At 40.3% G+C, this 359,629-nt stretch carries 322 protein-coding genes, 11 tRNA genes, 2 rRNA genes, 2 other RNA genes, 5 pseudogenes and 2 riboswitches; of the genes and pseudogenes, 203 read left to right on the top strand and 139 right to left on the bottom strand.

The window, feature by feature from the left end; all coding sequences use genetic code 11:
• The first annotated feature begins 370 nt into the window (after nucleotides 1-370).
• Both F944_RS12635 and rrf read left to right on the top strand, forming a co-directional pair.
• Nucleotides 371-3,264: ribosomal RNA gene (locus F944_RS12635) — 23S ribosomal RNA — on the top strand.
• A 175-nt stretch (nucleotides 3,265-3,439) separates the two neighbouring features.
• A 5S ribosomal RNA gene (gene rrf / locus F944_RS12630) occupies nucleotides 3,440-3,554 on the top strand.
• 86 nt (nucleotides 3,555-3,640) lie between these two features.
• Here the strand turns inward: rrf and F944_RS17480 are convergent.
• Together F944_RS17480 and F944_RS12625 are read right to left on the bottom strand one after the other, a co-directional pair.
• A pseudogene (locus tag F944_RS17480) lies at nucleotides 3,641-3,778 on the bottom strand (protease); the annotation flags it as partial.
• A gap of 27 nt (nucleotides 3,779-3,805) precedes the next feature.
• On the bottom strand, nucleotides 3,806-5,185 hold the full coding sequence (locus F944_RS12625) for a dihydrolipoyl dehydrogenase (RefSeq protein WP_004991237.1): 1,380 nt from the start codon (nucleotides 5,183-5,185) through the stop codon (nucleotides 3,806-3,808).
• Between the two features lie 214 nt (nucleotides 5,186-5,399).
• Between F944_RS12625 and F944_RS12620 the strand changes: the two are divergent.
• From F944_RS12620 to F944_RS12610, 3 genes and pseudogenes are all read left to right on the top strand, one after another.
• Nucleotides 5,400-7,661, top strand: a pseudogene (locus F944_RS12620) (hypothetical protein); the annotation flags it as partial.
• Nucleotides 7,662-7,735: 74 nt separating this feature from the next.
• Nucleotides 7,736-8,943 (top strand): annotated as a pseudogene (locus F944_RS12615) (IS256-like element ISAba26 family transposase).
• Nucleotides 8,944-9,187: 244 nt separating this feature from the next.
• Nucleotides 9,188-11,173, top strand: coding sequence for an Ig-like domain-containing protein (locus F944_RS12610; RefSeq protein WP_004991230.1), 1,986 nt, complete (start codon nucleotides 9,188-9,190; stop codon nucleotides 11,171-11,173).
• Nucleotides 11,174-11,307: 134 nt separating this feature from the next.
• On the opposite strand, the gene F944_RS12605 is transcribed toward F944_RS12610, so the two are convergent.
• Nucleotides 11,308-11,643, bottom strand: a complete 336-nt coding sequence (locus F944_RS12605; RefSeq protein WP_004991228.1) for a protein tyrosine phosphatase family protein — start codon at nucleotides 11,641-11,643, stop codon at nucleotides 11,308-11,310.
• A gap of 125 nt (nucleotides 11,644-11,768) precedes the next feature.
• On the opposite strand from F944_RS12605, the gene F944_RS12600 reads away from it, so the two are divergent.
• The 4 genes from F944_RS12600 (at nucleotide 11,769) to F944_RS12585 (ending at nucleotide 14,154) form a co-directional block, all read left to right on the top strand.
• Complete coding sequence (locus F944_RS12600) at nucleotides 11,769-12,665, top strand: alpha/beta hydrolase (protein ID WP_004991226.1); 897 nt, start codon at nucleotides 11,769-11,771, stop codon at nucleotides 12,663-12,665.
• 1 nt (nucleotide 12,666) lies between these two features.
• Nucleotides 12,667-13,104: a thioredoxin TrxC gene (gene trxC, locus F944_RS12595; RefSeq protein ID WP_004991225.1), complete on the top strand. Its 438-nt coding sequence runs from the start codon at nucleotides 12,667-12,669 to the stop codon at nucleotides 13,102-13,104.
• 1 nt (nucleotide 13,105) lies between these two features.
• On the top strand, nucleotides 13,106-13,519 hold the full coding sequence (locus F944_RS12590) for an acyl-CoA thioesterase (RefSeq protein WP_004991224.1): 414 nt from the start codon (nucleotides 13,106-13,108) through the stop codon (nucleotides 13,517-13,519).
• Nucleotides 13,520-13,674: 155 nt separating this feature from the next.
• On the top strand, nucleotides 13,675-14,154 hold the full coding sequence (locus F944_RS12585) for a GAF domain-containing protein (protein ID WP_004991222.1): 480 nt from the start codon (nucleotides 13,675-13,677) through the stop codon (nucleotides 14,152-14,154).
• A 68-nt stretch (nucleotides 14,155-14,222) separates the two neighbouring features.
• Here the strand turns inward: F944_RS12585 and F944_RS12580 are convergent, their stop codons facing one another.
• Nucleotides 14,223-14,717, bottom strand: coding sequence for a DUF4442 domain-containing protein (locus F944_RS12580; RefSeq protein ID WP_004991219.1), 495 nt, complete (start codon nucleotides 14,715-14,717; stop codon nucleotides 14,223-14,225).
• Between the two features lie 33 nt (nucleotides 14,718-14,750).
• Nucleotides 14,751-15,239: a YajQ family cyclic di-GMP-binding protein gene (locus F944_RS12575; protein WP_004991216.1), complete on the bottom strand. Its 489-nt coding sequence runs from the start codon at nucleotides 15,237-15,239 to the stop codon at nucleotides 14,751-14,753.
• Nucleotides 15,240-15,330: 91 nt separating this feature from the next.
• Here F944_RS12575 and F944_RS12570 point away from each other — a divergent pair, with 91 nt between their 5' ends.
• Nucleotides 15,331-15,648, top strand: coding sequence for a rhodanese-like domain-containing protein (locus F944_RS12570; protein ID WP_004991214.1), 318 nt, complete (start codon nucleotides 15,331-15,333; stop codon nucleotides 15,646-15,648).
• A gap of 46 nt (nucleotides 15,649-15,694) precedes the next feature.
• Here the strand turns inward: F944_RS12570 and F944_RS12565 are convergent, their stop codons facing one another.
• From F944_RS12565 to F944_RS12550, 4 genes are all read right to left on the bottom strand, one after another.
• The gene (locus F944_RS12565; protein ID WP_004991212.1) at nucleotides 15,695-16,981 is read right to left on the bottom strand and encodes an OmpP1/FadL family transporter; all 1,287 of its coding nucleotides are present in this window, start codon (nucleotides 16,979-16,981) and stop codon (nucleotides 15,695-15,697) included.
• Between the two features lie 537 nt (nucleotides 16,982-17,518).
• A complete protein-coding gene (locus F944_RS12560; RefSeq protein WP_004991211.1) occupies nucleotides 17,519-17,965 on the bottom strand; it encodes a VOC family protein in 447 nt (148 codons plus the stop codon).
• Nucleotides 17,966-18,103: 138 nt separating this feature from the next.
• The gene (locus F944_RS12555; RefSeq protein WP_004991210.1) at nucleotides 18,104-19,279 is read right to left on the bottom strand and encodes a thiolase family protein; all 1,176 of its coding nucleotides are present in this window, start codon (nucleotides 19,277-19,279) and stop codon (nucleotides 18,104-18,106) included.
• A gap of 112 nt (nucleotides 19,280-19,391) precedes the next feature.
• Complete coding sequence (locus F944_RS12550; RefSeq protein WP_004991208.1) at nucleotides 19,392-19,904, bottom strand: GspH/FimT family protein; 513 nt, start codon at nucleotides 19,902-19,904, stop codon at nucleotides 19,392-19,394.
• A gap of 383 nt (nucleotides 19,905-20,287) precedes the next feature.
• On the opposite strand from F944_RS12550, the gene omp38 reads away from it, so the two are divergent.
• Nucleotides 20,288-21,334 carry an outer membrane protein Omp38 gene (gene omp38 / locus F944_RS12545; RefSeq protein WP_004991206.1) on the top strand — a complete coding sequence of 349 codons (1,047 nt, stop codon included), beginning with the start codon at nucleotides 20,288-20,290 and terminating at the stop codon, nucleotides 21,332-21,334.
• Between the two features lie 106 nt (nucleotides 21,335-21,440).
• Here omp38 and dapE read toward each other — a convergent pair whose 3' ends face one another.
• The 3 genes from dapE to F944_RS12530 all read right to left on the bottom strand — a co-directional run bounded on the left by dapE (nucleotide 21,441) and on the right by F944_RS12530 (nucleotide 23,827).
• The gene (dapE, locus tag F944_RS12540) at nucleotides 21,441-22,574 is read right to left on the bottom strand and encodes a succinyl-diaminopimelate desuccinylase (RefSeq protein WP_004991205.1); all 1,134 of its coding nucleotides are present in this window, start codon (nucleotides 22,572-22,574) and stop codon (nucleotides 21,441-21,443) included.
• A 126-nt stretch (nucleotides 22,575-22,700) separates the two neighbouring features.
• Entirely contained in the window at nucleotides 22,701-22,844 is a 144-nt protein-coding gene (locus F944_RS12535) for an entericidin A/B family lipoprotein (RefSeq protein WP_026039994.1), read from the bottom strand.
• Between the two features lie 128 nt (nucleotides 22,845-22,972).
• The gene (locus F944_RS12530) at nucleotides 22,973-23,827 is read right to left on the bottom strand and encodes a DUF1853 family protein (RefSeq protein ID WP_004991200.1); all 855 of its coding nucleotides are present in this window, start codon (nucleotides 23,825-23,827) and stop codon (nucleotides 22,973-22,975) included.
• A gap of 91 nt (nucleotides 23,828-23,918) precedes the next feature.
• Here F944_RS12530 and F944_RS12525 point away from each other — a divergent pair, with 91 nt between their 5' ends.
• The 9 genes from F944_RS12525 to F944_RS12485 all read left to right on the top strand — a co-directional run bounded on the left by F944_RS12525 (nucleotide 23,919) and on the right by F944_RS12485 (nucleotide 26,478).
• Nucleotides 23,919-24,278 carry a YbaN family protein gene (locus F944_RS12525; RefSeq protein ID WP_004991198.1) on the top strand — a complete coding sequence of 120 codons (360 nt, stop codon included), beginning with the start codon at nucleotides 23,919-23,921 and terminating at the stop codon, nucleotides 24,276-24,278.
• Nucleotides 24,279-24,510: 232 nt separating this feature from the next.
• Nucleotides 24,511-25,062 carry a cell wall-recycling L,D-carboxypeptidase ElsL gene (gene elsL / locus F944_RS12520; protein WP_004991195.1) on the top strand — a complete coding sequence of 184 codons (552 nt, stop codon included), beginning with the start codon at nucleotides 24,511-24,513 and terminating at the stop codon, nucleotides 25,060-25,062.
• A 187-nt stretch (nucleotides 25,063-25,249) separates the two neighbouring features.
• Nucleotides 25,250-25,325: transfer RNA gene (locus tag F944_RS12515), tRNA-Val, on the top strand.
• A gap of 23 nt (nucleotides 25,326-25,348) precedes the next feature.
• Nucleotides 25,349-25,425 (top strand) — tRNA-Asp (locus F944_RS12510).
• Nucleotides 25,426-25,470: 45 nt separating this feature from the next.
• A tRNA-Asp gene (locus tag F944_RS12505) sits at nucleotides 25,471-25,547 on the top strand.
• 20 nt (nucleotides 25,548-25,567) lie between these two features.
• Nucleotides 25,568-25,643, top strand: a tRNA-Val gene (locus F944_RS12500).
• Nucleotides 25,644-25,681: 38 nt separating this feature from the next.
• A tRNA-Asp gene (locus F944_RS12495) sits at nucleotides 25,682-25,758 on the top strand.
• Between the two features lie 111 nt (nucleotides 25,759-25,869).
• Nucleotides 25,870-25,945: transfer RNA gene (locus tag F944_RS12490), tRNA-Val, on the top strand.
• 74 nt (nucleotides 25,946-26,019) lie between these two features.
• Nucleotides 26,020-26,478, top strand: coding sequence for a DUF2750 domain-containing protein (locus F944_RS12485; protein WP_004991193.1), 459 nt, complete (start codon nucleotides 26,020-26,022; stop codon nucleotides 26,476-26,478).
• Between the two features lies 1 nt (nucleotide 26,479).
• Here F944_RS12485 and F944_RS12480 read toward each other — a convergent pair whose 3' ends face one another.
• From F944_RS12480 to yccS, 4 genes are all read right to left on the bottom strand, one after another.
• Nucleotides 26,480-27,265, bottom strand: coding sequence for a YdcF family protein (locus tag F944_RS12480; protein WP_004991192.1), 786 nt, complete (start codon nucleotides 27,263-27,265; stop codon nucleotides 26,480-26,482).
• A gap of 139 nt (nucleotides 27,266-27,404) precedes the next feature.
• The gene (locus F944_RS12475; RefSeq protein WP_004991189.1) at nucleotides 27,405-30,065 is read right to left on the bottom strand and encodes a PepSY domain-containing protein; all 2,661 of its coding nucleotides are present in this window, start codon (nucleotides 30,063-30,065) and stop codon (nucleotides 27,405-27,407) included.
• Between the two features lie 156 nt (nucleotides 30,066-30,221).
• The gene (locus F944_RS12470) at nucleotides 30,222-30,782 is read right to left on the bottom strand and encodes a YcxB family protein (RefSeq protein ID WP_004991187.1); all 561 of its coding nucleotides are present in this window, start codon (nucleotides 30,780-30,782) and stop codon (nucleotides 30,222-30,224) included.
• 85 nt (nucleotides 30,783-30,867) lie between these two features.
• Nucleotides 30,868-33,042 carry a YccS family putative transporter gene (gene yccS, locus F944_RS12465; protein WP_010588853.1) on the bottom strand — a complete coding sequence of 725 codons (2,175 nt, stop codon included), beginning with the start codon at nucleotides 33,040-33,042 and terminating at the stop codon, nucleotides 30,868-30,870.
• 149 nt (nucleotides 33,043-33,191) lie between these two features.
• Here yccS and F944_RS12460 point away from each other — a divergent pair, with 149 nt between their 5' ends.
• Nucleotides 33,192-34,412, top strand: coding sequence for a multidrug effflux MFS transporter (locus F944_RS12460; RefSeq protein WP_010588852.1), 1,221 nt, complete (start codon nucleotides 33,192-33,194; stop codon nucleotides 34,410-34,412).
• A 50-nt stretch (nucleotides 34,413-34,462) separates the two neighbouring features.
• Here the strand turns inward: F944_RS12460 and F944_RS12455 are convergent, their stop codons facing one another.
• Nucleotides 34,463-35,170: a nitroreductase gene (locus F944_RS12455; protein WP_004991179.1), complete on the bottom strand. Its 708-nt coding sequence runs from the start codon at nucleotides 35,168-35,170 to the stop codon at nucleotides 34,463-34,465.
• 534 nt (nucleotides 35,171-35,704) lie between these two features.
• Here F944_RS12455 and F944_RS12450 point away from each other — a divergent pair.
• The 11 genes from F944_RS12450 to F944_RS12400 all read left to right on the top strand — a co-directional run bounded on the left by F944_RS12450 (nucleotide 35,705) and on the right by F944_RS12400 (nucleotide 46,140).
• A complete protein-coding gene (locus tag F944_RS12450) occupies nucleotides 35,705-37,078 on the top strand; it encodes a DcaP family trimeric outer membrane transporter (protein WP_004991177.1) in 1,374 nt (457 codons plus the stop codon).
• 302 nt (nucleotides 37,079-37,380) lie between these two features.
• Complete coding sequence (gltS, locus tag F944_RS12445) at nucleotides 37,381-38,616, top strand: sodium/glutamate symporter (RefSeq protein ID WP_004991174.1); 1,236 nt, start codon at nucleotides 37,381-37,383, stop codon at nucleotides 38,614-38,616.
• 137 nt (nucleotides 38,617-38,753) lie between these two features.
• Entirely contained in the window at nucleotides 38,754-40,229 is a 1,476-nt protein-coding gene (locus F944_RS12440) for an alanine/glycine:cation symporter family protein (RefSeq protein WP_010588851.1), read from the top strand.
• Nucleotides 40,230-40,487: 258 nt separating this feature from the next.
• On the top strand, nucleotides 40,488-41,441 hold the full coding sequence (locus tag F944_RS12435; RefSeq protein ID WP_004991170.1) for a patatin-like phospholipase family protein: 954 nt from the start codon (nucleotides 40,488-40,490) through the stop codon (nucleotides 41,439-41,441).
• A 132-nt stretch (nucleotides 41,442-41,573) separates the two neighbouring features.
• On the top strand, nucleotides 41,574-42,236 hold the full coding sequence (locus tag F944_RS12430; RefSeq protein ID WP_035245760.1) for a pseudouridine synthase: 663 nt from the start codon (nucleotides 41,574-41,576) through the stop codon (nucleotides 42,234-42,236).
• Nucleotides 42,237-42,356: 120 nt separating this feature from the next.
• The gene (locus F944_RS12425) at nucleotides 42,357-42,740 is read left to right on the top strand and encodes a ribonuclease E inhibitor RraB (RefSeq protein WP_004991166.1); all 384 of its coding nucleotides are present in this window, start codon (nucleotides 42,357-42,359) and stop codon (nucleotides 42,738-42,740) included.
• A gap of 167 nt (nucleotides 42,741-42,907) precedes the next feature.
• A complete protein-coding gene (locus tag F944_RS12420) occupies nucleotides 42,908-43,252 on the top strand; it encodes a zinc ribbon domain-containing protein YjdM (RefSeq protein ID WP_004991158.1) in 345 nt (114 codons plus the stop codon).
• A gap of 69 nt (nucleotides 43,253-43,321) precedes the next feature.
• Nucleotides 43,322-43,726 carry an NUDIX hydrolase gene (locus tag F944_RS12415; RefSeq protein WP_004991155.1) on the top strand — a complete coding sequence of 135 codons (405 nt, stop codon included), beginning with the start codon at nucleotides 43,322-43,324 and terminating at the stop codon, nucleotides 43,724-43,726.
• 144 nt (nucleotides 43,727-43,870) lie between these two features.
• Nucleotides 43,871-44,215, top strand: a complete 345-nt coding sequence (locus F944_RS12410; RefSeq protein ID WP_004991154.1) for a YegP family protein — start codon at nucleotides 43,871-43,873, stop codon at nucleotides 44,213-44,215.
• A 175-nt stretch (nucleotides 44,216-44,390) separates the two neighbouring features.
• The gene (locus F944_RS12405) at nucleotides 44,391-44,837 is read left to right on the top strand and encodes a YybH family protein (RefSeq protein WP_004991152.1); all 447 of its coding nucleotides are present in this window, start codon (nucleotides 44,391-44,393) and stop codon (nucleotides 44,835-44,837) included.
• A 109-nt stretch (nucleotides 44,838-44,946) separates the two neighbouring features.
• Nucleotides 44,947-46,140 carry a low temperature requirement protein A gene (locus F944_RS12400; RefSeq protein WP_004991149.1) on the top strand — a complete coding sequence of 398 codons (1,194 nt, stop codon included), beginning with the start codon at nucleotides 44,947-44,949 and terminating at the stop codon, nucleotides 46,138-46,140.
• A 40-nt stretch (nucleotides 46,141-46,180) separates the two neighbouring features.
• On the opposite strand, the gene F944_RS12395 is transcribed toward F944_RS12400, so the two are convergent.
• Together F944_RS12395 and F944_RS12390 are read right to left on the bottom strand one after the other, a co-directional pair.
• Entirely contained in the window at nucleotides 46,181-47,113 is a 933-nt protein-coding gene (locus F944_RS12395; RefSeq protein ID WP_004991148.1) for a tRNA dihydrouridine synthase, read from the bottom strand.
• 80 nt (nucleotides 47,114-47,193) lie between these two features.
• Complete coding sequence (locus F944_RS12390) at nucleotides 47,194-48,003, bottom strand: cytochrome C assembly family protein (RefSeq protein WP_004991147.1); 810 nt, start codon at nucleotides 48,001-48,003, stop codon at nucleotides 47,194-47,196.
• A 196-nt stretch (nucleotides 48,004-48,199) separates the two neighbouring features.
• Here F944_RS12390 and ffh point away from each other — a divergent pair, with 196 nt between their 5' ends.
• Nucleotides 48,200-49,609, top strand: coding sequence for a signal recognition particle protein (gene ffh, locus F944_RS12385; RefSeq protein WP_004991146.1), 1,410 nt, complete (start codon nucleotides 48,200-48,202; stop codon nucleotides 49,607-49,609).
• Between the two features lie 136 nt (nucleotides 49,610-49,745).
• A complete protein-coding gene (locus F944_RS12380) occupies nucleotides 49,746-50,312 on the top strand; it encodes an RBBP9/YdeN family alpha/beta hydrolase (protein WP_004991145.1) in 567 nt (188 codons plus the stop codon).
• Here F944_RS12380 and F944_RS12375 read toward each other — a convergent pair.
• Together F944_RS12375 and F944_RS12370 are read right to left on the bottom strand one after the other, a co-directional pair.
• Nucleotides 50,270-51,028 carry a pantothenate kinase gene (locus F944_RS12375; RefSeq protein ID WP_004991144.1) on the bottom strand — a complete coding sequence of 253 codons (759 nt, stop codon included), beginning with the start codon at nucleotides 51,026-51,028 and terminating at the stop codon, nucleotides 50,270-50,272. The two genes, F944_RS12380 and F944_RS12375, sit on opposite strands and share 43 nt — an antisense overlap.
• Nucleotides 51,025-51,792, bottom strand: a complete 768-nt coding sequence (locus F944_RS12370; RefSeq protein ID WP_004991143.1) for a biotin--[acetyl-CoA-carboxylase] ligase — start codon at nucleotides 51,790-51,792, stop codon at nucleotides 51,025-51,027. Before F944_RS12370 ends, F944_RS12375 begins: the two co-directional genes overlap by 4 nt.
• A gap of 30 nt (nucleotides 51,793-51,822) precedes the next feature.
• Here F944_RS12370 and F944_RS12365 point away from each other — a divergent pair, with 30 nt between their 5' ends.
• The 5 genes from F944_RS12365 (at nucleotide 51,823) to ligA (ending at nucleotide 60,443) form a co-directional block, all read left to right on the top strand.
• Nucleotides 51,823-52,626: a sulfite exporter TauE/SafE family protein gene (locus F944_RS12365; RefSeq protein ID WP_004991140.1), complete on the top strand. Its 804-nt coding sequence runs from the start codon at nucleotides 51,823-51,825 to the stop codon at nucleotides 52,624-52,626.
• A gap of 245 nt (nucleotides 52,627-52,871) precedes the next feature.
• Nucleotides 52,872-53,567 carry a GntR family transcriptional regulator gene (locus F944_RS12360; RefSeq protein ID WP_004991137.1) on the top strand — a complete coding sequence of 232 codons (696 nt, stop codon included), beginning with the start codon at nucleotides 52,872-52,874 and terminating at the stop codon, nucleotides 53,565-53,567.
• A gap of 254 nt (nucleotides 53,568-53,821) precedes the next feature.
• The gene (gene smc / locus F944_RS12355; RefSeq protein WP_004991136.1) at nucleotides 53,822-57,268 is read left to right on the top strand and encodes a chromosome segregation protein SMC; all 3,447 of its coding nucleotides are present in this window, start codon (nucleotides 53,822-53,824) and stop codon (nucleotides 57,266-57,268) included.
• Nucleotide 57,269: 1 nt separating this feature from the next.
• Nucleotides 57,270-58,316, top strand: coding sequence for a cell division protein ZipA C-terminal FtsZ-binding domain-containing protein (locus F944_RS12350; RefSeq protein WP_004991132.1), 1,047 nt, complete (start codon nucleotides 57,270-57,272; stop codon nucleotides 58,314-58,316).
• Between the two features lie 96 nt (nucleotides 58,317-58,412).
• Complete coding sequence (gene ligA, locus F944_RS12345) at nucleotides 58,413-60,443, top strand: NAD-dependent DNA ligase LigA (protein WP_004991131.1); 2,031 nt, start codon at nucleotides 58,413-58,415, stop codon at nucleotides 60,441-60,443.
• 123 nt (nucleotides 60,444-60,566) lie between these two features.
• Here ligA and F944_RS12340 read toward each other — a convergent pair whose 3' ends face one another.
• On the bottom strand, nucleotides 60,567-61,622 hold the full coding sequence (locus F944_RS12340; RefSeq protein ID WP_004991128.1) for an SDR family oxidoreductase: 1,056 nt from the start codon (nucleotides 61,620-61,622) through the stop codon (nucleotides 60,567-60,569).
• A gap of 335 nt (nucleotides 61,623-61,957) precedes the next feature.
• Here F944_RS12340 and ftn point away from each other — a divergent pair, with 335 nt between their 5' ends.
• Nucleotides 61,958-62,422: a heteropolymeric bacterioferritin subunit Ftn gene (ftn, locus tag F944_RS12335; RefSeq protein ID WP_004991126.1), complete on the top strand. Its 465-nt coding sequence runs from the start codon at nucleotides 61,958-61,960 to the stop codon at nucleotides 62,420-62,422.
• 41 nt (nucleotides 62,423-62,463) lie between these two features.
• On the opposite strand, the gene F944_RS12330 is transcribed toward ftn, so the two are convergent.
• Nucleotides 62,464-63,048 carry a peroxiredoxin gene (locus tag F944_RS12330; protein WP_004991124.1) on the bottom strand — a complete coding sequence of 195 codons (585 nt, stop codon included), beginning with the start codon at nucleotides 63,046-63,048 and terminating at the stop codon, nucleotides 62,464-62,466.
• Between the two features lie 139 nt (nucleotides 63,049-63,187).
• Here F944_RS12330 and F944_RS12325 point away from each other — a divergent pair, with 139 nt between their 5' ends.
• The 6 genes from F944_RS12325 (at nucleotide 63,188) to bioD (ending at nucleotide 68,260) form a co-directional block, all read left to right on the top strand.
• On the top strand, nucleotides 63,188-63,538 hold the full coding sequence (locus F944_RS12325; protein WP_004991123.1) for a DUF6176 family protein: 351 nt from the start codon (nucleotides 63,188-63,190) through the stop codon (nucleotides 63,536-63,538).
• Nucleotides 63,539-63,580: 42 nt separating this feature from the next.
• On the top strand, nucleotides 63,581-64,303 hold the full coding sequence (locus tag F944_RS12320; RefSeq protein ID WP_004991122.1) for an alpha/beta hydrolase family protein: 723 nt from the start codon (nucleotides 63,581-63,583) through the stop codon (nucleotides 64,301-64,303).
• A gap of 97 nt (nucleotides 64,304-64,400) precedes the next feature.
• Nucleotides 64,401-65,723, top strand: a complete 1,323-nt coding sequence (gene bioA, locus F944_RS12315; protein WP_004991121.1) for an adenosylmethionine--8-amino-7-oxononanoate transaminase — start codon at nucleotides 64,401-64,403, stop codon at nucleotides 65,721-65,723.
• Nucleotides 65,710-66,867, top strand: coding sequence for an 8-amino-7-oxononanoate synthase (locus F944_RS12310; protein WP_004991119.1), 1,158 nt, complete (start codon nucleotides 65,710-65,712; stop codon nucleotides 66,865-66,867). Before bioA ends, F944_RS12310 begins: the two co-directional genes overlap by 14 nt.
• On the top strand, nucleotides 66,858-67,622 hold the full coding sequence (bioC, locus tag F944_RS12305) for a malonyl-ACP O-methyltransferase BioC (RefSeq protein WP_004991117.1): 765 nt from the start codon (nucleotides 66,858-66,860) through the stop codon (nucleotides 67,620-67,622). The genes F944_RS12310 and bioC overlap by 10 nt, the downstream gene beginning before the upstream one ends.
• Nucleotides 67,619-68,260, top strand: a complete 642-nt coding sequence (gene bioD / locus F944_RS12300; protein WP_004991115.1) for a dethiobiotin synthase — start codon at nucleotides 67,619-67,621, stop codon at nucleotides 68,258-68,260. The genes bioC and bioD overlap by 4 nt, the downstream gene beginning before the upstream one ends.
• Nucleotides 68,261-68,330: 70 nt before the next feature.
• On the opposite strand, the gene F944_RS12295 is transcribed toward bioD, so the two are convergent.
• From F944_RS12295 to F944_RS12280, 4 genes are all read right to left on the bottom strand, one after another.
• A complete protein-coding gene (locus tag F944_RS12295) occupies nucleotides 68,331-69,374 on the bottom strand; it encodes a hypothetical protein (RefSeq protein ID WP_004991114.1) in 1,044 nt (347 codons plus the stop codon).
• A 234-nt stretch (nucleotides 69,375-69,608) separates the two neighbouring features.
• The gene (gene rluB, locus F944_RS12290; RefSeq protein ID WP_004991112.1) at nucleotides 69,609-70,538 is read right to left on the bottom strand and encodes a 23S rRNA pseudouridine(2605) synthase RluB; all 930 of its coding nucleotides are present in this window, start codon (nucleotides 70,536-70,538) and stop codon (nucleotides 69,609-69,611) included.
• 41 nt (nucleotides 70,539-70,579) lie between these two features.
• Nucleotides 70,580-71,170, bottom strand: a complete 591-nt coding sequence (scpB, locus tag F944_RS12285) for an SMC-Scp complex subunit ScpB (RefSeq protein ID WP_004991109.1) — start codon at nucleotides 71,168-71,170, stop codon at nucleotides 70,580-70,582.
• Nucleotides 71,167-71,958, bottom strand: a complete 792-nt coding sequence (locus F944_RS12280) for a segregation and condensation protein A (RefSeq protein WP_004991106.1) — start codon at nucleotides 71,956-71,958, stop codon at nucleotides 71,167-71,169. The genes scpB and F944_RS12280 overlap by 4 nt, the downstream gene beginning before the upstream one ends.
• Before the next feature lie 255 nt (nucleotides 71,959-72,213).
• Between F944_RS12280 and F944_RS12275 the strand changes: the two genes are divergently transcribed.
• Complete coding sequence (locus F944_RS12275; RefSeq protein WP_004991103.1) at nucleotides 72,214-72,948, top strand: GNAT family N-acetyltransferase; 735 nt, start codon at nucleotides 72,214-72,216, stop codon at nucleotides 72,946-72,948.
• A gap of 15 nt (nucleotides 72,949-72,963) precedes the next feature.
• On the opposite strand, the gene F944_RS12270 is transcribed toward F944_RS12275, so the two are convergent.
• Both F944_RS12270 and F944_RS12265 read right to left on the bottom strand, forming a co-directional pair.
• Nucleotides 72,964-73,581, bottom strand: coding sequence for an L-threonylcarbamoyladenylate synthase (locus F944_RS12270; RefSeq protein ID WP_004991100.1), 618 nt, complete (start codon nucleotides 73,579-73,581; stop codon nucleotides 72,964-72,966).
• A 211-nt stretch (nucleotides 73,582-73,792) separates the two neighbouring features.
• The gene (locus F944_RS12265) at nucleotides 73,793-74,455 is read right to left on the bottom strand and encodes an elongation factor P hydroxylase (protein WP_004991098.1); all 663 of its coding nucleotides are present in this window, start codon (nucleotides 74,453-74,455) and stop codon (nucleotides 73,793-73,795) included.
• 363 nt (nucleotides 74,456-74,818) lie between these two features.
• Between F944_RS12265 and F944_RS12260 the strand changes: the two genes are divergently transcribed.
• The 6 genes from F944_RS12260 (at nucleotide 74,819) to lysM (ending at nucleotide 78,527) form a co-directional block, all read left to right on the top strand.
• Nucleotides 74,819-75,379 (top strand): YceD family protein, encoded by a 561-nt coding sequence (locus F944_RS12260; protein ID WP_004991096.1) that lies wholly within the window; start codon nucleotides 74,819-74,821, stop codon nucleotides 75,377-75,379.
• A gap of 79 nt (nucleotides 75,380-75,458) precedes the next feature.
• The gene (gene rpmF, locus F944_RS12255) at nucleotides 75,459-75,644 is read left to right on the top strand and encodes a 50S ribosomal protein L32 (protein ID WP_004723964.1); all 186 of its coding nucleotides are present in this window, start codon (nucleotides 75,459-75,461) and stop codon (nucleotides 75,642-75,644) included.
• Nucleotides 75,645-75,798: 154 nt separating this feature from the next.
• Nucleotides 75,799-76,785: an ACP S-malonyltransferase gene (gene fabD / locus F944_RS12250; RefSeq protein WP_004991093.1), complete on the top strand. Its 987-nt coding sequence runs from the start codon at nucleotides 75,799-75,801 to the stop codon at nucleotides 76,783-76,785.
• Nucleotides 76,782-77,516, top strand: a complete 735-nt coding sequence (fabG, locus tag F944_RS12245; protein ID WP_004991091.1) for a 3-oxoacyl-ACP reductase FabG — start codon at nucleotides 76,782-76,784, stop codon at nucleotides 77,514-77,516. Before fabD ends, fabG begins: the two co-directional genes overlap by 4 nt.
• A gap of 85 nt (nucleotides 77,517-77,601) precedes the next feature.
• Nucleotides 77,602-77,838: an acyl carrier protein gene (gene acpP / locus F944_RS12240; protein ID WP_004991077.1), complete on the top strand. Its 237-nt coding sequence runs from the start codon at nucleotides 77,602-77,604 to the stop codon at nucleotides 77,836-77,838.
• Nucleotides 77,839-78,059: 221 nt separating this feature from the next.
• Complete coding sequence (gene lysM / locus F944_RS12235; RefSeq protein ID WP_004991076.1) at nucleotides 78,060-78,527, top strand: peptidoglycan-binding protein LysM; 468 nt, start codon at nucleotides 78,060-78,062, stop codon at nucleotides 78,525-78,527.
• A gap of 56 nt (nucleotides 78,528-78,583) precedes the next feature.
• Here the strand turns inward: lysM and F944_RS12230 are convergent, their stop codons facing one another.
• Complete coding sequence (locus F944_RS12230) at nucleotides 78,584-79,129, bottom strand: NAD(P)H-dependent oxidoreductase (RefSeq protein WP_004991067.1); 546 nt, start codon at nucleotides 79,127-79,129, stop codon at nucleotides 78,584-78,586.
• A gap of 105 nt (nucleotides 79,130-79,234) precedes the next feature.
• On the opposite strand from F944_RS12230, the gene F944_RS12225 reads away from it, so the two are divergent.
• Nucleotides 79,235-79,591, top strand: a complete 357-nt coding sequence (locus F944_RS12225) for a winged helix-turn-helix transcriptional regulator (RefSeq protein WP_004991064.1) — start codon at nucleotides 79,235-79,237, stop codon at nucleotides 79,589-79,591.
• A 40-nt stretch (nucleotides 79,592-79,631) separates the two neighbouring features.
• On the opposite strand, the gene F944_RS12220 is transcribed toward F944_RS12225, so the two are convergent.
• A complete protein-coding gene (locus F944_RS12220; protein WP_004991062.1) occupies nucleotides 79,632-80,399 on the bottom strand; it encodes a hydroxymethylpyrimidine/phosphomethylpyrimidine kinase in 768 nt (255 codons plus the stop codon).
• Nucleotides 80,400-80,518: 119 nt separating this feature from the next.
• On the opposite strand from F944_RS12220, the gene F944_RS12215 reads away from it, so the two are divergent.
• The 3 genes from F944_RS12215 (at nucleotide 80,519) to F944_RS12205 (ending at nucleotide 82,786) form a co-directional block, all read left to right on the top strand.
• On the top strand, nucleotides 80,519-81,172 hold the full coding sequence (locus tag F944_RS12215; RefSeq protein ID WP_004991061.1) for an HAD-IA family hydrolase: 654 nt from the start codon (nucleotides 80,519-80,521) through the stop codon (nucleotides 81,170-81,172).
• A gap of 90 nt (nucleotides 81,173-81,262) precedes the next feature.
• Nucleotides 81,263-81,592: a hypothetical protein gene (locus F944_RS12210; protein WP_004991056.1), complete on the top strand. Its 330-nt coding sequence runs from the start codon at nucleotides 81,263-81,265 to the stop codon at nucleotides 81,590-81,592.
• Nucleotides 81,593-81,664: 72 nt separating this feature from the next.
• Entirely contained in the window at nucleotides 81,665-82,786 is a 1,122-nt protein-coding gene (locus tag F944_RS12205) for an acyltransferase family protein (RefSeq protein WP_004991053.1), read from the top strand.
• Between the two features lie 24 nt (nucleotides 82,787-82,810).
• On the opposite strand, the gene hemJ is transcribed toward F944_RS12205, so the two are convergent.
• Together hemJ and F944_RS12195 are read right to left on the bottom strand one after the other, a co-directional pair.
• Nucleotides 82,811-83,263: a protoporphyrinogen oxidase HemJ gene (hemJ, locus tag F944_RS12200; RefSeq protein WP_004991052.1), complete on the bottom strand. Its 453-nt coding sequence runs from the start codon at nucleotides 83,261-83,263 to the stop codon at nucleotides 82,811-82,813.
• 20 nt (nucleotides 83,264-83,283) lie between these two features.
• Entirely contained in the window at nucleotides 83,284-84,513 is a 1,230-nt protein-coding gene (locus F944_RS12195) for a beta-ketoacyl synthase N-terminal-like domain-containing protein (RefSeq protein ID WP_004991050.1), read from the bottom strand.
• A 298-nt stretch (nucleotides 84,514-84,811) separates the two neighbouring features.
• Here F944_RS12195 and F944_RS12190 point away from each other — a divergent pair, with 298 nt between their 5' ends.
• The 7 genes from F944_RS12190 to rimI all read left to right on the top strand — a co-directional run bounded on the left by F944_RS12190 (nucleotide 84,812) and on the right by rimI (nucleotide 92,749).
• Nucleotides 84,812-86,221, top strand: coding sequence for an EcsC family protein (locus F944_RS12190; RefSeq protein WP_004991047.1), 1,410 nt, complete (start codon nucleotides 84,812-84,814; stop codon nucleotides 86,219-86,221).
• A 192-nt stretch (nucleotides 86,222-86,413) separates the two neighbouring features.
• On the top strand, nucleotides 86,414-86,788 hold the full coding sequence (gene rpsL, locus F944_RS12185; protein WP_000246374.1) for a 30S ribosomal protein S12: 375 nt from the start codon (nucleotides 86,414-86,416) through the stop codon (nucleotides 86,786-86,788).
• A 157-nt stretch (nucleotides 86,789-86,945) separates the two neighbouring features.
• Nucleotides 86,946-87,416, top strand: coding sequence for a 30S ribosomal protein S7 (gene rpsG / locus F944_RS12180; RefSeq protein WP_004901967.1), 471 nt, complete (start codon nucleotides 86,946-86,948; stop codon nucleotides 87,414-87,416).
• A 183-nt stretch (nucleotides 87,417-87,599) separates the two neighbouring features.
• On the top strand, nucleotides 87,600-89,738 hold the full coding sequence (gene fusA / locus F944_RS12175; RefSeq protein ID WP_004991045.1) for an elongation factor G: 2,139 nt from the start codon (nucleotides 87,600-87,602) through the stop codon (nucleotides 89,736-89,738).
• Between the two features lie 92 nt (nucleotides 89,739-89,830).
• Nucleotides 89,831-91,021, top strand: coding sequence for an elongation factor Tu (tuf, locus tag F944_RS12170; RefSeq protein ID WP_004991043.1), 1,191 nt, complete (start codon nucleotides 89,831-89,833; stop codon nucleotides 91,019-91,021).
• 275 nt (nucleotides 91,022-91,296) lie between these two features.
• The gene (locus F944_RS12165; RefSeq protein ID WP_004991038.1) at nucleotides 91,297-92,178 is read left to right on the top strand and encodes a metal-dependent hydrolase; all 882 of its coding nucleotides are present in this window, start codon (nucleotides 91,297-91,299) and stop codon (nucleotides 92,176-92,178) included.
• A 112-nt stretch (nucleotides 92,179-92,290) separates the two neighbouring features.
• Nucleotides 92,291-92,749, top strand: a complete 459-nt coding sequence (gene rimI, locus F944_RS12160; RefSeq protein WP_010588904.1) for a ribosomal protein S18-alanine N-acetyltransferase — start codon at nucleotides 92,291-92,293, stop codon at nucleotides 92,747-92,749.
• Between the two features lie 42 nt (nucleotides 92,750-92,791).
• On the opposite strand, the gene F944_RS12155 is transcribed toward rimI, so the two are convergent.
• The 4 genes from F944_RS12155 to trxB form a co-directional block, all read right to left on the bottom strand.
• The gene (locus F944_RS12155; RefSeq protein ID WP_004991035.1) at nucleotides 92,792-93,607 is read right to left on the bottom strand and encodes an arginyltransferase; all 816 of its coding nucleotides are present in this window, start codon (nucleotides 93,605-93,607) and stop codon (nucleotides 92,792-92,794) included.
• 21 nt (nucleotides 93,608-93,628) lie between these two features.
• Nucleotides 93,629-94,357: a leucyl/phenylalanyl-tRNA--protein transferase gene (gene aat, locus F944_RS12150; RefSeq protein ID WP_026039972.1), complete on the bottom strand. Its 729-nt coding sequence runs from the start codon at nucleotides 94,355-94,357 to the stop codon at nucleotides 93,629-93,631.
• A 61-nt stretch (nucleotides 94,358-94,418) separates the two neighbouring features.
• Nucleotides 94,419-95,975, bottom strand: coding sequence for a methyltransferase regulatory domain-containing protein (locus tag F944_RS12145; RefSeq protein ID WP_004991031.1), 1,557 nt, complete (start codon nucleotides 95,973-95,975; stop codon nucleotides 94,419-94,421).
• Nucleotides 95,976-96,126: 151 nt separating this feature from the next.
• Nucleotides 96,127-97,074: a thioredoxin-disulfide reductase gene (gene trxB, locus F944_RS12140; RefSeq protein WP_004991030.1), complete on the bottom strand. Its 948-nt coding sequence runs from the start codon at nucleotides 97,072-97,074 to the stop codon at nucleotides 96,127-96,129.
• A 320-nt stretch (nucleotides 97,075-97,394) separates the two neighbouring features.
• Between trxB and F944_RS12135 the strand changes: the two genes are divergently transcribed.
• The gene (locus F944_RS12135) at nucleotides 97,395-100,457 is read left to right on the top strand and encodes a DNA translocase FtsK (protein ID WP_004991029.1); all 3,063 of its coding nucleotides are present in this window, start codon (nucleotides 97,395-97,397) and stop codon (nucleotides 100,455-100,457) included.
• Nucleotides 100,458-100,534: 77 nt separating this feature from the next.
• Here the strand turns inward: F944_RS12135 and ppk2 are convergent, their stop codons facing one another.
• Complete coding sequence (gene ppk2 / locus F944_RS12130) at nucleotides 100,535-101,470, bottom strand: polyphosphate kinase 2 (protein WP_004991028.1); 936 nt, start codon at nucleotides 101,468-101,470, stop codon at nucleotides 100,535-100,537.
• A 222-nt stretch (nucleotides 101,471-101,692) separates the two neighbouring features.
• Here ppk2 and rhtC point away from each other — a divergent pair, with 222 nt between their 5' ends.
• Entirely contained in the window at nucleotides 101,693-102,316 is a 624-nt protein-coding gene (gene rhtC, locus F944_RS12125; RefSeq protein ID WP_004991026.1) for a threonine export protein RhtC, read from the top strand.
• Nucleotides 102,317-102,449: 133 nt separating this feature from the next.
• On the opposite strand, the gene F944_RS12120 is transcribed toward rhtC, so the two are convergent.
• The 6 genes from F944_RS12120 to F944_RS12095 form a co-directional block, all read right to left on the bottom strand.
• Complete coding sequence (locus F944_RS12120; RefSeq protein WP_004991023.1) at nucleotides 102,450-102,737, bottom strand: PA4642 family protein; 288 nt, start codon at nucleotides 102,735-102,737, stop codon at nucleotides 102,450-102,452.
• A 144-nt stretch (nucleotides 102,738-102,881) separates the two neighbouring features.
• Nucleotides 102,882-103,154: a cell division topological specificity factor MinE gene (gene minE / locus F944_RS12115; protein ID WP_004991022.1), complete on the bottom strand. Its 273-nt coding sequence runs from the start codon at nucleotides 103,152-103,154 to the stop codon at nucleotides 102,882-102,884.
• A 2-nt stretch (nucleotides 103,155-103,156) separates the two neighbouring features.
• Nucleotides 103,157-103,969, bottom strand: a complete 813-nt coding sequence (gene minD, locus F944_RS12110) for a septum site-determining protein MinD (RefSeq protein ID WP_004991021.1) — start codon at nucleotides 103,967-103,969, stop codon at nucleotides 103,157-103,159.
• A gap of 66 nt (nucleotides 103,970-104,035) precedes the next feature.
• Nucleotides 104,036-104,758 carry a septum site-determining protein MinC gene (minC, locus tag F944_RS12105; RefSeq protein WP_004991019.1) on the bottom strand — a complete coding sequence of 241 codons (723 nt, stop codon included), beginning with the start codon at nucleotides 104,756-104,758 and terminating at the stop codon, nucleotides 104,036-104,038.
• 127 nt (nucleotides 104,759-104,885) lie between these two features.
• A complete protein-coding gene (locus tag F944_RS12100; protein WP_004991018.1) occupies nucleotides 104,886-105,938 on the bottom strand; it encodes a hypothetical protein in 1,053 nt (350 codons plus the stop codon).
• A gap of 31 nt (nucleotides 105,939-105,969) precedes the next feature.
• Nucleotides 105,970-106,896 (bottom strand): acyltransferase, encoded by a 927-nt coding sequence (locus tag F944_RS12095; protein WP_004991017.1) that lies wholly within the window; start codon nucleotides 106,894-106,896, stop codon nucleotides 105,970-105,972.
• A 249-nt stretch (nucleotides 106,897-107,145) separates the two neighbouring features.
• Here F944_RS12095 and F944_RS12090 point away from each other — a divergent pair, with 249 nt between their 5' ends.
• The 10 genes from F944_RS12090 to F944_RS12045 all read left to right on the top strand — a co-directional run bounded on the left by F944_RS12090 (nucleotide 107,146) and on the right by F944_RS12045 (nucleotide 117,167).
• Entirely contained in the window at nucleotides 107,146-107,802 is a 657-nt protein-coding gene (locus F944_RS12090; RefSeq protein ID WP_004991016.1) for a YiaD family glycine zipper/OmpA-like lipoprotein, read from the top strand.
• 121 nt (nucleotides 107,803-107,923) lie between these two features.
• Nucleotides 107,924-109,963 (top strand): UvrD-helicase domain-containing protein, encoded by a 2,040-nt coding sequence (locus F944_RS12085; RefSeq protein WP_004991015.1) that lies wholly within the window; start codon nucleotides 107,924-107,926, stop codon nucleotides 109,961-109,963.
• Nucleotides 109,964-109,987: 24 nt separating this feature from the next.
• Complete coding sequence (gene dut, locus F944_RS12080; RefSeq protein WP_004991014.1) at nucleotides 109,988-110,440, top strand: dUTP diphosphatase; 453 nt, start codon at nucleotides 109,988-109,990, stop codon at nucleotides 110,438-110,440.
• Between the two features lie 178 nt (nucleotides 110,441-110,618).
• Complete coding sequence (locus F944_RS12075; RefSeq protein WP_004991012.1) at nucleotides 110,619-112,043, top strand: phosphomannomutase/phosphoglucomutase; 1,425 nt, start codon at nucleotides 110,619-110,621, stop codon at nucleotides 112,041-112,043.
• A 10-nt stretch (nucleotides 112,044-112,053) separates the two neighbouring features.
• Nucleotides 112,054-112,965: an acetylglutamate kinase gene (gene argB / locus F944_RS12070; RefSeq protein ID WP_004991011.1), complete on the top strand. Its 912-nt coding sequence runs from the start codon at nucleotides 112,054-112,056 to the stop codon at nucleotides 112,963-112,965.
• A 120-nt stretch (nucleotides 112,966-113,085) separates the two neighbouring features.
• Entirely contained in the window at nucleotides 113,086-113,865 is a 780-nt protein-coding gene (locus F944_RS12065) for a GNAT family N-acetyltransferase (protein ID WP_004991010.1), read from the top strand.
• Nucleotides 113,866-113,968: 103 nt separating this feature from the next.
• Nucleotides 113,969-114,817, top strand: a complete 849-nt coding sequence (locus F944_RS12060) for a class II glutamine amidotransferase (RefSeq protein ID WP_010588903.1) — start codon at nucleotides 113,969-113,971, stop codon at nucleotides 114,815-114,817.
• 335 nt (nucleotides 114,818-115,152) lie between these two features.
• Nucleotides 115,153-115,602 carry a bacteriohemerythrin gene (locus F944_RS12055; RefSeq protein ID WP_004991008.1) on the top strand — a complete coding sequence of 150 codons (450 nt, stop codon included), beginning with the start codon at nucleotides 115,153-115,155 and terminating at the stop codon, nucleotides 115,600-115,602.
• Between the two features lie 162 nt (nucleotides 115,603-115,764).
• The gene (locus F944_RS12050) at nucleotides 115,765-116,850 is read left to right on the top strand and encodes an SLC5/6 family protein (RefSeq protein WP_004991005.1); all 1,086 of its coding nucleotides are present in this window, start codon (nucleotides 115,765-115,767) and stop codon (nucleotides 116,848-116,850) included.
• Entirely contained in the window at nucleotides 116,847-117,167 is a 321-nt protein-coding gene (locus tag F944_RS12045) for an RnfH family protein (protein ID WP_004991003.1), read from the top strand. Before F944_RS12050 ends, F944_RS12045 begins: the two co-directional genes overlap by 4 nt.
• 43 nt (nucleotides 117,168-117,210) lie before the next feature.
• Here F944_RS12045 and F944_RS12040 read toward each other — a convergent pair whose 3' ends face one another.
• Nucleotides 117,211-117,609 (bottom strand): outer membrane protein assembly factor BamE, encoded by a 399-nt coding sequence (locus tag F944_RS12040; RefSeq protein WP_004991001.1) that lies wholly within the window; start codon nucleotides 117,607-117,609, stop codon nucleotides 117,211-117,213.
• 111 nt (nucleotides 117,610-117,720) lie between these two features.
• Between F944_RS12040 and fur the strand changes: the two genes are divergently transcribed.
• Nucleotides 117,721-118,161, top strand: coding sequence for a ferric iron uptake transcriptional regulator (gene fur, locus F944_RS12035; RefSeq protein WP_004990998.1), 441 nt, complete (start codon nucleotides 117,721-117,723; stop codon nucleotides 118,159-118,161).
• 73 nt (nucleotides 118,162-118,234) lie between these two features.
• On the opposite strand, the gene F944_RS12030 is transcribed toward fur, so the two are convergent.
• The gene (locus tag F944_RS12030; RefSeq protein ID WP_004990996.1) at nucleotides 118,235-119,353 is read right to left on the bottom strand and encodes a PilT/PilU family type 4a pilus ATPase; all 1,119 of its coding nucleotides are present in this window, start codon (nucleotides 119,351-119,353) and stop codon (nucleotides 118,235-118,237) included.
• A gap of 26 nt (nucleotides 119,354-119,379) precedes the next feature.
• Nucleotides 119,380-120,417, bottom strand: a complete 1,038-nt coding sequence (locus F944_RS12025) for a type IV pilus twitching motility protein PilT (RefSeq protein ID WP_004990994.1) — start codon at nucleotides 120,415-120,417, stop codon at nucleotides 119,380-119,382.
• Nucleotides 120,418-120,540: 123 nt separating this feature from the next.
• Here F944_RS12025 and F944_RS12020 point away from each other — a divergent pair, with 123 nt between their 5' ends.
• Together F944_RS12020 and F944_RS12015 are read left to right on the top strand one after the other, a co-directional pair.
• Nucleotides 120,541-121,227: a YggS family pyridoxal phosphate-dependent enzyme gene (locus F944_RS12020; RefSeq protein WP_004990993.1), complete on the top strand. Its 687-nt coding sequence runs from the start codon at nucleotides 120,541-120,543 to the stop codon at nucleotides 121,225-121,227.
• Between the two features lie 150 nt (nucleotides 121,228-121,377).
• Complete coding sequence (locus tag F944_RS12015) at nucleotides 121,378-122,223, top strand: undecaprenyl-diphosphate phosphatase (RefSeq protein ID WP_004990991.1); 846 nt, start codon at nucleotides 121,378-121,380, stop codon at nucleotides 122,221-122,223.
• On the opposite strand, the pseudogene F944_RS12010 reads toward F944_RS12015, so the two are convergent.
• The 5 genes and pseudogenes from F944_RS12010 to F944_RS11990 all read right to left on the bottom strand — a co-directional run bounded on the left by F944_RS12010 (nucleotide 122,181) and on the right by F944_RS11990 (nucleotide 129,518).
• Nucleotides 122,181-122,872: pseudogene (locus F944_RS12010) on the bottom strand (HAD family hydrolase). The gene F944_RS12015 and the pseudogene F944_RS12010 overlap by 43 nt on opposite strands.
• 80 nt (nucleotides 122,873-122,952) lie before the next feature.
• A complete protein-coding gene (locus tag F944_RS12005) occupies nucleotides 122,953-123,738 on the bottom strand; it encodes a transglutaminase-like domain-containing protein (protein WP_004990984.1) in 786 nt (261 codons plus the stop codon).
• Nucleotides 123,739-123,921: 183 nt separating this feature from the next.
• Nucleotides 123,922-127,518: an AAA family ATPase gene (locus F944_RS12000; protein WP_004990981.1), complete on the bottom strand. Its 3,597-nt coding sequence runs from the start codon at nucleotides 127,516-127,518 to the stop codon at nucleotides 123,922-123,924.
• 9 nt (nucleotides 127,519-127,527) lie between these two features.
• Nucleotides 127,528-128,793: an exonuclease SbcCD subunit D gene (locus F944_RS11995; RefSeq protein WP_171063289.1), complete on the bottom strand. Its 1,266-nt coding sequence runs from the start codon at nucleotides 128,791-128,793 to the stop codon at nucleotides 127,528-127,530.
• Nucleotides 128,794-128,942: 149 nt separating this feature from the next.
• Nucleotides 128,943-129,518 carry a hypothetical protein gene (locus tag F944_RS11990; RefSeq protein WP_004990975.1) on the bottom strand — a complete coding sequence of 192 codons (576 nt, stop codon included), beginning with the start codon at nucleotides 129,516-129,518 and terminating at the stop codon, nucleotides 128,943-128,945.
• 357 nt (nucleotides 129,519-129,875) lie between these two features.
• Between F944_RS11990 and F944_RS11985 the strand changes: the two genes are divergently transcribed.
• Nucleotides 129,876-130,328, top strand: a complete 453-nt coding sequence (locus F944_RS11985; RefSeq protein ID WP_010588902.1) for an ABZJ_00895 family protein — start codon at nucleotides 129,876-129,878, stop codon at nucleotides 130,326-130,328.
• A gap of 25 nt (nucleotides 130,329-130,353) precedes the next feature.
• Here F944_RS11985 and thiO read toward each other — a convergent pair whose 3' ends face one another.
• Both thiO and hemB read right to left on the bottom strand, forming a co-directional pair.
• On the bottom strand, nucleotides 130,354-131,475 hold the full coding sequence (gene thiO, locus F944_RS11980) for a glycine oxidase ThiO (protein ID WP_004990968.1): 1,122 nt from the start codon (nucleotides 131,473-131,475) through the stop codon (nucleotides 130,354-130,356).
• Between the two features lie 59 nt (nucleotides 131,476-131,534).
• Complete coding sequence (gene hemB, locus F944_RS11975; protein WP_004990964.1) at nucleotides 131,535-132,548, bottom strand: porphobilinogen synthase; 1,014 nt, start codon at nucleotides 132,546-132,548, stop codon at nucleotides 131,535-131,537.
• Nucleotides 132,549-132,656: 108 nt separating this feature from the next.
• On the opposite strand from hemB, the gene F944_RS11970 reads away from it, so the two are divergent.
• From F944_RS11970 to F944_RS11960, 3 genes are all read left to right on the top strand, one after another.
• Nucleotides 132,657-133,154 carry a thioesterase family protein gene (locus F944_RS11970; RefSeq protein ID WP_004990957.1) on the top strand — a complete coding sequence of 166 codons (498 nt, stop codon included), beginning with the start codon at nucleotides 132,657-132,659 and terminating at the stop codon, nucleotides 133,152-133,154.
• A 272-nt stretch (nucleotides 133,155-133,426) separates the two neighbouring features.
• Entirely contained in the window at nucleotides 133,427-134,581 is a 1,155-nt protein-coding gene (locus F944_RS11965; protein WP_004990956.1) for an HlyD family secretion protein, read from the top strand.
• Nucleotides 134,582-134,584: 3 nt separating this feature from the next.
• Nucleotides 134,585-136,129 (top strand): DHA2 family efflux MFS transporter permease subunit, encoded by a 1,545-nt coding sequence (locus tag F944_RS11960; protein WP_004990955.1) that lies wholly within the window; start codon nucleotides 134,585-134,587, stop codon nucleotides 136,127-136,129.
• An 81-nt stretch (nucleotides 136,130-136,210) separates the two neighbouring features.
• Here F944_RS11960 and F944_RS11955 read toward each other — a convergent pair whose 3' ends face one another.
• Nucleotides 136,211-137,626 (bottom strand): aminotransferase-like domain-containing protein, encoded by a 1,416-nt coding sequence (locus tag F944_RS11955; protein ID WP_004990951.1) that lies wholly within the window; start codon nucleotides 137,624-137,626, stop codon nucleotides 136,211-136,213.
• 240 nt (nucleotides 137,627-137,866) lie between these two features.
• Here F944_RS11955 and F944_RS11950 point away from each other — a divergent pair, with 240 nt between their 5' ends.
• The 3 genes from F944_RS11950 (at nucleotide 137,867) to F944_RS17120 (ending at nucleotide 139,076) form a co-directional block, all read left to right on the top strand.
• Nucleotides 137,867-138,688 carry a hypothetical protein gene (locus F944_RS11950; protein WP_004990948.1) on the top strand — a complete coding sequence of 274 codons (822 nt, stop codon included), beginning with the start codon at nucleotides 137,867-137,869 and terminating at the stop codon, nucleotides 138,686-138,688.
• A 33-nt stretch (nucleotides 138,689-138,721) separates the two neighbouring features.
• Nucleotides 138,722-138,877, top strand: a complete 156-nt coding sequence (locus F944_RS17125; RefSeq protein ID WP_004990946.1) for a hypothetical protein — start codon at nucleotides 138,722-138,724, stop codon at nucleotides 138,875-138,877.
• Between the two features lie 88 nt (nucleotides 138,878-138,965).
• Complete coding sequence (locus F944_RS17120; RefSeq protein WP_004990935.1) at nucleotides 138,966-139,076, top strand: hypothetical protein; 111 nt, start codon at nucleotides 138,966-138,968, stop codon at nucleotides 139,074-139,076.
• A gap of 249 nt (nucleotides 139,077-139,325) precedes the next feature.
• On the opposite strand, the gene F944_RS11945 is transcribed toward F944_RS17120, so the two are convergent.
• The 3 genes from F944_RS11945 to F944_RS11935 all read right to left on the bottom strand — a co-directional run bounded on the left by F944_RS11945 (nucleotide 139,326) and on the right by F944_RS11935 (nucleotide 141,609).
• Nucleotides 139,326-139,793 carry a BLUF domain-containing protein gene (locus F944_RS11945; protein WP_004990933.1) on the bottom strand — a complete coding sequence of 156 codons (468 nt, stop codon included), beginning with the start codon at nucleotides 139,791-139,793 and terminating at the stop codon, nucleotides 139,326-139,328.
• Nucleotides 139,794-140,268: 475 nt separating this feature from the next.
• The gene (locus F944_RS11940) at nucleotides 140,269-140,529 is read right to left on the bottom strand and encodes a hypothetical protein (protein ID WP_004990931.1); all 261 of its coding nucleotides are present in this window, start codon (nucleotides 140,527-140,529) and stop codon (nucleotides 140,269-140,271) included.
• Between the two features lie 606 nt (nucleotides 140,530-141,135).
• Entirely contained in the window at nucleotides 141,136-141,609 is a 474-nt protein-coding gene (locus tag F944_RS11935; RefSeq protein ID WP_004990929.1) for a pyridoxamine 5'-phosphate oxidase family protein, read from the bottom strand.
• 434 nt (nucleotides 141,610-142,043) lie between these two features.
• Between F944_RS11935 and otsB the strand changes: the two genes are divergently transcribed.
• Entirely contained in the window at nucleotides 142,044-142,889 is an 846-nt protein-coding gene (otsB, locus tag F944_RS11930) for a trehalose-phosphatase (protein ID WP_004990927.1), read from the top strand.
• Nucleotides 142,882-144,330, top strand: coding sequence for a trehalose-6-phosphate synthase (locus F944_RS11925; protein WP_004990925.1), 1,449 nt, complete (start codon nucleotides 142,882-142,884; stop codon nucleotides 144,328-144,330). Before otsB ends, F944_RS11925 begins: the two co-directional genes overlap by 8 nt.
• Before the next feature lie 101 nt (nucleotides 144,331-144,431).
• Here F944_RS11925 and F944_RS11920 read toward each other — a convergent pair whose 3' ends face one another.
• The 6 genes from F944_RS11920 to F944_RS11895 all read right to left on the bottom strand — a co-directional run bounded on the left by F944_RS11920 (nucleotide 144,432) and on the right by F944_RS11895 (nucleotide 151,462).
• Nucleotides 144,432-145,640: an MFS transporter gene (locus tag F944_RS11920; protein ID WP_004990923.1), complete on the bottom strand. Its 1,209-nt coding sequence runs from the start codon at nucleotides 145,638-145,640 to the stop codon at nucleotides 144,432-144,434.
• Between the two features lie 389 nt (nucleotides 145,641-146,029).
• Nucleotides 146,030-146,296, bottom strand: a complete 267-nt coding sequence (locus F944_RS11915; RefSeq protein WP_004990919.1) for a hypothetical protein — start codon at nucleotides 146,294-146,296, stop codon at nucleotides 146,030-146,032.
• Nucleotides 146,297-146,854: 558 nt separating this feature from the next.
• On the bottom strand, nucleotides 146,855-148,126 hold the full coding sequence (locus F944_RS11910) for a Glu/Leu/Phe/Val family dehydrogenase (RefSeq protein ID WP_004990916.1): 1,272 nt from the start codon (nucleotides 148,124-148,126) through the stop codon (nucleotides 146,855-146,857).
• A 10-nt stretch (nucleotides 148,127-148,136) separates the two neighbouring features.
• A complete protein-coding gene (locus tag F944_RS11905; protein ID WP_010588787.1) occupies nucleotides 148,137-149,450 on the bottom strand; it encodes a cation:dicarboxylate symporter family transporter in 1,314 nt (437 codons plus the stop codon).
• Nucleotides 149,451-149,588: 138 nt separating this feature from the next.
• On the bottom strand, nucleotides 149,589-150,800 hold the full coding sequence (locus F944_RS11900; protein WP_004990912.1) for a pyridoxal phosphate-dependent aminotransferase: 1,212 nt from the start codon (nucleotides 150,798-150,800) through the stop codon (nucleotides 149,589-149,591).
• Nucleotides 150,800-151,462: an RraA family protein gene (locus tag F944_RS11895; RefSeq protein WP_004990910.1), complete on the bottom strand. Its 663-nt coding sequence runs from the start codon at nucleotides 151,460-151,462 to the stop codon at nucleotides 150,800-150,802. Before F944_RS11895 ends, F944_RS11900 begins: the two co-directional genes overlap by 1 nt.
• Before the next feature lie 256 nt (nucleotides 151,463-151,718).
• On the opposite strand from F944_RS11895, the gene F944_RS11890 reads away from it, so the two are divergent.
• The 8 genes from F944_RS11890 to F944_RS11855 all read left to right on the top strand — a co-directional run bounded on the left by F944_RS11890 (nucleotide 151,719) and on the right by F944_RS11855 (nucleotide 162,830).
• Nucleotides 151,719-152,624 carry a LysR family transcriptional regulator gene (locus F944_RS11890; RefSeq protein WP_004990907.1) on the top strand — a complete coding sequence of 302 codons (906 nt, stop codon included), beginning with the start codon at nucleotides 151,719-151,721 and terminating at the stop codon, nucleotides 152,622-152,624.
• 617 nt (nucleotides 152,625-153,241) lie between these two features.
• The gene (locus F944_RS11885) at nucleotides 153,242-155,026 is read left to right on the top strand and encodes an IucA/IucC family protein (protein WP_004990905.1); all 1,785 of its coding nucleotides are present in this window, start codon (nucleotides 153,242-153,244) and stop codon (nucleotides 155,024-155,026) included.
• A complete protein-coding gene (locus F944_RS11880; protein ID WP_004990902.1) occupies nucleotides 155,019-156,497 on the top strand; it encodes a lysine N(6)-hydroxylase/L-ornithine N(5)-oxygenase family protein in 1,479 nt (492 codons plus the stop codon). The genes F944_RS11885 and F944_RS11880 overlap by 8 nt, the downstream gene beginning before the upstream one ends.
• A complete protein-coding gene (locus F944_RS11875; RefSeq protein ID WP_004990900.1) occupies nucleotides 156,494-158,317 on the top strand; it encodes an IucA/IucC family protein in 1,824 nt (607 codons plus the stop codon). The genes F944_RS11880 and F944_RS11875 overlap by 4 nt, the downstream gene beginning before the upstream one ends.
• Nucleotides 158,318-158,330: 13 nt before the next feature.
• Nucleotides 158,331-158,966, top strand: coding sequence for a GNAT family N-acetyltransferase (locus F944_RS11870; RefSeq protein WP_004990898.1), 636 nt, complete (start codon nucleotides 158,331-158,333; stop codon nucleotides 158,964-158,966).
• On the top strand, nucleotides 158,963-159,352 hold the full coding sequence (locus F944_RS11865; RefSeq protein ID WP_004990895.1) for a hypothetical protein: 390 nt from the start codon (nucleotides 158,963-158,965) through the stop codon (nucleotides 159,350-159,352). The genes F944_RS11870 and F944_RS11865 overlap by 4 nt, the downstream gene beginning before the upstream one ends.
• Nucleotides 159,331-160,578 carry an MFS transporter gene (locus tag F944_RS11860; RefSeq protein ID WP_004990894.1) on the top strand — a complete coding sequence of 416 codons (1,248 nt, stop codon included), beginning with the start codon at nucleotides 159,331-159,333 and terminating at the stop codon, nucleotides 160,576-160,578. Before F944_RS11865 ends, F944_RS11860 begins: the two co-directional genes overlap by 22 nt.
• A gap of 8 nt (nucleotides 160,579-160,586) precedes the next feature.
• Nucleotides 160,587-162,830 carry a TonB-dependent receptor gene (locus tag F944_RS11855; RefSeq protein ID WP_004990892.1) on the top strand — a complete coding sequence of 748 codons (2,244 nt, stop codon included), beginning with the start codon at nucleotides 160,587-160,589 and terminating at the stop codon, nucleotides 162,828-162,830.
• Nucleotides 162,831-163,186: 356 nt separating this feature from the next.
• On the opposite strand, the gene F944_RS11850 is transcribed toward F944_RS11855, so the two are convergent.
• From F944_RS11850 to F944_RS11820, 7 genes are all read right to left on the bottom strand, one after another.
• The gene (locus F944_RS11850) at nucleotides 163,187-164,590 is read right to left on the bottom strand and encodes an efflux transporter outer membrane subunit (protein WP_004990891.1); all 1,404 of its coding nucleotides are present in this window, start codon (nucleotides 164,588-164,590) and stop codon (nucleotides 163,187-163,189) included.
• 11 nt (nucleotides 164,591-164,601) lie between these two features.
• On the bottom strand, nucleotides 164,602-166,593 hold the full coding sequence (locus F944_RS11845; RefSeq protein ID WP_004990889.1) for a MacB family efflux pump subunit: 1,992 nt from the start codon (nucleotides 166,591-166,593) through the stop codon (nucleotides 164,602-164,604).
• A 2-nt stretch (nucleotides 166,594-166,595) separates the two neighbouring features.
• The gene (locus tag F944_RS11840; RefSeq protein ID WP_004990888.1) at nucleotides 166,596-167,948 is read right to left on the bottom strand and encodes a MacA family efflux pump subunit; all 1,353 of its coding nucleotides are present in this window, start codon (nucleotides 167,946-167,948) and stop codon (nucleotides 166,596-166,598) included.
• Nucleotides 167,949-168,050: 102 nt separating this feature from the next.
• Entirely contained in the window at nucleotides 168,051-169,040 is a 990-nt protein-coding gene (gene holA, locus F944_RS11835; protein WP_004990885.1) for a DNA polymerase III subunit delta, read from the bottom strand.
• 23 nt (nucleotides 169,041-169,063) lie between these two features.
• On the bottom strand, nucleotides 169,064-169,591 hold the full coding sequence (locus F944_RS11830; protein ID WP_004990882.1) for an LPS-assembly lipoprotein LptE: 528 nt from the start codon (nucleotides 169,589-169,591) through the stop codon (nucleotides 169,064-169,066).
• A 213-nt stretch (nucleotides 169,592-169,804) separates the two neighbouring features.
• Complete coding sequence (gene leuS, locus F944_RS11825) at nucleotides 169,805-172,441, bottom strand: leucine--tRNA ligase (RefSeq protein ID WP_004990879.1); 2,637 nt, start codon at nucleotides 172,439-172,441, stop codon at nucleotides 169,805-169,807.
• 165 nt (nucleotides 172,442-172,606) lie between these two features.
• Nucleotides 172,607-172,978, bottom strand: a complete 372-nt coding sequence (locus tag F944_RS11820) for a DUF4124 domain-containing protein (RefSeq protein WP_004990877.1) — start codon at nucleotides 172,976-172,978, stop codon at nucleotides 172,607-172,609.
• A 531-nt stretch (nucleotides 172,979-173,509) separates the two neighbouring features.
• Here F944_RS11820 and F944_RS11815 point away from each other — a divergent pair.
• The 11 genes from F944_RS11815 to F944_RS11765 all read left to right on the top strand — a co-directional run bounded on the left by F944_RS11815 (nucleotide 173,510) and on the right by F944_RS11765 (nucleotide 188,520).
• Nucleotides 173,510-175,234, top strand: a complete 1,725-nt coding sequence (locus F944_RS11815) for an acetolactate synthase 3 large subunit (RefSeq protein ID WP_004990875.1) — start codon at nucleotides 173,510-173,512, stop codon at nucleotides 175,232-175,234.
• Nucleotides 175,234-175,725, top strand: coding sequence for an acetolactate synthase small subunit (gene ilvN, locus F944_RS11810; RefSeq protein WP_004990873.1), 492 nt, complete (start codon nucleotides 175,234-175,236; stop codon nucleotides 175,723-175,725). The genes F944_RS11815 and ilvN overlap by 1 nt, the downstream gene beginning before the upstream one ends.
• A 119-nt stretch (nucleotides 175,726-175,844) precedes the next feature.
• Nucleotides 175,845-176,861: a ketol-acid reductoisomerase gene (gene ilvC / locus F944_RS11805; RefSeq protein ID WP_004990871.1), complete on the top strand. Its 1,017-nt coding sequence runs from the start codon at nucleotides 175,845-175,847 to the stop codon at nucleotides 176,859-176,861.
• Nucleotides 176,862-177,292: 431 nt separating this feature from the next.
• Nucleotides 177,293-179,362 (top strand): bifunctional diguanylate cyclase/phosphodiesterase, encoded by a 2,070-nt coding sequence (locus F944_RS11800; protein WP_004990868.1) that lies wholly within the window; start codon nucleotides 177,293-177,295, stop codon nucleotides 179,360-179,362.
• Nucleotides 179,363-179,561: 199 nt separating this feature from the next.
• On the top strand, nucleotides 179,562-180,002 hold the full coding sequence (locus F944_RS11795) for a PaaI family thioesterase (protein ID WP_004990861.1): 441 nt from the start codon (nucleotides 179,562-179,564) through the stop codon (nucleotides 180,000-180,002).
• A 341-nt stretch (nucleotides 180,003-180,343) separates the two neighbouring features.
• On the top strand, nucleotides 180,344-181,933 hold the full coding sequence (locus F944_RS11790) for a peptide chain release factor 3 (RefSeq protein ID WP_004990859.1): 1,590 nt from the start codon (nucleotides 180,344-180,346) through the stop codon (nucleotides 181,931-181,933).
• Between the two features lie 76 nt (nucleotides 181,934-182,009).
• A complete protein-coding gene (locus F944_RS11785; protein WP_004990857.1) occupies nucleotides 182,010-182,828 on the top strand; it encodes a hypothetical protein in 819 nt (272 codons plus the stop codon).
• Between the two features lie 87 nt (nucleotides 182,829-182,915).
• Complete coding sequence (locus F944_RS11780; protein ID WP_004990855.1) at nucleotides 182,916-183,926, top strand: RsiV family protein; 1,011 nt, start codon at nucleotides 182,916-182,918, stop codon at nucleotides 183,924-183,926.
• Between the two features lie 3 nt (nucleotides 183,927-183,929).
• Nucleotides 183,930-184,751, top strand: a complete 822-nt coding sequence (locus F944_RS11775) for a TatD family hydrolase (RefSeq protein ID WP_004990853.1) — start codon at nucleotides 183,930-183,932, stop codon at nucleotides 184,749-184,751.
• 117 nt (nucleotides 184,752-184,868) lie between these two features.
• Nucleotides 184,869-187,625, top strand: a complete 2,757-nt coding sequence (acnA, locus tag F944_RS11770) for an aconitate hydratase AcnA (RefSeq protein ID WP_004990850.1) — start codon at nucleotides 184,869-184,871, stop codon at nucleotides 187,623-187,625.
• 124 nt (nucleotides 187,626-187,749) lie between these two features.
• Nucleotides 187,750-188,520, top strand: coding sequence for a tRNA threonylcarbamoyladenosine dehydratase (locus tag F944_RS11765; RefSeq protein WP_004990848.1), 771 nt, complete (start codon nucleotides 187,750-187,752; stop codon nucleotides 188,518-188,520).
• A 32-nt stretch (nucleotides 188,521-188,552) separates the two neighbouring features.
• On the opposite strand, the gene F944_RS11760 is transcribed toward F944_RS11765, so the two are convergent.
• Together F944_RS11760 and glpK are read right to left on the bottom strand one after the other, a co-directional pair.
• Nucleotides 188,553-189,032 carry a hypothetical protein gene (locus F944_RS11760; RefSeq protein WP_004990839.1) on the bottom strand — a complete coding sequence of 160 codons (480 nt, stop codon included), beginning with the start codon at nucleotides 189,030-189,032 and terminating at the stop codon, nucleotides 188,553-188,555.
• 322 nt (nucleotides 189,033-189,354) lie between these two features.
• Nucleotides 189,355-190,842 carry a glycerol kinase GlpK gene (gene glpK, locus F944_RS11755; protein ID WP_004990838.1) on the bottom strand — a complete coding sequence of 496 codons (1,488 nt, stop codon included), beginning with the start codon at nucleotides 190,840-190,842 and terminating at the stop codon, nucleotides 189,355-189,357.
• A gap of 130 nt (nucleotides 190,843-190,972) precedes the next feature.
• Between glpK and ssrA the strand changes: the two genes are divergently transcribed.
• From ssrA to ssb, 11 genes and pseudogenes are all read left to right on the top strand, one after another.
• Nucleotides 190,973-191,332: a transfer-messenger RNA gene (gene ssrA / locus F944_RS16805) on the top strand.
• Nucleotides 191,333-191,511: 179 nt separating this feature from the next.
• Nucleotides 191,512-192,738: a tyrosine-type recombinase/integrase gene (locus F944_RS11750; RefSeq protein ID WP_004990837.1), complete on the top strand. Its 1,227-nt coding sequence runs from the start codon at nucleotides 191,512-191,514 to the stop codon at nucleotides 192,736-192,738.
• Nucleotides 192,739-192,900: 162 nt separating this feature from the next.
• Nucleotides 192,901-193,668: a hypothetical protein gene (locus tag F944_RS11745; RefSeq protein WP_026039940.1), complete on the top strand. Its 768-nt coding sequence runs from the start codon at nucleotides 192,901-192,903 to the stop codon at nucleotides 193,666-193,668.
• Nucleotides 193,669-193,890: 222 nt separating this feature from the next.
• Complete coding sequence (locus tag F944_RS11740) at nucleotides 193,891-194,100, top strand: helix-turn-helix transcriptional regulator (protein ID WP_004990831.1); 210 nt, start codon at nucleotides 193,891-193,893, stop codon at nucleotides 194,098-194,100.
• Nucleotides 194,101-194,102: 2 nt separating this feature from the next.
• A complete protein-coding gene (locus F944_RS11735; protein WP_004990828.1) occupies nucleotides 194,103-194,318 on the top strand; it encodes a helix-turn-helix domain-containing protein in 216 nt (71 codons plus the stop codon).
• On the top strand, nucleotides 194,315-194,869 hold the full coding sequence (locus F944_RS11730) for a BRO-N domain-containing protein (protein WP_004990825.1): 555 nt from the start codon (nucleotides 194,315-194,317) through the stop codon (nucleotides 194,867-194,869). The genes F944_RS11735 and F944_RS11730 overlap by 4 nt, the downstream gene beginning before the upstream one ends.
• Nucleotides 194,862-195,230, top strand: a complete 369-nt coding sequence (locus F944_RS11725) for a hypothetical protein (RefSeq protein ID WP_004990823.1) — start codon at nucleotides 194,862-194,864, stop codon at nucleotides 195,228-195,230. The genes F944_RS11730 and F944_RS11725 overlap by 8 nt, the downstream gene beginning before the upstream one ends.
• Before the next feature lie 9 nt (nucleotides 195,231-195,239).
• On the top strand, nucleotides 195,240-195,611 hold the full coding sequence (locus F944_RS11720) for a hypothetical protein (RefSeq protein WP_004990821.1): 372 nt from the start codon (nucleotides 195,240-195,242) through the stop codon (nucleotides 195,609-195,611).
• Nucleotides 195,604-195,909 (top strand): hypothetical protein, encoded by a 306-nt coding sequence (locus F944_RS11715; RefSeq protein WP_004990819.1) that lies wholly within the window; start codon nucleotides 195,604-195,606, stop codon nucleotides 195,907-195,909. The genes F944_RS11720 and F944_RS11715 overlap by 8 nt, the downstream gene beginning before the upstream one ends.
• The gene (locus F944_RS11710; protein ID WP_004990817.1) at nucleotides 195,906-198,371 is read left to right on the top strand and encodes a DUF927 domain-containing protein; all 2,466 of its coding nucleotides are present in this window, start codon (nucleotides 195,906-195,908) and stop codon (nucleotides 198,369-198,371) included. Before F944_RS11715 ends, F944_RS11710 begins: the two co-directional genes overlap by 4 nt.
• A 324-nt stretch (nucleotides 198,372-198,695) precedes the next feature.
• Nucleotides 198,696-199,019 (top strand): annotated as a pseudogene (ssb, locus tag F944_RS11705) (single-stranded DNA-binding protein); the annotation flags it as partial.
• A gap of 707 nt (nucleotides 199,020-199,726) precedes the next feature.
• On the opposite strand, the gene F944_RS16990 reads toward ssb, so the two are convergent.
• Entirely contained in the window at nucleotides 199,727-199,888 is a 162-nt protein-coding gene (locus tag F944_RS16990) for a hypothetical protein (protein WP_004990813.1), read from the bottom strand.
• A 659-nt stretch (nucleotides 199,889-200,547) separates the two neighbouring features.
• Here F944_RS16990 and F944_RS11700 point away from each other — a divergent pair.
• The 3 genes from F944_RS11700 to dusA all read left to right on the top strand — a co-directional run bounded on the left by F944_RS11700 (nucleotide 200,548) and on the right by dusA (nucleotide 202,669).
• Complete coding sequence (locus F944_RS11700) at nucleotides 200,548-200,769, top strand: TA system antitoxin ParD family protein (protein WP_010588785.1); 222 nt, start codon at nucleotides 200,548-200,550, stop codon at nucleotides 200,767-200,769.
• Nucleotides 200,770-200,773: 4 nt separating this feature from the next.
• Nucleotides 200,774-201,046 (top strand): type II toxin-antitoxin system RelE/ParE family toxin, encoded by a 273-nt coding sequence (locus tag F944_RS11695; protein ID WP_004990809.1) that lies wholly within the window; start codon nucleotides 200,774-200,776, stop codon nucleotides 201,044-201,046.
• 606 nt (nucleotides 201,047-201,652) lie between these two features.
• Complete coding sequence (gene dusA, locus F944_RS11690) at nucleotides 201,653-202,669, top strand: tRNA dihydrouridine(20/20a) synthase DusA (protein WP_004990807.1); 1,017 nt, start codon at nucleotides 201,653-201,655, stop codon at nucleotides 202,667-202,669.
• Between the two features lie 147 nt (nucleotides 202,670-202,816).
• On the opposite strand, the gene F944_RS11685 is transcribed toward dusA, so the two are convergent.
• A complete protein-coding gene (locus F944_RS11685) occupies nucleotides 202,817-203,602 on the bottom strand; it encodes a HEAT repeat domain-containing protein (protein ID WP_004990805.1) in 786 nt (261 codons plus the stop codon).
• 1,027 nt (nucleotides 203,603-204,629) lie between these two features.
• Here F944_RS11685 and F944_RS11680 point away from each other — a divergent pair.
• Nucleotides 204,630-205,628 (top strand): isopenicillin N synthase family dioxygenase, encoded by a 999-nt coding sequence (locus F944_RS11680; protein WP_004990803.1) that lies wholly within the window; start codon nucleotides 204,630-204,632, stop codon nucleotides 205,626-205,628.
• 143 nt (nucleotides 205,629-205,771) lie between these two features.
• Entirely contained in the window at nucleotides 205,772-206,452 is a 681-nt protein-coding gene (locus F944_RS11675) for a GntR family transcriptional regulator (RefSeq protein ID WP_004990801.1), read from the top strand.
• A 60-nt stretch (nucleotides 206,453-206,512) separates the two neighbouring features.
• Here F944_RS11675 and F944_RS11670 read toward each other — a convergent pair whose 3' ends face one another.
• Both F944_RS11670 and F944_RS11665 read right to left on the bottom strand, forming a co-directional pair.
• Entirely contained in the window at nucleotides 206,513-207,460 is a 948-nt protein-coding gene (locus F944_RS11670) for a PDR/VanB family oxidoreductase (protein WP_004990798.1), read from the bottom strand.
• A 12-nt stretch (nucleotides 207,461-207,472) separates the two neighbouring features.
• Nucleotides 207,473-208,549, bottom strand: a complete 1,077-nt coding sequence (locus F944_RS11665) for an aromatic ring-hydroxylating dioxygenase subunit alpha (protein WP_004990795.1) — start codon at nucleotides 208,547-208,549, stop codon at nucleotides 207,473-207,475.
• 485 nt (nucleotides 208,550-209,034) lie between these two features.
• Here F944_RS11665 and F944_RS11660 point away from each other — a divergent pair, with 485 nt between their 5' ends.
• Together F944_RS11660 and F944_RS11655 are read left to right on the top strand one after the other, a co-directional pair.
• Nucleotides 209,035-210,381, top strand: a complete 1,347-nt coding sequence (locus F944_RS11660; protein ID WP_004990793.1) for an MFS transporter — start codon at nucleotides 209,035-209,037, stop codon at nucleotides 210,379-210,381.
• A 32-nt stretch (nucleotides 210,382-210,413) separates the two neighbouring features.
• Entirely contained in the window at nucleotides 210,414-211,694 is a 1,281-nt protein-coding gene (locus F944_RS11655) for an OprD family outer membrane porin (protein WP_004990790.1), read from the top strand.
• Nucleotides 211,695-212,198: 504 nt separating this feature from the next.
• On the opposite strand, the gene F944_RS11650 is transcribed toward F944_RS11655, so the two are convergent.
• Entirely contained in the window at nucleotides 212,199-213,011 is an 813-nt protein-coding gene (locus F944_RS11650; RefSeq protein WP_004990787.1) for an IclR family transcriptional regulator, read from the bottom strand.
• A gap of 273 nt (nucleotides 213,012-213,284) precedes the next feature.
• Here F944_RS11650 and F944_RS11645 point away from each other — a divergent pair, with 273 nt between their 5' ends.
• The 14 genes from F944_RS11645 (at nucleotide 213,285) to F944_RS11580 (ending at nucleotide 226,936) form a co-directional block, all read left to right on the top strand.
• Nucleotides 213,285-213,590, top strand: a complete 306-nt coding sequence (locus tag F944_RS11645; RefSeq protein WP_004990784.1) for a non-heme iron oxygenase ferredoxin subunit — start codon at nucleotides 213,285-213,287, stop codon at nucleotides 213,588-213,590.
• Between the two features lie 19 nt (nucleotides 213,591-213,609).
• The gene (locus F944_RS11640) at nucleotides 213,610-213,909 is read left to right on the top strand and encodes a recombinase-like helix-turn-helix domain-containing protein (protein WP_004990782.1); all 300 of its coding nucleotides are present in this window, start codon (nucleotides 213,610-213,612) and stop codon (nucleotides 213,907-213,909) included.
• Between the two features lie 17 nt (nucleotides 213,910-213,926).
• Nucleotides 213,927-214,979, top strand: a complete 1,053-nt coding sequence (locus F944_RS11635; RefSeq protein ID WP_004990781.1) for an aromatic ring-hydroxylating oxygenase subunit alpha — start codon at nucleotides 213,927-213,929, stop codon at nucleotides 214,977-214,979.
• A gap of 11 nt (nucleotides 214,980-214,990) precedes the next feature.
• Nucleotides 214,991-215,755: an SDR family oxidoreductase gene (locus tag F944_RS11630; RefSeq protein ID WP_004990778.1), complete on the top strand. Its 765-nt coding sequence runs from the start codon at nucleotides 214,991-214,993 to the stop codon at nucleotides 215,753-215,755.
• 11 nt (nucleotides 215,756-215,766) lie between these two features.
• Entirely contained in the window at nucleotides 215,767-216,702 is a 936-nt protein-coding gene (locus F944_RS11625) for a VOC family protein (protein WP_004990775.1), read from the top strand.
• Between the two features lie 25 nt (nucleotides 216,703-216,727).
• Entirely contained in the window at nucleotides 216,728-217,939 is a 1,212-nt protein-coding gene (locus tag F944_RS11620) for an NAD(P)/FAD-dependent oxidoreductase (protein ID WP_004990774.1), read from the top strand.
• A gap of 67 nt (nucleotides 217,940-218,006) precedes the next feature.
• Complete coding sequence (locus F944_RS11615) at nucleotides 218,007-219,236, top strand: MFS transporter (protein ID WP_004990772.1); 1,230 nt, start codon at nucleotides 218,007-218,009, stop codon at nucleotides 219,234-219,236.
• Between the two features lie 31 nt (nucleotides 219,237-219,267).
• Nucleotides 219,268-219,792 (top strand): cupin domain-containing protein, encoded by a 525-nt coding sequence (locus tag F944_RS11610; protein ID WP_004990771.1) that lies wholly within the window; start codon nucleotides 219,268-219,270, stop codon nucleotides 219,790-219,792.
• A 62-nt stretch (nucleotides 219,793-219,854) separates the two neighbouring features.
• Entirely contained in the window at nucleotides 219,855-220,679 is an 825-nt protein-coding gene (locus F944_RS11605; protein ID WP_004990769.1) for an alpha/beta fold hydrolase, read from the top strand.
• Nucleotides 220,680-220,694: 15 nt separating this feature from the next.
• On the top strand, nucleotides 220,695-221,489 hold the full coding sequence (locus F944_RS11600) for an SDR family oxidoreductase (protein WP_004990766.1): 795 nt from the start codon (nucleotides 220,695-220,697) through the stop codon (nucleotides 221,487-221,489).
• Nucleotides 221,490-221,499: 10 nt separating this feature from the next.
• The gene (locus F944_RS11595) at nucleotides 221,500-222,291 is read left to right on the top strand and encodes an aspartate dehydrogenase (protein ID WP_004990762.1); all 792 of its coding nucleotides are present in this window, start codon (nucleotides 221,500-221,502) and stop codon (nucleotides 222,289-222,291) included.
• A gap of 14 nt (nucleotides 222,292-222,305) precedes the next feature.
• Nucleotides 222,306-223,772: an aldehyde dehydrogenase gene (locus F944_RS11590; RefSeq protein ID WP_004990760.1), complete on the top strand. Its 1,467-nt coding sequence runs from the start codon at nucleotides 222,306-222,308 to the stop codon at nucleotides 223,770-223,772.
• Nucleotides 223,773-223,847: 75 nt separating this feature from the next.
• Nucleotides 223,848-225,488, top strand: coding sequence for a thiamine pyrophosphate-binding protein (locus tag F944_RS11585; protein WP_004990756.1), 1,641 nt, complete (start codon nucleotides 223,848-223,850; stop codon nucleotides 225,486-225,488).
• Nucleotides 225,489-225,739: 251 nt separating this feature from the next.
• Nucleotides 225,740-226,936: a hypothetical protein gene (locus F944_RS11580; RefSeq protein ID WP_004990754.1), complete on the top strand. Its 1,197-nt coding sequence runs from the start codon at nucleotides 225,740-225,742 to the stop codon at nucleotides 226,934-226,936.
• A gap of 87 nt (nucleotides 226,937-227,023) precedes the next feature.
• Here F944_RS11580 and F944_RS11575 read toward each other — a convergent pair whose 3' ends face one another.
• From F944_RS11575 to F944_RS11555, 5 genes are read right to left on the bottom strand one after another with little or no spacing between them, the layout of a single operon-like run.
• Complete coding sequence (locus F944_RS11575) at nucleotides 227,024-227,521, bottom strand: GNAT family N-acetyltransferase (protein WP_004990751.1); 498 nt, start codon at nucleotides 227,519-227,521, stop codon at nucleotides 227,024-227,026.
• Entirely contained in the window at nucleotides 227,512-228,276 is a 765-nt protein-coding gene (locus F944_RS11570; RefSeq protein ID WP_004990748.1) for an ABC transporter ATP-binding protein, read from the bottom strand. Before F944_RS11570 ends, F944_RS11575 begins: the two co-directional genes overlap by 10 nt.
• Nucleotides 228,273-229,310: a FecCD family ABC transporter permease gene (locus F944_RS11565; RefSeq protein ID WP_051003650.1), complete on the bottom strand. Its 1,038-nt coding sequence runs from the start codon at nucleotides 229,308-229,310 to the stop codon at nucleotides 228,273-228,275. The genes F944_RS11570 and F944_RS11565 overlap by 4 nt, the downstream gene beginning before the upstream one ends.
• Nucleotides 229,311-229,333: 23 nt before the next feature.
• Nucleotides 229,334-230,449, bottom strand: a complete 1,116-nt coding sequence (locus tag F944_RS11560; protein WP_004990744.1) for an ABC transporter substrate-binding protein — start codon at nucleotides 230,447-230,449, stop codon at nucleotides 229,334-229,336.
• The gene (locus F944_RS11555; protein ID WP_004990743.1) at nucleotides 230,418-232,520 is read right to left on the bottom strand and encodes a TonB-dependent siderophore receptor; all 2,103 of its coding nucleotides are present in this window, start codon (nucleotides 232,518-232,520) and stop codon (nucleotides 230,418-230,420) included. The genes F944_RS11560 and F944_RS11555 overlap by 32 nt, the downstream gene beginning before the upstream one ends.
• 75 nt (nucleotides 232,521-232,595) lie before the next feature.
• On the opposite strand from F944_RS11555, the gene F944_RS11550 reads away from it, so the two are divergent.
• Nucleotides 232,596-233,735, top strand: coding sequence for an acetyltransferase domain-containing protein (locus F944_RS11550; protein WP_004990741.1), 1,140 nt, complete (start codon nucleotides 232,596-232,598; stop codon nucleotides 233,733-233,735).
• A 47-nt stretch (nucleotides 233,736-233,782) separates the two neighbouring features.
• Here F944_RS11550 and F944_RS11545 read toward each other — a convergent pair whose 3' ends face one another.
• The 4 genes from F944_RS11545 to betI form a co-directional block, all read right to left on the bottom strand.
• Entirely contained in the window at nucleotides 233,783-234,274 is a 492-nt protein-coding gene (locus F944_RS11545) for a hypothetical protein (protein WP_004990740.1), read from the bottom strand.
• Between the two features lie 701 nt (nucleotides 234,275-234,975).
• Nucleotides 234,976-236,631: a choline dehydrogenase gene (betA, locus tag F944_RS11540; RefSeq protein WP_004990739.1), complete on the bottom strand. Its 1,656-nt coding sequence runs from the start codon at nucleotides 236,629-236,631 to the stop codon at nucleotides 234,976-234,978.
• 99 nt (nucleotides 236,632-236,730) lie between these two features.
• Nucleotides 236,731-238,203, bottom strand: a complete 1,473-nt coding sequence (betB, locus tag F944_RS11535; RefSeq protein ID WP_004990737.1) for a betaine-aldehyde dehydrogenase — start codon at nucleotides 238,201-238,203, stop codon at nucleotides 236,731-236,733.
• Nucleotides 238,196-238,822, bottom strand: a complete 627-nt coding sequence (betI, locus tag F944_RS11530) for a transcriptional regulator BetI (protein WP_004990735.1) — start codon at nucleotides 238,820-238,822, stop codon at nucleotides 238,196-238,198. The genes betB and betI overlap by 8 nt, the downstream gene beginning before the upstream one ends.
• A gap of 429 nt (nucleotides 238,823-239,251) precedes the next feature.
• Here betI and F944_RS11525 point away from each other — a divergent pair, with 429 nt between their 5' ends.
• The 3 genes from F944_RS11525 (at nucleotide 239,252) to F944_RS11515 (ending at nucleotide 242,824) form a co-directional block, all read left to right on the top strand.
• A complete protein-coding gene (locus tag F944_RS11525) occupies nucleotides 239,252-241,312 on the top strand; it encodes a choline transporter (RefSeq protein ID WP_004990733.1) in 2,061 nt (686 codons plus the stop codon).
• Nucleotides 241,313-241,324: 12 nt separating this feature from the next.
• Nucleotides 241,325-241,951 (top strand): MarC family protein, encoded by a 627-nt coding sequence (locus F944_RS11520; protein WP_004990729.1) that lies wholly within the window; start codon nucleotides 241,325-241,327, stop codon nucleotides 241,949-241,951.
• A gap of 360 nt (nucleotides 241,952-242,311) precedes the next feature.
• Nucleotides 242,312-242,824: an acyl-CoA thioesterase gene (locus F944_RS11515; protein ID WP_004990728.1), complete on the top strand. Its 513-nt coding sequence runs from the start codon at nucleotides 242,312-242,314 to the stop codon at nucleotides 242,822-242,824.
• 96 nt (nucleotides 242,825-242,920) lie between these two features.
• Here the strand turns inward: F944_RS11515 and gltA are convergent, their stop codons facing one another.
• Entirely contained in the window at nucleotides 242,921-244,195 is a 1,275-nt protein-coding gene (gltA, locus tag F944_RS11510) for a citrate synthase (protein ID WP_004990720.1), read from the bottom strand.
• A 1,044-nt stretch (nucleotides 244,196-245,239) separates the two neighbouring features.
• Here gltA and sdhC point away from each other — a divergent pair.
• The 14 genes from sdhC (at nucleotide 245,240) to F944_RS11440 (ending at nucleotide 264,486) form a co-directional block, all read left to right on the top strand.
• Entirely contained in the window at nucleotides 245,240-245,641 is a 402-nt protein-coding gene (sdhC, locus tag F944_RS11505; RefSeq protein WP_010588832.1) for a succinate dehydrogenase, cytochrome b556 subunit, read from the top strand.
• Nucleotides 245,641-246,006, top strand: coding sequence for a succinate dehydrogenase, hydrophobic membrane anchor protein (gene sdhD, locus F944_RS11500; RefSeq protein WP_004990714.1), 366 nt, complete (start codon nucleotides 245,641-245,643; stop codon nucleotides 246,004-246,006). The genes sdhC and sdhD overlap by 1 nt, the downstream gene beginning before the upstream one ends.
• Nucleotides 246,007-246,018: 12 nt before the next feature.
• The gene (locus F944_RS11495; RefSeq protein WP_004990709.1) at nucleotides 246,019-247,917 is read left to right on the top strand and encodes an FAD-dependent oxidoreductase; all 1,899 of its coding nucleotides are present in this window, start codon (nucleotides 246,019-246,021) and stop codon (nucleotides 247,915-247,917) included.
• Between the two features lie 15 nt (nucleotides 247,918-247,932).
• Nucleotides 247,933-248,643, top strand: a complete 711-nt coding sequence (locus F944_RS11490) for a succinate dehydrogenase iron-sulfur subunit (RefSeq protein WP_004990705.1) — start codon at nucleotides 247,933-247,935, stop codon at nucleotides 248,641-248,643.
• 760 nt (nucleotides 248,644-249,403) lie between these two features.
• On the top strand, nucleotides 249,404-252,244 hold the full coding sequence (locus F944_RS11485) for a 2-oxoglutarate dehydrogenase E1 component (RefSeq protein ID WP_004990703.1): 2,841 nt from the start codon (nucleotides 249,404-249,406) through the stop codon (nucleotides 252,242-252,244).
• Entirely contained in the window at nucleotides 252,244-253,452 is a 1,209-nt protein-coding gene (odhB, locus tag F944_RS11480; protein WP_004990702.1) for a 2-oxoglutarate dehydrogenase complex dihydrolipoyllysine-residue succinyltransferase, read from the top strand. The genes F944_RS11485 and odhB overlap by 1 nt, the downstream gene beginning before the upstream one ends.
• A gap of 60 nt (nucleotides 253,453-253,512) precedes the next feature.
• Nucleotides 253,513-254,946: a dihydrolipoyl dehydrogenase gene (gene lpdA / locus F944_RS11475; RefSeq protein ID WP_004990700.1), complete on the top strand. Its 1,434-nt coding sequence runs from the start codon at nucleotides 253,513-253,515 to the stop codon at nucleotides 254,944-254,946.
• Between the two features lie 154 nt (nucleotides 254,947-255,100).
• The gene (gene sucC, locus F944_RS11470) at nucleotides 255,101-256,267 is read left to right on the top strand and encodes an ADP-forming succinate--CoA ligase subunit beta (RefSeq protein WP_004990698.1); all 1,167 of its coding nucleotides are present in this window, start codon (nucleotides 255,101-255,103) and stop codon (nucleotides 256,265-256,267) included.
• A 13-nt stretch (nucleotides 256,268-256,280) separates the two neighbouring features.
• Nucleotides 256,281-257,171, top strand: coding sequence for a succinate--CoA ligase subunit alpha (sucD, locus tag F944_RS11465; RefSeq protein ID WP_004990694.1), 891 nt, complete (start codon nucleotides 256,281-256,283; stop codon nucleotides 257,169-257,171).
• A gap of 211 nt (nucleotides 257,172-257,382) precedes the next feature.
• Complete coding sequence (gene pgaA / locus F944_RS11460; RefSeq protein ID WP_004990691.1) at nucleotides 257,383-259,839, top strand: poly-beta-1,6 N-acetyl-D-glucosamine export porin PgaA; 2,457 nt, start codon at nucleotides 257,383-257,385, stop codon at nucleotides 259,837-259,839.
• Nucleotides 259,839-261,665: a poly-beta-1,6-N-acetyl-D-glucosamine N-deacetylase PgaB gene (gene pgaB, locus F944_RS11455; protein ID WP_004990688.1), complete on the top strand. Its 1,827-nt coding sequence runs from the start codon at nucleotides 259,839-259,841 to the stop codon at nucleotides 261,663-261,665. The genes pgaA and pgaB overlap by 1 nt, the downstream gene beginning before the upstream one ends.
• Complete coding sequence (gene pgaC / locus F944_RS11450) at nucleotides 261,665-262,933, top strand: poly-beta-1,6-N-acetyl-D-glucosamine synthase (RefSeq protein WP_004990685.1); 1,269 nt, start codon at nucleotides 261,665-261,667, stop codon at nucleotides 262,931-262,933. The genes pgaB and pgaC overlap by 1 nt, the downstream gene beginning before the upstream one ends.
• Nucleotides 262,923-263,408 (top strand): poly-beta-1,6-N-acetyl-D-glucosamine biosynthesis protein PgaD, encoded by a 486-nt coding sequence (gene pgaD, locus F944_RS11445; RefSeq protein WP_004990683.1) that lies wholly within the window; start codon nucleotides 262,923-262,925, stop codon nucleotides 263,406-263,408. The genes pgaC and pgaD overlap by 11 nt, the downstream gene beginning before the upstream one ends.
• A gap of 457 nt (nucleotides 263,409-263,865) precedes the next feature.
• On the top strand, nucleotides 263,866-264,486 hold the full coding sequence (locus F944_RS11440) for an OmpW/AlkL family protein (RefSeq protein WP_004990681.1): 621 nt from the start codon (nucleotides 263,866-263,868) through the stop codon (nucleotides 264,484-264,486).
• 67 nt (nucleotides 264,487-264,553) lie between these two features.
• On the opposite strand, the gene F944_RS11435 is transcribed toward F944_RS11440, so the two are convergent.
• The 3 genes from F944_RS11435 to trpS all read right to left on the bottom strand — a co-directional run bounded on the left by F944_RS11435 (nucleotide 264,554) and on the right by trpS (nucleotide 268,488).
• Nucleotides 264,554-266,269 (bottom strand): flotillin family protein, encoded by a 1,716-nt coding sequence (locus tag F944_RS11435; protein ID WP_004990679.1) that lies wholly within the window; start codon nucleotides 266,267-266,269, stop codon nucleotides 264,554-264,556.
• A gap of 11 nt (nucleotides 266,270-266,280) precedes the next feature.
• Nucleotides 266,281-266,934 (bottom strand): YqiJ family protein, encoded by a 654-nt coding sequence (locus F944_RS11430; protein WP_004990677.1) that lies wholly within the window; start codon nucleotides 266,932-266,934, stop codon nucleotides 266,281-266,283.
• 540 nt (nucleotides 266,935-267,474) lie between these two features.
• Nucleotides 267,475-268,488, bottom strand: coding sequence for a tryptophan--tRNA ligase (gene trpS / locus F944_RS11425; protein ID WP_004990674.1), 1,014 nt, complete (start codon nucleotides 268,486-268,488; stop codon nucleotides 267,475-267,477).
• A gap of 126 nt (nucleotides 268,489-268,614) precedes the next feature.
• Here trpS and F944_RS11420 point away from each other — a divergent pair, with 126 nt between their 5' ends.
• Nucleotides 268,615-269,541 carry a DUF808 domain-containing protein gene (locus F944_RS11420; RefSeq protein ID WP_004990673.1) on the top strand — a complete coding sequence of 309 codons (927 nt, stop codon included), beginning with the start codon at nucleotides 268,615-268,617 and terminating at the stop codon, nucleotides 269,539-269,541.
• Between the two features lie 44 nt (nucleotides 269,542-269,585).
• Nucleotides 269,586-270,485, top strand: coding sequence for a KPN_02809 family neutral zinc metallopeptidase (ypfJ, locus tag F944_RS11415; protein ID WP_004990670.1), 900 nt, complete (start codon nucleotides 269,586-269,588; stop codon nucleotides 270,483-270,485).
• A 41-nt stretch (nucleotides 270,486-270,526) separates the two neighbouring features.
• Here ypfJ and F944_RS11410 read toward each other — a convergent pair whose 3' ends face one another.
• From F944_RS11410 to rpoD, 6 genes are all read right to left on the bottom strand, one after another.
• Nucleotides 270,527-271,912: an APC family permease gene (locus tag F944_RS11410; protein ID WP_004990667.1), complete on the bottom strand. Its 1,386-nt coding sequence runs from the start codon at nucleotides 271,910-271,912 to the stop codon at nucleotides 270,527-270,529.
• Between the two features lie 268 nt (nucleotides 271,913-272,180).
• Nucleotides 272,181-273,365, bottom strand: a complete 1,185-nt coding sequence (locus tag F944_RS11405) for an iron-containing alcohol dehydrogenase (RefSeq protein WP_004990666.1) — start codon at nucleotides 273,363-273,365, stop codon at nucleotides 272,181-272,183.
• Between the two features lies 1 nt (nucleotide 273,366).
• Nucleotides 273,367-273,900: a hypothetical protein gene (locus F944_RS11400; protein ID WP_004990664.1), complete on the bottom strand. Its 534-nt coding sequence runs from the start codon at nucleotides 273,898-273,900 to the stop codon at nucleotides 273,367-273,369.
• 79 nt (nucleotides 273,901-273,979) lie between these two features.
• Nucleotides 273,980-274,639, bottom strand: a complete 660-nt coding sequence (lipB, locus tag F944_RS11395; RefSeq protein WP_004990662.1) for a lipoyl(octanoyl) transferase LipB — start codon at nucleotides 274,637-274,639, stop codon at nucleotides 273,980-273,982.
• A 256-nt stretch (nucleotides 274,640-274,895) separates the two neighbouring features.
• A complete protein-coding gene (locus tag F944_RS11390) occupies nucleotides 274,896-275,183 on the bottom strand; it encodes a YbeD family protein (RefSeq protein ID WP_004990660.1) in 288 nt (95 codons plus the stop codon).
• A 105-nt stretch (nucleotides 275,184-275,288) separates the two neighbouring features.
• Complete coding sequence (gene rpoD, locus F944_RS11385; protein WP_004990659.1) at nucleotides 275,289-277,175, bottom strand: RNA polymerase sigma factor RpoD; 1,887 nt, start codon at nucleotides 277,173-277,175, stop codon at nucleotides 275,289-275,291.
• A 358-nt stretch (nucleotides 277,176-277,533) separates the two neighbouring features.
• Between rpoD and F944_RS11380 the strand changes: the two genes are divergently transcribed.
• Together F944_RS11380 and F944_RS11375 are read left to right on the top strand one after the other, a co-directional pair.
• Entirely contained in the window at nucleotides 277,534-277,740 is a 207-nt protein-coding gene (locus F944_RS11380; RefSeq protein ID WP_004990657.1) for a PA3496 family putative envelope integrity protein, read from the top strand.
• Nucleotides 277,741-277,812: 72 nt separating this feature from the next.
• Complete coding sequence (locus F944_RS11375; protein WP_004990656.1) at nucleotides 277,813-278,337, top strand: YecA/YgfB family protein; 525 nt, start codon at nucleotides 277,813-277,815, stop codon at nucleotides 278,335-278,337.
• Nucleotides 278,338-278,403: 66 nt separating this feature from the next.
• Here F944_RS11375 and tmpT read toward each other — a convergent pair whose 3' ends face one another.
• Together tmpT and F944_RS11365 are read right to left on the bottom strand one after the other, a co-directional pair.
• Nucleotides 278,404-279,057, bottom strand: a complete 654-nt coding sequence (gene tmpT / locus F944_RS11370) for a thiopurine S-methyltransferase (protein WP_004990654.1) — start codon at nucleotides 279,055-279,057, stop codon at nucleotides 278,404-278,406.
• Between the two features lie 2 nt (nucleotides 279,058-279,059).
• Nucleotides 279,060-279,668 carry a DedA family protein gene (locus F944_RS11365; RefSeq protein ID WP_004990652.1) on the bottom strand — a complete coding sequence of 203 codons (609 nt, stop codon included), beginning with the start codon at nucleotides 279,666-279,668 and terminating at the stop codon, nucleotides 279,060-279,062.
• A 170-nt stretch (nucleotides 279,669-279,838) separates the two neighbouring features.
• Between F944_RS11365 and F944_RS11360 the strand changes: the two genes are divergently transcribed.
• Together F944_RS11360 and F944_RS11355 are read left to right on the top strand one after the other, a co-directional pair.
• Entirely contained in the window at nucleotides 279,839-280,879 is a 1,041-nt protein-coding gene (locus F944_RS11360) for an Atu2307/SP_0267 family LLM class monooxygenase (RefSeq protein WP_004990646.1), read from the top strand.
• 38 nt (nucleotides 280,880-280,917) lie between these two features.
• On the top strand, nucleotides 280,918-281,478 hold the full coding sequence (locus F944_RS11355) for a GNAT family N-acetyltransferase (protein ID WP_004990644.1): 561 nt from the start codon (nucleotides 280,918-280,920) through the stop codon (nucleotides 281,476-281,478).
• A gap of 62 nt (nucleotides 281,479-281,540) precedes the next feature.
• Here F944_RS11355 and trhO read toward each other — a convergent pair whose 3' ends face one another.
• Nucleotides 281,541-282,473, bottom strand: coding sequence for an oxygen-dependent tRNA uridine(34) hydroxylase TrhO (gene trhO / locus F944_RS11350; protein WP_004990642.1), 933 nt, complete (start codon nucleotides 282,471-282,473; stop codon nucleotides 281,541-281,543).
• A gap of 311 nt (nucleotides 282,474-282,784) precedes the next feature.
• On the opposite strand from trhO, the gene F944_RS11345 reads away from it, so the two are divergent.
• A complete protein-coding gene (locus F944_RS11345; RefSeq protein WP_004990639.1) occupies nucleotides 282,785-283,270 on the top strand; it encodes a DUF1289 domain-containing protein in 486 nt (161 codons plus the stop codon).
• Between the two features lie 29 nt (nucleotides 283,271-283,299).
• Here the strand turns inward: F944_RS11345 and ribB are convergent, their stop codons facing one another.
• The 12 genes from ribB to F944_RS11285 all read right to left on the bottom strand — a co-directional run bounded on the left by ribB (nucleotide 283,300) and on the right by F944_RS11285 (nucleotide 290,501).
• The gene (gene ribB, locus F944_RS11340; RefSeq protein ID WP_004990638.1) at nucleotides 283,300-283,959 is read right to left on the bottom strand and encodes a 3,4-dihydroxy-2-butanone-4-phosphate synthase; all 660 of its coding nucleotides are present in this window, start codon (nucleotides 283,957-283,959) and stop codon (nucleotides 283,300-283,302) included.
• A 92-nt stretch (nucleotides 283,960-284,051) separates the two neighbouring features.
• Nucleotides 284,052-284,194, bottom strand: a riboswitch (FMN riboswitch).
• Between the two features lie 123 nt (nucleotides 284,195-284,317).
• Nucleotides 284,318-284,698, bottom strand: coding sequence for an aspartate 1-decarboxylase (gene panD / locus F944_RS11335; protein ID WP_004990637.1), 381 nt, complete (start codon nucleotides 284,696-284,698; stop codon nucleotides 284,318-284,320).
• A 136-nt stretch (nucleotides 284,699-284,834) separates the two neighbouring features.
• A complete protein-coding gene (pth, locus tag F944_RS11330; protein ID WP_004990634.1) occupies nucleotides 284,835-285,416 on the bottom strand; it encodes an aminoacyl-tRNA hydrolase in 582 nt (193 codons plus the stop codon).
• Nucleotides 285,417-285,436: 20 nt separating this feature from the next.
• Nucleotides 285,437-285,733 carry a 50S ribosomal protein L25 gene (gene rplY / locus F944_RS11325; protein ID WP_004990631.1) on the bottom strand — a complete coding sequence of 99 codons (297 nt, stop codon included), beginning with the start codon at nucleotides 285,731-285,733 and terminating at the stop codon, nucleotides 285,437-285,439.
• Between the two features lie 99 nt (nucleotides 285,734-285,832).
• Nucleotides 285,833-286,786 (bottom strand): ribose-phosphate pyrophosphokinase, encoded by a 954-nt coding sequence (locus F944_RS11320; RefSeq protein ID WP_004990629.1) that lies wholly within the window; start codon nucleotides 286,784-286,786, stop codon nucleotides 285,833-285,835.
• 155 nt (nucleotides 286,787-286,941) lie between these two features.
• Nucleotides 286,942-287,016: transfer RNA gene (locus tag F944_RS11315), tRNA-Gln, on the bottom strand.
• A 92-nt stretch (nucleotides 287,017-287,108) separates the two neighbouring features.
• Nucleotides 287,109-287,183 (bottom strand) — tRNA-Gln (locus F944_RS11310).
• A 16-nt stretch (nucleotides 287,184-287,199) separates the two neighbouring features.
• A tRNA-Gln gene (locus F944_RS11305) sits at nucleotides 287,200-287,274 on the bottom strand.
• Between the two features lie 23 nt (nucleotides 287,275-287,297).
• Nucleotides 287,298-287,372: transfer RNA gene (locus F944_RS11300), tRNA-Gln, on the bottom strand.
• A gap of 4 nt (nucleotides 287,373-287,376) precedes the next feature.
• Nucleotides 287,377-288,204: a 4-(cytidine 5'-diphospho)-2-C-methyl-D-erythritol kinase gene (gene ispE / locus F944_RS11295; RefSeq protein WP_004990625.1), complete on the bottom strand. Its 828-nt coding sequence runs from the start codon at nucleotides 288,202-288,204 to the stop codon at nucleotides 287,377-287,379.
• 14 nt (nucleotides 288,205-288,218) lie between these two features.
• Nucleotides 288,219-288,794 (bottom strand): lipoprotein insertase outer membrane protein LolB, encoded by a 576-nt coding sequence (gene lolB, locus F944_RS11290; protein WP_004990623.1) that lies wholly within the window; start codon nucleotides 288,792-288,794, stop codon nucleotides 288,219-288,221.
• 3 nt (nucleotides 288,795-288,797) lie between these two features.
• Nucleotides 288,798-290,501 carry a tetratricopeptide repeat protein gene (locus tag F944_RS11285; protein WP_080633051.1) on the bottom strand — a complete coding sequence of 568 codons (1,704 nt, stop codon included), beginning with the start codon at nucleotides 290,499-290,501 and terminating at the stop codon, nucleotides 288,798-288,800.
• Between the two features lie 100 nt (nucleotides 290,502-290,601).
• Here F944_RS11285 and hemA point away from each other — a divergent pair, with 100 nt between their 5' ends.
• Nucleotides 290,602-291,885, top strand: coding sequence for a glutamyl-tRNA reductase (gene hemA / locus F944_RS11280; RefSeq protein ID WP_004990620.1), 1,284 nt, complete (start codon nucleotides 290,602-290,604; stop codon nucleotides 291,883-291,885).
• A gap of 13 nt (nucleotides 291,886-291,898) precedes the next feature.
• On the opposite strand, the gene F944_RS11275 is transcribed toward hemA, so the two are convergent.
• Nucleotides 291,899-293,797 carry a DNA primase gene (locus F944_RS11275; protein WP_004990618.1) on the bottom strand — a complete coding sequence of 633 codons (1,899 nt, stop codon included), beginning with the start codon at nucleotides 293,795-293,797 and terminating at the stop codon, nucleotides 291,899-291,901.
• Nucleotides 293,798-293,941: 144 nt separating this feature from the next.
• Entirely contained in the window at nucleotides 293,942-295,006 is a 1,065-nt protein-coding gene (locus tag F944_RS11270) for an outer membrane protein assembly factor BamD (RefSeq protein WP_004990617.1), read from the bottom strand.
• Between the two features lie 72 nt (nucleotides 295,007-295,078).
• On the opposite strand from F944_RS11270, the gene rluD reads away from it, so the two are divergent.
• The 3 genes from rluD (at nucleotide 295,079) to F944_RS11255 (ending at nucleotide 297,589) form a co-directional block, all read left to right on the top strand.
• Nucleotides 295,079-296,128, top strand: coding sequence for a 23S rRNA pseudouridine(1911/1915/1917) synthase RluD (rluD, locus tag F944_RS11265; RefSeq protein ID WP_004990616.1), 1,050 nt, complete (start codon nucleotides 295,079-295,081; stop codon nucleotides 296,126-296,128).
• Nucleotides 296,129-296,226: 98 nt separating this feature from the next.
• Nucleotides 296,227-296,967: a peptidoglycan editing factor PgeF gene (gene pgeF, locus F944_RS11260; protein WP_004990615.1), complete on the top strand. Its 741-nt coding sequence runs from the start codon at nucleotides 296,227-296,229 to the stop codon at nucleotides 296,965-296,967.
• Between the two features lie 40 nt (nucleotides 296,968-297,007).
• On the top strand, nucleotides 297,008-297,589 hold the full coding sequence (locus F944_RS11255; RefSeq protein ID WP_004990614.1) for a flavodoxin family protein: 582 nt from the start codon (nucleotides 297,008-297,010) through the stop codon (nucleotides 297,587-297,589).
• Between the two features lie 42 nt (nucleotides 297,590-297,631).
• Here F944_RS11255 and smpB read toward each other — a convergent pair whose 3' ends face one another.
• Nucleotides 297,632-298,108: an SsrA-binding protein SmpB gene (smpB, locus tag F944_RS11250; RefSeq protein ID WP_004990613.1), complete on the bottom strand. Its 477-nt coding sequence runs from the start codon at nucleotides 298,106-298,108 to the stop codon at nucleotides 297,632-297,634.
• Between the two features lie 158 nt (nucleotides 298,109-298,266).
• Here smpB and coaD point away from each other — a divergent pair, with 158 nt between their 5' ends.
• From coaD to F944_RS11225, 6 genes are all read left to right on the top strand, one after another.
• On the top strand, nucleotides 298,267-298,758 hold the full coding sequence (gene coaD / locus F944_RS11245; RefSeq protein WP_004990612.1) for a pantetheine-phosphate adenylyltransferase: 492 nt from the start codon (nucleotides 298,267-298,269) through the stop codon (nucleotides 298,756-298,758).
• A gap of 1 nt (nucleotide 298,759) precedes the next feature.
• Nucleotides 298,760-299,023 (top strand): YfhL family 4Fe-4S dicluster ferredoxin, encoded by a 264-nt coding sequence (locus tag F944_RS11240; protein ID WP_010588836.1) that lies wholly within the window; start codon nucleotides 298,760-298,762, stop codon nucleotides 299,021-299,023.
• 27 nt (nucleotides 299,024-299,050) lie between these two features.
• Nucleotides 299,051-299,406: RNase P RNA component class A (gene rnpB, locus F944_RS16535), an RNA gene on the top strand.
• Nucleotides 299,407-299,468: 62 nt separating this feature from the next.
• Nucleotides 299,469-299,545 (top strand) — tRNA-Met (locus tag F944_RS11235).
• Between the two features lie 300 nt (nucleotides 299,546-299,845).
• Nucleotides 299,846-302,131, top strand: a complete 2,286-nt coding sequence (locus tag F944_RS11230) for a TonB-dependent hemoglobin/transferrin/lactoferrin family receptor (protein ID WP_004990608.1) — start codon at nucleotides 299,846-299,848, stop codon at nucleotides 302,129-302,131.
• Between the two features lie 30 nt (nucleotides 302,132-302,161).
• Nucleotides 302,162-302,953 carry a hypothetical protein gene (locus F944_RS11225; RefSeq protein WP_004990606.1) on the top strand — a complete coding sequence of 264 codons (792 nt, stop codon included), beginning with the start codon at nucleotides 302,162-302,164 and terminating at the stop codon, nucleotides 302,951-302,953.
• Between the two features lie 157 nt (nucleotides 302,954-303,110).
• Here F944_RS11225 and F944_RS11220 read toward each other — a convergent pair whose 3' ends face one another.
• Nucleotides 303,111-304,505 (bottom strand): cobyric acid synthase, encoded by a 1,395-nt coding sequence (locus tag F944_RS11220; RefSeq protein WP_026039948.1) that lies wholly within the window; start codon nucleotides 304,503-304,505, stop codon nucleotides 303,111-303,113.
• A gap of 341 nt (nucleotides 304,506-304,846) precedes the next feature.
• On the opposite strand from F944_RS11220, the gene cysD reads away from it, so the two are divergent.
• Nucleotides 304,847-305,755 carry a sulfate adenylyltransferase subunit CysD gene (gene cysD, locus F944_RS11215; RefSeq protein ID WP_004990602.1) on the top strand — a complete coding sequence of 303 codons (909 nt, stop codon included), beginning with the start codon at nucleotides 304,847-304,849 and terminating at the stop codon, nucleotides 305,753-305,755.
• Nucleotides 305,756-305,826: 71 nt separating this feature from the next.
• Nucleotides 305,827-307,440 (top strand): sulfate adenylyltransferase subunit CysN, encoded by a 1,614-nt coding sequence (gene cysN, locus F944_RS11210; RefSeq protein WP_004990598.1) that lies wholly within the window; start codon nucleotides 305,827-305,829, stop codon nucleotides 307,438-307,440.
• A gap of 60 nt (nucleotides 307,441-307,500) precedes the next feature.
• Here cysN and F944_RS11205 read toward each other — a convergent pair whose 3' ends face one another.
• The gene (locus F944_RS11205; protein ID WP_004990591.1) at nucleotides 307,501-308,841 is read right to left on the bottom strand and encodes a CitMHS family transporter; all 1,341 of its coding nucleotides are present in this window, start codon (nucleotides 308,839-308,841) and stop codon (nucleotides 307,501-307,503) included.
• A gap of 197 nt (nucleotides 308,842-309,038) precedes the next feature.
• Nucleotides 309,039-309,206: a hypothetical protein gene (locus tag F944_RS16985; RefSeq protein ID WP_154647391.1), complete on the bottom strand. Its 168-nt coding sequence runs from the start codon at nucleotides 309,204-309,206 to the stop codon at nucleotides 309,039-309,041.
• On the opposite strand from F944_RS16985, the gene F944_RS11200 reads away from it, so the two are divergent.
• The 9 genes from F944_RS11200 to F944_RS11165 all read left to right on the top strand — a co-directional run bounded on the left by F944_RS11200 (nucleotide 309,205) and on the right by F944_RS11165 (nucleotide 319,690).
• Nucleotides 309,205-309,705 (top strand): hypothetical protein, encoded by a 501-nt coding sequence (locus F944_RS11200; RefSeq protein ID WP_004990590.1) that lies wholly within the window; start codon nucleotides 309,205-309,207, stop codon nucleotides 309,703-309,705. The two genes, F944_RS16985 and F944_RS11200, sit on opposite strands and share 2 nt — an antisense overlap.
• Nucleotides 309,706-309,950: 245 nt before the next feature.
• Complete coding sequence (locus tag F944_RS11195) at nucleotides 309,951-310,697, top strand: IS5 family transposase (protein ID WP_004990272.1); 747 nt, start codon at nucleotides 309,951-309,953, stop codon at nucleotides 310,695-310,697.
• Between the two features lie 120 nt (nucleotides 310,698-310,817).
• Nucleotides 310,818-310,925, top strand: a riboswitch (guanidine-I (ykkC/yxkD leader).
• A 29-nt stretch (nucleotides 310,926-310,954) separates the two neighbouring features.
• The gene (locus F944_RS11190) at nucleotides 310,955-311,692 is read left to right on the top strand and encodes an urea amidolyase associated protein UAAP1 (protein ID WP_004990589.1); all 738 of its coding nucleotides are present in this window, start codon (nucleotides 310,955-310,957) and stop codon (nucleotides 311,690-311,692) included.
• Between the two features lie 13 nt (nucleotides 311,693-311,705).
• The gene (locus F944_RS11185; RefSeq protein ID WP_004990588.1) at nucleotides 311,706-312,362 is read left to right on the top strand and encodes an urea amidolyase associated protein UAAP2; all 657 of its coding nucleotides are present in this window, start codon (nucleotides 311,706-311,708) and stop codon (nucleotides 312,360-312,362) included.
• Nucleotide 312,363: 1 nt separating this feature from the next.
• Nucleotides 312,364-315,969, top strand: a complete 3,606-nt coding sequence (gene uca / locus F944_RS11180) for an urea carboxylase (RefSeq protein WP_004990587.1) — start codon at nucleotides 312,364-312,366, stop codon at nucleotides 315,967-315,969.
• A 305-nt stretch (nucleotides 315,970-316,274) separates the two neighbouring features.
• Complete coding sequence (locus tag F944_RS17115; RefSeq protein WP_004990585.1) at nucleotides 316,275-316,412, top strand: hypothetical protein; 138 nt, start codon at nucleotides 316,275-316,277, stop codon at nucleotides 316,410-316,412.
• Complete coding sequence (locus F944_RS11175) at nucleotides 316,402-316,839, top strand: CopG family ribbon-helix-helix protein (protein ID WP_026039888.1); 438 nt, start codon at nucleotides 316,402-316,404, stop codon at nucleotides 316,837-316,839. The genes F944_RS17115 and F944_RS11175 overlap by 11 nt, the downstream gene beginning before the upstream one ends.
• Before the next feature lie 10 nt (nucleotides 316,840-316,849).
• Nucleotides 316,850-318,631: an allophanate hydrolase gene (gene atzF, locus F944_RS11170; RefSeq protein ID WP_004990582.1), complete on the top strand. Its 1,782-nt coding sequence runs from the start codon at nucleotides 316,850-316,852 to the stop codon at nucleotides 318,629-318,631.
• A 24-nt stretch (nucleotides 318,632-318,655) separates the two neighbouring features.
• Entirely contained in the window at nucleotides 318,656-319,690 is a 1,035-nt protein-coding gene (locus F944_RS11165; RefSeq protein ID WP_004990580.1) for an ABC transporter substrate-binding protein, read from the top strand.
• Nucleotides 319,691-319,827: 137 nt separating this feature from the next.
• Here the strand turns inward: F944_RS11165 and F944_RS11160 are convergent, their stop codons facing one another.
• From F944_RS11160 to F944_RS11130, 7 genes are all read right to left on the bottom strand, one after another.
• Nucleotides 319,828-320,157 carry a DMT family transporter gene (locus F944_RS11160; protein ID WP_004990578.1) on the bottom strand — a complete coding sequence of 110 codons (330 nt, stop codon included), beginning with the start codon at nucleotides 320,155-320,157 and terminating at the stop codon, nucleotides 319,828-319,830.
• Between the two features lie 12 nt (nucleotides 320,158-320,169).
• On the bottom strand, nucleotides 320,170-321,057 hold the full coding sequence (locus F944_RS11155; protein ID WP_004990573.1) for a hypothetical protein: 888 nt from the start codon (nucleotides 321,055-321,057) through the stop codon (nucleotides 320,170-320,172).
• Nucleotides 321,054-322,070 (bottom strand): isopenicillin N synthase family dioxygenase, encoded by a 1,017-nt coding sequence (locus F944_RS11150; RefSeq protein WP_004990571.1) that lies wholly within the window; start codon nucleotides 322,068-322,070, stop codon nucleotides 321,054-321,056. Before F944_RS11150 ends, F944_RS11155 begins: the two co-directional genes overlap by 4 nt.
• A gap of 57 nt (nucleotides 322,071-322,127) precedes the next feature.
• Nucleotides 322,128-323,015 carry an ABC transporter ATP-binding protein gene (locus tag F944_RS11145; protein ID WP_004990568.1) on the bottom strand — a complete coding sequence of 296 codons (888 nt, stop codon included), beginning with the start codon at nucleotides 323,013-323,015 and terminating at the stop codon, nucleotides 322,128-322,130.
• Nucleotides 323,016-323,017: 2 nt separating this feature from the next.
• A complete protein-coding gene (locus tag F944_RS11140; protein WP_004990565.1) occupies nucleotides 323,018-323,950 on the bottom strand; it encodes an ABC transporter permease in 933 nt (310 codons plus the stop codon).
• A 294-nt stretch (nucleotides 323,951-324,244) separates the two neighbouring features.
• A complete protein-coding gene (gene paeA, locus F944_RS11135; RefSeq protein WP_004990563.1) occupies nucleotides 324,245-325,567 on the bottom strand; it encodes a polyamine export protein PaeA in 1,323 nt (440 codons plus the stop codon).
• A 129-nt stretch (nucleotides 325,568-325,696) separates the two neighbouring features.
• A complete protein-coding gene (locus tag F944_RS11130) occupies nucleotides 325,697-326,686 on the bottom strand; it encodes a LysR family transcriptional regulator (RefSeq protein WP_004990560.1) in 990 nt (329 codons plus the stop codon).
• A 606-nt stretch (nucleotides 326,687-327,292) separates the two neighbouring features.
• Between F944_RS11130 and F944_RS11125 the strand changes: the two genes are divergently transcribed.
• On the top strand, nucleotides 327,293-328,891 hold the full coding sequence (locus F944_RS11125) for an isocitrate lyase (RefSeq protein WP_004990558.1): 1,599 nt from the start codon (nucleotides 327,293-327,295) through the stop codon (nucleotides 328,889-328,891).
• A gap of 86 nt (nucleotides 328,892-328,977) precedes the next feature.
• On the opposite strand, the gene F944_RS11120 is transcribed toward F944_RS11125, so the two are convergent.
• The 4 genes from F944_RS11120 to F944_RS11105 all read right to left on the bottom strand — a co-directional run bounded on the left by F944_RS11120 (nucleotide 328,978) and on the right by F944_RS11105 (nucleotide 331,969).
• On the bottom strand, nucleotides 328,978-329,949 hold the full coding sequence (locus F944_RS11120) for an NAD(P)H-dependent flavin oxidoreductase (RefSeq protein ID WP_004990551.1): 972 nt from the start codon (nucleotides 329,947-329,949) through the stop codon (nucleotides 328,978-328,980).
• 171 nt (nucleotides 329,950-330,120) lie between these two features.
• Nucleotides 330,121-330,612, bottom strand: a complete 492-nt coding sequence (locus F944_RS11115) for a copper resistance protein NlpE (RefSeq protein WP_004990548.1) — start codon at nucleotides 330,610-330,612, stop codon at nucleotides 330,121-330,123.
• Nucleotides 330,613-330,762: 150 nt separating this feature from the next.
• Nucleotides 330,763-331,083, bottom strand: coding sequence for a hypothetical protein (locus tag F944_RS11110; RefSeq protein ID WP_004990542.1), 321 nt, complete (start codon nucleotides 331,081-331,083; stop codon nucleotides 330,763-330,765).
• A 124-nt stretch (nucleotides 331,084-331,207) separates the two neighbouring features.
• Nucleotides 331,208-331,969 carry a 3-oxoacyl-ACP reductase gene (locus F944_RS11105; RefSeq protein WP_004990539.1) on the bottom strand — a complete coding sequence of 254 codons (762 nt, stop codon included), beginning with the start codon at nucleotides 331,967-331,969 and terminating at the stop codon, nucleotides 331,208-331,210.
• A 190-nt stretch (nucleotides 331,970-332,159) separates the two neighbouring features.
• On the opposite strand from F944_RS11105, the gene F944_RS11100 reads away from it, so the two are divergent.
• From F944_RS11100 to F944_RS11055, 10 genes are all read left to right on the top strand, one after another.
• Nucleotides 332,160-333,035: an urease accessory protein UreD gene (locus tag F944_RS11100; RefSeq protein ID WP_004990536.1), complete on the top strand. Its 876-nt coding sequence runs from the start codon at nucleotides 332,160-332,162 to the stop codon at nucleotides 333,033-333,035.
• Nucleotides 333,036-333,144: 109 nt separating this feature from the next.
• Nucleotides 333,145-333,447 (top strand): urease subunit gamma, encoded by a 303-nt coding sequence (ureA, locus tag F944_RS11095; protein ID WP_004990533.1) that lies wholly within the window; start codon nucleotides 333,145-333,147, stop codon nucleotides 333,445-333,447.
• Between the two features lie 20 nt (nucleotides 333,448-333,467).
• Complete coding sequence (locus tag F944_RS11090; RefSeq protein WP_004990530.1) at nucleotides 333,468-333,776, top strand: urease subunit beta; 309 nt, start codon at nucleotides 333,468-333,470, stop codon at nucleotides 333,774-333,776.
• 29 nt (nucleotides 333,777-333,805) lie between these two features.
• The gene (gene ureC / locus F944_RS11085; RefSeq protein WP_004990527.1) at nucleotides 333,806-335,506 is read left to right on the top strand and encodes an urease subunit alpha; all 1,701 of its coding nucleotides are present in this window, start codon (nucleotides 333,806-333,808) and stop codon (nucleotides 335,504-335,506) included.
• A 27-nt stretch (nucleotides 335,507-335,533) separates the two neighbouring features.
• Nucleotides 335,534-336,013 (top strand): urease accessory protein UreE, encoded by a 480-nt coding sequence (gene ureE, locus F944_RS11080; protein WP_004990525.1) that lies wholly within the window; start codon nucleotides 335,534-335,536, stop codon nucleotides 336,011-336,013.
• A complete protein-coding gene (locus F944_RS11075; RefSeq protein ID WP_004990523.1) occupies nucleotides 336,003-336,665 on the top strand; it encodes an urease accessory protein UreF in 663 nt (220 codons plus the stop codon). Before ureE ends, F944_RS11075 begins: the two co-directional genes overlap by 11 nt.
• A 144-nt stretch (nucleotides 336,666-336,809) precedes the next feature.
• Nucleotides 336,810-337,424 (top strand): urease accessory protein UreG, encoded by a 615-nt coding sequence (gene ureG / locus F944_RS11070; protein WP_004990520.1) that lies wholly within the window; start codon nucleotides 336,810-336,812, stop codon nucleotides 337,422-337,424.
• Between the two features lie 9 nt (nucleotides 337,425-337,433).
• Complete coding sequence (locus tag F944_RS11065; RefSeq protein ID WP_004990516.1) at nucleotides 337,434-338,006, top strand: HupE/UreJ family protein; 573 nt, start codon at nucleotides 337,434-337,436, stop codon at nucleotides 338,004-338,006.
• A 68-nt stretch (nucleotides 338,007-338,074) separates the two neighbouring features.
• Complete coding sequence (locus F944_RS11060; RefSeq protein WP_004990514.1) at nucleotides 338,075-338,530, top strand: hypothetical protein; 456 nt, start codon at nucleotides 338,075-338,077, stop codon at nucleotides 338,528-338,530.
• Between the two features lie 136 nt (nucleotides 338,531-338,666).
• The gene (locus tag F944_RS11055; RefSeq protein WP_227546584.1) at nucleotides 338,667-338,900 is read left to right on the top strand and encodes a hypothetical protein; all 234 of its coding nucleotides are present in this window, start codon (nucleotides 338,667-338,669) and stop codon (nucleotides 338,898-338,900) included.
• Between the two features lie 8 nt (nucleotides 338,901-338,908).
• On the opposite strand, the gene F944_RS11050 is transcribed toward F944_RS11055, so the two are convergent.
• From F944_RS11050 to mrdA, 3 genes are read right to left on the bottom strand one after another with little or no spacing between them, the layout of a single operon-like run.
• Nucleotides 338,909-339,643: a sulfite exporter TauE/SafE family protein gene (locus F944_RS11050; RefSeq protein WP_004990509.1), complete on the bottom strand. Its 735-nt coding sequence runs from the start codon at nucleotides 339,641-339,643 to the stop codon at nucleotides 338,909-338,911.
• 32 nt (nucleotides 339,644-339,675) lie between these two features.
• Entirely contained in the window at nucleotides 339,676-340,221 is a 546-nt protein-coding gene (gene rsmD / locus F944_RS11045) for a 16S rRNA (guanine(966)-N(2))-methyltransferase RsmD (RefSeq protein WP_004990505.1), read from the bottom strand.
• Nucleotides 340,221-342,251 (bottom strand): penicillin-binding protein 2, encoded by a 2,031-nt coding sequence (gene mrdA / locus F944_RS11040; RefSeq protein WP_004990502.1) that lies wholly within the window; start codon nucleotides 342,249-342,251, stop codon nucleotides 340,221-340,223. Before mrdA ends, rsmD begins: the two co-directional genes overlap by 1 nt.
• Before the next feature lie 237 nt (nucleotides 342,252-342,488).
• Between mrdA and F944_RS11035 the strand changes: the two genes are divergently transcribed.
• The 4 genes from F944_RS11035 (at nucleotide 342,489) to F944_RS11020 (ending at nucleotide 345,375) form a co-directional block, all read left to right on the top strand.
• Entirely contained in the window at nucleotides 342,489-343,007 is a 519-nt protein-coding gene (locus F944_RS11035; protein ID WP_004990499.1) for a hypothetical protein, read from the top strand.
• A 64-nt stretch (nucleotides 343,008-343,071) separates the two neighbouring features.
• Nucleotides 343,072-344,388: a DUF445 domain-containing protein gene (locus F944_RS11030; protein WP_004990497.1), complete on the top strand. Its 1,317-nt coding sequence runs from the start codon at nucleotides 343,072-343,074 to the stop codon at nucleotides 344,386-344,388.
• An 83-nt stretch (nucleotides 344,389-344,471) separates the two neighbouring features.
• Nucleotides 344,472-345,131 carry an adenylate kinase gene (gene adk / locus F944_RS11025; RefSeq protein ID WP_004990496.1) on the top strand — a complete coding sequence of 220 codons (660 nt, stop codon included), beginning with the start codon at nucleotides 344,472-344,474 and terminating at the stop codon, nucleotides 345,129-345,131.
• A gap of 67 nt (nucleotides 345,132-345,198) precedes the next feature.
• On the top strand, nucleotides 345,199-345,375 hold the full coding sequence (locus tag F944_RS11020) for a hypothetical protein (RefSeq protein ID WP_010588665.1): 177 nt from the start codon (nucleotides 345,199-345,201) through the stop codon (nucleotides 345,373-345,375).
• Between the two features lie 3 nt (nucleotides 345,376-345,378).
• Here the strand turns inward: F944_RS11020 and nth are convergent, their stop codons facing one another.
• Nucleotides 345,379-346,059, bottom strand: a complete 681-nt coding sequence (gene nth, locus F944_RS11015; RefSeq protein ID WP_004990491.1) for an endonuclease III — start codon at nucleotides 346,057-346,059, stop codon at nucleotides 345,379-345,381.
• A complete protein-coding gene (locus F944_RS11010) occupies nucleotides 346,060-346,854 on the bottom strand; it encodes an RnfABCDGE type electron transport complex subunit B (RefSeq protein WP_004990488.1) in 795 nt (264 codons plus the stop codon).
• Between the two features lie 263 nt (nucleotides 346,855-347,117).
• On the opposite strand from F944_RS11010, the gene gdhA reads away from it, so the two are divergent.
• Nucleotides 347,118-348,521, top strand: coding sequence for an NADP-specific glutamate dehydrogenase (gene gdhA / locus F944_RS11005; protein ID WP_227613859.1), 1,404 nt, complete (start codon nucleotides 347,118-347,120; stop codon nucleotides 348,519-348,521).
• 74 nt (nucleotides 348,522-348,595) lie between these two features.
• On the opposite strand, the gene F944_RS11000 is transcribed toward gdhA, so the two are convergent.
• From F944_RS11000 to F944_RS10980, 5 genes are all read right to left on the bottom strand, one after another.
• A complete protein-coding gene (locus F944_RS11000; RefSeq protein WP_004990485.1) occupies nucleotides 348,596-349,363 on the bottom strand; it encodes an META and DUF4377 domain-containing protein in 768 nt (255 codons plus the stop codon).
• 178 nt (nucleotides 349,364-349,541) lie between these two features.
• The gene (locus F944_RS10995) at nucleotides 349,542-350,318 is read right to left on the bottom strand and encodes a dioxygenase family protein (protein ID WP_004990484.1); all 777 of its coding nucleotides are present in this window, start codon (nucleotides 350,316-350,318) and stop codon (nucleotides 349,542-349,544) included.
• Between the two features lie 81 nt (nucleotides 350,319-350,399).
• Nucleotides 350,400-350,879, bottom strand: a complete 480-nt coding sequence (gene rlmH, locus F944_RS10990; protein ID WP_004990481.1) for a 23S rRNA (pseudouridine(1915)-N(3))-methyltransferase RlmH — start codon at nucleotides 350,877-350,879, stop codon at nucleotides 350,400-350,402.
• 321 nt (nucleotides 350,880-351,200) lie between these two features.
• Nucleotides 351,201-353,627 carry an endopeptidase La gene (gene lon / locus F944_RS10985; RefSeq protein ID WP_004990479.1) on the bottom strand — a complete coding sequence of 809 codons (2,427 nt, stop codon included), beginning with the start codon at nucleotides 353,625-353,627 and terminating at the stop codon, nucleotides 351,201-351,203.
• 132 nt (nucleotides 353,628-353,759) lie between these two features.
• Nucleotides 353,760-354,335, bottom strand: coding sequence for a 5-formyltetrahydrofolate cyclo-ligase (locus F944_RS10980; RefSeq protein WP_010588663.1), 576 nt, complete (start codon nucleotides 354,333-354,335; stop codon nucleotides 353,760-353,762).
• Between the two features lie 311 nt (nucleotides 354,336-354,646).
• Between F944_RS10980 and F944_RS10975 the strand changes: the two genes are divergently transcribed.
• Nucleotides 354,647-356,533 (top strand): ESPR-type extended signal peptide-containing protein, encoded by a 1,887-nt coding sequence (locus F944_RS10975; RefSeq protein WP_004990476.1) that lies wholly within the window; start codon nucleotides 354,647-354,649, stop codon nucleotides 356,531-356,533.
• Nucleotides 356,472-359,629: beta strand repeat-containing protein (locus tag F944_RS17300; RefSeq protein WP_004990474.1), on the top strand; the 3,158-nt coding region annotated here is incomplete at its 3' end. The genes F944_RS10975 and F944_RS17300, both read left to right, overlap by 62 nt.

The following is a 359,629-nucleotide window of genomic DNA, read 5'->3' as shown; positions in this document are numbered from 1 at the left end:
ATGCTTCGCGCAGTATCTGATCGAACACGAAAGTGAAAGAAAAGATGGTTATAGAGATTAATAAATAAGAAGATTGCAGGATCTTGGTTTATTAACCTCTGTGATTAATCACAGTTTAATGTAGCTGACGAGGTTACATTAATTCATTAACAGATTGAGAATTGAGTCTGAAATAAATTGTTCACTCAATAACAAAGAGAGAAGAAGTCATTCTGATCTTAGAGTTAATTGAGAACTAGCAAATTAACTGAATCAAGCGTTTTGGTATATGAATTTAGATTGAAGCTGTACGGTGCTTAAGTGCACAGTACTTCAAACTGTAATGTTGGTAATACTACTTGTAGGTATTAACGACTGTTTGGGGTTGTATAGTCAAGTAATTAAGTGCATGTGGTGGATGCCTTGGCAGTCAGAGGCGAAGAAAGACGTGATAGCCTGCGAAAAGCTCCGGGGAGGCGGCAAATATCCATTGATCCGGAGATGTCTGAATGGGGGAACCCACCTACTATAAGGTAGGTATCAATAACTGAATACATAGGTTATTGAAGCGAACGAGGGGAAGTGAAACATCTCAGTACCCTTAGGAAAAGAAATCAATTGAGATTCCCTTAGTAGCGGCGAGCGAACGGGGATCAGCCCATTAAGTGATGTGTGTTTTAGCGGAACGCTCTGGGAAGTGCGACCGTAGAGGGTGATAGTCCCGTACACGAAAGGGCACACATCATGATGACGAGTAGGGCGAGGCACGTGAAACCTTGTCTGAATATGGGGGGACCATCCTCCAAGGCTAAATACTCCTGACTGACCGATAGTGAACCAGTACCGTGAGGGAAAGGCGAAAAGAACCCCTGTGAGGGGAGTGAAATAGATCCTGAAACCGCATGCATACAAGCAGTGGGAGCCGACTTGTTCGGTGACTGCGTACCTTTTGTATAATGGGTCAGCGACTTATATTCAGTAGCAAGGTTAACCGCATAGGGGAGCCGTAGAGAAATCGAGTCTTAATAGGGCGTTTAGTTGCTGGGTATAGACCCGAAACCAGGCGATCTATCCATGAGCAGGTTGAAGGTTGGGTAACACTAACTGGAGGACCGAACCCACTGTCGTTGAAAAGCCAGGGGATGACTTGTGGATAGGGGTGAAAGGCTAATCAAGCCTGGTGATAGCTGGTTCTCCCCGAAAGCTATTTAGGTAGCGCCTCGGACGAATACCATAGGGGGTAGAGCACTGTTTCGGCTAGGGGGTCATCCCGACTTACCAAACCGATGCAAACTCCGAATACCTATGAGTACTATCCGGGAGACAGACTGCGGGTGCTAACGTCCGTAGTCAAGAGGAAAACAATCCAGACCGCCAGCTAAGGCCCCAAAATCATAGTTAAGTGGGAAACGATGTGGGAAGGCATAGACAGCTAGGAGGTTGGCTTAGAAGCAGCCACCCTTTAAAGAAAGCGTAATAGCTCACTAGTCGAGTCGGCCTGCGCGGAAGATGTAACGGGGCTAAAACTATGTGCCGAAGCTGCGGATGTAACTTTAGAGTTACGTGGTAGGGGAGCGTTCTGTAAGCCGATGAAGGTGTGTTGAGAAGCATGCTGGAGGTATCAGAAGTGCGAATGCTGACGTGAGTAACGACAAAACGGGTGAAAAACCCGTTCGCCGAAAGACCAAGGGTTCCAGTCCAACGTTAATCGGGGCTGGGTGAGTCGACCCCTAAGGCGAGGCCGAAAGGCGTAGTCGATGGGAAATTGGTTAATATTCCAATACTTCTGTGTAATGCGATGAGAGGACGGAGAAGGTTAAGTCAGCCTGGCGTTGGTTGTCCAGGTGGAAGACAGTAGGCATGCATCTTAGGCAAATCCGGGGTGCTCTATGCTGAGAGTCGATATCAAGCTGTACTTGTACAGTGAAGTGGCTGATACCATACTTCCAAGAAAAGTCTCTAAGCTTCAGTTACACAGGAATCGTACCCGAAACCGACACAGGTGGTCAGGTCGAGTAGACCAAGGCGCTTGAGAGAACTCTGCTGAAGGAACTAGGCAAAATGGTACCGTAACTTCGGGAGAAGGTACGCTGCTGAGGGTGATGGGACTTGCTCCCTGAGCGCTTGGCAGCCGCAGAAACCAGGCCGCTGCAACTGTTTATTAAAAACATAGCACTCTGCAAACACGAAAGTGGACGTATAGGGTGTGATGCCTGCCCGGTGCTGGAAGGTTAATTGATGGGGTTAGCGTAAGCGAAGCTCTTGATCGAAGCCCCAGTAAACGGCGGCCGTAACTATAACGGTCCTAAGGTAGCGAAATTCCTTGTCGGGTAAGTTCCGACCTGCACGAATGGCATAATGATGGCGGCGCTGTCTCCAGCAGAGGCTCAGTGAAATCGAAATCGCTGTGAAGATGCAGTGTACCCGCGGCTAGACGGAAAGACCCCGTGAACCTTTACTGCAGCTTGACATTGAACTTTGACCTTACTTGTGTAGGATAGGTGGGAGGCTATGAAGATGTGACGCCAGTTACATTGGAGCCATCCTTGAAATACCACCCTGGTAATGTTGAGGTTCTAACTCTGCCCCGTAATCCGGGGCGAGGACCATGTCTGGTGGGTAGTTTGACTGGGGCGGTCTCCTCCTAAAGAGTAACGGAGGAGTACGAAGGTGCGCTCAGCGTGGTCGGAAATCACGCGTAGAGTATAAAGGCAAAAGCGCGCTTAACTGCGAGACCCACAAGTCGAGCAGGTACGAAAGTAGGTCTTAGTGATCCGGTGGTTCTGTATGGAAGGGCCATCGCTCAACGGATAAAAGGTACTCTGGGGATAACAGGCTGATACCGCCCAAGAGTTCATATCGACGGCGGTGTTTGGCACCTCGATGTCGGCTCATCTCATCCTGGGGCTGAAGCAGGTCCCAAGGGTATGGCTGTTCGCCATTTAAAGAGGTACGCGAGCTGGGTTTAGAACGTCGTGAGACAGTTCGGTCCCTATCTACCGTGGGCGCTGGAAATTTGAGAGGATCTGCTCCTAGTACGAGAGGACCAGAGTGGACGAACCTCTGGTGTACCGGTTGTGACGCCAGTCGCATCGCCGGGTAGCTATGTTCGGAAGGGATAACCGCTGAAAGCATCTAAGCGGGAAGCCTACCTCAAGATAAGATTTCCCTGTGACTATATGTCACCTAAAGAGCCGTTCAAGACTAGGACGTTGATAGGTTGGATGTGGAAGCATAGTGATATGTGAAGCTGACCAATACTAATTGCTCGTGAGGCTTGACTATACAACACCCAAACAGTTGTTGTATTCAAGATAAATTCGATACGAAAACTTGATTTAGTCAATAAACTAGTTACAATACCGACTCAATTTCCAATCCGTTAATAACTCTTTGGTTCGTAAGTAAGGCATACATTATTAAGTAATGTGAATAAGACCCCAAAGCACCACAACAGTTTGCTGGCGACAATAGCAAGAGTGAACCACCTGATCCCTTCCCGAACTCAGAAGTGAAACCTCTTCGCGCTGATGGTAGTGTGGCGTTAGCCATGTGAGAGTAAGTCATCGCCAGCTTTTAAATCTAAGGCACCCCCTGATCAAAAGATCAGGGGGTGCTTTTTATAAATAAAATAGATGCAATAAATAGAAAATCAAAGAAACTAACTGGTTGTTAATTCCTGAACGATAGCTTGGTTAAAGTATGGAATATCATCGGGATTACGTGAGCTAATCAATACCCAGCCTCCCGTGTTACATCGATGTACAGTTTCATCTACCCAGTTCGCACCTGCATTTTCAGGCTAGAGATCATACTTTAAATTGATTCAGCTTGATTTAATTTGCCGACGAGCATGTTTAAATGCGGTACGTAAGCCTTCTTCTAGCGTTGGATGATAATAAGGTTGTTCTAAGATCTCATCTAATGTGATTTCCTGTTGAATCATCCAGCAAAGTAAATGAGCCAAATGTTCTGCTGAATGTACAAATAATTCTGCCCCAAGTAGTTTTTGTGTTTTTTTATCTAAATAGACTTCGGCACCACCTCTATTTTTCCCTAATACTAATGCACGGCCTTGTTTCTCATAAGAAACGTAACCTGTCACAAAATCAATATTTTTATCTTGTAACTGACGATAGCTTTGCCCAGCAATAGCCATTTCAGGAGAGCAGAAAACTATACCTAAGGGCGTTAAATTTTTGATATTTTTGGTTTTGGGATAGTGTAGACAGTTATGTACTAATTTCCGCCCTTCATGCGCTGCCTCATGTTGAAGAGGGGTATCTGTATAAGCATCACCAGCAATAAATATGGGTAATTTACCTAATTGCTTTGTTTCTGGATGAATAGGAAGTTTTTTCACATCAGAAAATTGTGGATCAATTTTATTCAAATTTAGTGAATCTAATAAACTGGAACGCCCCGTGGCGTTAAGTAAATAATCAAACTTTTCTGTTTGTTCTGTTCCATTGTATTTGAAATTTAACTCAACTTGATGATCAGTTAACTTTACAGAATTAGGCAATGTTTCAAAGTAAATATTTAACTCTGTAGAAAGTTGTTGTTGTGCCAATTGTTGTAAATTTGGACTAGTTAGAATACCAACGCGTTTGCTACGCGCAAAAATAGCCGTTTTAGCACCGAGTCTTGAAAAGGCTTGGGCTAACTCGATCGCAATGACGCCACTACCGATGACTGCTAAAGAGCATGGAAGTTTTTTAAGCTCAAATATTTCATCTGATGTTATAAATTTTTCTTTTAAAAGATCTTTCCATTCCTGACTAGTGGCTGGTCTTGAGCCTACAGCAAGTATGAAAGATTTTGCCTGATAGTGTTTTCCATTGACTTCGATAGTGTATGAATTCATAAAAGTTGCTTTACCTGATAGCCGATGGTTTTTTGGCCAACTTTGTACATCTTTTATAGTCGCAGTAGTAAAACGATCTCTTAATGCGCGAACATGGGACATGACATGGGAAGTGTCAAATGAGGATTCAACTGAAATACCAACCTGATTAATGTGTTGACTATCATACATTCGATTGGCTGATGAAATGAGTACTTTACTTGGCATACAACCAACGCGGGCACAGGTCGTATCCCATGGGCCATCGTTAACGATTAAAATATTCTGGGTATATTTAACTGCTTCTTTATATGCACTGATACCTGCTGTACCTGCACCGATAATGATGAGATCGTACATATTCAATCCGTTTGAGTATTGTCTTATATTAAAATATTTCAGTTGCAATAATATATTAAGAAAATTACATGTTTTTTTAATTTTCTTAATAAAAAGATTTATTAAATTATGTCAGGATTAGATTGATAAATTATGTTAATTTGAGTAAATTTTCGTATAAAAGGTCATCCATGTTTTTTGGTGGCAAAATATATTATATAAAATGGAAAATACTATGACTTATTTAGCTAATTTGAGAAAATTAGGGGTTAAATCGACAGTTTTAGGATCATCTTTAGCATTAGTTGCTTGTGGTGGTGGCGGTAGTGATGGTTATTATGGTGGAAGCAGCAATTCAAGCAATAATAATTCAAGTAACAACAATAGTAATAATTCCTCAACTGATAGCTCTACTGTAGCTGAAAGTATTGATATTAAGTTAAAAGATACTAGTGGTGCTACTATACAACAGGCAAATGATAATTCCGTTGTACAAATTGCGGTGCAGGTTCTGAATGCCGATAAAGGTGGAATCGCTAATAAGCAGGTAAGATTAGCAATTTCAGATAGTGATAATCTAGGTGTTACCAGTAAGACTTCTTTAGTTACGACAGGTGACAACGGTTTTGCGATATTTGAAGTCAGTATTCCGACTCTCATTGCGTCGTCTGGTAAGGTGCAATTAACGGCTGTCGTGGATGGTACTACTATCAAGCAAAGCTATACCTTAAATATTAAGAAAACCAGTACTATTGTTAGTGATTATAATCTTAATATTCAACAAGGCGTAGTATTAAATTTACCTAAAGGTTCAGCAGATATTACTGCAATAGTGACAGATAAAAATGGCGGTGTAAAAGCAGGTGAGTCGATCACTTTAACACTTCCACAAGAAATGCAAGGGAAATTTTCTATCTCAACTGGCTCTAATATCAGTACAGATAGTCAAGGAAAGGCAAAATTTACCATTGTTGCAAATTCTGACTTGAGTTCTGATGATATTCAAAAATTTGTATCTACATCACAATCTTTAAGCTTTAAACTGATTGATGAAAATAAAGCAGAAAAAACAGTCTCTGGATCTATTACTTTTAAGGATACTTCCCAAGTTGTCCAAAAACTTGAGTTAATTAAAGCAGATGCTCCAATTGTTGCACAAAATGGAACAACGACTGTTAAAGTACGTGCCAAAAACAGTAATGATGTAGCTCTTGCGAATAAAAAAGTTAAACTTGTATTCACGGATAAAAGTGATGCGTATGGGGTGACTATTGATCAAACTGAAGCAGTCACTGATGCAAATGGCTATGCTGTATTTACATTAAAAGCAAATTCAAGTTATCCAGTTGCTTTAACTCAACAGGGCATTAATTTAAAAGCAATATATTCAGATAACTCTGAAATCTTTGCCCAAGATACGATCAGCGTTATTACGGCAGATACCAGTGCAACTGATCAATTGGCTTTGCAACGTTTAGAAATTGCATCTTCATATACGGTTAATGCACAAAATGATACCGTTACAATTCGAGTTAAAGGTATTAATAACAAGGGTGAGGCGGCAACTAAAGGAAAACTAACTTTAAATTTAAATAACGAAGCAAATGCAAACGGGGTTGGTTTTGATGGTAGTTCTGAAAGAGATTTTAGTGCTTCGGTCGAAGGATATATTACTTACACTTTACATACTAATGCTAAGACAGATGCAGCCGTAGCAGCATTAGTTGCAGCTGGCATTACTGCAACATTCAAAACCGATAACGATATTAGTCAAAGTATTAAGATTGAAGTTAAAGCGAAAGCACAGGCTGATGATGAGGTTAGGTACTTATCATTTGATCCTGTAAAAGCATTTGATTATTCACAAAATCAAAATATTACGATTACAGTCCAAGCTAATGGAACCAAGGATGATGGTGGTCTATCTGGGCAAACTATTTCTTTAAAACGTATGGGCTTATCTGATCAACAACTAGATGCTTTAGGATTAAAAGCGGATGGTTCACTAATACAGACAACAAATGCTGAAGGTTATGCAACCTTTAAATTTAAATATACCTATGCTGGTACAGATGAACAAAAGCAATTAGCATTAGCAGGTGTAAAACTGTTGGCTACAGCTGCAAATGGGAAAACACAAACGCTATCTTTAAACTTTAAAGAGCCAACAGCATCATCAGAAATTGCACTTGAATCCTTAAATATTGATACTGATGGCATTAAAACATTAGAAGTTAATAAAACAACAACATTAATAGTGAAAGTAAATGCTATTGGAACTGATGGTAAAGCATTTGCAAATAAAGGTATTGGTTTGGGCATAAATACTGCACCTTTGCAAAATGGTGCTGTTATTGCAAATGCAACTCAAGTTACCGATACAAATGGACAAGCAATTTTTACAATTAATGTAACACCTAAAAATACTAAAGAAATAGAGAATCTGATTGCAAATGGTTTAACGATTGTTGCTCAGGCTTCTGGTTCAACAATTTCGGGACTGTTCTAAATTTTGTGTAAGTACTTAATTTTCATTTATCCTTCAGAGGATAATTACAAAAGGTACTTCACATGGATGAAGCAACAATCAAAAGTATGGCTGCTGAATTGGCTAAGGGTCTAAAAACACCAGAAGACTTAAACCAAATGACCGCCATATTTAAAAAGTTCATGATCGAAACTGCACTCAATACAGAGCTTTCAGATCATCTTGGTTATGAAAAGCATCAGCCGAAAAAAGGCTCAAATAGCCGAAATGGTTTTAGCTCAAAAACTGTTTCAACTCAAGATGGGCAATTGGCTTTAGATATTCCACGTGATCGGGAAGGTTCATTTGAGCCACAAATTATCAAAAAACATCAAACACGCATTACCAGTATGGATGACCAAATTCTTTCCCTGTATGCCAAAGGAATGACCAATAGAGAAATTGTCGCATTTTTCAAAGAAATGTACGATGCAGATGTCTCAGCATCACTTATAAGCAAAGTGACCGATGCTGTGATTGAGCAAGTGACTGAGTGGCAAAATAGAGCATTAGATAGTCTGTATCCAGTCGTCTATCTCGACTGTATTGTTGTAAAAGTCCGTCAACACTCCAATGTGATTAACAAGTCTGTATACCTTGCTTTGGGCATCAATATGGATGGGCAAAAAGAATTACTCGGTATGTGGATTGCTCAGACAGAGGGTGCCAAATTCTGGCTATCCGTCATGACAGAACTCAAAAATCGAGGGGTACAGGACATCTTGTTGCCTGTGTAGATGGGTTAAAAGGCTTTCCTGATGCCATTGCCTCTGTTTATCCTCATACGGACATTCAGCTGTGTATCGTGCATGTTGTACGCAATAGCCTGAGATTTGTAAGCTGGAAAGACTACAAGGCTGTTACAGCTGGTCTAAAAGCGATCTATCAAGCAAGTACAGAAGAAAATGCCTTAAAATCTCTAGATATCTTCTGTGATCAATGGAATCATCAATATCCGAAAATTGGAGAATCCTGGAGAGCCAATTGGGAAAATATCCGTACAATATTTAGCTATCCAGCTGAAATACGTCATGCGATTTATACAACCAATGCGATTGAATCGTTGAATAGCGTAATTCGCCATTCAACCAAGAAGCGAAAGATCTTCTCGTCAGATGATTCAGTCAAAAAAGTCATTTACTTAGCAACAACCAATGCTGCTAAGAAATGGACAATGCCAATTCAAAATTGGCGTTTAGCAATGAATTGGTTTACGATTCAGTTCGATGATCGATTAAAAGATCATTTATAAAAAATAGAACTTACACAAAATAATTTACAGGCTCACAATTTCTGCGACACGTTCTGTTCAATTAATCACTCCTCCAATCATTATTCCTGATCTGGTTAACCTTAGCTTTACTTATGAACCAACAGTTTCTGTATTAGGTGGCGAAGTTCAAGTTAAGGTAGTTGCTACAGATGCTAGTGGCAAAACCATTGCAAATACAGCACTAGCAATTGCACTATCAAATTTAGCTGGTTCTCGTGTTTCTTTGTCTGATACGACACTCACGACCAATAGTAAAGGTGAGGCTGTTTTCACGGTAAAAGTTGCTGAAGGTCAATATGATGCTAACCTAATTAAAAATGGAATTGGATTTGCAGTTGTTGGAACAAACCAAAATAATGGTGATCGTGTTCAACAGACTGGAATTATTCAAGTTACAATTCCTAAAGATTCAGTAAATTTACGTTTAACTGCTGACAAAAATGAATTGGAATTAGGTAAAACTTATCAAATCAATGTTGCAGTTAAAGACGAATTAGGTGCAAACACAGGTTATCCAGTGAATTTATCTTTAAATACTGAAGCAATTGTTGCGGGAGTGAAACTCAGTGCCGATTCAGTGGTAACTTCTGCAAATGGCGAGGTTCCTATTTCAATTATCATTCCTAAAGATATTTCTGATTCAGCAAAATCTGCATTATTGTCTTCTGGTATTCAGGTTAAAGGAGCTATAACGAATCCTAAAGGGGAAAAATTAGAGACCACGATTAATTTTGAAGTTGCTGAAGTTCTTAATCAGAATCATTTAGTAATTTCAAGTTCAAAAAGTAACCTGAACGTTAGTGGTGATAGATCAATTATTACGGTCACGTTATTAGATAAAAATAATCTTCCAGTACAGAACCAAGATATTACATTAGCAGTTAATAATTCAGCAGGAATTATTATTGGTAATCCTGGAAGTAGCGCTCCATCAAATACAAGTGGTACACCGCAAACATTAAAAACAGATTCTCAAGGGAATGCTTTTTTTTCAGTTGCAGTTGATGGGCAAACTGTTGATGGAGATTTACTTATTGCTAGTGGTATAGAATTAACTGCGAGTAATCAGGATGCTAATGGTGCAATTGCAAAACAGATTGCTCGTTTAGATGCATTTAAACAGCCAACACAACCTGCCGTTGATTTACCTGCACGATATTCATTGCGTATCTCATCAGCGAAACCGACACTTAATGTTCGTAATGATACTTCAGATGTTACTGTAACTTTGGTTGATCAAAATGGTGGTGGTGTTGCGAATCAATATGTAATGCTCGGAATTGATAACTTTGTAGTTAATGGTGCAATTATAGTGGGTCCATCTGGGCTTACTACAGATGCGAATGGACAAGCTGTCTTTAAAATAAAAGTTGATGAAAGTGCTCGTAATACAGGCTACAGTGCAACTAATTTTGCAACAGATGATTTACGTTTAAGTGCGAGTTTTAAAGAAACAGGCTATACCAATGCAACACAAGTTTCTCTTATAGATATTGTACAAGCGGTTGTTCAAAACCCTGTGGCATCGATTGTAATTGGTGTAAATCCAACTGAAGTTGGGACTTCAAGCGATGGTATATACTACACTCGGAATATGTCAGTAAGTGTGGTTGATAAGGATGGAAAACCATTGAATAATCAATCTGTTACGATGGATATAACTCCAACCTTTTATTCTAAAGGGCAATATGTCTGGAGAAATGCACTTCTACAAGGTACAACAGATGGTAAGCCTCAATGGATAACAGCGGGACAGAATTATTATGATTTAAGTAGCGCAAATGTATATGTCAAAAATGGCGTTGCTTTGAATAATAACAGTACACCAGATGATACTTCTGACGACTTTGTTATTAATTTAAGTACAACATCAGTCAGAGATTGTGCAATAGGATCTTTAAATGCGATTACTAATAATGAGGTCAATAGTATACCCGTACAAGTTCCAACATTTGTTGGAGGTAACGGGGCTACTGCTACTTATACAACAGATGCCCAAGGTAAATTTGACTTTGTAATTCGATATCCAAAGATCTATGCACGATGGTTAAATGTACAAATTGGAGCATCAACTACGGTTGCATCTTTGCCAAATCGGACTACTTATAATTTAGGGCTACCTTCAGTGAATTCCGATTATAGTACTGATGGTAGTTATGGGCCTAATTTGAAGAGTCCGTATGGGATTAACACAGGGTCTTGCCCATAAATTTCATAAAACAGCGCTTCGGCGCTGTTTTTTATATCCCAGTTCCTACCATCACACTGGCTGTGGGGCGTACATTTACAGTACTGCAAGCAGTGAATGTTATACAGCAGAATATTAGGCTAAGACACAAAACTTTAGTCATCCAGTAAGTCCATTTGTTTAGCCAACTGATATAAATTATTCGAACGATTACCTGTACGACAGAACATTAAAATCGGTTTTGGTAATTCATGATAATGATTGGCAAAATTGCGCACATCCAACTCTGTAATTTGACCCGCAATGACAGGCTGATACACATAGTCAAGTCCTACATTACGCGCAGCTTCTTCGATTTGAGCACTGGTCGGTTGTTCTGGACCACCTTCCATATCAGGTCGGTTATTAATGATGGATTTAAAGCCTTTTTCGACCACTTGCTCGACATGTTCTGGGCCAATTTGACCTGCAAAACCAACATTATCCGTCATTTCGTCACTCCAAAATTTAAAAAAACGTTTATGCTGTATCATAGCACTAAGCACCCTGTCACTTTAAACAGTGCTTTTAAAATATATAACGACCGATAACCAAAATATAACGCATTGGAGCGCGTATGCCTGCTTATACAGTTGAGCCGCTGTATGTACCCATTGGTCAAGAGACCATAGCTGCTGACTTCTATCGTCCCAAAGCAGATCGGAAACCTGCTGTGATCATCATGGCACATGAATTTGCCGCATTACGCCAGTTTAAATTGATTCAGTACGCACAAAAATTTGCTCAGGCGGGCTATGCGGTGGTGCTATTTGATTATCGCTATTGGGGCGGAAGCACAGGAAAGCCCAGAGAACTTATTTCACTCAAAGATCAGATCGAAGACTGGAAAACAGTTATTCAATATATAAGTAGTTGTAAGTGGGTAGATCAGCGACGTATTGTACTTTGGGGAACTGGGCTCAGTGGTGGTTATGTCCTCAATCTAGCCAGTGAATTAAAAAATATTTCTTCCATTATGGTACAGGTGCCTTTTGTGGATGGTGCCGAAACTGCCAAAATTTATCCGATCCAGCAATTACCCAAAGCTCTTAAATTATCTAGTCAGGATTATATGGGGGCAAAGGTTGGATTAAACCCACGAACCTTGCCCGTCGTGGCACAACAACAGCTTTCCTTTTTTCCAACCAGTGATAGCTATCAGGGCTACTTATCGATTGTAAATCCTGATTACTATTGGAGTGGTGAAGTTCCTGCCCGCGCATTATTTCAACTGATTCGTTATCGGCCGATTCAATCTGTACGCGATATTAGTATTCCAGTCTTATTCATTGTCGCGAAACTGGATAGTCTGGTTCCTATAGATTCGAGTCGTGAAGCTGCGACCAATATTGCACCATTTGTGACTTATCATGAATGGGATATGTATCATTTTGATATTTATCATGGCAAATGGTTTGAAAAAGCACTGGCAACCCAATTAGAATTTTTACATCAACATACTGGAGTGGCGTAATATGATTATTGTTTGTCCAAGCTGCGGTGCTAAAAATCGGGTCGCCGAAGAAAAATTAAATGCAGATCCTAAATGTGGCCAATGCCATACCGCACTGATTCCACTTGCACCGATTGAGCTGAATGAGCAAAACTTCAGTCATTATGTAAGCAATAGTGATTTACCCATTCTGATCGATTTATGGGCAGATTGGTGTGGGCCATGCAAGATGATGGCACCTCATTTTGCTCAGGTTGCAGCGCAGAATCCACATGTTATTTTCGCCAAAATTGATACTGAAGCTTCACCGCGTTTAAGTCAGGCTTTTCATGTCCGTAGTATTCCGACACTGGTTTTGATGAATAAAACCGACGAAATTGGTAGAATAAGCGGCGCGCTTCGATCCAGTGAGTTACAGCAGTGGCTGGATCAGCAATTACAAGCCCAAGTTCGGAGTTAATGTGTCAGAGTCTCTCAAAAAGCCTGAAGGAACTTTATCCCTTCAAACCATTGCAATGCCTGCCGATACCAACTGGAGTGGTGATGTTTTTGGCGGTTGGATTGTCTCACAAATGGATTTGGCAGGCGCAATTCATGCAGAACGTTTTAGTAAAGGACGTTGTGCAACCATTTCAATTAATCAGATGACTTTCCTTGTTCCTGTTAAAGTTGGTGATGTGATTAGTTGTTACACCAAACTTCTAAAAGTGGGAAATACTTCAATTCAGATCCAGATTGAAGTTTGGGATAGTCACGATGAATCTCGTCAACCTAAACAAGTGACGGAGGGAATTTTTACCTTTGTGGCGGTGGATGTAAAAGGTAATAAACGACAGATTCCTGAAGAAGTTAAGCAGAAATTTTTAGCAGTTTAATTTACAAACTAAAGTTTCCAAAAAGTTCAGTATGATGCTGAGCTTTTTTATGAGTTTTATTTACACTTAGAAATATTCAACTATGTACTTTTCACATAAATAGATAAAGCTCGGAAGGTTTCATCCGATACAATACTTTGATTTGGATCAATCATATGGCAGAAGAATTATCGCTACAACAGGGCAATAAAGCTGAACAATACCAAAGCCTGATTCCACAAATTCAGGCCATTGTTGCAGATGAAAGTGATGTGATCGCTAATCTTGCCAATATTTGTGCGGCATTAAAGCAACAATTTAACTGGTTTTGGATTGGATTTTATCTGGTTAAGGATAATGAATTAGTCTTGGGGCCATTTCAGGGGCCAATCGCCTGTACACGGATCGGCAAAGGGCGGGGCGTTTGCGGGACAGCATGGCAGCAACAGAAGGTTATGATCGTGCCAGATGTGGAGCAATTTCCAGGGCATATCGCTTGTAACTCTGATTCAAAATCTGAAATTGTTTTACCTGTGATGAAGCAGAATAAATGTGTTGCAGTATTGGATATTGATAGCGATGCATTGGATAGCTTTGATGAAGTAGATGCTGAATATTTAAAACAAATCGTTGCAATCGTAGAGCATTTTATTTAGTGATCAAAAATAAAGATCAAAAAACTAAAGCCCAAATATAGATTTGGGCTTTAGTTATTACATATAAATTATTTTGGACGTTTAGGTAACCATGCCCATAACATTTCACAATGAATCGGTTCATTTGAACCGTCGTCAATGACCGTCACAGGAATCAATAATTCACCTTTTTCATTATCCGCAATAAATTTTTGCTGTTCAGGCGATAAAGTTGCTGTTGCCGTTAATCCACCTTGTACCACTTTTAAATAATCGACATGCAGTGATTTAATGAGCAAAATTCGATTATCCGGGACATGCAGCCCTGTTAAAAAGCCTGTCGCAGTTTCAGCGAGTAATGCCATCGCAGCAGCATGTACACCTTTAATGTGGTTTTGCATATTGCGCTGATTTTCCAGACGCACCACGACATGGTCTTGATCAACTTCTAGATAACGAATATTGGCGGTTCCGACCATGGGTACAATCCGACCAAAGGCTTTACTCCAGAGTGTACTACGAATACTTTTCGGAAATTTTGACGTGGTTTTCACCAGTTTTGATAAACGATTGGCCTGTGACATAGTGCATCCTGTGTAAAAAGAACAGAGCTGAAGTTAATCTTTAAAGTTATTAAACTGCAAGGGAAGACCAAACTGTTGTTCCTTTAGAAAAGCCATGACCTGTTGTAAAGTGTCACGTTTTTTATCGGTCACGCGAATTTTGTCTCCCTGTATAGAAGATTGCACTTTGATACCACTTTCTTTAATGGCTTTATTAATTTTTTTTGCGGTATCTGAGTCAAGTCCATCTTTGAGTTTGATTACTTGTACTACATTTTTTCCAGAAGCTGTGGCTTTTTGCGGATCAAGTGCTTGAACATCAATTTTACGTTTATAGAAATGATTTTCCAGCATGTTATAGACTTGTTCGCACTGAAAATCACTTTCTGTACTGATTTTAATTTCTTTGGATTTTTCATTCAGTTCAATAGAAACATCTTGTCCACGGAAATCGAAACGTGTTGCGATTTCTTTTTGAGTATTTTGAACCGCGTGATTAACTTCAAATAACTCTAATTCAGAAACAATATCGAAAGAAGGCATAGCTTAGACCTTTGCAAAGTGAAAGAATATCTGAGATGCTAGGGATGTTTTCTTCATTTGCCAAGTGTTGTTTACATCAAAGGAGTGCGCAATGATCCGTAAACAAGAAATTACGACATTTGAGTTCCCAGAAAATGCCATTATCTGGGATGTCCGTGACGCAAAATCATATGCTGAAGGGCATGTTAAAGGCGCAATAAATCAACCTATTAATGATTTAAAGTCCGATAGTCTGACTCAGGTGGCTGCGGATCAGCCGATTTATATTTTATGCGGTGGCGGTAGTAAAGCACCACGTGCGGCGGAATTACTTGATGGTTTTGATGCTGCACGCGAATATGTCATTCTGATGGGAGGAACCCGCGCTGCCAAAGATGCAGGTTTACCTTTAGAGCAGGGCAATTCATAAAAAAAGCACCCTCGGGTGCTTTTTTTATTATATTTTAAATCAAGTTTTAGAAGCGGTAACCAATTTTTAAACCATAAGCGATGGCATGATTATCGGTAAAATCAGCGACATACTCAGAAGTACCAAATTGTGCTCCAGATTGTGCTTTGGCATCACCCAACCAAAAATATTTTACACCACCTGCAATAAAATAGTTTGGCGCTGGACTAAATTGCGCTCCTAGACCAACATTCCAATAACCTTCTGTTGGGCCAAGTGTTGTCACTGGATTACCTGCGCCAGAGTCCCAGCCTACTGAAATATTGCCCGCCCATTGCTCTGTTAGTTTACGGCCAACCCCTACATTTGCAGACCATTGATCATCTGTATAAGCGACCAGATCAAAACCATTTGGTTTATTAACTGTCGGACTTTGACCAGCAATCAGGCTTGCTTTACCAAATTTATCTGGAGGGATTGAAAAATCTTTCCAGTTCACCCAGCGCACATTTGCAAAAGCAACCGTGTCAGCCATGATTCCTGTCTGGAAGTCTAAGTTTGCTGATTGAGGTGTGGTAATGTCGGTTTTATTTGGTGTTAAGAAGTTTAATGCACCAAAGCTTCCCGCAGAATTGAAAGTCTCTCTGGCATTGACTGAGTGTTCGATTTCAGAACGATAAGTCAAAGACGTTTTTAACGCAATCTCAGGCAGCTGGAATGCAACACCTGCTAGCCAGCCCACATCACCCGTTTCTTTAATGTTGGCATTGTAACCACCAAATGTTGCATTTCCACCATAAGCTGTACCTCGTAATTGGACGCTACCTTTAACGGTTTGATAGGCAGCACCACCATAAATATTCCAGTTTACAGTAGGTTGAAAACCTAGAATAAACGACAAATTTTGAGTAGTTACATCAACTTCAGTCCCTTCGCTACCATTATGGAATGCTCCATGACCAGCTAAAGCAGCCGCGGCTCCAGGCAGTACCGTAGGTAGTGCTGCGGTTGTAGTTGAATAAGTGGCTTTAGCTCCAAATGGCTGATCATAAAGTAAGCCAAAAGAAAAGTTTGGATGAAGCTGTAATTTTAATGCTGCATTATAAAATTGATAGTCATCTGCCATTTCACCAGTACTCGTGTTTGAGAGTAATGGCAGTGCTGCATTAGGATAATTGTCTTTGGTTTTGCCAGAAACATCAGGATCTAGAATTGAGATACCAGCTTCAAAATAGTTACCAGGTTGTAGAAATGCCGATATGGATTGACCTGAACGATCCAAAGCTGCTGCAAAAACCCCTGTTGCAGGCAGCGATGCCATGATAATGGCTGTGGTTAAATGTTTTAATTTCATTCTAATCTTTCCTTGAACAACAAAAGTAATTTATTGCTTATTTCCAAGCAATTACAGTTCTAATTTTTGGAGAAGTAAGTTCCATACAGGGAATTAATCTTCACTCCATGCAACAAAAATAACACAATTAAAATAATAGTAAATGCTCTATGTTGCATAGTCAGTAAAAAAACTGTTTTAGCAATAATTTGATACAGAATTTTATTGAGTTTTAAAAAAGAGCTTAAAAATAATAATGATATAATTCAATAAATTAATTTATTTGTCTTAAATGTTTAATTGTCTCTAATTAACAAATAACTAGACGCTACAGTCAAAGATTTATTTTGATGATTATGAGTGATTTGATCGAAATCGGATTTGTTCATCCAGATTTATCAATGAAGAATTGGTTTTTGATGGTTTTATTAAGTATTTTTTAAGATTTATGTTGATTTTTTATTTTTATCTAAAATATATTCATAACAAAGCTCTAATCTTTATTTTAAAAGGAACTTTTATAACTTGCGCTTTAGGTCAGGTGAGACGCATATGATTTCATTCATCCAGAAGCTGGCAGTTAACCATCCATTTAATTCCAAATTGGTCGCTAAAAGCGCCATACAGTACGCCCCAAAAGGTTTTTTGTAACGGCATTTCAATAACTCCACCTATGGAAAGTAGATTGAATAGGCGGCGGGCTTCGTTATCATTATTTTCGAGATTAATGGAAATGTAGTGATTATTGCCTTTATTTAAGATGGCATTTGCTGGACTACAAAATTGCTCATTGACATCAGAGCCCATGAGTACTGTAAATTCGTTGATAGGCAGCGAAACATGCAATATTAGACTTTTCTGTGAATCTGACAATACAATTCCTTCCTGAGGTGGAAGGTCATCATATCGAGTCAATACTGAAAACTCTCCACCGAAAATCGATTGGTAGAAGGTAAATGCTGCTTCGGCTTTACCGTTGAAATTAAGATAATGATTGAACTGCATAAGATTTAACCCTGTTATTTTTATTTATTGTGACTTGAGTGACTATAATTTTAAAACTGAATAAAAAACAGTCTTATTTTGTATATTTATAAAAATCCCGCCTTAGCGGGATTGGTGACATCATACAATAACAATAGATTATAGTAACTCAATAGCAACTGCTGTTGCTTCACCACCACCGATACATAGTGCGGCAACACCCTTTTTTCCGCCTGTACGTTTTAGTGCATGAATCAACGTCAAAATAATCCGTGAACCTGTTGAGCCGACAGGGTGTCCTAAAGCACACGCGCCTCCATGAATATTGACCTTTTCAGGATCAAGTTTGAAATCATCAATAGCGCACATGGTGACCATTGCAAAAGCTTCATTGATTTCCCAGAGATCTACATCCTGAGCATCCCAACCTGCTTTTTTAAGAACTTTGGCGATTGCGCCTACAGGAGCAATGGTAAACTCTGATGGATGTTGAGAGTTTGATGCGGTGGCTACAATTTTAGCTAATGGTTGTAAACCACGCTGTTTGGCAATTTCACTATAAGTAAGCACAAGTGCAGAAGCACCATCAGAAATTGAACTTGCATTGGCAGCAGTAATGGTTCCGTCTTTGGCAAATGCGGGTTTTAAGGAAGGAATTTTGTCAATTTTGGCCTTTAAAGGCTGTTCATCTTGATCAATCTTAACGTCACCTTTACGTGACGAAATCGTCACAGGCACAATTTCATCTTTAAAATAACCTTCAGTAATGGCAGTTTGGGCACGTTTGAGTGAGCGAATAGCAAATTCATCCATTTGTTCGCGCGTGTATCCACGTGTATTGGCCATATCCTGAGCAAAAGACCCCATTAAGCGACCAGTTTCTGCATCTTCAAGACCATCAAAAAACATATGATCTTTAATTTCACCATGCCCCATACGATAACCTGCTCGAGCTTTAGGTAAAATATAAGGTGCATTGGTCATGGATTCCATACCGCCCGCCACTACGATTTCGGCACTACCTGCTTTAATCATATCAGTAGCTTGCATTACTGCTTTCATACCAGAGCCACATAACTTATTGATCGTTACGGCACCCGTTGAGTCAGGTAAACCTGCTTGACGCATCGCTTGGCGTGCAGGGCCTTGCTTCAAACCTGCGGGTAATACACACCCCATGATGACTTCTTGAATATCTGTAGGCTGTAGGCCTGCGCGTTGAACAGCTTCACGGATGGTGACTGCGCCTAGTTCTGGTGCTGTCGAAGGAGATAAATCTCCCTGAAATCCACCCATTGCGGTACGAGCGCCATTTACAATTACGATATCAGTCACAATGATTTCTCCCTCAATGATTTAAAGCTTACATTTTCTTCTAAGAAGTATATTAAAAAAGCAGACCTAGAAAATTGACTTAAAAGACCAGAACCTAGACTGAACAGTTTTCTTAACAATTTGCTAAAGGTTCATCTCGAGGATGTCCCATTCGACTCAATGTTAATTTACGATGATTATGATATTGATCAGAACAATACTGAAAAGTACCATTTGAAGATAAAGGAAGTCCTGAGTTTCCTTCAAAAATGATTCTTCTATTACCAAACCCCCGCCATGACAGAGTGCCGTATCTCAATTGCATGTTCTCAAAGGCTAATATAGGTTCATCTAAGTCATAGTCTCGATTTTTATTCTTATCGATAAAAACCATATAACCATTATTCCAATCGTTATTACACTCTTTAAAGCTAGTGCTGGCACACAAAATAATGTTTTGTCTAAATAACAAAGACTCATGTTTGGCTTTTTGTATGTAAAGTGTGAGTGTTTTGGGGACTTTTTTTGCTTCTTGTGCAGCCATATATTGATGATAAGAGGGTATGGCAAAAGAGGCAATTACAGCAATTACAATGATTACCACGCTAATTTCAATTAACGAGAATCCACAATTTTTATTTTTCATGTTAAGAATACGTCCGTCTTATGTAATTTTTTTTGTTTTTTAACAGTAGATTAAGTACAAAACATTGAAAAAAAGATCGAATTGAAATATTTATTACTTAAGCGTTTGAATACTGTTAAAATAAAGAAAGCGTGAAGATAAGCTATTCACAACAATAAATTGAGTAAATAGTTACCGAATTACAACGGAAATTGTAAGTAATTTTGTCAATAATTTACTTGATTAAAGTTATCAAGCACTTGGAAATCAGTTTAAGTGTTTGTATGATTCAACGTGAGTAGCTTAAAAATAATACTGGGGTATATAAAAAGTTATCTCAGGGCCATAAAAATTTTAGGCTGAGCTTGAACAACAAACAATTTGTTTATCTCTGGAGGATATCCATGAAATTGAGTCGTATTGCACTTGCTACTATGCTTGTTGCTGCACCATTCGCTGCTGCAAATGCTGGCGTAACCGTTACTCCGTTATTGTTAGGTTATACTTGGCAGGATTCACAGCACAATAACGGTGGTTCTGATGGTGAATTAACCAATGGTCCAGAACTACAAGACGATTTATTCGTCGGTGCGGCATTAGGTGTTGAATTAACTCCTTGGTTAGGTTTTGAAGCTGAATATAATCAAGTAAAAGGTGATTTGGATGGCACTGGCGTTAGTGGTTCTGAATACAAACAAGAACAAATCAATGGTAACTTCTATGTAACTTCTGATTTGATCACAAAAAATTATGACAGCAAAATTAAGCCATATGTATTATTAGGTGCAGGTCACTATAAATACAAACTTGACGATATGTCTTATCATAACGATGAAGAAGGTACTTTAGGTAATGCTGGTATTGGTGCATTCTGGCGTTTAAACGATGCATTGTCACTTCGTACTGAAGCTCGTGGTACTTATAACTTTGACGAAAAATTCTGGAACTATACTGCGCTTGCAGGCTTAAACGTAGTTCTTGGTGGTCATTTGAAACCAGCTGCTCCAGTTGTAGAAGTTGCTCCAGTTGAGCCAACTCCAGTTCAACCTCAACCACAAGAGTTGACTGAAGATCTTAACATGGAACTTCGTGTGTTCTTTGATACTAATAAATCAAACATCAAAGATCAATATAAACCTGAAATCGCGAAAGTTGCTGAGAAGTTAGTTGAATATCCTAATGCAACTGCACGTATCGATGGTCACACAGATAACACTGGTCCACGTAAGTTGAACGAACGTTTATCATTGGCTCGTGCTAACTCTGTTAAATCAGCTCTTGTAAACGAATACAACATCGATGCATCACGTTTATCTACACAAGGTTTCGCGTGGGATCAACCGATTGCTGACAACAGCACTAAAGAAGGTCGTGCGATGAACCGTCGTGTATTCGCTACAATTACTGGTAGCCGTACTGTCGTAGTTCAACCTGGTCAACAAGCTCAATAATCTGAGTTTTTGATTGCAAAAGAGCAGCTTTAGAGCTGCTCTTTTTTATTGCTATTCTAAATATAAAAAATGCACTCAAAAGTGCATTTATGAGATCAATTTTAGCTTAGGTAAGAAGCTTCGTTAGCATTTCCTCATAGATTTCAGCTAAAGGTTCTAGATCGGCAACATTCACATGCTCATTAATTTGATGGATAGATGCATTTAGTACGCCCAATTCTAAAACTTGTGCGCCAGTAGGGGCGATAAAGCGTCCATCTGAAGTGCCGCCAGTTGTCGATAATTGACTTTTAGTGCCTGTAACTTTTTGAATCGCATGTTTGGCTGCATTGACGAGTTCGCCAACAGGAGTTAAAAAAGGTAATCCTGAAAGAGTCCAGTCAATATGATACTCAAGCCCATGTCGATTAAGTAAATCTATAACACGCTGTTTTAAAATCTCGGCTGTAACTTCTGTTGAGTATCTAAAATTAAAGGTTACTTCTAGTGTTCCCGGAACAACATTAGTTGCTCCTGTTCCAGAATGAATGTTGGAGATTTGAAAGGTGGTTGCTGGAAAATATTGATTACCTTCATCCCAAATAGTTTGACATAGTTCATCAATAGCAGCGGCAGCCAAATGAATTGGATTACGTGCCAGATGTGGATAAGCCACATGACCTTGCTTGCCCTGAACGGTCAAAACACCGTTGAGTGAACCGCGACGTCCATTTTTAATAATATCGCCTAATTGTGCTGTACTTGATGGCTCACCCACCAGACACCATGTGATTTTCTCTTGACGCGCTTCAAGCGTCTCAATGACTTTAACCGTGCCATTTATTGATGGACCTTCTTCATCTGAGGTAATGAGATACGCAATTGAGCCTTTATGGTCTGGATGTTTTTTTACAAAACGCTCAGTGGCGACAACCATCGCTGCCAAGGCTGTTTTCATATCTGCTGCGCCACGACCATATAGTTTTCCATCTCTAATTTCGGGTTGAAATGGGTCTGTTTCCCAAGCCTGTAAGCTACCCGTTGGTACAACGTCAGTATGCCCTGCAAAACAAAAAACGGGAGATTGTGTACCTCGACGCGCCCATAAATTATCGACATCCTCAAAACGCATATGCTCGATTTGAAAACCTGCCTGAATCAGACGCTCGGCCATAATATTTTGACAATTATGATCCATTGGAGTAACAGAAGGTTGACGTAAAAGCTCTAAACTAAGATCTAAGGTGGCTGATGAGGTCATAGGAAACAATATTGGCAATGAAAAACTGGTGGTTATAATAGGCGAAACTGCCAGCTATGAATATGCATAAATGAAAAAACCTTATCAAACGATAAGGTTTTTAAAACGAATTGTAAGATATTAAGCTTACATTTTGTTTTGTGTTTTTTCAGCAGTATTGGTCACGGCATCGCCTGCTTTAGACACGTCTTGTCCCATACCTTTAAATGTATTACAACCCGTTAAAACAAACGCAACCATGATTGATGCAGCTAAGATTTTTTTCATCATCTATCTCCACTTTAGATTTAATTCTGATGTACTTAAGAGATTAAAAACTAATCATAAAAATAAACATGAGTGTTTGATAGTAAATGTGTTAAAAAGTGTTTCAAAAGAGAATTGTTCTTGTAAATAAACTATTTATAGGTCAGTAAGTGTTGTCGATACATATAGTTTTGGATATCAGACTTGGGGTTAAAATATAGGCCATTGGTCCACCAAATAGCTTCATTTGAGGATTGATTAAGGTTGGGACATAACCATTCATGACGTGTTAATCGATAATAACTTTTTTTGGTTTGATTTCCCCATTGACCTAATCGTCTCTGTGGTTGAATCCAATCTAAAGATCCTGTGTTATCAAACGAAGCTTCGGGCAAATAAAGCTGTCCTTTGAGCACAGCATAACGTTTTTGGATAAGATGCTCCTCAACTTGTACAAATTGAAATTGTCGTTGAGTAAAATGATTCATTTTCTTGGATAATGTGTCGTCACGGTTGAGTCCAAACCAACACCCTAAGGAAAGATCTGCTTCACCCAAGTAATATTTTAAAGCAACTTCCCAATGCTCAATGTCGTTCGTATCCTGGTTTAAAACTAAAAAATCCAGTTCGCCTAAAGTTCTTGCCCCTTGTATTTGTTGAATGCTATGACCTAAAAGCTGGTACGGATGATAATCAGCATCTCGTAGCCAGAACCAGAGTAGGTATTCAAAGCGTAAACCTAAACGGGTACTTTTTAGTTGATTTAAAAAATCTAGTAGGGGGGCAGGGGATTGATCAAGTTTATCTAAGCGTGGTTGATACGTTTTAAATTGTTGTTGCCAGAAATTCGCAGTGTGTAGATCAAAATGATAATGAATACTTAGTTCATCTGGAATGCTTTTAATAATATTCGGACTCGCCAAACAAAAAGCCAACTGACGTACACTTGGTTGTTTGAATTGTAGCCATGGTTCAAAATATTCAGATTTGAAAAGAGATGAGGGCATAATCACCTGATGCAATAATTTAAACTCGGAATAAGCAAATACGTGATAAAACTTTTATACTAGGCGCGCGTAAGCAATTTTAGGATTCGGTATGAAAACGTTGTTTTGGCGAAGCCTTGTGCTGATATTTATCACACTTGGGATTATTGGTGCAATTTTGCCTGGTATGCCAACAACGGTCTTTTTAATCCTGGCAGCGTGGGCTGCTTCAAAAGGCTGGCCGCAGATGGATGCATGGTTACTCAACCATCCTAAATATGGCTCGACCTTACGTAATTGGCGTGAACATGGTACGGTTCCACGTAGAGCGAAATGGATTGCCAGCATTATGATGCTCATCAGTGGCATCATAATGTTGTTTACCAATGCACCATTTTGGGTAAAGGTTTTTACTGATAGCATAATGTTGATTGTCGCAGTATGGTTATGGCTCCGTCCTGAGCACCGTTAAAAAAACTTAAAGCACCGCTTTAAGGATTTCTTAGGTGCGCAAGGTGAGGGCTATGCCCGAGTGAAACCGTTAAAAAACTTAAAGCATCGCTTTAAGGCTTTTTAGGTCCGCAAGAAGAGAACTACCTTTGAGTGAAACTGTTAAAAAAACTTAAAGCCTTATTTTGAATTTTTTACTCTATGGGAATTTGCGAAATTTTCTTTTATTTTTAATATTAAATCAGAGAAATACCATGTCTTATACGCTAGAACAAGCCGATATCTTGATTGATTTAGAACAACAGCTTTTATATTTACCTCAACATAATAAGTTATATTTGATTTCCTCTGGTAAAAATGGAATTGGCGAACAGGAAAATTCGGGCAAAACACCTCGTGGCTGGCACCGAATTGCTGAAAAGTTTGGTGAACATTTGCCTATCAATACTGTTTTTATCGCGCGGCAGCCGACAGGTGAAATTTATTCCCCATCATTGGCAGTACAGAATCCGCAACGAGACTGGATTTTATCTAGAATCCTTTGGTTAGATGGTCTTGAACTAGGCTTCAATCAGGGGCAAGGTTGCGATAGTAAACAACGCTATATTTATATTCATGGAACACCTGACACTGAACCAATGGGAATACCTGTTTCACATGGTTGTATTCGGATGCGTAATCAAGATGTGGTTGAGGTATTCGATTTGGTCCAACAAGGTGCATTGGTTTATTTATCTGAAACAAAAATTGAATCATTTAATCCTGTACAGGCAAATTTGAGCTCCGAAAAAACATTTTCAATTTAAGATTGAATGATTTCTAAAGTTAAAAAAGAAAGTTGATGTTTAAATAAGACACAGAATTTTCAGGTTTTTCTATCGAATGACTTATTTTTTAATCATTCACACTGGATTTTAAGAAAAGAAAAGCAAAAGCGTTTGACACGCTGCTTAGATTCTCTATAATGCACCTCACAAACGATAAAGACGTTAAGGGCGCTTAGCTCAGTTGGTAGAGCGTCTGCCTTACAAGCAGAATGTCGGCGGTTCGATCCCGTCAGCGCCCACCAAGCCTTTACGTTAAGACTTCAGTGCAGCGGTAGTTCAGTTGGTTAGAATACCGGCCTGTCACGCCGGGGGTCGCGGGTTCGAGCCCCGTCCGCTGCGCCACTTAAGTTTTAATATCGTTTGCCACAATAGTGACTTTGTGAAAGTGCAGCGGTAGTTCAGTTGGTTAGAATACCGGCCTGTCACGCCGGGGGTCGCGGGTTCGAGCCCCGTCCGCTGCGCCACTTTTTACAAACACTTTTGAGGGCGCTTAGCTCAGTTGGTAGAGCGTCTGCCTTACAAGCAGAATGTCGGCGGTTCGATCCCGTCAGCGCCCACCATATATGTGACTTATACTTTTTTTTAAAAAGTATTATGTGCAGCGGTAGTTCAGTTGGTTAGAATACCGGCCTGTCACGCCGGGGGTCGCGGGTTCGAGCCCCGTCCGCTGCGCCACTTTATATAAAGTATGTAAATACTTACCTCTCTGATACAAGATGCTTTTAGAAAAATCATAGATTTTTCTCTTAGGCTCAGACAAAGCTTCGCTTTGTTTGTCTTCGCTCAGGGCGCTTAGCTCAGTTGGTAGAGCGTCTGCCTTACAAGCAGAATGTCGGCGGTTCGATCCCGTCAGCGCCCACCATATCTCCTTTATCTTGCTTTTTTTCTACGTTTTTCCTAAGCTTTAGCTTTATTCTGCTTCATTATTATTACAATATGCGAAATCCCTATCAACGTCATTCATTGGGTCAGTCTCATTCTTCATTAAGTCCCAAAGATTTATATAAACAATTCATTGAAACAATGCTGATGCAGAAGCATGTCATCGGTTTATATGATGAGGGTTGGGCATTATGTTCTACTCCAACAGGTCAGCAGGCATTTGCAATGTGGCAAAGTAAAAATTTAGCCCAGTTATTACAAAAAGGAAGTTGGCAAAATTACCAGATTCAAGAAATTTCGCTTTCAACTTTAGTGCAAAAACTGATTCCCTATTTACGTGAGCAACGTACTTTATTTTCTTTAAATTTGACACCAGAAGGGCAGAATTTACTGGTCAATCCTGAAAATCTGCTCGCGGATATTAGGCGCTGTCTTTATCAGCTTTATATGCAAAAGCCAGAGGCCTTTGCTGATTTACAATTAGCTTTACCCCGTTCCATTCGGTTGAATTAGTTTAGTATTCATGGAGTATCCACCCGCTCAGATAAGCAAAATATTCTCTTAACCATGCGTTATAGCGAATGAGTAGCGGAGTTGGCGCAGCAACCATATATACATCTGAGTAACCCTGTTTTTGAGCGATGGCTTTGGCGCGAACGGTATGAAAGTCGCTGGTCACAATGGCGATAGGATCATTCAACTGAATCTGGTGTTGTTTTAAAATTAGCTGACTATTTTTTAAATTGAGTTCGGTGCTGGTACTTTGAGTTTCAAGCGCCATTTGCTGGGATGGCAGGGCATAATGTTGCTGTAAATACTTTGCCATAATGGCTGCTTCGGTTTGAGTTTCTCCAAAATCTAATCCTCCAGTTAGGATCACCAGCGCGTGTGGTTGGCTCTGGGCAATTGGAGCAGCGATGTCTAATCGTTTGGCTAAGGCTGCTGAAGGTTGTCCATTTTCGATACCACTACCCAGTACAATAATGGATTTTACCGCGGGAATAGAGGGGCTATGTTGAATTTGTACCGTCAAGAAAATAAAGAATGCAAACAGTGTCATTAACCAGACAATGAAGATTCCCCAGCCAAATCGCCAAAGTTTTTTAAATTTCAGATGTCGATTTAGCCATGTTTGGATTTGAACGTTGAAGACCGCATATATGCAGAAAATGAGTCCAATGAATAGAGGTAATATCACCCCCAAATGGATTTTTCGATAAGATAAAAGCAATATCGCATCTATACATAAAATTAAACCGACAATGAATAAGCTGAGACGCATTAAAAAAGGAGCAGACATATCAAATGTTCTTATCAAAGGTAAGTTATACAATAAAAACCAACTGTAGCAATTTCATTGAGTCGAGTCGAATAAAAAGGGATATTCCTATATTTTGGAATATCCCTTGTTCATTGATTTTAAGGATTTGCAAAATTGCTTAGTAAACGTCTCTACGATAACGTCCATTTAAACGTAATTCATCGACTTGAGCCTCACCCAGAATATCGTTGAGTGCTTGATCTACACCGCTCGCCATTCCCTCAATGCTACCGCAAACATAAATTACAGCATCACGCTCAATCCATGCTTTAAGTTCATCGGCTTGTTGTCTTAAGATGTCCTGCACATAGACGCGTTGTTCCTGATCACGTGAAAAGGCTAAATCCAGTCGTTTGAGCATGCCCATGTTGTGCCATGCTTCAATGGTTGTTTGATAGAAAAAATCGCAACGACGTTGTCTTTCACCAAAGATTAACCAGTTTTCTGAATAATCCTGACGGGTACGTGCATGTAATAAACTCATTAACCCTGCGATACCTGTGCCGTTTCCAATACAAATCATTGGGCGATTATCATCAATTAAATGGAAAGATTCGTTGGTACGAATACGAAGGGCGATTGTATCATTCACTTGAGTATGCTCGGTCAGCCAACCGGAACCCAGTCCAAGTTGACCGTTTTGATCAAGCTGTTGACGAACCGTAAGCCTTAAAAATAACTGGGTCGGAATACTGGCAATCGAATATTCACGTGTTGGCAATGTGGGAAGTTGTTCGAGTAAATGTTCCATATTGGCAAAAGGTTCAACTTCTACCGTCAGGTCTTTATCCCAAAGTGCTTGTTGAATAGAAATAGATAAAGAATCGACCAATGTATCAGGATGGACTTGATGCTTTTGTAAGAACTGTTCAATACGAGTGGCACTGTTGCCGGGTTGAATCTCGGCAATATCACCCGCTTGCCAATGCACTTCATGTTTGGGCGTAAGCTCAAGGTTATAGGCAGGTGCACCCAGACTGTCCGGGTTAAGTTGAGTGCGTTTATCCAGTACCCATGTGTCAAATGTCTTTTCAATACTCATCGATTGAAGTTCTAATTGACTTGCTTTGGCTAAAGCTTGGTTCCAGCGTTGTACATCTTCATTGTTGGCATTGTTGACTTCAATCAAATCAAATAATGCATGTGCACCACACTGTTTTAACCAGTCATTGACGCGATGCCCGAAGCTACAATAAGTGTCTGGATATTCATCTGAACCCAAAGCCAATACGGCATAATGCATAAGAGTTAAGTCTAGATTTGAGCTTAAAAACTTTTTCTCAAAACTACTTGCCAAATCAGGGGCTTCACCTGTGCCGTAGGTGCTGACCACAAATAAAATTTGTGGTGCAGTTTTAAGTTCATTTTCGGTCAATTGCTGTATGGGTTTCACCGTCACAGGCTGATGTGCTTCTTGCAGGCTGGTGGCTGTGCGCCATGCGAGTTGCTCGGATACACCTGTCTGAGAGGCATAGGTAATGAGCCATGGTGTTGCATTTGGATCAATATAATGATCTGCGAGTTGATGACGTGCGGCTTGAGTCAATCGTTTCTGTTTGCGACGTTTCAGATAAAGCATCCAACCGGTCACGAAAAATAAAGGCATTGCCAATGAAGCCAATAGGGCAAAAAATTGATAAATAGGTCCAAAGAAACTACCACGATGCACAGGTAACATGCTGCTCATGATTTTTTCATTTAGCTTTTTATCTTCATAAAGTTCAAGTTTTTCAATTTTGTGGGTTTGATAATTATAAGTTGCACTATTACGGGCGCGTTCATGTTGTGCAACTGGATCGACAAAACTCAGTTCAATTGAACCATCTGCTTTCTTCGGTAAGTTAATGGTTAAGGTTGAATAATCACGACCAATTTTTTGGTTAAACTCAGTCCACGTCTGGTTCAAAGCTTGCTGGATTTGAACAGGGGATAACGCTGATTGCTCTCGATCTGTTGATCTATCGCCAGTTCTTGGGTGATTCATTTGACGATGATTTTGTTGCATTGTCTGAGCTTTGTCATTTGCAGACTGTGGTCGACCATTTTGTTCTGGATCGCGTGGACTGCCCGTACGTTCTCGACCACCTTGCTGCATTTGTGGTTTAGGCTGTTCGACCCCCATGACTTTAAACATGCCACTGCGCCACCAGTCATATGACCAATATAGCCCGGTACATGCCAAAATCAGATAAAACACCACCACCCACGTTCCGACGACTGCGTGTAAATCCCAAATAAAATTGCGGCCTTTGAGTTTTGGTTTTACAAAGAGCCATTGGCGCAGAGAATGCTTTTTTGGCCAACGCAGATACAAACCACTCAAGACAAAGAAAATGAGCATCAGGGTACATGCACCAGTAATCTGTTTACCTACAGGACCAAAGGTGAGCGTACGATGGAGCTGTTGTACAAACTGAAAAAAGCCGCGACCTTTAATTTCAGGGAGCACTTGAGCGGTATAAGGATTGACCATCATGTTATAACCACGACGTTCACCTTCTTTGGCGATATTCACTGTCGATGATGCCGTTGGATCTTTAGCGATGGTAATGCTATTGATTTTTATGTCGGGATCTTGCGTTGAAAAATGCTGATAAAGCTGAACAGGTGTAAGCTTAGGTTGCGCTTGTGCTTGCACCACGTAGCTGTCTTGATTGATCCATTCTAAAATTTGTTGCTCGTAGGAGTAGATTGCTCCTGTGACTCCCATTAAAGAAAGAATCAGTCCTGCTGTAATCCCTAAAAACCAGTGAATCTGGAAAAACGTTTTTTTAAACATGATGATAGAAGATGTTTTAAGCAAAGAAATTTGATTAATTATAACCAAACATTGAGAAGATAATATGGATTTTGTAGGTAATATTAATTTTCATTATCATTTATAAATAAAATGTAAAAAAACCTCCATCAAGGAGGTTTTAATGAAGACTAGACTTTAAATGGTTTTGGGTTCACCGACAGCTTCAGTTAAATGCTTACGAATCGTATTAAACGAAAAGTTTTTTGAATCCATCCGTTTCGGTAAAATATACGCCCCTTGTTGGCCTTTGACCTTGAAATTCATCAAGATAAAATCAGGTGTATTGTACCACTCATAAATGTCTTTCCAGCCAATGGTACCTACGCCTTCCTGAGCACCCATTTGCTGACGCATGACAATCCCATGCGGTTGTACACCTAAACGGATTCCTTTAATTTCTTGAACAGGAAACTCGTTCATCTTACGTTTTACATACCATTCAAGACCGTATTTACGGATTAAAAAGTAGAGTACCACGCAGACAATGGCGACCCAGCAAAAAATCGTGGAATAGTTTTTGAGTAATACAATACCAGCAAGTGATAATGCAACCACCACAGCCATAATGATCCATGCTTTGGTGCTAATTTTATTAGTACTACGCCACATCATCAGTTGAACATTGCGTTGTTCTGCTTCAGAAACTTCGTAGATAACAGGCTGTAATGTATAAGCGTATAAAGATTTCGCGGTCATAGTGCAAATTGTGAATTTCAAACTGATTGGAGTTTAGCATTAATTTAGCCAATCTCGTGAATATATTCTGCCATTTTAAGGGGAATTATAATGACCCCAATTCGGTTGCATCATTATCCCGATCATGACTCAGACTTTGTTTAAGCCGACTGAGCTGATTCAAAATACTGAGCATCAGTGACAACTGTTGCAAAATAATTAAAGAAGTTTGATCTTCCTGACTATTTTGTTTGAGGCGCTGGCGAATGGTTTGCAACATATTTTGTGAGCTTAAATCTGGAACTTCATCGCGTAAAAGGGCGCCCTGAATATCATCTAGTGCTTGATCGAGTAATTTTAAAATATCTTGATCCTGACTTTGTTCACGATGCGCACCTAACGCAGCAATATAGCTCAGGAAAGTATGATTCAAACATAAAAACTCAAAAGCCAGTGTTTTTTGATAAGGATCAAAATCAGGTTCAGTGGCCAGAGTAGAAATGAGAGAGGCAACTTCTGCATCGGTATTATGTGCTGCACGACGTGCCACTCGATAATTCAAACCATGATCACGTCCTTCATGATACTGACGCACCACATCTTTTAAATAATTACACTGGGCCTGTAAAGAGCGCTGAATGGTACGAGGCAAGCGTCGAAACTTCCAGTCTGGCCAGATAAAGCTCACTCCAAACCATGCCAAAGCACAGCCAATTAAAGTATCGATTAGTCGAGGGATACCCGCAGAAAAACCTGAACTATCCAGATTAAAATTGATCAACGCCAAAATCGTAATAAATGCAGTCGCCTGTGCGTATTGTTTACTACGTAGTTCAAAGAATAAGACGCCACTTATCACCAGTAACAGCAACTGTCCTTCGAGTGACGGTACAAAATATAAAATAGCAAGACCGCAAATAATACCGACTAATGTTCCGATTATGCGCAATCTTAATCGTCGTTTAGTCGCATTGAAATTTGGTTGGCTGACAAATAAAGCGGTAAGCAAAATCCAGTAACCATACTTAATCTCCGTAATCTGAACGAAGATATAGGCAATGAGCAGCACAATCGAGAGTCGAATTGCATGTCGAAATAACACCGACTCAGGCGTTAGATTTTGTTTAATGCGGGTAACGATATCACTCCAGCCTTTTAAATCATCATCTTTTAACTGATGTTCAAACTGTTTGCTTTTTTCAAGGCTGATATTGCGTTCTGTTTCTAGGTTACGCAGTTGTGCATCAATCGATTTTAGATTTTGATATAAGGCATACAAAGCGTTGACCCAGACCTGATCATAGATCTGTTCTTGCTGTAATTTTTCCAGAGAAAGTTTCAGGTTTTCAAAAGCATGTTTAAAGCGTTTGTTATGGATATACGCTTGTCGCTTTAAAATGCTTTGACTTAAATCCTGACAAGCTTTGCCCTGTATTGATAAAATACGCTGGAAACGGAATAAAATATCACTGTGCTGAAATACTTTAGACAATTCCTGATAACTGATATGTGCTGAGTCGGCACGTTCATGAATATCCTGAACCACAAAATAATAATGCAGACTGCGGCGGGTGTCTTTTTGTCCACGGTCACCCTTTAGACGGGTCAGCAAGGCAGTTTTGGTGTCGTTGAATACACCGATCAATTTGCCATTTTCCAGTGAAAGATCAATCATACTTTGTTGATAGCTTTCCGCTGTCATATCGACATCAAACAAATTTGACTTGGCAAACAGAAAATTTCCAAGCGCCTCATAACATGCACTGAGTTTATCCTGTAAAGGACGTACAGGAAAAAGTAGAAAGCTAATGGTTGAAATCAGACCATACCAAGCTGCCCCAATGACCAGTAACACGGGTTGCATATACCATTCATCAAAAAGATGTACACCAAGCATGGAATAAACAGAAACAACCAGACATCCATAGGCGATGGTGCCGTAACGCCGTCCCAACGAACCGAGTAAAATCCAGCCGATACATGAAGCGATTAGCCCAATGGCAAACAAAAATGGATAGGGAAAAAGTAATTGAACCGAAGCCGACGTAATAAAAAATCCAACCGCGGTATAGACCAAATTCATGATGCGCACAGAAAAGCGGTCATCAATATCACTTAAACCAGCGGCGACCACGCCTAAAGTTAAAGGAATGGTGGCAAGCTGAAAATTTAGGAAGTAGGGAACAAATGCTGTACCTGTAAATGCAATTAACATGCGCAGGTTGTACATTAATGTCGTATTATAAGTGGCTCTTCTGACATGCGCGAATAAGGGTTTCAACCTGAATCCTTTGTGACAAATGTAACATGAGCTTAACCTTAGCCAAGCCTCACAAATTACGTTTGGAAAATACTCGTTCTATAGTCTGAATCATACTATGGACAGTGTTCCTTGTCTTTAAACCCACTATTTAAAATTGAAATGTAGATATGTCTGAAAATAGATCACGACAGCAATATTCATCTGCCTGGATCATGCTACTGGCCTTATTGACCGCATTGGGACCGTTATCGATTGACATGTATTTGCCTGCTTTGCCACAAATGGCAAAGGATTTTGGGGTCAGTACCCAAATGATGGCGAATACATTGCCTGCGTATTTTTTTGGTTTAGCAATTGGTCAGTTACTTTATGGCCCGATTAGTGATCGGATTGGGCGTAAAAAACCGCTTTATGTGGGATTGAGTTTATATGCCATCGCGAGTCTGCTATGTATCTTTGCCAGTAGCGAATGGAGTTTAATTGCTTTGCGCGTGGTTCAGGCATTGGGTGGTTGCGTTGGTGTGGTGATTGCTCGTGCCGCAATCCGAGATCGATTGGATGTACAAGGTTCTGCTCAGGCATTTTCCAGTATGATGATTGTGATGGGGATTGCACCGATTGCAGCACCGACACTTGGCGCATGGATCTTATATTTCTTTAACTGGCATGCGGTATTTATTTCTCTTTCAATAGTGGGATGTATCTGTTTGTTCTGTGTACATTTCTTTTTTAAAGAAACATTGCAACCTGCGCGTCGTCTCAAGCTAAGTTTCAATCAAATATTGACTTTGTATGCGGCTATTTTCAAAGATAAAAGTTTTCGCTTACCGATGTTGGCCGGCTGCTTAACAGGCGGTGCATTATTTAGTTATATCAGTTCAGCCTCACCTGTTTTTATGGATATGTATGGTTTGAACCAGCAACAATTTGCTTATGCTTTTGGCTTTAATGCGATGGGAATTATTATCCTCTCATCAATCAATAAACGGTTAGTCACTAGACTGAGTACGATTCAGCGACTCAAACTGGGCGGAACAATTCAGTTTACAGGGGCAGTGATCGTGCTGCTAAGTGGTTTGTTGCCACATGCATCATTAGCAATAATAATGGTTGGCTTATTTTTTACAGTATCTGGTTTGGGTTTTACTGGACCCAATGCGATGGCCTTGGCCATGTCAGAACAGGGTGCTCGCGCAGGAACAGCCAGTGCCATTATGGGCAGTATGCAGTTTGCAGTGGGGTTGTTTGGTGGATTAATGTTGAATTTACTGATTTGGAATCCTCTGCTTAATATGGGTGTGATGATGGTCATCTTTACGGGGGCGGGCGTCTGGGCGATTATCAAGATTGCAGCCGAGATGCGTCACCAGCAAATTCGATCATCCTGAGATTAAAAAAAATAGACCTGTGATCAGGTCTATTTTTGATTCAAAATGCTTTATTCGCTCAGAAATACTGTAAAGTTTTCAACAGGTTCACGTGGGGTAATAAACGTATTCACAATCTCATCAGGATTAGCATAGCCGAGTGCAACGGTACAAACTAATTCTTCATCGTCAGATGCTCCGAGTACCTCTAATACGATCGGATGGAAATGATTCCATGCTGCTTGTGGACAGGTATCAAGTCCACGAGCTTTGGCTGCGACCATGACATTTTGAATCATCATCGAAATGTCCATTTTTGACCCGATGCCCATCGCTTTGTTTACAGCAAAATATAATCCAACAGGCGCATCAAATAACTGGTAATTACGTAATTGTTGTGCTGCCATTTTTTCCTTTTCGCCTTTTTGGATATTTAATAATCCGTAAAGCCCCCAACCATTTTCACGACGACGGTCAATAAATGGCGAAATCCATTTTTCTGGATAGTAGGGAAAGGTTTCCTGATATTCTGCGGCTTTTTCAGGATGGTTATAAATCTCAAGTTGGGCTTTACAGACCCGATCGACCATTTCGTCACGTTTTTTATCTGTAACGACATAGACTTTCCATGGCTGAGTATTGGTTCCTGAAGGCGCACGGCAAGCGACTTCTAAAATATCTTTGATGATTTGAGCGTCAACAGGTGTTGATAGAAAAGCGCGAACAGAATGTCTTGAACGAATGGCATCGTCTACGAGTTGAACTTGCTCAGGATTCATAGGAGTTCCTTTCTCATTAAGTCATAAAACAGATGTAGACTATAAAGCATATGCACTCAATCTTTAATCTATTTTCTAGTAATTTGATTATTTGAGAAAAACTTAAATGATGAGGCTGTCTATTGAACCAGCGAGTTGAGTGCGTAGCTCAAATCAAATGACTTTGATCAAAAAATATGATGGTATTTAGCAAAAGAATAAATATGACGTCGTGTATTTTCAAAAAAAATTAATCAATTAGTCTAATATCTTCTACGCTTGTTTATAGACTTGAGGTCGGGATGGTTGTAGCTTATCTCATTGATTATTTTTAAATAAAATTATTTATCAGATTATTTTTAAAACAAATAATACAGTTTGTTAGTAGAAAATAAACAAAAAATATCATTTATTTGCATAATCTGACCCCTTTTTAAATTATGACAAAATCTCCATACTCTGGATGGGAAAAAGGGATGAACAAGATCTCATGGCCCAAGGGATGACAAAGCGGTTCATGATTAACCAATCAATAACAATGAAGGAGCTTCATACATGAGTTTACCCCTCATCAAAAAGCAATTTATTAAGCATGGTCTTGCAGTAGCAACAGCTTCAATTATGGCGTCTACAGCTTATGCGGGGACAAATGAGCAGCAAGAGATTCAACAATTACGTGCAGAAGTCGCAGAACTTCGCGCATTAATTCAACAACAGGCGGCAACTCAGAAACAAATCGTGGCAGAGCAAAAAGCACGTCCAGTGGTTGTGGCTTCTGCACCTGCGGTGGTCGTGGCACAAGCTCCTGCCGCACCTGCGCCTGCTAATGCAAAACCAGGTTGGTTAACTTTGCCAGATGGACAAACGCAAGTGAAGTTGTATGGAAACGTACGTGTTGATGCAGCCTATGACTTTAAAGGTACAACTGGTGGTATCAATAACAAAACAGGGCAGGTTCCTTTAAACAAAGATAATCCAACTGAGGATTCTTTGAATGTTTCTGCTGCTCCTACACGCATTGGACTTGATATTGCACGTCAAACTGATTTAGGTGAGTTAACAGGTAAAATTGAAGCAGATTTTTGGGGTGATGGCACATCAAACGGTGATGGAAAACTTCGTATCCGTCATGCTTACGCGTCGTTAGGAAAATGGTTGGCAGGTCAGACGACCTCTCCATTTGTTAATACAGATACATCACCTGATCTTATTGACTTCACAGGCCCAATGGGTGGCGGTACTCAACGTAATGTTCAAGTTCGTTATACTCAGCCGATTGATGCAAATCAGAAAGTATTGGTCGCCCTTGAGGGTGGCGATGTAGAAAATGGTAAAACTGCTGGTGGTAGCCGTTTCCCTGCTTTGACCGCACGATATGACATTAAAACCAGTGACTCTAAAGGTCTATTACAAGTTCATGGTTTAGCACATGAAAATCGTGTATCAACCAATGATTCTAATGACGAAGAAAAATGGGGTTGGGGTCTTGGTGTAGGTGGTAAGTATCAATTCACGCCAAAAGATGCCATCATGGCAAACTATTACCATGTCAAAGGCGACTCACGTTATATCCTTTATAGTGGTCAAACTAATACTGCTTATACGACTACTGGAGATGGTAAGACGACTGATTATGATATTCACAATAATGAGTTTGATACGGCTCAAATCGGATATCAACGTAATTGGTCTCCAAAACTACGTTCTGCATTTTCTTTAGCAGGCATGTGGTTTAAAGATGACAATACTTATGCTGAAAATAATCAAAGTTATAACAAGACACTTTACAATGCGATTGCCAACATCATCTACACACCAGTTAAAAACGTAGATCTTGGGGCAGAGTACACTTATGGTCAACGTGAAACATTTGCGGGTGACAAAGGTGATCTTTCTCGTATTAACTTCTTGACCCGTTATAGTTTCTAATGCATTGATCATTCATATTTGATGCTTAGATGAGCATTTAAAAAACCACAGATATACTCTGTGGTTTTTTTATATGTAGAAAATTACATAAAATCATTTCATTAAACACTGTTTCGTTACAAATTCTAAATGTTGATTTAAGCTAAAGTCGGGCAAGCTCTAGCAGATTTAATTTAAATTTCTACATGTCATTTCGTGGTAGAGAACTTTTCAAAGGGCAACATTATCTTCGATATGATCCTTAAAACAGTTAAGTGAGAGGCTTGAGATCCTTACTTAACGGAATATGAACTGGGAAAAATATGGAATTTACGTTCAATGCATTTTATACGCTTATTGCAGCAGTGATTGTGCTGTTATTAGGGCGGTTTTTGGTTAACCATATTGATTTTTTAAAACGCTACAATATTCCTGAACCTGTGGCTGGTGGTTTGGTTGCTGCTATTATTTCTTTAATTGTTCACTCCATCTGGGGATATAGCATTATCTTTAGTAGCGAGTTGCAAACCAGTTTTATGTTGATCTTCTTTGCCTCTATTGGTTTAAGTGCGCATTTTGCCAAGCTTAAAGAGGGCGGGATTGGTCTCATTATATTTTTGATCTGTGTGGCTTCTTTTATTATCGTGCAAGATGTTGTAGGCATGAGTCTGGCAAAATTACTTGGGTTGGATCCCTTAATTGGTCTAATCGCAGGTTCGATCACGTTAACTGGCGGACATGGTACGGCAGGTGCGTGGGGAGAAATTTTAGAAACGCAGCATGGGATTCAAGGAGCTTTAGCACTCGGTATGGCAAGTGCTACATTTGGACTGATTATTGGTGGGGTCATTGGTGGGCCATTAGCAAAGCTATTAATTAACCGTTATCAGCTTTCTTATGCCAAAACAGATGCTGAAATCAAGGATCGTGATACCCATTTAGATGCGCACCCAGAAGATTTAGCACCATTTGAAAATCCGCATCAGGTTCGTCTAATTACCGCAGATAACGCCATTACTACTTTAGGGATGTTTGCTGCCTGTTTAGCTTTTGCTGAGTTTATGACAGGTTATAGCAAAGGGACATGGTTTGAGTTACCGACCTTTGTTTGGGCATTAGGCGGTGGTGTGATCCTCAGAAATGTATTGGAAAGTGCATTTCGAGTCGATATTTTTGACCGCGCCATTGATGTGTTTGGAAACTCATCGTTATCGCTTTATCTGGCGATGGCATTGTTATCTTTAAAGTTGTGGCAATTGGCAGATTTGGCTGGTCCACTGGTGATTATCCTTGCCGCGCAAACACTCACCATGGCTTTATATGCAGCGTTTGTGACCTTTAGAGTGATGGGTAAAAATTATGATGCAGCAGTACTTGCTGCGGGTCATTGTGGTTTTGGTATGGGTGCAACACCAACAGCCGTTGCCAACATGCAAGCCATTACCAATATGTATGGTCCATCGCATAAAGCCTTTTTAATTGTGCCTTTGTGTGGTGCCTTTTTTGTCGATTTGATTAATGCGACTGTCATTCAAGTAATTCTTAAGTTTTTTGTGTAAAACTTAAAATTGATTTAAGATTTGTTTAATTTGCAAATTTTTAACAACAAAGTCTCTATGCTTAGAGGCTTTTTTATTTGTTAAGTATTATTTAGGATAGATGTCATAGCAATATGACAACAATAAGTGCTTCGAGTATGAATGAACAATTAACAGCAACCCTGATGGCTTGGGTGAGTTTCTTTAATGATCCTTTATGGGATTTCCTCGTTATTTTTTTACTTGCTGCGGGTACGTTTTACACCATTGCGACGAAAGCGGTGCAAATTCGTATGTTTTGGCAAAGTGTCAGGGTAATGAAAGGAAGCCGAAAAGAAGGTGAAGATACACATGGAATCACGCCATTTCAGGCATTTGTAACAGGCTTGGCAAGTCGGGTTGGGGTAGGAAATATTGCGGGCGTAGCCATTGCCATCGCAATTGGCGGGCCAGGCGCTGTATTTTGGATGTGGGTTACAGCTCTGTTAGGCATGAGTTCTGCCTTTATTGAATCCAGTCTAGCGCAATTATTTAAAGTACGTGACAGTGAAACCAAGCAATTCCGTGGTGGGCCTGCATACTATATTACTCAGGGATTAAAGAGTAAGCCTTTTGGGATCGTCTTTGCTATTTCACTGATTTTTACCTATGGTTTTGTTTTTAATTCTGTCCAGATCAATGCCATTACCAATGCCACATCTCATTCATGGGGATGGGACAAAGCCAATCAGACCTTGAGTCTAGGTGGACTAGATCTTGTCGTTTCGTGGGTTGGATTGGTTTTAGTGGTATTGGTGGCCATTGCAATTTTTGGTGGTATTAAGCGAATTGCAAAGTTTGCTGAAATGTTTGTTCCCATTAAAGCTGGTCTTTATTTGGCGGCGGCATTTTATATTGCCTTTAGTAATTATGAAGTTGTCCCTGAAGTATTCAAATTAATCTTCACTGAAGCATTTCAGTTTAATGCCGCAGCGGGTGGTTTTTTTGGCGGTATGATTTCGATGGCGATGATGCAGGGCATCAAACGTGGTCTATTTTCAAACGAAGCAGGGATGGGTTCAGCACCCAATGCTGCTGCTGCCTCCGATGTAAAACATCCCGTTGATCAGGGACTTGTACAAATGTTAGGGGTCTTTGTTGATACTTTTATCGTATGTACTTCTACCGCAATGATTATCCTGATTTCTGGGGTGTATCATGATACAAGTGTCATGGGTGTTGAAATGACACAACGAGCCTTGGAGATGGAGCTAGGCGGATGGGGCGGAGACTTCCTTGCGGTTTTATTATTTTTGTTCTGTTATTCTGCCGTGCTGGGCAACTATGCCTATGCAGAAGGTAATATGCAGTTTATCAATAACAGTCCTAAAGTGATGTTTGCATTTCGGATATTGGTGTTGATCATGGTCTACTTTGGTGCGATTAGCGGTGTGCCCTTAGTATGGTCCATGGCTGATCTGTTCATGGGAATCATGGCAACCATTAACTTGACTGCAATCTTATTACTTACGCCGTATGCGCGAACCTTGTTAAAGGATTATACCGCGCAACTTAGAGGTGGTAAAAAAGATCCAGAGTTTAAAATTGATCAATATCCTGAGATGAAAAAACGAGTAGATTCTGATATTTGGTAATCCATATTGGTTTCAATTCACCGTCAGTTTGGTTTAATTCAGACTGGCGGTTTTTGTTTTTAACAGTCTTTGAATTAGTAGAAAATTATTTATCAGAGATGAGAAATAAATGCTGAGAAAAATCGAATCGAAGCATCGATTAAAAAATAAAATATCTCATGATTAACAGAGAAGTATGACGTTTTAAATAATTTGATACAGCATTTTAAAAAAGATCGGCATAAAATCTATGCTGAAAAATTTTGGTCTTAGTGCGAAATGAACTATCTCAAAGCTTTGATTTTGGGTGGAGGGCTGGTATTGGGCGGCTGTCAGCAATTGCCGACGTCCTCACAAACCACGACTTCCAGCGTATCTTCTTTGCCTCATGCTCAGGAATCGGCTTTATTTATGCCTCCTCTACAAACTGAGCAGAAGCAACATCCTAAAGTTGCATTGGTTTTAGGCAGTGGTGGCGCGCGAGGTTATGCACATATTGGGGTGATAGAAGTCTTGGAGCAACATGGGATTCGACCGGATTTTATTGTGGGAACCAGTGCTGGAAGTATTGTCGGGGCGATTTATGCCAGTGGTAAAAATGCCCAGCAATTGAAACAGATTGCCCTGAACATGAAAGTGGGCGATGTTCGAGAAATTACCTTTGATCGTAAAGGTTTTTTTGATGGTCAAAAAGTAGAAGATTTTGTTAATCAGCAAGTCGATGATACGCCATTGGAAAAACTAAAAATCCCAATGTATGTGGTTGCAACAGAATTAAAAAATGGCAAAAAAACAGTTTTTAATTATGGGAATACGGGGCAGGCAGTACGGGCTTCGATTTCGATTCCGAGTATGTTTGTGCCGACTGAAATCGATCACAAAGAATATGTTGATGGTGGTTTGGTCAGCCCCGTACCTGTCGATGTTGCACGTCAATTAGGGGCAGATATTGTCATTGCGGTCGATATCTTGGCGCAGCCTGCTTATACGCCGACCACCAATATTTGGGGGTTATTTAACCAAAATATTAATATCATGCAAAATCGCTTGGCAACCGAAGAGCTCAAACATGCAGATATCGTGATCCAGCCTGAGTTGCATGAAAAAGCGCATATTTTTGATGTGAAAGAACGTGAAAACACAATTTATTCAGGTGAAGCTGCTGCCATGAAAAAGATCGGGGATATTGAAACCGCTTTTGCAATGCGCCAGCAGAAGTCTCAATTACAATAACAATGATTTGATTTGTTATATACAAGCTGCTTGAGGGCGGCTTTTTTATTTGTTTTGTTTATGAAGTCAGCAAGATTGACAGGTTGTGGAAGCATTGTTATCTTGCGCGAAATTTTCATTACTGCGATTTGTATGTCTTCAGCACATTTCATTTATCAACCGCCGCTTGATCCTTTAGAGACGGTGTATGAAGATGCAGATTTGATTGTTATCGATAAACCTGCGGGTTTATTGTCAGTGATGGGGCGCTTACCCCAACATCAGGACAGCGCCTATTTACGTGTTTTAAAGCAGTATCCACATGCTAAAGTGACGCATCGTTTAGATATGGCAACTTCTGGTTTGTTGTTATTTGCCAAGCATCGCCAAGCTGAAATCGCAATGGGTAAAATCTTTCAGACGCGAAAAATTAAAAAACATTATGTGGCATTGGTACAGGGGAAAATTGCTGATTCAGGTTGTGTCGAGGTTCCTCTTATCACGGACTGGCCCAATCGCCCCAAGCAAAAAGTAGATTTTGAACAAGGCAAGCAAGCCAAAACGTTATATCAATTATTGGATGATCACCCTGAACATCCCTATAGTCGTGTTTTATTGGAACCAGTAACGGGACGGTCGCATCAACTGCGGGTGCATATGCAACATCTTGGGCATCCGATTATGGGAGATAAGTTATATCATCCTGATCCATTTGCATTTTCTTTAGCGAGAATGGCGTTACATGCGCATGCTTTAACATTTACCCAACCTTTTACTGGTGTTGACGTTCATCTTGAAACTGAGGTGCCATTTTGATCTTGAAGATTGAACAGTACTTTCAATTCAAACAAAAAAATGCGCATAAATTAACTCCAAACTGACATAAAACTGGGTTAAGCTATTTAAGTATCAAAATCATAACAACGGATAACGACAATGAGCCGTAACTACGAACTTTTTCCAGATGATGATAATGGCAATGTACTTTGGCAAATGATTGAAGATGGCAATGACCTGACTGAGCCACATGAGTTTGAATTTACAATCGTATTTAAAACTCAGGAACAGCTTGAAAAATGCGCCTTGCATTTACTGCATCAGGAACAAAAAGTTTCATTTTTTCAAGAAGATCAACACACAGATGGTTCAGACCTTTGGGTTTTAAATATTCATGTGACCATGATTCCTGAATATGAAGATATACAGGATTTGGAAGAATGGTTTAGCCGCATCGCGCAGGATTTTAATGGTGAGTACGATGGTTGGGGCTGTATGAGCTATTTATATGAATATGAAGATGACGAACACTTAGAAAGTTAAAACTGCCTAGCTGAACTGGATATATTCATTTTAAGTGATTGAGAAATGGATATATCCTGATAAAAAGAGTGACTTGTAGATAATTTTTAAAAAATAAATCCATACGAGTGTTAAGGTTTTTGATATTTGATTGAAATCCAGTCATAATAATGCTTTTAGGGTTTTTTATGTCTTTGCCAAATTGTCCTAAATGCCAATCAGAATATACCTATCAAGATGGCGATTTACTGATTTGTCCTGAATGTGCCAATGAATGGAAAGAATGGGAAGTGAGTCAGGCTGATGCCGAGCAACTGATTAAAGATGCGCATGGAACTGTTTTAACAGATGGCGATAGTGTGACTGTGATTAAAGATTTGAAAGTGAAAGGTTCGTCTTCTGTGATTAAAGTCGGCACTAAAGTTAAAACAATTCGTCTGGTGCCAGATGCCAGTGATGGACATAACATAGACTGTAAAATTGATGGGTTTGGTCAAATGAAACTCAAATCTGAATTTGTCAAAAAAGCATAATCACGATAAAAAGGGAGAAACCTCCCTTTTTTTGATTTTCAGATTTGACGTGAGGACAAGGAACTTAGAATGGCGTTTTCTGATCATTATCGGGTTGGCGCACATGCAGTGATTATCAATAGTGATGAAAAAGTTCTGTTGCTCAAAGCGACTTATGCAAACTTTTCTTGGGGACTACCAGGTGGCGGGATTGATCCAGAAGAAACCATATTGCAGGGCTTGCAACGTGAATGTGAAGAAGAGCTAGGGGTAATGGTTCAGGTTGAATATTTGTCAGGAATTTATCTACATACCGATATTAATGCTCACGTCAGTATTTTTCGTTGTCAGTTGCCTGATCACACCGAGATTCAGTTAAGCCATGAACATTCAGAATATACTTTTTTTGCATTAGATGAACTTAGTCCTATTCAAAGAGTACGTGTTCAGGACTGTCTAAATTTTACTGGAGAGGTGATATTTCGAAAGTTTTAATCAAGCTATGGCTTTTTATAAATTGGCATGATTAAGCTATAAAAAAGTATAAAAAATAAGCTGATTCCAAGTCTGAAATCATTTATATTGCATAAATAGGGTTTAAAAACAACGTTTAGAACAAAACACAACAAGAGGTGGATCATGGCTGGATGGTATGAGTTGAGCAAGGCAAAAGACGGTCAATATCGTTTTGTATTGAAGGCAGGCAATGGCGAAGTGATTTTAACCAGTGAGCTGTATAAGGCTAAAGCCTCTGCCGAAAATGGTATTGCTTCGGTACAAAATAATAGTCCTGATGAGGCTTGCTATGAAAAATTAACGGCAAAAAATGAAAAGCCGTATTTTAATCTGAAAGCTGCAAATCACCAGATTATTGGAACAAGCCAGTTTTATGCCTCAGAACAATCACGAGACAAAGGCATTGAGTCAGTTAAAACCAATGGTTCGAGTACGACCATCAAAGATTTGACTATAGCTGATTCATAAGCTATTTGGCATATCCAAAACTAAAACCACTCTTGCAGTGGTTTTTTTATTGATTACGCATACAAAGATCAGTATGCAACCAGATTATTTACCTGAATTGCACAAATTCAAGCTAGCGCAGACTCTGCTTTTTTGCCAAGCTGATTGAGTCATAACAACAATAAAAGGTCTGCAAGTGGAAATCGAAATTATTGGTCATCAACAAAGTGCTGTTGAGGTTTTAGCCTTAACTCAAATATGGGATCAGGCTTTAAATCAGTATGATCTGGATGAAATGACACAAGATTATGCTGAAAATGTGTGTGTCTTTGATGTTGCATTACAAATAGACGATAAGAATGCATATCGCAACTTATGGCAACATTGTTTTCCCTACTTTGGCGACAATATTCAGGTGCATCGACGAAAATTAACCATTTATGCCGCTGATCAAGTGGTGTTTTTGCATTGTTATTCTAAAGTATTGGGCGATGCTCAGACCTCGGCAGAAGATATACCATGGTGTCGTACTACTGTTGGATTTTACAAAGAATCAGGCAAATGGAAAGTGGTACATGAACATATGTCAATGCCTTTTGACTGTGAGAAACAACAACCGCTGTATATTTTTGCAGAACCGTAATATCGAAATCACATTTGTTGGCTTGCGTAAGCTGAATGAGCTAAACCTTCTGTGCCATTTGGCTTAGAATAATGGCTGATATCACAAAAAATAGAAAGAAATCTAAACCATGGGCTTATTGAAAACTTCAAAACATTTAGCACTGCGTCCTGTGGCTGCACGTGATCCCAAAGAAAATCATCGAGTCGCGACGCCTCTTGAGCTGTTATTTGATCTGATTTTTGTCGTTGCCATTGCTGAGGCGGGTCAGCAGTTACATCATGCGATCATTGAAAATCATCTAGGAAGCGCATTGCCATATTACTTTATGGTTTTTTTCGCTCTGTGGTGGGCATGGATGAATTTTACTTGGTTCGCTTCTGCTTATGACAATGATGATGTGTTTTATCGGCTGATGACCTTTGTACAGATTACAGGCTCATTAATCATGGCGGCAGGTATTCCTGATGTTTTTCATCATCAGGATTTTGATATTATTATTATTGGTTATGTCATTATGCGTTTGGCTTTGGTCAGTCAATGGTTTCGGGCAGCGAAGCATGATCCTGCGCATCGCACGGTGGCACTGCGTTATGCATTTGGCATTATCTTTGTGCAAATGGGATGGCTACTTTTTCATTTTTCGCCCATCAATTTTACCCTTGAGCTGTTTATATTGTTGCTGGTGCTTGAGTTAGCTGTGCCAATCTTCGCAGAATGGGGCAATCCAACCTCGTGGCATCCCCATCATATTGCAGAGCGTTATTCATTATTGACGATTATTGTATTGGGTGAATCTGTTGTGGCTTGCTATAAAGCTATTCAAGATGATTTAGCCACACATATTGTTCATACCGACATCATGTTGTTAATGGTTGGTGGTTTGATGATGATGTTCACCATGTGGTGGGCATATTTTGATCGAGATGCGCATCATTTACTCAAAAGTAGCAAACATGCATTTTTATGGGGTTATGGTCATTATTTTATTTTTATCAGTGTTGCGGCAGTGGGTGCAGCATTGGCCGCCGCGGTAGATGTGGCCTTAGGTCGTGCAGAAGTTAGCGCTCAATTTATGCAATATATCGTGGCTGCGACTTTACTCGGTTATACCACCAGTCTTTGGCTGTTAAATGAATTACCTTATTTATCAGGCGTTAGACGCTGGTTATATCCGATTACCGCGCTGATCATTTTTTGTATTCCTGCCATTTCCCCGCATATTGGTTTAGGGGTTTTTCTGATGGCGATCGTCTATGCCTTAAGATTGATTTTCTCAAAATGCTATCTGGCCGATCGTGAAACTAAACCTCAGCCACATTAAGATGGATTTAGATAGTTAGCCTTATCAAACACTTGAGAGATTATGGATGAGATTGTAATTTTCCCACAATCTCGTCTAGCGTTTTCAGCCGTTTGATCTCATTCCAGAGCGCTTTGGCTTCAGGATAAGCTTTGCTCATCATGCCAAGCCATTGCTTATAACGTCCGACCATGCCAATTTCAGTCTTAAATGCACCGTTGACAAAACGCAGTTGTAATTCGACTAAATCTTGCCAAGAAAGCAATGCTTCATCTCTATTTTGGCGAATACATAAGGTTAAATCTGGTGTTGTTACTGCACCACGTCCAATCATCAAATCCTGACAGGCTGATTGCTGCCGGCAAGCTTTGGCATCGGCATTATTCCAAATCTCACCATTGGCAATCACATTGATGTTTAAAGCATCTTGAATCGGCTGAATTTTTTCCCAATAAGCAGGTGGGGTATAACCATCAGCTTTGGTACGGGCATGAACGGTAAGCCAACTGGCACCTGCATCTTCAATCGCATGGGCATTGTCTAGCGTATGGTGTTCATCCAGATAACCCAGACGCATTTTGGCAGAAACAGGAATATGTGCAGGGACGGCATCCCGAACGGCTTTGACCAGTAGGTGCACCACATCGGGTTCATCTAATAAAATCGAACCACCCCGATGCCGATTCACGGTTTTGGCAGGACAGCCAAAATTTAGGTCGATCGCAGGTGCGCCTAGCTCTACGACTTTGGCTGCATTGGCCGCCAGCATTTCAGGATGATTTCCTAAAAATTGCACATGGACAGGTGTACCTGCGGCCGTTTTGCCATCGGTGAGCAGTTCAGGACAATAATTATAATAGACATGATCGGGTAAAATGCTTTCTGTGACGCGAATAAATTCAGTTACGCACCAGTCAAAACTGCCTGTATGCGTCAGCACATCTCGCATAATTGGATCGGTTAATCCTTCCATTGGTGCAAGAACTAGCTTCACGTCAACATTACCTGAAAATAAAAACAGCGTTTATACGGCATCTGTATAACGCTGTCTAGTCTGCGCTGCAAATTTAAAAATTAACGATGCAAAATCATTTCCAGTACAAATTTACTGCCAATAAATCCAATCGCTAACAGGATAAATCCGATTAAGGTAAAACGAATGGCCTTTTCTCCACGCCAGCCAAATTTGGCATGACCCAACAACAGCGCGCCGTAAATAAACCATGAAATGATACTAAACGCGGTTTTATGCGCCAGATGTTGTCCGAAAAAGTCATCAATGGTAAAGAAGCCAAACAATAACGCAACGGTAAGTAATACAAAGCCAGTTCGTAGTAAATCAAATAATAAGGATTCCATCGCCTGAAAAGAAGGCAATAAATTGACCCAGAAACGGCTTTTTTGTTTCTTTTTCAGTTCCTGATTTTGAAACCACATCAAAATAGAGTGAATGGTGGCCATCAGCAAAACTGCATAAGCCGATAAAGATAAAATAATATGTAAATCTAGCCCGAGCGAATGCTGCTCCATAAATTGATTGGGTTGGCTAAAGACAAATCCAAGAATCAAACCCATCGCTGCGACAGGAATCCCGATCAAATTAAGTGCAAGCGTGGGACGAAAAGTACTAAAAATCAGACTTAAGACCAACATCAAACCTGATGTAAACGACATCAGATTAAACACATCATAATTAATTCCCATTGGTGTGAGCATATCCTGAGACAGCACACCTGCATGCAAGATGAGACCTAAAGCCAATATCAAGCCTAGAAACCAATGATTTGGTTCACGTTTTGACATCAGACTCATAAACAAATACCAAAATGCGGTGGTATATGCGATGAGTGCCAAAATGGTGTAAACCAATGGAAGACTAATCATGTCAAACCTTTATTCGGGAGTTGGAGCTTCATTCGATCATTCAGTGTTAATTATAAATGAATATCATCAGACCCTAAAATTCATCTACATAAGATATAAATTCGCGGCGAACTACAGTATCCTATAGCATCTATGCATAAATTTTCTATTTTGAGAAAGATTTTTTTGCAACTGGCCATTTTTAGCGGATTTTGCAATGTTTGATACCTTAACAGAACGACTCACGCAGAGTTTAAGAAATGTTACTGGCTCAGGGCAGCTGACCGAAGACAATATTAAAGATACTTTACGCGAAGTGCGTATGGCGCTTCTTGAAGCTGATGTTGCGTTACCTGTAACTCGTGAATTTATCGCGAAAGTTAAGGAACAGGCATTGGGTCAGGAAGTCATGACTCAGCTTTCCCCAGGTCAGGCTTTTGTCAAAATCGTTTATGACGAATTGACCAAAATGATGGGTGAGGCCAATGAAAGCCTTGATCTATCTGCCAAACCTCCTGTGGTTGTACTTCTGGCAGGTTTGCAGGGTGCGGGTAAAACCACCACTGCGGCAAAACTGGCGCGATTCTTAAAAGAACGTCAAAAGAAAAAAGTCATGACTGTTTCTGCGGACGTCTATCGTCCAGCAGCAATTAAACAGTTACAAACGGTATCCGCTGAAGTCGGTGCTGATTTTATTCCATCCGATGCTTCAGAAAAGCCGATTGATATTGTCAATCGTGCAATTGAGCAGGCAAAGATTAAATTTGCTGATGTATTGATTGTCGATACCGCAGGTCGTTTACATGTCGATGAAGACATGATGGGCGAAATCAAAGAATTACATGCAGCGGTCAAGCCAACTGAAACCCTGTTCGTGGTCGATGCCATGACAGGTCAGGATGCGGCAAATACCGCCAAAGCCTTTAATGATGCTTTGCCTTTGACGGGCGTCATTCTGACCAAAACCGATGGTGATGCGCGTGGTGGTGCAGCACTTTCAGTTCGTGCGATTACGGGTAAGCCGATCAAGTTCTTGGGTATGGGTGAAAAGCTCGATGCACTTGAGCCATTCCATCCAGAACGTGTCGCGCAGCGTATTCTCGGCATGGGCGATGTGCTTTCACTAGTCGAAGAAGTCGAACGCAAAATCGACAAAGAAAAAGCCGAGAAAATGGCGAAAAAATTGCAAAAAGGCGGGTCTTTCAATTTGGAAGACATGTTAATGCAATTTGAGCAAATGAAAAAAATGGGCGGCATGATGGGCTTTCTGGATAAACTTCCAGGCATGAGTAATTCAGGTATTCAGCAGGCGATTGAGCAGGCTAATCCTGAAAAGCAAGTCAAGAAAATGGAAGCCATTATTCAGTCAATGACACCCAAAGAACGTAAGCATCCAGATATTATTAACCCAAGCCGTAAAAAACGTATTGCGGCAGGTTGTGGTATGGATGTTTCCGAGATTAATAAACTGCTGAAACAGCACAGCCAAATGGCCAAAATGATGAAGAAATTTGCCAATCCATCAGGCATGAGCAAAATGTTACGTTCATTAGGTGGTATGCAGAAACAATTTGGCGGCGGCGGTGGTATGGGACCATTGTTCGGCGGCAATGACGATAAAAAATAATGGATTCTTTCCATACCACTAAAGGCGCTTGATGCGCCTTTTTTTATCACAACAAAATCACTACTTTTTTCAGGTGATGTGTCCTTTAAACTGAATCAATTAAATAAAAAATATTGGGTATTGGGGAACAATAAAAATGAAAAATGTTTATATTATTCACGGTTATCGAGCCGTGCCTGAAGATCACTGGTTTATTTGGCTCGAACAACATATCCAGCAAGCAGGCGCTACAGCCGAACGGATTTTTTTAGCCGATTCGGCACATCCCGATCCAGAAGTTTGGCAGGAATGTTTAAATGCACAGTGTAGCGTACTTGATGAAAATACCATTATTGTGGCACATAGTTTAGGCTGTCTATCGAGTTTAAATTTTTTGAGTAAATCCCTTCAACATTCATCAATCGCAGCAGGCATCTTTGTCTCAGGCTTTACTGAAAAACTCAAAGCAATCCCTGAGCTCGATACTTTTATCGAGTCACAACGATTGGACGATAAATTACTACGCCAAAAGATTCTACGCCGTTATGTTTTTTTATCGAGTAATGATCCTTTTGTCCCGCCGCCGTTGAGCATTCGTTTGGGACAACGCCTGAATGCACAACTATTAGAAATCAAACAGGCAGGACATTTTATGCAGGAAGATGGTTATACAGCCTTTCCTCAACTTTGGGATGTATTACGTCCTTTGCTCAGCGAATCATAAGCGACATAACGTTGTAAGCCTTTGAGCAACAAGTCTTCCTCAACACGAGGCTGATATTTGTGCAAAAACTTGGCAAACAGAGGGGCATCACCGCCAGTCAGTACCAATTGTCTTGGTGATTGTTTTAAAATATGTTCAATAGCACTTAATAGCCCCAATAAAATACCATGATGTACTGCATCCACCGTATTTGTACCTGGTTCAAGATTATCAAATGCTGAGTCAGGGATTTTAATACCTTTGGTATTTTGAATGAGGGCGTCACGTTGCAAATATAAATTTGGCAGAATATAACCGCCCAAATGTTGCAAACCTTTATTCAAATCAATCGTTAAAGCGGTTCCACAACCAATAATACAAAAATGTTGATCGGGTTCTGCCAGTGCCAAAACCTGTAACCAGCGATCAATCCCCAGTTGTTCTGGATGATCATAACCACAGCGTAAGCCTGCGTATTCCTCATGCACCCGTGCAAAGATCACGGGAATACCCAATTGACTCAGAATGGTCTGAATACGCAGATTATTGACTTGATCTTGTACCGAAGATATTCCTACTTGCTGCAATTTTTGGGTTTTAAAATGTTGAATTAAACCGAGTAATAAATCGGCAGGGGACTGTAAATGTAATTCGGCAGCATGTTCAATGATCTGATCTGAATCCGTAATCCAGTATTTAAGGCGAGTATTTCCTACATCTAACCAAAGTTGTTTCATATTTGGTTATCCTGAACTGCAATGCGACGCATCCGACCCTGATAGAATGCCTGTTGTTGTCCATCCGTTGAAATAAGAACAGCGCCTTCCTGATTAATGCCCTCAAAATGACCTGTCACTTGTCCTTGATGATGTTCAAAATGAACCAATTCCTGCATAAATGCGGCATGATGATTGAACCGTTCTGCAAGATTGTAACAGCCATGCTCAAACCATTGCGCGGCTTGCTGAATGGCCAGATAAAGCTGTGCAATGACTTCCATACGATCAAGATCGTTTAGACCAAAATCAGTGAGTGAGCTGATGGGTTGTAATGGATCTTGTGATTCAGGGGTAAACAAATTGATACCCACTCCAACGATGGCCTGATGTGTTGATAATGGTTCAACTAAAATTCCGCCCCATTTGCCTTGTTGGCTATATAAATCATTCGGCCATTTGACTTGCAGATTTAGACCCTGTAGCTTTGGCATTTGCAAAATATTCAATGCAACTTCAAGCGCTAAACGACCGTCTAAAGGTGTCTGTGAGTTGATGAGTGTGCTGAGATAAATATTGCCTTTTGGGGAAATCCATACTCGTTGATGTTGCCCACGCCCTTGCGTCTGGGTTTCGCTACAGATCAAAATGGACGAAATATTTTTTTGAGCCAATTCACGGACATCGTCATTGGTCGATGTGGTCGTTTGTTTCAAAATAACAATGTCAGGCACTTGTCCAGCATCGCTTAAGCGTTGTCGTAGTTGACGAGTTTCTGCATCCATGTTCAGTTTTATAAAGTTGGAAAATCAGGTATGGAGTTAATCATATATTTAGCCATTGGTGCAATCGCTGGATTTGCTGCGGGCTTGTTTGGTGTGGGCGGTGGATTAATTATTGTCCCGATTCTTTATATTGTATTTACCCAGCTTCATTATGATCCCGCGGTCATTATGCATATGGCGCTAGGAACTTCTCTGGCGACCATTATTGTGACCTCAATCAGTTCGGTGATGGCTCATCATAAACGCGGTGCGGTGTTATGGCAGGTATTTCGCAATCTGGCACCGGGTCTGATGATTGGTTCTTTTTTAGGAGCGGGCATTGCCGATCTTTTGTCTGGACAAAATCTGCAAATCATCATTGGAATTTTTGCGATTTGGGTGGCGTATCGAATGTTTAAAGGTGCCCACGTGATCGTGGATGAAACACGACACTTGCCTTCAGCGCCGATGCAAATGCTTGCAGGTGGCGGCATTGGGATTGCCTCGGCGATTTTTGGGATTGGAGGTGGAAGTCTGACTGTACCTTACTTAAATCGTAATGGCGTGGTCATGCAAAAAGCAGTCGCCACCTCTGCTGCATGTGGTTTACCGATTGCGGTTGCGGGTGCAGTCGGCTTTATGTGGTTTGGTATAAAGCAGCATATTCATATTCCCAATGCCATTGGTTATATCCATATTTATGCATTTTTAGGCATTAGTATTATGAGTTTTATCACCGCAAAACTGGGTGCAAAAGTCGCGCATATGTTGTCACCTGCCATGCTGAAAAAATGTTTTGCTTGCTTACTCACCGTCGTTGGAACTTATTTTATTTATCAGGGATTCATTCAATAAAAGCACATAAGATCATCCATTCCAAGTCACTAAAATCCAGCTTTAAATGATGATTTTAAATGATGAATTTAGTGGCTGAGGAATTGATAAATCGCATGATATTTCCGATGATTTGAATATCGAATTGGCTCAAAATGCAATAAAATTGTTAGACAATGACATAGTCAGCAATCCCTAGAATCAGTTAAAACAATCACAATAAATGGCAGCGGAACGCCAACGTAAAAATCAGAAACAGGTGATTCATGAAACTTGAAGAGACAGAGAGCCTGTCGGAGCAAATTGCAAAACATATTAGCGATCAGATTATTACGGGTGAACTGGTTGAAGGTGAGCGCATTCAAGAGTTGCGTATCGCCAAAGAATTGGACGTGAGTCGAGGGTCTGTCCGTGAAGCGTTATTGCTACTGGAACGCACTCACTTGATTCATATCTATCCACGTCGTGGCGCGATTGTTTCTGAAATGTCTTCTCAACAAGTCAAAGCTTTGTTCGATACCAATGTGTTGGTGTTGGGTCATATTGTGCAACGCATTAGTGAAACGTGGCGTGTACATGAGGCTGAGCAACTGCAACAGCTTATGGAACATTTAGCTGAGCAGGTCAAGGCAGGCGACACTGAAAAATTTTATGATGGTATTTTTCAATATCTGGCGGTGCAGCATGATATGGTGGCAAATCCTTATTTGATGAAATTTTATAAGGAGTTATTGCCTTCATTACGCCGTAGCTACTTTTTGACGTTGAATACGTCACGTCGTGAATTACAAGAATCTTTAGCATTGTTTAAATTGGTCGCAGATGCAATTTTGATCCGAAAATCACATCAGGCAACGCTATTCATGGAAGATTTTTGTCGTCATTTACGAAATTTGGTACTGGATTCCCTGACTCGAATGAAACAAATTGAGTTGGCTTGGGCGCGTCGTTCTCGTCGTTAATGTGATTGAATCGGTTACACAAATAGAATGCCGATCTTAAATGATCTAAAAATTTGACGATATTTTAGCTTATCGTCCTATTTCTGGATAAAATTGTTCAACTTCAGCCTAAAAAAAATCCCTATTCAACCGCATTCATTTTAAAATAGCCTGTTATCGAGATTCGACTGTGTCCAAAACATTGAAATCAGATGATAGAAACTAGATGATTGAAATATCTTGGGCAAATAAAAAAAACTTTTGATCAGGACATTATGCGTTTAAGCAGTTTAAAACTTGCAGGCTTTAAGTCATTTGCGGACTCATCCACTTTACAATTTAAGGCCAACCGTACCGCAGTGGTTGGTCCGAATGGCTGTGGCAAATCCAATGTGATTGATGCGATTCGCTGGGTGATGGGCGAATCTAGCGCCCGTCAATTACGTGGCGGCAGCATGCAGGACGTGATTTTTACTGGAACTGCAAAACGTAAACCCGTCAGTGTGGCCAGTGTTGAGCTGCGTTTTGACAATACCTATGGTAAATTGGGCGGTGCTTATAATGCCTATCATGAACTGGCGGTACGACGTCAGGTCAATCGTGATGGAAAATCTGAATATTTCCTAAATGGAACACGCTGCCGACGTCGTGATATTACCGATATTTTTTTAGGAACAGGTTTAGGGCCACGCTCTTATGCCATTATTGAGCAGGGCATGATTAACCGTTTGGTCGATGCCAAACCTGAAGAAATGCGGGTGTTTATCGAGGAAGCCGCAGGAGTTTCACGTTATCAGGCACGTCGTCGTGAAACTTTACAGCACTTAGAGCATACCGAACAAAATCTGTCGCGTTTGGAAGATATTGCCTTAGAACTCAAATCACAACTCAAAACACTCAAACGCCAGTCTGAGGCAGCGGTTCTTTACAAACAGCTTGAACAGCAAATTAGAACTTTAAAAATCGAAATCTTGTCGTTTCAATCTGCACAGTCAAGTCAGCTCCAGCAAGAATATACGCTGCAAATGACCGCTTTGGGAGAAGAGTTTAAACTGGTTCGCTCTGAATTAAATACCATTGAACACGATCTTGAAGCCAGTAGTGCCTTATTTCAAAAGCTGATTCAACAATCGACTCCGCTCCAACATGAATGGCAACAGGCTGAGAAAAAACTGGCTGAATTGAAAATGACGCTGGAGCAGAAACAAAGTTTGTATCAACAAAATAGTACGACTTTAACTCAGCTAGAACAACAAAAATCTCAAACCAAAGAACGCCTACAACTGAACGAGCTACAGCTTGAAAACTTATTGACGCAATTGGATGAGCACACAGAACATTTAAATACTTTTGAGGCCAATAGCCAACACAGTGAAAATCATTATCAGGATTTAAAATCTCAACACCAACAGGCGCAAGAGCAGTTCAATCATATTCGGCAGCAAGTCGACAAGCAACAACAACAGAAAAACCAGATGTCGTTGCAACTTGAGCAACTGAGCAAAAGTATAGAACGCCTCACACAACAGAAGCACACACTGGACACTCAAAGCTTGCAAATCGCGGCGCAAGTACAGGATGATGAGTTGCAACATCTCGAACAACAATTGCTTGAGTTAACGCAACAAATGGTGATGCTTGAACAGCAGATTGAACAGGCCGAACAGCAATTACAGTTGCAGCAACAACAGCACAATCAACTCAAGAGTGAAATTCAACAACACAACAATCAAATACAAGTGTTGCAGGCGGAACAAAAAAATCTCAATCAATTGGTGGCAAAACAAAGTCCGAAACAATCGGATACTCTACGTTTGATGTCGGTGTTGCAGTTAACGGAAACAGGCAAAGCGCATGCCAGTCTGATTGAAAAATTACTCAGCCAATGGATGAACGCCCGTTATCTGGAACAGAATGCCACTTTTGAACCGCAACTTGCACGGCAAATTAAAGCCTCAGCGCTTTCTAAAAAATCATCCCAATTGACATTAATGCCATTTTCGAACTGGATTAAAACCCCGCAGTTATCGCTATGGCAAAATATCTGGTTGGCAGATGATTTGAATCAGGCTTTAGCGTTGCAGACGCAGCTTGAATCTGGACAGAGCATCGTGACGTTGGATGCTTATCATGTCGGGCAGGATTGGGTGATTGCACTGGATTATGATGAAGACAGCCAAAGCAGTGGGGTGTTGAGTCATCGGATTCGACTAGATGAAATTGTACAGCTTCTTGCAAGCTTGGAACCAGAACTTGAGCAACTTGAACTAAGAAATTCTGCGCAACAACAGCAACTCAATATACAGCTTGAGCAAATTCAACAATACAAACATCTGTCGAAACAACAGCAACAGCGACAGCAACAACTTGAACTCAGTATCACCAAATACCAAAGTGCGGCGCAGGCTTTTGTGTTGCAAAAGCAACAACTACATGAACAATTAAAACAACTGGAAGTTCAGCTTGAAGATGATGCTATGCAGCGTGATGATCTGGATATTGATTTACACGCCTTAAATTTAAAACTTGAAGCCAGTTTGCCAGCATATAAAACCCAACAATTTCAGCTCGAAACTTTAGCGGAACAATTGGATGATCAGCAGCAGCAACTGCAACAGCAGCAACAAGAGCGTGAAAATGCACGTCGTGGCGTTGCACAAACGCAACAGCAGATCGAACTACTTGAGAAAGATCTCAGTTTTTTAAAAACGCAATATCGCCAGATAATTGGACAAATAGAACAGGCAAAGAAATTTGTCGATCCGATTCAGTTAGAGTTGCCTATACTTGAGTCCGAGTTTTCTGAACAATTTCAACAAACCGAAAAGCTTAAAAAAAGTTGGACTGAATGGCAGATTGAACTGAATAGCCTACAGGAAAAACAGCAGCATTTGACCGAGCAGCGTCATCAAACCCAACAACGTGATGAACAACTGCGCGATCAACTGGAACAAAAACGTTTGAGTTGGCAAGCGGCGAAATCTGATCTGGAACATTTTCAGGAACAGCTTAAGGGTTTGGGTAGTGAACCTATTCTTGGCTTAAAACTTCATTTAACAGAACATCAACAAAGTCTGGAAAAAGCACAACGGCAATTTGAAAAATTGGGTGCAGTCAATCTTGCTGCATCTGAAGAATATCAAGAAGTATCGCAACGTTTTGAAGAGCTTAGCCACCAGATTCAAGACTTGGAAAATACGGTATCGCAGCTCAAAGATGCCATGAAAAGTATTGATCAGGAAACCAGAAAGTTATTTATGACGACTTTTGATCAGGTCAATACCGAGCTTCAGGAATTATTTCCTAAAGTATTTAGTGGGGGAGAAGCGAGTTTAAGTCTTGAAGATGACTGGCAATCAGGTGTAAAACTAATGGCACGCCCACCTGGAAAACGTAACAGTTCATTGGCGTTATTGTCAGGTGGTGAAAAAGCATTAACGGCGCTGGCTTTAGTGTTTGCAATTTTTCGGCTGAATCCCGCACCTTTTTGTGTCTTGGATGAAGTTGATGCGCCGTTAGACGATGCCAATGTGCAACGGTTTTGTAATTTGGTAAAAGAGCTTTCTGAACAGGTGCAATTCATTTACATTACACATAATAAACTTGCAATGACAATGGCGACCGATTTACTAGGGGTAACCATGCCTGAACCTGGTACCTCAAAACTGGTTACTGTTAATTTGGAACAAGCAAAAGAATATGGGTTAGTTACGGAGTCATAGTATGGAAGTTACCACTATTGTGGGCATAGTCGCCGCCATTATTATCATGATTGTCGGTTTAAGAATGGTTCTTAGAAAACCTGCTCCAACCGAACCCTCATTAGAAAGTGCATTACATATTGATCCTGAGAGTAATCAGCCGATCATTCCACGACATGTGCGTGATCAATTGCCTGCTGAAACACCTGTAGAAATAACAGCTCAAGAATCAGAGCGTAAAGAGCCAGCTTTGCAGGATATCCCAGAAACTCTCGAAGATCAGGCGGCGAAAACATTGACTTCGCCTGAACTGAGTGAGGATAAGCTGGATAAAGAAATGGCATCTGTTGACTTCAAGACGGAAGAGACCACCCTCAAGATTGAAAAACCGTTAGAACAGCAAGTGACTGTAGTCGATGTTGTTGAAGCCGTTCCTGCTCCTGATCAAGAGCTTGACCAAGCTAATATTGCTGTGCAAGCTGATGAGGCGCAAGTTCAACATGCCAAAAAAATCGATGAATTTCAGCTTAATCCAGAAATAGAAGCAGCAACGATTGCTGAGTTTGATGGCGAAAGTAACTTACTGGATGTGCATTTACACGAACAGCAGCTTTTCGATGATGAAAGTGCTCTGGCCACAGCGCAAGAAATTGTGGCACTGAATGTATATCCGAACCCTCGTCGTGCATTGTCAGGTGATAAGACCTTAAAAGTATTGCTCAAATACGGTTTGCGTTTTGGGGAAATGGCATGTTTCCATCGTTACGATAAAACAGATGAACCAAGTCCACTGATGTTTTCAGTATTACGCATGACTGATAATGGGCCTGCTGGGTTTGATCTTGAAACTTTATCAAGCGAACAGGTACAAGGGTTGGCATTTTTCCTTGCATTGCCACATCAGGATGCTTTAAAAGGCTTCGATATGATGACCAGTATTGCAGGATTAATCGCACGGGAAGTGGACGGCAAAGTCTTTGATGAAAATAATCTGGAATTTACCCCACAACTGAAAGAACATTGGCGTCATCATGTGATTGACTATCGTTCAACGCAGGAAACTGCTTAACGGTTCCAATTGAACCCCTTTTATAGTGCTTTTATTGCAACGCATAGTCGTTGCAACTCTGGGCGGATTTTCCGCCCTTTTATATGGTGAGTTTTTATGCTGAAGAATAGCGATGTCATTGCGCAAATGCGTCAATTAATTCAACTGATTGCAAAACATAATCATGCTTATTATGTGATGGATCAACCGAGTATTAGTGACAATGAATATGATCAGCTATTTCATCAGTTAAAAGCTTTAGAGCAGCAATATCCTGAGCTATTACAACCCGACACTCCCACCAATAAAGTCGGTGGTCAGGCATTGAGTAAATTTGAAACGGTGACCCATGCCGTACCGATGCTGTCTTTAGGCAATGTGTTTAATCAGGAAGAACTGTTTGCCTTTGCCCGTCGAATTGAGGAACGCTTACCCAATCAACAGGTTCAATACGATGTTGAGCTGAAACTGGATGGTCTGGCGATTTCCCTGTGGTATGAAAATGGCGTTTTGATCCGAGGGGTGACTCGGGGGGATGGTGAAACTGGCGAAGACATCAGCCAAAATGTTAAAACCATTCGTAATTTACCGAAGTTTCTAAGTCATAATCCTGTTGAAATCCCGCGCTTACTGGAAGTTCGCGGCGAAGTGCTCATGCCCAAACAGGGTTTTGAGCGCTTAAATGCCGCCAATGAAGCCAAAGGTGAAAAAACTTTTGCCAATCCACGTAATGCAGCAGCGGGAAGCTTAAGACAGCTTGACCCGAATATTGCAGCATCACGCCCCTTGGCTTTTTATGCCTATGGGATTGCGCAATGTGAGCCGCATCATGGATTGGCGAGCATGCATGAAAGTCTGCATTGGTTAACACAGTTGGGTTTTGAAATCGCTGAACGCCAATTTTTATGTTCATCGATTGAAGAAGTGCAGCAGCGTTATGAGCAAATTCAACAGGAACGCCCAAATTTAACCGTTGAAATTGATGGTATGGTCATCAAGGTCGATGATCTGAAACAACAACAGCAACTTGGGTTTTTAAGTCGTGAACCACGTTGGGCGACAGCTTATAAATTTCCTGCCGAAATTGCCCGTACGACAGTTGAAAATATTGATTGGCAAGTTGGTCGAACGGGAACATTGACCCCCGTGGCGCGTTTGCAGCCTGTGTTAGTGGGTGGTGTAACGGTATCCAATGTGACCTTGCATAATATTGGAGAAATTCATCGTCTGGATGTGCGTGTAGGTGATCAGGTCAGTGTGTATCGTAGTGGCGATGTGATTCCTAAAGTTGAACGAGTCTGGCCAGAGTTTCGTCCGAGCGATGCACAAATCGTTCAATTACCAGAAAACTGTCCAGTCTGTTCCTCTCCTGTGGTAATGCCAGAAGGTGAGGCTTTGGCACGTTGTTCTGGTGGATTATATTGTGCTGCACAACGGATTGAAGCGATTCGGCATTTTGTATCTCGTAAGGCGATGGATATTGAAGGCTTGGGCGACCGCTGGGTTGAGTCTTTATTGCATTTGAATCTCTTAAAAGATGTCGCAGATATTTATCATTTGCACGAACATCGCGAGACTTTACTCAGTATTGAAAAAATGGGAGAAAAGTCCGTTCAGAACTTGATGGATGCGATTGAAGCCAGTAAAAAAACCACGCTGGCGCGGTTTATCTACGCACTTGGAATTCGTGGTGTTGGGGAAACCACTGCGCGAATGCTGGCCAATACTTTTCAAACTTTTGATGCATTAAAAAATGCCGATATTGAAGCCTTGAAAAAAACACCAGATGTGGGTGAGATTACTGCCGAATGGATTTTTGATTTCTTTTTGGCTCCGCATAACATTGAAGTACTTGATCGTTTATTGGCTGCTGGTATTCATTGGGATGCACCGACTGCTCCAACGCGTCAGCCATTAAATGGTGAAAGTTGGGTAGTGACCGGCACATTGTCTAGTATGGGGCGTGATGAAGCGACACAGCGCTTACAAGCTCTGGGGGCGCGTGTCAGTGGCAGTGTTTCCAGTAAAACCAAATGTGTGGTTGCTGGCGAAAAAGCAGGGAGTAAGCTTGATAAAGCCGAAAAACTTGACATTCGTGTCATGAACGAACAGGAGTTTTTAGAGTTTTTGGCGCAATACAACAATTAATATGCTGTGACTCATTATGCCAGGATGCGTTCATCTGGATTAAGGTGAACGTTCAGGCTGGTGGGTATCTGTTGTCTTATTTATCTTGATGGTGATGTCGCGTGCTCTCTATTCACATTGGCATTATCCCCGTTTTTTAATCAGACCATCATCCAGCAATTGCTGAAAATGTTCACAAAGACTTTGCTGAATATCTAAATATTCGATACCAAGTTCTTCCTGACTGCGTTTTGAACTGAAATAAACAGGATAGCCAACATTACGCTGTACAAATTTACGAGATTGACCAAACAGCGGTGCGAATAAAGAGAAAACTGCTTTAGGAACCGTGAAGTGCGGGAATGGATAACGATAACCGAAACGCTGAGTCAATATTTTTCCCATTTCGAGAAAGCTTAAAGTTCCTCCTGAGATAATATAACGTCCATTTGCCGTTGAAGAAAATGCAGCTGCAACATGGGCATCTGCAACATTACGGACATCAACAATTCCCATCCAGATTTCAGGGGCACCAAATAAAAGTGTTCCATCACCAAACTTTTCCAATAGCTCAACACTGCCAGATTGTGTAGCAGGTGTAAGAGAAGGTCCCATGACCAAAGCGGGATTGATACAAACTAGCGACCAGCGATCCTGCTGCTCTGCCATTTCCCATGCTTTACGTTCTGCTGCGACTTTGGAATAAGAATAAGGTTGATGTGTCTCACTACTACTGTTATTCCAATGACTTTCATCAAATTCATGGTTGGCTGTGTCTTCAATTTCGATGGCATCTCCACAGATTGCGGCAATACTTGATGTCACCACAACACGTTTGACTGTTGTCGTTCGATTGGCTGTTTCAAGGACATTGATGGTACCGTTGACCGCAGGTTCAATAATATCTTTCACCGCATCTTTATAGTTGCTGATCACAAAAGGAGATGCAGTATGAATCACAATTTCACAAGCCTTCATGGCCTCGTCAAAAGCACGGGGGGTCAATAAATCGGCTTTAAAAAAATAAATTTGCCCGGATGATTTTTTTGCAATTTCGGTGAGATGCTGTAGTTTTTCTTTTTTAGACGGGTCACGCACAGTTGCATGTACGATATAACCTTGCATGAGTAAACGTTCAATAATCCAACCAGCTACATAGCCTGTAGCACCCGTCACTAAAATCGGTGTGTTCTTATTCATTTTGCGGCCTATTAGGGTTTTTGCTCTATTTTATTTAACGAAATTTTCAGAAATATACAATCAGGTGCAACATATATTTTCATGAAAACAGATGAAATAAGAAGCATTGTCTTTAGTTACAAAATAAAAAAACAAGAAACGAATGCAATTTTGAAGAAATTTTTCTCTTAAAACGGTGCAAACATTTATTTTTTCACAATAATTTTTCCAATTAAAACTGTAAATGCGTATGTTTCTCATTTTAATTTTATAAAAATCATAAACTTACATCATTTTTACTTTGCAATCATTTTTAAACTTGACCATAATATTCATATTCGAGAGGAGAATTACAAATGCGCGGCAATCCAGAAGTCATAGACTATTTAAATATGTTGATCGGTGGCGAACTGGCTGCCCGTGATCAATACCTGATCCATTCACGTATGTATGAGGATTGGGGTTTAAGCAAAATTTATGAACGTATCGATCATGAAATGCAAGAAGAAGCTGCACATGCGGATTCGATTATTCGCCGTGTATTATTCCTCGAAGGCAAGCCCAACATGAACCGTGATGATATTGTCACTGGTGAAGATGTTGTATCTTGCCTCAAAGCAGATTTGGCGCTTGAATATCATGTTCGTCAGAAATTGGCAGATGGCGTGAAATTGTGTGAGGAAAAAGGGGACTATGTCAGCCGTGATATGCTCCGTTCACAAATGTCAGATACTGAAGAAGATCATACTTACTGGTTAGAAAAACAGTTACGTTTGATTGAATTGATGGGCTTACAAAATTATATTCAATCACAGATGTAAGATTAAAAAACTCAGCTTCGGCTGAGTTTTTCATTTTGACATTATGGTTTTTGCTGTAAACGTTTTACATCTTTAAGCACTTCATCAGCATGCGTTTGAGTGTTGACGCTGGTGTAGTGATAGACCACAGTACCTTTCGGGTCAATTAAAAAACTTTCTCTTTTGGCGATTTTCATAATCCCCATATTTCGCACAATGCCAAATTTTTCGGCTAACTGATGATCACTATCTGCCAGAATGGGAAACGTGAGTCCTAATTTGTCTGAAAATTTCTTATGTGAGGCAACATCATCCAGACTTACGCCCATGACCACGGCATTCGATTGTGTAAATTGCGAAGAAAGCGCTTTAAAGCGATTGGCTTCCTGGGTACAACCAGGAGAGTCATCTTTGGGGTAAAAATACAAAACCAGCCACTTGCCTCGAAAATCTTTTAATTCGTGCCAGATTCCATTTTGATCCTGTAATCGAAACTCAGGTGCAGGCTGACCCACCCATTGTTTTTGATCTGTACTGGATTTTGAAAATACCTCATTGGCAGCATGTGTGAAATTGATCAGTCCTGTGGTTAAACAGAGACTGATTAAGCCTGTTCTCAATATTGTTATTGTGCGCGTCATTTTCATGTTTATTCAAAAGCCCATTGGAAAAGCCTAAATCCCAGTTTAACAAAATCAACTTTGAAATGTACTAAGAAATTTTTGCTTTTGTGATTCCGTCTATGCATATTAGATCAATCAAAATAAATAAAGTGAAAGAAGATCAATGGACGTTGGCGCAGCACTGATTAAATTAAAACCCAATACATGGTCAAAGGTTAAAACATGGCAACAACAGTTTGAGCAGCGCAAAGTTGAAGCGATTGAAACGCTTCAAGCCGAAGGTGTTACAGTTGAATCATGGTTTCATGTTCAGATCGAAGGGCAGGATTATTTAATTGCTTATATGCGAGCCGTCGATTTAGTTAAAGCGCAACAAATGGCTAAAACCAGTCCTTTTGAGATTGATCAAGTTCATCAACAATTTAAACGAGACTGTTGGGAAAAAGTGATTCCTGCAAATTTGTTACTTGATCTGGACAATAATGAGCAACCCCGCAATCAAATCACCGAATAAAAATGGTTATACTTTTTCAAATGAAAGGCACAGAGTAAGACATTGAAACAACGTATTCTTCTCATTACAGGATGGGGTGGCGGTGAAAAGCTATTAAACCCCTTAAAACAGTTACTTGAACAACAAGACTATACCGTTGAACTCAGTAATATTTTTAATGCGCTAGATGAGCAGGTTTTAGCGCAACAGGTAGAACAAGCTATCAAATTTGATGTAATTGCAGGATGGTCATTGGGGGGCGAGTTAGCCATGCGCTTGGTGCATGACGTTGCTCTTAAGACAGGTCAAAACAAGACTTTAATTACGATGGCCTCTAATCCAAGTTTTGTAGCACATGAAAATTGGCGACATGCGATGTCGGTAGATGATTTTCATCAGTTTAAGCAGTCTTTTGAGCATGATCCGATTACGATTCTAAAGCGTTTTGGTTTGTTGGTGACCAAAGGTGTTGAAACAGCTAAATCTGATTTTAATACGATGCAAACCATGTTGCATGCGCAGCCCATGTCGCTATTAAAACAAGGTTTAGCGATACTAGAACAATTTAATCTGGTTGAAATCTTAAAAAATTATACAGGTCGGCAGCTTCATCTCTTTGCAGATTATGATGCGCTAGTTCCTCGCGAAATTGTGCAAGATATGCAGAAGATTAATGCAAAATCAATTCAGATTGTAACACTTAAAAATGCTGCACATAGTTTTCCATTTATTCAGGTCGAAAAAACTTGCGATGAAATTACGAAATTTATTGAATCATCAGTTTAAGCTTTAAACGAAATGGTGTTTATCGCAATATATTTTCAAAGTCTGCACGTTTAATATGTAGTTTCATATTGAAAAGGTACATCAATGGAGTCAATGGATGAGTGATCAGTTTGATTTGGAGCATATCTGGCATCCTTATACCTCCATGCTTCATCCATTGCCTACCTTTAAAGTCAAACGTGCCTATGGCGTAACCATTGAACTTGAAGATGGTCGTCAGTTGATTGATGGCATGTCTTCATGGTGGTGTGCAATTCATGGTTATCATCATCCTGAACTCGATCTTGCTGTGACGCGTCAACTCGACCATATGGCACATATCATGTTTGGTGGTCTCACCCATGAGCCTGCAATTGAACTGGGAAAATTACTACTCAAAATCACGCCGCCCAGTCTGGATAAAATTTTTTATGCCGACTCAGGTTCAGTTGCGGTGGAAGTCGCCATGAAAATGGCGGTTCAGTATTGGTCATCAAAAGCAGGGTCATCAAAAGTCGAATCGGACACAACCCTCAAACAAAAGACTAATTTTATTACGACACGTTCTGGCTATCATGGCGATACATGGAATGCCATGTCGGTTTGTGATCCTGTCACGGGCATGCATCAGATTTTTGGAAATAGTTTATCGCAACGTATTTTTGTGTCTGAGCCGCAAAGTCGTTTTGATGGTGAATGGAATCCGCATGAACTTGATGAAGTGGAGCAAATCTTAAAACTGCATCATCATGAGTTAGCTGCATTTATTATTGAACCGATTGTACAGGGCGCGGGTGGTATGCGCTTTTATCATCCAGAATATTTAAAACAGCTCCGCAAGTTGTGCGACCAATATCAGTTACTGCTGATTTTTGATGAAATTGCCACAGGCTTTGGTCGTACTGGAAAACTGTTTGCGTGGGAACATGCACAGGTTGAGCCCGATATTATGTGTATTGGTAAAGGACTGACAGGTGGCTATATGACTTTATCAGCCACGCTTACGACTAGGCAGATTGCTGAAACCATTAGTGCTGGTGAAGCTGGTGTTTTTATGCATGGCCCCACTTTTATGGCGAATCCTTTGGCCTGTGCCGTTGCCTTGAGAAGTACTCAGTTATTGCTCGAACAGGATTGGCAAACCAATATTCAACGGATATCTGAACAATTACAATCATTACAGATTTTGTCTGCATTGGAATACGTGGCAGATGTACGTATTTTAGGGGCGATTGGGGTGGTGGAGCTCAAGTTCAATGTCGATATGAAAACCTTGCAACAGCAGTTTGTTGAGCGTGGGATCTGGGTGAGGCCTTTTGGTAAATTGGTGTATGTGATGCCACCGTATGTCATTTCTCACGATGAACTCGATTTCTTGCTAAGGCAACTGATTGAAGTGGTACAACAGATGCAAGTTGAGGTGAAACATGGCATTGCTTGATCATTATCAACAGCAGCTTGATCAGCTTAAACAGACTGGAAATTTACGCCAGTTTACCGCCAATAAGCAACACGGCGCTTATATTGAGATTACAGGAAGAAAGATGCTCAATCTTTCCTCCAATGATTATTTGGGCTTAGCTGCCAACACTCAGCTTCGCGAAGAGTTTTTAGATCAGCAACCCATTCAGCGCCGTTATTTTAGTTCGTCTTCTTCACGCTTGTTGACAGGTAATTTTGAGGAATATGAACAGTTTGAAGCGAATTTAAGTCAGGCATTTTTAGGTCGTGCAGCGCTATTGTTTAATAGCGGCTATCATATGAATATCGGGATTTTACCCGCTTTAAGTGATGATAAAACGCTGATTTTAGCGGATAAACTAGTACATGCCAGTATGATTGATGGCATTCGCTTATCCTCTGCCAAATATGTACGTTATCGGCATAATGATCTACAGCATTTAACTCAGCTCATTGAAAAATATCATGATGATGCCGACATTGAACGCATTATTGTGGTGACTGAAAGTATTTTTAGTATGGATGGTGATGAAACGGATTTGGCTGCATTGGTTCAAATCAAGCATGGTTTTGATAAGGTCATGTTGTATGTGGATGAAGCACATGCGATCGGTGTTCGCGGTGAGCAGGGTTTGGGCTGTGCTGAGCAATATAACGTGATGGCTGATATTGATTTACTGGTCGGTACCTTTGGAAAAGCCTGTGCATCAGTGGGCGGCTATCTGATTTGTGATCCAATAATTCGCAGCTATTTGATCAACACTATGCGTCCATTGATTTTTAGTACCGCTTTGCCGCCGATCAATATCGCATGGTCGGATTTTATCTTTAAAAAAGTCATGGCAGCCAAAAGCGAACGCTTACATTTGCACAAGATCAGTCAGGATTTACAATCGGCAATTGTCGCAAAAGGTTATCATAGTCCATCGACCAGCCATATCGTGCCGATTATTGTCGGAGCAAGCCAAACAGCGGTAGAAAAATCTCAAAGCGTACAGCAACATGGTTTTTATGCGATGCCTGTTCGTCCTCCCACTGTGCCGCAGCATAGCGCGCGGCTCAGAATTTCATTAACATCACTGATTCAGTCTGATGATCTACAACGATTGGTAGCATGTTTGTGAATCTCAATAAATCCCTGATTGCCCAGCGTTTTGCCAAAGCGGGACAAAGCTATACTGAACAAGCGGTTATCCAAAAACAAATCAGTCAGCATTTAAGTCAATTGATGCAAAACCATTGTCCTGAAAATTTAGCGCATGTTTTGGAAATTGGCTGTGGATCGGGCAATTTAACCCATCAATTGGTTAAAAATTTTCAAATTGAACAGTGGTATCTGAATGATTTGTATCCACAAGTGCAGCGACATTTTCAGGATCATTTACCGATCCAATGGATGATTGGGGATATTGAAACACTGGATTTACCAGGAGATTCAGATGCAATCGTGTCGAGTTCAGCCCTTCAGTGGATTAATGATTTACCTAAACTTTTGGCGCGTTGTCATGATGTATTGAAAGCGCAAGGCTGGTTATGTTTTTCGACCTTTGGTCCTGATAATTTTACTGAGATTAAACAGCTTACTGGGCAGGGTTTAGAATACTGGTCGATTGATGACTGGCGACAACAACTTGAAAAAGTAAACTTTGAGATTGTTGAGCTAAGCCAACAATCTTTATATATGCAGTTTGCAACCCCGAAAGCGGTACTTAAACATCTTAAAGCGACGGGTGTGACTGGAGCATCTGTACAGCAACAACGCTGGACAAAACAATCACTTACTGAATTTTATCAACGCTATCAACAGTTTCAGCTAGAAAATCAGCAGTATTTTTTGACCTATCATCCCATTTATTGTATCGCACGGAGAAAAGCATGAGTGCTTTAGTTTATTTTGTCAGTGGGATTGATACGGGAATTGGAAAAACCTATGCCACAGGTTATCTGGCGAAACTCTGGAACACACAAGGGCAGTCGACCATTACTCAAAAATTGATTCAGACTGGAAATGTGGATGTTTCTGAAGATATCGAAAAACATCGTGACATTATGGGGACAGGCTGGTTGCCAGAAGATCATGAAAAACTGACCATGCCTGAGATATTTAGTTATCCTGCTTCGCCGCATTTGGCGACACAACTTGATGGTCGAGACATTGATTTTGATAAGATTGAAAAAGCGACTCAAATCTTACAACAGCGTTTTGATGTGGTGTTATTGGAAGGAGCAGGTGGGCTGATGGTTCCCTTAACGACAGAACTGCTGACGATAGATTATATTGTTCAAAAACAGTTGCCTGTAATTTTGGTTAGTTCTGGGCGTTTGGGTAGTATTAATCATACTTTACTCAGTTTGGAAGCCTTAAAACAACGTGGTTTATCGCTTTATGCGCTTGCCTATAATCTGAATGATGAATCTCAGGGTGAAATCATTTCAAAAGATACCGCACAATATTTAAAGAACTATTTAAAACAAAATTTTCCAGAAGCAAAATGGATTAATATTCCAAAATTATAATAATCGCTTATATAGCAAAAAGGCTTTATCAGAAAGATAAAGCCTTTATTGATAAATAATTTAGATCACATTATTTATAATAGGTTTGGATTTGTGCAGAGATAAACTCGTAGGCAGCTTTATTAAAGAAAGAGTGTTGCCCTGAAACATCATTATATGGAAATCCATCATTCGTTGGTCCGCCATAATTTGTTGAAAGAATATTCCCTTTGATATTCCACTCTCCGTCGTAAATTTTTCCATTCATTTCAATTGCTGGATCTGCTCCACTATATGCAGGATTTCCATTTGAATCGACATGGTAAATGACATTTAGACCCGCGATTTTATCGTACTTGTATGATGGAGGTGATGGAATTTTTTCATAATACGCTTTAAACCATGCATCGAGGGTTGGGTAGGTTGTTGCATCACTTTCTGAAAAACTAAATTCCTTATCATCATATATAGCAGATTTAGGAATGTAGATAATAGAACCAGATGGGAAAGTTGTATTACTATTTAGAAGTTTAGCTAAGGCTTGCGAATTTTTCTTTAAAATTTGACCGATATAAGGATTTATATAGGTATAATTATTTTTTTTAGGATATTGCGTTAAAATATTGTTAGGTAATATATCTGATATTTTTTTTCCAGATAAATCAATACTCTCAAAGGTATATTCTAATTTATTTACAGAAAAATTACATTTATCGTTGAATGTTGCTAATGATAATATCAAGTTGTTTGATGTTGTAAGATAACCAATTGGCCAACCATTATTTTGTTTTTGGTATGTTTTTGTTGTGTAAAGACCTGATGAGTTTAATTCATAATCAACAGGCATGAGTTGTTTATTAGTTTTAATTTCTGTAAGGCCAAGATTATAAATCTGAAGATATTCTGAATATAACATTTGTCCATTAATAGAAATTTTTTTAGCATAAATTCCATCTTTTTCGAGCTGAATACGTCCAGATGAATCTACACCCATTATATCTAAATAATTTATGCTATATAGCGTTTCATCAAAAATAGATTTAGCTGTTAAATTGGAGTTAAGTAAAATACCACGATCACATTTTAATTTAGTATCTCCTGATCCATTGCCTGTATTATTCCCACCAGCAGTCATCCCAGAATCACCTGATCCGCCACCCCACAGCCAGCTAAAGTCACTAAAGAAACTGCGATTGCCAAGTAAGATATTTTTTTCATCATCATGAACCTATTGTTGTTGAATTGTTTTATTTCGTGAGAATTATATACAAAACTGTCTACCTATAAAATAGTAAAATTCACAAAAAAAATTAGCATAAAATGAAAAAGAGCCCAATCTTGGGCTCTTTCATTTCATTGAGATTTTGGATTAAAACTTTTTAAAAGTTTTGTTTTGACCTAAGCTTTTACGTTGAGTAAATGGTTTGGATTGGCTTTCAGTTTGATCGTCAGTATCACGTTTTTGTTGACGTAAGTAACCACCACGACGTGCAGCAAGCGGTTTTTCCACCATACGTTCAGTACGACGTTTGGCCATACCATACAGACCAGTACCTTGGCGTGGCTTGAGTTCAACCAGTTTAGTTAGGTTATCAATATCTGCTTTATCTAGTTCCATCCAGCGGCCAGTGCGCAGTTCACGTGGCAAAATTACAGTGCCATAACGGGTACGCAACAAACGGCTGACTTTTAAACCTTGTGATTCAAATAAACGACGGACTTCGCGGTTACGTCCTTCTTTAACCACAACCTGATACCAACGGTTGATCCCATCACCACCAAGCTCTGAAAATGACTCGAATTTGGCAGGGCCATCATCCAATACTACACCATTTAAAAGGGTTTGACGGATTTGCGGAGTAACTTCACCCATGACGCGAACTGCATATTCACGTTCAACTTCATTGGAAGGATGCATTAAACGATTGGCAAGTTCACCATCATTTGTAAAAAGCAATAAACCTGTACTGTTAATGTCCAGACGGCCTACCATAACCCAACGATCATTGGCAATTTGAGGGAGATGCTCAAACACAGTTGGACGCTGTTCAGGGTCGTTGCGGGAACAGATTTCACCTTCAGGTTTGTAATAAATCAGGACACGACGACGAATTTCATCTTCGACTTGAAACTGAACTTTACGACCATCAATACGTAATTCATCACCTGGTTCGATTCGTTCGCCTACCTGCGCAATCTGACCATTTACACTGACGCGACCTGCGGCAATAACCTCTTCCATATATCGACGTGAACCGAGACCGATTCGCGCTAATACTTTTTGCAACTTTTCACTCATGACAGCACAACCTTAGAATTAATTGTCAACAGTTCACCTATTCAAGACTTGACTGCATTTGCATCCAGTGTCATGAAAGCTTCCTTGGCATCCTGTAGGGGAGGCAATTGACCTAAAGATGCTAGGCCAAAAGCGTTCAAAAATTGGGGCGTTGTAATCAACAACGCAGGTCTTCCGGGTAAGTCTCTAAAGCCCGATTCTTTAATCCAGTTCCAGTCAAATAATGTGCGCAAAAACTGACTATTGTTGGTAACACCACGAATCTGTTCAATATCCGCGCGCGTGACTGGCTGATGATAGGCGATCACGGCAATGGTTTCGAGCAATGACGGTGAGAGCTTGGTTGGGCGTTCGGGCCAAACTTGTGTGATTATATTACGATATTTTGATCGAACCTGAAACCGAAAGCCTTGAGCAGTTTCAATCAGTTCAATAGATCGCCCATGTTGTAAGACAGCAAGCTGTTGTAAAAACTGACGTAATTGCGGTTTATTATATTGATCCTGAAAGGCTTGTTTTAATCGTGCAAGTGACACTGGTGCATCACTGGCAAATAAAATCGCTTCAATTTGCAATAACACATCATGATGCATGTCTTCAGGTGACATCGCCAGTTGTTGATCGAGAGTCATAACTGTGCTCCCTGAATCGCAAGTGGCGCATCAATACCTGCGCTAACAATTCTGATTATTTGTTGGCGCGTCAGTTCCAATACGGCCATAAAGGTCACGACCATGCCCATCCGACCCTGTACTGGATTTAATAATTCCTCAAATACTAAAACAGACCCAGAGCTAACTTTTTCCTGAATAAACGCAATACGTTCTTCAAGTAAAACAGGTTCTTGTTCAACCGTATGCATGACAGGTTCAGGTCGATTAAACACACAAAACAGTGCATCGCGTAAGCTTTCGACATCATATCCTTCATACACAGGTGCTGTATGACCTAACCCGACATTCGGGCTAAAAGTATCCCGATCTAGTACTGTAAACTGTCCTAAACGTTCGGCAGCTTGCTTAATACGCAAATAGGTTTCTAAACGATCAATGAGTTCCTGTTTAGGATCTTTTTCTAAAGTGATTGATGTGGGTTTAGGAAGGAGTAATCGTGATTTAAGATCAGCCAACAACGCTGCCATGACCATATAGTCTGCGGTCAATTCAATATTGAGAGACTTCATTGCATCCATATAAGAAAGGTACTGAGTCGCAATAGGGGCAATATCGAGTTGTAATAAATCAAAACCATTTTTTTGAATTAGGTGAATCAGGAAGTCGAGGGGTCCCTCGAAATGTTCGAGTAAAATTTCAAAAGCAGCAGGCGGAATATATAAATCTTCAGGAATAACATCTTGCCATTCGTCCAATACGCGAATCTGCGGCAAGGCTTCCGATGAATGATTCAAAGCTTGGTTCATTACAGTTATAGGCCACGCGAATTTTCAAAAGCATGAGTCACTTTAGACATATTGAGCATAAATGCCATAAAGAGAAGGAGATTAGAATGGCTTTTATTCTAATGGAAATTCAGACTTTAATAAATTGTTAAAAGCATTAAAACCATAAATAAATAAACACTATTTTATACCTAAATACGCTCAAGGTTTTGTGATAGTGTTATTTTGTTTAGAAATGTGGTCGGATCAATAGACTAGACTTAGGGCATAATTAAAATGAAAAATTATTTTAAATCAAACTTAAATTTGTACCAACAACCTGTTGGATTTCAGGTTCAACAATTATTACCTGTAAGTTATCAATATGAGAAATTAACAGGACAATTTGTGGAATTACTTCCTCTTTCTGATACCTGTCCAAATGATTTGGAGCTAGAGCAACTTTGGCAAACGATTAGCACTGAACCAGATGCACGGTGTTGGACATATTTACCCTATGAGGGTTTTCAAAGTCGCGATGAGTTGAAGCATGCCCTGCAAAATGTATTTGGGTTTCATCCTTCGTATCATTATCTAATTAAGATGAATGATGAAGTCGTGGGTTGGATCGCATTGCTCAATCCACGTTTAGCGCATGCTGCCATTGAAATTGGCAACGTGTATTTTTCACATCGCTTAAAACATACAACCGCTGCTACAGAAGCTGTCTTTTTATTGCTTAAACAGTGTTTTGATTACAATTTTAGACGAATCGAATGGAAGTGTGATGACTTGAATGAGCCTTCAAAACGTGCGGCATTACGCTTTGGATTTTATTTTGAAGGACTATTTCGCCAAGATCGAGTAACAAAAGGACGTAACCGCAATACAGCATGGTTTTCAATCATTGACGAGGAGTGGTTTGAATTGAAATCTGCCTATGATGTCTGGCTAAGCCCTGATAACTTTGATGAACATGCCAAGCAAAAACAACGTTTAAATGATGTGATTGAACAATTTCGTCCTTTGTAAGGTGGCTATGAATGCTTACTCAAACGCACTCACATCACCTGCGCCTTGACGAACAACCTCAGGATGGTCTCCAGACAAATCTACAATACTGGTGGTGGTCAATGTGCCAAATCCTCCATCGATAAACACATCAATCCGCTTAGATAATTGATTTTCAATATCATAAGGATCATCCAATGGATCTTCCTGACCCGGTAAGATCAGGGTACTGGTCAAAATGGGTTCACCTAATTCTTGTAACAATGCCTGACAGATAGGATTAGTCGGAATACGTAGCCCGATAGTTTTCTTTTTGGGGTGCATTAACCGCTTTGGAACTTCGCTGGTGGCTGGCAAGATAAAAGTGGTGATTGCTGGTGTATTATTTTTCAATAAACGATACATGGCATTATCGACTTTGGCATAAGTGGCAATATCTGATAAATCGCAACACATAATCGCATATTGATGTTTTGGGCCAAGTCCACGAATTTGCGCAATACGCTCCATTGCGCTTTTATTGCCAATCTGACAACCAATCGCATAGGCGGCATCGGTTGGATAGACCACTACTTCGCCTGCACGGATACGTTCAACGGCCTGAGTAATCAATCGGGCTTGTGGATTTTCTGGATGAATATGCAAATGCAACATATCTGGATCCTCCTGAGTCAAATGTTATTGTTGTAAAGTGTCACTTCTATCCAATAGATTTCTGTCATCAGTCCTTTTATTTCTCCCTTGAAAAGAAAAATGAACAGGGATTAAACAAAGACAAAAAGAATCTGATGACCGCTTTTATTTAATCACATTGAATAGATTCAGTACGTGATGAGAAGTTGCGGTTGTGTAATTAAAAGCAGATTTAATCAAGCAATTCACGTTTAAATTCATCAGATTGTAAAATTTTACCGTCACGAGTACAGCTGCAAATACATTGAATAAAATACGCTGCATCAGATGGTAGTTTTGCTTCACCTGAAAAATAAGCCTGTACCTGAGTAAAAACACGATCTTTAAACGATGTTCCGTCGCCACCTTCACCTGTTAAATTGTCTAAAGATACTCGAAATTTGCGACCAAAAGCTTGAGCAAAGAACCACTCAATTGCTTGCGGTTTAATTTCGACTTGTTCAAAAAGCTGTTGTTGTTCAAGCGTTCGACCATCTGGCGCATACCAATAGCCCAAATCAGGCAATAAACGTCGTTTTGCCCCTGCAATCGTCCAGTGACTAATTTCATGTAAGGCGCTATTAAAAAAACCATGAGCAAACTGAATTCTAGCGGGTGCTTGATTTTGCGCAGGAAAATATTCGGGTTCAAAATCTCCTTTGACCAACGTCACATTTTGATGGGAAAACCAGTGATTAAAGTGTAAAATAAGCCAATCAACCTGATCGTGTTCTGTTTGTAGGCTTTGCCACGGTGAAAGTTGCACTGTATTAGACGACAGGGCAGACTGATGGGTTGAATGGGTGCTAACAAGTGATGAAGTTGTTACTTCAGGTTGCGGCTGCAACAGGTGCATTGCTGTGTTACCATGAGTTCTGTCTAAATTAGTACAAAATTGTATCTTAATCTTTGACAGAGTACCGATGAATTTGTAGAATTGCCGCCCACAGGGTCTGCTGACAGTTCAAATGTAACTTGCGTTGCAAAGTAAAATTGTCATAGACGAGGAATGAAACGTAGTTAATGGCGATTCCCTTAACAAGTTTCATGACGATGGATAGGGCAATTTTACTAGCAACCCGTAGGGACAGGAACATTTTTTGACGCTACTGCGTTACGTATTGCTTATTTAGAAGGCTAAATTGCGCAATTCGTGCCTTGTATCCTCTAAAAAATGTCCACTGTCGCAACTATATTTGAACTGTCAACAGACCCTCTTATGTCAGCAAATACCTTTCCGGCACAGATTGAGCCGTTTAAATGGGCTGAACAGGGCTTTACATGGTCAGGAACACTGCCATTGTCTCGCTTTGCTCGTATTGCTCGTGAAGCTGTTGGATCAATTAATGATCAATTGATCTCTATAGACTGTAAGCTATCAATGGATGCGTATCATCGCGTTGTGTGGTTTGATGGTCATGTTGAAACAAAAGTTCCACTGGAATGTCAGCGTTGTCTGGAGCCTGTGGAAATTCCTCTTGTTTCAGACTTCCGTCTCGCACTGGTTGATGATGAGTCACTGATAGAGCGCTTGGATGAGGATGCTGATTTCATCGTCTTGGGCGAAAGTGAATCTTCAACAAAGGGTGATTTTTCCACTCCTGCCACTGTTGATTTGCTGTCACTCATAGAAGATGAACTGTTATTGTTGATGCCTTTATCTCCTAAGCATGTGTCTTGTGAGCATAAACATCAACCAGCCGTTGAGAATGTTGTCGAAGAAAAACGTGATAATCCGTTTGATGTTTTGGCAGGTTTGAAAGGCAAACTTAATTCATAACACAATTTGTGTTATTATGTTGAGTTAAGACAACTGAATTTGTTCTGATCCATTTTTTCGATCTTTGTAAGGAGCCATCATGGCCGTTCAGCAAAACCGTAAAAGTCGCTCTCGCCGTGACATGCGCCGTTCACATGACGCTTTAACCGAGAATGCATTAACTGTAGACCAAACTACAGGTGAAACTCATCGTCGTCACCACGTGACTAAAGATGGTTTTTACCGTGGTCGTCAATTATTCGCTAAAGCAGCTGATGCTGAATAATTGAGCCAATTTGCATAAAAGCGTGATGCTTAAGTGTAGAAAAAATGGGAGCGAAAGCTCCCTTTTTTTGTTGCTTTTCGCAATTATCAATTGATTCAATAAGTGTTAAATTTCCGCCTCGGAAACGAGCTAAGACGAAGTAAAGGATTTTTATATGTCTGCTAAACGACTCGAGCAAGTGGCTCAAGCAACCAAAACTGCATTTTTGTTCCCAGGTCAGGGATCACAAAAAGTCGGCATGCTCGCTGAACTTGCTGAACAGTTTAGTGGTGTGCAAGAGACTTTTGCTGAAGCTTCAGAAGCAATTGGTTTTGATTTATGGCAGATTGCGCAAAGTGGTGAAGGTCTTGATCAGACTGAAAATACTCAGCCTGTATTGCTCACTGCGAGTATTGCTTTATGGCGTGTATGGCTAGATTTGAGTGGTATTGCACCTAAATATTTGGCAGGACATTCACTGGGTGAATACAGTGCATTGGTTGCAGCACAAGCATTAAGCCTTGCGGATGCAGTGAAATTGGTCAATTTACGCGGTAAATTGATGCAAAGTGCTGTACCTCAAGGACAAGGCGCCATGGCTGCAATTTTAGGATTGCCTGACGAGAAAGTGCTAGAGCTCTGCCAAAGCGTATCTGCATCTGGACAGGGTTCGGTTGAAGCCGCAAATTACAATGCACAAGGGCAAGTGGTGATCGCGGGTTCGACTGCATTGGTGAATGATGTCATGGCGCTTGCCAAAGAGCAATCAGGTAAAGCCATTGCTTTACCTGTGTCTGTACCGTCACATTGTTCATTGATGAAGCCTGCGGCTGAACAATTCGCAGCAGCATTGGAACAAACTGCCATTGAGCTACCTCATATACCTGTAATACAAAATGTCAACGCGGCAATCGCCACCGATGTTGCTCAATTGCGTCAGGCGCTCACGGCTCAATTGTATCAGTCAGTACAATGGACACGCACCATGCAATACCTGCAAGATCAAGGGATTCAGTATGTGGTGGAATGTGGTCCGGGTACAGTGCTGAGTAACCTTGCGAAACGTTTGCCAAATATTGAAAAAGCATTTGCGATCGATACCAAAGGTCGTATGGAAGATGCCCTAAACGCAGTTTTAGTGGCGGAAGGAAAAATTGCATGACACAACAACGTAAAGTTGCTTTGGTGACAGGTGCTAGCCGAGGTATTGGCGCGGCAATTGCACAGCAACTTCTTCAAGACGGTTTTTTTGTTGTAGGTACAGCGACGAGTGAATCAGGTGCTCAAAAGTTAACAGAGCAGTTTGGTGAGCAGGGTGTAGGTTTGGCATTGGATGTTCGTCATCTGGATCAGATTGAAGCCGTTGTTTCAAACATCGAACAAAACTATGGCCCAGTGTTGGTATTGGTCAATAATGCAGGGATTACACGCGATAATTTATTATTGCGTATGTCAGAAGATGACTGGGACGACATTTTAAATATTCATTTAAAAGCGGTATATCGTTTATCGAAACGTGTGCTAAAAGGCATGACCAAAGCCCGTTTTGGACGTATTATCAATGTCAGTTCAGTGGTTGCACACTTTGCGAATCCAGGTCAAGCCAACTACTCAGCAGCCAAAGCAGGTATTGAGGCATTTAGCCGCAGTCTTGCCAAGGAAATGGGTAGTCGCCAGATTACGGTAAACAGTGTTGCACCCGGTTTTATTGCAACTGAAATGACAGATAGCTTAAGCGAAGATCTTCGTAAAAAAATGAGTGATCAGGTTGCGCTGGGTCGTCTTGGCGAACCACAAGATATCGCAAATGCAGTAAGTTTCCTCGCTTCAGATAAAGCAAGTTACATTACTGGTACGGTATTACATGTAAATGGTGGTTTATACATGGCCTAAGGCTGATGGATAAACTTTTAAAATATTCAATATTCAATTAAACTAACGGCAATTAAAAACGCCACAAGCAATGAGGAGAATTCCTGTGAGCGATATCGAACAACGTGTTAAGCAAGCAGTTGCAGAACAACTTGGTATGAAAGTTGAAGAGATCAAAAACGAAGCATCTTTCATGGATGATTTGGGCGCTGACTCTCTTGATCTAGTTGAACTTGTTATGTCTTTCGAAAATGACTTCGACATCACCATTCCTGATGAAGATTCTAACGAAATCACAACTGTTCAATCAGCAATTGATTATGTAACCAAGAAATTAGGTTAATGAATCAGTGTTGATAAAAGCCACCGCAAGGTGGTTTTTTTATGGCTGAGCTAAAATTTAAATTGTTCAATAACAACTGATCCTAAAAAATTTGGTCAAATAAATTACATACTGTTACTTGATTGAAGTGAACATATACCAAAATCGAGATATTTTTTGAGTATAACTATAAGGGCTTTAAATTTATTTCATGATGACAATAATCATTACAGGAGACAATCATGGGTCTTTTTGATTTCGTAAAAGGTATCGGTAAGAAAAATCAGGCAAAAACTGAACAACCCGCTGCAACGCCTGCTGAACCGACAGCACAAGAGATTGCAAATCAGCTTTTGGCGCATATTAAGAGTTTAGGTTTGCCTGTAGAAGGTTTGGTGGTGAACTATAACAGCACCACAGATTTGGCGACGATTCAGGGTAAGGTCAAGAGCCAAGCAGACAAGGAAAAAATTGTATTGGCTGTGGGAAATATTGATCATGTTGCCAAAGTGGATGATCAGATGACGGTTGAAACGCCAGAACCTGAAAGTAAATTTTATACGGTGAAATCTGGCGATAATTTATCGAAAATTTCAAAAGAATATTATGGTGATCCAAACCAGTACAATAAAATATTTGAAGCCAATAAGCCTCTTTTAAAGGATGCTGATGATATTTATCCAGGTCAGGTATTGCGTATTCCGCAATAAACAAGCCATCTAAATAAAAAGCAGCGCATAGGGATCATATTGCGCTGCTTTTTATTTTATACAGTAATATTTTGAATAAACTGAATAAGTTTCTGTCCATGTGCTTGAGCCCTGAAATGTATCGTTTCTGGCGTAAATCCAGATACAGTCGAAACCTCATATAAAATATGCGGCTCATGATATTTCATTTGTGTATATTGGGCCGAATGTTTCAGGGCTTGTAAAAAGTCAGCAATTAAATGGTCTCCATTTTCCTGAATAAAATTTTTCTCAGGTTGCCCGACTGTTAAGCTAATCAATAGCTGCTTACTTTTGAGTTTATCTCCCTCAGATCCATAAGCAAATTGGTAACTAAAAACATTATCGAGCCAAATTTTAAGAATAGCTGGCATATTAAACCAATACATCGGGTATTGAAGGATAATCAGATCATGACGTAATAACGCGGCCTGTTCTGCTGCAATATCAATTTTATAATCTGGATAAAGTTGATGAATATTTCTAATTTCTAGATTAGGGTGATTTCGACTGAGCTGTTCAATAATCGTTTTGTTTGCGATAGATTGATCGAAATTTGGATGAGCGAGGATTACAAGAGTCATATAAATTGCCTTTAATTTAACTATAAAAATGATAGTAACTAAAATTATTTTAGTGATATATTTTTACAGTACAATAACTATCAGGATAGATAGGAGAGCGTTTCTATGGTGAAGCCCATCGAAAATTGTGAAGTCAGCTTTAAAGGAAAAAATTATCCCTGTCCTATTAGCATGGTGATGGATTTGATTGGTGGTCGATGGAAAGGCGTGATTCTTTACTATCTACAAAATGGAGCGAAGCGTTTTGGTGAGCTTAAACAATTAATGCCAACCATAACTGAAATGACTCTAAGTCTTCAATTAAAACAATTGGAAAAAGATGGCTTTATTTCCAGAACGGTTTATGGCGATAAACCGCCTGTAAAAGTGGTATATGAATTGACTGATTTTGGCAATTCTTTTCAGCCTGTGTTGGATGCACTTTCTGCATGGTCACATCATGTGGTTGGACAAGAGCCGTAATACAAGAAAGCACCCAGCTTTCTTGTGATTGAGCATTAATTTAAAATCGTTTTGGAATCTTTTGCCCATTTGGAACAGGCGTTTCAGCATTTTTTAACACGCCAAATAGCCAAACTTCGGCATGTTGTACTGCAATTTTCAAATCATCACCCAATGCTAGACGACCTGCAATATAACTTGCCAGAGAACAACCTGAACCATGATATTCACCGTCCAAACGTGGACAAGTACTTTCAGCTATACGTTCACCATTCATATATAAAATATTGCGAATATAGTCAGGTGTGTCTTCATGACCGCCTTTAACCAAAACTGCTTTAGCACCCATTTCAAATAATTTCTGGGTCGCTGCTTCTAAGTCATCCAGTCCTGTTAACGCACGTAGTTCCACTGTATTTGGTGTCAAAATTGTGGCAAGTGAAATCAGTTCAACAAAAGCTTGAACCAAAGTAGCCTGATCTCCTAAAGAACCACCACTGTTAGCAACTAAAACAGGATCTAGTACATAAAGATAATCTGGATGCTCACGTAAAAATTGCGCAAGTGCCGCGATATTATCTGTTGTGCCTAACATGCCAGATTTGACGCATTTAATGGGTAAGTCTTCAACCACAGCATTGGCTTGGGCGAGTAACAATTCTTTAGATGTGGCTTCAAAGCCAAAAACCTGTTGTGAGTTTTGGATGGTCAGTGCTGTACAGGCAATGGCAGCATGTGCACCACTTTGTCCGATGGCTTCAATATCGGCTTGTAATCCTGCACCGCCAGAAGGATCGAGACCAGAGAAACAAAGTACGGTTGGGCGCACAGTTATTATCCTTAAACGATTTGATTTGCGTTAGTATAGGCAAGTTTGAGTAAAGTCTCGACCCTATTTTTAATCGGATTCTGATGGGAATTCGCCTGTAGCTGATTTGAGTATCATTTGTGAACGCAGTAAAAAATATTTTGATTGATTTAGATGGAACATTGACCGACCCAAGAGTCGGAATTACCACTTCAGCACGTTATGGTTTAAATAAAGTGGGCTTTCCAATTGCCGATCATGAAAATATTGACTGGATCATTGGGCCGCCTCTGAAAGCTTCACTCGCCAAACTGATCAATGTTGATGTAACTCATGATTTGGCTGAACAGGCTTTATTAGGGTATCGCGAGCGTTTTGCAGTGACAGGGTTATTTGAAAACGAACTCTATCCCGATGTCATTGAGACTTTGAAGACACTTAAAAATCAAGGTTATCAATTGTATTTAGCCACTGCAAAACCGCATGTCTATGCGGTGCGTATTTTAGAGCATTTTGAATTATTACAATATTTCACCCATCCTTATGGGAGTGAGCTGACAGGTGAACGAACCAATAAAGGCGATTTGATCGCCTACATACTCGAAAAAGAACAATTAAATCCCGCTGAATGTTTAATGGTCGGGGATCGTGAACATGATATTTTGGGGGCACGTCGTCATGGCATTGAAACTGTTGCAGTAGAATATGGTTATGGTTCCGAACAAGAACTTAATTTGGCGGCGCCCAAATATAAAATCAAAAGTTTTAAGCAATTACTTGATCTATTGACCTGAATAGACAAATACCAAATCTGAACAGCATCTGGTTAGACTTTATTTTATGATGATGTCCCAATAATAAGTTATAAGTATCAGGGAGTACTCATGTTGAAAAATTTAGTCCTAAGCACTGTGTTAATATCGGGTTTGGCCGCTTGCCATGCATTTCCAAACGCTGATTCTGGCAAGCGGGTACAGGTGACCAAATCACTTCAAGGGAAACAGTGTGAACAGCAAGGTTTGGCTATTTCAGTATTGAAACAACAATTGCAGACAAAACATATCCACGTCTATGCCGAATCTGTTGGACATGATGGCATGATGCGACCTCAGATGTGTGGTGCGTCAGATGGTAAAGTTGCAATATTTAGTATCGATCAGAAACAATTGGCTCAGGCGCAAGCACTTGGCTTCTTAGTCTATCCAACCCAATAAAAAAAGAATCCGTTGATCTATTTTTTGCTAGACCCAATGGATGATTCCGTTGGCTGAACCAATTTGAAACTTATGCGAAATTATAAAATTGACATCTTAAGAGGTGTTTCTATTCTTTTGGTGTTACTGCATCATTTTAATATTCCTTATAAGTTACATGATACATGGCTAGGCGTTTCAGTGTTTGGAGAGCCTTTAAGTACTTTGATTGCCCGAAATGGTAATTATGGTGTGACGATGTTTTTTGTGATTTCGGGGTTTTTAATTACCCAACATACCTTACAAAGAAACGGTAGCCTGGCGCAGATACAACTTAAAAATTTCTATATTCGCCGTGTGGCACGGATTATTCCTTGTCTGGTGCTGCTCGTTGTGATGATGACCATTTTGGGATGTCTAGGACTCCAGCCATTTTTAAACCAAACACCGAATGGTATTGAAGTTCCTTATGGCTTGACGGTTTTTGCAGCCTTTACCTTCTGGATGAATATCCTGATTATTGAATATGGCTGGGTGAACTATGCGTTAGGTGTGTTGTGGTCATTGTCGGTTGAAGAGGTTTTTTATCTCGCATTTCCATTGTTATGTTTAACATTGGCTAGAGGCAAAGCCTTTGTTTTATTTCTTGTATTGATTGTTGCCTATGCACCATATTTCCGTTCACTGCATTATGGTGAAGAAAGTGGGGCATATCTTTATCATTATTTCTCCAGTTTTGATGGCATTGCGATTGGCTGTTTGACGGCTTTGTTTGCCCAGAAATTTTCGATCCAAGCTGTCCAGATGAAATGGATAATTCCTGTGTCGATTTTTTTGATGAGCATGTTATATCTCTATGCTCCCATCAAAGAAGTGAGTACATGGAGTGTGACTGTATTTGCGTTATTAACAGCAATCTTGATTTTCTGTTTTGCTCAACAATCACAAGCTCATCATCTTTCTATTCTTTCAAAAGTTATGGTGTGGATTGGACAGCGAAGTTATGAAATGTATTTATTTCATCTGATTATTTTGGGATTGATCAAAGTTTTGTATTTTCCTAAAACCACTTTGCCCGATCAGAAAATCATGTTGCTGCTAATCTTTTTAGTGACCACATTTGCACTCAGTTGGTTAATTGAAAAATATTATTCTACGCCTTTAAATCATAAGATTAGACAGAAATGGATTAGAAAAAAGCCTCAGGCCAACTGAGGCTTTTGATGCGTATGGTCTATTTTAAAATTGCGGTTTAACCACCACTAAAATCACCACGGCAAATAAAATCAGAGTTGGCATTTCATTAAAAAACCGCCAGAACTTATGTGATTTATAATGCGCATTGCCAATCAGTTTTTTGCGATAATAACCACAGACAAAGTGGTAAATCACTAAAAGCGCAACTAAAGCAACCTTGAGATAAAACCATACCGCCTGATGATAATGCTGTGTGGCATCACCCCAATCCACCAAAAAGTGAGCAGTAATTAAAGTGGCAATCATGGATGGCCACATAATTCCCCGATATAGTTTGCGCTCCATCACTTCAAAGCGTTGATGACTAATCGTATCTTCGCTCATGGCGTGATAGACATAGAGACGCGGCAAATAAAACAATGCCGCGAACCAGCATACTACAGCTATGATATGTAATGCTTTTACCCAAAGGAAAGCATCAGTCGGTGCATCCATCGATTATCCCTAGTGGGATATTAGGCATCCCACTTCTTGAAAATGAGGCAGGCGTTGACGCCGCCAAAACCAAAACTGTTACTCATGACAGTATTCAGTTTTGCATCACGTTTTTCAAGTACGATATCAAAACCTTTAGCACCTTCATCCAATTCAGTCACGTTAATGTTCGGTGCGATAAAGTCATTTTGCATCATTAGGACAGAATAAATCGCTTCCTGTACACCTGCTGCGCCCAAGCTATGACCTGTCATCGATTTGGTTGAGCTGATCGCTGGAACTTGACCTTCACCAAACGCGCGTTCCATGGCTTTAAGCTCGGTCACATCACCCGCTGGTGTCGAAGTGCCGTGTGTATTGACATAATCAATCTTCTCTACACCATGTTGTTTGGCTTCATCCAGTGCCATCAGGATACAACGGGTTGCGCCTTCACCACTTGGGGCAACCATGTCTGCTCCGTCAGAGTTTGCCGCATAAGCTACAACTTCAGCAAGGATGTTTGCACCGCGTGCCTGTGCATGTTCAAGTGATTCAAGCACTACGAAACCGCCACCACCCGCAATCACAAAACCATCACGGTCTGCTGAATAGGGACGAGAAGCCGTTTCAGGCGTATCATTGTATTTTGAACATAATGCGCCCATGGCATCAAACAATAGGCTTTGTGACCAGTGGTCTTCTTCACCACCACCTGCCAGCATTAAATCTTGTTTGCCGAGCTGAATCAGGTTAAACGCATAACCAATTGCATCGGCAGAAGTTGCACATGCACTGGTAATAGAGTGAGCCACGCCTTGAAGTTTAAATGCAACGCCTACGTTTGCAGTGATGGTGTTACTCATATTACGCGGTACGAAGAAAGGCCCGACTTTACGTGCACCTTTTTCTTCAAGCAGTTCGACCATTTCAACCACAGAATGTGTTGAGTTACCACCACTACCACCCGCGATACCATAACGCGGATTACCTGCTAAATCTTCGACTTTTAAGCCAGCATGTTGAACAGCATCGACCGCTGCATTGTATGCGTACATCGCACACACGCCCATAAACCGTTTAATTTTACGATCAATATGATCAAAGTTTTGTTCCGCTGCCGCACTAACATGACTCTTAAAGTTGAGTTCAGCATAAGATGGGTTAAAACGTGTCCCAGAGATTCCATTTTGAAGTGAATGAGTGACCTCTTCCAAGGAGTTACCGATGCATGAGTTAATCCCCATGCCAGTGATTACAACACGTTTCATCTACAGATCCCTTATATGGTGATGGTTTTGAGTGCGACGAAATTCGACATTATTGATAGAGGGAGATTAAAGCCCGAAGAATTGCGTCACTCATGTTTGAGATTGATGTCATGATAACAGAAAGAATTTTCAATTCTTATGGCAAATTTTATGCGCATTGCACAAAGACAAAAATCATGTGGTATCTAGGTTATTTGAGACAATGCTTTACCAAAAGAAACAGATTAAAGTTGAGATAAGTCCACACTACACCTAGTATTTATCACTAAATGCAAGAATCAAAACATAGAGGTACTTGATGACAAATTCTAATAATAATCAATCGCAAAGTTTGCTTGGCACGGCGTTTGGAGTGGCTAAAAAGCTCAGTTCCAGTGGTTTAAATGCTTTAGGTCATGTTGCACCTGGCACAGTTTCAAAAATAAACACGGCTGTTGATCAGGCACGTACAGTGGATGGAAGCGCGCGTGTAAAAAATCCATTGGAAGTTGAACAATACGAAAATCCACAGCAAATGTTGCGTCAGCATTTACCTAAAGTCTCACAGCAATTATTAGGTCGTCATTACAATCGCATTTACAGTGTGGCCAGTTTTTTATCGCCAGAAATTAATGAAAAAATTTCAGATTATCTATTTGATCGATTAAATGATTTTACCGAACAAACCAGCTCTGCCACTAAGGTTTTGGAAGAGGCAGGTGCGAAGTCACTACAAGAACTTCAAAATAACCCTGATCGTTCACAACGGATCAGTCAGGCATTGATTGAACAAAATAAAATTTTAGCTGTTGCTCAAGGTGCGGTCAGTGGTGCAACAGGTATAGTCGGTGCTGCGGTTGATGTGCCTTTTTCACTGGCATTGGCGTTAAGAACGATCTATCAGACAGGTCGCGCGCATGGTTTTGAACTGAACCAACAACAAGAGCAAGATATTGTTGAATTTGTTTTTAAAGAAATTGATTTGGGATTGGTTGCAGAAAAGCAAACATTGCTCATGGCGATCAAGACTTTAAAAAATATGCTCCAAACTCATGATTTATCGCAGTTTCAGCAACTTTTAGGTTCAACTAATGATACTGAGTTTTTGAAAAAATGGTTGGTTGATGATCAGGGACAGTTTAAGTATAAATGGTTAAATGGTTTTTCTAAGTTTTCTGCGATTGGAAAATTAAGTCCACTTGCAGGAGCAACGGTGAGTGCGATTTATAGCTGGCGTTTAATTGAAGATGCTGGGCAAAAATCTCAGGCAATTTTTGGTGGTGCACGTCATTATTTATTACAACATCCTGATGCACAGATTTCGCCACTTAAGGCATATTTAGCCTTGGAACAACAGGTTGGAAAAGCCAAGCATTCATTGATCAGTCCCAATACTCAAGCCATTTCTCAGCAACTAGAGCAACCTAGTACTCAGGAAATTAAACAAGGCGTTGATGTACCGACAACTTCAGCAAGCATAAAGAAAGTCACAGTTAAAGCGCGTAAGCCTCGGACTGCACCAACACAGCAGGATTCAGCGCAAAAGGTTGAAGAGGGTATTCATTCATTGGCTGAACAATACGTTGAGCCGCACGAGCAAACTGAGCAACAGCCTGCCTTGACTGAAAAAACTGCACCAGTGCCTGAATTAGAAGCGATAGAGGCTAATGTTGAAGCTGAGGTTGCTAAACCGAAGCGCAAGCGTAGCGTTAAACCTAAAACTGAATAGAGTTTTTTGTCATCAAAACTTAAACAAAGCCTGTTAGGGTGCTGAACAATAAAAAGCGCAGCAATGCCAGAAATGGTCAACATTTGCGAACCATGCCAATGTTGACCATTTTTATATCTTGGCTTACAATTGTATGCCCTCAAAAAGAGGTGTTTTCTTTTTGAGGTTTTTTATTAACGGGAGAATTGCCATATGGCAACAACAAATCAGTTGATCCGTAAGGGTCGCACAACTTTGGTTGAAAAATCCAAAGTTCCTGCGTTGAAGGCTTGTCCACAACGTCGTGGTGTATGTACACGTGTTTATACCACTACCCCTAAAAAACCTAACTCAGCAATGCGTAAGGTTTGCCGTGTTCGCTTAACTTCTGGTTTTGAAGTTTCTAGCTACATCGGTGGTGAAGGTCATAACCTACAAGAGCACAGTGTTGTTCTTATCCGTGGTGGTCGTGTTAAAGACTTACCAGGTGTACGTTACCATACCGTTCGCGGTTCTTTAGACTGTGCTGGTGTGAAAGATCGTAACCAGTCTCGTTCTAAATACGGTGCGAAACGTCCTAAGAAGTAATTCTTAAGTCGTTCCAAGCTGCAATCCTTTAGCGTTTCGCTTGTCCAGATTTCAAATTGAAATTCAAGCGACGTATAGTAAGGCCAGCGTAGCGTGCATGACACTTGCACAATCTGCTGGATCACCCTGAAGTGTCATATTTATAGGTAGTTTTAAAATGCCAAGACGTCGCGTAGTCGCTGCTCGTGAGATCCTTCCAGATCCAAAATTCAGCAGCCAAACAATCGCTAAATTTATGAACCACGTTATGCAAGACGGTAAAAAATCGATTGCAGAAAGTATCGTTTACGGTGCTTTAGACCGCGTTCAAGAAAAAAATAAAGTAGACCCAGTTGAATTTTTTGAAGCTACGCTTGAAAAAGTTCGCCCTATGGTCGAAGTAAAAGCACGCCGTGTTGGTGGTGCTACTTATCAAGTTCCTATGGAAGTGCGCCCATCCCGTCGTACTGCCCTAGCGATGCGTTGGTTAGTAGATGCTGCTGCAAAGCGTTCTGAAAAAACTATGGCTTTACGTCTTGCTGGCGAGTTGCTTGATGCAGCTGAAGGCAAAGGTGCTGCAATCAAAAAACGTGAAGACGTGCACCGTATGGCTGAAGCGAACAAAGCCTTCTCTCATTACCGTTTCTAAGCGGATAAAACAGTCCCTTATCAGGAGAATACTCATGCGTACCGCATCTCGATTTAACATCGCACTTTACCCTAGCGGGGGATTTGCGGGTATTTAAGTTGCCCCCACTGTGAGTATTCGCGCGCATCAATCCTGTATTGGTGCGTCCTGTTTTAAACATCATATTTAGGAATGTAAGTCATCATGGCTCGTCAAACCCCGATTACCCGTTACCGTAACATCGGTATTTCTGCTCACATCGATGCAGGTAAAACTACAACAACTGAACGTATTTTGTTCTACACAGGTGTATCTCACAAAATTGGTGAAGTACACGACGGTGCAGCAACAATGGACTGGATGGAACAAGAGCAAGAACGTGGTATTACCATTACTTCTGCTGCTACGACTTGTTTCTGGTCTGGTATGGCGAATCAGTTCGAACAACACCGTATCAACGTCATTGACACCCCGGGACACGTAGACTTCACGATCGAAGTTGAACGTTCTATGCGTGTTCTTGATGGTGCGTGCATGGTTTACTGTGCAGTGGGTGGTGTACAACCTCAGTCTGAAACAGTATGGCGTCAAGCGAACAAATATAAAGTGCCTCGTTTGGCGTTTGTAAACAAGATGGACCGTACTGGTGCTAACTTCTTCCGTGCAGTGGAACAAGTTAAAACTCGTTTAGGCGGTAATCCTGTGCCTATCGTTGTGCCAATTGGTGCAGAAGATACGTTCCAAGGTGTTGTTGACCTGATCGAAATGAAAGCGATCATTTGGGATGAAGCTTCTCAAGGTATGAAGTTTGAATACGGCGAGATTCCTGCTGATCTTGTTGATACTGCTAACGAATGGCGTACCAACATGGTTGAAGCAGCTGCTGAAGCTTCTGAAGAGTTAATGGACAAATACCTAGAAGAAGGCGATCTTTCTAAAGAAGACATCATCGCTGGTCTTCGTGCGCGTACATTGGCATCTGAAATTCAGGTGATGCTATGTGGTTCTGCGTTCAAGAACAAAGGTGTTCAACGTATGTTGGATGCTGTGATTCAATTCTTACCTTCTCCAACAGAAGTAAAAGCGATTGAAGGTATTCTTGACGACAAAGCTGAAACTAAAGCATCTCGTGAAGCATCTGACGAAGCTCCGTTCTCTGCACTTGCATTCAAAATCATGAATGACAAATTCGTAGGTAACTTGACTTTCGTACGTGTTTATTCTGGTGTCCTTAAACAAGGTGACCCAGTATATAACCCTGTGAAGTCTAAGCGTGAACGTATTGGTCGTATCGTGCAAATGCATGCGAACGAACGTCAAGATCTTGATGAAATCCGTGCAGGTGATATCGCAGCGTGTGTAGGTCTTAAAGACGTAACCACAGGTGATACACTGTGTGATGAGAAAAACATCATTACGCTTGAGCGTATGGAATTCCCAGAGCCAGTAATTTCTTTGGCTGTTGAACCAAAAACTAAAGCTGACCAAGAAAAAATGTCAATCGCTTTAGGTCGTTTGGCGAAAGAAGATCCATCATTCCGCGTTCGTACAGATGAAGAATCTGGTCAAACGATTATTGCGGGTATGGGGGAGCTTCACCTTGACATCATCGTTGACCGTATGAAGCGTGAATTCGGTGTTGAAGCGAACATTGGTAAACCAATGGTTGCTTACCGTGAAACGATCAAAAAGTCAGTTGAACAAGAAGGTAAATTCGTACGTCAAACGGGTGGTAAAGGTAAGTTCGGTCACGTATATGTCCGTCTTGAGCCGCTTGATGTTGAAGAAGCTGGTAAAGAGTACGAATTCGCTGAAGAAGTTGTTGGTGGTGTAGTTCCTAAAGAATTCTTTGGTGCGGTTGACAAAGGTATTCAAGAACGTATGAAGAATGGTGTCTTGGCTGGTTATCCCGTTGTGGGTATCAAAGCGACATTATTTGATGGTTCTTACCATGATGTCGACTCTGATGAATTGTCGTTCAAAATGGCAGGTTCTTATGCCTTCCGTGATGGTTTCATGAAAGCAGATCCTATTTTGCTTGAACCAATCATGAAAGTTGAAGTAGAAACTCCAGAAGACTACATGGGCGATATCATGGGTGACTTAAACCGTCGTCGTGGTATGGTTCAGGGTATGGACGATCTTCCTGGTGGAACAAAAGCCATTAAAGCAGAAGTTCCACTTGCTGAGATGTTTGGTTACGCAACTCAAATGCGTTCTATGTCTCAAGGTCGTGCGACATACTCAATGGAATTTGCTAAATATGCTGAGACTCCACGTAATGTGGCGGAAGGCATTATCGCGAAATTCCAGTCAGGCGGTAAAAAAGGTGACGACGAGTAATCTTTCGATTACTATAAGCCCAAACTAATTTTTAGTTAAAAAACCAAGCGCTCATGAGCGACCCTCATGAGCAGTTTATAAAGGAAAAACTCATGGCTAAGGCTAAGTTTGAACGTAATAAACCACACGTAAACGTGGGCACAATTGGTCACGTTGACCATGGTAAAACAACTCTTACTGCTGCAATCGCAACAATCTGTGCGAAAACTTACGGCGGTGAAGCGAAAGATTACTCACAAATCGACTCAGCTCCTGAAGAAAAAGCACGTGGTATTACCATTAATACTTCACACGTAGAATACGATTCTCCAATTCGTCACTACGCGCACGTAGACTGCCCAGGCCACGCCGATTATGTTAAAAACATGATCACTGGTGCTGCTCAAATGGATGGTGCAATCCTTGTATGTGCTGCGACTGATGGTCCAATGCCACAAACTCGTGAACACATCCTTCTTTCACGTCAGGTGGGTGTACCTTACATCATCGTATTCTTAAACAAATGCGACCTAGTAGACGACGAAGAGCTTCTTGAGCTAGTAGAAATGGAAGTTCGTGAACTTCTTTCTACTTATGACTTCCCAGGTGATGACACTCCAGTAATCCGTGGTTCTGCGCTTAAAGCGTTGGAAGGCGATGCTGGCGAATACGGCGAGAAATCAGTTCTTGACCTCGTTGCTGCACTTGACTCTTATATCCCAGAGCCAGAGCGTGCAATCGACAAAGCATTCTTGATGCCAATCGAAGACGTATTCTCTATTTCTGGTCGTGGTACAGTAGTAACTGGCCGTGTAGAATCGGGTATCGTTAAAGTTGGTGAATCAGTTGAAATCGTGGGTATCCGTGATACTCAAACTACGACAGTGACTGGCGTTGAAATGTTCCGTAAACTGCTTGACGAAGGTCGTGCAGGCGAGAACTGTGGTGTGTTGTTACGTGGTACTAAGCGTGAAGACGTACAACGTGGTCAAGTATTGACTAAGCCAGGTGCGATCAAGCCACACACTAAATTTGACGCAGAAGTATACGTACTATCTAAAGAAGAAGGTGGTCGTCATACTCCATTCCTAAATGGTTACCGTCCACAGTTCTATTTCCGTACCACTGACGTAACTGGTGCAATCCAGTTAAAAGAAGGCGTGGAAATGGTAATGCCAGGTGACAACGTAGAAATGTCAGTAGAATTGATCCACCCGATCGCAATGGACCCAGGTCTACGTTTTGCGATTCGTGAAGGTGGTCGTACTGTAGGTGCTGGTGTTGTTGCGAAAGTAACTGCATAATCACTTTATAGTAAAAGAACGCTCCGTTTGGGGCGTTTTTTTATGCCTGAATTTAAATAATGCTTTAGTGACATGCTTTTGTGATAGTTTTTGGCTATTTAGCTTTTAAGGTTCGTTAGAAAAGATCATTCTCCATATTTTTTGTCATCATGACCTAAACTGATAATTCTGTGTCCTTAACTGCACTTAAGGCTTTTGATCAATACCGTATGATAACAACGAAGAAAACAAACAATAAATAGCAATGGCGTCAGCGTCATTGAGGAGTAATGAGCATGAATGCTAAGGTAAATATTTCAAATCGTGCGGGTGCAAGTTTTCCAGTCCGTCGTATGAATTTTGATTTTGACCATGTACCTGAATATTGGATGAATGGTTCGGCAGGATTGACCCATTTTATGACCGCATTGTCTGCTTTATTTCCAGATGGCGAAAAACTCTTTATCGATTCTGTCCGTGCAGTTCGTTATCATCCTGCGATTAAAGACAATGAAGCGCTACAAAAAGAGATCAGTGCTTTCATTGGTCAGGAAGCTATGCATACTCAAGAGCATGTAGGTTTTAATGCATCAGCACAAAAGTATGGACATGATGTTAATAAATTAGAAAAACAGACTAATGTGGTCATTCAGACAGGTCGTAAAGTCTTTGCCAAAGTAGTGAAACCTTTTGGCATGACACAGGAAATGGTGGATTTAACCGCAACCACAGCTCTTGAACATTTTACCGCAACGATTGCTTCAGAACTATTACGTAATCCTCATATTCAGGAACTTATGACCGATGACACCATGAAATATATGTGGCTCTGGCATGCGGTTGAAGAAAATGAACATAAAGCCGTGGCTTACGATGTGTATGAGGGTATTTTTGGTCGTGGTTTAAAAGCTTATGCTTTGCGTAATACCGCATTACTGGTGGCAATGGGGCTGATCTTTGTTACGCAGTCTTCTTTTGTTGTTCGTCTTTTACGTGAAGACAAAAAACTCAATTTAAAAGAGTTAACGATGATTTATAAATATGCCTATAGCCCGTCAAAAGGGATTATTACGGGTATGACGGGTGAGATGTTGGCTTATTTTAAACCTGGATTTCATCCCAATGATTTAGATACTGTTGAGTTGTTAAAAAATTGGAAAGCCAAACTGGGTTTATAAAGTTAAATGCTCATGCAAAGGGCAATGCATGAATTGCCCTTTTTTTATGGTGTAGGATTCTATAAGATCAGATATCTTTTCATTCGCTTAAATTGCTGACATGCAAAATATATTGATTCGTTCCATGCAAACCAACGATGTTCAGGCTGTTACCCAAATTGAACAGCAGGTACAAACGCATCCGTGGACAGCACAGCAGTTTTTGGAGTCGGTTGAATCCTACCAGAGTACCGTGATCGAACAGCAAAATCAGATTCTAGGCTTTTGTATTTTGCAGCCTGTGTTGGATGAAGCGAATTTATTATTAATGGCGATTCATCCTGAATTTCAGGGGCAGGGCTTAGGTTATCAACTTTTAGAAAAGTCGATTGAATTACTCAAAAACCATCCTGTGCAGATTTTTTTAGAAGTGCGTGAAAGTAATTTAGGGGCGATCAAGCTATATGAAAAATCTGGTTTTCATCAGATTGATCTAAGACGCAATTATTATCCAAAACCTGATGGCACACGTGAGCATGCGATTATTATGGTGAAAAGTTGTAGTGATGATTTTGCGGCTTTATTTAAATAATTGATTTAAATAAAGCGCATTATTTAATGGAATGGATAATATTTACTCGACGATCAAATTATTCCATTCGGAAGGCAGTGTCGTCATCAATGAATTACCCAAACGTTGTATTTCTTCTGCGCTAAGTGCCCGATTGAGTCTACGCCATTGACCATCAAGTAAAAGTTCAAGTGGAATATACTGAGATTTATAATTCATTTTTTGTGAATGCGGTACCCAGTAACCTAAATACAAATAATCCAGATTCAACGTTTTAACGTATTCCAGTTGTTTTAAAATGGCAAAAACACCTAAAGAGCGTCGACTTTCATTAGGGTCAAAAAAAGTATAAACCGCAGATAAACCATCATCCATTTTGTCGCTGGTTGAAACACAAATTAGTTGATCATCTTTCCAGAGTTCAATAAAAAAACTTTCAGTACAGCTATGCACTAAAAATTTTTCAAATTGATCCAGACTTGGCGGGTACATATCACCATCTGCATGCCGCTCATTGATATAACGTTCATACAGTTCGTAGTGTATTTGGCTTGCTTGATGGGTTGGCATAATTTGCATGCGCAAATCTTGATTACGCTTCCATGCTTTTTTCTGCACGCTATTCATTTGAAAATCATGAGCAGGAACACGACAGGATAGACACTGGCGACATAAATGACATTCTGGACGATAAACAAAATCGCCACTGCGGCGAAACCCAACTCGTGAAAGTTCAGATAAGGTCACTACATCGATACGGTGAATCGGGTCTAAAAATACCATTCGCGCAGATTTATTTTCAAGATAACTACAGTCGTGCGGAGGCGTGATGTAATACTGCAAATCATTGAGCAGGGACTTGGGATGATAAGATTTCATATTATTGGTCCCTCGTTATTATCATTCAATTAACTTTGCATTTTCGGCAACCGTTTTACTTGAAAATACACGCTCTTGATAATTTTTCCAATCGATAGGGGGGCGAATAATTACATCTTGTAACGATTTTAAATATTCTTGCCGAGAAAGTGTACAGGCACCCAAGCTAAGTAAGTGATCATTGACTAACTGACAATCAATCCATGCCAATTGATTTTCCTGTCCGAGAAGCATCAAAGCGTAAAATGCCATTTTTGAAGCATCGGTACGGACGCTAAACATGGATTCACCAAAACAGCCTCGACCAATACTCACGCCATACAAACCGCCAATGAGTTCCTGATCATCCCAAACTTCAACACTGTAGCCATAACCTTCACGAAACAGCTCAACATAGCCTTGTACAATGTCCTCAGATATCCATGTTTCGCTGGTGTAATTACGCGGCAATGCACATGAACGCATGACTCGTTCAAATGCTTGATTGATGGTAATCCGATAATCCATCTTTTTCATGTTGCGTAATAGGGTTTTGCTGGGTTTGTATTGATCAGGATAGATCACACAGCGTGGCTCTGGACACCACCAACAAATGGGATCGCCTTCATTGAACCACGGAAAAAGCCCATGTGTGTAAGCTTCATATAAGGTGGATGGTTCTAGATCTGCTCCAATACAAATCAGACCCTGACCTTGTGGATCAGACTCAATAGGATCTGGAAAAAGATACATGGATGGAAGCAGCATGATGGGAAGACGATAAAAAAGATCGGCCTTATTTTAGCCGATCCACACAGATAAAACAGGTCATTTACGCAAATAGCCTGAGTTGTCGGGCAATCGTTAATTTATCTGCGGCCAGAAACTCCGCTGCTTTCTTCTCAATAATCGCTAAACTTTGTGCTTGATCGCTAATGGTATTTTTATCTGCATCCAAGACATACCAGTTTAATTGATTGAGAACCTGTTGCACGTACTGAGCAAATTCATGCGCAGTCGTTAATCCATCGATAAAATGAGCACGATAAAATAGCTGATGAAAATGCTCAGTTGGAATACCAATTCCAGTCAAGGGACTAATGAGTGCCTGATAATTTTGATGGAAATTGGCTTGTTGAATTAAATAGTGATTAAGTTGTTGGCACTGTACCGTAACTTTTTCACTTGGGGTTATGCTCTGGCAAGGTTGAGCAAAACCTAAATGAGATAGAATGACCAGCGCATTTAAAATCTGCGCATAATTTAGCTGCGGCAGTGCTAACTCAAGTTCCCGAATGGTTTGTGGCTGATATTCATGTTTTAGAAAATGCTGACCTATGGGGTGATAGATTTCTTCGATCAGATTAAATGTACCCAGATAACCAGTAATATCATGAGGCAGAAATTCAGGTGAGCTGAGTAAAATAAATGCGGTATTTCTTAAACGTTCTTGAGTTTGTAAAGCGGTAAGTGAATTTTTACCTCGTATAAACAAATCACGACGAAACTGCGTACTGGCAAAATAGTCACGGCATTGTTCCTTAAAAATAGGATGCTCAATCGCATTTAAGAAATCCTGATGCTCCTGAGAAAAATTAATATTATCCAGATGCGTATTTAAGTCACTGGAACCAGCATAAGTAAGTTTAATTTCTTCCAGTAAACGCACGACTTGCTGAAATGAGAAACATTGCCAATCCTGATTTAAGTACTCATGAATCAGATAATTTGGATTTTGATTTTTTAGTTCGCCCACTTTTGACAGCGCATGGGGATGGCGTTTCACAAATAATGGATTTTGAGCGAGCAAAGATTCACTAAAATCTAACGCATCTTTAACTTTCTGGATTGGGTTGGTACTTTTGCTATTAAATTTGAAATGACTATGGAATAACTCACGGATCGGCATATTCGCGGCCCAACCTGTGACACAGTTATAACTGATATACACAATGCCACTCGGTTTTAGGTATTTTCGTATAAATTTTAAAATAATCAGTTGGTTTTCATAGCTAATCCAGCTCCAGATCCCATGTAAGCTAATAGAGTCAAACATAGGTAAATCAGGTTTGTTGAGCAGTTCTTCAAAACTATCATCATAAAAATAATGTTCGGTCTGACTATGTTCAGCAACTTGGTTGGCATGTGCTGCATGTGCAGGATTGAAATCTGTTCCCCAAAAAGTTCCTTCATTGGACGCTGCATGAATATTAATACTGACCCCTTGTCCAAAACCCAGTTCACAATGCTGATGGGTTTCACTAGAGCTTGGGCAATCAACGCCATTGAGCAATAAACAAAAACGCTGATAGTTAGGACTCAAGTCTCGATAATAACCATAGGTATAATTTACTTCTGTTTGATAGCCGTTGGTCCAAGTTATAGTCATAAAGCTTCCTATTTAATGTGGTAATTTAATTAAAATATTCTTATAAAAAATAGTTAGATAATAGTTATAGCGTGTCCTTAAACAAAAAGAACCACCTTTATTGGTGGTTTTTTGTAGCTTACTTAATTTTTGCAGGGTCTAAATCATCCACTTAGATACTGTCTAAATAGAAATCTGCATCTAGCGCGGCCATACAGCCTGAACCCGCAGAGGTAATGGCTTGACGATAGATATTATCAGCCACATCACCTGCAGCAAAAACACCCGCTACAGATGTTGCAGTCGCATTGCCTTTGGTTCCGCTTTGTACTTGGATATAACCATCACGGAGTTCTAGCTGGCCTTCAAACATGCCAGTATTGGGTTTGTGGCCGATGGCAACAAATAGTCCTTGTACATCGATGGTTTGAGTTGAATCATCTTGAGTCGATTTTAAGCGAACAGAAGTTACGCCTGTATTATCGCCCAACACTTCATCGACTTGATGATTCCAGATAATGCTGATTTTGCCTTCTTTTTCTTTGGCAAATAGATGATCTTGTAAAATTTTCTCAGAACGCAAACTGTCACGACGATGCACCAGTGTCACATGTGAAGCAATATTGGAGAGATATAACGCCTCTTCAACTGCTGTATTACCGCCACCGACAACCATGACTTTTTGGTTTTTGTAAAAGAAACCATCACAAGTTGCACAGGCACTTACACCCTGACCCATAAATGCAGCTTCTGACTCTAGCCCTAAGTATTGAGCAGTTGCACCTGTCGCAATGATTAGTGCGTCACAGGTATATTCACCCATATCACCTTTTAACACGAATGGACGAGTTTTTAGATCAACTTCATTGATATGGTCATACAGGATTTCTGTACCAAAGCGTTCTGCATGCGTTTGCATACGCTCCATAAGCGCAGGCCCTGTCAATCCTTCAGGATCACCCGGCCAGTTATCGACTTCAGTTGTGGTGGTGAGTTGACCACCGAGCTGTAAACCTGCAATTAAAACAGGTTTTAAATTGGCACGTGCAGCATATACCGCAGCGCTATAGCCCGCAGGACCTGAACCCAAAATAATTAACCGCGAGTGACGAGCGCTCATCTAAGCTTCCTTATTTATACTAAAATTGAGAAAATTATACGTGAAAGTCGATCATAAAGGGGCTGATTTGATGTCGATAATATTGATCATCTAAATCGAATTGAGCTATATAGATAAAAGTCTCAATTGTAGACAATTTAAAAAATCCTTTAATGTTGTGTCATCAGGTGAATTGCCCCTGACAACAAGATTAACAACAAGCGTAAACAATCATGCATCTTTTTTGTAAGAACAGGTGCATAATATAACCTTTATTCGTAGCGACCTTTTGACGTTACGACATAACAAGATCAATCTATAACTGGGTTACAGGACAGTATATGACTGCGGTGTCAAGTGTTTATGCACAGCGCTTATTAATCACATTATTTCTGGTTTCTTTTGGGATCTATATGTTTCTGGCAACAGTGACCTATACACCGTTTGATCCCGGCTGGATGCATATTTCAAGTGACACCCAACAAGTGTCTAACGCAAGTGGTGTGGCAGGGGCGTGGATTGCTGATTTGCTCTTTGGCTTTTTAGGCTGGGCAAGTTTACTGATTCCACTGTTTTTGTTTATTGAAGCAATACAGGTTTGGTGGCCACGCAGTTTTTTAAACCGTCCATTTCGTTATGCCGCACAGTTTTTTATTATTTTGGCGACATCTACCTTATTGTATTTACACTGGAATCTGCCTGCCGATACACTGGATAATGCCTCTGGGGGGATTATTGGTTATGAGATCGGAGAAAGCCTGAGTCATTTATTAACCATCTATGGCGCAACTTTATTCTTATTGGTGTTTTGGGTGGTTTTAATCACATTTGCCTTTGGGATTCAGTGGAATAAAACGTGGGTGACATTAAAAGCGACACCTGCTTATTTACAGGATTTGTTCTATAAAAATGTATCTCCTCATGAGTCTGATTTTGATCTGACGGATCCTCCTAAAAAGACAATTGCTTCGCCTGTAACCACGGCCGTATCAAGTTCAAAAGTTGAAACTTCTGTAGCTGGTTCTGAGTCTGATATTCAGCCACAATTGCATTCTTCTCCAACAATCAAAGCAAATGGTTATGTAAGTGATGCCACCGCAGAACGATTATTTGATGATGTTTTAGCCAAAGAGCAGGCTGCAAACCAACAAATTTTAGATGATGAAGATCCTGAGGAATTTGAAAAAACTATTCAAAAGGCGCACCAACTCCAAAAAGATAGTCAGCGTTTAGTCGCAACTGGAGAAGTCTGGCGTGCCTTACAATCCGATGATCTGAATCATAAACAGGAAATTGATGCCTTACTTCGTGCGGCTGATGATGCGCAAGAAGCACCGCGTTCGCCGTATGATCATTTACAGCAAGTGGCCCAGACTGACGCTGAAATGACCGATTATTCTGCTCAAGCTCAAAAAAAATCGTCTCTGGATTGGAATGACGATGAAATTTTTGATGAGTTATTGGCGGCTGTACCTAATAATAAAGCAGCTGATATTCATACGCCATTTGTCGAAAATACCTCAGCGCATGTGCATGTTGAACATGATGCAGATGGATTGATTGAGCAGGTGGAACAAACCATTCAGCAAGCAGCAATTGCCCCATCAACACCTAAAAATATGCATTATGCTGAGGAACTTGATGATCTGACTGATTTATTGGTCGATGATGAAGAACCTAAAGCTCAAGCTACAATTCAAACCACAAGCAGTTATGCGCAATCCACCCCATTTGTTCAAGCTTCGATCCAGACCGATTTAAATCATAAGTTATCTAAAGAAGAATTTATTGAGGCTTGGCAGGAAACCGCAGGTAAACCTGATGATGAGCTCGATGAATTTGACTTTGATGCACCATTAACAGATATTTCAGGTCGACCGATGTCACGTGCTATGCAAGTGGCACAAAAACGTCGTGATTTGCCGACCTTACCGGGTTTTGAGTTGCTCGATAAAGTGGATCCAAATAAAAAAGTCAACTTTACCGCAGAGCAATTGGAACGTTTGTCGGAATTACTGGAAATTAAGCTTCAGGAATTTAATGTCAAAGCCAAAGTGATCGAAGCGCAACCTGGACCTGTAGTGACCCGTTTTGAGCTGGATTTGGCACCCGGTGTTAAAGCTTCTAAAGTCACCAATATTTCACGAGATTTAGCCCGTTCTATGTCAATGGCATCGGTTCGTGTAGTGGAGGTGATTCCGGGGAAACCTTATATCGGGATTGAAGTTCCGAACAGTACTCGTGAAATGGTACGTTTGATTGAATTGCTAGAAACGCCTTCTTTTAAAGATCCTGAGGGTTTACTCTCCATGGCCATGGGGAAAGACATTTCAGGTAATCCTGTCATTACTGATTTGGGTAAAGCACCCCACATGTTGGTCGCAGGAACCACAGGTTCTGGTAAATCTGTGGCGGTAAACTCGATGATTTTATCGATGTTATTAAAATATACGCCAGATCAGTTACGTCTGATTTTGATCGATCCTAAACAGCTAGAACTTGCCAACTACAACGATATTCCGCATTTGCTGACGCCTGTTGTGACTGACATGAAAGATGCGGTCAGTGCTTTAAACTGGTGTGTCAATGAAATGGAGCGTCGCTATAAACTGATGTCGTTCTTAAAAATTCGTAAACTTGCGGATTACAATCGTAAGGTTGAAGAAGCGATTGCGAATGGTGAAGACTTAATTGACCCGACGTGGAAGCCAAGTGATTCGGCAACGCAGGAGCGTGCACCACGTTTACAACCCTTACCTTCTATTGTCATTGTGGCAGATGAATTTGCCGATATGATTATGCAGGTCGGTAAAAAAGCCGAAGAAATGATTACCCGTTTGGCACAAAAATCACGTGCTGCGGGCATTCATCTATTGCTTGCCACACAGCGGCCTTCGGTTGACGTGATTACAGGGTTGATCAAAGCCAATATTCCGACACGTGTGGCCTTACGTGTGAACTCAAAAATTGACTCACGTACTATTTTAGATGCGGGTGGGGCAGAAGACTTATTGGGTCATGGTGATATGCTATTTCTTGGGCCGGGTAAAATTGAGCCTGAGCGTGTACATGGCGCATTTATCAGTGATGATGAAGTTAACCGAATCTGTGATGCATGGCGTGAGCGTGGTGATCCAGACTATGTTGATGAAATCCTGACGCCTTATGATGAAGAACCTACTTCACGTGGTTTTGAAGACAGCGGAGAAGGTGGTTCAGATCGTGACATGTTATATGACCAATGTGTCGCCTTTGTTTTGGAAACCCGTAAAGCGTCGACTTCTTCGTTGCAGCGCAAATTTAGTTTGGGTTATAACCGTGCTGCAAGAATCATTGATCAGATGGAAGAAAACGGAATAGTGAGCGCGATGGGTGCAAACGGTAAACGTGAAATTTTAGTTTAGTATTTGTTTAAAAACACCATAGTCTTCACTATGGTGTTTTTTTGATTGGAATTTAACGGATTAATTTTAAGTGATGATCAGTCAGAATCCGTATCCATCACTTGTTTAAATTGTGGATTGGGAATCAGAACAATTTTGTCATCCACACGATTCGTCACTTTAAGATCCTTATTTGGATAATCTAATTGAGATAAGAAATGGCGAATACAATTTAAACGTGCACGTTTTTTATCATCAGATTTAATAATCGTCCACGGCGCGTCGCCTGTATGTGTGTGGAAAAACATTTGATTCTTGGCTTCAGTATAATCATCCCAGCGATCAAGAGACTGAATATCAATCGGTGAGAGCTTCCAATGCTTTAAAGGATCATCACGGCGCGAGATAAAGCGACGTAATTGTTCTTCACGACTGACCGAAAACCAAAATTTAAATAAATGAATGCCGCTATTGACCAGCATGCGTTCAAGCTCAGGTGTCTGGCGCATAAACTGCAAATATTCTTGTGGCTCACAAAAGCCCATGACCCGTTCCACACCTGCACGGTTGTACCATGACCGATCAAAAAATACCATTTCACCTTTAGTGGGTAAACGCTCAATATAGCGCTGGAAATACCATTGACCACTTTCCTGAGGGTTTGGTTTTTCAAGAGCGACTACACGCGCGCCACGTGGATTTAAATGCTCCATAAAACGTTTAATCGTGCCGCCTTTACCTGCTGCATCACGCCCTTCAAATAAACACACAATACGTTGTCCCGTATCCTTCACCCAAGATTGAACTTTGAGTAATTCAATTTGAAGGAGTTTCTTTTCGGCTTCATACGTCTTGCGTGACATACGTGTACGATAAGGATAACTTTCCGGTAAAGCGGCGGAGCTAGATTCTTCTGCTGTCACCAATCCTTTATATTCAAGCACCGATTTTTTAAAGACAGGCAAGTTCTTGAGTTGCTCTTGATCAATCACTTCAATGTCTTCATTAGGATTAGGTTGGTGATCTTTATCCATTTTTTTCTCGCTATAACAATGAACTGAAACAAAAAAATATTAACGCTAAAATCAATGATCTGACTTTTTATCAGACATCATTAATTTATCTAATTTAACAATATCATTGAGTCAATCAAAAAATAATAAACTTTTATTAGCTGTTCAGACATAAAAATGGCTGGGGAATTATGCAAAAAAATGTTAAATTTAAACTCTAGATGCGCTTTATTTGGGGGATGAATGTTTATTGCCTTGATCACACTGATGTTCATTCAGTTTTGCGCTCTGATTACCCCAGGTCCAGATTTTTTTCTAGTTTCTCAAACGGCAATTAGCCGTTCGCGTCGTGAGGCCGTATTTGTCGTTCTAGGAATTACAGTCGGGGTCATGTTTTGGGCAATCTTAGCCTTGATGGGCTTAAATATCATTTTTGAAAAAATGGCATGGTTAAAGCAGATTCTACTGGTGATTGGTGGGATTTATTTGTGTTGGCTCGGCTTTCAAATGCTACGTTCTGCTTTTTCCAAACAGAAAGTTCAAAATACTAATACGCCAATTGATTTACCTAAAACTGAGACCAAGTTTTTCCTAAAAGGCTTGTTGACCAATTTATCCAATCCTAAAGCCGTGATTTATTTTGGTAGTGTATTTTCTTTGTTCTTGGCAAATCCTGCATTAGATCATGTGCATTCATTGCTGTTTATTATTATTGCGGTAGAAACTCTGGTCTGGTTTTTATTTGTGGTATTTGTATTTTCTTTACCAAGTTTTAAATCTGCTTATCAAAATGTTGCAAAATGGATCGATGGTGTTTCTGGTGGTATCTTTACGGCGTTTGGCATTTATTTGATTAGCCATCGCTAAAATAAGGATAAATAAAAAAACCTGCATCAGCAGGTTTTTTATTAGATTTATTTCATTAGTCCTTTTTACTACTTCTTTTTTGGAAAAAAAGAGCATCTAAACTGCAATGAAAGAAATCTATTATTAATTTGAATTAGGCAAATTTTGCCAAAACTTCTAAGAATGGTTCACGCTGACGCGGAAATTCAGCAATCACATCATGAATACGTTGGCCTTGAGGATTAGTGGCATTGACATCACGACCACCTGCAACAAATTGAGTCAATAAACGTTCATAATCGTTTGGACGCATGTGTTTGAAGGCATGGTATAACACGTGAAAGTCAGCGTTTACACCTTCGGGTGGAAGTTGATTAAGATAGGCAAAAACACGCTCGTCTGACCATTCTTCATTGAAAGTTGCTGGCTGTGATAATGCCATTACACGTTCCTCAGTCTTAAAATAATTAAGGGCAAAATGTTTTGACTCGAAGCATAGCTTCGCGCCTTGCGAGCCTCACATTTTGCCCTTATTTGCCGAAAAGCGCTAATAAGAATTTTATAATTTAAATATCAATAAAACCGCTTATCGCTCTTCGGGTAAGTTGATATTCATTTCCAGCATTTCAATATTGGCCTCAGAACGTACCTGCATCTGAATATGGCCTTCATCGACACCGCGTACATAACGATTTACAACTTGCATGATTTCCTTTTTCATCTGGTCAATTTTATCTTGACTCAAACGACGACCTAAACCCTGCTCGGAAGCGACAATGACTTTTAAACGATCTTTGGCTGTTTGTGCACTTGATGGTTTGTCCTCACCGCTAAAAATTTTACTCCAAAATCCCGCCATAGTTATGCTCCAAATAACCGCGCCAACCAGCTCTTCGGCTGTACTGTAATGTAACGATATGGACGTTCTTCTCCTAGAAAACGTGCCACCAGATCATCGTAAGCCTGACCTGATTTAGAGTCGCTATACAAAATCACAGGCTTACCTTCATTGGATGCCTGTAAAACGATTGGACATTCTGGAATTACGCCTAAAGTTGGAATTCGTAAAATGTCTTTGGATATATCGTCAATCGTCAACATTTCCTGACGATCGGCACGTTCTGGATTAAAACGGGTAATACATAAGTGTTTACGTATCCGTCCTTCGTTTTGTTCTACTTTCTTGGTTTTACTATCGAGCATTCCAATAATACGATCTGAATCACGAACAGATGAAATCTCAGGATTGGTGACAATAATAGCCTCATCTGCATGATACATCGCTAAAATCGCGCCGCGTTCAATTCCAGCAGGTGAGTCACAAATAATGTAATCAAATTCCTGTGATAATTCATCAATAACACGCGCAACACCTTCGTCACTTAAAGCGTCTTTATCACGTGTTTGTGAAGCAGGCAGAATATACAAATTTTCAATATCTTTATCGCGAATAAGGGCCTGTTGTAAACGGGCTTCATTGTTAATGACATTGACAAAGTCATATACCACGCGACGTTCACATCCCATGATCAAATCGAGGTTACGTAAGCCCACGTCAAAATCAATCACAACAGTTTTATGACCACGTTGGGCTAAACCTGTTGCAAAAGATGCACTCGTTGTAGTTTTACCTACACCACCTTTGCCTGATGTTACGACAACAATTTTGGCCACCGAATCCACTCCTGTTATGGTCATAGCCCTTTAGAAAAGGGCTTTTATTGGTGTTTAATTTATACCTTAAAATTCCAGAGCCTGAAATACAAGTTCTTGCTTGTCATTTAAATAAATATGTACCGCTTTTTTGAGCACATCTTTGGGAATATCATCCGCTACACAGTAAGTTCCTGCAATAGAGACCAATTCAGCTTCTAATGAATGACAAAAAATACGTGCTGCGGAATTTCCACCTGCACCTGCGATGACTCTACCACGAACATTGCCATAAATATGAATATTTCCCGATGCAATGACTTCGGAGCCGCTATTCATACTGGCATTTAAAATAATGTCACCATGATCCTGTACCAGACTTTGTCCTGTTCGCAAAATTTCATCATGGTAAGAGGTCTTGTGCGCAATCGCTGTTTTTGTTGGTGTTGTTTTTGTTTCGGAGTTTAATGTATCGGCTTTAACTTCTTCAACCAATACCACTTCTTCACGTGAGGGTTTAATTCGTTGTAAAGGCTGATCAGCAGGAAGCACTGGAAATTGAATGGCGCGCGCTTCATCACCCAAAATCCCATCAATCACAGCCATAGGTTGTAAGCCCAGACTGATCAAAAGCTGAATTAACGCAATGAGTTCCTGTTCAACCGTACTGTCAATAATCACCAAAGTGCCTTGATAAGCACCTTCACTCAGTGTATTTGCTAATTGCTGGCGGATGGCATCATGATCATTTGTATCTAAGGTCAACCGGGTAAAGTTGACCATTCTGCCTGTAATCCGTATATCAGCCATAATTATTCCTTAAGAACCTCTGACGAGCTGTTACGCCGAGGTAATGTTGTAAATAGTCCAAATCCTAGATCAAATTTAATGATTTCTCTAGCTATTGGTCAAAAAAAATTGTTGAAGTGACTAATCTTTAACTCGATTCTTCAACACGATCATGATCGTTTAAAATTTGCTGCCATTGTTTGACTTTGACTTGCTGGCGAATGGCTTCCAGACTTTCAAATACCACAGATTCGACCAATTCTTCCAAGTGTTTGTTATCAATATTGATTTCGCTCATGCGTTGTGCAATTAGCTCATAGTTGGGATTGATTGCACGTTCTGAACCAGTTGCAAAGGGTTGAATCAGGCCTGAGGTGATATTTTCACCCAAACGTTGCCCGATACTTTGAATCTGCTGTTCAATGCGACCGCCAACAATTGGAATCAAACGTAATAACTGAGTTAATTCTGGCGTATCCTCAATGGCTTGATTGACAATTTGCCCAACTCCTTTGGAAATTTGATCCTGCTGTGCCCGAAGTTCTGTGGCCAGACTTTCTTGCAATAATTCAGCGATCGTGAGTGCAAATAGTTGACGATGGTGATCCACCAATTCATGAATAATCCGTTTATGCGTAGAACTGGTTTCAAGTTCACGTTTAATACCATGAATCACCGTTAAAACCACACGATCAGAAAGTTCTTCCATGACCACGTGATAATAAAACAGCCCTTGATTGGACCAGTTCTCAGGGATGATCTTATAGCCCAGTTCATGCAGTCGATAGGCAATAATCCCTGCACGAAATAATCTTAAAAAACGTAAATGTGGAATAATGGCTAAAATTTCGTACCAATGAATAAATGGAAAAAAGAACCAGCGAGAATGATGTTTATTGATAATTGCAATTGCCCAACGGACCAGTAATTCAATAATTAGAAACCCAATAAACCATGCTTCTGTGGTAATCACCCATGGATGCAAATGTGTCCGATAAAACTCAAGCACTAGCGGTAGATGGATATGATCGAAAAACCAAGTGCCAATACTGCTCATTAAAAAGAAATTGGCACATAGGCAGAACAAATTAAAAATAATAATAAACACCATAAAGATGTCATACACCAGAAATACCTTGAACGATAAACTGGTCGGATCGACAAGATGATATTTAGATTTTTCTCTGGAATTGTTCTGCATAATGCCTGTCAATTTTAATGATTTTAAATGATTAAGATGCCTGATTAGCGTATTGGGCTTTCATTTGATCAATCAACTGATCTTTTTCAGTCCAAAGCTGATCAACCCAATCCTGAAAGCGTTTGCGATAATCCTCATCTTCCTCATAATTCCCCCCCAACACCCAATCTGGAATCTCGATTTTACGCAAATTCACTGCAATACGAGATACATCGCCAAGCCAGAAATCACTATATTCGGGTGGTCCATCTGGATAAACAATAGTCATGTCGACTAATGCATCAATTTGATCGCCCAAAATATTTAAGGCAAGAGCCAAGCCGCCAGCTTTGGGTTTCAGCAAATTTTGATAAGGTGAGTTTTGCTGATCATGTTTGGCTTGTGTAAAGCGAGTGCCTTCCAAATAATTCAGTAAGGTAAAGGGTTGAGACAAAAGTTGCTCACACGCTTTACGAGCCTCTAGCATATCGCGAGTTTTGAGTTCTGGATTTTTGGCAATTTGCTCTTTGCTATGACGCTTCATCATCGGAAAGCCTAAAATCTTAAAGGCTTGACCGACAAAAGGAATAAAAATCAGTTCCCATTTGGTGAAAAATCGGGTCAAAGGCATACGACTAACGCCAAAGTATTGATTGACTGTAGTATCCACCCAACTTTGATGGTTACACATCATGAGATAACGACCCTGCATACTCACTTCAAGCTGTGGATCAATCGTGATATCCCATTGTAAATGTGGCAATACCTGATCGATCAACCAATTATTGATTCCCAGCCAGTTATTGGTAATCTGGATGGTGGTTTCATCGACTTTGCGAGATTGTTTGAATAATTTGGTTAAACCCAGTGCCAATACTGGAGGGCCATGCAAAAAAGTACTGCCTGTAATGACACTGCCCACGGTCATGCCTCGGGTAATTTTTTTAAGCATCGACTGTTTTTTGGGTTGTTTTGACATAATCTAAATCCTGATGATGAATCACGTCCAACTTGTAAAAATCTGAGCACAATATAGACGTTGTACACCGATTTAAAAAGTTAAACAGTGCAACAATGGATAAATGTAGTGAAGATTTAAACGAAAGATACTTAAAGTATTACAAAATGTAAAAAAACAGCGTATTGTTAACAAAAAATCAATGGTCTAAGTGGCTTTTTTCTATCATTATTTTTACAGACAACAAAGACACAAACGAGGAGGCATGCAATGCGTGCACTATTAATTACGACAGTGGTTGGGGCAGCAGTGGCACTTTCTGGTTGCCAATCAACAGGACAAAATCTCGGTGGCGTTGAATATGACAAAGCTGCTTCAGGTACATTGATTGGTGCAGCAGCGGGCTACGGTATTTCTAAATCAAATGCGAACTCTAGCCGTCAAAATAACCGTGCAGCCGCGATTGGTGCCGTGTTAGGTGGTGCAAGTGGTTTGTATCTTGACCAAAAAGAGAAAAAATTACGTCAACAAATGGCGGGTACTGGTGTAGAAGTTAATCGTAATCCAGATGGTTCGGTTGGCTTAGTGATGCCAGGTAACATTACTTTTGATACCAACAAATCAAACATCAAACCAAATTTCTATTCTACTTTGAACAAAGTAGCACAAACACTTGCTGAAGATAATAAGAGTGCGATCCTCGTGACAGGCTATACAGATAGCACAGGTAATGATTCGATCAATATTCCATTGTCTCAGGCTCGTGCTCAATCAGTTGCGAACTATTTAAGTGGTCAAGGCGTTTCATCTGCTCGTATTAATGCACAAGGTTATGGTTCAGCGAATCCGATTGCATCAAATGCGACTGCGGATGGTCGTGAACAAAACCGTCGTGTTGAAATTAGCATCTATGAGCGTCAGTCTTAGTCGCTTAGTTTCTAAAAACCACCTTCGGGTGGTTTTTTTATGAGTAAAATCCATCTTAATCGATTAGGCATCTGCTGATTAGATGTCTATAATCATGCTCGGATTCTTAAGAGGAAAACCTATGTCAGCAGCAAGTCATCTCAATGACAAGCAACTTGAAGCCATGAAATATACTCAAGGACCCTTGTTAGTGCTTGCAGGGGCTGGTTCAGGTAAAACCTCGGTAATTACCCAGAAAATTGCTTATCTGGTGAAAAATTGTCGTATTCCTGCACATCGCATTACTGCAATGACCTTTACCAATAAAGCTGCGCGTGAAATGAAAGAACGCGTCGGGAAGTTGCTTTCTCGTGAGGAAGGAAAAGGTCTTTCAGTTTCAACCTTTCATACCTTTGGTTTGAATTTATTGCGTCTTGAACTGAAACATACGCCACTTAAAAATAATTTTTCGATTTTGGATGCTGATGACTGTAAACGCATCCTGATGGATTTAATGCAGCGTGACAATCTATCTGGAGCTGAAAGCAAAGAACTGATTGCCAAAGCGATGAAAAAAATCTCAGACTGGAAAAATGATCTGATTGTTCCTGAACAAGCTCATTCGACTTGTGAAACGGTAGAAGATGTCCAGTTTGCTCATCTGTATCAGCTTTATGAGCGTAATTTACGGGCTTATAACGCAGTTGATTTTGATGATCTGATTGTATTACCCACACGTCTTTTGCAGGAAAATGCTGAAGTCCGTGATAAATGGCAAAACCGTACCCGTTATCTTTTGGTCGATGAATATCAGGACACTAACACCGCCCAGTATATTTTGGTGAAATTACTGGTTGGGGTCATGGGACAGTTCACTGCGGTAGGTGATGATGACCAATCCATCTATGCATGGCGCGGCGCAAAACCTGAAAATATGGCATTGCTCAAAGAAGATTTCCCCAATCTAAAAGTCATCAAGCTAGAACAAAATTATCGTTCGACCAGTCGGATTTTAAAAGCCGCCAATGCCGTGATTGAAAATAACCCACATATTTTTGATAAAAAATTGTGGAGCGATAAAGGGCATGGCGAAGTGATTCGGATTATTACTTGCCGTAATGACGATGATGAAGCTGAGCGTGTGGTCAAAGATTTAATGACCCATAAACTGATGAATGGCAAAAACTGGAAAGATTATGCGGTGTTGTATCGCGGTAATTTTCAGGCACGTGTCTTAGAAACGCAACTGCGTCAAATGCAGATTCCGTATAAGCTCTCGGGTGGACAGTCGTTCTTTGCTCGGGCAGAAATTAAGGATGTGATGAGCTATTTGCGTCTGATTATTAACCCAGAAGATGATAGCGCATTTTTACGCATTATTAATACTCCAAAACGTGCCATAGGACCTGTCACACTAGAAAAGTTGGGTCTTTTTTCACAGGAAAACCATTTGTCTTTGTTGGGTGCGGCATCCGATCAGCGCCTCAGCGTGGTCATTCCGAAAAAAGCCGCGACGCAATTACATGAGTTTGCCGATTTTATCAGCACCTTTACCCGTGAACTGATGGATGATGATGAACCTGTGCCGAAAGTTCGCCAGATGATGAATGAAGCAGGCTATATCGATTATATTCGTGAAACTGCGGCCACTCCTGCGCAGGAAAAAACCAAGCTCGATAATATTGAAAACTTATTTAGCAGTATTCAAGGCTTACTGAATCGCACTGAAGATGTGGATGAAAAGAACATTGAAAGTGTGATTCGTAAACTGGTTTTACTCGATATGTTGGAGCAGCAACAGGAAGAAGAAGATACTGATAAAGTTAATCTTCTGACCTTGCATGCGGCTAAAGGTCTTGAGTTTCCATTTGTTTATATTATGGGACTTGAAGAAGAATTATTGCCGCATAAAAACTCAATTGCGGCTGAAACCATCGAAGAAGAACGCCGTTTAATGTATGTAGGGATCACCCGTGCGCGTCAGGGCTTAACCTTGACCTTGGCAGAACAGCGTAAAAATGGCGGACAAATGAAACAGATGACACCAAGCCGCTTTTTGGATGAATTGCCACAAGACGAACTAGAGTGGTTAGGACGCAAAAAGAAATTGGCGGGTAATGTGGATCCGAAAGAGCAGGCACAGCAATATCTAGCGAATTTAAAAGCCTTATTAAAGAAATAATTGATTGAACGATTAGGAAATATAATGAAAGTCCAAGTAAAAATTTTAGATCAGCGTCTGGGCAATGAATGGCCGCTTCCTTCGTATGCAACCACAGGTTCAGCAGGTCTGGACTTACGTGCTTGCGTTGATGAAGCGATTCAAATTGAACCCGGTCAAACTGTTTTAGTTAAAACAGGCATGGCGATTTATATTCACGATAGCGCTTTTGCAGGTCTTATTTTGCCACGTTCAGGCTTGGGTCATAAGCATGGTATTGTCTTGGGGAATCTGGTGGGATTAATTGACTCAGATTATCAAGGCGAACTGATGGTTTCAGTCTGGAATCGTGGTCAGCAGAGCTTTACTTTGGAGCCAGGTGAACGTTTGGCACAATATGTTTTAGTGCCTGTGATTCAGGCTGAATTTGAACAAGTAGATGAGTTTGTTGCTACCGATCGTGGTGCGGGTGGCTTTGGTCATACCGGTAAGCAATAATTCAAGCGCCTGTTTAAACAGGCGTTTCTTTTTTTGTATTGAATGTTTCAAAAAATTAGATTAAAACATCACTCTTAATCTGTCTGAATGACTGACAAGAATGCTGCCTACTTCCTTTAGCATAAGCAATACTATTTTTACTTTTAAAAAGTAGGCGTTGAATTAAAAGAAGATGCCTATGGATGCGATGTTTAATTTTCCCCTACATATTTTTCGTGCTTACGATATTCGTGGCAAGCTAACGGTGTTTACACCTCAAGTTGTTGCAGCCATTGCTTATGCTTTGGCAGAGCAGTACAGCTTGGCAGGTCAAAGCAAAGTCGTGATTGGTTATGATGCACGGCTGAGTAGTCCACAATATGCTGCAATATTAGCAACCATCTTTGAAAAACAGGGTTTAGACGTTACCGATATAGGCTGTTGTTCAAGCCCGATGATGTATTTCATGGCGCGTCAGACCCATGGCAATGGGGTGATGGTGACGGCAAGCCATAATCCAAAGTCTGACAATGGAATTAAATGGATTTTAAACGGTGAACCTCCAACACCGGCACAGATTGAAGCGGTTGGCAATGCAGCCGCCCATTATCATATTCAAGCATTAGATGTTCCTCGTATTCGAGGATTAAGCCATCAAATCAAAACCGAATACTGGTTAATGTATCAGCAGGGTTTACTTGAAGATATTCATCTAAAACGACCTTTCAAGGTGATTTTAGATGGTTTGCATGGTTCAGCAGGACGCTGTGCTGAAATGGTGTTGAATAGATTGGGTTGTGATGTGATTGCTTTGCGTTGTGAAGCCAATGGTGAATTTCCAGATCACGCGCCTGATCCTTCTCAGGCGATTCATTTGGAAAAATTACAACACGCAGTGCTTAATCATCAAGCGGATATTGGGATTGCGCTAGATGGGGATGGTGATCGCTTAGTCATTATGGATGAACAGGCACATATTATTACCGCGGATCGTTTGATTTCTCTATTCGCACAAATGTGCCTAGAGCAGCATCCGCAAGCTGAAATTGTTTTTGATGTTAAATGCTCAAGTATGGTGACACAAACTGTTAATGACTTAGGCGGCATTGCAACCATGATCCGCACAGGCAGTAGTTTTCTGCGACGTTATTTATCCCAATCTCAGGGAAAAGCGGTTTTTGGTGGAGAATACGCAGGGCATTATGTGTTCAATGATAGTCGTGGGTTTGGTTATGATGACGGTGTATATGCTGCACTGCGGGTACTGGAATATTTAAGTCAGTTCCCTAAGCAAACACTGTCTCAGCTGTTGTCTGCTTTCCCAGAGCGTTATTGTACTGAAGATACTTACATTAGCACTCATCGTTCGGAACCCAAAATTGTGTTGCAGGATATTGAAAGTTGTAGTTATCAATCTAAAGCACAACTCAGCAAAATAGATGGGATACGACTTGATTTTGACGATGGTTTTGGCATTATTCGAGCATCCAACACGGGCGAATACTTTACTGTCAGGTTTGATGCGGGCAGTCCATTGCAATTGGCACAGATTCGACATCAGTTTGTTCGCATGTTGCAGGATAAATATCCTAAAATAGCGCAAGATATTTCAAACATCCATTAAGGAGAGGCGAATGCCACATCAGCATACTGGCATCGACAAAGCGAAAATATTGACCGAAGCTTTGCCGTACATTCAACGTTTTTCGGGTAAAACGCTAGTTGTGAAATATGGTGGCAATGCAATGACCGATCCTGAACTGGAAAGCTCATTTGCACGCGATATTGTGTTATTAAAAACTGTGGGTTTAAACCCGATTGTGGTACATGGTGGTGGTCCACAAGTTGATTCGCTCCTCAAACGATTAGGACAAGAATCTGACCGTATTGATGGAATGCGTGTCACCGATGAAGCGACCATGGAAGTTGTGGAAATGGTGCTTGGTGGGAGTGTCAACAAATCCATTGTCAACCTGATCAACAAACACGGTGGCCGTGCCATTGGTTTAACAGGTAAGGATGGCAACTTGTTGCGTGCACGTAAATTGCTCATGGAAAAACAAGATGAGCAAGGTCAGGTGCAGCATATTGATTTGGGCATGGTCGGTGAAGTGGTTGGGGTAAAAACCGACGTGTTGGAAATGTTTACCCAGAGTGATTTTATTCCTGTGATCGCACCTTTAGGTGTCGATGAAGAGGGGAATACTTACAATATCAATGCAGATTTGGTCGCAGGTAAAGTCGCTGAAGCCTTAGGCGCTGAAAAACTGATTTTACTCACCAATATCACGGGTGTATTGGATGAGAATAAAAATCTGCTGACTGGCTTAAGCACACAGGAAGTCGATCGTTTAATCGAAACAGGTGTGATTTATGGCGGTATGATTCCTAAGGTCGGCTGTGCCCTTGATGCGGTGAAAGGCGGCGTGGTGAGTGCGCATATTGTCGATGGTCGTGTACCGCATGCAACATTACTGGAAATCTTTACAGATCATGGTGTCGGGACATTGATTACCAATCGACTTGCACATAAAGTTACGCATTAAATTTTTGTATTGTGTTTTATAAAGTCATCTTCGGATGACTTTTTTATTGGGCATAAAACGTCATTTTCCTGTCATGATCTTATCCTAGTGTAAGCATAATGATAAAAACAGGGTGACATTATGCTAGAAAAACTCAATCACTATCGCCAAAATTTTAGTCTGCCTTTAACTCGTCAAAAAACCAATCAAACTCAGTTTCGCTTTGACTGGGTGGATAACCTCAAAGAATTACAAGAAGTACAACGATTTCGTGCAGTTCAATTTAGTCAACAATTTGGTGTAAGCTTTGAAGATGGACTGGATCAGGATATTTATGATTTTGGCTGCGAACATGCGGTATTAAGAGAAAAATGGACAGGCGAGATCGTGGCATATACCCGCCTTAAGCTTTTTCAGGGGCATGAAATATCACAAAGTTATAGTGCGAGTGAGTTTGAAATTGTTCCACAACTTTCACATTTACCCAATGTACTTGAAATAGGTCGTACCTGTGTACATCCACGGTTTCGTTCAGGTAAAGCGTTATCGATACTCTGGCTGAATTTGGTGCCTAAGGTGCTTTGGTCGATGCGTGCCAAATATTTGATGGGCTGTGTCAGTATTCATTTGCAAGATAATTTGGCGCGTGCTTATCACACACATCAGCAAATTCAGCGTTTAGATTCAAAGCAGACCATCAGCATTGCCTCAAAAAATCATTTTGAGATCCCGCGCCCTGAATTTAGTTTTCCACAAGATGAGCGTATGCCCAAATTATTTAAAATGTATTTGGACATGCAATCTAAATTATCGCGTCAAGCGTTCTACGATGAAACTTTTAATTGTCTGGATTACTTTGTTTTCTTGGAAGTCAATCAGGTTGCAAAGTCTTTTGTCTTAAGTAAACGTGTCCATAAATAGAATTTATCGTTAATTTTGTATTAGGCTCTATATATTCAGATTTGCAAGCCTTTTGCCACTGATGCACAATACAGCTAAGCCTCTTGCTTTGATTTGACATGCTATGTGCCAACTACTTGGAATGAATTGTGCCACTCCGACCGATATTACCTTTTCTTTTAAAGGTTTTTCGCAACGCGCGGGGATTACCTCTGATCATTCCGATGGTTTCGGGATTGCATTTTTTGAAGATAAAGCTTGCCGTTTATTTGTCGATAATCAATCTGCGGTTGAATCGCCCATTGCAGAACTGGTGCGTAACTATCCAATCAAATCACGTAATGTCATCGCACACATTCGTAAAGCAACACAAGGCAAGATTACCCTAGAAAACTCACATCCGTTTATCCGTGAACTGTGGGGCAGACAGTGGATTTTTGCACATAATGGAGATTTACATCATTTTGATCCACCGTTAACAGGGCGTTTTACGCCCATTGGCAACACTGATAGTGAGCGCGCATTTTGCTATTTGCTAGACCAGTTGGTTGAACATTTTGGTTATACCGAACCGAGTGTGCTACAAGTCTTTGCTGTTCTTGAAAAAATTTCACCCAAAGTTGCTGAGTTTGGAACCTTCAATTATTGCTTGTCCAATGGTCAGGCATTGTTTAGCTATGCGACAACCAAGTTGCATTGGCTGGTTCGTGAGTATCCTTTTAAAGCTGCACGGCTGATTGATCTGGATGTGGAAGTGGATTTCAGTCAAGTCACTACCTCCCATGATCGTGTTGCCGTGATCACCACTGAGCCGCTCACTCAAAATGAACAGTGGACATCTTATCAAGCTGGAGAAATGATTTTATTTCAGGATGGAAAACCACTAAAACATGCTCAAACACATGTTGAACGTTTAGAGCGTGAACTAAAAAATCCTGAACTTAAACGAATTACTCGTGCAGACCAATATTAGATTTCATTTAAATTTAAGGATTGATAATTATCTTAAAAATAATGTAACCATATATTTAAAATAATTTGATATTTTTGTCTATAAAGACAAATTTTATGTATATTCTGCATTTTTTATTTATTTTTCTTTTTTTGTTAATAATAAACCTAAAAATTGGTTAAAAAATATCTTACTTTTTTGCTTTGTTTTTAGGTTGAAATTTTATGAAAATCAGACAATTAAACCTATTTTTTGATGCTTATTATAATCCCGACCAATTTGCTTCATTTTTATTTAAAAAAATAACAGATATTATATTGATATCTAATAAATGTTTTAGACAGCAGAGGTGTGATATGAGATGGCTTTCTGAATATAATACTGGCATTGAAGTCATTGATGATCAGCATCAACGTATTCTTGAATATATTAATGAGCTAGAAGAAGTCAGAAAAACACATGACAGAGCTCAAGTCAAAGATGTGCTATTAAACTTGATTGATTATACTCAATCGCATTTTGCCTTTGAAGAAAGTTTACAGGAAGAGGCAAATTATAAATATCGAGTTCCTCATAAACGTGTGCATGATTTATTTATTAAAAAAATTGAGCACTATCGTGAACGTTTTGAAATGGGTCATGATGTTGAGGAAGAACTTTATGAAGTGCTATCAAAATGGTTGATTAATCATATCCAACACGATGATGCTGATTATGTCGGTGCAGTGAAAGAAAACATGATGGGTATTATTAAGGAAAAAGAACAGAAAAAAGGCAAGGGGTGGTTTGCACGTTTCTTTTCATAAATAAAAGTCACGAATCGGCAAGCTTCAATAAAAGAAAATAACAACAAGACTCAGCGCTGCAAATCATCTAGAAATGGATGGTTTGCATTTTTTATTTGCAAACTTTGATTTTCATACTCGACAAAGGCAAAATATCTCCAGACTTCATATTAGGAATGAATGATGCAGGATTCAGCTTTCGCGCGGTGGTTATCACCACTTATGGCGTTTTGCTTTACTTTTATTATGATTGCAGCATTAGCATCGGCTGTGGGGATTCAGATCGACCGTCAACTGGATTTCTGGTTGCTTTGGTTAGGGACTATGGTAATTTTGGCACTTCCTCTTTGCTATCTGGAAATTGCACTGGCGAAGCGCTCAAAAACAACCGCCTTGAATGCATTATCCAGTTTAACCCGTGATGCGGATGCTTCACAAAAATGGCGAATTGTGGGATGGCTCGCCGTTGTATTTATTCCTTTTTTGGCAGGCGCAATTTTAGCCCATTTGGGAATGGCTGCATCTGTGGCTGTGGGACTTGGTTTTAGCTCGCAGATTCTATTTGTTGGTTTAGCGATTATTGCATTTGCTTTGTCGTTTATTCCACGCCAGATTTTACTGATTCTGATGGTCTTAGGGGTCGTCATTTCATTGATCAGCTCACTATTTTTGGCTCAGCCAACCACTAGTTGGCACTGGACACCCATTGAGTTTAAAGAATGGGGTAGTGCCACAGTTTTGGCGTTGGTGGCCACAGGTTTAGGCATGGGGCTGTACTGGCAAAATAGCTTGATTCAGATTCAAAATACAGCAGAAGCGAGTAAAACTGCTTTTCCGATCTGGATCGCTCAGTTTGTTGCCGTGATTGCCTTTGGTTTTTACTCAGCACAACAAAATTTTTCTGATACAACACTGGCTATTGCAGGCGTTATTGCCGCCGCTTTGTTATTTCAACTGGCCATAGAGCAACTACAACAGCGTCAGTTATCAGTGTTGATGCAATGGGTGATCTTGCTGATCGCTACATTGATCTGGCTGATCCCTAATATGCAGTTCGAGTTTAATATCTTGCTTATGCTGTGGGGATTATTGATTTGTTTGATTTATTCAATCTTTGCAGGTTGGATTATGAAAATTAGCCATTTGCGCAAATCGATGAACTTTAGTAATGAACTTTTTTATAATCTATGGCGGATCGCAATCCGCATTGTTCTACCTTTATCGATTATTCTGGCAATGCTGGCGATCATTGGGGCATTGTTCTCATGAGCCATGCTCAGATCTGGGTGGCGTATGCGGCGGTCAATCAGCAGTTTTTAATTGCTGTCCCATTCACTCAGGGGATGACTGCAATTCAAGCGATTGAGCTCAGTCAGATTAGGCAACAAATTGAGATTGCAGAACCTCTAAAGTTGGGCCTTTTTGGTGTGAAAATTACGTTGGATACGCCGTTAAAAGCTGGTGACCGTGTGGAGATTTATCGACCTCTGATGATTCATCCTCAAGATATTCGGCGTAATCGTGCTCAGAAAAATCCAGTGGGACGTTTTCAGCGTGGTAATCGTTTTAAACAATCTGACTCATAGAAAGAACCCCTCAAGCGAGGGGTATCTTTTTATTGAAAAATCATTATAGTGGTGGGGCTGTTAGGATGGCTTCCTTAGAAGCTGGTAAACCAGGCTGTGTTTCTGGAATAGTATCCAAGCCTTCGATACTTTTGACGATCCCTGATTCGTCAAAGTAAATTTTTAAATGCTGACCATGTGCAGCAGGAATTTTTGCTTTTTTAGCATAAGTACCTGGAATATAGTTGTAGATATAGTCCCAGCGTAGTGGATTTAGAGGATCTGTAACGGTTGGACTACCGAGCAAAAAGCGAACTTGTTGAAAATTCATACCCACTTGAACTTTTGATGCTTGGGCTTTAGTTAATGGAGTTCCCTGAGGGATGTCAACTTTGTAGACACCTAAAGTTGAACAACCAGCAAGCAGTGAAGTGACGAATAACGCCAACATAAGTTTTTGCATTTTGCTACACTATCCCGATAAATTATGATGCATTTGACTTAGGGATAGATCATACTGCATCTAACTACGATTGCCTATTCCAACTTTAAATTTGTTGAGAGACCTTTTTTTATGCCGATTTCCAATCAAGATTTACGTAAAGCTGGACTCAAAGTCACCCTGCCACGAATTAAGATTTTGGAATTATTAGAAAATTCAAAACAGCACCATTTGAGCGCAGAAGATATTTATAAGACTTTGCTTGAGCAAGGTGAAGATGTCGGTTTAGCTACAGTTTACCGTGTATTAACACAATTTGAAGCCGCAGGTATTATTCAGCGTCATCATTTTGAAAACAATCATTCTGTTTTTGAGATTATGCAAGAAGATCACCATGATCATCTGGTATGTTTAAATTGCGGTAAAGTCGTTGAATTTACAAATGAAATCATTGAACATGAGCAACATACCGTTGCTGAAAAGCATGGTTTTACCTTAACAGGCCATTCTTTAAATTTATATGGTTATTGTGATGCACCTGAATGTCAGGAAGCTTATCGTAAAAAGCAATAAAATCACATAAATACAACAAATTAAAAAAGGAAGCTTGCGCTTCCTTTTTTATTTCAGCGTGAGCTCAATCGCTTTACTGACCATCGAACGTAATATTACGGCTGGCGTTCAGCAGTTGTTCTGCACCTTCCTCTGAAAGTTTGATACTGAGGCGTAGATCGTTTGGCGAGTCGGCATGTTTCAAGGCATCTTTATAGGTAATTTGACCTGCTTTATATAAATCAAATAAAGCCTGATCAAAGGTTTGCATGCCGAGTTCACGTGAACGTTTCATTAAATCTTTGATTTCATGAATTTCACCTTTACGAATATAGTCAGCAAGTAATGGTGTATTGATCAGAATTTCAATCGCAGCACGACGTGAATTGCCATCTGGTGTTGGGATCAATTGCTGTGCCACCATCGCTTTTAGATTGAGCGAGAGATCCATATAGAGCTGATTATGGCGATCACTTTCAAAGAAATGAATAATACGATCCAATGCTTGATTGGCGTTGTTGGCGTGTAATGTCGCTAAGACCAAATGTCCCGTTTCAGCAAAGGCAATGGCATAGTCCATGACTTCACGTGAACGAATCTCACCAATCAAAATCACATCAGGGGCTTGTCGTAGTGTGTTTTTCAGAGCTACATCGAAAGAGTCTGTATCAATACCGACTTCACGTTGAGTCACAATACAACCAGCGTGTTCATGAATGAACTCGATTGGATCTTCAACCGTGATGATATGACCTTTGGAGTTCTGATTTCGATAACCAATCATGGATGCCAATGAAGTGGATTTACCCGTACCTGTTGCCCCAACAAAGATAATAATGCCACGTTTGGTCATGGCCAGATCTTTAAGAATGGGCGGTAAGCGTAATTCATCCATTGTAGGAATAATCGTTTCGATACGACGTAATACCATGCCTGGCATATCACGCTGCTGAAATGCACTGACACGAAAACGTGCGGTTTTTTCCCGATTTACAATCGCAAAGTTACACTCTCTGCTCTCGTCAAATTCCTTGCGTTGCTTATCAGACATAATGGACTGAATCAGTTGTCCAACGACCTCAGCATTCAGCTTAGTCTTAGACACTGGGACAATCTGACCATTAATTTTCATCGAAGGTTCCACACCTGCGGTGACAAACAGGTCTGATGCTTGTTGTTCAATCATCAGATTGAGAAGATCATTAAAATCCATGTCTTATCATCCTTTATTTTTATGGTTTATAGGAAGGATTCTGGCGATTTGGCAGCTGTTCGCGCAGTTTGTGGACTGATCACGCCTTTTGAAACCAATGTTTTGAGGCTTTGATCTAGCGTGGTCATGCCATAGTTAGCACCTGTCTGAATAGCAGAGTACATTTGCGCGACTTTATTTTCACGGATTAAGTTACGGATCGCAGGTATCCCGATCATGATCTCATGCGCTGCGACACGGCCACCGCCATTTTTCTTCAATAATGTTTGAGAAATAACGGCTTGTAAAGATTCAGATAGCATGGCACGAACCATATCTTTTTCTTCAGCAGGGAATACGTCAATTACACGGTCAATGGTTTTTGCAGCAGATGTAGTATGCAATGTACCAAATACCAAGTGACCCGTTTCTGCGGCGGTCAAAGCCAAACGAATGGTTTCAAGGTCGCGCATCTCACCGACAAGAATAATATCAGGGTCTTCACGTAGTGCTGAACGTAGTGCTTCATTAAAGCCATGAGTATCACGATGTACTTCACGTTGGTTAATCAAGCACTTTTTGGATTGGTGTACAAATTCGATCGGATCTTCAACGGTTAAAATATGGTCATAACGATTGTCATTGATATAATCTAGCATAGCGGCAAGCGTGGTTGATTTACCCGAACCCGTTGGGCCTGTTACTAGAACAATACCACGTGGATAATCACAAATATCCTTAAAGATTTGTCCTAAACCCAAATCATCCATGGTGAGAACTTTAGACGGAATGGTACGGAACACAGCACCTGCACCACGATTTTGGTTAAAGGCATTGACACGAAAACGCGCAATGTTTGGAACTTCAAAGGAAAAGTCAGTTTCAAGTTGTTCTTCAAAGTCACGACGTTGTTTATCATTCATAATGTCATAAACAAGACGGTGAACTTCTTTGTGTTCCAGTGCTGGTAAATTAATACGACGAACCTCACCATCGACACGAATCATCGGTGGCATTCCTGCGGAAAGATGTAAATCTGATGCACCGTTTTTAACCGAAAAGGCGAGTAATTCTGTGATATCCATGATTTCCCCTAATATAATGAGTAAGTATCGTTATTTTGTAGAATAATAAGCGTTTCCGAATCGCTTACCAACACTTCAAAGTAAGGTTAAGCAAAAAAAATAACTGAAATGAGAACCCTGTCAATGAATCAGTTTCAACAAGCACGAAATCAGGTCCTGAATCAAATCAAAAATGCCTGTGATTGTGTTCGGCGTGACCCTGCTACGGTACGTTTATTGGCGGTATCTAAAACTCATCCAAGTCAGGCTTTACGTGAAATGTATCAGTTAGGTCAGCAGTGTTTCGGAGAAAATTATTTACAGGAAGCGCTGGATAAAATTGAAGAATTAAAAGATCTCGATATTGAATGGCATTTTATTGGACATGTGCAGCGTAATAAAACTAAGCAACTGGCGGAAAAGTTTGATTGGGTACATGGCGTAGACCGTTTAATTATTGCTGAGCGTTTATCCAGCCAGCGTTTAGATACGCAGTCGCCGTTAAATTTATGCATTCAAGTCAATATTGATGCACAAGACTCAAAAGATGGTTGCCAGCCAGATGAAGTGGCTGAACTGGTCGCACAAATTAGTCAATTGCCCCATATTCGTCTACGCGGAATTATGGTGATTCCTGCGCCAGATCATTCTCAGGCTTTCATCGATGCCAAAGAATTATTTGATCAAGTAAGACTACAGCATGCTCAACCGCAGGATTGGGATACTTTAAGTATGGGAATGTCTGGTGATCTGGATGCTGCAATTGCGGCAGGAGCGACCATCGTTCGTATTGGTACGGCTCTTTTTGGCGCACGGGATTATTCAAAATAAAATTTAAAAATGAAGTAAGACAACTTTTAAAGGAATAAATTCATTTATTCGGATGATGAGCGTGGTGTTTGTTTAATTCGATTGAGCTTTTTAATCTAGTTTTAATGGCTCGAACGTATATAAGCATCACGGGCTTTTACGAGAATATAAATGAACCTTTTCCATGTATTTATTTTGGCAGTGATTCAGGGCTTAGCTGAACTTTTGCCTGTTTCCAGTTCTGCCCATGTGATTTTGGCAGAAAAAATGATGGGTTTTGACCCTTCTGCACCACAGATGACTTTTTTATTGGTGATGCTACATACAGGAACAATGTTTGCCGTAATCGTGTATTTTTGGCGGTCATGGAAAAGAACTTATTTCTCAAACTGGGATGATTTCAAACAGCGTTTCTTCTATGTTTTAATCGCAACCGCAATTACAGGTGTGTTAGGGCTGTTATTGCAAGCTTTAATTAAACATGTATTTTTTGGCGGAGCCAGTAACTTTGAGATTGAACATTTATTTAGTAACTCCAAATTGATGGCAGCAGCTTTAGCTGCGGCAGGGGTTTTAATTATTCTATCTTCACGTTTTGATCGTGGACAACAAGGTGATATCGGTTTATCCAGTGCTATTGTGATTGGGGCAGTTCAAGCTTTATGTTTACCGTTTCGAGGTTTTTCTCGCTCAGGTGCAACGATTTCCACAGCGTTATTTTTAGGTATATCTCGTCAAAAAGCCGAAGAGTTTAGTTTTGCCTTGGCTGTGGTATTAACGCCTGCTGTGATCGCAAAAGAATTATTGCGTTTGGTTCATGCGCAACAGGCAAGTGTGGGAGCCTCTCATTTGGCAATAGGGAGTTTGTTATTGCCAAGCTTGTTTGGCATGGTCTTTAGCTTTCTAACAGGGTTACTGGCGCTTAAATGGCTCTCTGCATGGCTAGAGCATGGTCGCTGGTATTTGTTTGGGATTTATTGTCTGGTGTTTTCAGGTGTGGTGTTGATGCTGAGCTGATTTAAAACCATGACCATATCTTGATAGTCATGGAGATTTGCATCGGAAATTTTTGAATTAATCTGAGGGTCTGGATGAAAATAGATGGTTTTCATCCCTACATTTTTCGCTCCTTGAATGTCTGCTAATTCATTATCGCCAATAAAAACGCATTGTTCTGGAAATACGTCTAATTGTTTACAAGCTAAATTAAAAATTTCAGGATCTGGTTTACGTAGCCCCACCGCTTCCGATACTAAAATATTTGAGAAATATTCGCTTAGACCTAATGCATAAAAATTATGCTCTTGAAATGGACTACGTCCATTTGAAATTAAGCCAATAAGATATCCTTGTTGTTTTAGGTTTCTAATCGTATTTTCGATATGAGGAAATCCAGTCGAAAATTTATTAAAGTCAGAAATATAACTTTTTAGTAGATCGTGATATTCAATAGATTCAATCTTAAACTCATCAATTAACTTTTTATAAACGGTATCTTTCCAGACGGCACCATTTTGATCAAGCTCAACAAATCTCTGAATAAATCTTGCCTTTTCTCTCTGGGGGATCAATTGAAAAAATTAATCTGCCAATTTAAAAAATGATCGAGAGAAGTAGTACGATCCAATAAAGTTTGATCAAGATCAAAGAAAATGGCCTGAATCATAGAGGTTTCTCTAAATGGTGGAATGATGAAAAGTTCTGATAAAAAAGCCATTTTTATGGTCAAAATGCCTCATTGATGGTTTAAACACGCTCAATCAAGGGACTCATAGAAATGAGTTCAATTTCTCCATAAACCGTTGCAAATGGAACATCTTTGGCATCGAGCCCAGTACCTATGCGAACAAACTGATCAATCGGCCCCATACGTGTGGCATCAAAAAGCACCCACTGATTTTCAAGATAAACCTCAAAAATTGCATGGAAATCAGGTTGAGCTTCATAAAAAGGCATATAACCAAATACAAATCGTGCAGGAATATTCAGCGCACGGCAAATCGCAATGCCTAGATGAGCAAAATCACGACATACCCCAGCACGATTAACTAAAATATCACGGGCTGTGGTCGTGCTGTCTGATGAACCTGCTTGGTATAGAATATTATTATAAATCCAGTCACAAATTGCTTGTACACGTGTATAGCCTTTTGGCAAATCAGCAAAAGTATGGTTCACCATTATACCGATCAAATCGGACTCACAAAAACGGCTTGGCGCAAGATAAAATAATGTATCCGAAGGTAAATCTTGAATTTCACATTCTTTTAAAGTCGTGTCACGTTCAGGAATATAAGTTTGAACTTCTGCATTATATTGAACCATTAAATCGCCTTGTGGCGCGTACACACGAATAAGTCGATTTAAACCATTATCACGATGATATTGTTCAAAAGTCAGGTCGGGCTTTAGCTGAAATGATTCATCGACGATCGTCTGCCAGGGATGTTCTGCGATCTGCAATTGAAAAATAAATTGGGTTGCATTTATGACGCGATAATGAAGCTGACAGTTTATTGATAATGTATGCATTTTTTAGCCCAAATTAAATTTTTTATCTCCGCCTAAAAACAAATATTTTCTTGCTTTGATCATTTTTGTTTTTAATCAGAATCATTTTTAAGTTACCAAATTCTTTCTCTTTCACAATGAATGATTCACAAGCAAATAGTAGGGGATATGTAAAGTTTGGACGATGCTTAGCCAATGGAAAGATCATCCCACCACTTCAATTCGACTCGAACCAGAACCGATTGGCTGAACCTGTATTTGTACAGGAATGCGTTCATGCATTTCTTGAATATGCGAGATTAAAACCACTTTACGCCCCTGACTTTGTAATTGATCAAGCGCATTCATGACCATATGCAAAGAAGATGCATCCAGTGTGCCAAAGCCTTCATCAATAAATAAAGATTCGATTTTCATTGAACCAGAAGCCATATTGGCAATGGCAAGTGAAATTGCAAGTGCAGTCAGAAATGATTCACCGCCAGAAAGCGACGCGACAGAACGGATTTCACCATCCATATCATGATCGATAATGGCAAGGCTGAGTGAGTTCTGCAAACGTTTTAAGGTATAGCGCTGTGATAGCATGGCGAGTTGTTGATTGGCATATTCCAGTAAAATATCCAGATTGTACTGCTGTGCCAAATCACGAAACTTTTTACCGTCTCTATCACCCATTAAGCTCGAAATTTTATTCCAGCGATGTTCTTGATGTTGGATCAGTTGAATCTGATCGGCATATTGTTGCTGCTTGGCTAGATTCTGCTGATGTAACTCTAATTTAACTTTATATTGATCACGTTGCTCACCGGTGCTTTGTAACTGACTCAGAGTATCCTGAAGCTGTGTTTTAAGCTGTTCGAGAGCTATTTCGGGTTGCGATTGCAGATGTTCTGCAAGTTGTTCCTGTATCGTTTTCAGTGCTGAATGTGCTTCATTGAGTTGACGTTCAGCCTGCTGCAAGACGATGCGAAGTTGCTGTTCTTCCGAGGTTGAAATGGCCAGCAACTCTACAAATTGTTGTTGTTTAAATGCGGTATGAAGATTTAACCATTGTTCAATTTGACTCTGACATTGCGTTAAATCTTTTTGATTTTGCTCCAAATGTGCATTGAGGCGATCTAATTCACTTTTTTGCTGATCAAAAGTCACTCGTAATTGCTCAAAGCCCTGTTTGAGTTGTTGATAATTTTTTTGTAAATCGTGACGTTGCTGCTCATGTTGTGTGAGCCATTCATTGGCTTTTACACCGGTCTTACCTGTCATCTGTTCAACGAGATGAGTCGCATTTTCACTATTTTGTAGACCTTGTTGTCTCACATGTTCTAGTTGTTGCTTTAACTCAGCCAACTGTTTGTTGTTATATCCAATCTCAGCAATCAATTGTTTAAGTTGTTGCTGTAGTTGATCAGACTGTTGTTGCAATTCTTCACTTGTTTTAAGTTGTTGGACACGCTCCTGCAAGCGATGCAGGATTTTTTCGGCAAGCGTTAAGCTATGCTTTAACCAGTGTTGCTGCTCCTGATCAGTTAAACATTGCACAATATGCTGAACTTGTTGTTGTAATTGTTGAATGGTTTGGAGTTGGTATTGGGTATTCTGGATTCTCTGTTGCAAGGTCTGCTGTTGTTTTTGTGCCTGTTTTAATTGCTGAAGGTCTTGTTCAATCTTTTGTTTGTTGACTAAATTTTTTTCAATAACCAATTGCAATTGGGCTGTTAATTCAGAAGGCGCTTCCGTTAAATTTAAAGATATATCAAGCTGTTGATTTTCTTGAATTAATACGTGTTGTTGTTCGTTAAATTTTTCCTGATTACGAACACAACTATTATTTAATTCCTTAAACCGTGCTTGTATTTGGTTGAGTCGTTGCTGTGTGGTTTGCCATTCATTGAAATGCTGTTGTTCTTTTTGGCTAGCTTGTTGTTCTTGTTGTTGATGTAATTCATATAAGGCTTTAGAGACCAAACTTTCATCATCGCGATAAGGATGATCAATGCTTCCACAGACAACACAAGCTTCGCCTGATTTTAACTGAGTGCGCAAATGTTCGATATTTTCGGTATGCAATAAACGCTGCTGTTGTAACACCTGTTGCAGTTGTTCACGTTCAGTTTTCGCATGTTGATAACGTTGTTGCGTCGCTTCAGTTTGTGTTTCAAGCTTTTTCTGGGTTTGACTGGTGTTTTCTAATTCTGCTTGAAGCTGAACAAGTTCTTGTTTGAGCTGAATAAATAATTGGAGTTTATGTTGAACACTTTCAAGTTGATTCAATCGTTCTAACTGCTGGTCTTTGAGTAATTCCTGCTGTTGCAGTTGATCTTCAATCTGCTGAGCATCGCCAAAGCGTTCAATTAAATCCTTAACGGTCTTTTCGTCTAGCTGTAATTGCTGCCGAGCCGCTGCAATATCGCCAATACTATGTTCAATTTTTTGATAATGTTGAATAAATTGACTAAGTTGCTGAATATGAGCCTTTAAACCTTGATCAAGCGGTATAAACTGTTTGCTTTGATCCAATTGAAGCGTCGTTTGGTGCAGTCGATCATTAAGCTGTTGCTGTTGTTGTTCAAATTGCTGTTGTTTACTAAATAAAGGCTGTTGCGTATGTTCAAGTTGCTTTAAACGACTTTGGATTTCTTTATATTTTTCTGCAATCGAGTCGCGTTCCAACACATATTTACGCACCTGATTTAATTCAGCTTGGTGCTTTTGCTCAAAACTTTGAAACTGTTGTAAGGTTTTTTCAGCCTGATGATAGCGCGCTTGTTCCTGTTCATATTGCACAGTCAAGTTTGAAAAATGTTGTTGCTGCTTTGAAATTTGTGGCTCAAGTTGCTGCTGATGTTTGAGTAACTGCTGTTGTTGAAACACATGTGGTCGTATTTCAGAAAAAATGCTCAACTGTTTTAAACGCTGACGGTCTGCTTCTAAATCCTGATTCACTTTGATGTGTTGATCATAGTGTTGTTGTTTGAGCGTGACGTCATGTTCAAGTTTCTGTCGGCGTTCAAACCATTGTTGCAACTGTTCTAGTTTTGCTTTTTCTGTTTCAAGTTTCTGCTGTTGCTGTTTCGCGCTGTCAAACTGAGTGCGTAGTTCAGCCCATTCTTCATCGGAAAGTAATTCAATATGACCTAAAACATTTTCCAGTTGTTTGCGCTGTTGAGTAATTTCTTTGGTTTTTTCAAAAGCAAGTTGACCAATCTTGGCAAAAATACTGGAATTAGTCAGATATTCGAGCAATTCACCGCGTTCATTATCGCGTGCCTTTAAGAAAGCCGTCACTTCAGATTGTGCTAAGAGCACCGCACGAGTGAATTGTTCAAAACTGAGTTGAGTAATCTGTTGAATGTGAGTCGCCACAGCAGAGGTTTTATCGGCAATTACCACACCATCGGTTAGGCAGATTAAGGCACGTTGTACACTTTGTAATTTGCCATTGGCATTTTCGCGGGCGCGTTTAATCTCCCAACGGGCTAGATAATGCTTTTGATCCTGTGCAACAAAACAGAGTTCAGCAAAGCCGTGTGCTGTCCCACGTCGTAATACCGTAAGTGGGGAGTTGGTTAAAAGTTCTGAACCATCCACATCTAAAAGCTTGCCATCACTGTCTTTGAGCCGAGGAATTTTATTAAACAAAGCCAGACACATGGCATCTAAAATCGTGGATTTGCCCGCACCTGTTTTACCAACAATGGCAATCAGTCCTGCACTGGCTAAGGGATCACTTTCAAAATCAATAAAATGTTCGCCTGCCAATGATGCTAGATTTTTGAGTCGAATGGATAATATTTTCACGTGAATCCTTTAACTCTGGTGTGAATCTTCAAGTTGCTGCTGGGCTTGAGCGACTAAACTCATAAAGTCTTTTTGAACTTCATCATCTGCGTGATATCCCTTTTTTTCCCAAATTTGTTGAAATAATTTTTCAGGTGTTGGCGGTTCAAGATGAATCTGTTGCTGCTGCTCGGCACTATTTTGGGTGGATAAATATTGGCGCGAAATCCGAACCAGACGATAGCGATCTGGCGGAAGGGCATCCTCAAATTGTTGTCTTAAATTTGGCTGAGGTGGCGTGAGGGTATGATATTCAATGTCGACATATTCACGTTGGTCAATGCTTTCAATGACTTCACTGGGTAGTGATTTTAACTGTTGCATGACTTCAGTCAGTTCACCACGAATTTTATGCAATTGAACGCTACGCGGAATTTCCAAAGCCTCAAACTGAAAATATGGATCATCTTTTTGCTCTGGATGGATAGTAACTTCAACCACTTGATGTTTGTAGTTGATTTCACTAAAGGAAAGCGGAATAGGTGAGCCACTATAACGAATATGTGTTTGTCCAACTTTTTGCGGTTTGTGTAAATGTCCCAGCGCCACATAATCAATGCCATCTTCAAACAAAGTGGTAGATAACGCTTCTTCATTGCCAATGATAATCGGGCGTTCTGAATCCGAAGTTTCACCGCCTTGCATGTGGGCATGTGACATCAAAATAATCGCTTGATCGTGCGTTTTACGTCGTTTGGCTTCTTCAATCAGTTGCTCGTGCAAATAGGCAATGGCATTTTGGCTGTTGGTTGTTTGATCATTGAAACCCGTAATTTCAGCAGAACGTAAAAATGGCAGGGCAATACACCATGCTACGATCTGCTTTTGCTCATCGTAAATGGGCAAAATTAAACGATCCAAATTTAAAGTTTTGTCTTCATTCCAACGAATTACACCGACGGTTTTGGCATTATATTTTTCTAAAAGTGGCTCGACTTGCTCAATCCGATAGCCTGAATCATGATTACCGGCAATAATCAAAGTTTGCATATGCGGTGCAAGTTGATGTGCATCGGCTAAAAATTGATAAAGTTGTTTTTGTGCCTGTGAGCTAGGATTGATCACATCGAAAATATCACCAGCAATCAGTAAGGCATGTGGTTGTTTTTGTTTGATTTGCTCAAGTAACCATGTCAGAAATTGTTCATGCTCGTAATGGCGGGAATGGTTATAAAAAAATTGTCCCAAATGCCAGTCGGAAGTATGAAAAAAGCGCACGGTCATCAGTGATGATATTCCTATTTTTGATTAGAGGATAAGGTAACATAAATCGAACTGCAATTCAGAACGCATCAAAAATCAATCGCATCATGATATTTTTAGACTAAGTTTGATGAAAGAGTAAAAAAAGACAATTCATCCATAATGATGTCAAATTTGATATTTTAGCTTTCATTCACTTGATTTAAAGCTTGATGTAATTGATCCAAAAAATATTGTTGTTTCGGATTATTTTTAAAATATCTTTGATAATTAACACTGCAACTTTCAATATCTGCAATATTTTCTTTATTAAAAGACCAATCATCTGTATTTTTTACAGTAATTCCTAAGCTATCGTTACATGACTGCCAAAGTTGATTAAATCTATTTTTTTGCGTGTTACGCAATCGTTTAAAATCGGCATAAACAGTATAACCATGCATTTCAGAGTTAAAAAACTTATTGATAGAGGTAATAGGAACACCTCCCCAAAGTATGGTTTGGTCATGTGGGAATTCAATCGCAGTCAGCTTTGTCTCAGACATTAGCCGATCTTGTTTGCCCTGTTTAAAAGGTTGTTCCTGATAAACTAACTTTGTCCCTATTGGAACAGCAATGTTTTTTACAATTTGGGCTTGAGTTGTAATAAAAAAGGGATAGTCTGGAGATGAGTTATCACCAGTAGGATTCATATTTCCTACGCAAGCGGTGAGTAAAGGTAAAAATAGAACTGATAAAAATTTAATTTTTACAGACACTTAAAGATCCTTTTAATCATCACTATATTGAGTTTGGTTGTTATAAAATAGAGCCAAATAATTGAAATAGGGTAAGCATAAAACAAAAGCTTAAAAAATAAAGACCGACGATTCGAGTGATGATAAATCGTCGGTCAAAAACTTTAAAATATGTCTGGCTGCTAACAAAACATACTCTAAAGGAGATGTCATAATGAAAGGTCACCGAAAATTTGCGGATGCCGTGCAAATACTATTCGGTTGCTGCTGACCTTGTACTCTATATAACGAAGCTCCAACCAAAAAGGTTGACAACAAAATGCAAAAAACTTGAAAAAAACTTAAAATAATTTTTTAAATGTTCAATTTGTGATGAAAATGACCAACTTACGCCGTTACTACTTATGGTTTTTTCTTATATGTTTCATAATGACGCTGATCATGGGCGTGATTGCGGCGCTATTACCTCAAGGTGTAGGTGGAATCGTAACGGCTGTGCCTTATCTGGTGGCGGTTATCGCCGTACTTTTTCGATTTTTAAAACAGGAAAAACGCGCACCAAGCCAACAGGAGCGTAAAAAACTAACTTTGGGGTTTACCCTTATTTTCTGGGGCTATAATTTATTAGGTGTTTTACTGGGGCTAACTATATTTTCGATACGTGATCCAGAAGTTTTTCAAAACTTTGTACTTTATTTACAACAACCGCAATTTATCAGCATCATTTTAATCATGTTTTTGGTGCTGGCGATTCCTTTGTATCTGATTACCTATTGGTTTTATGGCAAACAAGCCCAGCGTATGGCAGCCAAAATGTTTGAATCTAAATAAATCTTGAAGCTTGCCTTTTTGTCGTTTAGCCCATGACCAACTGTTCTGTCTTTAGGCGTTCAGGGGAGTATGGTGCTGGGTCGGTTAATGTGGGTTGCTCTAGCATTAACTGAGCTAACAACTGTGCAGAAGCAGGTCCCATACATAAACCATTACGGAAATGACCAACATTCATCCATAGATTGTCTACATCAGGAACAGCACCAATATAGGGAACACCTGTTGGAGAACTTGGTCGTAGTCCCGCCCATTGTTTGACGATGGGAAATTGAGCCAGTTCAGGCACCATTTCCAGACAGGCATCGATAATATTCTGTTGAGTTTTGGCATCGGGCGTCGTGTCAAAACCACAATTCGCCATACTAGAACCGCAAACAATATGACCATCCTGACGTGGAATCAAATACATGACCTTATTCATACACATGGTAGGAAGCCATTGAGCTGGGGTTTTAAATAGCACCATTTGCCCTTGTACGGGCTGTACAGGAATTTTTAGCTCAAGCTGTTGTTGCCAATGTTGACTCCATGCCCCTGTTGCAATGACAAATTGATCCGCTTGTATTTTGTTGCCGTGCTGATCTATCGCAGACAGCACTTGTTGGTTTTGAATCTGAAATTTAAAGATTTGAGTCTGTTCAAAAAACTGCACCAGAGGATGCTGCTTTAAATAGCAGATGATAGACTGTAAAAGTCGTGGATTACGCACGTTGGATAATTGCGAAAAATAAATCGCGTGTTGAAATTTTGGATTAATCCACGGATTCACTTGTTCTAACGCGTCATATTCTAGATAGTCAGCCTCTTGCATGGGGTCTTGATAATGCGCTGCATAATTCAGACCAATATCAAAATCATCTTCATCAAAAATCAGCATACCAGTGTCATGGATTTCAAAATCAATACCTGTCATCGGCAGTAATTTTTCATTCCATGTTTGATACATGCTTTTGCCATATTGCGCCAGTGTATTAACGGCTTGAGGATAACGCCACGGATACATCGGGGACAGGATTCCACCTCCTGCCCATGAGGCCGCCTGACCTGATTGTTGCTGATCAAAAATAGAAATCTGACAACCTTGTTCGACCAGTTCCAGTGCGGTGAGTAAACCACTAATTCCTGCACCAATAATGGCAATATGCATGATAACGTTAAACCATTTTAAAAATTCCCCTCTTTATCAAAGAGGGGTTAGGGGAGATTTTATTTCATCTCTTTCAATTTAAGCGCTGCTTCTTCGGCAAAATATGTCCAGATTCCATCTGCACCTGCACGACGACAACACAGTAAAGATTCTAAAATTACGCTATCAGATAACCAGCCATTTTGAATGGCGCCTGCCAACATGGCATATTCGCCACTGACCTGATACAAAAAGGTCGGGACGCCAAAGGTATCTTTTACTTCACGAACAATATCTAGATACGGCATGCCCGGTTTGACAATCACCATATCTGCGCCTTCTTGTAAGTCTAGCGCAATTTCATGCAAAGCTTCTGCACGGTTACCAATATCCATCTGGTAGTTGTATTTATTGCCACCTTTTAAATTGCTGGCAGAACCGACCGCATCTCGAAAAGGCCCGTAAAAACTAGAGGCATATTTGGCTGAATAAGCCATGATGTTGGTATAAATAAAGCCATTTTGTTCAAAGGCCTGACGAATCGCAGCAATGCGACCATCCATCATGTCACTTGGCGCCACGACGTCTGCGCCCGCAGCCGCATGACTCAAAGCTTGTTTGACTAGACATTCTACGGTTTCATCATTGAGTACATAACCCGTATCATCGATAATGCCATCCTGACCATGTGTGGTATATGGATCTAAAGCACCATCGGTGATAAGCACCATTTCAGGTAATTCTTTTTTGAGTAATCGACATGTTTCCTGTACCAGACCGTCTTCACGCCATGCTGCTTCGGCGGTCAAACTTTTGTCCTCTTGTGGTGTGACAGGAAATAAGGCAAGCTTGGATACGCCTAATTCTAAAAGGCGTTCTGCTTTTTTGACGAGTAAATCTGCCGATAAACGCTGAATATTTGGCATACTCGGAATATCTTGACGTTGATTTTGTCCAGGAAGTACAAATACTGGATAAATGAGATGATGCGGCGTCAGTTGAGTTTCGCTGACCATCGCCCGCAGTTGATCATTTTTACGGATTCGACGCATGCGAGTCGCTGGAAATGCAGGACGATTGAACGTATAAGTCATAACAATCTCAAGCCTCAGTATTAACTTGTGGCGTATTGTAGACCCATAATAGGGCATTTGTACAAGCAGAATTGGCTTTAATTTAGATTTGTGAAGATTAGGGAACGTATGACTGAAGCGAAAAAAACATGGACTGGACATATTCAATTAGGCTCAAAAATCGATATTAGCGTGATTCTGAATCAGTTATGTCAGGCATTTAATAGTTCTCCTTTTTTTAAACATAATGCGATGACCATGCGCGTTGTAAATGAAGAGATAGAAGCGCATATTGAAATGTTGCCAAATTTGATCGGGAATGTTGCCTTTCAAATTTTACATGGCGGCGTGGCTGCAACAATGTTGGACAGCATCGGCGGAATTGTGGCGATGGGAGAGTTGTATAAACAGACTGAAGCTGAAAATATGGCGGAAACCATCAAGAAAGTTTCACGTTTGGCAACGGTTGATATGCGGGTGGATTATCTAGCCCCTGGACGTGGAGAATACTTTATTGCTAAAGCTGAAGTCCTGCGATTGGGGCGTAAAGGTTGTACCATGCGAATGACGATGAAAAATAATGAAGACAAAATAATTGCAGTTGGCACAGCATCTTATGCCTATTAAGTAAGTTGATCGATGAGAACATAGCATCTTTAGAGATGCTTTTTTTATGTGATTTCTTTTGGAAAGTTAGTAAAACTCAGCTTAAGCAAAAATGAACTGATAAGTTATGTTTTTATGATCAGCCTATGATTTTTTTGGTTATTCTTGCTTCATTTGAAAATTAACATTGTCAAAACTATTCTCATTTAAGATTAAGTTCAGATTCAGAACTTAGACTGGTCGATCGAACTGGAAAATTGTGAAATTTCAACCTACAGAATTAGGAATATCCGATGACAAATGCTCAAGATGATGTGCAGGCAACAGAGCAGACAGCATCAACTTCTGATGACGCAATGAAGTCTAAACGCAAAAAACTACTCGGTTATTTTGCCTTGATTGTGATTATTGCCGCCATTTTATATGCGATTTGGGCTGTATTTTTTAATCATTCGATCAGCACCGACAATGCCTATGTCGGTGCTGAAAATGCTCAAATCACCTCTATGGTGAGCGGTCAGGTTGCCAAAGTCTTGGTCACTGACACAGCACAAGTCAAACAAGGTGATATTCTGGTTGAAATTGACAATCGAGATGCAACGATTGCTTTGGCGCAGGCAAAAGCTGAATTGGCAAAAGCAAAACGTCAATATCAACAAAGTTCAGCCAATAGTAGTTCATTAAGTTCACAAGTTATCGTGCGTGACGATGAAATCAATAGTGCCAAAGCACAGGTTGCCAAAGCACAGACGGATGTAGACAAAGCCAAACAGGATTATGATCGCCGTGCATCACTGGCAGCGACAGGCGCGATTTCCAAAGAAGAACTGACTTCTGCACAAAGCGCATTACATACGGCGCAAGCCAATTTGAATGTGGCTCAGGCAGGACTATCTCAGGCTGAATCTAATCGTAAAGCGGCCATGAGTAACTTGGCTGCCAATGATGCCTTAATTAAAGGTACCGATGAAGACACACTTCCTGATGTGTTGGTCGCTCAGGCGAAAGTTGAACAAGCACAGCTTGATCTGGATCGTACCGTGATTCGTGCGCCAGTCGATGGTGTGGTCGCACGTCGTAATATTCAGATTGGTCAGCGTGTCGCTCCCGGTACAGTGATGATGAGTGTTGTTCCGATTTCTCAACTGTATGTCGATGCTAACTTTAAAGAAAGTCAGTTGGCTAAAGTTCGCGTGGGACAAATAGCAACCCTGACTTCAGATTTGTATGGTGATGATGTTGAATATCATGGCAAGGTGATCGGCTTCTCGGGCGGAACGGGTGCTGCTTTTGCCTTAATTCCTGCACAAAATGCGACAGGTAACTGGATTAAAGTGGTTCAGCGTTTACCTGTACGGATTGCACTTGATCCTAAAGAGTTGGCAGATCATCCACTACGTGTGGGTCTGTCAATGGAAGCCAAAGTCGATCTTTCTTCGAAGAAGTAATCTATGAGTGCTCAAAATCAGGCGGCATCACGGACACCTTTTGCCGAGTTAAGTGGTGGTCGTTTGCTGCTTGCAGCATTTGTCATCGCGTTATCTAATTTTATGGTGGTACTCGATACCACTATTGCCAATGTTTCTGTACCGCATATTACAGGAAATCTGGCAGTTTCTTCTTCGCAAGGCACATGGGTGGTGACCTCCTATGCAGTTGCCGAAGCGATTTGTGTTCCATTGACAGGTTGGCTGGCAAGCCGATTTGGTACAGTTCGTGTCTTTGTGATGGGGCTGATTGGTTTTACTGTATTCTCATTTCTATGCGGACTCTCGACCAGCCTTGAAATGCTGGTATTGTGTCGTATCGGGCAGGGCTTATCTGGTGGGCCATTGATGCCGCTCAGTCAAACTTTGCTGATGCGTATTTTCCCACAGGAAAAACATTCTCAAGCGATGGGACTTTGGGCAATGACTACTGTATTAGGCCCGATTCTGGGTCCGATTTTAGGTGGTTTAATCAGTGATAATTTGTCTTGGCACTGGATTTTCTTTATCAATATTCCTGTTGGGATTATTTGTGTGATGGCAGCCATCCGACTGCTATCTGTCGCAGAAACAGATACCGTTCGCTTAAGAATCGATAGTGTTGGCTTATTTCTATTAGTACTGTGGATTGGTGCATTACAGCTCATGCTAGATTTGGGGCATGAACGTGACTGGTTTAATAATACCAGTATTGTCATGCTTGCGTTGACGGCCATTATTGGTTTCATTGTTTTTCTGATCTGGGAAATGACCGATAAACAGCCCGTGGTCAATCTCTGGATCTTTCGTCATCGAGGTTTTACAGTTTCGGTTCTTGCGCTGTCCTTTGGTTTTGGCGCGTTTTTTGGCAGTATTGTCCTGATTCCTCAGTGGTTACAAATGAACCTCGGTTATACCGCAACTTGGGCGGGCTATTTAACGGCAACCATGGGTTTTGGTAGCTTAACCATGTCGCCTATTGTGGCTAAATTGGCAACAAAACATGATCCACGCGCTTTGGCCAGTTTTGGTCTGTTACTGCTGGGTGTTGTGACCTTTATGCGAGCCTTTTGGATTACCGATTCAGACTTTATGACTTTGGCTTGGCCACAGATATTACAAGGCTTTGCTGTGCCATTTTTCTTTATTCCTCTGTCCAATATTGCACTTGCTTCGGTTCTCCCACAAGAGATCGCATCCGCTGCGGGATTGATGAACTTCCTAAGAACCATGGCTGGGGCAATTGGTGCTTCTATTGCGGTCACCATTTGGGATGACCATGCCAAAGTTGCCCGTAGTGAAATGGTCTCGAGCTTACATGTTGAAGAAACCCAAAACACGCTGATTCAGAGTGGTTTTAGTCCAGACAGTACATTGGGTATTATTTCTAGTCTAGTGGATAAAGAAGCGATTACCATGTCGGCAAATCATGTGTTTTTGTTATTTGCTTTGGCTTTCATTTTTGCCGGATTAATCATCTGGTTAAGTCCAAAACCGCAGCGCAGTTTACAAGGGCCTGCACCTCATTAAGTGAAGATAGGGAACTTAAGTTCCCTATTTTTATTCGGCTGAATAAATTCTGATTCTGGTCAGTTTCAACTATTTAAAAGATCAAGATTGGATTTGAATATTTAAAATAGAGTCAATAAGCGTATCTAATCCAGTTTGTATGGATGGACTCCATTCAAATGAGCAATTTAAACGAATAGCATGTTGGTTATTTTCTAAAACATTAAAAAGAGCGCTAGGAGCAACCCCAATCTGTTGGGTGATGAGCTGATGGTAAAGCTCCAGACTATTAAGATATAAGGGAAGCTTGATCCAAATAAAGTAACCGCCCGAAAAACTATAAATTTCGCAGCATTGTCCCAAATGTTGTTTTAAATATTGAGTAAAGCGTTTTTTGTTCTTTTCCAGACGTCGACGTAACAGGCGTAAATGCTTTTCATAATGATGACTCGATACAAATTCAACCAAAGCATTTTGAATCAAGGTATTGGCTGAAATGGTGCTCATCAGTTGCAAATGCTGAATTTGCTCTGAATATTTTCCTGCATAGACCCAGCCTACGCGAAAACCAGCACCTAAGGTTTTTGAAAAAGACGAGCAATGCAAAACCAGATTATTGCTGTCAAAATATTTCATAGGAAGCGGCTTATTTAAACCAGAATAAAGTTCCTCATAGACATCATCTTCAATTAAATGGATGTGATATTGATGTAAAAGTTTGGCAATTTTATATTTGAGATCATCACTCACAGTAAATCCAATCGGATTCTGGGCATTTAACATAAACCAGCATACTTTAATTGGATAATATTGAATGATTTGTTCAAAGGCTTGCAGGTCAAAACCATGTGTCGGATGTTCTGGCAGCGCAATCACTTTTAAGCCTAAACGTTCTGCGGCTTGCCATGCTCCATAAAAGGTGGTTTGTTGTAATAATATATAGTCGCCCGGTTGGGTCAGCGCCTGTAATGATAAATTCAATGCATCCAGACCACCCGACGTAATCACAATATCATCTGCATCGGTGGCTATTCCTTGCATGGCATAACGCTGGGCAATCATTTTGCGCAAGGCCAGATTTCCTGGTGGAAGATTACTGGTTTGATCATAACTGTTTCGATCTCGTGCCATCTGACTTAAGGTTTGCAGCAGCTTTGCTGGCGTCAACAGATGATGATCTGGAAAAGCGGAACCAAATGGCACAATATCTTTGGATTGAATCGATTTTAAATACTTAAAGACAAGAGAGTTGATTTCTATTTTAGGATTTAGTGAAACGAGGGTTGTTGCTTGAGGAACTCGGTTTTTTGACTGTTCAGCAACAAAATAACCTGATTTTTCTCGCGAATAAATAAAACCCTGCGCTTCTAAATCCTGATACGCATTCATCACGGTCATCAAACTAAACCCAGAAATTTCAGCTTGTTCACGTAAAGAGGGCAATTTGCTTTGCGCAGACCATGTCCCATTTTCAATCGATAGTTTTAAATGCTGCGCCAACTGTTCAGATTTATACATTGCAATGAAAAACACAATCGAAAGAAAGATATAACACTTTAGCGTAGATTCAATCAGAAATGGACTAAAATCGGTGTAAAAATAGAACAGATTTAGAAAAAAGACGCTATCTGTTATATTTTTTATAGCTCAATCTGTATCTAACAATCCACCTATTTTCCAAAGACAATAGATTAAAACTCAAGCAGATATACATTTTTAGATTTGATTTACTGTTGAGATGAAATAAAGAGGTGAGATGTGTTCAAAACTGAAGAATTAAATCAACTGTTGAAGATTTTTTCTGCACAGGCACCTTCTCAGAAGGTACAACAACAGATTTTAAATCAATATGTTAATCTCGAAGCAACCATCCTGCGTGCCAAACTATTAAGAAGTATGGCGCCTGTAGATTTGACTTATATGATCCAGTCTGCGATTAAACAGGATGATATGAACGTGGCTTATGTTTTTTCGCCCTTCATCTTGGCGAATTTAAATAAAAAAACTATTTATTCAACGCCTTTTACTGCCATGATTCGCGATCTGCTGTCACCATTTTATCAAGTTCATCATCACACTCAAATTCATATTGATCGGACATTGGAGTCCTTAAATCTGTATCTGGATATTTTTGAATATGATGATGATTTAGATTTTGTATTTTTAAAATTGATTCAGGCAATATGTCGTTCAGATACTTCAAAAATATTTATTTTGACGTACTTAAAAATTGATTTAGAGATATTAAATCAAATGAGTCACTTTTTAAAAGTCAAAATATTTGTCATTAAACAACAGGCTGGAGATGTAGCCTTTAGATCGAATCAAATCGATCAGAAAAAATTACTGTTTAAAAGAAAAGATGCTTTGCATCAAAAGCTTTGCCATGATTTCTCTGAAATAAATGTACCATTAATCATGTTGACGCATGGTTTTAGCGCAAAACAGGCACATCATTTGATAGAAGATATGTTTTATTCAGAGCATATTTTTGAAAAAATTTCAGTCTATGCTGAATATATTCAAACGCAAATTCAAAATGTAAATATGCTGAAGCGTTTAGAAAGTTCTTCGATTTAATTTTATTTTTTAAATATTGAGGAGTCTGATCTTATGTCAAAGGATCAATCAAAATTTCCATTTGTGGTCGTAGGAATTAGTATTTTTCTAGGTTGTATGTTCTTAGTATTATTTTATTTTGCTGTGAGCCATGAACCTGAATATATGCCATCCCAGCAACAAAAGCAGGCAGTGGTTGAACATCAGTAATTATTTATTAAGTGTTTTATTTTTAATGTTTTATTTTGATTTGTTGTTGTGAGTTTAAGTCAGGTCGATCATCATTGAGGTTAATGATATGCAATTTTTAAAGCAAAAAAATAAGGCAAGTTTTGTCTTCTTTATCATTACGTTATATGCCTTTTTAGGTTTTGCTATTGGCTATGTCATTTGGGAATATCTGTTATAAATTTCAAGATAGTACTATTATTTATTTGGTATAAATTATATCGCGACGAATTGATTCATTAAAATGTTAATATTTAATTTTTTTGATCAGAACGTTTTTAATAATGCTAACAGGCTGGTTTAGATTAAAGCCTGTTAGCATTATTCATATAGGCAAAATAGACTTCTTTCATTATTTTTTAAAGCCACTTTATTTTTCTTTCATAGGAAGAAATAAAGGGGATTTATGAAATAAGTCTAATAGATAATACTAAATATATTTATTTACACCACGATTATTCATACCGACTCGTTGCTTAATTTGGGCTTGATCAGCATCATAAAGATGATTTAAAAAAACAGGAAGTGTTTTGTCATCAAGTGCAGATGGAGAAAACATTTTAAAGTTCATTTTCTTAAAAAATTTATTAATCTCTGAATTACGTTGTACATATTTCATTGACCAATCTTTAAACTTGGTTTCCTCAATCTCCATAATTTCAAATGAAATAATTTCACAATGGCGTTCATCTTTACAGATGTTAGCAAATAATGCTTCGACGACCTCTTTTTCACCTTGCAAGCATTGAAAAAAAGAGCCATCAGCATAGTAAAGCACGCCGCAAATATCATGACGACTATTAAAATCACGAGCTATGGTCAAAATATCATTCAGATCTTGTAATAGATCTTCTGATTGTAGATTGCGAGTACTCGCATAACATAACTGAATTTTCATAATTGCACATTCCTTAAATAACTTACGTCACATTTCAACTAAAAATGAGCAATAAAGAGTCAATAAAATTTATATCTTATTAATAAATAGAGATTAAATTTAGAGGAGTGGGAGTGACGTATCTCATAATAGTCTGTTTTTCAAAAATTGGCGAATTCTTAAAATTAATTATAATTTAATAAATTGATTTAATTGATTAGATTAACTAAATATTTTTTTTGAGTAATTTGTTATAATTCAAATAATTAATGAGATATATCAATTAAATTAAAATAAATGATAGAAATGAAATTCTTTAAAATATTAATTCATATCCTATTGATAAATATATTAAAAATTAAAATGACTGATCAGTAAATGAACATTTGTAAGCTGTGGATTACACTGCTGTAAGCTATGGATTAAAAAAAGATTCAGGATTAACGATCTAAATCTATAGAAAAATGTCGGTGAACTGATTTGTTGTTTTCTTTGACTAAGAGAACTTTGGCTTTTTAGTTTTTAAGATTTTGATGACTTTGAATCGTTTTCCCTGAAGAGAAATCGTTTCACTCACTTTAGCGTGATTAAGCTGTTCCCATGATTCAAATGGAAAAAATTCATAGCTTTCAGCATAAACCCATAACCAATGATGAGTATTCATAAGGGTTTGAGTATTGAAAGTGACATCTTTCACACGAATGATTTGATGTTGATTTTTATCTTCATCTTGAAGAATGATGCGATGATTCTCCATAGATGATGCTCCCTAGAGAATTATTTAGATGATTTGTAGCTGGTATTAATTAATATTAACAAATCTGGGGCTATAAAAATGGATGCTCTGTATAGTTATAGTTTTAAAATTTGTGGAAATTTTACAAAGCTGATGCATATCATCATGCACAGATTGAATGAACATTATTATAATATTGTGATCTAATTCATTTTTAGTTCGGAGTGTTCTTGGTTTTTTAATAAGGAATGGAATTTTTTTATAATTGTTTAAACCCTATTTTTTCTTCCTTAGAAAGAAATAAAAAGGATGAATGAAAGAGTTTAATGTAAGACTAAAGAAAAACTACTAGATATTAGAAAATACATAGGATGAGTATTATAATAGGAATTGGTTGAATTTAAATTTTTTATTAAGATAAGATGTTTGAATTTAAAATAAAAATTATAATAATTTATTTTGAGTTATACATGAAGCAAGAATGCTCCATATATAACTCAAGCAGTTCATTGAATCATGATTCCCATCTTTGATGGATGATCTGGATGTTCATCATGACGACTATTTGCTTGAGATGTATCAATACCATTAATAATGATAGTCATACAGAAATTGCAATACGTTGTTTTAAAGTCTCACAGTATCGCTTGTTCCTAATTCTTGCTTTTCTCCTGAAATCGCAGCTTTAGTTAATTTATATAAAGTTGCAATCGTTCCTGCACTTTCCCAATACTGAGCTCCATGCGCATTCACCTGAATTAATTGTACGTCGGGATCCTGTTTTCCATTTTCAAAGAAAGCCTCATAAGCAGGAGACCAGAGTTCATCTAAAATGCTTTGATCATCAACAAGGTTTGCTGTGCCATGAATAGAAACATAATGGTTTGAAGAGGTGACATAGGCAAGGTTTACTTGAGAATCTGTCTGAATGCTTTGACATAATTCAGATTTCTTGGAACCAATGAACCATACTTGACCATTAAATTCGCGATTTTGGGTGGTCATAGGTGCCGCGTGTAAATGTCCTTCAGTATTGCTAAAGGTGAAGATGACCGTTCTTATATTTTTAATGAGATCATTAATTTTTTCGTAGTCCGTCATTTTAAAATTCTCTTTATCAAATAAGTGAGTGGTTAGCATGCCTATATTGGGGGTCGTATAAAAACATCACTCTTGTTTCAAATGTTTAGTTTTTATGATCAGACTATGTGGATCATGTAAGCTAAGTAGGATTGTGTATCTAGTTCTTAAGATAAATACACTTTAACATATTGATTTATTTTTTGAGTTTATAGACTTTATGACATATTTAAATCTTTTCACCTTTGTAAAATAATGAAAATAAAAAAATTATTCGGCTTGTTTTTTTAATAAGAGATTTATTCAGTCTATGTAACAAATCATGAGTTTGTATCATTCAAATCAACTTAAGTAAATCCTAAGCGGATTGTTGAGGTGTTTAAGTAATTTTGCTTTATTTTTGATCGTTTTTAACTCAATCTAATTAAAAGCATTTATATTATAACGATGAACACATGAACATAAATATTCAAAATGAAAATAGCATATTAGCTTCTTCACATTATGATAGCTGTGAGGATGTGGTAAATGATATTTTTTCTCAAAATAAATCAATGGCATTATTTTTAGATATTGATGGAACTTTAGCAGAGTTTCAAATTGATCCATCAAGTTGTTTTATTTCAAAAGACATACTGGATTTAATCCAACATATTCAACAACATCTTACTGTGGCTGCGGTCACAGGGCGAGATTTGTCATCTGCCAAGAACATGTTTGGAGCAATCGATCTACCTATTGCAGCCTTGCATGGTTTATTGATTTATCTCAATGATCAAAATCAATTTTCTAAGCATTCTCAAAGTGAATTATTTCAAGCGCTTGAGATTATTTTAAATAAGGACACTCAACGTTATCCAGAATTTACTATTGAAAATAAACAACATGCGATCGCGCTACATTATCGAAAATGCCCTGAACTGCAACAGATTGCTAGTCTGATCATGCAGCGCCTACAACATCAACATGACCAGCTTCGATTGATCAAAGGCAAATATGTCTATGAATTAGTTTGGAATGATATTGATAAAGGTCAAGCCATCGCAGAAATCTCGCACTTACTCAATCTGCAAAATCATTTAGCTATTTTCATTGGCGATGATCGAACTGATGAAGATGGTTTTAGCTACGTCAATCAAATGAAAGGCGTAACCATCAAGGTGAGTGAGGGTGCAACAAATGCGACATATCGATTTAGAAATATTGATCAGGTCAATTTCTTTTTAAGGGTTTTTTTAGAACGACTGCGTGATACCGCCATTCCTGAACATTTAGAAAAATATGGAGAAGAACATGTCTAGACTTATTATATTATCGAATCGTGTCAGTTTACCTCAATCTGAAAAATGTGTAGCAGGCGGCTTAGCCGTTGCTATGCAGGATGCTTTGAGTAAAGTCGGCGGTATATGGGTAGGCTGGAATGGCGAGAAAGTTGAACAACAGACCAATCAACGCTTTGATATTTTATACAAATCAAAAATTACCTATATCACCTGTCCGCTAACCCAGAAACAATATCAGGATTATTACTGTGGTTTTGCCAATAATAGCTTATGGCCTATGATGCATGACCGCGCTGATCTGATTGATTATCAACATGATGAGTATCAAACCTATCAACAAGTGAATGCTTTATTTGCCAAAAAAATAAGTGAATTTGCTGCGCCAGATGACTTGATTTGGGTGCAAGACTATCATTTCTTAAGTGTTGCACGTCATTGTCGTGAATTGGGCATGCAAAATAAAATTGGTTTCTTTTTACATATTCCATTTCCAGCGCTTGAACTGTGGAAAAAGTTACCCGTTGCCAATGCGCTACTTCAGGATATATGCCATTATAATTTAGTTGGATTACAGACCCAGCAAGATCAAAAGAATTGTCTACAAGTATGTACGCAATTATTGCAAGCACAAAAAATTCAAAAAAATAGTTTAAGTCTGAATCAGCGCTTGGTTTCGATTCAACATTATCCGATTGGGGTCGATGTTAAAGGGATCCAAAAATCGGTTGCAGATTTAGCAAATGCTCGCTCAGAGCCACACACTACACACTCGGCGATGAAAACCATTATTGGTGTAGATCGTATTGACTACTCTAAAGGCTTATTCGAGAGGTTTAATAGTTTTGCTCACTACTTAGAGCAACATCCTGAACGGCGTGGGCAGATTCAACATTTACAAATCGCGTGTCCTTGTCGCCTTGATGTCGCCACATATAAACGTCTATTTGAACGATTTAAATTAAAAATGGATATTATCAACAACGAATTTAAGCGAGAAGACTGGTATCCGATTGTATGTAGTTATGAATCAAAAGCACACAATCAACTGATGCAGTTTTATCGTGATGCAGATATCTGCTGGATTAGTTCACTTAAAGATGGAATGAATTTGGTCGCAAAAGAATATATTGCTGCACAAGATCCACAAAATCCGGGCGTGTTGATTTTAACAAAATTTGCTGGTGCGGCAGAACAAATGACCGATGCTCTGGTTGTTGACCCAACAGACCGTGAGGCCATGTCGACCGCACTGGAAACAGCACTGAATATGCCATTGGCAGAGCGAAAAAGTCGCTACCAGAAACTAATTCATGGACTCAGCATTTATGATATTAATGATTGGTGTCAAGATTTTCTAAATGACCTTGAATGTACTCAATACTTACACAATTTTGAGTATGAAAATATTCTTTCTTCGGTTTTGTTTTATCCTGACGCATCATCGTCATACCGGATCTAAACCATAAACAATATCAACATTTGAACTGACATTCATCACAATGCTTAGAGTAAAAATAAAGTCTTTGTGGTAATAACCAAAGACTTTATTATTGATACAAACTATTTTTGAGCCTTGATTTGACTAAAGTGATTCAGTGCCAAAATTGAAAGAATTAAACCAGCCAGACATGCAAAGACTAATTGAAGACCTATATATTCTCCAATAATGCCAATCAGGGCAGGTCCAGTTAATGATCCTGTATAGGCAATGGTCGATACACATGATAAAGCAGCCGCTTTTTGCATGCTATTTTGTCGTCCAACGCGTGAAAACATCACAGGTACAATATTGGCCGAACCTAAGCCGAGTAAAGCATAGCCGATCAGAACAAATAGCCATTGCGGTGCCAGTATGATACTCATCAATCCAACAAATGCGCAAATCACACTATACTGAATCAGCTTGGATTCACCCAATAACTGAAGTGCTTGTTGACCCATTAAACGACCCGCAGTCATGGCGATAGCAAAACAGGTATAACCCAGTCCTGCATAAGCAGCATTCAGACCAAAATTATGCGTCAGATAAATGCCACTCCAGTCCATTGCTGAACCTTCAGATAAAAAGCTAATAAAGCAAATCACCCCGATAATCAGGATTAAAAGGCTCGGGCGCTTTTTTGTGTTGCTGACTGATAAATCTTCGTTAGACTTTTCATTTAGTGGAGCCTCTTTGGGCATAACTGCTAATGCATAAGGAACACTTACGAAGCTCATTGCGACCAGAACCAGACCAATCATAAAAACACTGATCACAGGTGAAACGCCGATTGCCAATAAAACTGCCATGCTCATGACGCCAAGCAAGCCGCCTAAACTGCACATGCCATGAAAACCTGACATCATGGGTTTATCCGAATTCTTTTCTACAAAAACCGCTTGGAAATTGACCGTCACACCCAAGCTACCTGCCGCAGTTCCGAAAAAGAATAAAATTACCGCCATACTCAGCGCGGTACTACCCAGTGCTAAAGCAGGTAATGATAGTAAGAGCATCAGCAGGGCAGCACTGATCAGCACTTTACAGCCTATACGATAAATTAATAGGCCAGTGATGGGCATGGCCAAAATCGCGCCTAAACCACTACATAGCAGTAATAGACCAAAGTCTGCGTGATTTAAATGCAAACGCTGTTGTGCAAATGGAATCAAAGGAGCCCAAGCTGCTGTTGCAAAACCGAGTGAAAAGAAAGCAAGACGTGTTGAAAGACGTTGAGCTACAAGTTGAGTTTGAGCATCAGCGCGCGCTGCTCTGGAAAAAAAGATCATGCTAAAGCCGCCAATCTAAGACCCGATATTATCCCTTCCAGATAAGCCATCCATGTAAAAACCCTCACTTAAGTCATAGAAAATTTCTACAACCAAGCGAGGGTTTATTTGGCGAAATTATACACAATTTTATATAAATAGCATTAGTTTTTTAAAAATTAATATTTATAAAAATCAGTAATTTAAATTTTATTTTGTTAAGTTTTTGAAAATATTTAAGAAACTTTTTTGAGTCATCCTGAAATCAACAAAATGATCTTAAAATCCTTTTGGTTGCTTATGTGAAAAGTGACTTTAAATCAAATAGATAAAAAATTAAACAGCTTGTGTATAGACTTGAGCAGAGCATTGCATAATACAGTATCGAGAGCGGACTCAAAGCTGGGGAGTTAGATTCGTGCTAAAACCCAGTCAATGAAACGCTGCTTATCATTATAATCGGGTGCATCGTGAATCGAGACGATCAGAGGAAAACCAAAGTTTCCAATAATTCGATGTGGTTTTTCATATTCAAACGCAACATCATTTTCTTCATGTATTTCTCTAAAAAAATCGATAATTTTTTCACATTGGGCTTTTTTAGAAAAATTTGGTCGTTCTTTTATAAAATCATAAATTTGATTTAGAACCTCATCTGTATTTCTATTGCGAAACATAGTCTATCTCCCAGCATGATATTTTCTCATGTTTATGTGTGATAAAACATTGAGATGAACAACGATAACAAGAAGTTTAAAATGAATAAGCTGACAAAAAAATAAGATATTTCTTACAGCAAATGTAGGAAAACTCTTACATTTGATTAAAAAATAGTCACATCCAATGATGCTTAAAATTTTTAGAAATAGTTTAATTTAGCGCTAGATGCTTAAGCCTCTTTTAGACCACTTAAATAAGTAGCCACTATCATCTAGGTCATGCTGCCAAAGGATAAGATGGCATTGACCGTTTTATTTCATAATTTTATCTAGCCGTTATTTAGATCAGTGCAGATAGGGAGATGAGTTGAGTCCTAATCTTTGCGCAATCAAAATAATCAAAGAAAGCCGAATAGACTTTAGCTATAACTCGGACTTTATTTTTATTTAAATGTTATTGTATTTATTAGATATTTCATTAAAAGATCAGTTCTTAGATCATCTCGATAAGATTGAAGGAAGCATCTTTAATATCTATAGAGATGCTTCCAAGCTTTAAAATGGTCTACAAATTGCCTAGATAATTAAACCCCGATCACGACGCGCCAGTAAAATTCGTTCACAGGCAACGATATACGCGGCTGTTCGAAGTGAACAATTGGCATGTTGTGCACGATCCCAGACATCATGAATGGCTTTACGCATAATTACGTCCATACGATGATTAATTTCATCTTCCGTCCAGAAGTAACTGGCTAAATCCTGAACCCATTCAAAATAACTGACGGTCACACCACCCGCATTACAAATGACATCTGGAACAATCACAATGCCACGTTCATTTAATACATCATCTGCGGCTGGATCGGTGGGGCCATTGGCGCCTTCCAGAATCAGCTTGGTTTGAAGTTTCTGTGCGATTTCTTTGCTAATGACACCTTCGAGTGCAGCAGGAATAAAGATATCGGCTTCAATATTCCAGAGTTCATTTTTGTCGATATCATGAACCATATCAAAGCCTTTAATGGCACCTTGTTGTCTCTGATAAGCCAATAAGTCTGGAATGTTAATGCCTTCAGGATGATATAGTGTTGCGGTGTGATCTTGTACCGCAATCACTTTGGCACCAGACTCATGGAACAGTAAGGCTGCTTCAGCGCCAACATTACCAAAGCCTTGTACGCAGACCGTTGCATGCGCAATGTCTAAACCAATTTTTTGTGCGGCTTCCAGTCCTGTGACAAATACACCACGCCCAGTGGCTTTGGAACGACCAAGTGAACCACCCAAATGTACTGGTTTACCTGTCACCACCCCAGTCACAGTAGAACCTGCATTCATGGAATAAGTATCCATCATCCATGCCATCACTTGGGGTGTCGTACTCACATCTGGTGCAGGAATATCTTTTTGCGGTCCAATAATCAAATTGATTTCCGTAGTATAGCGACGGGTTAAACGCTCCAGCTCGTTTTTAGACAACGTCGTCGGATCAACCCGAACGCCACCTTTAGCACCGCCAAAGGGTAAATTTAACGCTGCACATTTAATAGTCATCCAGCCTGCCAGTGCCATCACTTCGTTCAGATTCACATCAGGATGAAAACGGACCCCGCCTTTACCCGGACCACGAGTAATACTGTGTTGAACACGGAAACCTTCAAAATGACGAACCGTGCCATCATCCATTTTGACTGGAATATTCACGATCAATGAACGCTTTGGACGACGTAAATGATCCAGATTTTCTTTGAGATCGCCCAGATATGGCTCTACACGATCCAGTTGTTCCAGAAAGTTGAGCCAAGCTTGACCTTCGTTTTCATCGACATAAGATAAATTTTGCATGGGGATTACCTCAAGATTCCGAAGAAGGCTGAGCAACAGAAGGATTTGAATGTTTCATGCTGAGTAACGCTTGCTGATGACGCTCTTCGCTGAATTTACCTTCCCATTTAGAAATTACTAACGGTGCGAGCGTATTACCTAAAACATTCAATGCTGTATTAGGCATATCCATCAGACGATAAATCCCTGCGATAAAGGCAATACCTTCGAGTGGAATTCCTGCACTGGATAACGTTGCCGATAAAATCACAAACATAAAACCCGGTACGCCTGCTGCACCTTTAGAGGTAATGACCATCGTCACCACCAGCATGATCTGATCTGCAAGCGACAAATGGATGCCATAAATCTGGGCAATAAACAGCGTTCCCAAACCAAGGAAGAGTGATGCACCGTCGAGATTAAATGAATAACCCGTTGGAACCACAAAGCTTGAAATACCGCGGTCAGAACCAAAACGTTCAGTCTTTTGGATCACTTGCGGCAATACCGTGGTCGAACTTGCACTTGAAAAGGCCAGCACCAGTTCCGCTTTCATAAAGCGAATCAGCTGGAAAATATTGATTCCGATGAATCGAGCAATCAGACCAAAGACAATGACAACAAATAAAATTGCAGTGACATAAGTTGTGCCAATCAATTTAAGCAGAGGCAACATGGATTCCATGCCGAAATTGGTCACGGTGACTGCGATCATCCCAAAAATACCAATTGGAGAATACGCCATAATCATATGTGTAACTTTGAACATGGCTTCTGATACAGACGAGAAGAAAGAAACCACAATGTCTTTTTTCTCGTGGGGTAAAGACGCGACGCCTAAACCAAACATCACAGCAAAGAAAATTACAGGAAGCAAGCTACCTTTTGCCATGGCATCGACAATATTGTCTGGAATGATATTTAAAATAACATGACCTAGACCATGATTGGTTTCGGTGGTCGGTAAGGTATTCACATGCGCTGCAACCATCGATGAAAGGTCAGCCCCTGCACCAGGTTTCACGACATTTCCAACCACTAGACCAATGATAATGGCTGTCGTGGTCACACACAGGAAATAAAAAATGGTTTTAGCTCCCATGCGTCCCATGGATTTGCCATCGGAATGCCCAGCAATACCCACGACCAGACATGAAAAGACAATCGGGATCACGATCATTTTCATTAGTTTAATGAAAATGTCACCCATCGGTTGGAAGACTTGTTCGATTAACCATTTATTATCGGAAGGATGAGTATTGAGGTAAAAACCCACTAAAATACCCAAGACCAAACCGATCATGATTTGCCAGACTAATGAAATTTTTGGTTTCTTGTTCATCATTCACCCCAAAAGGAGTAGGGGTGAGAGCATAAAGTGTTGCGCTGTCATCCGTGACGGCCTCTCCATACCTGCATCGGCTCGATTAGTTTGACATCGTGGTTATGCTCTCAACATCGTTAATAATAAAGAATACGATTAAGCGAGTTTTGCAACCGCATTCTTGATCCGTTGACATCCTTCTTCAATCACTTCGATTGAGCTTGCAAAAGAAAGACGAATAAATGGGGACATGCCATAAGCCTGACCACTGACCGTTGCGACACCGCCTTCGCGCAGTAAATATTCAACGACATCGGCATCAGACTGGATCACTTGCCCTTGAGGTGTGGCTTTACCAATCAGACCTGCAACATGGGCAAAGACATAAAAAGCGCCTTGTGGTGGTTCAAAATCAAAACCAGAAATTTGTTGAAGCAACTCGACCACACGCTGACGACGTGTTTTATAGATTTCCAACATGTCATAAATGGGCTGTTGATCACCTGCAAATGCAGCCACCGCAGCCGCTTGGCTGACCGAGCTTGGGCAAGTCGTAGTTTGTGAGATCAGTTTGGTCATGGCTTTGATTAACCATTCTGGCCCAGCGGCGTAACCTATACGCCAGCCTGTCATGGCATAACCTTTTGAAGCGCCATTAATAATTAAAATACGATCTTTTAAATCAGGTGCAATTTGAGCAAGCGAAATATGCTGATGGTCGTCATAAACAAAAAATTCATAAATTTCATCTAGCATAATCAGGACATGAGGATGCTGTCTCAGCAGTTCTGCTAAAGCCTCAAGTTCCTGTTTTGAATAAACAGCACCTGTTGGGTTGTTTGGATAATTCAACACCACCCAACGGGTTTTTTCGGTAATGGCTGGTGCAAGATCTTCGGCTGTAAGCTTAAAACCATTGTCCTGACGTCCTTCAATCACCACGGGCGTCGCATCATTCAAGGTAGCCAAATCAGGATAAGATACCCAGTAAGGTGCATGAATAATCACTTCATCCTGTACATCTAGGGTTGCTGCAAAAGCATGAAAAATAAGCGGCTTACCACCACTGCCACATACGATCTCATTTATGCTGTAATCAAGCTGGTTATCGCGTTTCAGTTTTTCACTAATTGCCTGACGTACTGCGACTGTACCTGCTGCATTGGTATAATGAGTATCGCCTTTGTGCATCGCTTCAATCGCTGCTTGCATAATATGTTCAGGCGTATCGAAATCAGGCTCACCAATGGTGAAGTTAATAATATCTTTACCTTCAGCACGTAATTTATTGACCAGATCATTGGCAGCAATACTTGGTGATGGCTTGATCATCTGTAAGCGCTGGGAGATAAAATTCATGGCATTCATTAGAGATATCCCTTTTCACGAAGCAGATCCATGTACCACGACTGATTCTCAACGCCCGATGCGATCATTTCTTTGACTTTATTTTCCTTGTCTGCATGTTTGGCGGCTAAGGCAAGTAATTCATCTTTGTGTGCATAAGGGAAAGACACCACACCATCTTCATCACCGACGATGATGTCACCGGGATTAACAATTTGACCACCGACAATAACAGGTACATTAATTTCGCCCGGACCGGTTTTAAAAGGGCCGCGATGAGTAATTGAACGGGCATAACATGGTGTATTTTCAAAACTGGCAACATCACGAATTGCGCCGTCAATCACAAAACCAACACAGCCGCGACGGATGCAGTCTAATTTGATCAGCTCGCCAATAATCGCGTTATTTTCATCGCCTTGAGCGTCAATCACCAGAACATGACCGTCTTGCAACATGGTCATGGCTTTATATACCAATAGGTTATCTCCGCCACGGACTTTTACGGTGAGCGCAGTTCCGATCAGTTTTCCTGTTTTATTAAAGCGTTGTAGACCATGAATACCGACATTTCGGTTCATGTTGTCGCTGAGATGAGGCGTCACGACATCAACAAATTGTTGACGTTCTTGCTGAGTCAGTGGCGTTGCTGCGGGGTGAATCATACTGCCGGGTAATGACATGGTGGTATCCTCTAATTCTCAAAATCCATTGAAGATGATTTTTCCTCTTGAGCTGATACTAGCAATGCTTAAACAATATTTTTAGCGATATTTATCTATATTTTTAAAACACTTTTTTTCATGTTTAATTTTTTTAAATATTTTTTTATAAATAAAAACAGTACGTTATGAATATTAAAACTTGTTCATTAAGTTCTGGCTATTTGCTATCCGTGATTAAAGGATTTATGTTGATCTCATCCAGAAGGAAATCAATATGATCACGTTTAAACAAATGGAAGCACTGACTTGGATTTGTAAGTTAGGTGGTTTTGAAGCGGCAGCAGATAAATTGCACATGTCACAGTCGGCGATTTCAAAACGTATCCATGAGCTTGAAAGCTCATTTGATATCGAAATTTTTGACCGAAGTAATCGTAATGCCAAACTCACTGAACAGGGCAGGGAGCTTCTGATTTATTGTCAGGAAATTTTGGAACGCCGCGATGTCATGCTCGAAAAAGTCAGCGATAAAAAAGTGTTGATCAGTCGTTTGCGTTTAGGGGTGACTGAATTAACCGCCATGACATGGCTCCCAGATTTTATTGAAAAGATCCGACAAATTTATCCGCGAGTACATATTGAGCCGACCGTTGAAGTCAGTCGGGTCTTATTTGAAAATATTATTAATGACCAGCTCGATATTATTATTGCGCCTGATATGTATGATGATGTTCGATTAAAATCACTTCCTCTCAAAAGTGTGGAAAATGTCTGGATGTGTTCACCAAAACTCATTCCAAAAAATAAGAATATTGATTTTGAACAAGCCAGCCGTGAGAAATTTTCATTTTTTGTTCAAGGCGCAACTTCAGGTACAGGCTTGATTTATGAGCGTTATTTTTTATCGCAAAAAATTACTTTAAATAAAAATATTATTTGTAATAGTTTAATGGCGCAATTAGGTCTGACCATTTCAGGAATGGGCATTACTTATTTGCCATTAAAGCCGTTAGAACATTTAATTAATAGCGACAAATTAAGAATCTTAAATTTCACGCCAAGATTACCCCTCATTAAATACAGTGCAATTTATCGTTCTGACCGTGATTCAGGAATTGTTCCAGAGATTGCAGAAATTGCGGTAAAGACCTGTCATTTTGACAAGTTTTTAATTGGATAGTTTTCATGATTCATTATGAATGTTCTAAAACTTGACTAACCCATAGGCTTAAATTGAATGATCGGATGAGCAATTGGTGCAGAAAAACTGTAATTCTTTGCCGTGATCGATCGGTGTATGCTGAATATGTCTAGCCAAGAGTAGAACTGATTATGGTTTTTATATTTTTATAGGTTTTTATAGGCTTCGAATCTAAGCTATCAATAAATACCAACCACTCATATTCACTCATAACCCGTACATGTAATGAATTTTATGGAAATATATGAAGAACTTAATCATGCTTCTAATTTTTTCAAAAAATTTAATCCCTTGTTTTTGTATGGAATTTTAATCAAGAATCCCAATCCCGAGTCAAAATTTAATAGTTTTATATCATGAGAAATGTCAAATAATTGGTTACTCATAAAATTCATAATAGATAAAAATATCAAATGCTTATGTGAAATTTACCAAATTATAATAAAAATTCAATAAATTGCAAATGTAAATGTTAATTATTATCATTATTTTGTTTTTACTGCCTTTAAGCAGTGTGTTGTTTAAGAAAAATCAAAAGCTATTGTAAGTGATTCGTCAAAAATCACTTACTTTACTCTATCTTAGAGGATCTTCCGATGAAAGAGCTTGCCAATCGTTTGGCGATGCAACATCTCGTCAATGCTTATACGCAGGAAACTGGTAAAGGGCATTTACTCGAAAACTTTCAACAAAACTCTCCCCAACAAGCGTTTAGCCAAGGCTTGACCTTACTTGTTATTCCAGTTGAAAGCTTAAATGCTCAAATACTGGTCGCTTTATCTTATGTTAGTCGAGTGGGTCGACATCGTCTGGCCGCACTGCCAAAGTTATGGATCAATCATCAATTTCGTGATTTAAGTATGGTGGCGATTGCCACCATTTTATTGGAAGAATTAATTTGCAATGAAACCAATAAATTAGATGCGGCATCACTCATTGAGCGATGGATACAAAGTCGTGATGCCTTGCAGCAGTTTTTAAACCATCGATCACAGAACTTAGATGCTTTAATTGATGCAGAACAAAACTTTATTGAATCTGAACAAGCTTTGTTGTTGGGACACAATATGCATCCAGCACCGAAAAGCCGTACAGGTTTTATTCATGAAGATTGGCATAAATTTTCGCCTGAATATCAAGGGAAAACGCCACTTCATTTCTGGTTGGTTCATCCAGATTCGATTGCCGAAGGGAGTGCTGAAGGGCAACTCATTTCTAATCAGCTTAAAGATTATTTGAAATGGCACATGTCTGAAGCGGATGGACGTCTTTTAGAAAACTACCCGCATTATAAATTATTGCCTTTACATCCATGGCAAGCCCGTTATTTGCAAAGTAAGAAATGGTATGGTCAGCTGAAGCAAAAAACGAGATTGATTGATCTTGGCTTACAAGGGGTCGATTTTTATCCAACCACTTCTGTGCGAACACTGGCCAGTTTTTCATCGCCGTGGATGCTTAAACCCTCATTGTCAGTGATGATTACCAATTCAATTCGGGTCAATCTGGCTAAAGAATGTCATCGGGGGGAATTGACACATCGTTTATGGCATAGCGTTTTAGGCAAACAAATACTGAAACATTGTCCCACCCTTAAAGCGGTCAATGATCCTGCATGGATTGCGCTACGACTGGATGATGAAATCATTAATGAAAGTATTTGTATTTTTAGAGAGCAGCCTTTTAACCGCAATGATCAGATTACCTGTATCGCGTCGTTGTGTCAGGATCATCCCACTAAACCGCTGAATCGTTTTAATGCTTTATTTGACAAAATTAGTCAGCAGCATCCGTCATTTACCCATCAACAAATTGCAATGAACTGGTTTCATGACTTTCTAGAAATTAGCCTAAAACCATTAATGTATCTCTACCATGAATATGGCATGGCCTTTGAGTCACATCAGCAAAATGTTTTGGTGGAACTTGAAAACTTTAAGCCCAAAAATATCTGGTTACGTGATAATCAGGGTTTTTATTATATCGAGGAATTGGCCGAGAAAGTACTTCACCAGTTTCCCGAACTCAATGAAAAAGCGCATGCAGTTGGACCACAAAGCTTTGTGGATGAGCGTTTCAGTTATTATTTCTTTGGCAATACCTTGTTTGGGTTGATGAATGCGATTGCTGCGACGGGCTATGTGTCTGAAGATGATTTACTCGAATATCTGCAAAAAACCTTAATCGCATTATTAGCGCAATATCCACAAAGTTCACTGTTAAAAGGTTTGTTGTACAAAGACAGTCTGCCTTATAAGGGCAATTTGCTGACTCGGTTGCATGAATTGGATGAGTTGATTGCACCTGTTGAGCATCAATCTGTGTATGTTGAACTACCGAATCCACTGATGATCAAACAAGAGGATTTACTCTATGCTTGATTTTATTGGTATTGGTTTAGGCCCTTTTAATTTAAGTTTAGCCAGTTTGCTGCAAGACAAAACCAAACTGAACTATTTATTTTTTGAGCAAAAAGATCGTTTTGACTGGCATGCAGGTATGCAACTACCCAACACCATGTTGCAAGTGCCTTTCATGGCAGATTTGGTGTCGATGGTTGATCCTACCAGTCCTTATAGCTTTTTAAATTATTTAAAACATCAGCAACGGCTATATAAATTTTATTTTCTTGAACAGTCGCATATTCCAAGACGAGAATATAATCAGTATTGTCAGTGGGTTGCGGCGCAACTCGATCACATTCAATATCAGTCTAAAGTCGTGGGCATTGAAGCCTTAGCTTCTGGTTTTCAGGTCACTGTTGAGCAACATAGTGTTAAGCAGCATTATCGCTGTAAACAACTGGTGATTGGCACGGGTCATGTTCCTCATTTACCGGCTTGCTTATCAGCTATTGCAGAAATTCGTCCTGAACAATGCTTACACTCGGCGCATTATCTATTTAAAAACAAAGCTGATTTAAATGGAAATGTCGTCGTTTTAGGATCTGGACAGTCTGCGGCTGAAGTATTTCTGGATTTATTTGAGCTGCAAAATAATCGGCCAGATCAAAATATTGAATTGCATTGGTTTACCCGTTCCAGTGGTTTTTTCCCGATGGAATATGCACCGCTCGGTCTGGAGCATTTTAGTCCAGATTATCTGCAACATTTTTATCAACTTGATGAAAAAGTGAAGAGCAGTCAATTGGCTCAACAAGCTCTGCTTTATAAAGGCATTAGTGCCAAAACCATTCGTGAGATTTATCACAAACTCTATCAGCGCAGCATTTCTGCACAGCCTTTTGCGACTCATTTGCATAATAGTTGCGAGTTAATCGATGCGACATCTTTAACAAATGGACAAATCCGTTTGCATTTTGTGCATAAGACCACGCAACAGGCGTTTTATTTAGATGCTGATCATGTGATTGCAGCTACAGGTTATCGCACACCCCAGTTAAGTTTTATGGAAAAAATCTCGCCGCTGATTGAACGAGATTCGAAACATCGCTGGAAGATTACTCAGGATTATCAGCTTGTACATTCAGCCTGCGGAAATATTTTTGTGCAAAATCAGGAAATGCATAGTCATGGTGTGGGTACGCCAGACTTGGGCTTGGGCGCTTATCGTTCGGCAGTGATTGCCAATCAACTGGTTCAGCAGACTCTGTATGAGTTAGGTGATCAGCCGCAAACGTTCCAACATTTCGATTTGAGTCAAAATCCAAATATTCAATTTACCCATTCTGTCACAAACATGGTTGAGACTTGTCAGGACAAATCAGATCACAGAGGAGTGGAGGTGAGTCAATATCGTCGTCCCACAAACCATCTGCTGCATCTTCAAAGAAATAAATCCAAGCTGAAACAAGTCTTGTCCCATGTTTTTCAGTACGAGAAATCCCTATGAGTTTTGCACAGTTACAAATTAACCAGCAGCAATGGAGAGCGGCTGGACAGCGTTTAATTGAAATGGCGATTGCTGAATTTTTATATGAAGAAATTATCGACGTTGAATCATTAGGCAATGGATTGTATCAATTACAGTTGGCAGACCGAACTTATCAATTTAATGGTTATCGCTATTTATTAGGTCACTGGAATATTCAGTCAGGATCTGTTCGTGATTTAACTCAGCTCAATCATCAAGCAGCATGGAATTTACATGAGTTTATCGTTGCAGCAGCGCAAGCGACTCAGGTTAAACCATTTACCCAAGCTTATCTGATCAAGGAAATGAATAATACTTGGTTGGCAGAAGCACATCTTTTCGATGAAAAACGCTTAAATAGCGAAGCTATTTTAACGGAATCGCATCATCGAATTGAAGGAATGTTACGTGGACATCCGTGGCTCATCATGAGTAAAGGCCGTATGGGCTTTGGCTATGATGACTATCTCAATGCTGCACCTGAATTGTCGCCTGAAGTGAAAGTGTTGTGGCTGGCAGTGCATCGTGATCTGGCCAATTATCGTTTTAGCTCAAACTGGAGTGCAGCAGAACTCTATCAGCATGAATTTGATGCCAAAGAGCTACAACACTTCGCGCAAAAACTATCTGAAAAGGGTTTGAGTGTCGAAGATTATTACCTCATTCCTGTACATGCATGGCAATGGCATCAATGGTTAGTGGCAACTTATGCCAATGAAATTGTCGATCAAAAAATCGTTGAACTGGATATCAGCTCAGACAGTTTTGTACCGATGCAATCGATTAGAACTCTATGTAATATTTCTAACCCGAAACGGCATTATATTAAGCTTCCCGTCAGTATTTTTAATACGGCAGTTTATCGAGGCTTACCTTCAAAACGAAATTTGGCTGCACCTGCTGTGACAGGTTGGCTTAAAAGTATTTTAGCGAATGATTCAGACTTGCAAGCAAGTGGAGTGGTGTTTTTGGGAGAAGTTGCGACTTTAACCATTCATCAGCCATGTTTCGATCGTATAGATGGCGTGCCATATCAGTTTAAAGAATTGTTTGGCTGTTTATGGCGAGAAAGTATTGATCCGTATATTTCTTCCGATCAGCAAGTATTGTCACAAGCCGCATTATTGCACCGCGATTTATCTGGCCGTTCCGTCCTTCAGACTTTAATCGAAGCATCTCAGTTAAAGCCGCTAGACTGGTTGGCGCAGTTCGCAAAGGTGTGTTTGACGCCGCTTCTGATCTGTCTTTATCGTTATGGATTGGCATTTTCACCACATGGCGAAAATACCATGTTGGTACATGAAAATGGTGTGCCCAAAGCTTTAGTTCTTAAAGATTTTATTGATGATGTGAATTTGGTTGATGAAGATTTCCCTGAGCTTAATGCTTTACCTGAAGAAGGGAATATTTTATTACGTCACAGTGCATTAGAGCTGAGCCATTTTATCTTTACTGGCTTATTCATGGTGCATTACCGCTATATCTGTAATGTGTTTTTAGAGGATTTTTCAGAATATAGCGAGCTGGATTTCTGGCAAACCATCCAAAACAGTATTCTGGATTTGCATCAATCACATCCAGAATTATCAGAAAGAATTGAAAAGTTCGCCATGCTGCGTCCTGAGTTCGAAAAAATTTGTCTTAATCGGGTGCGCTTATTTACCACAAGTTATAACGATGAAGCAGAACGTCCTGTTCCTGTTTTTCTTGATCCTATTCCAAATCCTGTCAGTGAAAAAACATTAGCAGACTGGAAGCGTCAGCTCCAAACCGAATCTAAAGACATTCAAATTGCCTAGTGATGAGATAAAAATGAATACGATTTCAAGTCAGCTTCCTGATTATTATGAATATTTTGAAGAAGGCACTCAATATTATTTGCGTCAGGTGCAATATCCACAGGATATAGCCCTACTACATAAATGGATGCATGAACCGCATGTGATTCCACAATGGCAACTCAACAAAACTGAATTAGAGCTACAGGTTTATTTTGACAAAATGCTGGCTGATGATCATCAACGCTTATTAATTGTTGGCATTGATGGGCAAGATGTCGGTTATACCGAAATTTATGAAGGCAAGCGTGATCGTTTGGGGCGCTATTATGATGGTCACGAGCATGATTTGGGTTGGCATTTGCTGTTTGGTGAAAAATCAGCTTTTGGTAAAGGATATTTACGTCCGACCATTCGATTATTAAGTTTTTATATTTTTGAACATGCTCAATCGATCAAGATCGTGGGTGAACCTGATCATACCGTTAAACCCTATGCGGCGGTTGTAGAAGAACTATGCTATGAAGCGCAGCGCTTGATTCCAATGGCTGAAAAAACAGCAATGCTGTATTACTGCTATCGCGATAAATTTTATAACAAATTTGAAGATGATCTGATTCGCTCGCAATCAGTTAAGAAACAAAATCTAGCGGCAGAATATAGCTCATGAGCTTAAGTAGTCATTATATCCAGATTCTTGATATGCAGTTTTCAGGTCAGGTGTCGAGTCAGGAATTTGAAGATTGGCTGTCGCAGATACAGGTTTTTCTGGATCAGGGACGTGCTTTTGTCCTCATTATGCAAACCTTACCACAGACTGAATTTCCCGAGGATTATCGGGAAATTCAGTCACGTTGGTACAAAAGCTATAAGTCACTTTTTTTCCAATATTGTTTGGGATTGGCTCGTATTGCACAGGATGAAGATGATCGTATTCGTCTGGATACACCAGCTTTACAGCAGGCTTGGCAAGTGCCTTATTTTGTAAGTTTATCTAAAACAGATGCACTGGATTGGGCCGTGCAGAGGTCATTATGCAAGACGCAAATCACATAACAAACCAAAAACAAATCACAGCAGTCTCGGCATTGGGACTGGGCGTAATTGTCATTTTATATCTAGCGCATGCTTTACCATTGTATTTTTACAATGTGGCATTGCCTGCCATTTTGCGACATCAAGGGGTTGATCTACGTTGGATTGGCATGTTGTCACTGCTCTATATTCCGTGGGCTTTTAAATTTTTCTGGGCACCCGTACTGGATCGTTTTTATCTGAAAAAACTGGGCAAACGTAAAACATGGCTGTTGTTTACGCAACTGGCATTAGTTGCAGGAGTGATCATGCTCGCGATGACTCAGTTTAATTATGGGATCTGGATCTTTGTAATTATAGGTTTGTGGATTTCTACTTTTGCTGCCACTCAGGACATTGCGATTGATGGTTATACCGTCGAGACATTAGCTGAGTCTGAATATCGTTTGGGCAGTATGGCACAAAGTATCGGCGTGGCTTTAGGCAGTATGATTGGTGGTGCTGCAACCTTATGGCTCTATCAACATTATGGCTGGCAAGCTGCCTTGCTGACTTTGGCGGTATTAACCGCGCTCACGATGTTGGCCATATCGCAAATTAAAGAACGTCCACAGCAGACGACATTCAAACAACCGCCAAGTTTAAAAAATGCCTTTAAACGCCCAGAAATTCGTTGGGCCTTGCTACTAATCCTATGTTATCGCTTTGTTGAAGCACCTGCCATGGCCATGCTCAATCCTATGCTGATAGATCAGCAATGGTCTTTGACTGAAATCGGGGTGTTGATGTCGGTATTTGGCGCATTAGTCGGATTATTGGCTGCGGTAACGGCGGCATTTTTACTCAAAAAATTGGCAGCAACCCAACTTTTGATCTGGGCGGGTTGGTTAAGAACTTTTGTCTATGCCGTCATTGGCATCGCTATTTTACTCAGTTGGTTTGACGTCTGGCACGGCTTATTGGGTTTATTTGTGATTGTCATTTTGGCGATTCGTTATATCGCCATGACGGCTCTCTATGCGTATTTCATGCAGAACAGTTCAAAACAACAGGCGGGTACTGACTTTACTATTCTGGTGTGTTTTGAGTTGTTGGTTTATTTCTTAGGAGGTGCTTTTTCTGGCTTTTTAGCCAAAGGATTGGGGTATGGCAATTTTTATATCGTGCTTGCCATTGCTTCAGTTTTAAGTGTCATTTTGTCTCAGATGATTGTTAGAAAATCAAAAACGAACCCCACTCTTATTTAGGGATTATCATGAAACATCGTTCATTTGCTACATCTATTACTGTATTAAGTCTTGCTGTAAGCGGTCAGCTTTATGCTGATACACAAGTATCGGGGGATACACAGCAGTCTGTACAGACCACCAAACAGTTAGCACCAATCGTCACCACTGCGACACGTTCAGCACAAAGTATTGCTGAAATCGCGGGGACAGTGCAATCGATTGATCAGGCTCAAATTCAGCAACAAGCCGCCGCGGGTCGGAAAATTGCCGATATTTTGGCTCAATTGATTCCTTCACTTAGCCCAAGTAGTGGCACGACCAGTAACTATGGTCAAACCATGCGTGGACGCCAAGTATTAGTCATGGTAGATGGCGTAGCTTTAACCGGCTCAAGAGATGTATCGCGTCAGCTAAATAGCATTAGCCCAAGTTCCATCGAAAAGATTGAGGTTGTTTCTGGAGCTTCGAGTATTTATGGTTCTGGAGCGACAGGCGGTATTATTAATATTATTACTAAACAGGCTGCAAAAGATGGGCTAAATTTTGAAACAAAGCTGGGTGTGACTTCAGGCAATAATTTTAATCACGATGCATTGGCATATGAAGCATACCAATCTGTCGCTTTTAAACAGGATGATCTGAGTGGATTTTTAGGTGCTGGCTATACGCAACGCGGTGAGATTCAGGACAGTCATGGTGACAGAATTGGGCCTGAAATTGCACAGACTGATCGACAAGATACCAAAACTGTTGATGTAAATGGACGATTAAGTTGGCAAATGACCAATAATCAGAAGTTAAGTTTTGGTACACAGTATTATGAAGATAAGCAAGACTCTGATTATGGTCCAGATTATGGTCCAAATTATGCTGTATTGAGAGGGGCGCAACCGAGCTTAAAAGCAATCAAAGGTCTTGAATTAGATGATCAACCATTCACAAAGCGTTATTCGGTCAATGCGCAATATCAAAATACAGACTTTCTAGGTCAAGAACTGAATATTGAAACGTACTATCGTAATGAAAAAGCACGATTTTTCCCTGCATTATTAACTAACTTTATTCCGTATAACTATTATTTGGCATATCAGTCTGAATCAGATATTGATGTTGCAGGTATTCGAGTGGCAGTAACCTCAAAGTTCAATGTTGCGAATCGTAATCTAGGTTTAACTTATGGTATAGATTATGACCATGAAAAGGATAAGCAAACTGCTGATCTTTATAGTTTTAGTAATAACGGTTTAAAATATACTAGTACTGGGCGCAGTTATGATTTTGGTCCAGAGGCTACTATTAAAAATCTTGGTGCATTTATTCAAAGTAATTATGAAGTAAGCAATGCTTTGAATCTTCAAGCAGGGATTCGTTATCAACGTATTGATAGTGATACTGAATCATTTAAACCTACAGTTGTTGCGATTCAAGGTGATTTACTTGGTCAACCAGTTGCTTCTGTAGCAGCGGGTTCTGTTGATCATGATAAGACCCTGTTTAATTTGGGAGCAGTATATAAATTCAATGATCAACAACAAGTTTTTGCTAACTTCTCACAAGGTTTTAGTTTGCCAGATATTCAACGTGTTTTACGTGATGTCTCAGCAAGTTATGTTGTTCGTTCAGGGAATGTTGATCCAATTACCGTTAATAGCTATGAGTTAGGTTGGCGTTTACAAGGAGAGGATGGCCTAAATCTGGGTCTAACTGGTTTTTATAATACTTCAGATAAAGTTGTTCAATTTAATACTGATCGTACTGTAACGGTTGCAGACACTGACCAACGCATTTATGGTGCTGAAGCAAATATTACTGTTCCAGTGGTTGAACAATTTACTGTAGGTGGAACATTGAGCTATACCCGTGGTCAATATAAAGACTCAAGTAATGAATGGCGTGAGTTAAATGCATTACAGATTTCACCAGTTAAGGGAACAGTCTTTGGTGAATGGAATGATGGTAATGGTAATAGTCTTCGCGTACAGACTCTCGCAATCAAGGGATCTAATAAAGCCTATAACGATTCACTAGAAGCAACTTATAATGCAAATGTTCGCCCAAATACAGCAACTAAAATTAAAGGTTATGCTGTTATGGATGTGATCGCAAATGCTAAAGTTGGACCTAGTACTTTGGGCTTTGGTGTCTATAATGTCTGGAATACAGATTACAAAACGGTGTATAGCCAAGCCGTTGTACCTGTTTATGGGGCGATTTCAAGTCTACCTGCTCAAGGTCGTACTTACGGTCTGAGTTATAGCGTTAAATATTAAAAGATTTTAAGACATTAAAATTTAATGTCTAAAGTTTTAATGAAAAATCGAGTTGAGTCATTCACTCGATTTTTTGTATGTATAAGGTGCTGATCATAACAAGGATCGCAAATTGATTGAGGTGATCTATTTTAATTTCCAAAAATCTGATGATATTTTTGGTGAATTATCTGAGTAAATATTTGAAAAATGAGGTTTTGAATATTCAAAAGAACAGGATTTTTTATAATGAATTTTTAACGGATGAAGCTGTTTAGATGAGTGCAATGAAATATCCTAATAAGCTAAAAGATCAAGATTCCTATCCAGAAGATTAATTGATCAGAAAAAACAAGCCACCGAAGTGGCTTTTTACTTCAAGGTAATTGTGATATCGGCGAACCACCCAATGCTTGCATCAAAGTGACATAAGCATTGTATTGATTCTGTTTGGTATTGACTAAACTTAATCTTGCTGCACGTGTCGTTTCTTGTTGATCCAGTAAGTTTTTCAACGCTACAGCACCATTGCGATAACGGACGTCAGTTAAACGCTCGGCTTTTTCAGCCAGTTCCAGATTACGTTGTTGTAATTGGACTTGTTGATTTAACTCAGTACGTGCCGAAAGAGAATTTTCAACATCGGCAAATGCCTGATACAAAGTCTGACGATATTGAATAATGGCTTTTTCATAATCCAACTGACTAATTGCAATATTCTTTTTCATATCATTATATTGCAAAAAAGGTAAGCTCAAACTAGCACCTAAAGTCAGGGCAGGGTTTTTGATTAACTCAGTCAAAGAGGTGCTACTCGAACCCAGATTTCCAGTTAAATTGATAGAGGGATAATAACTCGCAGTGGTGGCATCTTTGTTTGCTAAACTTTCGCGTAGGCGTAGTTCTGATGCTCTTAAATCAGGACGGCGCGATAATATATCCGCGGGTAATCCTGCTGCAATCTGCGGTAAGCTGACTTGAGGCAGACGTTGTGGTTCTTGTAAATTTAACTGTTGTACAGGAATATGAAGTAACACGGCGATGGCAGTACGGGTTTCGACCAGACTTTGCTGGATTTGACTTAAATTGGCTTTTTGACTTTGTACCGATTGCTCGGCTTGAGTCAGATCTAAACCTGAAACAGCGCCAGCTTTATATTGGCTATTCACTAAACTATACAGTTTCTCAGAAGTTGCCAGACTTTGTTTCGCCGTTGCTAGGCTTTCATTCAGATAAGCCAGTTGCCAGTAGAGTTTTGCAGTTGTTCCAATCAAAGTTTGCGCGGTCGCCTGTAAATCTTGTTCAGTGGCTAAAGCTTCCCATTTTGAGGCTTCCGTCTGACGTGCCAATTTACCAAATAGATCTAGTTCATAGCTGACACCTGCACTTAAAGATAAACCTTGTGAGCTGTCATCACCTGAGTTGAGATCAATTCGATGTCCGGCAGAAACCCCTGAACTGACGCGTGGGCCTTGTTGATCGGCTGCTAAACCGGCTTTTAAACGGGCCTGTTGGATTGCAATTCCAGCAACAGCCAAGTCCGTGTTTTTGGCAATGACTTGATCGATCAGTTGATTCAATTGTGGATCACCAAACAACGTCCACCAATGATCTGCATAACGGTCAAAAGTTGTATTTTTAGCAGTTTGATCATATTGAAACTGTTGTGGCGTTTGCACGGTCGGTGTCTGATAGGGCGTTTTAACAACAGCAGCACAACCAACGAGGGTAGATGAAGCAATGATGAGAGCACATAACGGGGTTAATTTAGATAATGACATAATGCTTCCTATTATTCTCGTGCCAACGCTGCAACAGGGTCGAGTTTTGCGGCATTCTTTGCCGGTAAAAATCCAAAAACCACACCAATGAGGGTAGAACATACAAATGCTGCAATAATCGAGGTGGTCGAATAGGCAACAGCAAAGTTTCCTGCGGCGACTTTATTAATCAGTTGTCCTAAACCCAGTGACAACAGCACACCGAGTACACCGCCAATTAAACACACCAAAATTGCTTCAATTAAAAACTGTTGCAAAATATCACTTTGTCGCGCACCAACTGCCATACGAACCCCGATTTCCTGAGTACGCTCTGTCACGGATACCAGCATAATATTCATCACGCCGATTCCTCCGACCACCAGTGAAATCACGGCAATCGCAGACACAAGCAAGGTCATGGTGCTGGTAGTTTTTTCAATGGTTTGGCGGATACTGTCACTGTTCATGGTGAAAATATCTTGTTGACCATGTCTTAAGGTCAATAAGTTCACAATGGCATTTTCCGCTGCATTGGTGGAATACTGATCATTAATCCGCACAATGATATTACGCACATTGGCTTGACCTAACATACGACTCATGACTGTGGTGTAGGGCATATACACGTTTAGCGTATCATCTGAGCCCATTGCACTGGTTTGCGGTTCTACAATTCCAATAATACGTGCAGGTACACTTCCAAGTAACACCACTTGCCCAATCGGATTGCTGCCATCGGCAAAAAATTGTTTTTGGGTATTGGTATCAATCACGACATCTTGCGTACGATCACGCACACTACGCCCATCAAAGCTTTGCCCATCTTTAAAAGTTAAGCCTTTTACATCAAAATAGTCATTGCCCACACCATTAATGGTCGCATTGGCTTCATTTTCCTGATAACGAATGGTCTTTGAGGTGCTGACCATCGGCGTGACCGCACTCACATAAGGCTGTGTCGCCAAGGCCTCTGCATCGGCGGGAACCAGTGTTTTAAAATTAGCTGTTTTAGAGTTATCACCAAAACCGCGCCCCTGAAACACAGTAATGGTATTGGTGCCCAAACTACTAATATTTTCCAGAATTTGCTTTTGCGAACCGTTGCCCAGAGCAACCACTGTGACCACGGATGCGATCCCGATGATAATGCCGAGCATGGTCAAAAAAGTACGCATACGATGTGCATTCATGGACAATAATGCCATTTGGAATGCTTCTGAAAGTCGATCCAGTGCAGAACGTAAGGCTGAAACACTTTTGCCTTTAGCTTGTTTATTGGCAAGCGCAGGTGCTGCATCTGGATCAGAATTTAATTCAGTTTCATACTCCGGTACGTTGGCTCGATCCGTAACAATTTCACCATCACTGATTTCAATAATTCGTGTGGCATTTTTGGCGATTTGCATGTCATGGGTGACAATAATGACAGTATGACCCGCCGCATTGAGTTCGCGTAAAATCCGCATCACTTCAACACCGCTATGTGAATCAAGCGCACCAGTGGGTTCATCGGCAAGGATGACATCACCACCATTCATCAAGGCGCGAGCAATAGAAACCCGTTGCTGTTGACCACCAGATAATTGACTTGGACGATTTTGGGTTTTACTGCCTAAGCCCAGTTCTGTGAGTAAAGCGGTGGCACGTTGTTTTCGTTCTGTAGGATTGACACCTGCGTACACGGCAGGCACTTCGACATTATCCTCAGCCGTTAAATCGCCCAGTAGATGGTAACGCTGGAAAATAAAACCAAAATATTCACGGCGTAACTTTGCCAGATCATCAGGTTCGAGTTTCCCTGTTTCCTGTCCACTGACTTTATAGCTACCACTGGTTGGTCGATCCAGACAACCTAAAATATTCATTAAGGTTGATTTGCCAGAGCCTGATTGACCGACAATGGCAACTAATTCACCTTCATAAATCGTAAGGTTGATGTCTTTTAAAATTTGAACGGTGCTATCGCCAGCAGGGAACTCTCGTACCAGATTGCTGACTTCAAGCAAAGCTTGTTGAGTCATGCTTACATTCCCATAGGTCCACGACGACGATTACCACTATTGGCTGAAGCGGCTGAAGTATCAGCGCTATCGGCAATAATGACCTGATCACCTTGTTTTAAGCCTGCAAGGACTTGAGCATTGACACGGTTATTAATACCAATCAGCACTTGTTTCGGTTGAGCAGAGCCATCTGCTTGTAAAATACGAACCACACTTAAGCTGGCTTTACCCTCTGTAACTGCCTGTTTCTGTTCAGCGTTTAAATTCAAGCGTTCAAAACTTGGAGTGTTTTTGTCTTTATCACGTTGTTTATGTTCTGCATTTGGTGTTGAAGCTCCCGCAGTTTGAGTGCGGGCTGTACGATTCTGTGCGCCTGTTGGTCGACTGGATAGTGCAGAAGAAGGCACCAATAAAGCATTTTTCACCGAATCCAGTACGATATAAACCTGAGCCGTCATATCAATACGCAATTTACCATCTTCATTGGGTACATCAAATAAAGCATTATAGTAAATGGCACTGCTACTGGTTGAGCTTGAGGAACTCGATGAATTGCTCGATTCACTCGAAATAGAGTCTGGCGCGGGTTCAATCTGACGTAAGGTTGCATAACGTTTTTTATCATCACCCAATGTCGTGAAATAAACCTGCTGACCTTTTTCCACTTTCATAATGTCTGCTTCACTGACTTGTGCCTTGATGGTCATATTTTGCAGTTTGGCAATTTTAACAATGGTTGGTGCAGACTGATTGGCGTTTACGGTTTGACCTTCTTCGGTCACGATCGCAACCACTGTACCATCTGTTGGCGCAACAATTCGGGTATAACCAATATTGGTCTGAGCTGTGGAACGAGTTACTTTAGCCGATTCAATCTGGGCATCGAATGCTTTAATTTGTGCCTGTGCTGTTTTATAAGCAGCTTCTGCTGACTCTAACTCGGCTTTCGAGGTGGCATCCTGTGCATACATTTGTTGTTGTCGACGATATTCCAGTTGCTTTTCATTCAGGTTCGCTTGTTGTTGTAAGCGCTGCGCTTCTAAATTTTTGATATTGGCATCGGCGGTTTTTAAACTATTTTCCTGAGTAGTCGAGTCAATTTGTGCAATAAGTTGCCCTTGTTTGACTTCATCTCCCAATTGCACATACATTTTTTTGACCTGACCAGACACCTGCGCACCGACACTAATCAGGCGCGTGGCATCCAGTGTACCTGTCGCCAGTACAGTATTTTCCAGATCACCGCGTGAAACCGTTTCAGTAATATACTGCGGCTGTTGTTGTTTGGGTTTGAGAAAAGTCCATGCGAGTGCAGCAATAATCGCGACACACACCACCGCAATGATCATTTTAGAGGCTTTTATTTTTGGCATAGCAATATCTGGAGTTCGACGTAATTTGGCACTAGTATAAAAGTGAATTAAGGATAAAACGTGAATATTTTTATTGATTTAATGCAATAGTACGGAATAGTCTTAAACGAGAAACAAGGTTTTTCCACAGAGCTCCGCAATCCCTTGCTGAATCAAATGTTCGGGATTTTCTTTAGACATGCCTTTGATAGACGCATCGACTTTTAATAACAAGCTAGGCCAGTTTAAAAACTGTTGTGGATGTAAACGGGGTAGTGCTTGTTGATAGAGAGAAACTTTGGTTTTCCAAATTCCCAATTGTAAGGCATTTTGCGGCTGTTCAAATAACTGCATTAAGAGCCGCATTTCTTTACTGAGTGTCCACAAGATCAAACTATGTGGTTCGCCAGAAGCAACTAGATATTGAAAAATTTTAATGGATTGTGGCAGATTGCCTTCAAGTAAAGCATCACTTAAATCATAAGTAGTATAGCGAGATTGATCTTGTAAACAGGCATAAAGCTGTTCAATTTGAATCAGAGAATGCTCAGGAAATGTATCATTTACCCGCATCAAACTATTTTTTGCAGCTAATAAATTATGCTCATGATGCTGCATGAGCCATGCCCATGCATCTGAATCCAGTTGAATTCCCAATTTCTCAGCTTCAATTGTTAAAATACGCTGACGATCTTGAGGGTAGGAGGCTGTTAAAGCAACCACCACACCATTGGCTTCAACCGTTTGAAAAAATGCCGACTTTAAGCTTGAACTATCTTGTTTCGGTAAAACAATCAGTAAGAGATTGGACTCATTATGTTGTAAATAACTTTTGAGCTGTTTGAGTCCATTGGCATCAGGTTTGATGTTGCCATGTACTTCAATGGCAAGTTGCTGTGAAAATAAAGAAAGACTATTTAATGCATTAAAAACGTTTTTCCAGTCATTGACACTGCTGATGTCATAACGCTGGCGTTCAATGTTTTGTTGCTGCCAGCTTTTACGAAAATGATCCAGTAAATTTTGCTCAAGCAAAGGTTCTTGGCCGTGCAAAATCCATGCGCCACGCGCTTCTGGGGCACGTTTTAACGCTTGTAAATAGTCCAGTTTCATAATCGATCAACACAAAAATACATTTAGTTAGATGTACTTTGTGGCGTAACTTTCGGTAAACGGTTGGCAGAAATCTGACGCGCAATCTGCTGAGCAATATCATCAATCACAATACGATCCAGATAAGTCTCTTCCTGATTTTCGGTGTTAACCGTCGCTAAATCATATTGATAACTACGCGCTGCGGTTAAAGTGCGTGGCGCAGTAATCGGATTGCCTTGATGATCTTCGATCTGAAAAGTGACAGTTAAGCGTAATAAAACTTCGGTGAGTTTTCCATTAAGGAGTTGACGACGCGGTGTATAATCAAGCACACGCAGCGTATAGGCATCGTTGGCATTACTCAGTTGAACACCACTGGCAGCCAAATAAACACTCAGCTGTTTTTCCAATTCGTCGGTATTTTTAGGCAAAGCAAGATTGAGCCTTTGATAAGCCAATGGTGCGGCAGTTGGATTAGTTCCTTTTAAATGAAAACCACCACAGCCCGCCAAGCCTGCACTTAGACCTAAAGTTAATACAACTGCTGCAACACGTTGAACTAAATGCATGCTTTGTCCTCATGGGATTCCAAAATACTTGGAATCATTAATTTTTTAAAATTCACAACATTTTAGATTCAAAGCCCATTGAATGACAACGGGCTTTGTTTGGGTTTTGTTTATTCTACTCAAGTTCCTTCTCCCTTAGAGAGAAGGTTAAGATGAGGGGGAATGACCTCTCCCTAACCCTCTCTTAAAAGCAAAGGGGATTTAAGCAGGAAATTAAACCACTAAATTGACCAATTTATTCGGTACAACAATTTCTTTCTTGGTTGGACCCGTTAAGAATTGTTGAACCTCAGGCAATGCTTTAGCCAATGCCAATAATTCATCTTTCGATGCATCAATAGAGACTTCTAACTTGCCACGAAGCTTACCATTGACCTGTACCACAATAGTTTGAGTATTGCGGGTCAATGCAGACTCATCAACCACAGGGAATGTGACCTGAACTAAATCAACACCAAACTGGCTCAATAAAGTCTGACTTAAATGCGGTGCAAATGGAGCAAGCAAGGTTAGGAGTGTCGTGATCGCTTCACGTAATACAGCGATATCATTGTCATCTTTTGCTTCAAACTTATTGCTGGCATTAAGTAATTCCATCAATGCGGCAATAGCGGTATTGAAGGCATGACGACGTTCAATGTCATCACCTACTTTTTGAATGGTTTCATGGGTTTTACGACGTAAATCCTGAGCATATTGAGATAGATTAGCAGTATCAATCGTCGTTGCTGGGTTGCCTTGTTCTAGGAAGCCAGCAGCCAAACGCCATACACGTTTCAAGAAACGGTTTGCGCCTTCCACACCTGCATCTGACCATTCTAGAGATTGATCAGGTGGCGCGGCAAACATCATAAACACGCGCGCGGTATCTGCGCCGTATTGATCAATGATCGCTTGTGGGTCAATGCCGTTGTTTTTCGATTTGGACATTTTTTCTTGTCCACCGATCACGACATCCTGACCATCACCTGAATATTTCGCAGACAGGATACGACCTTTTTCATCTTTTTCTAAAAGGATATCGGCAGGGTTAAACCAAGTTTTCTTGCCGTTTTCTGCTTCACGATAGAAGGTATCTGCTAACACCATGCCTTGAGTCAGCAAGTTGGTAAATGGTTCGTTACCTTGTACTACACCTTCATCACGCATCAATTTATGGAAGAAACGTGCATAAAGCAAATGCAAAATCGCGTGTTCCACACCACCGATATATTGATTGACAGGTAGCCAGCTTTGCGCAGCTTCCGGTTTGACCATACCACCAGTGAAGTCTGGAGATGCATAACGTGCGTAATACCAAGATGACTCAACAAAAGTATCTAAAGTGTCTGTTTCACGACGAGCTTCGCCACCACAGCTTGGGCAAGTGGTTTGATAAAACTCAGGCATTTTATTGAGTGGATTACCCGAGCCATCTGGAACCACATCGGTTGGCAATACCACGGGCAATTGATCTTCTGGAACAGGTACTTGACCGCATTTTTCGCAGTTGATCATTGGAATTGGGCAACCCCAATAACGCTGACGAGAAACACCCCAGTCACGTAAACGGAATTGAACTTTGGCATTGGCAAGTCCTTGTGGCTCTAATTTTGCAAGGAAAGCATCAAATGCCGCTTGAAAATCTAGACCATCAAACTCACCTGAATTCACCAGTTTGCCATCTTTAGAGCCGTACCATTCTTGCCATTCAGTTGCAGAATATTCTGCATCGTCAGCACCTTTGGCATCAATCACTTGGGTGATAGGCAAGTTAAATTTATTGGCAAATTCGAAATCACGTTCGTCATGTGCAGGAACTGCCATGACCGCGCCTGAGCCATAAGACATCAACACATAGTTGGCAATCCAGACAGGTAAATCTTCACCCGTTACTGGGTGCTTAACAGATAAACCTGTTGCCATACCTTTCTTTTCAGCCGTGGCTAAATCCGCTTCTGCGACTGAACCCATACGACATTCTTCAATAAATGCAGCAAGTGTAGAATCGCCTGCTTCTGCTTGGAGCGCCGCTGCTTTTAGTGCCATTGGATGTTCTGCTGCAACCGCAACATAAGTCACACCCATTAAGGTATCTGCACGGGTGGTGTAAACGGTTATGCCATCGGCGTAGACTTCGGTGTTTGCAGATGGAAAAGTAATGTCCATCCCAGTAGAACGACCAATCCAGTTGCGCTGCATGGTCAAGACTTGTTGTGGCCAACCGTCTTTTAATGTATCTAAATCGTCTAATAACTCTTGCGCATAGTCAGTGATGCGGAAGTAATACATTGGAATATCACGCTTTTCGACCAATGCACCTGAACGCCAGCCACGACCATTTTCAACTTGCTCATTGGCAAGTACAGTCTGGTCAACGGGATCCCAGTTTACGGTTGAAAGCTTACGATAGATCAAGCCTTTCTTATAAAGTTGGACAAATAACCATTGTTCCCAGTGATAATATTCAGGGGTACAGGTCGCAAATTCACGATCCCAATCCACAGATAAGCCCAATTTTTTTAATTGGTCACGCATATAGGCGATGTTTTCAAAGGTCCATTTGGCAGGGGCAACCTGATGCGCAATCGCTGCATTTTCAGCAGGTAAGCCAAAAGCATCCCAACCCATCGGTTGTAATACGGTTTCACCTTTTAAACGATGAAAACGACTGATCACATCACCTATCGTATAATTACGTACATGCCCCATATGCAGTTTGCCACTTGGGTAGGGGAACATCGACAGGATGTAGCGATGTTTACCTTCAACAGTGTCTGCAACTTTAAATGCCTTGCGAGCTTCCCAGTCTTGTTGAACTTGAGCTTCGATAGCACTTGCTTGATATTCGGGGTCAATGTGAGTAGTCATAAACGTATTAAGGACAACAATGTAAAGTTAAAAAATATTGCTGCACAGCATAGCGCAAAATCAAAAAAAAAGCGCATGTTGTACAAGGGATTTTATACACAATATAAAAAACAGATCTGGAATCTATCCAGATCTGAGATTTATGTTTGATTTGAGTGAGGTCATTTAAACTGCACGATTTGTCGCTGGAGCAGCGCTTGGTGCGGTTTGTTCAGATTTTGGCATTACCTGAGGTGGGTTAGGCGCAGGTGTTGATGACTGATTTTTATTGCCATTTTCTGTATTTGGCTGAGTTTGCTCTGGATGAGCTGGATTATTTTGTGTAGGGCGTGAAGTATGCCCATAAGTATTAACTTGTCCTTGTTTTTTTGAACCTTTGGGTGGTGGTGTAGTGGTGTAGTGCGTCGAACCTTTGCTATCCACCCATTTGTAATATTGTTCAGCATGATTCTGAGTGGCAAATAGCATCAGACTAGCCATTAGCGCGCTTTGTGCTAAAAAAAATACCTTAGAACGATACACTATATATTTGCTCATAGCCTGAATGTCCATTAATAACAATCTGATTTTATAACGAAAAAAACGTCAATAAAGTTGAGTAATGCTGATTGTAAATCATACGCTTTAAATTGCGGTAAATGAACAAAAATGAAAAGAGGAATTGCGATAAATGGTGTAAATAAATCGATTAAGCTTCAAGTAATCTGGTTTAAAAATATACACACAAAAAATAAACGGCAAAAAGCGAGCATTTCGCCTTGACTTTAATAGTTGAAACATAAAAAATGTTCGCTTTAGTTTTATATGCCTTTATTCGATCACCCTTCGAATAATGTCATGGTATGTAATGGACATTCTCTCTAGCCGAGAGGGTGATTTTGCTCAAGACCTGTTTATCCCAACAGTTCTTTAATGAAGCTGAGACAACTTATACGGTGATCAGTTTAGAAATTTTTCCTATTACAGCAAAAACTTGGAAGTATGTGTGCTATAACAGTGCAGAAAGTAAATGAATGACACACTATTTATGTCTCCCATAAATGGTGCAAAAGACTAGGGTGAATCACGTTGGAACTTTTATCTGGTGGTGAAATGCTCGTTCGCGCACTTGCGGATGAGGGCGTTGAACACGTTTTTGGATATCCAGGCGGCGCAGTTTTACATATTTATGACGCGCTTTTTCAACAAGACAAAATTAATCATTACCTTGTACGCCATGAACAAGCCGCAGGTCATATGGCCGATGCTTATTCTCGCGTAACTGGTAAGACGGGTGTGGTGCTGGTCACTTCAGGTCCAGGCGCAACCAATACTGTCACTCCAATTGCTACAGCTTACATGGACTCAATCCCAATGGTGATTTTGTCTGGTCAGGTTGCCAGCCATTTAATTGGAGAAGATGCATTTCAGGAAACAGATATGGTCGGTATTTCCCGTCCAATCGTAAAGCACAGTTTCCAAGTGCGTCATGCCAGTGAAATTCCTGCCATTATTAAAAAAGCATTTTATATTGCTTCAAGTGGTCGTCCGGGGCCAGTTGTGGTCGACATTCCAAAGGATGCGACCAATCCTGCTGAAAAATTTGCCTATGAATATCCTGAAAAAGTGAAGATGCGTTCGTATCAGCCGCCTTCACGTGGACATTCAGGACAAATTCGTAAAGCCATTGATGAGTTGCTTTCTGCAAAGCGCCCTATGATTTATACGGGTGGTGGTGTGGTTCAGGGCAATGCATCTGCATTATTGACTGAGCTTGCGCATTTGCTCGGTTATCCAGTGACCAATACCCTAATGGGTTTGGGGGCGTTTCCAGGCGATGATCCACAATTTGTGGGCATGTTAGGGATGCACGGAACTTATGAAGCCAACATGGCGATGCATAATGCCGATGTGATTTTGGCGATTGGCGCGCGTTTTGATGACCGTGTCACCAATAATCCTGCCAAATTCTGTCAAAATGCCAAAGTCATTCATATTGATATTGACCCAGCAACCATTTCCAAGACCATTATGGCGCACATTCCTATCGTAGGTGCTGTTGAGCCCGTGCTTCAGGAAATGCTGGCACAACTCAAGCAAATGAATGTGTCGAAGCCAAATCCAGAAGATATTGCTGCTTGGTGGTCACAAATTAATGAATGGCGTAAAGTTCATGGCTTACGCTATGAAACGGGTCAAAATGGTGTGATGAAACCACAACAAGTGGTTGAAGCATTGGATCGTGTTACCAATAGTGAAGCGATTATTACTTCTGACGTTGGTCAGCATCAGATGTTTGGTGCGTTGTATTATAAATACAAGCGTCCACGTCAATGGATCAACTCAGGCGGTTTGGGCACCATGGGTGTTGGTTTACCTTACGCAATGGCTGCAAAACTTGCCTTCCCAGATCAGCAAGTAGTGTGTATTACGGGTGAGGCATCGATTCAAATGTGTATTCAGGAATTATCAACCTGTAAGCAATATGGATTAAATGTCAAAATCCTATGCCTGAATAACCGCGCCTTAGGGATGGTTAAACAATGGCAGGATATGAATTACGAAGGTCGTCATTCAAGTTCTTATGTTGAATCATTGCCTGATTTTGCCAAGTTGATGGAAGCGTATGGTCATGTTGGCATTACCATTGAGCATGCTGATGAGCTTGAGTCCAAGTTGGCTGAAGCGATGGCCATTAATGATAAATGTGTGTTCATTAATGTCATGGTTGATCGTACTGAGCATGTTTATCCAATGTTAATCGCAGGTCAGTCTATGCAAGACATGTGGTTAGGAAAAGGGGAGCGTACCTAATGAGACATATTATTTCTGTACTCGTTGAAAACGAAGCTGGTGCGCTTTCTCGTCTAGTTGGTTTGTTTAGTCAACGCGGTTATAACATTGAAACATTGAATGTTGCGCCAACTGAAGATGAAACTTTATCTCGTTTGACCTTGACCACGTATGGTGATGATCACAAGATTGAGCAAATTACCAAACAACTGAATAAACTGGTTGAAGTGGTGAAAGTCGTTGATCTTTCAGAAGGTGCTCATATCGAGCGTGAATTGATGTTGATCAAGGTGAAAGCCTTAGGTGCAGCTCGTGCTGAGATTAAACGCACTGCGGACATTTTTCGTGCACAAATCGTCGATGTAACGCCAACGACTTATACCATTCAGATTGCAGGGACTACCGATAAACTTGATGGCTTTATCGATGCACTTGCAGAAAATACGATCTTGGAAGTGGTTCGTTCAGGTGTATCTGGTATCGCACGTGGCGAAAAGGTTTTAACAATTTAATTTTTTAAAAAACCTCATCCCAACCTTCTCCCAGAGGGAGAAGACGTCCCCTCTCCTTGAGAGGGTTAGGGTGAGGGGGAAATACTCAACATATTTTAAAGTTTTCATGGAGACAAAAGATGCAAATTTTTTACGATAAAGACTGTGATTTATCTATCATCCAAGGCAAAAAAGTAGCCATTATTGGTTATGGTTCACAAGGTCATGCACACGCGCTTAACCTTAAAGATTCTGGTGTTGACGTCACCGTGGGTTTACGTGCAGGTTCTACTTCTTGGAAAAAAGCTGAAAATGCAGGCTTGAAAGTTTCTGAAGTTCCAGCAGCAGTTGCTCAAGCTGACTTAGTCATGATCTTGACCCCAGATGAATTCCAGTCACAACTTTATCGTGATGTAATTGAGCCGAACATCAAAGAGGGTGCGACTTTAGCATTTGCTCATGGTTTCTCTGTTCTTTATAACCAAGTTGTTCCACGTAAAGACTTAGACGTCATCATGGTTGCGCCTAAAGCACCAGGTCACACTGTACGTTCAGAATTCCAACGTGGTTCTGGTGTACCTGATCTAATTGCAATCCATCAAGATGCTTCTGGTAATGCACGTAATGTGGCGCTTTCTTACGCTTCAGGCGTAGGTGGTGGTCGTACGGGTATCATCGAAACTTCTTTCCGTGAAGAAACTGAAACTGACTTGTTCGGTGAACAAGCGGTTCTTTGTGGTGGTGCGGTTGAATTGGTGAAAATGGGCTTCGAAACTTTGGTCGAAGCAGGTTATTCTCCAGAAATGGCTTACTTCGAATGCTTACACGAACTTAAATTGATCGTGGATTTGATGTTCGAAGGTGGTATCGCAGATATGAACTACTCAGTGTCTAACAACGCTGAATATGGCGAATATGTCACGGGTGTTGAAGTCATCAATGATCAATCGCGTGAAGCAATGCGTAATGCGCTTAAACGTATCCAGTCTGGTGAATATGCGAAAATGTTCATTCAAGAAGGTGCGTTGAACTATCCTTCTATGACTGCACGTCGTCGTCAAAACGCTGCTCATGGTATCGAAGTAACGGGTAACAAGCTACGTGCGATGATGCCTTGGATCCAAGCAAACAAAATTGTTGATAAAGAGAAGAACTAATTTCTCGAATCAATTAATTTGAATGCCAAGACCCACTCTATTTGAGTGGGTCTTTTATGTTTATTGTTACGTGCCTCAAAAAGATGAAAGCGGTGTTTCCATCTTTTTTCGTACCTTGGATTCAAGCGAATAAAATCGTAGACAAAAAAAGAACTAATTTGAGTTGAGTTTCTGAAAAACCCTGCAAATTGCAGGGTTTTTATTTATCACAGCTTTGTTGGAAACCCGTGATTTAATTCATAAAACCCATCAAATTTGTGTTTTTATTCTGTTGATTTTTAAGGTAAAAAAAACTTGACCTTCACAGCGATAGTGGTATTGTTTAATGACATCAAAAACTTGATGTTAAGAAGGTAAAAGTGAGCAGAGAGAGGGCTGTTTATTTAGCTTTCAAAATAAAAACAAGTATCTAATAACCATGGAAATTTTGTATGGTACATGTTGATTATGACTATACCTTTGTACTCGGTTCAGTTCTAGTCGCTGTCATCGTGTGCTATGTAGCCATTTCTACAGAACAATTAATTTTTAAAGACACCTACAAGCATTTTGAAAAATGGATTCTAATTTCCAGTAGTCTTATTTTAGGCTTTGCTATTTGGTCGATGCATTTTGTTGGGATGTTTGCCTGCCATTTACCTGAAGGCTATTCTTTCGATCTAGGCTTAACCATATTGTCCTACCTGATTGCAGCAGTAGCTTCACTGTTCGCACTTTGGTTAACATCCCGTCCAACTTTACCTTTGCCTCGTCTTGTGATTGGCTCTGTTCTCATGGGTTTGGGAATTTCAGGGATGCATTATACGGGTATGATGGGCTTAGTGATCGAAAATCATCATCTGGTCTATGATCCTTTGATTGTCGTATTTTCAGTGCTCATTGCGATTAGTGGTTCGGGTTTGGCTTTTTTTCTCATTTTCAAATATAAAAGTGCAATTGGACGAAAATCTGGGTTAAAACTAGCAATAGCGGTGACGATGGCGCTCAGTATTGTGGGGATGCACTATACAGGTATGGTTGCGACTACATTCATTTCGACTCATAATAATCATGTCATGATGGGTTATGAAGCAGGTCAGGGACTGCTCTTATTTACTATCCTGTTTGTGACTAGCCTGATTTTGGTTGCTGGTTTTTGTGTTGCTGTTCTAGAGCTCAGGCTGGAGGAGCGTAATCATGCACTTTCACAATTAAATAAAGAACTTGCAGGTCTAGCGACCAAAGATAATCTAACCAAATTACCTAATCGTTTATTTTTAGTTGATTATGCGCAAGTCATTTTTGCAGAACACCGTTTACGTGAGCAGAATATTGCTTTTTTATATTTAGATTTGGATCGCTTTAAGTCAGTCAATGATGCTTTTGGTCATCATGTAGGAGACCAGTTATTGATTCAGATGGCGAATCGTGTTTACCGCCATTTAAATGAACGAAGTAAGTTTTTGAGAATAGGGGGTGATGAGTTTTTACTGATCATTGAAAACTCGACTATTGCAGAAGCAATTGAAAAAGCTGAAGATGTTTTGCAGCAGGTTCAGGAAACCTATCTCATTATTGGCAAAGAAATTAATGTATCGGCCAGTGTGGGGATCGCGATGTATCCTGAACATGGCGCGAATTTACAAGATTTATTAATTAATGCTGATGCGGCCATGTTGAGTTCTAAAGAGCAGGGACGTAATACCAGTACATTGTTTAGTTATTCCAGCGTACAGGATGAGGCAAAAAGTCAGTCCAAATTGATCAATGATTTGTATAAGGCTGTAGATGAGCAACAATTTGTATTATTTTACCAGCCCAAATTCACCATTCATCAAAAAATTTGTGGGGTGGAAGCTTTAATTCGCTGGCAACATCCAACATTGGGATTACTCACTCCCCATATGTTTATTGATGGCGCGGAAAAAACGGGTTTGATTGTTCCAATGGGCTATTGGGCACTTGAAGAGGCCTGTAAGCAGATTCAGGAATGGGTTCATAATAATATTCCTTTTTATCCGATTGCCGTTAATCTTTCTGCAATTCAATTTGAAAACAAAAAATTATTTTCAACTCTTGAAAGTTTAATAGAAAAATATAATATTCAACCTAATCATTTAATTATCGAAATTACTGAATCAACTGCGATGCGTCATATTGATATGAGTATTCGCACTTTTGAACGTTTACGTGATTTGGGTATTCGTATCGCCATTGATGACTTTGGTACAGGTCATTCTAGTTTTCTTTATTTAAAAGATTTACCTGTAGATGAGCTTAAGATTGATCGTGGTTTTATTGTGAACCTTGAATCAGGTTCGAAAGAAAAAATTATTCTGGAAAGTATTATTCAGCTAGCAACAAAATTAGGATTATGTGTCACAGCCGAAGGCGTGGAAACTCCTCAACAAGCCGAAATTTTAAGTCGTTTAGGTTGCCATCAGCTACAAGGTTATCTATTGGGTACGCCTGTTTCAGTAGATCGTCTTGCTATATATAAAGAAAATCACCAATTTGCTTAAAATTTTTATAAATTATTGATATTTTAATAATTTAAATAGTTCGGTAATTTTTTATATATTAAGTTCTTTTTTGGAACTTGATTGTGTATAGTATTGTTATCTGCTGATGTTAAGGACGAATGCTCATTTTAATACAGCAAGATTTATACGATTTTAATTATCTAAGTATTCAAAAAACATAGCACAGGAGAAATGAATCATGGATTTAAAAAAAATGACAGGATTGGAAATAATGCAGGCCTTTGCTCAAGGCTTATTTCCCGCACCTGGTATTGCGAAAACCATGCCGATGCAACCACTTGAAGTTGAACATGGGCGAATTGTATTTGAAGCGATTGCGGATGAACGACATACCAATCCTTTAGGTGGTGTGCATGGTGGGTTTGCTGCCACAGTACTTGATTCGGTCACTGGTTGCGCTACACATACTGTTTTGGCGGCAGGAGAGGCCTATGGCACGACAGATTTAGCCATTAAAATGTGTCGTCCGATGCCATTTAATCAAAAGCTGATCGCTGAAGGCAAGGTGATTAATATGGGCAAAAATCTGGTGATTTCAGAAGGCTATTTACGTGACGAAAACGGTAAATTATATGCGCATGCTACAGCGACCAACATGATTATTCGTGCTAAATCTTAGCGGAATCATTGATTCGAAAATAGACGAAATAATTCATTTTTTCTTCAAAAAAAGTAAGCAAGGTCGAGAACAGATTTTCAACTTTGCTAAATACCAGATATCATCATTGAAATTTGTATTGGATACATCCGATGTAAGAAAGCAATAAACAATAAACAGTTTTGGTATTTAGGCGCTGACTGCCGAAGATAGCATGTGGATAAAACAGATTTCATCCACAGAAACGGATGTGGCGATTTATCCTTTTGCTATTTCTGCTACAATTGCGCCAATTTTAGTTTTCTTACATCTAGGTAACAAATCGTGTTTACCGCAACGATGTTCAATATGAAGATTTATACATGTTTAAAGATCAGTTAGCGCAAGAAGTGAGTGCGCGTAGAACCTTTGCCATCATTTCGCATCCTGATGCGGGTAAAACGACCATGACAGAAAAATTACTGTTATGGGGTAAAGCCATTCAGGTTGCAGGTATGGTAAAAAGCCGTAAATCTGACCGTGCAGCGACATCTGACTGGATGGAAATGGAAAAAGAACGCGGGATTTCGATTACCACGTCGGTGATGCAGTTCCCCTATAAAAAACATACCATTAACCTACTCGATACGCCGGGACATGAAGACTTTTCCGAAGATACCTACCGTACTCTAACCGCAGTAGACTCGGCATTGATGGTGATTGATGGTGCAAAAGGGGTCGAGGAGCGAACCATTAAATTGATGGAAGTGTGTCGTATGCGTGATACGCCGATCATTTCTTTCGTCAACAAAATGGACCGAGAAATTCGAGAGCCTTTAGAACTTCTGGATGAAATCGAAAATGTTTTGAATATTCGCTGCGTTCCTATTACATGGCCTTTAGGCATGGGACGCGACTTTGCGGGTGTTTATAATATTCTTGAAGATAAATTATATGTCTATAAGGCAGGTTTTGGTTCAACCATTACCGATATCGAAGTGCGTGATGGTTATGATCATGCTGATATTCGTGAAAAAGTCGGTGAATTGGCTTGGGCTTCATTTGAAGAGTCCTTAGAACTGGTGCAAATGGCCAATGAACCTTTAGATCGTGATTTGTTCCTGCAAGGTAAACAAACGCCTGTACTTTTTGGTACAGCTTTGGGTAACTTTGCCGTTGATCATGTACTTGATGCCTTTATTCAATGGGCGCCAGAGCCGAAAGCACATCCCACGCAGGAACGTACCGTTGAAGCTACGGAAGAAGGCTTTAGTGGTTTTGTTTTTAAAATTCAAGCTAATATGGATCCGAAACATCGTGACCGTATTGCCTTTATGCGTATTTGCTCAGGCAAATATGAAAAAGGTTTAAAGATGAATCACGTGCGTATTGGAAAAGATGTGCGTATTTCAGATGCATTGACCTTCCTTGCAGGTGAGCGTGAGCATCTGGAAGAAGCTTGGCCGGGTGATATTATTGGTTTACATAATCACGGCACGATTCAGATTGGGGATACCTTTACCAGTGGTGAAAAGCTACATTTTACTGGTATTCCACACTTTGCCCCAGAAATGTTCCGTCGTGTCCGTTTGCGTGATCCTCTCAAATCCAAACAACTACAAAAAGGTTTAAAAGAGTTGTCGGAAGAAGGGGCAACCCAAGTCTTTATGCCACAAAATAGCAATGATTTGATCGTCGGTGCGGTGGGGGTACTTCAGTTTGATGTCGTCGCATATCGCTTAAAAGAAGAATACAAAGTCGATTGTATTTATGAGCCAGTCAACATTAATACCGTGCGCTGGATCTACTGTGATGATGATAAAAAAATGAATGACTTCAAGAAAAAAGCCCATGATCAATTGTCGCTAGATGGTGGTGGTCATTTGACTTATCTGGCACCGAGTCGTGTTAATTTGCAAATTATGCAGGAACGCTGGCCTGATATTGAGTTCCGCAATACACGCGAACACTAAATTGCATGCAGCAGCTTCTTTCGGGAAGCTGTTTTTTATTTTAAAGTAGACGCTTTGATCAATGTGGGAAAGCATCATGCAGATGACAAAACAGTTCTTGATGGTGGGTTTAATCGGGATATTGTCCATGCTGGCTGCTTGCACAAAAAGCGATCATGATCAGAAAGCTGAGCAGGAAAAGTCGGCTACTTCACACGATAAAGCAGAGATTTTACCTTATTTGGATATTCAGGAAAGCAAAGCCAAATATGCGTTGCCTTTTTGTGAAAAGAAAAACTGTATTGATATTGATATACAAAGTATTCAGACTAAAGACAGTTGGCTTAATAGCTGGGTTGAGCAAAAACTGGCGTATGTGGTGCAGGCGCAAATCGGTCAAAATCAGAAAATCAATTTGCAAAAAGCTATTAATGCCTATGTTGCCAAATCTGATACATGGCAGGATCAGTATTCTAAAAATCAGGCTTATGAGCTCCATATCACCACGCGAGTCGCTTCGCAGCGTAATGAATATGTATTATTGCAAGTTGGCCTAAACTCAAAACAAGAAGAAGTCACCGTAAAAGATCGTTATTATTTTTTTGTGGCCAATCGCAAACTGCAAAAAGAAGTCAACATTCTGGATATTTTACAGAAGAATCAACAAAGTAACATGAATCAAATTGTTCAGGATCATTATCAAAAATGGTTGAAGCAACAATCGGCTGAAGTACAGGCCGAAGCGCCGAAAAAATTATATTGGGGACAGGCGGACTGGTTTTTTGATAGTGAAGGGATTGGACTGCACTATCGTGCCAATCAAATTAGCAAACGAGCGGGTCAATTTGATATTTATTTATCAACAGCGCAAACTAAAGCATTGTTACAGCCTGAGATTTATCACAAAATGTTTTAATCTGTATTGAAATTTACACAATACTGGTCAAGCATGATCAAGTTACATTAGCATGAATTGAAAATTATTTTTTGTTAGGCAATCACGATGTTGCAATCTAAATATTCGCTGTTTCCAGCTCCACAAAGAAAACAATCTACTGCAAAACTTAGTTTGACAGTTGCGGTCTGTGCTTTATTGCTCACTGCTTGTCAGCCGAAGTCTAAACCTGAAGATACTGACCAGAAGCAAAATGCGGCTTCTGAAGTGCAACCACAAGTGTTGGCACTTGAAGGGTCATCTGTACGATTAGCTGTGAATTTGCCAGATTGTTCAGGCAAGAACTGCCCTCAATTTGTGGTTGAACGTTTACAGAGTAATTTCCCTTTTATTGATCAAATCATGGATCGGGAAATTTTAAAGAACTTAAAACAAATTTTGGATATTTCAGAGATTAATCAAAAAGAGCAGGCGGCTTCAACACCTGAAACGAATCCATCAAAATCGGATGATGTTGCTGCGAGTTCAGAACCTGTATCTGAGCAGCAAAAAATGCAGCAACAAGTTGAGCCCTATGTTCAATCTTTTGTCGAGATGGATAAAGAATTAAAAGCGTTGAGTGCCAATCATCAGATTAATATCATGATTAAACCCTCGATTTTAAAATCTCAAGAACCGATCGCGACTGTGGTTTTAAACACCAGTAGCTATTTAGGTGGTGCGCATGGTTCTTCGGCACAGCAGTATTACAACTTTGATTTGAAGCAACAAAAGCAAATTCAGCTGAATGATTTGCTCTTGCCCAATCAGAGAAAGGCACTGGAAGCTAAAGCACATGACGCTTTTAAAGCATGGGTGATGGACTCTAAGCTTGCGGATAATGTTAACGATTATGAACAAGCTTGGAAGTTTAAGCTTTCAGATAATTTCTTATTAGGCGAGCAAGGTTTAATTTTGCAATATGGCGAATATGAAATTGGGCCTTATTCAGCAGGTTTACCTCGTTTGGTAATTCCTTATGATCAACTCAATGGTATTTTAAAAGCTGAATATTTACCACATACTCAGGCAACTTCTGAGCCTGTGGCGAATGCGCAGCATCATAAGCCACAGAGTTAAGGGATGCATTTTTCACTGTTTGATACGCATACGCATTTTGATGTGCCAGATTTTGATCCTGATCGGAAGGTACTGGCACAACAAGCCAAAGCTGTTGGTGTAGAAAGACTGATTTTAATTGGCTTTAGCGAGTTCAGATTTGCAGATTTGATTCGTATTCAACATGAATTAAATCAGTTACAGCATGCTCCTATCAGCTATTTGGCTCCAGGGCTGCATCCTTTTTATATTGAGCAGCATGCGCCAGATCATTTGGAGCGCTTGGAACAAATTTTAAAACAAGAGTCCTGTATTGCTGTCGGGGAAATCGGACTTGATACTTTTTTGCCACAGCATAAACAGCCAGAACTTTATCTGAAACAAAAACAATATTTCACGGATCAACTGAATTTAGCAACGCAGTATAACAAACCTGTGTTATTGCATATTCGAAAAGCACATGCAGATGTGTTACAGATTTTAAAACAGCAACACTTTAAGTTGGGCGGTATCGCACATGCTTTTAGTGGTGGTGTTGAAGAAGCCAAAGCTTTTATTCAACTTGGATTTAAGTTGGGTATCACTGGGCAAATTACCAATCCAAATGCGAAAAAACTGCATCGTGTCGTTGCAGAAGTTGGACTTGAACATTTAGTAATAGAAACAGACTGTCCCGATATGACGCCATTGTGTTGCCAACAATCGACCGAACATCGAACCCGAAACACGCCTGTGAATTTGCCTTATGTATTACAGGGTCTAGCGGCAAGTTTAGCCATCGATGAGTCAACTGTTGCCCAAAAAGTATGGGAAAATTCATTGAATGTACTTCAACTAACGCAATAAAAAACAAGTACATTCAAAAGTATAACCAAAAGAAAACATTCTAATTTTAAAAGTGGCATACATTAAAAGAAGCCAATGAAACTTTAAAAGAACATAGCCAAACCGGAGGATAGCCGCATGGCCAGCTATAGCAAAATCAATAGTTTTAATGCTTTAAAAACACTCAATGTCGGTTCAGCTCAATATCAAATTTTTAGTTTGCAACAAGCAGCCCCGAAGCTCGGTGATATTCACAAGCTTCCCAAATCCTTAAAAGTATTATTAGAAAATTTGTTACGCTTTGAAGATGATCAGACGGTAAGCGCTGCGCATATCCATGCCTTAGTCGATTGGCAAAAAACCAAAACATCGGATCAGGAAATTCAATATCGTCCTGCACGTGTGCTAATGCAGGATTTTACAGGCGTGCCTGCGGTGGTCGATTTGGCTGCAATGCGTGCTGCTATGGCCAAAGCGGGTGGAGATCCTGAAAAAATTAATCCACTTTCTCCTGTTGATCTGGTGATTGACCATTCGGTGATGGTCGATCATTTTGCTGATGATCATGCTTTTGAAGAAAATGTCGAAATTGAAATGCAGCGTAATGGTGAGCGTTATCAGTTTTTACGTTGGGGACAGTCTGCATTTAACAACTTTAGTGTAGTGCCACCCGGAACAGGGATTTGCCATCAGGTCAATCTGGAATATCTGGCTCAGGCGGTTTGGACAGGTGAAGAACATGACCAAACCTTTGCTTTTCCCGACACTTTGGTCGGAACAGATTCGCATACCACCATGATCAATGGCTTGGGCGTATTGGGTTGGGGCGTCGGCGGGATCGAGGCTGAAGCTGCGATGTTAGGTCAACCGATTTCCATGCTGATTCCAGAAGTGATCGGATTTAAACTGACAGGAAAATTAAAAGAAGGGATTACCGCGACAGATCTTGTCCTCACTATTACCCAAATGCTTCGTCAAAAAGGCGTCGTGGGTAAATTTGTTGAATTTTATGGTGATGGTCTAGCGGACTTACCCTTGGCAGATCGGGCAACGATTGCCAACATGGCACCTGAATATGGTGCGACATGTGGTTTTTTCCCGATTGATGATATTACCCTTGAATATATGCGTTTAACAGGACGTAAAGCTGATCGTATTGCGTTGGTCGAAGCCTATAGCAAAGAACAGGGTTTATGGCGTAATGTAGGTGATGAGCCAGTCTTTACCGATACTTTAACGCTGGATATGGCAACGGTCGAAGCCAGTTTGGCAGGACCAAAACGTCCACAGGATCGCGTGGTATTGGCTAAAGTACCTGAAACTTTTCAGTCAGTGATGGATTTGACTTTAAAAGCAGCCAAACCTGAAAAAGAACGTCTGGAAAATGAAGGCGGTGGCGGTACTGCTGTTGATGCACAGCAATCAAATTTTGAGCATGAATCAGCACATTGTGTGATTGATGGCGAACGTTATGAGCTGCATCATGGTGATGTGGTGATTTCAGCGATTACATCGTGTACCAATACATCGAATCCAAGTGTGATGTTGGCCGCAGGTTTACTCGCCAAAAAAGCCATTGAAAAAGGTTTACAACGTAAACCGTGGGTAAAAAGCTCTCTGGCTCCGGGTTCTAAGGTCGTTACGGATTATTTGGCTGCTGCGGGTGTGACCCCATATCTGGATGAATTAGGTTATAACCTTGTGGGTTATGGGTGTACTACGTGTATTGGTAACTCTGGTCCATTACCAGATCCGATTGAGGCCGCGATTCAGAAATATGACTTAAATGTCGCATCTGTCTTGTCTGGCAACCGTAACTTTGAAGGTCGTGTACATCCTTTGGTGAAAACCAATTGGTTAGCTTCTCCTCCCTTAGTTGTGGCTTATGGATTGGCGGGAACCATTCGTAAAGATTTAACTTCTGAACCGATTGGGCAGGGCAAAAATGGCGAGGATATTTATTTAAAAGATATCTGGCCGAGCAGTGCTGAAATTGCAGAAGTTTTGCAGAAAGTGAATACGGATATGTTCCATAAGGAATACGCGGCTGTATTTGAGGGCGATGAGAGTTGGAAATCGATTCAAATTCCACAAAGTAAAACTTATGAGTGGGAAGATGATTCGACGTATATCCGTCATCCACCGTTCTTTGAGGGTATCGATCAGCCGCCAGAATCCATCACCAATATTGATTCAGCACGAATTTTAGCGGTATTGGGCGATTCAGTTACCACGGATCATATTTCTCCTGCGGGAAATATCAAAAAGGACAGCCCAGCGGGACGTTACTTACAGGAACATGGAATTGAGCCTAAAGACTTTAACTCTTATGGTTCGCGCCGTGGTAACCATGAAGTGATGATGCGCGGTACCTTTGCCAATATCCGTATTAAAAATGAAATGCTTGGTGGTGAAGAAGGTGGTAATACCATTTATATTCCAACAGGTGAAAAATTGGCGATTTATGATGCAGCCATGCGATATAAAGAAGATCAAACGCCATTGGTCATTGTTGCAGGTAAAGAATACGGTACAGGCTCATCACGTGACTGGGCGGCAAAAGGAACCAATCTTTTAGGTGTAAAAGCAGTCATTGCAGAAAGTTTTGAGCGTATTCACCGTTCAAATCTGGTGGGTATGGGCGTGCTGCCACTTCAGTTTGTGGATGGACAAAATCGTCAATCGCTGAGCCTGACAGGTAAAGAACAGTTGTCGATTTCTGGGCTTTCGGATGATATTCAACCCCATCAAACACTGGATATCACGGTGAAACGTGAGGATGGCTCAACCGATCAGTTTAAAGTGTTATGCCGTATTGATACTCTAAATGAAGTTGAATACTTTAAGGCAGGCGGAATTTTGCATTATGTATTGCGCAATTTGATTGCGGCATAAAAATAACTCAGTTCCTTTAACCGCCTTCTTCACGGCAAGAAGGCGGTTGTTAAATTCAGGCACTAACATTCTCAAATTAAACCCAGTAAAATAGCATGCTGAAAAATTCCTGAAAGAAGATGTAATGACTGAACTCCAAGCCGATGAATATGACCGCCGTTTCGCAGGCGTTGCCAAGATATATGGTGATGATGCGTTTACTCATTATGAAAAAAGTCATGTTATGGTGATTGGAATTGGCGGTGTTGGAAGTTGGGCTGTGGAAGCACTTGCACGTACAGGGATTGGCGAATTGACACTGGTGGATATGGATGTATTGGCCGCTTCCAATATTAATCGTCAGTTACCTGCGCTATCTTCAACCTTGGGGCAGGAAAAAGCAGAAGTCATGGCGGAACGCTGTCATCAGATTAACCCCCGGATCAAGGTCAATGTGATCGATGATTTTCTTACATCTGAGAATGTCGCAGACCTATTGATGTCTAAACCTGATGTGGTTTTGGACTGTATTGATGATGTCAAAGCCAAACTGGCTTTAATGCTGCATTGTCGTTTTAATAAAATCCCTTTAATTGTCTCGGGCGGCGCAGGTGGAAAAATTGATCCGCTTAAAATTCGAGTGGCTGATCTATCTAAAACTGAACAAGACCCGATGTTGGCAAAATTACGCAGTCAATTACGTGCTAAAGGAATTTGTAAAAAGCCAAAAGAAAAATTCGGGATGACCTGTATTTATTCGCTCGAACAACCTACCTTACAAAACAATCTATGCGCGAGTGCGGGTTTACGCTGTGGCGGCTATGGTTCATCGGTAATGGTGACTTCCAGCTTTGGCATGATTGCAGCGGCTGAAGTTTTGAAAAAATTAGACATGAAAAAAACGAAGCCTAAATAAGCTTCGTTCATTGTCAATATACTATTTTAAGCTTACAACGGGCGATAATAGGTATATGTGACATTATTATCTTTATATACATCGTAGCTTTGTTGTTTAAAATCAGAAATCCATTGACTACCGCTGTAACCCGCAATATGTCCATACACATGATTTGGGGTGCGTTTAATAATATAAATGTCACCCTTTTGTGGATGATCAAACTCAGGTTGAATTTGTCGATAACCAATTTTGGTTAAAGTATCGCCCCAGTCAGAAGCAGCAATAGGGTGACTGACGATCTTGGCACCCGCAGATTGCAAAGCGATACGAACACTTTTGGCACATTTTGCTGTGCTGTAGTTACCACTGATACTTTTTAATTTAGCAACGAATTTGTGGATATCGATCTGGCTACGTGAACCATCCGATCCAAAAGAAAACGGTGCTGATCTTTCCCTGTTTTCAATCACAGTCATTTGCGGTGCATTCTGTGTTTGATAACTATCTGCTACTTGTCCGTCATAAATCATCGTTCAAACTCGTTCTTACATTATTTACACATATCAATAACAATGTATTTGCTTGGCGGAATGATGCTATCGCCTGAACCTTAAAAAGTGTTTTAAGGAATGTAATAATATTTCACAAGTCTGAAACATTTATAAAAAAAAATAAATTTATCATGGTATTACTTTAGTGTCATTTGGCTAAAATTTGGTAAAAAAGAATTTAAATAAATCAATTTTTACTGGATTTAGTTCTGAATTAAAAAGTAATAATGAAAGCTCACACATAAATATATTGAAAGCGACACTAATTTGATAAATAGAAATAATCGATAAAAATTTACGATCAATATAAATCTGATTTGGCACGTTTTAACGCATGATGCCATCGTTCAAGATGATGAGAACGTTCATCTTCGTTCATTTGTGGTTCAAAGGCACGATCAAGTTGCCAAGACTCAGCGATTTCGTTGAGATTTGAAAAAATGCCAGACTTTAGACCTGCCATCGCGGCTGCCCCCCAAGCCGTTGATTCAAGCATTTTAGGACGTAATACAGGGACGTTGAGAATATCTGCCTGAAATTGCATCAGCATATCATTCTGACTCGCCCCACCATCGACTCGTAATTCTTTTAAAGGTTGGGATAAATCCGACTGCATGGCACAAAGCACATCCGACACTTGAAAAGCAATCGATTCAAGCGCCGCCCGCGCTATGTGGGCTTTATTGGTTCCACGTGACATCCCGCACAATAACGCACGTGCTTCACTGTCCCAGTGCGGTGCACCCAAGCACGTGAAAGCGGGAACTAATACTACGCCCTCACTGCTTTTGACCTGATTGGCCAATTGTTCAACCTGAACACTGCTCTGAATAATGCCCAAACCATCACGTAACCACTGTACAATTGCGCCAGCCATAAATACACTCCCTTCAAGCGCATAGCGGGTTTGATTCTGACATTGCCATGCCAGTGTGGTCAGCAGTTGATTTTGACTAAATTGTAATTCCTCGCCAGTATTAAACAGCATGAAGCATCCTGTTCCATAGGTATTTTTTGCTGTACCTATTTCAAAGCATGACTGTCCAAATAGGGCGGCTTGCTGATCACCTAAAACACCCGCGATCGGAATGGTGCTACCCAGTAACCCCGGTGCTGTATCAGCTATATAAGCATCAGATGAAATAATGGTTGGAAGAACCGAAGCCGGGATATGAAACAATTCGAGCAACTCTTCATCCCAGCTTTGAGTCTGAAGATTCATGAGCATGGTTCTTGAAGCATTACTGACTTCAATGACATGTTCTGCACCTTGAGTTAGATTCCAGATCAACCAACTATCGATCGTTCCAAAAGCAACACGCCCTTGCTCCGCGAGTGTTCTTAGTCCGTCTACATTTTCAAGCAGCCAGACCAATTTGCCTGCGCTAAAGTAGGGGTCGATTCTCAGTCCTGTTTTATGATGGACTTTATCCTGCAATTTTTGCTGGATTAGGCCACTGCACCAGTCTGCCGCACGACGATCCTGCCAAATAATTGCAGGTGCTAGTGCTTTGCCAGTACATTTATCCCATACCACCGTCGTTTCACGCTGATTGGTCAGTCCTAGCGCTTTAATATCCTTTGCCAAGACATGTGCAGAGGCTAAAGCCTGCTGTACCACTGCTATCTGACTTGACCAGATTTCATCGGCATCTTGTTCGACCCAACCTGAATGCGGGGTTCTTATTTTTGTTTCGCGTTGAGCGGTTGCATGAACATGTCCCTGTTCATCAAAAATAATCGCGCGGCTAGAAGTCGTTCCCTGATCGAGTGCAAGTAAATAGCTCATATTTGTTATAGATAGACTTGAAAAATAAAATATTATCTCAATTATCATGTTAAATACATCAGTAGAATCTAGTTGGTTATAAATTGCATAGCAATTTTTGCCGCCTGTGTTATGATGTATGAACTCATCTGGGGGTGTTATTGGCTTCGACGCTGGTGATGAAGCTCATAGATGCATGCCGAGAGCGCATTTTCTCTCGTAAATAAAATTTGCATTTTAATAGTCGCAAACGACGAAACTTACGCTCTAGCTGCCTAAGGGCAGCTTGTCCGCTTCCTAGAATACTTGTGGTTTAGGAACCCGACTGTAGCGCACGCACACAAGTCCGTATAGAGTCAAGCCTCGGGACTTTATACCAAACTTAGAGGATCGCAACTTGTACCCTGTTCGTCGGGTCACTTGGTGTTAAAACAATAGACGATATCTAAGCATGTAGTATTCTCGAGTGTAGTGCTGGCGGACGCGGGTTCAACTCCCGCCACCTCCACCAAATCCTTAAATTTATATGCCCGAATATGGGGATATATAAGACCAAAAGGCTTGAACTGTAAGGGTTTAAGCCTTTTTTTTTGCCTATATATAACTAATCTTAACTTTATATAGTATTGCTCACCGTGTATCCCTACGTGTATCCTAGAGAAAAAATTGAAACCGCGGGGATACAAGAAAATGAAGCGAGCCGAGATTAAACGCCGTCCATTGTCTGATACCGTTCTAGCTAATCTTGAGCCAGAAGCAAAAGAGTATCGGGAACTAGATGGCAATGGCTTATATTTTCGGGTCAAACCTGATGGTAATAAATCATGGCAATTGCGCTATAAAAAACCTGATGGTAAATGGTCATGGCTTGGTATTGGCGGGTATCCAGAAATAAGCGGACAGTTAGCACGTAAAAAAGCGCAAGAGCTAATTACGGACATTGGTAAAGGTGAAAACCCAATCATCACCAAACAAGAACGCAAAATAAAAGAATTAGAGGCAAATAACGCCACTTTTGAAGCATTGGCTAGAGAGTGGTTAGATACAAAACAAAATAGATGGGTAGCCGACACCATGACTAGAAATAAAGGCGCACTCGAAAAACATATCTACCCTGTTTTTGGTAAACGTCTTTATACCTCTATTCGCCCTATTGAGTGGATGAACCATTTAAAAGGGGTGCAGCAAGAGCATAAGATTTATGAACAAGTGAACCGTATCCGTGCTATGTGTCGTGATATATACGATTACGCTAAAGTCACTGGGCGTATTGACTACAATCCACTGGAGGGACTGCATAAGTTTTTAGAGCAGGGCGACAAAAAGAATATGGCGCATGTAGATGAAAAAGAGCTGCCACAACTATTAAGGGCTATTGATAACTATCCTACACCTGATATCCGTATAGGATTAAAACTTTTAGTTATGCTATTTTGCCGTCCCAGTGAATTAAGGGAGGCACAATGGGATGAGTTTGATCTTGATGAGGCAGTATGGAACATTCCAGAACAGCGCATGAAGAAACGCCGTGAGCATATCATTCCCTTGCCTAGACAAGCGGTAGCACTACTTAAAGAATTGAAAGAACTAAGCGGACATTCTGATTATTTATTTCCTAGCCGATCTAATCAACACAAGCCTAAATCCGACACGGTTTTTATTATGGCATTACGGCGTTTAGGTTATGAGGGACGACAGACACCCCACGGATTTAGACATATTGCTAGTACCTTACTTAACAACAAGGGCTTTGATGAGAGGCATATTGAAGCAGCCTTAGCGCACGTTAAGGATGGTGTAGCAGGCGTGTATAACAAAGCCCAATATCTAAATGACCGTAAATATATGATGCAATGGTACGCCGATCATTTAGAGCAATTGGCGGATGATAGCGTTATCCAATTTAAGAAAGCGTAATTGATGATACAGCGCGACAACATTTAACGTACTTCATTCTTTCACATGCTGAAATATGCCTGAATATCCATTATTATAAAGTTGCTAAGCCTAGGAGGCATCCGAAAGCATATACCCAATATGTTGACTTAGCATTTTTTGGGGATGCTGTGGGAGGCGATTTTGATTGGTGCAAATGAAGATGTAGACAGTATTCCAAAACAATTTATTTCGGTCATTGAATTGTTAGAGATTTTTGCCACTTGCGAAAATATGACTCATGAAAGAGCAGCTCAGTGGTTTATAAATAATATTCAAATATTAAATAGAACAAAAAAACTCATTCTAAAAAATGAATACACGCTTGTTGAATATGAGCAAAATGATAATGATTTTTATGGCTGTCCGATTGATACAATCAGGCTTATCGCAGATGGTGGGGATTACGACCCTTTTAGTGACTGTGTAGGATTTGCACGATATACGATATTAAAAGACTTAAAAAATGAGAGGTTAGATATTGATGATAGTTTAATTAACAATAGCTGTGCGTATCACTCAAAAAACTGTTATGAACACGATGATAATTTTTATAAAAATCAATCAAGTCACTTAAAAGAAGAGTTAGATTCCTTAACACCGAATGACAGTAAAAGATCCAACAAGAACAATGGAAATATCCCATTTATTCATTTTTTAGACCTTGACAGCCAGTCTTATGTCCCAAAATTTGCACTACTTTTAAGACTTCATCATGATTTAGTTTATGTAGGTCGTTATGATGATGAAACAAAAACTAGAAGAGTTGAAATGCTCTTAGAAGAATATGGAAGAGAATATAATGTACAACCCTCAACAGCTCAATATTATTCCAATCTGCTAACCACTAGAGATAAATCTAAAAAGTCAGCTAGTGAAGCCATAAAAAAAGCACTTTCAGACCAATCATAAATAAATTTGTATTTTGGCGATGAAAATTTATAGTTTTTATTTCCAAATTTATAATTATCTAATGAGAATTTATATTTTGATCTTCATAAGTATTATTTATCTACTAACTAATCATAATTCCATGCTGTAAATTCATATTTTTTACACTTAAATTTATATTTTTTTCCATTAAAAACATAAACATACTTATTCCATAAAGCGCCGTTATATGGAGTTAAGTAAATGCAACCTATCCGAATTACCTACAACCAAGCCTGTGAACTTTTAAGCATTTCACGCGATACCTTGCGTAATCTGACCTTAAAAGATTCAACATTCCCGAAGCCGTACAAATACGGCAGCAATCGCCAGTCACCAGTCTATTTCGATTATGCCGATCTGGTGGAATGGCACAAACAACAAAAAAGCCAACATTCGACTATGGAGGCTTGATCATGATCAATCATCAAACCGCCGTACTCAATCACCTCAAGCAAGGCAGAACCATTAGCCAAGCCGAAGCCATAGAGCTATGTGACTGTTATCGCCTTTCGGCTGTAATTGACCGCCTACGCAAGCAAGGTTATGACATCGTGACCCATAACGAGCCGAACCTGAACCATAGAGGCACACATGCACGATATGAGCTAAAAGCAGAGGTGACAGTATGAGCCAAGTTACCCATTTCGATTTTAAATCCAGTTCGGTTCGAGTTGTTCTGGATGACAATCAAGAACCGTGGTTTTGTTTGACAGATGTATGCAGGGTTTTGAATATTTCAAGATCATCCGATCTATTACAGATTCAAAGGGAGTACGTTAAAAACGAACCCCCTAAGCGACATGGTGCATTAGATCCAAAGGGGGTGGCGGATTATCACACCCCTACAAATGGCGGTATTCAAAAACTAAAGTTTATCAATGAGCCGAACCTTTACCGCATTATTTTCCGATCTAATAAACCCGAAGCAATCCATTTTCAAAACTGGGTGTTTGCAGAAGTGTTGCCGACCATTCGCAAGACTGGCTCATATTCAGCAAGACAAACCGCTTTTGATGAATTAAACCGCCTATGTATGCAAGAAAAACTATCCAAAGAAAAAGGCACATTTCATAGTCATGGGATGCACCGCCGTAAGCATGAAAAACACTTAAATGCTTTAAGAATTGACACTTGTAAGACAAATATTCAAATGACGTTTGAGGGTTACACAAATGAATAACTATGTAGACCCTGAATTTTTCAAAGCCTTTGACCACTATAAAAACATGGTGGCTCAATACGGCGATGACCACCCCATCACGGAGCAAGCATTTCTCTTAACGCTGCATCACACACCCGAACATATCAAAGAAGAAATGAACAAAAAGGCAAAGGAACTTAATTTACTGCCTAAACCAAGCGGGTACACCGATGACGGAGAACCGATGTTTAGCTTAGACGACATTGCCAAGCATCTTGGTATTTCAGTTGAGGAAGCCGAGCAAAGCCTTTTAAGGATGCTAGATAACCGCCAACAAGTCGGGCTATCCAATGACGGCGTTTATGTCAATTCTGACCTAAAGATCAATCGGATTCAGTGAGGTGATGCCATGCAAGTATTAAAGAACTTTATGCTACTGGTGTTTGTCTGGGCGGTTGCTGTTTTAATCGTTGCAAGCTGTAGCCATTCCGCTTATGCTGTAGACCTCTCGAAAAATACAAGCGTCACCCCACAGCGTCATTGTGGTTTTATTGTGCCTAAATTCTGCAAAGGCTCTCAATCTTTGCATAAACAGGGCGCAAGCATGACAGCCATGCACACAAGGCTGCAATCCCTCTATGAGGGGATGACACGACAAAATAAGTCATTCGTGGCGAATATGTCGGGCGGTACTTGTATACCGAGAGTGAATCCCCTCACCCTAATTTCTCAGATTAGCGTGAATCTCAACTCAAAAATACAAGGAGGCAATCATGCCTAATCAAATCAATTCTAAAAATACACCTAAAACCTATGATTCAGGTGATATGTACGACATTCAATCATTAGCTCAATATGATATGAATTGGATGCAAACTGCTTTAGAACGTGTACGCCGTGATTTCGTAAGACTGAGTGAACAACTACAAAAAAATAATGGTGTAGATTCAATCTATTTTGATGAGCTTAAAACGGCTTTAGATATGTACTCATACCTTGCCGAAGAACGTCATGCTTATCATGCAGAAACAGCAAAACAATACGAAATAGAATGGAAAGGACAAGGGGGTGACCAATGAACATCAAACCTTCATGGGATACCACTGGCGATTTACTGCAAGCCGTAGACCCAACAGCAGAGCAAATTATATCGGCTTGTCTGAAACTATCACCAGAGGATGCCAAGCATTTACAGCATGACATTATTCAGCGTTTCGGCAGTCCATTGCAGCCGATCTATGTCGATGAATCGAGTGTCGAAGTAAACGGCGTAAACTATGAAAATCCGTTAATTCTGCCGATCTATGATGAGCATTTAACGCTTGTTCAATGTGCCGTATTACAAGATGGTCAATCTATTTCTGTTATTCCCGATGGATTAGCAAAAGGCTTTGCCTATTATGGCGAACTAGATAAAGACAAACCGATTATCATCACCTACACCCTTGAGGCATTTTTTAAAGTTGCTCAAACAGGTTATGCGGTTGTGTTGGTTATCTTGCCAAGCCTATGTCATGCCAAACAAACTGAACTTAAAGCCTTTGACTTTGAGCAAATCCAATTTGTGATAAATCAGCTTTCAAAGTCAGGTTTTGTCAGGTTGTTTATGCCTGTCAGACCTGAATATATACAGCTTGAACCATTCCAACAGCTCCAACATAACACTAAAGTCCGTTTATTGAACCAGTATCTCAAGATAGACCAAAACGAGTATTTCATTGAGCTATGCAAAGATGAGCCAGTGCAAGAAGTCACCGCGTTTTTTGATGAAGCCTTTGAGCAATTACCTAAACTTGATCCACTCCCCAAAGGACATTTAGCCAAGCCCTACCGTTATGCTGATGGTTACTTTCATATCTTAGAGACTGGCGTATTTTTTGTTGAAAAAGATAAAAGTGGCAATGAATACAAGCGATATGTGTGTAGTCCAATTTTGGTAAAAGCCAAGACCAGTGACAGAACCTCAAATGACTGGGGGCGTTTACTGGTATGGACAGATGATGCAGGCATCGAGCATCGTTGGGCGGTATCTATGGAGCTATTTCAAGGCGATGGCGTAGACTTGAGAAAAGCCCTAGCCCATCAAGGCGTAACCATTGCACCAGATCGAAAAGCGCGAGAGCTATTCCAATGTTATCTGATGACTTATCCAGTGACTACAAAAGCCTTATGTGTAGATAGTGTCGGATGGCATGGTGATGTGTATGTATTGCCCCATCAAAATATAGGCGCACAGGATGCCGATAGTGTGGTTTATCAGGCTTCACATGGACTGGATAACCGCTATCAGCAAGTGGGAACATTAAGTCAGTGGCGTGATGATATAGCCAAGCCAGTACAAGCCCATAGTAAGCTTGTGTTTTCCCTATCGACTGCCTTTGCAGGGCAATTGCTCAAACCACTGGGACAACAAGGTAAAGGCTTTCACCTGAAAGGCACATCATCAAAGGGTAAAAGCACTGCCCTTTATCTGGCATGTTCAGTCTGGGGCAATCCCAAGACCTTTTTTAGAACATGGAAAGCCACAGGCAACGCCTTAGAGCATACAGCACACCTACACAATGATGGCTTTCTGGCACTGGATGAAATTGGAGAGATTGCCAATCCCAGAGAACTAGGCAATACCGTGTATATGCTTGCCAATGGACTTGGCAAAGGACGCATGAGCCGACAGCTTGCCATGCGAGAGCTGAAACGATGGGATTTAAATTTCCTTTCTAATGGTGAATGCAGCCTCAAAGACATCATGCAAGAGAACGGACAAAAGACCAAACTAGGGCAAGAAATCCGTTTGATTGAGATTGATGTCGATCAAGCCCAGTATGGTGTATTTGATTGTATCGACTTTGCCGAGGATGGAGCAAAACAATCCAACCTTTTAAATGAGCGTGTACAAGAGGTTTATGGCGTTGCAGGTGTGGCATGGCTCAAATACCTGACCACCAACAAAACCGAGCGCATACAGCAAGCCAAAGCCCTTTTTGAGCAGTATCAAACAAAGCTTACATCTAATCATACACAAGGGCATATCAACCGTGTAGCAAGTTCCTTTGCACTGGTCGCCGTTGCAGGTGAACTAGCAACACAAGCAGGCATTACAGAATGGAAAGCAGGCACGGCGTTTAGATCGGCGCAACAGGTATTTGATGTGTGGCTACATAACTTTGAATATCAAGGCGACTATGCAGAGCGTGAAATACTCTCTCAAGTGAAAGCCTTTTTTGAGGCGCATGGCTCAAGTCGTTTTGAAAACTTAATTACCTCAAGACATCCTGATGGTGAAATTATCCGTCCGCGTATTCTCAACCGTGTTGGCTACTATGACCAAGACAATAAACAATATCTTGTGTCGTCCACGATGTTTAAGAGTGAGATATGTACAGGCATGAATGAGAATACCGTTAAGCAAACTTTAAAAAAATATGGTTGGCTTGATTGTGAAGATGGGCGGTACACCAAGCGAGTGAGCAGCAATTTACCTGATGGAACACGCCCGACCATGATGCACTTCTCAAGTGTGGCAATGAGTATATTTAACTGATTTTTTTCAGGAATAGCCTATTTGTGAGTGTGACAACTGTGACAGGTGTGACATGGTTTAATAAGATATTGTTTTATATGTTTATTTAATCCCTGATTCTTGTCACAGTATTCATTTTTTTGGTGTGTCATGGGTGTGACAAGTGTGACAGATGATCTTGATCTATGGAGTTTGTCACAGTTGTCACAGTTATAAAAATCAAGTGTGACATGGATTTTTAAGCCCATGAGCCAATAAAAACAATTACTTATCTTGTTTGTCACAGTTGTCACACCTGTCACAGTACAAGAAGTATATAGCCGTATAATTTTAAGAGATAGAAGAATGCCAAACGTCAACAAAGTGATTTTAATGGGTGTTCTAGGTCGTGACCCTGAAACAAAACAATTTCCCAATGGTGGAAGCGTTACCACATTCAGCCTAGCCACATCCGAGCATTGGAAAGACAAAACCACCAATGAGCGCAAAGAGGTCACAGAATGGCATAGAATCGTCACCAGTAACCGATTGGCTGAGATTGCCAGTAAGTATCTCAAGAAAGGAAGTAAGGCGTATATTGAGGGTTCATTGCGTACACGGAAATGGAAAGATCAAAACGGCATAGATCGAGAGGTAACAGAGATTAGGGCAGATGTATTGCAGTTGCTTTAAAAATGAAGCTCCCCATTTTTGAGGAGCTTTTTTACTGTCAAATTGACCGATAAAAACGCCGTAAACTTTGCTATACAAGCATTTTTATATTTAGGTTGACGACACGTACTAAAATTAAGCATTAAATCCCATTCAAACCCATGTACAGAAAGGCTTTAGCCCTTTTTAGTAAATCCCCATTCTGTCCACCTACGTCAACCTAAAAAAGTGCATTTCGTATCACTACGTATCACAAAATGAATAGGAGTGTATTTTTACTTACCCTTACATCACACCTCTTTCAATAGCTTTAAAATAGGCTTAAATGTACAGGGCGCAAGCTTTTCGTTTAATTTGACGATAAGCCATTTCGTAAGACTACGTAAGACAAAAAAAACTCTTTACAAGGATATAAAAGTTACCTTGACAAGTCACCAGTAGAAAATCCTTTAAAATAACTTCAAAGCTATATGTGACATGGTATATCGCTATTTAATAGTTGTTTGATTCCGTCAAGGTACGTCAAGGTAAATCCGTATAACAAGGTATAACAAATTTAGGGTTTAAAATCCCTCAATAAACCGTTACAGCAAAATAGTAAAATCAAAAAAAACATGCGGGCGCGTAGTAGTTCTAAATTGCATAGAATCTCAAGTTTTATCAAGTTTAGTTTGCACTATTAAGCCTTTGATCAATCCATTGACTTACGCGGTTTAAATCTCTTTTTATAGGAGTGCAAGTGTTGTATCTATCTGGCTAATCATGGCTTGCCAGTCTTTATCCAATTGCTTTGACCATTGCACTAGATCAGCCTCGAATTGCTCAGTATCAAAGGGTTCAAGTTTTATTTCCTCAAATGGCTGTAGCTCAAAACTTAATATACCCATGTATTCACCTCTTTTTATAGGACGGGAAATTGAATCTTAATACTAACTTTTACTAAGCAGCAATGCAGTATTTTGTAGTCGTCCAGTTTTGGATTAACCTTTGAAAACAAAGCAAAACGCAAAAATCCGCATTCTAAATGCTGAAATCAAATAACAGGTTTTGACAGGTTGTGATTTACCCCCTTACAGATTCCAATAAAATCTTGCCGTACTGATACCTAGAAAATCTTAATTCAATTGGTTGATTAAGGTCAGCATTTTAAATGCGACCCTACATAGGGTTATTTTGAGATTCAACTTTTTTCAGCTTTTGAGCCTTAACATTTCTTAGCAACTGGCATTAACACACTTAACATCAAACTTTAGATTTTAAGTTTCCAACATCTGCCGATAAGCCTTTAGAAATAAGGTGTTATAAGGTTCATGGCTTTAACTTCATTTTAACTTTTAACAAAATGGGAAATTTTTTTATACGTGGGGTGATGGGTGGTGTCCATTGCATGATTGAACCTAAGAATTTCATCCCCCCACTGGGTTAGACTTCAAAATGCCTTTAAGGGGTAAAGCTTGTTCTTGTTTACAACATGGCATAAGGTTTCATTAAGTTGCAAAAGGTTTCATATGGAAATATAATTTAAACCTAATATGAGGGCAGCATGATGACTTACACAGCAGTAAAGATCGACAGCGACATCGTAGAATCAGCAAAAGTCTATGGTATGGCTGAAAGCCGAAGCGCAACTAAGCAAGTTGAATACTGGGCGAGAATTGGAAAGATTGCACAAGATAACCCAGATTTAACTTTTGAGGATATTACAGACTTATTGTTAAGCATGGCACAAGTCAAAGCAGGAAATACGACACCATATAATTTTGGGTGACTAAATGGATATTCAGCAATCCCCATTATTTGAGCGTGTTGTTAAAAAGCTTACTCGTCAGCAAAAGAAAGACGTAGATCAGGCTGTAATGGCTATTTGTGAAAATCCAAATATAGGCGAGGCAAAAGTAGGCGACCTAGCAGGTGTATCAGTTTATAAGTTCAAAATGGATAAACAGCTTGTATTACTAGCTTATTCGGTGAATGATGAAACTGTAACTTTGTACTTGCTGAAATTGGGAAGTCATGAGAATTTTTATCGAGATTTAAAACGATAATTCAAAGGTAGCAGCAAGTAATCTGTATCCCTATTTGTATCCCTTGTTTTTTAACCTTAGTACATATTATTTATATTCAATAACTTAACTTTCGAGTTCAATTGTCGCCACCCCAAAATTCGATTCGGAGCAATCCGATGAAATATAAAAAAGTCTTTAAGTTCAATACTTAAAGGCTTTTTTATTTGGTTGTTTGTCCGATGCAATTCGACATAGTTTGACTACATTTTTGCTTTCTGTGGGTTAAAAATGGGTTAATTTATCCATCTTATCCCCATCGAATTTGGTTGACTCAAATAAAATTTCTGGATTTTATCAATTTCTACTTCATGCTTATCGATTTAAAAGCCAGTCAAACGCTTGGTAAAAAATGTCTGACTTTCTTTAAATACAGGAAATCCTTTTTATTAATTCTGATCTCCACACGATAACGGATTGTTCCATGCTTAAGTTTTCATTGTGGTATAGTACCCGCAAAATTTACACCATAAAATTTGCGCCTTTATGGCTCAAAGGTGGTATAGATTCTAATTGAAACGGTGCAAATTAGGCCTGAATGGTTGCAAATAATTTAGTATCAACATCAACATATATGGATGATTTTTAATGATTAAATCAGACAAAATTGAAAATACTAAAAATTTCAGAATTAGTGTTGCGCCGATGATGGATTGGACAACCCGAGACTATCGTTTTTTTGCACGACTATTTAATCCCAATATTGTGCTGTATACCGAAATGGTAACGACAGGCGCGATTATTCATGGCGATGCTAAACGCCACTTAGATTTTAATTCACAAGAGCATCCATTGGTCTTACAACTCGGTGGTTCAAACCCTCAAGATTTAGCAACCTGCACAAAAATGGCCGAAGATTGGGGCTATAACGAAGTCAATCTAAATATTGGCTGTCCAAGCGATCGTGTCCAAAATAATAAAATTGGCGCATGTCTAATGGCTGAACCTAACCTTGTTGCTGAATGTATTGATCAAATGCAAAAAACTGTCAGTATTCCCGTGACAGTCAAACATCGGATTGGGATAGATGATATGCAGTCTTATGACGAAATGCTGCATTTTGTAGATACTATTGCTGCAACTGGTTGTACGCATTTTGTAGTACATGCTCGCATTGCGATTTTGCAGGGTTTATCACCTAAGGAAAATCGTGAAGTTCCTCCATTACGCTATGAAGATGTCTATCGTTTAAAACGTGAACGTCCAAATTTGACCATTGAAATTAACGGTGGCATCAAGACTTTTGAAGAAACACAACAACACCTGCAATATGTAGATGGCGTCATGATTGGTCGTGAAGCCTATCATAATCCTTATTTACTTGCGGAATTTGGACAATTCTGGAACTTAGACTTGCCAGATCGATTTAACATCATGCAACAGATGATGCCTTATATCGAAAAACGTTTAGCCGAAGGTGCGCCTCTTTCGATTATTACTCGACATATTTTAGGTTTATTTCAAAATCTTCCAGGTGCACGTAAATGGCGACAAGCCCTGAGTGGTGGTAATGCCAAGTCGCTCACCGATATTGAAAATGCTCTACTTAAGATTCAAGAAACTATTCAACGATCAGAAGAATCTCAGCAAGAACAGCATATATAAGTGTTTTAAAAGCCTTTGTCATGTAATGCTGAGGGTAGAATATTAATTTTCTAAGGGCTGTACTAGATTCGCGATGTGCTAATCTAGGAAAATGAAGCTAACCAATTGTAAATTAAATAAGAAAATTCAATTAAAAGGCTATTTGCATTACTTGGTTGAATTTAACTTGTTAAGTGCTAAGTTTCTAATATCTTCGCTTTCATCATTTAAGAAGTATTCAGCCATTTCAGGTAGTTCAACCAACACGTTTTTGCGAATTTTAGAGTCTAGGTCAGTTTTTAGTTTTGATGCAAAAGATTTGTCTATATCAAAACACAATAATTTAATATCAGCCGATTCATCGTTGATAAAGAGTTCAGCTAGATTTTTATGCTGATACAGCGCATTCCATCTAACTTTTAAACTTTTGTCATTTACATACTGTCTAGCACACACCTCCCATTTTGCACACCACTCTCGTACAAAGTCAGAAGAATCATTCATTAATTTCAAACCATATTCTTCACTTTTCACAGCAACTACAGCACGAACATAGTGATGTGTATCGTTTAAAAGTACATCTGAAATCTTTGTTGAAGCATATATACAGGAAGCCCGAACATCAGGACTTTTATCATTCATTAACTCATGTGCAATTAACTTGTTATTTTTAGCCGCTCTCATTCGCACATCATCACATTGACTATGAGCCATAACAACCAAACTACTAGCCCACTTCGCGCAACCGACATCAAAAAATTCCCAAAAATCTTCATTGTTTTTTAATACTTCAATGAATTTTTGGTGTGAGTTTGTAATTGTGGAAAATTTTTTAGATATTTCTTCATCATTACAGATGCCTTCAAATAACCCTTGATGGTATTCCATAAAGTCATCATAACTAAGGTCTTGGCAAATCATATCAATATAAAATGGCACATCTGCAAGTTTCATTTTCAAAGGCTTGTGGAGTATATTATCTACATAATACCTACAATCATGGCATGAAAAAATAAGCATATAAGTAAAAAATCAAATTAACAACTCTCAACCTTGAATTGCAAATAGCCAATTAAAATTGCTAAAGTTTTTCATGCTTGGTGTAACTGCAAGAGCTGCTGCTGATAAAATGATTGTTTTGGGATTATTAAAGCATAATGGAAAGCTCTATACCGCTGTTGTTTCAGACACTTAATCCAGTACTAAATGCCTGATTTTCGTTTTGAAATATGACAAAATATTCAACGATGTCCTTCTCTTGATGGAAGAGGGCTTAAATGCAACTTTAAAAAAGAGCTTACTGTCTAATCTTAAAACTTTTGCTCAATCGTCAATATAACATTGGGAATTAATCTATTGATTCTGGCTTGATACAAGCTGTCATCAGGTTGATTACCTAAATATTGCTTATAGTCTATGCCTAGAATATTTCTTAAGCTGAAGATAGCATCCTAATTATGACTAAAGTTTTTAGAAAAAATAATATTCTTATTCTATGTGTAATAAATTTTGCTCAGCATAAAATGTAATTTAGAAGGAATTCCAAACAGCAACAACGAGTTGTCTATAGATGTAAAATGTATTTATCATCACTTACATTGATTTTAAGAAACTAAAAGTTAAGATTTTTATTAGCTAAATTATCCATAATAGTGCATTAATTGCACTAAAGTGAGGCGCCTCTGAGTGATCTATTTTTTGAAAAAGTGCTCAATAACGGAGTATCAAATATTCTAAGGACTTGGAAAAGTAGAAAATTTAAAAATAATTTCTAGTCTGGCATAATCATTGCTTAAGTTTGATTAGAGTATAAGCTGTCAACATATTGATTTATTCATTATGTGGGTCATTGCTCTAAGCGACATGTATTTTCCTTGCGAAAATAATGATGTTGTTTAGCGTGGCTCAATTGAATGTTCGACCCATTTTCATGACATTGAGTCACATCATTAAAGTTCCTTTTTTAATGTGAGTGACAAGCATGAACAGTTTAAATACCAATACCGAATTTTCTCTAGAAGAATTAAAAAAAGAATCCGTGATGGGCGTGATGGGAACTGAAACCCAACGTGAAGTACGGATTATCGACCTCAGTGATTTTGAAAATCGCAAATATGAAATTGCCGATCAACTCTGGAATGCAGCGGTTGAGATTGGTTTTTTTCAAGTTGCCAATCACGGCATTCCGCAAAAAGAGATTCAGCACGCATTTGGTTTGGCAGAACAATTTTTTGCTTTGCCACGCGAAGTTAAAGCGCAATATCCTCTCAATCGTAATGCAGGTTGGGAAAGCAAGGCACAAATTCGTCCATCTACTAAAACGCCAGATCAAAAAGAATCTTATCAAATCACGCGTCCCCGCATGAGCAACTTATGGCCAACACAACAAGAACTGCCAGATTTTAAAGCGCAAGTATTGAATTTTGAAAGCCAATGTTGGTCGGTAGGCATGAAAATTCTGTCTTGTTTTGCTTATAAAATGGGTTTTTCTGAAGATTTCTTTACTTTGGCGCATGATCCATCTAAAGAAACCTATCAAAGTACCTTACGCATGCTGCATTATTTTACTGTCGATCCTGCGCTTAAAGATGAACTCGGTTTGTGGCGTGCAGGTGCACATACCGATTTTGACTGCCTAACTTTATTATTCCAACAAAAAGGACAAGGGGGTTTACAGGTTTGCCCAGGCAAGGAAATGGAAAATCGTGCATGGACTTCGATCGAGCCACGTGAAGATTTAATCACGTGTAATATTGGTGATATGTTGATGCGTTGGAGTGATGACGTTTTACCATCCAATTTCCATCGTGTAAAAAATCCAGCGGATCATGAATATCAAGGTGCACGTTATAGTTTGGCTTTTTTCTGTCAAGCTAATGAGGATGTATTGATTCAAAGTCCTCAAGGCAAATATCCTGACATTACTGCAAAGGATTATCTGGCGCAGCGGATCAGTGCCAATTTCTCTGGCAAATATTGATTGATCGTAGCGAATGAAAAAAAGTAGCCCATTAAGCTGCTTTTTTCATTTGTTTTTTTGAGGCTAAACAATAAGAAAAGCATTGTCATCAACATATCGATCTTGTTAGCATCGATTGAGATTTTCCATTACAAGTGTCTGTTATGTCTTCGGGGCAACAAGTTTTAATTAAACTCAGAAAAATGATTATTGCAGGTGAACTCGAAGGTGGCAGCCGTATTGCGGAAATTCCAACGGCTGAAATGCTTGGGGTCTCTCGGCAGCCTGTGAGAATGGCTTTTCGCTTGCTTGAGCAGGAAGGACTGCTGATTAAGAATCCAACCCGTGGTTATATCGTGCGTGAAATTTCGGATGACCTTATACAGGATGCTTTGCAAGTTCGTGGGGTGCTTGAAGGTTTGGCTGCAAAAACATTGGCAGAAAAGGGAATAACCGAGGAGCAGAAAAAAACCTTAAGTCATTGTATTGAACAAACTGAAAAATTATTTGAGGGCAAAACTGAATTTGGTGACGAAGAACTGGAAAGCTATCATCACTGGAATGTTATTTTTCACGATACGGTTATTCAGGGGGCAGGCAATATCGCTTTAACACAGGCTTTGGCGAAAAATAATCAATTACCAATGGCCTCTGCACAAGCATTGACCTATGACCAATCTCGTGCATTATCTGAATATCGCCGTCTACATTATGCTCATTTACAGCATTGTTCTATCTATGATGCTTTAGTTCAACGTCAGGCAGGACGTGCTGAAAGTTTGATGCGAGAACATAGTGCTGTCGTGATGTTAGGCGAAACAGTCAAACATATCTTATCGACATGACTTTGAAAAAACTCCTACACATGGGCTTGATGAAATGTATAGGAGAAAAACAGCAAAGTTTTAAGCCAGATCAATCACCAGTGTTTTTGATTTGGCGCGTGAACAGCAGGGGGTAAATTGGTTATTGAGAGAATGCTCATCATCAGTCATAAATACATCACGATGATCAGGTGTGCCTGCTATTACACGGGTGATACAGGTTCCACAAACGCCCTGTTCGCACGATATTGGCACTTCAAAACCATTTTCCAGTAAAGCCTGAGTGGCAGTTTGATGTGGATGAACTTCGATTTTACGAACTGAGCCAAGCACTTCAATAGTAAATGCCTCATTTTCACTTTGATCTAACTGTTGTGCGACAAAATGTTCCTGATGCAATTGCTCACTTGACCAACCTGCCTGCTCGGCTGAATCCATCACAAACTGCATAAAACCCGTTGGACCACAGACATATAAATGTCGTTGTGTTGAAACCTCTTTTAGAACATCTTGCATATTACACTGAGTTTCTGGCTGATCCTGAATATGAAAATGGATTTGATTTGGGAAATGCTCAGTCAAATTGCCAAAAAAGGCGATCATTTCATGGCGACGTACAAAATAATGTAATTCAAAAGGAATGTGTTGTTGTCTCAGACGATAGGCCATGGAAATAATAGGCGTAATTCCAATGCCACCTGCAAATAAAACAGCTTGCTGAGTTTCAGGATGGATTTTAAATAAATTGCGCGGTTTACCAATGCTCAGTCGATCACCTTCTCGATATTCGGTATGGATGCAACGTGACCCACCACGTGAATTTACATCATGTAAAACGCCAATCACGTAACGATGGGTTTCACTACAACAATTGGAAAGTGAATATTGTCGTATTAGTCCATTTTTTAAGTGAACGTCAATATGCGAACCTGCCTCGAAAATGGGCAAAGCGGTATGATTAGCTGAAATTAACTCAAATGCACGAATGTTTGAGGTGAGTTGATGAATTTTATTGATGATCACATCCATGTGCTGTACTCCTTAAATCACGCGAATATTGGGAAATTTTCGGTTTTGGCTATCAGGAGATGGTGGATTTTCTTTGGCAAGCAAGCGATCAATAATTTTACGTGACTGTACCCCGCCTGCATCTATATTCAGCATCAGCAACTGACGTTGAGGATTGCGTAAAATATTTTGTTGCTGTTGTTCCAGCATTTCCAGATCTTCAGTAAAAATCTTACCTTGTCCTTCGCGGATCTGCTCGGTCAGCTCGACATTCTCTGGTTGGAAGTTACGAGCCATTCCCCAGAAATACCAATGCGATGTTTCGGTTTCAGGCGTAATAAAATCCACCACAATCGATGATACTTTTTTGTCTTTGGCTGCATGATAGCCACCGTGACCTGCATGTGCGACGCCTACTTCGATATGAACATTACTTGGCGCAAAAAAATGACAGCGCTGCCAACGGTCTACTGCTACATCATCTGCTAGCTGGTTGCCACGCAGTGCCATTTGCCAAAATGGAGGGGCAGATACATTCTCCATATAACGTTCGGTAATGACATGATCACCATCGACTTTAGTAACGGGCAACGCTTCGTCAATTTCTTTTTGACCAATACTGCTCGAATGTACATAGGTTTCATGGGTAAGATCCATGAGATTATCAATCATGAGGCGGTAGTCACATTGAATATGAAATAAGCCACCGCCATAGCTCCACTCTGGATGATCTGCCCATTCTAATACAGGCAAATCAGCTTCATTCGCTAAAGTTTTTTCACCTGGCCAAACCCAGATAAATCCCATTTTTTCTACGACAGCGTAAGATTTATTGCATGGAAAACCTGTTACACGCTGTGCGGGCATGGATATGGTTTTACCTTCGCAGCCCATGACCAGACCATGATAGCCGCAAACCAGATTGCCATCTTCGACATAACCTAAAGATAAGGGCGCACCCCGATGTGGACAGAAATCCTCAACCGCAGCGACTTTATTTTCTTTGCCTCGATAGAAAACAATTTTTTCTCCACAAATGGTACGACCAAGAGGCTTATCCTGAATATCCTCAGGACGGCAGGCAACATACCAAGCATTTTTTATAAACATGTGTGACGACTCCTTATCACTTATTGGATCCAATTTATTGGGTTTGAAAATTGCCGTCAAGTGCTTAAATACAGACTTATTCAATTTTTATTATTTATATTATTGTAATTAAATAAAATTTATTTTTTATTGAAAATGATTTTAAAACTGTTTTTTCTCCACTTTGTGCTTTTTTTAGAATTTAAATAAAATAAAATTTTTAAACTTTATTTTTATATATTTAACAATATATTATCATAATTTTTCGTTTGTAAGAGATTAGATTGTTACGATGATCGCACAAAAAATATCTTAAAAAATTGATTTTATGGATCCAGTAATGTATCAGTATGCATATTGAGCAGGATGCTCCAAAAATAGATGAATTCTATTTTTGTAATCAAATTATTCCTTCTAGGCAATTATGGATACGGATATGCATAATCACCCAGCATCTCATTACAGAATGTCGCGTGTATATCTTGTCCATATTGGGAGATATGCAAATGGAAAGAGATGTTCTAGGTGAAATTAATCAAAATCAAATGAGCCGCTATCAGTGGTTTGTTATTACGATTTGTCTTTGTCTTAATATTATCGATGGTTTTGATGTCATGGTTATGGCATTTACTGCGCCATCAGTTGCCGCTGAGTGGTCACTTTCAGGTGCGCAAATTGGATTGTTGTTGAGCTCTGGCTTGTTTGGTATGGCAGCAGGCTCCATCTTTTTAGCTCCACTTGCCGATAGAATTGGCCGTCGATTATTGATTTTAATCTGTTTGGTGATTGCGGGATTAAGCATGATCGCGTGTGCATTTGTACATAGTCATAGCTTGCTGGCAGCGCTTCGTTTCATTACAGGTATTGGCGTAGGGGGGATTCTGGCAAGCAGTAATGTATTGGCCAGTGAATATGCGAATACACGTTGGAGAAGTCTAGCCGTCAGTTTGATGTCAACGGGCTATGGAATAGGCGCAACATTGGGTGGAATTTTATCACTTGTTTTAATTGAGCATTTGGGTTGGCGTTCAATTTTTATGGCAGGTGGTTTGACCACGATTTTTATGCTGTTGGTGAGCCTATGGCTATTACCTGAATCAATTGATTATTTATTTGCAAAAAAACCAAAACAGGCATTAGAAAAGGTAAATGCGGTCATGCAGCGGATGGGTTTATCGACGTTGTTGGTTTTACCACACTATGAAAAAAGTCATAAAAATAAAGGCGGAGAAATTGCCAAGCTATTTCAGGGTCAACTTGGGTTTCAAACTTTTTGTTTATGGGGCGCTTTTTTTATGGTGATGTTTGGTTTTTATTTTGTGATGAGCTGGACACCTAAAATCCTAATTTCAATGGGGATGTCGCCAGATCAAAGTGTGAGTACGGGTATTTTAATTAGTATTGGTGGAATTTTTGGTGCAGCGATTATTGGTTTGCTCGCATCGCGTATGAAAATTTTCTATGCCTTAAGCTTATTTTTAGGATTGACTGCTGCCTGTATTTTCTTATTTGTCGCAGTCTCTTCTCAAGTGGGAATTGCGCTCATCGTTGGCTTATTACTTGGCACACTGATTAATGGTTGTGTCGCTGGTTTATATTCAATTTCTCCAACCATTTATAGCGCCGATATTCGTAGTCGCGGAGTGGGTTATGCGATTGGTTTTGGTCGTATTGGGGCGATTTTATCTCCAACCATTGCGGGGATTTTTCTGGATCAGGGCGTAGCTCCTGCAACTTTATATGCGTATTACGGCATTGTTTTTATTCTGGCAATCTTTCTGATTCTAAGTTTGGGTAAGGCATTTTATCGCCAGCAAAAAGCTCAATCTTATTCCATAAAAACATTAGCTTAACCTCATAAGAAATTAAATTGTAGAGATTAAAAATGACAAAGACATCCTTATGGGTGGGGATTTGCTTGTGCCCATTATTTGCCCCATGTACTCATGCTGAATTCATTGCAGATAGCAAAGCTGAGATCACACTTCGAAACTTTTATTTCGATCGGGATTATAAAAAAGACCCGTATCCCTATACTGCTGCCCGTGACTGGGCACAAGGCCTGATTTTTAAAGGGCAATCGGGCTATACCGAAGGCACCGTTGGCTTGGGGGTTGATGTACTGGCAATGGCAGGTTTTAACCTGCTTGGTCATCATGCTGATGATTACGCACGAAGTGGTTTGTTACAGGTAAATTCCGATAATACACGTGATGATTATTATGGAAAAATAGGGGTTACTGCAAAAGCAAAATATCGCCAAAATGAATTGTTTGTGGGGGATGTGGTTCCTTTACTGCCCACTATTTTTTCGTCCCCTGCAAGGCTTTTTCCACAAACGTATCGTGGTGTTCGTTTCCTATCGGCTGAAATTCCAAATTTACAGTTGGAAGGCTTTTATGTGGATGAGGTACGCCAGCGTGATTCAACACGTTATACCGATGTGGGTATTGATAATATTAATCATCGTTTTGACAAGGCTGCAACGACAGATCATTTCTATAGCATCGGCGGAGCCTATCAGTTTAAGAATTATCGGGTTCGTGCTTATCAGGCAGAACTTCAAAATATTTATCAGCAGCAGTTTTTCGGATTTAATGGCAAACAAGCGCTGAATGATCAATTAAATTTTCTAAGTGATGTGCGTTTTTTTAACAGTGAAGATACGGGGTCACGTAAAGTTGGTAATGTCGACAATCAACATTTGAGCGGTTTGTTTGGTTTGAACTATCAAAATCACACTGTTTCTTTAGGTTATATGCAGGCTTTTGGTTCAACAGGACTACCATTTTTATCAGGCACAGAAAGTCCCGTCGTTCTGGATTTTATGAGTTCAGATTATTCCAATAAAGATGAAAAAGTCTATTCGATTCGTTATGAATATGATTTTAAAGATGCACGGATAGGAGATGTTTCTTTAAATGGTCTACGCTTTATGACGCGTTATGCCAAAGGCGAGGATATTGATTTACTGAGTTATGGGGATCAGCGTTTTAAGGAGGACTCACTCGAATTCGATTTAGGCTATCGCATTCCAGAAGGAAAGTTAAAAGGACTTGGGCTGCGAGCTCGTTTTTCTCATTATCGTAATGATATGCCTACGAATATGGTATTTCATTCAACCAATGAAACTCGTTTGAATGTGGATTATACATTTAAGTTTTAATTGATTTACATTAGTTTTTTAATTGAATGAAAAAATAAGCTCATCTAAAAGTGAGCTTGTTTTTTTAAGTATGTATTATACACGGTTTGCAATGGAGGGATTCCATGCAACGTAATTATAGATCCAGTCGGCATTTCTCTGTTGTTTCATCCATTGTTTACCATGCGAAACCAGTTAAATTTGTGTGGTTCATTGTTGAGGTGGTTTTTTCAAAAATTTTTAAAGTTGTTTGTTCTTTACATCTAGCAAATTGGATTAAGAAGCACTGCATCTTCAATCGCTATACCTGAACGCACTACTTTGTCCGATGAAATACTTAGATTGAAATAAGTGTTTATATTTAAAGTGCAGTTTCTTATATGAAACGAAATTTATAATGATGCTGATTTGGATGAAAGTCAACTTTATAAAAACTCTTACAATGGAAGGGTTTAGGCAGTGTTTTAAAATATTTTTAAGCAATAACAGAATATTTTTATAAATGGCAATCCTTTGCCTATTATTTTAATAAATAAATTTAGAGATTTTATTTGCAGTATCAATGACTTGATTTGCAATGACGTGTTTAAAGGTCTGTTCATCATAGGTGGTGATCGGACAACTGACCGATAGTACAGCGACCATATCTTTGGAGGATTGACGATAAATGGGTGCTGCACAGGCTGCCATATCGTTATTGTAATGTCCCCAACTCACCATGGATGATTGTGTTTTGACATAGTTTAAACGTAATAGCAATTCTTTTAGATTTTTGGGAGTAAGGTCGGAGAAAGTATCCCATTCATTAAATTTACGATAACGCTGACGAATTTCGGTCTCAGGTAAATTGGATAAAAGTAACTGACCAATCACAGTCGCATGCGCAGGCCAACGTGTACCTAAATTAATCGTACTGGTAAAAGGCCCACTCGATTGAATGTTATTTACAAATACAATATGAGTCCCTTCCAAGATTGAAAGATGAACTGCGATTTTGGTTTGATCACGTAGTTCTTTCATTAGTGGCGTTGATAAATCCAGTAACGAAAGTTTAGATAAACTGTTAAAACCAAGCTCCATGACTTTTGAATCTAAAGCATAAGTTTTCTGTGAAGCTTTACGTAAATATCCGCAGGATTCTAGGGTATAAATCAGGCGAAATGCACTAGAACGGTTCACATCCAGAATTTCAGCAATTTCAGAAATGGTCATTTCCTGAGCTTCCTGATTAAACGCCTGTAAGATTGCTAAACCTCTGACAAGGCCTGGAACCAAATAACGGTCATCGTTTTTTGTGATTTCAGCTTCTTGTACATCTTCTTCAATGACTAAGCTCATTCGATAAAAATTCCTAAAAAAGAAAAGGGTAATATTTGGTGCACACTGCTTTATTTTAGAACTATTGTAATGATATCGGATGCATAAAACAATGTTTATATATAAAACCAAATTTCCCCAATAAAACGTAATAAAATATTAGTAATTTATTAAGTATTTGAAATATATTAATTTTAATTTATTGACACAAAAAGCAAATGAGGATTATTCTTTGTTAGTGTTTTGAAAATCAAATAAAGTTTTATATATAAAACAGTATCGAGGGCTCAAACGATGAGTTGGATTTCAGTTTGTGGCATTGATGATGTCTCGGAAGACGAACCAAAGGCAGTAGAAGTCAATGACAAAAAAATAGGTGTATTTGTCATCGATGAAAATTATTTTGCGATCGAAAATGTCTGTCCACATGCTTTTGCATTATTGACAGAAGGATTTATCGAGGATCAGACCGTTGAATGTCCATTGCATGAAGCTATTTTTGATATCCAGACGGGTTCGCTCATGAGTGGTCCAGGATGTCGTGACCTATGTACTTATCCAGTACGTGTAGAAGGTCAAGACATACAGATTCAACTGTAATGGATAGAAGGAATTCACCATGAAACAATTTAATGAAAAACTGGAAAACTGGATCAATGCGACACCTTCTAGGGATGCTGGCATTAATAATATTCAGATTCCTGGACAAGTTGAACATTTGGTCTGGCAGACTCGCTACAAAGTGCCGACCGTTTACGAACAGGACTTTGTTCAGCATCTAATAAGAGCTTTTGGAGAAGGGATGACTGAATTGAATGATTTGGTCAACGCATTAAACCAACAGGGTTTTCGTCGTGAGTCAGGTGAAGTCTGGACCATGCAGAGCTTTACAGAAGAAATGCAGCGTTTGGGTTACTAAGTTCAGGGAAGACAATAATGAATGCAATTTATCAACAAGCTCCAAGTACTGAAGAATATCTTGATTTAGGTTTACGTGATCAATGGTATCCAGTTCTCGCCAGTTGGGAAGTCAATGCAAATCCCGTCGGGATTACTCGTTTAGGCGAAAATATTGTGGTTTGGCGCGATCAGGATGGTCAACTACATGCGCTTGAAGATCGCTGTCCGCATCGTGGGGCACGCTTATCATTAGGCTGGAACTTGGGCAATCGCGTGGCATGCTGGTATCACGGTGTTGAAGTCGGCGGTGATGGTGTAGTGGTCGATGTACCTGCTGTACATGACTGTCCAATGAAAGGCAGTGAGTGTGTAAAAAGCTACCCAATCATTGAAAAGCATGATGCCATTTTTATTTGGTTTGGTATTGATGCAAATGAACCACCTACTGAACTTGAATTTCCTGAGCAGTTAGCCAGTACAGAATGGAGTTCATTTTTATGTCAGGCCGACTGGAAAGTCAATCATCAATACGCCATCGATAACGTGATGGATCCGATGCATGGCACCTATTTACACTGTACTTCGCACTCCATGGCAGAGGGTGAGCGTACTGCGGAAATGAAACACCGTAGTACTGAAAACGGATTTATTTTTGAAAAAGAAGGTCAAACGGGTGTCAATTTTGACTGGGTAGAATATGGCAATACTGGAGCAAGTTGGTTACGTCTTTCTATTCCGTATCGTAAAGAATTTGGTCCAGGTGGGGTGTTTTGGATTGTCGGTTTTGTGACACCAATTGACGCCAACAATACCCGCGTATTCTTCTGGCGTTGCCGTAAAGTCAGTGGTTGGCAACGTAATGTTTGGCGTTTCCTATACCGCAATCATTTAGAAAAATTGCACTGGGATGTGTTGGAGCAGGATCGCATTATTTTGGAAAATTTGGCACCAAATGCGCGTTCTAAAGAGTTTCTTTATCAACATGATGTTGGTCTATCTCGTCTGCGTCGTTTAATGAAAAAAGAAGCAGAGAAGCAATTGAAAAAAATTGCAGTGCTAGATACTTCATCTTTGACTGAAACACCATAAGGATTGTGGCTATGACCATTCATACATTACTGCAAGGTAAAAAAATCATGGTAACAGGAGCTGCGCGTGGCTTAGGTTTGGGCTTTGCTCAGGCGATTGCCAAAGCGGGTGCAACCGTTGTCATGGCGGACATTCTGACCGAACTGGTTGAGCAAGAGGCAAAGCAGTTACAACAACAGGGCTTGGGTGTTCACGCTGTTGGGCTGGATTTGTCTCAACCTGAATCGATTCGGTCAGCTGTTCAATTTGCAGCAGATAAACTGAATGGTCTGGATGGTCTAGTGAATTGCGCAGCACTCGCATCTGGTGTGGGTGGCAAGGATTTAATGCAATACGATCCTGATCTGTGGGATCGAGTCATGACCGTCAATGTCAAAGGCACGTGGTTGATGGTTCAAGCCTGTGTTCCGTATTTGAAACAGTCAGGTGCGGCCAAAATTATCAATGTCGCTTCAGATACTGCGCTTTGGGGCGCACCTAAACTCATGGCTTATGTCGCAAGTAAAGGGGCGATTATTTCCATGACGCGTTCTATGGCACGTGAACTCGGTGAGTTTAACATTTGTGTCAATACTATTTCTCCAGGATTGACCTTAGTTGAAGCAACAGAGTATGTCCCACAAGAACGTCATGACCTTTATGTTACAGGTCGAGCGATTCAGCGTCAGCAACATCCACAAGATTTAAATGGCACAGCTTTGTATCTACTTTCTGAACTGGCATCTTTTGTCACAGGGCAGAATATCCCAGTCAACGGTGGTTTTGTCTTTAACTAGGAGCACATAACATGATTACAGGAATCGAAGTTTTAAAGTTTGGGGTTGAAGACAAAGCTGAAGCAATCAAGTTTTTATCTGATTTTGGTTTGTCAAAACAAACAACAGATATTGAAGATACTGAACTGTTTCAAACCCAAAATGGCAGCAAGATTTATTTATTTGATATCGCAGATTCACGGTTACCTGCTGCGATTGAAAATGGTTCAACCCTTCGTGAAGTGACGTGGGGTGTAGACAATGATCAGGATTTAATCCAATTTGCTGAAAATTTAAAAGATGTAGAAGGCTTTGTACAAAGTGCAACACAGGTGCAGTGTCGAGATCCAAATGGCATGACGATTGTTTTTCAACATTCGATTACCAAAGATGTACCTGAACAAAAAACTGAAGGTATTAATCAGTACGGCAATATCCAACGTGTTAATGCAGCTAGCCCTGTTTATGAAAAAGGTGAACCAATAGCAATTGGTCATGTGGTGTTCTTCACGCCAGATTTAGCTGCAACAGAAAATTTTTATAAAGAAAAATTAGGCTTTCATTTATCAGATGCCTATTTAAATCGTGGTGCTTTCCTGCGTTGCCGCGCAGAGGGTTTCCATCATGATTTATTCTTGCTTTCTATCCCGAATAAACCAGCAGGTCTGAATCATGTTGCTTTTGTGGTACGTGATATTCATGAAGTGATTGGCGGTGGTTTGAATATGAATCGTTCCGACTGGTCAACTTTTATTGGGCCAGGTCGTCATCCTATTTCCTCTGCTTATTTCTGGTATGTCAACTCACCTCTAGGTGGTGCATTTGAATATTACACCAATGATGACTATTTGACTGAAGAGTGGCAGCCGCGCGTTGAAGAGCATCGTTTGGAACTGTTTACCGAATGGGCGATTGAGGGTGGTCTAGATCATGATACTCGTCGTCAGATTAAACCCATTCAAGGCTAAGGTTTAGGTAGAAGGAGATAGGCTCATGGAAAAAATCGTCGTGGTTGGAGCAGGTCAGGCAGCAGGTTGGGCGGTCAGTACTTTGCGTCAGGAAGGGTATCGTGGTGAAATTCATGTGGTGTCCAATGAACATCAGATTTTCTATGAACGCCCACCGCTTTCTAAACAAGTGCTTTCCAAAGAAGCCAGTTATGACAGCCTAAATCTGTTTTCTCCTGAACAAATTGATGCTTTTTCAGTGCAATGGCACAAGCCTGATCTAGCCACACAAATTGATCGCAATCACAAACTGGTCATTTTGGAAAGCGGCAAGATTTTACCTTATGACAAATTATTAATTGCAACAGGTAGTCGGGCACGTGTACCTGTGAATACGTGGAAAGAAATTTCGAATGTCGTAACTTTGCGTGACGTTCAAGACTGCGAACGTTTGGCAGATTTACTGGAACATGCAAATTCTATTGCAATTATTGGTGGCGGTTGGATCGGCCTTGAAATTGCTGCAACAGCGCGTAAGCAAGGCAAGGCAGTACATGTTTTTGAATATGCTGATCGCTTATGTGGTCGTAGTGTGAGTCCTGAAGTTTCAGCTTTCTTAAAAGATATCCATGAACAACAAGGTACGCAAATTCATCTGGACAGTAAAAATTTGCACCTGATTGAAAGTTCAGATCAAACCATTCAAGTACTGAATCATCCGCAGACTGCACAGGTTTTTGATTGTGTAGTGGTGGGCGCAGGTGCCGAGATTGCCAAAGAATTGGGTGTAGATGCAGGTCTTGATGTGAAAGATGGCATCGTGGTCAATTGTTATGGTCAAACGTCTGATGCTGATATCTATGCAGCAGGTGATGTTGCCATTCACCCTGTTTTAGGTTACTGCATCCAATCTTGGGCAAATGCACAAAATCAAGCGATTGCTGCGGCAAAATCAATGTTGGGTGTCGCCACTGAATATGTCGATATTCCGTGGTTATGGTCAGATCAGTATCACTTTAATATCCAGATTTTAGGGACTTATCAACCACAGTTAAACCCGAAATTGGTCATCCGTCAAAGCAGTCCTACACAAGTTAGCTATTTATATTTGGATGAACAAAGCCGTCTGATCAATATGATCGCGGTCAACGATTCCAAGCTCGTCAAACTGGCCAAACGCTGGATTCAAAGCGGTACAGTGTTGAACCCAGAACAATTAACCGATCCTGAATTTAATGTCATGAAGCTAAAACCCTAATAACGCTTTCAGACCTCTAGCCAGAACAATCATTTTAGATCTTTAGCCAGATCGAAGGAACGCTTGCATGTTAAATGATGTAGATGAAAAAAAAGGATTCAAACACTGGATACCCGCATTTGTCCTAATGGCCTGTGTCGTACTGGCATTTTTTGACAAGATTAGTATTGCAGTTTTGTTCTCAGATCCACATTTTCAGGATGCGATGGGAATTGCACAGGATAAAGCCAAGTTGGGCTGGTTAATGACCAGTTTTCTACTGGCATATGGTTTTTCATCTATATTCCTGAGTTTTCTAGGGGATATTTTCAATCCCAAGAAAATGTTGTTCTGGAGCGTGGCCTCATGGGGCGTTCTAATGTTGATCATGGGCTTTACTACGCATTATGGCAGTATGCTGTTCTTACGTGTTTTATTGGGCATAGCTGAAGGGCCATTATTTGCATTGGCTTATGCGATTGTGAAACAAACCTACACAGATCGTCAGCAAGCACGTGCCTCTACCATGTTTTTACTGGGTACACCCATTGGTGCCTTTTTAGGATTTCCGATCACTGCGGCTGTCTTGGCTAAACACGACTGGCATACCACTTTCTTTGTAATGGCTGCAATGACTTTATTGGTCTTGGTCTTTGTGGTGGTTGGACTGCGTAACTTAGAACTACGCAAAACTATTGAGATCGAAGATTCAAGCAAACGTATCAATTTTAAGGGTCATCTTCGTAATACTAAATTGTTATTACAAAACAGCGCGTTCTGGCTGGTCTGTATCTTCAATATCGCTTTAATGACTTATCTCTGGGGCCTAAACAGCTGGGTGCCATCTTATCTGATTCAGGACAAAGGCTTTAATTTAAAAGAGTTTGGTTTTTATTCAAGCCTACCGTTTATTGCCATGCTCGTGGGTGAGGTGATTGGGGCTGTATTCTCCGACAAGCTTGGTAAACGCGCAGTACAGGTGTTTGGTGGCTTACTGGTCGCAGGTATCTCATTGTACGTCATGGTGTTAATGACCAATCCGCTTCTTATTATTTTGGCCATGTCGATCAGCTCAATGGCATGGGGTTTCGGTGTAGCTGCGGTATTTGCTTTGTTGGCGCGTGTCACTACAGCAGATGTCGGGGCGACAGCAGGCGGTATTTTTAATGGTTTAGCAAACTTTGCCAGTGCGATTGCGCCAGTATTGATTGGCATGATTGTGATGCAAACGGGCAGCTTTAATTTGGGAATCACGTTCTTGGCAGTGGTGGCTATCGTGGGTTCCTTTTTCCTTACACCATTACTCAAACGTTACTAATTATAGTTTTCATTTTAATCAGGAGTAAGACATGAGCACTCAACAATTTGAATCATGGACGCAACCCGAAGGTGCGAGCTTAGAAGAATGGTTAAACACCCGTATTGCACGTTTTGAAACTCGCAAATATGACTTTAACGCACTGAAATTTCAGGCAGATTATGATCCGAAATATCGCCGTGCCCAAATGCGCTACATGGGCACAGGTGCAACAGGTGTTTCCAATGATAACAACACTGTTCCTGCTGAAAACTTTACGTTTTCTACGATGGTTTTACCGCCACAGTGTGAAGGGCCTTTGCATATTCACCATGATGTTGAAGAAGTGTTCTTTATGTTGCGTGGTGAAATTGATTTGTTCATTGAGCATAACGGTGAAAAGTTCAGTACGCGTTTAAAAGAACGTGATCTGATTTCAATTCCACCTGGAATCTATCGTGGATTATTTAATCCTGGTCAAGAAGATGCCTTGATGTGTGTGATGTTAGGAACAGGTAAACCAACCATTCCAAACTATCCACCTGAGCATCCACTTTCTCAAATTAAACGTAACTAAATGGATTGAATCTGAGTTGCAAAAAGAGGTTTGAACTCTGATTGTGGCCTTAAAGGAAAATGATGATGACACTTGTTGAAACTCTACAACAATTTCCAGTGAAATCTGTCGAGATCGATGGACACAAGCAAAGCTATCGTGAAGCAGGCACTGGAGAGCATTATCTGGTGTTATTACATGGCATTAGCTCTGGATCAGGGTCGTGGGTTAAACAACTGCAAGATTTAAGTCATCATTTTCATATTATTGCATGGGACGCACCCGGTTATGGTTCGTCCGATGCTTTAACCACTTTGCAGCCGAATGCTGAAGATTATGCACAGCGTTTGGCAGGCTTATTTGAACATTTAAAGATTAAAAAGGCGATTGTGGTTGGACATTCACTGGGTGCATTACAAGCAAGTGCTTTTGCGCGACGTTATCCAGATGATGTCGAAACACTCATTCTTGCCAATGTCGCACAGGGTTATCAGCGTTATCCCGTTGAACAACAAGCCGAAGTTTATAACAAAAGACCAAAAATGCTGGCAGAACTTGGAAATCAGGGTTTAGCGCAAAGTCGTGGACCACATTTAACTTATTTGAAGAAACCTCAAACGCTTGAACTGATTGGACAGGTCATGCAAAACCTGAATTTGGGAGGTTTTACCCAAGCTTCTTATTTGTTGGCTCACGATGAAATTCGTAATTATTTAACAGATTTGGCGGTGCCATGCGTGATGGTTTCAGGACTGAACGACAGTATTACACCGCCGCAAGCCATTGCAGCTTTGGCAAAGGAAATCCAGTGCCAAAACTATATTGAAATTGGTGAAGCAGGACATTTGAGCTATGTCGATCAACCTACAATTTTTAACGACATTATTGTGTCTGCACAGCAGCATTGAAACGAGAGAGAATATATGAGCTTCCAAGTAGAAGGAAAAGTAGCGGTTGTCACAGGTGGCTCTTCTGGCATCGGATTGGCTGCGGTTGAGATTTTAGTCGCAGAAGGCGCGAAAGTGGCGTGGTGCGGGAGAGATGAACAGCGTCTTGTAGAATCAAAGCTTTATATTTTAGAAAAATATCCACATGCCCATGTTTTTACACAGGTTTGCAACGTATTGGATAAAGAAGATGTCAAAAACTTTGCTCATACAGTGAAACAGCATTTGGGCAATGTCGATATGTTGATTAACAACGCAGGTCAAGGACGAGTTTCTACTTTTGAAAATACGCAAGATGAAGACTGGATGAAAGAAATTGAACTGAAATATTTTAGTGTCTTACATCCCATTCGTGCCTTTTTGGTTGATTTAAAAAACTCAGCAATTGGCTCTGTAACCAATGTCAATTCATTACTGGCTTTGCAACCTGAACCGCACATGATCGCGACTTCATCGGCACGTGCGGCTTTGCTGAATCTGACTCATTCACTGGCACATGAATTTATTCAATACAACGTTCGTGTTAATTCAATTTTATTAGGCATGGTCGAATCGGCACAGTGGAAACGCCGCTATGAAACACGTTCAGATCCAAATCAATCATGGCAAGACTGGACAGCCAATATCGCAAAAAAACGTGGCATTCCAATGGCGCGTTTAGGCAAACCCGAAGAACCAGCTCGTGCATTAGTGTTTTTAGCCTCACCGCTTGCTTCTTATACCACAGGCTCGACCATTGATGTGTCTGGTGGTTTTAACAAACATTTATAAGGTGAATGCAATGAAACAATTGATGATGATTGGTTTTGGCGCAATGGCCTCGGAAGTATATGCACATTTGCCACATGATCTTGAATTGAAATGGATTGTGGTACCTGAACGTAGTGTTGAAAACGTCAAGCAAAAAGTAAATTCAAACATTCAGGTGATTTCTGATGTCAATCAATGTGATGGCACACCAGATTATGTGATTGAAGTGGCGGGTCAGGCCGCAGTAAAAGAACATGCCAAAAAAGTACTGGAAAATGGTTGGACCATTGGTTTGATCTCTGTGGGTACTTTGGCAGATAGCGAAATTTTTACCGAACTTCAGCAAACGGCGGAACAAAATGGCGCGCACTTACACCTATTGGCAGGTGCAATTGCAGGCATAGATGGTATTGCCGCTGCAAAAGAAGGTGGACTTGAAAAAGTCACTTATAAAGGTTGTAAAAGCCCCAACAGTTGGCGTGGTAGTTATGCCGAGCAATTGATTGATTTGGATCAAGTACAAAAAGCCACCGTATTTTATCGTGGGACAGCACGTGAAGCTGCATTGAATTTTCCTGCCAATGCCAATGTAGCTGCAACTATCGCGCTGGCGGGTGTAGGCATGGATAACACCATCGTAGAACTAACTGTAGATCCAGAAACGACCCAGAACAAACATATCATTGTTGCCGAAGGCCGTTTTGGGCAAATGACGATTGAAATGGTCGGTGTTCCGCTTGCATCTAACCCTAAAACATCAACATTGGCAGCACTTAGCGTGATTCGTGCTTGTCGCAATAGTGTTGAAGCCATTCAGATTTAACAAGGATTACTATCATGGTTAAGGAACTTTATATTGCGGGTGAATGGCGTTTGGGTCGCGGTCATGTGATTCAAAGTACATTTCCAGCAGACAATTCAGTAAATGCCGAAATTTCTACAGCAAGTCCTGAAGATATTGAAGAAGCGATTGCCAAAGCAGATCAGGCTTGGCGCGCACCTGAATGGCGTAATCGTATGCCCCATGAACGTGCCAAAATTTTATATAAAGTCGCGGATATTATTGAAGCACGAGTGAATGAGTTATCTCAATTACAAACCCGTGATAATGGTAAGCCTTTGGCAGAAACCCGTGGTTTAGTCTTAAGCGCAGCTGCGACAGCCCGTTATGTGGCGGCTGCCTGTGAAACTCTCAATGATGAATTGACCACTCAACGTGCGCCAGATTTTATGACCTTCAGTGTGCATGAACCTGTCGGTGTCGTGGCTGCGATTACTCCATGGAATTCACCCATTGCCAGTGAAGTACAAAAACTGGCTCCTGCTTTGGCAGGTGGAAATGCGGTGATTTTAAAACCTGCTGAAGCCACTTCACTGATCGCACTGGAATTAGCAAAGATTTTTGAAGAAGCGGGTTTACCTAAAGGCCTATTGAGCGTCTTAGTGGGGAAAGGTTCGGTCGTCGGTGATGCCATTGTGAAGCATCCATTAGTTCGAAAGATCTCTTTTACAGGTGGAACCACAACAGGACGCCATTTGGCACACATTGCAGCAGATAAACTGATTACCACATCTTTAGAGTTAGGTGGTAAGTCGCCAACGATTGTGCTCCCAGATGCGGATATAGAGCTTGCTGCAAAAGGGATTGCATACGGCATTTTTAGTTCTGCGGGACAAGCGTGTATTGCAGGTTCTCGTTTGTTTATTCATAGCAGTATTTACGATCAGTTCCTCACACGTCTGGTGGAAATTACCAAAGGCTTACGGGTTGGGCATCCTGAACAAAAAGATGTGCATATGGGGTCTCTGATCAATCAGGCGCATTTACAGTCTGTCGATCGTTATGTACAACTCGCCAAGCAAGAAGGTGGTGAAGTTTTGACAGGTGGCGAAGCATTGACAACAGGTGAATTTGCCAAAGGTAGTTTTTATTTGCCGACCATTATTACTGGATTGAAAAATCAGGCAAAAGTATGCCAAGAAGAAATTTTTGGCCCTGTGTTAGTGGTCATGAAATATGACAATGAGCAAGATTTAATTCAGCAAGCCAATGACAGTTGTTTTGGTTTGGCGGCAGGTATTTGGACTGAAAGTTATCGTAAGGCGTGGCGGATTTCTCGTGCGCTTGAAGTGGGTACAGTATGGATTAATACCTACAAGAAATTTTCAATTTCAGCGCCATTCGGTGGTTTTAAAGATAGTGGTATTGGACGTGAAAAAGGACGTTTGGGAATTTTGTCTTATATGCAGCAAAAAAGCATTTATATGGGATTAAGTGACCAGCCAAATGCATGGTGTGACTGATCATTAAAGCCCAAGATGTTTTAAACGATTTAACCATTTCAATGGATATTAAACAGAATTTAGAGGAAGATTTTCATGACTGAACGTGTCAATGTGGGTGAAGCAATTGCTCGCTTATTAGAAGAACATGATGTAAATAGCATTTATGGCGTGATCTCCATTCATAACTTGCCGATTGCTGATGCTGTGGGTCGCCGTGAAAAAATCCGCTTTGTGGCGGCGCGAGGTGAAGCGGGTGCAGTCACTATGGCCGATGCACATGCGCGATTTAAAGGTTTGGGTGTTGCTTTAACCAGTACGGGTGCAGGTGCAGGCAATGCCGTGGGTTCCTTGATTGAAGCCATGAATGCAGCCAGTCCTGTGTTGCATTTAACAGGTCAAGTGGAACGGGAATATTTGGATCGTGATGCCAGTTTTATTCATGAAACCAAAGATCAGCTCACTTTCTTACGTGCTTCGAGCAAAGCTGCATTTCGCATTACCAGTCCAGATAACGCGATTGGGGTCATTCGTGAAGCGATTCGTGTCGCTACAACTGTCCCAATGGGACCTGTCAGTGTTGAATTACCAATCGATGTGCAAGCAGCAGAAATTGATTTACCGTTGGATTTAAGTCCAGTGAAAGCGATGCAACTGCCTGTGGTAGATGAAACTCAGGTTCAGTTATTGGTTGATCAAATCAAGCAAGCTAAACGTCCAGTATTTTGGATTGGTGGCGGTGCATTAAATAGTGTGGATGAAATCAAGGCGATTGCAGATTTGGGTATTCCTGTGGTGTCCTCCACCCATGGTCGCGGTATTTTACCCGATGCACACCCACGTAGCTTAGGTGCATTTCATAACTCGGCTAAAGTCGAAGAACTATTAAAAAATGCTGACTTATTAGTCGTGGTGGGTTCTCGTCTACGCAGTAACGAAACCAAAACTTATTCGGTTCAGTTCCCCGAAAATATCGTTCAGATTGATGCCAATCCTGTCGCACAACAACGTAATTACAAAATTCGTCATTTCATTTGTTCGGATGCTAAAGATATTTTGTCGCGTAGTTTGATTCAACTTAATGGTGTTTCGAAAGTTGATGCTGACTATGATCAAGCCATTGTTGATGCTAAAAATGCTGCGGTCGATGCACTACGTAAACAGCTTGATCAATACGCATTGATTTGTGATCACTTACGTGCGGCTTTACCTGAAGATGGTATTTTTGTCCGCGATATTACGATGTCGGGAAGTACATGGGGCAGCCGCTTATTTCCTGTACAAGCACCAAATCGAAATATTCACTCATTGGCAGGGGCAATCGGTTTAGGTTTAGCGCATGCGATTGGTTCAAGTATCGCTAATCCAGACAAAAAAGTAGTCGGTCTGGTCGGTGATGGTGGTTTGATGCTAGGTATCGGTGAAATCGCAACGATGGCGCAGGAAAATACCGATATGGTACTCATGATCATGAACGACGGTGGTTATGGTGTAATGCGCGGTATTCAAAATAACTACTTTGGTGGTCGCCAGTATTTTAATGAGTTACATACCCCAGATTATCAAAAACTGGGGGAGTCGATGGGCGTTAAAAGCTGGAAAGTGGGCAGTGCAGATGAGTTTAAAGTCGCGATCCAAGAAGCCATCGATTTTAACGGCCCTGCGGTCATCGAACTCGATATGCATTCTATTGGTCCGTTAAACTTTGCGGGTCCACCACAGAAAAAACTCTATTAAGTTTAAGAGATATTGAATTTCAAAACCTTATAGCAGCATTATTGTGATCTGGCGTTACTTAGGTGCTAAGGCACCTAAGTAAACAACTAAAAATGGTGATGAATAATATGCCATGAGCTAAGGATTGCTCTCGCTTCAAATAGGATCACCAAATTTTTTTAGGTAAAAATCAAAATAAACAAAGTTTTATATATAAAACATGAGTTGTTATTTTTCACTATCAGCTCGTGGCTAAATATTGGGAAGCGATGATGAAAAAAAGTGTAGTTTCAACAATAAGTGTTTCAATTTTCTGCGTAGGTGTTTCGACTGGCTCTTGGGCAGAGGCATCACCACTGGAGTGGAAAAATGAAGATGGTACAGCTTCATTTAAAGTGGGTGGGGTGATTCGCGTGCAGGATCGCTATGAAAGCTGGCCACAAAGTTTCAATCGTGGAATGGGCAAGTTGGACTTTGATGTCCTACGACTTGATCTTAAGGGAACGTATGATGATTTTTATTTAAATTCAAGTTTTTTATTGCAGGATCAAGAATTTACCTCTATAGAAAAAGCCTATGTAGGATATAAGCTCAATCCTCACAATAGTTTGGAGGCAGGTTTCGTCTACAAACCATTTACTATTTATCCTTATCCGCAAAATGGCTGGACATATCATTTGCCGTTCTTTTTAGGCTATGGCAACAACATTGCCCCTGGCTTGAACTGGAATTATGATGACAAAAATTGGGATATTAAACTGGGTTATTATCCAAGCATGCTTGAAACCAATATGCGTTATTCCCCAGAAAGCGGCTCTTATGATGATCTGAAAAATACTTTTCCAAATCAGAAAGGCTATCAAAATGAAAAACAAAATCAGGTCAATGCCCGTGTGGTTAAAAAGTTTGATACGACGCTAGGCAAGCAAGAAGTTGGATTATCAGGGGCTATTTCACAACTGCATAATAAAATCACAGATGATGATGGAAAATATTATGCTTTAGGTCTTCATGCCAATAGCAATCTTAATCGCTGGAACATTCAGGGCTCCATCATTCACTATCAATACGATGCCAAAAATCCAGAAGGTGTTGACGATCGTATGACTTTAATGGGAACCAATGGTTTAACACCTTCTTATTTAATTGCTTCTGAAGGGACTGTTTCGAGTCTCAATGTCTCTTATACCTTGCCAATCAAGGATATGTGGAAACTTAAAGCGATTAAATTCTATAACGACTTTAGTTATCTGGATAAAACACATACAGATTGGTCAGCGTCACAGATGAATACCACAGGCATGATGTTTATTGCATCTCCGTTTATGGTCTGGGCAGATTATACTTGGGGAAAAAATGCCAATATTATTGGAGGTTCGACCAATAGTACGGGTTATACCACAGCAACTTCCTTGAATAGTGATAAATGGCTGTATCGGGTTAATTTAAACTTTGGCTTTAGTTTTTAATTCTTTTATTTCGTTTGTCGCCATAAAATCCAAGAGCGGTTTTATGGCTTTTTAAATACTGGATGATCTCAAATTCATCATACAACATTAAATTGATTGACTGGTTTTTAACATATGAACCGTATCGTAATGCGCCAACCATTCACGATGAATGACCTGAAATTCCTGTTTTTGCCAGAAATATTCAGCCGCAGGTAAAAAGGGGTGAGTATGCAAATAAAAATGTCGAATATTTTGTCGTTGCGCATATTCAAATAAAGCATGGCAAAGTTGCGATGCTAAACCTTGTCGGCGATATTCGGGCTGTATAAATAGTTTAACCACCTCGACAACTTTCAACGGTAAGTCCAAATTAAAACGATGGTTATAAGCTCGATAAGCCACCATGCCAATAATTGTGTGCTTATCTTTGACCACGAAGCAAGCGCCTTGCGGGTGTTCAAGATAAGTTTGGCTGAAATGAGTCAGATCATGAGGCAGTTCAGATTGATAAACTTCTGGAAAAAGAAGTTGGCGTGTATAAATCGCAAATTGAGTGGCTTGAGGCACATCTGCTGGTTGTAAAAGTTCGATGTCTAAAGCCATGAATAGTCTGGCACTACAATGGTTTTGTCCTGAATCATGGCCTCATGAAATTCAACATCATAGACACTTTTTAAAAAGACAGGATCCGTCAGGCGTTGCCGAGATTCAGGTCGAATAATTTCATGTTGACGCATAAAAAACAGTTCGTCTGCAAATAAAAATGCCAGATTAGGATCATGCATGATGGCAATCACGGTATAGTTTTGACGAGAAAGTTGACGTAATTTTTTCATCAAATAAGACTGATAATAGACATCGAGATGATTCGTTGGCTCATCCAGTAAAATCACTTTGGGTGCTTGTACTAATATTCGAGCGATCATCACCAATTGTCGTTCACCGCCCGAAAGCTCAGTATACGCCTGATGTTTTAAATGGCCGATATCTAGCTCTTCCAATGCCTGATCGACCAGATATTCATCCTGTTTGGTGGGGTAAAAATGACTAAACGCAGCACGGCCTGTCAAAACGACATCTTTGACTTTAAAGGGAAAAACGGTTTTGTGAAATTGTGGTAAAAAGCCTAAAAGTTCGGCACGACGTTTGCCTTTATACTGATCTAAACGTTTGCTTTTATATAAAATACTGCCACATTGTAAAGGTTCCAGACCTGCCATGAGTCTAAACAAGGTCGATTTACCACAGCCATTACGCCCCAAGATCACTGAAAACTGATGTTCAGCAAATGAGAGATCGATATTTTTAAGCACCTGTTTTTGCCCATAAGCAAAGTTAAGCTGATGAATATGGATCATGACCAGTTCATCCGTTGGCTTTTCATGAGCAGCAAAAAGAAAGGTGCGCCAAGCAGCATGGTAAAAATTCCAATTGGGATTTCAAAGCTCAATAAAACACGTGAGAAATTATCAATCAATAATAAAAAACAGCCGCCCAATATCATATTACAGGGAATGGTTGCACGATGATCAGGCCCGACTAGTATTCTCACAATGTGGGGCATAAATAAACCATATAAACTAATAATCCCTGCGGCAGCCACAGAAGCAGAGGTGCATAAGGTGACCAATCCAATCAGCAAGATTTGTTCCCATTTTGGATCGATGCCCACCGCTTGGGCTTCTTCTGTACCGAGTGCGAGCAAATTGAGTCGCCAACGCATTAAAAATAAGCCCAGAAGTCCGATACAAATAGGCAATACTGCATATTGTACTTTATTCCAATTGGCTTGATGCAAATTACCCATCGTCCATTGCACAATGGCCTGTAATTTAAATGGATCACTAATATATTGAATGATGGTTAATCCTGCCAAAAACAGCCCTGAAACAATCATGCCTGCCAAAATAATCATGACCAAAGAGGTTTGTTGTTCCTGTTTTTGATAGGCAAATAAATAAGTCAGAAGTACCGCAGCAATACCAAAAATAAACGCCAATAAATTAGGTGAATTTAAGTTAAAAGACAACGCCAGTGCCGCACCAAATGCTGCTCCAGAAGAAATACCGAGTACATAAGAATCCACCAGTGGATTTCGAAATAAAGCCTGTAAACCATTGCCTGCGGTCGCCAGTGCGGCACCGACCATAAAGGTGAGTAAAATTCTGGGTAGGCGCACATTCCAAAGAATATTCTGCATCAGAGCATATTGTTCAGGAGCAATATAGCTTCCACCAAACAAACTTTGCCAGAACCAGAGCAGATAATCCTGATAACCTAAAATATGACTAGGCCCAATTAATAAGGAACAAAACAGACAAAGCACAGGTAAAACAATAAAGCCAGTATATCGAATGACAGGATTTAATTGGGTGATGGATTCAAGACGCATCATCTTCATGGGAGTGATCAATTTCATGGGGCATTCAGGGCTTGTGCTGCTTTTGAACCATACAACATACTCAGTACTTGATATTGGGTTTCTTTCATGTTGTCAGATGATTGCACGTCAGTATAAATGTGGTGATGTAAATAAAGTGCAGTCAACACGATTTTGATGGTATGAGGATTATAGATAAAAGCAGGGCTTAAATTAAAAACTCTACGCCGTTGAACAGACTTCAGCGTTTGTAATTCAGGGCGTTGATAAATCAACTGCGGATCGGTATTCCAAAGCACGATATTATCAGGATTCCATTCAATCAAGGTTTCTGGGTTGACGTTGGGTTGATTGGTTTTCGTCGACACAATATTTTTCGCACCAGCCAATTCGATAAAATCATTGGTAATCGATTGAGTTCCTGATGTCGAAAAAATACGACCGCCCGACCATGCATAATAAATAGTTTGCTGATGGGGTTGTTTTGCAGTATTACGCTGAATCTCCGTTATTTTTTGATCTGAATATTGCAGTATCGTTTTTGCACGGACTGTTGCATCGGTTAAAATCGCAATGTTTGATAATTCTTCTTTGACCTGAGCATAAGTCGAAGATTCCATAATATAAACTGCAATGCCTAACTTGCGCAGAAGGGCAATGGTCTGTTTTTCTCCTCCACCCATAATGACTAAATCAGGTTGTAGCATTAATAGACTTTCGATATTGGTCGCATTATTGCCTTGAGAGGGGCTCTGAATCTGTTTGGCCTGAATGCGTCGGTCTAAAACAGAATATGCGTGATATAACATTGGCTGTTGATAAATTTCCGCAGGAATTCCGACAATTTTATTGCCCTGATTGAGCATATATAAACCATCACAACTCGACTCAAATAAACACACCACACGTTGGGCAGGATGCTCCAACGTAACACGATAACCCGAAGAATCAACAACACTAAGACGAGAATGTGATGGTGTGGTTTGAACTGATTGAGTCTCTAATTGTGGTTTTTGCTCTGTAATGTCTCGGGGCTGACAGGCTGTCAATGTGATTCCCAAAAGTACACAAATGCTGAACATGACAACTTTTGGGAATGAAAAATGTGACAAAATCAAATCAGAACGTCCATTGTACCGAGAGTGACGCATTTAACGGATCACCTGGCTGGATCCACAGATCACTATAACTTTCAACATAGTAGGTTTTATCAAACACGTTGTTAATATTGAATTGATAACGTAACTGGCTATTCGGTTCATAATACGCATTTAAATTGACCAAGGTGTAATCGGGTAATTCAAAGCCTGTGCTTTGTGTCCCATTACGTTTCCCAACATACTGTACATTTGCCCCAACACCTGCTTTTTTTATAGCCTGTTGTAAAAGCACATAATCTAATGCCAGATTACCACTATGGCGAGGAATATTATTGAGCGGAGTTCCTTTGGCAATGGTTGTATCTTTATGAATCTGTGCATCGGTATAAGCATAGTTTGCCATTAAATGCAGTTGATCTGTGAGTTGACTTTGCAGATCTACCTCAATGCCCCGACTTAATGCTTCACCTGCGGCATACTGATAATTTGCATCGCTTGGATTGGTGGTGAGCACATTTCGTTTTTTCATGTGAAATAATGCCAGACTCAATAAGGATGTGTCATTAAACTGATATTTACTTCCGATTTCATAACTTTCACCTTTTTCAGGTGCAAACACTTGTCCATTGGCATCTGTACCACTGTTCATGGCGAAAGAGTGTCCATAATTCGTATAGAACGACAACTGCTCATTCCATTTATAATTTATACCCGCACGAGGCGAGGCCTGATGAAAGGTTTTATCGGTAGAAGTATTGGCTTTGTAATTATCTAAAGACTGTTTGACTTGGTCGAAACGTGTACCAACTAAAAGACTCCATTGATCATCGAAGAACATTTGATCCTGAAGATTTAAAGCAAAATAGTCCTGTTGTTCACGGGTATTGGTTTGCAGCCCCATATTGGGTAAATACACGCCATATTGAGGATGATAGACATTGATCTGATTGACACAGTATCTTGCGCCTGAATATTTATAATCACAACGTAGCTGATATTGGTCAGAAGTCAATTGACCTGCTTCAGTACTGATCAGGATCTCATGACGCGCCCAGTCTGTATTCAACTTACCTAAAAGCTCAGCCTGTGCGAGGAGATCTTTGGTGAAATAATCACGGTAACGACGTTGACGATTTAAAGTTTCACCATCTGGTTCAAAAGATTTAGGTTCAGTGGAAAAGCCTTTCATCAATCCTTGTTTATAACTGACGGCACTATTGAGTTTCCATTCATCATTTAATTCATGCGCCAAACGCAGTTGATAAAACTGATCATTCAATTTCATATCGCCATCGTCTGGTTCACCTGTAAAGGTTTTGGGATTCATCAGAATCTGACCTTGATAGGCACTGATCCCGCGATCAAAAGTGCCTTTTTGCTGAGTGATTTCGCTGTCAAAATCCAGTTGAGTCTGATCAGAGATTTTCCAACTTAACTGTGGTGAAAAAAACCAGCGTTCACTATTCACCTCATCACGAAAGCTTTGATTGTCTTCATGGGCAATGGCCAAACGATAAGCAAGTTGATCATTCAGTGGCGCAGTATATTCAAAACTACCACGATATTGTTGTTCGGTATTGGCACGTAAGTTGAGTTGTCCTTGCGGCTGCCATTGTGGCTTTTTTGTGGTGATATTGAGTAGACCGCCCATTTCACCACGACCGTATAGCGCGGCGGCGGGGCCTTTTAAGAAGTCCAGAGATTCAATATTGAGCATATCGCGTGGCGCACTGAGTCCACGATTTACGCTTAAGCCATTTCGGATACTGGCTGCGCCAAGATTAGGATCCGTTGCAAAACCACGAAAAGAGTAATTATCCCAAAAGCCACCGCCATAATTATTTTGTGCAAAGACACCACTGACCAGATGAATTGCATCTTCAATACGTTGACTATCTTGTTGTTTTAAAATGTCCTGTGAAAGATAGCTACGACTAAAAGGAATATCTAAAACATCATGTGAAAATTTACTTGCGGCAGAGGTGGTTTTTTCATTTTCCTGATTTTGATCAGCCTGTAGGGTGATGGTAGAAAGAACATTATTTGGAGAATCGGCCCAACTGAGACCAGAAAGAAAAGAAAAGCCAATAAATGACGACAGCAGACGATATTTATGCTGCATAAACCCCTCGATAAACATGACAAAAAACAACTTTTGAAATAATATAACATTTCAAAAATTGAAGCTATAACGTTTATGCCACAAGCAAAAAATATTCCACGTCTCCAATCTATCGATGCATTACGCGGTTTAGTGATTATGATCATGTTACTGGATCATGTTCGTGAAACATTTTATTTAGATAAACAGGTCAGTGATCCAATAAATGTCACTGAAACAGAGCCTGCACTTTTTTGGAGCAGGTTTTTGGCACATTTATGTGCACCTGTATTCGTTTTGCTTACGGGAATGTCGGCTTTTTTATTTCAGATGAAAACTCAGAGCATTGAACAAACCCGTCATTTTTTATTGAAACGTGGTTTGTTTTTAATTTTGCTGGAATTCACCTTGGTTAATTTTGCATGGACAGCTACTTTTCCTCCAGAGGTGATTTATTTACAAGTGATCTGGGCAATTGGTCTGAGTATGGTGATCTTGTCAATGTGTATCGGGCAACCTAAAAAGATTTTACTCAGTGTCGGGTTGTTGATCATTTTTGGTCATAATTTGCTAGATCAAATAAGCTTTAAAGATATTCCAATACTTGAACCTCTCTGGTTGATTCTGCACGAGCGGGGCTGGATTGAATTTGAAGGGTTGCGAGTCAGAACGTCATACCCCGTATTACCGTGGGTGGGTGTGATTTTATTTGGGTACTGTTTAGGGCAGTTTTTTCAGCCCAAATTTAATGCGCAGCAACGTGATTATTATTTGATCTTGATTGCGATGTTGAGCATTGTATTGCTTCGTTTGCTAAATGTCTATGGGGATGAAGCTTGGCAAAGTTATGATTCATTGACATTGAGTCTAATGAGCTTTTTTAACTTGACCAAATATCCACCTTCTTTATTGTTCATTTTGTGGAATGTCGGGATTGGATTGATCGTTCTGATTGCCTTTGAGCGATGGATTCAAACGCCTTTTTTGAAAGTGCTGGTGGTGTTTGGTTCAGTACCAATGTTTTTTTATCTACTACATTTATATGTGCTCAAACTGCTATATGTGATCTCTGAACTATGGTGGGGAGCAAATGAATCAGGCTATTTTTCAGTTTCTGGGGTAGCTCAATTATGGATCATCACATTATTTTTGATCTGTCTGCTTTATCCAGCGGTTAAGGCATTTTCAAGCTATAAGCATGCGAATAAGCATATTACATGGCTTAAATATTTTTAGTCGATCAATACAATGAGGTATGTTATGACAGGACGGAAAATGACCTGTCATAAGGCACCATAATGTTGCCAGCTACCGTTATAAGGAAGTGAATCATAATAGCCTTTGAGCAAGCTAAGTTCATAATATTGAACCGCTGCCAAAGCAATTAGTGAGCATAACAGTATGGCTTTGAGTAAATGAAGTTTTTGCGGATGTTGGGCAATAGAAGGAATGCCGAACAATGTCAAACAAACTGATGGCAATAATGCAATTGCTTTAAGATGGGTTAAAAACATAAATCCATAACTATAAATCAGCCCGATGACCAATAGAATCAAGCCTAAACCAGCTAGATTACGACTTCTTTCAGATTCACGCAGTGCAAAAATACTCTGAAGTGCAAGCACCACAATAGCAAAAAAATAAAACGGAGTGCCTCCAATCATGACATCGTAAGTTGCGTTTAAAGCACAAACGACCCCGATAATGGTGATGATTAACAGATAGATTACAGAATAAAACTTATGCGAAATGCTGTTTATTCTCGCCATATTCATTTTATTCCTCTACGTTTTATGACATGTGTTTAGCATATTCTTTTCAAAATAATCGTTCTATTTTACGCATGTAAATTATGTATAAAGCATGTTTGATTTTTAGCCATAAATGCTATTCAGATCGGGATCATACTGTCGATTTGTGAAGAAAGTGTCTTAAATTTGCTGGTCAGTTTGCGCTTTGAAAGGATGAGTAGCTATTTAACATTCAGGATGCTTTCGCTAATGAACGCTCTAATACGACTATCAACAAAATTTTAATAGGACAGATGATGCGCTTTAATAGGCTTGAGTAATAGCTTAGCTTTTTTTGAAAGGTATAAAAATGGAATGTAACGGCATCTAAAGTTTAGAGGGAGGGAAATTAATCTATTTATTTAAAATACATTAATTTTTTAGATAACCGCTACATTCCAATAGAGGCGTATTCTAGATGAGATGAATATCAATAATCGAATTTTAATTTGAAATGATTAAATTTTTACAATAAATACAAATTATATCAGAAAAATCCTTATTTTATTCATAATATTGTGAAAATTGAAAAGTGTAGTTTCTTGAGGTTTAGTCTAAAAAATAATAAAAATGCACATCAGCTGAGGTATTGACGCGTTGAAATTGTACGAGGTGTACGATAGATGATGCAAAATTTCAATCATCGAACATGGGGGTAAATTAGTCCGATGATTGATCAGGATGAATTAGGCGCGATAAAAAGGTGCTTCGGAACGTGGTAATGGCGCATGCCCACGAATTTGATCTGCAATTTTCTCCGCCATCATAATGGTGGTGGCATTCAAATTGCCCGTAATGATTAATGGCATAATGGAGGCATCGACTACACGTAAGCCTTGCATACCATGAACTCGACCCTGATGGTCGACCACTGCCATCTCATCTTCACCCATTTTGCAGCTACATGATGGATGGTAGGCGGTTTCAGCATGATTGCGTACAAAGTCATCCAGCTCAGCATCACTCGAAAGTTGTTTGCCTGGACTGATTTCTTCACCGCGATATGGATCAAGCGCGGGCTGATGCATAATTTCACGAGTAATACGGATCGCCGCACGAAATTCCTGCCAGTCCTGTTCAGTGGACATGTAGTTAAACAAAATACTTGGATGTTCAAATGGATCTTTGGATTTTAGTTTGATACGACCACGTGATGGAGAACGCATGGAGCCCACATGGGCTTGAAAGCCATGTTCTTTAACGGCATTACTGCCATTGTAGTTGATCGCAACTGGTAAAAAGTGATATTGAATATTTGGCCATGCAAACTCATCTGAAGAACGGATAAACCCACCTGCCTCAAACTGGTTGCTTGCTCCAATGCCTTTACCTAAAAACAGCCATTCTGCGCCAATGGCAGGTTGGTTATACCATTTGAGCGCAGGGTAGAGCGATACAGGTTGTTTACACTTATATTGCAAATACATTTCCAGATGGTCTTGTAGGTTTTCACCCACCCCCGGCAAATCATGGATGACTTCAATATCCATCGATTTTAAAAAGGTACTTTGTCCCACACCAGAGCGCTGTAAGATTTGTGGAGAGGCAATTGCGCCCGCACACAACAGCACTTCTTTATTGGCATAGACTTTTTTTAAATCATGTTGATGGGCACCTTGAATATATTCAACACCAATCGCTTGTTTGCCATTAAATAAAATTTTGTTGGTCGTCGCATGGGTCGCAATTGTTAAATTCGGACGATCTTTTGCCAGATCCAGATAACCACGCGCAGTACTGGAGCGGCGACCATTTTTGGTCACAGTGCGATCCATCGGACCAAAACCTTCTTGCTGATAACCATTTAAATCATCGGTTCGAGGATAACCTGCCTGTACACCTGCTTCGACCATGGCATGAAATAAGACGTTATTATCCTGTTTAGGCGTTGCGACACTGACAGGGCCATTTTCACCATGATAATCATTGCCACCAATATCGCGGGTTTCTGCTTTTTTATAATAAGGCAGACAGTCGGCATAGCTCCAATTTTCCAGACCTTTGAGTTTTGACCAACCTTCAAGATCCATGGCATTACCACGGATATAGCACATACCATTGATCAGCGATGACCCGCCTAAGCCTTTACCCCGACCACATTCCATACGGCGGTTATTCATGTACGGTTCAGGATCGGTCAAATACGCCCAGTTGTATCTGCGACCTTGTAATGGATAAGCCAATGCTGCGGGCATCTGAGTACGGAAGTCCAGACGATAGTCAGGCCCTCCTGCCTCTAAAAGCAAGACCGAAACATGGGCATCTTCAGTTAAACGTGCAGCCAGTACATTGCCTGCTGAACCAGCTCCAATAATAATATAATCGTAAGATTGAGTTGTCATTACTATTCCTTAATATTGTAGGCGTCAAGCTGCCTGAGCAGCATTGACAGCAGATGTTTTGAGGAAAATAAAAGAAAAATACAAAGAGTATAAAATGGGTTAAAACACGCTTTGATAATCACCCAGTTCAACTTGAATCGACTTGGTGCGGGTATAATGATTGAGCGTTGAAATCCCGTTTTCACGACCGACGCCTGACTGTTTATAACCGCCTACAGGCATTTCGGCAGGGGATTCACCCCATGTGTTGATCCAGCAAATGCCTGCTTCAAGCTGATGAATCAGGCGATGCGCCTGAGAAATATCTTGAGTCACGACACCCGCAGCCAAACCAAAATTAGTATTGTTAGCGCGTTGAATGGCTTCTTCAATCGTGTCATAAGCCAAAATGCTCATGACGGGACCAAAGATTTCTTCCTGTACAATCTTCATGTCATCAGTACAGTTTGCAAATACAGTGGGTAAAACATACGCACCTTGTGCTAATGAACCCGTTGTTGCACGTTCACCGCCAATCAGTAATGTCGCCCCTTGTTGTTTGCCTGATTCAATATAAGACAAGACTTTTTCCATATGTGGAAAACTGGTCAACGGGCCAAAATTGGTGTCCGCATTTATTGGATCACCGATGCGAATCCGTTGAACCCGTTCAATTATTGCTTGTTCAAAATCAGACTTTAGCGATTGTGGAATAAAGACGCGTGTACCATTGGTACAGACTTGACCTGAACTAAAGAAGTTAGCCATCACAGCAATATCAGCAGCACGATCAAGATTCGCATCTTCACAGATGATGAGTGGTGATTTTCCACCCAACTCCATGGTGACTTCTTTTAGCGTGGAACCCGCAGCACTCGCCATGACTTTTTTGCCTGTTTCTACACCACCTGTAAACGAAATTTTTTCAATCACAGGATGCTCAGTCAGCCATTGCCCAATTTCACCGCCAGCGCCTTGCACTACATTAAACACGCCATTAGGCAGTCCAGCTTCTGTATAAATTTCAGCAAGTTTAAATGCCGTGAGCGGTGTTACTTCACTCGGTTTAAAAATCATGGCATTGCCCGCAGCAAGGGCAGGGGCAGATTTCCAAAGTGCAATCTGGATGGGGTAGTTCCATGCGCCAATACCAGCAACCACACCTAAAGGTTCACGGCGAGTATAAAAAAAACTGCTTTCACGTAGTGGAACCTGTTCGCCCTGAATTGCAGTCACCAGTCCTGCATAATATTCAAGTACATCTGCACCAGTGACAATATCCACTGTAGAGGTTTCGCTAAAAGCCTTGCCAGTATCCAGTGTTTCTAAATGAGCCAGTTCATCATTACGTTCACGTAAAATATCGACTGCACGGCGCAGAATGCGTGAGCGTTCAATCGCAGTTTTACTTGCCCAGATTTTTTGACCTTCAGTTGCACTTTTTACCGCAGCTTCAATATCTGCTTGAGAGGCTTGTTGAATGGTGGCAATGACTTTACCTGTTGCAGGGTTGATGCTATCAAATGTTTTGCCACTGCTTGCATCTGCATATTGTCCATGGATATATAAACGATGAAGTTTTACATCACTCATTTTGTCTCTCCTGCCTTGTGTGTTTCATCAGCTTGAGCTGTGTATCGACATAGTTATAAGCAATCGAACGTGCCATTGTCGCATCAAATTCCGCATCGCCATTTAAACTTCCACGTAACCATAAACCATCAATCAAAGCGGCAAGACCACGAGCCGCGATACTGGCCTGATCCTCGGGAAGTAATTTCAGAAAATGAAATTTCAGATTGGAATACAAGCGTTGATCATTAATGCGTTGTAATCGTCCCAATTCGGGCATATGCATACTGGCCGACCAAAAATCTAGCCAGATGCGCATCGCTCTTTGATTGATCTGACTAATGTCAAAGTTTGAATCAATAATTGCTTTAATCATGTTCTGAGGGTCAGAGTCGCTGAGTTCTGCTTTGTATTGAGCGGTTTTACCTCGTAATACATTCAGCATTTCCAACATACAGGCATTAATTAAACCCTGTTTATCACCAAAATAATGACTCACAATCCCCACTGAAAGTTGGGCTTTTTTTGCAATTTGAGCAATGGTGGTATTGGATAATCCCACTTCATAAATCACGTCATAGGCGGCGTTGATAATTTCTTCACGGCGCACATGCTCAGGTTTAACTTGGCGTTTGTTCATGTATGTCCTTAAAAATATAAGGTTTTGCTTCAATCAGTTGGTTATAGAACATGATCGCATTTTTTTATCATAACGCTTATTGATTGAACGTTCAATCAATAAGCGTTATGATTGTATCGTAAAATTGTTGCAACAAGGTGTGGAAGAGGCAAAGAGTTATTTTTAAATATGTGGCAGTCGATGATGTTGCTTTAACGCGATGTTCGATTGCGCATCTCGGAAAAATCCTTTGCATTTTCTATACATAGAATATCTGGATTTGTAAATGCAGATATCCAATCATGGAGTCAATCGGTGGCGATATCGTAATTGAAGAATCTATTACAAGCCTACATCCTGCTGTGGTCTAAGCTTGAATGGATTAAGTCTATTCACTGATATTGAGCATTTAACTTTTTTTTAATTTTCTAAAATTTACTTGAGGATTGTATGGCAACAGATAATCCAAGAGCAGTCGATGATCAAGAGACTCATCCAAAAGATCGTTTAAATCGTGTGGTCTTTTATGTTTCTGCCCTTATTATTTTAATATTTTCACTGACCACGATTTTATTTAATGACTTTGCCAATCATGCATTAAACGCAGTTTTAGGTTGGGTCAGTTCAACCTTTAGCTGGTACTATCTGCTGGCTGCCACCTTATATATGGTGTTTGTGATTTTTATCGCCTGCTCACGTTATGGCAATATTAAATTGGGTCCAAAACATTCCAAGCCTGAGTTTAGCTTATTAAGCTGGTCAGCCATGCTATTCTCTGCGGGCATTGGTATCGATTTGATGTTTTTCTCAGTGGCTGAACCATTATCGCACTATATGCATCCGCCAGTGGGAGAGGGGCAAACCTATGAAGCTGCACGTCAAGGTATGGTCTGGACACTCTTTCATTATGGCTTAACAGGCTGGTGTATGTATGCCCTCATTGGGATGGCACTGGGCTATTTCAGTTATCGCTATAACTTGCCACTCACCATTCGTTCTGCCTTATATCCAATTTTTGGTAAAAAAATTAATGGGCCGATTGGTCATAGTGTGGATACCGCTGCGGTGATTGGAACGATATTTGGTATCGCAACGACTTGTGGTATTGGTGTGGTTCAGCTGAATTATGGCTTACACGTATTATTCGATTTACCTGAAAATTTATGGATTCAAACTGCGCTCATTTTAGTGGCAGTCATTATCACCATTATTTCGGTCACGTCTGGTGTCAATAAAGGCTTAAGAATTTTATCTGAGATCAATATTTATGTCTCGATTGGGCTGATGTTGTTTATTTTGTTTTTAGGCAATACTGAATTTTTACTCAATGCGCTTGTTCAAAATGTGGGGGATTATCTCAGCCGGTTCCCAAGTCTGGCGCTGGAAAGCTTTGCATTTAATCAACCCAAAGAATGGATGAATAGCTGGACGCTGTTTTTCTGGGCATGGTGGGTGGCGTGGTCGCCATTTGTAGGGCTATTCCTAGCACGTATTTCACGTGGTCGTACCATCCGTGAGTTTGTGTCAGGAACCTTAATTATTCCACTTTTATTTACTCTCACTTGGTTATCTATTTTTGGGAATAGTGCATTACACAACGTTATTTTCGACGGCAATATTGCACTGGCTGAAACGGTACTATCTAATCCAGCACATGGTTTTTATGATTTATTGGCTCAATATCCGTGGTTTCCGTTTATTGCAGGTGTTGCAACCATTACAGGCTTACTATTTTATGTGACATCCGCGGATTCGGGTGCGCTAGTATTGGGTAACTTTACCACGCAATTTACCAATATTGATCATGATGCGCCGCGCTGGCTCAGTGTGTTTTGGGCTGTTGCAATCGGTTTACTCACCTTAGCGATGCTGATGACCAACGGCATTACCGCACTACAAAATGCCACCATTATTATGGGACTGCCGTTTAGTTTTGTAATATTTTTGGTGATGGCGGGTCTTTATAAATCTTTAAGACTTGAAGATTATCGGCAAGCCAGTGCCAGTTTAAATGCTGCCCCTGTCGTCGGAAACGTAGATATTTTAAATTGGAAAAAGCGTTTGTCCCGAGTTATGCATCATCCAGGAACATTTGAAACCAAAAAAATGCTGAATGAAATCTGTCGTCCAGCCGTTGTGGCGGTGACTGAAGAGTTGCAGAAACGGGCTATTCAAGTTGATGTTACCGAAGTTCCACTTGAAGAAGATGCAGAGTTGTATCATCTGGATATCACCATTCATCTGGAAGAAGAGCAGAACTTTATCTACCAGATCTGGCCTGTACGCTATATCGCGCCAAACTTTAGTGAGCGTGGCAAGCGCGGAAAACAGTTTTATTATCGTTTGGAAACTTATTTATATGAAGGTTCACAGGGTAATGATCTTGTAGGTTATACCAGAGAACAGGTCATTAATGACATTCTGGATCGTTATGAACGACACATGACTTTCTTACATATTAATCGGATTAGTCCCGGTAATCGTCCGCTTTTTCCAGATCCTAAAGCTTAGGAGAGCCCTTGAATGTTAAAGCCGTATATTCATTCCTTTGCCTTGTTTTTTTCTTTGCTCAATCCCTTTTTGATGAGCATTTATATGGTGGGCATGATCCGAAATTCGGAAGCCAAAGTGTTTAACAGGGCACTGATTCAAGGATGCGTGATCGCTTTCGTGGTATTTATGCTATTTGCATGGGGAGGCGAAACCATCTTTAGTAAATATCTCAATGTACGTTTTGAGGCTTTCCAGATTTTTGGTGGACTCATCTTTTTGGTGATTGGCTATCGCTATGTGTTTCAGGGTGCGGATACTATCGGCGAGATGCGCGGCGCGCCTGAACATTTGGCAGGCACCATTGCTATGCCGTTTATGATCGGGCCAGGAACCATTAGTGCGGCTGTTGTGACTGGCATCGGTTTACCGATTGGTGGAGCAGCACTGATTATCGCATTCACTCTTGCCATTACCTGTAGTCTATTAATTCTGATGAAATTTGCGCACGATCATTTACGCTATAAACATGCTAAATATATCGATCGTTATGTGGATATTGTCGGGCGGTTGTCTGCCTTACTCATTGGAACCATTGCAATTGATATGATTATTACAGGCATTGTTGGAGTGATCAGAGATATTCCTGTTACGGGTTAAAATATAAAACTCAGGTTGTTATATTTTCATACTGACCTGAGTTTTATTTTAAAACAGCGTTGGTATTAATAGCACTATTTAGGCTTTGTTTAGAATTAAAAAGTTTTGATCATGGATCAATCGATTATAAGATTTTAAAGTCACTTTAATGATTAGACTTGTTTCATAATGATTTAAACCCTCTTTATTTTGGGACTGTAGGGAGAAATAAAAGAAACGTATGAAAGGAAGTCGGTTATAAATAATACTCATTTTCAGTTATATTAAATAATCCGTTGATTTGCCGATCTAGACATTTTTTTCTTAGCAAAAAGGGATCATAATAAGACGCTTATGTTATTGTTTCATAGAGTCCGTTAAATGTCTCCATTAGATCAAATTACTCAGGCTTCGGATGAGCAAGCCGAGTTGGCAATGTCAGTGCTAATGACTCCTGATATGGCAAATTTTTCAGGGAATGTTCATGGTGGAACAATTTTAAAACTACTTGACCAAGTCGCTTATGCTTGTGCAAGTCGTTATTCAGGCAGCTACGTGGTGACTCTATCAGTAGATAAAGTTACGTTCAAAGAGCCAATTTATGTGGGCGAGTTGGTCACTTTTATGGCGTGTGTGAATCATGTGGGTCGAACCTCAATGGAAATAGGGATTCGTGTTGAAGCACAAGACATTCGAAAAAGAACGATTCGTCATACCAACAGTTGCTACTTTACTATGGTAGCCGTTGACGAAAACGGTAAACCTCAACAAGTCCCTTGCTTAAAACTGGATAATGATTTGAAGCGCTGTCGTTTTGAAGCAGCAGAACAAAGAAAGATTCACCGTTTGCAGCAAAACACCCAGCCTTCTTGCAGTATGTATCGTAATACCTGATTGTTTCTAATCAGTTAAAATTTAATAACTAAGTTTTGAACAATAAAAAAGACCGCAAAAGCGGTCTTTTTTTGACGTTGAATTTTCGCTTGAAAATTAACGTTTGATGTCGCGCTGAGTTTCGCCAGTATAAAGCTGACGAGGGCGACCGATTTTGTAAGCTGCGCTGTGCATTTCTAACCAGTGGCTGATCCAGCCTACAGTACGAGCAAGAGCAAAAATAACCGTAAACATGGTTGTTGGGATACCAATCGCTTTAAGAATGATACCTGAATAGAAGTCTACGTTTGGATACAAGTTACGCTCAATGAAGTATGGATCAGAAAGTGCAATACGTTCAAGTTCCATGGCAAGTGCAAGTTGTGGATCGTTAATACCCAATGCAGCAAGCACTTCGTCACAAGTTTGTTTCATGACTTTAGCACGTGGATCGAAGTTTTTATAAACACGATGACCGAAGCCCATGAGTTTCACTTCTTTACGTTTTACTTTTTCCATGAACTCAGCAACGTTTTCTACGCTACCAATTTCATCAAGCATTTTCAGTACTGCTTCGTTCGCACCACCATGCGCAGGACCCCAAAGTGCAGAGATACCGGCAGAAATACATGCGTATGGATTTGCGCCAGTTGAACCCGCTAAACGTACAGTAGATGTAGATGCATTTTGTTCGTGGTCAGCATGCAAAGTAAAGATACGATCCATAGCTTTAGCAAGCACTGGATTAACTTTGTAATCTTTATCAGCAGGAGTAGCAAACATCATGTATAGGAAGTTTTCAGCGTAACTTAAATCGTTACGTGGATACATAAATGGTTGACCTACAGTGTACTTGTAGCTCCATGCTGCAAGAGTAGGAATTTTAGCAATTAAGCGAACTGCTGTAATTTCGCGATGATTAACATCTTCGATATCAAGCTGATTGTGATAGAACGCAGATAAAGCACCTACGACACCAACCATGATTGCCATTGGGTGTGCATCACGGCGGAAACCATTGTAGAAGCGACTAACTTGATCGTGAACCATCGTATGGGCACGAACTTTTTTGTCAAAATCTTCTTTTTGCTCTTGGTTTGGTAGCTCACCATTGAGAAGAAGGTAGCAAGTTTCCAAATAATCTGTTTGCGTTGCAAGTTGATCAATTGGGTAACCACGGTGTAACAAAATACCTTTGTTACCATCAATGAATGTGATCTTTGATTCACAAGAGGCAGTCGCCATAAAACCAGGATCAAAAGTAAAGTGACCTGAGGCCAATACATCTTTAACGTCGATTACATCTGGGCCCAATGTGCCGCTGTAAATTGGTAATTCAATTTCTTTGCCATCAAGCTGTAATACGGCTTTTTTGCCAGTTGCTTCAGACATTCAATAGATCTCCTGTCCTGGTGAATGTTAATCTGACTCGAAGTACTAATCTTTTCATTCGCGAATCAGACGGGGTCAAAAATTGCTATAAGATTAGAGGCTACTGTGATTTTGTCAATCATACTTATGGATGAAAAACACTTGATCCATAGGGAGATATTCCATGTGCATTACTCAGAAAAAACTGAATAAAATCACAGTCTCGACGGGCTATAATAAGTCAAATTTATGACGAGGTGCAGAAAAAAATCAGTCCTCAGGAGTAAATTGTAAGCAAATTTATTATGTGCTAGGCAGTTTTTTAATCTGAAACAAAATGCCAATTTTTACTTAAAATGAATGAAATCCGATAACTTAGCTTTGCATTGAGTGGACTTTTATCAGTGTAAATTCCACCACTAAAAAAAAGTGGATATTAAAAAATAGAAGTTTAATTGATTAAAAAATAGCTTGTTGAGTGGCCACTTTTGCCAAGAAATGCGTCCTAATACGAGACGACAAGCAGTTTTTCTGAGATGTTTTACTGATTCGATTGTATTTAGTGACAGTTTGTTTTCAGAGTTATACACAGAATAAGTCGCTCTTTCTCATACGATTGTGGTGTCAAAAGTATGAAAAAGAAGTTTTGTATTTTTAAATGAAATATGGCGAGGTTAAGCAAAAAGTGTGTTGCATGTTTTAAAATGAATAAAAAATCATATAGTGAGATTTCGATTAAAAAATAAATTTCATCTTTAGTCTAACTCGCTTATAGACCACTGAAAAGTAGCTCCGAAATTAAAATATTATGGTTAATTTATAAAAAATAAGGACATAGCTGAAAGAGGTGGTAAGTTGATGTTGCTAAATCTCACGCCATATCTGTGAATGATTCTTATTTAATGATTTTTTTAGAAAAAAGCCAAATGTGATCGTTTGTATTTTGATATATGACGATTTATAATTCGGTGTCGTTTATTAAGTTTAGGCATTTGCTTGCCTGACAATGCCAGCTTTCCTTCGAATTAATTCCAACAAACTCCGGCTGGAGTTTTTACCTACAGGATGCCCGCTGTGAAAAGCAACAGACCTGTCAATTTGTCCATGGGTCAGGTGTTAGCGGTAAACTTACGCTCACCCGTGGCTATTGCATCAATCTTACACCGTCTCTCTGGTGTGATCGTATTCTTATTAATTCCCGTTCTATTATGGATCCTAGATAAATCTTTATCTTCACCAGAAGGATTTGAATACGTTAAAAATGTCGTTTTCGGAAACTTTTTCGTACGTTTCATCGTATGGGTATTTGTAGCGGGTTTGATTTTCCACTTTATTAATGGGATCAAACATTTACTTGCTGACCTTGGTTTTGCTGAAGAACTACAAAGCGGTCGTACTGCTGCTACAATTTCATTGATCTTGTCTGTGATTGGTATTCTCGCAGCATTCGTATGGATTATGTTCTAATGAAAAGTGCTACAGGTTTAACAGGTTCAGGTTCTCGCGATTGGTTTATCCAGCGTGTGAGTGCAGTCGTGTTAGCGGTTTATACCGTGGTGATTTTGGGCTGGATTTTACTTCATAGTGGTTTTAACTATGAACAGTGGTCTGGCTTTATGATGACCTTGCCAATGAAGATTTTATCTTTACTTGCAATTTTATCATTGGCTGCACATGCGTGGATTGGGATGTGGCAAGTATTTACTGACTATGTAACTACTCGTCAAATGGGTCCTTCAGCTTCAGGTTTACGTCTGGTACTTACATCAGCTGTGATTATTGCAGTGTTTGTATTTGTGATCTGGGGAATCCAGATTTTCTGGGCGAATTGATAGGAAGACATCATGGGCGCGATTACCCCTAAAGAAGATTATTCAAATATCCAAAACCTCACGTTCGATGCTGTCATCGTAGGTGGTGGTGGTTCAGGTATGCGTGCAGCTTATCAGCTTGCTCAAGCTGGTTTAAAAGTTGCCGTATTGACCAAAGTATTCCCGACACGTTCGCATACCGTTGCTGCTCAGGGCGGTATTGGCGCATCGTTAGGTAATATGCAAGAAGATAACTGGCATTTCCACTTTTATGACACCGTAAAAGGTTCTGACTGGTTAGGCGACCAAGACGCGATTGAATTTATGACGCGTGAAGCACCAAAAGTGGTTTATGAACTTGAACACTTGGGTATGCCTTTTGACCGTAATGCCGATGGTACAATTTACCAACGTCCGTTTGGTGGTCACTCTGCAAACTATGGTGACAAGCCAGTTCCACGTGCTTGTGCTGCTGCTGACCGTACAGGTCATGCGCTGTTACATACGCTTTATCAAAGCAACGTCAAAATGGGCACTCAATTCTTCGTAGAATGGATCGCTTTAGATCTTATTCGTAATGAAGAAGGTGATGTACTTGGTGTAACTGCTTATGATCAGGAAACTGGTAATGTTGCAGTATTCCAAGCCAAAGCAACTCTGTTTGCTACAGGTGGTGCTGGTCGTGTTTATCGTGCATCAACCAATGCTTACATCAACACAGGTGATGGCTTGGGTATGGCGGCACGTGCAGGTATTCCATTGCAAGATATGGAATTCTGGCAGTTCCACCCAACAGGTGTGGCAGGTGCAGGCGTACTGTTAACTGAAGGTTGTCGTGGTGAAGGTGCAATCCTTCGTAACAAAGACGGCGAACCGTTCATGGAACGCTATGCTCCGACCCTGAAAGATTTGGCTCCACGTGACTTCGTTTCACGCTCTATGGACCAGGAAATTAAAGAAGGTCGTGGTTGTGGCCCTAAAGCAGATTATATCTTACTCGATATGACTCACTTGGGTGTGGAAACTATCATGAAGCGTTTACCATCTGTATTTGAGATTGGTAAAAAATTCGCGAATGTGGACATCACCAAAGAGCCAATTCCAGTTGTACCTACGATCCATTATCAAATGGGTGGTATCCCGACCAATATTCATGGTCAGGTTGTGGTTCCAGTTGCAACAGAAAATCTGCATTTGGAAACCAACTATAACAACGACACTAAAGAATATACTTTTGAGACTAACTGTCCTGATTTCGTAAAACCTGTTAAGGGCTTTTATGCAATTGGTGAATGTTCTTGTGTATCAGTTCATGGTGCTAACCGTTTAGGTACCAACTCATTGCTTGACCTTGTGGTATTTGGTAAAGCTGCGGGTGAACATATCATTGACTATGTGACTAAACATCACGGTGATGATTACTCACCACTTCCTACCAATGTGCTGGAAAATACGCTGAAACGTATCCGTCATTTAGATGACTCAACTTCTGGTGAAAATGCACAAGAAGTTGCCGATGAGATTCGTGAAATTGTTCAAAACCATGCAGCAGTATTCCGTACTCAAGAGTTACTGGATGAAGGTGTAAAACAAATTCTTGCGATTGCTCCACGTGTTCGCAATATTCATCTCAAAGACAAATCTAAAGTATTTAACACTGCTCGTGTTGAAGCTTTGGAAGTTGAAAACTTGTATGAAGTTGCGAAAGCGACTTTGATTTCGGCTGCTGCACGTAAAGAGTGTCGTGGTGCGCATACAGTTGTAGACTATGAGTTACCACCTGATCATCCAAACTACCCATATGGTCGTCGTGATGATGAGTGGATGAAGCATACACTTTGGTATTCGGCAGATAACCGTCTTGAGTATAAACCAGTGCGCTATAGCCCGCTGACTGTTGACGCGATTCCACCTGCACCACGTACATTCTAATCAGGAGAATAAAAGATGAGTAGAGGTACTCGTACATTCGAAATCTACCGCTATGATCCTGATAAGGATAAAGCGCCGTACATGCAAACTTATAAGCTTGAGCTGACTGACAAGCATCGTATGTTGCTTGATGCCTTGCTTGCGCTCAAAGTGCAGGATGAAACACTAACTTTCCGTCGTTCTTGTCGTGAAGGGATTTGTGGTTCTGATGGTGTCAATATCAATGGTAAGAATGGTTTGGCATGTTTGTGGAACTTGAACGATTTGCCAGAAAAAATCGTGATTCGTCCATTACCAGGTTTGCCTGTGATTAAAGATTTGGTGGTTGATATGAACCAATTCTATGATCAATATGACAAAATTCAGCCGTTCTTGATTAATAATCAGCCTGCGCCACCCAAAGAGCGTTTACAGTCTCCTGAAGAGCGTGAACATTTGGATGGTTTGTATGAATGTATTCTTTGTGCATGTTGTTCAACATCATGTCCATCGTTCTGGTGGAACCCGGATAAATTCTTGGGGCCATCTGCATTGCTAAATGCTTACCGTTTCATTATCGACTCGCGTGACACAGCAACTCAAGATCGTTTGGCTCGTCTTGACGATCCGTTCAGTTTGTTCCGTTGTAAAGGGATTATGAACTGTGTATCTGTTTGTCCTAAAGGGTTGAACCCAACCAAGGCGATTGGTCACATCCGTAATATGTTGCTTGATCAAGCGGGTTAATTCGTTTGATGCGGCAGAAAAAGCGTACATGCATCATGTGCGCTTTTTTTTATTTAGAAAGTTTCATTGCTGTTGTAAGTTTGGAATCTTAATCGACATTTGCTGCTGTTCTTTTTTTCTTGAAAATAGTACGTATCATGCCTATGTAAACAGGGGTGATTAAGGCCATAAATGCTGAGGCAAAGTAGGTTGTTTTCAGTGCATCGATGGGGATTGGTTAAAATATTAACAGCCAAGATTTATTTTATAAAAAATGAATCGACTTTAGTCTAAAGGGTTGTATTTTTGAATAGAAGGCACCATATATTAGTTGAGAAATTGGCCTGTGTATTTCGCTGATTTATAGATGGTATGTGTCAAAAAAATCAATTGAATGTTGAGAACATGATACGATTTGACACAAATCTTTATATGAAAAAAGAGCATAATAATAGCAGTGCTCTTGCAGGCACGATCTGAGTATTGTGCTTAATTTTTATGTAAAAAAGTCATTTTAGAAAAGCTAAATCATGATTTATTTTTTCCAAGATGATTTGCAAAAATTGCTCGGCTTTGTCGAGTATAAACTTGAGTGATGATGCCAAAAAGGGCGTTATGATTCATTGATTACATTGGGTTAAATCTAATGTAGTAATAACGTACCGACTGGACAAAGTGCCAATTGGGTGTTTAATGCCATTTTACAATTTTGGTGTTATCAATCATGGGTGTGCTTAAAAGGCAACCCGTAATGTTTTTGCAATAGGAAATGGGTCCACAAATGCAAGAAGTTGCTGACGCATTGCGTCTTGACACTGAACTTTCCGCTGATAGTGCAGCGTATATTGAAGAGCTTTACGAGCAGTACCTATCCTCCCCAACCTCCGTCGATGAGGATTGGCGCCAGTATTTCGATAAATTCCCTAAAGGTGACCAACCTCATGGTTCAGTGCGTGAGCAGTTCCTTTTACTTGGTCGTAATTCTAGTCGCGTTCAACCAGTGGTTCAAAGTACAGTAAGTACTGAACATGAACGTCGTCAAATTGGTGTGTTACAACTGATTGCTGCGTATCGTAACCGTGGTCACCAAAAAGCTAAACTAGATCCACTTGGTCTTGCAAAACGCGAAGACGTACCAGACCTTGACTTGGCTGCCCATGGTTTAACCAAATCTGATCTTGATACCGTGTTTAATACGGGTAACTTGGCGATTGGTAAGACAGAAGCCACGCTTGGTGAAATGGTTAATGCCATGGAAGCTGCTTACTGTGGTTCTATTGGTGCAGAATATATGCACATTGTGGATACCAAAGAAAAGCGCTGGATTCAACAACGCCTTGAAGGGGCGCGTGGTCAGTTTAATTTTAACAAAGACCAGAAAAAAGGCTTTTTAGAACGCTTAACTGCTGCGGAAGGTCTGGAAAAATACCTCGGCAATAAATACGTGGGTGCAAAACGTTTTGGTTTGGAAGGTGGTGAATCTTTCATTCCTATGATGAACGAAATCATCCAGCGTGCAGGTTCAGTCAGTTGTAAAGAAGTTGTGATTGGTATGCCACACCGTGGTCGTCTCAATCTACTGGTGAATATCTTGGGTAAAAACCCAGCTGAACTTTTCGGTGAGTTTGAAGGTAAAGCGCTGCATAAAAAAGGCTCGGGTGACGTGAAGTATCACCAAGGTTTTTCATCAAATGTCATGACACCAGGTGGTGAAGTGCATTTGGCTTTGGCATTTAACCCGTCTCATTTGGAAATTGTTGGACCTGTGGTTGAAGGTTCGGTTCGCGCACGTCAAGTTCGTCGCCGTGACATCGGTGGTGATGATGTACTTCCGATCATTGTTCATGGTGATGCTGCCTTTGCAGGTCAGGGTGTGAATCAGGAAACTTTCCAGATGTCACAAACCCGTGGTTATACAGTGGGTGGTACAGTTCATATCATCATCAATAACCAAGTCGGTTTCACCACTTCTGATCCACGTGATGCACGTTCTACTGAATACTGTACCGATGTGGCGAAAATGGTTCAATCTCCAATTTTTCATGTCAATGGGGATGATCCTGAAGCAGTTGCATTTATTGCACAGCTGGCACATGACTTCCGTCATACTTTCCGTAAAGATGTCGTGATTGATCTATTCTGTTATCGTCGTCGTGGTCACAACGAAGCAGATGAGCCATCTGCAACTCAGCCATTGATGTATCAAGTCATTAATAAGAAAGCAACAACACGTACTTTGTATGCAGATCAGTTAGTTCAGGAAAAAATTCTTGATCGTGCTGAAGCAGACAAAATGGTTGAAGATTATCGTTCAGATCTTGAAGCAGGTAATCATGTTGCCAATGCATTGGTACTCGAGCCGAACACTAAAATGTTTGTGGACTGGAAACCTTACTTAGGTCATGACTATACCGATGTTTGGGATACCACATTCGATATCAATCGCTTGAAAGAATTAGGCGAAGGCATGCGTAAATTGCCTGAAGGCTTTGTGATGCAACGTCAAGTGTCTAAAGTGATTGATGACCGTCTGAAAATGCAAACAGGTGAGATGCCACTGAACTGGGGTGCTGCTGAAACTTTAGCTTATGCAACGCTGGTAGATGAAGGCTATCTGGTTCGTATTACAGGTGAAGACGTTGGTCGTGGTACGTTCTCGCATCGTCATGCCAAATTACATAATCAGGCAGATGGTTCGACATATATTCCATTATGTCATGTCAAAGAAAATCAGCCACGTTTTGCCATTTATGATTCGCTTCTTTCAGAAGAAGCAGTTCTTGCATTTGAATATGGTTATGCAACCACAATTCCACATGGTTTGATCATCTGGGAAGCGCAATTTGGTGACTTTGCTAACTGTGCGCAGGTCGTGATTGACCAGTTTATCGCATCTGGTGAAACCAAATGGGAACGTGTGTGTGGTTTAACCATGCTACTTCCACATGGTTATGAAGGTCAGGGTCCTGAACATTCTTCTGCACGTTTAGAGCGTTTCTTGCAGTTATGTGCTGAAGAAAATATGCAGGTATTAACCCCTACAACACCAGCACAAATTTTCCATGCATTACGTCGTCAGGCTGTTCGTCCAATTCGTAAGCCAATGATCGTCATGTCACCAAAATCATTACTTCGTCATAAATTGGCAACTTCAACTTTAGATGAGCTCGCCACTGGGACATTCCAGACTGTGATTGATGAAGTCGATCAAGTGAATAAATCTGACGTTACCCGCATCGTGTTATGTGGTGGTAAAGTTTATTATGACTTGCTTGAAAAACGTCGTGAAGCAGAATTGAACAATGTTGCAATTGTACGTATTGAACAATTGTATCCATATCCAGAACAACGTTTGGCGGAAATTCTGGCAGCATATCCAAACGTGAAAGAGTTGGTTTGGTGTCAAGAAGAGCCGAAGAACCAAGGCGCATGGTTATTCATCGCACCTCGTTTATATGATGATGTATTAAAATCTGGTAAACAAATCCGTATTAGCTACGCAGGTCGTGAAGCTTCTGCTGCACCGGCTTGTGGTTCAGCTTACTTGCATGCAAAACAACAGGCTCAGCTCATCAATGATGCACTTGCAATTCAGGCTGACCAATCAGGAGAGACTAAATAATGGCAACCGAAATCAAAGCACCGGTATTCCCAGAGTCAGTTGCGGACGGGACAATTGCGACATGGCATAAAAAAGTAGGGGAAGCGGTATCACGTGACGAAGTGATCTGTGATATTGAAACTGACAAAGTTGTCTTAGAAGTTGTTGCTCCTGCCGATGGTCAAATTACTTCGATTGTTAAAAATGAAGGCGACACGGTTCTTTCTGATGAAGTGATTGCACAGTTTGAAGAAGGTGCAGTTTCAGGTGCATCATCGACTCAAGCAGTTCAAAGCGAAGAGAAAGTAGAACAAGCTGCGGCTAAAACTGAAGCAGGTGCGGCGCCAGTGGTTGAGCGTTCACAACCTGTTGCAGATCAAGCTCCAGCAGTTCGTAAGGCATTGACTGAATCAGGTGTAAATCCTGCTGATGTACAAGGTACAGGTCGTGGCGGTCGTATCACCAAGGAAGATGTAGCTAATCATCAAACTAAACCTGCTGCACAACCATTAAGTGTTGCGGTTGGTGAGCGTATTGAAAAACGTGTTCCAATGACGCGTCTTCGTAAGCGTGTGGCTGAGCGTTTATTGTCTGCAACTCAAGAAACTGCAATGTTAACAACGTTTAACGAAGTGAACATGAAACCAGTGATGGAGATGCGTAAGCAATATAAAGACGCATTTGAAAAACGTCATGGTGCGCGTCTTGGCTTTATGTCATTCTTCGTAAAAGCAGCAACTGAAGCGCTTAAACGCTATCCAGCAGTCAATGCATCAATTGACGGTGATGATATTATTTATCATGGTTACTACGATATCGGTGTTGCGGTTTCTTCTGATCGTGGTCTTGTAGTGCCAGTGTTACGTGATACTGACCGTATGAACTATGCAGAAGTTGAAAATGGCATTGGTGCTTTTGCTGCAAAAGCACGTGATGGCAAACTGTCGATTGAAGATATGACAGGTGGTACGTTCACGATTACCAATGGTGGTACTTTCGGTTCATTACTGTCTACGCCAATTATCAACCCGCCACAAACTGCAATTTTGGGTATGCACAAGATCCAAGAACGTCCAATGGCAGTCAATGGTCAAGTTCAAATCCTGCCAATGATGTATCTTGCTTTGTCTTATGACCACCGTTTAATCGATGGTAAAGAAGCAGTTGGTTTCTTGGTAACGATCAAAGAATTGTTGGAAGAACCAGCAAAACTTATTCTTGACCTTTAATTTCTTGCGAATCATAAAACTCAGATAGAGTGATCCTCTATCTGGGACTTGGAGATAACAATGTCTCAACAGTTTGATCTTGTTGTAATTGGTGGTGGCCCGGGTGGCTATGAAGCAGCAATTCGTGCTGCGCAACTTGGTTTTAAAGTTGCTTGTATTGAAAAACGTATTCATAAAGGTAAGCCTTCTTTGGGCGGTACTTGCTTAAACGTAGGTTGTATTCCGTCTAAAGCATTACTTGATTCTTCTCATCATTATGAAGATACATTGCATCATTTGGGTGATCACGGGATCACCACAGGTGAAGTGAATATCGACATCGCGAAAATGCTAACTCGTAAAGACAAAGTTGTTGATAACTTGACGGGTGGTGTTGCTCAATTACTCAAAGGTAATGGCATCGAGTGGTTACAAGGTTCTGGTAAATTACTTGCAGGTAAAAAAGTAGAGTTCACACCATTTGAAGGTGAAGCTCAAATTTTAGAACCAAAATATGTCATTCTTGCATCTGGTTCTGTGCCTGTGAATATTCCAGTGGCACTTGTTGATGAAGACTTGATTGTTGACTCAACGGGCGCGCTTGAATTTGCAGAAGTTCCTAAACGTCTGGGTGTGATTGGTGCAGGTGTTATTGGTCTTGAGCTAGGTTCAGTGTGGCGTCGTTTAGGTTCAGAAGTTGTCGTGTTTGAAGCACTGGATAGTTTCTTGCCAATGGCCGACAAAGCGCTGTCTAAAGAATTCCAAAAAATCCTGACTAAACAAGGTCTGGACATTCGCATTGGTGCCAAAGTGTCTGGTACTGAAGTGAATGGTCGTGAAGTGACTGTTAAATACTCACAAGGTGGCGAAGACAAACAACAAGCGTTTGATAAATTAATCGTTTGTGTGGGTCGTAAGCCATATGCTGAAGGTTTATTGGCAGAAGATTCTGGCATTAAACTGACTGATCGTGGTTTTGTTGAAGTGAATGATCAATGCTTAACATCTGTTGAAGGTGTTTATGCGATTGGTGACTTGGTTCGCGGTCCAATGCTTGCGCATAAAGCAATGGAAGAAGGCGTCATGGCTGTGGAGCGTATTCATGGTCATGCAGCACAAGTGAACTATGACACGATTATTAGCGTAATCTACACGCATCCAGAAGCCGCTTGGGTTGGTTTAACTGAAGAAGCCGCTAAAGAAAAAGGCCATGAAGTTAAAACAGGTCAGTTCCCATTTGCAGTCAATGGTCGTGCTTTAGCAGCTGGCGAAGCTTCTGGTTTTGTCAAGTTTGTTGCTGATGCAAAAACAGATCGTTTACTGGGTATGCATGTTATTGGCCCAAGTGCTTCTGATATTGTTCACCAAGGGATGATTGCACTTGAGTTTGTATCTTCTGTTGAAGATCTTCAGTTAATGACTTTTGGTCATCCAACATATTCTGAAGTGGTGCATGAAGCTGCACTTGCAGTCGATGGGCGTGCCATTCACGCGATTCAACGTAAACGTAAGTAATTTTTAAAAGAGCGGTTAGTCCGCTCTTTTCGCATTATTCACAGTCATGATCGCTGTGAATAAGAAGAAAAAGAACATAACAATCAATATTACTGTGAAGGATGTTTAATTATTGGTTGTTATTAATAAGGGCAGAAGTAAAATAGGTAAATAAATGAACTTACATGAGTATCAAGCAAAAGCGTTATTGAAAAAATACGGAGTACCAGTCCAGGAAGGGATTCTTGCAACGAACGCTGCGGAAGCAGTTGCGGCATTTGAACAGCTTGGTGGTAAATTTGCCGTCATTAAAGCGCAAGTGCATGCTGGTGGTCGTGGCAAAGCTGGCGGCGTAAAAGTCGTTAAGTCCAAAGAAGAAGCGGCTGATGTTGCAAATGAATTGATTGGTAAGAACCTTGTTACTTATCAAACCGATGCAAATGGTCAGCCTGTAAACAGCGTGTTGGTTTGTGAAGATGTCTACCCTGTTGAGCGTGAGTTATATTTGGGTGCGGTTGTCGACCGTTCTACCCGTCGTGTAACGTTTATGTCTTCAACTGAAGGTGGTGTAGAAATTGAGAAAGTTGCTGAAGAAACGCCAGAAAAAATCATTAAAACAACGGTTGATCCTCTTGTTGGATTACAACCATTTCAAGCGCGTGAAGTTGCGTTTGCCTTAGGTCTAAAAGATAAACAAGTTAATCAATTTGTAAAATTAATGACAGGTGCTTATCAAGCATTTGTTGAAAATGATTTTGCATTATTTGAAATCAATCCACTTTCTGTGCGTGAAAATGGTGATATTTTGGCGGTTGATGCCAAAATTGGCATTGATTCAAATGCATTATATCGTCTGCCTGAAATCGCGGCATCTCGTGATAAGTCACAAGAAAATGAGCGTGAACTCAAAGCTTCTGAGTTTGAGCTTAACTATGTTGCGCTTGAAGGTAATATTGGTTGTATGGTAAATGGTGCTGGTCTTGCGATGGCAACTATGGACATCATCAAATTATATGGTGGTCAACCTGCAAACTTCCTAGATGTAGGTGGTGGTGCAACCAAAGAACGCGTAATCGAAGCATTTAAATTGATTCTTGCGGATACTTCTGTGCAAGGTGTTTTAATTAACATCTTCGGTGGTATTGTACGTTGTGACATGATTGCTGAAGCAATTATTGCAGCCGTTCAAGAGGTCAATGTAACAGTTCCAGTGGTTGTTCGTTTAGAAGGGAACAATGCTGAACTCGGTGCAAAAATCCTTGATGAATCTGGTTTGAAATTAACTTCTGCTAACGGTTTATCTGATGCGGCAGAAAAAATTGTTGCTGCGGTAAAAGGTTAAGGGAGTATCAATCATGAGCGTATTAATTAATAAAGACACTAAAGTATTGGTACAAGGTTTTACAGGTAAAAACGGTACTTTCCACTCAGCTCAGGCGCTTGAGTACGGCACAAAAGTGGTCGGTGGTGTAACTCCGGGTAAAGGTGGTACAACTCATCTTGATCTCCCTGTTTTTAATACCATGAAAGATGCAGTACGTGAAACAGGCGCAGATGCTTCGGTGATTTATGTGCCAGCACCTTTCGTTTTAGATTCGATTGTTGAAGCAGTTGATTCTGGTGTTGGTCTGATTGTAGTGATCACTGAAGGTGTTCCAACTCTAGATATGTTAAAAGCGAAACGTTACCTTGAAACCAATGGTAATGGCACGCGTTTAGTTGGTCCTAACTGTCCAGGTGTGATTACACCGGGCGAATGTAAAATCGGGATTATGCCTGGTCATATTCATCAGCCAGGTCGTATCGGCATCATCTCGCGTTCTGGTACATTGACCTATGAAGCTGTTGCTCAAACCACGAAGCTTGGCTTAGGTCAGTCGACCTGTATCGGTATTGGGGGTGATCCAATTCCAGGGATGAACCAGATTGATGCACTTAAATTGTTCCAAGACGATCCAGATACTGATGCAATCATCATGATTGGTGAGATTGGTGGTACAGCCGAAGAAGAAGCTGCTGAATATATCCAGTCAAATGTAACCAAGCCTGTTGTTGGCTATATCGCAGGTGTAACCGCGCCTAAAGGTAAGCGTATGGGTCATGCTGGTGCAATTATTTCTGGTGGTAAAGGTACTGCTGAAGAGAAATTTGCAGCATTTGAAAAAGCAGGCATGGCGTATACTCGTAGTCCTGCTGAACTTGGTTCGACTATGTTACAAGTGTTGAAAGAGAAAGGTTTAGCTTAAGCTTAGCTTAAATTTTAAATACCCAAAAACCTCCTGAGTCATCAGGAGGTTTTTTTATTGTTAAGTTAATCTAAAATTAAAATAAGATTATCGGGGTGGTTAACATAAAAGAACATAAATAACGAGGTAAAAAACCACAATAACTCCTAAAAAAACATATTATGTGACGAATTTCACATATTTTTGTTTAGTAGGTTTAAAAGCTGTTCTCATGAGAAAAAAAATAAGTTTCCGTTATATCGGGATCATAAGTTTATATTCAATAACCACGATCAGTTTTGCCGTAACGCCTCAGGATCAACAACGCGAAGCGATTATTGCCGAAATTAAACAAGGCAAACTTGAGACGGGTATTGCAAAGTTAGAAAGCTTAAGAGCACGTTATCCTAATGATCAAAGGATTCTGGCAGATGACATCATTGTCCTTTATCAAAATAATGCTTTTGGGTTAGAACAGATCAGCTTAGTTAAAAATTTGAATTTACAAACTTATCCTGAGTATGGTCAGTTAGTCTTGATCAAAGCTTTACGTGATTTAAAGCAACTTGATCTTGCACAATATTATGCACAACAATTTAATCAACGGCATTTTTCTAATGACATACAGCTGCTATTGGGAATTATCCAAGCTGAATCGAAAAAAAATGCGCAAGCACAGGCTAGTTTAAAATCGATCGATTCGAAGTATTTGAGTGCAGAACAGCTTGCTCAGTTAGCTTATGCGTATCGTTTATTGAATATGCCTGTAGAGGCGTTACAGGCAGCAAATTTAGCAATTGCAGCTCCTCAACCTAGTCGTAATATTCAAGAACAGTATATATACGCCTTAATACTAAATAGTGATTTTCGTAGTGCTGAACAATATATTCAGCAATATCAGCTTGAACAAAAAATTCCTAATATTCGTTATACGGTCAAAACACAAGAGTTTTCCCAGAAAATTAAAAACGCAATTCAATATTATAAGGTGAAGAATTATCAGGGCGAGGTCACTGAGTCATATCTTATATTGGATCAGGTACTTGCTCAAATGCAAGCTTATGAATCAGAGTTACCTAATGATCCGACATTGCGGCGTTTATTTTATTACGATTATATTTATGCGCTTAATTTTCGTGATCGCTACCACGAAGCTATTCAAACCCTCAGCAAGCTGGATCAACCCTATGAGCAGATGCCACCTTATGTGCGTCAGGCGGCTGCCGATTCATTTTTAAAAGTCAGGCAGCCTGCGCAGGCAGAGTATCTATATAAAAGTTTATTAAAAGAAAAAAATTATCCTGATTATAGTGTCTATTCAGGTTTGTATTATGCACTGATTGAGCAGGAAAAATTTGATGAAGCCAATAAGCTAATACAGGAGATGGATCATCTTTTGCCTACATTTCGTTATAGTGCAGCAAAAGGGGTGGATAAAACTACCCACGAAGATCGTGCTGAGTATTTAGCTCTAAAAGGTTTAAATTATGCCTATCGAAATGAACAAGCCAAAGCAGAGCGCTATTTTCAAGATTTAGTCGCAAAGGCACCCAATAATATCGGTTATCAAAATAATTTAGCAACGGTGCAGCGTTGGCGTGAAAAACCACTGACCTCATCTGCGACTTTGTCTCAATTTAATGGGATAGAGCCTGTTTCCATCAGCACTTTGGTTAATCAAATGCAAAATAGTCAGGCGCTCAGCCGTGTAGCTGACTGGCGTGAACAAAATCAATTATTAACTCTGACTGCGCCAGACGATACTGGCGTACAACAAAGTAAAAAGGAACTCGAAGATCGTAATCATGCTTCAATTCAACATCAAAGTACATTTTCCAGAAGCCGTGCTGATCAACCAGAAGTTCTACAAAATTTAACGGGTTCGTCTGAGAGAGAACATCAAACACGGATCAATTCGCCGTGGTTTGCCGATGATTATCGTGCCTATGTTGATCTTGTACAGCGTAAAGCAGAATTTAAAGGCGAAGACTTAACAGATGAACGCTATGGTGTGGGGTTGGAGTGGGCAAATAATCGACGCTGGGCAAATCTACAATTAAGCCAGCGTTCACATTCCAATGATGTCGGGATTCAACTCGACTGGTCACAATGGTTGAATGATCATTGGCAATATGTTTTGGGTTTTGACAGTCAAGCAGATATTCCGCTACAGGCGCTTAAACAAGGCGATGATGGTAAAGCTTATAAAGCTCAGTTGCTCTGGCAAGCCAATGAATCTAGAAAGGCGGGTCTGGCTTATCAATTTACCGATATTGACGATGGCAATCATCGACATGAAATTGTGGGCTATTTTAGTCAGCAAATTTATCAAGCACCACATCATATCACCCGAATGACGTTGAGAAATGAATACGATAAAAATTCAGATGTTCAGGTGAATTATTTTAATCCACGTTATAGCAATAGTGCAGAAGTGATTTTAACTCATGACTGGATGACTTGGCGCAATTACGAACGTCATTTTAGCCAGCATTTTGAAGTGGGTACTGGCGCATTTTCACAAGCGGATTATTCAACCAAAGCTTTATTTAATGTTTTATATCGACACGATTGGCAATTATCCAGAACGTGGTCGATGAATTATGGCATCGGTTGGTCAAATCATCCTTACGATGAAGAAAATGAACATAAAACATATGCCCAATTCGGTTTTGAAGGACGATTCTGATGCTCAAAAAATTAAAAATAATGATGGTTTTGCTATTGCTGAGTCCTTCGGTGGGGCTATATGCACAAGAGATCCAAGAGGATGCCGAACTGCATACACAAGGTCAGTTTGTCACCTTGACCTTTCATGATGTGCGTGATGATGTTGCTGTGAATGGCGATCGAGATAGTTATGCAATTAGTAGTAAAAATTTAGCTCAATTTTTGGCATGGCTGAAACAATCCGACTGGACTGTAATTCGACTTGAAGATGTCTGGCAGGCACGTGAACACAACGTCGCCTTACCTGACAAAGCAGTGCTGTTGACTTTTGACGATGGTGCATTGAGTAGCTATAGCCGTGTTTATCCTCTACTTAAACAGTATCAGATTCCCGCTGTTTTTGCGATCGTGACAAGCTGGATCAATGGCAATAATCACGATGCATATGAGGCTTATGGTCAAGGCAATTTGATGAATTGGCAACAGATGCGTGAGATGGAAAACTCACATTTAGTCGAATTTGTTTCACATTCAGACAACTTACATAAAGGGATTTTGGCAAATCCACAACAGAATATGGAACCCGCTGCAATCACCCGCCAATATTTACCTGCACAACAAAGCTATGAAACGGATGAAGTGTATCATCAGAGAATATTAAATGATTTAAAAAAATCAAAGACTATTTTAGATCAAAAACTAGGCATTAATACCAAAGCAATCTTTTGGCCGTATGGCGCAGTGACTAGAGAAACCGAACAGTTGGCTAAACAAGCGGGCTTACCGATTTCCTTTAGTTTAGGAGATGTTTCGGTTCATGAAAGTTCGATACAGACGTATCAGCGTGCAATTGCGATGGGAAATCCAGTACCTGAAGAATTACATGCACAAATGCTGAGATTTCTTGAAGATATTCGACGACCTTCTAAAAATAGAAGAAGTCTCATTGCCATCGATCCAACTGATTTTGTGAATGCTGATGGTACTTTAGATGATAAAAAATTGGGTCAAATGCTAGAGCAGTTGGCAAGTTTAAAGACCAACGCGATCATCTTTAAAGTAGTTGTCGATCAGGATCAGGATGGAAAAATAGATGGTGCATTTTTTCCAACGCAGTTATTACCCTATCATCAGGATGTACTTAACCGAATGATCTGGCAAGCGAGGACAAGGATTGGGCAACAGGCTTTTGTAGAATTACCGCTTGATTTAGAAACAAAACAACAGATTCCGCTTGCGAATTTGACTGAGGACTTATTCAAGAACAATAGTTCATTGGACGGTCTGATTCTCAATGTACAAAACCATCTGGATTGTGCGTTGCAAACTCAATCTTGGAATCAACAATGCCAGCAAAATATTCAACAGATTTTCAAAATCAAAGAGCAAGTGAAAGCCAAAGCCAATGGTCTGATCAATATCAGCACCAATTTTCGTACCGTGCTTAAAGTAAAACCTGAGATTTCACAATTTAATGGATTAAAACCATTGCTTGAACAAGGTCTAATGTATAGCGATTTAATTTATGTTGAGCTTGATCCATTGCATGCCCCGAATACATTTAAGGCTTTTGTGAAAGCCAGTCAACCATTAAGCAGCCTAGAAAAGCAACGCTTAATGGTGGGCTTTGATATTTCGCCACAACAGAAAAAAGATTGGATGGTTTATAAAAAAGCCTATCAACAGCTTAAGAGCTTAGGGATACAAAAACTGGGTGTTGAAGATTATCAATTGAATCAGGGGCAGGCAATTCAGAAAAATTTATATGTTGATTTAAGCTTAAATGATTCTGCATTGAATTATAAAGATCCTTATATTCTTGATTCTAAAGCGGAGCACAAATAATGTTTGAATTGAGTCAGCTCCGTATCAGTGATGTTGTGTTTGGTTTTGCCTTTTTATATCCGTTATTTATGGCTTGGGCGTGGATTGCAGGGGGGCTATGGTTTTATTTTAAACGTGAATTTAATCAGCCAGATCATCCGAGTCCAAGTCAGGAAGGCTGTAGTATTCTTATTCCTTGTTTTAATGAGGAAAAGCAAGTTCGACAAACCATTCGATACGCCCTACAAAGTCAGTATCCAACTTTCGAAGTGATTGCGATTAATGACGGTAGTTCTGATCGCACGGGTGAAATATTAAATGAACTGGAAAAAAAGCATCCGCAATTACGTGTTGTGCATCTGGCAGAAAATCAGGGTAAGGCGCATGCTTTAAGAGCAGGCGCGATGGTGAGTCAGTATGAATATTTGGTATGTATCGATGGAGATGCTTTGCTACATCCTTATACTGTACTCTGGATGATGCATCATTTAACGACTTATCCACGGGTCGGTGCAGTGACAGGCAATCCACGAATTATTAATCGTTCTAGTGTTTTAGCTAAAATACAAGTCGGTGAGTTTTCTTCTATTATTGGGCTGATCAAACGGGCGCAGCGAACTTACGGTCGTTTATTCACGGTGTCGGGTGCCATTGTGGGATTTCGTAAAATGGCTCTGGATCGCATCGGTTATTGGCGCGACGACATGATCACTGAAGATATTGATGTTTCTTGGCGCTTACAGTTCGATCATTGGGACTTACATTATGTCCCGCAGGCACTCTGTTATATCTATATGCCTGAAACTTTTAAGGGACTATGGAAGCAACGTCTACGTTGGGCACAAGGGGGAATTGAAGTTATTTTTGCTTATGTGCCTAAAATATTCAAATGGCGACTACGCCGTATGTGGCCGATTGCGTTTGAGGCACTAATCAGCGTCGTCTGGGCATATGTGATGTTTAGTATTTTTGTATTGTATTTCTACGGTTTATTTTTTAGCTTACCCGGAGAATGGGCGATTCAGTCTCTTTGGCCACAATGGTATGGCGTAATTTTAGGATTGACCTGTTTAATCCAGTTTTTAGTAAGTTTGTTGATTGATCGTCAGTATGATCGTCGACATTTCCGCAATTATTTTTGGGTGATCTGGTATCCACTTTTTTTCTGGATACTGGCCATGCTATCGACTGTCGTTGCATTGCCTAAAACGATTTTTAAAACTCAGAAGCGAGCACGTTGGGTGAGTCCAGATCGTGGTTTTGGAGCAGAGAAAGAATATGAAAAATGATCAAATTCATTCGCATAGTCATGTCGATCAGAACCCACTGGATATTCCACAATATATTGATCGACCTGAATATGTGAAAAATAAATGGGCTGGATTTTCACTGCAAATTTTAGGGTGGAGTTTGTGGATGTGGCTGATTATGCCACTTTTTACTGTTTTTCTTTGGTGGTTTGAAGGGCAAAATATTTACAAACAGTTGTTTTTATCATTAAACAACAATGGTCGATATAGCTTGTATATGCTCGCGATCTGTATTGCGATTTTAATTCTAATTTTATTTATCTGGGCATCTTATAACTGGATACGTTTTTATAATGTTCAAAGACGTAGTGCACCAGAACCCGCAACCGAAGCTCAGATTGCACAAAGTTTTAATTTAAATGTACGGGATATTCATACGATGAAAAGTTCCAAGAATATGATTCTACATTTTGATGAACATGGAAATCTGATTAAATATGACACAGATTTATAAAATACTTAAATATTTCCAATTATAAAAAGGTATTCTGATCGCTTGAATGCCTTTTGAAACTTATTTTTTCATAGTTAACGATTGAAATTCAATCGAATAAACTTCTTTCATAACACCTTTTTTATTTCTTTCTATGGTAGGAAAATAAAGAGGTTTCAAACAAAGATGAAAGAAGTCTAATAATTAAATCAAGAGCTGCATCTTTTCAATATATAGATGTGATTCAGTTAAACTTAGCATGTTTTCATTAATTGAAAATTTAAGATAAATAAATTTCGATTAATTATTTCTATCAAAAATCTAATCTGATTAAAGTGTTTAGACCAAATAATAGAATATGTCACTTAGAATGATTGAATTAAAGAAAAATAAATCTTAGAGATCATTTATTTTTAGACTGATATGTATTTGGCAAGACTTATAAATCAGCATTTAAAAAGATAGAGGTAAGCTAAATATGCTTATAGATTTAAAACGATATAAAGGGTTACTCGTAACTGTGATGGTTCTAGGCACTATGCCTCTGACTCATGCCGAAAACTGGCAAGTCAAACTAGGAGGAAGCTTTCTCGCGCCTGCACATGATAATGGTGTCTTGGCTGGTGCCAAAGCTAATGTTAGTAATGAATTTAATGCGACGCCATCAGTTGAATATTTTTTTGGAAATTCTCCCTTTTCCGCAGAATTATTACTTGCTTTAGCACCGTTTCAGCATGATATTCAGTTAAATGGAGTGGATGCCGCTAAATTTAAACATTTACCGCCAACCCTGACTGCAAAATATCATTTTAGAAACTCCACACGTTTTACGCCTTATATTGGAGCAGGGCTTACCGTCGCGATTCCGTGGGATGAAAAATTAATCGGAAGTGATGCCAAGCTGAAAGCAGATGTCACTTATGGTTATGCGGGTCAGATTGGGTTTAATTTTCAACCAGCAGATGCTAAAAACTGGGGCGTGTTTGCTGACGTACGTTATGCACAGGTTGAAAGTGATGTCAAACTGGATGGGCAAAAGATTGGGCGACTGGATGTGAATCCTGTGGTCTACACCATCGGTTATAGTTATCGTTTTTGATATCAATTTAACTTGATGAAAATGCGAAGCTAAATCGCATTTTCATCGAGATTGATCTCTGCACGTTTTATTCTTGTTTATGTGTATTGGACTTTAAATTTTGAGTAAAACCATTCATATCACCGCCTTGTAAGCCTAACTCATTCATCAAGCTATCAATTAAAGGCGCCTGAGAACGATAACGCAGCGCACTGTTCACCACTTGATCAGACAAAGACGTTTGCATATTTTCCTGACCTTCGCCTAAATTTGCGCCAGTTGCGAAACCATTTAAACCATTCACTTGCAAAATTTTGATGTCATCAATATTTTCCATCGGTTTAACACTTTCACGAATAATTTCAGGTAAATATTTCATCAACGCAAGGCGAATTTGCATTTCGACCTGTTCAGTCGATAGAACATTGGATGCTTCATTGACCGCACGAGTACCTTCGGCATCTACTTGATATTGTTTTTCCTGAGCCTGCGCGAGTAGCATTTTGGCATCAGATTCACCTTTTGCTTTCAAGCGCAATTTTTCCGCTTCAGCCTCTGCTGCAATACGTACCGCTTCAGCATCATCAACAGCAGCTTGTTTAGAAGCTTCTGCTGCTACTGTAATAGCAATTGCATCTTTTTCAGCCGCTTGCTTTGCTGCGACTAATTCGACCGCTTTTTCACGCTCTGCACGTTGGGTTTCACGAACAGTTAATACTTCTTCTTCGGCTTTTACTGCGGCTGCGCGAGCCTGATCTGCCAGTGCCTTGGCTTCAGATTCAGCACGGGACTTTTCAGCAATGGCAATCGCGCGATCTTGTTCGGCCAATTCAATGGTTTTCTTTTGCTCAACCTGCGCTTTTTGAATCAATTGGGCTTTTAAAATATTTTCATTTTCGACATCACGAGCAGAAGCAATGCGTTTGATTTCAACTTCCCGTTCAGCCGCAATTCGTGCTTCTTCTGCTTCGCGTTTTTTTGCTGCTTCTTGAGATGCAATTTCTGCAAGTTGTTCAGCACGGCGAATCGAAATCTCGCGTTCTTGTTGCAATTTTGCATATTCTTCTTCACGCAAAATCTGCAATCGCGCCTGTTCAGTTTCAAGATTTTTGGCTTTAATTGCTAAATCTGCGTCCTGTTCAATGTCATTGCGCTTTTTACGACGGTCTTCAATGGTTTCAGTCAGTTTGGTCAAGCCTTCTGCATCGAATGCATTTTGCGGATTGAAAAACTTAAAGCTGGTCTGATCCAGTCCAGTCAAAGACACCGTTTCCAGTTCCAGACCATTTTTAAATAGATCTTCGGATACAACTTGCTGAACTTTTTGTACAAAATCCACGCGTTTCTCATGCAATTCTTCCATCGCCATTTCAGCGGCAACGGCACGTAAAGAATCAACAAATTTACCTTCCACCAGATCTTTGAGTTCCTGAGGAGACATGGTTTTTTTACCCAGCGTTTGGGCCGCTGTGGCAATGGATTCGGCAGTCGGCTTAACCCGTACATAAAACTCAGCCATGACATCGACACGCATACGATCACGCGTAATTAGTGCCTGATCAGCCGCACGTTTTACTTCAAGGCGCAAGGTGTTCATATTCACTGGAATAATTTCATGTAAAACAGGAAGTACGATTGCACCACCATTTAAAATGACTTTTTCACCCCCAAAGCCTGTACGCACAAAAGAAACTTCTTTGCTTGAACGTCGATAAAGACGGGCGATAATGATGCCAATAATCACAAGGGCAACAAGAATGATGCCAGCAAAAATGAGAATCTCAAAAAGAGCAGAATTAAACATATTATTGTCTCTTAATCATTTGTAAGTTGAGAAATCGCTTGAAAACCGAGTTTGGTTTTTCGAGTTAAAATAACGATTTGTCCCTGTTGAAAGCTTTCATCTTGTTCTGGTTCAACCAAGACATAATGTGTTTGTCCGAATTGATCTTTTACTTTAGCTTGAGCGGGCGAATTGGCTTGAGCAATCCCTAAAATAATTTTTGCTGGTTGCCCAATCAAATCTTCACTATAAATTGCTGTGGTTTCATCTTTTGGTATGATTTTGCTGACTAAAGCAGAAGCCCAGCGTACAAAAGGCATTGACAAAAAAAGTACCGCAGGGGCAATCAGCCATACTGAAAAATAATGTTCAGTAAAGGTATAAAATGTTCCCTGTATGATAAAACCGGTCAGGGCATAAGTGGTAAGAAAAACAATTAACCAGATTAATAAAGGGATTCTGCCTAGGTATAGCCAGTCAAAAAATTGCCAGAGCATGCCTTGATCGGCATCTAAATCGACATCAGGTTGGTAATCACTTAACTGCTCTGGAAGAAATTGATCTAAAACTTGAGATGAACCTCCAATCATAAGCAAGATAAGTTCAAGTATTCCAATGGCAAAACATAAAACTAAACTAATGCTGAAAATATAATTTGAAGGATGAGTAAACAAGTCCCACAACATAAAGCGGCTCTTTATCTTATTGAAATTAAATTATTGTTATTACTGTCTTTTCACAAGTAATTTAAAAACGATAACATTTATCATTTATAAAGTCTATTCTAAGTCTATCAATTTTATTCAATTTATTTTTTAAAGGCAATTTAAATAACAAAAGCCCTCAAATAAATAATTCTAATTTTTTTTAATAATTAGCAGACAATGCGTGAAATATATGATTTACTACTAGAGTAAATTTTAAACAAAAAAAAGCGCAATGATTGGGGTGATCATTACGCAGAACAACGAATCTGTTATAAACAGCTTCGGTTAAGGAGAAATGTCATGAAATTGGGGAAATTCATAACTTCCATGACTTATAGTAATTTTATAACTGACCAAATTCATTGGTATTCACGTTAAGTAGTGTTAAATCACGTTAATAAAGCGATTATTTTGTGAGCTGTATATCATTTAAATAATGTATTGCTATTTCTTTAAAGAATATCATTCATAAAAAAGGCTCTTAATGATAAGAGCCTTTAAATAAAACAATGATTTAATTTAGAATTTAAATAAACCTAAACCATCTTTGACTTCATCTAATGTATTTTGAGTAATGATCCGGCATTTTTCAGTACCATCGCGTAATACATCCATAATGTAATCTGGATCTTTAGCTAATTCTTCACGACGTTCACGAATTGGGCTTATTAAATCTTTTAAAATTCCTTCAAGGCGCTTTTTCACCGTACCATCACCTAAACCACCGCGACGATAATGTGCTTTTAATTCTTCAACTTCTTCTGAGTTTGAATCAAAAGCATCTAGATAAGTAAATACAATATTGCCTTCAACCTGACCTGGATCTTCAATACGCAAATGGTTCGGGTCGGTATACATGGCATTGACGGCTTTTTTAATATCTTTATCAGAGGCATTTAAGACAATGGTATTGCCCAATGATTTTGACATTTTGGCTTTGCCATCAAAACCTGGTAAACGTGCCATGTTCGAAAGCAGGGCTTTACATTCAGGCAATAAGTCTTGACCGATTTGACGATTGACGCGACGAACAATTTCATTGGTCTGTTCAATCATCGGGATCTGGTCTTCACCCACAGGCACTACAGTCGCTTTAAATGCGGTAATATCAGCCGCTTGTGCCACTGGATAGCATAAGAAACCAGCGGGAATATCGCGCTCAAAGCCACGCATCTGAATTTCAGATTTGATCGTTGGATTGCGCTCCAGACGTGCGACGGTTACAAAGTTCAGATAAAGCATGGTCAATTCATTCAGTGCCGGTAAGCAAGACTGAACGCAAATTGTGGTTTTAGCAGGATCGATCCCTACTGCTAAGTAGTCCAGTGCAACTTCTAGGATATTACGGCGCACTTTATCTGGATTATCTGCATTATCTGTTAAGGCTTGAGCATCTGCCAATAATAAATGTTGATGATGGCTGTCCTGTAAACCTACACGTGAGCGTAGTGAACCTACAAAATGGCCTAAATGAAGCTGTCCAGTGGGACGGTCGCCAGTCAAAATAATTGGACGATGATCAAGATTACTCATTCTCTATTCCAAAGTAGTATGAATCTACATATCATTAAACGATTGAATAGGCGACATTGTACGGCATAATTTTTTTTAATGTCAGTCACAATAAAAAAGAAGCCTAAAAAACCTAAGGAAAATTAAATGGCGAGTAGCTTACTTTTATTATTAGATGATATTGCCACTGTGCTGGATGACGTTGCCGTCATGAGTAAAATGGCAGCAAAAAAAACAGCAGGCGTACTGGGCGATGATTTGGCTTTAAATGCTCAACAGGTCAGTGGAGTACGCGCTGATCGTGAGCTTCCTGTGGTTTGGGGCGTGGCTAAAGGCTCTTTTATTAATAAACTGATCTTAGTGCCTTTGGCCTTGCTCATTAGTGTGGTTGCGCCATGGTTGATTAATCCTTTGTTGATGATTGGTGGTTTATTCTTATGTTATGAAGGTGTTGAAAAAGTTCTTCATTCTTTACATCATAAAAAAGCAGCGACAGCGGAAGAAGCCGTAGAAAAATTGGTGAAAGATGAAACTGATTTAGTCACCTATGAAAAAGAAAAAATCAAAGGTGCTATTCGTACCGACTTTATCTTATCAGCTGAAATTGTGGTGATTTCTCTGGGGACGGTGGCGGCCGCATCTTTTATCTCTAAAGTGACGGTATTGAGTATCATCGCCATTATTATGACAGTGGGTGTATATGGTTTCGTTGCCATGATTGTCAAAATTGATGATTTAGGACTTTATTTGACGCAACAAACATCAAATGTAAAACAAAGTATTGGACGTGGTTTATTGGCATTTGCGCCGAAGTTGATGAAAACACTGACAATCGTAGGCACGATTGCAATGTTTCTTGTTGGAGGCGGTATTATTGCGCATACCATTCCATTGTTACATCACTTTACTGAAGATACCACAGACCATCTGGAGCTGATTCCAAACGTTGGTAATATTATTGGTGCAATCACCCCGACGTTGATCAATTTTGCAGTGGGGATGATTGCTGGTGTCATCGTATTATTGGTTGTAAGCTTAATTCAAAAGCTGTGGCCTAAAAAAGTAACTTCATAGAGTTGAATGAAGTCATCATTATAATAAAAGATAAGAGGTGAATTATGCGCTGGAAAGGTCGTCGTATCAGTACCAATGTGGAGGATCGTCGTGGTGGCGGCGCTGCCAAAGCAGGTGGTATTAGTATTTTGGGTTTAATTGTTGCTTTTGTGGCATGGAAGTTTTTTGGTGTCGATCCACAAATGGCTTATCAGGCGACTAAAAGCGTTACTCAACAACAGCAGGTCAGTGATCAGGCTCCTCAACAACTGACACCTGAACAGGAGGAGGCTTCTGAATTTGTCGGCACAGTGTTGGCTGATACAGAAGATACATGGTCGCCGATTTTTAAACAGTTAGGCGGAACTTATACTCCACCAAAATTGGTCATGTTTTCTGGCGCGATTCGTTCAGGCTGTGGTACAGCTCAAGCTGCAATGGGGCCTTTTTACTGCCCAGCAGATCAAAAAGTCTATATTGATACCACTTTCTTTAAAGAGATGCGTCAGCAAATGGGAATATCGGGTGAGCAAAATCAAACTGAACTTTCCCGTCAAGATCAAGCAGGCGATTTTGCACAGGCTTATGTGATAGCACATGAAGTCGGTCATCATGTGCAAAATCTGCTTGGAATCTCTTCTCAGGTACAACAAGCACAGGCGCAAGGTAGTCGTACCCAAGGCAATCAGCTTTCGGTTAGATTAGAATTACAAGCCGATTGTTTTGCAGGTATCTGGGCAAATCATAATGAGCAGAGAACCCAATTTTTAGAGCAAGGTGATATTGAAGAGGCGATGGATGCCGCACAAAAAATTGGTGATGACTATTTGCAAAAACAGGCAACAGGTCAGGTGGTACCAGACAGCTTTACCCATGGTACCAGTCAGCAACGTATGCATTGGTTTCAGGTCGGACTTAAAACGGGTGATTTAAACCAGTGTAATACTTTTGAATCCAATCTCTAATAAAAAATAAAGGGCTTATCTAAGCCCTTTATTTTTAAGATTTATTCATGTTCATTGTGCTGCGGAGGTGGATAACGGAATCCACGTGTTTTGTAAGCTAAATAGCCGACTCCAATCGCAGCCCAAATCAAACCAATTTTCAGTGCAAGTTGATCGATTTCAAGCCACATCATAAATACACTGGCAAAACCAAGTACAGGAATAACGATATAATTAAAAATATCTTTGATATTTTTGGTACGTCCATCACGCAATGCATAGCGTGAAATCACTGAGAAGTTGACAAAACTAAACGCAGTTAACGCACCAAAACTAATTAGATTGGCGATATGTTCAAAATCAAGGAAACCTGCTGCAAGCGCCACCACCCCTACAATGATGATGTTATAGGTAGGTGTATAAAGCTTAGGGCTAATATGTCCAAAGATTTTCTTGTTAATGACCCCATCACGACCCATCACATACATTAAACGTGAAACACCAGCATGGGCTGAAATCCCTGATGCCATCACCGTGACAATGGCAAAATAAAGAATCACCGTTTGGAAAGTGATCCCGCCAATTGCCAATAAAATTTCAGGCTGGGTTTCATCAATTTTCTTGAAGTAATTTGCAGGGTCACTCGGAAAGTAAATCTGCATAAAATAGGTGCTAATAATAAAGATCACCCCTGCAATTAATGCAGTCAGGAAAATGGCTTTAGGCAATACTTTTTCAGTGTCCTTGGTTTCTTCCGCCAAAGATGACAATGCATCAAAGCCCGTAAATGAGAAACACAGAATGGTTGCACCTGTGATCAGCGCACCAATAGATGTCATCTCATTCCAGAAAGGTGCGATGCTCCAGAGTTGGTATTGTGATTGATCCAGACTACCATCGGCATTCATGCCCTGAGTGAGCAGCAAATAGACTTTATACGTAAAGTAGAAAATGACACCAATCTGGATAAAAACAATCGTACTGTTAAAACGAGCCACAAAACGAGCACCAAACAAATTGACCACAGTCATAATGATGGTTAAGCCAATGACCCAAATCCAGTTATTGACATCTGGAAACAGCGCACGCAGATAAATATCGGCCAAAATAATATTGACCAACGGAGAGAGTAAATAATCGAGCCATGATGACCAGCCCACCATAAACCCGACATTGGGATGAATGGATTTTTGTGCATAAGTATATGCTGAGCCAGCAGAAGGATACCGCCTAATCATATGTCCATAGCTGATGGACGTAAGTAGGATTGCAATTAAAGCAAAAATATATGACGTTGGTACATGTCCATGGCTATCTTGTGATACGAGACCAAACGTATCAAATACAGTCATGGGCTGAATGTATGCCAAACCGATGATAATGATGTGCCATAGCACAAGATTTTTTTGCAGTTTAGCCGCAGGTTGAGTCCCAGTGTGAGTTGTCAACGGCGTATCCTCATAATCGTTGATCAAGGATCAGTCATGTCTGTTAAGGATCGTTTGAGACGAACGATCCCCCCTATATGAAAAAGTAAAGTGCGCCAATCTATCCTAAATCGATGCCTTTTGTCAGTAACTTTGTGGATTTTTTAGCAAATTTTTTGCCAATTTGCTAAAAACTATGATGAATGAAAATCATAAAAAAAGAAAAGAGTCTGAATGACTTGAGAATTCAGACTCTTACTTAGAGTAACAACAGCGAATGCGTTTTAAATTACCATGCTTTTTGTAAAATGGCTTTTAAATCGTCAAAGTTCGCTTCTTTGGGATTATAGATAATTGAACCATCATTGAGCGCTTTTTCTGCAATCTCATCAAGCTGTGCTTCTGTCACTTTACCTGTTTCACGTAAATTACGTGGCAATTTGGTCATCATGAATAAACGGTCACGCATGGCTAAAATAGTCGAAATGGCTTTTTCAGCACGAAGATGAGCAGGGGTTTGTGCATAAATATCTGCGCCCGCCAATGGCAGTAACAATTCGCCGATTTTGTTGCCATTTACTTCCTTGTTGTACTCAAGCACATACGGTAAGAATAAGTTCATGCAAAGACCATGTGGTAAGTGTGCAACTGCGCCTAATGCATGCCCAAGCGAATGTACCAAACCGACCATAGAATTAGAGAATGCAATTCCGCCCATGGTTGAAGCTTGTGCCAACTCTAAACGACCTTGTGCATCTGATGGGTTTTCGATGACATTAAACAAGTTTTCACTAATTTTTTTAATGCCCGCACTTGCATAGGCATCGCTTAACGGATTTGCGGCTAGACAAGTATAAGCTTCCACACAATGCGTCAGTGCATCCATACCTGTCATGGCAGTTAAATGTGCAGGTAAAGTTTGGGTCATACGTGGATCAAGAATCGCAGCATGCGGCATGAGATAATAAGATGCAAATGCCAGTTTTACATTCTTTTGCGTATCTGAAACCACCGCAACCATGGTGACTTCCGAACCTGTTCCTGATGTGGTTGGAATCACAAAAAATGGTTTGAGTGGTTTAGGTAAGTTATGTGCACCAGAATACTTGAGTAGATCGTTACCACCCTCAGACACTAAAATATTGGTTGCCTTTGAGGTATCAATCACTGAACCACCACCGACTGCAATAATTGCATCGCAGTTGTTGTCACGATAAAACTGGGCAGCATTACGGACGGTTTCCAGACTTGAATCTGGTGGCACATCATCAAAAATATAGCCAATTTCAGCATCAGTAGATGCAAAAGCCGTTTCAATCGGCTCAAGTAATTTATTTGCTCTTACGCCTTTATCTGTAATGATCATCGGACGTTTTGAACCTAAAGTCGCAAGTTCAAATGGAATGTGTTCTAAAGCAGCACTGCCTGCAATGACTTTAACTGGACAAAAAAATTCATAATACGGTTTAGCCATTTTATACACTCCGTTTTAAGTATGACTGTGCGACTTTCAGATAAATATTGGCTGCTTCGCTGAGTTTATCTTTCAAACTAAGCTCGGTTGGATATTGTTTTACGGCGAGCGATGCCACGACTTTTGGTAAAATTAGAGATTCCATTTTATTGAGGCAGCGTACCAGTCGAATTGCACTGGAGACATCGCCATCAGCAATCATACGGTCATTTGCAAATGCCTGTGCCGTACTTTCCTGAAATGAAAATACCATAAAAGCATGGGTTAAATGCTTGAAAGTAATGGTCAAATCAGGTTTTTCCTGTTCAAGCGAAATCAGTTGCAATTTTTTATCTTCAGTCACTTTCGCGACAAATGCAGGCCCATTAGGGAATACATTCATGGATAAAACAAAGCCTACTGGAAATTTCGCCACTTCATTTTGTATTTCTTGATCGACCTGATTTGCCATCACGAGACCACGTCCAATCACATCCATCATGAGTTTGACGTAGCCCATTTGCAATGCGGGTTTTACGGTTTTACTTGAAATCACACGTTTATCCCTTTTAACATTCTAATTTTGAGTTTTAGAGTAATTACTCTAAATAGTTTTTTGGAAAAAATAAAGTAAATTATGCAGAGGTGACTTCTACGTCACTAAAGTAATCGGTGTTGTTAAAATATTCAACTACATCTGAAGCAAGCTGTTCAAACGTTGGATAATCTTGAACAAGGTCAGATAAGCGAACCATCTCCAGCCCCGCATAACCACAAGGGTTAATGGTTTGAAAGCCAGTTAAATCACAATCAATATTTAACGCTAACCCATGATAGCTGCGTCCACGTCGGATTTTAAACCCGAGTGATCCTATTTTACGTTCGTCCACATAAACGCCCGGTGCATCAGGTTTGGCATAGGCCTTGATTGCATATTTGTTTAACAGATCGATCATCAGCTTTTCAGCAAAAGAGACCAATGTTCGTACATTCCATTTCAAGCGATTTAGATCAAACATAAAATAAATGACCATTTGACCTGGGCCATGCCAAGTGACTTGCCCACCGCGATCGGACTGTACCACAGGGATATCAGTTGGAATTAAAATATGTTCGGGCTTACCTGCTTGTCCCTGCGTGAGCACATCTGGATGTTGCAAAATCCAGAGTTGATCGGGTGTATTTTCATCCCGTTGTTCAGTCAGATTTTTCATTTCTTGAAAACGATCAGCATAAGGGGTCAAGTTTTGATATTGACGTATAGTCAAAGTTGGTTTGATTATGACGTTATTCACAAATGTCAGCCCTATGTTCAATCAAAATACTTGTTCATTATAAAGAAGTTAGTTATGAATAAAATCATGGATCACACTGATTTATATGTGATGTGTGTAAATCACGAATAAAAAGCGCTATAAAATCATTCATAAATTGGTTGAGATGGTTGAAGAAGCAACTTTTTATTTGATTAAAGACCCGATCATTGATTTTAGATTCTGTTCAGCCATAAAAAACACGCCTACAGGCGTGTTTTTTATTTGTCGCTTTGTTTTAGAGTGCAGTACGAATGTGTTCACATGCAGCCAAGTCAGCATATAAGGCATGTACTTGCTCAAGCTCATCAAAACGCAATTGCGCAGTAATCGAGTGATATTTTCCAGTGCGAGATGGTTGCACTTTGAGTGAATCGCCATCAAATTCTGGAAAATGTTTTTGCAAGATATCAATCACAGCAGTACGAAGCTCATCTCCCGCATTACCAATCAATTTGATTGGATAATCCATTGGAAAAACCCAAAGATGTTCTTGTAATTCGCGAGAAGGAGTACGGTCTAACATAACATTCTCCATATGAAATGCCTGCGAAAATGCAGGCATTGTATGTATTTGAATATTAAATGGGGACAGTCACTCAAATTTCAAGTGACTGCTCATTGATTCAAATTAGTCATTTTCAAGGAACGAACGCAAGTGTTCAGAACGTGAAGGATGACGTAATTTACGCAGTGCTTTTGCCTCAATCTGACGAATACGTTCACGGGTAACGTCAAATTGTTTACCTACTTCTTCCAAAGTATGATCGGTTGGCATATCAATACCAAAACGCATTTTTAAGACTTTGGCTTCACGTTCAGTCAGATTTTCCAGCACTTCACGAGTGGCTTCTTTCAAGCCTTCTGAAGTCGCTGCATCCACTGGTGAAGTGATGTTTGAGTCTTCAATGAAATCACCCAAATGCGAATCTTCATCATCACCAATTGGTGTTTCCATCGAAATTGGCTCTTTGGCAATTTTCAACACTTTACGAACTTTGACTTCGTCCATTTCCAGACGTTCGCCTAATTCTTCTGGTGTCGGTTCACGACCCATTTCTTGTAATAACTGACGTGATACACGATTGATTTTGTTAATGGTTTCAATCATGTGGACAGGAATACGAATGGTACGCGCCTGATCCGCAATCGAACGGGTAATCGCCTGACGAATCCACCATGTTGCATAGGTCGAAAACTTATAACCACGACGGTATTCAAACTTATCCACTGCTTTCATCAAGCCGATGTTACCTTCCTGAATCAAATCAAGGAACTGTAAACCACGGTTGGTATATTTCTTGGCAATCGAAATCACCAGACGCAAATTAGCTTCCACCATTTCTTTTTTGGCACGACGAGCTTTCGCTTCACCAACTGCCATGCGTTTAGAAATATCTTTGATTTCGCGAACATGAAGATCGAGATCTTTTTCGATATCGGCAATTTTTTGCTGGAATGCCAAGACATCAGGACGAACTTTTTCTAAGTACGAACGCATTTCAGCAGGGGCTTTTGCAATCTGTTCATCGAACCATGCTGGATTAGATTCCTGACCAGGAAAGCTGGTACGGAACTGATTACGATCCATACGACCACGACGCACTGCATAACGCATGATTTCACGTTCATTAGCACGGATTTGTTCGTGTGTACCACGGATCATTTCTGAAATAATATCAAATAGACGTGGTGTAAATTTGAACATCATAAACACAGATGCAAGTGATTCTAAAGCTTCATTGGCTTGTTCACTGCTACGACCATGTTGTTCAATCACCGCTTTGGTATTATTCCACGCAGCTTCTAATTCTTCAAAACGAACTTTCGCAACTTCTGGGTCTGGACCAGATTCACCTTCAGAATCATCATCACCTTCAGATTCTTCTTCTTCGTCATCATCATCCAGTTTCACCTCTTTAGTGGTCTTAGATGAAGATTCTTCGTCTTCCTCCAGTTCAGCTTCTTCTTCAAGCACTTCTGGAATGTCTTCATCGGTTTCAGGATCAAGATAACCTGAAAGAATATCGGCAAGACGACGTTCACCAGTTAAAAAGTCATTATATTCTTGTAATACAACTTCAACAGCATTTGGCCAGTAAGCGATTGAGTGCAAGACATCACGGATACCTTCCTCGATACGTTTTGCAATGCTGATTTCACCTTCACGAGTCAGGAGCTCAACTGTTCCCATCTCACGCATGTACATACGCACTGGGTCAGTCGTACGCCCAGGCTCACTTTCAACCGATGCCAATACCGCAGCCGCTTCTTCTTCTGCAACTTCATCGGCAGCTTCGGTGGATTCGCCAAACATTGCATCATCAGATTCAGGCGCACGTTCATGCACAGGAATACCAACGTCCTGAAGCATCTGAATGATGTCTTCAATCTGTTCGCTTTCGGTAATTGAGTCTGGGAGATGATCGTTGACCTCAGCGTAGGTTAAGTAACCTTGTTCTTTGCCTCGGCTAATCAGAGCCGCTACTTGGGAAGTAGGGGAATGCATATCGCTCATCTTTGCTTACTCTTCGTTGAATCTGTGGCAGTAAAAAACCGTGCATGATAGCACAATTCGCTCTAAATGTTTTCGATTTGATCGCTTACATCTGAATTAAAAAATATATTTGATTTCACAGCTATTTTTTGAATATTGGGTTGGAATTGTTTTTTTCAAGTTATGTCATCCTAAATTTTTCATCAAGAATTATCGATAGACGTTAGCAAGAGTTTTATCAATATACAAATTTTTTGATGAAAAAAGATACAAATAATCCGCTAAAGTCGAAAAAAATAAAAAAAACTTGACATGCCCGATTAGGCAAGATAAATAGCGCCTAGACCTATTCACATTTTTTCACTACGAGGTAGTTTTAGTGTCTTCTACAGATTTTGAATTAGATGATAGCTACGGTGATGATGATGATGTTAGTTTTGATGAAGCATCAGGCAAAATCAGTGCAAAAGAGTCATTGGAAAAGCGACGTTTAATTGATGATCTTTTGGCACAACGCCGTTTAGAGCGTGAGTTAAAAGACTTTGATTATGACTTTGATGACGATGATCTGGATGACGAAGACTAATACAATCAGACACCGCATAGCGAACTGAAAATGTTATGCTATATGCTATTTATTGATAACACTGGATAAACAATGAGTACCTTGGATTTAGATCAATTAAGTGATTATCTTGATGGTGACCAAAATGAACATGGTCTGGATTTTGCGGCCACTCATGGTTTTCTGTGTGCGATTGCAGTTGGCCCGCAGTTTGATCGCTGGTTAGATGAGTTATTTGAAAGCAATCAGAAAAAAGTTCCTGCTGCGATTATTGAACAAATTAAACTTTGGCTAGATTCGATTCGTCAAAACTTGGCCAATGAAGAAGGGATTGAATTTCCTTTTGAAATTGAAGAAGCAGACGTGGATTCAAGTTTAGGCGACTGGAGCGTCGGTTTTGTCGATGCAATGTTCCTAAATGAAGAAGCATGGTTTGCACCAGAATATGAAGAACAATTAGTTGATTTGACTTTGCCAATCATGGTGTTTAGTGGCATTGATGAAGAAGATCCTCAAATGGAATCTTTCCGTCGTAATGGTCAGTTGATGGACGAATTGGCGGAAGAAATCCCAGATAATTTAAATGAATTGTATCTGATGTATCACACGCCTAATTAAATGTTCACTTTACGAAGTGAAGCAAAGCAATAATAAAAACACCTCAAACTGAGGTGTTTTTTATGCTTATATTTTCGTGCGAAGTAACCAGACTTTACTGCGAGGATGATCTCCTTTATTTTTTTGCGCATCCACATATTGTTCTGTTAAACATTTGATGTCATAAACATGATGATAAAGCTGATGAATCTCGTCAGATTCAACGGAAAACGGAGGCCCTTCAAAGCTGCCCTGATCATATTCATAGCTAATCAGAAATTGAGGTGCCGCCTGACTGATCTGAATCAGGTGTTGTGCATATTGTTGTCTCATTTCATAAGGCAAGGCAATCAGCGCAGCACGATCATAAATCGCATCGACTTGTCCCAATTGTTTTTGAGTCAGATCAAAAAAGTCACCGACGAAAATATCGATTTGTGGATGTGAGTAATGAATCAGATTATTTTGTTCTGACATTTCAAAATCAAATCCAAAATCTGTGCTGAGTTGTTCAATTAAAGCAACCACTGCAATTTGGCTGAGTTCAATTGCAATCACACGAAACCCTTGTTGGAGCAACCAACGAATATCGAGTGTTTTACCACTTAAAGGCACAAAAACACGTGAATTAGGCTTTAAATTTAATCCATTAAAATATGAAACCATGAGCGGACTTGGCACAAATTGGTGAAATCCGATTCGATTTTCCTGCCAGCGCTGGTGCCAAAATTCGTGTTGCATAGTTACCTCGGTTTAATTTTATAAAATTTACGATAGAGCCACCATGCACAAAAGCATAAGGTAATCGCTAAAATGATATATCCCACCCGATGCATAATCGTAAACATCAGTTCTTGATTTTCACCAAAATAAAAACCGATGCAGGCTAAAAATGTGGTCCAGATAATGGTACCTAAACTGCTATACAGCATGAACTTGCTAAAAGGCATTTGACTCATGCCAGCAGGAATACTAATTAAAGAGCGAACCGCAGGAATCATTCGCCCCCAAAACACGATGCGATGTCCATATCGTTCAAACCAATTCAGCGCTTTCTCTAAATCTTTGGAGTGAATAAATAAGTATCGCCCGTAACGATCGACCCATCTAAACAGTGCTTTTTGGGGGATTTTACGGCCAATGGCATACAAAACGGCAGCAGCCAATATCGACCCTATACTGCCTGCAATAATCACCCCTACAATCTGAAGCTGCCCACGAGAAGCAGTATAGCCCGCGCTCGGCATAATCACTTCTGAGGGGATGGGAGGAAAAACATTATCCAGAAACATCAAAAAAGCGATGCCGAAATAGCCCAGACTCTCAATGATCTGGATGATCCAATTGTCCATAAATATGTATTGGTAAATACATTGATATTAAAGATTAAGTCTCTGTTTTTAAATCTTTCTTATGTAAATAAGCGTATGTAATTTTTTCTATACATTTCCCTACATAATCAGGCATGTAACTTAAAGCAGCATCGCTTAGGATGGAATGATGATAATAAAAGGATCAGGCTATGCAACTTGGCATTACCATGTTCGGAGATTCGCGTTTTGATTTGGCGACAAATCAAATTCAGTCTCCTGAAATTCGGATGAAAGAAATTATTGAAGAAATTAAATTGATGGATGAGGTGGGGCTCGATTATTTTGGCATTGGTGAACATCATCGGGCGGATTATGTGGTTGCAGCGCCCGAAATTATTTTGGCGGCAGCAGCGACTCAAACCCAACATATTATTTTGGCAAGTTCAGTTTCGGTGATCAGTTCTGCTGATCCTGTCAAGCTCTTTCAGGATTTTGCCATGATTGATCTGTTATCTGATGGACGTGCCGAAATTATGGCAGGACGTGGCTCATTTACTGAATCATTTCCCTTGTTCGGTTATGACCTCGATCAATACAATGAAATTTTTGAAGAAAAACTCGATTTATTATTAAAAATTAATGCAAATGATCCGATCACTTGGAAAGGTAAATTTCGTCCAGAACTCAACAATCAGGAGATTTATCCACGGCCTAAACATGGAAAATTACCGATTTGGATCGCTGTCGGAGGTACCCCGCAGTCTGTCGAACGTGCTGCACGTTTAGGTTTACCTGTCATGTTTGCGATTATTGGTGGTCATTATCATAACTTCAAAGCTTTATTTGATTATTACCGACAAGCGTATCAGGCCTATGGTCACGATATGCAGAATTTTCAGGTCGGCGTACACATGCATGCTTTTTTTGTCGATGATAGCCAGCAACTCATGAATATTCATTATCCCACTTACGCCGCACAAATGAATCGTGTAGGCGCGACACGCGGTTGGCCCAGTTATAAACCCAAACAATACGAGCAGGGACGTAGTCAGGCAGGTCACCTGATCGTAGGTGATGCAGCCTATGCCGCGGATAAGATTATTGAAGTCATTGAGACTTTTGGGCTGACTCGATTTGCGGCTCATCTAGATACTGGAGCGATGGAGCATCAGCATATGATGCGCGCTATTGAAATTTATGGAACAAAAATAGCACCAGAAGTGAGAAAAGCGGTAAGTAAATCCGTTTGAAAAAGGATGCATCATCAACAAAAAAGTGAGGCAGGGATATGACACCGATCAAAATCAGGCAAGTGACTCAGCAAGACAAAGACTGGATGATTGAGCTATACCACCATAATTTAAAACAACAGATGAATCAAACTGGACGAAATCTGGACGCGGGTTTTGTACAGGACAATCCACATTTTGATCAACTGGTGCAACACTGGATTGAACTATCGGCTATTTCTGTGGCTGAGATAGAAGAGCAAGCTGCTGGTTTTTTGGTGATACAACGTGAAATTGAGTCTGAAGGCCCAGAGATTTTGGCGTATATCCAAGAACATGCCAATATTTTAATCTTACAGGAAACCCCTTTGGCAGATTTACGCTATGCAGCTTATGGTCCGATTTTGGTCGATGATCAGTTTCGTGGCAAAGGCGTTGCCAAAACCTTACATGATCAAGCCTTAAAAGAACTAAAAGCTGAAGGATTCGATGCCATTGTGGCTTTTATCGATGCGGATAATCCTATTTCGCTTAAAATTCATGATGCTTTGGGCATGCAAGTTTTAGATAAAGTGGTTTTGGCCTCGGGACAATTTTTTATCTTAGGGCAAATGGCGTAAAAACCATAAAAAAGCCGAAATACGAATTTCGGCTTAAATCTATTCATGAATGCATAGAAATCTTAAAGGCGTTTACGTTTTGCGGCGGCAATTTGTGACTGACGCATACGGAAACCTTCTTTTTGTTTCTCAGAAGTTTTGTCGATACAGTACACGCATGACACGCCATGTTCATAACTTGGTAAAGCTGATTCTTCAGGAGTTAAAGGCCAGCCACAGGCATGACATTTGATATTCTGACCTTCTTCCACGCCATGTGTTACCGCAGTACGACCATCAAATACAAAACATTCACCTTCCCACAAGCTTTCTTCGGCAGGCGTTTCTTCCAGATATTTTAAAATACCGCCTTTGAGATGATAAACCTCGTTAAAACCTTCTTGCAAAAGTAAAGAAGTTGATTTTTCACAGCGAATCCCGCCCGTACAAAACATGGCAATTTTTTTGTCTTTGTGCTGTTCCAGATTTTGTTTGACATATTCTGGGAATTCACGAAAAGTTTCAGTTTTTGGATCAATCGCGCCCTTAAATGTTCCCGCTTTATATTCATAATCATTACGGGTATCGACTAAGATCACATCGTCACGGCTAATCAGTTCGTTCCATTCTTTGGGATCAAGATAATGGCCGACTAAATCACGTGGTTTGACCTCAACACCCAAGGTCACAATTTCTTGTTTAAGTTTGATCTTCATTTTACGAAACGGTTTTTCAGAGCTTAGTGACTCTTTGTATTCCATCGCTTGAAAACCTTCATTCAATAAAAACTGACGAATCGTATCGATGGCCTGACGATCACCCGCAACCGTACCGTTAATTCCCTCACTTGCAACGATCAGAGTTCCACACAGATTAATGGTTTTGACTAGATCCAGAAGACGTTGCTGTAAATCGGCAGCATTGCTAACTTCTTTAAATTGATATAGCGCGGCAACAACCCAATCAGTGGTCGCTTGCTGTTCTACAGGTGCAAGCTGTTCTACAGTAGCGTTCATGGAAAACTCCAAAAGATGAGAGAAAAATTCTGGCGCGTATTTTAGCGCGAAATATAGAATTAGGCGAGAAAGTAATACATTTCATAGGGATTATTTCAAAATCTAAAAAAGTATTTAGCTCAAAATAAAATCTTTCTGATTACAGTGAGATATCCGCGGTGTGAAGATATACATCAAATAACTGTCGTATTTCTATTCAAAATACCAAGTATTGTGGTTAAAATTTCATTGCATACAAGATATAGTATAAGCAGATGACCTAGAATAAACGAAGCTCCATTTGATTGGGGCTTTACGCAGAGAGACAAATTTTGAGTAATGATCGCCGCATCCCTACGATAACCCCATGTGCAGGACGTTGTTCAACGACGTTCGGGGATAATGTTTGTCGTGGATGTCGCCGTTTCAATCATGAAATTATACGCTGGAATACATTTACGCTTGAACAGCAGCTCAGTATATGGAAGCGTTTGGATTCACAATTAGATCAGATTTTAATTCCCATGCTGCCCAATGCCAATTTAATTGTGGTGATGCAATTTCTAGAGTTAAAGCGTGTTCGTGTGCTTGAACATGCGACGAAAGGACGAAAGTTATATCATGCGCTGAAACTTTGTGAAAAAAATAAGCATCTGGCTGAGGAGAGTGGTCTATCAATTCGCGGGGATCAGGTTAAAGCTATTTGGCAGGAATTTGAAAGACGTATCTTATCATTGGCACAAGCCAGTTATGACTTTGCGTGGTTACGCGCAGACGGGATGCGGACTCATTTGCTACCGATAGTCGAAGAATCTTAAAAAAGCCCCGTGGAGGGGCTCTCTCGATTTTAAATATTATGTTTGATTCGATATTGAACTAACTCTTCAATAGTGATCACAGTAAGGTGATGGGTCTGAGCATAAGCTAAGACTTGAATGCCCGATGCCATTGTTCCATCGGGATTTGTTAACTCACATAGCACTCCAGATGGTTTTAATCCTGCAAGTCGAGCAAGGTCAATCGTGGCTTCTGTATGACCACGTCGGCTTAAAATGCCACCATTACGCGCACGTAAAGGAAATACATGGCCAGGACGATTGAGGTCACTGGCAACAGCGCCATCTTTAATCGCGGTATGAATTGTAGTGACGCGATCCTGTGCAGATACACCCGTAGTTACGCCTTGAGCTGCTTCGATCGTCACAGTAAATGCAGTATGAAACTGACTTGAGTTATTTTGTACCATTGGCGGTAAGTCTAAATGATCGGCAAGCTGTTCCGTTAAGCAAAAACAGACAATTCCAGAACCATCACGGATCATGCGTGCCATGGTGTCTACATTTAATGTTTCTGCGGCAACGATCAGATCCGCTTCATTTTCGCGGTCAAAATCGTCCATCACTAGAACAGGTTTGCCTTGACGTATATCTTCTAAGGCTTGTTGAATTCTTTGTTCGGCAGGGGATAGAGCTGAAAAGAAAATTTCAGGTTGAATTAAACTAGACATGTGAAATGCTCTCGTAAAGTTACGGTTAAACATTTCAGGACTGATGCAGAAATAGGGTCGTGACAATAGAACAGAAATGTTCTACTGTGAAACGTCGTCTTCTTTCATCCGGACTATACCGTCGGCTTTGGATTTGCACCAAATCTGCAATTGACCAGATACAGTCAAGCGCTCGCGGGCTTACTCATGTTGAGTTTACCGCCGGTGGGGAATTACGCCCCGCCCTGAAGCGATGTTCAATAATTATAGTCGTTTTCAACTAAAAAACGAGTACTTTTTTAGAACAATAGGTTCAAAGCTTATTTCAAATAGGCATAAAAAAGCCCGCAAATGCGAGCTTTTTATTCATTTCTAATTTTTAAGCCACTTGCACTGGGATACAGTTTGCAGTGTGATTCACGGTGTTATCTGGATTCGCATAAACTAAACGCGGTTTATGGGCATTTGCTTCGGCTTCAGTAAAGTCCCCAAATGTTGCAATAATCACAAGATCACCCACATCAGCCTGATGTGCTGCGCCACCATTGACTGAAATAATACCCGAATTGTCTTCACCACGAATCGCATAAGTCGCAAAACGTTTACCATTGGTGACGTTCCAGACATGAATTTCTTCGTATTCGCGAATTCCTGCTAAATCCATTAATACGCCGTCAATTGCACAAGAACCTTCGTAGTGAAGTTCGGCATGCGTAACCACTGCACGGTGAATTTTGCATTTTAATAAACGAGATAGCATGGCTAGCGTCTCCTGAGTTGACCTAAGCGTATGATCTTATGGTTGAAACGTAATCTGACTTTTTGAGTCGGCATTTGCATGCGCATTTTGCTCTTAAAAGATGCGTATGGCAAGCAGCAATATTCGACAAATCATATTAATTGGGTTTATAGGCGTTGATTTGATTCATTGCCTGTGAAATTTGTCCATCGACCATCAATTTCACTTTGCTTAATGCATGATGAATTGCATCATCCATCAATTGTTGTTCATCTTTAGGGGCTTTACCCAGTACATGTCCTGAAACACGTTCTTTCGAACCAGGATGACCAATACCAATGCGTAAGCGATGGAAATTTGCACCAATATGCGGAACAATGTCACGCAGACCATTGTGACCACCATGACCACCACCACTTTTTAGGCGAATGACACCAGGATTCATATCCAGTTCGTCATGAGCAATTAAAATGGATTCTGGGGCAATTTGATAGAATTTGGCAAAGGGAACAACACTTTGACCAGAGCGGTTCATGAATGTGGTTGGAATCAATAGACGGACATCATGTCCTTGTATTGTACCACGCCCAGTATAACCGTTAAATTTTGGATCTTTTTTGAGTGTAATACCATACTGATCTGCAAGTTGTTCAACAAACCAGAAACCTGCATTATGGCGGGTTTGAGCATATTCCGCGCCGGGATTGCCCAAACCAACAATTAGTGAAATATTTGACACTAATTTACGCTCAACACAACTTACGCGCGTTTAAAGTCTGCGTGCATTGGTGTGTTTTTAGCAGGATGACGTTGCAACGCTTGGATTTTAACGTTTTCAACTTTGTCACCAATTTTGATTTCAACAACTTCTTCAAAGAATGAATTGTTTTCTAACGCTTTAACAAGTTCACGAAGTTCTAAAGTGACTGTTACAGGCTCTGCATTACCACCATAGATGATAGCAGGAATTAATGCTTCACGACGAAGGCGGCGGCTCGCACCTTTCCCTTGTTTGTCGTCAGCACGCGCTTGAGCGTTTAATACGAAATTTGCCATGAGTAAATCCTCATTAAGGTTTAAATAAACTAAACTTGCGACCAGTTTAGTGATAGAAAACCCCAGCCAAAGCTAGGGTTTAGAAAAAAAGCTGCGCTATTATAGATAACTATCGAACATTGCGCTAATAGATTCTTCGTTATTAATACGACGAATTGTTTCAGCAACCATGCCCGCAACTGAGACTTGACGAATCTTGCCTAAGTTCTGCGCTTCCACAGAAAGAGGAATGGTATCTGTCACAACCAATTCATCAATCACAGAATTAGTCAGGTTTTCAATCGCTTTACCTGAAAGAACAGGGTGAGTTGCATATGCAATCACACGGCGCGCACCAAATTGTTTAAGTGCATCGGCTGCTTTACACAATGTACCTGCTGTATCGACCATGTCATCAACAATGACACAATCACGGTCTTTTACATCACCAATCAAATGCATCACTTGCGATTCATTGGCTTTTTGACGACGTTTATCGATAATCGCTAAATCAATATCACCCATTTGCTTGGCCACTGCGCGCGCACGAACAACACCACCAACATCTGGCGAAACGACCATTAAGTTGTGATGCTGTTGTTGACGTAAGTCAGCAAGCAATGCAGGAGTACCATAAATGTTATCGACAGGAATATCAAAGAAGCCCTGAATTTGGTCAGCATGTAAGTCAATCATCACCACACGGTCAATACCAACTGTAGTCAGCATATCTGCAACGACTTTTGCAGTAATAGGTACACGCGTTGAACGTGGACGACGGTCTTGACGAGCATAACCAAAATATGGAATCACAGCCGTAATACGTCCCGCACTGGCACGACGCAAGGCATCTGCCATCACCAGAATTTCCATCAGGTTATCGTTGGTGGGTGCACAGGTAGGCTGAACAATGAAAACGTCTTTGCCACGCACATTTTCAGTAATTTCGACAGTGATTTCACCATCAGAAAATTTACCTACAGCAGCGGCTCCCAGAGGGATGTGCAAATGACTAACGACTTTTTGAGCAAATTGTGGATGAGCAGTTCCACTAAAAACGACAAGATTGGGCATGAAGCACCTGAGCGAGGATTACGTGAAGCAACGCTTCACCCGAGCGCAAGGGAAAAAAGCATTATTTTCCAAAGGGGTAAAGCAATGCTTTGCCCGAGCGCAAAAGAAAAATATTTCATTTTTCTAACGGGTAGTTTAAGGAACAATCTGTTATATGGCAGGGGCGGCTGGATTCGAACCAACGGATGCCGAGATCAAAACCCGGTGCCTTACCACTTGGCGACGCCCCTAATGCGGCAGAACTTTAATATTTTTACCTGTTTATGTCAAGAAAATTCAACAAAAAACAAAGTAAAAACCAGTCTGACTTTCATGATGTAAATGGCAGGGGCGGCTGGATTCGAACCAACGGATGCCGAGATCAAAACCCGGTGCCTTACCACTTGGCGACGCCCCTAATGTGAAATCTGTAATGGCAGGGGCGGCTGGATTCGAACCAACGGATGCCGAGATCAAAACCCGGTGCCTTACCACTTGGCGACGCCCCTAATACAGAAATCTCAGATGTGATTGGCAGGGGCGGCTGGATTCGAACCAACGGATGCCGAGATCAAAACCCGGTGCCTTACCACTTGGCGACGCCCCTATCTTCAAAGTCGAAAATCATAGAGTGGAGATTGTTTTAAACTATTCACCACATAAGCTTTACATGGCGCATTTTCAACAATTTCAGCAATATTCATTTCAGCATTGATCTCAGTAAAAACACAAGCACCTGTTCCTGTAAGCTTTGCCTGACCAAATTGATCTAAATAATGCATCGCTTCATCAACCTGTGGATATAGACTTCTAGCAATAGGCTCAAAGTTATTTCCAAAGCTGGATGGCTTTAACTGATAGGCGCAAAATGTAGTAGGCTTGGAATCTCTTGTCAATGTTTTTTGCGAAAAAAGTAATTGAGTGCTGATAAAACAGTCAGGTTTTAAAATGATGTATTGTTTTTGAGCTAAGTCTATGAATGATAAATGTTCACCGACACCTTCTGCCCATGCATTTTGCCCATGCACAAACACAGGAACGTCAGCGCCCAACTGTAATCCAAGCTCTGCCAGTTGCTGAATATTGAGACCACATTGCCAGAGTTGATTGAGCACAATAAGGGTAGTGGCAGCATTGGATGAACCTCCGCCTAGCCCTGCACCCATCGGGATATTTTTCTCGATTTCAATCTTTAGGCCGCATAATTTTTGAGCATAAGGTTTTAATATTTCTGCGGCACGATAAATTAAATTATTTTTCAGATCGACTTGTTCAAGCCCTACGATTTCTATGGCTGAATCATCATTTGGATAAAAGTTCATCCAGTCATATAAATCAATCAACTCAAAAATGCTTTGCAATTCGTGATAGCCATCTGCGCGACGACCTGTGATATGCAGAAACAAATTAAGTTTGGCAGGAGAGGGAACCCGAATCATTATCTTCACTTGATTTAACGATTTTGAATGACCATTGTAATACGGTTTTCTTTATTATCTTCAAGTGTCTGCTTTAAAATAAGTTTATTCGGTAATTTTTGCTCTGCATCATAGCTGAGATCAACATTCCAATCATCTTCTTGGATATGGTTTATTCGACCATTGGCATCTTGAGTGGTTTGAGCCTGTGTAGTTGCAGGTCTGGCTTGTACCCAACTAATAATGTGGGTAATCGGAGCTTGCCATCCTGTTGCACGTTCAAGTAACTCTTCTGGAGAGGATGCTGTAATAAGTCCCGTTTTTGCACTATTCAGAGTAACTTTGCCATTTTTTCCCTGAATTTGAGTTTTACCCATCCCCAAAATGCCAGTTAATTCGATATCAAAGTTTTGCTGTTGTTGTGCCCACGTAAAAAAAGCGCTGCCTGTTTGTTGTGGGGTTCGTACGCCAATTTTACCTTGTAGGTTAAATTGATTTTCGCTTTCTTGAGTGCTCTTTGGTAGTTGTGGTTGGGTAAAATGCTGACAACCTGTTAAAAACAACGCGCTGGAACAACAAAGTGCAATACAGGTTTGAGAAAGCGTATTCATAAATTAACTCTTTTTGGTACTTAACGGTAAGATTAATCCATCAAGCTGTTGTAATTGTGGATCATTTGCATGCTTTTGTTTCAGCTGTTGTAACACTTGAGTGTATTTGTCCAGATCACCTTGCATGTACAAGGCTTTGGCAAATCGAACTCCGATATTGACGTTCTGACTTAAGTTATATGCTTTCCCCAATGAATCAGCCGCGGCAGGAAAATCATTTTGTAAAAAGGCAATATAGCCCAGCGTATCCAATATTGAAGCTTGTTCAGGTGCATATTCCAGTGCAAGTTCAGCGTATTCTCTGGCTTCGTTCAGTCGGCGATTTTGCAAGGCAAGGGTATAGGCATAGGCATTTAAATAGGTCGGGCTATTGGGTTCAATCTGTAATAATTGCTTTAATGCCCGATCAAGTTTATCCCGATCCATATTCGGATCGAGCATCAGCACTTCGGCGTAGATCAGTTCAGGGTCATCTGTAATGCTTTTGATCGCTTCATCTAATAGGCGAATGGCTGCTTTTTTATTGCCCATTTTTCTGAGAATTTCAGCCTGAGCCTGATATAAAAAACTGGCATGTTGTGGGTAATTGACGCGTTCTTGAGTGAGAAAGCGTAAACCATCATTTAGGTTATTTTGTTTTTCAAAAATGGCAATCATATTGCGACGTGAAACGACATAGAGGCTACCATCGACCAGCCGATAATAGGCTTTTGCTGTTTCAAAATGCTGTTTGCGTTCAGCATTCACAGCCAGATAATAATAGGCTTCATTTTGATATTTGGCTGAATAGCGTAAATCGACCAGATATTGCTCGGCTTTTTCGTATTGTTTTAAATCAATGCTGGTTAAGCCTGCAATAAATTTGGCTTCTTCTGCATCTGGCCAGTCTTTAATAATGCTTTGTAGTTTTTCCAGTGCCAGTTCTGGTTCATTGTTTTTGACTAAAAAACGTGCTTCAGCCAAACGAACCTCCAGATTATCCTTGTGACGTCTGCTTGATTTTGCATACCACTGTTGAGCGCCTTCCAGATCATTTAAGCCAATCAATAAATTGGCTTTCATTAAAATAAAACCTGTGACTTTGGGGCGTTTTCGCAATGCTCGATTAATGGTCGTAAGCGCCTGATCGAGTTCGCCATTTTGTGCTTGTAATCCTGCGATCAAAGCCAACACCGAAGGGTTATTTTTCTCTTTACTAAAATTCAGAATATTGAGTAAGTCAGCACGATCGGCAGCTGACTCGGGTGAAATGCCCGCGACAATTTGTTCCAAATCCGCATTAGGATCGATATTTAAAATTTTATCCAGTGTATCTGCTGCAAGCTTGTATTCATGTGCTTTTAAGGCAATATGGGCCAGATAAAACAGTGCGGGAACATCTTCTGGCTCTTGTACCACCCAATGCGTGGCAATATCCAGTGCCGCTTTCATGTCATTATATTCGAGTGCAATATCCAAAGCCCGTTGTTTAATGGCGGGTGAATTGCTCTTAATGGCTAAAACGGTGTAGTTATGGATTGCGGTTGGAATGTCGTCATAAGCCAGTGCAAACTCAGCAATCATACTTTGCTTAAGTGCTTCTGTATTGGGTTGAATTGGATAAAAATCAGTCACAGCACGTACATGCGCTGATGATGCCATGCTTCCTAACAGTAAGAATGTGGTAGAATATTGTCTAATCGACGTACCATTAATTCGGCAATTCATTTGACGCAATTTTAGTAATCCATTTTTCCGTAATCTAAGTATGCTTTTTATGACACCGTTATTGCACAATAGCATAAATTTAGCGAAATGATGATCTGATATGTCCTTCTTTGCATTGGGTGTCAATCATCAAACAGCTTCCGTAGAGTTGAGAGAACAAATCGCTTTTAATGCAGAGCGATTGAGTGCTTTGCTTGCCGAGCAGCGAGATCATCACCATTTAAATGATATGGTGGTGGTCTCGACCTGTAATCGTACTGAAGTGTACGCCATCGCAGATAATGCGGACATGGTACTAGACTGGCTTGCCCAATCAAATGATATTGAAGTAAAACAATTACTTCATCATGTTTATCGTTACGAAAATGCGCAAGCGGTTACACATCTGATGCGGGTGGCCAGTGGGCTTGATTCACTCATGCTCGGTGAGCCACAAATCTTAGGACAAGTCAAAAGTGCGCTGAATTTGTCTAAAGAAGCGCACACCATTTCACCTAGTCTAAATCGAATTTTTGAATATGCGTTTTATGCTGCCAAGCGGGTGCGTACAGAGACCGCGGTGGGTAGTCATGCGGTGTCGATGGGCTATGCCGTTGCCCAATTGGCTTTGCAAGTATTTAGTCATCCTGAACAGTTGACCGTGATGGTGGTTGCTGCTGGTGAAATGAATAGTCTGGTGGCTAAGCATTTGGCAGAAATGGGAGTTGCGAAAATTATTATTTGTAATCGGAGTCGTGAACGTGCTGAAAACCTATCACAGGAAATTGCTCAGCAGGTTGATGTCGAGATTATAGAATTTAATCAGTTAGCAGATCATTTGCATCGCGCAGATGTCGTGTCGAGTTGTACGGGTAGTTTGCATCAAGTCATTCATTATAAAGATGTCCGTGCTGCGCTGAAAAAACGTCGTTACAAACAGATGCTCATGGTGGACTTGGCTGTACCACGTGATATCGATCCGAAAGTTGAAAGTCTGGATGGCGTTTATCTGTATGGTGTCGATGACCTGCAAAGTGTGATTGATGAAAATCTGGCACAACGTCGTCAGGCAGCAGTTGAAGCTGAAGTGATGGTCAATCAGTTGGCGACTCAACTGGTCACACAGCAAAAAATTCAGCAGGCAGGGAGCACCATACAAGCGTATCGTGAGCATGGCGAGGCACAACGTCGGTCAGAGCTTGCACTTGCGCTTGAAGCCTTAAAAACAGGGCAAAATCCAGAAGATGTGTTAAAAAACTTTGCACATCGTTTAACGCAAAAAATGCTGCATCCGACTTCAATTTTATTGCGTGAAGCGGCGCAAAATGAAAGTCCTGATTATTTTGAATGGATACAGAATGAATTGGCTGACGTGTTTGCCAAAGAACGAAAGCCTAAAAAATAATCTATTAATATCGCTAAGATAATAATCTTAAACCAATCTGCTTGGTGAGTTCATTGAGCTGTTGACGTAAGTTACGCGATTCCAATAGAGAGATCGGTGCTTTTAATTTTTGCCGCAAGTATTTCTCTTGTAATCCTAAAGAATATTCTTTGGCAAGTTTATCCGCAATTTCGGGAGCTTGTGTCAGGCTTTCGATATTGGTTCTTTGCATGATGTCTGCAATTTCATGACAATAGGCACTGCATGCGCCCAGCACATAATAAGTTGCCAATTCTTGATCATCGGGTAATTCATCAAAAATACGATCGAAAATAGCCAAAGTTTTGCCAAGCAACTCATTGGAATCGATGACTGCGCGGAGGGCCTCAAAGTGAATATATAAATAAGGATGGTGCATCAAAATCGCCAGTGCAAAATCTTCATCTTTGGTTTGAATATTAAAAGACAAAGATGCATCATGGCTGATTTGTGGCGTCCATTTGCGCCCTAAACCTAACTTTTCTCTAAATGACTGGGTAAGCAAATAGCGAAACGAGCCATGTTTAGGTAATAACTCAGTCAGTGCTTTCAGTTCGCCCATCACCAGACTTTTACCTTCTGGACTGGAAATGTCGTGCTGTCCTGTTAAATGCGCAAAGACAAAGTCAGACAATAACGGAGCCTGATCCAGTAGACGATTAAAACTTTCTAAGCCTTCACGACGAATCAATGAGTCTGGATCGTGTTCATGGGGCAATACAAAAAATTTAAGTTCACGTCCATCATTTAATAAAGGAAGTGCAATTTCCAGCGTGCGTCGAGCGGCTTTTTGACCTGCGGCATCTCCATCAAAGGCAATGGTAATCCGCGGATTTTGCTTAAATAAGGTCGTGAGATGATCTGCATTACTGGCAGTTCCAAGTGTCGCAACAGCACCATAAACGCCATATTGTTGTAAGGCGATGACATCCATATAACCTTCAACCATCAACCAGTCATGGGCTTTGAGTTTTCGTCCTTCATAGAGTCCATAGAGCAATTGATTTTTATGAAAAATATCGGAGTCTGGTGAATTGATATATTTGGGTTTGATTTCATCATTCAGCGCACGGCCGCCAAAACCCACTACACGACCCTTTTGATCACGAATCGGGAAAATCACCCGTTCACGCAATAAATCAAAATCCCGTCCGTTATCACTGGAACGAATTAAGCCGACTTTTTTTAGACCGTCAATATCCTGTGGAAATGCTTTTTCCAGATGTTGCCAATCTTCAGGTGCATAACCTAACCGCCAGAACTGAATGGTTTCAGTTGTTAATCCACGTTGCTTAAAATAGCTCTGTGCTTTTTTACTGTGAGGAAGTTGTCGTTCATAAAACTGCGCTACATTTTCAAGTAAGTCGTATAAATTTCCTTCTTGCGGGATATCCTCAAAAGGAGAAAGGGTGCTATCAAACTGTGCAAAAGGATCATCTAAATAGACAGGCATTGCCAGATTTGCCGCGTCGGCAAAAGCCTGATTGGGATCTTGGTCTTGCTGTGTAATTGCTGGTGATGTGACTTCTGGTGCAGCAATCGCTTTGGGCTCAAGTTTTTGTGGTGTGCGTTTATAAGACAGTTTTTTATTATCAAAATTATCTTTGGGTAATTCGATTCCTGCTTTGCTAGAAAGCTCCTGCATAACATCGATAAAATTACGGCTATCAATATCCATTAAAAAGCGAATCGCATTGCCATTGGCCTGACAGCCAAAGCAGTGGTAATAGCCTTTGTCACGATAGACGTGGAAAGAAGGGGTTTTTTCCTGATGAAATGGGCAACAGCCCGAATAGCTTCGTCCAGTTTTCTTAAGCTTTACCCGCTGACCAATCAGTTCGACCAGATCTGTACGATCCAGAATTTGATCAATCGTATGTTGTGGAATCGCCATAATAAAATTACCGTGTCTGGACGAAAAATATTGCTGTCATTGAGACCACTTTACATGATGCAGTCTAATGGTGATGATTTCAATGCGCTCAAAATGAAAAAAGGCAAGTCAGATGAACTTGCCTTGCTGTGTAACGAAACCAGTTTAGTTGGCAGCATCATCATCATTGGTTTGTGGCGCGACCGTATCTGGTACAACACTCATACTCGGAACAGTTTGTTGTACTGGTGGTGCGGAAATAGGCGCAACTTCATGTTGTTCAGGTTTATCCAGTAAACCAAAACTCAAACGATTGGTCAGGCTGCGTTTTTCAGTTGGATGATCCGATGTTGCTTCTTCAACACCTGAGGTTTTCGATCCACGACCTAAAATACCCAGTGTTGCACGATTCCACCAGCTTCCCTCATGACGCGCTGCGCGCAAATCAACTTTACCATTAGATTTCACTAAATCTGGGTAGTTTAGTTTTAATACATTGGTGTATTGTTGACTAAGCTCTTGATCACCTAATTTGTCATAGGCATACGCTAAAGTTGCGAGTGCTTCAGGAGTTTGCGGTGTTTGTGGATAATGTTCAACAACCCATTGTGCGCGTTCAGCCGCCGCAAGCCAAGCCTGACGTTTTAAATTAAAACGTGCTACATTAATTTCATTTTCAGCAAGTTCTTGCTGAATATATTTCATGCGCTGTGCTGCATCGACCGCATATTCACTACTTGGGAAACGACGAATAAAGTCAACAAAATTTTGATAAGCCAGTTTTAAATAACTCACATCGCGATGTGACTGTTGTAATGAGGTATAGCGCAACAAGCTATCGTAATTGAGTTCCATGTTGGACACGCCACGTACATAGTAGGCATAATCGACATTAGGATGTTGTGGATTCAAGCGAATAAAACGCTCTGCAAGTGCAATCGCACCTTCATAATCTTTTTGTTGAAATTTGACGTACAGCAGATCAAGTTGCGCTTGTTGGGCGTATTGACCTGTAGGATAATAGGTATCGATTGCTTCTAAGGACTTTGCTGCGTCTGAATATTGTTTGCGACTCAGTGATTTTTCGGCTTTTTCAAAATAAACCAGTTCACTTGACTTAGGCCCAGTATCGACTACTTCTTTTTTTGGATTACTGCTACAACCCACCATTGCAGTCGCTACACCAAGAGAAAGGGCAAGCATGGTAATCTTATAATTTGGTAGCGACATAAAAACTCCTCTGTTATATACGGGCAATGAGCTACAATTGCGCTATTAAACCACTTTTATCAATTTGAGCAAATGACTTCAGCACAATCTTCTCATTCAAATCTCTCAGAAACAGACTTCTTACTTGAAGATTCTGAGGATGCAGATAATCATAATTCTGACACAACTGCAACACGTTTATCGTTGCAACAGCAGCTTGATGAAACTTATCTGGGACAACGCATTGATCAGGTCGCAGCCAGTGTGTGGAGCGACTTTTCCAGAGAACGCCTCAAACAGTGGATGAAAGATGGCCATTTGTTGGTAAATGGTAACATCGTAAAGCCCAAATATCGCTGTGAAGGTAATGAGTTATTGACCTTAAATGTCGAGCTTGAGGCTCAGACTACTAATCAGCCTGAAAATATTGCACTGGACATTGTCTATGAAGACGATGATATTTTAGTGATTAATAAACCTGTGGGCATGGTGGTGCATCCCGGCGCAGGCAATAGTTCAGGGACACTGGTTAACGCCTTGCTATATCACTATCCAAAATCGGCTGAATTAGCGCGAGCGGGACTTGTGCATCGTATTGATAAAGATACGAGCGGTTTATTGGTAGTGGCCAAAAATCTCGAAGCACAGTTTTCCTTAAGTAAACAACTGGCAGATAAATCGGTTTACCGCATTTACGATTTAATTGTTTATGGCAATATTGTGGCGGGAGGTACTATTGATGAACCGATTAAACGTCATCCAGTTGACCGTATTAAAATGGCTATTCTTCCGGGCGGGCGTGATGCGGTAACGCATTATAATGTCAAAGAGCGTTTCCAAAACTTTACGCGTGTACAGGCACAACTTGAAACGGGGCGGACGCATCAGATTCGGGTGCATTTTAGTTATATCGGCCATGGTTTGGTGGGCGATTCTGTCTATATGAATCGAGTTCGTGTTCCTGCGGGAGCAAGTGAACGTTTAAATATTACCTTACGTGCTTTCAAGCGTCAGGCTTTACATGCTTCCAAACTGGGTCTGGTTCATCCGCGTACTCGCGAAAATATGATGTTTGAAGCACCGTGGCCAGAAGATTTTAGTTATTTGGTTGAGGTCTTGCGTCAGGACAATGCGGCTTATTAGGTTTCTTTCGTAACTATTTAAGCCCTCTTTATTTTTTTCTAAGGAGGAAATAAAAGGGGCTTATGAAAAACTCCATTCAAGATTAAAGGAATCAGTTCATGAATTTTGTGCAGGGTTTACCACAAGGTGTTTATGTGGGACAGACCACCATTCAACATGCTGGAGCGCTGCCAAGTATTCATGCTGATTTAGCTGGATTTAATCTGGCTTTACATGTCAATGACGATCCTGAGCGTGTTCAGCAGCATCGCATGATATTGCTGAATGAGTTTGCCGAATATGGGGTTAATAAAATCACATGGATGACCCAAACCCATAGCACTATTTGCCATACTGTTAATGAACAAATAACATTTGATGCACTGGTTGGAGATGGATTAGTTACTCAAACCAAAGGTCATGCGCTGATGATGATGACGGCTGATTGTCTGCCTGTGGTTTTGGGCAATCGGGATGGTACAGAAGTTGCGAATTTACATGCAGGTTGGCGTGGTCTTGCGGGTGGAATAATTGAAAATACCATCGAAGCCATGCAAAGTGGCGCGACATGGGCTTGGCTGGGTGCTGCGATTAGTCAGCCCTGTTTTGAGGTAGGGATTGAGGTCAAGAAAACGTTCTGTGAAAAATACCCAGAACTGGATATAGCTTTTGAACAAGGCAAACAGGATGATAAGTTTTATGCGGATCTTTATGCCATTGCGCGTTATATCTTGGAGCAACATGGAATAGAGTTAATACTTGGCGGTGATCAATGTTCTTATCGTCAACAAGATGAATACTATTCTTATCGGCGTAATGCCAAAACAGGACGCATGGCGACATTCGTTTTTATCCGATAAAAGTGGTAAACTTTCAAAGTACTATCAGTTTGATTGATTTATGTCACTGCTCAAAAAATCACTTTGTATTGTTTATCATAGCCCTTATGGACATACTGCCAAAGTTGCGTCGTATATTGCACAAGGTGCAAAAACCTTAGCTATTGATGTGCATTTAATGTCGATTGAACATATTGACTGGGATGCTCTGGATGCGGCACACGGGATTATTTTCGGGTCCCCCACTTATATGGGAAGTGTTTCGGCTGATTTTAAAAAGTTTATGGATAGTACATCTAAGCGTTGGAAAAATCGTCTCTGGCAAGGCAAACTTGCCGCTGGCTTTGCAAATTCTGGTGGTCTAAGCGGTGATAAACTCGCAGTCCTTCAACAACTTAATATTTTCGCGATGCAGCACGGTATGCTTTGGTCTGGATTGCCATTAATGGCAACGGGTTCTACAGAAACAGATTTAAATCGACTTTCGAGTTGTTTAGGCTTGATGACTCAATCCGATAATGCTCCTGTTGAGATTACCCCGCCTAAAGGTGATCTTGATACTGCAATATGGTTTGGGGAGTATATTGCGGGTGTGCTCTATCGTTTAAATTGTGCAGAGAAAGAAAAAGCCTCCAAAAAGTAAATTCAGAGGCTTTTGTATTCATTTAATTGTTAATGCATCAAATTATTTATGCATTAACCTTGCCTTATCACGCTGCCAGTCACGGTCTTTTTCAGTCGCACGCTTATCGTGTTGCTGCTTACCTTTTACCAATGCAATTTCCAGTTTGACCAGATGACCTTTCCAGTAACAGGCTAAAGGTACACACGAATAACCTTTCTGATTGACTGCACCCATCAATTGTTCAATTTGTCTACGAGACAATAACAATTTACGGGTACGCGTTGCTTCGGGAACGATATGTGTGGATGCAGAAAGTAAAGGTTGAATCTGTGCACCAAACAAATAGGCTTCACTATTTTTAAAAATAATATAACTTTCGGTCAGGCTCATGCGGCCTGCGCGTAAAGATTTTACTTCCCAACCTAGCAGCGCAATGCCTGCTTCAAATTTTTCTTCAATAAAATAATCGTGGCGCGCGCGTTTATTCTGCGCAATGGTGCCGCCGTTATTTTTCTTCACTACTACTGCTTTCGCCATAATCTTAAAAATTCCAAAGTTAAGCTATTGTGCCTGAAACAGTGACAGAGGTGAAGTTTTTTCATTTTAATCAGGTGGCTTATTGATACGATGTCTTCGCTAAGAAATCAAGATTTGCTAGAATACAACTCTCAGAAAATAAACTAGAGTAAAAATGGATGACTAAAGCACGTGTTATCTATCCAGGTACATTTGACCCAATCACCAATGGACATATTGATTTGGTCACTCGCGCCTCACGAATGTTTGATGAAGTTGTGGTCGCCATTGCGATTGGACATCATAAGAACCCAGTCTTTAGTTTAGAAGAGCGTGTCGCGTTGGCCAAAGCCTCTTTAAGCCATTTACCCAATGTTGAGTTTGTTGGATTTGACGGCTTATTGGTCAATTTTTTTCGCGAACAAAATGCAACAGCAGTATTACGAGGTTTACGCGCTGTATCTGATTTTGAATACGAATTTCAATTGGCAAATATGAATCGTCAATTAGATTCACATTTTGAAGCCGTGTTTTTAACCCCGTCTGAACAATATTCCTTTATTTCATCGACTTTAGTTCGTGAAATTGCGCGTTTAAGAGGAGATGTCGCCAAGTTTGTCCCGCAAGCTGTGGTGGAAGCCTTCGAACGCAAACATCAACAAGGTTGGTAGAGTGTCACTCATTATTACTGATGAATGCATCAATTGCGATGTCTGTGAACCCGTATGTCCAAATGAGGCCATTTTTATGGGCGACGTGATTTACGAGATTCATCCAGACTTATGTACTGAATGTGTGGGACATTTTGATGAACCGCAATGTCAGTTATTTTGCCCTGTTGATTGCATTCCTAAAGATCCTGACCATGTTGAAACACATGGGGAGCTTTTGCAAAAGTATCAAAAACTAATTGATCAAAAAAGCACAAGCAATTAATCCAAATCTTTGCTACTATGCGCTCCTGAAGTGGACTGGACGGTCGCTGCTGTGGAGGTCTTCGTGACTGAAGCAGGGGAGGAAAGTCCGGGCTTCATAGGGCAGGGTGCCAGGTAACGCCTGGGCGGCGAAAGTCGACGGAAAGTGCAGCAGAGAGTAGACCGCCTCATTCGTGAGGTAAGGGTGAAAGGGTGCGGTAAGAGCGCACCGCGTGTCTGGTAACAGTTCACGGCATGGTAAACCCCACCAGAAGCAAGACCAAATAGGAATCCTGAGGTACGGCCCGTACTGGATTCGGGTAGGTCGCTTGAGCGTATGAGTGATTGTACGCCTAGAGGAATGATCGTCCTCGACAGAACCCGGCTTACAGGTCCACTTCACCAATTTTATGAAAAATTTGCTTGACGTATCTCAGATAACTTTGGATAATGCGCGCACAGTTTTCGGCTATGTAGCTCAGTTGGTTAGAGCACAGCACTCATAATGCTGGGGTCACAGGTTCAAGTCCCGTCATAGCCACCATTTAACAGACCATGCTCCTGCATGGTCTTTTTTTATGTCAATTTTCTTGGTTTATGTGAAAATTATTCAAATAATATTTATGGCGATCTTTTAAGTTATTGAATCTATAAATGCTTGTAAATTAATCAGGATGTCAATTTTCTGTGATTTTTTGTAGCAAATATTATTACTTTTGATTATCATTCTCATTTAAGTCTATTCATTCTTTATTTCTCCTGCAATTTATCAGGCCTAAAACTGCATAAATTAATTTATTGAATAGTAATTATTATCTTTAGTTTTATCATTTATTGGTGGGTTATGTATCGTCCTCAGAATCAGTTCACGTCCATAAATAAGGTCAATCCGCAAATTCGATTGAAACCGCACTATTTAGCGGTATGTCTTGGCATGTTGATGGTACCAGTCTCCACGAGTCTCTTGGCGGCAGAAGAAAGTAAAACGGCTGATTCAAATCACTATACTAAGCTTTCTGTTATTACGGTGTACGCTGAAAAGGAAGACAAAGTTCCCTCTTCTGTGACGAGCATTAGTCGAGATAATTTAGATCGCACAGGTGCAACAGATATGGCCAGTATTGTGAAATATTTGCCTTTGGTGAGTGCGCCATTTGCAGCCAACGGGGCGAGTGCTTTTTATGCAGGCTCAGGTACCAGTAGTTATAACATTCGTGGGATTGATGGTAATCGGGTAGGGCTAGATGTTGATGGTATTGATATCGCAGATGCAACTGTTGCGACTTGGACAGGTGCAAGTATGCGTAATAGTGCCGCAGGCCGTGATTATATTGAACCTGAAATGTTTCAAACAGTGAATATCCAATCAGGTACAACGGGTGCTTCAACAGATGGGATTGGTGGACGTGTTTCATTCAAGACTAAATCACCTGAAGATTATCTGATAGATGGGAAAAATGTAGCCGCTACTGCGAAGGCGGGTTATAGCTCGGCAGATGAAGCGTGGTTAAGTTCGGTTACAGGTGCTGTTGGGAATGATACGCTTAAAGCATTGATTGCTTATGCGCATCGTGATGGTAAAGAAATTCAGGGTAATTCGGATACCAAACAATTTCCTGCTGACTGGAAATCTGATGCCATTTTAGGTCGTATCATCTGGGACATTAATCAACAACATCAACTGGGTTTTACCGCGGATTATTATAAAAAGAAAAATGATATTAGTAAGATGGATGGTTCTACCTATACAGGGATCACGTATGGAGATGGTACACAAAACCAAAATATTGAACGCGAACAATACAGTCTGGATTATCGGTTTAAGCCAAGTAACTTTAGTTTATTCGATCAGTTGAAAGCCAAAGCTTGGTATCAGGAATCACATAATGATACCCGTACGGGTTATAAAGCCGCGACTTATTATCGTGATGTCAATAATACCTTTAAAGAAGAAAATACGGGCATCAAACTCGATGCCGAAAAATATCTTGATGTGCATCATTTTGAATATGGTCTGTTAGTAGATCAAAAGAAATATTCAAGTGATCGTAAAGAATTGCGTAATGGTGCTCCAACTTCATCAACTTTATATCAGGGAAGTTATTTGTCTGATTCTAAAGTCAATCGTTACGCTGCCTATGTGTCAGATAGCATGACTTTTGATGTGTTCGATCGTGCTTTAAGATTGACCCCGTCTTTACGTGCAGAACGCCAAGAAATTAAACCAGAGAATTCAAATTATTCAGGTTTTTCTGATAAAGATTTCAATTATTTATCGCCGGGATTGTCACTGAGTTATCAGTTAACGCCTTACAATTATACTTATGCGAAATACACTCGTGGTACACGTGTTCCAAGTGCAACAGAGTTAGGCAGTTATTTCCAGACCACGTCTACCAATTCATATTATTTGGCTGGTAATTCTGATTTAAAAGAGGAAACCAGTGATGCATTTGAGATAGGGCTAAGAAATGATTCGATTGAAGGGATAAAACTGGATTTAACTGGGTTTTATACCAAATACGATAATTTCATTGATTATAAATCTTTACCAGCATCTGAATGTACCGTTTCAGGCGTGTTTTTATGTTATGAAGCAGAAAATCTGGCACAAGCTGCAATTTGGGGCGGGGAGCTTTCTACACGTGTAGATCTTGGACATTTTATTCATGATGCAGATGGTTTTAGTGTAGCCTTGGTTGCAGGTAAAACCAGAGGCCGCGCCAAAGATAACGATGGCAAAAAGAGTGGGGTAAACTCTGTTACTCCTGCGAAAGCCAGTCTAACACTTGCTTATGATGATCCTGAGCATGTCTATGGTCTTGGGTTTACAACGACTGCTGTGGATAGTAAAACCGCATCGCAGGATGTGAGTACCTATTCAACCAACTCAAACTATATTCCTGTGAAAGGCTATACCGTATTTGATTTGTCCGCTTATTGGAACGTCAATAAAAATATGAAATTCAATGTCTCTTTAAATAACATTTTTGACAAAACCTATTGGAATTATTCAAGTGTAGGCACATTAAATACCGCGACTAGTACCAGTGGAAGCATTAATACGTTGCGTGATCGTTCTGCTGAGGTAGGCCGTAATGTGGTCGCAAGTGTTGAATTTAAATATTAATTATTATCAGAAATCGTTTAGGACATCATCATGAAACACATTAAATTTACCCTCTTGGCTTGCAGCATTTTTAGCTCATTTGTAATGGCTGCTCCAGATCATCAGATTGAAGCACAGGCTTATGGCCTTTATGCCTTGTACCATCCACAAGATAAAAATCCAGACAATGTAACCTTTGTTAAAAACTACGCGGCTGATTATGCAGATTTATTTAAAACCCAAAAGCAAGTGAATCAACAACAATACGTGCAGTATGAACAAGCCAGACTGGAGCCTGTATTAAAGCAGCGCCGTGAGATGTCGTTGAAACAGGCACATGTTCGTTTTGGTGTATTAAATACCAATAAAGACGACAAAATTACCTTAAAGGAATATCAGGAAATTGGCCATAAAACCTTTAATCAATTTGATAAAAATCAGGATGGTATTATTACTGCCGAAGATGCCAAGAACGAGGCCACCGCAACAGGGACACATGATGGCTTTAAAGTAAAATCTCCATTGTCGATGCCAATGGCAGCGAATGTGAATGAATTTATTCAAATGTATGCCAATAACAATAAAAACTATGTGACCTTAGGCGACTATTTGACCCATCGTGATCAACAATTTTTCTTAACAGATACCAATAAAGATCTCAGCCTATCTGAAGATGAATATGTGGGTGAATTTACTCAGCGTTATGACGAGCATTTGGCTCAGGCACGTAAACAATATAACGAGTTTTTTAATCAGCAATTCCAAAATATCAGTCATGGCAAAACCACAATTCAGGACAAAGATATTAAAACTTTTGCAGCTCGTGTATTGAAAGGAATTTAACTGAAAATATCATTTTGTGATGTTTTGAGAATCAATACTTGGCCGTTTTTGTAGATTAGTTTAAGCAAAAACGGTCAAAAAATTGTGCTGTAGATAAAATTAAGCTGAACCAAAAATAAAAAAAGATAAATAGACGAACTGGAACATAAGAATCGAATTACTCTTGAATCGCATCTAAGATTAAATTGACGTTTAAACGATCACGGCATTGTCCGACAAAATCTTCAATTTTCTCAGTTTTATATTGTTGAAAATCAAAACCCTGATAATCATTACAAATTGAATGTAAGTATTGCGTACGAAACGTATTGTGATCAAAGATTTGATGAATAAACGTGCCCTGAATATATTTATCTTGAAAATACAGTGGATATTTGTGGCTTACCCCATGATGCATTTCAAATCCTTCAATCTGCATACCAAAAATTGGATAGGACTGTTTGCTTAGAATTTTATCTTGAGTGAAGTGAATATCATCATTTATCAAGCTTAGACCTGTCGCGATGGTTGGCTGTGGGTTTTCAATCTGATGAGGATCATATAGCTGTTGAAATAGCATTTCATAACCACCGCAAATGGCAAAAATCGCTTTTTTACGTTGTTGCAGTTGTTCAAATAAGCCATTTTGTTTTAACCAGTTTAAATCCTGAATTACTAATTTTGAGCCGGGAAGTATCACCACATCAAAACGTTCTAAAGAAATCGGGCTATGAATAAATTCCAGTAAAACCTCATCATCGGCAATCAAGGGTTCAAAGTCGTTATAATTACTCATATAAGGATAGGCAATGACGCCAATCGAGATTTTCTGCTGACCAGATTGCTGTACAAAATTTTGCAGACTGGCATTGTCTTCAAAACCCAGATTAAACGGCATATAGGGCAAAACGCCTAAAACTGGAATTTTAAATTGTTCCTGAATAATATCGATGCCCGCATCAAATAAAGACAAATCACCACAAAATTTATTGACGATCACACCAATGACGTTGTTACGTAGGTGAGCGGGGAGTAAGTTATAAGTCCCCCAGATTGAAGCAAATACGCCACCTTTTTCGATGTCAGCGATTAAAATAATTTTGGTTTGATAGGTTTCAGCAATAAAAATATTAGAAAGATCTTTGTCCATTAAGTTAAGTTCGACTGGACTGCCTGCACCTTCTGCGACCACGCAATCATAACGGTCGGCCAGATAATCAAAACAGCGTTGTACCGCAGGTTTGAGTTGATCCAGATCGCGGTAATAGTCGAGTACATGCTGCTGTGAAATAACTTTGCCTTCCACGATGACCGAAGCACGACCATTTGAGCCAGATTTGAGTAATACAGGATTAAGGTGATGCGATGTTGCAATACCCAGAACTTCAGCCTGAAACGACTGGGCAATCGCAATTTCACTGCCATCATCACAGACTCTGGCATTATTCGAGACATTTTGTGCTTTAAAGGGCGCAACCCGTAAACCTGTATCTTGTAAGATTTTGGCAATCACAAAGGTCATGGTGGATTTTCCAGCATCGCTAGAAGTTCCAAAAATTGAAATATGTCTCATGCTGATATGCTTATCAATAAAATCGGGTAGGCAGAAAGGGGTAGCCTACGGCATAATACGTTATTTTTACGATCAACGTAGTGGTCAAATGCAGGCTACACTGTATGTTTTGTATATGATTAAATCAGATATACATATGAAAAAACATGCAAAGTAAGTATTGTTTAAATCACTATAATGAATATCTATTTCCAGATCTAGCATAAGGCCAATCTGGAGAGCTATGTCGAATTTTCAATTTGGAGTTGTTATGGCACTCGTTCCTCCATATGGTGGCGCAAGTTGTGACGAAAAACTACTTGGCGGCTTAATGATTAAAACGGACTGGAAAGGAGATGCACATGACTGAAGATAGATTAACCCATCTCAAGCAGCTTGAAGCTGAAAGTATTCACATTATTCGTGAAGTTGCAGCCGAATTTGAAAACCCAGTGATGCTTTACTCGATTGGTAAAGATTCTGCGGTGATGCTGCATCTAGCACTGAAAGCCTTCTATCCTGCAAAACTTCCATTCCCTTTATTACACGTCGATACAGGCTGGAAATTTAAGGACATGATTGCCTTTCGTGACAATATGGCTAAAACCCATGGCTTTGATTTGATCGTGCATCAGAACAAAGAAGGTCGTGATGCGGGCATCAATCCATTCGATCATGGTAGCTCGAAATATACCGACATCATGAAAACACAAGGCTTAAAACAGGCTTTGGACAAGTATCAGTTTGATGCGGCTTTCGGTGGTGCGCGTCGTGATGAAGAAAAATCACGTGCCAAAGAACGTGTTTATTCATTCCGTGATAGTAAGCACCGTTGGGATCCTAAAAATCAGCGTCCAGAGCTTTGGAATCTTTACAATGGTAAAGTAAACAAGGGCGAAAGTATTCGTGTATTCCCATTGTCAAACTGGACTGAACTGGATATCTGGCAGTATATCTATTTAGAAAATATTCAAATCGTTCCTCTTTATTTCTCTGCGGTTCGTCCTGTGGTTGAGCGTAGTGGTACGCTGATCATGGTCGATGACGAGCGCATGCGTTTAAAAGAAGGCGAAGTTCCACAAATGAAATCGGTACGTTTCCGTACGCTCGGCTGTTACCCATTAACGGGTGCGGTGGAATCTGAGGCAGATACCTTGCCTGAGATTATTCAGGAAATGCTTTTGGCCACAAGTTCTGAACGTCAAGGTCGTATGATTGACCATGATGAAGCGGGCTCAATGGAAAAGAAAAAGCAGGAAGGTTATTTCTAATAAATCTCCCCCAACCCCTCTTAAAAAGAGGGGAGCTTAGGAAAAGATTTCAGAATTTGTGGAGTTAGAGCATGTCTCATCAGTCAGATCTTATTAGTCAGGACATTCTGGCGTACTTAAAACAACATGAGCAAAAAGACTTATTACGCTTTTTGACTTGTGGTAATGTCGATGATGGTAAAAGTACCCTTATTGGGCGTTTGCTTTACGATTCAAAATTGATTTATGAAGATCAATTGCAGGCGGTGACCCGCGACAGTAAGAAAGTCGGTACGACAGGTGAAGCACCTGATTTAGCGTTACTTGTCGATGGTTTACAAGCTGAACGTGAGCAGGGCATTACTATTGATGTCGCGTATCGTTATTTCTCGACCGAGAAACGCAAATTCATCATTGCTGATACCCCGGGACATGAGCAATATACCCGTAACATGGCCACTGGTGCTTCAACAGCAGACCTCGCGATTATCCTGATTGATGCCCGTTATGGTGTTCAAACTCAAACCCGTCGTCATACTTTTATTGCCAGCTTATTGGGTATTAAAAATATCGTTGTTGCCATTAACAAGATGGATTTGGTTGAGTTTTCAGAGTCACGTTTCAACGAAATTCAGGTTGAATACGATGCTTTTGTCAGCCAACTGGGTGATCGCCGTCCAGAGAATATTTTATTTGTCCCAATTTCAGCTTTGAATGGCGATAATGTCGTTAACCCATCGGAAAGTACGCCGTGGTACAAGGGTCAAACCTTGATGAACATTTTGGAATCTGTGGAAATTAAACGTGAATCGAATAAACACGAATTCCGTTTCCCTGTTCAATATGTAAATCGTCCAAATCTGGATTTCCGTGGCTTTGCGGGAACAATTGCACTGGGTGAGATCAATGTTGGCGATGAGATTGTTGCATTGCCATCGGGTAAAAAATCGACGGTCAAAGAGATTGTGACTTTTGATGGCAATCTTGAACAGGCGATTGCAGGTCAAGCCGTTACCTTGACGTTAAACGATGAAATTGATATTTCTCGTGGGAACATTTTAGTACGTGCTGGTGAACAGCCATTGATTTCACGTAGTGTACGTGCTTCAGTGGTGTGGATGACTGAGCATCCTTTAGTCAAAGGTAAGCTGTACAATGTCAAAATTGGTACACAGACTGTTCCTGCCAAAGTGACTGAAATTCATTATCGTGTCAATGTAAATACCCTTGAGCATACGCAGGTAGAAGAGCTTGAGCTGAATGCAATTGCAGATGTGACAGTCGAGTTCGATGCACCTGTCGTCTTTGATCGTTATCAGGACTCTCGTTATACAGGCTCATTTATTTTCATCGACCGTTTAAGTAACGTTACAGTCGGCGCAGGCATGGTTGAAGCGGCGGTGGAATGGACTGCGAGCAACAATCCTGTGACTGCCGAAGACCGTGCAGCGCGTTTGGGTCAAAAACCTGCGGTGATTGGTGTTTCAGCGAAAATCCTTGAAAAAGCACAAGCACTTGAAAGCTTGCTGATTCAGCAGGGCGTTGTGGCGATTTCCAAATCAGATTTGACTGCTGATCAAATCAACTTACTTCGTGAAACGGGTATTGTGGTAATTACAACCGTTACAGAAGCATCAGATGCAGATGTTACGGCTGAGACTGTAGAAGAAGTAGTCGATCAGGTAGTGGAATTGGTTCGTTTGTAATCGACCTGATAAAAAAAACCTCCTAAATTTAGGAGGTTTTTTTATGGCCTAAGCTTTTACTTAAATCATACTGACCAATGGAAAAACACCAAAAACTAAGGCACTTCCCATCAGAACACAACAGGTCATAAATGCCCATTTCAATGTGAATTTTTGATGGTCTGCAAACTCAACAGCTGCTAAACCGCAAAGTAAATAGGTGGATGGCACCAATGGAGAAAGTAAATGAATCGGTTGACCAATAATCGACGCACGTGCGATTTCCACAGGCTCAATGCCATATTGGGTCGCTGCTTCAGCCAAAATAGGTAAAACTCCAAAATAAAAAGCATCATTCGACATAAAGAAAGTTAAAGGCATGCTGAGGGCGCCTGTAATGGGTGCCATATATGGCCCCATACTTGCTGGAATAAGTGCCACAAACTGTTTTGACATGGATTCGACCATACCCGTTCCAGTTAAAATTCCTGTGAAAACCCCAGCCGCAAAAATAACACCGACCACTGCAAGTACACTATCTGCATGAGTTGCAATTCGCTTTTTCTGCATTTGTAGGCATGGGTAGTTGACTACCAGCGCAATACAAAAGCCGAGCATAAACAGAATTGGCATTGGTAAGATTCCTTTGACTAAGGTAGCCATGAGTACCAGTGTCAAAGTGCCGTTAAACCAACGCAAATGCGGACGCTGTGCATCAGGATCCTTTGAAATGGTCAAGTTGTCTGCATGACTAATATTATCAATGCTAATCACACCTAAGCGTTTGCGTTCGTACTTTCCATATAGATAAGCAAGGAAAAATAACCAAATAATTGCTACAAGCATCGAAGGAATCATGGGAATAAATACGTGACTGGCATCAACTTGTAATGCACTTGCTGCACGTGCAGTGGGGCCGCCCCAAGGGGTAAGATTCATCACACCGCTCGATAGAAGCATTAAACAAGTCATGACCAGTGGGTTCATGCCAATTCGTTTATAAAGTGGCATCATCGCTGCGACACAGATCATATAAGTGGTAGAACCGTCACCATCTAAAGAAACAGTTAACGTTAAAAAAACAGTACCTAATGTAATTTTAAGCGGGTCGCCTTTGACCATTTTCAAAATCCACTTGATGGATGGGTCAAATAAACCCGAATCGATCATTAAGGCAAAATACATAATGGCAAAAAGTAGCATGACGCTTGTTGGTGCGAGTTTTTTGATGCCTTCCAGCATATTCTCGCCTAACATTGTCACTTCGATATGACTTAAGCTCTCAATATGAAAACCAAGTCCCCAGCCGATCAGAGCAAAAATAACAGGAATGAGAATAAGTGCTACCAAAGCACTGAGACGTTTAGTCATGATCAAATACATAAAACACATGATCATGCTAATACCTAAAAAAGTAAGCATGTACGCAATCCTTAGCCCAAGAAATTATTATTTATGAAAGTGTTCATATAGTTTGAACACAGGATATATTTATTGATTTTTCTAAAAAATGCAATTACATAATCTATCGTTAAGATTAAAGTTAAGAAATAATTTTATATTTTTTAAAACTATATTTTTTAAAGCTATTTCTGCACTTTTGTAGTGCATTTCGGTTTTTATAACGTCATACTTTTTGGCTCTGAATGATGAACATCAGCATTTAACGTATGCAAATACGACGTAAAAAAGCGTGCATTAATTGGATAATTTTCATTGAGTTTTAATTCTGCTTTGACATCGCTTTTATGCGACAATAGTTCTTTCATTTTTGCAGAGACTTCCATGACCGACCAATCTCCTGAATCTTTAACGGATATCGAAATTTTAGATATTTTACAGTCAATGAAAAAAGATGAGCTTGATGTTGAAGCGAAAGAGATTATCCGTAATGGGGGCAAAGCGGGTCGACAAGAAGCACATAAACAAGCACTTGTAGCTTTAAACCATAGTTTTGAAGAAAAATTTGTAGAGGCTGTGACGCTGGCATTGGGATTGAACCCTGCACAAGCAAAGAAAATTCGTTATAAAAAAGACCGTATTCGTATTTTGAAAGCACGTGGTATAGATTATATGGCGATTGATGGTGCTGAAACTGCGCAGGTGTTAGCACAAATCGCACAAGCTATTACTCGTGAAGATGCGATTGTCACCAAAGACTTGCATAATATTTTCCCGTTCTGGAAAGAAGGCTGGCCGATGGTGCAATTTGATAGTGCTTACAAAATTTTGTCAGAAGATATTCAGTTGCATTATCAAGCTTTGCTTGATGCGTTACTTAAATGATTCAGATCATACTGTAATCTAAAAGTTTGTTCATTTGATCATAATGATGCCTCTTCATGAGGCATTTTTTCTATCTGTTTTATTTTCCATGCCACCGTGAGTTCGTTGCTGTTTAAATCTGAATCATAGTCTAGAGCTATATTTTTATAGAAAAATTTTAATTTAATTAGGGTCTGTTGACATTTGATGTATAAAAAATAGCGAGTAAGTAAAATTCAATCGCCAAACCAAATTTACTACTCGCTATGCCTCGTACAATGCTGAATGATCAACACTGGTCAAAGTTAGAAACTATTCTGCGTAATTTTGATATTTATCTCAAACGAAATCTTCGAAATTTTATTGAAGCTATTCTTTATCGAATTAGAACAGGTTGCCCATGGCGAGATTTACCACCAGATTTTGGTAATCCAAATTCAATATTTAAAAAATATAGTCGTTGGTCTAAACATAATAAGCTGCTGAAAATATTTAAATTAATCAGTAGACATACAGATAAAGAATGGATTTTTATTGATGGTTCTCATATTAGGGCGCATCAACACTCTGCTGGGTTAAAAGATCAAGCTATATCAAAAAGCATTGGTGGGAATAGTTCAAAAATACACTTGGCCGTTGATTCTTATGGTAATCCAATTGAAATTATGATCACGAATGGAACAACACATGATGTTAAGGTTGCACCTGAGCTAGTTGAAAAATTAGATTTGGAAAAAACTGAGGTCTTATGTGCAGATAAGGGTTATGATTCTGAACCATTACGAGAGCAAATCAGAGCAACAGATACTGAAGCTAATATTCCACGGAAGTCAAATACTCAGTCCAACAATAATCATATGGATTGGAATTTATATAAAATTAGGCACTTAGTGGAAAATACTTTTGCAAGATTGAAGCAATTTAGAGGAATAGCAACTCGATATGACAAGCTAAAACGTAATTATGAAAATGCGGTTGCTTTAGCTTGCATATACATTTGGTTGCCATTATGAAATGTCAACAGACCCTAATTGTTTTATCATAGGAATATAAATTTTTAAAATATTAGTATTACAAAATTATAAAAAAGTATTACTCATTTGGCATGTGCTTTGCTTCTGATTTATCAATACATCAAAGTGATCTAGGGTTCCGATGTTGAAGATTGAACAATTCAACATGACTGGTCCGAGAGATGACGGTTCGTAAGAACTACACGGAGGGACAAAAGCCCGGGAGATTGGTTGAATTAATCCGATCAGGAGTTGTTATGAACATTGTACATTATCATGATAATCAAATGCTCTGGGATGAGCGATTACCAGCGGGTCATCATTGGTCAGGTCGTCTGCAAAAAGACACCGTTTTACAAGTCACTTCGCTGGGGGCCAATGCAAATTTATCATTATATCTGGTAAATGCACTGGAAAAAGTGGAACGCTTTAACATGCCAGACAGTTTGAAAGCACAGCACAGCGCATTTTTGAGTCAGGGACATGTCTTGTATTCCGACTTAGGGCGAGTCATGGCTTCGATTGTTCGAGATGATCATGGCTGGAATGATGTGCTTTGTGGTCCAAGTACAGCCGAACAGATTGAGCAGCATTATGGTATTCAGACTTTTCAGGATGCAAGTAATCAGATGTATCAAAATGGTCTGGACAGTTTATTGGTTGAAATGACCAAGTTCGGTCTGGCTCAACAAGATTTAACCGCCACTCTGAATTTATTTGCCAAAGTGACTCCAAATCAGGCTGGGGAATTGTCCTATGTAAAAACTGACAATCATCAACAGGTCATTGAATTACGTTTTGAGATGGATTGTCTGGTTTTTCTTTCAAATACACCGCATGGTTTGGATGCGTCACACATTTATCAACCTGCCGATCTTGAACTCAAATTGTTTAAAGCGCGACCTCTGGCTGAACAAGACATTTGCCGCGATTCCTGCCCGCAAAATCAACGCGGATTTCAAAACAATGCACGCTATTTTGCAGCTTCAGTATAAGGGAGAATTTGACATGACAGCTTTGGCAAAATTAGAAAATACCGTGTTAAGTGAGATTTGCCCAGCGGGTGAAGCATGGATGGGTGAAGTTAAAAAAGGGCAGTATTTTCGTATTGTGGACTTGGAAGGCAATCAAGCGGTGGATACCCTGTTCATTAGCGCAGAAAATCCTGATGAGCGTTATAGTGCTACCGATACGCTTGCTAAAAATAAGCAGATTTATCTGGAAAAAGGCTCGATTCTATATACCAATCATGGACGTCCAATCGCCACAATTTATGATGATAATTGTGGTCGTCACGATACTTTAGGCGGCGCATGTTCTTGTGAAAGTAATACGGTGCGTTATGCACATGATAAATATCCAATGCATAGCTGTCGTAATAATTTCATGTATGCACTGGCCAAGCATCCGATTGCCCAGAAACACGCGCTCAATGTGCGTCATATTGGCCCCAATATTAATTTCTTTATGAATGTACCGGTGACCCCAGAAGGCCATTTGATGTTTGATGATGGAATTTCGGCGCCAGGTAAATATGTGGAAATTAAAGCAGAAATGGATTTGATTGTTCTGATTTCAAATTGTCCGCAACTCAATAATCCATGCAATGCTTATAACCCGACTCAAATTCAGTTGCTTGTACGCGAAGAAGCGGGAGAGGTCTGATATGTTTAATAAAGTCCTGATTGCCAATCGTGGTGCAATTGCCTGTCGCGTGATTCGTAGCTTAAAAAAAATGGGGATTCAATCAGTTGCGGTTTATTCGGAAGCGGATCGGGATTCCTTGCATGTGACTTTGGCAGATGAAGCGGTCTGTATTGGCCCTGCACCAGCCAGTCAAAGCTATTTAAATATCGAAAAAATACTGGAAGTCGCGCAGGCGACAGGCGCACAAGCGATCCATCCGGGTTATGGTTTTTTATCGGAAAATGCTCAATTTTGTGATTTATGTGAACAACAGGGCATCGCGTTTATTGGGCCAACCTCACAGCAAATGCGCGAATTTGGTCTGAAACATACCGCACGTGAACTGGCCATACAGAGCAATGTCCCTCTATTGCCGGGTAGTCAGCTTTTGGCTGATGAAGCTGAAGCACTCAGTGAGGCTGCGTGCATCGGCTATCCCGTGATGCTAAAAAGTACCGCAGGGGGAGGCGGCATCGGCATGCGTCTGGTGTGGAGCGAGGCAGAACTTAAAGAGGCTTACACCACGGTATCTTATCTGGCACAGGCCAACTTCAAAGATGCAGGATTGTATCTGGAAAAATTTGTAGAAAATGCACGGCATATTGAGGTTCAAATTTTTGGAGATGGAAAAGGGCAAGTTCTGGCATTGGGAGAGCGTGATTGCTCGGTACAACGCCGCAATCAAAAAGTCATTGAGGAAACGCCTGCACCGCATTTAAGTGACGAACAGCGTCAATACATTCAGAGCGTTGCGATTCAACTCATGCAATCGATTCAATATCGTTCAGCGGGAACAGTTGAGTTTGTCATGGACACCGATACTCAGGAATTTTATTTTTTAGAAGTCAATACACGTTTACAGGTTGAACATGGCGTGACTGAACAGGTCTATGGCGTCGATCTGGTTGAATGGATGGTGATGCTGGCCAGTGGGGACTGGACTGCACCTCAAAAAACTTTGCAATCGACAGGTCATTCGATACAAGTCCGTTTATATGCAGAAGATCCAATCAAAAACTTTCAACCCAGTGCGGGTTTACTCACCTCAGTCGGATTTGATCCGACTTCCCGAGTAGAAACTTGGGTTGAAACAGGTTCAAATGTATCGTCATTTTATGACCCGATGATTGCCAAAATTATTGTGACCGCAGCGGATCGTGAGCAGGCCATTACGGCGATGCAAAGCAGTCTGGCGCATACTGAAGTGGCTGGGATTGAAACCAACTTAGAGTATTTACAAAATATTATTGCCAGTGAGGTATTTAAAGCAGGTACGCAAACTACACGCTTTTTAAATACGTTTAGCTGGAACACGCAAAAAATAGAAGTTTTACAAGCTGGTATTCAAACTGCCATACAGGATGTGACTGGACGTTTGGGCTATTGGGATGTCGGTGTACCGCCATCAGGTGCGATTGATCCTTTAAGTTTAAATGTAGCCAATCAATTATTGAATAATCCATTCAATACCGCAGGTTTGGAATGTACTTTGCAAGGGCCTACGCTCAAATTTCATTGTGATAGCCAGATTGCTATTACTGGTGGTGACATGGCGGTCACACTGGATGGTCAATCGATTGCGATGTGGCAAACTGTTCAGGTAAAAAAAGGTCAGATTCTCAAATGCGGCAAAATTAATACAGGTTGTCGTAGCTATATTGGGGTGAAAGGTGGTTTTGCTGTACCAGAATATCTGGGCAGTCAGGCAACTTTTACGCTTGGTCAGTTTGGTGGTCATGCAGGACGTAACTTATTGATTGGTGATATGTTACCCATCCATGCGTTTAGCTCAGATCAATCATCTGCATTGACCATTGAGCAGATTCCAGCGTTTCAATCCAGTTGGGAAATTGCAGTGATGTATGGGCCACATGGCGCACCAGATTTCTTTACCTGCAAAGATATTGATACTTTTTTTCAGCATGAGTTTGAAATTCATTATAACTCAAGTCGGACAGGGATTCGTCTGATTGGCCCTCAGCCAGAATGGGCACGTGAAGACGGAGGTGAGGCAGGCTTACATCCATCCAATATTCACGATAACGCCTATGCCATTGGAGCGATCGATTTTACCGGTGACATGCCGATCATTTTGGGTCCGGATGGCCCAAGTCTGGGTGGTTTTGTTTGTCCAGCCGTCGTGATCCATTCTGAACTATGGAAATTAGGCCAACTCAGAGCAGGAGATAAAGTTAAGTTTGTTCCAGTAAGTTATGCGCAGGCGCAAAGACTGAATCAAACTTATGAGGCAATGCTTAAAGCGACGGATATCACAAAAATCGATTATCAGGCTGATTTTGCAGCAGAAATGACGACACTCAAAGATGCAGTATTGGCGCGTTTGGACGGAGATGAAAAACGACCAGAAGTTACTTATCGACCAGCAGGTAATCATTATTTATTGATTGAATATGGTGAATTAGTCCTCGATTTGAATTTGCGTTTCCGTATTCATGCTTTAATGCAATGGGTCAAAGATCAAAATATTCAAGGCATCATTGATCTCACCCCAGGGATTCGTTCTTTGCAAATTCACTTTGATTCTGCGGTTTTAGATCAACTTGATTTACTCCATCAATTGCAGCAAGCGGAAACACAACTCCCTGACATTGAAAATATGCAAGTGCCGTCACGTACCGTGTATTTACCTTTGGCATGGGAGGATTCACAAACTCAATTAGCCACTGAAAAGTATACCCAACTGGTCCGTCCTGATGCGCCGTGGTGTCCTGATAATATCGAGTTTATTCGACGCATTAATGGCTTAGCCTCCAAACAAGCGGTTAAAGATGTGGTGTATAACGCCCGCTATCTGGTGATGGGACTGGGGGATGTCTATCTGGGGGCGCCTGTCGCGACGCCGCTTGATCCGAGACAACGTCTGGTGACCACCAAATATAACCCTGCACGGACATGGACGCCTGAAAATGCAGTCGGGATCGGTGGAGCTTATATGTGTGTCTATGGCATGGAAGGGCCAGGAGGCTATCAGTTTGTCGGACGTACCACGCAAATGTGGAGCCGCTATCGTCAAAATGCCAATTTTGAACAAGGAAAGCCGTGGCTGCTGCGTTTTTTTGATCAGATTCGCTTTTACGAAGTTTCCGAAACTGAATTGATGCAAATGCGTGAAGATTTTAAAGCAGGTCGCTTACAATTGCGCATTGAAGAGGGTGTACTTAATTTAAAGGAATACAATGCATTTTTAACAGAACATGCAAGTAGTATTCAGGATTTTAAATCAGTCCAACAAGCGAACTTTGAAGCGGAACGTCGTCGCTGGCATGAAGCAGGACTGGCAGAATATGTGTCTGAAAGTCTGGAAAGTGTTGATGATGGCGATGCTGTCGAGATTCCTGAAGGCGGCTGTGTGGTGGAATCACATATGCCAGGTTCGATCTGGAAAATTGAATGTGAAATGGGAGATGTGGTTGAAGAGGGTGCAATCCTTGCAGTGATTGAAGCCATGAAAATTGAGATTCCCATTTTGGCACCAGAACGCATGAAAGTGGAGTCAATTATTATTGAAAAGGGTCAAACGGTAAAAACAGGTCAGGCTTTATTTACTTTAGCACCTGTAGTCTAAATTCATTGTTTTACTTTTGCCTTGATTCGAAATCAGGGCTTTTTTTTGCCCAATTTTTAAGCATTTTGATTTTACAGCCTTTGCTTTGCACCATGATATGACTTTTATAACACAGTAAATCGGTGGCCTAAATTTTGCTGAAAAGCACCTTCTTTAGGATCAAAGATAAATTTATTAACTATTTGATTTTTATATTTAATTATATTGATAAAAACAATGCTTAGTTAAATTTCAAATTGGCATAGTTCATGCATTATTTTAGTAATACAAAATACTAATTTGGTAATACTAAAAGGAGTCATATCATGTCAGTAAAACATTCAGTTGTAAAAGTACGACCTGCATGGAAAACCTTTTTAGTTGAGCTATTAAGCGTTCGAGCGGGTTTTTACATTACTCAGAAACCAGAAGTTCATTCGAACAAAAGAGGCCATCTTGACTAAACCAAAATTAACCCGAATCAGTATTACCGTTCCTGAAAATACAGTCGAAGCATTGGATCAAAAGATCGTAGAAGAGCACTATGAAAGTCGTTCACAAGCGATCGTCGATATGATTAATCGGCACCTGATTCATCAATATACCACTGAAAACTCAGTGATGGTCGGTACTTTAACCCTGCTATATCGTCGCGATGCAGGCAATATTCGGGTTCAGCTCAGTGATTTACAACAACAATTTTTAGAGCAAGTGATTAGTTCACTACATATTCAATTAGATGATCAGAAAATTCTGGAAGTGATTTTGTTACAGGGCAAGAGCAACACCCTGAAACAGATCAGTCAGCAGTTTATTGCCTTAAAAGGGGTGATCAAGGGGCATCTGGAACTGATGGATGCGGTCATGCCGCCTTTACAGCAGAACGAATAGGAGAAAAAAAGTGTCACAACTATCGACCCTACAGGATTGGCAAAGTGCGTATGCACAAGGGCAATTTAAACTTGATGATTTATATGATTATGTCGGGTCGATCAGCAATGATGATTACGCATGGATCGAAATCGCCTCACAACAGCAACTTGAAGTACAAATCGAATTACTCCTCAATCAAGATCCAGCGCAATTCCCTTTGTACGGTATCCCTTTTGCTGTAAAGGATAATATTGATGTTGAGGGCTTTCATACCACGGCAGCCTGTAAAGAAGCTGCCTATCTGGCCCATTCAGATGCAACAGTCGTGGCTAAGTTGAAAGCAGCAGGCGCGATTGTGATTGGAAAGACCAATCTTGATCAGTTTGCGACGGGTCTGGTCGGTGTGCGTTCACCTTATGGCGCGGTTAAAAACAGTTTTAATCCTGAGTATATCAGTGGTGGTTCAAGTTCTGGCTCATCGGTGGTGGTTGCCAAAGGGATGGTTCCATTTTCTTTAGGAACAGATACAGCAGGTTCTGGTCGAGTCCCTGCCGGACATAACAATATTGTCGGGCTTAAACCCACCAAAGGCTGGTTTTCAACCACAGGTTTGATCCCTGCTTGTCGTACACTGGATGTCATTTCGATTTTTGCACTCACGGTAGATGATGCATGGACAGTTGCCCAGACTATGCAGGGCTTTGACGAAACCGATGCTTATTCACGGTGCCATCCTGAAAATGTACCGGTTGCATTTTCACTGGGGAAAATTGCCATTCCAGCACAGCTTGAGTTTTATGCTGATGAACTCAGTCGTCATGCTTTTGACATCGCGATTGAACGCATCAAGGCATTGGGTTATCAAGTTGAGAGCATTGATTTTACAGTGTTCAATCAACTCGCCAGTGCTTTGTATAATCGTTCGTGGGTGGCAGAACGCACCGTGGCAGTAGAACAGAAAATAAATCGCGATCAAGCACATCCAGTGATCCAAAAGATCATTGCACAGGCAGATCAGTTCTCTGCAACAGACGTCATGCAGGATGAATATGATCGAGCTGAGATGACACGTCATATTCAGCAAATCTTAGCCAATTTTGATGCACTCATGGTACCGACAGCGCCTACGATTTATACCATCTCGGATGTTGAAGCCGATCCGATCTTGAAAAATAGTCACATGGGGGCGTATACCAATTTTGTTAATTTTGCTGATCTGAGTGCTTTGGCATTGCCCAATGTCATTCGTGCAGACGGTTTGCCTTCAGGGATCACCTTGATTGCAAGCGCTTGGCATGATCAGGCTTTAGCGCGTTTTGGGCAAATCTGGCAGCAACAGAACCATCTAAAGTTGGGTACTACAGATCGTTGCTATCAAGCTGACTCACAAATTGAATCCTCAAATTCGGTGAAATTGGCTGTGGTCGGTGCGCATTTAACAGGGATGCCACTCAATTTTCAGCTTACGACACGTGACGCTGTATTACTCACAAAAACTCAAACGGCACATCATTACAAACTGTTTGCACTCAGTCATACCACGCCTCCAAAGCCAGGGTTGCAATATTGCGAACAAGGACAGTCCATTGAGGTTGAAGTCTGGGAAGTTCCGATGGCTTTATTTGGAAAAATTGTGGCAGAAGTTCCTGCACCGCTTGGAATTGGCAATGTACAACTGGCTGATGGAACTTGGGTCAAAGGCTTTATCTGTGAGGGCTATGCGCTTGCTTCTGCAAAAGACATTAGTCACTTAGGTGGATGGCGAGCTTATATTCAATCACTTCAAAATCATTCTACATCAACGTGTTAAGCTTATTTTCAAAGGGGATAGATCATGATTCGTATACTAAGCTCTCTTTCTTTTTCTGTCATGCTGGCTTTGGCTTTAACAGGCTGTGACAACAAGGCAAAAGTACCACAGGCACAAAGCGAAAATGACAAAACTACGACTACTTCAACAGCGCCTACTTTAACGATTGGCTATAGTGACTGGCCTGGGTTTGTGGCATGGCAAGTTGCCATTGAAAAAGGCTGGCTGAAAGAAGCAGGCCTTAATGTTGAATTTAAATGGTTTGATTATTCTGCCTCTCTTTCCGCATTTGCGGCCAATCAGTTAGATGCGGTGCTCGTCACCAATGGCGATAACTTGGTGACCGCTTCAGGCGGTACCAAAGGTATCATGATTATGGCAACAGATTATTCTGCTGGTAATGATGTGATTATTGCTAAATCTGGCATTAACAGCATTCAGGATTTAAAAGGTAAATCGGTTGCCACTGAAAAAGGTCTGGTAGATCACCTGTTATTATCGACGGCCTTAACTGATGCCAAAGTCCCACTCACCGAGATTAAACTGGTCAATTCTGTGACCAATGAATTGCCACAAGTCTTTGCCAGTCCTGATATTTCTGCAATTGCCGTCTGGCAACCTGTTGCCAATCAGGCCTTGAAATCAGTCGCAGGCTCTAAAGTTATTTATACTTCCAAAGATAAGCCTGGTCTGATTTACGATACGCTTTCGGTCAATATGAGCCATTTGTCTACGCATAAAGAACAATGGAAAAAAATGATTCAGGTCTGGGACAAAACGGTGAAATACATCAATGACCCAGCTACACATGCCGATGCAGTGAAAATCATGGCAAATCGTGTTGGCGTCGATCCAGCGCAATATGAGCAATTTGTCGGGGGAACACATTTACTGGATATTGAAGCCAATAAAAAAGTATTTGCCAAAGGACAGGGCTTCGATTCCATTTATGGTTCAACCTACCATGTCAATAAATTTAACGTGACTAATGGTGTATATAAAACTGAAATGGATGCCGATGGGCTGATTTATCCTGATCTATTACAAAGTTTGAAATAACATAAAAGGCGCTTCGAATCTTGAAGCGCCTTTTAAATTTTTAAATCGTTTGTTTTATAAGACTTCTTTCATCACTTCCTTTTATTTCTCCCAAGGGCAGGAAAATAAAAGAAGATCTAAATAATGATGAAAGAAGTCTATAGTTCAGTGCTTTTAGAAAAGACATTAATAATGATAATACCTGCAATGACCATACTCAAACCGATAAAAGCAGCCAAATCCAGATGTTGTTTAAATATAACCCAGCCAATCGTTGAAATTAAAACGATTCCTGCACCAGACCAGATAGCATAAGCAATCCCGACTGGAATAAATTTTAAGGTTAAAGATAAAAAATATAATGCAATGCAATACCCCGCAACGGTAACGAATGAGGGTAAAGGAACAGTAAATCCTTGAGATGATTTTAATGCAGAGGTCGCAATGACCTCAGCCACAATCGCAATACATAAATATAAATACGGCAAACGAGTCTCCTATTATTTGATGATCGTGGCATTTTTTAGCAAATGAGTGCTTTCTTTTTGCAACCATTGTTGCGCACATGCTGTAGTTGCAGTCTGTCGATCAAACTGAAAATCAGGGTGATAGATGTCGAGGGAAAAATACAATCGATAGGTTTCACCCTCAATCTCTGTTAGTTGCGTAATATTACCAACAGAATCGATCTCGAAATTATCGAGTTGCAACACTTTATTCACCAAATGACTTTGAGTAGAAAACTGGATGGTTGGTCCATTCAGTGCAATAGACACTTGGTAGCTCTCAACAAATGAAGCCCTTATTTTTTTATTTTCAATTGCGTCGTTTAAATCTGAGATATTTTCAAACTGTTTCTGTATTAGTGGTAAACGTGATTGTGCATAAGCCAAATGTTCACCTGCAATAATAAGACCGCCGTCCATTGCAAATTTCTGCTGTGTTGCAATATGTTCTGCCTGTAATAGTCTTAAACCACAGAATAGACCTGAGCTGGATTGTTGTCGCCAATCTTCAACATAGGCGCCTGAAGGTGCAAATTCTAAAATACAATTCCCTATTGGAAGTAGCTTGGCGGGTTCAGGCCATTGAATACAGGGTTGATAGCTTTCGTGAATGTTCCATGACAGTAATTCATTTTTATCATCCCATAATGTGTCTCCAACCCAGCCTTGCCGCTCACTTACAGGCGTTTGAGTCGGGTCACTCAAGCGTAGATCGATGCTAAAAGATTTGGATTGAAACCAATAAACAATGGTTTTTTCATCACTTAGACCATTATAAAAACTAATATTTTTACGCCTAAAACTACCCATCAAATAACGGGGAAGTGGCATATTTTCAATAGGAGTGACAGGACATTTTTTTAACAGTTCATACAGATTCATGCATCAGTCTCCGTTTCATTTAAGCCAAAAGAATAAAGCGGACGGGCATTGCTCAATACCAAATCACCTTGTTCAATACGTTTTTTTAAGTATTGAAATGTTTGCGCAGTCTGGTTAAATAAATGTTCACCGCCTTTTAACGGTGCATATTTAGGTTGATCGGTTTCGACCACAGGCTGAATCAGGTAATCATAATCACATGAAAAAAATAAAGGAAAAGAATAGCGTTCTTCTTTCACTTTTTTGACTCGATGCTTTGTCGCTAAATAACGTCCATTGGAGAGTATCTCCATCATGTCGCCAATATTCATAATTAAAGTATTTTCAATTAAGGGAATATCCATCCATTCGGCGTCTTTATTGAGTACCTGTAAGCCTTCTGCGGTCGGAAAAAGTAAAGTAAAACATTCATAATCGGTATGGGCGCCAATTCCAGCGCTATCTGATGCATCAGGATTATAAGGATAATGAATGAGACGTAATTGACTTGGCGCGTGTTTTAAATGGGCATCAAAATAATCTTCTTCAAGATTGAGTGCCAAAGCAAATGCATGGAAAAGTTGATGTCCAATATCCTTGATATGTTGATAGTAGTTCTGAACATGGGTTTTAAACTGTGGGTCGTTGGGCCATTGATTTGGGCCAACCAGTGGTCTCAGTTCGGTGAAGCCTAAATAATCATAATTGATGTCATAGGCTTCTTTCAGATCATAAGTATTGGCAGTAAATTGTTCTTCGCCAATGGGTACATAGCCACTATGATTCTGGGAATTTCCAATATAATTTTGCATTTTGATATTTTCATCTTGTGCAAAATAAGCTTGTGCGGTATTCACCAGTTGTTGAAATAATTCTGGTTTAAGTTGCGTTCCATGAATGTATAAAAAACCGACGTCTTTACAGGCTTGATCGAGCGCTTTGGCTACTTCCAAACGGTCTGGAGCTTTGTAACTTGTTAATTTTGAAATATCAACCATAGGTAAAACGTAACTTTCGTTCATGATCATCACCATTGGCTGGTCGTCCAGCACGTATTATTCCACCTTGGGTCGTCCCAAAGAGTGTAAAAATTATTTGTGTTGACTGACCTGAGTCATACGTGGAATCTCAGGTAAATGTTGCAGGGCAGGATCAACTTGTTCTTCTTCCTGTGCATGGACCAATTCATCTACATGGGCACGTAATTGCCTAAACTCTGATGTGTTCATGAGCTCGGGTGTACGCGGACGGGGTAAACGCACCTCGATGATTTCTTTGACTTCACCTGGGTTGGCTTTCAATACCACAATTCGATCTGCCAATAAAATCGCTTCATCCATATCATGCGTAACAAATAAAATCGTAATATCGATGTTTTGCCATAAATCCATTAAATGACGTTGCATTTTCTGGCGTGTATATGGGTCAAGTGCTCCAAACGGTTCATCCATTAACAGTATTTTGGGTTCATTGACTAAGGCACGGGCAATCGCAACACGTTGTTTCATTCCACCAGAAAGTTGATGTGGACATTGATTTTCATATTTTTCCAGACCAATAATATTGATCCACTCCCGTGCTACAGATTCTGCCGCAGCCTGACTTGCACCACGCATCAAAGGTCCGAACATGACATTTTCTTTTACGGTTTTCCATGGAAATAAGGTATATCCCTGAAATACCATCCCACGTTCAGGGCAAGGACCATCGACACGCTCACCATCGACCAATACCTCACCACTACTATAATCATCCAGTCCTGCAACAATACGGCTCAAGGTTGATTTACCACAGCCAGAAGGTCCAATCACACAGACAAATTCACGTTTATGAATTTTTAAATTAATTTGATTAAGTACGGTTCTCTCAGTTTTTCCATGCTGAAAACGCTGACCAAGATTTTGCATTTCCAAAATGATGGGGCGTTGGTACAGCTCTTTAAAATAACGATTGGCATCGAAGCTTTCAGTTGTATTCATGCTTATGCTCCTGTTTTCCATTTAAATAAATGTTGACCCATTTTCATTAAAATGACATCAGTTAATAATCCAATCACCCCAATAATCAGAATGGCTGCATACACATTGTCAAAGTTTTGATAGCGTGCCTGTTGGGTAATAAACCAAGTAATACCAGACGTTGTTCCGATTAATTCTGAAACAATCAAATAGGTCCACGCCCATCCCAGTAACACCCTTAAATCACGATAAATATCGGGCAATGCCGCAGGAATGACCACATGCATTAGGCTTTTAAATTTATTGGTTCCTAAGGTATAACCCGCTTCGATTAAGCCTCTATCTACCATGCGGGTGGTATTGGCAATAATCAGAATTTGCTGAAAGAGTGTCCCAATCACAATAATGGCTATTTTAGGTGCGTCATTAATGCCCAAAATAGCAACCGCCAGAGCACCAAAAGCAGGTGCAGGTAAATACCGAAAAAATTCGACAAAGGGTTCAGTCAATCTGGAAATAGACGGTGAGAAACCGCACAAAATACCAAGCGGAATACCAATCAGTGAGGAGATAAAAAAAGCGGTAAACACAATTTTAATACTGTGCCACAAACTTTGATGCAACCACGGACTATCAGGCTGGGTAGGGGGCGTGGTAAAAGAGGTCACTAAGGCTTTGGCAACTTCATGTGGTGCAGGCAGATAGATGGGATTGACCAGTTTACCTTGAGGCGGTTGTTGATGCTGATTAACTGCATTTTGAGCCTCTTGATAAAAAAACTGTTTATCTACCCGACTCCCGACTTGTAAATAGGGAACACTTCCTGAGTCAGTGATTTGGACTTGTGGATGCCAGATAAAAGGCAAATAGCTGACACAGCACCAGATCAGGATGGGGAGAATAAATGAGCTCAAACCCAAGAGTAATTTTTTTCTTCTGGAAAGTGGTGCATTCATATCATTTTGCCTTAGTATTACAAAAAACAAAAAAAGTAATACTTATATTTAAGCAATATAAATGCCAAATCTTGAAATAAGAATCTAATTGAGAGGATGTGATGTTTATGTATTTGTTTTTAAATTATTAATTGAAAATATAGCTGATATATCAAGTCGTTTTATCTGATTAAGCCATTCAAAAAATAAGCAGGACGATGAGATCCTGCTAAATTTTAGCGCAAAGAATATACGATGCACTTCGTTAAAGCGAAAAAGTGATTCAGTTCAAAACGCCCGTTTGCTTCGAGATCATTAATTTTCAATTAAACTCTGATCTTCCAGTTTTTCCAAAATCCGCGTAACCAGTAATTGATCAATTTTGTAATGATCGACATCGACCACTTCAAATTTGAAACCACTAAACTCGACACTATCGGCAGGGCGCGGAATTTTACGTAGTTGATACATCATAAAACCTGCCAGCGTTTCATAGTTTTCTTCATCTGGCATTTCATCAATTTCGAGTGCATGTTTCAGGTCTTCAATTGGTGTACTGCCATCAATCAGCCATGAATTATTATCACGTTTAATGATCTGCTGATCTGCTTCAATCGGGGTAACCCAATCGCCCATCACCGTAATCATAATATCGCTTAAAGTAATCACCCCGACGACTAAGGCATATTCATTAATGACCACTGCAAATTTTTCTTTGGTTGAACGAAATCTGTCTAAAACCTCAGAAAGCGTTAGCGTATCTGGAATAGTCAATACAGTACGGATGGTATTTTCTTTGAGCTGAATCAAGGACTGGCTATTGAGAATACGCACCAAAATATCTTTAGCATCGACATACCCAATCACCTGATCAATATTATCATTACACACCAAAAACTTGGAATAAGGATATTCTGCCAGTTTTTGACGAATACTTTCATCGGACTCATCAAGCGCAAAATACACGATATTTTCACGTGTCGTCATACTTGAAGGAACGGTGCGCTCTTCAAGTTCAAATACATTTTCGATAAAATGATGTTCTTGTTTTTGTAAGACACCCGCTTGAGCACCTGCTTCCATTACCGCAGATATATCATCAAAGGTAATATTATCATCACGCGTGGTATTCACTTTAAATAAACGAAATAGCAAATTGGCAATCGCATTGATAAACCATGCTAAAGGTTTACAAATTTTGATAAATACCTGAATCGGATTGATGACCGAGACTGCAATTTTTTCGGGTGCAATCATCGCCAGACGTTTTGGCATCAGATCGGCAAATAAAATAAATAGAGAAGTGACAAAGGTAAAGGAAAGTACAAAGCCAATCGTTTCTGTCCACGGCCCATCATAGAAACGATCGACCAGATGGACAAAAAATGGACGAAAAGCTGCTTCTCCCAAAATACCGCCAAGAATAGCGACGGCGTTGAGACCGATTTGAGAAGCGGCAAAGAAATCAGCCGATTGATGCTGAAGATCAAGGACTTTTTGCGCGCGTTCATCGCCCGATTCCGCAAGAATTTTTAATTTTACTTTACGAGCACCCGCCAGCGCGATTTCAGTTAAAGATAAAAAACCCGCCGCGATAATCAGTATGGCAATGATAACGACGTTTTGAAAGAGGCTCACAGTTCACCTGTAGTCATTCGTTATTATGAGAAAGTTTTAACACAACAAGAAAAAGCGAGGTAGTCGAAACTACCTCCTTACGAAATTAAGTATAAGCTTGAAAATAGAAGAAATTAACAAAAATTTATTTTAATAATGCGAAAACTGCGAATTATTTGTTAAAAACTCCCGATTTTCTTCTTCAATCATCTGACGCGCTACAAATAAAATCAATTGGCGCAACCAGCGATGCGCAGGATGATGATGCAATAGAGGACACCATGCCATTTTAAGTTCAAACTCAGGAATATAAAACGGAGGGTCTTTGATGAGTAATTTTGGATTATTGGCTTGTAGGCGCGCCATACGAGTAGGTAAGGTAGCAACTAAATCTACATTTTGAGCTAATAAAGCTGGCATTTGATAATGTCGGGTAAACACTGAAATTTTGCGTTTTTGTCCAATTCGTTCTAATGCCTGATCAATCCAGCCCAGACCTGCCTGTTTATCAGGATTAATCCCAAAGCCAACGCCCATGCCTGTTTTAGAAACCCAGATATGTTGGGCATCCAAATAATTTTTGAGGTTGAGGTGCTGTGCTGCTGGATGTTTATCATTGAGTAAACAACTGAAGCTATCTCGCCAAACTAAGACCTGATGGAAACTTTGTGGAATTTCATTAAATCTATTAATCGCAAGATCAACTTTACCCTGTTCCATATCGCGATAAGACACATCGCTTGGGGTTAGAAAATCCAAAACAACATTGGGTGCTTCTGAACGCAGAGCTTTGACCAGACGAGGAACCAGTGTTGCCTCGGCATAATCGGAAGTCATAATCCGAAACACACGATTACTGGTATAAGGACGAAATTCGGTACGAGGCTCCAAAATCATAGAGAGATCCGAAAGCGCATCGCGAATACGTGGTTGTAATTCCAGCGCACGTTCGGTTGGAGTCATGCCTTCTGAGGAGCGGATCAAGAGGGGATCATTAAATAAATTGCGAAGTCTACGCAAAATATTACTCATCGCGGGTTGGGTAACGCCCAATTGTTCGGCTGCACGAGTGACATTTTTTTCGCGAAGAAGCACGTCAAGATAAATTAATAGATTAAGATCTACCCGCTCCAGATTCATAAAAAAAATACCGAAAATAAAATTATGAAATTACGAATGATTATGCCATAGATGAAACTATTTGTGTAAAAAAACGCTGCAAAAAACAGCACCTCATCTCGCTCAGCCTAAACAATAGTGAGGCTTTAAAAAATTCAAGCAAGAGATGAAAAACATTGCATGGCCTTTTCATTCAAATTAGAAAATCCGAATGAATATCTGATTTTCATTCTTTAGCTTTCGACTGTAACAAGCCTGATTGACCTTCACATTGGCAAATTTTTACTATTTTTTACATTTATCGATGCTTCAAATGAGTAGCAAGATCTCAGTTGAAGACATTAAAAAACGCTTAAATTATTTAGTTTAAACAGTTTTATGAATCTTTGATTTTTATTTATTCTAATAAAATCAAAATCTTAATATTTTGAAATATAATTATAATACGACTTTAATCTATATATTTTTTTAAAAAATACTGAAGATTAATGGAGGATATTGGATTAATTTTTTTGCTCAGACTAAGCTGTGAGCATATTGATGAAGTGACTGAATTATAGTCGAGTCAAATAAACATGACTGTTCAGCATGACATCTTTTCGATGAAATCCTAAAAAGGAATATATCATGACATATCAATCAGCTCTTGAGCACGTACGTGCCGTAAAAAATAAATTAGGTGGCACTTGGGACGCGATTCGTCCTGAAGACGCTGCTCGCATGATCGTTCAAAACCGTTTCCATACTGGTTTGGACATCGCTAAATATACAGCTGCTATCATGCGTAAAGATATGGCTGAATATGATGCTGACAACAGCAGCTATACTCAATCTTTGGGTTGCTGGCATGGTTTCATCGCGCAACAAAAAATGATTGCGAACAAAAAATATTTCGGTACAACCAACAAACGTTATATCTACCTTTCTGGTTGGATGGTTGCTGCACTTCGTTCTGAATTTGGTCCACTTCCTGACCAATCTATGCACGAAAAAACTGCTGTGCCTAAGTTGATCGCAGAAATCTATACATTCTTGCGTCAAGCGGATGCAAAAGAACTCAACGATTTGTTCCGTGCTTTACAAAAAGCTGAAGCGGCTGGTGATTCTGCAAAAGTGAAAGAAATCGAAGCGTCTATCGACAACTTCGAAACTCACGTTGTGCCAATCATTGCCGATATCGATGCTGGTTTTGGTAACGAAGAAGCAACTTATTTGTTGACTAAACAAATGATCGAAGCGGGTGCTTGTGCAATCCAAATCGAAAACCAAGTTTCTGATGCGAAACAATGTGGTCACCAAGCTGGTAAAGTCACTGTTCCACACGAAGACTTCCTTGCAAAAATCAATGCTGTACGTTATGCATTCCTTGAGCTTGGTGTTGACGAAGGTGTAATCGTTGCACGTACTGACTCTGAAGGCGCTGACTTGACTCAAAAGATCCCTGTATCTAAAGAGAAAGGTGACTTGGCTTCTCAATACATCAGCTACTTAGACACTCAAGAAATTGATATCGCTGATGCTCAAGAAGACGAAATCCTGATCAAACGTGATGGTAAATTACACCGTCCAACTCGTTTAGCTTCTGGCTTGTATCAGTTCCGTGAAGGCACTCAACATGACCGCGTTGTACTTGACTGTGTAACGAGCTTACAAAACGGTGCAGACATGATCTGGATCGAAACACCAACTCCAGACGTTGCTGGTATTGCTGGTTTCGTAAATGACATCAAAAAACAAGTTCCAAATGCAAAACTTGTTTATAACAACTCTCCGTCATTCAACTGGACGTTAAACTTCCGTCAACAATCTTATGATCGTTGGGTTGCTGAAGGTAAAGATGTTTCTGGTTATGACCGTGCGAAGTTGATGAGCGCTGAGTACGATAACTCTGAATTAGCTGCTGATGCTGACGAAAAAATCCGTACTTTCCAAGCTGATGCTGCACGTGAAGCTGGCGTGTTCCATCACTTGATCACTCTACCGACTTACCACACTGCTGCTCTTTCTACGCATGAGCTTGCTAAAGGTTACTTCGGTGAAGAAGGTATGTTGGCTTATGTTGCTGGCGTACAACGTAAAGAAATCCGCGGTGGTATCGCATGTGTTAAACACCAAGCAATGGCTGGTTCTGACATCGGTGATGACCATAAAGAAATCTTTGCTGGCGAACAAGCGCTTAAAGCGGGTGATGCGAGCAAAAACACCATGAACCAATTCGCTCACTAAGTCGAATGGTTTAAAAAAAACCCTGCATTAGCAGGGTTTTTTTATGATATGAGAAATGAACTAAATTATTAAAAAATAAATAATAATCAATCTATTAAACGATTTAAGCGTTGCTGAATAATTTCTTGTGCTTCAGTCATAATGCCTTGAATGAGATCGTGGCAGCTTGGAATATCATGAATTAGACCTAACACCTGTCCTGCGGAAAGTAAGCCTGCATCGACATCACCCGTTTCTAAAGCCATACGACCTTTTGCACCAGACACATAAGGACGAATGTCTTCAAATTGAATATCAGGTTTTTGACTCAGTTCAACCACCAAGTCTGAGATACTGTTTTTAGCCACTCGAGTGGTATTACGGAACTTTCTAAAAATCAGGTTGGTGGAACGTTCGTCCTGATTTAAATAGTACTGCTTAATTTTTTCATGAATGGGTGCTTCTTGCGTCATACAAAAACGCGTTCCCATATTGATGCCTTCTGCACCCAATGCCAATGCAGCCACCAAACCACGGCCATCGGCAAACCCGCCACTGGCGATGAGTGGAATTTTGACTTGATCGGCAGCGGCTGGGATTAAGATTAGTCCAGGAATATCATCTTCACCTGGATGCCCAGCACATTCAAAACCATCAATTGAAATGATATCTGCCCCCATACGCTGGGCAGAAAGCGCATGCCGTACCGACGTACATTTATGCAGCACCGTAATATGATGCTTTTTAAAATCTTCAATGTGTTCTTGGGGTTTATTGCCTGCGGTTTCTACAATCTTGACGCCACTTTCGATAATGGCTTGACGATATTCGGCATAAGGTGGCGGATTAATCGCGGGTAAAAAAGTCAAATTCACTGCAAAAGGTTTATCCGTCATGTCGCGGCAACGCTGAATTTCTTTGAGTAGGTCTTCAGGGCTTGGTTGAGTCAGGGCTGTCAATGTGCCAAGCCCTCCTGCATTTGAAACAGCACTTGCTAATTCAGCTCGTCCGACCCACATCATCCCGCCCTGAACGATAGGATATTCAATACCAAGTAATTCGGTTACACGCGTTTTCATTGAAGAGAATCCTTGTCTTTACTTCGATTTGATTGATAGTTTGATCTTACTATAGTGTTTTGTTTTTTATAATTGAATATATTTTTTTAGAAACTTTATTTCATTATGCGGTATCTGTAAAAATACCAATCACTTAGGATTGGTATTCAATATTTTATAAATCAGGACGTGTTAATGGCTTTCTTTTTTAAGAACATAAAGATCAGCCATCGCACCTTCGATTTTATTACCTTCCATATCTAAAGCAGTCGCGGTGTTTTCACCAATAAAGAATTGACGCTGATCGGGTTGAGTATCCAAAACAATTACTGAAGGTTTTTGTTCATCAAATTTAAATGTGCCTTTAGTTTCGATTGGCTTACCATCGCTTTTGCCACCTAGATAAGTTTCTTTTAATTCAAAAGTTTTATCCGCTTTTAATTCGAGCTCTGTTTGGATGCCTTCACAATCCGCACAAGGTAATTTGCCTTTATAATCACCCGCCCAATCTAGAGAGTTTTCAGCTGTATGGGCTGTATCAACAGCCGTTGCTGTTTCAGCAGGAGCGGAGGCAACAGGAGTTTGGTCAGCAGCAGAGGTCGTTGTTTCAGTCTGATTTTCTTTTTTTGAACATGCCACTAATAAAGTACTGGCAATTGCAATCGCAATAAGTGATTTTTTCATATCGATTTATCCAAGTTTTTTTGAATCAGAGATTAGCCTACAAAATTACACGTTCTGTAAATAGTAGCGATATGTAAGCAATTTGAACAAAATCATTGTTTTAGTATCAATTTAGTTGTGTTGTGTAGGCTTTCATCAATTGATGAGGCATCAGTCAGATGTGACACCACCCAAAGATTGGCATGCAGATTTATACAGCTGATATTGCTGTTCAACAACCTCATCAAGCGGCATATCAAACAGGCTTTCCCCTTGCTTATATTGTTCAATATAGTGACTGGCTTTTTGTTTGCTTACTGCTAAAGATTGCTGATGAAAAGTGTTGATATTACTTTGAGGCATCTCATGAACTTCAATATTTTTGCACTGAAAATGTTCAAGCATTTTTTCAGCACGTTTAATTTCACTCGAACTTCCAAGTACGCAGCCGAATAATAAGCTACACGTAGCGATCACCAAGAAAAGTTTCATAAAAATTGAGTGAAAATAAAAGAAGCAAATAGTTTATAAGGATTTTAAAGTAAAAAAGTTGGCATATTTAAAAAAACTGCTTAATTTTTGGCTAATTAAGCAATTTTATCTGGATCGGGAAAAATTAGTTTTTTACCAGACCGCCATCTACCATTAAATTTTGGCCTGTAATAGCACGTGACCACGGCGATAAGAACAGTAAAACAGCATCGGCAAATTCTTGTGGTGTGGTGGTACGTCTGAGCGGAGTCGATGCCGCAATTAAATCAAATACCGCATCAGGTGTTGCTTTACTGGCATCGGTGGTTTGTAGTAAACCACCTGAAAGCATGTTGATATTGATTCCATATTGACCGAGTTCATGCGCACTGGTACGTGTGAAGGCCAATAAAGCTGCTTTGGCAGCAGTATAGTCATGATAGGGCACTACAGGATTTTGTACCAGATTGGTTCCAATATTTACCACGCGGCCGAACTGCGCTGCTTTCATATCCTCAAGTCCAGCTTGTAGGGTATTTATTGCGGCTTTTACAGCGCCTTCAAATTGTTGCTGCATATCGTCCCAATTTAAGTTTTCAATATGCGGACGCGCTTCCCCATTAAATTCAAATTTGATTAATGCATTATTGACTACAGATGTAATTCCATTACCAAAATGATGTTTCGCGGCTTTAAACATTGCTAAAACTTGATCAGCTTGAGTGATATCTGCCTGATAGATCAAAACCTGATTTGGAAATTGTTGTTGCAAATCTTGTGCGGCGTTATGGCTATTGAGATAGTTGACTACAACACGAGCACCTTGTTTGAGTAAAGCTTGAGAAATTGCTAGGCCTAGACCACGCGCTCCCCCTGTCACCAGCACAACTTGTTCTTGAATTTCCATGTCAAATCACTTTTTAGAGAGTACCAAGATGACTTAAGATTAGGAAAAACCCAGTCTGAAATCAAACCTATATTGTTTTAGGATTGATGATAAATAGAGCATATAGTTTGCAAAAGCATCATTTGCAAGTTATTGGTGCAATTTTTGCATTATAAAAATACCCTTCATATTTCGTTATAAAAGGATTGCAATGAATCAACCACAGGACTTTACAGCCCAAAGGTCTAAAGCTTTGTGGTATGCCGAGTTGGAATTAGGATTTAAATATGATGGTCAACGCACCATTATGAGTCATCGTAAACATTATGGTCCTGTTCGGGTGCAAAAAATGCTGTGGCCTGAAAAGACAGGGGTGTGCCATGCCATTATTGTGCATCCACCTGCTGGAATTGCAGGGGGTGATCATTTAACGTTTCAAATTTCTACTCAAGAAAATGCCCATGCGGTGGTGACGACACCTGGCGCAGGGAAATGGTATAAAACCAACGGTAAACAGGCATTTCAACATCTTCATTTACAGGTAAAAGATCATTCGATTTTGGAATGGCTTCCTCAGGAAACCATGCTATTTGATGGTGCCAATGCCCATTCAGAAACCAGTATTCATCTGGATCAAACTGCGAGTTTTATTGGTTGGGATATGTTGGTATTGGGACGACAAGCACGTGCTGAAACTTTTCAAAGTGGGGCGTATGCCAATCAGTTTAAATTGTATCGTGAGCAGAAACTTTTAGTGGCAGATACATTGCGTTTTAAAGGTCAGGATCGTTGGTTATCTTCCTGTTTAGGCATGAATGGCTGTGCGGTCATGGGAAGTTTATGGGCGGTGGCTCCTGAACAATATCGTGCAAGTTTTTATCTAGAACAACACATTGAATTAATCCGTGAATTGATGGTACGTATGAAAGTGCCTGTTAGATTAACGTTATTGGACGATGTGATCTGTGCGCGTTTTTTGGGAGATGACGTGCGTGCGTGTCACGATGCATTTGCAGCTATTCGAGCCAGACTGCGCCGCTACTGGTTTAATCTGGATGAGGAATTTCCGCGTATTTGGCGGACTTGATATATGCTGGATTTAATAAAGTATTTTAGTCATAACACATATAAACAGCTAGATCGCAAATTGTGCATATATTTTGCTTAAATTAAACCATCAAGATTAGGAAGAATTCATGGAACTTAATCCGACCGAAAAAGACAAAATGCTGATTTTTACTGCGGGACTGGTGGCAGAGCGCCGCAAAGCCCGTGGGTTGAAATTGAATTATCCTGAAGCAGTGGCTTTTATTTCAGCAGCTTTGCTTGAAGGCGCACGTGATGGAATGAGCGTGGCTGAATTGATGCATTATGGTACAACGCTTCTCAGTAAAGATGAGGTGATGGAAGGTGTGCCTGAGATGATTGCCGAAGTACAGGTCGAAGCGACTTTTCCTGATGGTTCAAAACTGGTCACTGTTCATCAACCGATCGTATAACAATAAATAAGGAGCACAACATGATTCCCGGTGAAGTGATTACCCCCGATCAAGATATTGAACTCAATGTCGGGCGACAGATGCTAAAAATCAGTGTCGCCAATACAGGTGACCGTCCGATACAGGTGGGTTCGCATTTTCATTTTGCTGAGGCCAATGATGCCTTGCAGTTTGATCGTGAGCAAACTAGGGGCTATCGATTGAATATCGCCGCAGGTACAGCAGTACGTTTTGAGCCGGGGCAAAGCCGTGATGTGGAACTGGTGGCATTGGCAGGTAAACGTGAAGTGTATGGTTTTGCAGGGCGTGTGATGGGCGCATTGGATTAAAAAGATAAAATATTACAGAGAAACTTATTATGAAAATGTCACGACGTGCATACGCTGAAATGTTTGGGCCAACGGTGGGTGATCGAGTTCGTTTGGCGGATACCGAACTATTTATTGAGGTTGAACAAGACTTAACCACCTATGGCGAAGAAGTCAAGTTTGGTGGTGGTAAAGTCATTCGTGATGGGATGGGACAATCGCAACTCTTGGCAGATGAAGTTGCCGATACGGTGATTACCAATGCCTTGATTGTGGATTGGTGGGGTATTGTCAAAGCCGATGTTGGTCTTAAAAATGGCCGAATCTGGAAAATTGGTAAAGCTGGTAATCCTGACATTCAGCCAGATATTACCATTCCACTAGGCGCCGCAACCGAAGTAATTGCAGGGGAAGGGCAGATTCTCACTGCGGGAGGTATCGACACCCACATCCACTGGATTTGCCCGCAACAAGTCGAAACAGCGTTGATGTCTGGTGTGACCACGATGGTCGGTGGCGGCACTGGCCCAGCAGCGGGAACATCGGCAACCACGGTCACACCAGGGCCGTGGCATATTGCAACCATGTTACAGGGTATTGATGATTTACCGATGAATATTGGATTGTTAGGTAAAGGTAACTTAAGTTTGCCCGATCCGATTCGTGAACAGATTAAAGCAGGTGTGGTAGGACTCAAACTGCATGAAGACTGGGGTTCAACGCCAGCAGCTATTGATAACTGTTTAAGCGTAGCAGATGAGTTCGATGTTCAAGTAGCGATTCATACGGATACTTTAAATGAAAGTGGTTTTCTGGAAGAAACGTTGGCGGCATTTAAAAATCGAACCATCCATACTTACCATACTGAAGGTGCGGGTGGTGGACATGCGCCAGACATTTTAAAAGCGATTGGTCAGGCCAATGTTTTGCCATCTTCAACCAATCCGACTCGTCCCTATACCATCAATACCATCGATGAGCATCTGGATATGCTGATGGTGTGTCACCATCTTGATCCAGCAATTGCCGAAGACGTAGCATTTGCAGAAAGTCGTATCCGACGAGAAACCATTGCTGCGGAAGATATTTTGCAGGATTTGGGTGCAATTGCGATGATGTCTTCTGATTCGCAAGCGATGGGGCGTGTCGGTGAGGTGATTATTCGGACTTGGCAAACTGCGCATAAGATGAAAATTCAACGCGGTGCTTTAGAGGGCGATAATGCCACGCATGATAACAATCGGGTGAAACGCTATATTGCCAAATATACGATTAATCCTGCGATTACGCATGGCTTAAGTCATGAAATCGGTTCGGTGGAAGAAGGGAAACTGGCAGATTTAGTGTTGTGGAAACCCGCTTTCTTTGGGGTAAAACCGTCCATGATTATTAAAGGTGGCATGATTGCAGCAGCACCGATGGGCGACATCAATGCCTCGATTCCAACGCCGCAGCCTGTGCATTATCGTCCGATGTTTGGTGCTTATCCGCGTGGCGTGCATAACACCTGTATTACTTTTTTATCACAAGTTGCTATTGAAAATGGTGTGGCTGAAAAGTTAAAACTGAAGAAATTGATTAGCCCCTGTAAAAATACTCGTAATATCACCAAAGCGGATATGAAGCATAATACGTATTGCCCCGTGATGGATGTACATCCTGAAACCTATGAGGTACGTGCCGATGGTGAACTATTGACCTGTGAACCTGCGGATGTATTGCCAATGGCACAACGTTATTTCTTGTTTTGATGATTAAAAATAAGTACGAGGAATTGTATGAAAATCTACACCCAGCGTCTTGATGAAATTGCATCAGATCAAGCCTTTGAAACGGTTGAACTGAGCTTTGATACACGTCAAAAATCACGCTTTCGTGCCACTTTAAGCAACGGCACTGATATTGGTGCGGATTTGCCACGTACTGGCATTTTACGTAGTGGCTCTTTTATTGCCACCAATGAGGGTGAGGTGTTGCGTGTTGATGCTAAACCTGAACAACTGATGCAAGTGACTGCCAAGACTGATTTTGAATTGCTTAAAGCGGCTTATCATTTGGGTAACCGCCATGTGCCATTAATGCTTACTCCTTATGCGCTGTATTTTGAACCTGATCATGTACTGGCAGAAATGGTCGAAGGCTTAGGCTTGCATGTAAAACTGGTCGAACATGCGTTTGAACCTGAAAGTGGTGCATATGCACAACATGCCCATGATCATCGTTTAAGCCCAATTAAGTCCTTGCATCATGTCCATTAATGCAGCGCAATTACTCAAACTGTTGACTTTATCCTCAACGGCTTTACCTGTGGGTGCCTATTGTTATTCTCAGGGAGTAGAAACAGCGATTGAAACTGGGCTGATCCAGAATGAAGCAAGCTGTATGGCTTATTTTGAAGAAGTGCTGGAAATGCTGCTAGTTAGATTTGAACTGCCTGTACTTAAGCGACTGGTGCAATCTTATGCAGATGATGCGCAATTTTTACACTGGGCAAATTTATATAAAGCCAGTCGTGAAAGCAAAGAGCTTTTAGCCGAATCACAGCAGTTGGCATTCTCCTTAAATGCATGGATTAAAGATGTCCTGAAAATGCCCGTTGAGGTGAAAAAGCAATTCGGTTTTGTTCCTGTGTATGCACAACTCTGTGGTCGGTTAGGTTTAAATAAAGCGGATGTTTTGACTGCATATAGCTTTAGTGTACTGGAAAATCAGGTGTTGGCAGCGGTAAAAACTGTGCCTTTGGGGCAGATGAGTGGACAGCGCATTTTATGGCATTTGCATAGCCTTGTACCACAGGCAGTTGAGCAGGCTTTGGCATTACAGGATGATGAACTCAGCAGTGCTTTACCACGTTATGCCATGTTGAGTATGCAACATGAAACGCAGTATTCCAGATTATTTAGATCATAAATGTGGGGGATCTTAGATAGGTTTTTCATCATTATTTGGACTTTCTTTATTTTCTTCCTCAATGAGAATTAAGAAGGCCCAATGAAAGAAATCTAAGATGTTCTCCCAAAAAATTTAACCCAGTTATAGCAATAGGAAATAATTATGACAGAACGTAGTCCTTTACGTGTCGGTATCGGTGGGCCAGTCGGATCAGGTAAAACCGCATTGACCCTTAATTTGTGCCGCGCATTACGTGATAAATACAATATGGCCGTAGTGACCAATGACATTTATACCAAGGAAGACTCAAACTTTTTAACCCGCAATGAGGCGATGTCTCCAGACCGTATTGTGGGTGTAGAAACAGGTGGCTGTCCGCATACTGCAATTCGTGAAGATGCTTCGATTAATCTGGCTGCAATAGATGATTTATGTGAAAAGTTTGATGGTTTGGAATTGATCATCATTGAAAGTGGTGGCGATAATCTGGCGGCGACCTTTAGCCCAGAACTCTCTGATTTGACTTTATACGTGATTGATGTTGGTGGTGGTGAAAAGATTCCACGTAAAGGCGGACCTGGCATTACCAAGTCTGATTTGCTGATTATTAACAAGACCGATCTTGCACCTATGGTCGGGGCAAATCTGGATGTGATGGAGCAGGATGCCAAACGTATGCGTGGTGAAAAACCATTTTTATTTTCAAATATGAAAACTGAAGATGGACTTAATCAGATCATCGAATTTATTGAAAAACAGGGCTTATTTAAAGCTTAAGGAGGCGCTATGCGCGCATTCAACAAACACGTGTTAGCTATGGTTTTTGGCTTTTTACCAATGATGGTGATGGCACATCCTGGGCATGATCAGATGCATGTGGGTTTTTGGGAAGGTCTGATTCATCCATTTACGGGACTTGACCATCTGGTGATGGCGATTGGTTTTGGTGTTTTGCTCTGGACAGTTGCTAAACAATGGCGAGTCTTGGGGATATTGGGTTTAAGCCTAAGCTTGGTAGTTGGTTTTGTTTTAGGCGCTAATCAGATTGTACCTGCCAATATGACTGAATATGGCATTGTTGCTTCGCTGATAGTGTTAGCCGTGTCGTTATGGAGCAAATCCTATCGTGTTTTACCCCTAGCTGCGGCATTAATGGCGAGTTTTCATGGCATGGCGCATGGTGTTGAGCTTGCGCCACAAGGTCATGTGGTCGGATTGGTATTAGGCATGATTTCTGGTATGGCAATCCTCTATGCGCTAGGACTTGGCTTGGGTGAATTGATCAATCGTTATGTCCCTTATGGACGTAAGATCATGGCAGGATTGGCTGCGATTGTTGCTGTGATCGGCTTAACTTAGTCGTTTGTATTTATTCAAGTTTAAAGGTAGCGTATGCTACCTTTTTTATTGGTTGTTTTCATCAGATCATGGGTTTTCAGTACATCATTTTGGGGTTGTTGGTCGTCGGTGGAATCACATGCTTATCCAATGTTTATGCCTATGATTTTTTTGCAAAAAATAACCCAGAACAGATTGTTGATGAGCAGCATCATCCTGAAAATACCGATCTGAATCAAATCCAAAAACATCTAGCTGAGCAGCACGATCAAGAAGAAAATGATTATGAAATCCTGAAAAACCCTTTTTATTCGAATGAACGGATCAACATTTATAATTACACCGCCTATAATACCGATGCCTTAAAAAATAAAATGATCAATGCTGGCTCAGAGCATATCAGTGCCCATGATTTATCCATTTCATTTGGTTATGGGATGACTTATAAAATTAATGCTGATCATAAAATCGGTTATGAATATATTTCGAGTTTTCCTTATGATCGTGGTCAATTGATTCGTATTTTCTGGATTTGGTCTTTTTAAGATTGTAGTTAAATTTATTTACCGTTTTAACAGAAGAGATAACGAACAAGCATACATTGCTTGTCTTTTCTTCAAATTCATTGATGTGGTTTCAGGCAGACTGATTGGAGTTTGAGAGGCAATGCGGTGACTGAGAATGAAAAAATTTCGTTCCATACTCTTGGTTATACTGAGTCTATTGGGATGTATGTTGAGTGTTCCGATTCAGGCACAAATCAGTTTGCCTAGTGCTAATTTATCGCCGATTTATCATATACAACATTGGAGCTTACAACCTCAACAGCAAAATGACGATGATGATGTACGTGAGCGCCGTGAGGAAGAAATAGTGCGCGATATACGCGCCGTTCGTTTAGATCGTCCACAATAAATTAAATGTTAAATCACAGTTGAAATCACTAAAAATGTACCTGAGGCAAATAATAAAGACAGCACGATATGCTTAAATTGTTTTTCTGAAACTTTATAAAATAGCTGTGAACCCAAGATTGCAGGAATGGTGACGCTGATCATTAATACCATAATATACGGCCATTGATTGAGCTGTACCGTTCCCTGAAATATATAAACTGCAAAAGTAAAAAGCTGAATCGCAAAATTAAAATGCCTGAGAATGTATCGTTGTTCAATTTTATTTAAACCCTTGAGCATCACCCATGCAGAGGGTAAAGATCCACAAAAACCACCGAGTCCACCTAATACACCACCCAAAAAGCCAATCACTGCATCAATTTTTTTGCCTAAGCGTTTTAATGACTTAAATTCTGGAGCTAAGTACATGACAGGGCACCAGATCAGCAAAAAAACACCTAAAATCAGTTTAAATGTTTCCGCATTGATCTGATGTAAAAGATAACTTCCTAAAGGAACGCCAATTAAACCTGCGAGGATATAAGGAATAACCAGAGAGATACCAAGCTGATGTGGACGTTCCTTACTTAGCGCAATGATATGACACCAAAGGGAAGCAAACACCACCAATGGAGCAGCAAGTTGAGGTGGCAAAGCCCACACCCAAAAAGACATGGCGACCAGTGCAAAGGCAAAACCTGTCAGGCCCTGAATAAAACCTGCAATACACGCACCGACTAAAAACAATGACCATGATTGCATAGCTGTTTTATCTCATTTTCTATAAGAATAAATTATGTTTTTTGGAAAAGTCCTGCGCGAACGGTGCCTGCTTTAGTGGATTTGACTAATTGCCATGAAGCGGGAAGTTGTAGCTGACGAAGATCACGATCCGCTTCGACATAAATATAGGCCTGATCTTTTAATAGCGGATCTATCAAAATAGAAAGTTCTTGCCAGAGTTCCAGCGCATAGGGTGGATCAAGAAAGACCACATCAAACTGTTGATTAAGTTTGGGTAAGATGTGCTGTGCAGTCGCCACTTTTAATTCACAATGCTGTGCATTGAGAAGCTGAATATTTTGTTTGAGTATTTTAGCCTGAGTTGAATCAGGTTCAATCATCAAAACAGAACTCGCGCCGCGCGACAAAGCCTCAAATGCTAATGCACCTGAACCTGTGCAGACATCTAAAACCGTAGCATTTGGAATATCCCACATTAACCAGTTAAAGAGCGTTTCACGGACACGATCAGGTGTAGGGCGTAATCCATTTATACTCGCAAAAGGTAATACACGACGTTTCCATTCACCGCCAATAATTCTGAGCTGATTTTTCATTATTCAGTCACCTCAGCGTTATTGGCAACAGGGGTTACAGACGATGCGGGCGTATTTTGTAGTGTTTGCTCAGGTTTTTTCTTATTTGGATTAGCATTAGGATCCGCTTCAAGTAAAGCACCACTTGGAAGCTCGCCCGGCTTAATGCCAGCGGTCATTAAACCGCCACTGATTTGATGATTTGCGGGACGAATCTGTTCTTTTTTACGATTGACCAACCAATAATCAAACACAGGCTTGGCAAGTTGAGCGGCTGAACCACCGTGACGACCATTTTCCCACACCACAGCAATGGCAATTTCAGGATTCTCAGCAGGGGCAAACCCAACAAATAAACCATGATCCAGTTGGCGCTGTGTCAGTATCGATTCGTTATAACTTTTACCCTGTGCAATACTCTTAACCTGAGCTGTACCTGTTTTTCCTGCAATTTGATAAAGCGGTGTACGAATCCCACGACCTGTACCTGATTGCACGACATCAATCATGGCATCGCGCATGTTAAGCCAGTCTTGTTCGGTACCATTAAAATTAATCTTTCCATCAGGCGCATTATGAACTTCATATTTTTTTGCACCACGTGTGGCACGTAATACATGCGGCGTGACATGTGCACCATGATTGGCGGTAATTGCAGTTGCCATCGCTAACTGAAGTGGGGTCGCTGTAAACGCCCCCTGACCAATACTGACGGAAATGGTTTCGCCTTTTAGCCACTTACTTTTGCGGGTACGCATCTTCCATTCAGGGCTTGGGTATAAACCAGTACTTTCACTGGGTAGATCAACCCCAGTTTTTTCACCGAAACCAAATTGGCGCATCCAGTCATTCATACGCTCGATGCCCATTTGGTAGGACAGTACATAAAAATAGGTATCGCACGATTGAATAATGGCTTTGTGCATATTGACTACACCATGACCTGTTTTTTTCCAGTCACGGAATTTATGCGAATCGCCAGGAAGATGGAAATAACCCGGATCATTAATGGTGGTTGCCCAATCGACTAAACCATAGTGAATGCCACCCATCGCTTCCATGGGCTTAATGGTGGATCCCGGTGGATAAGCACCTTGAACTGCACGGTTATAGAGGGGCTGATCCAGATTATCACGTAGAGCACTATAATCTGTACTGCTAATGCCTGTAACAAAGAGGTTAGGATTGAAACTTGGACTTGACACCAGTGCCAGAATTTCACCAGTACGCGGATCGATTGCCACAATTGCACCACGTTTATCTGCCAGTTGTTCGGCAGCAACCACTTGTAAACCATAATCTATAGATAAATATAAATCATTGCCACGAGTCGATTCTTTGCGACCTAAATGTCTGAGTACATTACCATGAGCATCGGCTTCGATCGATTCATAACCGGGAGTTCCATGTAGCAAATCTTCGTAGGTTTTTTCTACCCCGATTTTTCCAATCAGGTTGGTTCCTGCGTAAATATCACTATTAATTGATTTTAATTCTTTGTCATTAATTCGTCCGACATAACCAATCACGTGCGCAAATAAATCGCCATGTGGATAATAGCGCGTCATTTGCGTTTCAATGCGCACCCCGGGGAATTTGTATTTCACTTCACTGAATTTGGCGATATCAGTTTCAGTCAGATTCAGCTTAATTGAAACCCGTTCAGTTTTACGTGCAGTTTTGATACGCGACTTAAAGCGGTCTACATCTTCTTGGGAAAGATTTAAAATGGGGATCAGTTGTGCAACTGTACCATCCATATCTTCAATATCTGCTTTACTTAGCGTTGCCGTAAATACAGGGTAATTATCTGCAAGCAAAACGCCATTGCGGTCATAGATATATCCCCGCGCGGGTGCAAGAGGCTGTAAGCGGATACGGTTTTTATCAGAAGCCGTTGAAAACTCATCGTAATGTACAATTTGCAAATAAGCATAACGACTTAAGAGCAATAACAAACAGCAGCAAACCAGTCCAATGGCAAAAAAGATTCGCCCTCGATAAATGCGCTTTTCTTGCTGATTATCTTTTAAAGGAAAGTGCTGTTTCATACCTAACTGACTTGACAAAGCAGACCACAAAAATAGCCGACAAGTTTAACCCATTCGTCGTCAGAATTTTGGATATTTTTAAATTATTCACGAAATAAATTTAGTGACGTTTTTTGACCTTGTAGACATTAAAATTGTAATGTGCTGTATATAAGAACGAAAATAATTCTGTTAAAGTCACCAAACGGATGAGCGGAATCCCCTAAATCAGATAATTAGGGACACATGGAGAAAATAATGAAAAAAATATATCCCTTGGTCATGCTTCTTGCACTTAGTCAGTTTACCTATGCCGATGACAGTCGTTTTAAACCTGAAGCAAAACTTACCGAGGGAAGTGCATCAACATGGAATGCAGGTGCTGGCTTTACACAAAAGCTAGTCCATCTAAATGGTGAATGGGTCAATCCTTATGGCATTGCCTATGCAAAACTGGGTGCTTATCTCAATAATGACCATAATGTGGGTGGACAGATTGGATTTAGATATCCTTACTATCTGACTGGCGTAAACAAAAATGGTTATTATTTTGGCGTTTATGCAGGGTCAATCGAAAGCAAAGAAATTGATGGTGATGATAAAACCCGTTTAGGTGGCGGTGTGGATCTTGCTTACGTCTGGTTGGATAAAGAACGAATTAGTACCTTTAGTGTCGGTATTGGCACTGGAGAGAAGTTAAAGAATGCCAATGGTGATGTGGTGGCTGATATCGAACCTAAATTACAAGTTTCCTATACCTTAAGTATTGGTTTGTAGTGTTTAATCATAGCTTTAAAAAATGTAAAAGCCCATAAAGTAGAACGAAATATGAGAGTAATGGATGTTAGATTACGTCAGTGAATTATGGCAAACCTTTTTGAACCGACCTGATCATCTGGCGGTCTTGAGTATTATCCCTGTAACTGCATTTGTGACGTGGGCGCACGTGTGGATGGCTTTAAAAATGGTATTTTACCCAATTACTTTTTGGGGCTTTCATCTAGGGCCGATACCCGTAGGTTGGCAAGGCATTGTTCCACGCAAAGCGGGTCGTATTTCTGGCATTATTACCGATAATACTTTATCCAAATTAGGTTCGTTACGTGAATTTCTGGAAGCAATGGATCCAGAAGATATGGCAAGAATCATTGGTGAACAGGTGGGATTTGAACTTGAGCATCTGATTGATGAAGTCATGATTGATCGTAATGCTGTACTTTGGGAAAACCTGCCTTATTCCATTAAACGTCGTATCTATGCTCAAGCACATAAACAATTACCAGGTGTATTAAAAGAATTAGTGACTGAGCTGACCATGAACGTCGAGTCACTTGTGAATATGCGGGAAATGGTGGTCAGCCAGATGGAAGGTGACCGTCGTTTAATGGTACGTATGTTCCTAAAAGTCGGTCAAAAAGAAATCAATTTTATCTGGCATATTAGTGCATTGATTGGGATGTTTTTTGGTGTGTTCCAAATGCTGGTCTGGTTTCTGGTACCGTGGCACTGGACGGTACCTTTCTGGGCTGCAATCTGGGGCTTTTTAACCAACTGGATCGCGATCTGGATGGTGTTTAACCCAATAGAACCGCACTATGTACGCTATCCACAGTTTTTCCGTTTAACCCAAGATCGTAAGTTTCCATGGATTGTTCCCATCCTGCCGCGCATTGGCACCTACAATGTTCAGGGTGCTTTCATGAAGCGTCAGGAAGAAGTCTCGGATGTCTTTGCCAGTGTCGTGACAGAAGATTTGATTACACTCAAATCCATCATGACTGAAATGATGTATGGCCCTAAGAAAGACAAAACCCGTCGAATTGTCAAGCGGCATATTAATGAAATTATGGAAACTCCATTGGTAAGAACTTCATTACAACTTTCCTTGGGGCCGCGTGAATATGCTAAACTTAAGACAGACTTGATTGATCGATCAATTGAAATTACGATGGTGCCTGTATGCGACCCTGCGTTTAATGCAAGCCGCGCACAGAAAATATTTCAAATGTTTCGAGATCGTATTCGTGAACTAACACCGAAAGAGTTTCAAAATCTATTGCGCCCTGCCTTTCAGGAAGATGAATGGATTTTGATTGTGTTAGGTGGGGTCACAGGTTTTGTTGCTGGTACGATCCACTTATTTGTTGCTTTCTTATAATTTAATTAGATGTTGGTAGGTATGGTCTATACAACCATAGTCCAAGACATTCTGAAAATTGTTCTTAATGAGGATTTTTTGTTATGCGCATTATTTTACTCGGACCACCTGGAGCAGGTAAAGGTACTCAGGCTCAGTTGATCTGTAAGCGCTACGATATCCCACAAATTTCAACCGGTGATATGCTCCGTGCTGCAATTCGTGAAGGTACTGAACTCGGCCTTAAAGCTAAAAGTGTAATGGAATCTGGTGGTTTAGTATCAGATGAATTAATTATTGGCTTAGTAAAAGAGCGCATTGCACAACCTGATTGTGCGAATGGCTGTATCTTTGATGGTTTCCCGCGCACTATTCCACAGGCAGAAGCTTTGGAAAGTGCAGGCATTACCATTGATCATGTGATTGAAATTGCGGTACCTGATGAAGAGATTGTAAAACGTTTATCTGGACGTCGTCAGCATCCTGCATCTGGTCGTGTTTATCATATTGAATATAATCCACCAAAAGTGGACGGTAAAGATGACGTGACAGGTGAAGATTTAGTTCAACGTGCGGATGATCAGGAAGAAACCATTCGTAAACGTTTGGCTGATTATCATACTTTGACTGAGCTGTTGGTTGGTTTTTACGAAGAGCGTGCAGCTTCAGGCGAAAATGCACCGACTTATGACAAGCTCGATGGTTTACGTAAAATCGAAGACGTACAACAAGATTTGTTTGCAATTTTAGACCAAACAAAATAAGTCTGATTATTCGTTTTGAAAGAGCTCTGTTATGATAGGGCTCTTTTTGTTTTTTAGGTCGATAATTTTGAAAATCGCTTTAGCACTTTTGGTGATTTTAAGCTTAATTGGACTCAGTTATTTAGTCTATATCAGCTATAAAATGCTGCGTCGTGTCCAACAGCAGGAAGCACAGGAAAAATTACCAAGTCAGTCTGTGCAAAAAGATCATTTGCGATCCCCTCAAAACAAACAAACCAAATAAGTCTTATGACTTCATAGCACTGTTTTTAGCGGCACCAAATTCAAACCGCTCAGGCCAGTTGCAGACATCTGACACCACACACTCATTACATTTAGGCTTACGAGCTATACAGCAATAACGACCGTGTAAGATTAACCAATGATGCGCATCGACTATAAATTCTTTAGGAATCACCTTAATCAATCGATGCTCTACTTCAAGTACATTTTTTCCAATGGCCAAACCAGTGCGATTGCCAACGCGAAAGATGTGGGTATCAACTGCCATTGTAGGCTGACCAAAAGCTGTATTTAAGACGACATTTGCGGTTTTACGTCCAACACCAGGTAGTGCTTCTAATTCAGCTCGTGTTTGAGGAACTTCGCCTTGATGTTTTTCTAGTAAAATTTGACAGGTCTTAATCACATTTTCAGCTTTGGCATTATATAAACCAATGGTTTTAATATAGTGCTTCAGCCCATCAATCCCTAATGCATAAATTTGTGCAGGGGTATTGGCAACAGGATAGAGTTTATCGGTGGCTTTATTAACACTAACATCTGTCGCTTGCGCCGAGAGCATCACTGCGATGAGCAATTCAAAAGGGGAAGAATAGTTTAGCTCCGTTTGCGGATGTGGTCGTTGCTCACGTAGACGCTCAAAAAAAGTTTGAATCTGCTTTTTTGTCATGTTCTTCACTGGCATTTAAAGCTCCTGAATTTCATCTAAGCGTTGTTGCAATTGATCCAATTGCTGCTGTTTTACTGGATCTGGGCGGACACTGAGTTGTTTTTCCAGCTTTTTGATTTGAGTGCGTAGTTTTGCCAGTTCGATCGTGGTTTTGGCATCTAATGTAGTGGGTATTTTTGCCTGATCTTCAATTAATTTAATCACAGGTACTTCTTCAACAGCACTGGAAAACTGAGCAAAAAGTTCAGTATCAATTTCAGCACGAACAATAGGTCCTTTACGGGTTAAACGTTGGTGCTCTTCGCGTTGAATATGTGCATAGTATCGTTGTCGTAGATCGTTTTGCTCTTGTTGTCTCTGGATATCTGTTAATAAGGGCTGAGTATCTTCAACCAGATCGATACAATCAACTGGGCACGGTGGAATACAGAGTTCGCAACCTGTACATAAGTCACTGAGGACACTATGCATGAGTTTTCCACTGCCAATGATCGCATCTACAGGGCAGGCATTAATACATTTGGTGCAGCCGATACATTCATCTTCACGAATAATCGCTTTCATGCGTTGCGGACGTCCGTCTGCCTGAATGGGCCAGACACTGGCTTCTGCTTGCAATCGAGGGCGTTTTAGTCGCATCGCAAGCGCATCTGCGACAGGCTGTCCGCCTGGAATACATTTATTGGCATCTTCACCTTCTACAATGGACTTTGCATAAGGTAAACATCCATCACGATGTCCGCATAAACCACACTGGGTTTGGGGCAAAAGGGCATCGACTTCGCGGATTAGCGTAATAGCAGCATTCATGGATTTGGCAAACTAAAGAAAAAGATAAAATAGACGCAGTAAATGTGGCGTACAAACCAGCGCAATATTTTAGCATGAAATATGGGTGAGTATATTGATCTATTTTAGTGCCATAAATGCACTAAAATAATTCAAATTTATTTTGGATTGATCTGGCTTAAAGTTTAATTCCAACCATAATGCTTTGAATTAAAATATTTTAATAATTTATAAAATAAAGATTGAGATTATTTTATAAACATTATTTAATCAGTTGCTCTAAAATTTATCATCTTTTGAGAAATTTGCACAATATTGAATCATTTATTACTGAGGATGAAGCGTTGAAATATACTAGCCTTAACGACTTCCTGAACGCCGTAAAAGTACGGGATCCACACCAACCAGAATTCTTGCAAGCTGTAGAAGAAGTCATGATGAGTGTGTGGCCATTTATTGAAAAAAATCCAGAATATGCAAATTATGCTTTGTTAGAACGTTTAATTGAGCCTGAACGTGCCATCCAGTTTCGTGTAGCTTGGATGGATGATCAGGGACAAACGCAAGTTAACCGTGCTTTTCGTGTGCAATATAATTCTGCGATTGGGCCTTTTAAAGGCGGTATGCGTTTTCATCCTTCGGTGAATTTATCTATCTTAAAATTTTTGGGTTTTGAGCAGACATTCAAAAATGCATTAACCACACTTCCAATGGGAGGCGGCAAAGGCGGTTCAGATTTTGATCCTAAAGGAAAATCTGAAGGTGAAATTATGCGTTTTTGTCAGGCACTCATGATTGAGCTTTATCGTCATTTGGGGTCAGATACCGATATCCCTGCGGGTGATATTGGGGTAGGTGGCCGTGAAGTCGGCTATATGGCAGGCATGATGAAAAAGCTGAGTAATAACACCTCATCTGTATTTACAGGCAAAGGTGTTTCTTTTGGCGGAAGTTTGATGCGTCCTGAAGCAACAGGTTATGGCACGGTCTATTTTGCAGAAGAAATGTTAAAAACTCAGGGCACACATTTTCAGGGTAAAACGGTTGCGATTTCAGGATCTGGTAATGTTGCGCAGTTCGCTGCCGAAAAAGCCATGTTCTTAGGGGCAAAAGTAGTGACGTTGTCTGATTCTAACGGCACAGTTTATCTAAAAAATGGCTTTAATGATGAGTTACTTGCTGAAGTCATGCAACTCAAAAATATAAAGCGTGGTCGTATTTCTGAGTTCGCGTCTAAACATGGTTTTGAATATTTTGAAGGAAAAACACCGTGGCATATTCCAGTCGATATTGCTTTGCCATGTGCCACTCAAAATGAATTAAATGCTGAGGATGCCGTGACTCTCATTCAAAATGGGGTTATCTGTGTGGCAGAAGGCGCAAATATGCCTTCAACACTGGGAGCTGTGGAAAAATTTATCCAAGCTAAAATTTTATATGCCCCGGGTAAGGCCTCAAATGCGGGTGGCGTTGCAACCTCAGGCTTAGAGATGTCGCAAAATGCGATTCGTTTATCGTGGTCACATGCTGAAGTTGATGAGCGTTTACATCTGATCATGAAAGATATTCATGCCAACTGTGTCAAGTATGGAACCAGAGAAGATGGTTCAGTGAATTATGTGGATGGCGCCAACATTGCAGGTTTTGTAAAAGTGGCGGATGCCATGCTGGCACAAGGTGTCTTTTAAAATGATCCATATATTTTAAATGAAAAATCCGATGCAAAGTGAAGTGCATCGGATTTTTTGAATCCGTTAAGGATTTATGGTTTCTTTACGATTTCTTGTTCCACTGTCATATCATGCACATAAGCATATTTTGACTGATCAGCCGCAGGGTTTTTGCGTTCGTAACGTTTAACACGAATAATCACACGTTGATCATCACGGTGCTGGTAGCCTTCGATCTGATCATAAAATAAAGTCCAGTCTTTATCGACTTGAGTTTTAATGCCTTTATTGTCGTATTTAATTTCACGAACCTGTAAGCAGGTTTGTGGGCCTACGCCAGTACATTGTTTGGTTTCTGGAGAAATTTCCAAGAAAATAATTTCACCTTGAGATTGATATTTAGTCTCAGGCGTCATGCTGCCTTCAAACTCATATTTCTGACCATTCGATGCAATAATGGTTAAGCGTGGCTGTTCAACCGATGCAGTATTGAGTTCAAATTTATTCTGTTGATCGTTAAATAAGTTGCTTGAGAATTGCTCATTCTTCATCAGTGCAGGTTCACAGGCTTTCATGGTTGAAACAAGCGAGGACGTGATCAATTGGTGATTTTCGACTTTCCAAGAGCCACCTTGATTATTACAGCCTGTAATAATATTCAGACGATTTTCTGAGAAATTTAACTGAATTGGGCGAGGCGTATCTTCAGGCTGATAGCTCCAAGTATAAGCACTCAAAATTTTATTTGCGTTCATTTGTTTTTCTGCATTCACAGTGACAGGAGCAGAGTTCTGATGTACAGATTGGCATGCCACAATTGAAAAAGGTAAAAGAGCAAGGATTAAGTATTTGATTTTCATGCAAGTGTACAATATTTACTTTAACAGATTGTATGTTAATGGATTATTGGGGAAATAAAATAAGGACAATGAAGGCTTTCAGTTTCAGATTGTATCTATTTTGCAACAATGACTACACCAAGTATCCTGTCAAATTCATCAAGATTTAAGAAAGAGGACTGAGTTCTATTCGTCAAAGTTAGTCAAACCGATAAATATCCATGCCTAGCGCACCCATAGAAAAACTACTATGAACGATTGAAAAACGATTGCCTGTTCCCATCGCAAAAAATAATGGAGCAAAATGTTCCAGAGTGGGATGGTTACGTTCAACATATGGAATATCTGGCCAATTCAGCACAGCATCATAATCTTGATGAGTCAGTTTATTGACCACATAATTACGAAAAGAGGAAGCCCATTCGGGAACATGTTGAGCATTTCCATCCCATGATAATTCTGCCAAATTATGGGTGATGCTGCCTGAACCAATTAAGAGAATTTGGCGTTCGCGTAACGGAGCAAGGACTTTGCCAATTTGATAAATTTCATCTGCATTCATGTTCATCGGCAATGAAATTTCAATCACAGCAATATCTGCATCTGGATACATATGCAATAACGGCATCCAGACTCCATGATCACGTGGTCGAGTACTATTGGCATGAGCAGGAATATGCTGTTCTGCCAGTAATTTCAAGATTTCTTCAGCCAGTTCTGGTTGACCTGGCGCGGGATAGTGAATTTGATAGAGTTCTTTGGGAAAGCCACGAAAATCATGCCATGTTTGTGGACGCGTTGAAGTACTGATTTCCAGAGACTGACTTTCCCAGTGTGCAGACATGATGATAATCGCCTGAGGTTTAGGTAAATTAAAACTCAAACGGTGTAAAGCTGGCCCGACTTGTTCAGGATCCAGTGCAAGCATAGGTGAACCATGAGAGATAAATAGCCCGGGGAGTGTTTGTAAATTCATGCTGTTTACCTCATACAAATATCAATTTATCTTGCCAAACATATAACGTTTTAGTTTGATAATTTTGTCTCAAACGATGCATCAAGCGCGATGATAAGGATGATTGTGGTTGATGCTCATGGCTCGATACAATTGCTCAATCAATAAAATCCGAACCAAAGGGTGTGGCATGGTGAGTTTAGATAAAGACCAATGCCAAGCAGCAGCTTGACGGACTTGATCAGATAATCCATCTGGACCACCAATGGCTAAAGCTACATCATTGCCTTCCAGCATCCATGACTTCATCGTCTCTGCAAGTTTTTCTGTGCTTAGCTCCCGTCCGCCAACTTCCAGTGCAATTAGAGTTTCATTCGGTTTGAGTGAATTCAGAATACTTTCACCTTCAATTTGGCAATATTTTAAAATATCGGCTTCTGAATCATTTTTTCCACGTTTCGCCATTGGGAGCTCAATCACTTGAGTCTGCACAAAAGGTTGGATACGTTTGAAATAATCTTCAAAACCCGTGAGTACCCAAGCTGGCATTTTCTGACCAATCGTGAGGATGCGAATTTTCATAATATGGCTCGATGCACAATGCGAACAAATCTAAGTATAACGAGGATCTTAGCGGGCTTCATGTCGATTGTGATTGTATCTATTTGAATGATTAAGCCTTAGACAAAAAAACTAAGTACATTAAAAAAACGCAGCCCACAAAAAGCGTGAAGGGGCTGCGGTTAAAAGGTCATCTGTCTGGAGAATCAGATGACCAGACTAAATTCAACAAGTGAAAATGATGAATTGTTACTTTTATTATGGGGTTAATTGATCAATTTTCAACCTAATAAATGTAAAAAAGAGAGCCTGAGCTCTCTTTTTGATTGACATAGTATGAGATTAATGACGTGCAGCTTTTGACTCTTCAACTGGTTTTACGATCGGCGTTTTTGCCAATGGTTTAGGTTGTTCAGTTAAAGCCAGCGGCAAAATCTCATCGATGCTTTTCACGGCTTTAATTTCCAGACCTTCTTTGACATTATCTGGAATTTCAGCCAGATCACGGACATTATCTTGCGGGATAAACACCAGTTTGATACCACCACGGTGTGCTGCCAAAAGTTTTTCTTTCAAGCCACCAATACGCAGTGCATTACCACGTAAAGAGGTTTCACCTGTCATAGCAATATCAGCGCGGATTGGAATTCCCGTAAATGCTGAAACCAGTGCAGTCGTTAGGGCTAAACCAGCAGATGGACCATCTTTTGGTGTTGCTCCTTCTGGTAAGTGAACATGAACATCAGTTTCTTCAAAGCGTGAAGCTTCGATTCCCAGTTCATCTGCACGGGTACGAACCACGGTCATCGCAGCGGTAATCGATTCTTTCATTACATCACCAAGCGAACCTGTAGTAATGAATTTACCTTTACCTTTAACTGCTGCCACTTCAATGGTCAATAACTCGCCACCGACCGAAGTCCATGCCAAACCATTGACGCGACCGACTTGAGCTTCATCTTCAGCCATGCCGTAGTCAAATTTATGCGCACCTAAGTAATCTGGCAGATTTTCACCAGTGACATCGATGTGCAAGTTTTTCGACTTCTTGCTCACCGCTTCTTTCACCACTTTACGTGCAATTTTAGAAACTTCACGCTCTAAACTACGCACACCCGCTTCACGTGTGTAGCGACGAACGATGTCTCGAATTGCTTCTTCATGAACGGTCAATTCGCTGCTACGTAAGCCATTGTCTTTAATTGCTTTTGGAACGAGGTAACGTTCAGCAATATTGACTTTCTCTTCTTCGGTATAACCCGGTAAGCGAATGACTTCCATACGATCCAGCAGCGCTTCTGGAATATTCATGCTGTTAGCTGTACAGATAAACATCACTTCTGATAAGTCCAAATCAAGATCAAGATAGTGATCGTTAAACTTGCTGTTTTGTGATGGATCCAGAACTTCGAGCAGGGCAGAAGCAGGATCACCACGATAATCCTGTGCCATCTTATCAATTTCGTCGAGCAAGAATAATGGATTCTTCACGCCGACTTTAGTCAATGACTGCACAATTTTACCCGGCATCGCACCAATATAAGTACGACGGTGACCACGAATCTCAGCTTCGTCACGCACACCACCCAAGGCCATACGCACAAACTCGCGACCTGTAGCTTTTGCGATAGACTCGCCCAGTGAGGTTTTACCTACACCTGGAGGACCAACTAAACACAAAATTGGACCACGAAGTTTTTTCACACGCGATTGCACAGCAAGATATTCCACAATACGATCTTTGACATCATCTAAACCATAATGATCTGTATCCAGTATTTCCTGTGCTTTTTTCAGGTTAATACTGACTTTGCTAGCAGTATTCCATGGGGTATCCAGAATCACTTCAAGATAATTACGCACCACAGCCGCTTCGCTCGAAGCAGGTTGCATTGCTTTTAACTTGCGAAACTCCGCTTCGGCTTTTTTACGAACATGCTCAGGTAAATCTGCTTCAACCAGACGTTTTTCAATTTCAGCAACGTCATCTTCAGCACCGCCATTCATATCGGAAAGCTCACGCTGAATCACTTTCATTTTTTCATTGAGAAAGTATTCGCGCTGATTTTTTTCCATTTGGCGTTTTACATTGTCATGTAAGGTTTGCTCGATTTGTTGTTCAGCAGATTGTTGAGTTAAATAGGTTGTTAGCTCTTGCAAATGTGCTTCAAACTCATCATGTTCCAGAAATTTCTGTTTTACATCGATATTTAAAGGCACACGAGTCGCGACAAAAAACATGAGTTGTAATAAGTCGTCGATTTTATTTGCAGCCGTCACCAGTTCACGGGCATTACGTAATTTTGCTTCTGCGTATTGAGCAAATAAAGTACGTAACTCCTGCAAACGAGTTTCCTGATCTTGTTTGTCCATATTAACCGTCATCGGACTTAATTGATGTTCGGCCGTTAGATGGCTATCTTCATCAATAATTTTGGTTAATTTTGAACGGTAAAGACCTTCGATTAAGACCTTAATACAGTTTTCATCATTTTCGTGATTCACAACTTGCACAATCTTCGCGACAGTACCGTATTGATAAAGGTTGTCGTGATCAATTTCTTCAGTAAGAGAATCTTTTTGTGCAACTACAAATACTAAATTGTCACTGTTACGAGCCACATCCACTGCATTGATCGATTTTTCACGACCCACGAATAGCGCAATTTGCATGTGTGGATAAACCACAACATCACGCAACGCTAAAAGCGGTAATACACTTGGAACCTGAGGCTCTAAGGTTTCTACATTCATAATATTTTCAGACATGGGCACTCCTAATGAGTGACAACGATGTTGCCATGTTTTTTATAGTGATGTGTATTTTAAAAATTACAAGGGCATTCATATAGAAAATGCAAAAAAATAAGCAAATCAGTCGGAATTAGTATACTGAAAGGTTTAACGCTTAAAACGATAGATACCATGAGGTGTGAGGAGTGCATCCAACGGCTGATCCCATGCTTGACGGGGCAAGGTTTGATCAAGCAATTGGAACGTGTGAGCCAAACCTAAACGGAATGGTTGATGTGGGGCTATTGCCAATGTGCGGTCATAAAAACCACCGCCCATTCCCATTCGGGTTCCATGATGATCACAGGCCACTAAAGGCATCACCAATAAATCAAGATGAGACACAGAATAACCACGACTTGCCATGGGTTCTTTCATGCCTAAAGGATGATGAGAAAAACGCTGATTATGATATTGATTGCGACTCACTTTTACCCAGACCAATTTATTATTCATATTACAGATCATGGGTAAATAAACTTGTTTTTTTAATTTATAACACTCTTCAATTAAAAGTTGGGTGTGAACTTCGCCAAAAGCATGTAGGTAAAGACCGATTTTTTGATGACGAGTCATTATTAAAAATTTTCTAAAAAAGAATAATGCCGCCGAAGCTGAGTTCTTTTGTTGAAATTTGTTTAGCTGTTTGCGCTTCCGAGCTAAAGTTTTACGAAGATTTTTCATATTTTTTACAAAATGCCAACTCTCTAACAAATAAACACACAAAATTAAAAGAATATCTCACATGAATTTTATCAAAAAAATAATTTAATTAACCTAATAAATTAAGTCTAAATACAAAATTTAATAGAAAATCCACACTTCCTATTAATTATATTAAATTATATATAGGGATTAAAAATAAAAACTTAACAATATATTTGATTTGAATCAAGTTTATTATTTTTAGTGTGATGTACTTATCATTATTTTAGTTGTAGACTTTAGCCAAAATCAAAAAATCCTATAACTTACTTTACTGGCGGTAACAAATAATGAACAAAGCATACAGAGTCATATGGAACGCTTCTTTGGGAGCTTGGGTTGCGGTTTCTGAGTTAGCTAAATCCAAAGGCAAATCGAAAACTGTAAAAAAAATAGCAGGAAGTGTAGCGGTTGCAACTGCTGCGATTATTACAGTTTCAGCTCATTCACAGGATATCAATGAAGATTTAAATGTCGCAGGTAAAATAACAGCTACCGGCACGATTACTGGTTCGGATGTGACTACCGATAGTGGCGCCTCTCTCAATGATTTGAATAGTAAAGTTAATAATACAACTACAGGTTTGGCCAGCAAAGCTTCGCAAACTGATTTAGATAATCTGACAACAACAGTAAATGGAAAAGCCTCTCAAAATGATTTTAATAACTTGAATAATCAAGTAAATAACGCAACTACAGGATTAGCTACTAAAGCCTCCAAGGCAGAAGTAACAGCTGCAAAGACGGAAGTTGTGCAAGGCAAAAATATTAATGTAACTTCAACTACTGGAAGTAATGGACAAACCGTTTATACCGTTAAAACTGCGGATGATGTGAATTTCAATACGCTCACCACCACAGGTAATACAAGCATTGGTGGAGCACTGACGGTAACAGGCAATGCCAACTTAAATAATGGTGCCAATTTAAATAATAAGAAAATCACTGGACTTGCCAATGGTACTGCTGATAGTGATGCGGTCAACTATGGTCAGATTAAAAATCTGGTGATTGGGAATAATTATGATGGTATTCAGTATTTTAGAACAAAATCAACCAAAGCTGATGCGAGTGCTTTAGGTGAGGACTCTACCGCAATTGGACCTTTAGCAACTGCAAATGGTCATAATTCAATAGCGGTTGGCAATACATCGCAAGCCAATGGTCTTGGTAGTATTAGCGTTGGTCAAAAATCGATTGCCTATCAGGAAAATAACGTCGCGATTGGTAAAGAATCTGCTGCCTTAGGAAAATACAGTACCGCCATTGGTGCAAGTACTGGTCAGCCTAGAACGCCAGTGTTAACTAACGATAGTAATAATAATAATCAACTCACTGCTATTGATGGTATTCCTGTGACTGCGACGGGTTCAACGCCAGATACCATTACCGAAATTAATGGTACTGCTGTAACACCTGATCAAAGAAATGCTTTTATTGCACTACTGAGTAGTGGTGCCAATCTGGCAGGTGGAGAAGCCAGTCTTGCACTCGGAACCTCGAATCTTGCAACTGGAAATTCCAGTGTCGCTCTGGGTTCAATGAATAGTTCAAGTGCGACTTCGAGTGTCGCTTTAGGTTCTAATAATAATGCAAATGGTAGTTCCAGTATCGCAATTGGGGATCGTAATAGTGCGTCAGCGAGTAATGCGGTAGCCATCGGCACTCAGGCTTCTTCCTCTCGCTCCAATACGATTGCAATTGGTAAAGGTGCAATTGCAGACACCAGTTCTGGGATTGCCATTGGTGAAAATGCAGGCGTAGGATCATCACAAGGTTCAACCACTGACCGTGTAGAACATATCGCGATTGGTAAAAATTCAGGACAAAATGTCGTTGGTAATCAAAACATTGCCATTGGCAGTGGCGCAGGTTCTAATTTATCTCCAGATAACAATTCTAGTTCGGATAGTAATATTGCCATAGGGATTGCAGCGGGAAGTGGCATTAATGGCGATGATAATATTTCCATTGGACGCAATAGTAATACAAATGGAGGAGCCATTACACGTTCAGTGACACTAGGCTCAGAAACCAAAAGCTCTAGCCAGTCTGTTGTAGTTGGAAACTCGTCTAAAGTCACTTCGGGAACCGATGCAACCATTGTGGGATACAATGCTCAAGTCACGGGCACAGGGTATTGCACTCGGTGCCAATACCCAAGCAGCTGCCAATAACATTGCGTTGGGTATAAATAGTGATGCTAGTACTAATTCGACGACGAAAGCCTATTTAGTCTCTGATACGATTCCAGATGTTGCGACGGTTGGTTACAGTGTTGTTTCGGTTGGGAACGGAACAACGACTCGAAGAATTACCAATGTTGCGCCAGGGGGAAATCCAACAGACGCTGTGAATGTGAGCCAATTGACTCAATTACATAATGACGTTTCTTCTATATTGGGTTTGACAGGTTCCACCGATGGGAAATTTGGTGAAATTGATATTAATGGTAAAACTTACGGAAGTATTGTCGCGGCAATTGCTGCTAGTGGTGGCGGTGGCGGACCTTTACCTACTGATTATTATGTCACTTACACGAACTCAAGTCAGAATGAAATTAATCTAGGTCCGAATGGCGGAAAAGGAACAACCATCAACAATGTTGCGACAGCGACCAATGATGATCAAGCCGTTAATTTAGGACAGGTCAAAGCGCTTGCGAAAGATGCCACAGTCAAATATGTGTCCATCAATAGCACTGATGGAGCGAATAAGTTAAGTGACCAAGCGATTGCAAATAATTCAGTGGCTATTGGTCCAAGTACTGGGACTACGGCTGTTGCAGAAAATAGTATTGCCTTAGGTTCAAACGTTCGTACTGAGGCTTTAAATGGTATTGCAATTGGTAATAGTGGAACTCGAGCGAAAGGTGAAAGTTCGATTGCTATCGGTAAAGAAAATACTACGGCAGATATTAACAATATCGCTTTAGGAACTTTAGTCAGTACCAAAGGTATCGATAGTATTGGGATCGGTAAAAATGTTCAGACTGATGCGACGAGCAGTACAACAAATTACGCTATTGCCATTGGTAGTGATGCAGAAGTACAAAATTCAGACCAAGCGATCGTAATTGGTCGAAAGGCGATTGTAAGTCAGGACAATGGCGTTGCAATTGGTAATGAAGCATTGACTCAGGGTGAACAAGGTATTTCTATCGGAAGACAAGCCACCTCATCCGCTGAAAATACCACAGCGATCGGGAATAAAGCATCATCATCGGGACAAAGTGCAAATGCAATAGGTGACAATGCAAAAGCTCAGGCAAAAGATGCAAATGCAATGGGTACAGCGGCAAATGCCTCTGCGCTCAATGCTCTGGCTTTAGGCACTGGAGCTTCTGCTTCATCAGAAAATAGTACCGCAATTGGTAATCAGGCTCGGGCTTCTGCAAGTGATGCAGTGGCACTGGGTAATGGTGCTGTTTCTCAAGCTCAACAGGCAATTGCCATTGGAAAAACAGCAACCGCATATGCAAAAAATGCAATTGCTACAGGTACAAATGCAAATGCTTATGCAGAAAATTCAATTGCATTAGGTAGTAATACAACGGTTAATAATAATCATACCAATGCTGTAGCCTTAGGAAGTAATTCGGTATCAGGTGATTATAACCAAACGACGAAAAGCACCATTAATGGTCGGGATTATAACTATGCAGGTTCTGGTGCAGGTTTATCTACTGTCAGTGTTGGAACAAAGGATAATGAAAGACAAATTATCAATGTTGCTGCTGGTCGTGTGACTGCTACAAGTACTGATGCTGTTAACGGTAGTCAACTCTTTGCAGTACAGGAAGAGGTACAAAAACCACTTAGCTTTGCTGGTGATAGTGGTACAAAAGTTGATCGTAAGTTGGGTGATCAGCTTAAAGTTACGGGTGGTGCAAGTGGTACATTAACCGAGGGTAATATTGGTGTGGTCGCCAATGGCTCCGATACTTTGCAGTTAAAACTGGCGAAAGATGTGAATTTAACCAATGCGGGTAGTTTAACGGTTGGAACTACTAAATTAACAGATGGAAAAGTGGAAATAAAAGATGCTTCCAATAATAGCAATGTGAGTACATCGACCAATACTGTAATGACAGCAGGTGCGAGCAGTAATACGATCGATGCAAATAGCATTACATTAAAGAATGCTGCCAATAATGTCGTGCTTAGTGGGTCAACAGGAACTTTAACTGGGTTAACCAATAAAACTTTAACTGTATCTGGATTTGCAACGCAAGGACGAGCAGCGACAGAAGAGCAGTTAAAGCTGGTGAATGATACAGCCAATAAAGGTTGGAACATCACGACCAATAAAGATACAGCCAACAAGTCTAATGTAGCGCCAGACGCAACAGTAGATTTCTCCAATAGTGATAAAAATATTACAGTCAGCCATTCAGGTACAAATGTTGATCTAAAACTGGCCGAAGTGGTGAATATTGGGGGGCAGTCTGGAGGCGCCACTATTAGTGTCAATGGTAAAAATGGAACCATTACTGGTTTAACCAATAAAACCTTTGATCCAAATAATTACACAACTGGACGGGCAGCTACGGAAGATCAACTTGCGACACCACTTACCTTCACAGGGGATAACGCGGGTGTAAATGTTCAACGTAAATTGGGTCAGCAGCTCAGTATTGTTGGTGGTGAATCTGTCGCAACAAATTTAACCGATAATAATATTGGTGTCGTTGCAGATAGCACCAACAACAAACTGACGGTCAAACTTTCTAAAGACATCAAACTTAATAGTGTAAATGCCGCGGGTACAGTGATTGATAGCAAGGGATTAACGTTTGTTAATTCAAGTGGTGGGGCTATTCCAAATTCACCAAGTATCAGCGCGACAGGTATCAATGCGGGAACCAATAAGATTACCAATGTTGGCGCTGGAGCAATCACTGATACTTCAATGGATGCTGTAAATGGTAGTCAGATCAAAGGAATTATAGATAAAGGCTTTACCGTCAGTTCAAATGGAAATACAGCCGCTAAGGATACGATTGCCTTAGGTGAAAATGTTGATTTCAGTGCAACTGATACTAATATTAAAGTGACCAATACTGGAAATAATCAAATTACGTTTGGTCTGGAGCCTGTGGTTAAAGTCGGGCCTGCGACTGGAGGAAGTCCTGTTACGATTAATGGCAACACCGGTCAAATTACAGGCTTAACCAATAAAACCACGACAAGTTCGGACTTTGCAACCGTAGGTCGTGCAGCGACAGAAGAACAATTAAAGACGATCCAGACAGGTTTAACTGATTCAGGTTT

The organism is Acinetobacter ursingii DSM 16037 = CIP 107286, from assembly GCF_000368825.1.
GTDB lineage: Bacteria > Pseudomonadota > Gammaproteobacteria > Pseudomonadales > Moraxellaceae > Acinetobacter > Acinetobacter ursingii.
The sequence above is the reverse complement of the archived record's forward strand: the minus strand, read 5'-3'. Positions and strand labels throughout refer to the sequence as shown.

Excerpts from the sequence above, each read along its gene's own strand:
- F944_RS12625 (WP_004991237.1), bottom strand. The coding sequence starts at position 5,185 with ATGTACGATCTCATCATTATCGGTGCAGGTACAGCAGGTATCAGTGCA.
- F944_RS12605 (WP_004991228.1), bottom strand. The coding sequence starts at position 11,643 with ATGACGGATAATGTTGGTTTTGCAGGTCAAATTGGCCCAGAACATGTC.
- F944_RS12600 (WP_004991226.1), top strand. The coding sequence starts at position 11,769 with ATGCCTGCTTATACAGTTGAGCCGCTGTATGTACCCATTGGTCAAGAG.
- trxC (WP_004991225.1), top strand. The coding sequence starts at position 12,667 with ATGATTATTGTTTGTCCAAGCTGCGGTGCTAAAAATCGGGTCGCCGAA.
- F944_RS12585 (WP_004991222.1), top strand. The coding sequence starts at position 13,675 with ATGGCAGAAGAATTATCGCTACAACAGGGCAATAAAGCTGAACAATAC.
- F944_RS12580 (WP_004991219.1), bottom strand. The coding sequence starts at position 14,717 with ATGTCACAGGCCAATCGTTTATCAAAACTGGTGAAAACCACGTCAAAA.
- F944_RS12575 (WP_004991216.1), bottom strand. The coding sequence starts at position 15,239 with ATGCCTTCTTTCGATATTGTTTCTGAATTAGAGTTATTTGAAGTTAAT.
- F944_RS12570 (WP_004991214.1), top strand. The coding sequence starts at position 15,331 with ATGATCCGTAAACAAGAAATTACGACATTTGAGTTCCCAGAAAATGCC.
- F944_RS12565 (WP_004991212.1), bottom strand. The coding sequence starts at position 16,981 with ATGAAATTAAAACATTTAACCACAGCCATTATCATGGCATCGCTGCCT.
- F944_RS12560 (WP_004991211.1), bottom strand. The coding sequence starts at position 17,965 with ATGCAGTTCAATCATTATCTTAATTTCAACGGTAAAGCCGAAGCAGCA.
- F944_RS12550 (WP_004991208.1), bottom strand. The coding sequence starts at position 19,904 with ATGAAAAATAAAAATTGTGGATTCTCGTTAATTGAAATTAGCGTGGTA.
- omp38 (WP_004991206.1), top strand. The coding sequence starts at position 20,288 with ATGAAATTGAGTCGTATTGCACTTGCTACTATGCTTGTTGCTGCACCA.
- dapE (WP_004991205.1), bottom strand. The coding sequence starts at position 22,574 with ATGACCTCATCAGCCACCTTAGATCTTAGTTTAGAGCTTTTACGTCAA.
- F944_RS12535 (WP_026039994.1), bottom strand. The coding sequence starts at position 22,844 with ATGATGAAAAAAATCTTAGCTGCATCAATCATGGTTGCGTTTGTTTTA.
- F944_RS12530 (WP_004991200.1), bottom strand. The coding sequence starts at position 23,827 with ATGCCCTCATCTCTTTTCAAATCTGAATATTTTGAACCATGGCTACAA.
- F944_RS12525 (WP_004991198.1), top strand. The coding sequence starts at position 23,919 with ATGAAAACGTTGTTTTGGCGAAGCCTTGTGCTGATATTTATCACACTT.
- elsL (WP_004991195.1), top strand. The coding sequence starts at position 24,511 with ATGTCTTATACGCTAGAACAAGCCGATATCTTGATTGATTTAGAACAA.
- F944_RS12485 (WP_004991193.1), top strand. The coding sequence starts at position 26,020 with ATGCGAAATCCCTATCAACGTCATTCATTGGGTCAGTCTCATTCTTCA.
- F944_RS12480 (WP_004991192.1), bottom strand. The coding sequence starts at position 27,265 with ATGTCTGCTCCTTTTTTAATGCGTCTCAGCTTATTCATTGTCGGTTTA.
- F944_RS12475 (WP_004991189.1), bottom strand. The coding sequence starts at position 30,065 with ATGTTTAAAAAAACGTTTTTCCAGATTCACTGGTTTTTAGGGATTACA.
- F944_RS12470 (WP_004991187.1), bottom strand. The coding sequence starts at position 30,782 with ATGACCGCGAAATCTTTATACGCTTATACATTACAGCCTGTTATCTAC.
- F944_RS12460 (WP_010588852.1), top strand. The coding sequence starts at position 33,192 with ATGTCTGAAAATAGATCACGACAGCAATATTCATCTGCCTGGATCATG.
- F944_RS12455 (WP_004991179.1), bottom strand. The coding sequence starts at position 35,170 with ATGAATCCTGAGCAAGTTCAACTCGTAGACGATGCCATTCGTTCAAGA.
- F944_RS12450 (WP_004991177.1), top strand. The coding sequence starts at position 35,705 with ATGAGTTTACCCCTCATCAAAAAGCAATTTATTAAGCATGGTCTTGCA.
- gltS (WP_004991174.1), top strand. The coding sequence starts at position 37,381 with ATGGAATTTACGTTCAATGCATTTTATACGCTTATTGCAGCAGTGATT.
- F944_RS12440 (WP_010588851.1), top strand. The coding sequence starts at position 38,754 with ATGAATGAACAATTAACAGCAACCCTGATGGCTTGGGTGAGTTTCTTT.
- F944_RS12435 (WP_004991170.1), top strand. The coding sequence starts at position 40,488 with ATGAACTATCTCAAAGCTTTGATTTTGGGTGGAGGGCTGGTATTGGGC.
- F944_RS12430 (WP_035245760.1), top strand. The coding sequence starts at position 41,574 with ATGTCTTCAGCACATTTCATTTATCAACCGCCGCTTGATCCTTTAGAG.
- F944_RS12425 (WP_004991166.1), top strand. The coding sequence starts at position 42,357 with ATGAGCCGTAACTACGAACTTTTTCCAGATGATGATAATGGCAATGTA.
- F944_RS12420 (WP_004991158.1), top strand. The coding sequence starts at position 42,908 with ATGTCTTTGCCAAATTGTCCTAAATGCCAATCAGAATATACCTATCAA.
- F944_RS12415 (WP_004991155.1), top strand. The coding sequence starts at position 43,322 with ATGGCGTTTTCTGATCATTATCGGGTTGGCGCACATGCAGTGATTATC.
- F944_RS12410 (WP_004991154.1), top strand. The coding sequence starts at position 43,871 with ATGGCTGGATGGTATGAGTTGAGCAAGGCAAAAGACGGTCAATATCGT.
- F944_RS12400 (WP_004991149.1), top strand. The coding sequence starts at position 44,947 with ATGGGCTTATTGAAAACTTCAAAACATTTAGCACTGCGTCCTGTGGCT.
- F944_RS12390 (WP_004991147.1), bottom strand. The coding sequence starts at position 48,003 with ATGATTAGTCTTCCATTGGTTTACACCATTTTGGCACTCATCGCATAT.
- ffh (WP_004991146.1), top strand. The coding sequence starts at position 48,200 with ATGTTTGATACCTTAACAGAACGACTCACGCAGAGTTTAAGAAATGTT.
- F944_RS12380 (WP_004991145.1), top strand. The coding sequence starts at position 49,746 with ATGAAAAATGTTTATATTATTCACGGTTATCGAGCCGTGCCTGAAGAT.
- F944_RS12375 (WP_004991144.1), bottom strand. The coding sequence starts at position 51,028 with ATGAAACAACTTTGGTTAGATGTAGGAAATACTCGCCTTAAATACTGG.
- F944_RS12370 (WP_004991143.1), bottom strand. The coding sequence starts at position 51,792 with ATGGATGCAGAAACTCGTCAACTACGACAACGCTTAAGCGATGCTGGA.
- F944_RS12365 (WP_004991140.1), top strand. The coding sequence starts at position 51,823 with ATGGAGTTAATCATATATTTAGCCATTGGTGCAATCGCTGGATTTGCT.
- F944_RS12360 (WP_004991137.1), top strand. The coding sequence starts at position 52,872 with ATGAAACTTGAAGAGACAGAGAGCCTGTCGGAGCAAATTGCAAAACAT.
- smc (WP_004991136.1), top strand. The coding sequence starts at position 53,822 with ATGCGTTTAAGCAGTTTAAAACTTGCAGGCTTTAAGTCATTTGCGGAC.
- F944_RS12350 (WP_004991132.1), top strand. The coding sequence starts at position 57,270 with ATGGAAGTTACCACTATTGTGGGCATAGTCGCCGCCATTATTATCATG.
- ligA (WP_004991131.1), top strand. The coding sequence starts at position 58,413 with ATGCTGAAGAATAGCGATGTCATTGCGCAAATGCGTCAATTAATTCAA.
- F944_RS12340 (WP_004991128.1), bottom strand. The coding sequence starts at position 61,622 with ATGAATAAGAACACACCGATTTTAGTGACGGGTGCTACAGGCTATGTA.
- ftn (WP_004991126.1), top strand. The coding sequence starts at position 61,958 with ATGCGCGGCAATCCAGAAGTCATAGACTATTTAAATATGTTGATCGGT.
- F944_RS12330 (WP_004991124.1), bottom strand. The coding sequence starts at position 63,048 with ATGAAAATGACGCGCACAATAACAATATTGAGAACAGGCTTAATCAGT.
- F944_RS12325 (WP_004991123.1), top strand. The coding sequence starts at position 63,188 with ATGGACGTTGGCGCAGCACTGATTAAATTAAAACCCAATACATGGTCA.
- bioA (WP_004991121.1), top strand. The coding sequence starts at position 64,401 with ATGAGTGATCAGTTTGATTTGGAGCATATCTGGCATCCTTATACCTCC.
- F944_RS12310 (WP_004991119.1), top strand. The coding sequence starts at position 65,710 with ATGGCATTGCTTGATCATTATCAACAGCAGCTTGATCAGCTTAAACAG.
- bioC (WP_004991117.1), top strand. The coding sequence starts at position 66,858 with ATGTTTGTGAATCTCAATAAATCCCTGATTGCCCAGCGTTTTGCCAAA.
- bioD (WP_004991115.1), top strand. The coding sequence starts at position 67,619 with ATGAGTGCTTTAGTTTATTTTGTCAGTGGGATTGATACGGGAATTGGA.
- F944_RS12295 (WP_004991114.1), bottom strand. The coding sequence starts at position 69,374 with ATGACTGCTGGTGGGAATAATACAGGCAATGGATCAGGAGATACTAAA.
- rluB (WP_004991112.1), bottom strand. The coding sequence starts at position 70,538 with ATGAGTGAAAAGTTGCAAAAAGTATTAGCGCGAATCGGTCTCGGTTCA.
- scpB (WP_004991109.1), bottom strand. The coding sequence starts at position 71,170 with ATGACTCTCGATCAACAACTGGCGATGTCACCTGAAGACATGCATCAT.
- F944_RS12280 (WP_004991106.1), bottom strand. The coding sequence starts at position 71,958 with ATGAACCAAGCTTTGAATCATTCATCGGAAGCCTTGCCGCAGATTCGC.
- F944_RS12275 (WP_004991103.1), top strand. The coding sequence starts at position 72,214 with ATGAAAAATTATTTTAAATCAAACTTAAATTTGTACCAACAACCTGTT.
- F944_RS12270 (WP_004991100.1), bottom strand. The coding sequence starts at position 73,581 with ATGTTGCATTTGCATATTCATCCAGAAAATCCACAAGCCCGATTGATT.
- F944_RS12265 (WP_004991098.1), bottom strand. The coding sequence starts at position 74,455 with ATGCACCTGTTGCAGCCGCAACCTGAAGTAACAACTTCATCACTTGTT.
- F944_RS12260 (WP_004991096.1), top strand. The coding sequence starts at position 74,819 with ATGTCAGCAAATACCTTTCCGGCACAGATTGAGCCGTTTAAATGGGCT.
- rpmF (WP_004723964.1), top strand. The coding sequence starts at position 75,459 with ATGGCCGTTCAGCAAAACCGTAAAAGTCGCTCTCGCCGTGACATGCGC.
- fabD (WP_004991093.1), top strand. The coding sequence starts at position 75,799 with ATGTCTGCTAAACGACTCGAGCAAGTGGCTCAAGCAACCAAAACTGCA.
- fabG (WP_004991091.1), top strand. The coding sequence starts at position 76,782 with ATGACACAACAACGTAAAGTTGCTTTGGTGACAGGTGCTAGCCGAGGT.
- lysM (WP_004991076.1), top strand. The coding sequence starts at position 78,060 with ATGGGTCTTTTTGATTTCGTAAAAGGTATCGGTAAGAAAAATCAGGCA.
- F944_RS12230 (WP_004991067.1), bottom strand. The coding sequence starts at position 79,129 with ATGACTCTTGTAATCCTCGCTCATCCAAATTTCGATCAATCTATCGCA.
- F944_RS12225 (WP_004991064.1), top strand. The coding sequence starts at position 79,235 with ATGGTGAAGCCCATCGAAAATTGTGAAGTCAGCTTTAAAGGAAAAAAT.
- F944_RS12210 (WP_004991056.1), top strand. The coding sequence starts at position 81,263 with ATGTTGAAAAATTTAGTCCTAAGCACTGTGTTAATATCGGGTTTGGCC.
- F944_RS12205 (WP_004991053.1), top strand. The coding sequence starts at position 81,665 with ATGCGAAATTATAAAATTGACATCTTAAGAGGTGTTTCTATTCTTTTG.
- hemJ (WP_004991052.1), bottom strand. The coding sequence starts at position 83,263 with ATGGATGCACCGACTGATGCTTTCCTTTGGGTAAAAGCATTACATATC.
- F944_RS12195 (WP_004991050.1), bottom strand. The coding sequence starts at position 84,513 with ATGAAACGTGTTGTAATCACTGGCATGGGGATTAACTCATGCATCGGT.
- F944_RS12190 (WP_004991047.1), top strand. The coding sequence starts at position 84,812 with ATGACAAATTCTAATAATAATCAATCGCAAAGTTTGCTTGGCACGGCG.
- rpsL (WP_000246374.1), top strand. The coding sequence starts at position 86,414 with ATGGCAACAACAAATCAGTTGATCCGTAAGGGTCGCACAACTTTGGTT.
- rpsG (WP_004901967.1), top strand. The coding sequence starts at position 86,946 with ATGCCAAGACGTCGCGTAGTCGCTGCTCGTGAGATCCTTCCAGATCCA.
- fusA (WP_004991045.1), top strand. The coding sequence starts at position 87,600 with ATGGCTCGTCAAACCCCGATTACCCGTTACCGTAACATCGGTATTTCT.
- tuf (WP_004991043.1), top strand. The coding sequence starts at position 89,831 with ATGGCTAAGGCTAAGTTTGAACGTAATAAACCACACGTAAACGTGGGC.
- F944_RS12165 (WP_004991038.1), top strand. The coding sequence starts at position 91,297 with ATGAATGCTAAGGTAAATATTTCAAATCGTGCGGGTGCAAGTTTTCCA.
- F944_RS12155 (WP_004991035.1), bottom strand. The coding sequence starts at position 93,607 with ATGAAATCTTATCATCCCAAGTCCCTGCTCAATGATTTGCAGTATTAC.
- F944_RS12145 (WP_004991031.1), bottom strand. The coding sequence starts at position 95,975 with ATGACTATAACTTGGACCAACGGCTATCAAACAGAAGTAAATTATACC.
- trxB (WP_004991030.1), bottom strand. The coding sequence starts at position 97,074 with ATGAGCGCTCGTCACTCGCGGTTAATTATTTTGGGTTCAGGTCCTGCG.
- F944_RS12135 (WP_004991029.1), top strand. The coding sequence starts at position 97,395 with ATGACTGCGGTGTCAAGTGTTTATGCACAGCGCTTATTAATCACATTA.
- ppk2 (WP_004991028.1), bottom strand. The coding sequence starts at position 101,470 with ATGGATAAAGATCACCAACCTAATCCTAATGAAGACATTGAAGTGATT.
- rhtC (WP_004991026.1), top strand. The coding sequence starts at position 101,693 with ATGTTTATTGCCTTGATCACACTGATGTTCATTCAGTTTTGCGCTCTG.
- F944_RS12120 (WP_004991023.1), bottom strand. The coding sequence starts at position 102,737 with ATGGCATTATCACAGCCAGCAACTTTCAATGAAGAATGGTCAGACGAG.
- minE (WP_004991022.1), bottom strand. The coding sequence starts at position 103,154 with ATGGCGGGATTTTGGAGTAAAATTTTTAGCGGTGAGGACAAACCATCA.
- minC (WP_004991019.1), bottom strand. The coding sequence starts at position 104,758 with ATGGCTGATATACGGATTACAGGCAGAATGGTCAACTTTACCCGGTTG.
- F944_RS12100 (WP_004991018.1), bottom strand. The coding sequence starts at position 105,938 with ATGCAGAACAATTCCAGAGAAAAATCTAAATATCATCTTGTCGATCCG.
- F944_RS12095 (WP_004991017.1), bottom strand. The coding sequence starts at position 106,896 with ATGTCAAAACAACCCAAAAAACAGTCGATGCTTAAAAAAATTACCCGA.
- F944_RS12090 (WP_004991016.1), top strand. The coding sequence starts at position 107,146 with ATGCGTGCACTATTAATTACGACAGTGGTTGGGGCAGCAGTGGCACTT.
- F944_RS12085 (WP_004991015.1), top strand. The coding sequence starts at position 107,924 with ATGTCAGCAGCAAGTCATCTCAATGACAAGCAACTTGAAGCCATGAAA.
- dut (WP_004991014.1), top strand. The coding sequence starts at position 109,988 with ATGAAAGTCCAAGTAAAAATTTTAGATCAGCGTCTGGGCAATGAATGG.
- F944_RS12075 (WP_004991012.1), top strand. The coding sequence starts at position 110,619 with ATGGATGCGATGTTTAATTTTCCCCTACATATTTTTCGTGCTTACGAT.
- argB (WP_004991011.1), top strand. The coding sequence starts at position 112,054 with ATGCCACATCAGCATACTGGCATCGACAAAGCGAAAATATTGACCGAA.
- F944_RS12065 (WP_004991010.1), top strand. The coding sequence starts at position 113,086 with ATGCTAGAAAAACTCAATCACTATCGCCAAAATTTTAGTCTGCCTTTA.
- F944_RS12060 (WP_010588903.1), top strand. The coding sequence starts at position 113,969 with ATGTGCCAACTACTTGGAATGAATTGTGCCACTCCGACCGATATTACC.
- F944_RS12055 (WP_004991008.1), top strand. The coding sequence starts at position 115,153 with ATGAGATGGCTTTCTGAATATAATACTGGCATTGAAGTCATTGATGAT.
- F944_RS12050 (WP_004991005.1), top strand. The coding sequence starts at position 115,765 with ATGCAGGATTCAGCTTTCGCGCGGTGGTTATCACCACTTATGGCGTTT.
- F944_RS12045 (WP_004991003.1), top strand. The coding sequence starts at position 116,847 with ATGAGCCATGCTCAGATCTGGGTGGCGTATGCGGCGGTCAATCAGCAG.
- F944_RS12040 (WP_004991001.1), bottom strand. The coding sequence starts at position 117,609 with ATGCAAAAACTTATGTTGGCGTTATTCGTCACTTCACTGCTTGCTGGT.
- fur (WP_004990998.1), top strand. The coding sequence starts at position 117,721 with ATGCCGATTTCCAATCAAGATTTACGTAAAGCTGGACTCAAAGTCACC.
- F944_RS12030 (WP_004990996.1), bottom strand. The coding sequence starts at position 119,353 with ATGGATTTTAATGATCTTCTCAATCTGATGATTGAACAACAAGCATCA.
- F944_RS12025 (WP_004990994.1), bottom strand. The coding sequence starts at position 120,417 with ATGGATATCACAGAATTACTCGCCTTTTCGGTTAAAAACGGTGCATCA.
- F944_RS12020 (WP_004990993.1), top strand. The coding sequence starts at position 120,541 with ATGAATCAGTTTCAACAAGCACGAAATCAGGTCCTGAATCAAATCAAA.
- F944_RS12015 (WP_004990991.1), top strand. The coding sequence starts at position 121,378 with ATGAACCTTTTCCATGTATTTATTTTGGCAGTGATTCAGGGCTTAGCT.
- F944_RS12005 (WP_004990984.1), bottom strand. The coding sequence starts at position 123,738 with ATGCATACATTATCAATAAACTGTCAGCTTCATTATCGCGTCATAAAT.
- F944_RS11985 (WP_010588902.1), top strand. The coding sequence starts at position 129,876 with ATGACCAACTTACGCCGTTACTACTTATGGTTTTTTCTTATATGTTTC.
- thiO (WP_004990968.1), bottom strand. The coding sequence starts at position 131,475 with ATGCATATTGCCATTATTGGTGCAGGAATTAGTGGTTTACTCACCGCA.
- hemB (WP_004990964.1), bottom strand. The coding sequence starts at position 132,548 with ATGACTTATACGTTCAATCGTCCTGCATTTCCAGCGACTCGCATGCGT.
- F944_RS11970 (WP_004990957.1), top strand. The coding sequence starts at position 132,657 with ATGACTGAAGCGAAAAAAACATGGACTGGACATATTCAATTAGGCTCA.
- F944_RS11965 (WP_004990956.1), top strand. The coding sequence starts at position 133,427 with ATGACAAATGCTCAAGATGATGTGCAGGCAACAGAGCAGACAGCATCA.
- F944_RS11960 (WP_004990955.1), top strand. The coding sequence starts at position 134,585 with ATGAGTGCTCAAAATCAGGCGGCATCACGGACACCTTTTGCCGAGTTA.
- F944_RS11955 (WP_004990951.1), bottom strand. The coding sequence starts at position 137,626 with ATGTATAAATCTGAACAGTTGGCGCAGCATTTAAAACTATCGATTGAA.
- F944_RS17125 (WP_004990946.1), top strand. The coding sequence starts at position 138,722 with ATGTCAAAGGATCAATCAAAATTTCCATTTGTGGTCGTAGGAATTAGT.
- F944_RS17120 (WP_004990935.1), top strand. The coding sequence starts at position 138,966 with ATGCAATTTTTAAAGCAAAAAAATAAGGCAAGTTTTGTCTTCTTTATC.
- F944_RS11945 (WP_004990933.1), bottom strand. The coding sequence starts at position 139,793 with ATGAAAATTCAGTTATGTTATGCGAGTACTCGCAATCTACAATCAGAA.
- F944_RS11940 (WP_004990931.1), bottom strand. The coding sequence starts at position 140,529 with ATGGAGAATCATCGCATCATTCTTCAAGATGAAGATAAAAATCAACAT.
- F944_RS11935 (WP_004990929.1), bottom strand. The coding sequence starts at position 141,609 with ATGACGGACTACGAAAAAATTAATGATCTCATTAAAAATATAAGAACG.
- otsB (WP_004990927.1), top strand. The coding sequence starts at position 142,044 with ATGAACATAAATATTCAAAATGAAAATAGCATATTAGCTTCTTCACAT.
- F944_RS11925 (WP_004990925.1), top strand. The coding sequence starts at position 142,882 with ATGTCTAGACTTATTATATTATCGAATCGTGTCAGTTTACCTCAATCT.
- F944_RS11920 (WP_004990923.1), bottom strand. The coding sequence starts at position 145,640 with ATGATCTTTTTTTCCAGAGCAGCGCGCGCTGATGCTCAAACTCAACTT.
- F944_RS11915 (WP_004990919.1), bottom strand. The coding sequence starts at position 146,296 with ATGTTTCGCAATAGAAATACAGATGAGGTTCTAAATCAAATTTATGAT.
- F944_RS11910 (WP_004990916.1), bottom strand. The coding sequence starts at position 148,126 with ATGCAAAATTTATCTTATGTCGATGAAAACGAAGGTCAAGCTTGGCTC.
- F944_RS11905 (WP_010588787.1), bottom strand. The coding sequence starts at position 149,450 with ATGAACAAGAAACCAAAAATTTCATTAGTCTGGCAAATCATGATCGGT.
- F944_RS11900 (WP_004990912.1), bottom strand. The coding sequence starts at position 150,800 with ATGAATGCCATGAATTTTATCTCCCAGCGCTTACAGATGATCAAGCCA.
- F944_RS11895 (WP_004990910.1), bottom strand. The coding sequence starts at position 151,462 with ATGTCATTACCCGGCAGTATGATTCACCCCGCAGCAACGCCACTGACT.
- F944_RS11890 (WP_004990907.1), top strand. The coding sequence starts at position 151,719 with ATGATCACGTTTAAACAAATGGAAGCACTGACTTGGATTTGTAAGTTA.
- F944_RS11885 (WP_004990905.1), top strand. The coding sequence starts at position 153,242 with ATGAAAGAGCTTGCCAATCGTTTGGCGATGCAACATCTCGTCAATGCT.
- F944_RS11880 (WP_004990902.1), top strand. The coding sequence starts at position 155,019 with ATGCTTGATTTTATTGGTATTGGTTTAGGCCCTTTTAATTTAAGTTTA.
- F944_RS11875 (WP_004990900.1), top strand. The coding sequence starts at position 156,494 with ATGAGTTTTGCACAGTTACAAATTAACCAGCAGCAATGGAGAGCGGCT.
- F944_RS11870 (WP_004990898.1), top strand. The coding sequence starts at position 158,331 with ATGAATACGATTTCAAGTCAGCTTCCTGATTATTATGAATATTTTGAA.
- F944_RS11865 (WP_004990895.1), top strand. The coding sequence starts at position 158,963 with ATGAGCTTAAGTAGTCATTATATCCAGATTCTTGATATGCAGTTTTCA.
- F944_RS11860 (WP_004990894.1), top strand. The coding sequence starts at position 159,331 with ATGCAAGACGCAAATCACATAACAAACCAAAAACAAATCACAGCAGTC.
- F944_RS11855 (WP_004990892.1), top strand. The coding sequence starts at position 160,587 with ATGAAACATCGTTCATTTGCTACATCTATTACTGTATTAAGTCTTGCT.
- F944_RS11850 (WP_004990891.1), bottom strand. The coding sequence starts at position 164,590 with ATGTCATTATCTAAATTAACCCCGTTATGTGCTCTCATCATTGCTTCA.
- F944_RS11845 (WP_004990889.1), bottom strand. The coding sequence starts at position 166,593 with ATGACTCAACAAGCTTTGCTTGAAGTCAGCAATCTGGTACGAGAGTTC.
- F944_RS11840 (WP_004990888.1), bottom strand. The coding sequence starts at position 167,948 with ATGCCAAAAATAAAAGCCTCTAAAATGATCATTGCGGTGGTGTGTGTC.
- holA (WP_004990885.1), bottom strand. The coding sequence starts at position 169,040 with ATGAAACTGGACTATTTACAAGCGTTAAAACGTGCCCCAGAAGCGCGT.
- F944_RS11830 (WP_004990882.1), bottom strand. The coding sequence starts at position 169,591 with ATGCATTTAGTTCAACGTGTTGCAGCAGTTGTATTAACTTTAGGTCTA.
- leuS (WP_004990879.1), bottom strand. The coding sequence starts at position 172,441 with ATGACTACTCACATTGACCCCGAATATCAAGCAAGTGCTATCGAAGCT.
- F944_RS11820 (WP_004990877.1), bottom strand. The coding sequence starts at position 172,978 with ATGAGCAAATATATAGTGTATCGTTCTAAGGTATTTTTTTTAGCACAA.
- ilvN (WP_004990873.1), top strand. The coding sequence starts at position 175,234 with ATGAGACATATTATTTCTGTACTCGTTGAAAACGAAGCTGGTGCGCTT.
- ilvC (WP_004990871.1), top strand. The coding sequence starts at position 175,845 with ATGCAAATTTTTTACGATAAAGACTGTGATTTATCTATCATCCAAGGC.
- F944_RS11800 (WP_004990868.1), top strand. The coding sequence starts at position 177,293 with ATGGTACATGTTGATTATGACTATACCTTTGTACTCGGTTCAGTTCTA.
- F944_RS11795 (WP_004990861.1), top strand. The coding sequence starts at position 179,562 with ATGGATTTAAAAAAAATGACAGGATTGGAAATAATGCAGGCCTTTGCT.
- F944_RS11790 (WP_004990859.1), top strand. The coding sequence starts at position 180,344 with ATGTTTAAAGATCAGTTAGCGCAAGAAGTGAGTGCGCGTAGAACCTTT.
- F944_RS11785 (WP_004990857.1), top strand. The coding sequence starts at position 182,010 with ATGCAGATGACAAAACAGTTCTTGATGGTGGGTTTAATCGGGATATTG.
- F944_RS11780 (WP_004990855.1), top strand. The coding sequence starts at position 182,916 with ATGTTGCAATCTAAATATTCGCTGTTTCCAGCTCCACAAAGAAAACAA.
- F944_RS11775 (WP_004990853.1), top strand. The coding sequence starts at position 183,930 with ATGCATTTTTCACTGTTTGATACGCATACGCATTTTGATGTGCCAGAT.
- acnA (WP_004990850.1), top strand. The coding sequence starts at position 184,869 with ATGGCCAGCTATAGCAAAATCAATAGTTTTAATGCTTTAAAAACACTC.
- F944_RS11765 (WP_004990848.1), top strand. The coding sequence starts at position 187,750 with ATGACTGAACTCCAAGCCGATGAATATGACCGCCGTTTCGCAGGCGTT.
- F944_RS11760 (WP_004990839.1), bottom strand. The coding sequence starts at position 189,032 with ATGATTTATGACGGACAAGTAGCAGATAGTTATCAAACACAGAATGCA.
- glpK (WP_004990838.1), bottom strand. The coding sequence starts at position 190,842 with ATGAGCTATTTACTTGCACTCGATCAGGGAACGACTTCTAGCCGCGCG.
- F944_RS11750 (WP_004990837.1), top strand. The coding sequence starts at position 191,512 with ATGAAGCGAGCCGAGATTAAACGCCGTCCATTGTCTGATACCGTTCTA.
- F944_RS11740 (WP_004990831.1), top strand. The coding sequence starts at position 193,891 with ATGCAACCTATCCGAATTACCTACAACCAAGCCTGTGAACTTTTAAGC.
- F944_RS11735 (WP_004990828.1), top strand. The coding sequence starts at position 194,103 with ATGATCAATCATCAAACCGCCGTACTCAATCACCTCAAGCAAGGCAGA.
- F944_RS11730 (WP_004990825.1), top strand. The coding sequence starts at position 194,315 with ATGAGCCAAGTTACCCATTTCGATTTTAAATCCAGTTCGGTTCGAGTT.
- F944_RS11725 (WP_004990823.1), top strand. The coding sequence starts at position 194,862 with ATGAATAACTATGTAGACCCTGAATTTTTCAAAGCCTTTGACCACTAT.
- F944_RS11720 (WP_004990821.1), top strand. The coding sequence starts at position 195,240 with ATGCAAGTATTAAAGAACTTTATGCTACTGGTGTTTGTCTGGGCGGTT.
- F944_RS11715 (WP_004990819.1), top strand. The coding sequence starts at position 195,604 with ATGCCTAATCAAATCAATTCTAAAAATACACCTAAAACCTATGATTCA.
- F944_RS11710 (WP_004990817.1), top strand. The coding sequence starts at position 195,906 with ATGAACATCAAACCTTCATGGGATACCACTGGCGATTTACTGCAAGCC.
- F944_RS16990 (WP_004990813.1), bottom strand. The coding sequence starts at position 199,888 with ATGGGTATATTAAGTTTTGAGCTACAGCCATTTGAGGAAATAAAACTT.
- F944_RS11700 (WP_010588785.1), top strand. The coding sequence starts at position 200,548 with ATGACTTACACAGCAGTAAAGATCGACAGCGACATCGTAGAATCAGCA.
- F944_RS11695 (WP_004990809.1), top strand. The coding sequence starts at position 200,774 with ATGGATATTCAGCAATCCCCATTATTTGAGCGTGTTGTTAAAAAGCTT.
- dusA (WP_004990807.1), top strand. The coding sequence starts at position 201,653 with ATGATTAAATCAGACAAAATTGAAAATACTAAAAATTTCAGAATTAGT.
- F944_RS11685 (WP_004990805.1), bottom strand. The coding sequence starts at position 203,602 with ATGAAACTTGCAGATGTGCCATTTTATATTGATATGATTTGCCAAGAC.
- F944_RS11680 (WP_004990803.1), top strand. The coding sequence starts at position 204,630 with ATGAACAGTTTAAATACCAATACCGAATTTTCTCTAGAAGAATTAAAA.
- F944_RS11675 (WP_004990801.1), top strand. The coding sequence starts at position 205,772 with ATGTCTTCGGGGCAACAAGTTTTAATTAAACTCAGAAAAATGATTATT.
- F944_RS11670 (WP_004990798.1), bottom strand. The coding sequence starts at position 207,460 with ATGGATGTGATCATCAATAAAATTCATCAACTCACCTCAAACATTCGT.
- F944_RS11665 (WP_004990795.1), bottom strand. The coding sequence starts at position 208,549 with ATGTTTATAAAAAATGCTTGGTATGTTGCCTGCCGTCCTGAGGATATT.
- F944_RS11660 (WP_004990793.1), top strand. The coding sequence starts at position 209,035 with ATGGAAAGAGATGTTCTAGGTGAAATTAATCAAAATCAAATGAGCCGC.
- F944_RS11655 (WP_004990790.1), top strand. The coding sequence starts at position 210,414 with ATGACAAAGACATCCTTATGGGTGGGGATTTGCTTGTGCCCATTATTT.
- F944_RS11650 (WP_004990787.1), bottom strand. The coding sequence starts at position 213,011 with ATGAGCTTAGTCATTGAAGAAGATGTACAAGAAGCTGAAATCACAAAA.
- F944_RS11645 (WP_004990784.1), top strand. The coding sequence starts at position 213,285 with ATGAGTTGGATTTCAGTTTGTGGCATTGATGATGTCTCGGAAGACGAA.
- F944_RS11640 (WP_004990782.1), top strand. The coding sequence starts at position 213,610 with ATGAAACAATTTAATGAAAAACTGGAAAACTGGATCAATGCGACACCT.
- F944_RS11635 (WP_004990781.1), top strand. The coding sequence starts at position 213,927 with ATGAATGCAATTTATCAACAAGCTCCAAGTACTGAAGAATATCTTGAT.
- F944_RS11630 (WP_004990778.1), top strand. The coding sequence starts at position 214,991 with ATGACCATTCATACATTACTGCAAGGTAAAAAAATCATGGTAACAGGA.
- F944_RS11625 (WP_004990775.1), top strand. The coding sequence starts at position 215,767 with ATGATTACAGGAATCGAAGTTTTAAAGTTTGGGGTTGAAGACAAAGCT.
- F944_RS11620 (WP_004990774.1), top strand. The coding sequence starts at position 216,728 with ATGGAAAAAATCGTCGTGGTTGGAGCAGGTCAGGCAGCAGGTTGGGCG.
- F944_RS11615 (WP_004990772.1), top strand. The coding sequence starts at position 218,007 with ATGTTAAATGATGTAGATGAAAAAAAAGGATTCAAACACTGGATACCC.
- F944_RS11610 (WP_004990771.1), top strand. The coding sequence starts at position 219,268 with ATGAGCACTCAACAATTTGAATCATGGACGCAACCCGAAGGTGCGAGC.
- F944_RS11605 (WP_004990769.1), top strand. The coding sequence starts at position 219,855 with ATGATGACACTTGTTGAAACTCTACAACAATTTCCAGTGAAATCTGTC.
- F944_RS11600 (WP_004990766.1), top strand. The coding sequence starts at position 220,695 with ATGAGCTTCCAAGTAGAAGGAAAAGTAGCGGTTGTCACAGGTGGCTCT.
- F944_RS11595 (WP_004990762.1), top strand. The coding sequence starts at position 221,500 with ATGAAACAATTGATGATGATTGGTTTTGGCGCAATGGCCTCGGAAGTA.
- F944_RS11590 (WP_004990760.1), top strand. The coding sequence starts at position 222,306 with ATGGTTAAGGAACTTTATATTGCGGGTGAATGGCGTTTGGGTCGCGGT.
- F944_RS11585 (WP_004990756.1), top strand. The coding sequence starts at position 223,848 with ATGACTGAACGTGTCAATGTGGGTGAAGCAATTGCTCGCTTATTAGAA.
- F944_RS11580 (WP_004990754.1), top strand. The coding sequence starts at position 225,740 with ATGAAAAAAAGTGTAGTTTCAACAATAAGTGTTTCAATTTTCTGCGTA.
- F944_RS11575 (WP_004990751.1), bottom strand. The coding sequence starts at position 227,521 with ATGGCTTTAGACATCGAACTTTTACAACCAGCAGATGTGCCTCAAGCC.
- F944_RS11570 (WP_004990748.1), bottom strand. The coding sequence starts at position 228,276 with ATGATCCATATTCATCAGCTTAACTTTGCTTATGGGCAAAAACAGGTG.
- F944_RS11565 (WP_051003650.1), bottom strand. The coding sequence starts at position 229,310 with ATGCGTCTTGAATCCATCACCCAATTAAATCCTGTCATTCGATATACT.
- F944_RS11560 (WP_004990744.1), bottom strand. The coding sequence starts at position 230,449 with ATGCGTCACTCTCGGTACAATGGACGTTCTGATTTGATTTTGTCACAT.
- F944_RS11555 (WP_004990743.1), bottom strand. The coding sequence starts at position 232,520 with ATGCAGCATAAATATCGTCTGCTGTCGTCATTTATTGGCTTTTCTTTT.
- F944_RS11550 (WP_004990741.1), top strand. The coding sequence starts at position 232,596 with ATGCCACAAGCAAAAAATATTCCACGTCTCCAATCTATCGATGCATTA.
- F944_RS11545 (WP_004990740.1), bottom strand. The coding sequence starts at position 234,274 with ATGAATATGGCGAGAATAAACAGCATTTCGCATAAGTTTTATTCTGTA.
- betA (WP_004990739.1), bottom strand. The coding sequence starts at position 236,631 with ATGACAACTCAATCTTACGATTATATTATTATTGGAGCTGGTTCAGCA.
- betB (WP_004990737.1), bottom strand. The coding sequence starts at position 238,203 with ATGAGTGATGTAAAACTTCATCGTTTATATATCCATGGACAATATGCA.
- betI (WP_004990735.1), bottom strand. The coding sequence starts at position 238,822 with ATGAACAAACGCCAAGTTAAACCTGAGCATGTGCGCCGTGAAGAAATT.
- F944_RS11525 (WP_004990733.1), top strand. The coding sequence starts at position 239,252 with ATGGCAACAGATAATCCAAGAGCAGTCGATGATCAAGAGACTCATCCA.
- F944_RS11520 (WP_004990729.1), top strand. The coding sequence starts at position 241,325 with ATGTTAAAGCCGTATATTCATTCCTTTGCCTTGTTTTTTTCTTTGCTC.
- F944_RS11515 (WP_004990728.1), top strand. The coding sequence starts at position 242,312 with ATGTCTCCATTAGATCAAATTACTCAGGCTTCGGATGAGCAAGCCGAG.
- gltA (WP_004990720.1), bottom strand. The coding sequence starts at position 244,195 with ATGTCTGAAGCAACTGGCAAAAAAGCCGTATTACAGCTTGATGGCAAA.
- sdhC (WP_010588832.1), top strand. The coding sequence starts at position 245,240 with ATGCCCGCTGTGAAAAGCAACAGACCTGTCAATTTGTCCATGGGTCAG.
- sdhD (WP_004990714.1), top strand. The coding sequence starts at position 245,641 with ATGAAAAGTGCTACAGGTTTAACAGGTTCAGGTTCTCGCGATTGGTTT.
- F944_RS11495 (WP_004990709.1), top strand. The coding sequence starts at position 246,019 with ATGGGCGCGATTACCCCTAAAGAAGATTATTCAAATATCCAAAACCTC.
- F944_RS11490 (WP_004990705.1), top strand. The coding sequence starts at position 247,933 with ATGAGTAGAGGTACTCGTACATTCGAAATCTACCGCTATGATCCTGAT.
- F944_RS11485 (WP_004990703.1), top strand. The coding sequence starts at position 249,404 with ATGCAAGAAGTTGCTGACGCATTGCGTCTTGACACTGAACTTTCCGCT.
- odhB (WP_004990702.1), top strand. The coding sequence starts at position 252,244 with ATGGCAACCGAAATCAAAGCACCGGTATTCCCAGAGTCAGTTGCGGAC.
- lpdA (WP_004990700.1), top strand. The coding sequence starts at position 253,513 with ATGTCTCAACAGTTTGATCTTGTTGTAATTGGTGGTGGCCCGGGTGGC.
- sucC (WP_004990698.1), top strand. The coding sequence starts at position 255,101 with ATGAACTTACATGAGTATCAAGCAAAAGCGTTATTGAAAAAATACGGA.
- sucD (WP_004990694.1), top strand. The coding sequence starts at position 256,281 with ATGAGCGTATTAATTAATAAAGACACTAAAGTATTGGTACAAGGTTTT.
- pgaA (WP_004990691.1), top strand. The coding sequence starts at position 257,383 with ATGAGAAAAAAAATAAGTTTCCGTTATATCGGGATCATAAGTTTATAT.
- pgaB (WP_004990688.1), top strand. The coding sequence starts at position 259,839 with ATGCTCAAAAAATTAAAAATAATGATGGTTTTGCTATTGCTGAGTCCT.
- pgaC (WP_004990685.1), top strand. The coding sequence starts at position 261,665 with ATGTTTGAATTGAGTCAGCTCCGTATCAGTGATGTTGTGTTTGGTTTT.
- pgaD (WP_004990683.1), top strand. The coding sequence starts at position 262,923 with ATGAAAAATGATCAAATTCATTCGCATAGTCATGTCGATCAGAACCCA.
- F944_RS11440 (WP_004990681.1), top strand. The coding sequence starts at position 263,866 with ATGCTTATAGATTTAAAACGATATAAAGGGTTACTCGTAACTGTGATG.
- F944_RS11435 (WP_004990679.1), bottom strand. The coding sequence starts at position 266,269 with ATGTTTAATTCTGCTCTTTTTGAGATTCTCATTTTTGCTGGCATCATT.
- F944_RS11430 (WP_004990677.1), bottom strand. The coding sequence starts at position 266,934 with ATGTTGTGGGACTTGTTTACTCATCCTTCAAATTATATTTTCAGCATT.
- trpS (WP_004990674.1), bottom strand. The coding sequence starts at position 268,488 with ATGAGTAATCTTGATCATCGTCCAATTATTTTGACTGGCGACCGTCCC.
- F944_RS11420 (WP_004990673.1), top strand. The coding sequence starts at position 268,615 with ATGGCGAGTAGCTTACTTTTATTATTAGATGATATTGCCACTGTGCTG.
- ypfJ (WP_004990670.1), top strand. The coding sequence starts at position 269,586 with ATGCGCTGGAAAGGTCGTCGTATCAGTACCAATGTGGAGGATCGTCGT.
- F944_RS11405 (WP_004990666.1), bottom strand. The coding sequence starts at position 273,365 with ATGGCTAAACCGTATTATGAATTTTTTTGTCCAGTTAAAGTCATTGCA.
- F944_RS11390 (WP_004990660.1), bottom strand. The coding sequence starts at position 275,183 with ATGTTAGACCGTACTCCTTCTCGCGAATTACAAGAACATCTTTGGGTT.
- rpoD (WP_004990659.1), bottom strand. The coding sequence starts at position 277,175 with ATGAGCGATATGCATTCCCCTACTTCCCAAGTAGCGGCTCTGATTAGC.
- F944_RS11375 (WP_004990656.1), top strand. The coding sequence starts at position 277,813 with ATGAGTACCTTGGATTTAGATCAATTAAGTGATTATCTTGATGGTGAC.
- tmpT (WP_004990654.1), bottom strand. The coding sequence starts at position 279,057 with ATGCAACACGAATTTTGGCACCAGCGCTGGCAGGAAAATCGAATCGGA.
- F944_RS11365 (WP_004990652.1), bottom strand. The coding sequence starts at position 279,668 with ATGGACAATTGGATCATCCAGATCATTGAGAGTCTGGGCTATTTCGGC.
- F944_RS11360 (WP_004990646.1), top strand. The coding sequence starts at position 279,839 with ATGCAACTTGGCATTACCATGTTCGGAGATTCGCGTTTTGATTTGGCG.
- F944_RS11355 (WP_004990644.1), top strand. The coding sequence starts at position 280,918 with ATGACACCGATCAAAATCAGGCAAGTGACTCAGCAAGACAAAGACTGG.
- trhO (WP_004990642.1), bottom strand. The coding sequence starts at position 282,473 with ATGAACGCTACTGTAGAACAGCTTGCACCTGTAGAACAGCAAGCGACC.
- ribB (WP_004990638.1), bottom strand. The coding sequence starts at position 283,959 with ATGTCTAGTTTAATTCAACCTGAAATTTTCTTTTCAGCTCTATCCCCT.
- panD (WP_004990637.1), bottom strand. The coding sequence starts at position 284,698 with ATGCTATCTCGTTTATTAAAATGCAAAATTCACCGTGCAGTGGTTACG.
- rplY (WP_004990631.1), bottom strand. The coding sequence starts at position 285,733 with ATGGCAAATTTCGTATTAAACGCTCAAGCGCGTGCTGACGACAAACAA.
- F944_RS11320 (WP_004990629.1), bottom strand. The coding sequence starts at position 286,786 with ATGCCCAATCTTGTCGTTTTTAGTGGAACTGCTCATCCACAATTTGCT.
- ispE (WP_004990625.1), bottom strand. The coding sequence starts at position 288,204 with ATGATTCGGGTTCCCTCTCCTGCCAAACTTAATTTGTTTCTGCATATC.
- lolB (WP_004990623.1), bottom strand. The coding sequence starts at position 288,794 with ATGAATACGCTTTCTCAAACCTGTATTGCACTTTGTTGTTCCAGCGCG.
- F944_RS11285 (WP_080633051.1), bottom strand. The coding sequence starts at position 290,501 with ATGAATTGCCGAATTAATGGTACGTCGATTAGACAATATTCTACCACA.
- hemA (WP_004990620.1), top strand. The coding sequence starts at position 290,602 with ATGTCCTTCTTTGCATTGGGTGTCAATCATCAAACAGCTTCCGTAGAG.
- F944_RS11275 (WP_004990618.1), bottom strand. The coding sequence starts at position 293,797 with ATGGCGATTCCACAACATACGATTGATCAAATTCTGGATCGTACAGAT.
- F944_RS11270 (WP_004990617.1), bottom strand. The coding sequence starts at position 295,006 with ATGTCGCTACCAAATTATAAGATTACCATGCTTGCCCTTTCTCTTGGT.
- rluD (WP_004990616.1), top strand. The coding sequence starts at position 295,079 with ATGACTTCAGCACAATCTTCTCATTCAAATCTCTCAGAAACAGACTTC.
- pgeF (WP_004990615.1), top strand. The coding sequence starts at position 296,227 with ATGAATTTTGTGCAGGGTTTACCACAAGGTGTTTATGTGGGACAGACC.
- F944_RS11255 (WP_004990614.1), top strand. The coding sequence starts at position 297,008 with ATGTCACTGCTCAAAAAATCACTTTGTATTGTTTATCATAGCCCTTAT.
- smpB (WP_004990613.1), bottom strand. The coding sequence starts at position 298,108 with ATGGCGAAAGCAGTAGTAGTGAAGAAAAATAACGGCGGCACCATTGCG.
- coaD (WP_004990612.1), top strand. The coding sequence starts at position 298,267 with ATGACTAAAGCACGTGTTATCTATCCAGGTACATTTGACCCAATCACC.
- F944_RS11230 (WP_004990608.1), top strand. The coding sequence starts at position 299,846 with ATGTATCGTCCTCAGAATCAGTTCACGTCCATAAATAAGGTCAATCCG.
- F944_RS11225 (WP_004990606.1), top strand. The coding sequence starts at position 302,162 with ATGAAACACATTAAATTTACCCTCTTGGCTTGCAGCATTTTTAGCTCA.
- F944_RS11220 (WP_026039948.1), bottom strand. The coding sequence starts at position 304,505 with ATGAGACATATTTCAATTTTTGGAACTTCTAGCGATGCTGGAAAATCC.
- cysD (WP_004990602.1), top strand. The coding sequence starts at position 304,847 with ATGACTGAAGATAGATTAACCCATCTCAAGCAGCTTGAAGCTGAAAGT.
- cysN (WP_004990598.1), top strand. The coding sequence starts at position 305,827 with ATGTCTCATCAGTCAGATCTTATTAGTCAGGACATTCTGGCGTACTTA.
- F944_RS11205 (WP_004990591.1), bottom strand. The coding sequence starts at position 308,841 with ATGCTTACTTTTTTAGGTATTAGCATGATCATGTGTTTTATGTATTTG.
- F944_RS11200 (WP_004990590.1), top strand. The coding sequence starts at position 309,205 with ATGACCGACCAATCTCCTGAATCTTTAACGGATATCGAAATTTTAGAT.
- F944_RS16985 (WP_154647391.1), bottom strand. The coding sequence starts at position 309,206 with ATGGAAGTCTCTGCAAAAATGAAAGAACTATTGTCGCATAAAAGCGAT.
- F944_RS11195 (WP_004990272.1), top strand. The coding sequence starts at position 309,951 with ATGCCTCGTACAATGCTGAATGATCAACACTGGTCAAAGTTAGAAACT.
- F944_RS11190 (WP_004990589.1), top strand. The coding sequence starts at position 310,955 with ATGAACATTGTACATTATCATGATAATCAAATGCTCTGGGATGAGCGA.
- F944_RS11185 (WP_004990588.1), top strand. The coding sequence starts at position 311,706 with ATGACAGCTTTGGCAAAATTAGAAAATACCGTGTTAAGTGAGATTTGC.
- uca (WP_004990587.1), top strand. The coding sequence starts at position 312,364 with ATGTTTAATAAAGTCCTGATTGCCAATCGTGGTGCAATTGCCTGTCGC.
- F944_RS17115 (WP_004990585.1), top strand. The coding sequence starts at position 316,275 with ATGTCAGTAAAACATTCAGTTGTAAAAGTACGACCTGCATGGAAAACC.
- F944_RS11165 (WP_004990580.1), top strand. The coding sequence starts at position 318,656 with ATGATTCGTATACTAAGCTCTCTTTCTTTTTCTGTCATGCTGGCTTTG.
- F944_RS11155 (WP_004990573.1), bottom strand. The coding sequence starts at position 321,057 with ATGAATCTGTATGAACTGTTAAAAAAATGTCCTGTCACTCCTATTGAA.
- F944_RS11150 (WP_004990571.1), bottom strand. The coding sequence starts at position 322,070 with ATGGTGATGATCATGAACGAAAGTTACGTTTTACCTATGGTTGATATT.
- F944_RS11145 (WP_004990568.1), bottom strand. The coding sequence starts at position 323,015 with ATGAATACAACTGAAAGCTTCGATGCCAATCGTTATTTTAAAGAGCTG.
- F944_RS11140 (WP_004990565.1), bottom strand. The coding sequence starts at position 323,950 with ATGAATGCACCACTTTCCAGAAGAAAAAAATTACTCTTGGGTTTGAGC.
- F944_RS11130 (WP_004990560.1), bottom strand. The coding sequence starts at position 326,686 with ATGAATCTGGAGCGGGTAGATCTTAATCTATTAATTTATCTTGACGTG.
- F944_RS11125 (WP_004990558.1), top strand. The coding sequence starts at position 327,293 with ATGACATATCAATCAGCTCTTGAGCACGTACGTGCCGTAAAAAATAAA.
- F944_RS11120 (WP_004990551.1), bottom strand. The coding sequence starts at position 329,949 with ATGAAAACGCGTGTAACCGAATTACTTGGTATTGAATATCCTATCGTT.
- F944_RS11115 (WP_004990548.1), bottom strand. The coding sequence starts at position 330,612 with ATGAAAAAATCACTTATTGCGATTGCAATTGCCAGTACTTTATTAGTG.
- F944_RS11110 (WP_004990542.1), bottom strand. The coding sequence starts at position 331,083 with ATGAAACTTTTCTTGGTGATCGCTACGTGTAGCTTATTATTCGGCTGC.
- F944_RS11105 (WP_004990539.1), bottom strand. The coding sequence starts at position 331,969 with ATGGAAATTCAAGAACAAGTTGTGCTGGTGACAGGGGGAGCGCGTGGT.
- F944_RS11100 (WP_004990536.1), top strand. The coding sequence starts at position 332,160 with ATGAATCAACCACAGGACTTTACAGCCCAAAGGTCTAAAGCTTTGTGG.
- ureA (WP_004990533.1), top strand. The coding sequence starts at position 333,145 with ATGGAACTTAATCCGACCGAAAAAGACAAAATGCTGATTTTTACTGCG.
- F944_RS11090 (WP_004990530.1), top strand. The coding sequence starts at position 333,468 with ATGATTCCCGGTGAAGTGATTACCCCCGATCAAGATATTGAACTCAAT.
- ureC (WP_004990527.1), top strand. The coding sequence starts at position 333,806 with ATGAAAATGTCACGACGTGCATACGCTGAAATGTTTGGGCCAACGGTG.
- ureE (WP_004990525.1), top strand. The coding sequence starts at position 335,534 with ATGAAAATCTACACCCAGCGTCTTGATGAAATTGCATCAGATCAAGCC.
- F944_RS11075 (WP_004990523.1), top strand. The coding sequence starts at position 336,003 with ATGTCCATTAATGCAGCGCAATTACTCAAACTGTTGACTTTATCCTCA.
- ureG (WP_004990520.1), top strand. The coding sequence starts at position 336,810 with ATGACAGAACGTAGTCCTTTACGTGTCGGTATCGGTGGGCCAGTCGGA.
- F944_RS11065 (WP_004990516.1), top strand. The coding sequence starts at position 337,434 with ATGCGCGCATTCAACAAACACGTGTTAGCTATGGTTTTTGGCTTTTTA.
- F944_RS11060 (WP_004990514.1), top strand. The coding sequence starts at position 338,075 with ATGGGTTTTCAGTACATCATTTTGGGGTTGTTGGTCGTCGGTGGAATC.
- F944_RS11055 (WP_227546584.1), top strand. The coding sequence starts at position 338,667 with ATGAAAAAATTTCGTTCCATACTCTTGGTTATACTGAGTCTATTGGGA.
- F944_RS11050 (WP_004990509.1), bottom strand. The coding sequence starts at position 339,643 with ATGCAATCATGGTCATTGTTTTTAGTCGGTGCGTGTATTGCAGGTTTT.
- rsmD (WP_004990505.1), bottom strand. The coding sequence starts at position 340,221 with ATGAAAAATCAGCTCAGAATTATTGGCGGTGAATGGAAACGTCGTGTA.
- mrdA (WP_004990502.1), bottom strand. The coding sequence starts at position 342,251 with ATGAAACAGCACTTTCCTTTAAAAGATAATCAGCAAGAAAAGCGCATT.
- F944_RS11035 (WP_004990499.1), top strand. The coding sequence starts at position 342,489 with ATGAAAAAAATATATCCCTTGGTCATGCTTCTTGCACTTAGTCAGTTT.
- F944_RS11030 (WP_004990497.1), top strand. The coding sequence starts at position 343,072 with ATGTTAGATTACGTCAGTGAATTATGGCAAACCTTTTTGAACCGACCT.
- adk (WP_004990496.1), top strand. The coding sequence starts at position 344,472 with ATGCGCATTATTTTACTCGGACCACCTGGAGCAGGTAAAGGTACTCAG.
- nth (WP_004990491.1), bottom strand. The coding sequence starts at position 346,059 with ATGCCAGTGAAGAACATGACAAAAAAGCAGATTCAAACTTTTTTTGAG.
- F944_RS11010 (WP_004990488.1), bottom strand. The coding sequence starts at position 346,854 with ATGAATGCTGCTATTACGCTAATCCGCGAAGTCGATGCCCTTTTGCCC.
- F944_RS11000 (WP_004990485.1), bottom strand. The coding sequence starts at position 349,363 with ATGAAAATCAAATACTTAATCCTTGCTCTTTTACCTTTTTCAATTGTG.
- F944_RS10995 (WP_004990484.1), bottom strand. The coding sequence starts at position 350,318 with ATGAATTTACAAACACTCCCCGGGCTATTTATCTCTCATGGTTCACCT.
- rlmH (WP_004990481.1), bottom strand. The coding sequence starts at position 350,879 with ATGAAAATTCGCATCCTCACGATTGGTCAGAAAATGCCAGCTTGGGTA.
- lon (WP_004990479.1), bottom strand. The coding sequence starts at position 353,627 with ATGTCTGAAAATATTATGAATGTAGAAACCTTAGAGCCTCAGGTTCCA.
- F944_RS10980 (WP_010588663.1), bottom strand. The coding sequence starts at position 354,335 with ATGAAAAATCTTCGTAAAACTTTAGCTCGGAAGCGCAAACAGCTAAAC.
- F944_RS10975 (WP_004990476.1), top strand. The coding sequence starts at position 354,647 with ATGAACAAAGCATACAGAGTCATATGGAACGCTTCTTTGGGAGCTTGG.